This is a genomic window from Pedobacter caeni (genome assembly GCF_900129215.1).
Taxonomy (GTDB): Bacteria; Bacteroidota; Bacteroidia; order Sphingobacteriales; family Sphingobacteriaceae; genus Pedobacter; species Pedobacter caeni.
Map to the genome: position 1 here is coordinate 57,295 of NZ_FQUQ01000001.1, position 461,373 is coordinate 518,667.

General features: G+C 41.8%; 367 protein-coding genes and 1 pseudogene (2 of these 368 cut by a window edge). 218 read left to right on the top strand and 150 right to left on the bottom strand.

Going from position 1 to position 461,373, the window contains the following annotated elements; all coding sequences use genetic code 11:
- Positions 1-1,240: the 3' portion of a tRNA uridine-5-carboxymethylaminomethyl(34) synthesis GTPase MnmE gene (mnmE, locus tag BUC20_RS00275; RefSeq protein WP_073225952.1), read on the top strand. The gene continues 131 nt to the left of window position 1, outside the view; only the last 1,240 of its 1,371 coding nucleotides appear in the window; its start codon lies beyond the left edge, outside the window; the stop codon is at positions 1,238-1,240.
- A gap of 398 nt (positions 1,241-1,638) precedes the next feature.
- Here the strand turns inward: mnmE and BUC20_RS00280 are convergent, their stop codons facing one another.
- From BUC20_RS00280 to BUC20_RS00300, 5 genes are all read right to left on the bottom strand, one after another.
- Positions 1,639-2,130: a cupin domain-containing protein gene (locus tag BUC20_RS00280; protein ID WP_073225954.1), complete on the bottom strand. Its 492-nt coding sequence runs from the start codon at positions 2,128-2,130 to the stop codon at positions 1,639-1,641.
- A 1,108-nt stretch (positions 2,131-3,238) separates the two neighbouring features.
- Positions 3,239-4,627 (bottom strand): serine hydrolase, encoded by a 1,389-nt coding sequence (locus tag BUC20_RS00285; RefSeq protein ID WP_073225956.1) that lies wholly within the window; start codon positions 4,625-4,627, stop codon positions 3,239-3,241.
- Positions 4,628-4,734: 107 nt separating this feature from the next.
- The gene (locus BUC20_RS00290; protein WP_143166649.1) at positions 4,735-5,205 is read right to left on the bottom strand and encodes a hypothetical protein; all 471 of its coding nucleotides are present in this window, start codon (positions 5,203-5,205) and stop codon (positions 4,735-4,737) included.
- A 60-nt stretch (positions 5,206-5,265) separates the two neighbouring features.
- The gene (locus BUC20_RS00295) at positions 5,266-5,706 is read right to left on the bottom strand and encodes a hypothetical protein (protein ID WP_073225962.1); all 441 of its coding nucleotides are present in this window, start codon (positions 5,704-5,706) and stop codon (positions 5,266-5,268) included.
- Positions 5,696-6,274 carry an RNA polymerase sigma factor gene (locus BUC20_RS00300; RefSeq protein ID WP_073225964.1) on the bottom strand — a complete coding sequence of 193 codons (579 nt, stop codon included), beginning with the start codon at positions 6,272-6,274 and terminating at the stop codon, positions 5,696-5,698. Before BUC20_RS00300 ends, BUC20_RS00295 begins: the two co-directional genes overlap by 11 nt.
- 251 nt (positions 6,275-6,525) lie before the next feature.
- Here BUC20_RS00300 and BUC20_RS33515 point away from each other — a divergent pair, with 251 nt between their 5' ends.
- The 4 genes from BUC20_RS33515 (at position 6,526) to BUC20_RS00315 (ending at position 9,432) form a co-directional block, all read left to right on the top strand.
- The gene (locus BUC20_RS33515; RefSeq protein ID WP_084528376.1) at positions 6,526-6,792 is read left to right on the top strand and encodes an alpha/beta fold hydrolase; all 267 of its coding nucleotides are present in this window, start codon (positions 6,526-6,528) and stop codon (positions 6,790-6,792) included.
- Complete coding sequence (locus BUC20_RS00305) at positions 6,762-7,301, top strand: alpha/beta fold hydrolase (protein WP_234994465.1); 540 nt, start codon at positions 6,762-6,764, stop codon at positions 7,299-7,301. Before BUC20_RS33515 ends, BUC20_RS00305 begins: the two co-directional genes overlap by 31 nt.
- Before the next feature lie 230 nt (positions 7,302-7,531).
- Positions 7,532-8,536: an aldo/keto reductase gene (locus BUC20_RS00310; RefSeq protein ID WP_073229277.1), complete on the top strand. Its 1,005-nt coding sequence runs from the start codon at positions 7,532-7,534 to the stop codon at positions 8,534-8,536.
- Positions 8,537-8,544: 8 nt separating this feature from the next.
- A complete protein-coding gene (locus BUC20_RS00315; RefSeq protein ID WP_073225967.1) occupies positions 8,545-9,432 on the top strand; it encodes a helix-turn-helix domain-containing protein in 888 nt (295 codons plus the stop codon).
- Positions 9,433-9,515: 83 nt separating this feature from the next.
- Here BUC20_RS00315 and BUC20_RS00320 read toward each other — a convergent pair whose 3' ends face one another.
- Positions 9,516-10,370 (bottom strand): enoyl-CoA hydratase/isomerase family protein, encoded by an 855-nt coding sequence (locus BUC20_RS00320; RefSeq protein ID WP_073229279.1) that lies wholly within the window; start codon positions 10,368-10,370, stop codon positions 9,516-9,518.
- Between the two features lie 86 nt (positions 10,371-10,456).
- Here BUC20_RS00320 and BUC20_RS00325 point away from each other — a divergent pair, with 86 nt between their 5' ends.
- Positions 10,457-10,840: a winged helix-turn-helix transcriptional regulator gene (locus BUC20_RS00325; protein ID WP_073225970.1), complete on the top strand. Its 384-nt coding sequence runs from the start codon at positions 10,457-10,459 to the stop codon at positions 10,838-10,840.
- A 119-nt stretch (positions 10,841-10,959) separates the two neighbouring features.
- Here the strand turns inward: BUC20_RS00325 and BUC20_RS00330 are convergent, their stop codons facing one another.
- From BUC20_RS00330 to BUC20_RS00360, 7 genes are all read right to left on the bottom strand, one after another.
- Positions 10,960-12,135 (bottom strand): TlpA disulfide reductase family protein, encoded by a 1,176-nt coding sequence (locus BUC20_RS00330; protein ID WP_073225972.1) that lies wholly within the window; start codon positions 12,133-12,135, stop codon positions 10,960-10,962.
- Positions 12,136-12,375: 240 nt separating this feature from the next.
- Positions 12,376-13,791 (bottom strand): RagB/SusD family nutrient uptake outer membrane protein, encoded by a 1,416-nt coding sequence (locus BUC20_RS00335; RefSeq protein ID WP_073225975.1) that lies wholly within the window; start codon positions 13,789-13,791, stop codon positions 12,376-12,378.
- Between the two features lie 11 nt (positions 13,792-13,802).
- Positions 13,803-17,225: a SusC/RagA family TonB-linked outer membrane protein gene (locus BUC20_RS00340; RefSeq protein ID WP_159441018.1), complete on the bottom strand. Its 3,423-nt coding sequence runs from the start codon at positions 17,223-17,225 to the stop codon at positions 13,803-13,805.
- 211 nt (positions 17,226-17,436) lie between these two features.
- Positions 17,437-18,600 (bottom strand): FecR family protein, encoded by a 1,164-nt coding sequence (locus tag BUC20_RS00345; protein WP_073225977.1) that lies wholly within the window; start codon positions 18,598-18,600, stop codon positions 17,437-17,439.
- Positions 18,601-18,726: 126 nt separating this feature from the next.
- On the bottom strand, positions 18,727-19,317 hold the full coding sequence (locus tag BUC20_RS00350) for an RNA polymerase sigma factor (RefSeq protein WP_073225980.1): 591 nt from the start codon (positions 19,315-19,317) through the stop codon (positions 18,727-18,729).
- Between the two features lie 447 nt (positions 19,318-19,764).
- Positions 19,765-20,478 (bottom strand): FAD-binding oxidoreductase, encoded by a 714-nt coding sequence (locus BUC20_RS00355; RefSeq protein WP_073225982.1) that lies wholly within the window; start codon positions 20,476-20,478, stop codon positions 19,765-19,767.
- A 76-nt stretch (positions 20,479-20,554) separates the two neighbouring features.
- On the bottom strand, positions 20,555-21,418 hold the full coding sequence (locus tag BUC20_RS00360; protein ID WP_073225985.1) for a helix-turn-helix domain-containing protein: 864 nt from the start codon (positions 21,416-21,418) through the stop codon (positions 20,555-20,557).
- A 579-nt stretch (positions 21,419-21,997) separates the two neighbouring features.
- Here BUC20_RS00360 and BUC20_RS00365 point away from each other — a divergent pair.
- The 11 genes from BUC20_RS00365 to BUC20_RS00415 all read left to right on the top strand — a co-directional run bounded on the left by BUC20_RS00365 (position 21,998) and on the right by BUC20_RS00415 (position 45,872).
- On the top strand, positions 21,998-22,591 hold the full coding sequence (locus BUC20_RS00365; RefSeq protein ID WP_073229284.1) for an RNA polymerase sigma factor: 594 nt from the start codon (positions 21,998-22,000) through the stop codon (positions 22,589-22,591).
- A 71-nt stretch (positions 22,592-22,662) separates the two neighbouring features.
- Entirely contained in the window at positions 22,663-23,841 is a 1,179-nt protein-coding gene (locus BUC20_RS00370; RefSeq protein ID WP_084528384.1) for a FecR family protein, read from the top strand.
- A 209-nt stretch (positions 23,842-24,050) separates the two neighbouring features.
- Positions 24,051-27,581: a SusC/RagA family TonB-linked outer membrane protein gene (locus BUC20_RS00375; protein WP_159441019.1), complete on the top strand. Its 3,531-nt coding sequence runs from the start codon at positions 24,051-24,053 to the stop codon at positions 27,579-27,581.
- 11 nt (positions 27,582-27,592) lie between these two features.
- Complete coding sequence (locus BUC20_RS00380) at positions 27,593-29,278, top strand: RagB/SusD family nutrient uptake outer membrane protein (RefSeq protein ID WP_073225990.1); 1,686 nt, start codon at positions 27,593-27,595, stop codon at positions 29,276-29,278.
- 238 nt (positions 29,279-29,516) lie between these two features.
- Complete coding sequence (locus tag BUC20_RS00385; protein WP_394334158.1) at positions 29,517-30,812, top strand: DUF3863 domain-containing protein; 1,296 nt, start codon at positions 29,517-29,519, stop codon at positions 30,810-30,812.
- A 34-nt stretch (positions 30,813-30,846) separates the two neighbouring features.
- Complete coding sequence (locus tag BUC20_RS00390) at positions 30,847-32,670, top strand: glycoside hydrolase family 2 protein (protein ID WP_084528388.1); 1,824 nt, start codon at positions 30,847-30,849, stop codon at positions 32,668-32,670.
- Positions 32,671-33,739: 1,069 nt separating this feature from the next.
- Positions 33,740-34,900, top strand: a complete 1,161-nt coding sequence (locus BUC20_RS00395; RefSeq protein WP_073225995.1) for a hypothetical protein — start codon at positions 33,740-33,742, stop codon at positions 34,898-34,900.
- Between the two features lie 22 nt (positions 34,901-34,922).
- Entirely contained in the window at positions 34,923-36,623 is a 1,701-nt protein-coding gene (locus BUC20_RS00400) for a T9SS type A sorting domain-containing protein (protein WP_073225997.1), read from the top strand.
- Positions 36,624-36,791: 168 nt separating this feature from the next.
- Positions 36,792-40,022: a SusC/RagA family TonB-linked outer membrane protein gene (locus BUC20_RS00405; protein WP_159441020.1), complete on the top strand. Its 3,231-nt coding sequence runs from the start codon at positions 36,792-36,794 to the stop codon at positions 40,020-40,022.
- A gap of 65 nt (positions 40,023-40,087) precedes the next feature.
- On the top strand, positions 40,088-41,752 hold the full coding sequence (locus BUC20_RS00410) for a RagB/SusD family nutrient uptake outer membrane protein (protein ID WP_084528392.1): 1,665 nt from the start codon (positions 40,088-40,090) through the stop codon (positions 41,750-41,752).
- Between the two features lie 145 nt (positions 41,753-41,897).
- Complete coding sequence (locus BUC20_RS00415; RefSeq protein ID WP_159441021.1) at positions 41,898-45,872, top strand: response regulator; 3,975 nt, start codon at positions 41,898-41,900, stop codon at positions 45,870-45,872.
- Between the two features lie 118 nt (positions 45,873-45,990).
- Here BUC20_RS00415 and BUC20_RS00420 read toward each other — a convergent pair whose 3' ends face one another.
- The 4 genes from BUC20_RS00420 to BUC20_RS00435 are packed head-to-tail and all read right to left on the bottom strand — an operon-like array spanning position 45,991 to position 50,491.
- Positions 45,991-47,346, bottom strand: a complete 1,356-nt coding sequence (locus BUC20_RS00420; RefSeq protein ID WP_073226004.1) for an MFS transporter — start codon at positions 47,344-47,346, stop codon at positions 45,991-45,993.
- A gap of 43 nt (positions 47,347-47,389) precedes the next feature.
- A complete protein-coding gene (locus BUC20_RS00425; protein ID WP_073226007.1) occupies positions 47,390-48,196 on the bottom strand; it encodes an alpha/beta hydrolase in 807 nt (268 codons plus the stop codon).
- Positions 48,197-48,209: 13 nt separating this feature from the next.
- Positions 48,210-49,337 carry an alcohol dehydrogenase catalytic domain-containing protein gene (locus BUC20_RS00430; protein WP_200800862.1) on the bottom strand — a complete coding sequence of 376 codons (1,128 nt, stop codon included), beginning with the start codon at positions 49,335-49,337 and terminating at the stop codon, positions 48,210-48,212.
- Entirely contained in the window at positions 49,337-50,491 is a 1,155-nt protein-coding gene (locus tag BUC20_RS00435) for an alpha/beta hydrolase-fold protein (protein WP_073226010.1), read from the bottom strand. Before BUC20_RS00435 ends, BUC20_RS00430 begins: the two co-directional genes overlap by 1 nt.
- A 129-nt stretch (positions 50,492-50,620) precedes the next feature.
- On the opposite strand from BUC20_RS00435, the gene BUC20_RS00440 reads away from it, so the two are divergent.
- The 7 genes from BUC20_RS00440 (at position 50,621) to BUC20_RS00470 (ending at position 62,156) form a co-directional block, all read left to right on the top strand.
- Entirely contained in the window at positions 50,621-51,493 is an 873-nt protein-coding gene (locus BUC20_RS00440; RefSeq protein ID WP_073226013.1) for an AraC family transcriptional regulator, read from the top strand.
- A 138-nt stretch (positions 51,494-51,631) separates the two neighbouring features.
- A complete protein-coding gene (locus tag BUC20_RS00445; RefSeq protein WP_073226016.1) occupies positions 51,632-52,456 on the top strand; it encodes a phytanoyl-CoA dioxygenase family protein in 825 nt (274 codons plus the stop codon).
- A gap of 65 nt (positions 52,457-52,521) precedes the next feature.
- A complete protein-coding gene (locus BUC20_RS00450) occupies positions 52,522-54,102 on the top strand; it encodes an alpha-amylase family glycosyl hydrolase (protein WP_073226019.1) in 1,581 nt (526 codons plus the stop codon).
- A 100-nt stretch (positions 54,103-54,202) separates the two neighbouring features.
- Complete coding sequence (locus tag BUC20_RS00455; protein WP_073226022.1) at positions 54,203-57,154, top strand: SusC/RagA family TonB-linked outer membrane protein; 2,952 nt, start codon at positions 54,203-54,205, stop codon at positions 57,152-57,154.
- A gap of 16 nt (positions 57,155-57,170) precedes the next feature.
- Positions 57,171-58,769, top strand: a complete 1,599-nt coding sequence (locus BUC20_RS00460) for a RagB/SusD family nutrient uptake outer membrane protein (protein ID WP_073226024.1) — start codon at positions 57,171-57,173, stop codon at positions 58,767-58,769.
- 18 nt (positions 58,770-58,787) lie between these two features.
- Entirely contained in the window at positions 58,788-59,807 is a 1,020-nt protein-coding gene (locus BUC20_RS00465; RefSeq protein ID WP_073226027.1) for a SusE domain-containing protein, read from the top strand.
- Positions 59,808-59,828: 21 nt separating this feature from the next.
- Positions 59,829-62,156, top strand: a complete 2,328-nt coding sequence (locus tag BUC20_RS00470; RefSeq protein ID WP_073226030.1) for a glycoside hydrolase family 65 protein — start codon at positions 59,829-59,831, stop codon at positions 62,154-62,156.
- Between the two features lie 72 nt (positions 62,157-62,228).
- On the opposite strand, the gene BUC20_RS00475 is transcribed toward BUC20_RS00470, so the two are convergent.
- From BUC20_RS00475 to BUC20_RS00515, 9 genes are all read right to left on the bottom strand, one after another.
- Complete coding sequence (locus BUC20_RS00475; protein ID WP_159441022.1) at positions 62,229-63,530, bottom strand: S8 family serine peptidase; 1,302 nt, start codon at positions 63,528-63,530, stop codon at positions 62,229-62,231.
- A gap of 236 nt (positions 63,531-63,766) precedes the next feature.
- A complete protein-coding gene (locus BUC20_RS00480) occupies positions 63,767-65,761 on the bottom strand; it encodes an NAD-dependent epimerase/dehydratase family protein (RefSeq protein ID WP_073226036.1) in 1,995 nt (664 codons plus the stop codon).
- A 9-nt stretch (positions 65,762-65,770) separates the two neighbouring features.
- The gene (locus tag BUC20_RS00485; RefSeq protein WP_073226039.1) at positions 65,771-67,948 is read right to left on the bottom strand and encodes an aminotransferase class III-fold pyridoxal phosphate-dependent enzyme; all 2,178 of its coding nucleotides are present in this window, start codon (positions 67,946-67,948) and stop codon (positions 65,771-65,773) included.
- The gene (locus tag BUC20_RS00490) at positions 67,932-68,945 is read right to left on the bottom strand and encodes a lantibiotic dehydratase C-terminal domain-containing protein (RefSeq protein WP_073226042.1); all 1,014 of its coding nucleotides are present in this window, start codon (positions 68,943-68,945) and stop codon (positions 67,932-67,934) included. The genes BUC20_RS00485 and BUC20_RS00490 overlap by 17 nt, the downstream gene beginning before the upstream one ends.
- Positions 68,946-68,950: 5 nt before the next feature.
- The gene (locus BUC20_RS00495; RefSeq protein WP_073226045.1) at positions 68,951-71,602 is read right to left on the bottom strand and encodes a lantibiotic dehydratase; all 2,652 of its coding nucleotides are present in this window, start codon (positions 71,600-71,602) and stop codon (positions 68,951-68,953) included.
- A complete protein-coding gene (locus BUC20_RS00500; protein ID WP_073226047.1) occupies positions 71,599-73,032 on the bottom strand; it encodes a radical SAM protein in 1,434 nt (477 codons plus the stop codon). The genes BUC20_RS00495 and BUC20_RS00500 overlap by 4 nt, the downstream gene beginning before the upstream one ends.
- Positions 72,977-74,920 carry a RiPP maturation radical SAM C-methyltransferase gene (locus BUC20_RS00505; protein WP_073226050.1) on the bottom strand — a complete coding sequence of 648 codons (1,944 nt, stop codon included), beginning with the start codon at positions 74,918-74,920 and terminating at the stop codon, positions 72,977-72,979. The genes BUC20_RS00500 and BUC20_RS00505 overlap by 56 nt, the downstream gene beginning before the upstream one ends.
- A gap of 113 nt (positions 74,921-75,033) precedes the next feature.
- A complete protein-coding gene (locus tag BUC20_RS00510; RefSeq protein ID WP_073226053.1) occupies positions 75,034-75,231 on the bottom strand; it encodes a hypothetical protein in 198 nt (65 codons plus the stop codon).
- Positions 75,232-75,499: 268 nt separating this feature from the next.
- Positions 75,500-76,240: a LytR/AlgR family response regulator transcription factor gene (locus BUC20_RS00515; RefSeq protein ID WP_073226055.1), complete on the bottom strand. Its 741-nt coding sequence runs from the start codon at positions 76,238-76,240 to the stop codon at positions 75,500-75,502.
- 176 nt (positions 76,241-76,416) lie between these two features.
- Here BUC20_RS00515 and BUC20_RS34425 point away from each other — a divergent pair, with 176 nt between their 5' ends.
- The gene (locus BUC20_RS34425) at positions 76,417-76,527 is read left to right on the top strand and encodes a hypothetical protein (protein ID WP_394334159.1); all 111 of its coding nucleotides are present in this window, start codon (positions 76,417-76,419) and stop codon (positions 76,525-76,527) included.
- 105 nt (positions 76,528-76,632) lie between these two features.
- On the opposite strand, the gene BUC20_RS00525 is transcribed toward BUC20_RS34425, so the two are convergent.
- From BUC20_RS00525 to BUC20_RS00535, 3 genes are all read right to left on the bottom strand, one after another.
- Complete coding sequence (locus BUC20_RS00525; RefSeq protein ID WP_073226058.1) at positions 76,633-77,259, bottom strand: hypothetical protein; 627 nt, start codon at positions 77,257-77,259, stop codon at positions 76,633-76,635.
- A 103-nt stretch (positions 77,260-77,362) separates the two neighbouring features.
- The gene (locus BUC20_RS00530; protein WP_073226061.1) at positions 77,363-78,169 is read right to left on the bottom strand and encodes a helix-turn-helix domain-containing protein; all 807 of its coding nucleotides are present in this window, start codon (positions 78,167-78,169) and stop codon (positions 77,363-77,365) included.
- Positions 78,170-79,141: an aldo/keto reductase gene (locus BUC20_RS00535; protein ID WP_084528393.1), complete on the bottom strand. Its 972-nt coding sequence runs from the start codon at positions 79,139-79,141 to the stop codon at positions 78,170-78,172.
- A gap of 558 nt (positions 79,142-79,699) precedes the next feature.
- Here BUC20_RS00535 and BUC20_RS00540 point away from each other — a divergent pair.
- Both BUC20_RS00540 and BUC20_RS00545 read left to right on the top strand, forming a co-directional pair.
- Positions 79,700-80,167, top strand: a complete 468-nt coding sequence (locus BUC20_RS00540) for a hypothetical protein (protein ID WP_073226063.1) — start codon at positions 79,700-79,702, stop codon at positions 80,165-80,167.
- On the top strand, positions 80,157-80,624 hold the full coding sequence (locus tag BUC20_RS00545) for a GIN domain-containing protein (protein ID WP_073226066.1): 468 nt from the start codon (positions 80,157-80,159) through the stop codon (positions 80,622-80,624). Before BUC20_RS00540 ends, BUC20_RS00545 begins: the two co-directional genes overlap by 11 nt.
- Before the next feature lie 130 nt (positions 80,625-80,754).
- Here the strand turns inward: BUC20_RS00545 and BUC20_RS00550 are convergent, their stop codons facing one another.
- The 8 genes from BUC20_RS00550 to BUC20_RS00585 form a co-directional block, all read right to left on the bottom strand.
- A complete protein-coding gene (locus BUC20_RS00550) occupies positions 80,755-81,858 on the bottom strand; it encodes a TlpA disulfide reductase family protein (protein ID WP_073226068.1) in 1,104 nt (367 codons plus the stop codon).
- Between the two features lie 35 nt (positions 81,859-81,893).
- Positions 81,894-83,276 carry a RagB/SusD family nutrient uptake outer membrane protein gene (locus tag BUC20_RS00555; RefSeq protein WP_159441023.1) on the bottom strand — a complete coding sequence of 461 codons (1,383 nt, stop codon included), beginning with the start codon at positions 83,274-83,276 and terminating at the stop codon, positions 81,894-81,896.
- A 26-nt stretch (positions 83,277-83,302) separates the two neighbouring features.
- Positions 83,303-86,626 (bottom strand): SusC/RagA family TonB-linked outer membrane protein, encoded by a 3,324-nt coding sequence (locus BUC20_RS00560; RefSeq protein WP_159441024.1) that lies wholly within the window; start codon positions 86,624-86,626, stop codon positions 83,303-83,305.
- A 244-nt stretch (positions 86,627-86,870) separates the two neighbouring features.
- Entirely contained in the window at positions 86,871-88,034 is a 1,164-nt protein-coding gene (locus BUC20_RS00565) for a FecR family protein (protein WP_073229300.1), read from the bottom strand.
- A gap of 78 nt (positions 88,035-88,112) precedes the next feature.
- On the bottom strand, positions 88,113-88,706 hold the full coding sequence (locus BUC20_RS00570) for an RNA polymerase sigma factor (protein ID WP_073226076.1): 594 nt from the start codon (positions 88,704-88,706) through the stop codon (positions 88,113-88,115).
- A gap of 190 nt (positions 88,707-88,896) precedes the next feature.
- Positions 88,897-91,662 (bottom strand): AAA domain-containing protein, encoded by a 2,766-nt coding sequence (locus BUC20_RS00575; protein ID WP_073226079.1) that lies wholly within the window; start codon positions 91,660-91,662, stop codon positions 88,897-88,899.
- A gap of 241 nt (positions 91,663-91,903) precedes the next feature.
- Entirely contained in the window at positions 91,904-94,324 is a 2,421-nt protein-coding gene (locus BUC20_RS00580) for a serine hydrolase (protein WP_073226081.1), read from the bottom strand.
- 88 nt (positions 94,325-94,412) lie between these two features.
- Positions 94,413-95,219 (bottom strand): helix-turn-helix domain-containing protein, encoded by an 807-nt coding sequence (locus BUC20_RS00585; protein ID WP_159441025.1) that lies wholly within the window; start codon positions 95,217-95,219, stop codon positions 94,413-94,415.
- 545 nt (positions 95,220-95,764) lie between these two features.
- Between BUC20_RS00585 and BUC20_RS00590 the strand changes: the two genes are divergently transcribed.
- On the top strand, positions 95,765-96,517 hold the full coding sequence (locus BUC20_RS00590) for a hypothetical protein (RefSeq protein WP_073226087.1): 753 nt from the start codon (positions 95,765-95,767) through the stop codon (positions 96,515-96,517).
- Between the two features lie 85 nt (positions 96,518-96,602).
- Positions 96,603-97,583, top strand: a complete 981-nt coding sequence (locus BUC20_RS00595; RefSeq protein ID WP_073226090.1) for a hypothetical protein — start codon at positions 96,603-96,605, stop codon at positions 97,581-97,583.
- 25 nt (positions 97,584-97,608) lie between these two features.
- Here the strand turns inward: BUC20_RS00595 and BUC20_RS00600 are convergent, their stop codons facing one another.
- Both BUC20_RS00600 and BUC20_RS00605 read right to left on the bottom strand, forming a co-directional pair.
- Positions 97,609-98,307 carry a DUF1826 domain-containing protein gene (locus BUC20_RS00600; RefSeq protein ID WP_073226092.1) on the bottom strand — a complete coding sequence of 233 codons (699 nt, stop codon included), beginning with the start codon at positions 98,305-98,307 and terminating at the stop codon, positions 97,609-97,611.
- An 82-nt stretch (positions 98,308-98,389) separates the two neighbouring features.
- Positions 98,390-100,291 carry a carboxypeptidase-like regulatory domain-containing protein gene (locus BUC20_RS00605; protein WP_073226094.1) on the bottom strand — a complete coding sequence of 634 codons (1,902 nt, stop codon included), beginning with the start codon at positions 100,289-100,291 and terminating at the stop codon, positions 98,390-98,392.
- 321 nt (positions 100,292-100,612) lie between these two features.
- Between BUC20_RS00605 and BUC20_RS00610 the strand changes: the two genes are divergently transcribed.
- Positions 100,613-102,256 (top strand): DUF4091 domain-containing protein, encoded by a 1,644-nt coding sequence (locus BUC20_RS00610; RefSeq protein ID WP_200800864.1) that lies wholly within the window; start codon positions 100,613-100,615, stop codon positions 102,254-102,256.
- Positions 102,257-102,318: 62 nt separating this feature from the next.
- Positions 102,319-103,536, top strand: a complete 1,218-nt coding sequence (locus tag BUC20_RS00615) for an FG-GAP repeat domain-containing protein (protein ID WP_143166652.1) — start codon at positions 102,319-102,321, stop codon at positions 103,534-103,536.
- An 11-nt stretch (positions 103,537-103,547) separates the two neighbouring features.
- Here the strand turns inward: BUC20_RS00615 and BUC20_RS00620 are convergent, their stop codons facing one another.
- The 4 genes from BUC20_RS00620 to BUC20_RS00635 form a co-directional block, all read right to left on the bottom strand.
- Positions 103,548-104,381 (bottom strand): hypothetical protein, encoded by an 834-nt coding sequence (locus BUC20_RS00620; RefSeq protein ID WP_073226102.1) that lies wholly within the window; start codon positions 104,379-104,381, stop codon positions 103,548-103,550.
- A 135-nt stretch (positions 104,382-104,516) separates the two neighbouring features.
- Positions 104,517-105,554 (bottom strand): terpene synthase family protein, encoded by a 1,038-nt coding sequence (locus tag BUC20_RS00625; RefSeq protein ID WP_073226104.1) that lies wholly within the window; start codon positions 105,552-105,554, stop codon positions 104,517-104,519.
- 104 nt (positions 105,555-105,658) lie between these two features.
- Entirely contained in the window at positions 105,659-106,585 is a 927-nt protein-coding gene (locus tag BUC20_RS00630) for a terpene synthase family protein (protein WP_073226107.1), read from the bottom strand.
- Positions 106,586-106,637: 52 nt separating this feature from the next.
- A complete protein-coding gene (locus BUC20_RS00635; protein ID WP_073226110.1) occupies positions 106,638-107,807 on the bottom strand; it encodes a cytochrome P450 in 1,170 nt (389 codons plus the stop codon).
- Positions 107,808-108,350: 543 nt separating this feature from the next.
- On the opposite strand from BUC20_RS00635, the gene BUC20_RS00640 reads away from it, so the two are divergent.
- On the top strand, positions 108,351-108,830 hold the full coding sequence (locus BUC20_RS00640) for a helix-turn-helix domain-containing protein (protein ID WP_073226113.1): 480 nt from the start codon (positions 108,351-108,353) through the stop codon (positions 108,828-108,830).
- 171 nt (positions 108,831-109,001) lie between these two features.
- Here BUC20_RS00640 and BUC20_RS00645 read toward each other — a convergent pair whose 3' ends face one another.
- Positions 109,002-110,033, bottom strand: a complete 1,032-nt coding sequence (locus BUC20_RS00645; protein WP_073226115.1) for a GNAT family N-acetyltransferase — start codon at positions 110,031-110,033, stop codon at positions 109,002-109,004.
- A gap of 514 nt (positions 110,034-110,547) precedes the next feature.
- Between BUC20_RS00645 and BUC20_RS00650 the strand changes: the two genes are divergently transcribed.
- Positions 110,548-111,393 (top strand): class I SAM-dependent methyltransferase, encoded by an 846-nt coding sequence (locus tag BUC20_RS00650; RefSeq protein ID WP_073226118.1) that lies wholly within the window; start codon positions 110,548-110,550, stop codon positions 111,391-111,393.
- A gap of 126 nt (positions 111,394-111,519) precedes the next feature.
- On the opposite strand, the gene BUC20_RS00655 is transcribed toward BUC20_RS00650, so the two are convergent.
- Complete coding sequence (locus BUC20_RS00655) at positions 111,520-112,131, bottom strand: DUF1062 domain-containing protein (RefSeq protein WP_073226119.1); 612 nt, start codon at positions 112,129-112,131, stop codon at positions 111,520-111,522.
- Positions 112,132-112,500: 369 nt separating this feature from the next.
- Here BUC20_RS00655 and BUC20_RS00660 point away from each other — a divergent pair, with 369 nt between their 5' ends.
- Positions 112,501-112,857: a nuclear transport factor 2 family protein gene (locus tag BUC20_RS00660; RefSeq protein ID WP_073226122.1), complete on the top strand. Its 357-nt coding sequence runs from the start codon at positions 112,501-112,503 to the stop codon at positions 112,855-112,857.
- Positions 112,858-112,865: 8 nt separating this feature from the next.
- Here BUC20_RS00660 and BUC20_RS00665 read toward each other — a convergent pair whose 3' ends face one another.
- The 9 genes from BUC20_RS00665 to BUC20_RS00710 all read right to left on the bottom strand — a co-directional run bounded on the left by BUC20_RS00665 (position 112,866) and on the right by BUC20_RS00710 (position 120,358).
- The gene (locus BUC20_RS00665; RefSeq protein WP_073226125.1) at positions 112,866-114,062 is read right to left on the bottom strand and encodes a hypothetical protein; all 1,197 of its coding nucleotides are present in this window, start codon (positions 114,060-114,062) and stop codon (positions 112,866-112,868) included.
- A gap of 331 nt (positions 114,063-114,393) precedes the next feature.
- Entirely contained in the window at positions 114,394-114,813 is a 420-nt protein-coding gene (locus BUC20_RS00675) for a hypothetical protein (protein ID WP_073226130.1), read from the bottom strand.
- A gap of 32 nt (positions 114,814-114,845) precedes the next feature.
- The gene (locus BUC20_RS00680) at positions 114,846-115,601 is read right to left on the bottom strand and encodes an AAA family ATPase (protein WP_073226133.1); all 756 of its coding nucleotides are present in this window, start codon (positions 115,599-115,601) and stop codon (positions 114,846-114,848) included.
- A 3-nt stretch (positions 115,602-115,604) separates the two neighbouring features.
- Positions 115,605-116,546, bottom strand: a complete 942-nt coding sequence (locus tag BUC20_RS00685; RefSeq protein WP_073226136.1) for a terpene synthase family protein — start codon at positions 116,544-116,546, stop codon at positions 115,605-115,607.
- A gap of 94 nt (positions 116,547-116,640) precedes the next feature.
- Positions 116,641-117,651: a hypothetical protein gene (locus tag BUC20_RS00690; protein ID WP_073226139.1), complete on the bottom strand. Its 1,011-nt coding sequence runs from the start codon at positions 117,649-117,651 to the stop codon at positions 116,641-116,643.
- Complete coding sequence (locus tag BUC20_RS00695; protein WP_073226142.1) at positions 117,626-118,660, bottom strand: hypothetical protein; 1,035 nt, start codon at positions 118,658-118,660, stop codon at positions 117,626-117,628. The genes BUC20_RS00690 and BUC20_RS00695 overlap by 26 nt, the downstream gene beginning before the upstream one ends.
- A 32-nt stretch (positions 118,661-118,692) precedes the next feature.
- Entirely contained in the window at positions 118,693-119,082 is a 390-nt protein-coding gene (locus BUC20_RS00700; RefSeq protein WP_073229302.1) for a DUF1801 domain-containing protein, read from the bottom strand.
- A 75-nt stretch (positions 119,083-119,157) separates the two neighbouring features.
- Positions 119,158-119,574: a GlcG/HbpS family heme-binding protein gene (locus tag BUC20_RS00705; protein WP_200800865.1), complete on the bottom strand. Its 417-nt coding sequence runs from the start codon at positions 119,572-119,574 to the stop codon at positions 119,158-119,160.
- Positions 119,575-119,587: 13 nt separating this feature from the next.
- On the bottom strand, positions 119,588-120,358 hold the full coding sequence (locus BUC20_RS00710) for an SDR family NAD(P)-dependent oxidoreductase (protein WP_073226145.1): 771 nt from the start codon (positions 120,356-120,358) through the stop codon (positions 119,588-119,590).
- Positions 120,359-120,453: 95 nt separating this feature from the next.
- On the opposite strand from BUC20_RS00710, the gene BUC20_RS00715 reads away from it, so the two are divergent.
- Positions 120,454-121,146: an IclR family transcriptional regulator gene (locus BUC20_RS00715; protein ID WP_073226148.1), complete on the top strand. Its 693-nt coding sequence runs from the start codon at positions 120,454-120,456 to the stop codon at positions 121,144-121,146.
- 66 nt (positions 121,147-121,212) lie between these two features.
- Here BUC20_RS00715 and BUC20_RS00720 read toward each other — a convergent pair whose 3' ends face one another.
- Positions 121,213-121,866, bottom strand: a complete 654-nt coding sequence (locus BUC20_RS00720; protein WP_073229308.1) for a DUF1349 domain-containing protein — start codon at positions 121,864-121,866, stop codon at positions 121,213-121,215.
- 182 nt (positions 121,867-122,048) lie between these two features.
- Between BUC20_RS00720 and BUC20_RS00725 the strand changes: the two genes are divergently transcribed.
- The 5 genes from BUC20_RS00725 (at position 122,049) to BUC20_RS00745 (ending at position 130,335) form a co-directional block, all read left to right on the top strand.
- A complete protein-coding gene (locus BUC20_RS00725; protein ID WP_073226151.1) occupies positions 122,049-122,600 on the top strand; it encodes a 3'-5' exonuclease in 552 nt (183 codons plus the stop codon).
- Between the two features lie 358 nt (positions 122,601-122,958).
- Entirely contained in the window at positions 122,959-126,075 is a 3,117-nt protein-coding gene (locus tag BUC20_RS00730; RefSeq protein ID WP_073226153.1) for a SusC/RagA family TonB-linked outer membrane protein, read from the top strand.
- 14 nt (positions 126,076-126,089) lie between these two features.
- Positions 126,090-128,012, top strand: a complete 1,923-nt coding sequence (locus BUC20_RS00735) for a RagB/SusD family nutrient uptake outer membrane protein (RefSeq protein ID WP_073226156.1) — start codon at positions 126,090-126,092, stop codon at positions 128,010-128,012.
- A gap of 16 nt (positions 128,013-128,028) precedes the next feature.
- On the top strand, positions 128,029-129,204 hold the full coding sequence (locus BUC20_RS00740; RefSeq protein ID WP_073226159.1) for a DUF5000 domain-containing lipoprotein: 1,176 nt from the start codon (positions 128,029-128,031) through the stop codon (positions 129,202-129,204).
- A 24-nt stretch (positions 129,205-129,228) separates the two neighbouring features.
- The gene (locus BUC20_RS00745) at positions 129,229-130,335 is read left to right on the top strand and encodes a DUF4998 domain-containing protein (RefSeq protein ID WP_073226161.1); all 1,107 of its coding nucleotides are present in this window, start codon (positions 129,229-129,231) and stop codon (positions 130,333-130,335) included.
- A 109-nt stretch (positions 130,336-130,444) separates the two neighbouring features.
- On the opposite strand, the gene BUC20_RS00750 is transcribed toward BUC20_RS00745, so the two are convergent.
- Positions 130,445-131,470, bottom strand: coding sequence for a GntR family transcriptional regulator (locus BUC20_RS00750; RefSeq protein WP_317042748.1), 1,026 nt, complete (start codon positions 131,468-131,470; stop codon positions 130,445-130,447).
- Positions 131,471-131,830: 360 nt separating this feature from the next.
- Here BUC20_RS00750 and BUC20_RS00755 point away from each other — a divergent pair, with 360 nt between their 5' ends.
- The 8 genes from BUC20_RS00755 (at position 131,831) to BUC20_RS00790 (ending at position 143,302) form a co-directional block, all read left to right on the top strand.
- Entirely contained in the window at positions 131,831-132,394 is a 564-nt protein-coding gene (locus BUC20_RS00755; protein ID WP_073226167.1) for an RNA polymerase sigma-70 factor, read from the top strand.
- 107 nt (positions 132,395-132,501) lie between these two features.
- Positions 132,502-133,638 (top strand): FecR family protein, encoded by a 1,137-nt coding sequence (locus BUC20_RS00760; protein ID WP_073226169.1) that lies wholly within the window; start codon positions 132,502-132,504, stop codon positions 133,636-133,638.
- A 183-nt stretch (positions 133,639-133,821) separates the two neighbouring features.
- Positions 133,822-137,112 (top strand): TonB-dependent receptor, encoded by a 3,291-nt coding sequence (locus BUC20_RS00765; RefSeq protein WP_073229309.1) that lies wholly within the window; start codon positions 133,822-133,824, stop codon positions 137,110-137,112.
- Positions 137,113-137,122: 10 nt separating this feature from the next.
- Complete coding sequence (locus BUC20_RS00770; protein ID WP_073229312.1) at positions 137,123-138,751, top strand: RagB/SusD family nutrient uptake outer membrane protein; 1,629 nt, start codon at positions 137,123-137,125, stop codon at positions 138,749-138,751.
- A 29-nt stretch (positions 138,752-138,780) separates the two neighbouring features.
- Positions 138,781-139,917: a SusE domain-containing protein gene (locus tag BUC20_RS00775; protein ID WP_073226171.1), complete on the top strand. Its 1,137-nt coding sequence runs from the start codon at positions 138,781-138,783 to the stop codon at positions 139,915-139,917.
- Between the two features lies 1 nt (position 139,918).
- Positions 139,919-141,073, top strand: a complete 1,155-nt coding sequence (locus tag BUC20_RS00780) for a glycoside hydrolase family 76 protein (RefSeq protein ID WP_159441026.1) — start codon at positions 139,919-139,921, stop codon at positions 141,071-141,073.
- Complete coding sequence (locus BUC20_RS00785) at positions 141,073-142,155, top strand: glycoside hydrolase family 76 protein (RefSeq protein WP_073226174.1); 1,083 nt, start codon at positions 141,073-141,075, stop codon at positions 142,153-142,155. Before BUC20_RS00780 ends, BUC20_RS00785 begins: the two co-directional genes overlap by 1 nt.
- Before the next feature lie 277 nt (positions 142,156-142,432).
- Positions 142,433-143,302, top strand: a complete 870-nt coding sequence (locus tag BUC20_RS00790; RefSeq protein ID WP_073226175.1) for a hypothetical protein — start codon at positions 142,433-142,435, stop codon at positions 143,300-143,302.
- 18 nt (positions 143,303-143,320) lie between these two features.
- Here BUC20_RS00790 and BUC20_RS00795 read toward each other — a convergent pair whose 3' ends face one another.
- The 6 genes from BUC20_RS00795 to BUC20_RS00820 all read right to left on the bottom strand — a co-directional run bounded on the left by BUC20_RS00795 (position 143,321) and on the right by BUC20_RS00820 (position 150,757).
- Positions 143,321-143,863 carry a hypothetical protein gene (locus BUC20_RS00795; protein WP_143166653.1) on the bottom strand — a complete coding sequence of 181 codons (543 nt, stop codon included), beginning with the start codon at positions 143,861-143,863 and terminating at the stop codon, positions 143,321-143,323.
- Positions 143,860-145,047: a chromate transporter gene (locus BUC20_RS00800; protein WP_073226180.1), complete on the bottom strand. Its 1,188-nt coding sequence runs from the start codon at positions 145,045-145,047 to the stop codon at positions 143,860-143,862. The genes BUC20_RS00795 and BUC20_RS00800 overlap by 4 nt, the downstream gene beginning before the upstream one ends.
- 61 nt (positions 145,048-145,108) lie before the next feature.
- Positions 145,109-145,969, bottom strand: a complete 861-nt coding sequence (locus BUC20_RS00805) for a chromate resistance protein ChrB domain-containing protein (protein WP_073226183.1) — start codon at positions 145,967-145,969, stop codon at positions 145,109-145,111.
- Between the two features lie 117 nt (positions 145,970-146,086).
- Positions 146,087-147,775 carry a sodium/sugar symporter gene (locus BUC20_RS00810; RefSeq protein WP_073226186.1) on the bottom strand — a complete coding sequence of 563 codons (1,689 nt, stop codon included), beginning with the start codon at positions 147,773-147,775 and terminating at the stop codon, positions 146,087-146,089.
- 20 nt (positions 147,776-147,795) lie between these two features.
- Positions 147,796-149,127 (bottom strand): xylose isomerase, encoded by a 1,332-nt coding sequence (gene xylA / locus BUC20_RS00815; RefSeq protein WP_073226188.1) that lies wholly within the window; start codon positions 149,125-149,127, stop codon positions 147,796-147,798.
- Positions 149,128-149,278: 151 nt separating this feature from the next.
- Entirely contained in the window at positions 149,279-150,757 is a 1,479-nt protein-coding gene (locus BUC20_RS00820) for a xylulokinase (protein WP_073226190.1), read from the bottom strand.
- A 119-nt stretch (positions 150,758-150,876) separates the two neighbouring features.
- Here BUC20_RS00820 and BUC20_RS00825 point away from each other — a divergent pair, with 119 nt between their 5' ends.
- Both BUC20_RS00825 and BUC20_RS00830 read left to right on the top strand, forming a co-directional pair.
- Positions 150,877-151,911 (top strand): LacI family DNA-binding transcriptional regulator, encoded by a 1,035-nt coding sequence (locus BUC20_RS00825; RefSeq protein WP_073226193.1) that lies wholly within the window; start codon positions 150,877-150,879, stop codon positions 151,909-151,911.
- 140 nt (positions 151,912-152,051) lie between these two features.
- On the top strand, positions 152,052-153,230 hold the full coding sequence (locus tag BUC20_RS00830; RefSeq protein WP_073226195.1) for an aldose epimerase family protein: 1,179 nt from the start codon (positions 152,052-152,054) through the stop codon (positions 153,228-153,230).
- Between the two features lie 108 nt (positions 153,231-153,338).
- Here the strand turns inward: BUC20_RS00830 and BUC20_RS00835 are convergent, their stop codons facing one another.
- The 6 genes from BUC20_RS00835 to BUC20_RS00860 form a co-directional block, all read right to left on the bottom strand.
- Positions 153,339-155,024, bottom strand: coding sequence for a sodium/sugar symporter (locus tag BUC20_RS00835; RefSeq protein ID WP_073226197.1), 1,686 nt, complete (start codon positions 155,022-155,024; stop codon positions 153,339-153,341).
- 35 nt (positions 155,025-155,059) lie between these two features.
- A complete protein-coding gene (araA, locus tag BUC20_RS00840; protein WP_073226200.1) occupies positions 155,060-156,550 on the bottom strand; it encodes an L-arabinose isomerase in 1,491 nt (496 codons plus the stop codon).
- Positions 156,551-156,570: 20 nt separating this feature from the next.
- Positions 156,571-157,944, bottom strand: coding sequence for a glycoside hydrolase family 27 protein (locus tag BUC20_RS00845; RefSeq protein WP_200800866.1), 1,374 nt, complete (start codon positions 157,942-157,944; stop codon positions 156,571-156,573).
- Positions 157,916-158,614 (bottom strand): L-ribulose-5-phosphate 4-epimerase, encoded by a 699-nt coding sequence (locus BUC20_RS00850; protein WP_073226206.1) that lies wholly within the window; start codon positions 158,612-158,614, stop codon positions 157,916-157,918. Before BUC20_RS00850 ends, BUC20_RS00845 begins: the two co-directional genes overlap by 29 nt.
- Entirely contained in the window at positions 158,601-160,313 is a 1,713-nt protein-coding gene (locus BUC20_RS00855; RefSeq protein ID WP_073229316.1) for a ribulokinase, read from the bottom strand. Before BUC20_RS00855 ends, BUC20_RS00850 begins: the two co-directional genes overlap by 14 nt.
- A gap of 82 nt (positions 160,314-160,395) precedes the next feature.
- Positions 160,396-161,106: an NUDIX hydrolase gene (locus BUC20_RS00860; protein ID WP_073226208.1), complete on the bottom strand. Its 711-nt coding sequence runs from the start codon at positions 161,104-161,106 to the stop codon at positions 160,396-160,398.
- A 197-nt stretch (positions 161,107-161,303) separates the two neighbouring features.
- Here BUC20_RS00860 and BUC20_RS00865 point away from each other — a divergent pair, with 197 nt between their 5' ends.
- The 4 genes from BUC20_RS00865 to BUC20_RS00880 are packed head-to-tail and all read left to right on the top strand — an operon-like array spanning position 161,304 to position 167,738.
- Complete coding sequence (locus tag BUC20_RS00865) at positions 161,304-162,263, top strand: glycoside hydrolase family 43 protein (protein ID WP_073226211.1); 960 nt, start codon at positions 161,304-161,306, stop codon at positions 162,261-162,263.
- 1 nt (position 162,264) lies between these two features.
- The gene (locus BUC20_RS00870; RefSeq protein ID WP_073226214.1) at positions 162,265-164,247 is read left to right on the top strand and encodes an alpha-L-arabinofuranosidase C-terminal domain-containing protein; all 1,983 of its coding nucleotides are present in this window, start codon (positions 162,265-162,267) and stop codon (positions 164,245-164,247) included.
- Positions 164,248-164,274: 27 nt separating this feature from the next.
- Positions 164,275-166,428 (top strand): glycoside hydrolase family 43 protein, encoded by a 2,154-nt coding sequence (locus BUC20_RS00875; protein ID WP_073226217.1) that lies wholly within the window; start codon positions 164,275-164,277, stop codon positions 166,426-166,428.
- Complete coding sequence (locus tag BUC20_RS00880; protein ID WP_073226219.1) at positions 166,428-167,738, top strand: BNR repeat-containing protein; 1,311 nt, start codon at positions 166,428-166,430, stop codon at positions 167,736-167,738. The genes BUC20_RS00875 and BUC20_RS00880 overlap by 1 nt, the downstream gene beginning before the upstream one ends.
- Positions 167,739-167,762: 24 nt before the next feature.
- Here BUC20_RS00880 and BUC20_RS00885 read toward each other — a convergent pair whose 3' ends face one another.
- Complete coding sequence (locus tag BUC20_RS00885) at positions 167,763-171,809, bottom strand: hybrid sensor histidine kinase/response regulator transcription factor (protein WP_073226222.1); 4,047 nt, start codon at positions 171,807-171,809, stop codon at positions 167,763-167,765.
- Between the two features lie 510 nt (positions 171,810-172,319).
- On the opposite strand from BUC20_RS00885, the gene BUC20_RS00890 reads away from it, so the two are divergent.
- The 12 genes from BUC20_RS00890 (at position 172,320) to BUC20_RS00945 (ending at position 197,659) form a co-directional block, all read left to right on the top strand.
- On the top strand, positions 172,320-175,523 hold the full coding sequence (locus BUC20_RS00890) for a SusC/RagA family TonB-linked outer membrane protein (RefSeq protein ID WP_084528406.1): 3,204 nt from the start codon (positions 172,320-172,322) through the stop codon (positions 175,521-175,523).
- A gap of 6 nt (positions 175,524-175,529) precedes the next feature.
- Entirely contained in the window at positions 175,530-177,506 is a 1,977-nt protein-coding gene (locus BUC20_RS00895) for a RagB/SusD family nutrient uptake outer membrane protein (protein WP_084528408.1), read from the top strand.
- Positions 177,507-177,523: 17 nt separating this feature from the next.
- Positions 177,524-178,726 (top strand): DUF5000 domain-containing lipoprotein, encoded by a 1,203-nt coding sequence (locus BUC20_RS00900; protein ID WP_073229321.1) that lies wholly within the window; start codon positions 177,524-177,526, stop codon positions 178,724-178,726.
- A gap of 29 nt (positions 178,727-178,755) precedes the next feature.
- Positions 178,756-180,009, top strand: a complete 1,254-nt coding sequence (locus tag BUC20_RS00905) for a DUF4998 domain-containing protein (protein ID WP_073226227.1) — start codon at positions 178,756-178,758, stop codon at positions 180,007-180,009.
- A 117-nt stretch (positions 180,010-180,126) separates the two neighbouring features.
- Entirely contained in the window at positions 180,127-180,957 is an 831-nt protein-coding gene (locus BUC20_RS00910) for a LamG domain-containing protein (RefSeq protein ID WP_234994414.1), read from the top strand.
- Positions 180,958-180,973: 16 nt separating this feature from the next.
- Positions 180,974-182,212: a hypothetical protein gene (locus BUC20_RS00915; protein WP_073226230.1), complete on the top strand. Its 1,239-nt coding sequence runs from the start codon at positions 180,974-180,976 to the stop codon at positions 182,210-182,212.
- Between the two features lie 232 nt (positions 182,213-182,444).
- Entirely contained in the window at positions 182,445-186,527 is a 4,083-nt protein-coding gene (locus BUC20_RS00920; protein WP_159441027.1) for a hybrid sensor histidine kinase/response regulator transcription factor, read from the top strand.
- Positions 186,528-186,744: 217 nt separating this feature from the next.
- Positions 186,745-189,921: a SusC/RagA family TonB-linked outer membrane protein gene (locus tag BUC20_RS00925; RefSeq protein WP_073226236.1), complete on the top strand. Its 3,177-nt coding sequence runs from the start codon at positions 186,745-186,747 to the stop codon at positions 189,919-189,921.
- A gap of 11 nt (positions 189,922-189,932) precedes the next feature.
- Complete coding sequence (locus tag BUC20_RS00930; RefSeq protein ID WP_073226238.1) at positions 189,933-191,630, top strand: RagB/SusD family nutrient uptake outer membrane protein; 1,698 nt, start codon at positions 189,933-189,935, stop codon at positions 191,628-191,630.
- A gap of 92 nt (positions 191,631-191,722) precedes the next feature.
- Positions 191,723-193,252 carry a glycoside hydrolase gene (locus tag BUC20_RS00935; RefSeq protein WP_073226241.1) on the top strand — a complete coding sequence of 510 codons (1,530 nt, stop codon included), beginning with the start codon at positions 191,723-191,725 and terminating at the stop codon, positions 193,250-193,252.
- A 19-nt stretch (positions 193,253-193,271) separates the two neighbouring features.
- Positions 193,272-195,119, top strand: coding sequence for a glycoside hydrolase family 35 protein (locus BUC20_RS00940; protein WP_073226244.1), 1,848 nt, complete (start codon positions 193,272-193,274; stop codon positions 195,117-195,119).
- Positions 195,120-195,238: 119 nt separating this feature from the next.
- Complete coding sequence (locus tag BUC20_RS00945; RefSeq protein ID WP_234994416.1) at positions 195,239-197,659, top strand: glycoside hydrolase family 127 protein; 2,421 nt, start codon at positions 195,239-195,241, stop codon at positions 197,657-197,659.
- Positions 197,660-197,678: 19 nt separating this feature from the next.
- Here BUC20_RS00945 and BUC20_RS00950 read toward each other — a convergent pair whose 3' ends face one another.
- Both BUC20_RS00950 and BUC20_RS00955 read right to left on the bottom strand, forming a co-directional pair.
- Positions 197,679-198,380, bottom strand: a complete 702-nt coding sequence (locus BUC20_RS00950) for a DUF4240 domain-containing protein (protein WP_073226246.1) — start codon at positions 198,378-198,380, stop codon at positions 197,679-197,681.
- 156 nt (positions 198,381-198,536) lie between these two features.
- A complete protein-coding gene (locus BUC20_RS00955; protein ID WP_073229328.1) occupies positions 198,537-200,894 on the bottom strand; it encodes a glycoside hydrolase family 127 protein in 2,358 nt (785 codons plus the stop codon).
- Positions 200,895-201,151: 257 nt separating this feature from the next.
- Between BUC20_RS00955 and BUC20_RS00960 the strand changes: the two genes are divergently transcribed.
- From BUC20_RS00960 to BUC20_RS00990, 7 genes are all read left to right on the top strand, one after another.
- Entirely contained in the window at positions 201,152-202,054 is a 903-nt protein-coding gene (locus tag BUC20_RS00960; RefSeq protein WP_073226248.1) for an AraC family transcriptional regulator, read from the top strand.
- 138 nt (positions 202,055-202,192) lie between these two features.
- Positions 202,193-203,965 carry a DUF885 family protein gene (locus tag BUC20_RS00965; protein WP_073226250.1) on the top strand — a complete coding sequence of 591 codons (1,773 nt, stop codon included), beginning with the start codon at positions 202,193-202,195 and terminating at the stop codon, positions 203,963-203,965.
- A 62-nt stretch (positions 203,966-204,027) separates the two neighbouring features.
- Positions 204,028-205,443 (top strand): APC family permease, encoded by a 1,416-nt coding sequence (locus BUC20_RS00970; RefSeq protein ID WP_073226253.1) that lies wholly within the window; start codon positions 204,028-204,030, stop codon positions 205,441-205,443.
- A gap of 162 nt (positions 205,444-205,605) precedes the next feature.
- On the top strand, positions 205,606-207,153 hold the full coding sequence (locus tag BUC20_RS00975; protein WP_234994418.1) for an alpha-N-arabinofuranosidase: 1,548 nt from the start codon (positions 205,606-205,608) through the stop codon (positions 207,151-207,153).
- Positions 207,154-207,341: 188 nt separating this feature from the next.
- The gene (locus tag BUC20_RS00980) at positions 207,342-207,662 is read left to right on the top strand and encodes a hypothetical protein (RefSeq protein WP_073226257.1); all 321 of its coding nucleotides are present in this window, start codon (positions 207,342-207,344) and stop codon (positions 207,660-207,662) included.
- Between the two features lie 151 nt (positions 207,663-207,813).
- Complete coding sequence (locus BUC20_RS00985; protein WP_073226260.1) at positions 207,814-210,819, top strand: SusC/RagA family TonB-linked outer membrane protein; 3,006 nt, start codon at positions 207,814-207,816, stop codon at positions 210,817-210,819.
- Between the two features lie 18 nt (positions 210,820-210,837).
- Positions 210,838-212,238, top strand: coding sequence for a SusD/RagB family nutrient-binding outer membrane lipoprotein (locus BUC20_RS00990; protein WP_073226263.1), 1,401 nt, complete (start codon positions 210,838-210,840; stop codon positions 212,236-212,238).
- A gap of 63 nt (positions 212,239-212,301) precedes the next feature.
- Here the strand turns inward: BUC20_RS00990 and BUC20_RS00995 are convergent, their stop codons facing one another.
- Both BUC20_RS00995 and BUC20_RS01000 read right to left on the bottom strand, forming a co-directional pair.
- The gene (locus BUC20_RS00995; protein ID WP_073226265.1) at positions 212,302-213,714 is read right to left on the bottom strand and encodes a hypothetical protein; all 1,413 of its coding nucleotides are present in this window, start codon (positions 213,712-213,714) and stop codon (positions 212,302-212,304) included.
- 178 nt (positions 213,715-213,892) lie between these two features.
- Complete coding sequence (locus BUC20_RS01000) at positions 213,893-214,801, bottom strand: EamA family transporter (RefSeq protein WP_073229331.1); 909 nt, start codon at positions 214,799-214,801, stop codon at positions 213,893-213,895.
- A 319-nt stretch (positions 214,802-215,120) separates the two neighbouring features.
- Here BUC20_RS01000 and BUC20_RS01005 point away from each other — a divergent pair, with 319 nt between their 5' ends.
- On the top strand, positions 215,121-215,843 hold the full coding sequence (locus BUC20_RS01005) for a hypothetical protein (RefSeq protein WP_073226268.1): 723 nt from the start codon (positions 215,121-215,123) through the stop codon (positions 215,841-215,843).
- Between the two features lie 73 nt (positions 215,844-215,916).
- Here BUC20_RS01005 and BUC20_RS01010 read toward each other — a convergent pair whose 3' ends face one another.
- From BUC20_RS01010 to BUC20_RS01020, 3 genes are read right to left on the bottom strand one after another with little or no spacing between them, the layout of a single operon-like run.
- Positions 215,917-216,870, bottom strand: a complete 954-nt coding sequence (locus tag BUC20_RS01010; protein WP_073226271.1) for a DUF5777 family beta-barrel protein — start codon at positions 216,868-216,870, stop codon at positions 215,917-215,919.
- Positions 216,870-217,415 carry a YceI family protein gene (locus BUC20_RS01015; RefSeq protein WP_073226273.1) on the bottom strand — a complete coding sequence of 182 codons (546 nt, stop codon included), beginning with the start codon at positions 217,413-217,415 and terminating at the stop codon, positions 216,870-216,872. Before BUC20_RS01015 ends, BUC20_RS01010 begins: the two co-directional genes overlap by 1 nt.
- Positions 217,416-217,426: 11 nt before the next feature.
- A complete protein-coding gene (locus tag BUC20_RS01020; RefSeq protein WP_073226276.1) occupies positions 217,427-217,807 on the bottom strand; it encodes a c-type cytochrome in 381 nt (126 codons plus the stop codon).
- Between the two features lie 160 nt (positions 217,808-217,967).
- Between BUC20_RS01020 and BUC20_RS01025 the strand changes: the two genes are divergently transcribed.
- Positions 217,968-219,569, top strand: a complete 1,602-nt coding sequence (locus BUC20_RS01025) for a hypothetical protein (protein ID WP_073226279.1) — start codon at positions 217,968-217,970, stop codon at positions 219,567-219,569.
- Positions 219,570-219,723: 154 nt separating this feature from the next.
- On the opposite strand, the gene BUC20_RS01030 is transcribed toward BUC20_RS01025, so the two are convergent.
- Together BUC20_RS01030 and BUC20_RS01035 are read right to left on the bottom strand one after the other, a co-directional pair.
- Entirely contained in the window at positions 219,724-221,352 is a 1,629-nt protein-coding gene (locus BUC20_RS01030) for a sodium/sugar symporter (RefSeq protein ID WP_073226281.1), read from the bottom strand.
- Between the two features lie 139 nt (positions 221,353-221,491).
- Complete coding sequence (locus BUC20_RS01035) at positions 221,492-222,382, bottom strand: inositol oxygenase family protein (protein WP_073226284.1); 891 nt, start codon at positions 222,380-222,382, stop codon at positions 221,492-221,494.
- Positions 222,383-222,539: 157 nt separating this feature from the next.
- Here BUC20_RS01035 and BUC20_RS01040 point away from each other — a divergent pair, with 157 nt between their 5' ends.
- The 18 genes from BUC20_RS01040 to BUC20_RS01125 all read left to right on the top strand — a co-directional run bounded on the left by BUC20_RS01040 (position 222,540) and on the right by BUC20_RS01125 (position 244,002).
- Positions 222,540-223,556 (top strand): LacI family DNA-binding transcriptional regulator, encoded by a 1,017-nt coding sequence (locus BUC20_RS01040; protein ID WP_073226287.1) that lies wholly within the window; start codon positions 222,540-222,542, stop codon positions 223,554-223,556.
- A 24-nt stretch (positions 223,557-223,580) separates the two neighbouring features.
- A complete protein-coding gene (locus BUC20_RS01045) occupies positions 223,581-224,045 on the top strand; it encodes a hypothetical protein (protein ID WP_143166654.1) in 465 nt (154 codons plus the stop codon).
- Positions 224,046-224,133: 88 nt separating this feature from the next.
- Positions 224,134-224,640, top strand: a complete 507-nt coding sequence (locus tag BUC20_RS01050) for a GbsR/MarR family transcriptional regulator (protein WP_073226292.1) — start codon at positions 224,134-224,136, stop codon at positions 224,638-224,640.
- Positions 224,641-224,696: 56 nt separating this feature from the next.
- Positions 224,697-225,623, top strand: coding sequence for a TIGR01777 family oxidoreductase (locus BUC20_RS01055; protein ID WP_073229334.1), 927 nt, complete (start codon positions 224,697-224,699; stop codon positions 225,621-225,623).
- A gap of 11 nt (positions 225,624-225,634) precedes the next feature.
- Entirely contained in the window at positions 225,635-226,549 is a 915-nt protein-coding gene (locus BUC20_RS01060; RefSeq protein WP_234994420.1) for an SRPBCC family protein, read from the top strand.
- Positions 226,536-226,991: a luciferase domain-containing protein gene (locus BUC20_RS01065; protein ID WP_200800867.1), complete on the top strand. Its 456-nt coding sequence runs from the start codon at positions 226,536-226,538 to the stop codon at positions 226,989-226,991. Before BUC20_RS01060 ends, BUC20_RS01065 begins: the two co-directional genes overlap by 14 nt.
- A gap of 27 nt (positions 226,992-227,018) precedes the next feature.
- Positions 227,019-227,474 carry an META domain-containing protein gene (locus BUC20_RS01070; RefSeq protein WP_073226296.1) on the top strand — a complete coding sequence of 152 codons (456 nt, stop codon included), beginning with the start codon at positions 227,019-227,021 and terminating at the stop codon, positions 227,472-227,474.
- A 114-nt stretch (positions 227,475-227,588) separates the two neighbouring features.
- Entirely contained in the window at positions 227,589-228,164 is a 576-nt protein-coding gene (locus tag BUC20_RS01075; protein ID WP_073226299.1) for an RNA polymerase sigma factor, read from the top strand.
- A 123-nt stretch (positions 228,165-228,287) separates the two neighbouring features.
- Positions 228,288-229,412, top strand: coding sequence for a FecR family protein (locus tag BUC20_RS01080; protein WP_073226302.1), 1,125 nt, complete (start codon positions 228,288-228,290; stop codon positions 229,410-229,412).
- 339 nt (positions 229,413-229,751) lie between these two features.
- On the top strand, positions 229,752-233,021 hold the full coding sequence (locus BUC20_RS01085; protein ID WP_073229338.1) for a TonB-dependent receptor: 3,270 nt from the start codon (positions 229,752-229,754) through the stop codon (positions 233,019-233,021).
- A gap of 4 nt (positions 233,022-233,025) precedes the next feature.
- Positions 233,026-234,543: a RagB/SusD family nutrient uptake outer membrane protein gene (locus tag BUC20_RS01090; RefSeq protein ID WP_073226304.1), complete on the top strand. Its 1,518-nt coding sequence runs from the start codon at positions 233,026-233,028 to the stop codon at positions 234,541-234,543.
- A 32-nt stretch (positions 234,544-234,575) separates the two neighbouring features.
- A complete protein-coding gene (locus BUC20_RS34265; protein ID WP_073226309.1) occupies positions 234,576-235,436 on the top strand; it encodes a PKD domain-containing protein in 861 nt (286 codons plus the stop codon).
- 18 nt (positions 235,437-235,454) lie between these two features.
- Entirely contained in the window at positions 235,455-236,579 is a 1,125-nt protein-coding gene (locus BUC20_RS01100) for an acyltransferase family protein (RefSeq protein WP_073226311.1), read from the top strand.
- 23 nt (positions 236,580-236,602) lie between these two features.
- Positions 236,603-238,153: a DUF4832 domain-containing protein gene (locus BUC20_RS01105; RefSeq protein WP_073226314.1), complete on the top strand. Its 1,551-nt coding sequence runs from the start codon at positions 236,603-236,605 to the stop codon at positions 238,151-238,153.
- A 14-nt stretch (positions 238,154-238,167) separates the two neighbouring features.
- Entirely contained in the window at positions 238,168-239,778 is a 1,611-nt protein-coding gene (locus BUC20_RS01110) for a glycoside hydrolase family 31 protein (protein ID WP_073226317.1), read from the top strand.
- 161 nt (positions 239,779-239,939) lie between these two features.
- Complete coding sequence (locus tag BUC20_RS01115; protein ID WP_073226320.1) at positions 239,940-241,499, top strand: right-handed parallel beta-helix repeat-containing protein; 1,560 nt, start codon at positions 239,940-239,942, stop codon at positions 241,497-241,499.
- 27 nt (positions 241,500-241,526) lie between these two features.
- Positions 241,527-242,651, top strand: coding sequence for a phosphotransferase enzyme family protein (locus BUC20_RS01120; RefSeq protein WP_073226323.1), 1,125 nt, complete (start codon positions 241,527-241,529; stop codon positions 242,649-242,651).
- 4 nt (positions 242,652-242,655) lie between these two features.
- The gene (locus tag BUC20_RS01125) at positions 242,656-244,002 is read left to right on the top strand and encodes a Gfo/Idh/MocA family protein (protein ID WP_073226326.1); all 1,347 of its coding nucleotides are present in this window, start codon (positions 242,656-242,658) and stop codon (positions 244,000-244,002) included.
- A 68-nt stretch (positions 244,003-244,070) separates the two neighbouring features.
- Here the strand turns inward: BUC20_RS01125 and BUC20_RS01130 are convergent, their stop codons facing one another.
- The 3 genes from BUC20_RS01130 to BUC20_RS01140 all read right to left on the bottom strand — a co-directional run bounded on the left by BUC20_RS01130 (position 244,071) and on the right by BUC20_RS01140 (position 246,188).
- Positions 244,071-244,865: an alpha/beta hydrolase gene (locus BUC20_RS01130; protein WP_073226328.1), complete on the bottom strand. Its 795-nt coding sequence runs from the start codon at positions 244,863-244,865 to the stop codon at positions 244,071-244,073.
- Positions 244,866-244,970: 105 nt separating this feature from the next.
- Complete coding sequence (locus BUC20_RS01135) at positions 244,971-245,819, bottom strand: helix-turn-helix domain-containing protein (protein ID WP_073226331.1); 849 nt, start codon at positions 245,817-245,819, stop codon at positions 244,971-244,973.
- 156 nt (positions 245,820-245,975) lie between these two features.
- Entirely contained in the window at positions 245,976-246,188 is a 213-nt protein-coding gene (locus BUC20_RS01140; RefSeq protein WP_073226334.1) for a hypothetical protein, read from the bottom strand.
- A gap of 180 nt (positions 246,189-246,368) precedes the next feature.
- Here BUC20_RS01140 and BUC20_RS01145 point away from each other — a divergent pair, with 180 nt between their 5' ends.
- The 20 genes from BUC20_RS01145 to BUC20_RS01240 all read left to right on the top strand — a co-directional run bounded on the left by BUC20_RS01145 (position 246,369) and on the right by BUC20_RS01240 (position 268,393).
- Positions 246,369-246,776, top strand: a complete 408-nt coding sequence (locus tag BUC20_RS01145) for a hypothetical protein (protein ID WP_073226336.1) — start codon at positions 246,369-246,371, stop codon at positions 246,774-246,776.
- An 8-nt stretch (positions 246,777-246,784) separates the two neighbouring features.
- Positions 246,785-247,633 (top strand): helix-turn-helix domain-containing protein, encoded by an 849-nt coding sequence (locus BUC20_RS01150; protein ID WP_084528424.1) that lies wholly within the window; start codon positions 246,785-246,787, stop codon positions 247,631-247,633.
- A gap of 78 nt (positions 247,634-247,711) precedes the next feature.
- Positions 247,712-248,938: an MFS transporter gene (locus BUC20_RS01155; RefSeq protein WP_084528426.1), complete on the top strand. Its 1,227-nt coding sequence runs from the start codon at positions 247,712-247,714 to the stop codon at positions 248,936-248,938.
- Between the two features lie 35 nt (positions 248,939-248,973).
- A complete protein-coding gene (locus BUC20_RS01160; protein WP_084528434.1) occupies positions 248,974-249,774 on the top strand; it encodes a siderophore-interacting protein in 801 nt (266 codons plus the stop codon).
- A 184-nt stretch (positions 249,775-249,958) separates the two neighbouring features.
- Positions 249,959-250,543, top strand: coding sequence for a DUF4136 domain-containing protein (locus BUC20_RS01165; protein WP_073226342.1), 585 nt, complete (start codon positions 249,959-249,961; stop codon positions 250,541-250,543).
- 194 nt (positions 250,544-250,737) lie between these two features.
- On the top strand, positions 250,738-251,490 hold the full coding sequence (locus BUC20_RS01170) for a DUF72 domain-containing protein (RefSeq protein WP_073226344.1): 753 nt from the start codon (positions 250,738-250,740) through the stop codon (positions 251,488-251,490).
- A 210-nt stretch (positions 251,491-251,700) separates the two neighbouring features.
- The gene (locus BUC20_RS01175; protein ID WP_073226347.1) at positions 251,701-253,710 is read left to right on the top strand and encodes a S9 family peptidase; all 2,010 of its coding nucleotides are present in this window, start codon (positions 251,701-251,703) and stop codon (positions 253,708-253,710) included.
- 165 nt (positions 253,711-253,875) lie between these two features.
- Complete coding sequence (locus BUC20_RS01180) at positions 253,876-254,613, top strand: ImuA family protein (RefSeq protein ID WP_073226349.1); 738 nt, start codon at positions 253,876-253,878, stop codon at positions 254,611-254,613.
- Between the two features lie 5 nt (positions 254,614-254,618).
- A complete protein-coding gene (locus BUC20_RS01185) occupies positions 254,619-256,127 on the top strand; it encodes a Y-family DNA polymerase (protein ID WP_073226352.1) in 1,509 nt (502 codons plus the stop codon).
- An 11-nt stretch (positions 256,128-256,138) separates the two neighbouring features.
- Positions 256,139-259,258: an error-prone DNA polymerase gene (locus tag BUC20_RS01190; protein WP_073226355.1), complete on the top strand. Its 3,120-nt coding sequence runs from the start codon at positions 256,139-256,141 to the stop codon at positions 259,256-259,258.
- Between the two features lie 159 nt (positions 259,259-259,417).
- A complete protein-coding gene (locus tag BUC20_RS01195) occupies positions 259,418-259,849 on the top strand; it encodes a hypothetical protein (RefSeq protein WP_073226357.1) in 432 nt (143 codons plus the stop codon).
- Between the two features lie 50 nt (positions 259,850-259,899).
- Positions 259,900-260,739: a DUF5694 domain-containing protein gene (locus BUC20_RS01200; protein WP_073226360.1), complete on the top strand. Its 840-nt coding sequence runs from the start codon at positions 259,900-259,902 to the stop codon at positions 260,737-260,739.
- A 119-nt stretch (positions 260,740-260,858) separates the two neighbouring features.
- Positions 260,859-261,617: a DUF2314 domain-containing protein gene (locus BUC20_RS01205; protein WP_073226362.1), complete on the top strand. Its 759-nt coding sequence runs from the start codon at positions 260,859-260,861 to the stop codon at positions 261,615-261,617.
- A 3-nt stretch (positions 261,618-261,620) separates the two neighbouring features.
- Entirely contained in the window at positions 261,621-262,109 is a 489-nt protein-coding gene (locus BUC20_RS01210; RefSeq protein WP_073226365.1) for a hypothetical protein, read from the top strand.
- A 194-nt stretch (positions 262,110-262,303) separates the two neighbouring features.
- Positions 262,304-263,605 carry a hypothetical protein gene (locus tag BUC20_RS01215; RefSeq protein WP_143166655.1) on the top strand — a complete coding sequence of 434 codons (1,302 nt, stop codon included), beginning with the start codon at positions 262,304-262,306 and terminating at the stop codon, positions 263,603-263,605.
- A 133-nt stretch (positions 263,606-263,738) separates the two neighbouring features.
- On the top strand, positions 263,739-264,464 hold the full coding sequence (locus BUC20_RS01220) for a LytR/AlgR family response regulator transcription factor (protein WP_073226371.1): 726 nt from the start codon (positions 263,739-263,741) through the stop codon (positions 264,462-264,464).
- Positions 264,457-266,370 carry a sensor histidine kinase gene (locus BUC20_RS01225; protein WP_073226373.1) on the top strand — a complete coding sequence of 638 codons (1,914 nt, stop codon included), beginning with the start codon at positions 264,457-264,459 and terminating at the stop codon, positions 266,368-266,370. Before BUC20_RS01220 ends, BUC20_RS01225 begins: the two co-directional genes overlap by 8 nt.
- Before the next feature lie 140 nt (positions 266,371-266,510).
- A complete protein-coding gene (locus BUC20_RS01230) occupies positions 266,511-266,960 on the top strand; it encodes a hypothetical protein (protein ID WP_143166656.1) in 450 nt (149 codons plus the stop codon).
- Positions 266,961-267,040: 80 nt separating this feature from the next.
- Positions 267,041-267,676, top strand: a complete 636-nt coding sequence (locus BUC20_RS01235; protein ID WP_234994423.1) for a 6TM ABC transporter family protein — start codon at positions 267,041-267,043, stop codon at positions 267,674-267,676.
- A gap of 6 nt (positions 267,677-267,682) precedes the next feature.
- Positions 267,683-268,393, top strand: a complete 711-nt coding sequence (locus tag BUC20_RS01240) for a DUF1266 domain-containing protein (RefSeq protein ID WP_073226382.1) — start codon at positions 267,683-267,685, stop codon at positions 268,391-268,393.
- A gap of 78 nt (positions 268,394-268,471) precedes the next feature.
- Here the strand turns inward: BUC20_RS01240 and BUC20_RS01245 are convergent, their stop codons facing one another.
- From BUC20_RS01245 to BUC20_RS01265, 5 genes are all read right to left on the bottom strand, one after another.
- Positions 268,472-269,614 (bottom strand): TlpA disulfide reductase family protein, encoded by a 1,143-nt coding sequence (locus BUC20_RS01245; RefSeq protein ID WP_073226384.1) that lies wholly within the window; start codon positions 269,612-269,614, stop codon positions 268,472-268,474.
- Between the two features lie 28 nt (positions 269,615-269,642).
- Positions 269,643-271,055 carry a RagB/SusD family nutrient uptake outer membrane protein gene (locus BUC20_RS01250; protein WP_073226387.1) on the bottom strand — a complete coding sequence of 471 codons (1,413 nt, stop codon included), beginning with the start codon at positions 271,053-271,055 and terminating at the stop codon, positions 269,643-269,645.
- An 11-nt stretch (positions 271,056-271,066) separates the two neighbouring features.
- On the bottom strand, positions 271,067-274,567 hold the full coding sequence (locus BUC20_RS01255) for a SusC/RagA family TonB-linked outer membrane protein (RefSeq protein ID WP_084528436.1): 3,501 nt from the start codon (positions 274,565-274,567) through the stop codon (positions 271,067-271,069).
- Between the two features lie 225 nt (positions 274,568-274,792).
- A complete protein-coding gene (locus BUC20_RS01260) occupies positions 274,793-275,971 on the bottom strand; it encodes a FecR family protein (protein ID WP_073226392.1) in 1,179 nt (392 codons plus the stop codon).
- Positions 275,972-276,079: 108 nt separating this feature from the next.
- On the bottom strand, positions 276,080-276,622 hold the full coding sequence (locus BUC20_RS01265; protein WP_073226393.1) for an RNA polymerase sigma-70 factor: 543 nt from the start codon (positions 276,620-276,622) through the stop codon (positions 276,080-276,082).
- A gap of 180 nt (positions 276,623-276,802) precedes the next feature.
- On the opposite strand from BUC20_RS01265, the gene BUC20_RS01270 reads away from it, so the two are divergent.
- From BUC20_RS01270 to BUC20_RS01315, 10 genes and pseudogenes are all read left to right on the top strand, one after another.
- Entirely contained in the window at positions 276,803-278,446 is a 1,644-nt protein-coding gene (locus tag BUC20_RS01270; protein WP_073226395.1) for a P-loop ATPase, Sll1717 family, read from the top strand.
- A 128-nt stretch (positions 278,447-278,574) separates the two neighbouring features.
- A complete protein-coding gene (locus BUC20_RS01275; RefSeq protein ID WP_073226397.1) occupies positions 278,575-278,904 on the top strand; it encodes a nucleotide pyrophosphohydrolase in 330 nt (109 codons plus the stop codon).
- A 65-nt stretch (positions 278,905-278,969) separates the two neighbouring features.
- On the top strand, positions 278,970-280,808 hold the full coding sequence (locus tag BUC20_RS01280) for a DUF2075 domain-containing protein (RefSeq protein ID WP_159441028.1): 1,839 nt from the start codon (positions 278,970-278,972) through the stop codon (positions 280,806-280,808).
- 157 nt (positions 280,809-280,965) lie between these two features.
- On the top strand, positions 280,966-281,610 hold the full coding sequence (locus BUC20_RS01285) for a hypothetical protein (protein WP_073226403.1): 645 nt from the start codon (positions 280,966-280,968) through the stop codon (positions 281,608-281,610).
- Between the two features lie 18 nt (positions 281,611-281,628).
- On the top strand, positions 281,629-282,081 hold the full coding sequence (locus tag BUC20_RS01290) for a hypothetical protein (RefSeq protein WP_073226406.1): 453 nt from the start codon (positions 281,629-281,631) through the stop codon (positions 282,079-282,081).
- Positions 282,082-282,189: 108 nt separating this feature from the next.
- A complete protein-coding gene (locus BUC20_RS01295) occupies positions 282,190-283,572 on the top strand; it encodes a DUF262 domain-containing protein (protein ID WP_073226409.1) in 1,383 nt (460 codons plus the stop codon).
- A gap of 1 nt (position 283,573) precedes the next feature.
- A complete protein-coding gene (locus BUC20_RS01300) occupies positions 283,574-285,526 on the top strand; it encodes a DUF262 domain-containing protein (protein WP_073226411.1) in 1,953 nt (650 codons plus the stop codon).
- A gap of 151 nt (positions 285,527-285,677) precedes the next feature.
- Positions 285,678-285,827: pseudogene (locus BUC20_RS33660) on the top strand (SGNH/GDSL hydrolase N-terminal domain-containing protein); the annotation flags it as partial.
- 149 nt (positions 285,828-285,976) lie between these two features.
- Positions 285,977-286,648: a hypothetical protein gene (locus tag BUC20_RS01305; RefSeq protein ID WP_073226414.1), complete on the top strand. Its 672-nt coding sequence runs from the start codon at positions 285,977-285,979 to the stop codon at positions 286,646-286,648.
- 388 nt (positions 286,649-287,036) lie between these two features.
- Positions 287,037-287,270 (top strand): hypothetical protein, encoded by a 234-nt coding sequence (locus BUC20_RS01315; protein WP_143166658.1) that lies wholly within the window; start codon positions 287,037-287,039, stop codon positions 287,268-287,270.
- Between the two features lie 175 nt (positions 287,271-287,445).
- Here the strand turns inward: BUC20_RS01315 and BUC20_RS01320 are convergent, their stop codons facing one another.
- Positions 287,446-287,793 (bottom strand): VOC family protein, encoded by a 348-nt coding sequence (locus tag BUC20_RS01320; protein WP_073226422.1) that lies wholly within the window; start codon positions 287,791-287,793, stop codon positions 287,446-287,448.
- Between the two features lie 643 nt (positions 287,794-288,436).
- Between BUC20_RS01320 and BUC20_RS01325 the strand changes: the two genes are divergently transcribed.
- The 5 genes from BUC20_RS01325 (at position 288,437) to BUC20_RS01345 (ending at position 291,053) form a co-directional block, all read left to right on the top strand.
- Positions 288,437-289,066: a DUF6266 family protein gene (locus BUC20_RS01325; RefSeq protein ID WP_073226425.1), complete on the top strand. Its 630-nt coding sequence runs from the start codon at positions 288,437-288,439 to the stop codon at positions 289,064-289,066.
- Between the two features lie 36 nt (positions 289,067-289,102).
- A complete protein-coding gene (locus tag BUC20_RS34430; RefSeq protein WP_073226426.1) occupies positions 289,103-289,372 on the top strand; it encodes a helix-turn-helix domain-containing protein in 270 nt (89 codons plus the stop codon).
- A gap of 76 nt (positions 289,373-289,448) precedes the next feature.
- Positions 289,449-290,039: a Crp/Fnr family transcriptional regulator gene (locus tag BUC20_RS01335; protein WP_143166659.1), complete on the top strand. Its 591-nt coding sequence runs from the start codon at positions 289,449-289,451 to the stop codon at positions 290,037-290,039.
- A gap of 120 nt (positions 290,040-290,159) precedes the next feature.
- Positions 290,160-290,600 carry a MauE/DoxX family redox-associated membrane protein gene (locus BUC20_RS01340; protein ID WP_073226432.1) on the top strand — a complete coding sequence of 147 codons (441 nt, stop codon included), beginning with the start codon at positions 290,160-290,162 and terminating at the stop codon, positions 290,598-290,600.
- Positions 290,601-290,723: 123 nt separating this feature from the next.
- A complete protein-coding gene (locus BUC20_RS01345) occupies positions 290,724-291,053 on the top strand; it encodes a hypothetical protein (protein ID WP_143166660.1) in 330 nt (109 codons plus the stop codon).
- Between the two features lie 488 nt (positions 291,054-291,541).
- On the opposite strand, the gene BUC20_RS01355 is transcribed toward BUC20_RS01345, so the two are convergent.
- Both BUC20_RS01355 and BUC20_RS01360 read right to left on the bottom strand, forming a co-directional pair.
- Positions 291,542-292,210, bottom strand: coding sequence for a hypothetical protein (locus BUC20_RS01355; protein ID WP_073226439.1), 669 nt, complete (start codon positions 292,208-292,210; stop codon positions 291,542-291,544).
- Between the two features lie 1,061 nt (positions 292,211-293,271).
- The gene (locus BUC20_RS01360) at positions 293,272-294,102 is read right to left on the bottom strand and encodes a TetR/AcrR family transcriptional regulator (protein ID WP_073226442.1); all 831 of its coding nucleotides are present in this window, start codon (positions 294,100-294,102) and stop codon (positions 293,272-293,274) included.
- 1,381 nt (positions 294,103-295,483) lie between these two features.
- On the opposite strand from BUC20_RS01360, the gene BUC20_RS01370 reads away from it, so the two are divergent.
- From BUC20_RS01370 to BUC20_RS01400, 7 genes are all read left to right on the top strand, one after another.
- Complete coding sequence (locus BUC20_RS01370) at positions 295,484-296,653, top strand: helix-turn-helix domain-containing protein (RefSeq protein ID WP_073226448.1); 1,170 nt, start codon at positions 295,484-295,486, stop codon at positions 296,651-296,653.
- Between the two features lie 444 nt (positions 296,654-297,097).
- The gene (locus tag BUC20_RS01375; protein ID WP_073226451.1) at positions 297,098-297,499 is read left to right on the top strand and encodes a DUF4345 domain-containing protein; all 402 of its coding nucleotides are present in this window, start codon (positions 297,098-297,100) and stop codon (positions 297,497-297,499) included.
- A gap of 67 nt (positions 297,500-297,566) precedes the next feature.
- Positions 297,567-298,061: a hypothetical protein gene (locus tag BUC20_RS01380; RefSeq protein ID WP_143166661.1), complete on the top strand. Its 495-nt coding sequence runs from the start codon at positions 297,567-297,569 to the stop codon at positions 298,059-298,061.
- Between the two features lie 496 nt (positions 298,062-298,557).
- Entirely contained in the window at positions 298,558-298,935 is a 378-nt protein-coding gene (locus BUC20_RS01385) for a hypothetical protein (protein ID WP_073226456.1), read from the top strand.
- A 64-nt stretch (positions 298,936-298,999) separates the two neighbouring features.
- Positions 299,000-299,467 (top strand): GNAT family N-acetyltransferase, encoded by a 468-nt coding sequence (locus BUC20_RS01390; protein ID WP_200800868.1) that lies wholly within the window; start codon positions 299,000-299,002, stop codon positions 299,465-299,467.
- 39 nt (positions 299,468-299,506) lie between these two features.
- The gene (locus tag BUC20_RS01395; RefSeq protein ID WP_073226459.1) at positions 299,507-300,070 is read left to right on the top strand and encodes a DUF6624 domain-containing protein; all 564 of its coding nucleotides are present in this window, start codon (positions 299,507-299,509) and stop codon (positions 300,068-300,070) included.
- 183 nt (positions 300,071-300,253) lie between these two features.
- A complete protein-coding gene (locus BUC20_RS01400; RefSeq protein ID WP_073226462.1) occupies positions 300,254-300,502 on the top strand; it encodes a response regulator transcription factor in 249 nt (82 codons plus the stop codon).
- A gap of 262 nt (positions 300,503-300,764) precedes the next feature.
- Here BUC20_RS01400 and BUC20_RS01405 read toward each other — a convergent pair whose 3' ends face one another.
- Positions 300,765-301,358 (bottom strand): RagB/SusD family nutrient uptake outer membrane protein, encoded by a 594-nt coding sequence (locus BUC20_RS01405; RefSeq protein ID WP_159441029.1) that lies wholly within the window; start codon positions 301,356-301,358, stop codon positions 300,765-300,767.
- Between the two features lie 461 nt (positions 301,359-301,819).
- Between BUC20_RS01405 and BUC20_RS33850 the strand changes: the two genes are divergently transcribed.
- Both BUC20_RS33850 and BUC20_RS01410 read left to right on the top strand, forming a co-directional pair.
- Positions 301,820-301,957, top strand: a complete 138-nt coding sequence (locus tag BUC20_RS33850) for a hypothetical protein (protein ID WP_159441030.1) — start codon at positions 301,820-301,822, stop codon at positions 301,955-301,957.
- Positions 301,958-301,996: 39 nt separating this feature from the next.
- On the top strand, positions 301,997-302,992 hold the full coding sequence (locus BUC20_RS01410) for a terpene synthase family protein (protein WP_073226468.1): 996 nt from the start codon (positions 301,997-301,999) through the stop codon (positions 302,990-302,992).
- 16 nt (positions 302,993-303,008) lie between these two features.
- On the opposite strand, the gene BUC20_RS01415 is transcribed toward BUC20_RS01410, so the two are convergent.
- Positions 303,009-303,356 (bottom strand): VOC family protein, encoded by a 348-nt coding sequence (locus BUC20_RS01415; protein ID WP_073226471.1) that lies wholly within the window; start codon positions 303,354-303,356, stop codon positions 303,009-303,011.
- Positions 303,357-303,837: 481 nt separating this feature from the next.
- On the opposite strand from BUC20_RS01415, the gene BUC20_RS01420 reads away from it, so the two are divergent.
- On the top strand, positions 303,838-305,295 hold the full coding sequence (locus tag BUC20_RS01420) for a rhomboid family intramembrane serine protease (RefSeq protein WP_073226474.1): 1,458 nt from the start codon (positions 303,838-303,840) through the stop codon (positions 305,293-305,295).
- A 58-nt stretch (positions 305,296-305,353) separates the two neighbouring features.
- Here BUC20_RS01420 and BUC20_RS01425 read toward each other — a convergent pair whose 3' ends face one another.
- On the bottom strand, positions 305,354-305,563 hold the full coding sequence (locus tag BUC20_RS01425) for a helix-turn-helix domain-containing protein (protein WP_073226477.1): 210 nt from the start codon (positions 305,561-305,563) through the stop codon (positions 305,354-305,356).
- A gap of 3 nt (positions 305,564-305,566) precedes the next feature.
- Positions 305,567-306,103, bottom strand: coding sequence for a DUF2975 domain-containing protein (locus tag BUC20_RS01430; RefSeq protein ID WP_073226479.1), 537 nt, complete (start codon positions 306,101-306,103; stop codon positions 305,567-305,569).
- Between the two features lie 354 nt (positions 306,104-306,457).
- Here BUC20_RS01430 and BUC20_RS01440 point away from each other — a divergent pair, with 354 nt between their 5' ends.
- From BUC20_RS01440 to BUC20_RS01450, 3 genes are read left to right on the top strand one after another with little or no spacing between them, the layout of a single operon-like run.
- Positions 306,458-306,967 (top strand): hypothetical protein, encoded by a 510-nt coding sequence (locus BUC20_RS01440; protein ID WP_073226485.1) that lies wholly within the window; start codon positions 306,458-306,460, stop codon positions 306,965-306,967.
- Between the two features lie 58 nt (positions 306,968-307,025).
- Entirely contained in the window at positions 307,026-307,634 is a 609-nt protein-coding gene (locus BUC20_RS01445) for a GAD-like domain-containing protein (RefSeq protein ID WP_073226486.1), read from the top strand.
- Between the two features lie 43 nt (positions 307,635-307,677).
- On the top strand, positions 307,678-308,523 hold the full coding sequence (locus BUC20_RS01450; protein WP_143166662.1) for a hypothetical protein: 846 nt from the start codon (positions 307,678-307,680) through the stop codon (positions 308,521-308,523).
- Positions 308,524-308,548: 25 nt separating this feature from the next.
- On the opposite strand, the gene BUC20_RS01455 is transcribed toward BUC20_RS01450, so the two are convergent.
- From BUC20_RS01455 to BUC20_RS01480, 6 genes are all read right to left on the bottom strand, one after another.
- Entirely contained in the window at positions 308,549-309,577 is a 1,029-nt protein-coding gene (locus BUC20_RS01455) for a hypothetical protein (RefSeq protein WP_143166663.1), read from the bottom strand.
- A 63-nt stretch (positions 309,578-309,640) separates the two neighbouring features.
- Entirely contained in the window at positions 309,641-310,387 is a 747-nt protein-coding gene (locus BUC20_RS01460) for a DUF2931 family protein (RefSeq protein WP_073226494.1), read from the bottom strand.
- Between the two features lie 4 nt (positions 310,388-310,391).
- Positions 310,392-310,700, bottom strand: coding sequence for a hypothetical protein (locus tag BUC20_RS01465; protein ID WP_073226496.1), 309 nt, complete (start codon positions 310,698-310,700; stop codon positions 310,392-310,394).
- An 18-nt stretch (positions 310,701-310,718) separates the two neighbouring features.
- Entirely contained in the window at positions 310,719-311,414 is a 696-nt protein-coding gene (locus BUC20_RS01470) for a hypothetical protein (protein WP_073226499.1), read from the bottom strand.
- Positions 311,415-311,512: 98 nt separating this feature from the next.
- Positions 311,513-312,028, bottom strand: coding sequence for an STM3941 family protein (locus BUC20_RS01475; protein WP_073226501.1), 516 nt, complete (start codon positions 312,026-312,028; stop codon positions 311,513-311,515).
- A 55-nt stretch (positions 312,029-312,083) separates the two neighbouring features.
- Positions 312,084-312,602 (bottom strand): hypothetical protein, encoded by a 519-nt coding sequence (locus BUC20_RS01480; protein WP_073226503.1) that lies wholly within the window; start codon positions 312,600-312,602, stop codon positions 312,084-312,086.
- 159 nt (positions 312,603-312,761) lie between these two features.
- Here BUC20_RS01480 and BUC20_RS01485 point away from each other — a divergent pair, with 159 nt between their 5' ends.
- The 3 genes from BUC20_RS01485 to BUC20_RS01495 are packed head-to-tail and all read left to right on the top strand — an operon-like array spanning position 312,762 to position 314,522.
- The gene (locus BUC20_RS01485) at positions 312,762-313,343 is read left to right on the top strand and encodes a hypothetical protein (RefSeq protein WP_143166664.1); all 582 of its coding nucleotides are present in this window, start codon (positions 312,762-312,764) and stop codon (positions 313,341-313,343) included.
- 13 nt (positions 313,344-313,356) lie between these two features.
- Entirely contained in the window at positions 313,357-313,704 is a 348-nt protein-coding gene (locus tag BUC20_RS01490; RefSeq protein ID WP_073226507.1) for a hypothetical protein, read from the top strand.
- On the top strand, positions 313,704-314,522 hold the full coding sequence (locus BUC20_RS01495; RefSeq protein WP_084528444.1) for an alpha/beta hydrolase: 819 nt from the start codon (positions 313,704-313,706) through the stop codon (positions 314,520-314,522). Before BUC20_RS01490 ends, BUC20_RS01495 begins: the two co-directional genes overlap by 1 nt.
- A 106-nt stretch (positions 314,523-314,628) precedes the next feature.
- Here the strand turns inward: BUC20_RS01495 and BUC20_RS01500 are convergent, their stop codons facing one another.
- Positions 314,629-315,006: a winged helix-turn-helix transcriptional regulator gene (locus BUC20_RS01500; RefSeq protein WP_073226510.1), complete on the bottom strand. Its 378-nt coding sequence runs from the start codon at positions 315,004-315,006 to the stop codon at positions 314,629-314,631.
- A gap of 113 nt (positions 315,007-315,119) precedes the next feature.
- Between BUC20_RS01500 and BUC20_RS01505 the strand changes: the two genes are divergently transcribed.
- The gene (locus tag BUC20_RS01505; protein WP_200800869.1) at positions 315,120-316,109 is read left to right on the top strand and encodes an NmrA/HSCARG family protein; all 990 of its coding nucleotides are present in this window, start codon (positions 315,120-315,122) and stop codon (positions 316,107-316,109) included.
- Positions 316,110-316,291: 182 nt separating this feature from the next.
- Here BUC20_RS01505 and BUC20_RS01510 read toward each other — a convergent pair whose 3' ends face one another.
- The 3 genes from BUC20_RS01510 to BUC20_RS01520 all read right to left on the bottom strand — a co-directional run bounded on the left by BUC20_RS01510 (position 316,292) and on the right by BUC20_RS01520 (position 320,179).
- Complete coding sequence (locus BUC20_RS01510) at positions 316,292-318,526, bottom strand: alpha-L-fucosidase (protein ID WP_073226513.1); 2,235 nt, start codon at positions 318,524-318,526, stop codon at positions 316,292-316,294.
- Between the two features lie 236 nt (positions 318,527-318,762).
- A complete protein-coding gene (locus tag BUC20_RS01515; protein WP_073226516.1) occupies positions 318,763-319,686 on the bottom strand; it encodes an AraC family transcriptional regulator in 924 nt (307 codons plus the stop codon).
- Between the two features lie 100 nt (positions 319,687-319,786).
- Positions 319,787-320,179: a RidA family protein gene (locus BUC20_RS01520; protein WP_073226518.1), complete on the bottom strand. Its 393-nt coding sequence runs from the start codon at positions 320,177-320,179 to the stop codon at positions 319,787-319,789.
- Between the two features lie 233 nt (positions 320,180-320,412).
- Between BUC20_RS01520 and BUC20_RS01525 the strand changes: the two genes are divergently transcribed.
- A complete protein-coding gene (locus BUC20_RS01525; protein ID WP_073226521.1) occupies positions 320,413-321,366 on the top strand; it encodes a helix-turn-helix transcriptional regulator in 954 nt (317 codons plus the stop codon).
- Between the two features lie 35 nt (positions 321,367-321,401).
- Here BUC20_RS01525 and BUC20_RS01530 read toward each other — a convergent pair whose 3' ends face one another.
- Positions 321,402-322,310 carry a haloalkane dehalogenase gene (locus BUC20_RS01530; RefSeq protein WP_073226524.1) on the bottom strand — a complete coding sequence of 303 codons (909 nt, stop codon included), beginning with the start codon at positions 322,308-322,310 and terminating at the stop codon, positions 321,402-321,404.
- A gap of 83 nt (positions 322,311-322,393) precedes the next feature.
- On the bottom strand, positions 322,394-323,155 hold the full coding sequence (locus tag BUC20_RS01535) for an AraC family transcriptional regulator (RefSeq protein ID WP_073226527.1): 762 nt from the start codon (positions 323,153-323,155) through the stop codon (positions 322,394-322,396).
- A 208-nt stretch (positions 323,156-323,363) separates the two neighbouring features.
- Between BUC20_RS01535 and BUC20_RS01540 the strand changes: the two genes are divergently transcribed.
- From BUC20_RS01540 to BUC20_RS01575, 8 genes are all read left to right on the top strand, one after another.
- Positions 323,364-324,266: a helix-turn-helix domain-containing protein gene (locus BUC20_RS01540; protein WP_073226529.1), complete on the top strand. Its 903-nt coding sequence runs from the start codon at positions 323,364-323,366 to the stop codon at positions 324,264-324,266.
- A 71-nt stretch (positions 324,267-324,337) separates the two neighbouring features.
- Complete coding sequence (locus BUC20_RS01545; RefSeq protein ID WP_073226532.1) at positions 324,338-325,171, top strand: SDR family NAD(P)-dependent oxidoreductase; 834 nt, start codon at positions 324,338-324,340, stop codon at positions 325,169-325,171.
- A 227-nt stretch (positions 325,172-325,398) separates the two neighbouring features.
- Positions 325,399-326,277 (top strand): AraC family transcriptional regulator, encoded by an 879-nt coding sequence (locus BUC20_RS01550; RefSeq protein WP_073226535.1) that lies wholly within the window; start codon positions 325,399-325,401, stop codon positions 326,275-326,277.
- A 71-nt stretch (positions 326,278-326,348) separates the two neighbouring features.
- On the top strand, positions 326,349-327,407 hold the full coding sequence (locus BUC20_RS01555) for a hypothetical protein (RefSeq protein ID WP_143166665.1): 1,059 nt from the start codon (positions 326,349-326,351) through the stop codon (positions 327,405-327,407).
- Between the two features lie 161 nt (positions 327,408-327,568).
- On the top strand, positions 327,569-328,606 hold the full coding sequence (locus BUC20_RS01560) for a sensor histidine kinase (protein ID WP_073226540.1): 1,038 nt from the start codon (positions 327,569-327,571) through the stop codon (positions 328,604-328,606).
- Positions 328,607-328,611: 5 nt separating this feature from the next.
- Positions 328,612-329,364, top strand: a complete 753-nt coding sequence (locus BUC20_RS01565) for a LytR/AlgR family response regulator transcription factor (protein ID WP_073226543.1) — start codon at positions 328,612-328,614, stop codon at positions 329,362-329,364.
- A 20-nt stretch (positions 329,365-329,384) separates the two neighbouring features.
- On the top strand, positions 329,385-329,786 hold the full coding sequence (locus tag BUC20_RS01570; protein ID WP_073226545.1) for a hypothetical protein: 402 nt from the start codon (positions 329,385-329,387) through the stop codon (positions 329,784-329,786).
- Positions 329,787-329,969: 183 nt separating this feature from the next.
- Complete coding sequence (locus tag BUC20_RS01575; protein WP_200800870.1) at positions 329,970-331,976, top strand: S9 family peptidase; 2,007 nt, start codon at positions 329,970-329,972, stop codon at positions 331,974-331,976.
- Between the two features lie 59 nt (positions 331,977-332,035).
- Here BUC20_RS01575 and BUC20_RS01580 read toward each other — a convergent pair whose 3' ends face one another.
- Entirely contained in the window at positions 332,036-333,589 is a 1,554-nt protein-coding gene (locus BUC20_RS01580) for a S8 family peptidase (protein WP_159441031.1), read from the bottom strand.
- Positions 333,590-333,873: 284 nt separating this feature from the next.
- Between BUC20_RS01580 and BUC20_RS33520 the strand changes: the two genes are divergently transcribed.
- Positions 333,874-336,285, top strand: a complete 2,412-nt coding sequence (locus BUC20_RS33520) for a PAS domain-containing protein (RefSeq protein WP_084528446.1) — start codon at positions 333,874-333,876, stop codon at positions 336,283-336,285.
- A gap of 3 nt (positions 336,286-336,288) precedes the next feature.
- Here the strand turns inward: BUC20_RS33520 and BUC20_RS01610 are convergent, their stop codons facing one another.
- A complete protein-coding gene (locus tag BUC20_RS01610) occupies positions 336,289-336,924 on the bottom strand; it encodes an MgtC/SapB family protein (protein WP_073226551.1) in 636 nt (211 codons plus the stop codon).
- Between the two features lie 148 nt (positions 336,925-337,072).
- On the opposite strand from BUC20_RS01610, the gene BUC20_RS01615 reads away from it, so the two are divergent.
- From BUC20_RS01615 to BUC20_RS01625, 3 genes are all read left to right on the top strand, one after another.
- A complete protein-coding gene (locus BUC20_RS01615) occupies positions 337,073-337,369 on the top strand; it encodes a hypothetical protein (protein ID WP_143166668.1) in 297 nt (98 codons plus the stop codon).
- A gap of 247 nt (positions 337,370-337,616) precedes the next feature.
- Positions 337,617-340,484 (top strand): glycoside hydrolase family 2 TIM barrel-domain containing protein, encoded by a 2,868-nt coding sequence (locus tag BUC20_RS01620; RefSeq protein ID WP_084528447.1) that lies wholly within the window; start codon positions 337,617-337,619, stop codon positions 340,482-340,484.
- A 229-nt stretch (positions 340,485-340,713) separates the two neighbouring features.
- Positions 340,714-341,325 (top strand): YdeI/OmpD-associated family protein, encoded by a 612-nt coding sequence (locus BUC20_RS01625; RefSeq protein ID WP_073226557.1) that lies wholly within the window; start codon positions 340,714-340,716, stop codon positions 341,323-341,325.
- Positions 341,326-341,337: 12 nt separating this feature from the next.
- Here the strand turns inward: BUC20_RS01625 and BUC20_RS01630 are convergent, their stop codons facing one another.
- Entirely contained in the window at positions 341,338-342,006 is a 669-nt protein-coding gene (locus BUC20_RS01630) for a hypothetical protein (RefSeq protein ID WP_073226560.1), read from the bottom strand.
- Between the two features lie 306 nt (positions 342,007-342,312).
- Here BUC20_RS01630 and BUC20_RS01635 point away from each other — a divergent pair, with 306 nt between their 5' ends.
- The 9 genes from BUC20_RS01635 to BUC20_RS01675 all read left to right on the top strand — a co-directional run bounded on the left by BUC20_RS01635 (position 342,313) and on the right by BUC20_RS01675 (position 356,834).
- The gene (locus tag BUC20_RS01635) at positions 342,313-343,722 is read left to right on the top strand and encodes an alpha-L-fucosidase (RefSeq protein ID WP_073226563.1); all 1,410 of its coding nucleotides are present in this window, start codon (positions 342,313-342,315) and stop codon (positions 343,720-343,722) included.
- Positions 343,723-343,892: 170 nt separating this feature from the next.
- Positions 343,893-344,483 carry an RNA polymerase sigma-70 factor gene (locus tag BUC20_RS01640; protein ID WP_073226566.1) on the top strand — a complete coding sequence of 197 codons (591 nt, stop codon included), beginning with the start codon at positions 343,893-343,895 and terminating at the stop codon, positions 344,481-344,483.
- Between the two features lie 121 nt (positions 344,484-344,604).
- Positions 344,605-345,792, top strand: a complete 1,188-nt coding sequence (locus tag BUC20_RS01645; RefSeq protein WP_073226569.1) for a FecR family protein — start codon at positions 344,605-344,607, stop codon at positions 345,790-345,792.
- Positions 345,793-345,996: 204 nt separating this feature from the next.
- On the top strand, positions 345,997-349,182 hold the full coding sequence (locus tag BUC20_RS01650) for a TonB-dependent receptor (RefSeq protein ID WP_073229359.1): 3,186 nt from the start codon (positions 345,997-345,999) through the stop codon (positions 349,180-349,182).
- A gap of 9 nt (positions 349,183-349,191) precedes the next feature.
- Positions 349,192-350,670 (top strand): RagB/SusD family nutrient uptake outer membrane protein, encoded by a 1,479-nt coding sequence (locus tag BUC20_RS01655; protein ID WP_073226572.1) that lies wholly within the window; start codon positions 349,192-349,194, stop codon positions 350,668-350,670.
- Positions 350,671-350,690: 20 nt separating this feature from the next.
- A complete protein-coding gene (locus BUC20_RS01660) occupies positions 350,691-353,216 on the top strand; it encodes a family 20 glycosylhydrolase (protein WP_073226575.1) in 2,526 nt (841 codons plus the stop codon).
- 11 nt (positions 353,217-353,227) lie between these two features.
- The gene (locus tag BUC20_RS01665; RefSeq protein WP_073226577.1) at positions 353,228-354,877 is read left to right on the top strand and encodes a beta-N-acetylhexosaminidase; all 1,650 of its coding nucleotides are present in this window, start codon (positions 353,228-353,230) and stop codon (positions 354,875-354,877) included.
- A 35-nt stretch (positions 354,878-354,912) separates the two neighbouring features.
- Positions 354,913-355,914, top strand: a complete 1,002-nt coding sequence (locus BUC20_RS01670) for a TolB family protein (protein WP_084528448.1) — start codon at positions 354,913-354,915, stop codon at positions 355,912-355,914.
- A gap of 101 nt (positions 355,915-356,015) precedes the next feature.
- On the top strand, positions 356,016-356,834 hold the full coding sequence (locus BUC20_RS01675) for a hypothetical protein (protein WP_073226579.1): 819 nt from the start codon (positions 356,016-356,018) through the stop codon (positions 356,832-356,834).
- A gap of 15 nt (positions 356,835-356,849) precedes the next feature.
- Here BUC20_RS01675 and BUC20_RS01680 read toward each other — a convergent pair whose 3' ends face one another.
- Positions 356,850-358,670 (bottom strand): MutS-related protein, encoded by a 1,821-nt coding sequence (locus tag BUC20_RS01680; RefSeq protein WP_143166669.1) that lies wholly within the window; start codon positions 358,668-358,670, stop codon positions 356,850-356,852.
- A gap of 345 nt (positions 358,671-359,015) precedes the next feature.
- On the opposite strand from BUC20_RS01680, the gene BUC20_RS01685 reads away from it, so the two are divergent.
- The 7 genes from BUC20_RS01685 to BUC20_RS01715 all read left to right on the top strand — a co-directional run bounded on the left by BUC20_RS01685 (position 359,016) and on the right by BUC20_RS01715 (position 371,392).
- The gene (locus BUC20_RS01685; RefSeq protein ID WP_073226585.1) at positions 359,016-359,606 is read left to right on the top strand and encodes an RNA polymerase sigma factor; all 591 of its coding nucleotides are present in this window, start codon (positions 359,016-359,018) and stop codon (positions 359,604-359,606) included.
- A gap of 70 nt (positions 359,607-359,676) precedes the next feature.
- Complete coding sequence (locus BUC20_RS01690; RefSeq protein WP_073226588.1) at positions 359,677-360,861, top strand: FecR family protein; 1,185 nt, start codon at positions 359,677-359,679, stop codon at positions 360,859-360,861.
- A 285-nt stretch (positions 360,862-361,146) separates the two neighbouring features.
- Positions 361,147-364,497 (top strand): SusC/RagA family TonB-linked outer membrane protein, encoded by a 3,351-nt coding sequence (locus BUC20_RS01695; RefSeq protein WP_159441032.1) that lies wholly within the window; start codon positions 361,147-361,149, stop codon positions 364,495-364,497.
- A gap of 31 nt (positions 364,498-364,528) precedes the next feature.
- On the top strand, positions 364,529-366,139 hold the full coding sequence (locus BUC20_RS01700; protein ID WP_084528449.1) for a SusD/RagB family nutrient-binding outer membrane lipoprotein: 1,611 nt from the start codon (positions 364,529-364,531) through the stop codon (positions 366,137-366,139).
- Between the two features lie 29 nt (positions 366,140-366,168).
- The gene (locus BUC20_RS01705) at positions 366,169-367,212 is read left to right on the top strand and encodes a glycoside hydrolase family 18 protein (protein WP_073226596.1); all 1,044 of its coding nucleotides are present in this window, start codon (positions 366,169-366,171) and stop codon (positions 367,210-367,212) included.
- A gap of 26 nt (positions 367,213-367,238) precedes the next feature.
- Positions 367,239-370,469 (top strand): T9SS type B sorting domain-containing protein, encoded by a 3,231-nt coding sequence (locus BUC20_RS01710; RefSeq protein ID WP_073226598.1) that lies wholly within the window; start codon positions 367,239-367,241, stop codon positions 370,467-370,469.
- Positions 370,470-370,477: 8 nt separating this feature from the next.
- On the top strand, positions 370,478-371,392 hold the full coding sequence (locus tag BUC20_RS01715) for a PorP/SprF family type IX secretion system membrane protein (RefSeq protein ID WP_159441033.1): 915 nt from the start codon (positions 370,478-370,480) through the stop codon (positions 371,390-371,392).
- 118 nt (positions 371,393-371,510) lie between these two features.
- On the opposite strand, the gene BUC20_RS01720 is transcribed toward BUC20_RS01715, so the two are convergent.
- The 4 genes from BUC20_RS01720 to BUC20_RS01735 are packed head-to-tail and all read right to left on the bottom strand — an operon-like array spanning position 371,511 to position 376,434.
- The gene (locus tag BUC20_RS01720; protein ID WP_159441034.1) at positions 371,511-372,332 is read right to left on the bottom strand and encodes a DUF4249 domain-containing protein; all 822 of its coding nucleotides are present in this window, start codon (positions 372,330-372,332) and stop codon (positions 371,511-371,513) included.
- A 13-nt stretch (positions 372,333-372,345) separates the two neighbouring features.
- On the bottom strand, positions 372,346-374,862 hold the full coding sequence (locus tag BUC20_RS01725; protein WP_084528450.1) for a TonB-dependent receptor: 2,517 nt from the start codon (positions 374,860-374,862) through the stop codon (positions 372,346-372,348).
- Position 374,863: 1 nt separating this feature from the next.
- Positions 374,864-375,862 (bottom strand): FecR family protein, encoded by a 999-nt coding sequence (locus BUC20_RS01730; protein WP_073226610.1) that lies wholly within the window; start codon positions 375,860-375,862, stop codon positions 374,864-374,866.
- The gene (locus BUC20_RS01735) at positions 375,862-376,434 is read right to left on the bottom strand and encodes an RNA polymerase sigma-70 factor (protein WP_073226613.1); all 573 of its coding nucleotides are present in this window, start codon (positions 376,432-376,434) and stop codon (positions 375,862-375,864) included. The genes BUC20_RS01730 and BUC20_RS01735 overlap by 1 nt, the downstream gene beginning before the upstream one ends.
- Positions 376,435-376,607: 173 nt before the next feature.
- On the opposite strand from BUC20_RS01735, the gene BUC20_RS01740 reads away from it, so the two are divergent.
- From BUC20_RS01740 to BUC20_RS01770, 8 genes are all read left to right on the top strand, one after another.
- Positions 376,608-377,216: an outer membrane beta-barrel protein gene (locus tag BUC20_RS01740; RefSeq protein ID WP_159441035.1), complete on the top strand. Its 609-nt coding sequence runs from the start codon at positions 376,608-376,610 to the stop codon at positions 377,214-377,216.
- A gap of 120 nt (positions 377,217-377,336) precedes the next feature.
- Positions 377,337-378,413 (top strand): sensor histidine kinase, encoded by a 1,077-nt coding sequence (locus BUC20_RS01745; protein ID WP_073226618.1) that lies wholly within the window; start codon positions 377,337-377,339, stop codon positions 378,411-378,413.
- Positions 378,410-379,177: a LytR/AlgR family response regulator transcription factor gene (locus tag BUC20_RS01750; protein WP_073226621.1), complete on the top strand. Its 768-nt coding sequence runs from the start codon at positions 378,410-378,412 to the stop codon at positions 379,175-379,177. Before BUC20_RS01745 ends, BUC20_RS01750 begins: the two co-directional genes overlap by 4 nt.
- Before the next feature lie 134 nt (positions 379,178-379,311).
- Positions 379,312-380,043 (top strand): hypothetical protein, encoded by a 732-nt coding sequence (locus BUC20_RS01755; RefSeq protein ID WP_073226624.1) that lies wholly within the window; start codon positions 379,312-379,314, stop codon positions 380,041-380,043.
- Between the two features lie 574 nt (positions 380,044-380,617).
- Positions 380,618-381,607, top strand: coding sequence for a YqhG/Tai3 family protein (locus tag BUC20_RS01760; RefSeq protein WP_073226627.1), 990 nt, complete (start codon positions 380,618-380,620; stop codon positions 381,605-381,607).
- A 165-nt stretch (positions 381,608-381,772) separates the two neighbouring features.
- Positions 381,773-381,826: a hypothetical protein gene (locus BUC20_RS34435; protein ID WP_394334160.1), complete on the top strand. Its 54-nt coding sequence runs from the start codon at positions 381,773-381,775 to the stop codon at positions 381,824-381,826.
- 414 nt (positions 381,827-382,240) lie between these two features.
- Positions 382,241-382,690 (top strand): hypothetical protein, encoded by a 450-nt coding sequence (locus tag BUC20_RS01765; protein WP_073226630.1) that lies wholly within the window; start codon positions 382,241-382,243, stop codon positions 382,688-382,690.
- 132 nt (positions 382,691-382,822) lie between these two features.
- Entirely contained in the window at positions 382,823-387,475 is a 4,653-nt protein-coding gene (locus tag BUC20_RS01770) for a DUF3320 domain-containing protein (RefSeq protein ID WP_073226631.1), read from the top strand.
- A gap of 69 nt (positions 387,476-387,544) precedes the next feature.
- Here BUC20_RS01770 and BUC20_RS01775 read toward each other — a convergent pair whose 3' ends face one another.
- Both BUC20_RS01775 and BUC20_RS01780 read right to left on the bottom strand, forming a co-directional pair.
- The gene (locus BUC20_RS01775) at positions 387,545-388,573 is read right to left on the bottom strand and encodes an ABC transporter substrate-binding protein (RefSeq protein WP_073226633.1); all 1,029 of its coding nucleotides are present in this window, start codon (positions 388,571-388,573) and stop codon (positions 387,545-387,547) included.
- Between the two features lie 11 nt (positions 388,574-388,584).
- Positions 388,585-390,750: a TonB-dependent siderophore receptor gene (locus BUC20_RS01780; RefSeq protein WP_073226637.1), complete on the bottom strand. Its 2,166-nt coding sequence runs from the start codon at positions 390,748-390,750 to the stop codon at positions 388,585-388,587.
- Between the two features lie 256 nt (positions 390,751-391,006).
- Between BUC20_RS01780 and BUC20_RS01785 the strand changes: the two genes are divergently transcribed.
- Positions 391,007-391,498, top strand: coding sequence for a hypothetical protein (locus BUC20_RS01785; protein ID WP_073226639.1), 492 nt, complete (start codon positions 391,007-391,009; stop codon positions 391,496-391,498).
- Positions 391,499-391,510: 12 nt separating this feature from the next.
- Here the strand turns inward: BUC20_RS01785 and BUC20_RS01790 are convergent, their stop codons facing one another.
- Complete coding sequence (locus BUC20_RS01790) at positions 391,511-392,296, bottom strand: hypothetical protein (protein ID WP_073226641.1); 786 nt, start codon at positions 392,294-392,296, stop codon at positions 391,511-391,513.
- Positions 392,297-392,326: 30 nt separating this feature from the next.
- Positions 392,327-392,686, bottom strand: a complete 360-nt coding sequence (locus BUC20_RS01795) for a hypothetical protein (RefSeq protein WP_073226643.1) — start codon at positions 392,684-392,686, stop codon at positions 392,327-392,329.
- A 197-nt stretch (positions 392,687-392,883) separates the two neighbouring features.
- Here BUC20_RS01795 and BUC20_RS01800 point away from each other — a divergent pair, with 197 nt between their 5' ends.
- From BUC20_RS01800 to BUC20_RS01825, 6 genes are all read left to right on the top strand, one after another.
- The gene (locus BUC20_RS01800; RefSeq protein ID WP_073226646.1) at positions 392,884-393,432 is read left to right on the top strand and encodes an RNA polymerase sigma factor; all 549 of its coding nucleotides are present in this window, start codon (positions 392,884-392,886) and stop codon (positions 393,430-393,432) included.
- A gap of 57 nt (positions 393,433-393,489) precedes the next feature.
- Entirely contained in the window at positions 393,490-394,515 is a 1,026-nt protein-coding gene (locus BUC20_RS01805; RefSeq protein ID WP_073226649.1) for a FecR family protein, read from the top strand.
- 89 nt (positions 394,516-394,604) lie between these two features.
- A complete protein-coding gene (locus BUC20_RS01810; protein WP_073226650.1) occupies positions 394,605-397,898 on the top strand; it encodes a SusC/RagA family TonB-linked outer membrane protein in 3,294 nt (1,097 codons plus the stop codon).
- Between the two features lie 10 nt (positions 397,899-397,908).
- Positions 397,909-399,279, top strand: coding sequence for a RagB/SusD family nutrient uptake outer membrane protein (locus BUC20_RS01815; protein ID WP_073226653.1), 1,371 nt, complete (start codon positions 397,909-397,911; stop codon positions 399,277-399,279).
- 66 nt (positions 399,280-399,345) lie between these two features.
- Positions 399,346-400,602 carry a YdcF family protein gene (locus BUC20_RS01820; RefSeq protein WP_073226655.1) on the top strand — a complete coding sequence of 419 codons (1,257 nt, stop codon included), beginning with the start codon at positions 399,346-399,348 and terminating at the stop codon, positions 400,600-400,602.
- A gap of 123 nt (positions 400,603-400,725) precedes the next feature.
- The gene (locus tag BUC20_RS01825; protein WP_073226658.1) at positions 400,726-401,274 is read left to right on the top strand and encodes a hypothetical protein; all 549 of its coding nucleotides are present in this window, start codon (positions 400,726-400,728) and stop codon (positions 401,272-401,274) included.
- A 16-nt stretch (positions 401,275-401,290) separates the two neighbouring features.
- Here the strand turns inward: BUC20_RS01825 and rocD are convergent, their stop codons facing one another.
- A complete protein-coding gene (rocD, locus tag BUC20_RS01830; protein ID WP_073226661.1) occupies positions 401,291-402,550 on the bottom strand; it encodes an ornithine--oxo-acid transaminase in 1,260 nt (419 codons plus the stop codon).
- A gap of 142 nt (positions 402,551-402,692) precedes the next feature.
- Between rocD and BUC20_RS01835 the strand changes: the two genes are divergently transcribed.
- From BUC20_RS01835 to BUC20_RS01840, 3 genes are all read left to right on the top strand, one after another.
- Positions 402,693-403,145: an Lrp/AsnC family transcriptional regulator gene (locus BUC20_RS01835; protein ID WP_073226664.1), complete on the top strand. Its 453-nt coding sequence runs from the start codon at positions 402,693-402,695 to the stop codon at positions 403,143-403,145.
- A gap of 51 nt (positions 403,146-403,196) precedes the next feature.
- Complete coding sequence (locus BUC20_RS34040) at positions 403,197-403,355, top strand: FeoB-associated Cys-rich membrane protein (protein WP_200800871.1); 159 nt, start codon at positions 403,197-403,199, stop codon at positions 403,353-403,355.
- Positions 403,356-403,451: 96 nt separating this feature from the next.
- Positions 403,452-404,120, top strand: a complete 669-nt coding sequence (locus tag BUC20_RS01840; RefSeq protein WP_073226667.1) for a DNA alkylation repair protein — start codon at positions 403,452-403,454, stop codon at positions 404,118-404,120.
- Here the strand turns inward: BUC20_RS01840 and BUC20_RS01845 are convergent.
- From BUC20_RS01845 to BUC20_RS01875, 7 genes are read right to left on the bottom strand one after another with little or no spacing between them, the layout of a single operon-like run.
- A complete protein-coding gene (locus BUC20_RS01845) occupies positions 404,117-405,274 on the bottom strand; it encodes a lycopene cyclase family protein (protein WP_073226670.1) in 1,158 nt (385 codons plus the stop codon). The two genes, BUC20_RS01840 and BUC20_RS01845, sit on opposite strands and share 4 nt — an antisense overlap.
- Positions 405,271-405,738 carry a sterol desaturase family protein gene (locus tag BUC20_RS01850; RefSeq protein ID WP_073226672.1) on the bottom strand — a complete coding sequence of 156 codons (468 nt, stop codon included), beginning with the start codon at positions 405,736-405,738 and terminating at the stop codon, positions 405,271-405,273. Before BUC20_RS01850 ends, BUC20_RS01845 begins: the two co-directional genes overlap by 4 nt.
- Entirely contained in the window at positions 405,731-406,264 is a 534-nt protein-coding gene (gene idi / locus BUC20_RS01855; protein ID WP_234994425.1) for an isopentenyl-diphosphate Delta-isomerase, read from the bottom strand. Before idi ends, BUC20_RS01850 begins: the two co-directional genes overlap by 8 nt.
- Positions 406,261-406,761 carry a hypothetical protein gene (locus BUC20_RS01860; RefSeq protein WP_073226675.1) on the bottom strand — a complete coding sequence of 167 codons (501 nt, stop codon included), beginning with the start codon at positions 406,759-406,761 and terminating at the stop codon, positions 406,261-406,263. The genes idi and BUC20_RS01860 overlap by 4 nt, the downstream gene beginning before the upstream one ends.
- The gene (locus tag BUC20_RS01865) at positions 406,758-407,594 is read right to left on the bottom strand and encodes a phytoene/squalene synthase family protein (RefSeq protein ID WP_073226678.1); all 837 of its coding nucleotides are present in this window, start codon (positions 407,592-407,594) and stop codon (positions 406,758-406,760) included. The genes BUC20_RS01860 and BUC20_RS01865 overlap by 4 nt, the downstream gene beginning before the upstream one ends.
- The gene (locus tag BUC20_RS01870) at positions 407,591-409,096 is read right to left on the bottom strand and encodes a phytoene desaturase family protein (RefSeq protein WP_073226680.1); all 1,506 of its coding nucleotides are present in this window, start codon (positions 409,094-409,096) and stop codon (positions 407,591-407,593) included. Before BUC20_RS01870 ends, BUC20_RS01865 begins: the two co-directional genes overlap by 4 nt.
- A gap of 8 nt (positions 409,097-409,104) precedes the next feature.
- A complete protein-coding gene (locus BUC20_RS01875) occupies positions 409,105-409,719 on the bottom strand; it encodes a MarR family winged helix-turn-helix transcriptional regulator (RefSeq protein WP_073226682.1) in 615 nt (204 codons plus the stop codon).
- Between the two features lie 231 nt (positions 409,720-409,950).
- On the opposite strand from BUC20_RS01875, the gene xth reads away from it, so the two are divergent.
- From xth to BUC20_RS01900, 5 genes are all read left to right on the top strand, one after another.
- Positions 409,951-410,721 (top strand): exodeoxyribonuclease III, encoded by a 771-nt coding sequence (xth, locus tag BUC20_RS01880; protein WP_073226684.1) that lies wholly within the window; start codon positions 409,951-409,953, stop codon positions 410,719-410,721.
- Positions 410,722-410,902: 181 nt separating this feature from the next.
- Positions 410,903-412,216, top strand: coding sequence for a chromate efflux transporter (chrA, locus tag BUC20_RS01885; RefSeq protein ID WP_073226687.1), 1,314 nt, complete (start codon positions 410,903-410,905; stop codon positions 412,214-412,216).
- 136 nt (positions 412,217-412,352) lie between these two features.
- A complete protein-coding gene (locus tag BUC20_RS01890) occupies positions 412,353-412,649 on the top strand; it encodes a hypothetical protein (protein WP_073226696.1) in 297 nt (98 codons plus the stop codon).
- 122 nt (positions 412,650-412,771) lie between these two features.
- On the top strand, positions 412,772-415,045 hold the full coding sequence (gene katG, locus BUC20_RS01895) for a catalase/peroxidase HPI (protein WP_073226698.1): 2,274 nt from the start codon (positions 412,772-412,774) through the stop codon (positions 415,043-415,045).
- Positions 415,046-415,192: 147 nt separating this feature from the next.
- Positions 415,193-416,296 carry an SGNH/GDSL hydrolase family protein gene (locus tag BUC20_RS01900; protein ID WP_073226701.1) on the top strand — a complete coding sequence of 368 codons (1,104 nt, stop codon included), beginning with the start codon at positions 415,193-415,195 and terminating at the stop codon, positions 416,294-416,296.
- A 24-nt stretch (positions 416,297-416,320) separates the two neighbouring features.
- Here BUC20_RS01900 and BUC20_RS01905 read toward each other — a convergent pair whose 3' ends face one another.
- The gene (locus BUC20_RS01905) at positions 416,321-416,749 is read right to left on the bottom strand and encodes a hypothetical protein (RefSeq protein WP_073226703.1); all 429 of its coding nucleotides are present in this window, start codon (positions 416,747-416,749) and stop codon (positions 416,321-416,323) included.
- 2 nt (positions 416,750-416,751) lie between these two features.
- Positions 416,752-418,626 (bottom strand): chloride channel protein, encoded by a 1,875-nt coding sequence (locus BUC20_RS01910; protein ID WP_073226706.1) that lies wholly within the window; start codon positions 418,624-418,626, stop codon positions 416,752-416,754.
- 252 nt (positions 418,627-418,878) lie between these two features.
- Between BUC20_RS01910 and BUC20_RS01915 the strand changes: the two genes are divergently transcribed.
- Complete coding sequence (locus BUC20_RS01915; protein WP_073226709.1) at positions 418,879-419,577, top strand: Crp/Fnr family transcriptional regulator; 699 nt, start codon at positions 418,879-418,881, stop codon at positions 419,575-419,577.
- Here BUC20_RS01915 and BUC20_RS01920 read toward each other — a convergent pair whose 3' ends face one another.
- From BUC20_RS01920 to BUC20_RS01950, 7 genes are all read right to left on the bottom strand, one after another.
- Positions 419,578-420,813, bottom strand: coding sequence for an exo-beta-N-acetylmuramidase NamZ family protein (locus BUC20_RS01920; RefSeq protein ID WP_073226712.1), 1,236 nt, complete (start codon positions 420,811-420,813; stop codon positions 419,578-419,580). It abuts the gene before it with no gap.
- A 124-nt stretch (positions 420,814-420,937) separates the two neighbouring features.
- On the bottom strand, positions 420,938-421,711 hold the full coding sequence (locus BUC20_RS01925; RefSeq protein WP_073226715.1) for a DUF1223 domain-containing protein: 774 nt from the start codon (positions 421,709-421,711) through the stop codon (positions 420,938-420,940).
- Between the two features lie 119 nt (positions 421,712-421,830).
- The gene (locus BUC20_RS01930) at positions 421,831-422,592 is read right to left on the bottom strand and encodes a LytR/AlgR family response regulator transcription factor (RefSeq protein WP_073226717.1); all 762 of its coding nucleotides are present in this window, start codon (positions 422,590-422,592) and stop codon (positions 421,831-421,833) included.
- Positions 422,573-423,592 (bottom strand): sensor histidine kinase, encoded by a 1,020-nt coding sequence (locus BUC20_RS01935; RefSeq protein ID WP_073226720.1) that lies wholly within the window; start codon positions 423,590-423,592, stop codon positions 422,573-422,575. Before BUC20_RS01935 ends, BUC20_RS01930 begins: the two co-directional genes overlap by 20 nt.
- Positions 423,593-423,725: 133 nt before the next feature.
- Positions 423,726-424,178, bottom strand: a complete 453-nt coding sequence (locus BUC20_RS01940; protein ID WP_073226723.1) for an organic hydroperoxide resistance protein — start codon at positions 424,176-424,178, stop codon at positions 423,726-423,728.
- 30 nt (positions 424,179-424,208) lie between these two features.
- Positions 424,209-425,264 (bottom strand): alpha/beta hydrolase, encoded by a 1,056-nt coding sequence (locus tag BUC20_RS01945; protein ID WP_073229368.1) that lies wholly within the window; start codon positions 425,262-425,264, stop codon positions 424,209-424,211.
- A 148-nt stretch (positions 425,265-425,412) separates the two neighbouring features.
- Positions 425,413-425,790 (bottom strand): winged helix-turn-helix transcriptional regulator, encoded by a 378-nt coding sequence (locus BUC20_RS01950; protein WP_073226726.1) that lies wholly within the window; start codon positions 425,788-425,790, stop codon positions 425,413-425,415.
- Between the two features lie 79 nt (positions 425,791-425,869).
- Here BUC20_RS01950 and BUC20_RS01955 point away from each other — a divergent pair, with 79 nt between their 5' ends.
- Complete coding sequence (locus tag BUC20_RS01955) at positions 425,870-426,610, top strand: SDR family oxidoreductase (RefSeq protein WP_073226729.1); 741 nt, start codon at positions 425,870-425,872, stop codon at positions 426,608-426,610.
- Here the strand turns inward: BUC20_RS01955 and BUC20_RS33855 are convergent.
- A complete protein-coding gene (locus tag BUC20_RS33855; RefSeq protein ID WP_159441036.1) occupies positions 426,607-426,780 on the bottom strand; it encodes a hypothetical protein in 174 nt (57 codons plus the stop codon). The genes BUC20_RS01955 and BUC20_RS33855 overlap by 4 nt on opposite strands.
- A 172-nt stretch (positions 426,781-426,952) precedes the next feature.
- On the opposite strand from BUC20_RS33855, the gene BUC20_RS01960 reads away from it, so the two are divergent.
- Together BUC20_RS01960 and BUC20_RS01965 are read left to right on the top strand one after the other, a co-directional pair.
- On the top strand, positions 426,953-427,789 hold the full coding sequence (locus tag BUC20_RS01960; protein ID WP_073229371.1) for an AraC family transcriptional regulator: 837 nt from the start codon (positions 426,953-426,955) through the stop codon (positions 427,787-427,789).
- A gap of 126 nt (positions 427,790-427,915) precedes the next feature.
- Complete coding sequence (locus BUC20_RS01965) at positions 427,916-429,040, top strand: agmatine deiminase family protein (protein WP_234994426.1); 1,125 nt, start codon at positions 427,916-427,918, stop codon at positions 429,038-429,040.
- A 106-nt stretch (positions 429,041-429,146) separates the two neighbouring features.
- On the opposite strand, the gene BUC20_RS01970 is transcribed toward BUC20_RS01965, so the two are convergent.
- A complete protein-coding gene (locus tag BUC20_RS01970; protein WP_073226734.1) occupies positions 429,147-430,922 on the bottom strand; it encodes a hypothetical protein in 1,776 nt (591 codons plus the stop codon).
- 170 nt (positions 430,923-431,092) lie between these two features.
- Here BUC20_RS01970 and BUC20_RS01975 point away from each other — a divergent pair, with 170 nt between their 5' ends.
- Positions 431,093-431,788, top strand: coding sequence for a Crp/Fnr family transcriptional regulator (locus BUC20_RS01975; protein ID WP_073226737.1), 696 nt, complete (start codon positions 431,093-431,095; stop codon positions 431,786-431,788).
- Here BUC20_RS01975 and BUC20_RS01980 read toward each other — a convergent pair.
- The 14 genes from BUC20_RS01980 to nirB are packed head-to-tail and all read right to left on the bottom strand — an operon-like array spanning position 431,785 to position 447,617.
- A complete protein-coding gene (locus BUC20_RS01980) occupies positions 431,785-432,201 on the bottom strand; it encodes a hypothetical protein (protein ID WP_073226740.1) in 417 nt (138 codons plus the stop codon). The two genes, BUC20_RS01975 and BUC20_RS01980, sit on opposite strands and share 4 nt — an antisense overlap.
- Positions 432,198-432,773: a molybdenum cofactor guanylyltransferase gene (locus BUC20_RS01985; RefSeq protein ID WP_073226743.1), complete on the bottom strand. Its 576-nt coding sequence runs from the start codon at positions 432,771-432,773 to the stop codon at positions 432,198-432,200. Before BUC20_RS01985 ends, BUC20_RS01980 begins: the two co-directional genes overlap by 4 nt.
- Positions 432,770-433,237, bottom strand: coding sequence for a molybdenum cofactor biosynthesis protein MoaE (locus BUC20_RS01990; protein ID WP_073226746.1), 468 nt, complete (start codon positions 433,235-433,237; stop codon positions 432,770-432,772). The genes BUC20_RS01985 and BUC20_RS01990 overlap by 4 nt, the downstream gene beginning before the upstream one ends.
- A gap of 2 nt (positions 433,238-433,239) precedes the next feature.
- Entirely contained in the window at positions 433,240-433,473 is a 234-nt protein-coding gene (locus BUC20_RS01995) for a MoaD/ThiS family protein (RefSeq protein ID WP_073226749.1), read from the bottom strand.
- 3 nt (positions 433,474-433,476) lie between these two features.
- Entirely contained in the window at positions 433,477-434,439 is a 963-nt protein-coding gene (locus BUC20_RS02000) for a GTP 3',8-cyclase MoaA (RefSeq protein ID WP_073226752.1), read from the bottom strand.
- Positions 434,439-435,170 (bottom strand): sulfite exporter TauE/SafE family protein, encoded by a 732-nt coding sequence (locus BUC20_RS02005; RefSeq protein ID WP_073226754.1) that lies wholly within the window; start codon positions 435,168-435,170, stop codon positions 434,439-434,441. The genes BUC20_RS02000 and BUC20_RS02005 overlap by 1 nt, the downstream gene beginning before the upstream one ends.
- Positions 435,171-435,173: 3 nt before the next feature.
- Positions 435,174-436,655: a rubredoxin domain-containing protein gene (locus BUC20_RS02010; protein ID WP_084528452.1), complete on the bottom strand. Its 1,482-nt coding sequence runs from the start codon at positions 436,653-436,655 to the stop codon at positions 435,174-435,176.
- Position 436,656: 1 nt separating this feature from the next.
- Entirely contained in the window at positions 436,657-440,169 is a 3,513-nt protein-coding gene (locus tag BUC20_RS02015) for a nitrate reductase (protein WP_073226757.1), read from the bottom strand.
- Between the two features lie 14 nt (positions 440,170-440,183).
- Positions 440,184-441,494 (bottom strand): NarK family nitrate/nitrite MFS transporter, encoded by a 1,311-nt coding sequence (locus tag BUC20_RS02020; RefSeq protein ID WP_073226759.1) that lies wholly within the window; start codon positions 441,492-441,494, stop codon positions 440,184-440,186.
- Between the two features lie 48 nt (positions 441,495-441,542).
- Positions 441,543-442,754 (bottom strand): molybdopterin molybdotransferase MoeA, encoded by a 1,212-nt coding sequence (locus BUC20_RS02025; protein ID WP_084528453.1) that lies wholly within the window; start codon positions 442,752-442,754, stop codon positions 441,543-441,545.
- Positions 442,751-443,665, bottom strand: a complete 915-nt coding sequence (gene moaCB / locus BUC20_RS02030) for a bifunctional molybdenum cofactor biosynthesis protein MoaC/MoaB (protein WP_073226762.1) — start codon at positions 443,663-443,665, stop codon at positions 442,751-442,753. Before moaCB ends, BUC20_RS02025 begins: the two co-directional genes overlap by 4 nt.
- A 3-nt stretch (positions 443,666-443,668) precedes the next feature.
- Positions 443,669-444,721, bottom strand: coding sequence for a HesA/MoeB/ThiF family protein (locus BUC20_RS02035; protein ID WP_073226765.1), 1,053 nt, complete (start codon positions 444,719-444,721; stop codon positions 443,669-443,671).
- 20 nt (positions 444,722-444,741) lie between these two features.
- Positions 444,742-445,086, bottom strand: a complete 345-nt coding sequence (gene nirD, locus BUC20_RS02040; protein WP_073226767.1) for a nitrite reductase small subunit NirD — start codon at positions 445,084-445,086, stop codon at positions 444,742-444,744.
- A 17-nt stretch (positions 445,087-445,103) separates the two neighbouring features.
- Positions 445,104-447,617 (bottom strand): nitrite reductase large subunit NirB, encoded by a 2,514-nt coding sequence (gene nirB / locus BUC20_RS02045; protein ID WP_073226769.1) that lies wholly within the window; start codon positions 447,615-447,617, stop codon positions 445,104-445,106.
- Between the two features lie 277 nt (positions 447,618-447,894).
- Between nirB and cobA the strand changes: the two genes are divergently transcribed.
- The 16 genes from cobA to BUC20_RS02120 all read left to right on the top strand — a co-directional run.
- Positions 447,895-448,656 (top strand): uroporphyrinogen-III C-methyltransferase, encoded by a 762-nt coding sequence (gene cobA, locus BUC20_RS02050; RefSeq protein WP_073226772.1) that lies wholly within the window; start codon positions 447,895-447,897, stop codon positions 448,654-448,656.
- The gene (locus BUC20_RS02055) at positions 448,643-449,158 is read left to right on the top strand and encodes a molybdopterin-dependent oxidoreductase (RefSeq protein ID WP_073226775.1); all 516 of its coding nucleotides are present in this window, start codon (positions 448,643-448,645) and stop codon (positions 449,156-449,158) included. The genes cobA and BUC20_RS02055 overlap by 14 nt, the downstream gene beginning before the upstream one ends.
- Positions 449,159-449,223: 65 nt before the next feature.
- Positions 449,224-449,991 (top strand): response regulator transcription factor, encoded by a 768-nt coding sequence (locus tag BUC20_RS02060; RefSeq protein ID WP_073226777.1) that lies wholly within the window; start codon positions 449,224-449,226, stop codon positions 449,989-449,991.
- A gap of 140 nt (positions 449,992-450,131) precedes the next feature.
- Positions 450,132-450,734: a Pvc16 family protein gene (locus tag BUC20_RS02065; protein WP_073226779.1), complete on the top strand. Its 603-nt coding sequence runs from the start codon at positions 450,132-450,134 to the stop codon at positions 450,732-450,734.
- 5 nt (positions 450,735-450,739) lie between these two features.
- Positions 450,740-452,056, top strand: coding sequence for a hypothetical protein (locus BUC20_RS02070; protein ID WP_143166670.1), 1,317 nt, complete (start codon positions 450,740-450,742; stop codon positions 452,054-452,056).
- A 45-nt stretch (positions 452,057-452,101) separates the two neighbouring features.
- Positions 452,102-453,517 carry a phage tail sheath family protein gene (locus tag BUC20_RS02075; protein ID WP_073226785.1) on the top strand — a complete coding sequence of 472 codons (1,416 nt, stop codon included), beginning with the start codon at positions 452,102-452,104 and terminating at the stop codon, positions 453,515-453,517.
- Between the two features lie 40 nt (positions 453,518-453,557).
- Positions 453,558-454,586: a hypothetical protein gene (locus tag BUC20_RS02080; RefSeq protein ID WP_073226786.1), complete on the top strand. Its 1,029-nt coding sequence runs from the start codon at positions 453,558-453,560 to the stop codon at positions 454,584-454,586.
- 48 nt (positions 454,587-454,634) lie between these two features.
- Positions 454,635-455,561: a hypothetical protein gene (locus tag BUC20_RS02085; protein WP_073226789.1), complete on the top strand. Its 927-nt coding sequence runs from the start codon at positions 454,635-454,637 to the stop codon at positions 455,559-455,561.
- Positions 455,562-455,587: 26 nt separating this feature from the next.
- Positions 455,588-456,052 (top strand): phage tail protein, encoded by a 465-nt coding sequence (locus BUC20_RS02090; RefSeq protein WP_073226791.1) that lies wholly within the window; start codon positions 455,588-455,590, stop codon positions 456,050-456,052.
- A gap of 11 nt (positions 456,053-456,063) precedes the next feature.
- Entirely contained in the window at positions 456,064-456,522 is a 459-nt protein-coding gene (locus BUC20_RS02095; RefSeq protein WP_073226794.1) for a phage tail protein, read from the top strand.
- 2 nt (positions 456,523-456,524) lie between these two features.
- Positions 456,525-456,698, top strand: coding sequence for a DUF5908 family protein (locus tag BUC20_RS33860; RefSeq protein WP_159441037.1), 174 nt, complete (start codon positions 456,525-456,527; stop codon positions 456,696-456,698).
- A complete protein-coding gene (locus BUC20_RS02100) occupies positions 456,688-457,410 on the top strand; it encodes a CIS tube protein (RefSeq protein WP_143166671.1) in 723 nt (240 codons plus the stop codon). The genes BUC20_RS33860 and BUC20_RS02100 overlap by 11 nt, the downstream gene beginning before the upstream one ends.
- The gene (gene vgrG / locus BUC20_RS02105; protein WP_073226800.1) at positions 457,410-459,185 is read left to right on the top strand and encodes a type VI secretion system tip protein VgrG; all 1,776 of its coding nucleotides are present in this window, start codon (positions 457,410-457,412) and stop codon (positions 459,183-459,185) included. Before BUC20_RS02100 ends, vgrG begins: the two co-directional genes overlap by 1 nt.
- Positions 459,186-459,191: 6 nt before the next feature.
- Entirely contained in the window at positions 459,192-459,482 is a 291-nt protein-coding gene (locus BUC20_RS02110; protein ID WP_073226802.1) for a PAAR domain-containing protein, read from the top strand.
- Between the two features lie 15 nt (positions 459,483-459,497).
- Positions 459,498-459,923, top strand: a complete 426-nt coding sequence (locus BUC20_RS02115) for a GPW/gp25 family protein (RefSeq protein WP_073226805.1) — start codon at positions 459,498-459,500, stop codon at positions 459,921-459,923.
- 27 nt (positions 459,924-459,950) lie between these two features.
- On the top strand, positions 459,951-461,373 hold the 5' portion of the coding sequence (locus BUC20_RS02120) for a baseplate J/gp47 family protein (protein ID WP_073226807.1). Its footprint extends 3,116 nt past the window's final position; 1,423 of the gene's 4,539 nt are visible here — the first part of the coding sequence; its start codon is at positions 459,951-459,953; its stop codon lies beyond the right edge, outside the window.

Here is a 461,373-nt window from a genome sequence, read left to right on the forward strand (position 1 = left end):
GCAGGATTCTCATACCTTACACTTTGGCCTGATCAAGGATGGAGATATGGTGATTGATGAGGTGGTGGTAAGTTTATTTGTTGCACCAAAGTCTTATACGAAGGAGAATGTCGTTGAGATTTCTTGTCATGGGTCTAATTATATCATTCAGCAGATCATTTCTTTGCTGATCAGAAGGGGAGCATCTGCCGCTAAACCCGGAGAATTTACCTTAAGGGCGTTTTTAAATGGAGGATTAGATCTTTCCCAGGCAGAAGCAGTTGCAGATTTGATTTCTTCGGATTCTCAGGCAGCACATAGCGTAGCCATGAACCAGTTGAGAGGCGGATTTAGTACAGAACTGAATTTGTTAAGGGAACAATTGATCCACTTTGCTTCGATGATAGAACTGGAACTTGACTTTTCTGAAGAAGATGTGGAGTTTGCGAACAGAGATCAGTTACAGGAGTTGATCAATAAGATCACTTTGGTGATCAATAAACTGATCCGTTCGTTTGAATTGGGGAACGTGATTAAAGAAGGAATCAATACGGTAATTGCAGGTCGGCCAAATGCGGGTAAATCAACTTTACTAAACGCGCTGTTAAATGAAGATAGAGCGATTGTGAGTGAGATCGCAGGGACTACAAGGGATACGATTGAAGAAGTACTGAATATCAACGGGATTAATTTCAGGTTGATCGATACAGCAGGAATAAGAGAGGCTACGGATACGATTGAGGCAATAGGGGTAGAGAAGACCATGCAGAAGATCAGTCAGTCTGCAGTGTTGGTGTATTTGTTTGATGTGGTGAACCTTTCTGCGTCTGAGATTAAAGAGGATATTGTAAGTTTATACAGACCAGGACTGTCTTTTGTTGCGGTAGCGAATAAGATCGATCTTTCTTATAATGATAAGGTTAAGGAGTTAAATCTTCCTGCTGATATCAATTTTATTGCGATCTCTGCGAAAGGGAATCAAGGGATTGAGGAATTGAAGGAACTGATTTATAATACTGCAGTAGGAGATAAGTTATCCGCGAATCATACGATGGTAACGAACATCAGACATGTGGAGGCCTTACAGAGAACGCAGACTGCGTTAAGTAGTGTTGCGAATGGGTTGTTGAATCCGGTAACTTCTGATTTTTTAGCGATGGATATCAAACAGGCGCTTTATTACTTAGGTGAGATTACGGGACAAGTGACGACGGATGATTTGCTGGAGAATATATTCAGTAAGTTCTGTATCGGCAAGTAGTCCTGTATAATTACGAATAATCATGTTGAACAATGAGTAGTAAGTAGTTTATTGTTAGTAGGTTATGTGTATTTCTTTTGTCAAGATTCTTGGGTAATTGCCATAGTTTTTCACACATTTGTTCCTCATTTGTACCTCAAGCGCAAAACTTTACCCTTTAAAAAATTCAGGTTAAAACATTGCGCTTAATGGCACCTAATTACCCTTAATTCTCTTTAATTACCCTAAAATGGGCTAAAAAAGGGAGAGATAACTACCGATGATTTAAGTGCAAAAAGGATGCTAATGGGATAATGAGAAGGAACAAAAAAGAAAACAATGAGTTCAAACATCAACATCCAAAGAATCTGTGAACACTGCGGAAAACACCATTGCCGAGGTTGGATTTTGGAATTATTTTAAAATCGACAAAGTTTCTCGATTAGATTTTTTTGAAGCGGATAAATGATATTCAACGAACTCTTGCTGGCCATCTCAAATTCCGAAAAATCGAAACCAGGTGCCACTGCGCAGCTTACAAGCGCAAAGTCTAATTTCGATGGAATCTCAGCCGCAAACCAGCAATTTGGCTCAATGAAAGCCTGTAAACTACCATTTTCCGAATTACTCAGCTCTACACATTTATAACTCCCATCTGCATTCAAAATATGGATATTTATTGGCTGACCATCATGGAAGTACCAAATCTCATCAGACTTCAAGCGATGAAAGCCGGAGAAATCATTAGTCTCAAGTAAGTAGTAAATTGATGTGAAAGCGATTTTTTTGGTTTCACTTTCGTTTTTACGAAAGACTTCAGTACTAGACCTAAAGATTTCTTTATAATAACCACCTTCAGGGTGAGGTTGAAGATCTAGACGATCTATCCAGTAGTTAGCTTTGTTATTCATGTATCGAACTTTTTAAATTGATTAACATCTTTATTGATAGCTTGAGTATTAGCAAAAATAAAGTAACGCATTTTTACAAGAAAAATCTATTAATGATGCTCGTTTCTAAAGTAGTGATGACTTAATCTCTTGGATTTTGATCTTCGATGGATCTTTTAGGATAAAATTTTCGGCCTTGATCGTATTTCGGCCATACCTTGCACGCACTAGACTCATAGAACGGGTACTTTTTATGGGCTAGGTAAGACGTAGCTATTGATGAGGTAACAATCAGAGGTTTTCATGTGAATGGGTCCCCTTGAAAGCCGTGGCAGCTATAATCGTTCTGATTTCGAAAGATAATTCCGAATTATTTACATATAATAATTGCACATGACATTGCTCCCGGGAAGGTCGGTGCAACGGTTACCCTTGCTAGTGGTAAAAAAATCAGTCTGGGCGATGTAGCTGACGGTGAAATAGCAAAAGAGGCTGGCACTAGTATAATTAAGACAACAGCCGGCCATATAGTTTATGGAATCCACGATAACAATTTCTATGAAAATAAATACCTTAAGTACCGCTAAAGGCGAAACCTATATTTTAACCTTACCTGATAACTCCAAGGTTTGGATGAATGCAGCTTCAAGTTTAACTTACTCCATTGTGGTGCTTGATACACTCACAGACGCTTATTTGAGTTGACCTTAATTTGGCTTGAGGATCTAGTTAGCATATCCGTTTACTTATAAAAAGGATTTAAGATGATGAAAAATGCGAAACATGTATTTGAACAGGCATTACAAGAAGGGGAAAATCCGCCAAGCCGTCCTCAAATTCTGAAAGCAGTAGCGAAATTAAATCTATAATACTTGCCTAACCCTAGTTTATATAAACAAATAAAAGTCAGTTTTCCACATAAAAAGGAACTTTATTGAATGAAAAAAGGCTGTTTTTTATTTTTTTCCATTTTCAGTGTAACTATCTGTTTAATAGCTGTTTGTGTTTGTTGTATTGGCAAATAGCTGAAAATCATCGTTTCTGGTTCAATTCCAATCGATACCACAAACAAAAATTTCAGAGAAGCAGATAAATTTTATTTGCTTCTCTGAAATTTTGGTATGATTCACTATTTAATTCTCTTTGCCTTCATTTTGCGCTTCCCCTGAGAAAAAGTGAGTTTGCAAACATTTCCATTTTCATCTTTTTCGAATAGGATTGTGGCATCAAATTCTTTTAAGAAAAACGAAGTTTCGCTTTCAGCGTAAATTCTTAACGGCGTTTGATTTGTCATAGATGCGTAAGGCTCATCTCCATTCAAAGTAATGAAAAACTCCATTCCTTCTTGAATTTGGTAAACCCCTGCGATTTTGTTGAGTTGTTCTGGCGTTAAAATTATTTCCTTTTTACCTGTCGGATTTGGCTCTGGTAACTCATATGATGCGTAGCGAATGGTTTTGTTGACAATTTCTGACCCTTTGTGATTAAAAAGTATAATGATTGTTTTGTCATTATCAATATGTAGCTCGTTTAAAGTAAGATAGCCAGCCCAACCACCGGTATGTGATACTATCTTACCAAACACTGCGTTACTGTCGAGTTGCCAACCATACCCATAATTAAAATTGGAGCCATCAGCCAATACAGCCGGTCTGAACATTTCTTTTTTTCCTTCTGCGGAGATCAGTCTATCCGTATATAAGGATCTGTCCCATTTTAATAAGTCCAATACAGTAGAAAAAACTCCACCATCGCCTACGATACCGCTAAGCATTTTTACGTAATTATATTCTTCCAGTTCATTAGTAAGAACTAATGACTTCAAACTATCCGAATATGCATAGGAATGTGCCAGATTTTTAATTTCATTTGATAGATGTTTATTTTTTTGTACAAATGTATTTTTCATTTCTAAAGGTTTAAAAATATTCTTCGATAGAAAATCACCGTATTTTAATCCGGAAACTCTTTCAATAATGCTTGCCAATAGGGCATATCCGGTATTACTGTATTCCCATTTGGAATTTGGAGTAAACAATGCTTTTGGTTTTTCTTTGGAAAAATAATCTATGATATCTTTATTGGTAGCTATTTTGGTTTTGTCAAATGACTTTTCAAATATTTCCATATAGTCAGGTAAACCTCCGGTATGGTTGAGTAAATGTCTTATGCTAACGCCTTTGTAAAAAGATAACTCGGGAATGTATGTTGAAAACGGCTCATCCAATTTTAATTTCCCCTTTTCTTTCAACAGCATAATACCCATAGCCGTAAACTGTTTGGAGACTGAAGCTAAATCAAAAATGGAATTTTCATTTAATTCTTGCCTGGTACTTTCATTAGCCATGCCAAAACTTTTATTGTAAATGATATTGCCTTTGTCTGCAATTAGTACATTGCCATTTATTCTGCTCTTTGCATATAAGGAACTTAGCAAGCTGTCTATGCTTTGAATATTTTTTTGCCCAAATAGTATCTGAACAGCAAAAAGGAATACGAAGGTGATTTTATATTTCATTGTTTTATGTTTTAAAATTGATTTTTCGTTTTTACAAGGCAATACCTTTCCTTCTCCACCACCTGATGAAGTTGTTGATATTGTCCAAAAATGTTATGGGTTGAAAACTATCTGTTTTGATTTTTCAAGTAGAAAAAATAACCTAAATAACCAGCACCAATACTAAATGCCATAATAGCAAGGGAATGAATGTGCAAAGGCATCGTGCAGTATGTCAAGATTAAACCAACTCCAATGCTACATAGCAAAATTGCTAACTTCATGGCTTCATCGTATTTGTTTTTGCCGTTTTTTTCAAGAATGGAAGCTGATAATTGTTCAGAAATTCCCCTCTCAATAATTTTATTTTTCAGACGATGTTCTAAAATATATTTTAATATAGAAATTGTAAAAAAAACCAATAATCCAATTATAATAAGGGAAACAATGGTTTCGATATGAAGGTTTTGATTTGCTGATTCCATTATATTTTGGTTTAAATTTGGTAGTGAGGAAGCAGGAACACCATTCGTTTTTTCTTGTGCAAAAACAAAAATAGATGATGAAAAGCCCATACTACTTAAAATTAATTTTTTCATTTTATTTAAATTTTGAATTCTATCTGATTAGACCGACAGCTAATATTTCGGTTGCAAAATTTATGCTGTAAGCAACATTTCCTTTTGCTTGTATTGCCTCAAAACAGCTGTCAATAAGAAAATAAAAACACTAAGAGCAGACACTAATATTAACGCATTAGCAATCATCGAATGAAAGACCTGAAAAACAGGCCTTATAAGAGGAATGCAAATTACAAAAACACCCAAAATTAAAATTGCCAAAAATGCCGTTAAGGCATAACTGCCGATTGTTATTTTCTTGTTTTCAGATTGCTCAATTTTTTGCATTACAAGGGCTGTCGCATCAAAAGAAAAAGTTTCAGGTTCGATGTTACCCATTGCACGCATTAAAACCTGATACGATTCCAGTTTAGCTTTACAGATAGCACATGCTGAAATATGTAAAGCTATCTTGTTATCGGCTACTTCCCGCACAATATAGGCTTGTATGATGTCGTCAGTCAAATGATTATTGTCCATAGCTATCCATTTTATAATTGTTTTCAATGTTTTCTTTCAGTATTTTTCTTGCTCTGTATAAATAACTTTTTATGGTACCTTCCGGCAAACCGGTAATTTCAGCAATTTCCCTGTTGGGCAATTCTTCTATATGGTAAAGCGATATTAACGTTTTGTACAAAGGGGGGAGCTTATTGATTTCGTTGTTAAGTATTTGTGCGGTTTCTTTTTTGAAAATTCCTTTTTCTACGTTTTCCTGCAGTGCAAAATTGCTTTCCTGCACGCTGTCAATGTCGCACAGAGGAATTTTCTTCTTTTCAAGATAGTTTATGTTCCTATTGTAAGCAATAGTAGCAATCCAGGTTGATAACTTAGACTGAAATTTGAATGATGGCAGGCTTTGATAGGCTTTTAGATAAATATCCTGCACAAGGTCTTTCTGATCTTCTTGGTTTGCAACCATTTTCCGAACAATTTGGGCGACCAATCTTTCTGTATTTTTCACTACCATAGCAAAATCCTGCGTGTTGCCACTCAATATTTTTTCTACTAATAGTTTGTCAGAAAATAGGTTGCTTTCATTGCCCATATTTCAATAAGACAAAAAAGTTTAACGTCGGTTGCAAAACTATTTGATTTTCACAAGATTTTTTTGAATTGGGATTTCGATATGCTTGCAGGTAACTCAAAAATAGACGAAAGTTTCAGATTTTTGAAATCAAAGTAATGTTCTCTTTTTCATAACTTCGTTTTGCACGTGTAGAAAGAACTCCACTTTTAGTAATTACCTTCAAATAAGTGTCATATCAGTAACTATAGCAATCAACTAACTTGAAATTTATGCAAATATTGAAACATAAGACAGGGCAAAGTATATCAATTAACGGCGCATCAATTTATTACGAAGAGTTGGGTAATCCGTCAGGTTTTCCTATTCTGATGTTACATGGCGGCTTTGGCACACTTGAAGATTTTGAGCCTGTTATCAGCAATTTTTTATCTGAATTCCGAGTTATTGCAATGGACGCCCGAGGACAAGGAAAGTCCACCTTGGGAGATCAACCTCTAACTATAAGCTGTTACAAGATGACGCAGAGAGATTATTAGATCACTTAAAAATCAGTAAAATTATTTTAATTGGCTTTAGTGATGGAGGCATGGTAGCTCACCGTATTGCAATTTCTGATTCAGAAAGGGTCAGTAAACTTGTTTCTATTGCAGCACCATGGAGAAAAGAAGACCTCGATTTAACACGCGGTTTTCTTCTAAAAGTAACTCCCGAAAGCTGGAAGGAAAAATTTAATGAATCGTATCAACTCTATGAGTCTATTAACCCCAACATTGATTTTAAAATCCTGGTAGACAATCTCAAGCACATGTGGTTAGACGAATCAGAAGCAGGAGGATATCCTGGTAATAATGTGAAACAGATTAACTGTCCCGCATTAATAGTGCGGGGAGACGAAGATCATCTGTTTTCCCGTGAAAGTGCAGTGATATTGGCAAGCTATTTAAAAAATGGAAAATTATTGAACATTCCATTTGGTGGACATGAAGTTCATAAAGATCAATCAAAAATTGTTTCAGATTTAATGCTCACTTTTATTAAAGAATAATAAGATCCGTGTATTTCACAAACTTGACAAAGAACCAGTCCTCATGTTTATGAAATTTGCAGAATAACTTTTCGATGGGTCATTTTGCTTTTCAGTAGGTGGCTGACCAGTACAGCAGCTAAATATATTTCGAAGCGTTTATAGACTTTTAAAAAATCATTCCTTGATTTGCTTACAAGCTTCAGGGGTTTGCATACATGCGCGATATTTGGCTTATCGATCTTTGGATCATGGAAATAAAACAAATAGCATTGGGCAGCCAGGGGTTGGTTGTGCCAGTGATAGGCTTGGGCTGTATGGGCATGACGGGTTTTGAAGAGGCGCATATGTATGGTCCTGCGGATGAGCAGGAGGCCATCGCGACGATCCAACGCTCGCTTGAGTTAGGCGGTAATTTTTTAGATACCGCCGATCTGTACGGGCCGCTGAAGAATGAGCAGTTGATCGCTAAAGCGATTAGTGGTAAACGTGATCAGTATATTTTGGCGAGCAAGTTTGGCTGGGAGATCGATGATGACAATAAGGTAACCTGGGCCATCAATGCTAAGAAAGGTTATGTAAAGAAATCTTTGGAGCGTTCGCTCAAAAATCTGAATACAGATTACATCGATCTGTATTACCTGCACCGACTGGATAAAAATACACCGATTGAGGAAACAGTTGAGGCTATGTCTGAGCTGGTTCAGGAAGGTAAAGTGGGTTATATCGGTTTGTCGGAAGTTTCGTCTGAAACGGTCAGGCGGGCGCATGCCGTGCACCCAATCACTGCTGTACAGAGCGAGTACTCTTTGTTCGAGCGGAGGGTGGAAGAACGTGGAGTTTTGGCAACCTTAAAGGAACTGGGTATTGGTTTTGTAGCTTACTCACCGCTGGGCCGTGGATTCTTATCTGGACAGATCAAAAGTATCGATGACCTGCCTGAGCATGATTTCCGCAGGGCAATCCCGCGTTTCCAGGGCGTACAGTTCGACAAGAATATGGAATTGGTGAAAGCTATCGAAGCAATGGCTGAAGCCAAACACGTCACTTCGTCGCAGCTGGCTTTGGCCTGGATCATGAGCAAAGGCATCCTGCCGATCCCGGGAACGAAACGCCGGAAGTATCTGGAACAAAACATTACGGCAACAAATATTGTATTCACTCAGGCGGATCTATCACAACTGGAAAGCATCGTGCCTTTAGGTACGGATACCGGCGCGCCTTATGACGAGTTCAGTATGGGTTTAATTGATTAATTTTGTTTATGAACGCCATTAACTCCATATCGGAATTTCACCGTTTGCTGTCCTTAACAGAACCTCGCCACCCGCTGGTGAGCGTGATCAATCTGGAAGAAAGTGTGTTTTTGGAAGACGAGATCTGGAAAGGTTTCGTTAACCGCTTTTATTGCGTGGCGCTTAAACGTGAAGCCAAAGGCAAGATCAGGTACGGACAGCAGCATTATGATTACGATAAAGGGGTATTGAGTTTTACCGCGCCTAACCAGGTGCAACAACTGGACCTGCAAAATATGGAATGCGGGTCCGGTTATCTCCTGATCTTTCACCCGGACTTCCTGTTACAGCACACGCTGGCAAACAGCATTCATCACTACGGTTTTTTCGATTACGCGGTTAACGAAGCGCTGCACCTGTCGGCCGGGGAAGAAGATGACCTGATCACGATTCTCCATAAAATTGATAAGGAGTGCCAGCATATCGATAAGTATACCCAGGAGATCATTCTGACTCAGATAGAGAGCCTGCTAAAATACTCCAACCGTTTTTATGAGCGCCAGTTTTTGACCCGCAAGAATAACAATTCAACGCTGCTGACCAGGTTCGGGCAGTTGATCGATGACTACTTTAACAGTGAGGTAAAGGGTTTGCTCACGGTACAATATATTGCTGCGCAGATGAACCTGTCGCCGAACTACCTGAGTGACCTGCTTCGGGTTCATACCGGGCAGAACACACAGCAACATATTCATGAAAAACTGATCGCGAAAGCCAAAGAAAAACTTTCCACGACCAGTCTTTCGGTCAGCGAGATCGCCTATGCCTTGGGCTTTGAGCACGCGCAATCCTTTAGCACGCTTTTCAAAAAGAAGACGAATTTATCCCCACTGGAATTTCGTCAGGCTTTTAACTGATTACCAGGTTTTACTTCGTGTGCTCTACAAAATTATAAATGCATGTAAGACCCATGCATTACAAGCATTCCGGGAATAAACGATCAGACTAATCGCCGTAATAATTCTTCAATTCTTAGTTCCCCATCAATAGTCTGCGCTCCGTTTTGCATGGCGAGACTCATGATGTCGCCCGCTTTGGCAGCAAACGCTAACTTAGCCCAGCCATCATCCTCAGTTTTAAAACCTGACGTAAAACGCTCAGGGGGCAATACAGCTTTCAGGGTATGCATTACGCCTTCTGGTAAGGAAGCAATATTTTCTGCCAGCCGGGAAACGAATTTGTCTATTTCTGAATCTTTTACTGCACGGTTTATCCAGCCATAGCGTTCGGCAGTTTCTGCGTCAAAAAGGTCGGAGCCCAAGATGATTTCGAGTACACGCCCGCGAGGCATTTTAGATGATAGGTACTGTGTGGCGCCACCTCCGGGAATGATACCCATGAGTGCTTCACACTGAGAAATTTTTCCCTTTTCCAGAGATGCAAAACTCATATCTGCGGCTGCAACGAATTCAGCGCCCCCGCCCCGTGCAATGCCTTTTAGCTTCACGATAGTAATCTGTGGCTGATTCCTGAGCACTTCTCCTAAATTCTGGAAAATGTTCAACCCTTCAGCAGCCTCATTTGCCAATTCTTCCAAAATATCCTTCTCATTAAGGATATTAATATCTACGTGTGCAATAAAAAAGTCAGCGTTTTTGCTATCAAATACAATTACTTTGATCAGAGAATCCTCAGAAAGATCTTTAAGTAATTGTTGCAGTTCCTTCATCATCTTACCGCTTAAAGCATTTACCGGTGCATTGTCTAAAGAGACAGTGGCTACGTTGCTTGATACGTTTATGTGTAATGTGGTATAGCTTTTACCTTTAAATTCTATATTTCCAATTTGTGTCATAATGAAATTAATGTTTAATTTTACTTCAAATATAGAGCGGTAAATCATCACTATCTGGAATGCTATAATGCATAATAGCACGTACAATGGAAGAAAGCAAAATCATCAAACCTTATCTGTGCAATTACAAGGACAAGGAAGATATCAAATATGCCGCAGATGCTTTATATGTGCTCAGCGGGAAATGGCGTATGTATGTGATAATTGCCATTTACAATGGTAACCATCGTTATAGGGAAATTGCCAGGAGTATATCTGGAATTACTTTCGCTATGCTTTCCAGAGAACTGGAATCAATGGCACTTAATAAACTAATTATACGAACAGAAGATCCCGATTTTTCTAAGGATGTAAAGTATACGCTGTCGGCCTATTGCCAGTCAATTTATCCACTTGTTGAAAGCTTAATTGATTGGGGAAAGCAACATAGGAATGTGATTGCCGACCCCGAAAATGCGGCATATTTATAATTACGTTTATTCCAGGCCTGTAAGCTTGACCCGCTTAATTTTATATACCTTTAGCTAGGCATAAACTAACATGGGCGGCATTTGCCGTCCATGTTAGATTTTCTATATCAAGTTTAAATTTACTGTTTACCGAATAGGTTAGCTAAAGTGTCATTTAGGGCCTTACCTCTCAAATCTTTACCAATGATCTTTCCTGAAGGATCGATCAGGAAGTTTGCCGGGACACTACGTACACCATAAATTTTTGAAGCCGCATTGTCCCAGCCTTTCAGGTCAGATAACTGTGTCCATACCAAGCCATCTTTTTCGATAGCAGCAAGCCATGCATCTTTTTTACCGGGGTTATCCAGTGAAACACCCAGAACAGTAAAGTTTTTGTCTTTGAAGGCATTAAATGCTTTTACCACATTCGGGTTTTCAGCACGGCATGGTCCGCACCATGACGCCCAGAAATCAAGCAGCACATATTTTCCCCGGAAATCAGATAACTTTACTGACTTACCATTTACATCACTTTGTGTAAAATCAGGTGCCTGTTTCCCTTCCGATACAGTCATTTCTAAGGAAGCCTGGGCCGATTTTTCGTTAAGCCTGGTCAAAGCTACGCTTCTTATTTTGCTGCTTTCATTTTTGCTTTCTAGAATGGCAATAAGTGAATCTGCTCTGCCTTTACTTACTGAACTAGCTTCAGCAAGATAGTAAACCATTAGTGGCGTTAACGTTGAGGCAGGGTGCTGCTTAACAAACCGTGACTGGGCTTCATTCAGGTCTGCATAACTAACTTCGTATTCTTTCATGGCCTGCGTTCTTGCATCATTACGTGTCAAATAGCTCACAGATTGCATTTTTTCTACAAGAATTTTCACCCCTTTGAAAGCTTTTTCGAAAATCTGACTGTATTGATGATATACTTCAGCGGATGCTCCGGTTTCTGTAACATTTGAAATGGAACCATCCGAAATCACGTTCGTTTCACCTTTAACAATGATCAAGCGGGCCTTAACACTTTCTGTTACCTGCATTGGATTCAACTCAGGGCCCAACGCCAAGGTTAATTCTATCGCATCGTTCTCTGTTTCTCCAGTAAATTTATAGGTTCCGTTAACAACGGTTGCACTGTCAGTTTTCTTACTTAAGTAATCCGGATATATCAGGAAAACTTTGTCTGGCATTGCTGCCATATTTTTAAAAGCACCATTGATGAAAAATTTGGTTGATTTTTGTGCCAAACCTGCAGTATGTAATGCCGCGATAAAGGTTATCGTAAGTACGATTTTTTTTGAAATTTGTTCCATTTTTTAAGTTGAGTTTTTATTAATTATTTGCTGTGTAAAGCCAGGATATAATTTTAGATGTTTGATATATTACGTATTTGTATCGCACTAATCATCAATTATAACCTGGGTTCTGATCTGGATTTTTATCTGTAGAATCTTACCTTGAAGGACAAAAGAACCCGGTGTTTTACGCTGTGCGTAAGCTCCGGTTGAAATTAATACCGCGAGCATGATCGTGTATTTTGTCATATTTTTTGTTTAATTGTATCCTGGATTTTGGTCCAGAAATTTATCTAAGCCAATTTCAAAGGCAGGAACAGGCATTAATTGCTTATAAGATTCCCACGTGCCGCCTTTTGTCGGTGTCACGACTTTCATAACTTCATCAATACGGCCGCTGCGCTTCAGGTCAAACCAACGATGACCCTGCTCGCAGAATAATTCTGTTTGCCTTTCCTTCATCACCGCATCCAGTAGTTCTGACGGTGTGCTTGCCGTGGTATTTTCCAATCCGGCACGGTTACGGACGGCATTAATATCCGACTGTGCCCCATCGATGTTATTTTGTTGCGCACGCGCTTCTGCACGGATCAAATACTGTTCAGCTAAGCGCAACAAGGTCAAATATTCTGGTTTAGATGCAGCCAGGGCAGCAGTGTTCGCTTTGTATTTGTATGGGAAACGGTAAGCTACTCCACCAATGGTTGCAAGCCCTGTCCAGTCGGTTTTTCTTTTGTCTTTTGCTTCAAATGCCTGTTCCAGTTGAGGACTAATTGAAGCCGGGTTTGAGGATGTTCCAATAGTGTTTGTCAGCACGAAAGTCCGGGCGTCGAATAAGGCATAATTGCTTTGAATAACTGTTTGTAACTGGAATATCGATTCGCTGGAGTTTTTAAGGAAAACGGAGACGGTTGGCACCATGGAAAATAACGCGGTATTGTTGATCACAATCGATGCTGCAGACTCTGCCTCTGCCCATAGCTTGTTATACAAGTAAATACGGGATAACAAAGCCGTAGCTGCCCAATATGTAGGACGAACCCTCTCATTGCCAAGCGTTAAAGCATCCCCATTTAAATAGTTTTTACTCAATTTGGTTTGGGCATCCTGCAAATCGCTGATGATCTGTGCATAAACTTCTGAGACTTCGGCACGCTTAGCCAGGGTATATAGACGATAATCAGGACTGGTTAATAAGGGAACTTTACCATAAGTATTCACCAGGTAATAATAGCAAAGAGCACGCATAAATTTTGCTTCACCCAGAAGCTGCTGTTTGAGCTGCTCATTTAGCTTCGTGCTATTTCCTATACCTTCGATGGCCACATTACAATTGTAAATCAGCGTGTAAGTAGTCGACCAGTAAATCTCTTTATCACTTTTTACATTATTTTGGTACAGCTGGGTGTATTGTGAAGTCGAACTTACATAATAATTTTTGAGTTCGTCTGCAGCCATAGCCATATATGGCGTAACTAAAGAATTGATAACATTATTGGTTTCACCAATGCGTATGTACAAGCCATTTAATACGGATGTTGCAGTTTCATTAGTGGAATAAACGGTGGAACCCGTTAGTCTGTCATCAGGCGGATCGAGTTCAACAAACTTTCTACAGCTGGTGTTCAGGGTACTGAACGAGATCAAAATGAGTATAGCATATATGTATTTCATTGTCCTAAGATTTAAAGGTTAATTTGTACGCCCAATACAAATACTTTGAGCGGTGGGAGCGTAGTGTAGGCCTGCGTTTCAGGATCGCGACCTTTGTACGAAGTGATGGTAAAAAGATTTTGAGCAGAGAGGTTTATGACTGCACTTTTTAACCTCAGTTTATCTTTAAAAGCTTTGGGCAGCTGATAAGAAAGGGTTACGTTTTTCGCACGGATATAGGAAGCATCAACATAACTGGCATCGCTTTCTGACCAGGCACCAAAAGCGCGTAAACCTTCAATAGATTGAGTAAAGCGCTGATATTTGGCCTGATCGCCCGGTTTCTGCCAGCGATCCAGAAATTCAACCGGCACATTGCTCTGACTGGTAAACAGCTGGTCGTAAATGTCAGTACTGAAATATCCCGGTGCATAGTTTGTCAGACTAATCTTTCCTACCTGTTTAACAAACTGTAAAAAGATATCCAGCTGTAGGTTCTTGTACCTGAAGGTGTTGTTGAAACCTCCAAAATACTTAGGTAGGGTATTGATAGCCTTCACTTGATACTCACCATATAAATTCACATGATTTCCGGCATCAGAACCTGTAGTGCCATCCTTTTTTAGGGCTGTATATAAACCTGTGTTGGGATCAATACCTTTATAGATCCATGCGTAGCTTCTGCCGCTAACAGGCTGTCCAATTTCCAGAATGCCGGCATAGTTTGAATTCTCCAGGTTGTCAAACTTTACCAGTTTGTTCCGGTTAAAGGAAATGTTAAAAGCGGAACTCCATTCAAAATTTCCTGCTATTACGTTGCGGGTATTTAAAGTCAGCTCTACACCTGAGTTCTGTACTGTTGCGGGAAAATTATAACTGGGAATACTGCTAAAACCGGTAAATGAAGGTATGGTATAGTTTAGCAATTGATTGGAGCTGCGATTTCTGTAATATGCCGCTGAAGCAAGAATCCTGTCTTTGAAAAAACCAAGATCCACTGCTACTTCAAATTTGGCGTTTTTCTCCCATGCTACATTTGGATTTGACAAAGACCGCGGGGAAAATCCCGTTAGGCCCTGATAGGTGTTTGTACCTCTGCTGGCATACAGATCATAGTAGGCGTAATTACCAATATTGTCGTTTCCGCTTGTACCGTAACTTGCGCGTAGTTTTCCAACGCTAAGAATGGGAAGCGCATTTTCAATGAAATTTTCTGATGAAAATATCCATGCAGCCGCTGCGGAATAGAAGTTTCCAAACTGTTTACCAGGGCCAAATTTAGAGGAGCCATCTCTTCTTGCCGTAAAATTGAGGATGTATTTATCGGACAGGTTTGCATTTAAACGACCATAAACTGCGTTATACTTGTATTGGTATGATCCACCGTCTCCTACGCCAAGCAAACCTGCATTAGCCAAATTACCAATCACGACATCGCTTACAAAATTTGTCCCCGCAAAGTAATGCCCTTCATTATCTGATTTTTGAAAGGTTGTTCCAGCTAATGCACTTATTTTGACCTCTTTCATTTTTACCTCATAGCTCAGTTGTGGCTCCACAATCCAGTTTTTTTGCTGATTTATGGTATTGATTAAAGCGGGAACAGAAGCAGCAGAGAGTAGTGAAAGATATAAAGGGGAGTAAGTTGCTACCGGCTGCTTGATTTTAATATTGCTGTTTAAATTGGTGAATCCCAGGTTTGCTGTAAAGTCAAACCCTTTTGCAATGCGGTAACTTGGTCTTAAACTGATGATGGTATTATCTGTTTTATTACTATAGGTACGCAGGCTATAAGCGTAAGGGTTATTCGCGTTATCAGAGTTAGGACCGCCAAAATTCAGTGTCCCATCTGGGTTAAAAGAATCAGGTGCATTGGGTGCTCTGAGGGTATAGGCAGTCAAATCACTCTGTGAATTCAGGTTGTTATCTTTGAGTACACTGCCCGCAAAATCAATCTTCAGTCTTTTGTTCTTCGAATAGCCGGTGATGTTAAAGTTTAGTCCGCCTCTTTGGTCGTCGAATTTACCCGGCGACAGATTGCCTTGTCTGTTATAAGTGCCTCTGATGGCATATTGGATACTTTCACTACCTCCGGAAAGAGACAGGTTGGCATTTGTATAGGCTGCAAAATGACCGATTAGCTCTTTCTGCCAGTCTGTATTGGTTTCCTGGCCCCAGGTACCATTCACATCATAGTTTGGATCGGCAGGGGAGGTAGCGATATTTGGTACCGGGACGCCGTCGTTTTTGAAAGCCTCGCGGCGCATATCAAGATATTGTTGGGCACTCATCAATTGAAGTGGTTTCGGTGCTTGCATAAAGCCTTGGGTAAGGTTTAAGCCAAGGGACATTTCACCGATCTGACCTTTTTTAGTGGTAATCAAAATTACGCCGTTCCCGCCCCGGGAGCCATAAATTGCCGTAGCATCGGCATCTTTTAAAACAGAGATACTGGCAATATCATTGGGATTAATATAATTTAAAGGGTTGCCCTGAGGGCTATCCGCTGCAATACCATTGCCTCCATTGTTTCCCAATGGATCCATCAATAGTGCAGATTGATAGGGGATACCGTCGATCACAAACAGGGGATTGTTGCCTACCCAATTATTTAGAGAGGACCTTCCACGGATCAGAATATTCATAGAGCCGTTGGTTACGCCGCTGGTTTGGGTGATCTGCAAACCTGCAACCCTGCCTTGAAGCGCTAGCATAGGGTTAAGCACGGGTTGTTTTTCAATATCTTTTGCAGTTACTGTTACCGTATTACCAGTAGCTAATTTCTGACTTTCAGTATAATAACCTTTATTAACGATTACTTCAGAAAGCTCATTGGTGGCCAGGATCAAACGGATGTTAAGCCGCACAGCCGCTTTTACCTCCCGGATCTGATAACCTATGTAACTGATCAGCAGCAACTCATTTTCTTCCACGTTTTGCAATTGAAAAGCACCGTCTTTGTCGGTTGTGACAGATCTTTTGCTGCTTTTAATTACAATCGTTGCACCTATCAATGGCTGTCCATTTTCGTCAGTAACTTTTCCGGAAATATCAATCGCTTTATAGAACTCAGTTATTTTTTCAAATACAGACTTCTCTTTTTTCCTGATGATGATCGCTTTTTCATCAATCAGATAGGTCAAAGATTGATCAGCCAGACACTTCTGCAACACGGTTTCCAATGGCTCATTGCGCACGACAATGCTCACTGGTTTTTTGGTTTCCAGCAAGTTTTTATCGTATAGAAAATCGTATCCCGTCTGGTTATGGATTTCCCTGAAAATCTTCTCGAGGGCCGTGTTCTTTTGATTTAATGTAACACGCTGGGCATGTGTTTTGGCGCTCAGCTGCATTAGTGTAGCTATTAATATTACGGTAGTTAATCGCATAATCAGCCATAGTTTAGCGGCAAGCCGATTGGGCATACCGGGTTTGTTGGTATAAATTTTATACATTTGTTTAGTTTGGTTCAAGCGATTGTCTTTTAGTTTCGAAGCCAGAGACAATTGCGGTAAACAGTTGATTAAATTATTGACGATGCCAAACATCGACCAATCCCGATCAGCATCGGGATTTGGTTTTTTACACTAGCTTTCCTGTCGTAAATACTTCTTCATGTTTTGTGGTTTAGGTTATTGGTTGGTTGATTTAAATTTATAAGGTGGATTATTTGCTCACGTATATTTTTCTGCCTTCGACACGGAAATGAACAGCGCCCGTTTTTTCCATCAGCCGGAGTACAGCCGATAGGTTTCTGGATCTGGATAGAAAACCTCCAAAGCGAAAGTTTTCAGGAGCATTTGCTTCATAGATGACATCGACATCGTACCATCTGGCAATCTTCCGCATATTGGCCTTGAAATCATCATTTTTGAATAGAAACTCGTTGTTTTTCCAGGCTACTGTTTCGTCTGGATCTACCTCATTAACGGTGATTTGATTGTTGATCAGAATGGCCTGTTCATTTGGTTTCAGGATTTCCGAACGATCCATGCTGGTTAATCGGATACTCCCTTCCAGTAGTGTTGTTTTTAAGGCCCTTTCATCACTGTAAGCATTAATGTTAAAATGAGTGCCCAGAACTTCCACTTCTTGTCTGGCACTTCGTACAATAAAGGGATGCATTTTATCTTTTGAGATTTCAAAATAGCCTTCTCCGGAGAGTTCAACGGAACGTTGTTTGAGACTGGCGAACGATGTAGGGTATTTTAAAGAAGAGGCCGCATTCAGGTAAACAACGGAGCCATCTGGCAGGCGTAACCTGGCTTGTTCTCCACGGGCGGTGGTCAGGGTATTAAATTGTAATTTACCAGAATTTTTACTGTTGATTTCATAGATAATTTGTCCGTCCGGGCTTTTTGAAATCTGAACACCAGACTGGCTGGCGATGTTCCCGGTGTTGACATCCGTAATCGAAATCTTTTCTCCATTAGCGAGGGTTAATGTGGCTTTGTTCTTGCCTGGAGATACATCTTGCCGGTAGGCCGTCTCCTGTCTGTTTTGTTCATCAGTTTTATAGAAATAAAGCCCTATGCCAATGATGATCAGGATGGAAGCAGCAGCAATAAGACGTGGCCAAAGTGGAGTGGATGCTGGTTTTATAGAAGTCCCGGTGCCAAGTACGTTTTTTAAAACAGCCGCCCTCTGTTGATCGTTCATCCCTTTTTCCTGATGCGGGCGCTCATAATCCTGACCAATTAAGACATCAATTTCATTGGAAAATACCGGATCATTGATATAGTCCCATAATTCCTGTTTTTCTTCCCCGGATGCTGTCTTATCTGCATAGTGGTTAAAAAGTTCCCGAAGCCTGTGATTTGTCTTATTCATCTATTGGGATTATAAGGTTAACTGGCAATAGCCATTTATTGATATGACTTAAAAAACAGAGGGGCAGGGTTAGTTAATTGGAGAATTTATCGTAAGATAATTGTAACTAACTGATTTATAGTTGGATTATTTGTATAGCGCCAGGATTAACATCGGATATAATACCGCATGCTTTCTAAAATGCGCTCGGATTTTGTTTAAGGCTTGTTTCATATGGACTCTTACCGTTTCGGTAGAAATATTCATTTCTTTGGCTGCTTCTTCGTATTTCATCCCTTCCTGATGGCAGAGCTTATAGGCTATTTTCTGCTGCGGTGCGAGTTCTGTCAGGGCCTCATTCAAAATATGGATGGCATCCTGATAATCCAGCAGCTGTCTGGTAGAATCATCGAATTCTGTGCTGGCACTTTGAAGCTTAACATGTGATTCGTTTTCCTGGGAAAGTTGTTTCAGCACATCAAACACGTGGTTCCGAACAACTCTGTTTAAGTAAGCACCGAAGTTATTGATGGTTTTGAGCCGCTCTCGTCCAATCCATATCTTGATAAAGATATCCTGAACAACTTCAAGGGCATCATCTTCAGAAGGAGTTAGTCGTCTGCTATGAACAAATACATCTTTTTGATAATGGTTAAATAAAATGGTAAACGCAAACTGATCGCCCTCAGCTATTTTAGTCAATATGTCTGATTCATTCTGAAGGGGGGGGACTGCCATTTATTGTGGACTCTGTCTTTAAATATACAAAATCTAGCGTCAATGATAGCCAAATTTTACGAAATATTAGTTTTTATAATTTTAAATGAGGTAGACAATGGAAAGAGTGATAAGCTGGAAGATCAGCCCTGAGAGCAGGAAAACAATACGGAAGAGGGTAAGTTTCAAATAGCAATTCATTTTTGGACATCGGACCTTCCAAAATTCAAATGAACCATAAGGGTAATTGAATCTGATCCAAAATCCTACTGCTTTTGCCCATTCAATAAACGGTACTTTTTCGATCAAATGCTTCCTGGGAAATCCCGAGATAGGGAGTATTGATGAATATGTATAACCTTGTTGCCGTATTTAAAGGCGCTGAAAATCAGTCAAGTGACCAGTTTTTAGCGTATTTCGTGTACACTTTGAAGCGTATTGGATGTCTAGTTTAATTGCACATTAATGTTACAATCCATTCTTACCTTCAAGCCAATAACCGTGCAGATACACATTGCCGTTGGTTTTGGCTTTAATGACTCTCCTGAAAGTTTGAGCTGATTTTACATTTCCTGTCAAAACAAAATTAGCTTCCTGCCAATCTAACGTTTTGATAATAGGCAGTTCGCTTACCCATTCCTCCTTTCTAAAGGAACCCTTTTTTGGAAATACAATGCAATTTTCCAAACCCAATAACTCGGGAATAGCTTTATTTTCATCATCTAATTCAAAGATAAACTTGAATTTTTGGTTATTCTTCTTCAAGACAGGAAGAAATGAACGGGCTAGTCCTAATGAAGTCTCGTCACCAAAAATCACAAGTTTCTCTGCCGATTCATCATAATACCTGTACGTTCTTGGCTGGTTATTATCGACTTTGTCGCCTACTTTTAAATTTTTCATAAATTTGCTTCCACTCCCTTCTCCATGCAGATGGACAATTAATTCTAGAATTCCATTTTTATTATCCGCATAAGACGCGGTATATCTTCGGACTTCTTTCTCACCAACCCGAAAGTCTATGTAAGAGCCTACTTTATAATTTAAGTTTCTGAAATCTCCGCTGAAACGAATTTTCCTGACAGATGGTGATAATAATTCGAGGTGGGCAACTTCCATTAAGGGCAATTTCGGCAATAATCGTTCGGCAACATCGAAAATCCATTTTGGCGCGTTTGGCATAATCTTCAATTTTATTTAGAGCAAAGTACGCCATAATCAATTGCAGATGAAAGAACAGAAAAGAGTAGGTATTGGATTAATCGTGGTTTTTGCTTCGGAAAGCCAAAGCCGATATTTCAGCAACTTTGGTAAATAACCGGGAAAAGTAAGGATAATCGTCATAACCTAATTCGTTTGCGATTTCTTTCACCGATTTATCAGAATGATAAAGCAGGCGTTTTGCCTCCAGAATAACACGTTGTTGTATATGATACGAAACGGGAAAACCTGTTACATTCTTTATACATTCATTAAGATAAGAGGCCGTAATATTTAATTTTTTAGCATAATCTGCTGGTCGTTTCAATATTAAAAAATGTTGTTCCAACAACGCTGTAAATGCCCGTTCAATAATATCAAATCGTGAAGTTTTTTCGATCGATTTTGATTGTTTGAGATAGTACGAAATAAAAAGAGCAATCAATATATTGCAACTGTCTTTCATCTGTGAATGATAAAGTTTGTCCTTCTTTCTTTCATAAAGGTTTTTACACAGTGCAAAGGCTTGTTGAATAATAGCCAAATCTTCCCTTTCGGTTACTACTAACGGTCTAACGTGTTTGATACCCTGTAATAATTTCAAATATTCCGGGTTAAGGTTTTCATCGTTGATGATTAGTATATACCCGTCAACATTTTCTGCTGTTAAGACTTTGTGTACTTGATTTGGCGATTGATAGAAAATAGCTGGTTTGTCTAACCCATATTTTTCAAAGTCAATTTCCATCTGCAAAACCCCTTCCTCCTGCAAGATGAAAAAGTGACAATCGTGTCGATGTGCCTGGTTAAATTCTTTATCGGCCATAAGAAGTACCGCTGACGAAATGTTAGTTACAAAAATCCCATTGCCAAGCTCTCTGGCTAAAATTCTAACTGGAATGGATGATGTTTTTTTTTGCATAGGTTTCAGTCTCTATAGAATACAAAACTAAAAATTACTTGTTCCATAACATTTATATTGAGGTATTTATCTACTACGTTCTCCAATCTTTTTAGAACCTTCTACCTTTCTCCACCTGCCTGGCAAACTGCTCATCTTTATCATCCTCGCCCTGTTTAACAGGCTGAACAATCCAAAATTATCATTTTGTGAACGCTGTTTTATAGTAAATCTGAAAAAGTCTTTCGTGATAAAGGACAACCCGGTGGAAGTCGAATAGGGCTTGGGCTTGTAAAATGTATCTTAGACCGTCATCAAGGAAAGATCTGGTTAGCGCATAACAGGCGAAGGCTCTACATTTTTCATCTCTTTAACATCCCCAAAATTTTCCAAATCACTTCTGGCTATAACCAGTCACATCCCAATATGATATAACCTCATTTCAGTGGTGCTGCCGGTAGCTGAATTAAATTTATGTTTAAACTTTATTTTACCAAAATATATGTCCCTGGACCCTGTTTAAATTTTCGCGGAGTTGTTATTTTCATCAATTTGGTTCGCTATGTAATTATTGTTAGTTTAGCACAACCAAATATCCTAATGAGTTTTATTTGCCTGATCAATGAGAAAGAGCTAATGGAAAACCTGCAAAGCGGGGATGAAAAAGCCTTTGAAAAACTTTACAGGCATTATGTCGATCCGATTTTCCGGAAGATCCATTATCTGACCAAATCGGCTGAAATCGCGGAAGAGCTTACGCAAGATGTATTTTTGAAGATATGGGAACGCAAAGCCGCAATAGACCCCAGTAGGTCTTTTGGTGCATTTGTTCATCGCATTGCTCAGAATTTAGTTGTTGATCTGTATCGCAGGCTGGCACATGATAAGGTTTTACGCGAACATCTGATCAATTCAGTTTCTGAACTGTATGATCCAATGGCTGATCATGTTGATCGCCAATTAGTTTATCAGGCACTCGAGTCTTTACCGGCACAGCGCAAAAAGATTATGGCGATGGTGAAGATTGAGGGCAGATCTTATGAAGAGGTGAGCAACCTGCTTGGTATATCAACCTCAACAATACGTGATCATGTTGTAAAAGGTACCAAAAGCCTGAAAATCTATTTCATGGAAAATGGGGTGACATTGATGCTCCTTGTCGCGGCCATGATTGCCAGATCAGTAAAACACTAGGCAAAAAATATATATCATACGAGCAGACCTAATTGCCGCTTCGTTCGTACTCTTTAAAAAACCAGATAAAATTGGCTGCAAGAGAAAACCTGAACGAACTTTACAAGCGATTTTTGCGTAAAGAAAGTAATCCCGAAGATATCCGTCTTTTAACAGAATTATTCGGTACCACAGAACACCGTATTTTAGAGGATATGGTTCGTGAGCAATTGGACGATCCATCTGCTATTGAACCATATCACCCCGAAAATAACGAACGGTATGAGCGTATGTTCAACAACCTGAAACAACAGCTTAAACCCGTCAGGAAGGCCAAAAAACTGTGGATAAAAGTTTCTGCAGCGGCGAGTGTGATCCTGGTGATGGCAGCCGGGGGTTATTTCCTCTTACGGGATCCTATGCCAGATCCGGTCATTGCCCGGCAGAAGATCCACAACGACATCAAACCGGGAGGTAATAAAGCATACCTGATTCTATCAGACGGTAAAAGCATCGATTTAACTGAACAGCACACGGGGGTTATCGGAAAAGATGTAGGGAAAAGCATTTTGAAAACAGCTGACGGGGGGATTGAATATGTGAACAGGCATGGTCATCCTATCGCTGCTCACAATGCTTTTAATACACTACGTACACCTAATGGCGGCCATTACAAGGTGGTTTTAGCCGATGGTACCAAGGTATGGCTCAACGCCGCATCCCAGCTAAAATATCCTGCAGATTTCAAAAACCTGAAGGAACGTAAAATTGAGTTAATGGGTGAAGCTTATTTTGAAGTAGCTAAAGATCCTGCCCATCCTTTTATCGTTCAAACAGACGACCAGCAAATCAGGGTATTGGGAACCCACTTTAATGTAAATTCTTATCATGACGACGGTGGAAGCAAAACCACCTTGCTGGAGGGAAGTATCCGTGCTGTGGGTAAACATGCCGAAGTCATGGTTAAGCCCGGACAACAAGTGATCAGCAACAGTACCGGCCAGCTAAAAGTTGACGATGCTGATATGGAGCTGGCGGTAGCCTGGAAGAACGACCAGTTCATGTTTGAAAGTGAGCCTGTCAGACCACTCATGAAAAAGGTGGCCCGCTGGTATGATGTGGAAGTTATCTACAATGCAGATGTCCCGGATGTACGCTTCAATGGTGCAATTTCAAAGTTCGAAAATATATCAGCAGTACTTAAAATACTGGAGAATACGGGGAAGGTACATTTTGAGGTGAGGGGCCGAAAAGTTTACGTAACAAAATAATGAAACCAGTACAACCAAATATAAAACCACATCATTTAAACCAAATAGAAGATGAAAAGAGCATCAGAATAGAACTGTATTAAAAAAGAACAGGGCCCGATCAGATCGGGCCCTGCAAGCCGTTTGGCACAATTTACTTTATTCAACTGTTTACCAGCAACTGCCTTCGCCTGGAAAGTAAGGGCATGTTGCATCACCAAACAAAACAAATGTATAGAATTTATATCATTCAAACCGGTATAGCCGGAAGGCTATTACCCAAACTATGGCTGATTATGAGACTTACCGTCATCATCATGATTGCTTCTTTAGTGCAGGTGAGCGCCACCTCGTTGGCACAGAGGATAACTATAAATAAAACAAATAAAAACCTGATCAGTGTACTCAAGGATGTGCGAAAGCAAACCGGATACAATTTTGTGATCACTGATGATCAGGCAGAAAAAAGCAGACCAGTTACTTTAAACGTATCTCAGAGACAACTGCATCAGGTACTGGATGAGCTGTTCAGCTCGCAACCACTCAGTTATAAAATCGATAACAAAACCATCGTAGTATATGATAAAAATGTGACCAATATTTCAGCATCAGCGGCTTCAGTTATTATAGAAATACATGGTCTTGTCAGCGATGAAAATCATCAACCCATACCTGGCGTTACGATCAGGCATAAAGAGAGCGGTGCAGCTGTTTCCACCAACCCAAAAGGGGAGTATATGATCAAAATACCCAACGCTAGCGGAACCTTAACATTTTCTTTTGTAGGGTATCAGTCGAAGGAAATAGCTGTGAATAATCAAACACAGATAGATGTTACGCTTAACGCTACACCAAGTAACCTGAACGAAATAGTGGTTATCGGATATGGTACACGTAAGAAAGAGGCTGACCTTACCGGATCGGTATCCCGTATCAACGGCGATAAGATCCAAAACCGGCCGGTTACCGGAACCCTAGATGGTTTGCAAGGCCTGATACCAGGTGTGGCGATTACGCGGTCAGGCGGTCAGCCGGGTCAGCAAGGCTTTGCACTTGCGATCCGCGGATCGTCGTCCATTAATGGTAATGTTCCGCTTGTATTAATTGATGGTATTCCAGGTGATCTTACACTGATCAATCCGGAGGATATTCAGGATGTTACCGTGCTAAAAGATGCAACTGCAGCAATATACGGCGCACGTGCTGCTGATGGGGTGATTCTGGTTACGACCAAAAGAGGTAAACGGTCCGGCACACCAAGCATAAGCTATGGATTTAATTTGGCGGTTAAGAAAGTTGGCTTAAGAAAAAAGGCAGCTACGACAGATCATTTTGTCAGGATGTTTAATGAGGCCAATAGAAACGACGGGGAAAAGCAAACATTCTCTGATGCTACGCTGGAGAAGATCGCAGCCAATGATCCGGGGGTTGGCCCTGGTGAAAACCGTAGTTTGGAATCTTTCCCCATGTTCTATCAAAACAAGGATTGGTATGGCAGGCTATTTAAAACCGCATATCGCCCTATGCACAATATCAGCGTATCCGGTGGTGGTGAAAACTCATCTTACCTTGTTTCTTTTGGCGACATCCGTGATAACGGCAACATTTCAGAAGGAAAGAACAGTTCTGTACGGGACAATCTCCGCATTGCATTGCAGAGTAACATTACCAGCAACCTGAAGCTGGAACTGACAACGGCATACGACTATCTCAATACCCGTACACCCTCGCAGCTGCACGATGCCATTAGTAATGGTTTAAAAATGTTCTCTTATCTGCCCGAAAAAAATCCGGCAGGAAATTACTTCGGCTATCAGGGTTATGAGAATCCTGTGCAGGAATTAATTAAAGGGGGAGAAGAGACGATGACCAACAACCGCTGGAACAACAATGTAAAGCTGGATTTTGAGCCCATCAAGAACTTGGTATGGACGGGACAGGTTGGTATCAACCTGGAGCGTATGGATAACGACGCTAACTATAAAACCAATACAGAGTATAACTGGGACAATACCCCTAACTTGCTGATACGTAATAATCCAAACAGGGCTACCTTCAGGAACTCAAGCACGGTTTACAAAAATTACAGTACCTATGTGAATTACTCCAAAACGTTTGGACAGCACGAGATAAAAGCAATGATAGGTGCCTCACAAGAAAAATTCACTCAGGATTCCAGATATATTCAGGGGCAGGATTTTTTCAGCAATGAGATTTTTAGGCTGCCTTTATCAAACAGTAAGAACCTGCGGGCGGGGGATGCAAAAGACTGGAACAGAGATCCATGGGCTTTGCAGTCTTATTTTGGTCGCGCCAGTTATGCTTTCGCCGGCAAATATTACCTGGAAGGAACCCTTCGTAAAGACGGAAGTTCAAAGTTCTCTCCCGATAAACGCTGGAGTTCAATTTATCCAAGTTTGTCTGTCGCATGGAAAATTTCAGAGGAGTCATTTTTTAAGCAACTGGTTAGCAACGATAAAGTCAACCTTTTCAAGCTGCGCGCATCCTGGGGCCGCACGGGCAATCAGGATATTTCACAGTTAGGGTTATTTGATTATGTACAGCTCATTAATGTTTTTGGCCAGTACCCGATTGACGGCTCTTCGGCCGCAAGATTAGCGGCACTGAAAGGACTTTCTTCACCATCGCGTACATGGGAGACCATCGAAACAGAGAACCTTGGTGTAGACCTTGGATTATTTGCATCCAAACTGTCTTTATCGTTTGATCTGTACAGAAAAACCAATAACAACATGCTGGTGAGCATTACTTATCCGACCACACTGGGTGCGGCTGCACCAACCTCGAATGCAGGAACACTTAAGGGTAAAGGCTGGGAATTTAATGGGCAATGGAATGACAAGATCGGTAGTTTTCAATATAACATCGGTACCATCTTGAATTACAATACAAACGTCGTTTCTGATCTGAAAGGAAATGACAATTATAACCTCGGCTTAACACAGGCCAGACAAGGATATCCGCTAAATTCCTATTTTGGATTTAAGGGTAAGCTGATCAGAAATCAGGCCGACCTTGATGCTTATGCTGCAAAGTACGGCGGAAAAGGCATCGTGCCATCTGCACAGCCTAATGGCCATGGCGGTTTAGGCATTGGTGATGTCATGTATGAAGATATTGATGGCGACGGACAGATCACTACCTATGGCGACAAATCGAAGGGGCTAAATGGTGATGCCGTATACCTGGGTTCCCAGATCCCCAAATTAACCTACAGTGTTACAGGCGGATTTTCATACAAGGGTTTAGACATGAGTTTCATTATGCAGGGAACCGGTGATAAATATGAATGGAGAGGTAATGGAAACTTCGGTGTGCCTTTGGCTCACTTCTGGTTCCAGCCCCTGGATTATTTTTACGGAAGAACCTTCACCCCAGAAAATCCATCGGCCCAATACCCGCGCCTTTCTAATAACGAAACGGTGAAGAATAACAATTATCAGTTCTCGTCCATGTGGCTGGAAAATACACGCTATCTGAGGATGAAAAATATCACCATTGGCTATACCTTCAGTGATCTCCAGGTTGCGCGTATTAAAGTGCGTAGTATCCGGGTTTATGTTAGCGGACAGGACTTGTTTGAATTTGCAAAGGGCACCTGGAAAGGAACCTATGATCCCGAAGAAAGCCGCACACCTACAATCGCGGATGATGCAGGCAAAATGGATTTCTATAATTTCTATGAGAACAACTACCCAATGTACCGTACTTTTTCTGTAGGACTAAATGTTAAATTTTAAATCTTGTAGCAATGAAAACACTTAAAATTTTAAGCATAATTTTTTTGGCCATCATGGCTACGGGTTGTAAAAAGTATCTTGATCTTAAACCGCAATCCGATATTTCCGATGTTACCTATTGGCAATCTGCTAATGATTTCCGTTTAGCGGCAAACTGGTTCTATGACCGGTCGCTGGAGGACCCTCATTTTTCGGGTACCTATATGAATGACAATAACTCTGATATTGCGTTTGGCATGGAGATTAGTACCATAAGCTCCGGCAAGTATGTTGCGCCGGAGCAAGATGCAAATTGGGACAACAGTTATTCAGCCATTCGCAATGCGAATAAGTTAATAGAGCAAGGCACCACCTCTGTTTTAAAGAATGACGTCAAACCTTTTCTTGGTGAAGGATATTTCTTCCGCGCCTATAATTACTTCCGTCTTTTAGACTTATTTGGAGGAGTTCCTATTATTGATAAGGTGCTCCAGCCTTCAGATCCCCTGGTATTTAGTGGCCGTGCTTCCCGGGAAGATGTTGCAGCTTTTATCATGGCAGACCTCAACAATGCCATCGCAAACTTACCGGTAAAAACCAGCGCAGAAAAAGGCAGGATCTGTAAAGAGGCGGCCCAGGCTTTTAAAGCGCGTGTATGTCTTTTTGAAGGTACCTGGAGAAAATTCCACGCTGCCGGCGATGGAAATGCGTTACTGGATCAGGCCATTGCAGAATCAAATAATGTGATCAATAGCAATGCGTATTCCTTAAATAAGTTAAGGAGCGATTCGAGCTACCGTTTGATGTTTATTGACAACTACAGCATGGATAATCCCGAAACTATAGTTTCAAAAAAGTACCGTACCAATATCAATGTGGCTGGCTGGGCGTATAGCGTATCCTGGGGCAACCTGAACCCAACCAAAGCTGCTGCAGATATGTATCTCAGCAAAGATGGTCTGCCTATAGATAAGTCGCCGTTGTTCAAGGGGTATGACTCCGTCCGTACCGAGTTTCGCAACCGGGATCCACGGATGGCCCAGTCTTTAATCCTGCCGGCCATAAAAATAGTCCGCCCGCAATACGATAAATACCGCCCGCAATGGCCGGGTGTCGACAATAACCGCAACGTAAACTCGGGCTATATGCTATATAAATTTATATCACAAATGCCTACGCCTGGTGATGGTGGTGGTGCATTCGACTGGAATGTGATCCGCTACGCAGAGGTGCTGGCCATCTATGCGGAGGCAACTTATGAACGTAACGGATCAATTTCTGATGCAGACCTGGATAAGTCTATCAATTTATTGCGCGACCGCGTTAATATGCCGCACCTTACCAATGCACTGGTCAATGGCAATGGCCTGAACATGCAGACAGAAATCAGAAGGGAAAGAACGGTGGAGCTGGCATTTGAAGGTTTTCGCTGGGGCGACCTGCGCAGGTGGAAAATAGCAGAGACGATACTGCCAAAATCTATGTTGAGTGTGAAAGTTACCGGTTCAGAATGGTCCAAACAAATACTTACACTGGATGGTTCCACCTATAACAGTTACTTCTACAATACACCTGCTAATCAGTTAGAGAATGGTTTTAAAGTATTACAACCTGGCTCACAGCGGGCTTTTGATGTAAATAAGAATTACCTGCTCCCAATACCAACTAAACAGATATCACTAAACCCGGATAAGCTGAAACAAAATCCGGGCTGGTAAATCATAGAATTGATTCATAATTTTTGGAATTTACAATACCGGGTTGCCAATTGAAATCATCACCAGGCAGCCCGGTTTGTTGGAATTTATGGCGCAAAGGCCATTTTAATGATATAAAGAACAAAAGATGGATAGAAGATCATTTGTAAAGAATACTAGCATAACCGCTGCAGGACTACTGGCGGGGGCTCAGCTGCTGGATGCTGCGCCTATTCGAATGCTGGCACCAGCAAAGCTTATGGGCGGGCGATTTGTAACCCTCTGTATTATGATTCGTACCACACCCTGGGAAGTATCCAGGGATGTAAAGCTGCACCCACGCGACGAGGAAAAATGGCATACCCCGGAGGGAGTAAAAAGACTGCGCGAAGCATTTGCCACCAATAACCCTGACAGTCGTTTAACCTGGGGCTTTACGCTGAATGCATTGGAAGACAGGCGTGAAAATTATGTACAGATACGGGAATATGCAGCACTTTGCCAGGCAGAATACGGTGATGAGGTAACCGTGTTCCCAGGATACTTTCCGGCAATGTACCTTCCGCCAGCGCGGATCAATAAGGAGTTGTCAGAAGCACTGCGGATCATCGCCGGTTTTGTAGGAAAAGGGTATAAGCCAAAAGCTGTGATCGGTGGATTTTTGCCGGCAGCGTCTTTGAAATATTTGGCGGATAAAGAAAACATACATGTGGCCCAAGCCGTAATATGGAGCCAACATAATATCGATGGCGGCGGCGCAGATGGGTCACTATCGTATCCTTATTATCCGTCCACTGAACATTTTTGCAAGCCTGGTCAGAATAAAAAAGACCTGATTGATTGTGTGAACCTGGATGGATGGTCTATGGATTTTATTTGTGCACGGCAGAGCGGACAAACAGGCCATGAACTAACAGGCTATAACAGCAGGCGCGGCGTTGGCCCCATAGAAACTTACAAGGGCTGGGGGCTGGAACTCGGGCATATGGAAGTAATGCATACCCAGTCGATACATTTTGATAAGGGATTGGAGTTGAATGGATTTGGATGGGTACCCAATATCTGGGAGGCAGAAATGGTGTATGAGTTTGGGATGGACTTTATCTGCGATGCAATGAAGAAATGGGTGACAGGTACCTTGGAGCGATGGCCGGACACTAAATGGGTAAGTTTCGGTGAGTTTGGCGAAATATGGCGCCAGCATTATAAATCCAACGATGATTACAATTACAAATTCATAGAACGGGGATGTGGTTTAGGAGATTCCTATAATAATCTCGAAATCCGGTGGTTTATGAACAAAGCATTCCGGCTGGCCTTGCTGCGCGACTGGCATCATAACACACCAGCAATGGTGATTGATTTTACGCGATATGATTTGCCTGCGCAGGAGCCGGTGGGCGCCCGGCCAGATCAGCCGGTTAAGGACTGGAGCCTGATCAACCGCATTAATCAGAAGGGGCTGCGGCCGGAGGACAAGCCCGTGTTGCTGACTGAACTAACAGAGGCAGAGCAACAATTGATTTACAAATATTGCCCTGAACTTAAGAACTAGTACGATTATAATTTAGCTTTTACTTATTGAAAAAATGATATTTCATAAACAAAAATCTTATAAAAAAAAATCCCTCCTTGCAGCTTTTCTTTTGTTAGGCATGCAGGTTTACGCTCAGGATGCTAAACTTCCTACACGGTGGACTGAGCAAGTCCAAAAGGCAGAAGTACCGCTGAACGAATATCCCCGCCCGCAACTGCAACGCACCGATTGGCTTTGCCTGAATGGTAAATGGGATTATATAGGTGGTAAATCTGCACCTGATGCTTTGCACCCTCAGAGCGCTGCTTCTTTTGATAGGGTAGATCAGCAAATATTGGTTCCATACTGCCCGGAGTCTTTCCTTTCGGGGATACAAAAAAAGCAAGAGATCAACCTATGGTACCGCCGGATATTTGAACTGCCGGCATCATGGGATGGCAAGGAGGTATTGATAAATTTTGGCGCTGTTGATCATGATGCTACGGTTTTTATTAACGGCAAAAAAGTAGGCAGTCATTCGGGCGGGTATGATGCGTTCAGCTTTAATATTACCTCCTATCTCATAAAGGGGCGCAATACAATTGTTGTTGCCGCACACGACCTTAATGATGGCAAAACACCATCTGGTAAGAACGGTCCGCGTGGTGATTATACATTTAGCTCTGGAATCTGGCAAACGGTCTGGCTGGAGCCTGTCTCACGCACACATATCAAAAGCATTAAGCTATTGCCGGATGTAGACGGCCAGCGATTAAAGGTATTGGTAAACACCAGTAGCGGATGCAGTGTTACTGCCATTGCGCTAAACGATGGACGGGAAGTATCGCAAGCTAAAGCGGCCAGTGGTACCTATTTTTATTTGCCGGTAAAGAAACCGGAATTATGGTCGCCGGAACATCCTTTCCTGTATGATCTAAAAATAACCCTGCATAACAGTGATGGAAAAATTACCGACCAGGTGACCAGTTATTTTGGCATGCGCGATATTACACTGGCAAAGCTAAATGGTGTTGTTCGCCCATTTATCAATGGTAAATTTATGATGCAGCTCGGTTTGCTCGATCAGGGCTATTGGCCCGATGGTATACTCACTGCCCCAACAGAGGAGGCATTGAAATTTGATATAGAGTACACTAAAAATGCGGGCTACAATCTCATCAGGAAACACATGAAAACAGAGCCGCAACGGTTTTATTATTGGGCTGATAAACTTGGTTTGCTGGTTTGGCAGGATATGCCAGCTATTTGGTATCAAAATGAAGACACTACTGTAACCCGTCGTGTTTTTCGCAAGGAACTGAAGGCTATTATTGATGATCACTACAATTCGCCGTCCATTATTACCTGGGTACCGTTTAACGAGAACTGGGGTGCCTTTGATGTGAAAAATCTCACGGCCTGGGTAAAACAATATGACCCATCGAGACTGGTGAATGGAAACTCCGGTTTCAATAACAATCCCAACTACCAAAAAGCCTATGGAGATCCCGGCAATGGCGACTATGTGGACACCCACATATACGTTGGTCCTTATGGGGCATCAGTCCCTGATGATAAGCGGGCGGCATCATTAGGCGAGTTTGGAGGTGTAGGCCTGTTTGTGCGCGGCCATATGTGGCCGGTAGAGAATAATGCTTACGAATACGAATCGACCCAATCTGCATTAACCGATAGATATGTATTTCTGTTAGATCGTGTAGAGCAACTAATGAAATATAAAGGGCTTAGCGTCGCCATTTACACCCAAACCACCGACGTGGAGCATGAAGTTAATGGCGTGCTCACCTACGATCGCAAGGTTGAAAAAATGGAAACAAAGCGCATTAAAGAAGCTAATCAGGCAGTCATTCAATCCGGGCATAAAATGAATCAGTAAACTGTACAATTGAAAGCTGCTATCATGTTCACTGCTAGATTACTATTCCACCTTATGACGGATGCCTAAAACCGCAAAAAACTATAAGCACACCACCAGATTGAAATCAAGTAATGCGTTTTACAGTGTTTATAACAATGCCATGAGCTGCCTTCGGGCGGCTCTTTTGTTTTGAAATCGTGTGTAACAATTATTATTTACCCGACTTAAATCTTTTTCAGAAGGAAAATGATCATTACCTAAGCCAGAGGGCTACTTATGCCAATCTTAGATTAGAGAAAGACCATTATCAATAACAGAATACAGAGTTTATGGGAGCATGAAGGGGGAGATTGCAACCTGTAAAATATAGTCCTCGCAAACCGTCTGATTGTAAAGTTATTGAAATTGGGAGGGTAAGTCCCACACCCACACTGGGAGGCGTAAAACTGAATCTTGCACAACAAATGCTGTGATCGGATACCTTAGTTCGCTTGCTTTTGCTGATGAGATTCCTGCTAAAGCTACAATTTTCAGAAATAAAGTAACCCTAGGTTAAGGTTAAACCTGGGCTATCTGGATTTCCATAGATAGGCCGTTAAATTGCTGAAGAACTAAAATATTGAATCTTACTAACAACTAATTGCCTGTACGATTTTTCTGCCAAAATCCGATCCTAAACCCCTTTTCGGATAGAATAATTTTGCTATTCTAAATAGATCATCCTTAAATTTTTTCGATCTTAATACAGCAGGAGTACAAATCCCTCTTTAAAAAAGTACAGCGGGATTTTTGGGGTTTAATTGTCTTTGGGTGAATTTTCAGGTTTCTCCTCAGTGTTCAAACTGGCTTCGGTTATCCTTTTTTTCCTGCGGTAGCTTCTTGAACCAAGTCTGATAAGTCCTTGCATCAATTTACTCATTTCGCAATCTTTCTTCCAATTTGTATATCTTCCCCTTGATCGTATGATGTTCGGTACGCTTTTCCCTATGTTCGAATTGATATTCAGTGCAATTTTTCAAGCGATGAGTGTCAATTCAATAGCTATAGTGTGTTGATATTTACAATCTAACCAAATAAACCAATCTAAATGAAGCAAATGCTACTCTTTGCAGGGATTCTACTGCTCGGCTACACCTTAAAAGCACAAAGGTTCGATAACGTCTTTTTTAAACAAAATTTTCAGTACTCCAATGATGTGAATGACTATCTTAAAGGAAATACTGGGACTACTTATAACAATAGCACTAATCTGGGTAAGTTTTATGCCAGTCCTTTAGGAAATCCCCCGGCATCTGCAGGCATAACAGTCAACCTAAATAATCACCTCTTTTCCATCCTGCGCCCGCTCACTACTGCCGGGGATAATAGATTTGGTATGCTAAGAAAGTTTAGCTTTAGTACGGCTCCAACTGCCATTATGCTGAAGTTCACTTTAATCATCAATAGCAATACCCCAACGCCTTCCAGTGGATCTGTCAACATGTTCGGAGCGCTTTTTGTACAAATAGGCGATAATGGTTCAGTCATAACTGAGACCAATCCAGGTATCCAAACAGGTACTGTACTGACGAGTTTACCTTTTACCTCAGTTAAATTAAGTACAGGTGCATCTTCGTACCGATTTGCCACCCCAACGAATGTCAGTGGCGTAACGGTACCGTTCACTGCTGATTCTACAACCTTTCAGGTCGTCGTTAATAACTCAGCGAATGTACTGACCTACACTAATCCTTTAGGTAACACAGAAACAAATGCAGCTTACACTTATGATGTCTATGCAAAAACACAAAGTGGTGTTTTGGTAAAATATTGTGATGATTTGGCATTAACGTCAAATACATTAACATTTGGGTCTTTGAAATTTTCATCGTACTCTCCTTCATATCCAACAGGTGTTCAGGTGGGCTGTGATATCCATCTGGATAATATTGAACTGAGCACGATTGGTAATACAGTGTTTTTGCCAATCAAGTTAAAAGAATTTAAGGGTACTCGGGAGAGTGGGGCCGTTAAGCTTACATGGTCGACTACAACAGAGTTGAACATTGTCAGATTTGAGGTGTTAAGGTCCTCTGATGGCCAAAATTTCGCACCGGCAACAAGTTTAACTGCTGCAGGAAACTCTACAGAGATAAAAACCTATAACTGGCAGGACAACAGTCCCGGCACTGGCCCCACTTATTATAAGTTGAAACAATATGATTGTGATGGGGCTATCTTCAGCTCAAATGTGATCACCATCAATTAGAAACCCAAACTTACTTGAATATATGAAATCAGTTTTTTTTGCCTTGATATTCCTTTTGGGAGTTTTCAAGACCGCATTGGCGCAATCTATTCCTTTCCCGCTCGGCCTCCACAGACCAAATCTATCCTGGGTTCCTGATGGTAATGCCAGTGGGAGCAACAGCGATGAGTGGAAGGCGATCCTGGATAAGCTGGCTGCGACAGGTGCAACCTGCGTGCGTTTAAACCCAAATCCACATTTTCAGGGGCAAGCCATCTCTGTCGAGCAGTTAAAATATGCCAACTCGAAGGGATTAAAGGTCTTGATCGACATTCCGATCACATTTCCCGATTTTTATCCGATATGCACCAAAAAATATGTAACTGGCAGTTTTGGAGAAAAGTATCGGCTTAGAGAGATCGATCCGGTAAAAGTGCGTGCCTGGTTTACTTCCTATCTGGCAAAGTTAAAAGTGGCTGAGATTGATATCGCGGCCATCGAATTTGGGAATGAATTGAACTGGATGGATTTCAATAACGATGTTGATACCTATCCTGGCGGTAGGATGTACGACTATAATACACCATGGAGTGACCCACAGTATATTAAAATCAGGGAGGGAATTCAAAAATATGGCGAATGTCTCAAAGGTATGTATGAAGAAATCGGCGTCCAGTTTTCTACAGGTAGACCCAAGTTGATTTCTTGTGGATTGGTGATGGAGCGTGAACTAACCAGTTGGCATGTTTCCCGTAACGCAGCAATTGTGCTTTCCGATATGTGGGTTAAGCTATTACAAGGTACCCATCCCAATCAACAGTCATCAACAAATTATCTGAATTATGTGGATGGCATAGGCATTCACCTTTACCCTTCTGCTGATACGCCCCTGGACCAGATAGATGAAGAAATCGAAGAGCTTGCAGGCCCTGTAAACTCTATTATTCAGAACAGCAACAGCGGGAAAATGCTTTATGTTACTGAATTTGGCTATCGGAGTGTATCTCCGGTGCCTGATGAAGACGCGCGCTATCTGAGACATTATAAATTTATTGAAGCTGCTTCACAGCTGTCATCTTACCCCTGGGGAGGATTTTATTTATACACTTTTGACAGTCCCAGCTCCGCCGAAAACAGTTATGTGATTTACAAAAACGGGGAATTACTGAAAACGGCAAAAATATTTGAAGACTTTAGCTATTCGGCAATTCCTGTTCCACCTAATACTTTTAAGGGGCAGACCAAAGGTAAGTTCATAACGATCAATTGGTCGGCTGTCAGTGAGACAAATCAGGAGCGGTTCGAATTGTACAGGTCCTCCGATGCGAAGGAATTCTCAAAGATAGCGACCAGAACCGGGGCCGGCAGCAGCAATCAACAACAACATTATTCTTATGATGACATCAAACCTTTACCAGGAACTAACTATTACCGCTTAAAACAAATTAATTTTGATGGTAAGCATTCCGATTCTGAAGTCATCGCTGTTCATACCAAACTGGGCTCGGGCAGTCTTTTTGTAACGGTGTCTGAGGAAAGACCAATCGTAAATATTTCATTCAGGAGCAATGCTAAGGGAACCATCTATTTATATGATATAGCTGGTAGAAAACTGGCCGAGCAGCAGGTAGTTTTACAAGAGGGGATTAATCGAATAACGCTTCCGGTACAGCTTGCTCTGGGGATATATATTGTAAAAGTCAGTGCCGGCGCTGAAATCCTCGTCAAGAAATTTAAAGTTTAGGTGTACAGCTTCAGTCTGAATAAGAGAATAGTCTGATCATCAAATACTTTGCTCATCCCAATCAATTTTTTCATTAGGGAATGTAAATGATATTGATTTATCAGATTGATTGATGACGCCAATAACATTGTAACCAATACAAACCAAATATTTTATGAACATATGAATATGAGTACCATAAACAATACTTGTAAGCGCTATTTGAAGGCCACCACACTCCATGCATTACGTGTTTCTATTATAGCCTTTATCCCATTTTTATCGGTCCAGAATTGCTTTGGAGCCAGTCAGCAAAACCCCTCAACTACTACGAAGGCCCTGAGCGATTCGACCGGAATACTTATTTCCGGTTTGGTAAGGGATAGCGATTCCAAACTATTGGCAAGGGCAACCGTTTCTGAAAAAAACGGGAAAAATGCGAGCATCACAGATACAGAGGGTAAGTTTTCCCTGAGGGTATCCAATCCAAATGCGGTCTTGAAAGTTACCTATCTGGGGCTGGAAACAAGAGAAGTACCCCTAAATTCCCGGCGTTTTTTACAGATTGTATTGAACGCATCCCAGAGCAAGCTTGATGAAGTCGTGATCATCGGTTATGGAACAAGTGATAAGAAAAACCTGACGGGCTCCTTCAGTAGCTTAAAGGGGGAGGACATCAAAAGCGCCACTGCTACCTCTTTTGTAGATGCGTTACAGGGTAAGGTCGCGGGCGTGAGGGTCAATTCCCAATCTGGCGAACCGGGGGCTGGAGTGAGTGTGGAAATCAGAGGTGGAAATTCGATCAATGGCGCATCCTCTCCATTATATGTGATTGATGGTGTGCAGATTGAAATGCAGGAATCTGAGGTGGCGTCATCAAAGGTTGGCGGACGTACAACCTTAAATCCGCTATCAACAATCAGTCCTGATCAAATTGCTTCCATTGATATCCTCAAAGATGCCTCGGCAACTGCAATATACGGGGCCAGAGGGGCAAACGGAGTGATTATAGTGACTACGAAATCCGGTAAATCCGGCTCAAAGCCTGTATTTAACCTGAGCTCCTCTTATGCCTCCTCCGAAATCACAAAAAAGATCGATGTATTGGGTGCTCAGGATTACGTCCAGTACCGCTTTTTGAAATCGCCCAATGATAGGGGCTTTGGAACAGATCTGGATAATGATGGCGTACCGGATGTGGTTAAGGATGTAAGTGGCTTGGAGAGCTATGATTGGCAGGATGTTGTTTTCAGGAGAGGTGCGACACAGAAATACAATCTTTCCGGACAGGGAGGATCAAATTCATCTGGTTATTCCTTCGGTTTGGGATATTCTGATCAGGATGCACTGGTAATCAACAATAATTTTAAAACCTATTCTGCCCGTTTCCAATATAACCATAGAGTTTCCGATAAATTTGATTTTAGCCTGACCGCCAATTGGGGTAAAACCAAAAATAGCGGAGTGGCATCGAGTGGAGGGGGCGAAGGCAATTTCTCAGGCCTGATACAGGCTGCCTATACCTTCCAGCCTGTGCTGATCAAGGCGGCAGATGATCCCTTTCCACCTGTTTCCCTAATGGATCAACTTCTTAATTCCTACAAGCTTACAGATTTTGACAGGCTGATAGGTAACGCGAACCTTACTTATGCATTCACTAAAAAATTAAAACTGAGAGTAAGCGGAGGAGGTGGAGCCACTTCGTCAAAACTCTCTGAATTTTACGGAAAAAATACCCTTTGGGGGCAACAGGATAATGGAAAGGCCAACAATAACCATACGCAAACCGGAAATTATCAGGCCAATAGCACGCTGGACTACTGGACTGAAACGGGCAAGCGACAGGTGCTAAAAGCGATGATAGGGGCAGAATTCAATTCCTATAATTACGAAAATTTCGGGACCACAATCTCAAATTTCCAGGATCAGTCAACGGGAGTTTTCAATCTTTCCAAAGGATTAACACCAGGATTTCCCAGCTCAAATTTTATTGAGCAAAATCGCATCTCCTTTTTTAGCAGAGTCAACTATGATATTCGCAATAAATATCTTTTCACTGCCACATTGAGAAATGACAATTCATCTCAATTAGGTCCGGGAAACAGATCGGCTTTTTTCCCTTCTGCCGCTTTTGCATGGCGCATTAAAGAAGAGAAATTTCTTAAAAATAATCAAATCGTTTCGGATCTGAAGTTAAGGCTAAGCTATGGAGTAACTGGAAATGACAGGATTCCGGCCTATAGATTTTTGTCCGAGCTCGGTACAACAAGCTATGCCGGTAACGGGAATGTACGATTTGGATTGTCTCCGGTTTCCTCCGAAAATCTAAATCTAAAATGGGAATCAACCGGACAATATGATGTTGGTCTGGACCTCTCCTTATTTAACAACCGGGTTAATATGACTGCTGATATCTATTATAAATCCACAAAAGATCTGTTATTACTTTCAGAAGTTGCTTCACAAACAGGATTTCCGACCCAATGGCAGAATATTGGGGAAATAAGCAATAAAGGGTTGGAAATAGCCATCAACTCCGTAAATATCAAGACCACAGATTTTAAATGGAATACTACTTTCAACATTGCTTTTAACAGAAATAAGATCGTCAGTTTAGGTGGAACAGAATCCAAACCTGTGATTTTTAATAATGGTTACATCAACAATGTTGGAATCGTGAAGGAAGGCCAGCCCATAGGGACAGCTTTTGGCTATGAATGGGATGGTATTTACCAGATCAATGATTTTACCTGGCAAAACAATAGTGATCAGACAATTCCACACCAGTCGAGGACTTACACCCTCAGGAATGGCGTTACCGGTATTTCCGGAGCACAGCCAGGATTGTTTAAATATAAAGATCAGAACGGCGATGGAATTATCAATGCATCAGACCGGACAGTGATCTCCAATAGTAATCCAAAGTTTAGTGGTGGATTCTCCAGCAATTTTACATTCAGGAATTTCTCTCTGAATGCTTTTTTTGAAGGGGCATATGGTAATCAGATCTTTAATGAATTTCCTACACGGGTAGAATCAGGGAGCGGACAGGTATCCTTTAATCTGACCCAGCAATATTGGGACAACCGATGGACACCTGAAAATCCTTCAAACAGATATGCCAGCATGTCTTCAGCCAATACAGATGCTGAAGCATCCAGTTACTACGTTGAAAGTGGCTCTTATTTACGATTTAAGACTTTATCGTTTGGGTACAACCTGAAAAATAAAGCCTTATTAAAGACCGCTGGTATTTCAAACTTAAACCTGCTTTTGACATTGGATAACCTATATGTATGGACTAATTATAGTGGATTTGACCCCGATGTGAGGTCTAATGATAAGTTACTCCCTGGGTATGACAGGCTTGCTTATCCGAGGTCCCGTTCCATCATATTCGGTTTAGAATTGACTTTTTAACAGGTCATCAGGCAATTACCAGTAGCCTCTGCGATCAGAGGCATTGAATACTTAAAATTTAAGACATGAAAAAGGCATTAAAATTTATATCGTTATCAATTACCGTTCTCCTATTGGGCTCATGCGAAAAGTCTGCTTTTTTGAATAAAGCTCCATTATCATTTATATCACCTTCAAATTTTTATAAGCAAATCTCAGATTTCGAGATGGCCCTGACCGGATGTTATCAAATGATAAATGCGCGTGAACTTCCAGGGGATGATGTTAGTGAAGGGACTTACAATGCTGGTTTACAGTATATGTTGAGTGCTGGAACAGATGAATTATCACTCAATAGCGCCGGGGGAGGGCTTGATGCCGAAAAATTTGCGGTAGCCCAGTACAGCAGTACCAATACTGCAATCGGTGATTTTTGGAAGGCCTATTATGCAGGGATTATGCGATGTAACGTGTTGATCCAAAAATCAACAGAAGTAAATTTTGACGAGCAATCTAAAAAACGCCTGGATGAAATTATTGCGGAGGCTCGCTTTTTAAGGGCATTTTATTATTATCATTTTGCTACCTTATTTGGTGGAGTGCCATTAATGACAACCGCATCTCCCGACCCTCTGGCACCAAGGGTGAGCTTGAAGACACTCTATTCGGATCTTATTATTCCGGACCTCATGTTTGGTTACCAAAGCTTGCCACATAGGGCAACGGTGTCGGGTGGGGCAAACAAATGGACTGCTGCCGGTTATTTAGGTGTGGTTTATAATTATTTAGCCTCCTGTAAACGTAATAACGTCAGTAGCAATCTGAATTTTGAGCTGAATAGCTTTTCATGGGTTGATGAGGGTCAGATGAGCAATAGCGCAAAAAATATTTTAAAAGAGGTTGTTGATCAAAGTGGTTATAAATTAACTGCCAATTATGATTATCTATTCAGAGAAACGACAAAAGCAGCACAATACGAAGAGTGCCTCTTTCTGGCCGAGGCCTCAAATCAGCTTACCGCTACCTATCCAAGTGTTGTCAAACTATTTGCGCCAGGTGGTGATGTAAATACTTTCGGTGGCACCTGGTGGACACACCGTCCCACAAACGAATTCGTATTAAAATATGGCAAAGATTTAGATAAAAGATTAAGCCATAACATCACTTTGCCTTATAGTGCCAGCCCTGCTACTCCGGATGTCATTATCAACAGTGTTCCCTATTGCGAACCAAGACCCTCTACAGGCTTGCCCCATTGGCAAAATAATGCGGCTAAGTTTCGTCACGTAAAGCCTTCGGCTAAGACCATTCCATTGTGGGCCAGCGGTATTTCTATTCCGTTATTAAGATATGCGGATATCATGTTGCAATACTCAGAAGCATTATATTTTACCGGCAGCGAACCTGCAGCAAGATTGATTTTATCAGACCTGAGAACGCGGGTGGTAAAGACTGGCAAAACGCTCGCAGATCTCAATACTTATTATTACAAAGCAGATTTTATTACCGAACTGCTTGACGAACGAAGCAGGGAACTCTGTTTCGAAAGTAAACGAAGAATTGATTTAATAAGATTTGGTAAAATGACCGCCTACCTTAACGGTCTTAGTTCCGCTGCGCCATTGCATTCCAACTATAGGGTTCAGGAATTAAAAGCCAATTGGAAGGAGAATAAAATCTGGTTCCCATTGCCCCAACGGGAACTCGATCTTAATGTAAATTTAAGAGGCCACCAAAATCCTGGCTATTGAGTGGCAGGAATGCTTTAATGGGATTTTGCTAATCTATATTTTTAATATATTGTCAATAGTTGATTTTAAACCGGGTATGACCAATTTTTGCCGAACCACCTTTTTACCAAATAAATCTTTCCATTTCTATGGATTATGTCTGTTCATGCTACTGTTTTTTAATTCGCATCAGCTCTTTGCACAATCCCAGTTTAAGTCATTGACCATCAATAATGGCCTTCCACATACTGATGCCCTCGGTACCGTACAGGATTCAAAAGGGTTTTTATGGATTGCAACATTTGACGGCTTGTGCCGGTATGATGGTACTGATGTTGTTGTATTCAGAAGTGAGCATCTGAACCCAAATTCGTTGTCAAATAACCGCATATTAAGTTTGGCATATGATGATAAACGCTCAGGATTATGGATAGCTACCCAATCCGGAGGCTTAAACTTCCTGAATCTGATCAGCGGGCAATTTACCCGCTTACCTGTAGGTCCTAAAAATTCTGTGATTACGGAAAAGTTTTGTGTCAGATTATTTGGTGATGAGCTGTGGATTGGGACAGGATACGGACTTTACGTAGCGGATTTAAGTAGAGGGGTAACTAAGGAGCTAAATATCAAGCCTGTATCGCTGTCAAACGAAAGTATAGTAAACTATATCCATCAGGATACCAAAAAAGGAACCTGGATAGCAACACCTGGTGGAATCTACTACAAGGCGCCGGAACAGTTAAGGTTTAATAGGATAAATTCGGGTCCGATTACCGCGGTAAATACCATCACATCCTTTGATGACGATCATTTGATAGCGGGAACTTCCTTTGGGTTATATAAAATAGCGATTTCAGATTTTTCAGCCCAAAAACTCAGTGATCTGAATGTAACGGCACTTTTAAAGGATGGTGGCGACAAAATCTGGGCAGGCACCTCGGCTCAGGGTGTTTATGTTCTAAACAGCGTAGGTAATATTCTTGACCACTACATATTTGGAAATAATCTGGAACAAAAGCAGGCGGTTATTAAGGACATATATAAAGATCGGTTTTCCAGTATATTTATTTCAATTCTGAGTGAAGGTGTACGCATTCTGAATTCAAGTAGTTTGACATTCAAGCCTTATCCAAAAGATGTCAGTGCTGCCGAATTTGCTAAACTTAAATATCCTTTATGCTTTTTTACCGACGATAAAAACTATTTGCTGATTGGAACCAGGGGAAGTCTCCTGGTTCTTTATGATCGTACTACAGAGAAGTATCATTTTACGAGTGTAAATCGTAGTTTAACAAGAAATGTAGCAACAGACATAACAGCAGTTTATAAAGAACCTACAGGAGGCATTTGGGCGGGTACCGGCGATGGAGTTTTTTATGCCGCTAATGGAACTTACCAGGATCTGATCAATGGGAAAACCAGATTTGAACGTATAGGTGGTGTTTCCTTCAAATACAAGGTTAATTGTATCGTAGCAGATAAAAAGGGGAGAACATGGGTGGCAACATCAGGTGGGTTATTTTGTTTTGATGAAAACAGGCAGCTTGTATATAATTCCAATGACCATCAGGATAAGCGTACAAAGATCTCAAATCTGTTTGTGAATGATATTGTATTAAAAACGGAAAAAAATGGAGATCAATTGATCATTTGGGCAGCCACCAGGCGAGGGCTTAACAGACTTCATTTTGATAACAATAGCTTAAAATTAGAAAATGTATCCCATTTCGTAGCGGACAACAATTTACTGGGGGTACACTCCGATTGGATATCACTTATCCATTATGACAAAAAAGGGAACCTATGGTTGGGTACGATCAGCGGGGGGCTAAGTAGATTGACTGGCACAAAGGGTGATAAATTTTATTTTAAGACTTTAACAACAGCCGACGGATTGCTTACCAACGATATCGAAACATTGCTGGAGGATGATGAAGGGAATTTCTGGATCGGTGGATTTGGCTTAACGAAATTCAATCCGCTTAAAGGGAGTTTTCAGTATTTTGATTCAAATGATGGCCTTCAAAGCAATTCTATAAAGGTCGGATCATCTTTCAAATCCAAAACAGGGGAGTTCATCTTCGGGGGCATAAATGGCTTCAATATTTTCTATCCCAATGCGATTAACAGGCAATTAGTCATTTCACAGCCTGTTCTTACCCGTTTGATTATCAATAATATTACCATCAAACCAGGGGATGTGGTCAACGGTGATGTGATTTTGGAAAAGTCATTGGAGTATTTTGGTAAGATCGAACTTAACCATACGATCAAGAACTTCGGACTGGAATTCATTAGCGTCCATAGCCATGATTTTGAGAAAATAACTTATAAATATCGGTTAATGGGCTTCGAAAAAGATTTTGTTTATACAAGTAGTCTCAAACGATCTGTTAATTATACTGGATTGCCACCTGGTAAATATATGTTTGAATTGTATGCCTCCGGAGGTAACGGTGTCTGGAGCAAGGTACCAACGACTCTCGAAATTATCATATTACCATCCTTCTGGAATAGCAAAGGTGGATATGCTCTTTACATTACGGTAATCGGACTGGTGTTTTTTCTACAAAGGAGGAATACCTTGAAGAAAATCGAGCGCCGTCATAAAGCAGCATTGGAACGTAGTGAGCAGGAGCAGGAGATCAAGTTATATGAGGATAAAATGGATTTCTTTACTACCGTTTCCCATGAACTACGCACTCCATTAACGCTGATCATCACCCCACTGGAACAGCTGGTAAATCGAAAAGATATTCCCAAAGCCTTATTGTCGGGCCTGGAAATTGCACAAACGAACGCCAGCCGCCTAAAGTCATTAATAGACCAGGTTCTTGACTTCAGAAAAATCGAAAATGGTAAAGTCATCCTTCATAAGGAAAACGTCGACCTGGATGAGTTTTTAAGAAGGACTTTTATTCAATTTACTGACCTGATCCGTGAAAAAGAGTTGATTTATGAAATAGCTGTTGGTACCCAAAGTTATTATCTCCTTGATCCATTTAAAATGGAACAAGTATTACTTAACCTGATTTCTAACGCAATTAAATTCTCGAAGCCAAAAGGTAAGATCGCGCTAAGAGCAGATCGTGTGGGCAAAGAAATCATAATCAGCATAGCTAATACGGGATCGTATTTGGATGAAAACAAAAAGAATAAAATATTTGACCCTTTTTACCAGGCCGAAGACAATAGCAATACTGGTACGGGGTTGGGTCTGACCATTTCAAAGGAACTGGTAGAATTGCATGGTGGAACTATAGAAGTTAAAAGCATAAATGGAACTTTATCCGAAGATGCTACAACAACGTTTACGATTAGGTTGCCTTTACAGGAACAAGCTGTTGTTGAAGATTTATCTGTTACCGGAGGGCCTGATAAAGATCAGTCATTGACAAAACTGGTAATTGTGGAAGACAATCATGAGCTGCGTACATTGCTTAAGAATGAATTTCTAAACGATTATTGTGTTTTTGAAGCTGAGAATGGTCAGGAAGCACTGAAGCTGATCCGTAAGGTTAAGCCAGCCATTATTCTTACTGATATTATGATGCCCGAACTGGATGGCCTGCAATTATGTAAAATGTTAAAATCCGATGTCGCTACCAGCGATATACCGGTCTTAATGATCACCGCACGTGATAGTGGGCAAAATAAAATAGAAGGACTGGAGGCAATGGCCGATGATTATCTAGTTAAGCCATTCAATCTAAAGGAATTACATTTAAAAGTATCAAATCTGGTCAAACAACGTGAACTGCAAAAAGTAAAGTTATCCAACGATGCTGCATTAAAACCTGCTGTATTACAAGTTGAGCCTCGCGACGAGAAAATCTTAAAGAACCTGATTGCTATAATAGAGCAGGACATGGATAATCCGGATTTTTCGGTAGAAAAATTAAGTCAAAAATCCGGGATGAGTCGTCCGGCTTTATATCGTAAGATAAAAGCGCTTACGGGAATGTCCATTCAGGTATTTATTCTGGATATACGATTAAAAAGGGCGGCCCAATTGCTCTCCACCAAAGGGCCTAATGTATCAGAAGTGATGTATCAAACCGGATTTACAAGTGCGTCTTACTTCAATAGGGCATTTAAAGGTAAATTTGGCCTGAACCCTAAAAATTATCTCAAAGACTGATATCACCTTGCTTTGGATTTTACGTTCTCGCTTTTGGCTTCCTGAAGAAGCATATTGACATTCATTATGCCTCTAGTTCAGTTTATTGTTTACTGATAGGGTCAGCAGTTTGCTCAGGTTACCTGTTTTGCCGGCTGTGACCTTTTACCAGAAAGGTCGACAAGGCAGCGAGCAGCATGAACCCACCCGCAGTAATTAAGGCATAAATGGCATGTCCGTTAAAAAGGTATTTTACCATATAACCACCAACAAAGCCATTGACCAGCTGGGGCAGGGTAATAAAGAAATTAAAAAGGCCCATATAGATTCCCATTTTGTGGGCAGGAATGGCATTCGATAAAATGGCATAGGGTGTCGTCAGGATACTGCCCCAGGCCAGACCTACAGCAATCATCGGATAAATCAGCAGTTGCACATCATGGATATAGAAAATCGAAAGCAATCCGATTCCTGCTGCAGATAAAGAAAATACATGTGCATTCTTTTTGCCGATCAGCCTGAATAACGAGGGGAGAAAAACAGCGTATACTGCAGAAACCACATTGTATATACCAAAAAGAATACCTGTCCAGTTACCTGCATCGGCATAGGCGGCCGAGGAGGTATCAGAAGGGGAGAGTTTATAGATGTGCTGTGCAATGGCAGGTGTAGTAAACACCCACATCGAAAACAGCGCAAACCAGGAAAAGAACTGCACTATACCTAGTCTGATCATCACTTTGGGCATTCCTGCAAAGTCTGTCAGAATGCTCATCAAGCCCCTGTGATTTTCCTGATGTTGTTCTCCGGGATTAAACTCCCGGTGTTCTTCCGGACTGTATTCTTTGGTGGTAAAAACTGTCCATAACAAGGTTGTAACCAATACCAGTGCCCCCGCATAAAAAGAGTAAACTACGTTGTCGGGTACTTTTCCCGCTGCTGCAACTTTAGATATCCCGCAATATTCGGCCAAAACGTAGGGTAAAAAGGAACCCATAATCGCACCGGTGCCAATCAGGAAGGTTTGAACAGAAAAGCCGGTACTGCGTTGATTTTCGGGCAGGTTATCTGCCACCAAGGCCCTGAATGGCTCCATCGCTACATTGAACGACGCGTCCATCAGCATCAGCATTCCTGCACCGATCAGCAATGGGGGAAAAAACAGGGTAAATAATGAGGCATTGGGCATGAGTGCCAGCGAGAGGGCGGCAATAATGGCGCCTGCCAGGAAATATGGCCGCCGCCGGCCCAGCCTTGTCCAGGTATGGTCGCTGTAATACCCTATGATGGGCTGAATGAGCATACCGCTGATGGGGGCTGCCAGCCAGAAGAGGGACAGGTGTTCTACATCTGCACCAAAAGTCTGCAATATCCGCGAAGCATTGCCGGTTTGCAAAGCAAAGCCAAATTGTATGCCCAGAAAGCCAAAGCTCATGTTAAAAATCTGTGAAAGGGAAAGCTGCGGTTTAATCCGGTTTTGAGGTAAGGTATTCATACAATTTGGTTAGGTTCAGGTTAAATTTAGGTGGCATCGGACCTTAAGTGTTTAAATGGCTTGCAAAAAAAAGCAGGGACCGGGCAATGTGTTTTTCCCAATACTGCCATTCGTGCCCGCCATCAAACTCTTCATATTCATGTACAATATGATGGGAGCTGAGCTGTTCATGTAAGTGGCGGTTGTGGCTGTTGAGCAGGTCCTTATTTCCGCAATCAAAACGGATGGGGGCTAAAGTCTCTTTGTTTTTAAGCAGGGTTGCCAATACACTTTCCTCCACAGGATCGGATTGTTTGTAAACCGATAGGGGCATTTTGGTGAAAAGGGGCATCTGGTCGAGTTCGGTGATGGAGGAATGTGCAGAAATGGCTTTAAAAACAGATGGATATTTAGCACCGATTCTTAGGGCTCCAAAACCACCCATCGACAAGCCCGAGATGAAAAAGACAGATTGCTCAGAAACCTGTGGAAGCATTTCTTTAAGTGCCTGTGGCACATCTGTGCTGATCCATCGCTCAAAATCCTGGTTATGATGTGGTAAATAAGCGGAACCATCACCCCATAAGCCATCAGAAGGCATCGCAATGATGATGTTGGGGAGCTCTCCTTTGCGGATCATTTCCATGGCCTGCAGGTGTACGCCAGCGCAATATGCCCAGCTCCAGGCACTTCCGTATACACCATGTAATAAGATCACCACCGGTAAATTTTGCAGGTCTGCCGTTCCTGGTGGCACAAACACGCAAATGTCTGCCCGACCCGCTAAATTGTCTGTACCCACAGTAATGAAACGGAGGTGATCCCTTTCGTATGCAGGGTTTGATATTTCTAAGGTTCTGAATGCTGACATGTAGCTGTATATTTTAATTAAATAGAATGACCCCTTTGGCATTTTTTCCGGCCAGCATATCATCAAAAGCCTGCTGCAGCTCATGAAGGCTATAGGTCCTGGTAATCATTTCTTCCAGTTGGATTAAGCCCCTGTCGTACAGGGAAACAATGGCTGGCAGGTCAATCTGTGGCCGGCATTTACCATATAAGGGATTGATGTAAATTTTATCCCATTCAAACAGGTTCATGTCGAAACTGATTTCCTGTTCAATACCGCTTACCTGTATGGCGGTTCCTGCATTTCTAACCATGGCCAGAGGGGCCGCACCAAGCGCAGGTATGGCAGTACATTCAAAGGCATAGTCTGCCCCACGTCCCTGGGTAAGTTTCTTTACTTTTTCCGCGGCAAGGAGTAGTCCCTGATCTGCTTTGCTGGCCAGAATACTGTCGGTAGCACCAAAATTAAGGGCCATTTTCAGGCGTTCCGGGTTAATGTCTACAGCGATAATTCTGGCAGCACCTGAGAGCCTTGCCGCCTGTATTACACTTAGTCCAACGCCACCAGTACCCAGGACCACCACGCTGCTACCTGGTTTCACTTTGGCGGCGTTCACTACAGAGCCATAACCTGTCATGATGCCACAGCTGATGATGCTCGCAGCCGGGAATGACATGGTTTCGGACTGGTTTAAAACCACTGCTTCGGCCTTCACCAACGTATATTCGGCCATGGTGCCCAGGTTAAATGAACGTTCTATCGGTTGATCGTTAAAAGTGCTCCCGGCGGGATGGGCATGACCACCACTATTGTTCCATGCCGGGCCTGTAACCGGGGAGTTGTTTTCGCAGATGTGCTGGTTCCCTTCATTGCACTGAAAACAATGTCCACAGGGCATTGCCCAGTTCAGGATCACTTTATCGCCCGGCTTAAAGCCAGTCACTCCTGCACCGGTCTTTTCTATAATTCCGGCACCTTCATGGCCAATGATCATCTGTTTCCCCCAATTCAGGGAATCGAAATCGGTATGACACAGGCCTGCGGCGGCCATTTTTACCCGGACCTCGCCAGGGGCCGGATCGTTTACCCGTATATTGGTAATCTGAAATTCACCTTTTCCATTGGTGATTGCTGCTTTACAATTGATGTGCATTGTGATCATTAATTTAAGAATGAACCGGTTTTCCCAAATAAGAACACCAGCGGAATGGATAGCCTTTTAGACCAGGCCTGTTCATTGTGCTTGTCATTTGGGAAATACTGATATTTGAGTTTAATGGCATTGTTTTCTGAAAGTATCTTATTCATCTGCTCATTTGCTGGTAAAAAATCTTTATCCAGGTCCTGTCCGCCACAATCCAGGTAAAGTTTGCTGCCATTCAATCTACTGCTATTTTTGACTGCTTTTTCAAGGATATGGCCATCATCAAAATAGAAACCGCTGGAAAGGCAGGCGGCTTTGGAAAAGATTTCCGGATAGTACCATACCATGTAAAAAGAGATGAGTCCGCCCATTGAAGAACCGATGGCTGCGGTATTGGCCTTGTCTTTCAGTGTTCTGAAATTTTTATCAATAAAGGGTTTGAGCTCCGTTGCAATAAATTTAATGTAATTCATGCCTTCGGGTGTGCCCGAATATTCCACCCAGCGGTCTTTGGTATTGGCGATGCCCACAATGATAAATTCATCGGTTTTACCCTTTTTCATCAGGCTATCGGCCACTTCATCCATGTGCCATTCTTCACCGGCACCATTGGTATGGTCAAAAATATTTTGTCCGTCATGTGCATACAGCACGGGATATTTTTTTGCAGGTTGCTTAAAATAGGAGGGCGGAAGCCATACCACTACGTTGCGCGTATACTTTAATAAGGGACTGCTAAAGTTGTGGTAATACCTTACTGTACCGGTAATGCTGCGCTGATAAATGTCGTTCCAGCTGGTGGGCCTCAGTGTAATTGCGGTATCCTTCAATAAGGTCAGCGAGGTTGCTGCCGGGATTTGTCCACTTTGGTTGTACAGGGCCTCACGGTAATAAGATCCCCTGGTTACTTTAAAATTTACTTTTGTGTTTTTAGGCAGACTAAGCTGTTGTACCCAGGTGCTGTCGTTCAGCTTCTCCATTTTTTTACTGCGCGGGTACATCCAATTGCCCCATACCGGCTGATCGCCGATAATCACCAGGCTGTCGCCCTCCGCAGTTTTGAAAGGGGCAATCACTTTTATACTAAGTTTAACCTCCTGGGCTAAAGAAAAATTGCTGTAGAAAATAAAACCCAGCAACAAATGCATGGTAAAGGTTATCGGCTTGTTCATTGATCAGGTATTCTGGTTATTTCAAAATAAGGGCTAATAAATCAGACCTACAATGCAGAATTTGTCACAAAAGTGGGATATGTTGTCTCATTTTGGTTTGAAATAGTATATTGGTGTTAAAAAACGACAATGATAAGAGCCACACCAGAAATTGTTCAGCCTGCAAGCGAGCAGTCTTTCCTGATCAGGGCATTCGGCGATGAAGCTTTCAAGGCGCCCTATCATTTCCATGCTGAATATGAGCTGGCTTTAATTTTAAGTGGGAAGGGCAAACGTTATATAGGTAACCACATGGCCGATTTTAAAGCAGGAGATATGGTGCTGGTAGGTGCAAACCTGCCTCATTGCTGGAAACTGGTGCCTGAAAAACAAAGTGATGCAAAGGCCATTGTGATCCAGTTTTCGGCCGACTTTTTAGGTGCAGATTTTTTTGATAAGCCCGAGAATGCCGCCATCAGGTCGATGTTTCAAAAGGCAGGAAATGGAATCTGGTTCGATACAGAGAGCTTTGCTAAAGTATATGCCGCAATACTTGACATGAAGGAGCAGGACAGTTTCCATACCCTGATCGGCTTTTTAAAGATCCTATATCAGCTTACCCAATCTTCAAAACTCGTGCTGCTGGATAAAGAACCTGATGTGGCACGCCTGAGCCTGGTGGAGCAGAAAAGGATCAACCCTGTATTGGCCTATCTGGTCGAAAACTTCAGGAAACAGGTTTCTTTAAATGAAGCGGCGGCGCTGACCAATATGACGACCAATGCTTTTTGTAAGTACTTTAAAAAGATGACCAGGAAAACCTTTATGGAAATGGTGATCCAGTACCGGCTCAATTATGCCACCCAGCAATTGATTGAAACAGATAAACCAGTATCAGATATTGCCTTTAACAGTGGCTTTACCGATGTATCGCATTTCTACAAAGTATTTAAATCAAAAATGGGCCTCAGTCCTTTAGGTTATAGAAAGAAGTTTATGGTGGGATATATTAATGAAGGTTAGCCGCTTTGAATTGAAATATTTATCTGCATTTTTTTGATTTTAAAGCCATTTGGATAATATATACCATTTTATAAATAATTTCTTCATTTTTTTACGTTGTTGATTGGCTTTACTTTGGATTAACCAATTTTATAGCATATGAAGACAGAAACCAGGCATTTACCGGATCTTAATGAGGTAAGACCAACAGCCCAGGATAAAATCAACGAATTTCAGGAAAAAGGACACACACTGATCGGACAGGTCATCAGCACCGAAGAAGCTGCTGTTTACCAGCAGGTCATCAGCACTGCAGCCGCAAAATACAACGAAGAAAAAAGAAAGCTGGAAGACCGTGATACGTATGGCAAGGCCTTTTTGCAGATCATGAATTTGTGGAGGGGAGATGAGGCCGTGAAAAAGTTTGTACTGGCTAAAAGGTTTGCCAAAATAGCGGCCGACCTGCTGGGCGTAGAGAATGTGAGGCTTTACCACGACCAGGCTTTATTTAAAGAACCGGGAGGTGGGCCAACACCATGGCATCAGGATCAGAATTACTGGCCATTGGATACCAACAATACCATTACCATGTGGATGCCGCTGGTAGATATTCCAAATCCTGAAATGGGGATGCTGACCTTTGCTTCCGGCTCGCATAAAAACAACAATGTATTCGATTTTATCATTTCTGATGAATCAGAGAATGCTTTTGAAGACCATGTAAAGGAAAAAGGTTTCGAAATATCCAGACCTTCATCTATGAAAGCAGGAGATGCGAGCTGGCACCGTGGCTATACCATACATAATGCGCCGGGAAACAGCTCAGATAAAATGCGCGAGGTAATGACCATCATCTACTTTGCTGATGGGGCAAGGGTAACCGAGCCACAGCATAAATGGCAGGAAGCCGACCGCCAGGCATGGCTGATGGGGAAAGCCCCGGGCAGTTTGGCCGACTCTGAACTAAACCCCTTGTTGTTGTAAAACAACAAGGCTGCGCTGCCCTCCACTGCATTACTGTACAAACCACAACCTAACCAAATATATTTATGAACGGACTAACCAGAGGCATTGCCGCTTTATTGATGATTTTATTTTTTTGCACGAGCTGTAAGGTACAAAAGCAAAAAGTACCTGCCAATGAAGTCATGTATCATGTTTTTCAGCGCAGTTTTTACGATGCAAACGGAGATCAGCATGGTGACCTGAATGGCCTGAGGGAAAAACTGGGCTATTTGCAGGACCTGGGGATCACCTCCATTTTAATGACCCCGCTATATGAATCCGTATACTACCATAATTACTACTCCAGCAATTTCGACAAGATCGATCCACGCTATGGCAGCATGAAAGACTATATCGACCTGGTAAAGGAGATCCATAAAAGAGGCATGAAGATCTATATGGATATGGAAACCCAATATGTTACAGAAGACCATCCCTGGTACAAGGAATCATTAAATAACCCATCATCAAAATATTCGGACTATATCCTTTACGACGATAAAGCACAAAGTAAACCTTCCTCCATCGTTTACAACATCACAGAATTGAAAGGGTATGATGGCACTGTACGGAAAATTACCACGGTTAACTTAAACAGTAAAGCCGTTCATGAATACAATTATAAGTTGTTTAAATTCTGGCTCGATCCCAATGGCGATGGTAAGTTTGATGATGGTGTAGACGGTTACCGCCTGGACCATATGATGGACGATCTGGATAATAAAAAGCGGCTAAGTAATCTTTTTGCCACCTTCTGGGTGCCGCTCATTAACAAATTAAAGCAGATCAACCCTAAGCTGACCATTATGGCCGAACAGGCCAACTGGGCATCCTATGGAATAGACTACCTCGAAAAGGCGGCGGTCGACCGTGTTTTTGCTTTCCGCATCCAACAGGCCATCCCTTCCTTTAACAAAGAAAAGATTGCAGCATATGCTGATACTACTTTTGCCAGGACCCCGGCAAACAAGCAGCAGGTCGTTTTTATTGAAAACCATGACATTGCCAGGTTCGGCACTGTTGTCAAACAAAGCCCGGGAAAAGAGCGTGTGGGGGCTGCGCTGAACCTGCTGATTGGAGGAGTGCCCTCTATTTATTACGGACAGGAAATTGGCATGCTGGGCGACACCTGGTTTGGGAAATATGGTGGCATTACCGATGCCAATGAGATCCCTTCGAGAGAAGCTTTTGAATGGTATAAAAATGCCGAAGGTAAAGGCATGGCCTTCTGGTACAAAAACACTGGCCCATGGTGGGATACCAGCACTGTGAAAAGTAGCGATGGCATTTCTTATGAAGAGCAGAAAAACAATCCCGCTTCACTGTGGAATTTCTACAGGCAACTGATCGCGTTAAGAAAAGCGAATGCCGGCCTTGTTAACGGCGCTTATAAAACCTTAGTCAACAACAATAAACAAGTGTATACTTTTAGCAGGGGCCAGGGTAAAGATCAGGTGTTTGTGGCGGTAAACCTGTCTGATCAGGAACAGCAATTTAATATAACCGGTTCGGGTTCGGGTAAACTGAACCAGCAATTTGGAGTTGGGGAGCTCAGATTGAATACTGATAAAATTGAAGCCAGCATACCTGCCTATGGGCTGCAGGTTTGGCGTATTGAAGATTAAATCATACCTGTAAGAAGGATTTTTGTCGGGCCCGGTTTTGGGTTGCTGACGGCCAGCTTATGCTTAAAAATATAGCCAAATATAGATTAAACCTTAGTGTATGAACGTATCATTACCTTTAAAACAGGGCTTTGCCCTGCTACTGCTTTTCGCCGCAATAGCGGTGAAAGCGCAGACCGGATCGGTGTCGGGCAGGGTGCTCGACGAAATCGGTCAGGGCCTCCCTGGAGCTTCAGTAATTGTTAAAGGGACCACCAGGAGCACGGCTACCGATGCAAAGGGCAACTACCAGATCAGCGGTCTGCAAAACGGTAGCCTGATCCTCAGTGCCAGCTTTGTCGGCTATATTACACTTGAAAAGACGGCCGTAGTTTCAGCGGGTACCACCGTTAATTTTAACCTGGCTCCCGATGCACAAAAGCTCACGGAAGTGGTGGTAATTGGTTATGGAACGACCACCAAAAAGAACCTTACCGGAGCAGTAAGTACGGTTACGGCAAAAGATTTCCAAAAGGGTGCGATTACTTCGCCCGATCAGCTGATACAGGGAAGAGTTGCCGGAGTAACCATTATCCCCGGGGGCGGACAACCGGGCTCGGCAGGTACCATCCGCATCAGGGGTGCTGCCTCCTTAAATGCAAGCAATAACCCGCTATATGTAATTGACGGAATCCCACTAAGCGGCGAGGGGATCAGTGGAGCTGCAAGTCAGCTTTCCCTCATTAACCCAAATGATATTGAAAGCTTTACGGTACTTAAAGATGCCAATGCAACCGCAATTTATGGTTCCAGGGCTTCCAATGGGGTCATATTGATTACCACCAAAAAGGGAGGCGCTGCTGCGCCCACGTTTACTTTCAGTACGAATAATTCTTATGCAACTGTGGCAAAAAAGGTCGATGTACTTTCGGCTGATCAGGTAAGGTCTTATGTGAATGAAAAAGGCCTGGCCGCAACTAAAGCACTGCTGGGGACGGCAAATACCGACTGGCAGGACGAGATTTACGACAATGCTTTTGGTACAGACAATAACCTGAGCCTCTCGGGTACCTTTAAAAAGGTCCCTTACCGAATCTCAGCAGGCTATCTGGACCAGAAAGGTTTATTGATGACCGACCGTTTAAAAAGGGGGACAGGGGGCATTCGTCTAACCCCTTCATTATTTGAAGACCATTTAAAAGTTGATTTAAACCTGAAGGGTTCCGTTTCCAATTCACACTTTGCCAACCAGCTGGCCGTACCCAGTGCCATTGCCTTTGATCCTACACAAAATGTACATGCCGATAACCAGTTTGGTAATTATTTTGAATGGGCAAGCGGTAATGTCCCAAATGTAGCTACACCCCGAAACCCGGTTTCCCTATTGGAGCAATATGCCAATCGCGGAAAGGCCGACCGCAGTTTTGGTAACCTGCAGCTGGATTATTCCTTTCATTTTTTACCCGAACTGCATGCCAACCTGAACATCGGTTATGATGTGGCCAAAGGCCAGGGACAAACAGATGTGCCTGCAGCTTCGGCTTATTATTACTTAACCAAGGGCTACTCGCTGGCCTACCTGGGTACCCAGCAGGATAAGTTTATTGAGGCTTACCTTAACTATAACAAAACGCTGGAAAGCATCAACAGTAATTTCAATATCACTGCCGGCTATGGCTATTACGACAATTCTAAAAAGAATTACTTCCTGCCTACCTACAATGCGCTGGGGCAAGTACAGGCCACACCTAACTTCCCTTTTGAGATACAACGCAATAAACTCCTTTCTTACTATGGCCGCTTGGTTTATACCCTTGCAGGCAAGTACATTTTATCGGGTACCATCCGGACAGATGGTTCTTCTAAATTTAGTCCGGATAGCCGCTGGGGTTATTTCCCTTCAGCAGGCTTTACCTGGCGCATTAAAGACGAGGCTTTCCTGAAAAACAGTAAAGTGGTGTCCGACCTCAAGATCCGGCTCAGCTATGGCGAAACCGGGAACAAAGATGTTCCGGTAAATTACGCCTACCTGGCCAATTATAACCTGGGAGCAGACCAGGCACAGTATCAGCTTGGTGATAACTTTTACCACGTGTATAGTCCGATGCCATACGACAAGAACCTGCGCTGGGAGTCGACCACCACATATAACGGCGGACTGGATTATGGTTTTCTGAATGGGCGCATTTCCGGAAGTATAGATGTTTACTATAAAAAGACCAAAGATTTACTGGCTACGATAGAAATTCCTATTGGTACCAATTTCAGTAATCAGCTGCTCACCAACGTAGGGAATATGGAAAACCGTGGAATTGAGGCGAGCATCAATGTGGCCTTGCTTAAAGGCGACCGGGTAAACTGGGATATCGGTTTTAACTTCGCCTATAATAAAAATAAGGTTTCCAATTTAACCCTTAACAACAACCCCAATTATAAACAGGTCGCCCGTGGCATTACCGGAGGGATCGACAATTATGTCCAGTACCATGCCGTGGGCTTGCAACCATATGCTTTTTTCTTATACAAGCAGGTTTACGATGCTTCGGGAAGTCCATTGGAAGGGGTGTATGAAGATTTAAGCGGGGATGGAAGGATCAGCGAAGAGGACAGGAGGTTTTACAAATCGCCCGCCCCGATATATGTGATGGGCTTTAATACTTCTTTTAATTATAAGAAGTGGACTTTAAGCACAGTACTGCGTTCAAACATCGGTGCTTACATTTACGATAATGTCTCTTCCCAGTTTGGGGTAAGCCGCTTCATGATGAATGAGAAATACATCAATAATGCTGCGGCAGATATCTACAGGAGCAAGTTTGTGAACAACCAATACAAGAGCGATTATTACCTCAAAAATGCTTCTTTCCTGAAAATGGATAACCTGGGACTGAATTTCAATGCCGGTCGTTTGTCGCGGACCGGTACAGCCAGCCTCTCTATCTCTGCAAACTGTCAGAATGTGTTTGTCATCAGTGATTATAAAGGCATCGATCCGGAGATCTTTTCAGGCATAGATTACAATTTATATCCAAGACCCAGAACGTATACGCTGGGTGTAAATGTTGGTTTTTAAATAAAAGCATAAAGAAATGAGCAATAGATACAAAATATATACCGCTGCTTTGCTGATCATGGCATCGGTAATTGCCTCTTGCAAAAAAGACAGTTTAAACCTGATCCCTACCAATGACATCATTGCCGACCAGGTATACAGCACGCCAGAGGGATATAAACAGGCCTTCGCAAAAGTCTATGCCGGCTGGGCACTGGTGGGTACAAAAGGCCCGGGAAGTTTAATTGGCGACCTGGCAGGATTTGATCCCGCTCAGACTGACTTCCTAAGGCAGTACTGGAACTTGCAGGAACTGTGTAGTGATGAAGCCAGCTGTGCCTGGCCCGATCCGGGAGTGCCCGATGCGGTGTATGCTATGCCTGGCGCTGATAATAATATGATCAAGGGACTTTATGCCCGCTGCATTTACCAGATCACACTGGTCAACGAATTTTTACGGGAAAGCACACCCGAGAAATTAAGTAGCCGTAACATCAGCGGACAGGCCGTCACAGATATCGGAGGGTACCGCATGGAAGCAAGGTTTTTGCGGGCCTACCAGTACAGCATACTGATGGATCTTTTCGGCAATCCCCCATTTCTGACTGAAGCTGATGAAATTGGAACAACAGCCCCTAAACAGATCAGACGTGCCGATTTGTTCAACTATGTGGAAGCAGAGCTGAAAGCGATTGAAGGAGAGCTGGCGGCGCCCATGACCAATGAATATGGCAGGGCCGATCGCGCTGCGGCATGGACCATCCTGGCACGCATTTACCTGAATTCAGAAGTATACCTGGGTGTCGGTAAAGGCAAATTCACCGAAGCCATCACTTATGCAGCTAAAGTAATTGCAGCAGGATATAGCCTGGCAGGCAATTATAAACACCTGTTCATGACAGATAACAATAAAACTGGTAAGGAGATCATTTTAACGATCAATTATGATGGTTTTAAAACCCAAACCTATGGAGGTACCACTTTCCTGATCAATGCCAATGTTGATCCGGGAATGAATCCGGCATCCTTCGGCATACCAGGTGGTGGATGGAGCGGATACCGTACCAAAAGCACATTGCCACTATTATTTGGCGATTACAGCGGCAACACAGATAAGCGTGCCCTGTTCTTTGGAAATAAAATAGCCAACGATGATATTGCGGTCTCAACTGATGGCCTGCGTACCACTAAATTCCGGAATGTAAGCTCTACCGGCGAACCTGGTGGTTCACAGGATGGGACTTTGTGTTCGCTGGATTTTCCTTTGCTGCGCCTGGCAGATGTATACCTGGTATATGCCGAGGCGGTATTGCGGGGCGGAACAGGCGGCAATATGGGGCAGGCCATATCTTATTTTAACCTGATCAGACAAAGGGCCTACGGGAATACTTCAGGGAATGTAAGCACAATTACCCTGAACGATATTTTGAATGAACGGGGCAGGGAGTTATACCTGGAAGGCTATCGCCGTACTGACCTGATCCGTTTTGGAAAATTCACAGGATCGGATTATTTATGGCCCTGGAAAGGCGGGGTAAAAGGCGGCAAAGCACTGGAAGATTTCCGGGCCTTATTCCCTTTGCCTTCCACAGATGTGGTGGCCAATCCAAACCTTACCCAAAATACAGGATATTAATATTTAAGCGATACGAATATGAAATCATTGATCTTAAAATCCATCGCCCTTGGCCTCATTGCCACAGCGCTATGGTCATGTAAAAAGGATGAGGGGGCGGTTGTGGCTACTGCAGGCACTCCTGGTTCGCTGCAATCATCGGCCTCAACTCTGGTTCTAGATAAAACCATGCTTAGTACCAATGTGATCACTTTTACGCTGGGAGATGCCGATTTTGGCTATCAGGCAGCCATTACCAATACGTTACAGCTATCTGCAAAAGGAAAGAATTTTGCTGCTGATCAAACGAAAGAATTTACACTTGAACCCAAAGTTAAAAGCAAGAGTTATAATGGTTTTGATTTTAACAACCTGCTGCTTGCCCTGAACTTGTCGACGGGCAGCAGTTCTGATGTCGAGATCAGGGTTAAGTCGTCCATATCCAATGCTTTAAGCCCTGTTTATAGCAATGTGGTGACCATTAATGCACGCCCATTTCCATTAACATCCTGGGTTTACGTGCCTGGTGCCTACCAGGGATGGGATATTTTAAAGGCAGACAGCCTGGTATCGCCAACCGGCAATGGGATATATACGGGGGTGATCAATTTTGTAGCCGCAAATTCTGATTTTAAAGTAACACCGGCCAAAAAATGGGATTTCTCCTATGGCGATCTGGGTGGAGGGAAACTGGGTAGCAATACCGGCGGAAACCTTAAAGCTGCAGCAGCAGGGCCACAATTGCTGACGGTCGACCTGAATGCCAAAACATGGACATTGGCACCTGCAAGCCGCTGGTCTGTTATCGGTGATGCCGTTCCGGGCAGTGGCTGGTTTCTGGATACAGATATGAAATTTATCAACGATGGAAAGGGGCAATACCTCCTTACTACCAATCTTTTGGCTGGAGAATTTAAGTTCAGGAGGAATTATGACTGGGGAACAACCATCGGAAACGGGGCCGCAAATATTAAAGTTACTGCAGCGGGAAATTATACCCTTGTGCTTACAGTAAATGCAGATGGAAAAACGGGCAGCTATACCATGACTAAAAACTAAATAAAAAGACGATACACATCAATGAAGAACTACATTAAAGCAAATGAGTGGAAGATAATTGAAGAGGGCTTTGATCCGCACTTAAACAAAATATCTGAGAGCATTTTTAGTCTGGGCAATGGAAGGATGGGGCAGCGTGCCAATTTTGAAGAAACCTATACAGGGGATACCCTCCAGGGCAATTACATTGCCGGCGTTTATTACCCTGATAAAACCAGGGTTGGCTGGTGGAAGAACGGCTATCCGGAATCGCTGGCCAAAGTGATCAATGCAGCCAACTGGATTGGCTTAAATGTAACTATTGATGGGGAAACGCTGGACCTTGCACAGGTACAGGTGAGCGATTTTAAAAGGGAACTGAACATGCGCGAAGGCTACCTGCTGCGCAGTTTTACCGCCAGGTTAAAAAGTGGTAAGGCAGTAAGTGTAACTGCCAGGCGTTTTTGCAGTATCGCCAATGATGAAGTGGCCGCTTTGCGCTACAGCATTCGTCCGCTAAACTTTAGAGGCACCTTAACCATTACCGCTTTTACTGATGGGGATGTGAAAAACCAGGACAGCAATTATGGAGAGAAATTTTGGGAAGAGGTTGATGGGACGATCATCGGGAATGAAGCCTATTTAACTTTGCGGACTAAAAAAACAGCCTTTGAAGTGTGTACAGGAAGCAGTATCAGCATCTTTAAAGATGGGAGCGAAGTACAGCCAGAGCTGGAAGCCATCCGGAAGGATAAGTATGTAGGTCAGACATTTCACATAGATTGCGGGCAGCATGAAATCTTTACCATTGATAAAGTAGCGGCAAACCTGTCCTCCGAAAATCACCCCAAGCCGCTGCTGATGGAGCGTTGCAAACAGGTGGTCCAAACCGCCCGGGCATTTGGTTTTGAGGCCTTGCTGAATGAACAGGCGAAAGCATGGGCTGTTAAATGGCAGGAAAGTGATATCCTGATCGAAGGGGATGTGGCTGCACAGCAGGCCATCCGTTTTAATATTTTTCAATTGTTCCAGACGTATACCGGCAAGGACGATAGGTTGAACATAGGCCCTAAAGGTTTTACCGGAGAGAAGTATGGGGGCTCTACTTTTTGGGATACCGAAGCCTACTGTCTGCCTTTTTACCTGGCCACAGCTGAGCCTGCGGTAGCAAGAAATCTATTGATATACCGGTATAAACAGCTTGGGAAGGCCATAGAAAATGCCGAAAAGCTGGGTTTTAGCCATGGAGCTGCCTTATACCCAATGGTGACCATGAACGGGGAGGAATGCCACAATGAATGGGAAATCACCTTTGAAGAGATCCACCGCAATGGGGCCATTGCTTTTGCCATTTACAACTACGTCCGTTATACGAACGATACAGCTTACCTGCAAGAATATGGGCTGGAAGTATTGGTTGCCATTGCGCGCTTCTGGAAGCAGCGTGTAAACTGGAGCAATGATAAACATCGCTATGTGATCCTTGGGGTAACCGGCCCCAATGAGTATGAGAATAACGTAGACAACAACTGGTACACAAATTTAATGGCCAGCTGGTGCTTAAAGTATGCCTCAGAAGTGGCCTTAGGTCTGAAAGCCCAGCAGCCACAGAAATATATGGAGTTGCTGAAAAAGCTGGACTTTAAAGAAAAAGAGCTGGCAGACTGGGCCTATATTGTCGAAAAGATGTATTATCCCCAGGATTCGAAAAGAGGCATATTTTTACAGCAGGATGGATACCTTGACAAGGAACCTTTAACAGTTAAACACCTCTCAGCCGCCGACAGGCCCTTAAATCAGAAATGGAGCTGGGACCGCATCCTGCGCTCCTGTTTTATCAAACAGGCCGATGTATTACAGGGGCTGTATTTTTTTGAAGAAGATTATGATCTGGAAACCATCAGGAGGAATTTTGACTATTATGAACCCCGAACGGTCCACGAAAGCTCATTATCACCCTGTGTACATAGTATTCTGGCAGCAAAACTAAACGATGAGGCCCGCGCTTATGAATTTTACCTGAGGACAGCGCGTTTAGACCTCGACGATTACAACAATGATACAGAAGATGGCCTGCACATTACCTCTATGGCCGGAACCTGGATGAGCATTGTTGAGGGCTTTGCCGGAATGCGTGTCCGCAACGGGCAATTGCAGTTCAACCCTTTTTTACCCGGGAAATGGGAATCGTTCTCTTTCTCCCTCATTTTTAGAGGAGCAAGGCTCAATATAAAGATCACTGAGCATGGGATAAGGATTAAAAATGAAAGTATGGTTTCGTTAACGCTTAAAGTAAGAGAAACTTCCTACCAGCTTGCCGGATATGCGGAAATTGAAACTGGTGATAGTGTGATCCGGCCGCTGGTGTAGGGTTACATATTTTGCCAATTTGCACCTGGAAGCAGGTTTTGTTTTATCATTTTGATAGGCATTAAGGTTAAATTATGGCAGTGGATTGATCGAGGTGTTTTCGATTTTCGGAACTCCTGCACCCTGCAGTTCTGCTGGTAGACCCAATGATGTACATGCGGCAACCAAAGCGGGTTTAACATAAGCTGCGCGGGCTGCACCAGTTAATTTCTGATATTGCTCATCGATTGCCAGTTGGCCGCAAAGGAAACCGACTACCATAGGGGAGGCCAGAGACGTGCCTGCCAGATCTCCATAAGCCTGATTGATGCCATATTTGTCAGGAAACGTGGAAATCAGTCCTACTGCCGGTGCTACACAGTCAAGCTTGCTGCCAAAGTTGCTAAACATAGGTATATAGTAACCGGCCGGGTTAATACGTGTTGGATCTGTCGGAATCAATACCTGTGTAACTGAACCTGCAGGCCCCCAGGTATTAAGGCCCAGGGCGCCAACAGATATGGCTTCTGGATAGGCTGCGGGATAACTAACAGGGGTACCGGTGTTGCCCGATGCGCAGACACATACCACACCTTTATTATAAGCGTAGTTGATCGCTTCCTCTTCTATTTTGGAAGGGATTTTAGAGGCGAGGCTGAGATTGATCAGATCAACCTGATGCTCATCCACCATCATCCTGATGGCTTGCGCAACATCACCCTGGTTAGCATCTCCGCCATCGCTTGGAAACACACGTATCGAGAATATCGTGGCGCCTGAGGCCGTACCTCCGTATTGTCCGTTTTGTTGTGGTTGTGCCGCGATCAGGCCGCATACGATGCTGCCGTGAATATCAACATCGCCGCCTCCGGTGGGGTCGTACACGCCGTTAATGAGTGAACCAAGGTCGATCACATTTTGCAGGCAGGGGTTGGGGCCCACTCCGGTATCAATAACCCCAACTTTCATGCCTTTGCCTCTTGTAGCATCGTAACTGCTCAGGCCCATTAATTGCTGCCACCATCCGTAGGGGCCATCATTTGCAATTAGCGGGCAGTCTATTTGATAGCTGGTTTCGTTGCTTGAGGTTGCCATGCTCCAGTAGTTGCCAGCAGGATCGGTCATGATCATGCCGATGCTCATACCGCTGTTATCAAGCGTAAAACTTACCTGGCCATTTTGGTTGGTAATTGCGGTAACGGTATCAGGGAGATGGCCGGCTTCTACAATAACTGCAGATACTGTCGAGCCATATAAAGGTACCGGAGGCGTGTTTTCTGCTATTCCGTCTACAACAACCATCACAGGTGCAGGAGAGGGGACTGGCGCCGCTATAGTTGCATGTTGGACAACCGGACTGTTTTCTTTTGATCGCTTAAGGTGTTCTTCTGCCATGTTTTGCAAAAGCTCTTTCTGACCGTTGGTGTGCGGAATTACGGCCTCGATGTGATGCGTGCCGCTAAGCTCGCTCTTGTGTTGTTCAACAGCTTGCGGATCGGCCTCTATATGGATAACGGATTGCTTATTGCCATTGGTTTTTTTAGACCAGAACTCTGATATTTTACCTGAGATGGATTTTAGGTTGTTTGCTGGAGTATTCTGTTTGGGTGCAATGATGAAGTGAGCCATGATTAATTTAGTTTTTGACTTGTGATGTATTGATTATCATTTGTTACTGCCTCTTTGTAGTAACTCTTTAGTTCATTTTTAAAATACTCGTCGTAAAAACCGGCTATTTCCGCTGCCTTGTGTTCAGGAAATCCAAAGATGGCTCCTATCATTGCAGCGTTAATTTCTGTGGGAGTGAAATAATCCACCAGGTACGCAAGTATCTTCGATATAGCCAACAGTTTTTTCTGTGTGATATCAAATAGATAATATTCACCGTCGATGGTTATTTTTAGCAAGTCGGTTATAAAATGGTCGCAGCTTATTTGTGGTTGCTCTGTTTTATTTTGGGTGAATAGAATATCATTTGCGTTGCCGATAGTCAATTTGTTGCAGGCTGCATGACCGGCTTTAGTAAGCGCTCTCGCCAAATCGAAAACATATGGAAGATGAACAACGTGTCCGGTTTTATTGTCAACCTGGTTGGTCATCAGGTAACAGCTGCCCAACAGTCGCAGGTTAATTTTGGGAAAATCAGAGATCTGGTTTAATAGCCACTTGCAGAGGTGGTGATACGAAGTCTCAGCAGCACAAAAGATTAAAAATCTGTCAGCTGACCCAAAATTGGGTTCCGGTTCGCAGAAGTCAACCAATTGTAAGCTGAGCGGCCGGTTATCTGCGGTATAATCGCCTGTATAAGCAGGTGGATTAACAACATAGCAGTCGAAAAGCCAGTGATGATTTGGTCGTTTTTCTATAACGCCGGTCAAGAGTGCTGAAGCTTTTTCCAGGTAGCGGATGTCGAACGAACGGAATTCTTTAATTTTTTCTGCAATCTCATCTGCAACCAGCAAAACTTCTGCAACCTGGGGGGCTGCTCCATTAAGAACCATTTCTTCATACACTTCGTCACCGGTGGTCCAGTTTTGGATTGTGGACAGGTGGAATCCATGATGTTCATTAATGAGTTTCCCCAGCAATTGATCGATGTTGGAAGGCTGTGCTTTAGGAAGGGCCTCCAGAGTCTGTCTTTCCAGCGCTTCGTGAAGAAATTCATGGGTACCGCAAAGGCGGGTTTGTGTTGCATTTCTTCCAGGCCATGAGGGTAGTTTAGTAAGTGCAGTTCGTTCAGCAGGCAGATCAGCAAACGTTGCTTGCAACGCTTCTTTAAAAGGCGTTGGCCGGAAACCCAGATCTGCCGATGCATTGCTGAGATCAAGTTTTCCCTCTGCCCCCGGAAAGTATGGAAAGGCATAAACAGAAAAACCCAGGGCCATAAGATCTGTCAGGGGAAGTGCTGCGATTGGCACAGATTGCTTTCCTGCAAAACCTGCGATGGCTTGCAGATATTCTGTCATTGTAGGGCTGTCTCCGAAAGATAAATGATAGGTGTTTCCTGTTGCCTTGCCGGATTTCAGTGCCAGGGAAAAGGCAGTGACCAGGTCGCCGATGAAAATATTTAATACATGGCTGCGCTCCGCCCAGGGATAGATCATTGGCTCGCCCGTCTGGATTCGCTTCAGGAAATAAAGCTCTCTTGAAACCGGGTCACCGGGTCCCATAATAGGCGCCGAACGGAGGATCACCGAAGGGAAGGCACTTTTAGAAAATGCCTCATTCAATATCGATTCACAACGCGCTTTTAACGCTCCGTAACTATCGGGGCCATCGCCGGCGTAAGTGTGTCCGCTTTCTTTCAAAGGAAAACTAAAAGGTGGCGCATAAACGGCAATAGTACTCAGCAAAATGTATTTGCTGATGCGCCCATCGAAAACAGCGATCATTTCTTCCACTTGTGAAGGATGATAAGCAATCAGATCAATCACTGCATCAACAACCATCACTTTCAAGGTTTCGAGGATAGCAAGTGAGGAGCGATCACCGATGATCTGGTGAAGATTCGGTTTGTCATCCAGTGGTTCAGTTCCGAGTACGGTTACATGATGGCCTTCTGTAGCCAATCGCTGAGCTAGCCGGTTCCCGATAAAACCTGTTCCACCTATAATTAGTACATGCATATCGCAGGATTAGCGTAAAGTAACGTGGTCATTAATTAATTTTAAGCTATGTAAAGCTTCTTCAAGCACTGCTGCGATCAATCTGATCTCGTCTTTGTTAATAATCAACGCTGGCATCAGCACAATACTCGAAACAGCAGGATATGTCAGTACGCCATTTGATTTCATCAACTCATACAAAGCGGCTATCTGAAGGTCTGAGGCCGGTTTCCCATCATCCTGACAAATGGCTATCCCAATCATCAGACCGATTTGTCTGACCTGGCTGATATACCTGTTTTTTTTCATCAACTCTTCTAATAAATCCCGGCAATAATCGCCCATAGCGATGGCTGCCGGGATAAGTTGCAGTCTTTCTATCTCTTCGATACTGGCAAGAGCGGCAGCGCAACATGCGGGATTGCCGTTATGGCTTGAACCATGAACAATACTTGCGTCAGACTTGCTAAGCATATTTCCTATTTCAGCTGAGAAAAGGGTTGCACCCAGTGGTAAATAACCACTGTTAATTCCTTTTGAGAGGAGCAGTATATCAGGTTTGATGCCGAACCGGGTCGAACAGAACCAATCGCCTGTTCTTCCGAAGCCCGTAGCTACTTCATCAACAATGAGCAGAATTTTGTATTGGCTGCAGATTTCTTTAATACGATCAAAATAAGACTGAGGTGGGATCACCACACCTGCAGAGCCAAGTACGGGTTCAAAAATAAAGGCAGCGATTTTATCGGGAAACTGTTCCGCTAACCCGCTCAGACTCTCTGCGCAATGCAGGGCATAGTCTTCGTACTTTTGGTTGTCCGGACATTGATCAGGGTGTGGAGTAAGAATCGCGTGCAGACCAGGGACTCCAGGTCCAACCGCTACAGCTTCAGGACAAAGCCCGGTTACCCCCATGCTGCCGAAAAAGGTTCCGTGGTAGGATTGATCGAGGTAAGCAATATGGTTTTTTTCTGTTTTACCTTCAAGGTACCAATATTGCCGGGCCAGTTTTATTCCCAGTTCTACACTTTCTGATCCGGAGCCCGTAAAGTAAACCCATTGCAAGGGAAAGGGCGCTAACTGAACGAGTTTTCGAGCCAGGAGTATCGAGGGTAAATTACCTCTTCCGGCAAAAAGTGTCGCATAGGAAATGGTATTTAATTGCTGGTTGATTGCGTTGATGATCGTTTGGTTACCCAGGCCGCATTGCACGCTCCATAAGCCCCCTGAAGCATCGAGATAGCTTTTGCCGCTCGAGTCGACCACTATGCAGCCTTTGCCACTTACCAGTGTCAGCACTTTGTCTGTAGGTTGATGGCAGAGGTAAGGATGCCACAAAGGGTATTCAACATCCTCGCGTTTACTGCACACATATAGATATCGCAAATTCTTGTCCTGATCAACAGCCGTAGGTATACAACGGCTGATCACGAGTCCGGCACTTTCCAGCTCATCTTCAAGTTGTTGCCGCCTGAGCATGGCCAGCTTCTTAAATTCAAGTATCAGATGGGTTTTATCATCAGCATTTACTTCCCAAAAAGAATTTTCTACCATGATGTTTTCGTCATCGTAAGCTTTAATACCCAGCGTAATAGTGATCTCAAGCTGCTCGTGCCTGAGGTCAAGTTCGAGAATACTTTCGTTAACCACCATTTCGGGTGAAGTTACATCGAAGGCAAAGATGCCGCCCTTAGCCAGGTGTCTGGCCGCGCATTGCATGATCTTTTTCCGGTCAGATGGGTCTGTGAAAAGCTGCAGGCTACAATAAGGGAATATAATTAAATCGAATGGTGATGCAAACTCATAATTACGCGCGTCTGCCAGTTGAAGTTGCATTCGCGAATGTTCATTTAATGGTTGTTTTAGTTTTTCAAGCAGTATATCCAGCATATCCTGCGAATTATCAAGGCCAGTGATGGTATGGCCTTCCTCAAAAAGTGGTATAGTTACCCTTCCCGAGCCGCAGCCCAATTCTAAAATGGCGCCATTTGCTTCTTTGGCTAGCTGTGAGTAATACTTCAGGTCAAAGCGATCCAGAAAAAGAGCATCGTTTAACCGGGCCATCAGCCCCTGGTAATTCGCCATTTCTGTGATGATCGATTCATTTTTTTTTAACTGCGCAAAAGGGCCCCAATAGTCGGGAACTGTAGCTGCTGTCGTAGTTTCTGGCTCTACAAAAGCATTTTCTTCTTCATTGAGTGGAAACATGATGATCTTGGTCTAAGGTTGAATAATCTATGATATTGGCTACCAGGTAATAAATATATCGCTCCACAACATATCCAAGCCCTAATCTGTTAACCAGTAAATGCAGATAAGTCATCAGAATATGCGATGCTTTGCTGGGAAGTTCGATAGATTTAAAGGCTGACTTTCTCGTCAATAGTTCTGTCTGCCATTGTTGCAACAGCTTTTCTACCTGTGTGCTTTGGCCTGATATATTGGTTATTTTTGCTGTAATTCCGTTATTTAAATGTTCACCGGAAGTGTTTGACAGCAGTTCTTGCAGGCGCTGGATAATGTCGGCCAGCATCGGTAGCTGTTCTGTAAAGTCAGGCAAACCATTGGCATAAAATTCCTCTTCAACAGGGCTGTCGGTAGCAGTTATATTGGTGCTGGCTTTGCTTGCTTCATGAAACAGTTTTGCAATCTCCTGCGGTCCTTCATCCAGCACACCTACCATCATTACACAAATATCTATAAGAATGGTTAGCCGGGCGGCCATATTTCCTCTGGTGAGTTTTAACAGGTTAAATGCAAAAGACGAGGAAAAGACAAAATGCGATTCACTAATGGTCTGTGCCGCACCGCGACCGTAACGATGATATTCAAAATGGTAAGGCATTTCCACAATTTTTACCTCATTGTACAATGCTTCGGTCTTTTCAAGTTGTACCAGTCCCAATTGTTCCTGGAAGGCCTGCATTTCTGTAGCAAATGCCTGGTATCGTGCAGCGTTTTGTGGCGTATTGGGATAGGTATTTACATGATCGTTCAGCAGTTCGGTAATTTCATCGATCATCCTCGCCTTATCAACAGCATCATAAAAACGTATGCGCAGGTGATCGCCGCCGTTCCAATAGCGCAAAAAGAAAAAATTGCGGATGGTTTGATCATTCCGACAGGCGGTAAGATAGGGCAGTATCTTGTCGATCAACAGTTCATCTTGTTGGCCATGATAGTAGATATGGATAGAGGTGACCATAGAATTTAGCTGGAGGTTTCGTTTTCATAAATTTCAAATAACAATTCTGACGTATATTGACCGGCGCTTTTTACGCTGTCCGGAGCCGGAAGTGCTTCGATAAAACTGATGCGGAAACTGGCATCCAATAAAGTATATTTCAAAAAGAGCTGGAAAGTGGCATAATCGTCCCAGTTTACGTAAAAGGGTTTGTGAACGCGTTTGAAAGGGACTTCCCTCATCTGGCTTTTTACGAAATCACGATAGCTCATTGGAACAATGAATACTTCAGCAGGCATGTCTAATGAGGCTGCCCAGTCGCGTACGGCCATGTAATGGGAAGAATTGCTTTGTTCGGCCATTTGTATGGGTATCTCTGAAGAAGGAACAGACCAGGCCCTGCGCATTAGAACGACCCGGCCCGATGTGATGCGCGGATAGCTCCGGATTCCAGTGGTTTGTAGCTCCTCGTCAAAATCGCATAGCCGTTCAAACAGCGGAAAGTTGGGCGTAAATGCCGGCCCTAACATGGTCAGAAATTTGTAGAAAGGCGGAAAATAAAGACTCGACAGTGTACCGCGATGTAAGGGGACGATCTGTTTGGCGATCCGGGCGTCAAAAAGCATAGGGTTGCCATGCTCATCCCATTGGATGTACAGGTCTTTCCAGGCCAAATATTTTTCCAGATCATTTTCCCTCACCTGTTGTCCGGGGTAGTAAAGGCTTTTGCCTGAAACCGGCGTACGTATCTGCCCCTGAAAAGCCATGGTAGCGATGATATCTGAAAAATGACGGGGCCCGGCCTCCTTGTCGATTTGAGTGGTAAGGAAATCAAGGTCTCCGGTTACGGTATGCGGAACGGTGAACATGGTACCGTACCCTGCAAATACCTTGTTTAACACAAATTGCTGCTGGGATCTGTCATCTCCTCCGACGAATTGGCCAGTTAAAGTTGCCGAAACCGGAAGTGATTGATCCTGGAAGGAAGCAGCGCTGTCAGCCCATTTCTCCCAAAAATTATCCGTAAGTATAAGTTCTGCCCCTGCGCCATTCATGAGCGCATATAGCTCAGCCACGAAAGCGGAGGCTGCATCGTTTTGCGCTAGCGCATGTTTTGATTTATTTAATAGTTCCGGGTTGAGCAATGCATTTTGATCGGCCACCAGATCGTCGTCATCTGCTTTACTAAAAAGCTGATTAAAGAATTCTATGGCAGGCATCCGGCTGCCTACCGCTGGTCCGTTATGCAAAAATTGATCTTTTAGCCATTGCCTTAGCGGATAATCGGCATCAAAAATAGGAAGTACAGACAGGAGTTTATTAAAATCCTGCTGATAATCCTTCAGTGTGTGAGCAGGTAGCTGCTGCGGATTTATCCGGTAAACGCTGTTGTGAATGATTTTTTGAGTGCTTATACTTACCCCCGAAATGCCTGAGTTGTCGAACAACTGCCGGGTCTGCTCAGCAATTTCCAGCAACTCATCTGCTTTGGCATCGGCTTGCAAATTGTATAAAGCAGCTTTTCTGGCATCGATTTTTTGCAATTGCGCTGCTACTTCAGGAAAAGTTTGTTGCAGCACCTCACTTTGGGCCAGGGCGCCTAAACTGTCAAGATCGTTTTCCTCAAAGTCTAAAACCGGCACCAATAAATGCAAAGCCAGCATTTTATCGATAGCAGCTAACAACCTGTTTTCATCATGAGGAAGTTGTTCACTTAAGAATGAGGCCAATTCATTACGGTATAAAGGTCGCTTCTGGTTTTGTAGGATGTCTTCGGTAAGCAGAAAGACCGTGTTCAGTGGAAGTTCACTGATTGATTCGGCCGCTATATCGGTCAAAGTTCTTTCTGCAGTTGGTGCATAGAGAACAATATATTTTTCACTGCTGCGTATTGCGGTTTTATTCCACACCAGCGGCAGTCCGGTGTTGGTTGAGGATAGTTCGTTACTCAGATGATTCACTAAGGCCTTAACCAGGCCGACATTGAAAACATGTTGTTCTATTACCGCGCGTTCCGAACCAAGTTGGTCACTGACCATAGGATTAGCCTCCATCATACCACAGGCAATGGTGCTGAGGTGGCTGAACGGGCTGGTTTTGGTAGCCATGCGGAAAACATAGGCAAGACCCGATATTAAAGCTCTGCGTTGGTTCTTGTTTAGAGTTCCTTCGACGGGTAGTGTACCAAGTGTCCGGAACAGGTCCGGCTGTGCATAACAAATAGCGGTACGTACCGGGTATTGTTTGAACAGGTCTCTGAACCCCGGTGAGATCGATAATAAAAAATTATTGGCTATTAATTCTGCATCTGCCCGGAGGTTGGCTATATCAGTATTTTGATGGTGCCAGTGGGACAGGGGGCGATAAATGTTTTCGGGAACCTTTTCTTTTGCCTCTGCAAGGTCAAAGTTTCTTGAATTGAATATACTGCGCTTAAGTGCTAGTAAATACTGGCTTTGTTCTTTGTTACAACCCTGGTTGATCAGGCTGAAAAGCTCGTCGTTCAGTTTAGAAGACAGCTGTTTATGTAGCATTTCAAGCGGAGCCAGTTCATCAGCTATTTTCGAAAGACTGAAATTTCGGACTGCGCCAAGTTCTGCCACTTTAAGGCCTGATTCCCGGACGATGAATACCGGGCCGAGTCTTAAAATCGTTGCCGAACGTTGCGCCGTTATCATAATTCTGCCGTTGCCCAAACCTGAGTAAAAGTTCTTCGTTGTGAAGCGTTTAGGAAATAACGGTTATTTAACGAAATAACCACTTGCTGGTCTTTGAGAAATGTAATGAAATTATCGATTTTCTCCGGGCTGATCTCTATCATCCGTTGCTTTAGTTCCTCCAGATCGACGATGTCGTCCATATAACCATAAAGTTCAGACTGCAGGCGATTGAAGTTCAGGAATCGCCAGGTTTCGAGGCTGCCGCGCTTATCGAAAAGTTTAGAAAAGTTTGGACCCTGACCTTTCGATAAATTGGCTTCGGGTGAGTGAGCCTGCCATGCTGATATATAATCATAGATGTGGCTGCGATGTAGTGCTTTTTCGTTATTTTCGGTTTTGATAAACAATCCATTTGGAGCTGGGAAACCAAAGAATAGGGGAAGGCCTTCTATGAATTGATTCCATTCTTCATCAGGCGATGACGCTGCGTATAACTGCCAGCTAACCTGAATTTCCAGGCCATGTAACCTCTTTACGCGATTTAATAGCTGCAGGTTTTTTAAGTAAATATCCTGCTGGCTGATATTCTCCGCACTGTTCAGAATAGTAACAGAGTTTATACGGGCATCCTTTAACAACTGCAATAATTCCATATTACAGTTTTCGGGAAGTTCACAGTGAAAATGAAAACTGTAACGGATGTCGGCGAAGGTCTGGGCAATTTCTGAGACCTTTTCATAAGTGCAGGAATCATCAAGGTCGACAAAACCGAGGTTGAAATCGAGGGAGTGGTATCTTTCTGCCAGGGAAAAAACCTGCGTCACCACGTCAAACTGCGGGTGGTCAAGAAATACCGGCAACCCGATTGGTTCCTCACCGGTGTATCGCGCGCGGTACTGTTTAGTGAAAAAATTAAGATCGCAAACTTTAAGATCACCCGGTTTATTAGATTTAAGCGTTTCAGAAGGTATTTGATCTGCAACTGGTAATATTTTCAGTAACTGGGTACACAATGGTTTTTGTGAATCATAAACGGATACCATAGTGCTCATCGTATCAAAGTTTATCAGATTCTGAGATAAGTTCGGGATATCAGGTCGTACCCGGGTTGTTGAATTTGAAAAGAAAAGTAACCGGGATGCAGGGCAGGTGGAACTAATTAAAGACAAAAGATGATTAAAGTCTCCGGCCTGGGCTCCCTGCGAATCCTGAACAAGCCATATATCGGTATATTCCTCCGTGTTTTCTATGAGGTTGAGCATGGTTTTATACGGCTCATCAGCGTTACTTCCCATCGGGGAGGCTAACTCAAGGCCAGGAAATATAACCTGGTAAGAAATACTCAAGGTCTCCAGCAATGAAGCCAGCAACAAAACCCGGTGGTGCAGGTGGTTATTGAAGGTGGTCCAGGGAGAGGCTAAAATCAAGATTCGTTCGCTCATTAACATTTTGTTTAATACTGGTTTTTGGAATATCAAGTCGTAAAGGGAGACTGATCAGTTGTTTGCTTTCCGAGCGGTATATTTGGCGTTGCTCTACCATCTTATCTATAAATTGTCGGATACTGTCCTCGCTCAGTTTTTTATTAAATTTATTGATCAGATTTTCTTCGCGAACAACTTCATCGCAGGCAGCAAAGATTTCTGCTTCAATGCCTTCTATCTCAATAAGGGCGGTCTGATGGATATCTTTGCCGGGATAGGCCAGTTTGCGTTTATCACGTATCTTGATAAAGCCAGGACCTCTTCTTTGAACCAGCATCTTCGTGGCATAATTTTCCCGCCATGCGTCAAGTTCCTCGCGCAGCCTGGCGTAAAGGGTTTTTAGCTTAGGCGAAGGAGTGGTAACCCTGTCAAAATTGAAATAAAAGGCCAGGCTTTCATGATCAATTTTAGGATCGCAGAAAATGTCGTAGTAATAGGATTTCGGTGTGATGTTGGTAATGCCAAATCTCTCGGGCGTATTGTGTAAAGGCGCGTAGCGATTAAGCTGCACAGGGATCATACCTTCTTCATGAAGCGGTGGCAGGTGTGTAATAAACGGTATCAGATCTATCATCACCTGGTAATCCTCTTCAGTTTCATCCAGATTTTCGTAGATCAGGTTCCAGTTTACGACGATATCCTGCTCTGCACATAATTTAAGGCATTGTACTTGTTTTGCTCCTGTGGTACCTTTGTCCATCAACCGTAATATATTGTCGCTAAAGCTTTCCATTCCGGGCTGTACAGAGCGTACCCCTGCATCTTTAAAACGGTTGAGCTGATGTGTGGAAAGATTAGACTTACATTCAAAAAAGAAACTTAGATCATATCCCAGCTCATTTCTTAACTCGGCTATCTTTGGCAATAGTGAATTAAAAGCCTCATGGCTGATGATACTGTCAACCGGAAAAAACTCCAGACTTTTGTGCTTAGTTGCCAATTCCATGATCTCATTGAGCACCCTGTCGTCAGACTTGGTGCGATATTTTAAAATTTCATCGTCTATACCACAAAACGTACAATGGTGTTTTTCTCCCCACCAGCATCCTCTTGAGGTTTCGATTTGGAGATAAGGCTCTATATTATTAAGGTGGTATTGATTGAGTTGTGAAAAATAAGGTTCATAGTCAGGTACCGGCAGTTCATCCATTTTGAAGTATGGTTTATTGTGCGCGGTCTTTAAAATTTCGTTCTTTTGACCTCGATATAACAGTCCTGGAACTGATGTAAGATTTTTTTTATCGTCTCGAAGTGCTTCTACGAATGGAACGATGGTGGAGTCTACCTCACCTTGCAATATGTAGTCGATCTCTGGAAATGATCTGATCATTTCGTCGCCCATCGGAGCGCTGGTACTTGGGCCACCAAAAAGAATAGAGATATGTGGATATTGCTGTTTTATTCTGCGCGCAAGGGCCAGAGATGCGACGGTTTGCTGCATCATCACCGAAAAACCTACCACATCGTAATTTTCCCAGGCTGTGCTGCTGAACAGGTAATCTATGCAACGTTCGGCCTGATGGACTATATTTTTATAAAATTCGGAAGAACAACGTCTTTCTTCTCCTTCACGCGAGCTGCCTTCAACAAATTTTTCAAGAGTGGCTGCGGCTTCGTCGCTGCTGATATTGAAGTAAAGTGGGGAAAAGGCAATTTCGGATATCGGGAGTTTGGAAATTTGATTGATGATAAAACCATCGTTTTCTAAGAAGTCACAGAAAGCAAGGTTGCCATACATCATATCGCAAGGGTAGCCCTGGTCGTTCAGGATAGAGCGCACAAGTGCCGGTCCCAATCCTGGGAAATCAATGCTTGCCCAAGGCATCAGCGCGATCATTACTCTTTTGGCCATTTCAGGGAGATTAAGTTTAAGAGAGTTATTTGTCTGAAAATCAATGATTAAAGATAAAAGAAGCGATATATTTCCAGTCTCGCTTCTTTTATTTAGAAATGTAGTTTAACTAACTACGTTACGGCGACGTAAACCACCACGCTGATGATGCTGGCTTTTTCGTCATTGCTCAAAACGCGCTGCGTTTCACCGAAGATTTTCAACTTCAGGTCTTTAACCGTCATTTTGTCAAGATCGTCGATACTACCGTCGTTCATGTGTTTTTGTACAATCTTATGTACTTTTTCAACTTCTGATGATAAATTTGACATTGTTTTGAAATTAAATTGTAAACTATTGGACTAAGAAAGAATTCAAATTATTCGGTTTAAATCCATTGTCGTTCTCATCTTATCGTTTTCACAATTCAAGTAGCCAATTCAGATGAATTTACTATGGAGCGTTTATAATATCCAGCGGTTATTTTCCTGCCGGCGATTAACTGAAATTAGTAATACCCGATATAATTTTGAAAAAAATCTTATAGAAAGGCTTTGATCAGGTACGAAACGGCTTAAATAAATGACGAAAGCGCTATGGCTACTTTTTTACAGCAGATTTTAATAACCGACCAGTTACAAACTCGGCAAATAGCGTACGGTATTGTTCACCCACTGTTACACTTGTTCCTTGATTCATTTTAATCGTATTCCCATCTATATGGACAATATGATGTGTGTTGATGATAAAACTTCGTTGTACTTTTACAAATCTATTATCCCGTTGCAGCAGCCGTGCGACCTCAGTAAGAGAGATAGAGGTCAATATTTTTTCATGAACCGTATGGATCATTACGTCATTAAGCTTGCTTTCTACGGCAATAACGTCTGCAAAATCAATTTTGGTCAATCGCGCGTTATTTTGCTTGTTTTTCACAAAAAAGAACGGGTAATGATCGCTGACTGGCTGTTCGACCGGTTGGTCGGTCAACAACTTAACGATCATGGTTACAAAATTGATGAGTGAATAGGGTTTGACAAGATAAGCATCAGCATTTAATCCTAATGTCTCACTGGCGTATTGGGTATTAGCTGTCGTGAAAACAAGTTTGCTGGCTTTATGTCTCAAGTCGTTAAAAAACTCAGTTCCTGCAATATCAGGCATCTCTATATCTGTTAGAATGATATCCAAATGAGCACAGGATTTAATTTCAGTTAAAGCAAGCAGAGGATCAGTATAGGTATTGACCAATACTAATTCAGGCATCAGCGATAAATATCGTTGCAGACCATTGATACTATCAAGGTCATGGTCAATAATAACACATTTATAGGGAGTCATGCGATAATATTGGAGTTGAGTAGCGTAATGTCTTTTGTATTGTTACTAATATCGTAATTTTTATTGAAAAAATTATCTTTTATTAATAAACAAATAATGGCGATGCATTAATATCGATATTGATAGTTAATCTCGCCTTTCCCAGCGAACTTTTGATGGCCACGTAGGCCATAGCCATTTACAACTTCGTTCGTTATACAAACGATACAGCTTATCTGCAGGAATATGGACTGGAAGTGTTGGTTGCCATCGCGCGCTTCTGGAAACAGTGTGTAAACTATTTATAACTATGTTGAAATGCCAAGAATTCTGGATGATAACGGGAAACCACGTTTAGATGTATTCGTTTTCAGACCTTCAAAACCAATGCAAAAAGGTGATTTTGTTCAAGGTCAACGAGTAGAGTTAGTATTGTCCAATGAATAGCCTCTCAGATCCCAGGAACCCTTTTCGTCAAGAATTTTTAAATGACTGTTATAGGGTTCATTAGCCTGATAAAGTTGATGCAGCTGATCTGTTAGCGCTGTGAGAAAGTCAAAGAAAATTGAAAATTCTTCTTTTGAGTTGTAAAGCCCGCCCCATTCATTCAATATCCAGCTTAACTTTTTTCCATCCCGGGTGCTGATCGAAAATTCCAGGTAAGGCATATCAACATCTGTTTTTTTGTAATAGTCGAGCTGCCGTCCCCCAAATACCCCCATTTCTCTTACAGGAACCTTAATGGAGCGTATTTCCGAAAACAAAACAGAACCGAAACAGGAACTGGTAAAGCCTTCTTTACTTACTGAGATCGTTTCTGTTGACTTCCTTTCGGAGGCCGTTTTAAACAGCTTGTAAATGGCCACCAACATTAAAGGGACGAAGATCAGCAATAGCCAGACCGGGAAAAGCGGCTTCGGATCTTCCTGTAAAATGATGGTTGAAAATGTTAATGGAATAGTAAACAACGTGGTGAAAAACCAAAACAGGACAGTTGAGTTTTTTTGGCCATTATTAAAACGGAAGCGATAGGTATTCATAATTAGGTACGATCTCTACCATCCGGATTGTCCGGAGGCTTTAGATAGTAAATCTAATTATTATTTGCCCAACTTAAAAATTTGCAGTAGCCAGATCGTATGATCAGATCATCGAAGGTGCTTTACCGAATTTCTGTTTGAACGAACGCGAAAAATGGGGCAGACTTTCAAAGCCGAGATCTAAATAAATCGCCGATGGTTTTTGATGTTTCTGCTCGATCAGATGCTTTGCCGCTTTAAGGCGTTTATCTAACAGCCACTGACGGGGAGGTATGCCAAACGTTTTTGCAAAGTCGCGTTTAAAACCTGCCAGGCTGCGTCCGGTTAACCGTGCAAATCTTTCAACCGGGACATTAAAATGAAAATTGGCCATCATAAAGCGCTCCAGATCAATTTTATGAGGTTCTGCAAAATCGAATAAGTACGACCTCAATTGCGGCAGGCTATGTAATAATAGTTTAACACCTTCTTTGACTTTGAGGATACCCATATCTTCTGTGAGCGTCCCTGCTGCAGCGTGTGCATAGGGAATAATGGATTGAAAATAGCCAAGAAGAAATGGATCGGGCGGAATGGGCACGTTCAATGGACCGACATATTTAGGACTGGTGTCGATCTGTTCTTCCAGTGCTATTTTGCGTAACAGATCTTCCTGCAGGCAAATGACAATGCTCTCATAACTTTGGCCGGGAAGAGGTGTTTTAGTCAGCGTACCCAGCTGATTTTTACCTACCAGCAGCATTTCGCCTGCTTTGAGCTCCAGGTGCTGGTCGGCAGTTTCTAAATGAAGTTGCCCGGAAACCATCAATACCAGCGTATGATGGTTCCAGAAACATACTTTATCTCTCCGCAGAGCGGAGAGATAGGAATAGAAGATCACGCCGGGAAGTATTTCAGCTGGATTGGTCATTTATCTCTGTAAGTAAGTGCCGCCTAAGATGGCGCCTGGTGCAAAAGTAGTATTTAATAATTCCATTTCAGCGCCCGTAAATTCAATGCTCATAGCAGCGATATTTTCCGGCAGCCTTGAACGGCGGCTCATGCTTACCAATGGCATCATATGGTCGCCTTGCGCATTTACCCAGGCGATGGCAAGTTGTGTAGGGGTAACCTGTTTATCGTTCGCCAGGGCTTTCAATACTTCCACTTTTTCCAGGTTTTTGACGAGGTTATCGCCCTGAAAGCGCGAGAAGTGGAGGTGATGATCATCAGCTGCAAGTGGTGCTTTCATATCGCCTGTTAACAGACCTTCGGCAGTATTGGCAAAGGCAGCTACTGCGATACCCATTTCTTTAGCTGCAGGCAGCAATTCGCTTTCTATCTGTCGGTCTGCCAGTGAATAGCCAATTTCCAGTGCACTTATCGGATGAACCTGGTTTGCTTCACGCAGTTGATCAGCTGTGATTTCAGAAACACCGATGTAACGCACTTTACCTTCTTTGATCAGGTCGGCAATGGTGCCTATAATATCTTCCACAGGTACGCTGCCATCCATCCGGCAGGGCTGGTACAGGTCTATGGTTTCAATGCCTAAACGGGTAAGCGAATAATTGATGAAATTCTTGATGGCTACAGGGCGCAGATCCAGGCCCAGCCATTGGCCATTATGAAAGAAAGCCCCGGATTTGACGCTGATGAAAGCATCGTCCCTGCGGCCTTTAATGGCCTTGCCGATTAACAGTTCATTGTGTCCTGCACCATAAAAGTCGCCGGTATTTAGAAAATTAATACCATTGTCAAGCGCAGACTGTATGGTGGCTATACTTTCAGCTTCATCTGGCGTTGGACCTCCCCATACGGAAGACATGCGCATACAGCCCAAACCAAGTTTGGACACGAGTCGGCCGTTTTGCCCCAATTGTATTTTTTTGATCGTTTTCATGATACAAAGATCAGCGTTCGATCATTGCAGCGCTTATCTGTACGGCTCAAGTTTATTGTCCTGGTAGCTCATGATTACATCCAGAACCAGGAAGATCTGAACTTTAGGCAACAATCTGTGTGTGGAGAGGCAACCAGTTAAAATAAATTTAATTCTAACTAGTCCTGATTTCATTTTCCCGTGTAATATGGTGTATAGAAAAGTGCTGATTAGTACCGCATAAATTATAACCGGTTTTTATGATCAACAAAACTAACTGAACGATGAAAAGGACCATAGACAGCTCATAAACAGAGGCGAAAATTGATATTAAAGGTAAAGAACAGGGACGCTGAAGACGCCCCTGAAGTACCTGATGCCCTAAAAAGTGTGACAAACAACGATTAAGAATTAAACAGGCAATCAAATGTATAAAAATACAATGAAATTTCATGTTGGCGCAACCGCCACGTTCCAGATTTACTCCTGACCAGTTCAATCAAAAGGCCCGAAATAATGTCATAATCATACAGGCTCACATTCCATCCATTACTGATACCTCAATTAAAGTGAAAACGCATGAAAAAGAATACTTATAAAACAAAGATGTATAAGGTATTTAAAAAGTACCAGGAAGTTCCAGAAATGTACGCAACGAAGCATATGCCCTTAAATCTTACCATTCCTCCAAATTTTAGAATGCTCTGTGCTTTGTTAGATGTAAAACCTACCCAGGTTATCAATGATTTTATGGCAATTGTCAGTAGTTCTTATCAAGTGAATTTTCCAATTGAGGCGAACAAAGCAGCGGTTGAGTATTTATTAAAGTGTGAATATGGTAAGCGTTACTTCTATAAGGAAGATATTGCTGTAATGCTCAGCGAACTCGAGGCTGTCCGTGTGGTTACCGAAACTATGGATAAAAGCAACAGCACCGAAATGAACCTGTTTTTCTGTTTTAAGCACATGCAAGCCCAAACATGGTTTAAAACATGGTATACAAAAAACAAAAGAAAAAAAACAATTTCCGTGCTTAATGAATATTGAACCTGAATTGCCCGAATTTAATACGATTAGGGTAGTTGGTAAATGTCAGCTATTGATCCAAAAAGGAGAAAGCCCCGAAGTAAGTATTAGCAGCAAAAGATCTGGAATAGATACCAAATTTGAAGTGCGTGATAATGAACTTTTAATTGATGCGATTCCATTCAATGATAATGGCTCAGACAGACCTCTTCCCAAGATCACAATAACCTACACCAAAATTAGGAGCATAATCCTTACAGGGGCAATTGACTTATATACTTGTAACAAAATTACAGGACATACTTTTTCATTAATACTAAACGGAACGGGAAATGTAGTCCTTACTGTGGAGGTTGAAAATCTTGATTGTACGATTGTTAAGGCAGGTACCATAAGGGTGTTTGGCAATGCTGTTAATTCTTTGATCATGCTTTTGGGTGCCGGGAATTATCAGATGCTGCCATTGAAGAATAGCTAAGCTAAATCTAAAAAATCCTTTCCATCCAACCAGGGTCTGGAACAAAAAAAGGCGCCGGAAAAGTAATTTTTCCGGCGCCTTTGATCCTTGATTTTAAGAGATATTTTTAATGTATAATCCCGATTTCTATTTATTTTAGTAATTCCTTGAGTTTGTTTTCAAGCGCTACACCTCTTAAATTTTTGGCTACAATTATTCCCTCTGCATTGATCAGATAATTTGCAGGAATGCTACGGATGCCAAAGTAAGTTGAAACTTCGTTTTTCCAGCCTTTTAGATCTGAAACCTGAGTCCATGGCAGTTTATCATCTTCAATGGCCTTTTTCCATTTCTCTAAATTCTCATCCAGAGAAACCCCTAATATGGTAAAGCCTCTTGCAGAAAATTCATTGTAAGCCTTTAGTACATTGGGATTTTCCGCCCTGCAGGGACCACACCAGGCAGCCCAAAAGTCAACCAACACATATTTTCCTTTAAAAGAAGAAAGACTGATCGGTTTACCGGAGGGATCATTCTGAGTAAAATCAGCGAGATGTTGTCCCACTGCGCCTCTTTTAGAAAACGCTAAAGAAGCTTCAATTTGTTCAGCTAGTTTGGTTTTTTTTAATGAAGGATCTAACATATCATAGACCTCAAGATATTCCTGATATTCAGGATAAGAATATTGCAGATTTCTAACTTCATTTAAGCTGACATAACTTTTTGGATTTTTTGCGACATATGCCTTCGAAATCTCATTAAATTTAGCTTGAAGCTTATCCTGCTTATCCATAACCATGCCCCGGGTTTCAAAATCCCTTGCGTTATTGGCTTTGTGGAATTCTTTATTCAAGCCCCTTCTTTCAGCCCGGAGCTCTTTTGTACTTTCTTCAAGAACACGCCATTCGCTTTGCGTATGACCACCTTTAATTTCTACGTCTGCAAGAGCATTTGCATTCCCTTTAATTTCAACCGGAACATTTTCAACATAAAAAGTCTGGCCAAAAGGCTTATCATAAGAAATATAGACAGAGGTCGGTTCGTCTACACTCCCTTTATAATTGAATTTTCCATCTTTAACAGCCAACGAATCTTTTTTATAATTTATGGAAATGTAGACGTAGGGTTTTTGCAAACCTTCTATATACCCATTAATTGTATATTCTTTTTTCGCTATAGCGGTATCCTTTTTATTCTGGGCGTTGGCCAGGAAAACAATGCCAATCAGGCACAACAGTATTACATTTCTTTTCATGGATAAATCCTCTATTTTTAGTTCACAAAGCTTATTTAATAACCTGGATTCTGGGCAATGATATGATTTGAGGCATCAATACTCAACTGGGGGATAGGTAATATTAGTTTTCCTGCATCCTGCAAACTTGGCTTAACAACAGCGGGTTGTACATCTCCGTTTTTAATATACCTTACAAGATCAAACCAGTCCTCTCCGGATTCCGCACCCAGTTCAAGTTCCTTTTCAGTTCTGATCAGGGCCAGTAACTGGGTTTTATCCTGTGCCGTTACTCCGGTCATTCCTCTTTTTACTCTTAATGCATTTAGTACATTTAGCGCATCCGTTAAAACTCCTCCATCTCTTCGCGCTTCCGCTTCCGCATAAATCAAATAGGCCTCGGCCAGTCTGAAATAATATTCCGTATCATAATTGGTACCATCCACACCTACACTGAACTTGCCATTTCCACGCCATTTTGACGGATCAGCAGGATCTCTGAAATTTCTTACAATAATCGCTTTTCTGGCATCGTTTGTCAGCAATGCAGTGTAGCGGGGCGACAAGAAATTCCCGGCATTGATCCAATAAAAATTCTTACCGGTACCGGAACTATTCTCCGTCGCAAATACCAGGGCCGAAAGAATCACTTCGTCAGACATATGTTTTTGTTTTTGAAAAAGATCAACAAAATTACCTGCCAGTTCTGCCGGACCTGCCATTACCTCTTTGGCAAGGATTGCAGCACCGGAATAATCCTTTTTATAGAGTAATACCTTTGCTTTTATGGCTTTAGCCGCAAGTTTGGTCGCATAACCTTTTTTACTGCCCTTCACATAGTCCTTACCATTCAAAATGGCTTCGTCAAGATCAGATAGAATCAAGTCGTACGAAGCTTTAACACTTGAACGGGGGGCAACGGGCAGTTTTGGGGCATCTTTTATTTCTACACCGAATTTCGAATTAACATCCCAGAACTCTCCAAACAAACGGAGGATGTAAAAATGCCCTAGTGCTCTTAAAAATCTTGCCTCAGCAATAATCTGTATCTTTCGCGGATCGTTTACCTTCAATGCCCCGGTCTTATCAATCACCCAGTTTGCGGTTTGTATCAACTGATAAGGCCCTGCATACAGATAATTATTGATGTTAGCATCTGTAGTTTGTACCGTATTGTTGGTATATGCTATGCCCGAAACAGCCGTAGAAACCACATTCAAGCCCATTAAACTGGTGTAAATGCCCATTTGGTTGGCCATAGCTTCATCTTTCAAACTGTAATACGCACCACTAAGCAACTTTTCAGCGGAGGGGATGTCTGTTACCACCGTTTCTTCACCCAGCTTATGGTGAGGGGCTAGTTTAGTAACCTCGGTCAGCTCACATGCCTGGGTCAAAAACAATAACAAACAGGTGCAACTTGTATATACTATTTTCATCGTCTTCATATCTTATTTTTAATCGTTTAAAACTTAAAATTAACTCCAAAGCTCATTCCTCTGGCTTGTGGGTAAACGCCGGTATCCCTTCCATGGTCGGTAAACGAATTTTCGCTGTTTGCTTCCGGATCGAGTCCTTTATATTTTGTCCAGGTCAACAAATTGCTTGCCCCGACAAATACTCTGATTTGCTGTACATACAACATTTTCAGCAAATCGTTTTGAAACACATAGCTCAATTGAACATTCTTTAACCGTAAAAATGAACTGTCATCTACAAAACGGTCCGTTCTGGTATCAACATTCTGCTGCGGACCATTTATCACATTTCTCGGTTGATCTGTATTTGGGTTTTCCGGAGTCCAGGCAGTTAAAACTTTAGGTGATACATTAAAACCCCATCCCCTAAAACTATCCATACTCATCTCTCTTAACAACTTGCTACCCACATCAAATTGCAACAAAGCACTCAATTCGAATTGCTTGTATCTAAAAGTATTGTTCCATCCCCCAAAGTATTTTGGATTCTGGGCATAACCTAAAATCTGACGGTCGGCAGCGTTAATTATCCCATCATCATTGGTATCTACATAGCGAACATCACCTGCAGAAGTTTGCACCGTCTGATAATAGGCCCTTGGGTTCCCTGACTTTTTCCTGGCTTGCTCATTCGCTGCATCTACCTCTGCCTTACTCTGGTAAAGTCCGTTAGTTCTATACCCTAAAATTCCGTTAAGTGGCAGTCCTTCCGTTATAGGTGTTCGGCCAAACAAGGTTGTTCCGTAAGTTTTTTCCACTTTATTTTTATTGAAAGTCACGTTCAGATCAGAAATCCAGGTGAAATTTTTAGTGCTTACCGGTATACCGCTAAAAGTAAACTCCCACCCCCGGTTACTCAGATCACCAACATTCCTGGTTTCAAAAGTATAACCACTGGAAAGTGGAACACCCGGCCCCGTAATTAAGCCCTTGGTGTATTTGCTGTAATAGTTTACCGAAGCCCTCAATCTGGATTTAAGGAAACTTAGTTCTAATGCGACATCAGTTTGTGTGGTACTTTCCCAGCGAATATTTGGATTTGGACGTCCGGCATCCGGATTAGCGCGTACACCACTAACTCCATCAAACATAAAACCTGTATTAAACAGTGTTAAAAATCCGAAAGTTCCAAAAGCAGAGGTTCCGGTTTTGCCGGTAGTAAATCTCAGTTTGGCATCATCTAAAAAATTCAGTTTTTCCATAAACTTCTCCTTAGAGAAGCGCCAGGCTACGCCAACAGAGGGGAAGTATCCCCACTGGTTTTCAGGACCAAACTTGGTAGAATTATCAGCTCTGCCACTTAAACTTAAATAATATTTACCATCATAATCATAATTGGCACGGGCAAAAAATGATTCGAGTCCACTGCTTTCCTTTATATCTCCGGCACCGGTTATACGTGCGGCAGACCCCAGATTATTCAGGACATCATCATTGGGGAAATCTTCGCTGCTAATAGATACGGCTGTACTCATATTGAGCGTCCAGGATGCACCGGAAACTACGTCAATATGATGTTTGCCGAACAATTTTGAGTAGTTTAAAGTGTTGTCGAATATCCTGTTCGTATACTTGTAATTTCTATCCATCCGGGTTCCTTTTGTACCAGAACCTATTTTGGAAGTCATCCAGCTGGGGTAGTAGAGATAGCCTGCATTGCTATTGATGTCAAATGCAAGTGAAGACCTGAGCTTTAAACCGGGGATAATTTCCAATTCTGCAAATCCGGAGGCCAGTAAACGCTGACTTTCATTGACATCAGTATTTTGGCGTTCTGCTACCGGATTGTCACCACCCGAAGCTTTGGCATAAGTTCCATCCGGGTTGTAAACGGGAATATCCGGTCTGTAAGTTAAAACAGATGAATTCATAAATGTTGGCCCTAATCCTCCACCATTAAGTGTACTGCTGCTAAAATTCAGGGTTGTTCCTACTTTAAAAAAGCTAAGTACCTTAGATTCTACGTTCGCACGTACAGAATATCGTTTAAAACCACTTTTAATCAGTATACCTTTCTGATCTGTCAATCCTGTTGAGAAACCATAAACTGTACCACCATCTTTAGAAGCGCCCAATAGGTTAACATTTATATTCTGAACAAGGCCTACCTGGGTAACCGCACGTTGCCAATCCGTATTGCTGTTACCTGGAAAATTCTCATCTTCAATAGTCTGCCCTGCTTTTTCATAAATTCCCTTTATTAAGCTAACGTATTCAGGCCCCGAAAGCAGGTCGTGAAACTTATTCTGCCTGTCAACAGAGGCATCGTAACTGAAACTGAAAACTGGTTTTTGTCCGGCCTTTCCTTTTTTAGTAGTGATAATGATGACTCCATTAGCTGCTCTTGAACCATATATGGCCGTTCCGGAAGCATCCTTTAAAATCTCGATGTTTTCGATATCGTTCATATCTATACCTGCGAGAGGATCCATTAATCCTAAGCCTGGCGCAGTCCTCATTGCTGACGAACCTCCGCCATTGTAAAGCTGAATAGGGATGCCGTCAATTACAAATAGGGGATCATTAACTCCTGAAACCGTCGAAAGTCCTCTGATACGGATAGAAGCACTTGCCCCTGGCATCCCATTGGGCCTGCTTACCTGAACACCCGGGGCTCTGGCAACCAGTCCCTGTGTGAAATTAGTGGCTACCTGTTGACGCAAATCATCACCAGTGATGCTGGCTACAGAACCTACCAGATCTTTTCTTTTGGTCGTTCCATAACCAACTACTACTACGTCATCCAGTTCTGACATAGATGGAATCAGCCGTACGTCGATGATGCTTTTCCCTTTCACCGCAACCTCCTGTGGTTTGAAACCCAAAAAAGAAACAACCAATACTGCACTTTCGTCTATTTTGTTTAGACTCCATCTTCCAGTTGCATCAGTAATTGTTGCTTTTCCTCCATTTTTAATCCGTACGGTAGCGCCAGGTAATGGTTTCCCTTGTTCATCAGTAATTCTTCCTGTAACGTCTACAAGATTAAAATAGCTAACGAACCTTTCTATTATAGATTTCTCTTTTTCTCTGATCACCACAGTATGATTATCAATAGTATAAGTCAGATCTTGTCCTTCCAGGCATTTCTCCATTACCTCTGCCAGATTTGACTGTTTAAAGTTTACATCCAGCGTTTTATTCTCAAGACTGTTTGATGACCAAAAAACAGTATATCCGGTTTGTCTCTCCAATTCCTTAAAGACATGTTCAAGCGTTGTTTTTTTTTGCCTGTAACTCAGGGTTTGAGCAAAAGTAGCAGCGCTTACCTGTACAAAGGTGGTTAGTAATATAAACGTAATTAGCTTCATAGTAAGCAGTATAGTAGGGGTATGGCGGTTCCACCAACCAAAATTTTTAGTATAGATTTTATACATTCAGTCGTCTGTTAAGTTTCTTAAATCGTTGTTTGTCACACTGTATTGGTTTGTTGATATTTCAGGAGGCGTCTTCAGCGGCTCCATTTCTTCTTTTAAACCAATTTTCGGGAATTGCTATGCGCTACTGATGGGCTTTTTCATGGTTTGATTGGTCTCTGGTTGATACATAAACTCGTTATTTGCGATTTACTGTAATATTTTTTCCTTCTATTTTGAACTTTACTTTACCCGTTAGCTCCAACATTTTTAGCACCATCGAGACATTGGTAAACCGGGTAATGGTCCCACTAAATGGTATTTGTTTAACTTCTTCATCTTTGTAATCGATGCTGACATCATACCATCGGGATACTTTTCTCATAATCTGATCCAGATTTTCCCGGTTAAAAGTAAAGTAACCTCTCTGCCAGGCAATTGCTTCCTTAGGATCTTCAAGCTGTTGTATATTAATTCCTGAATTTGTAAGTGTTGATTGCATTCCTGGTTTAAGAAAGCTTGAAATTGGAGAATTGGGGACGGATACCCGCACACTGCCTTCCAATAAGGTGGTTTTAATGTGATGCTCATTGGCATAACTGTTAATATTGAAATGTGTTCCGAGTACTTCTACTTCCTGTTTAGCTGAGGTTACCACAAATGGCTTTGCTTTATCCTTTGCCACTTCAAAATAAGCTTCTCCAATCACCTCAACTTTCCTATATTTTGATTGGTTAAAACTGGCAGGAAACTTAAATACTGACGCTGCATTGAGCCATACTTTAGTGCCATCCGACAAGTGAACCTGATAGGTGCCTCCTGCCGGAGTTGTTATTGTGAGTTGTCTGCTGGGTTCGGCCTCCTCAACCGCAATGCCATCATTATAAGTTAATTTACTGGCGTTTACAACAATGCCTGTTTTAGCATCACTAAGCTTGATCTGTCTGCCGGAGGATAAGGTTAAAGTGGCCGTGTTGTGGCCAGGGGGAATATCATTATTTCCGACTGTTTGCGAATTCATAGTGCCGGTTCGCTGCTGCGGCATATAAAACCAAAGTCCTGCACTTATTGCAATGACAACTGAAGCGGCGATTGCAATTTTAGGCCATAGCTTAACTTTCCGCGGCTTGATAAATCGCTTATCGCTCACCAATTTAATAAAAAGGGCATCCATCTCTTCCGCTGTATGGTGCTTGTTGCCCCTTTGTCTTTCTGGCTCCCAAACCTTATCCATAGCTGCGTAAACCGGATCAGTGTCCTCTGATTTTTTAAAATGATCCATCAGCTCTATGTAGTCCTCTTTGCTAATGATCCCTTCAGTAAATTGTTTAATTAATGAGTTTAAGCGTTCCTGGTTTGCCATAGAATTTGTCATCGGCCAAATTGGGCAGATATAGTGTATTACACGGTAAAATGAAATGAGGACTAGTTAGACTAAAATTTATTTTAATAAAGCCAGAAAAAGAACTGTAAAATAGGCAGTATCTGATTGGTTAAGATGGGTGCGTAATGCTTTTAAAGCAGTAACAAGATGGTTTTTAACCGTATTTCTGGACAAGTTTAACTTAGCTGCAATCTCATCAAAAGTAAGTCCTTCATAACGGCTCATTCTAAAAACAAGCTGCTGCTGTGGCGGTAATTGGTTCACAGCATCTTCTATAAATTGACTAAGATCATTCAATAAAACTATTTCTTCAGTTTCATTACTTAATGTCTTCATATTTAGCCAAAGGTCATCCATTGCTTTCTGTGATGTAGCAATATCTCTCAATGCATTTAGCGCTAATCGCCTTGTTATGGTGTATAAATAAGGTAAAATAAAACGATTTTCATCTATTTTTTCTCTATTTGTCCATACATTCAGTAGCGCATCATGAACAATTTCTTCTGCATGCTGCCTGTTCTTTAAAAATCGGTAGCAAAACATATAGAGTTTCTGATAATGCAGATCAAAAATCTTTCTGAATGCATATTCATCGCCTGATTTTAAATCAATGAGCACTTGTCTTCCTTCAATTTCCGGGTTGCCGAGCATTTATTTTTGGGGGATTCTTAAGCACTAAGTTAAAAATCCATTTGTTAATTGTATCATCGCAAAAAGTAAAAAATGAAAAAATAAGCCTAATAATTATATAAAAATGAAAAGCTGATTAATGTTTTTATAGAAATGGATGGTGATATAACCAGGTGAATAACTGGTAAGGCAGTAGCCCTTGAGTTAATCATCACAAGCCCATTGCAACGCTTAGACTTTCAATAATTCTTGTTTCCTCATTGTGTCCATCGGTTGATAATCTAAGCAATGGTAGTCCTATAGTTTCCAAAATATGATTCTTCTTGCTGTCCCTTTCCTGTTGCAATTCATTGTCATGGAATGAAACCCCATCCACTTCGATAGCTAATACGGGCGTTTTGTCAATTTTGTTATACAGCAGAAAATCTATTCTTGAATTATTCCCGATGAACCTGATCTCGTCTTCGGAGAATGGATGGAAATCCCGGATAAGGTCTCTAAGCCTGTATTCTCTGACCATATCAATAGATGAAAATTGGATGTTGTTTAACAATATATGCTCGCTCAACAGCTTGTAAATAATCAGCTCCGCGGCAGATCCTTTTACGTTCTTGTTCGATAAAAGGAACTGTATGAAGGCCTTATTGTACTCTTTATACAGAAGATCAAAAACAGAACAGATACTGCCCTTGACAATCGTTTCAGCCGGGTCAGTGGTATAACAGATGTAGCGTATCAGATCACCGATATTAGTTCCGTGAGGAAGATCCATCGACTCCGGTTTTACTACAATAAATTCTTTAACGGCTCTTGATACGGCAACATTTACCAGGTTGGGGTTATCAATAAATGGCCCTATTTTGTTTTTAACGGTATTAAAAATAATCACCTCTTTTTCTCGTCCCTGGAACTTATGTATAGTATCGGCTTCTGCTCCGGATGGCAGCTGTTTTTGCAGTATATCTGCATGGGTTCTATATGGCGTAATCACCCCAACTTTTTTATAATCTGCAGAATAGTGCTCACGGATATAGAAATCTGTTTCATCTATCTGTCTCTGATTGTAGTTGGCCTTTCCACCCGATATATTTGTCTCAATGATTCTAAATGGATGATGATCCGTAGCAGTCATAATAACCAGCTGATTATTGTAGTATTTCTTATTACAGAATCCAATAATTGTGGGATGACATCTGTAATGTTCTTTTAGCAGCACCGATTTAACCTTATCCCGATATAAGCTTTTCAGCGAGTTCAAAATATTCTGCCTGACATAGTCATATGCGGGAGATATGTTGTACTCGACCCGAAAGTGCTCTGCTGCTGCTTTACTCTGCTTGTCTACAATGTGGGTAAGCTGCATACTGTCTCCTACAACAACTACATTTCGGCAACACGAAAAACATACGGCAGACTTTATAATATCTACCTGCGAAGATTCATCTACAATCAGATAGTCAAAAAGATGCCCTTTGGGTATACTCGTGTGTAGTGAAAGCGTAGAGCTTAGAATCACAGGATAATGCTTTGTAAAATCATCAAAAAGATTACGGTAATCATCAGCCCTAAATGCAACTTTGCCTAGACGGTTGTATTTTTCAAATAACACTCCATTGAATACCTCTTTTGATATTTCAATAAAGTGTTTAAGGTTACCTTCTTCATTGTTAGATGCCAACCAATCTTCAACCTTGAGGATTTCGTTTTTTATTTTTGCTATGTATAATTCATAGAATTTGTGGTTAACATAAACAGGTAAGGCCTCATTGTGCTGATTAATGCTATTGAGGTCAAATAAACCATATCCCAGAACAAGCCTCAACTTGTTGATGATAGATAACTTGTTTTTCAGGTCAATAGCTGAAAGCAATTTTTTCAGATTTAAAGCCTTTCTGAAATTCCATCTGCGGTAAAATTTCTTGTCGAGCGCAGATTTTATGTGCTGCTGAAGTGGTTGTTCTGCTTTTACATGCTGAAATTCCAGTTCAGCATCCGACAATTCTGTTTTTAAGTTGGCTAATTTATTCCGGTACTGAAAACACTTCATTAGTATGGAATCCAACTCGCGAAGCTCATTCATAGCTTCTGTCAATCTTTCTTCCGGAATATTAAAATCCTGATTTACCGTTTGCTTTTCAATATTGTCGAAGAATAAGGTTTTGTTGTCGTTATTTCCAAGTGAAGCCACAACCATTCCATAGCCATATTTCTCTAACTTTTCCCGCACATTGAATACTGCAGAGTTCGTATTTGAAACAATTGCAACTGTTTTGTTCTGTACGATAAGATTGGCTATAATATTTAGGATGGTTTGGGTCTTTCCTGTCCCCGGAGGACCTTCTACTATGCTTATGCTATTTCTAAGCGTAGTCTCAACCGCTAGTTTCTGACTCTCGTTGCACCCGAAAGGGTAGATGAGTGTTTCTTTTTGACTGCTAACGGCCGGGTTGATTCCATCAATGTAGTTGGATAGTGCCGTCCTTGATTCTAATATATCTATATCATCAAGAGCCTTGCGTAATATTTCTAAGCTTATCTGATTCGGCTTTTCAGGACCTTTCTCCTCCGATTGAATGTCAAATGATACCCCACCACTTTCTTTCAGTATCTCCTTAAAATAATTGATTACCGACTCCGTCTGACCAATATTCTTTTTCATATCACAGATTTCAATATTGGCATTGTTTTCAATTGGAGGAGAACAACGGCCTCCATTTCGAAAAATCAAATAACGACCATAATTGTCAACAGCATGATATGAATTATTTAATTTGCCATTCTCATATATGCGCACATTTTCCCGTCTGGATACAAATGGATGGTATTGTACTTTGTCAGCTCCATAATTATAGCTCTTCCCGTTATTAAATGTGATGCGATACCCGTTGTCAGCAGGAACAACCATTGAAACATCCCTTTTATATTCAAATTTCAGGGATGTTTTGTTTTTTAAGTATACTATGAATGGATGATCCATCAACCTCGTTTTATTACATGATATATAACCTCAAAATTTCTAATTTAATGCTTAAGCCGATTACTCAGGGTACAGTCAAAAGTAGGATCACCCTGAAGGTCTAATCAAGGCTAACGTATTAAAAAAGAAAAATGAGTCGACTTTCCATAATTTAAGTTAGCAATATATGGATTTTCTGTGTTTATAAAATCTGTAATATTAAATAAATTAATTTGTCAAATTTTGCTCTTCTTTGGTCAAATTACTCCCCCGGATGAGAAATATTTAGTTTTTCAAAAAACAGGTTTTTAATCCTATCAGAATTTATATAAAAGCCTGTAATGTTTTTTTGCTGGTCACGGGCAAACCGAACACTGCCAAAATTCCTGGAGTTACTTAAGAACAGGTCTGCCTGGATCGGACTGAGACTGATCAGAGGTTGATTTTTATTGCTTGTAAATAAGCCTTTTTCATTTTGGGAAAACGTGTAGGTTGTCTTTAATGCATGGTTATAGAAGGTGCCCTTAAACTCATCCAAAGCAGCAGCAGTGTGTTTGATAGGGGTGTAGGCTTCGTGTACATACTCATCGCTTTCACCGGAAGTGTAAACCATTTTCATTCTGCCTCCTTCTTTACGAAATTTCACCAGGATCACATCATCGCCATCAACCACCATTTGAAAAACGTTTTCTGATACAGGTACCAGCAGGTCTCCGTTATTGCCGTCTGAAGATTGGTAGTGTAAGGTGTCATTTTTTACGTATACCCTCCGAGCCGTCGCATTTTCATTGTCCCAATAATGGCCACTGTAGGTCTCCAATTGCCGGCGTGTTAATTTTATGGTTTTAAGCTTATTGAAATCAATCCTTGCGGGTGCAGGAAATATATCCCCAAGCACTTCAATGGCCATATTCATAGTAAGACCACCATTGTATCTATTGTTGTTGCCAAGAACAAACGAAGTGACATTTTGATGTGGAAATACGAAAATATTACTGGCATAACCACCCTCTAAACCATAAGTCCAGATTTTTGGAACACCTCGTTCTGCATGCTGATATTGCTGTCCGTATAGCAATCTTCCTGCAGTAGGGTTATAAGTGCTGCTGCCATCATTTAAAGTAACGGGCGAAGTCAGTTTTTTAATTAATTTTTTACTGCCTATTTTGGGGTTCTCAAAATTGAGATACCAGCGACTCAGGTCTGCAGCCGAAGTGTAAAGATTGGTCGTTCCAATAATAGAATAGTTGATAGGATTATTCTTTAACCCGTTTTTTTCGACTTGATAGGAGCGCGCCACATTAGGAAGGATCAGTTGATTGTCGTCATAAAACAAGGTATTGGTCATACCCAGAGGTTGAAAAATATGTTGCTGAGCAAAGGCTGCCAGGGTTTGCCCGGTCACTTGCTTTACGACTTCAGTCAATAAAATGAGCCCTGACGCAGTCTGAGAGAATTTTGTACCGGGAATATGATCCAATTTCTTTTGTTGAAGGATTAAATCCAACGCATCCTGCTGTGTAAAAACATCTTTGCTTCTCCAACCGGCAATTTCTTTTAAGGCTGAAAAGTCAGCAAATCCACTCGATTGGCTTAACAACTGCTTAAGGGTGATGGGATATCCGTAATCCGGTAATTGTGGAATGTATTTATGAACATCATCAGATAGAGACAGTTTCCCCTGTTCTTCAAGCAATAAAATTGCAAAGGCTGTAAATTGCTTTGACATTGCACCGATTTGAAATTTTGTGTCTGCAGTGATGTCTGACTGATGATTAACGTCAGCGCTTCCAAATCCTTTTAAGTAGACAATTTTACCATCCTTTAAGAGCCCTGCCGCCACGCCTGGTTTATCCGGACCATTGGCCCAGTCAGAAAACACTTTATCTATATTCTTAGTTGTTTCTTTCTGTATTTGAGGGCTGCCAGCTTCAATAAGTGTGATAACTTCATGAGCCATTTTTGATGCTGAACTGGGGTCTTGTCCGGTTACAAATCTGCCATCAACAATAGTAAAACCATCCCAACCTTCATCAGAATACACGAAGTTGCCTCCATTGTTTTTTACCGCCTGGTCAATTACAAAAGGAAATGTTTTGTAGTATTCAGCTTTCTTGTTTTCAAACTTGTCCGGAAACCCTGTAATTTTTTTGCCACTATACAGTGATTTTCCGGCATCATCCTTTAGGTAGGCTAAGCCCGCTGTGCCATGACAAATTGCGGCAATGACTCCGTTCTTGTTATAAATTTTCCTTGCAATGTTTTGAATAGTTTCATTCTCTGCTACACCAAACATAGCTGCTCCACCACCAGTATAAAGAATTGCACTATAGTCGTCTGTCCTGATGTCTGATGGCTTTAAAGTATGCTGCAGTTTGTCCATGAAAAATGCATCATAAAGATATTTTTTCTGAATACTATCAGATGAATTGATATAGCCAATCGGAATTGCCCCACCCTTAGGACTGATGAAATCAACGGTAAGCCCTGCTTTTACAAATAGATGATAAGGAATGACCATCTCCTCAAAGTGGTTAGCGGCAGCAATTTTACTGTTGCCATAAAATTCCTGATTAGATGTTACAAACAAGATTCTTTTTTGCGCATAAGCACGTGTAATCAATGAGCTGAATAAAAGGCCCATAATAATCACCTGATAAAATTTAGATGTCGGTCTATACATATTGTTTTTTTGATTACAAATGTATCCTGACACCTTGCCCATAAGGGTTTAGTTCGTAAAATGGGAGTACTATATTATAGAATAGAACTCATTTTGAGTGTGTTTTTTGATACTCAGCGGGCGTTAAGCCTGTTATTGTTTTAAATGCAGTAAAGAAGGTTGATTTGGAGTTAAAGCCACTATCATAGCCTAAACTTTCGATGGTATAGTTTTTTTCGGTTTCTAATAACCTTTTTGCCTTTTCAATTCTATATTCCTTAACAAGATTTGAGAAAGATTTACCTAATATCTCATTTACATATTGTGACAACAGATGCTTTGTTACTTTCAATTCTTTTGCGGCTTCATCAAGCGTGAAATTTGGATTGAGAAACAGTTCTTTTTCAATAATGATGGATAGTTTTTGCTCAATTAGATCAAGCGTTTTCTGGTCAATTTCTTTGTTTTTATATTTCTCTTTTTCCTGAAAAAAAGCGGACTCTTTACTGTTTCTGAAAACTAAAAGCAGGACAATGATGTACAGGATAAATGTGAATGACAAAGCTCCGGCGATATAAGATGTGTACGCTGAGGTCGTATAGGCCAACCAAATAAAGGTAACCCCTAAATAGATGCTAAGTAACCAGACATCTATTTTGCGTAAACTTTCTTTCTCCTTGATTTTTTGAATAACCGGCAGAATGTATTTTATCGATAAAATAATGTAAATGAACCATTGGGCACTTATTGCTGATATAATCCATGTACGCCACTTTTCACGATGTTCAACATAAGGATAAAAATATCCTAAAATGGTGATTGCAGCGATATATGGTATGACATGTTTTGCCCAATTGGGTTTTTCATCTTCTGCGTATGATTTCAGGTATAAAAAAAGAAATGGACCAATCAGCACACAAGCTGAAAGCCCAACCTGGATAAAAATATTGGATAAGTGCGGATTGAAATAGAAAAATACGGATTTAATAATTCTGATGCTTAAAACCAGCAGGAGTAAGGATAAAAAGTAGTTTGTAAAGATTTTCTTTTTAGCATGTATGGCAAAATATAAGGAAAGTAAGAAACCATTGAAAGCTCCTAGCGCACTAAAAAAGAAGAGCAACTGGTTTGACTCTGTCATTTGTAATTATTTAACTAAATTATTTGTGATCTCTGACAAGGATTAGGCCTTTATCATCTATTAAAACAAATAGCCTAAATTAAGATATTCTGCATATAGTCTTTAAAAAATCTAAAACTAATTTAATCACCCGCCTTAATAGAAAATGATTAAAGTAATGTCAGGTCCAAAGGTTGATATATTGCCAGGTCAATATACCTGGATACAGGGATAATAAATGCGGGTCCGGAGAGTTAAATTTACCTCCGCTTGGGTATGTATTTGCTGATGAAAACGATGGAACGATAACGCCTTTGCAACTACAATAAACGGATAAAATTATGGATTTTAACTTCGGCCCTTTTGGGGAATACCTGATTTACACCATTTACCTTTGGTACATTACAGTACCTGCCGCTGTTTTATTAGTCTGGGCTAGCCTCCACAAAAAGAATAGCCGGAAGATGAGATGGATTTCGGGTATTGGAGCCGCCGTACTATTATTTCCGGTGGCGGTATTTGCATGGTACCTGCTGAGTGGATTAATTGAAGATGGAATGAATAGACGGGAGCACGAGCGGGAAAAAATACGACACACTTTTATCTTAAAACAGCCCGAAACTACAGCCGGTGTCGCTTTTTCGGCCGGAGATACCATCTACTATGCCATGGATTTTGATATGAACAACAGGAAACAAGCACAATTGAAAGATCTTGATTCGGTTCGTTTATCAAAACCTACCCGTTTTTTCAATTTGCAGGTAAAGGGAGTGATTTGGGTAGATCAATATCATAGCTGGCATGTTACGCTTACACATCAACAACCGGTGTTTGGCTGGCCTTGTATTGGTAATGTAGTGATTGACGCTGACAGTACATTTGTTCGGGGAACGCTGGCCGACGATTACATAGCACTTGGCTACCACCTGCCTAAAGGTTCAAAAGTAAAATATGAGGAGGGTTTAATAAACATCATTTTGCCAAATTCTAAATGGCTGACCATTGATGCGGAAACAAAAGAGCCACTTTCGGCAGAAGACAAGGACCTGGCCGATTCACTAAAGCATCTACACCATAGCATAAAGCTTCGTTAGCATACAAGAAAGTACCGTTAGGCCGTGTTAATCTGTCAAAAAGAGGGGAAGTGGGGCATTTTGGGACCTGACAAAAATCGATTAAATGGAAGAGCATACCAACATGAAATTTAGCCATCTGATACGAAACGAACCGCTTAGCCCGGCAGATGAGCAATTGGTGAATCACTGGCTGAAAACGCATCGCAAAACGATGTGGATGTGGGCTTGTTGTTTCCTGCCGTTGCTTCTGTTTGCCGCAATAGGTTATTTCTTTTTGTCCGACGTTATTTGGAGGTCTGCACTTGCTGTTGCTTCCTCTTTAGCCCCGTTTTTTATCTGGAAATTTGTTTCAGCATTGTTAAGAAAAGCAAAAATAGAATCCGCCTTGCGTAAAGGCATAAAAAAGGTAACAACTGGCCTGTTACAAAATTTAGAAGCAGGCATAAATTTTCCTTTGTGCACTTTTCTGTTGTACACCGTCAATAACAACACCATAAAAGTATGGGCACCAGGAGGGTATGCAATTGAACGTAACGGTTTCCTTAACCAGGCGCAGTTAACGCTGGAGGTGCTCCCTCTTTCTGTAAAAAACAATCGCATACTGACCATTTGTTACGCGGATATCCCTCAGGCCAGTACCATCACAGAATCAGTTAGCGCTACAGACAAGAAGCCTCATATGACAATTTGGAGCAAAAAGGGGCTATACATTTTGCTGTGTATATTGGGCCTTTGGGGCATTATACTGGCACTGACCCCAAAACCAGAGGTATCATTTGCTATATCTCTGATTATGATAGTACCCCTTGTTTATCTGGCTGGACTAAACGAAGTTTTTAACCACCGCATACAAAAGTGCAACCAAAAAATATCGGTTACCGGTATAATAACAGAGGTTATACTTTCTAAGATTGACGATGATGATGCCCGCACCAAAATATATTGGTACAGGGTAGGTAACGAAATGTTTGATGGAGGTACAGCGTACAACAGTTTTAGGCTGAAGGATAAAGTCTGCTTTTCCTACCTGGCCAATAAAAACGGAGAACAGGAGATGATCATTGATGTGGTCAAAATAGATTAGATGGAAAAGAATATCAAATCATCATTTAACAAATCAGCAGCAGCCGGTATTCACCGTCATTTTCTGCAGGTGCCCGATGGACACATGGTAAAACTTTTTGCTCCGGATGATCTACTGCTAATTTCCAAAGATGACCTGATCCTAAATTTATTGGTTGGGCATTGCGTTTCGGTTGATAATGCAGATCAAAGTAATATTCCTTCAAAAAGGTTTCAAATTCTGCTTCCGGACCGTGATGTAATTCTTTGAGTTTTTCCCGGATTTCAGGAATCAATATTTTTTGTTCCACCTGATTATTGGATATGATATCACTTGCAGCACCATGATAGGTACATAAAAATGTATCTGTTCCAATGGGCGAACGATCTACATGAAAAGAATAGACATCTGTTGAAATGAAATCTAATTCCTCATCCCGTTCGTAATTTTTCAGTAAATTGAGTGAAGGTGATGCTCCTAAATCCGCTAATAACTGTAGATCATTCAAGATCGTTTCCCTTGCCATATTGCCCTTTTCTGATAATTGAAGTGTCAAAAGGTCTTCAATGGAAACTTCTGTAATGTTCTCTTTTAATTTAAGCTTAGACACAATTTCTTCAAAATCTCCAACTAGATTTCTGGACCAGCAAATGGCATTCATTGTTCCTTGAAAATTGGTATTTATAAGTTCAGGAAAAGTAGAAACCACTCCAATCTGATGGTGGTCAGAAAATCTATCTTTCATATTTTAGAATGAATAATTTTTCGCTTAATTCTTTGCAAGAATAAGGAATATCTCTGTAGATAATGCTAAGCTTAAATTGATTTTAATCTTCCATTACTTTTAAATTGAAGGCGGCTCCCAATCCTTTAAATTTAACCCAGCTTGCTTCTGTGGTTTTGCGATGGTAACTTGATGATAATAATCCTGCGGAGAAGAATACCATTCCCTTACCGGAAGATGTTTTCCCATCTATCCACTCCAGGGAGACAAATACAGTACCATCCAGCACAATATGATTAGATTCCAAATCTATCGTGTAGGGGCCCGGTTGATTACCTATTGTTTTGACAATGTTCTGTCTGAGCAGATTTTCAGCTGGCATACCATCTTTCAGGCCGTAAATATTTAGCCGGAAAGTACAGCTATCCATTCGCATTTCTGAGATATTAAAGTTAAAACTGCGAAGTTGTACTTTCTTCTTGCCGAAGGATATCTGGATTCCAACCTCGCTACCAAGGTCTTTGAATGGAAAACCAACCTTGAAAAATTTAGACTGACTAGTGTTGCCAACAATTCTCGTACGGCGTTTCTTCGCAATGATGTTTACTTCATTTAATGCATTTACCTGTTCATGGAGTCTGATTTCTGGTTTTCCAGATAATGCAGTAATCAGTGCTGATACGGTATACGTCTTCGACTGGTAACCCAGCGCTGAAATCCGAACAGTGTGCTCCATCAGTGTATCGGCTAAATTTAACTTGAAATGCCCATTATAATCGCTTACTGTGCCCCGGTTACCGGAGGGTATACCAATACTCGCATAAGGCAAGGGTGTTCCTGTCGCTGCAGCTATAATGCTGCCGGTCAGAATGATTTGTCCGGATTTATGCCTGTTGGTTTTTAGCCTCAAAGTAATTCTTCCATTCTTTGAAAAAGCCATCAGTTCATCAATGAAAGACTGACCACTAGCTTTTAATGTCTGATCAAAGTAGGTTAAAGTCAGTTGGTTTATGAGTTCATATGCCGAACCCGGTTTGAGGACCGGTGTTGAAATGCTGCTAAAATCCTCATGTTCTGCGTCGTTAATCTGGGCGTATTTATAGACTCCGCCGGGCGATGGACTATAGACACTATCCATGGTTGATTCGTCCTCTTTGTGGTCACTTTCCAAATAGGCATATGCGCTTTTTAATGCAGATGGTCTCCAATTAGTGCTGTTACGTAGCTCGTCGAAGTCTTTATCCTCATCGTTATCCCGGCCATAATAATGTTTTTCAGATCCGTCAAGTGAAAGAATCGTTCGGATATCGGGATGTTTCAGTGCCATAAAAATGGCGGCGATGCCTCCATAGCTATAACCAGCAAGGCCTACTTTAGTCGTGTCAATACCTTTGTCTTTAAAGAAGTCCAAAGCAAACTCTGCGTCCGCAACCTGCTCCATAATATCGGGAAACTTTGTACTCATATTGCCAGGATACCGGCCAATAGAACTGATAGCTACCACAACATAACCATGACTGGCCAGGTTTTCAAATAAGGGAACGTTTTCATAGCTCATCCCGTTCATAGACGAAAAATAAATGATCAATGGAAAATTACTTTTTACAGGCGTGATACCCGCAAAGCTCCTGGTCTTTATTGCTTTGCCGGAAGGCATGTTTCCCATCGCAAAATGGAGGGATAATTCCTTGCTGAGTCCCTGATATTTCACACTGTCCTGAAATGAATTGGCACGCCTTTCAAGCAGGGATACGAAATAAGCGTACTCTAGGGGTGTATGGTTTGGAGCAGCTTGTGCAGGATACCATACATCGATTTCCAGTGGCCGGAAAAAAAGTGGATTGCCTTTTGCCGTGCCGGATTTATAGTTTCTGGAACTGTCGGTTAATTTGTATTCCTGGTATCCAGCTGTGTAAGAGAACTCCTTTTTGCTATCCGTTGTCTGGCTGAAAAGCGGGGTTGAAAAAAGAGAAATAAGTAGTAGAGCTAAAGTCTTGTTACCCATAAATATTATTGTTAGGTCATTCTCATTTCCGAATCATGAGTTCTTTAGCTATAGATGAGATGAATTGAAAAATGGTTGCACCAGGTCTAAAATATCGTCTGATAGAATTTTACTGAGGATAGAGTAAGGAAATGAAACCTATTCATATTGTTACATTAAAGCAAACGCTTGCGTAACAAACTTGATGCATTGGCTGTTCTGCCTTTTTCTCTAAATGGCTAACTTCGGGATATGAAGCATCTGTTTTTTATTGGTCTATCCGTTTTATGTTTAAATGTTAAGGCGCAGGACGCAAGTTTGGCTTTACAAAAAAAGCCCCTGTTGAACCAGCAAATTATCAACAATCAATGGGCTAAGGTTCCCAATGGATTAAATGTGAGTTTTGCCTCTTCCAATACTCGTTTTGCAAGAGAGTTACCTCCCAAATTGGATGTAGAAATGAAGTGGGAAGCAAAGGCCTGGAAAGGTGAAAAAATACATACACAACTGTTGGCCTGGGCAAACAAAAGCCAAAACGAAATCAGTTTCGAGGTGTACGACCTGAAAGACAAACAAGGCAACTCCATTAAAAAAGAAAACATAACGGTTGGTTTTTTAACCTACGTCATCACCGATGAATTCAAAGATGGCTGTGGCCATCGGAAACCACAGGATTTCGATTCTTCGTATGTGGCCGATATGATTGATACAAAAACAAAATCTGCAATGCTGACTAAAAACAGTACCCAACCCATTTGGGTAAGCATCAAAGTTCCGGCTAACGCAATCGCCGGAGATTACAAAGGCACAATTAAAATAAAAGGGGATAAGGACTGCACGCTACCTATAACCGTTCAGGTATTGAACAAAACGCTCCCTGGTCCTGATAAATGGAAATATGACTTGGATCTGTGGCAACATCCGGCAGCGATCGCACGCACGCACCATACACCTTTATGGAGTACTGAACATTTTTCATTGATGAAAGATTACTACACAATGTTGGCTGATGCAGGCCAGAAAACCATCACCGCAAGTATCGTAGATGAGCCCTGGGGACATCAAACTTACGACGATTATCCAAGTCTGATTCAATGGACTAAGAAAAAAGATGGAAGCTGGAAATACGATTATAGCTTATTTGATAAATACATCGCCTTTGTAATGGATTGCGGCATTACCGAACGGATCAACTGTTACAGTATGGTGCCCTGGAAAATTGCTTTCAGCTATTATGACGAAAATTCTCAAAAAGAAGCGGTTTTTACCGATGCTATTGGAACAGCATCTTATAATGCCTTCTGGAAAACGATGCTTGTTGATTTTGCAGCGCATCTGAAACAAAAAGGCTGGTTTGGCAAAACTTATATTGCCATGGATGAGAGACCAATGGACGCCATGAAATCAGTCATAAAACTATTAAAAGAGACCGATAAGAACTGGAAAATTGCATTGGCAGGGGAGTATCATCCCGAAATAGAACAGGATATTGACACCTATTGCATCGCTTCCAAATGGGAATTTCCATCCGCCACTCTGGAAAAGCGTAATCAGCTGGGGAAAGTCAGTACCTGGTATACCTGTTGTACTGAGCCTTATCCAAATGGTTTTACTTTCTCCTCTCCGGCAGAAGGAGCCTGGATAGGATGGTACACGGCAAATAAAAATATGGATGGTTATTTACGTTGGGCTTATAATAGCTGGACAAAAGATCCGGTGACAGATAGTCGTTTTAAGACATGGCCGGCAGGAGATACCTATATGGTTTATCCGGGGCCGTTTAGTTCTATGAGGTTTGAAAAACTAATTGAAGGTGCCCAGGATTTTGAGAAAATCAGACACTTAAGGTCACTTTATACAAAAAACAAGCAGACTAAACAGTTGAATGAGCTAAATAAGGCTTTGGAAATTTTCGAGATTAAATCATTATCCGGCACTACAGCTGATGAAATGCTGAGAAAAGTAAAACCACTTCTTAATCAATAATTTATTCGGAACATCGTATCTTGTAGATTCATAAGTGTTTGAAAATCATAAACCTGATCATTATGCCCTTTTCTTCACCTGGAAAATCTTACATGATTACTGCAGTACTTAGTTTCGTTGTAACCTGTAATGTCTTTTCCCAAAATACGGAAACTAAGTATTTCAAAGATGTAACCACAACCCATTTGCCCATAGATGCGGGAGCACATACTTTAGATGTGGTATTAGCTGATGTGAATGGCGATGGACATTTAGATGCCGTACTGGCTTTAGAAAACTTACCTAACCGCTTGTACCTGAACGATGGTACAGGCAAATTCGGCTGGAAGAAAGGTGTCTTTGCCGAAGAAGCTCATGATACAGAACATGTACGTATCGCTGATTTTGATAAAGATGGAAACCTGGATGTTATTTTCGTTGCAGAAGATGACCAAAAGCATGAGTTCTATTTAGGAGATGGAAACGGAACCTTTAGAAATGTAAGTGAACGGTTGCCTTCAAAAAGTGAAGCGAATGGCCTTGATATCGGAGATGTAAACGGTGATGGTTTACCGGATGTTATTGTTGGAAATACCGGACCCACACCGCAGAATTTTTTGTGGCTCAATAACCCCGAAAAACCAGGATACTTTATCGATTACACTAAAGAAGGACTGCCCGAACGCCGTTGGGAAACACAATCAGTTAAGTTGGCTGATTTAAATGGTGATGGAATACCAGATTTAATTACAGGAAATGAGGTTCCCCCAAATCGTTTATTATTCAATGATGGAAAAGGGCATTTTACCGAACATCCGGAAAAGCTGGAACTAACCGTCCCTTTACATACCAGGGAAGTTTTAACCTTCGATGCAAATGGAGACAAGCACCCGGATATCCTCTTTCTTAACTTAACCAGCAATGGTGGTAAATTTGAGAAAGATCCTACTGCCCGTTTGCTGATCAATGATGGTAAAGGGAATTTCAAGGATGAAACTGCGAAAAGAATCCCTAAACAGGAATATTCTACCTATGCAGGAGCTGTTTTTGACTTCAACCACGACGGACATTCAGACCTTATCTTAAGTGCGCTCAAAATCCCTCCCTTTGAATCTATGCAGGTTCAGGCCTTACAGAACGATGGTAAAGGGAATTTTAAGTTGGTGACCAGCGAAGTGATTCCGGGATCTACTGTAGGCAGGAGTTGGGGAATTGCCGTAGGAGATGTGAATGGAGATGGCAAACCGGATCTCTTTATTGGACAGTGGGGAACGCAGGCAAGGTTGCTTTTGGGGAAATAATATCGGCAAGACTAGCTTTTCCAGGACTTTCTTCTTGGTTTGTATATAAATTTTTCATGCCCAATAGCGGTAAGGAGGATACAATGTTCTTCATGATCACTGCCACCTTCAATGTTTTTTACTTCACTAAAGTTTCTTGGGAAAATACAGAGCTCTTTTTTTACCTGGTTCTGAAATTCAGTCATAAACGAAGTAAAAACATCTGATTTTGTGTTGCGGTCCAGCCATTTGTTCTTGCCTACAGGCCTTATTACGTAATAATTACTGAACTCCTGAAGCTGACTGAAATTGTTCTTTGATTGGTCAAAATCGTAACTGATCGAAGTCCCATCTGTGGAGAAGTTGATTTCAATATGCTGATATAAACCAGCTATTATTTTTTTAAGTATTTCCAGTTCAGGATCTGTCAGGTTAATTTTTGTACTGAAGGCTCCAAAGGTAAAATTATAAGGCCCGGCAACTACAAGTTCTTCACCTTCGGTATGAACTGTTGATATTTCGCCGTTTGGCTCTATTAATATCCAGGTCCATGGGTCAATTTCGTCGTCAGTTGAAAGGATAGAGATGCCTGCCTTTTTTGATAAATCTTTTAATAGTTCTACCTGCTGGTTTAAGGTTGGTGATCCTGATTGCCTGGCAAATACAGAATAGTGATATTTGAAGCCACTATTCGAATTTTCAACAGAAATATATGCGGTATGATCATGTACTTCGTGATCCATTAAAAAGTCATAAAAGTTGGCGGACCAATGAAAGCCTGCATATTCAAATTTGTCAGCAAGGAATTTCTCCAGGGATTTTTTTTCTAATGGCTGTTCTGTATTAAAATAAACAATTTCTTTCATAGGCCTGTCCGTCCGTCACGTTTTTATAACCGCTGGAATTTTTCCCAGCGGTTTTTAGGTTGTCAGTCTAACTTCAGCATGGGGGATTTGAATCTCCTTTTCCTGAGACTGAGTGTATTGGGGCTTCCTGATAAATTAATCTTTCTTTTCCGTTATTTCGGCATTTATCTCTGCATTTTCTCTTTCCGGCCAGGCAAAGCCCTCTCCTCCGACTAAATAACGCATGGTGTCCTGAAGGTAAAAAGTGTTAACGCCTTGGATCATCAATCCAAAATTATGAATGTATTTATCTACATGCTCCTGATAAATACCAAACTCACGATATTCCTTGTGTAAAGCAAGAATTTCAGCAAGCTCTTCATTGTGGATGTTAAAGGCTTCAGTACATGCCTCAAGAAGCGAAATATTATGTTCCAGTTGCAATACAGGGATAAGGTTAAATACCTCTGTTTTATGTGCTATTTCTTTCGGCAGAGAGTGAAAATCATTTTGCCAGGCAATAACCCTGACCATTAGGTTCTTAATGTGTTGCATGATCGGATGCGCTGCAAGTTCTTTTGGTAAAACAAGGCCCGGTTCAATTTCTCCCCAACATAAATAGGGATACATCAGCACCGAATGCTGCCGGATGGCTTTAAAAAGTCCAAGTGAAGGAGGGCGGGTAGCTGCTTTATAAGGGGTTTCGACTCCTATCCCATATTTGAAGGTTCGATAAAAGTCTTCTATAAACCGTTCCATCCACTCTTCAGGCATAAAAGCGCGGTATTCATCTCTTATCAGTGATGCATGGAGATACATGCCATTTTCGTCTGGTCTTGGCTGATCTCCTTTTAGTATTGCTGTAAGGCGCTCACATTGACGTTCAATTTCTTCAATAGGGGCATACTCCAATTGATCGTCTACCACAACATAGAAGAGCATGAACTTATTGCAGGGCATTACATGCTCATAACTTAAGTTTGGGACCATCCTGGCAGTGCAGTACTGTAGTCTCATCCTTTTATACTTCTCCCTTTGCTTTTCCGTCAAAAAGGTATAGTCATTGTCGATCCAGGAATCCATATCTTTCCCCATTTGTTCGACATGTGGGTTGATCAGATTTGGCCATGGATAATAATCAACAGGCAAATAATTTGCCGAGTTGTACTGTTCTTTAAATTGTTCTGTTGTCATAGTTTTAATGTTTTAAAATGATACTTGGGTTTCTTAAATCATATTCCATTAAGCTCCTTCTATAACATAGCTTGTTCACCTGTTTAGGATCGTAATCATAAATGTTAATCAGAAGAGTAACGACCAGAATCCAGACATTGCCAGCAAAAGTTACCCAATACCATTTTCCTGATCCCATGTAAATATTTTTTTATGTTTTCATCTTCAGGAAAGGATTTCTTTGTGGCGATAGTTAGCAGATTATCAAATTCATTCAGGAATGAATTACGAAGATCAACGACTTCCTGAACAGCCTTTTCTTGGGATATTGCGGAACTGAGTTGTAGTACAGTCACATAGTTTAACACATCACCAGCTTCTTTTTTAACTGAAATTAGATCGTTGTCCAGAAAGATAACATTCGTTGCCAATTGTTTAAGTTTGCTTACTTCAGGGTGTCGAAGGGCTTCTTCAGTCAGTTCAATATTTTCTACCAATTCTATGAGTTCATAACAAACATCTGTACCAATAGACTTGCTTCTTATTGTAAAATATTCGTCCCGGGAGGGAGGGTTTTTAGCAATTCTATAGGGAGCTTCCATTCTTACCCCTTCTAAATATAGGTTCATACTCGCTATAAATCTTTTTAGCCATTTTTCCGACTGTTGGCTCTCAAGCAGGTCATTTCTCACTTCAGATAACATGCCGGCTAAAACATCATCTTCCGGAAAGGGAGCTCCACTTAAAGCTGCGATTAAATTTGAGTGTACTGGCCGAAGCTGTTCAGAAGTGTACAGTTCGTAATGATCATCATTAATAAAAAAGAACAACATGATTTTACAAGTAGTTACAAGATGGGGGTAGCTGGCTGTAGGGTAAAAACGCGCAATCAGAGAACCAAAGCATCCTTTTTTAAGCTTTATGCGGTACTCTTCTTTAAGTGTCGGATTGATATCTATCCAATTATTTATGGTATCATCTAACTTGTGCCAGTGAGGGCTTATTAAATCAGGAAACTGATTAAATAATTTTCTGAATGCTGTTTTTTCCATGATGGTAAAGGCTCATTTGCGAGAATTGATTTGTGGTAACTGTTGTGCTGATTTAGGTGTTAAACAGGATAGGAAGCTCCTGATAGCTATTAACGATGGTACTGGGGACTCTTTTCAAAACGGTTTCAGGCTGAAGACGAATATCCCGCATGCGCTGGAATATTACCTCATAAAGAGTCCGCATTTCCAGTTTTGCCAGCATTGCACCAATACAATAGTGGATGCCGTATCCAAAACTTAACACTTTGGAGTTGTCCCTGTTGATATCAAAGATATCCGGATTGGGAAATACAGCCGGATCAAGGTTTGCCGAGCCTATCCATAAATTGATCAGGTCATTTTTTTTAATATAGTTGCCTTTTAGTTCAATATCTTGTTTCGCAATCCGGGTCATACACATCACCGGGGATCTGAAACGCAGTACTTCATTAAGTGCTTTGGGGATATCCTCTGGATTGGAAATCAGGTGTTTTTGCATTTCCGGATATTGAATGAAAGTATCCATTGCAAGTATTGCCCATCCTTCAGTCGTTTCTGTTCCGGCAGTAATTAAGGTGATGCAGAAAGCAAGGATTTCAAGGCGGCTTAATTTGGTTCCATCAACTTCTGCCAGTACAAGATCCGTTATAAGGTCTGTCTGAGGATGTTGCGCCCGTTCCTCTATCAATTCCATAAAAAACGTACCCATCCCGTTCATGCTGTCCTGATAGATTTCCATGCCTATAACAGTAGGGTCACCAGTAATTGCTTTAGTCCATTTACCTAATTGCTGGATATTTTGGTCGGGAACACCAAGCAAACGTGCAAGAGTAAGGATTGGAAGAGGGATGGCAACACTGCTTGCGAAGTCCATTTCCCCTGATTTTAGAAATGGGCTAATCAGTTGCCGGCATTTCTCCCGGATCCATGGTTCCAGTCGGGAAATTACCGAAGGAGAAAAAGCCTTGCTTGCCAGGGCATGTAGATTTCTATGACGGGGTGGATCTGTGGTAATTAAACTTGCCCCAAGTATATCTCCTCCTGAACTGGGAATATATTCATTAGAGAAGGACTGGTGATCACTGAATGCAAACTTAACATCATCATGATTAAAGAACTGCCAGCCACTTTTAGCTCCAAAAAAGAAGGTGAAATCAGGATCAAAATAGATTGGATTTTCTTGTCGCATGTGTTGGTACCACAGTGTTGGATTGTCACTTAAAGGGGAATGAACTTTTTTCATAGCGGTTATTTTAAATGAGTTAGGGCTAGGTTATATTTCGGAAGGTTTCTGACTCTGCTAAACTTTTATGCTAATTTATTTAACTAGAAAGACTTTTAGTTGTTCATTATGTAATGAATAAGATGAATGGGAGTGGTGATATCACACAATATCAAACTTAGCTATTTGATTTTAGCTGTTGAGAATGTTTGTTTCTTTATGAATCAATCGTGATTTTGTGACTAATGTTCATAAAGAATAATATGAACAAATTTGATGGATATATAATTGTTCGTACTTGGATTTAATTTGTTGTCTGTAACCTCATTTCAGTCTTTTATTTACTGATGTGTTGAATATCAGTGGTGAATGAACAAGTTGAATAGATTAAATGGAGTTAATTTCCCGATTCGTATAGTCCGAATTGACGCCTTTTGTAAATTCTAAGGCATGCATTTTAAATTATATTTAAGATAAAATTAATCGTAAAGTAAATTATATTCTTTTTTATATAATTTATGTTATGTTGGTTTGATAAATTTGATTCGACAAAACTTAAATGATATGAAAACTAAAACAGACGGACTGGGGCAAGCTCATCAGGGGAGAAATGTAAAAAGGTTCAGAGAGATGTTGGGAATAAGACAAGAAGCCCTGGCTGAGCAGCTGGGGCCGGACTGGAGTCAAAAAAGGATTTCTTTAATAGAAGCGAGAGAAGTAGTAGATCCGAATCTGCTGAATTCGATTGCAGAACTGTTAAAAATCCCTGTACAAGTGTTGGAGAATTTTGATGAACAGGCTGCAATAAATTATTTTAATACATTTAATCAGGGTAGCCAACAAAACGTTCACAACGGAGATGGGGATAATAATATTAATACTCCGAATTTCGACCCTGTCATTGCCTTAGTCGAAGCGATGAAAGAACTTAAAACGATCTATGGTGGATACAGGGAACTTCAATCAAAAAATGAAACACTTTACGAAAGTTTGCTCCATATTGAACGCGAAAGGATTGCTGATTTACAATCAAGACTAGCTTGATTTTGCAAAAATATCCCAAAATTGGACTATCCTAATCAAATTAAATGGATGGTCCAATTTTAAAGGGTTACCGCTTACAATAAATCCATAGGAATTCCCTCCAGAGTAGATGATGTAGATCTTCTGGTATATAACTTTCGGTAAAAGAGCTAAAATTCCTTTGCTAAACGATTAGTTTAACAGCTCCCATTCCGATTTTAAAATTGCAAATTGATATTCATTGATCCATTCGCCATTTACAAACCGATTCTCAATAAAATAACCTTCCTTTCTAAAACCCAGATCTTTTAAGAAGCTGATCATTTCCTTGTTTCCTGTGTTTATACTCACCACAAGCCGGTTAATCTTTGCTTTTTTAAATAAAAGAGACAGCGTTTCTTTTATATCCACTTGTTCATTAGCAGGGGAGTTGATTCTAAGTTCTGCAATGCGGGCGTCATGCTGACTTAGTTTTAATTCCCAGTCTCCGGTTATTTTTTGGTTTAATTCATCCTGTAGTTGATGAACAAATTCAGAACTATCTTTAGCTTCCAGCGTGCTATCGCCTGCAGTTTCTACTTTGCGATCTAAGTTCAAAGAGCCTACGTGTACGCTATTGGAGACTTCTCTGCCATCCTGTCTGGCAAAAGAGATATAGGCTTCCATGCGTTTGTCTACATGCGCCGGATCGATAGGAAGCACATCTGTGCCTTCGCCTCTTTTTGCTCCGATCAGTTGGTAAGTACTCTCTTTTAAATCGGGGAAATAAATCACCAGCATCGCTCGATCGTTATAATACTGGCTTCCCGGAAAGACCTGGTCTTCCCAGTTAAAGGTGATTTTCTCCTCATTCTGGCTGATCGAGGGATTCACCGCCACAGGAAGGGTTCCCATGCTCAGTAATACTTTTTCATAGTCAAGACTGATGTTTGGATATACTCCCTGAAGCGCATTCTTTTTATTGTAAGAAACGGCTTCATTGTATTCGTTTCTGTCCGTTCCGACAACCGCAAGGCGGAATCCTGCACGGATCGCATGAATTGAAGGCCTAAGAATCTCATTGACCACTGTCATCTTCTGGCAATTGGCTTTCCTTGCCGGAGTAAGTGGCTTTTCGCTTTTGCCTATCATTCTGATGACATGTTTACCTTTCAAGGTATAACCTACCAGGTTGCCGACTCTACCATGGAATCCGCCAAATAACCCATTTATTAATGTTCCCATTTTTAATTTATTTAAGTAAGTGATTGAATTGATTAAAAACAATTTACGAAATGTTTTTCACATGGTATTCATATGCGTTATCCTAAAACAAACGGTCATTTGATTTCGAAAACATGGTTAAAAGGTCTGTCAGACCAATCATAGACCTATCAACCTTTTGTTAATCGTTAAATGAGGGTCAATTGAAGGATAACGGATATACAACGCATCTCAAAAGGATCTAAACAGGATTTTTTTTTGATGGTATATAGATCTGCTGCATTTGTACATCTTTTTTCATCTTACTAGGAGGGAACTCTCGGTATTGCGTTTAAGGTGGTCTTTTCGGAAACATTTCCGGAAAGATCGGAGGACTGGTGTGGCCCACAAGAGAAGAAAGTTTGAGGAAGGTGACACCTTAATTGCCTAAAACTAACTCATTCAATTCGTTCATTAACTATCGATGTCCAATAGGACGCAGGTATGATTACGATATGTTATGTATCTTCATTATGATCTAAAACCCTATTTCTATATGAATGATTATATTAAAACTAATGTTCCGCTTACCTCTGCTTTGGTGCTACAACAATCAAGGTCTGTATACACTTCTGAATTGGAGAAAAAGTACCTTGAGCATATTGACTTCAGTGAGGTAATGGCAGTCGGTCAGCAGATGACTGCAGTTACCACTGTAATTAGCAATGCGATTTGCATACGGAGAAACTATGTAAGGAAAGTACTTTTAGAACAATTGCTTTCAAGCCCTAAACAACAGATATGCATACTTGGAGCAGGATTAGACCCATTATCTATTTTTCTATTGGAACACCGTGCAGATAGGATCAGCAATATTTTCGAGGTAGATGGGAGTGATTCTATCCAAACTAAAGCAGGAATTTATTCGGATTTGATTCCGGAGGCTGATCAAACTCATTTCATCCAATGTAATTTGACGGATACTGATTTGCTGATGGAGATGTTATTGCTCAAAGGATATCAGCCAGGAAAACCCACTATTGTTGTTCTTGAAGGAGTTGTTCACTATATCCATAATCACGAATTTGTTAAATTGATTCAGCAGTTCAGATCCGGGGCTAAGCACAACAAGGTAATTATGGATTATAGCCTGGATGATACGGATATTCCTGAGCATGCCCTGTCTCTTCACCGTACAATTATAGATATGTTTGAAAAATTCATAAAGGCTAAAGTGAACTTGAATTCCAGAGAAGAAATGATCACAGTTCTGAATGATTTTGGGGCTGCTGAAATCCGGGTTGATACTATAAAAGATGTTGAATTTCAGTTGAATGGAAATAATTTGTTATTTCCTCATCAGGGTGAAGGGGTATTGGAAATGCTCGTTTTTAACATCTGACCTTCTGGCTGTAGTGAAACTAAGGAAAGATGCGCATAAATAATTTCTCTCATAGGTAGCTATCGCTTAATGTATAAGGGAACCCTCCAAAGGAGAGTTCCCTGAAACTTTTAGGATTTCATAAAACTATAGATAAACCTTCAGCTTCTCAGGATGCACAATAACCGTAATTCCATTTTTCACTTTACACTTTTTCAGCACACATAGGGGCATAACAGTAATTACGCCTGCACCTAGCATTTTCTCCAATTGGTTTAAGGAAATGTCAAAGCCTTTTCGAATGACATGGCTCAGCTTAAGATCAAGGTTGAAACTGGATTTTACCTCAAATTCAATCAGATCTTCTGTCATATTACCTATGTCCTGGAGCGTAGTATGGTCATGAATAATCGTGTATTCCACATTACTGTAATCGAACTCCATTCTGTTTCGTCGTATGGTATCTGCATCGAATACATATTTCCATGCTGTTTCTTCATCATTGTCACTAAATTTCCGGAATAAATCTTTATCAATTAATCCGGGTTTGGTACGGGACAGGATGGTGATATTGGTGGTGTCATCACAGTTTACACATCTATAAATCAACCATACATCAATGTTCTTTTTTTGTGAGTTGAGTCTGAACTTATTGCTGCAATAATAAAGTTTACTGTTTCTGCATTTACTGCATTTTTTCTTATATAAAGGGGTATTGACTGGGGTAACCTCCCAGGTAAATTTCTTAACAACTTGCATGTTTCTAATCAAAAAATGATTTGACGATAAGCTGTGGAATACCCTGCAAAAAGGGCATCACGAGCCGACCATAAATAAATTAAGGGCATAAAAAACCGATTCAGGCAGAAAGCCTGAATGCATAGAAATAATAACCTGCGGTTATTTGGCTATTATTTAGTTGTTAAGTAAAAAGGGCGTTTTCTCAAAACACAGATATTAGTAAGTAATGTTACAAATGTATTATTTTTTGTCGAAACTGGATTTACCGGACAAAAGAAAACAAAACTGATTATTTATGGGTTGTTATACTTATTGAGCATCCATCTGTTTTTACTTTCTGTATTGATGGATAGGGGACCAACTATAATTGATATAGCGCAACACGATATGAATCTGAATAACAAAGCAGTACTGGAAAAGGCAAATGCGGCGATAACCGAAGGCGATCATGAAGGCTTTCTTTCTTTTTGTACGGAGGATACAGAATGGGCATTTGTAGGTGATAAAACCCTGCATGGCAAGGAAGCTGTCCGGCAGTATATGGCAAAAGAGTACCTGGAGCCACCAAATTTCATGGTGGAGCACCTCATCGCCGAAGGGGACTTTGTTACCGCAATTGGCAAAATCAGGATGAAGAACAAAGACGGGGAAACCGTCGTTTACGCTTACTGTGATGTCTGGCGATTTCGCGATGGTAAGATGGCCGAATTAAAAGCTTTCGTTATCGAGACCGAATCAAAGTGAAAACGGTGTTAAAGCACTTTCAAATCCAGTAGTTTTAGATATTTTACAGGTAACAGCAGTTTTCCGGTTTTCATGTTTACTTCAAACCCTGCGAAATTGGTTTTGCCATCCGGATTAATATATACTTCATTTTTGCGTTCATCTATTCTTACCTTATGCTTCGTTTCAAATAACTTGTCCATATAGCCCTCTGCATGATTCAAAAAAACCTGTGTAATGCCGTTTTCAATACTCTTCGAAAGGTATACTGATGGTTTTGATGGTTTCTCTGCGCTGGCCTGGCGTCCTACTGAAGGAGCAGAGGGATAGATAGGAAAAGAAAATACTGCTTTTTTACCCAGAATCTTGTTGCATTCCTGTAGCAAAATTTCCTGATCCTCATGGTTGATTTTGCTTTCATATTTATCAGGATTTAGTTTCAGGGCAAGCTTTTTTATGGGTTTTAATAGTGCGTCGTAGACCGTCTGACTATTGCCCGTGCCAGCTACAAAACCAGCTGGATTTGCCTTAAGGTCAATCCGGCTGTCGCTGCTTTCATCGAAAAAATAATAGGGCATGAAAAATTTTGAAGCTTTTACATGTAGCTGTATCTTCATTGTGGTATCGTTGTTTAAAATCGCAAAGTCGTAGGTGCCTATCTCAGATATAGGAGGTGGAGGAAGCAAACGTTCGATTTTTGGAGGAGGAAGGAGTCCGTTTTTGTCTTTTTTTATCGGTTGCCTTTTTGGCGGCAATGCTTTTATGACTTTGATTTTAGGATAGAATTTTGCTACAATGAACCTGGAACCAACATTTTCGAAGGCCCAGAAATCTTCCTTTAATAAAATGGAGTTGCCCGTTTTCTCATTTAATAGATATTTTTTTCCTTTTTGTTCCGTAAATGAATAGGAGTCGTTTTGGATAAATATATCGTTGCTGAAGTAGGTGTCAAAAAGTTCTTTTGATCCGGTTCTCATGTTAAACTTCAGTGTGGGGCTGTTGGATGAAGTTGGTGGATGAAATATCTCATATTCTTCCCGTCCGGCAACGGTACGCTTCCAGTCGTAGGTAGGAGCAACAACTTCCAGAGCATTGCTATCAGCGACGCCGTAAAGGTTGTTATAAACAAAGATATAATGCTGTTGCCCTTTAGCTATTGCAGATAATAGGATTAAACCGAATATGAAGAAAACTGTAGCCTGGTTTCTAAAAAAATGTTGATGCATAAATCAATGTTAATTTCCAGGCTGAAAATAGACATTTTTTATTCAGATTTTTTTATCAGGGGGTGTCTGTTCTTGTAAAGTTGATTCTTTGCCATTTTATGCTGTTCTTTAAAAAAGATTCCGCATAAGAATGCGTAACTAAAGCGTATGACGAATTATACAAAAGAAGAATTGCAGGAAGCTTTGAAAGCGATCATTTCAACTAATGGTAAATGCGAAAAAGCGATACTCAAATTAAAAGAAAACTCAGCTCAACATACCTTATTATCCCGCAGAATTAAAGCCTTTCGTATCTCGATAGAGTTGATAGAAAGAGAGTTGGGAAACGAGGTTATTTTATCCTGATGTATTCCACACTAAAGCCATCATAAACATTGTCAGCCAGGATTAAGGTGTCATTTCTTAATGAAATGATGCTGTTTTTATCTGGATGATCTGAGGTTGAGCTGAAACGTATCGCATGGTCTTCTTTGCCTGAATAGATGCTTTTAGTTTGATATAGTTCATAAGATCCCTGTTCGGAAACCTGACCGTTTGTTTTTTTGATATACTTAAACCCGCTTTTAAATTCAAGGATAAGGTTCATAGCCGGATCAGCATTTTCAGATTTACCCGCATAACCACCACTTTTTTTGGTGTATTTCCATGCGCCAATCAATTGCTTATCCAGTGGAGAGCCTGACTGGACTTTTCTGCATGTTGCAGAGCTGAATAGCAGGATCGCCATCAGAGAATAAAATATAGCTTTCATTTTTAATATAACAATTTTAATGGGATTTGGTTTCAGGTGTTGCTTTCATTCAATAATATAGATATCATTTGATCAGGATTGTCCAGAAATCCTTTATACAATCGATAGGTATCAGTTTCTTTGTAAGCCACTTTCTGTATTCCATCTGGTGTCATCTGGTAAATGGTTGCATCCGGATAGGCCAGAACGATCGGTGAATGGGTGGCAATAATAAATTGAGATCGCTTATTGATCAGGTTGTCCATTTGAGCAAGCATGGCCATCTGACGGTTGATGGATAGTGCAGACTCCGGCTCGTCTAGAATGTATAATCCTGAGCCTCCAAACCGATGGGTAAACAATGCCCAAAAGGATTCACCATGTGATTGGTGGTGTAATGACTTACCTCCATAAGAATTGACGATAGGAGGACCTCCCATTGGTTCACTATCCAGCTCGTCTATTTGGGACGCGACATTGTAAAAGCTTTCTCCTCTTAAAAAGAAGCCATCTTTCATCCTGTGAACCCCTTTAGTGAATTTCAGATAATTGTGTAAATCGGAATGGGTAGACTGGGTGTCAAAATTGAAATTTCTACTCCCACCTTCTGCATTAAAGCCTAAGCCAACTGCAATGGCTTCCAGTAAAGTTGATTTTCCCATTCCGTTTTCACCGATCAGGTAGGTTACTTTCGGATGAAAGTCCAGCTTTTTAAAATTTCTTATACACGGAATATCAAAAGGATATTCATTGGAAGTGATTTTTTGATCCTCTAACTGAACCGTATTGATATATCCGTAAAAGTCCATTGTTTAATTGAGCTGTTCCTGCATGCTGTACCTTTTTGTATCCTCAAACCAGTTCAGGTAACCACTGATCCATAAACCCTGACCTTCAAGGAATTTTTTCACCACTGGCGTATATACACCGAAATCGGGGACATCGTTGTAGAGCACCATAAAGTCCTCTACGCGGGAGTTGTACATTTGAACTGCTTCATCAAAAGCGTCCTCCATTGTACATTTCCGTTCATTCTGAATCACGAGCACCAGGTTCATGGCTTCGTCATCCTGCCTTTCCTTTTCAAATGAAATCAGGTCGTTACTCCATGCGAATAAGTCTCCTCCAATGTTTCTGGCTTCCTGGACAAATGGGTGTACTACAATGTAATTGGGCAAAATACCTGTCACCAGTTCTATCTTATCGTTTACAGTGGCCATGGCCACATTTTTTCTGCGGATCGGGATATATTCCTTAATGGAGGGATAGTTAATGTTTTTACGGTAACTGATAGAAGAGTCTATTTCTATGCCTTCCAGATATTGAGACACATCATATATATATCTTTTTATCCAATCTTCTGTAGCAATAACTTCGAATTCTCTCATCAGGATAGAGAACTGATGAATGATCGGATTTTCTTCAGGACCAGGGATCGTACCCCTTGCGACCTCCATCATCCGGCAGGTTACTTTTGACAATTCTTCTGCCTGGAAAGGGGCATAATAATCATCCTGTGCAATACCCCAAAGCAATGCTCTGGTAAAGGAGATGGATAAAGGAAGGGGTGCATCCGGCCAGGAATGTGCAGCCCAGGAAGCGCCATCCAGTCTTTTCATCATTTTGACGAAGGGCTGGGGCAGCGTACCGTAATCTTCATTGATCCATTGTTCGCTTTTTTCTCTCATTAAGGTGAGGTATGGACTGACGCGTGGTGGAAATGGGTTAAGGAGGATGGTTTTAAGATTTTTCATGATTTATAGGGATGGTTGTTAACCAAATATAAATAATAGTGCAGATCTACAAGGTAGCATCCTGGTTACTTGAAATAGATTTTAGTAAAATATTTTATTTATAACGGGAAGATCCGTCTTTAAGGAAAATCTTATCCAGCCTGTTGTAATTCATGATTGCAGCTAGTATGGTGCAACAAAATACGCTAACCCAAATGCATAGAATCCGGTAGAATTCGGTTTCCGTAATAAAGAGCAGGCACAATAAGGGGAAAGTTAGCACGGCAATACCGATACAAATGCCCATCAGATTGGAGAATAAAAGCTTGGATGCGCCACTCTGCCTGTTGCCTGCCATGGTAAATAGGATCGATAGTATTGGCATTCCAAAGAAAAGAAAAAGAATGACAGGCGTGTTTTTCTCCAGGTGTACTTTGACAGGTGCAAAAAACAAAAAATAGTTTACAGCGATGTACATCAGTATGATATAGGGTAATAAATTCCGAATAGCGTTAAGTCCTTTTTGGGTACGGAAATCAATATCTACAGTGCCGACAATCAATGGCTTTTTAGGCTGTCCCCTTAACTCAAACCGCCGTTCCTCATTTTGCACTGCATAGCCTAGAATATTGATCAGATCACCATTTTTTAGCGTTCTTTGCGTATGTCTGATCTTTCGTACTTGTTCTACCTGTGGAGGCAACATCCACAGATTCAAATAATTTGTAATTATTTTTATTTTGCCTGTTTTGTTAATCAGATAAAAGTCTTGAAATTTATTTGTTTGTGTCGCACTCGCTACATAATCCTCCCCCTCATCACTATACAAAAGTTTCGCTTTTTCATAGCTATAGCTGATGCATTGCTCTTTAAAGAAGGGGCTTTCTAAAACCTCAGGGGCCTCTACAGTTCCTTGTATTTTTACCAGACCTCCGGTAAGATTATAAATGGGCGTTTCCTTTGTTTTTAATAGTTTACGCTGTGTCCTGGTAAAATAAATTACAAAGACAGCGGCCATAATAGGGAAAAGGGGGATGATAAAGGGGGTAAAAAAAACAGTGATCGCAAGGCATAGTCCTGCGAAGCTTAACACCAAACTCTTAATTCCGTTTAATATTTCTTTCATCTCTAACAAAAATTTCATCCAGTCTGTTGTAGTTCATTATTGTAGCTATGGTGGTACATAAAAATATACTTATCCAAATGCATAACATTCGGTAAAATTCGGTTTTTGTCATATGCAGCAGGCATAACAGGGGGGAAGCCAGCAGCGTAACAATAATGCAAATGCCTGCAAGGCTAGTAAAAAAAAACTTGAAAGCACCATGCATTTTACTGCCTATTGCAGCAAAAATAAGCGCCAATACCGGCATTCCAAAAATGCTGAAAATGATAAACCCCTTATTTGGCCCCAGCTGTACTTTGACAGGTGCAAAAAACAAAAAATAGTTTACAGCGAGGTAAATCAGTACGATATAAGGTAATAAATGACGAATTGCTCTAAATCCTTTTTGAGTATGGCTTTCTATAGCCGGGGTACTGATTACCAGGGGGCTTTCGGGCAGGGCCTTCAACTCGAACTCGTTGTGGTTAGTTTCTATTGCATTCCCCAGAATATGAATCAAATCACCATTTTTCAATGTTCTTTCGGTATGTCTGATGTCGTTTTCTGTATGTTTAAGGCTGTGAATGGTTTTTATTTGTGCAGGCAACAAAGACAGATTTAAGTCGGCTGCAATTACTTTTATTTTGCCCGTTTTGTTCATCAGATAAAAGTCCTGAAAATCATTTTTCCGCATAGAGATGGTTACCTGCTCATTGCCGTCATCGTAATAATGAACTTCTCCTTTTTCATAGTTATAACCAACGCATTGCTCTTTAAAAAAAGGGCTTTCCAGAATTCCCGGTGCTTCCACAGTTCCTTGTATTTTTACCAGACCTCCGGTAAGATTGGAAATTGGTGTTTCTTTTGTTTTTAATAGTATACGCTTGGATCTGGTCAGGTAAATTACCAAAACAGCGACTAAAACCGGGAAAAGAGGAATGATGAAGTTGTTTAAAAATATAGCCGTCAAAAGGCTTAGACCTACCGCCATTAATAACAATGTTGGGATTCCGCTTAATACTTTTTTCATTGTTTTTTGTAAGTGGTATACTTATGATCGTTTCATAACCTGATTAAAACGCCTTTTCTTTTTACCACATTTTTGTAATCCCATTGTATCACCCTTGATTTTTCAAGCCAGCGGGCAAGATCGTCCAGATTAACCTGTTCTACCGCAGTATAGGTAATGGAAGCGTCTTTAAATTTACCGGTGTTTATTTTCAGGTCTGTTTCCTCAAAATCAGCACCGCTCCAGAACATCAGGCGGATACCGGCTTTAAGTTTGCTGTAGCCAACAATGGGATTCCCATTGATAAACCAAACCGGATGCGCATGCCAGATTTTACTTTCTGCTTCTGTAAGGTTATGATTAATTCCGGTGGATAACAGATTGCAAATTTCAATATCTGCAGCCAACTGAGCATCATTATAGCGTTGTATGTCCTCGTTCATGAGCATTCGTATAAACATCAGGGTTTACCGCCGTTAATATACTATTTTCTGTCGGGTTAAATCACATTGGAGATCTTAGGTACATATTTTCGCTGCTATTTGTGCAATTCGTTCATCATCAGCAACAGATGCACCTGCAATGCCAAGGCCCCCAATTACTTCTCCATTTTGCCTCAGCGTTACCCCTCCGCCAAAACTGATCATTCCACCATTTGTGTTTTCTATACTGTAAATCGGCTGTCCGGGTTGAGCAATTTCGCCAAAAGCCATTGAATCAAATCCAAACAAAGCAGCTGTTCTTGCTTTTTTAATCGCTACATCAACAGGACCGGTTAAGGCATGATCCATTTTCTTTAATGCGATCAAAATGCCTTCTTTATTGACAACGGATGCTACAATGGAAAAGTGATCTTTTGATGCTTCTTCAATGGCCTTATCGATCATGTGATTCGCCATTTCAAGGCTGATGCAGTTTCTTTTAATTGTTTTCATGAGTGTTAATATTCTAAATAATACTTGTTACGATACCTCCTTCTACACGGATATTACTTCCGTTGATTGCTCCGGAATTTTCATCTGCCAGAAATGCAACTGCATTTCCTATTTCTTCAGGACGAACGAGTCTTCCGATTATTGAAGTCGGGCGACTTGCCATAAATTGTTTTTCTGCTTCCTGCAAATCGGGATGGTAGCGGGAGGTAATGAATTTTTCTGTTCCTGCGGTCAAGGCTGGGCCTGGAAGTACGCAATTAACCGTTACTGCAGTATTTCTGGTCAGCTCTGCCAGGTTTCTGGAAAGGCTTAATAACATCGTTTTTGCCACACAGTAATGAATTTTTTCCACATCGGGATTTAAAGCAGATTCAGAGGAAATGAAAATCAATCTTCCGCTTCCTTTATCCAGCATCTTCCTGAGGTAGAATTTAGACAGTTGCATTCCTATCATAAAGTTCAGGTTGAGCATTTTTTGCCAGTCAGCATCTTCCAACTCAAAGAAATCCACATTTTCATAATAACCGACATTGTTGACCAATACATCTGCCACCGGAGCTTGTCCGAATAGTGTTTCTCTGCCATGCGGAGTGGATAGATCCGTTGCCAGTGTTTGAATATTCAATGTGGGATTAAGTTTCAGGAAATCTTCTTTTACGTCATCAAGCCTGGATGGATTGCGGTCTACTAAAATCAGGTCGTAGCACTTTCTGGCAAAAACAGAAGCAATGCCTTTACCAATTCCGGCCGCAGCACCGGTGATGATTGCTGTTTTCTTATTCATATTGTTTTTCTTTTATCGTCCAAAAATCTATTATTTTTGAACTACAGGGAGATGAAATCTCTAAAAACATCAATTAGTTCAATAATGGTGAATAAATGATACAGTCAGTCAAAAGAACCTTCGATATATTGGAATACATTGCGGGCAATGGAAACCTGGTACGGCTCAATGATATTGCTGCCGCTACGGGTCTGCAGAACACTACGGTTCACAATTTTTTAAATACCCTGAAAGAAATGGGCTATGTGGAACAGGATGAAGCATCACCCCGTTACCGCATTTCCCCAAAAATCAACCAGCTCTTTCTACCTGATTTACCTTTGTTTCAAATCAAAAAAGAATTAAAACCTGTCCTGGAAATGCTCAGTAACGAGACACAGGAAACGGCTTATCTGGCCATTCAGTTGGGTAGTTATTTTAGATATGAACTTAAAAGTGAACCGTCAAGAAGTGTACGCATATCATTGGAACTGGGCAGGGAGCTGGAAATGAAACACACGGCTATTGGGAAGGTCTTTATGGCGTATTCACCCGATCTGTCAAGAATTTCCCGACAGGGGATGACTGAAACTGAAATAATACAGCAGGAAAAGGAAAAGAATCAAATCCTGGAAAAGGGCTATGCTATGGATTTGGAAGAATATGAAAAAGACCTGAATTGCATCGCCGTGCCTTATCTGTACAAGAAGCGAATATCGGCGGTTGTTGGTGTTTCAGGACCGGCCTTTAGGTTTCAGGCTAATGATATGATTAAGATTGCGGAGCGGATAAAAGCTATTTTTTCCTGATATCAGCAAGACCCTTTCTCCGCATCACTGAGGGAAAGGGTCCTGCTATTTTATACCTTTAACTTCTTATTGATTTGCATTTTTCTTTAACCATTCCATCCTTCGCTGATCGGGTAATTGTTTTACTGTAAAACCTTCAAATTTGGCATTGAAGCCATTTCCATCCGGACTAGCAGCCATAAAGCCAACCATTACCGGTCTGTTGTCCTGCAGGTATGCATTCCGCATCATGGTATAGGTCTTATCATCAAAAGAATAGAATACTTCAACCGCATCCAGTCTCCTTACCGCTTTAATCCACATAAATTCGGGTGCTTTATCCAATGTGGTTACGCTCCAATCGCTCGTTTTATGGGTCACTACGGTACTTAGATTGTATTTGCCATCTACAAATTCGATTCCTGCTTTGATGTAATTCTCATGATCTGTACGTAACATCAATCCCATCTGATCGAAACGGTTTTTGTAATTCCCTGTTATTTTCACTTTTACTTCAAATTCACCACCATAAGTACTGTAATAGAATGGCGCATCATCAACTGTAAAGCCATAATGGGAAATTCTCCAGTAATCGCTCTGAGGAGTTACCGCCATATTTAAGGCATTGCCTTTGATCTCCCATTTTTGAGGCTCATTAAACCATTGCATCTTCTCGAGACTTTGAGCAAAGCCTGTTTGCGCTATTGCGAAGGTAACCACACTTAAAATAATTCTTTTCATTTGTTGTTTTGAATTGATAACCATACATCTTATTTATCCGGCAAATTTAGAGGGTACTACATGGCAGGCCAATACTGATTAATAACCATAATGACAATCAGTGGCAGGCAGCGCTCAGGTTTTCAGATTGTGCTTTTTTATTCAGATGTTTGTTCTTTATTAATTAATAGCTCAACGCTTATATGAATACAACAAATAAGATCATTATCATTGATCTTGAATCCACCTGCTGGGAAGGTAGTACCGGCGAATACCAACGAAAACACAGTGAAATTATCGAAATAGGGGTTTGTATCCTCGATAGGGAAACAGGTGAAGTAACGCAAAATGAAGGGATTTTACTAAAACCCGTGCATTCCGAAGTAAGTGCTTTTTGCACTAAACTCACTTCTCTTACTGCCGAAATGCTGGAGTCTGAGGGAATAACTTTAGCACAGGCCTGCACTATACTGAGCGAGAAATATAACGCTGCAGAGTATACCTGGGCAAGTTATGGCGGTTACGATAGAACGATGCTTACCGAACAATGCAGGCGCTTTAATGTGGCCTATCCGATGTCAGAAGATCACATTAATGTGAAGGTTCTTTTTTCTGAAACTAAAAGACTTAAAAAGGGAATAGGAATGTCCGGTGCCCTGAAAATGATTAAAGTTCCCCTTGATGGAACACATCACCGTGGAATGGATGATGCCCGAAATATCGCCCAGATATTAAAGTGGATCTTTAGCAAATAGAAAGATCCAAAGGCGGTCATAAACTGCTGGTTTACGCGCTATCAGTATCAATACGGTAAACAGACACCGCCCTCATTTCAACAAAATCTTCATAATCATAAGTTTACCTCTCATAGGGGAGGATTACTTATTTGTCTGTTTGGAGCAGAACAGTACCTGTTGCCGAACCTGACAGTTTGGAATATCATTGTACAAAAACCAATTATATAACCAAATATTTATGCGAATGGGTCATCTAAGCCTTGTCAGGGGAAGGAGTGTGTTTATGAAATAAACAGTACTTGTCATATTCAGTCTCCCTAATTTGATGGAGCACTAACCAGCTCTGTAATCTACAAACCTATAAACTAAATAAGATATGAGAATAATATTGATGCTCATGGTGTCTCTTTTGCTGAGTACTCAAATTTCGGCTAAAAGGACACCTGATATTGGGAATACCATACAGCGGATCATCACCGGTACTGTTTACGATGAGTCGGGAGCTGGCTTACCGGGTGTTACCGTTAAGATCGAGGGAACACAGCGGGGAGCGGTCACAAATGCTGAAGGAAAGTATACCATCCAAAGCAACAGCAATGCGGAAGTACTGGTGTTTTCTTTCATTGGTTACCTGAGCCAGAAAATCACGGCCGGAGAAAAAAAGACCATAGACGTAAAGCTCTTACCTGATCCGAAAAGTGAACTCGAAGAAGTATCCGTTGTGGCCTTTGGGGTTCAGAAAAAAGAAAGTGTGATCGGTTCCATTACCACGGTAAGACCAGGTGATTTAAAAATACCTTCCAGCAATTTAACCACTTCTTTAGCTGGTAGAGTAGCCGGGATGATTGCTTATCAGCGAAGTGGGGAACCCGGCAGAGACAATGCAGATTTCTTTATCAGGGGGATCACCACCTTTGGTAACAATACAAAACCATTGATTTTAATTGACGCGGTGGAACTAAGCACCACAGATCTGGCCCGGTTACAGCCTGATGATATTGCTACTTTTTCCATCATGAAAGATGCTACTGCAACCGCACTATACGGCGCAAGAGGAGCAAACGGGGTAATCCTGGTTACCACCAAACAGGGGGTGGCAGGGAAAGCAAAGATTTCCTTCCGTGCCGAGAACTCTGCTTCAACTTCTACAAGTGATGTGGAATTTGCAGATCCTGTAACTTATATGAAGCTTGCAAATGAAGCCATTTCGACCAGAGACCCATTGGGAACTTTGCTGTATACTGAGGAAAAGATTGCCAATACGGCGGCAGGTAAAAATCCCCTGGTTTATCCGGCAAACGACTGGAGAAAGTTATTGTTCAAGGATTATGCACTCAACCAGCGTTACAATCTTAATGTGAGCGGAGGGGGAACAGTGGCCAGGTATTTTGTTTCCGGTGCTTATAACAAAGACAATGGCGTCCTGAAAGTAGACAACAAAAACAATTTCAACAACAACATCGACCTGAAGAGCTATACTTTACGCTCCAATGTAAATATTGACCTCACCAAATCTACAGAACTGATTGTACGGCTAAGCGGTAATTTTGATGACTATAACGGGCCTCTGGAAGGAGGAGAGGAAATGTACAGGCGGGTAGTCCGCTCTAATCCGGTACTCTTTCCTGCTTATTATCCCATAGATGAGCAGCATAAATTTGTAAAACACATTATGTTTGGCAACTATGGTAAGGACAATGCTTATTTAAATCCTTATGTAGATCTGGTTAGGGGATATAAGGATGAATCCAGGTCGCAAATGCTGGCGCAGTTTGAGGTAAAACAGGGACTGGATGCGATTCTAAAGGGGCTGTCGGTCAGGTCGATGGCAAACCTTACCAGAACAGCTTCCTTTGGATACAGGCGGGGATACGATCCATTCTATTATCAGCTTGCAGGGTATGACAGTGTTACGGATCAGTATCAGGTGTCTAAGATTAACGAGAACGGAACGGAATATCTGGGTTTTGAACAAGGTGCAAAAGACCTGAGGTCTACTTTTGATACCCAATCGATGTTGAACTATGGTGGTGCTTTTGGGAAAAATGTGGTTAGCGGGCTGTTGGTTTTTATCACCAGGGAAAGCCTGAATGCCAATGCCGGAGATCTCCAGCAATCCCTGCCCTTCAGGAATCTTGGACTTTCCGGACGTGCCACCTACGCGTTCGACAGGCGTTATTTTGCCGAGTTTAACTTTGGGTACAACGGATCAGAACGTTTTTCACAGTCCACCAGGTACGGATTTTTCCCTTCTGCCGGCGTAGCATGGAGCGTATCAAATGAGCGCTTTTTTGAACCTTTAAAAAAGGTTATTTCTAATTTACGTTTTCGATACACATACGGTCTGGTCGGAAATGATCAGATCGGGGACGAGCGGGACAGGTTTTTCTATTTGTCTAATGTAGACCTAAACAATAATAACAGGGGTGCAAGGTTCGGTAAAGACCTGGACGAATTCCGACCGGGCGTGCTGATCAGAAGGTATGCCAATGATAAGATCACCTGGGAAGTGGCCAGAAAGCAAAATATTGCGATGGAGCTGAGTTTGTTTGGTAAGGCTAATCTGATCGTGGAATATTATACCGAAAACAGGGACAAAATTTTGATGGATCGCTCTGCGATACCAGACAATGTGGGCTTAGCAGTTATACCAAAGGCGAATCTTGGAAAAGCCAAGGGCAGTGGGGTAGACCTTTCCCTGGACATGCAGCACAGCTGGTCGAAAGACATGTGGATCTCTGTACGTGGCAACCTGACCTATGCAAAAAGTAAATTTGTATCCTTCGAAGAGCCCAATTATCCGGAATCCTACAGATCGAGAATTGGCCGTTCTATCAAACAGGAATACGGATATATTGCAGAAAGATTGTTTATCGACGACAATGATGCTCTGAATTCTCCTAAACAGGAATTTTCAGGTAAGTATGGTGGCGGTGATATTAAATACCTTGATGTAAACGGTGATGGCAAGGTCAATGAAGCAGATAAAGTACCGATTGGCAATCCAACCGTCCCGGAAGTCATCTACGGATTTGGCTTCTCTTTTAGTTACAAGAAGTTCGACCTTTCGGCCTTTGCACAAGGTTCTTCTAATCAGTCTTTCTGGATAGATCAGGGAGCAACCTCACCTTTCAATAACCAGACACAGTTGTTAAAAGATTATGCCGATAGCCATTGGTCTGAAGACAACAGAAATATTTATGCAGTATGGCCAAGGTTAAGTCCGACACTAAACGCAAATAACAACAATCAAAGCACCTGGTTTATGAGAAACGGGGCTTTCCTCAGACTGAAACAGGTAGAACTGGGTTATACCCTGCCAAAGCGGTTATTGGAACGTTTGAGTGTTTCGAACCTGCGATTGTATGCCAGCGCTTCTAATTTGCTGGTGTTGAGCAAATTTAAGATGTGGGATGCAGAGATGTCAGGAAATGGCCTGGGCTACCCGGTTCAGAAGGTTTTCAATCTGGGCTTAAATATCACCTTCAATTAATTAAAATATTAGTCATGCGAAATATTAAAAAAGAACGCCGGATCGGTATCAGCATCATCTTCGCTGTACTTTTTATAACCAGCTCCTGTAAAAAGTACCTGGATGTAATTCCGGACAATATCCCCACCATTGACAATGCCTTCACGATGCGCTCTGAAGCAGAGAAGTATTTATATACCTGTTACTCTTATATGCCAAAAGATGGTGATCTGGGTGCCGATCCTGCTATACTTGGAGGTGACGAGCTTTGGGCAATTTATCAGCCTGGCCGGCCTGAATTTAACCATTATATTTTTGAGGGTTTAGCCAGAGGCGGACAGGCAACTGTTGACCCCATCGCAGGTTACTATTGGAGTAATATGTACAGGGCCATCAGAGACTGCAATATTTTTCTGGAAAATGTAGAAAAAGTACCGGACCTCACTGCACAGGAAAAGCTGGAATGGATTGCAGAAGTTAAAACCCTTAAAGCTTATTATCATTTTTACCTGGTACGAATGTATGGACCGGTGCCATTGCTTAAGGAAAATTTTAAGATAGACGAGGATATTGAAAATACAAAGGTTCCGAGAGCTCCGGTAGACAGTTGTTTCAAATACATGGTAAGCCTTCTGGATGAAGCCAAAACAGACCTGTCTTTAACCGTTGGCAACAGAAATAAAATGCTGGGCAGAATTACTCAGGCGGTAGCTTATGCCTTAAAAGCAAAAATAATGGTCACTGCTGCCAGTCCGCTTTTTAATGGCAATGCAGAGATGTCCTCTTTAAAAAATAATGATGGAACAGCCTTATTTAATCCAACAATATCTCCTGAAAAATGGGTTCAGGCTGCTGCTGCCTGTAAGGAGGCAATCGCGATTTGCCAAAGGGCAGGAAACAGGCTCTATAAGTTTAACCCCCCGGTTCCGCGCTTTAAACTCTCGGATTCTACCAGAACAGGATTGAGTATCAGGAATGCATTTGCCGAGCGATGGAATGAGGAAATCATTTGGGCCAATACCCAAAGTATTTCCAACCTGACCCAGAAGGTGGCTGCTGTAAAAGTAGACCACAGGTATCTGGACAATCCAAGGATCATCTCGGAGTTGGCACCACCTATAAAAATGGCAGAGCTGTTCTATTCCGATAAAGGTGTTCCGATCTTTGAAGATAAAACCTGGAATCCCGGAAAATTAGTTTTGCGGACGGCTACTGCAAAAGAGGAGCGCTACATCCGAAAAGATTATGTCAGTTCGGCTTTAAATTTTGACAGAGAATCCCGTTTTTATGCAAACCTGGGTTTTGATGGCGGAGTCTGGTACGGACAAGGTTCTGAGGACGATGGAAACCCCAACTCGCTCTTCTTTGTCTCTTCAAGAAAAGGGCAGCCTAACGGAAAAGTAGAGGCAGATTATGGCTCACCAACCGGTTATTATGTAAAGAAATATGTGAACTGGGAAAACGTGCAGGGAAGCAGTGTTGGCGATTACAAGGTGACAGAATATCCATGGCCGATCTTCAGACTTGCACAATTGTACCTGCTCTATGCCGAAGCATTAAATGAGGCAGATGGAGATCAGGCAGAAATGTTCAGATACATCAATGAGGTCAGGGATCGGGCTAAGCTTCCAACAGTACAGTTTTCATGGGAAAACTATTCTACAAATCCTTCAAAATATGCTTCTAAAACCGGAATGCGGCAGATCATTCATCAGGAACAACTGATAGAAATGGCCTTCGAAGGATCCCGTTTCTGGGACATCAGAAGATGGAAAGAAGCCATTCCGGAATATAGAAAACCCGTAGAAGGATGGGATATCGAGCAGTCTAACCCGGATTATTATTATAGGAGGAGAGTATTGTTTGTGCAAAATTTTAGTACTAAGGATTATTTCTGGCCAATCAGGGATCGTGATCTCTTAATTAATAAAAACCTGGTACAGAACATAGGATGGTAATTACAAACTTAAAAACATGAAAAGAACAGCATATTTAGCAGCAGCATGTATACTTTTATTGCTGTCTCGATGTAAAACAGAAGAAAGGCTGGATCATATCGATCCGGATGGACCTGCTCCGGCACAGGTAAACAGTATTAAATCTGAAAGTAAACCGGGAGGGGCAATACTTACCTACAAATTGCCCGCAGATCCGAACCTTTCTTATGTGAAGGCAGTATATGAGATCCAGGAGGGCGTATTCAGAGAAAGCAAATCCTCCTTTTATACCGATTCACTCAAGCTGGAAGGATTTGGCGATACAAAAGAGTATACGGTAAAGGTCTATAGCGTAGGAAAAAATGAAAAAGCCTCTGAACCGGTTGAGGTAAAAGTACATCCGCTTACACCACCGATCGAAAGTTCATTTAAGGATTTGGTTGTGGACCCGGGCTTTGGCGGGATCAAGATAAAGCTGAAGAATGAGTTTGCAGCGAATATGGCGATTGTAATTATGGCAGACACGGTGGGCAATGATGTTTTGTTACCCATCCAGACCTTTTATACCAAGACGATTGCAGGTACATTTTCGGTGAGAGGACTGAGCTCCACGCCAAAGAAGTTTTCGGTTTACCTGAGGGACAGATGGAACAACAAATCAGAAAGCCTGGTCAAAACGATTACGCCTTTATTTGAACAGAAAGTCCCGAAACCGTTTAAAGGATTGAAACTTCCGACAGATGAATATGAACCAGTAGAATCGCAATATCCGGTAGACCGGATGTGGGATGATAAGGTCGATAACGGTGTATTTGCTTCAAGGCACAACACCAATACCCCTCAGTGGTTTACCTTCGATCTCGGCAGACCGGTAGTCATCAGCAGGATGAAAATGCACCAGAGACATCCGGATTATACTTATACCGGTGCCAATGTTAAAAGATTTGAATTGTGGGGGACCAATGATCCCGGATTAGATGGGTCATTTGCCAACTGGAAGCTGCTGGGGACATTCAAGTCTTTCAAACCATCAGGACTACCGCTGGGTAGGGCAACGGCTGAAGACAATAATTATGGGCATACTCAGGGAGAAGATTTTGAACTGGAAGAGATCCCGCTTGCCTATCGGTACCTGCGTTTCAAAACCCTGGAAACCTATGGTGGAGGATCACAGATTACCATTGCAGAGCTCAGCTTCTGGGGAAAATTATAAATGGTCAATACTTAAACTATTCAAATGAAAACTAGATTATATTATTTATTCGTTTTACTGATAGGCTGTGTCATTTTTGCTGCCTGCAAAAAAATGGACAGTACTTACAGGCAGTTTGTGATACCTGGAGGTAAATATTATCCCGGAAGAGCAAACGGGGCCAGGTTTCAGCCGGGAAATAAAAGAGGGCGGATTTATTGGCTCAGAAACGCAGATCCCAAAACGATTAAGGCAAAGATTTTTTGGAACAATTATGCAGATTCTGTGGAAATTCCAATATCAAATGAGCAGGATACGATCAGCTACATGTTCCGTAATTTGCCTGAAAGCTTTTACACCTTTATCATCAAAACCTATGATAAATCAGGAAATTCCTCTGTGCCGGTAGAGGTTCCTGGTGCAATATATGGAGATAACTACCGGGAAAGGTTGCTTCCACGGCCACTAAAAGGAGCACTCTTAAGAACCACAAATAAGCTGTTTACCAAGTGGGAGGCAGCCGATATTGCCAGTGGTGCCTATGCAACAGAAATAGAATACACCAATAATGACGGACAGCTGAAAAGCAAAAGAGTCCGCGTAAACATCGATGAGTTTAACGTAGACGATTATAAAGTGGGTACCCAGTTCAGGTACAGAACTCTTTTTCTGCCCGATACAACAGGGATAGATTTCTTTTATACGCCATACGTGACCAACGAGAGCCTCTTGCTGGATAAAAAGGAATGGAAAATCATTAACTTTTCATCTGAACATCCGGGAGATGAAAACAAAGTGACCAACTTTATTGATGACAATGCCACTACCCGCTGGCATACCAATGCGGGTAATTCCAGGTATCCTCATCATTGTACGATAGATGTGGGAGTGTTGCGTTCCATCAATAAGGTAGGTGTTTACAGAATGAAAGATGACGACCGTGCTCCGGATAAGATCCAGTTCTTTACCAGTGCTGATAATGTAACCTGGATAGATCAGGGCGTTTTTGATTTTAACCGTAGAATTAATGATCAGCAGTTTTTCAACATGACCAATCTGTCTGCGGCAAGGTACATTAAGGTGGTCGGTTTATCCGGTCCTCAATCTTATATGGTTTTGGGCGAGATCACGCTTTATATACCCTATAATTAATTCCTTCTGAATACCTGATAAAAGCAGTGATTTCAAATGAAATCGCTGCTTTTATACACCTTCCCGTAGCGCGACTGATCATGACAAATCAGGCGGGTATGGTTTCCGGTTACAGGGAATTTCTCTTTGTGTATTTAAAGGGGATGGCTATTTTCTCCAGTGGACCCTCAAGGATCATTTTTGCAGCTGCAAGGCCCATAAATTCAAAATCAGTTGAAATTGTGGTGATCCCGTTTAATAGTATTTTCTTGATTGGCGTTTCATTATACGAGATGATGCCCACATCTGTACCGATCTGGAAATTTATGTTGAGGATACGCTCCAGTAGAAGTACCAGATCATCCTCCATGAGGACAATAAAAACGTCGCCATGATCGATAGGCTCCTCCAGAATATCATTTACTACTTTATGGGAAAATGCGTACTCCTGGGCAAAACTCAAAAAGCCTTCCAGAATTTCAGTAGGGAAATAGCTTTTCTTAGGGAAAACGATTTTTAATTTCTGGTATTTGGAAAGCTCATTCAGTGCTTTTTTGAGTGCATTGAAGATATCCAGTTCAAAGTCCTCATATACGGCACCATAATTTCCGGTCACATGAGGAACGAGCTTGTCCATCATGATCAGTTTATCTTTTGGCAGGGTATTGATGATGTCCTGAGTAAACTCATGCCCGTCTATAAAATGTGGAATGATCACGAAGTGTGAATAGTTCTCTGACTTCTTTTCGGTGATGAACTTTTTGAACAAGGTAAAGCTGTTATTGTAGATATAGAAATCTACATAGGCATCAGTTCCGAGTGCTGCTATAAATGCGTCATAGATGATTTTTTTATGGGTACTCAGTTTGTTAAACAACAGCAGTACTTTAAGCCTTCCTTTTGGCTTAATATCAGATACATAGAATCCTTTTCCGGGAACAGAAATGAGCACACCAATACTTTTTAAATATCTATATCCTTTATCTACAGTGTCTCTTGCCATATCGAGCCTGCAGCTGATTTCATTAATGGAGGGGAGGATGTCGTCTGATTTAAGCAGCCCTGATTCAATCGCATTTATTACTGCATTCGAAATTTGTAAATATTTAGGCGTTGAGGAATGCTCGTCAATATGTATGTGGTTAAACAGACTCATTTTTGTCATTTTATAAATCATATTTCATCACTATTTATTTGAATTCGCCGGAAATTGTTCAGAATGATTATCCTTAAAGGCTCAAATAAATATCATTTAAGATTATATTTTGGTTTGTTGGTTATTACTAATGTATAAAACTAAAGCGTATTAGCTATCATGTGCCGTGCTGTCTTAAAGGGCAATGGTTTTTATGATCTCTGAAGATACCACAACAACAAAATGGCTAAAATGACTTAAATCAATAAATTAGCTTAATCCATATCAATCCTGCTGAGGGGCAGGACGAACTGCCCGTTGGAATGTGAAAATATTTATTTAAAATTGTAGCTACCATCACAGGCATTAAGAGCTACCACCATGAATTCATACGCAGTCTTTACTGATCAGAAATTGATCATCTCTATGAAATCGGGGAATCAGATGGCCTTTGAGGAAATTTACGAGCGGCATTGGTCTGCACTCTACCGCTCGGCCTATAACGTGCTGAGAGAAGAAGCCGGTAGTCTGGATGTGGTACAGGAGGTCTTTATCTGGTTTTGGGAGCACAGAGACCAGCTGGAAGTAAATTCTATCAGGGGGTATTTGCTGACTGCGGTCAAATATAAGGTGGCCAATTACCTCAGAAGCGGAAAAGTACGTGCCTCTTTCTATGACGCGATTCCTAAAGTAGACCTGGATACAGCTTTTCCCAACGAAGAATTAGAAGTTAAAGAACTCCGGGAGATGATCAACCGTTTTACAGAAGAGCTGCCCGACCGCTGTAAAGAGGTGTTCCGGTTGAGCAGGGACGAATATTTAACAAATAAAGAAATTGCATTGAGACTGGGGATCACGGAAAAAACGGTGGAGAACCAGATCAATAAAGCGATTAAAAAGTTGAAGACCAACCTTGGCAAACTTTCCGTATTCCTTAGCCTGTAGCTTTTTTTTGAAGCGTAGAAAAAACGTTTTATCAAAATATAAAAAATATTTTAAATCAGCGTGGGTGCTGGCTCTCCGGCAAGTGCCTTACATCATATACACCAAGTATGAATAGGGAAGAATACCAACAACTGATACAAAATGTATCGGATGGAAAAGCGACTGATGCCGAGCTTGCTTTGTACAACCGATATTTCCATGCCTACCAGAATGCTCAGGAATGGGAGGAGTCTGAAATGGGGCCGCAGCAGGAGCTTAAACTGAAGCTGGATCAGCTGGTGCTTGGACAGATTCGCGTAAAACCGGTATTGTCCCTGCAGAACATCTTTTTGAAGATCGCTGTCGCAGCGCTGGTATTTCTGGCAGTCGGGATCTTTCTTTACCGATATACCCATCCCGATGTTAAAGAAAATGAGTACGCTAAACATGCAGCCATTGTTCCAGGAAGTAATAAAGCTTATTTAACGCTGGGGAACGGCAAACGGATCGTACTTACCGATGCTGCTATAGGGCAACTGGCTAAGGAAGCAGGAGTGGAGATCAGTAAAGACAGAGATGGACAGCTGGTGTATGCGATCAAAGACCAGGTGGCCTCAGACCGGACATTGCTCAATACCATCGAAACGCCCAAAGGTGGCCGCTATCAGGTTCTTTTACCAGACGGAACTAAAGTCTGGTTAAATGCGGCTTCTAAACTGACCTATCCGGTTTCCTTTACAGGCAATGACAGTAGGAAGGTCGAATTGACTGGCGAAGCCTATTTTGAAGTCGCCAAGAATGACCGCTTGCCTTTTAAAGTAAAAACGGTTTTTCAGGAAGTGGAAGTCCTGGGTACACATTTTAACGTGATGGCCTATGCCGATGAAAAAATGATCAGAACCACCTTACTGGAGGGATCTGTAAAAGTAAACACCGGTCATCAGCAATCCTTGCTTTATCCAGGGCAACAGGCCGATCTGAACAAAGAAAATCAACACATCCGCATCAGTACCGCGCTGAAGAATAAGTCTGTAGCCTGGAAGAATGGGTATTTCATGTTTACTGATGATACCATCGAAGACATTATGAAACAGGTTGGCCGATGGTACGACCTGGAGGTAGAATACCATGGAAACAGGAGCAAGGAACGATTTGGAGGAATTTATTCCATGGATAAAGACATCCATGAGTTGATGAAAGGATTAGAATTAACGGGTATGATTCATTATAAAATTGAAGGAAGGAGGATTATTGTAATGGACTAAAAATTACAGTTATCCGGACAAAAAAGACCATACCGTTTGCAGCAGTATGGCCTGTATCGCTTGTCAGAATAACTTAAAGATTGCGTGAACAACCAAATATAAATTAAACCTAACGACCAAATGTATAAAAAAATTACTGCATCAAGCAGGTGGGATTCCTGTGTAAAGCTCAAAATTATCCGTATGATCAAAATTGTATGCGTTATATTTTTCCTTGCTGTTTTACAAGTGAATGCATCAACTTACGCACAGAAGATCAGTCTGCATTTTGAGAATGCCCCGATGGAAGAGGTATTGCTGAACATCAGGCAACAGAGCGGTTATGACTTCCTTTATGGGGTCCAGTTGCTCAAAATGGCAAAACCCGTTTCCTTATCGCTAAAGGATGCTTCTATAGAAGAGGCGCTGAAAAGCTGTATGAAAGGGCAACCCTTCAGTTATCAGATCAATAAAAAAACCGTGACCATTACCCCTTTAAATAGAAAAGCCAGTGAGGAAGCTCCATTTCCCGTCAAGGGGAAAGTAAGCGATACCAAAGGTGTGGCTTTGCCCGGGGTCAATGTAAGGCTTAAAGGCACGAGTATTGGAACGGTGACCGACCAGAACGGGAAATACAGCCTCAGCCTTCCTGATGGCTCCGGTACACTGTCGTTCAGTTACCTGGGCTTTGTAAGTGAAGACCGGCCGGTAAATAACCAAAACGAACTGAACATCACCCTGACTGAAAACGTACAATCATTGAACGATGTGGTCGTTGTAGGGTACGGAACACAGAAAAGGTCAAGCCTGACCGGAGCTGTGGACAGGGTTAATGCCGCTGCCATCGAAGGAAAACCGGTGATGAATGTGACCCAGGCCTTACAAGGTGTTTCTCCCAATCTGATCGTTCAGCAGCGTAATGCCGAACCAGGTGGCGCAATGAACCTGAACATCAGAGGGGTAGGGACAATGGGCGACAACAGTCCTTTAGTGGTGATCGATGGTTTGGTTGGTGGTGACATTAACCTCCTCAATCCCTCAGACATTGAAAGTGTTTCTGTATTAAAGGATGCTGGTAGTGCGGCAATCTATGGTTCCAGATCTTCCAATGGGGTCATACTGATCACCACCAAACAAGGGAAAAAAGATTCGGGAATGAAAATCACACTCAACGGAATGGCTGGTGTACAGGTGCCTCATATTTTGTATAAACCGGTTAAAGGATATGAAAATGCCATTCTCAGAAATGAAGCAAATGTAAATGCTGGATTAACCCCCATTTACAATGCTGCCCAGATCAGGGCTTTCCAGGAAAAAGGAGATGAAGAATGGTTTTTAAATTCCATCCTGAAAAACTCCTTGCAACAGAACCATAATGTCAGCGTATCGGGTGGAACGAGTCAGTCTACCTATCTGGTTTCTGTCGGTTACGTAGATCAGAAAAGTAACCTTGTTGGTCCTGATTATGGCTTAAAAAGATACAATTACAGGATTAACCTGAATAATGAATATGGTAAGTTTAAATTCAACAGCATCTTATCCTATGTAAAATCTCAGATCAAAGACCATGCTTCCAGTACTTCTACCTTAATTGTGGATGCAGGCAGGGTGCCTACCATTTATAAACTTCAGGATGAGCAGGGCCGGTACCTGACCAATGATGTGCTGTCGGAATTTAATCCTTTAGGGATATTAAGGAATGGAGGCTTTAGAAAATACAATAACGACAACCTTTTCGGAAGTCTGAGTGCAGAATTCGCAGCTACAGATTACCTTAAACTGAAGGCTGTAATTGGAGGGACGCTAACATCAAACCATTTGTTTGCAAGGACCATACAGGTGAACTATTTTCCAAAAGGCGTTTCCGGATCAGACCGCAATACGGATGATGTGAACAATAACAACCTGTTCATCAACACCCAGTTTATGGCCGAGTTCAATAAAACCTTTAACAAAGATCATCAGGTGACAGCCCTGGTAGGAATTTCAAATGAATCGGCAGATAATAAAGAAACGGCCATTTACCGGAAATTTACAGATCCGGAGCTGGGCACGCCAACTTCCGAAACGGTAATTGATGCCAGTTCCGCAAATGGCAATCAACGTACTTCAGAAAGCAGCCTGAATTCCTTGTTTGGCCGTGCAAACTATTCCTATAAGGATAAATATTATGGAGAGGTCAACTTCAGGGTGGATGGATCTTCTAAATTTAGTAAACAAAACCGATGGGGATTTTTTCCGGCGGTCTCGGCAGGATATCGTTTGAGTCAGGAAGATTTTATGCAGGGTTACCGCGACCGCTTTGGCGATCTGAAGGTCAGGGGCTCTTATGGTATTCTGGGAAACCAGAACGTGGGTAATTACCAGTTTCAAACGACCTATTTTAGTTTTCCAAATGCCTATAGTTTCGGTAATAAAGTGGTTAGCGGTACCGGATTTACCTTTGCCAATCCTGATATCCGCTGGGAAAGAGCAGCCACCTTTAACCTGGGTGTTGATGCTTCTTTCTTTAAAAATAACCTGACCGTTTCATTTGATTACTTTAATAAAATCACCAGAGATATCCTTGTGCCACCAACGGTGCCCGGTCTCTTTGGAACCTCATTGCCTGACTTTAATGCGGCTAAAATGCAGAACAGGGGCTGGGAGCTTAGTGTCAATTATCACGTCAATGCGGAACGGTTTAAGCACCAGATCGGATTTAATATTGGGGACTCTAAAAACAAGGTGTTGGCCTATGAAGGAAGAGAGAAGATCTCCAGTTCAGACGAGATGCAATACATCATCCGCGAAGGATTGCCTTACAATTCTTATGTCGGCCTAAAAACAGATGGTTACTTCCAGAACATCGACGAAGTAAACAATGGGCCGGCACCTGAAGGTTTAACGGTAGTTCCCGGCGACATACGTTATGTGGATGTGAATAATGACGGAGTGATCAACGATCGTGACCGTTTTGTACTGGGGAATGCTTTTCCGAGATATACTTTTGGAATTACTTACGCCCTAAGCTTTCAGAACTTTGATTTAAGTGTGTTTATTCAGGGGGTAGGTAAACGGAATGCATTTATCCGCGGGGAAATGGTAGAACCTTTCCATTACAACTATGGACAGGTCATGTATCAGCACCAGCTGGACTATTGGACACCTACTAATCCAGAAGCCCGTTATCCGAGGTTGGCCGCAAATGGCAGTCAGTCGAACACCAATAATTTTAGAAAGGGCTCTGATGCCTATCTGTACGATGCAGCCTATGCCAGGCTTAAAAATGTGCAGATCGGCTATTCTTTATCGCCACGGATCGCAAAGAAAATGGGGATGCAGAAGCTGAGAATTTATGCGACGGGTCAGAACCTGCTGACGCTTTCGAAACTGAAGTTCCTGGATCCGGAGAATACTGAATTTAGCAATAACCTGTCCACCAGTGGAGCAAATAGTGCCAGAGCTTATCCGACTCCTGTTTACGTGGGAATGGGTCTGGATGTTACCTTTTAATCGAATCGATATGAAAATATTTATCATAAAAATTAGCCTGTCCGTATTGTTTATGGTCTTCCTGGTTTCTTCCTGTAAGAAGCTGGATCTGGTACCTAAAGACCGTTTTACGGACCTGAACTATTGGACCAGTCCGGAAAAAGCAAATGGGGTGCTCAACACGGCCTATTCCCAAATGTTCAATAACAACCGGTTTTTCCTGAATGAGGCCTTGTCTGATAACGCATATAGCGGCAGAGGCGATGGGGAAGGAGTGGCTTCTATTGCAGCAGGAATACACGATGCCTCTCTTGGACGCATTAAAAATGAATGGAACGACCATTATACGGGGATCAAAACCTGTAACCTGTTTATGGATAACGTAGATAAGGTGCCTGGTATGGATCCTGTTCTGAAAACAAGAATGAAAGCAGAAACCCGTTTTATCAGGGCTTTCCAGTATTTCCAACTGATGACCTGGTATGGTGATGTACCACTGTTTGATAAAGACATCAGCCTGGAAGAATCGCTTAAAATCGGAAGAACGCCCCGTGCACAGGTCCTGGAATTTATCCTTAGAGAATTGGATGAGGCCAGTGCCGCGCTGCCTGTAAATACCGCGTATGGCGAGGTGGATAAAGGACGCATCACCAAAGGAGCTGCTTTAGGTCTTAAAGCAAGGGTCTTATTGTATGAAGGGCGTTGGTCCGAAGTAGTCAGCACCTGCGAAGCGATCATGAATGGCAACAATGGAACTTATGGCTTGTTTGCTTCTTACGAAGGACTCTTTCTTCCTGCGAATGAAAACAACAAAGAGGTCTTGCTGGATTTGCAGTATGTTCTGCCAGACAAGACCTATAACAACCTGTTCGATTTAGCGCCAATTTCTGTTGGGGCAAGGTTAAACGCAATGTCGGCCACACAGGAACTGGTAGATAATTATCTGATGGCCAATGGCAAACAGATCAACGAATCTGGCTCTGGTTATGACCCGGAGAATCCCTACATCAACAGGGATCCGAGATTAACTTATACCCTGGTTTACCACAATTACCAATGGAAAAAACCGGATGGGAGCCTCAAAACGATTTATATCAAACCAGGAACGGATCCCGATCAGGGGAAGATGGATGAATATGCAGCCGGAGGGGTAAGTTCTCCTACGGGCTATTACCTGCGTAAATATTATGATCCTACTGCGCTGCCCAATTTCGTTTCGGGATTAAACCTGATGCTGATCCGTTACGCAGATGTATTGCTGATGTACGCTGAAGCCAAAAATGAATTGAATGAAATGGACGCGAATGTGTGGGGCAAGACCATAACTGCCTTGCGCAACAGGGCTGGATTTGTAGACCCTGTGGCCCTTAATTTCAATGGAGGTTTGGGACAAGGAGGATGGCGCACAGCGATTCGTGCAGAAAGACGATCAGAACTTGCAATGGAGGGACTTCGTATTTTCGACATCAGGAGATGGAAAACGGCCGGTCAGGTGCTGAACGGCTGGGCTCATGGGGCTAAATATGGACCTGCTTCTATTGATGGAGGGTATATCCGTGCAAATCAAAGGGTCTTTGATCCTGGTAAACACTATTTATGGCCTGTGCCAAGGGACGAAAGAGCTTTAAATGCAAACCTTTCTCAAAATCCTGGCTGGTAATTTATTCACCTTAATTAATTCAACATCACATGCAACATCTCATATATAAAGTTTCCTTCACATGTCTGCTGATCTTATCTGTGATCACAGGATGTAAAAAAGACAAAGGCCTTGATCATACTCAGGTCTCGGCCGTAAATACACTTTTTGCTCCGGCAAACAATGTGTTCGCAAAATTAGACCCTAAAGCTGGCACGATGGACTTCCAGTGGGAACAGGCCAGAGCAGCAGATAATGGGGTGGTATTATACGAAGTGGTCTTTGACAAGACCAGTGGCGATTTTTCAAATCCCCTGTTCAGCTATGCTTCGGAGGGAAATGGCTTATACAATAAACTCGGTCTTTCTCATGCAGAATTGAACAAGATCGCTGCCAATGCAGGGATTGAGCCGCTCAGTACTGGAAAGATCAAGTGGACAGTACGTTCCTCAAAAGGAATAAATGTTCAGCAATCAGCACAGGTGCGGACGATAGAACTGGAACGCCCGGCAGGCTTCTCGGAAATCCCGGCAGACCTTTACCTCACAGGATTGGCGACTGAAACAGGTGCCGACCTCTCCACTGCCCGACAGTTTAAGAAAACTGCTACAGGGGTGTTTGAGATTTATACCAGGATTAAAGATGGCACCTACAACTTTGCAGAACGCAACAGCGGGACACCAAAAACCTTCTCTGCAGAAAATGGAAACCTTAAAAATCTGGGACAGATTACCGCTACTGGTGGAACAAAGGTGTACCGGATTAAAGTAGATTTCAATAGTGCTTCGGTAACGTATACCGAGATCTCTTCTGTTGGTTTATTCCTGAGTGGCGACAATAAAGTCATTTTTGAGCTCCCATATACCAACAACGGGCAATTTGTGGCAACCGATGCCGCGGTTGCTTTTAAACAGGAATCATGGGGTAGGGACGAACGTTATAAGTTCCAAATGAAGGTGAAAAATCAGGAAGGAGTGAGTGCTACAGAATGGCTGGGCAGTGCAAATAGCGATAATCAACCGCCAACAGCAGATACTCCGGCGCCTTATTTTTACATTAATGCTGTAAACAATTCTCAATATGACTTTGCATTTAAGTTCATCAAAGCCGCAGACAATAAGAAGGTAGATGTGAATTTAAAGCTGAATGCAACATCAGTTTATACCCATACTGTTACTGTTAAATAAGATGAGAAAGTTAATCAAACTGATCATGGTAGCCGGCACATTTGCCGGCTCCATACTGCTGAATTCCTGCGAGAAAGAAGTGTTTCCACTTTATAATGATGAGATTGTGGTTACGAACTACAACTATAATGGACTGGCAGACTCCTTACAAAGACAACTGTATGGTACATACCTGTCCTCAAATGGAAATTACTTTGTACAGGACAACCAGGGCAATACCACTTTTCATTACTGGCCCAATGCGCATGTTTTGGATGTGATGGCCGATGCTTTCGGGAGAACCAAAGACCAGGTTTATGTGTCCAGAATGAAAGCTTTGCTGAATGGCATTAAACTGCAAAACGGCAATGCTTTTCCCAATGATTTTTATGATGATATGGGCTGGCTCGCTTTGTCCGGACTAAGGGCTTATGATGCTACAAAAGACGAAGCTTATGTTCAGGCAACAAACATCTTGTGGGCAGACATGAAAAAGGGAATTACCGATGTACAGGGTGGCGGAATGGGATGGAGCAAGGGGAAGCCAAACTTTAAAAATACCCCGGCCAATGGTCCTGCAATTATTCTGGCAGCGAGGTTATACCGTTTGCAGAATAAACCGGAAGACCTGCAGACGGCAAAAACGCTGTATGCCTGGCTCAAAAGCACCTTAGTAGAACCCGCAACTTTTACTGTTTGGGATGGTATCAATTATGATGGCACCGGAGTGATTTCCAAAAATAAGTATACCTATAATGTGGGGTTGTTTTTGGGAGCGGGATTGGAGTTGTATAAAACAACCAAAGAAAAAGCCTATCTGGATGATGCGGTTAAAACAGCGATTGCCGGCATCAACGACCTGGAACTGGCACCGGGTGGGCTGATGAAAGATGAAGGACAGGGGGACGGTGGTTTGTTTAAAGGAGTATGGGTTCGTTACCTTAGCTTATTGATCAGCGAGCCGGATGTTCCGGCAACGGACAAAGATAAGCTGATTAAATTTTTGAAATACAATGCGCAGACTTTGTATAAACAGGGGATCAGCAGACCAGGATTGTCCATCAGTCCGGCCTGGAACAAAGCTCCACAAAGTAAAACAGACCTGACCACTCAGCTGAGTGGAATGATGTTAATAGAAGCGGCAGCACAATTAAGTACGGCCGGAATTTTGAAATAATGATGAATAGAAGACGAATTATATTTACTTTTTTTGTGCTCATGGCCGGGTCCATGACACAATTTGCTTTAGCACAAGGTTCTGGTTTTGAGCAATATGTTTCGGACATCAGTAAGAACATCAATCTCCTGCTAAAAGACCCTAAAACGGGTTTGTATTTTGAAACTACAGCTGCGGTACAAAAAGAAAACCCACATTCCTGGTTATGGCCACTCTGTGCGCTGGTACAGGCGGCAAATGAAATGGATGTTTTATATCCTAAGCAGGAACACCTGAAGCCTGTAGTGAAAGCCATTGATCAGTATTACAGCGAAAAATTACCTGTGGCTTATCAGGATTATGTGACTGCCGAGCGCTTAAGCTCCCGCTTTTATGATGATAACCAATGGGTCGCGATTGCTTATCTGGATGCCTATAACCGGACTAAAGAGCAGCATTACCTGAAGAATGCCATCATGGTCTATGATTATATGATTACGGGAATGGATGAGAAGGCTGGTGGAGGTTTGTACTGGAAGGAGGGTGACTTTACCTCTAAAAACACTTGTTCCAATGCCCCTGCAGTACTGGTTGCCTTGCAGTTGTATCAGGTTACAAAAGAAAAGAAATACCTGAAAACGGCTTTATCAGTGTATGACTGGACCAATAAAACGCTTCGTTCTCCGGAAGGGCTGTTTTATGATAACATAAAGATACCCGGCGGTGAGATTGACCGTAAATTTTATACGTACAATGCTGGCGCAATGCTTCAGGCCAATGCTTTATTGTATACGATTACCAATAATAAAAAGTATTTGCTGGAAGCACAGCAGATCGCCAAAGCATCAAAAAGCTATTTCTTTAAGGACAATCGTTTACCAGGTCATTACTGGTTTAATGCGGTGCTTTTGAGAGGTTGTATTGAGTTGTACAAGATTGATAAGAACAAAGATTGGATCAATATTTTCCGGAATGAGGCACAGCGGATCTGGACCGAAGAACGGGATGGAACAAACCTGATAGGCAGAAATAAAGAAAAATCTTTAATTGATCAGGCTGCAATGATGGAGATTTACGCGAGGTTGATACAGCTGGAAAAATAGACGTTTTTTGAAACAGCATTTAATGGCCAGGATTTATCCTGGCCATTAAATGCTGCGTTACTGTTCTTCATCATCTTTTCCATTTGCCAGAATTTCCTTGCTGATTTTAAAACACGCTCTTCATAGCTGGATTTTTCTTTTCTGAGAAAGGGTTAATGCTATTCTCCTATAGGATAAATTTGACGGTCTTAAAATAATATTGAGTCTTTCTGTTTCTTTGTTTAGCACTAGTTAATTTCTGTTGATTGATTACTTTTGCTGAAAATATAACCTCTTGATGAAAAATTTCATTTTTATTCTTGTCTTTTCTTTTATTGCAGGCAAATCAACAGCTCAGAAATTTACCAATAACTATTTAGCGGATGACTTTAAGTTCTATAAAGGCGCGCTATTGAAGCTTAATCCTGAAGCGACTTACGGATTTAATCATTCCTTTTATGAGAAAATGGAATATGTCCGCCAAAGTTATGATGGCAGGATGATTTATCCGCAAAGAGAACATCATTTGGGTACACAAAGGGACAGCCTTTTGAATCGTGTTTTTAGCGTACAAAATATTGTAAATCGGTCGGGTGGGGATTATAACGACGAGATTTATCTCGAGGATCCAATTTTAGTCCTTCAGGATACATTAAGTAAACAGCTTATTTACTATGTATACAATGCGAAATATGAACATGCATTTCCATTTTTGACTTCCCCGATTAAATATAACGAGCGGGAGCTATGTTCAAGAATTGAAAGATATGTAGATGATTTTACGGGAAAGATTACCATAAATTCTCCGATGTTCTCGGGCACTCGCATGAATAAAATGGGGATTGATAAAGTTGTTAAGAAGGGCAAGGTTGCACATTATTTAAGCCTGAATACAAATGCCGGGACATTGAATGTAAGAAAAAGAGGTGCGTATATTATCTTTACTGATGGGACTAAATGGTCAAGACCTACAGAAGAAATAGATGTAGACGCAGATAAAGACGGGTATAGATATTCAGCATTTATTACGCTGACCGCTAGTGATCTGCTGACATTTAGCACTAAAGAAATTAAAAAATTCCGGCTTTTTATTTACGATGAAAATGTAAATCCGGCTGTTGGGGTTAAGTTCAGGACCTATGTTAAATGCGTTAGAAAAGCTAAATAGGTTGAACAGGAAGCGTAATTAAAAGCTAACGCCGACCTGTATACCTGTGGCGACCGAAGCAGGTTGGTCGTTGCCGAACCTCAGTGGAAAGGGTATTGCCAGATAAAGCCCCGCGTCCTTTCCTTTTTTGATCACCTGGTTAAAAACAGGCGTCAGACCATAACGGCCATTGGTCTCAAATGCCATCCGTCCTATAAACGTAAAACCATGTTTAAACCGGAACAGTGCGCCCGGATGAAACAAAACAGAACTCACTTTTGAAATATGGTGTTCAGTACGGAGGTTGGGTGCAATCTCGAAGCTGATTCCAAATTTATCACTCTTTAAAATGTTTATTCCGAACGGAAATACCAGGGTATATGTATCCGAAAAGTTGTCATGAAATCCTTTTTTATCCCAGGATCCGATGGGATGAAGCATACTGAAATAACCAGTGATCTTTGGAAAAGGTTGGTTTTGTGTGATTTGTTGCGTCTTTGTCGGGGACTGCAAGACCGTTGTTATTGCCAAAGCCAATGCATTGCTGATGATAAATCTGATGAACATTTTGGACTTAATCATAAATAAGTGAATTTGATGAGCAGACCCAGGATTGCAGCAATACCAATGACGTATGGCTCTGATAATTTTTTGATGTAAATGAGTGCCAGCATAGACGCTATTGCAATTAAGGCCGTTGGGAAGTCTTTTATGGATCGTGTGGCGATCACGATTACAGCGCCGACCAGTGCCCCGATGACAGCGGCAGTAATTCCCTCTACAAATATTTTGATGCTGTTGTTTTTTGCAATCTTTTTGAATGATGGGGCTAAAGCCACTGTAAATAAATAGCAGGGTAGAAAAGTAGCGAGTGCTGCAACGCAGGCTCCCGGAAATCCGGCAACAAGATATCCTATAAAGGCAACCGTAATGACTACCGGGCCTGGTGTAATCATGGCCACTGCCACTGAATCCACAAATTGTGCTTCAGACAGCCAGCCGAACTCCTTAACCACTCCACCATGGAGGAAAGGTACAATGGCCAGTCCGCTGCCAAAAACAAAGGCCCCTGCTTTGGCAAAGAACCAGCCGATTTCCTGTAAAGTTTTGCCCTCATAAGACCAGAAACCAGTACTGATTAAAATCCCTGCAGGAAGTACTGATGGCTTTTTTATCCATTTGGGTGGAGCTTTAATGAGCATATAGAGGAGTCCGCAACCCAGGAAAAATAAGACCTCCTCTTTTTCTGTGATGACGGTGATCACCGCTCCGCTGATATAAAATATCCATAACAGCCATTTTGCTTTCATAAGGGCAGGTTCTGGCCGGCTGATTGATTTAATCGTCAGCTTGTAGGCACTGATGGTAATGATGCCGATAACAGAAGCGCCAACACCGTAAAAAACGGCCTGCATCCAGGCCAGGCCACCATATAACTGATAGGCCATACCCAGCAAAACCACCATGATAAAAGAGGGCAGTACAAAAGCCAATCCTGCCAAAGTGGCTCCCAATAAACCATAGTGCACAAATCCGATATAGATCGCCAGTTGGGAGGCCATTGGGCCGGGAGCGAGCTGGGCAAGCGCCAGGCCTTCCTTGTATTCTTCTTCTGTTAACCAGTTTTTCCGCTCCACCAAATCGCGGTGCATATAGCTCGCCAGGGCTACCGGACCACCGAATCCCCAGGTACCCAGTTTCAGGAAATATGTTGTGATTTCAGCTCGTGAGTATAGGAGGGGAGTTTTTTCCGTTTGTTCTTTCATCAGGCAAATTGTAATTTGATTACAATATTGCCTATTCGCAGAACGCTATAATTGTACGGATTTAACTATTTGTATCCGTTTTACCTTTTTTGTGTTTTTTTCGGTAAGATGATGGATTTTCTCCGGTTTGTTTCTTAAAGATGCGGTTGAAGTGACTCTGGTCTGAAAAGCCGGTGAGGTAAGCAATTTCGGTTAATGAGCAGGTTGTGGTTTCTATCAGCATGATCGCTTTTTCAATCCGCATCTTTCGTATATAATCTCCAAAGGAAAGGTTGTCAAAGTATTTTGAAAACTCCCTTGATAAATAGGCCGGATTAATCTCCAGTTCGTCTGAGGCTTGTTGCAGGCTCAGCGACATATTGGTATCCATTTGATCCTGTATCATTTCCCTGAGTTCATTGGCCCATGCTGGTGTTTTCTTTCCCTTGTTTTCCCGAAGATATTTAGTATAGATCTCCAGTAACATGCGTTCCACCGGCCCGGCCTGCGTATGTTTTTTATGGTAAAGGTGTTTTGCCCAGCTGTACAGCCCATCATAGATCTGCATACCCAATGCCAGCAGCTCCTGGTCATCTGAACTGTGATAAGCCAATCCGGAGAATATCGCTTCCAGTCCGGCTGCCTGTGGCGCAAAGTCATGACGATCAGTGTCTGCACCACGTACGATGGCAGCAATCCGATCCAGGGCTGCATCTTTTAGCTGGTGTTTTTTAATGAAATAATCAAAGGTGCACTGATCGTCATAATGTGTATACTCCACGCCCGGCATGTCAAATGGTATTGCCCGCAACTCCTCTGCTTTAATCAGGACCTGCGCTGAAGGAGTGTAAATGATTTCAGCATCAGGATCAATAAAACGCCTGATCAGCCAGGGACAGGCAATTCGATCAATCTTTGGATGTTCGCGGGTAATCCATTTCATTATTTGTAGCTATAGTAAAGTTGTTTAACTATTCTTTTGTGTCAGACCATCCTGAATTTCAATTGGGGAACGATAAGGTGAAGATATCAATTTATGAAAAAGAACAAAGTATAATTCTTACCAGAAGATACTGTAAAGGGCGATAAGGATCCCGGAAATGATCAACGCACCTGCAGCAAAACCCGCATTGGTTTTAAACATGCTGCGGTCAACTTCCAGACTTTTGGGATTTACTCCATTTCTGTTCTCAAATAAACTGATGACGACCATGCTGACCACACAGATGATAAATACAAAACCCATTCTGTCCAGAAAAGGGATTTCGTACAACATACTGCCATCTTTTTGTTCTGCCAGTTTTGCAAATCCAAAATTGCTGAGCCATTCCAGATTACAGAAATTCGGCAATGCCTTAAATCCTACAGAAAGCAAAAACCCACCTATAGTGGCAAAAAGTGCAGCATTGGAAGTGGTTCTTTTCCAGAAAAATCCCAGAATGAACATTGCAAAAATACCTGGAGACACAAAACCGGTGTACTCCTGAATAAATTGAAAACCTCCTTTTTTGTCGATTCCAAGTTGAGGAGCGATGACAATGGCCAGCAACATGGCCACAATTACGGTAATCCTGCCCACTACAACCTGTCTGTGCTCATTTGCTCCTTTGTTGATGACCTTATTGTAGATGTCCAGGGTGAAAATGGTGGCGATGCTGTTCGCCTTACCTGCCAGTGAAGCCACAATGGCTGCGGTTAATGCAGCAAAAGAAAGCCCTTTTAATCCCGAGGGAAGCAGGTTTAACAATACAGGATAAGCGGAATCTGCATTTAAAGCCCCATCTTTTACCATGGCGGTTTTAAAGTCCCCATAACCTTCTTTGTACAATACATAGGCGGCAATTCCGGGAAGGACTACGATGACCGGCATCAGTAATTTCAGTCCGGCCGCAAAAAGTAATCCCGATCTGGCCGTTTTTAAATCTGCGCCCAAAGCTCTTTGCGTGATGTACTGGTTACAACCCCAATAATTCAGGTTTACGATCCACATCCCACCAATTAATACCGTCAGGCCCGGAAGATCCATATAATGAGGGTTTTCCTGACGGAAGATCATATGAAAATGATCTGAAGCTTTCTCCTTAACCATTGCCAGTCCGTTTAACACACCGGAACTGCCGAAATGGGTGGCCACCAGTTCCAATGCGAGATAGGTCGTGGCCAATCCTCCCAGAATCAGAAAGAAAACCTGGATGACATCCGTATAACCGATCACTTTCATTCCGCCAAGGGTAATGATGATGGCAAATACCGCCAGGACATACATGCAGGCCGTAGTATTGATGCCTGAAATGCTGTTGATCGCCAATGCGCCCAGATAGAGGATAGAGGTGAGGTTCACCACAACGTATAATAGCAACCAGAAAACGGCCATAATCATGGCTACCGTGTTGTTATACCGTTGCCCCAGGAATTGGGGCATGGTGTAAATCTTATTTTTCAGATAGACCGGAATGAAGAATATCGCTACAATAATCAGGGTGGCGGCTGCCATCCATTCGTAGGTAGCGATTGCCAGGCCCATCGTGAAGCCGGAACCACTCATTCCGATAAATTGTTCAGCTGAGATATTTGAAGCGATCAGAGAAGCTCCAATGGCCCACCAGGTCAAAGAGTCTTTGGCAAGAAAAAAGTCTTTTGAATTTTCTTTATGCGCCTGCTTTTTGCGGTAAACGGCCCATCCATAGACCGCAACAATCAGAAAATAAACCAGGAAAACGACATAGTCGTATGTACTCAATGAGTTCATGTAATTGGGTTTATGTAGTTTTAAATGAATCTGTTAATGATGTTTTCCAGGAGTTCCTGCTGGCCGCTGATGCTTTTGGGTTCTCCTTGTTCAACCGCATAGTTGCGTAAAGTTTCCAGGTCCATCAGTCCATTCTCAAAATCCCTGCCGGCACCCTGATCAAATGAGGCATATCGATTGGTTCTTAGTTTCTTATAGTCGGATTGCTGAAGTATTTGATCAGCTGTAACCAATGCTCTGGCAAAGGTGTCCATTCCGCCAATATGGGCATGGAACAGGTCAGCAGGGTCGGTCGAGTTTCTTCTGATTTTGGCGTCAAAGTTGATTCCCCCGCCTTGAAGACCACCGGCTTCCAGTACAATCAGCATGGCTTCTGTCAGTTCATTGATGTTATTAGGGAATTGGTCGGTATCCCATCCGTTTTGATAATCGCCTCTGTTGGCATCCATAGAACCTAACAAACCTGCATCTGCAGCAACCTGTAACTCATGCTGGAAGGTATGGCCTGCAAGGGTCGCATGGTTCACTTCAATGTTTAATTTGAAATCTTCCAGCAAGCCGTACTGACGGAGGAAATTGCTTACTGTGGCAGCATCATAATCGTATTGGTGCTTAGAAGGCTCACAAGGTTTAGGTTCGATAAAGAAAGTCCCTTTAAAGCCCTGTTTACGCGCATAATCTTTTGCCGTATGTAAGAATTTGGCCAGGTGTTCCTGTTCCCGTTTCATATTGGTGTTCAAAAGGCTCATATAGCCCTCACGGCCACCCCAAAATACATAATTCTCGCCATTCAATGCAATTGTCGCATCTAAAGCAGATTTCACCTGTGCAGCGCCATGTGCCAGAACATGGAAATCAGGATTCGTTGCCGCACCATTCATATACCGGCGGTGAGAAAACAGGTTTGCCGTTCCCCAAAGTAGTTTTACTCCGCTTGCTGCTTGTTTTTGCTGTGCATAATCTACGATTGCCTGAAGCCGTCTTTCATTCCCGGCGATGTCATTCGTATAATCCACCAGATCCACATCATGAAAACAATAATAGGGGAGATTCATTTTGGTGATGAACTCAAAAGCAGCATCCATTTTGTCTTTTGCACGGGCTACTGCATCAGATTTCTCATTCCATGGATGAATGATGGTGGCTTCGCCGAAGGGATCTCCGCCAGTAGCGACAAAGGAATGCCAATAGGCACAGGCAAAACGCAAGTGTTCTTTCATCGTCTTTCCTGCAATCATTCTGTTTTCATCATACCAGCGAAATGCCAGTGGGTTATCTGAAGCTAATCCTTCGAATTTTATGGGTCCGATTCCTTTGAAAAATTCCTTTTCTCCTGTTGTTACTTTAATCATTTTGGTTCTTTATTTTGGTTGATCTAATGTGGTTTAATCTTGGGTCTGGCTGAAGCACAATCAGAGAATTGGCTTCAATTTTACTGTTTTCTTCTATTTCTTTATAGTTAATTAAAATTTTAAACAATTGATATTCAGTATTAAGTGTTTGTTATATGATTTTTAAATTCAACTCTGAAAGCCAGTCCTGATAAATAGGTTCATAGCTGGTAGTTAAGCTTGGTTCTATCAATTGAATGGGCTTCATTCTGCTAAAAGCTTCCGCTGGTTGGGCGTAGATTCCGGCCCCGATACCAGCACCCAATGCTGCACCTACACTGCCGTCATTTTCATACAATTCTACAGGTACACCGGTGCTGTTGACGAAGGCTTCCAGAAAAAGTTCACTCAGGAAAAGGTTGGCTTTTCCGCAACGGATCACATTCGGATGGAGGCCATTGCTACGCATAATGTCCAGTCCATAACGGAAGGCAAAAGCAATTCCTTCCTGTACTCCTCTGAAGATATGTGCATTGGTGTGCAGGTTGAAGTCGATGTTTTGAAAGTGGCCGCCGATTAATCTGTTATTGAGCATACGTTCTGCACCATTTCCAAAAGGTAAGACCCTTAAGCCCTGGGCACCTATAGCAACCTTCTTCGCTGTCTGGTTCATTTCTGCATAGGAGATACCGGATGCCAGCAGGTTTTTAGTCCATCGGTTCATGCTTCCTGTACCATTGATACAGAGCAGGATACCCAATCTTTTCTGTTCAGTTGTATAATTGACATGGGCAAAAGTATTGACCCTGGATTGCGGATCATAAGCCAGTTGATCACTCAATCCGTAAATTACCCCTGATGTTCCCGCGGTTGCAGCTATTTCCCCGGGCTCCAGAACGTTGAGGGATAGCGCATTATTCGGTTGGTCTCCTGATTTATAGGAAACAGGAATGCCGGGTTTCAGGCCTAAAAGCTGTGCAGCGCTTGTACTTACTGTTCCATGCGCTGAAAAAACAGGCTGAATCTCCGGAATCATCTCCGCATCGAAGCCATAGTAATCCATTAATGCGCCAGACAAGCTATCGGTTTTAAAGTCCCAGAATACGCCTTCTGACAGTGCAGAGATACTGGTCGTGATGCTGGACGTCAGCTTCATCGCGATAAAATCACCGGGAAGCATCACCTTGTGGATTTTTGCATAGATCTCTGGCTCATTCTCCTTTACCCATGCAAGTTTTGATGCGGTAAAATTACCTGGAGAATTGAGCAGATGACTTAAACAATATTCCTGTCCCAATTCATCAAAAGCCTTATTTCCTAGTGCTACCGCTCTGCTGTCGCACCAGATAATGCTGTCCCGCAAGAGCTGCTGTTCCTGATCTACCAGTACTAAACCATGCATTTGGTAGGCAATACCGATTGCTGAGATATCCAGTGGATTAAAAATGCCTTTCTTTTTGCAAATCGCAAAAGCCTGCCGGGCATGTTCCCACCACATTTCCGGATTTTGCTCTGCCCAGCCTGGCTGAGGGCTCAGAATTGCGCTTTCTTTTTCCGGATATTGTGCAGTAATGATGGCCTTTTGCGAAGTGGAGTCCACAATTGCCACCTTAACAGAAGAAGTGCCGATGTCTATTCCTAATAGTAACATATCGTATTGTCCTTATGGCTTTTAATGGTTGAGTATTTGGTTGTCAGGAAACGAATTTAGGAGAATGTTTTATAATTGCAATCGATTGCCTAAAATATTTTTGTATTTTTACTGTACTTATGAAGCGCCAGAAAAGAACAACGATATATGACATCGCTCAAAAGCTCAATTTAGCCGCCTCTTCGGTGTCAAGAGCCTTGAGCGATAGCAATAAAATTAATGCAGAGACTAAAGCGCTGGTCTTAAAAACCGCTGCAGAGATGAACTATCAGCAAAATGCGATGGCATCTAACCTGAGGAAAGGGAATAATCCAACAATTGGGGTGGTTGTGCCAAGGATCAATCAGTATTTCTTTTCCAATGTCATTGCCGGGTTAGAAGAAATTACTTTTAAAAAGGGATACAACCTGGTCATTTGCCAGTCTAATGAGCTCCATGCCCGTGAAGTGGAAGGCGTAAATGCTTTAGTAAACCAGAACGTCAGCTGTATTGTCATTTCTATTGCTGCGGAAAAGGGAAGTTCTGATCACCTTCAGCAAGTGCTGGACCGAAATATTCAGCTCATTCAGTTTGACAGGGTGGTAGCAGGTTTGGAAACGTTAAAGGTATTGAATGACAACAGGAAAGGAGCTTACGAAGCCGTTGTACACCTGATAGAACAGGGATATCGCCGGATTGCACTGTTGGAAGGCCCTCAGGAACTTCATATTTTCAGAGAGCGGAAAGAAGGTTATATCGCAGCATTGAATGATCATGGTTTTCCCGTGCTTCCTGAGTTAATGTATGCCAATGCCTGGACAAAGGAGCTGGGAGCAGAAGCGACAAGCCGGCTGCTGGATATGCAAGATCCTCCGGATGCTATTTTTGCTTCTACTTCTGATTTTGCCGCTTTAGGGGTGTTGGAAGTGGCCAGCAATAAAGGGATCCGTATTCCTGAAGCATTGGGGATCTGTGGTTATTCAAATGAACCGTTTACAGAAATCACCAGTCCGTCTATCACCACCATTGATCAGTTCAGCGTTGAAATGGGCAAAACAATAGGAAACCTGCACTTTCAGGAAATGGATCATTTTGGACCTAAAGACAGCATAAAAACCGTAAACGTAACGCCTAAGCTGATTGTCCGGAAGTCTACCCAGCGGAAACAGCAATAGAAAAACAGATCAAATATAAATTTTAAGGGAGAAATCCAGGTTCTGAAAAGAGGCCTGGTAAGATCTGATTATTAAATGTTATTTTGACATTTAATAATCTTTTTCTACATTAGGGATACGATCAAATACAGAAAAAACGTATGCACAACAGACGCTATCCAACTTGCTTAGCTTTACTATTTATAGGGGCTTTAAGCGCATGTACCAGTAGTTCCTTAAATAGAAATCATGCCCTCAATGATACTTCAGTTGTATCAGTTACAACGATTCCCGATCCAGGAGCTTTTAAAGCTGAGGTAAAAGGGAAAGCGGTGGAGCTCTATACTTTAGTAAATAAGAATAGTGCCACAGCTTTAATTACCAATTATGGAGGCCGCCTCGTGTCTTTATATGTACCTGATGCCAAGAACGGCTTTACAGACGTGGTTTTGGGCTACGACAGCTTAAAATCTTATCAGAAAAAAGGAGAACCTTTTTTCGGTGCATCAATAGGCCGCTTTGGGAATCGCATTGCAAAAGGGAAATTCAGTCTGGATGGGAAAGCTTATCAGCTTGAACTGAATGATGGTGTAAACACCCTTCATGGTGGTTCCAGTGGTTTTTATGGACAGGTATGGGATGCTAAAAAAATCAACGATCAGACATTGGAACTGAGCTATTTTTCCAAAGATGGAGAAGGAGGGTATCCGGGCAATCTGAAAGTTAAGGTCACCTATGAGCTGACGAATGACAACGAGGTTAAAATCAGCTACAGCGCAAATACAGATAAAAACACCGTTATTAACCTGACCAATCATGCCTATTTTAACCTGAATGGTGCAGGAGATTCAACAATTACGGATCATTTGCTGAGCATCGATGCAGATGCCTATACACCGGTGGATGAGACTTTAATTCCAACAGGAAAGATTGAGAAGCTTACCGGTACGCCATTTGATTTCAATAAACCAACTTTAATTGGTGCCAGAATCAATGAAAGTAACGAGCAATTGAAATACGGAAAAGGTTACGATCATAATTTTGTATTAAGAAAAGCTGCAGGTCTGCAGAAAGTGGCCACAGTGAGCAGTTCAAAAACAGGTATCGTAATGGAGATTCTAACAGAAGAGCCAGGGCTTCAGTTTTACAGTGGGAACTTTTTAACGGGAGCTGAACATGATGGAAAGGGTAAAGCCAGTTATCCGTACCGTTCTGCATTTTGTCTGGAAACACAGCATTTTCCAGACTCACCAAATCAGCCTGCCTTCCCGACAACGACATTAAAAGCGGGACAGGAATACAAAACCGTAACAGTTTATAAGTTCTCCCTGAAGAAGTAAACAAAGTAACAGGCATAAAAAATGATGCGATGAAGAGCAATGCCCCCAAAAAGCAAGACACTTTATGGGGGCATTTTTATGAGTAGAAAAATTAAGCTTAGCTAAGCGCTACCAGAATTTCACATACAATGCGGCAATAAGTAATAACGTGATCACAATTAATGCCATGGTAGATGGCGCAACTTTGAACATGGATTTATCCAGTTCAAAAGCTTTAGGATTTACTTTAGGTCCGGCAAGACTCATCAGAATCATAATGGCCATCGTAAAGAAGAAGGAGAGTCCCATACAAATATGGAATGGAATCTCGAAACCACCTTTACCATTTGGATAAGCTGTATACAGGAAAGTATCATTGCCCAACAGGCCGGGTGCCATTTCATTGAAGAAGACGGAGAAGAGAAATCCTGCCAGTACGCCTGCAATAGCCGCGCTGCCGGTGGTTCTTTTCCAGAACATACCAAGGATAAACATCGCAAATACTCCCGGACTGATGAAGCCGGTGTATTTCTGGATAAAGGTAAAACCACCTTCACCACCGATTCCCAAAAGGTCATTCCAGGTGAAGAGTACTGCCAGGATCATTCCCACAAATACGGTTGTCCTGCCTACCAGAACCAGGTTCTTTTCTTCTGTACCTTTCTTGAAGTATTTGGCATATATATCCAGGGTAAAGATGGTAGAAATGCTATTTACTTTACCGGCAAGTGAAGCTACGATGGCTGCGGTAAGCGCTGCTACGGACAATCCCTTCAGACCAGTCGGTAAAAAGGTAAGTATGGCAGAATAAGCGCCGTCTTTTCCTCCGATCAATTGAGGCAAATGCCCGCCTTTATACAAGACATAGGCCGCAATACCTGGCAACATCACGATCAGTGGCATCATCAGCTTCAGGAGACCGGCGAAAAGAATGCCTGTTCTTGCTGTTTTAAGGTCTGCACCCAATGCACGCTGGGTGATGTATTGGTTACATCCCCAATAGTTGAGGTTAATGATCCAGATACCTGCTACATAAGAAGCCAGTCCGGGGAAGGTCAGGTATTTACTGATCTCGTTTTGTGTGGATTCGGCAGTAGGTTTCGGGATGATCATTTTGAAATGCTCCGGGGCATGGTCCATCAGCACCTGGAATCCGGCGATGGCATTGGCGCCAACACCAAACTTCTGCCCAACAACTGTTAAAGCGATATAAGTGGTCACTAATCCCCCAAATATCAGTACTGCTACCTGAATCACGTCGGTATAGGCCACCACTTTCATACCTCCCAGGGAGATGATCAATGCAAATACAGCAAGTCCGATCATGATCACATGCAGGTAATCTCCGCCTGTGAGTCCGTTAATGGCCACTGCACCCAGATAAAGAATAGAGGTCAGGTTGACGAATACATATAAGAACAACCAGAAGACCGCCATAATCAGCGCAACAGATTCATTATATCTGGTCTTCAGAAACTGAGGCATGGTATAAATCTTGTTCTTGAGGTAGACCGGAATAAACCATACTGCAACGATAATCAGTGCGATGGCTGCAATCCATTCATATGCTGCTACCGCGATCCCCAGAAAGAACCCTTCGCCACTCATGCCGATAAATTGTTCGGCAGATATGTTGGACGCGATGAGGGAAGCACCAATGGCCCACCAGGTCAGCGTTCCTTCTGCCAGAAAGAAGGCCTTGGCATCGTGCTCGTTCTTTTTACGCTGTCGATAAATGTAATACCCATAGCCGGAAACGACTAAAAAGTAAATGATGAAAACTACGTAATCTGTAGTTACTAAATTGTTGTTCATATGGCTCTATTTGGTTAGGTTGAACAGGTAGCTGGTTATTTATAAAAGATTTCGTTCCATTGGAGCTCATTTCTAAACTGGTTGATCTTCGTATCAGCCCCAATATTTATATATTCTATGCCTGCGATGTTGGCGAAATCCAGTAAATGTGCGGTAGTCAGGTTCTGACTATAAGCGGTATGGTGTGCGCCACCGGCATAGATCCAGGCCGCACAACCGGTTTTCATGTCAGGAAGCGGTTTCCATAAGACCTGTGCTACCGGTAATTTTGGCAATTGATGTTCAGGTGCTACTGCTTCTACCTCGTTTACCAGTAAGCGGAATCGATTGCCCATATCGACAATAGAAGCGTTGAGTGCATTTCCGGCAGCCACGCTGAAGATCAGTCTGGCAGGGTCAGCTTTACCACCAATGCCTAAAGGGTGTACTTCCAGTCGTGGTTTTTCATTGGCGAGGGAGGCATCAACTTCCAGCATATGTGAGCCCAGTACCATGGAATTGGCAGGGTCGAAATGATAAGTATAATCTTCCATAAAGGCGTTGGCTCCGGGTAATCCGGCACCCATTACTTTACAGGCACGTACCAATGCTGCGGTTTTCCAGTCGCCCTCTCCGGCAAATCCGTATCCCTCAGCCATCAGTCGTTGTGCGGCAATACCTGGCAGTTGAATCATGCCATGCAAATCTTCAAATGTATCACTGAAGCCTTTAAAATTACCATCTTCCAGGAATTTCTTCAGACCAAGTTCTATTTTTGCCGCCTCATAGACCGAGCGATGCCTGTCGCCTCCGGGAAGCAGGTCAGCGGTCATGGTGTAGGAAGCTTCATATACCTTCAGTAGTGCCTGGATGGATTCTTCAGGAATGCTGTTGATCACCTCAACCAGATCGCCAATCCCATATGTATTCACCTGAAAACCGAACTTAAGTTCAGCCTCTACTTTATCGCCATCCGTAACGGCTACATAACGCATATTGTCGCCAAAACGGGCAAATTTAGCGCCTTGCCAATCGTGCCAGCCTGCAGCTGCCCTTGTCCAGGTATCAATTTCTTTCCATACTTCCGGATCCTGCCAGTGTCCGACCACTACTTTCCGGTCTTTGCGCATGCGGGTCACCATAAATCCAAACTCACGATCGCCATGAGCGCTCTGGTTCAGGTTCATGAAATCCATATCGATGGAGCTCCATGGAATATCGCGGTTAAACTGGGTATGTAAGTGAAGTAATGGTTTCTGAAGGATATTCAGTCCCCTGATCCACATTTTTGCAGGAGAGAAGGTGTGCATCCAGGTGATGACGCCAATACAATTGGTCGCGATATTGGCCTGTTGAAGGGTTTCAAATATCTCTTCCGGTGTTTTTACGATGGGTTTATAAATTACCTTAACAGGGATCTGTGCGTCGGTATTCAATGATTTGGCGACCTGCTTGGCGTGGTTCGCTACTTGTTTCAAGGTCTCTTCCCCATAAAGGTGCTGGCTTCCGGTAATGAACCAGACTTCTAATTCTTTTAAGTTGATCATATATTTTTAGCTTGTCTTAATTATTTAATGGCTGAAATGCGGAACAGGCCTGCTCCATGTTTATTGATGCTTGCGCTGAAATTTCCCTTAACCGTACCTTTGTCTGTCCTGCTCCACAGGTCTCTGACCTTGCAGGCCTTGTTAAAACCAAGATCATGGAGGTTTACAGAAATCTCTACAGGCTGATCTCCATCACCCGGATTAAAAAGAGCAAGATATTTATCCCCCGTTTCCGGATCATCAGCTATCCAGCAGATGCCATTCTCATTGCGGAACAGCTGTTTGTTATTGCTGCTGTGGTTGAGCACATTGATCACCTCTTTGTTGTTTAGTAAGGAAAGGGTAAAGGCGTCATTTTCAGGTAGGTTGCCACCAAACATCAGGGGAGAACGGAATATCGTCCAGAGTGTCATGAGGGTAAACTGTTCGTCTTTGGTAAATTCCGTCATTCTTGGATTTCCACGCTCTGCACGGATTCCTATTTTTCCAAGGGGAAGCATATCCCCATCAGGCCAGGCACCGGATACCCGGTATTTGTTCCAGCGTTCAAATACCTCAAAATGATCTTTCAGCATTGGCCAGTTGTCCCAGAAATCGTCTACAGTACGCCACATATTGGCATGTTCCTGAACATGTGAAGCGCTGGCGATTGGTGTTTCTCCGGGCGAGGTGCTCAGTACGATCTTTCTGCCCGTCAGTGCGATCGCTTTGCGGATCATTTCTACCTCTCCCGTATGGTAAGGCCTGGAAAGGTCATCCACCTTAATGAAATCTACCCCCCATGAGGCATATAGCTGGAATAAAGAATTGTAGTATTCCTGAGCACCATCACGGCCGGCCACGACGGTATACATGTCACGCAGCCATTTGCATTGCAATTCCGTGCTGTATATTTCTTTAGCGGTCGCCTTACTTCCCATGATGGGCAGGTTGCGTTTTACCGCTTCTACCGGAATACCCCGCATGATGTGGATGCCGAATTTCAATCCCTTTTTATGGATATAATCTGCCAGCGGTTTAAAACCTTTGCCACCTGCTGCGGAGGGAAAGCGGTTTACGGCCGGTTGAAACCTGCCATATTCATCGAGCACATAATCCGGATTGGTTTCATTGTATCCATGTGCTTTGTCGTTGCCTAAATACCAGCGGATGTCCACAACCACATATTCCCAGCCGAAGGCTTTCAGGTTTTCAGACATATAGTCAGCATTGGCTTTCACTTCGGATTCTACTACGGTAGGACCATAACAGTCCCAGCTGTTCCAACCCATTGGAGGTGTCTTTGCCCAATTGTGAAAATCTTTTTGTTGTGCTTTTAGGGTGGCCAGCGTTCCAAACAGGAACACACATGCCAATATTGTTTTTTTACTGACCATAATAACTGTCCGGACCATGTTTACGTTCAAAATGTTTTTTAATTAATGCGGCTTTCAGTTTCGGCGACTGCGGATTAATCTGATTCGTCAGCATCGCCATTTGTGCTACAGATTCCAGGACGGCACTATTGTAAACCGCTTTTTCTGCAGTCTTTCCCCAGGTAAAAGGAGCATGGTTTCCAACCAGGACCATTTCTACCTCATGGTGACTATAGCCGAGTTCCTTGAAATGATTGATGATCTGGAAACCGGTTTCATATTCATAATTTCCTTTGATCATTTCATCGTTCATTGGCGGTGCACATGGAATGTCTACCGTAAGGTGGTCGGCATGTGTAGTGCCGAAAATAGGGACATCCATTTGTGCCTGTGCCCAGGAAGTGGCATAGGTTGAATGGGTATGAACGATGCCGTTGATTCCATCCCAATGTTTGTAAAGTACAGCATGGGTTTGGGTATCTGAAGAAGGTCTGAGCGTTCCTTCAACCGTATGGCCATCAAAATCCACGATCACCATTTTATCCGGCGAAAGATCTTTGTAGGGTACTCCACTTGGTTTGATGGCAAAAACACGCTGATCTCTGTCGGCAGCACTTACATTTCCGAAAGTAAAAAGCACCAGGTTTAGTTTTGGCAGTTCCATATTGGCCTCATAGGCCAATTCACGAATGGTTTTATAATTGCTCATGATACATCAGGGGTTTGATCTCTTTCTTATGGTCGTTCTCCAGGTAATTGCCCAGAGCCAGATATTCCTGGTAATGCTTGCGGTATCGCGTTTGATTTTCCGGATTTGGCTGATATTCGGCTTCGAAACCTGTCCCCATTGCTTCCATTGCCGCTTCAATATTTGGGTGAATTCCAGCCGCTACGGCTGCAAACATGGCTGCTCCAAGGGCGCAGGTATGTTCAAACCGGTGAATTCTGATCGGCATTTCCAATACATCCGCCATCATCTGCATGATATATGGTGATTTTTTAGCGACTCCGCCAATGCCGATAATTCCTTCCACCGGGACACCTTCGGTTCTGAAGCGGTCGACGATGCGTTTGGCACCAAAACACGTGGATGCCACCAATGCCCGGAAAATGCGGGGAGCATCAGTTCCCAGACTTAAGCCGATGATGGCGCCTTTGAGTTCCTGATTGGCATCTGGCGTTCTTCTGCCATTTAACCAGTCAATGGCCAATTCTGCATCATCGCTATCAGGCAGGAGCTGAGCCTGCTCAGTTAAACGGGAAATGATTTGCGTTTCGAGTCCCTCTTTTAACCTGGCTGCTGTGGTTGGATGGATCAAATCGGATTCTGAAAGGAGCAGATTTAATGGCCAGCTGATTAAATTTTTAAACCAGGCATACACATCTCCAAAGGCCGATTGGCCAGCTTCCAGTCCCATCATTCCCGGGATAACAGAACCATTTACTTGTCCGCAGATGCCTTTAACCAGTTTTCCATCCAGGTCTGCTGTTGGAGCGATCAGGATATCACAGGTGCTGGTACCCATGATTTTACACAGGTGATAAGGGGCGATTTGTCCACCCACAGCACCCATGTGTGCATCAAATGCGCCAACACCAATAACTACCTCTGTGGAGAGCCCAAGGCGGTTTGCCCATTCTTCGCTTAGTGTTCCTGCAGCTTCATCTGATGTATAAGTGTCCTCGAAAAGCCTTTCCCTGAATCCGGATAATAGGGGATCTAGCTGACTGAAGAATTCTTCTGGTGGCAGGCCGTCAAATTGCTCCGCCCAAAGGGCTTTATGTCCTGCTGCACAGCGGCTTCTTTTCATATTTAATACATCATTGCCACCGGTCAGGAGAAATGGAATCCAGTCGCAATGCTCTACCCATGAAAAGGTCGCATCGCGGACAGCGGCATCTGCTCTTAGTACATGAAGCAGTTTCGCCCAGAACCATTCTGAAGAATAGATTCCGCCTACATACTGAAGGTAATTGGTTTCAAATTTGGCCGAATGGTTATTGATCTCTGCAGCTTCCCTGATTCCGGTATGGTCTTTCCAGAGTACAAACATGGCATTTGGATTTTCTTCAAAGCCAGGGGTAAGGGCAAGAGGGGTTCCGGATTTGTCGACAGCGACCGGACTGGAACCTGTTGTATCTACGGAGATTCCTTTGATGGCTGTTGCGATTGCATCACCACCGGCTTTTGCAATGCAGTCTTTAATGGTATGCTCGAGTCCTTCAATATAATCCAGGGGATGTTGCCTGAACTGATTTGAGGAGGCTTCGCAATAAAGGTTTTGTTGCCACCTTTTATAATAATAGACAGAAGAGGAGAGCTCCGCTCCATTTTCAGTATTTACAATTACGGAGCGCACAGAGTCGGAGCCGTAGTCAATACCGATGACATATTTGGTTAGTTTCATGGTCATTATAATAAACGTCTAATTAACGTTTATTTTTTTGACAAATGAAAATTATTATGAAATTTCTTTCAGATCACCTGGTTTACATGCTGATCAGGTGCTCAGGATTTGGGATGAAATTTAAGAAGGACTGGAACTTGGCTTTGTACTTATTTTTATCAAGCGTATAATAAAAAGCACCCCGTTTGGAACTGGATTTATCTTTGTCGCTGAGTTTGATGAGCAGATCTGTGGAATTGACTTTACGGATGAAATTCCGGTTGTCGATTTTGGTATTGTATACCTGTTCGTAAAGATTCTGCAATTGAGGAATGGTAAACTTTTTTGGCAGCAGCTCAAACAGGATAGGGTGTAAGGCCGCTTTATAACGAATTCTTTTCTTAGCTTCTTCCACCATCAGGTCATGGTCAAAGATGAGTGAAGGGGCATCGTTGATCAGAAACCATTCTGCATGATAGCGGTCGCTGATCTGGGTTTTGTATTTGTTGATGTCTATTAAGGCAAAATAAGCCACCGATATGGTACGTTCTATTGGATCCCTTTCCGGACTTCCATAAGCTTTCAGCTGTTCCAGGTACAAATCCTTCAATCCTGTAAGCTGATGGAGGATGCGCTCTGCGGCGCCATATAAATTTTCATTGGCTTCCACAAAACCACCCATCAGGCTCCATTGATCTTTTGCGGGTTCGAAACCTCTTTTAATGAGTAGTATTTTTAATTGTTCGCCGTCAAAACCAAAGATGATGCAGTCGACTGCAACGAGAACGCGTGTCTGTTCAGAATAGGTAATCATATAGAAGATATATTTATCAAGAGCAATTTATAAAAATTTAGGGCAAAGCTACAAAAATAATAATCGTTGATTTGACGTTTAATATTTAATTCATACATTAGCCAGGGTGGAACTGCAGGCCTGGCTATTCGCCAGGAAAGCCATGAAAGCTATGGAAGCCATGGAAGATCACCTACAAACCAAAACAAGAACCAGGTATGAATGTATTAACGCTGAGGACAGTGCTGTTGATTTTAGCAATTCTTGCTCCTCATTTCAGCTACTCACAGAGCACTGTAAAAGAAGGCAATCCGATCATCACCGATAAGTTTACTGCAGATCCTGCGGCGATGGTCTACAAAGACAGCGTCTACCTTTACACCGGACATGATGAAGCACCCGATTCGAAAAACTATTATGAAATGAAAGAATGGCTCGTCTATTCCTCTGCTGATATGCTCAGCTGGAAAGCACATCCTTCTCCGCTTCATGTCAACGCTTTTCAATGGGCAAAAGGGGATGCATGGGCATCTCAGGTGATCGAACGTAAGGGAAAGTTCTACTGGTATGTTGCCGTAGAGCACAACAACGGAGGAAAAGCGATAGGGATTGCAGTGGCAGATCATCCGCTTGGCCCCTTTAAAGATGCAATCGGTAAAGCCCTGATCAGGAATGATATGACGACTTCCTCTAAAATCAGCTGGGATGATATTGATCCTTCCGTGATCATCGATGATGACGGACAGGCCTACCTGTTCTGGGGCAATACGGCTTGTTATTATGCAAAATTAAAAGAAAACATGCTGGAGCTGGACGGACCAATACATACGATCCAGGGTTTGCCAAAATTTACGGAAGCCCCCTGGATTCATAAACGCAAAGGCTGGTATTATCTTTCCTATGCAGTAGAATTTCCGGAAAAGATTGCCTATTCGATGAGTAAAAACATCAATGGACCATGGACCTATAAAGGCATACTGAATGAAATTGCAGGTAATTCCAATACCAACCACCAATCGATCATCCAGTTTAAAGGAAAGGACTATTTCATTTACCACAATGGTGCGATTAACCCTAATGGTGGGAGTTACAGACGCTCTGTTTGTATCGACAGGTTATACTATAATAAAGATGGAAGTATGAAAAAGATCATCATGACTACCGAAGGCATAAAATAATATGAAATACAAAAGCAATTTAATTGCCCTGCTCATGGCCGGGACATTTTTTAGTGCAGGCGCACAGCAACCGGAGGTTATTGTGGTCAATAGCGCTAAATCTGAAGGGAAAGTATCACCTACGATGTGGGGCGTATTTTTTGAAGACATCAATATGGGGGCAGACGGCGGGATCTATGCCGAAATGGTAAAGAACCGCTCGTTTGAATTTCTGAAGCCCCTGATGGGCTGGGCGGTAACCGGTAAGAAGATCGGGGAAGGAGACCTTCTGGTACTAAACAGACAAGACGCAAATCCTGCAAATCCCAGATTTCTGAGAGCAGCTATTAAAGGCGCATCAAAAGGAGAAGCAGGAATCAGCAATGAAGGCTTTAAAGGAGGGATGGGCGTAAAAAAAGGTCTGAGGTACGATTTTTCCCTGATGTACAGGCAACAAAGTCCGGGGATCACTTTACATGTGGAGTTGATTGATGAAGGGAATAAAATCCTGGCGACCGGATCGCTGAAGCCGGCTGACGCCTCAGGACAATGGAAAAACCAGGAACTGAGCTTTATGGCGGATGCTTCTGCGGCAAAAGCCAGAATGAACATCTGGTTTGAAGGAAATGGGGTACTGGATATGGACATGATCTCTTTATTCCCTGCAGACACCTGGAAAGGCCGGAAAAAAGGAATGCGCTCAGATATGATCCAAATGCTGGCAGATATGAAACCCGGTTTCATCCGTTTTCCCGGTGGTTGTATTGTCGAAGGCATCGACCTGGCCAACCGTTACCAATGGAAAAAAACAATAGGACCGATAGAGGAACGTCAATTGATCATGAACCGCTGGAATGTGGAATTCGCACACCGTCCCTCACCTGATTATTTTCAAACTTTTGGGCTTGGATTTTTCGAGTATTTTCAGTTGGCCGAAGATATCGGTGCAGAGGCTTTGCCGATCCTGAACTGCGGAATGGCCTGTCAGTTTAATACAGCAGAGGTCGTTCCCTTAGATCAGCTGGATCCTTATATTCAGGATGCCCTGGATCTGATTGAGTTTGCCAATGGCGATATTTCTTCTGAATGGGGAAAGGTCCGTGCGGGAATGGGACATCCTGAACCCTTTAATATGAAATATTTAGGAGTGGGTAATGAGAACTGGGGGCCTCAGTATATAGAACGTGCAAAAGCATTTCAGCAAGCCATCAAAGCTAAATACCCGGAAATGAAGCTGATTTTCAGCTCAGGAACAGGCCCTGATAATGACGAATTCCGTTACCTGGATAAAGAATTGCGTGCCATGAAGGCCGATATCATAGATGAACATTATTACCGTTCTCCGGAATGGTTCCTTAAAAATGCTGCCCGCTATGACAATTATGACCGTCAGGGCGCAAAGATTTTTGCCGGAGAATATGCCGCACATATTAAAGGAGAAGCGACAGGCAGCAACAGGAACATCTGGCAGGCAGCAATTGCGGAGGCTGCGTTTATGACCGGACTAGAGCGCAATGCTGCGGTCATCAGTATGGCTTCCTATGCGCCATTATTTGCAAATACCGAAGGCTGGCAATGGGCGCCCGACTTAATCTGGGTAGACAACCTGAATATATACGGAACCCCAAATTACCATGTTCAGAAGCTTTTCTCTACCAATAAAGGCACGCAGGTTTCTACTGCCCTGGCAGATGGAAAAGCCCTTTCCGGTCAGGATGGTTTATATGTTTCCGCAGTAATGGATGAGCATAAAAAAGAGATCATCGTAAAACTGGTCAATACCAATGCAACGGAGCGAACCAAACAGCTGGCTTTCGAAGGAATAAAAAAACTGGCTGCCGAAGGGAAATTGACAACAGTTAAAGGCGATCTTGCCGCTCAGAATTCTATACAGAAACCTTCAAACATTGTTCCCGTAGAGTCGCTGATGAAGCTGAAGGGAAAAGATGCTGTCGTAAAAATGCCTGCAAACTCTTTTATCATGTTAAAAGTCGGTTATAAGTAAAGGAAAGATCAACCCAAATGAACCACGATGAATATAAAACCTAATTTTTCCTGTTATAAAGTACTGATCTTTATCCTTCTGTTGCTGACTGGCTGGCCGGTGCTGGCCCAGAAATCAAAAAATACAGCTTATCTGTTCACCTATTTTACCGGAAATGGCGGTTTAGAAGAGTCTATCCGTTTTGCCATCAGTAATGATGGTTATACCTACAGGGCCTTGAATGATGACCAGCCGGTGATCAGCTCTGCCGCGATCAGTTCAACAGGAGGGGTACGTGACCCACATATTTTGCGTGGGGCAGATGGTAAAACCTTCTATATGGTGGTCACGGATATGGTGGCGGCCAAAGGCTGGGACTCAAACCGCGCAATGGTCCTGCTTAAATCTTCGGACCTGATCAACTGGAGCTCGAGTATCGTCAATATTCAGAAACGTTTCCAGGCTCAGGAAAACTTGCTGAGGGTATGGGCTCCACAAACCATATATGATGAGAAAGCAGGTAAATACATGGTCTATTGGTCTATGAAACATGGCACTGATCCGGATAAAATTTACTGGGCTTACGCCAATAAGGATTTTACAGATCTGGAAACTGAACCTAAGCAATTGTTCTTTAGCCCAACAAATGGGGCCTGCATTGATGGAGATATTATTTTTGACCAGGGGAAATACCATTTGTTCTTTAAAACTGAAGGAGAGGGACTGGGCATTCGTGTGGCCGTCTCAGATCAGCTAAAAGAGGGATATGTAGTGCGGGAAGGCAATGTGCAGCAGACAAAAGATCCGGTGGAAGGTGCCGGAGTGTTCAAACTCAATAACGGCGAGGGATATATTCTGATGTATGATGTATACACCAAAGGCCGCTACCAGTTTACCAAAACAAAAGACCTGAAACAATTTACGGTGGTGGATCATGAGGTGAAGATGAATTTTCATCCCCGTCATGGAACAGTGCTTCCCATTACTACGCAGGAAGCTCAGGTCTTGTTAAAAAAATGGTACAGTCCTGCAAATGTTCTGAATTCATTCCGGTCTGCCGCCATTAAAAAGAACAATGTGGTTATAGATACAACTGCCTCCACAGTTTATTTACCCGTAAAACAGGGTACTGCTCTTAAATCCTTTGATCCTGGCTTTCTGATCTTTCCAGGCCTGGAGGTCAGTCCAAAAGCACCTTATGATTTCAGTAAAGGGCCGGTTAAGCTGAAGGTCAGTCTGCCGGGATGGAAACCAAAAGTATACACCGTTACCCTTGCCGAGGACCTGAACCCGGTCTTGAATGGTTATTACGCGGATCCGGAGATTTTGTATTCGCATAAAACCGGAAAATATCATTTATATCCTACCAGTGATGGTTTTACAGACTGGTCGGGTACTTATTTCAAAAGCTTCTCCTCCTCAGATCTTGCAGACTGGAAAGACGAAGGAGTGATTTTGGATTTGCAAAAGGAGGTAAGTTGGGCAAAGAAAAATGCCTGGGCGCCAACTATCTCGGAAAAGAAAGTCGATGGCAAGTATAAGTACTATTATTATTTTACTGCAGCACAGAAAATAGGGGTTGCTGTTGCCGATGATCCTTCCGGTCCATTTAAAGACAGTGGGAAAGCCCTGATCGCAGGTAAACACAAAGGCATCAAAGGCGGACAGGAAATAGATCCTGATGTATTTACAGACCCTCAAACCGGGAAAAGTTTTCTGTATTGGGGAAATGGTTATATGGCGGTAGCCTCATTAAATGAGGACATGATATCCATAGATTCCTCTTCTGTTAAAGTGATCACCCCTGATGAAACCTACAGGGAAGGAACCGAAGTGTTTTACCGGAAGGGTAAGTATTACTTTTTATGGTCTCAGAACGATACCAGAGATGCAGATTATGGGGTGAGGTATGGCATTTCCGACACACCAACTGGTAAAATCAGCCTGCCAGAAAACAACCTGATTCTTTCCAAGGATGTGAAACAGGGGATCTATGCGACGGGTCACAATTCCGTGATTCAGGTACCGGGGAAAGACGAGTGGTACATTGTTTACCATCGTTTCAGCCGTCCTGGCGGACTGGCGATGGGGCAATCTGCAGGTTATCACCGGGAAGTATGTATCGATAAACTGGAGTTCGATGCAAACGGAAATATAAAAGTTGTACAGCCGACATTGAAGGGCGTTTACTTAAAGAATTGATGAGAAAGCATGTAGCCCTGTTTTTGCTGATGCTTTCCGGACTGCAAGTCTCCGCACAGCAATCAGCACCGGTGATCAGTACCATTGCTGAAAATGGCTGGGCTAATAATTCGGTAAATACCGTCGTATTCCGGAAAAATTCGCTGGTTACCTTTAAAAATACACAGTATGCCGCGTACTATGATGCAGATCAATACCTGGTTGTGGCCAAACGTAATGTCCATGAAAAGAAATGGGTGGTTTTGCGCAGTGCACACAAAGGCGATGCAGGTGATGCACATAAATCGATCAGCATCATGGTAGATGATCAAGGTTACCTCCATGTGGCATGGGGGCAACATAATAACGCGCTCAATTATGTGAGGGGGATTGCAGCTGGTTCTTTGGTTTTGGGAAAACCGGAATCCATGCTGGGGATTAAGGAAAATAAGGTAAGTTATCCGGAATTTTATAAGCTCCCTGCGGGCACCTTACTATTTATGTATAGAGATGGAGGCTCAGGTAATGGAAACCTGATGATCAACCGGTACAACGCTGCGACAAAAAAATGGCAGAGGATACAGGACAACCTGATCGATGGAGAGGGGAAGCGCAATGCCTACTGGCAAACGTCAATAGATGATCAGGGAACGATACATTTGTCTTGGGTATGGCGGGAAAGCCCCGACGTGGCCAGCAACCATGACCTCGGTTATGCACGGTCCAAAGATGGTGGCATGAGTTGGGAGAATACCGCTGGCAAGGCTTATCAACTGCCAATTAACCAGGCTAATGCGGAATATGCGGCTATAATTCCTCAGAAAAGCGACCTGATCAACCAGACTTCCATGTTTGCTGATCCTGTCGGAAATCCCTACATAGCCGGATATTGGAGAGATAAAGAGTCGGCCGTTCCGCAATATCACCTGGTGTATCATGATGGTCACAGCTGGCAGACCAATGTATTGAACTTTCGTAAAACCGACTTTACACTTAGTGGGGCTGGTACTAAACGGATTCCGCTATCCAGACCACAGGTTGTAGCCTGGAAAAGCAAAGGGCTTCTAAATGTGGCGCTGATTTTCAGGGATATGGAGCGGGGAAGTAAAGTTTCCTTTGCCCTTTGCAAAAACCTGAAAGAAAATAACTGGATCACCGGCGACCTCAGCAAAGCTTCAGTCGGAGACTGGGAGCCAAGTTACGATACCGAACTCTGGAGAACTAAAGGAAGGCTGGACCTCTTTGTACAACGTGTGGAACAGATAGACGGGGAGGGGAAAGCCAATAACAAACCAGGTTCCATCCAGGTATTGGAGTGGAAACCCAGGTAATGTCAGGTCTCAGTTGGTCAAATCTCATCTGGTCAGCTTGTAGCCTTTAGCAAATGGTTTGCGGTATTTCTTTAGGTATTCAGAAGGCCGCAAACCAAATAATTTGTGAAACTGCTCCCTGAAATACTTAATGTCACTAAAGCCTGATTGAAAGGCAACCTGATTTACATTGTGTTCTGAGTTGATGAACAGCTGAGCAGCCCTTCTCAATTTGATGTACCGTATGAACTCATTGATGGTTTTCCCGGAAATGGTTTTTACCTTTTTGTATAAAGCAGAATGGCTCATGCCAATCTCATCAGCAAGTATCTTGATACTGAAATCCGGATCATTCATATGTCTTTCTGTGATCAAAATACATCTTTCCAGGAATTCTTTATTCTCTTTTGATACTTTGGAATTGTCGGATTGCAGGGTGATCTCATTGTAAAAATAGTTTTGTAACGTGCTTCTGCTTTTCAAAAGATTAGCCACTCTGGCAAGCAGCATATCCCTGTCAAATGGTTTGGTAATGTGATCGTCGGCACCTCCTTCAATTCCTTTCAGCTTAATTTCTGCTGATGAGCTGGAGGTCAGCAAAATCACAGGGATATGGCTCAGGTGCGGATCCTCTTTAATTTTTGTACAGAGCTCTACTCCACTGAGTTCTTTCATGACCACATCAGTAATCACCAGATCAGGCATGTTTGCCCTGACCATTGCCAATCCCTGTTCGCCGCTTTCCGCTTCATATACCAGATATTCAGGAAGAAACAGCTGCCTGATGTAATGGCGGATCTCTTCGTTATCATCTACAATGAGGATGCCTGGTTTATCAGTACTGAAATCATTTGATGTTTCCTGTTGGACTTGTTTTTCAGGCAGTTCGGTATGACCGGCAATTAATTCCTCCAGAAATACAGGAGGCTCATCCGCATGTTCATGAATCAGCTGACCGGGGAAATGAGCCTTACCTTTTAAAAGTTTCAAAAGAAAGTCTGTTCCTTTTCCAGGTGTGCTGGAATAACTCACTTTTCCAAAATGCTGACTGACGAATTTATTGACCAGATAAAGGCCGATTCCAAAGCCGGGTTTGGAGGCCTGCATTTTTTCTGTCGCCTGATAAAACCGGGTAAATATTTTCTTTCCGACCTCATCTGATATTCCGTTCCCGGTATCTGTGATGTGAATTTCTACTTCCTCTTCCGTCTCCCTGATACACATTTCTATCGTACTGCCATCGGGGCTAAACTTAAAGGCATTGGAAATCAGGTTAAACAAAGAAATCTCAATTTTCTCCCGATCGATATATAGCTCAATATGTTCGGAACTGCTGGAAAAACTAAACTGAATTTTCCTTGATTTGGCCTGTTGACTGAAGCAAAAATAAACTTCCTTGCAAAATACAACCAGATCTGTCTTCGTGATCTTTAAATTTTCTGCATCAGATTTCCTGAAAAGTAACAACTGATCGACCAAACTCAATAACCTGCTTGCATTTCTGTACACAACGGTTAACTCTTTGGAATCTACCTGACGGTTATGGTTCAGGAGGTCTTTAAGCGGGTTGATGATCAGGGTGAGGGGAGTCCGGAATTCATGTGATACGTTGGTGAAAAATCCCAGCTTTTTCTCATTGAGTTCCTTTTCCTGTTCTACTTTTAAATGAGCCAGTTCTACCTGATACCGTAAGGCTGTTTGCCGCTTCTGATGATTCAGGTAAAGATAAATGGAACCTGAAAGACCAATCGCATATAAGGCATATGCCCAGTAGGACCTCCACCAGGGAGGCATCACCTCAATCAGCAATATGCGTTCATTTTGAAGCCATTTCCCTTCCGCATTGGTCGACTTGATTCTTAACCGGTAGCTGCCTTCCGGCAATTTAGAATAATTGATGGTTCTGTTGATGCCGGGATCATTCCAGGTATCGTCCCAGCCCTCGAGGTAATAGGCATAGGAAATTTTGTTAGGAGAGGAGTATTCCAGTGCAGCAAAACCAACGGAAAGTACCGCCTTGTCATAAGGCAAGGTAATCTTGCTGACCTCGAAAATGCTCTTTTTGTTTTCAAAACTTTCATCCTGTTCGTAGGGCAGGTTGTTGGTCTCCAAATCTGTGATGAGTAACCTGGGTTCAATCGCATGTGGTTTGATTTGCTCGGGGCGGAACAGGTTGAAGCCCTTAATGCCGCCAAATAAAAACTCTCCTGAGCTAAGTTTCAGGGCCGCATTATAATTGAATTGATTGCTTTGCAGGCCATCCACTTCATGGAAGTTTTTAAATTGCCCGTTCGAAGGGGTAAAGCGGCTCAGGCCGCTGAAGGTAGAGATCCAAAGACAACCCGCATCATCTTCCAGAATGTTCAGCACGGAATTACCACTCAATCCGTCTTTGCGGGACCAGGTTTTGTAAGCTCCTGTCTGACGGTTAAATAACAGCAGACCACCACCTTCAGTCCCTATCCAGAAATGCCCTTTTTTATCCTCATATATTGCCCTGACAGCCGTATTGAGATTAAAGAAAGTATGTTTTTTGTTTTTCAGATCCACCCGGATCAGGGAGGAGAAAGTGCCCATCCACAACACACCCTTTTTGTCTTCATTAATGGAAATCACATTTTTCAGTCGGGCATCAAAGAGCTCAAATTTATTGCCGGCCATATTGAGCTTATAGGTTCCGCCATCAGAGCAGGTGCCCACCCAGATGTTTTTAAATTTATCCTGGTAAATGCTCCAGGCATTTTTATCTATGATCTGTGTTTGATGGTTAAAGCAGGGGTAATATTGAAAGTTTCCTGTGGCAGGATTGAATCTGTTGACCCCCCCGCCATAAGTGGCCATCCAGAGGTTACTTTTTTCATCTCTGACGATGCCTGCAATGTTGTTGTTGCTTAAGGAATTCGGATTTGAAGGTTGATGGGCATAATTTGTGAAATGGTTGCTTTTCCTGTTCCAGTAGCTTAGTCCTTCACCATCTGTGCCCACCCATACATTCCCTTGCTGATCCTCGCAAAAGGAAAGAATAAAGTTACTGATCAGTCCGCTGGCTTTGAAAGGGGTGGAGTTGATGGTCTTAAACCTGGTTTTATTTTTATCGATAATATTGATTCCGCCTCTCAGTGTCCCGATCCATAATCTTTGGTCTTTATCTTCAAAAACGGTAGTTACCGCACTGCTGGTCAACATTCCCGGTTCTTTTCCGGATTTTAAATGCGCTGACCTTTCTTTTGGAATATCGTAGATAATGATCCCGCCACCATCAGTGCTGATCCAGAGTTTATGGTCTTTATCTACAGATAAGTCCATTACCTTATTGTTCAATTGAATCCCATTCTGACGGTTGTAAGGGGTTATTTTTTTTGCGGCAATATCATATTTATACAAGCCGGATTCATTTCCAATCCAGATGTTCCCCAAATCATCAGGTGCAATACATTGCACATCCATGGCAAAATCATGTACCGGTATAATTTGTCTTTTTTCCGGACGATACAAGCACAGACCATATTCCTGAATGTAGAGCCATATATTTTCATGCCGGTCAATTTTTATAGATTTCACATGATAAGAATTGCTTTGATTGCTGCCGTTTTTATAGGGAATCTGCAGCGCGATATCTGTATCCCGTCCATACTCCAACAGGCCTTGGCCATCAGTAGCTAGGTAAACCCGGTCTTGTTTGTCCCTGACCAATCCATTGATGGCATAAGAAATATTCCTGAAACCTTTTTGATGTTGAAACCTGATCATGCTAAACTTACCGGTGGCCACATCATATAAGTTTGCGCCTTTTTTTGTGCCTACGATGAGGTTATGGTGTGCATCTTCCTGAATACAGACAATGCGGTTATCAATTAATGAAGTTTTGTCATCCAGCTTATTCCTGAATACCTGAAAGCGGTACCCATCGTATCGGTTTAATCCCTCATAAGTTCCGAACCAGAGGAACCCATATTTGTCCTGATAGATGCTGGTGACAGCGTTGTTTGAAAGGCCATTTTCAATTCCCAGATAATATAAATACGGCTGATTAACAGCGCTCGAATAAAGACTGCTCAATAGAATGAGAACAAGACAAAAATAGCTCTTCATGAAAATGTTTGGTACCCCCTGATTTGGTTAGAATTAACTTAGACAAGTTAGTCAATTTTGGGAAAAATGAGCCTTAAAAACGATTTCACCCCTTATATTTTACCATTATACCCCCTATATTTATGCTGGTATCCTGATTAGATTTGTATACAACCAAATACAATATATGAACCACCACACTACAAGACCCCAACTAAACCATCTGATTTCCCTCTTGATTACAGACCTGATTTTTTAAAGGAAACGAATTAAACTATAGCTGCAGTAAGGCTATATTTTTTTGCCGGATTTAATAACTGTTATATTGACGTTTAATTGACCGGAATACTGTTTCTCTTGATGCAAAATACCTGCTCCTTTTTCAGGACTTGCCTGCTTCGAATACCAAATCACATAAACCAAAATAAACCATTAACCAAACCAGTATTAACCAAACCAGTATGAAACAAATCGATGGAAGCTTAGATGCTTCGAACAGAAAATTAGCTCACCACATAAAACAAAGCAGACATGAATAAAACGCTACTTATATACAGTTGCTGTCTGTGCTGGCTTCTGATGGGCCTTACTTTTAGCGCATCTGCGCAAACCGATGTAACCGTAAGGGGAATCGTTAAAGACAGTATTGGTGGGATTCCTGCAGCAACAGTAAGACATGCCGAATCAAAAAACGGTGTATCTACCGATCAGGAAGGCCGATATAGCATAAAGGTTCCTAAAAGCTCAAAGCTGGTCTTTTCATTTGTAGGCTATAAATCAAAAACGATTTCCGTTGCCGATTATAAACCGAATCCGGATGGTATTTATTTAATCTCTGTGGTGTTGTCACCAGACGACAGCTCACTGGATGAGGTCACTGTAGTGGGCTTCGGAACTCAAAAGAAAGCGAGCGTGGTCAGTTCCATCGTCTCGATTAATCCGAAAGAGCTGAAAGGACCAACCAGTAACCTGACCACCATGCTTGCGGGGAGGGTAGCCGGTATGGTAGCCTATCAGCGAAGCGGAGAACCGGGTGGCGACAATGCCAATTTCTTTATCCGTGGATTGGGAAGTTTCGGTGCCGGAAAACAGGATCCCTTAATTCTGATTGATGGTATTGAATCCAGCAACAACGATATGGCACGTTTACAGCCTGATGATATCGCTTCATTTAACGTTCTTAAAGATGCAACGGCTTCTGCTGTTTACGGTGCCCGTGGCGCCAATGGGGTGATTTTAATCATCACCAAATCAGGGATTGACGGGAGAACAAAATTCAGCTTCAGAACGGAAACTTCCTTATCGGGTAATTCCCGGAACTTCCGCTTTGCAGACAACATCTCTTATATGAAAATGGCAAATGAAGCCTCCCTAACCAGAAATCCCTTAGCCATCCTTCCATATTTACAGACTAAAATTGATGCTACCGCAGCAGGCGAAAATGAATTGCTCTATCCAAATAACAACTGGATTGACCTTTTGATTAAAGATAAGACCATAAACAGCAGATACAACATCAGTGCAACAGGAGGAAGTGCAAAGGCACGCTATTATGTTGCCGGTACCTATAATGTAGACAATGGGGTCTTGAAAGTTGATCAGCTGAACAATTTCAACAGCAACATCAAGATGAAAAATTATTCGATCCGGTCCAACGTCAACTTAAACATCACTGCAACTACAGAGGCCATCATCAGGGTCTATGGCCAGTTTGATGATTACCGGGGGCCGGTTGGTGGCAGAGACGAGAATGGTAACCGCATCAATGGGGGAGAGAAGATCTTCCGTCAGGCAATCGGCTCAAATCCCGTGATGTTTCCGGCAGTATATCCTGCTGCTTATTCTCCATTTACCAAACACCCGCTGTTTGGGAATGCCAGAACAATCGGGGATGGAACCTACATTAACCCTTATGCAGAAATGGTAAAGGGCTACGAAGACAGAAATGCTTCCACCCTCCAGACGCAACTGGAACTGAAACAGGATTTGAATTTCTTTGCCAGTGGATTGAGTGCGAGGATGATGGCTTATGCACGCAGGTATTCATTTTTCAATGTCAGCAGGCAATACAGTCCATTTTATTATTCTTCGAATGTTCAGCCAGACGGACAGATCAGGTTAGCTGCACTTAATGATGGTGGAATAGGATCATTAGTACCAGTGGGTACAGAATATTTAAGCTATGGTGAGGGGGATAAAGAGCTCAATTCTACTTTTTATGTGGAAACTGCCCTGAATTATAACCGGACATTCCATGAAAAACACGCGGTTACCGGAATGGTCATCTCCACGATGAGAAATTACCTTTCAGGAAATGCAGGTTCCTTACAACGTTCCTTACCTTCCAGGAATCTGGGCCTTTCGGGTAGGGCTACTTATGGCTATGACAACCGTTACCTGGCTGAATTTAGCTTTGGTTATAATGGTTCTGAACGTTTTGCAGACAAAAACAGATACGGATTTTTCCCTTCTTTCGGACTTGGCTATGTGGTGTCCAATGCAAAGTTTTTTGAACCGCTTAAATCATTTGTGACCAGTATGAAACTGCGGGCAACCTACGGATTGGCCGGGAATGATCAGATTGGAAAATCGGAGGACAGATTTTTCTATCTCTCAGAAGTCGACATGAACGATGGCACCTATGGCGCAAGGTTTGGCGAACTTTTAGAAGGATATAGAAACGGAATTTCGCTATCCAGATATGCCAATAACCTCATCACCTGGGAGCGCTCCAGACAGATCAACTTTGCACTTGATTTTAACATAAAAAATGCACTTGATGTAACCTTTGAAGTATACCGGAATACCAGGTCAAATATCCTGACTGAACGTACCTTTTTACCTTCAAGTATGGGACTGCAAGCTCCTGTCAGGGCAAATACGAATAAAATGCAGAGCCAGGGTGTAGACATCTCCCTGAATTACAATAAGAGTTTCGGCGATGGAATGTACCTTCAGGGAAGGGGTAATTTCACCTATGCAAACAACAAGATCTTGGTCTATGATGAGCCGGCTTTTTCGGATAAGGAAGCCTATAGGTATCATGTAGGACGTCCTTCTGCACAACGTTTCGGTTACATCGCAGAGCGTCTCTTTACTGATGATCAGGAAGCCATGAACTCTCCCCAGCAGTTTGGTGCAGTAGCAGGAGTGGATTACCGTGGTGGGGACATCAAATACCGTGATGTTAACCAGGATGGGGTCATCAGTGATGCGGATATGGTCCCTTTAGGCCTTCCTGAGTCACCGGAAATCATTTATGGTTTTGGTGGAACATTTGGATTCAAAGGTTTTGATTTGAGTGCCTTTTTCCAGGGATCCGCACGCTCTTCCTTTTTTATCGACTCAGAAAGAATCGCCCCTTTTGTTTTCAGAAGTGGAAATCAGAATGGCCTGTTAGATGTCATCAAAGAAAGTTACTGGTCGGAAGAGAACCGTAATATTTATGCATTGTGGCCAAGATTAAGCGAGAATCTGGTGCCCAATAATATCAAGACCTCTACATGGTGGATGCGCAATGGGTCCTTTTTAAGATTGAAGACGGTCGAACTGGGCTATTCCCTAAAAGACAAGACCGCAAAAAGACTGGGACTGTCCAGTCTCCGGATGTATGTAAACTCTTCAAATCTCGCCGCCCTTAGCAGTTTCAAACTATGGGATCCGGAGATGGGTGGAAGAGGATTGGGATACCCCATCCAGGTGGTATATAACATTGGTATCAACGTAGAACTTTAAGAAAACATGAATAATCTAAACCTAAATAAAGCCAGCAAAATACGTCCTTATCTGATGATAAGCGTATTGTTGATGACGGTGTTCTCTTCCTGCAAGAAATACCTGGACATCATACCGGACAATATTCCAACTATCGATAATGCTTTTACCTTGCGCAACGAGGCAGAAAAGTACCTGTATACCTGCTATTCCTATCTTCCCAGAGATGGCGATCCTACCTTTAATATCGGTTATATGGCCGGAGATGAGGTCTGGATCCCTTATGATCAAAGGGAATTTGGGCCAAATGCATGGCAGATTGCCAGGGGTTCTCAGAATGCAGCTGAACCTTATGCCGATGCCTGGAGCTCCAGAAGAGGAGGCGGTGGTCCTCAGAACAATCAGGGAGTCGGATTTTACGGACTATTCACAGGGATCCGTAATTGCAATATCTTTTTAGAAAACGTGAAAAATCCGGCTAAAGTTTTAGACCTCAGACAGGATGAAAGAGAGCGATGGATCGCAGAAGTTCAGTTCTTAAAAGCCTATTATCACTTCTATTTGATGCGGATGTATGGCCCCATTCCACTGGTAAAAACTAACATAGACATCAGTGCTTCTGAAAACGATGTTCGGGTAAAAAGAATGCCTTTCGACGAATGTGTGAGTTACATCACCAGCCTGCTGGACTCATCGGCAGCAGTTCTGCCTGTAATCATTGGCGACCGTGGGTCGGAGCTTGGCCGCATCACCAAACCAATTGCTTTGGCCGTCAAGGCTAAGGTTTTGCTGATGGCAGCAAGTCCGTTGTTTAACGGAAATACTGAGTATACCGGATTCCGGGATCAGGATGGAGTCAGTCTTTTTAATGCCACTTACGATGCCAATAAATGGAAGTTAGCTGCCGATGCTGCTAAAGCGGCGATTGAATCTGCAACTACCGCAGGTTTCAAGCTATATGAATTTCCTGCAACTGCTTTTAAACTTTCCGACACCACCAAAAGGCAAATGTCCATCCGCAATGCACTCACCGAAAGATGGAATGCGGAACATGTATGGGCGAACCCTAACTCTTTAGCAGCAGAAGGTTTACAGAGAAATGCAATGGCGAGAATCAATACCAATATAGGTGTTGGTACGGCCAGACAACAATTGAGTGTGCCCATAAAAATTGCGGAGCAGTTTTATACCGTAAATGGTGTTCCGATAAATGAAGATAAAACCCTGAATTTTAACAACAAATACACTTTAAGAACGGCTATCAGAAGGGAGCGCTTTCATATCAAACAGGGCTATACCACCGCCCGCCTCAATTTCGACAGAGAGCCCAGGTTCTATGCTGATCTTGGATTTGATGGAGGCGTATGGTATAAGTACGATAGTCCTACGAGTTCAGATTCAGCAACTTATGTGCTGGAAGGGAAATCCGTTCAGCTTGCCGGTGCCAACAACTACGGCTGGTATAACGAAACGGGTTATTTCATTAAAAAGGTGGTAGACTGGAACATGGCAAGTACCTCATCCAATATTTCCTACCGTACCTATCCATGGCCACAGATCAGACTGGCAGACCTTTACCTGATGTATGCGGAAGCTTTAAATGAAACCCTTTCTTCGCCAGATGCAGAGGTTTACGAATATATCAACCGCATCCGGAAACGGGCGGGCTTACTGGATGTTCAAAAGGCATGGATGGATTATTCAACCAATCCTACAAAATTCGGTAACCAGGCAGGAATGCGTGAAATCATCCATCAGGAGCGCTTAATTGAGCTGGCTTTTGAAGGCAGCCGCTATTGGGATATCCTGAGATGGAAAAAAGCCACAGAAATGTTCAATCAAAACATTACCGGATGGAGTGTTTCGCAGGGTACAGAACAGGAATATTATAAAGTCAGGACCATCTATCCTCAGAGTTTTATTGCACCAAGAGATTACCTGTGGCCGATCAGGACTTATGACATTACAGTTAACCCAAAACTGACGCAAAACCCCGGATGGTAGTAATTAAATTAAAGAACATGAGAAGTAATTATATGATAAAATTGGTTGCCGTTTTAATGGGACTGATTGTACTTAATCAAGGTTGTAAAGAAGACCAGATACTGCCTTTAACCGACAACCAAACCCCGCCAGGGGTGGTTTCGAACATCGCCGTGGAAAATGGTCCTGGAAAAGCTAAAATCAGCTATTCCTTGCCAAATGAAAAAGACCTGTTATACGTTAAAGCAGTCTACACCCTCAACAGTGGAAAGGAGTATGAGGTCAAGTCATCGATTTACAACAGCTCACTGGAAGTGGTTGGTTTCGGGGATACGGATGAGCATGTGGTTAAACTTTATTCGGTAAACCGCAGTGAAGTGGCTTCCACACCGGTGGAGGTTAAAGTAAAACCTCAGGAGAACGCCATCTGGTCTGTATACCGGAGCCTGGGGGTGATCGCCGATTTTGCAGGTATAAAACTGACCGCAAAGAATACCTTTCAGTCTGACCTGGCCATTGAGGTGATGGTGCAGAAAGATGGAAAATATGTTCCCAGTGCAAAAAACATTTACACCAAGGTGGTGGATATTGATCAGTCTGTACGTGGCTTTGATACGGTGTCACAGAAGTTTGCCATTACGATCAGAGACCGCTGGTTGAACTATAGCGATACCTTATTTGCTACACTTAAGCCTTTATATGAGACGGCACTCCCTAAAGCAGATTACCGCCCGATTACCTTACCTACAGATGCAACACAGGAATATACTTCCACCAGTCTGAGCTATATGTGGGATGGAAATATTATGGACTGGCCGAGAATATCACTGACTAAAACGACCATATTAACCCCTCAATGGGTGACTTTTGATCTTGGTAAACCGGCCACACTGAGCAGAATCATGATCTGGGATTACCCGGAATACCTGAACGCCGGAAGAACCTATTATTATGGTGGCGGCGTCAATCAGTTTGAAATATGGGGTTCTGATAACCCACCCAGTGATGGCAGTTTTAACAACTGGACCTTAATGGGGACTTTTCAGGCTAAAAAACCTTCAGGAAGTGCCTATGGTGTGCAGACAGGAGAAGACTATGCTGCTGCAAATGCAGGATTCAGCTACAGCCTCAAAATCGGTGCGCCTAAAGTGAGGTATCTCCGCATTAAGAACAATAAAAACTGGCAGGGTACCACTTTTATGTCTGTTGCTGAAGTGCAGGTATATGGCGATCCAAGATAGTTAATGACCCAAAATTTAATCCTATAAAGATGAAACATATGATATTAAATTGCCTGTTTAAACATCCCGGTTTATTCCTGTTGGCAATGATGACACTGTCCCTTGCTTCCTGCGAAAAAGCGGATAAATACAAAGAATTCGTTAAAGACGGGGAGATTTCCTATATCGGCAAACTGGACTCTGTGAAAGTATATTCGGGAAAGAACAGGGTGATGTTAAAAGGCATGATTACCTCAGACCCTAAAATTGTAGCATGCAAGATCTTCTGGAACAATCAAAAAGATTCTTTAGTCATCCCCGTAACTAAAGAAATGATCTCAGATACCATTCACAGGTTTGTCAACATTGCCAATGAAGGTTTTCAGAACTTTGTGATTTATACCTATGATGCAGCAGGGAACCGCTCCATCCCGGTAAATGCCTCCGGCCGGACCTATGGCAGCAGGTACCAGAGCGGATTGATCAACAGGGATATCAGTGCAGCTAAAACCGACGAAACCACAGGCGTCACTACGGTTGATTTCCTGGGAATGGACCGGTTAACAGGGGTGTTTGCTACGGATATTACATATACAAAGCTCAACAATCAATCCGCAACCATCAGGATCCCTATAGATTCTTCCAGGATCTCTTTAAGAGATTTCAAATACGGTTCAACGATAAACTACAAAACGCTGTTTTTACCAGACACGATCAGTGTAGATACTTTCTATTCTGCGGTCAGCACAAAACAGATCGTTGCACCCGCATTTATAAAGATCAATGTAACCAATACTTATCTTAAGAATGCAGGCGCTAATTTTTCAAGATCTGTATGGGATAATTCCAGATGGGGCTTACTGGCCGACTGGACCACCAGCGCGGGAGCAAAAAATGTAAACAATACTTACGGCAGTTATGAGCTCAGAAACGGATCCGTTGGGATGATTTCCTTTGAAGCGGGATGGGGACTTCCGGCGATTACCGATGCGCTGATTTATCAAACGGTAACCCTGCCCGCAGGTACCTATTCTTTTGAAGCTAACGGCCTTGATCAGAATTCAGGAGGAACGAGGTATATCGCAGTAGCGGCAGGTAGTGCATTGCCATTGGTAGCCAATATTCCAGGAGCTGCAATCAAATATGTAACCTTAAACCCACAACCCGCTACGGCCACAGTGAAGCTGGAGTTTACCTTAACCCAAACCACTCAGGTGTCGATCGGTTTTGCTGCCACCATGCCGGCAACCGGCCTGTACACCAAAATTGGAAATGTTCGCCTTTACACCGTTCAGAACCTGTAATATGTCCTGAATCAAAAGACCTGGCAGTTCCCCATGTTCAGCAAAGCAGCTGATGAACTGCCAGGCTTTTATTTTAAAAATCAATCTCCTTATTTATCCATTATGCTCAGCAAAAAAATGTATTTAATCATTTTGTTGTCCTTGCTTTTCTGTAAACAGGAAAATGCAATTGCACAGCAACCACAGCAACAGCAACAACAACATGCAATGATGCCAGGATCAGCCAGTCCCCAAAACGCGGTTGTTTTACTGGACTCCACATCATTTAACAGTCAGACTAAATTTGAAACACTCTGGAACATGTTTTATCCCTGGGGCAGAGACCACAACGGCTCAGCAAGGATGTACAAGGAGCAGGTGTCCATCATTCCCGGAGGGGTGCTTCAGATTACCGCAAAACGTCATGAAGCCTGGGAGGGGAAGAGCACCTCTGATCCTAAACTCAGGATATTTTACCATTCAGGAGCAGTCCATCTGAAAGAGAAAATAACGGTCAGCGAAAACAAACCCCGCTGGGTCATTAGTGGTGATTTTCAGGTCCCCTCGACCCCGGGAACATGGCCCGCATTCTGGATCACAGGTGCTGCAAGCTGGCCTCCGGAGAGCGACATTATGGAGTTTAAAGGAACAGATACGACCTGGCAAAATACCGCAACCGGACCGGATTGGAAACACCTGTCCTGGCAAAATAAGCTCTCGGCAGTGCCCAAACCCCAGGATTGGCACAATTACAAAATTGAAATGAAAAAGATCTCCTCCACAGCGGTCAGCATCGAATATTTTATCGATGGGCTCAGGACCGACACGCATCTGGCAAACTTTGTAGGCAAACCTTTCTGGCTGATCATAAATATGCAGATGGAAGGGGATAGTGGTACCGCTGGTAAGTCTTTGCAAACAGCGGAGATGAGAGGGAGAAATATCTATGTAGCAGCCTATTCTAATTAAATCATTAATAAATATTATGAAAACTAAATCTTTGATATTCAGCATTGTAGTTTTATCAGTTGTAAGTGCTGGCTGCGAAAAGGCAGCGGTTCCTGCAACAAAGGAAATTGAAAGCCCGGTATCGGTTACAGCCAAAATTCCAACCTTAACTACTGCTGCATTTAGTAGTGTTACCACCGTATCGGCCATCACCGGAGGAATGGTATCCGCTAATGGCGGAGCCTCCGTTACAGAAAGAGGAATATGTTATGGGCTTAAACCTAATCCAACCATAGCCGAGCTGGTGGTGACGCCCAGCAGTGTGTCTGGTTCAGGTGAATTTGTTGCCAGGCTGACCGGCTTAACCGCTTCCACAAAATATTATGTCCGGGCCTTCGCCAAAAATAGTGTAGGGGTTGCTTATGGTAACGAAATCGAACTGAATACGGCTAATGTAGCTGGTGCCACTTTTACGTTTACACCGATGTTTATCATCGGATCAACCCTGGCGGCAACAGATGTAGAAGTGCTGACAGACGGGGGGAATGCAGTGACCGAAAAAGGAATTTGCTGGGGTACTTCCGTTAATCCAACAACGGCTGATCATAAGTTGAAACACAATAGTACAGGGACAGGTAAATTCCGGACAATGATCAAAGGCTTGAGCGAGAAAACAGATTACCATGTCAGGGCATATGCCATCAACGCCAGTGGCGTTACTTACAGCGATGATGTTACTTTTAAAACCAGGCCTGCAGGAAAAATGACTTACACTTTTAACAAAGCCCAGAATCCTACCGCAGAGCAATTGGCTGCCTACGACCGTCTGCAAATGCCTGTTGACAGCGCTACCTGGTACATCAATAACTTCAGTTCCACTACAAAACACGTTTACCTCAATTACGACCCGGGAGTGCCAACTGCAGATGCCAATAATGAAGGCTGGATGAGATTTGGGGCAAGTACCGGTGTGCAGAACATCAGGACCATGCTGCACGAAATGAACCATACCCTGGGAACCGGAACTTCTTCCTGGTGGACAGGGAAAATTGTGGGGGGCAAATATCAGGGGCAACATGTAAATGCATTGCTGAAGAAAATTCAGAACAGCAGTGCAGATGTGCAGTTGAGTGGCGACAGTCAGCATTGGTGGCCATATGGTTTGAACCAAAATTCAGAGGTTACTTCCAGCTGGGATTATGTGTACAACTGTCTGATTATCGAAGCGATGAGAAAAGACGGAATGACCACCTATAGCGGTGCATATACCCCCTGATCAATAGCTTAAAAGAACTCCTTTCCTAAAGTAAAACACTCAGGGAAGGAATAGGACCCGAATTTTCGTCAGCATGCTTCTTTCCAAAATCTGATTTGAGGGAAAGAATTGTGCTGACGATTGTGTTTAATATAGCGCTCCGACCGACTATTTTATTACATTTGAATCCTAAAAAATTATAGCTAACCAAAAAATGCGTTTACTGCAATTTCTTATTCTTGTTACGTGTTTTTTGGTTCAGCCTCCAGCCGCAAAAGCCCAGTCATGGCCAGCAGACAATGGGAAGTCTCTTTATGGCAATTACGCGCTGAAAACCTATACGATTTCTGACGGACTTCCATCCAAAAACACAACGGCAACTTTCAAAGATAAAAGAGGTTTTATATGGGTAGGCACAGAAAATGGCTTGTGCCGTTTTGATGGGTATACGTTCAAAATATTTTACCATAAGCCGGGCGACAAGACCTCGATCAGCAACAACTTTATCAGCACCATTGTGGAAGACCGTAAAGGCAGGTTGTGGGTAGGCACCATGGACGGATTAAACATGATGGACCCGCTTACAGAGCAGTTCCAGTCTTTTTACCACAATGAATCTGTCGCCTCTTCTATCAGCAACAACAAAATATGGTCCCTGCTTTGCGACCGGCAGGGCATCATCTGGATAGGAACTGATGATGGTTTTAACAGGTATCAGGAATCTGCAAACTCCTTTATCGTTTATCAACCCAACCCGAAATTACCCCATGCTATGGTCGGCAAGTCGGTCAACTCGATCATTGAAGACCAGCAGGGAATGCTTTGGCTGGGGAACTGGAGCGGTGGACTAAACCGCTTCGACAAACGGACACAGCAATTCAAAAACTTCCCGCAACAACAATTACCGGGGCTGAAAAATCCGAACGATGTATGGGCACTTGCCTATGATGAAAACGGAGCGATCTGGGTAGGGACCTATTGGAGTGGATTGTTTCGTTTTGACCTGAAAAAAAACACCTTCAGCGCCTTTAAAACACCGGATAAAAGTAATGTGGGCATTTATAGCATACTTCCGGTTTCGGGCAATACTTTGCTGGTTGGTGGAAGCAATGGCTTTCATTGGCTGGATATCCGGAATAACAAATGGGAACCCATAAAAAACCTGGTCAATTATGCCTTTGGCGATGCTTACAAAGACCGTGACGGGATCATCTGGATCAATGCAAAGAATGGTTTTCTAAAGATCGACAGCAAACAATATAAGTTTGACCTGAAAGCTTTTAAACTTGGGGATGCGGAAGTGAAAACCATTGCGAGTAAAGACGACCGGATCTGGGTGGGCACGAATAAAGGATTGTATATGTTCGATTATAAAACCGGACAGCTATCGTCATTTAAGAAAAATCCTGCACCAAACAACAGCCTGGAAAGCAATGACATCAGTAAACTTTATTTTGATTCCAAAGGCTTATTGTGGATCCTGACCGAGGATGGCTTCGACAGCTATGACCTGCAAGGGAAGACCTTTTCCCATCATGACCATCATTCTGCTTTAGGCAGCCTGTTTAATGAGGATGTTTTCCGGGATATCCTGGAAGCTGAACCAGGGGTCTATTACCTGGCTACCGATGCAGGGCTTAAAGTGTACAACAGCCATACCAATACTTTCAGGCACTATTATAGCAATAAGAACGACAAAAATTCCCTGAGCAATAACCACTTGTATTCCTTATTAAAGGACGAGAAAGGAGACATCTGGATCGGGACTTATGGAGGCGGACTGAACCGTTTTAATCCCCGGACGGGAAAATTCCAGGTGTTCCGTACCTCAGAGCGCTCTGATGGAGGAATCAGCAGTAACATTGTAAGAGGTTTATTTCGGGATTCAGAACAGAACATCTGGGTGGCGACTCCCGATGGACTAAATAAATTTGAGGTTAAGAACCAGAAATTTGTGGTCTATTCAAAGAAAGATGGCTTTGCCAGCAATGTATTCCGGGACATCACAGCAGACCGCAATGGCAACCTCTGGGTGGTTACCGAAAGCGGATTATCGAGATTTAATCCCAAAGGCATGAAGGTCAGGAATTTTGATGAGGCCGATGGCATTTATGTGAACTCCGTCCTTCTGAATGCCGGAAAAGACATTTACCTGGCCGGAGCATTGGGCCTGATCAGATTCGATCCCCTGGCAATTCCTTTCAACAATGCCATTCCACCTGTCTATTTCACCGATTTTCAGTTGTTTAATAAGTCTGTGCTGCCGGATCCAAAGGGGCCACTCCAGCAAAACCTGAACCTTACGACAGCGCTGAGCCTTGATTATGAGCAAAGTGTGTTCTCCTTCGAGTTCGTTGGACTCAATTACCGCTATCCGGAAAAGAATGAATATGCTTATAAATTAGAGGGCTTTGATAAAAAATGGAACCATGTAGGAACACAGCGAAAAGCCACTTATACGAATTTAAATCCTGGCACCTATAAACTCCGGATCAGGGCATCGAATAATGATGGCGTCTGGAATGAAGAGGGAAAGGTCCTGACGATCAGGATTCGCCCGCCCTGGTACTGGACCTGGTGGGCTTATGCGCTCTATGCTGCCACAATCGTACTGGCCATCTACCTGTACATGAAGTACAGGAACAAACAGGCCGACCTGAAATACAAAATAAAAGTAGCGAGCATAGAAAGTGAAAAGGAAAAAGAACTAAATGAGAAGAAACTCTCTTTCTTTACCAATATTTCTCATGAGTTCAGAACCCCATTAACCCTGATCATCAATCCGATCAAGGAATTGCTATATCATGATGATAAAAATGTGGATACGAGTAACCTCAACATTGTATATCGCAATGCGAAGCGATTGCTGAGCCTGGTAGATCAGTTGTTACTCTTCAGGAAAGCAGATTCTCAGGCAGACAAACTGAAGGCCGTGGACCTGGATATCGTCAATCTTTGTAAAGAAGTTTACCTCTGCTTTTCCCATCAGGCCAGTTCAAGAGCCATCAAATATGACTTTACAAGCTCCTCTGATCACATCTGGATCTATGCAGACCGGGAAAAGCTGGAGATTGCCATATTTAACTTGTTATCAAACGCCATTAAATTCACTCCTGAAGGAGGAAGCGTCAGGCTTGAAATTCTGGAAATCACAGATAAGATCAGCATAAAGGTGATCGATACAGGATGTGGCATTCCGGAAGCAGCAGGCGAGAAAATTTACAACAGATTTTACCAGGAAACCGACGAAAACAGTTCTTTGAGAACTGGTTTTGGGATAGGATTGTTCCTGGTCCGGAATTTCATAGAAAATCATGGTGGTTCCATCACCTATACCAGTGTGCCAAATCAGGGGACCACTTTTATCATCAGCCTGCAGAAAGGAAATCAGCACATCCATCCCGATCAGCTGCTGCCAGCTACCGAAAGGAGTTCGGTGTTATTGATGGAGCTGGCAGAAGAGGAAGTCCATGCACAGCAGGAGGAAACACCCTCCATTGCCGAACCGCAGGGACAAGCCCTGGCCTCAGAAAAGAAATCAATGCTGATCATAGACGATAATAAATCGATCAGGGACTATCTGGCCGGTGTTTTCAAACCATATTATCATTTGCATGTGGCTACAAGCGGGGAAGAGGGCATGACGATGATCAGGGAACTGCTCCCGGATTTCATCATCAGTGATGTGATGATGCAGGGGATCAGCGGGATTGAAATCTGTAGTCAGGTGAAAGAAGATCCAGCCTTAAGCCATATTCCTGTAGTGTTGCTTACCGCAAGTTCTTCTCCGGAGATTAAACTGAAAGGATTGGAAATCGGGGCAGATGATTACATTAGCAAGCCTTTCGACAAAGACCTGCTGGTAGCCAGAGTAGCCGGTATCCTGAAAAGCAAAAGCAATCTGCAGAAGTATTTCTATAACGAGATCACCCTAAACCCGGATGCCTCAAAAATCTCCGCTGAATACCGGGATTTTCTCCAGGAATGCATCAGAATTGTAGAGAAACACATTACCGATCCAAATTTCAATATTCAGGTGCTTGCAGAGGAGATCGGGATTTCCCGCTCCAGCCTGTTCAATAAAATAAAGTCCATTTCCGGAAGGTCATCCAGCAGCTTTATCCGTTTCATCCGTCTGCGGAAAGCAGCAGAAATCTTTATCAATACAGATAATACCATTTCTGAAACGATGTTCATGGTAGGGATGAATGACATCAAATATTTTAGGGAGCAATTCAATAAATTGTTCGATATGAACCCTTCAGATTATATCAGGAAGTACCGCAAAAATTTTTCGAATAACCTGACCGTAAACAAAGAGCTCAAAAAGAAATAGCTGATTTTTATCCTCCAGCAGCAAAATTGCCTTCATTCTGCGGTTTTACCCCTCACATATTCTCTGTTTACCCCCCTGTATTCTCTTTAAAACCATCGAATTTAGCTTTTGTCAACAGGTTACAGGTAGCTCTGATCCGGCTGTGCGCACAGCGGAGACCATCAGATTTACGGGTAACAGTTGATGAGCTAAATCCTAAAACCAAATATAAACTGATATGAGAAAAGTGATACAAAACGTGTATGCTCCGTTTTGGCTGCTGACAAAAAGGGCTTTCGTAGTAACCGCTATCAATGCGTTGCTGCTTTCCGCTCAGTCAACACAAGCTTCCGAAAAGCTGACTGTCAATGTACGCCAAAGTGTAGTAACTGGAACTGTTTACGATGAAACAGGAGGGGTACTGCCAGGGGTTAGTGTAATGGTAAAAGGCACCACAACCACTGTAGCCACCAACGAACAGGGTAAATATTCCATTAAAATTCCGTCCGACAATGCGATCCTGGTATTTAGCTATGTGGGATATACCAATCTGGAACTTCCTGTTGGAGGAAAGTCTGTGCTGAATGCACGTCTTTCTCCGGATGCCAAATCGCTGAACGAACTGATCGTGGTAGGTTATGGTACGCAGAAAAAGGAAACGGTAACAGGATCGATCTCACAGATCAAAGGAGCAGACCTGGTGAAAAGTCCGCAACCAAACTTATCCAACTCTCTTGCAGGAAGATTTTCAGGAGTAGTGATCAACAACAGGGGTGGGGAACCTGGTTATGATGGTTCAAACATTACCATCCGCGGACAAGCGACAACAGGCAGCAATAGCGTGCTGGTGGTGGTTGATGGAATTCCCGGGCAAATCGGCGGACTGGAACGTCTGGATCCTAACGACATTGAAAGTGTTTCGGTATTAAAGGATGCCTCGGCTGCGATCTATGGTAACCGCGCCGCAAATGGGGTAATCCTCGTAACCACCAAAAGAGGGAAAACAGGAAAGCCGACGATCAGTTATAGCTTTAATCAGGGCTTTAGTTCGCCTACAAGGATTCCAAAACTTGCAGATGCAGCAACCTATGCGCAATTGATGAATGAGATCAATTTTGATTCCAGTCCTTCGGGAGGAATGAACCAGTCTTACAGCGAAGCACAGATCCAGAAATTCAGAGATGGTTCTGATCCCCTGCTTTTTCCAAATACAGACTGGAGCAAAACGGTCCTTAAAGATGTAACTACACAAAATCAACATAGCCTTGCCGTATCCGGTGGAACGGATGATGTGAAATATTATGTATCGCTGGGTATGATTAACCAGGACGGCTTATATAAAAACGGGGTGGCCAATTATAAACAATACAACTTCCGCTCAAATGTGGATGCCAACATCAGCAAACGCCTGAAAGTAGGTTTGTCACTTGCCGGAAGAGAAGAAAACCGAAAGTTTCCCATCACCAGTGCGGGTGATTTGTTTCGCTCTATTTACCGCGCCAAGCCTATCGTGGCTGCATTTTATCCGAATGGATATCCTACCAGGGGAATTGAAGGATTAAACCCTGCGGTGTTAGCTACTGATTTAGGTGGAAGCAGCAATAGTCCTACACAGGTATTGAACGCGATCCTGAAAGGCAGCTACCAGATCCCTGGCGTCGAAGGATTGTCGGCAGATGGATTTTTCTCCGTGGATAAATCCAACGTATTTACTAAAGCTTTTAACAAACCTTACCTTTTATACGAATACCAGCCGGGCACAGATACCTACAAGTCCGACATCTATGGTGGCAACAACAAAAAAGCGACACTGAAAGAATCTCAGCAACGGGAATACCTGCTGACTTCCAATATTAAGCTGAATTTTGCCCGTCATTTCGGTCTTCACGACATCAATGCTTTTGTAGGTTTTGAGCAAAGCAGAAACAATATTGAGTATTTTGATGCGGAACGTTTCAACTTCGTGTCCTCTCAACTGCCGGAATTGTCGCAGGGTGGAACAGCAGCAACAGATTTCCTGAATTCCGGTTACAGCTCCAACTATAACCGCAGGAGTATCATCAGCAGAATTGCCTATTCTTATGCCGACAAATACCTGATTGAAGGTCAGCTTCGCCGGGATGGGTCATCTATTTTTGCGAAAGGAAATCAATGGGGAACTTTTCCTTCTGTTTCTGCCGGCTGGCGCATCAATAAAGAAAAGTGGTTCAGTGAACGGGTGAAGTTTTTTGACGAACTGAAACTTAGGGCTTCCTATGGTTCACTCGGTAACGACAATGTGAAGGGATTCCAGTTCTATGACAATTACGTCCTTGTGGGCAATGGATTTGTTGCACAGGTACCGGGAGGAAGTCCAACCATTCAGCAGGGAGTAGGCTTATCAAAACTGGCCAATCCGGACATCACCTGGGAAGTATCTAAAAAACTGGATATAGGAATCAATGCAACGTTCTTAAAGAACTTCACGCTGGAAGCCATCTATTTCAAACAACAAAGGTCTGATATCCTGGCCGCACGTAATGCTTCTCTTCCAGGATCATCCGGGATCGTTAACCCTTACAATGACAAAAGTGCCAATTACAACCCATTGGTTCCTTCAGAAAACATAGGTAAAGTAAATAGTGAAGGTTTTGAAGGTACGCTGGGTTATACCCATCGTGGGGCCGAATTTAACTGGGGTGTATCAGGTAATTTCACCTATGCTAAAAGCAAGATCATCTTCATCGACGAGGCATCGGGTACTTTGGCTTACCAGAGAGAAACCGGCGGCCCTTTAAATAGTTACCTGCTGTACAACAGCATTGGTTTGTTTCGTACACAAGCAGACCTGGACAATTATCCACATGTCCCGGGTGCCAAAGTGGGCGACCTGATCTATCAGGACATTAACGGAGATGGGCTGCTGAATGCGGATGATATGACCCGTCAGAAGTATGGAAATATCCCTCAGATCACTTATGGCTTTAACCTCAACGCTTCTTATAAAAACTTCGATCTGTCGGTACTCTTTGCAGGCCAGGCGCAGGTGAGTCAGTATGTATTGCCGGAGTCAGGCAGCATCGGGAACTTCTACAGCAGCTGGGCAGACAACAGGTTTAGTGCTTCCAATCCAAACGGCAGTTTTCCGAAAGTAACCGAGCGTGCGTCCAATGCCATCAGTGGTGGGAGCTACAGGAATACCTTCTGGATGAACAACGCTTCTTTCCTGCGACTTAAAAACGTGGAACTGGCCTATAACCTGAAAGCAGATTTTCTATCGAAGATCAAGGTTTCAGGAGTCCGGTTATTTGCAAGTGCATTCAACCTGTTCACCATCACCAAAGTAAAAGATTATGATCCGGAAGGCAACAGCGAAAGCGGTCAGTTTTACCCTCAGCAAAGGATCATCAACTTAGGGGCAAACGTTAAATTTTAAATCTTGTCAAAATGAAGTATAATTATAGCATACCAGTTTTTATCTTATTATGCGGTGTACTGGCACTGAGTTCATGTAAAAAAGATTTTCTGGACGTTAAGGCAACAGACCGGGTTCCGGAAGAAATGCTGGAATCGGATACCGCAGTGTTTGAAGCTTTTGTGACTAATTCTTACATAGGAATAAGAATTCAGGACAAAGAAGCAGATGGTACAAATCCCGGATTTGGCCGTGGCTTTGAATACAGCATGTGGAGTTCCTTAACAGATGAGTCCATCTATAACAACGATGATGCCACCTGGCTGATCCAGAGAGGACAGCTTGCTCCTGAAAATCTGGGTGCACTGGGCGTGCTTTGGAGCAGAAGTTACCGCAGCATCCGCGAATGCAATTATGCCTTGAGTGTGTTGGCAAAGATCGAAATGAGTGCGGCGCATAAAAGAATGATCGAAGGTGAAATCAAATTTATCAGGGCATTCCGCTATCAGGACCTGATCAGAAACTATGGTAAAGTCGTGCTGATGGGAGATCTGGTCTTTAACTTAAAAGACAATTTGCAGGATCCTGCTTTGTTTAAACGCGTACCCATCAAAGAAGGGATCGATTATGTTATTGCCCAACTGGACGATGCGGCCTCAAAACTGCCTTTAGACAATAGCAACACCTGGGTTGGAGGAAGAGCCACAAAAGGAGCTGCACTGGCTTTAAAATCCAGACTTAGTTTATATGCAGCGAGTCCTTTGTATGCCGCAGGCACCTGGGAGGCTGCTGCTGCAGCTGCACAGCAAGTCATCGCCCTGAACAAATACAGCCTTTATCAGGGAGGTTATGGCAATATGTTTCTGATCAACCAAAGTACAGAATCCATATTCGAGCGGATATACACCAAGAATGCCAACCATGTGCACCTGGAAATCGCAAACGGACCAAATGGTTATGGCGGATGGGCAGGAAACACGCCTACGCAAACCATGGTGGAGGCTTACGACCTGACCAATGGCTTGCCGGCAAATACAAGCAATCCATTATATGATCCGGCAAAACCTTATGAGAACCGTGATCCCCGTTTCAAGGCCACCATATTGTACAATGGTGCCGCTTACCGCGAACGTAATGTAGAAACCTTTATCCCAGGTGGAAAAGACAGCAAAGATGGAAATGACAACTGGAATACGACAAAAACAGGATACTACCTTAAAAAGTTCATGAACGATGCTTATCCATTGCAAAACCCTTGGGGGAATGCCGGGTTCCAGCCATGGATCTATTTCAGGTACGCAGAAATCCTGCTTAATTTTGCAGAAGCAGCAAATGAAGCTTATGGTCCTGATGCGGTCCCTGCCGGAGCTACAATGAGCGCCCGTCAGGCCATCAATTTGATCCGTTCCCGAGCGAGTGTCAATATGCCGGCGGTGGTTGCAACCGGACAAGTTGATATGCGCGCAGCGATCAGACATGAACGTCAGATAGAACTGGCCTTTGAGGAGCACCGTTTTTACGATGTAAGACGATGGAAAATTGCGGAGGTAACAGAAAACCTGCCTTGCCGCGGGATCATCATTACCAAAAATAACGATGGCAGTTTCAGCTTTGCCAGTAAGGTTGCACTGGACGGACGCAAGTTCGAAACCAAGCATTACTGGTTGCCGATTCCGAGAACCGAAATCCTGGCTTCAGGAAATAAACTGGAACAGAATCCTTTTTATTAGAATTTAAATACACGCACCTAAATACCTGAACTCCGGAAAGCCTGGCTTTCCGGATGTTTTTCATCCTTTCATCCCAATTAAGAAGAGAAGATATGTTTAAGAATAAAAATCTGGCCCTTGCGAGACTGACCTTCGCGGTTTTGCTGCTTCCAGCCCTAAGCAAAAGCCAGGATGTTCTTCCGATAAAGATCAGAATTGACGCAGCGCATCCGCTGCAGACCATAGAAGGGTTCGGGGCTTCCGATGCCTGGACCTGTCAGTATGCCGGCCTTTGGCCGGAAGAGAAAAAAAAGAAAATGGCCGATCTGCTGTTCAGCAATGACTTTGATGCTAAAGGAAATCCGGTTGGGATCGGACTGAACCTCTGGCGTTTCAGCATCGGTGCCGGTAGTGCGGAACAAGGTGCCGAAAGTGGCATCAGAGACAAATCGCGCAGACAGGCTTCCTTTTTAAAACTAAACGGAAGCTATGATGAGCAGGCTATGCCTGGGCAGATGTGGTTTATGAATGCGGCAAAGGCAAGAGGGGTAAAGAAGTTCCTTGGATTTGTGAACAGCCCGCATGTGAACTTCAGTTTAAACGGAAAAGCTTTTTCCAGTGATGGCAAAACAAACCTCGATTTCAGCAAAAAGAATGCATTTGCGCAGGATCTTTTGAAAACCATTCAAATCATAAAAAAACAGACGGGTATCACTTTGGATTACCTCAGTCCGGTAAATGAACCCCAATGGAAATGGGACGAAGGCAAGCAGGAAGGTTGTCCCTATACCAATGCAGAAATCGCAGAGCTGGTGAGAACATTGAGCCCGGTTTTAAAGAACGGAGGGCTAAACACCAAAATACAAATTGCCGATGCCGGGCAACTGGATTACCTGACCGATCATAAGGACACACCTAAAAGTCAGCAGATCTCCTATTTTTTTGATGCCAAATCCCCAGGTTATCTTGCAGAATTACCCAATCTGGACCGGAGCATTTCCGGACACAGCTATTTCACCACCAGTCCCGAAGATCGTTCCATACAGATCAGAACAAAGGTCGCCAATGAAGTGGAGAAAGCGGGAAACCTTCGGTTCTGGATGTCGGAGTACTGTGTGCTTGGCGATGGCCTGTTGAAAGGCGAAGGCAGGGATACCGGAATGACGACAGCCCTGTTTATTGCAAAACTGATGCACCATGATTTCAGCTATGCCAATGCGACCTCCTGGCAATGGTGGCTTGCCGTTTCGGCAGGTGATTATAAAGACGGACTTGTATACCTGGACAGGGACAAAAACCATGACAAAAATGATGGGACAGTTGTGGAAAGTAAAATGCTCTGGGCAATGGGCAATTACAGCCGGTTCATCCCCGAGGGCAGTCGCAGGCTCCCGGTAAAAATAGAAAATATTGATCAGGTTTATGCCTCAAGCTACAGCCATGCTGGTAAAATCATCACCGTCATCGTGAATACCCGAAAAGAGGCGCTGTCTCTGGAGATCGATGGGATCAGCAAAAAACAAAGAAAAATAAAGACATATACGACTTCATCAGGCCAGAGTCTGAGATCTGCTACAGTCAATTCAAATTCAATAAAGATTCTGCCGAAATCGATCACCACACTTTTGAGCGATGAGCACTAAATCCCTAAATCAACCCCAAATGAAATTTTTAAGATACATCTGTTGTCTGCTGGCCCTTCCTTTAACGCTCCTGACCAACACCGAAAAAGCCAATGCCCAGCAGCATACTTTCAGCCTGAGCGATTCGACCTTTCTCCTGGACAATAAACCCTTCCAGATTATTTCTGGGGAGATTCATTACCCGAGGGTGCCCCGGGAAGCCTGGAGACAACGCATGAAAATGGCGAAAGCCATGGGCCTCAATACCATCGGAACCTATGTGTTCTGGAACCTGCATGAACCTGAAAAGAATACCTTTGACTTTAGCGGTAACAATGACATCGCTGAATTTGTGAGGATCGCCAAAGAAGAAGGACTCTGGGTTATCCTGAGGCCCAGCCCTTATGTTTGCGCAGAATGGGAATTCGGCGGATATCCTTACTGGCTGCAAAATGAAAAAGGCCTCGTGGTAAGGAGTAAAGAAAAGCAATACCTCAAAGAATATGAAACCTATATCAAAGCCGTAGGTAAACAACTCGCCCCCTTACAAATCAACCATGGTGGAAACATCCTGATGGTACAGGTGGAAAATGAATATGGTTCTTACAGCAACGACAAAGAATACCTGTCCATCAATCAGAAGTTATTCAAAGAAGCCGGATTTGATGGATTATTATATACCTGTGATCCGGAAGCAGACCTGAGCAATGGACATTTACCGGGATTATTGCCAGCCATCAACGGGCAGGACAATCCGGCTATCGTAAAACGCAAAATCAAGGCATTAAATGAAGGTAAAGGTCCGTTTTTCATTGCTGAATGGTATCCAGCATGGTTCGACTGGTGGGGGACCCCACACCATACCGTTCCGGCAGAAAAATATACCGGCAAACTGGATGCGGTATTAAAAGCAGGCATCTCCATTAACATGTACATGTTCCATGGAGGCAGTACCCGTGGTTTTATGAATGGTGCCAATTATAAAGATACCACGCCTTATGAACCCCAGATCAGTAGCTATGACTATGATGCACCTTTAGATGAAGCTGGTAATGCAACCGATAAATTCATGAAGTTCAGGGCCGTGATCCAGGCAAATCTGCCTGCCGGACAAACACTTCCTGAAGTTCCTGCAGCCAAACCTTCCATGGTGATCCCTGCGATCACTCTTCAATCTGTTGTTAAAGTAAGTGACCTTTTAACTGCTCCAGTAAAGCAGCTGAAACCCATGACTTTTGAAGAGCTGAATCAGGCATACGGATTTGTCTGGTATCGCAGTACACTGGATGGTGGTAAAACAGGAACCCTGAAAATCAAAGAACTGAGAGATTATGCAATCATTATGATCAATGGAAAACGTGTGGGCATTCTGGATCGCCGCAATGCTCAGGACAGCCTCTCGATCAGCTTGCCTAAAGGAAAGGTTACCCTGGACATTCTGGTGGAAAACCTGGGAAGGATCAACTTTGGACCAAACCTGCTCAAAAACAAAAAAGGAATCACACAATACGTCAGCTTTGCCGGTACTGAAGTTAAAAACTGGACCATGTTTAAACTGCCTTTCAATTCCGTTAATCAGCTGAAATTTAAGTCTGTCTATAAAGCCGGCAATACCCCGGTACTGAGAAAAGGAACCTTTAGCCTGGAAAAAACGGCCGATACTTACCTGGATATGCGGAAATGGGGAAAAGGAATGGTTTGGCTGAACGGTAAAAATCTGGGCAAATATTGGGAAGTGGGACCACAGCAAACGCTATACCTGCCTGCAGAATGGCTGAAAAAAGGAAAAAATGAAATAGTGGTACTGGAACTTTATAAACCGGAACAAACTTCCTTATCCGGACTTGCCAGGCCAATACTGGATCAGGTAAATCCAAATGTAAAATAGAAAACAGAGGGTTAAGATACAATCTCATGTGGTTAAATTTTGAGCATTTATAAGTCGGCCGGTTCTATACTTTTATAGTCAGATCTATAGACCTGATCTGATACTTCAAGAAACACAGCATGAAACCGAACATCATGAAACGCAATACCATGAAATCATTATTCCTGATACTCACTGCCGGAACGGTTGTACTCCCTGCAAGTGCACAACAGAAGAAAGACTATCCCATACAGCCTGTGGCTTTTACCCACGTTCATGTAAATGATCAGTTCTGGGCACCAAAGATGCAGGTGAATGCCGAGGTGACCATTCCTTATACTTTGCAGAAGTGTGAAGAGAACGGGCGGATCAATAACTTCCGGATGGCGGCACATGAAGTCAAAGGGGGCACGCTTTCTCAGTTTACTTTTGATGATACCGATGTTTATAAAGTAATAGAAGGGGCTTCGTATGCCATGCAGGTGAAGAAAGATCCGGCAATGGAACGTTATATTGATTCCTTAATTACGATCATAGGAAAAGCCCAGGAAAAAGACGGTTACTTATTTACCTTCCGGACTGCAAACGTAAAGAAACCTCATGAATGGATAGGAAGTAAAAGATGGGAAAAGGAAGAGGACCTGAGCCATGAACTTTACAACGCAGGCCATTTATATGAGTCGGCAGCAGCCTATTATGAGGCAACAGGTAAAAAGACCCTACTCAACATTGCCCTTAAAAATGCAGATCTGCTGGTTAAAGTTTTTGGTCCCGGAAAACTGCAGATCTATCCGGGCCATCAGATTGTAGAAATCGGCCTTGTCCGCCTTTACCGCATTACGGGGAATCAGAAATACCTTGATCTGGCTAAGTTTTTTCTGGATGTAAGAGGACCAAAGGGCGATCCCTATAACCAGGCAAATGAGAAGGTGGTCGATCAGCAAACCGCCGTCGGCCATGCCGTAAGAGCCACTTATATGTATACCGGGATGGCAGATGTTGCCGCCCTTACCGGCGATCAGAAATACCTGAATGCCATTGATAAAATCTGGGAAGATGTGGTCTATAAAAAGTTGTACATCACAGGCGGTATCGGTGCTACAGGCAATGGAGAAGCTTTCGGTGCAGCTTATCAACTGCCCAATATGTCGGCCTATGCAGAAACCTGTGCGGCCATCGCCAACATTTACTGGAACAGCAGAATGTTTCAATTGCATGGGGATGCCAAATACATGGATGTCCTGGAAAGAACACTTTACAATGGTTTACTTTCCGGTGTATCTCTAAGCGGCGACCGTTTCTTTTATCCCAATCCCCTGGCTTCTATGCACCAGCACCAACGTAGTGCCTGGTTTTCCTGTGCTTGTTGTATTTCTAATATGACGCGGTTCCTGCCTTCCGTACCAGGTTATGTGTACGCACAAAACAACAACGATCTCTACGTGAACCTGTTTATGAGTAACAAGGCTGATGTGAACCTTAAAGCGACTAAAGTTTCCCTTACTCAGCAAACCGGATATCCCTGGAACGGAAAAGTGGAGATGAGTGTTGACCCGGTAAAGTCAGGCACTTTTGCCCTTCACATCCGCATACCGGGTTGGGCTGTCCAATCACCTGTTCCCGGAGATCTTTACCGTTATATGGATCCTGCTAAGCCCTCCTTCAAATTATTGTTAAACGGACAAGCTGCCAATTACAAAATGGTCAAAGGATATGCCGTTGTAGCACGTAAATGGAAAAAAGGGGATAAGCTGACACTTGATTTGCCGATGGAGGTAGAGAGAGTTCTGGCCAATGCCAAGGTAAAAGATGATGTTGGCAGATTTGCTTTTCAGCGCGGACCAATTGTGTACTGCCTGGAAGGACCGGACAACAAAGATGGACTGGTTCAAAACATCATGGTGGATAAAGATGCAGTGGTAACGACTGCCTTTAACAAAGACAAACTAAACGAAATCCAGGAAATCTCAGTAGAAGGAACAGGTACCAAAAGACAACTGAATTCAGACGAACTGATTACCGTGAAGCAAAAGGTGACCGCCATTCCATATTATGCCTGGGCCAACCGCGGACCAAGTGATATGACGGTTTGGATTCCCTATGAAGCTTCTTCGGCCCGTCCACAACCTGCACCAACAATTGCGTCCCTGAGTAAAGTCAGTTCTTCCTCAGATAATCCACGTTTGCTGGAGGCCATCAGAGATCAGTATGAACCAGTAGATTCAAAAGACACCAATTATCCTTACCTCCATTGGTGGCCAAAAAAGAACAGCAAAGAATATGTACAATATGATTTTGCGGAAACACAGACCGTTTCAACGTCTGAAGTTTATTGGTATGACGATCAGCCATGGGGAGGTTGCCGCATCCCGGTTTCCTATAAGATCTTATACCTGAAAGAGGGCAACTGGACCCCCGTTGAAATCAGCAGCGATTCAGGAATTGCTAAAGACCAATTTAATGTGGTTAAATTCAAACCCGTAAATACCAAAGCATTAAAGCTTGAAATTCAATTGCCGGCAGAACAATCCTCAGGTATTCAGGAATGGAAAGTAAAATAATGGAATCAATGGCTGGCATTTATGCCGGCCATCCTTTTTCATTACTATAGGTTTCATAGGAAAGCCTGGTGAACAGGTTTTCATCTTTCGTTTTCATCTTTTGATTGTAGGCCTCATCTGCCAGGTATAACAGGGCCTCAAAGTCCATTTCTTCCGGCATTTCAGTTGGGTCATTGAGCACCTGTTCATAATAATCTTTTCCGTTTGCAACCACACAGCACCTCACGTACAGGAAATAATCCACTGAAAAATGCCTGCCATCTTTGTAAGAATCCGGACCGATATTGGAAGCATATGCAAGACCATCCAGCTGGTACAATTTCTCTGAAAGGATTTCAGCAAATTGCTGGATGTCTGCTACTTCCATCGTAACCAGCTTTTTTAATGCCGGTTTTAATACGGCATCATCGTCTCCCGTCTTTTTCCAATTGAAAGAGGCGATGACCTCCCAGAACAGCTCTTCGTCCATCGATCTGTAGGTTGAAGCTGTCTTTTCAGGAATGGCCTGACCTGCTGATAATTCTTTATAACCGCTGCGTTGTTTGTCCTGGATCAGCTTTTCCACTTCTTTGGTACAGCTGCTTTCGTCTGCAAACTGCTTTGTGTTTTCCCTTGCTTTTGCACCGACTTTACCAAATGTAACCGTATAGCTTATACCTGATATTTCAACCGTCCAAAGCTTGTTCGATTCTCCTTCCTGATTTAAAAACGTTCTCTTCATTGGTAAATAGATTTATTGCTGATGCGCCTAAAATAGGACTATTTTTCTTGAAATGAAAACAGAAAAGACCAGCCAGGTGATCTGGTTGGTCTTTTCTACATTTGATATTTTGTCTTATTCGGGAGATGAGCTGGTTTTATAACTCCATTGTCTGGATTATTCCTTTACTGCTCGGATCACATAAATTGGTCCTGCGCTGTTTTTTGCTTTGGGAACCAGTTTTATCGTCACTTTATTTTTGCCATTGCTAAGCTCAGTGGGTATCACATAAGAGATCTCATAAAAACGACTCTCTTTATACTTGTTCAGATCCTCTGTGGCAATCAATGTTCCATCCACATACACTTCAAAGTTTCTTCCCCGGTTGTCCATTCCCCAATAGGAGGCAATGAGCGTATTGGATAATTTTGGGTCTGTTTTCATCTCAAACTGAAGAAAACCTCCTTCACCTGCCATCCTCCATTTTTTTCCATGTTCCTCACCACTCTGGGCTTTTTCCGATGAGAAATTATGATCCCGCTCTGGTTGCATCTCTCCAAACCTGAAAAGGTCAGTGGTCCGGTCGTCCAGTTCTTTTTGCAATCGTTTTTGTTCTTCGTACACTTTTTGCTGAACCAGCCATTGTTCCGGAGTAAAAACATCCCAGTAAACGCTGTAATGCTGGTTTTCTGTCTGATTGAAAGGGATAAGTGTGACATCATGAGGCCTGGCAATACCTGTGGTTTTAAAGCTGAGCTGTTTTTGATCCACCATTTTTAGCCATTCTTTCGGATCTTGTTCTGCACTTACAAATACGGGAACGCCCTGTACCGGATCCGGTTCGGTTAAACCCAGGTCACCAGCCAAAAGCACCGGGCCATAAAATACTGCCCTCCGGTTAGGATTGTCTGGCATGGCCTCTGTATACAATTTTTCAGGGGTGATATATTCAATTTTATCGTTGTTTTTCCAGTTTCTGCGGATCACATAATACCCGTTTTCTTCCGATACCTGTGCTGGTTTCCCATTAACGAGGAGCTGAGCATCAGCGGACCATTTGGGTTTCCTGATCCGGATGGCAAAATTCCCGGATTTAGCAGTATTGATCAGCAGGCTGGTTTTATCGCCGTAGGGCAAGGCGGATTCCTGTGTAACTTTCAGACCTTTGTCCTTCCAGTTCAGCACAGAAGGGATAAACAGGTTTACATATAAACTTCCATCTGCTCCTTTGAAGTAAATGCTTTCATTGTATTTGACATGGTTTTCCATCCCTGTTCCCACACAGCAGGTAAAGCTGTTGAACTCATCACTGTATTCCTTCTTGCCACCCATCCTTAAAGGAACAAAGTAACACATCATGCCGGTATGGTGGTTTTGGGAAGCGAGGATATGGTTGTACAACCCCTTTTCATAATAGTCAAAAAGTGTGGCAGAAGGATTTAGCGTAAACAGATGCTGGGTCAGTTTAAGCATGTTATAAGTATTACAGGTTTCGGTGGTGTTTTCAGTCAGTTTATCATTCAGCTTATCGGCCTCCGACAAATATTCGTAATTGCTGTTGCCACCTGTTACATAAGAATGGTGATTGACCACCGTGTTCCAGAAAAAATCTGCAATGGCAAAGTCTTTTTTATCTCCGGTAAGCTGATACCTGCGGGCACTGGCAATAATTTTAGGGATTTGGGTGTTGGAATGTTTTCCCGGCAAAACGTCTTTCTGTTCCGACAGTGGGTCCAGAACCCGCTTGTCATAAAATTTGTATGACAGATCCAGGTATGGCTTTTCTCCGGTAATTGCGTATAAATTCACTAAAGTTTCGGCCATCCCGCCATACTCGCAAATGAGCATTTTCTGTATTTGTTCTTCACTGAGGTGGTTAATGGTGGCACTGGTCCACCTGGCCAGCTCTTTTGCAGCGGTTAATGCTTTCGCATTTCCTGCATACAGGTAGGCGTCTAATAAACCAGCCATGATTTTATGTACGGTATACCAGGGTGCCCATCCGCCATTCAGGTCAAAACCGCGGGTTTCAATGTCCCCTTTGGCTACCCTGGCCCAAATGGTATCTTCGTTTGGAATCGCACCAATGTATCCGGTCTTCCGGGCCTGCTGACAAATCACCAGTTCATCAACGATATAATTGATTCTTTTCAACAGTTCCGCATCCCTGCCAGAGGCATACTGAAATGAAATGGCCGAGAGGTAATGTCCAAGGCTATGCCCGGCCAGTCCATCTGATTCCCATCCGCCATATTTTTTTGCTTTCTCTGATAGGCCTGCATTGCTTCTGAAACCGGCTAACAAACGATCCGACTCTATTTTAAGCAGGTAACTTACATCGGCTTTCATAGCGGTTTTAAAGGGACTTTCAAGAAGCGAGACTTCCGAAAGCGGGAAGGCATAGGCTTTAATGGGAACGGCATTTTTAACGGTCATCCTGGTATCGTTCAATCTGGGTACGTAGGATTGGGCATTCGCTGATAGGCTGCATAGCAGTGCTGCCATCAATAGGCTGGAGCAAAGGGTTCTGTTCATGGTCATTAATTGGTGTCTGTCTTAACAGGAATAAAATTAGGCAATTGGCCCGCGCTGGATATTGCCTAATTTCGCCAATACCGCTTGTATTTTAGCCAGTATACCAAGGTACTGATTGTCCCTTATAATAAGCGTTAACTTGACGTATATTAGCATCTTTTGACCGTATCTTAACCTCTTTGCTGTTGAATTCTTCCAGAGCTGCTAATATCTGTACATTAATGCCCAACAACCAACCACAACCTAAACAACCGACCATGAAAGTACTTCCTTTTACTTTACTTGTACCGGACGATAAAAGTGTAATATCCGAACAGATCGAGTTACCTCATTTTTATCAATACCTTCATCGTCATGAGGAATGGCAGATCACCTGGGTAGAGCGGGGAGAAGGTACCCTGATCGCTGGCAATAACCTGCATGCATTCCGTCCCGGCGATCTCTTCTTAATCGGTGCAAACCTGCCTCATTTATTTAAAAGCAATCCCGAATATTTTGCCGGCGATGAAAGTAAATACATTAAGGCCAGTTCTATCTTTTTCAATCCTAACGGCCGACTGGCAGGTTTGTTTAAAATGCCTGAGTTAAAAGCGGCAAGTGCTTTTTTGAAGAACAACAAACATGGATTTAAGGTCCCAGATGCCTTCGCTTCCCTCTTATCTGAACGGATAAAAAACCTGCATGAATCCAACGGATCGGCTACTTTGTTTGCTTTCCTGAATTTACTGGAGGTTCTTCAAAGTGTAGAAGATAGTGCAGTGCCGCTTTGTCCGGATTTTTATTCCTCCAATCTTTCAGAACATGAAGGCATCAGGCTCAGTAACATCATTAATTTCATCATGCGTAATTACAACAACCGCATTGATCTGGAAGATGTGGCCAACGCAGCTTACATGACCCCTCAGGCTTTTTGCCGCTATTTTAAAAAACATACCGGACATACCTTTATCTCATTTCTGAATGAAGTGCGGATCAATGATGCCTGCAAGAGCCTGGTTTCGGACGACAAGCCGGATTGTATTTCGGGTGTTGCCTATAAAGCCGGTTTCAACAGCATCGCAAATTTCAACCGGGTGTTTAAGAACTTAATCGGGCGCTCACCAAGAGCGTATATAGATGAATACCATAATGTAAGCCGGATCACCAGCATTGCAGGATGAACAAATCCTGCCAATTGCTACAGATATTAACGCCTTTTGACCGTATTCTAACCAATTGCGATTGAATTTTTGACCAGGGAGTTAATAGCTGTACATTGATACTCAACACCGAAAACGAACCAAAACAAAGACCACAAAATGAATAAACCATACCAATTACTGTTGATGATCTGCCTGCTGCCCTCAGCTCTTTTTTCACAGGAAAAAACAGCCTCCAGTCTCTACGAGCAAACCAGCGAAATGGGGACCACCATCATTACTTATCAGCAGGATGTCAAAGCCATTCAGGATTTTTACTGGCCTTATGTGACGGAGGGTACTTATCCGGAGATTGCCCGCGTCTACTATTCACCCGAACAGCGGGACCGTCTGCTCAGCGTTCAAAAAGAATACCTGAAAAGAATGGAGCAGCTGAATTTTGATGCTTTCAGTGTATATGGAAAGGTAGATTACCTTTTGCTCAAAAAGGAAATCAGGAAAGAAATTGCGGACTTGGAAAAAGCAGAAGTCAATGAAAAGGTGATTCTTAAATACATTCCTTTCGCCCCTGGAATTTATGCGATTGAAAAGGAAAGGCGGAGAGGTAAAGCAATGGATTGGTCCGCTGTAGCCGCAAAGCTAAATGCGATTACAAAAGAGGTAGGGGCTTTTAATGCCACATCAATCAACAAAACAACGCTGAACAAAGCACAGTTAAAAAATATAAAAGATGCGATATACGGTCTGAAGACGAGATTAAGAGGTGTTTATGACTTTTACAAAGGCTATGATCCTTTATTCGATTGGTGGATTCCTAAACCCTATGAAACATTGACTCAGGCTTTAAACAATTACGCATCCCTGTTTTCCGAAAAACAAAGCGAAGCAGCTGTTCAAAAAGATAGCAATTATGGAATAAAAGGGAATCCAATAGGGCAGGCAGAACTTAGCGCACAATTAAAAGCGGAAATGATTCCCTATAGCCCGGAAGAACTCCTGAAAATCGCGGAAAAGGAATTTGCATTTTGTGATCAGGAATTGTTAAAGGCTTCTGCAGAAATGGGTTTTGGGAAAGATTGGAAGAAAGCCCAGGAGAAAGTTAAACAGAGTTTTGTCGCACCGGGTAAACAACCCGAACTTATTGTACAATTGCAGGACGATGCCCTCGGTTTTATTCAAAAACAGAATTTAATGAACATTCCTGAGCTGGCAAAAGAAACCTGGGGCATGGTCATGATGTCGGCAGAAAGACAGCTGGTCAACCCATTTTTTACCGGAGGCAGGGAAATCAGCATTTCCTATCCAACAGCGGGTATGACTGACGGAGATAAGCTGATGAGCATGCGGGGCAACAATCCTTACTTTTCAAGAGGAACAGTACAACATGAATTATTGCCGGGTCATCACCTGCAATATTATATGAATAGCAGGTACAAGAATTACCGGGAACTTTTTACCACACCCTTTGGAATTGAAGGATGGACCCTGTACTGGGAACTGCTTTTGTGCGATAAAGGTTTTGCCAAAAGTCCCGAAGAGCGGATTGGAATGTTATTCTGGAGAATGCACCGCTGTGCAAGAATCATTTTCTCCCTCAATTATCATTTGGGTAAATGGACGCCGGGTCAGTGTGTTGACTTCCTCGTAGATCGTGTGGGACATGAGCCGGCCAATGCAGAAGGGGAAGTGCGCAGGTCATTTGAAGGTGGCTATAGTCCATTATATCAGGTGGCTTACATGATTGGAGGATTGCAATTGATGGCGCTAAAACACGAGCTGGTAGACAGCGGAAAAATGACCTATACCGACTTTCATGAACGGGTGATGAAGGAAAACCTGATTCCTATAGAGATGGTCAGGGCCACCTTAACCGGACAGTCCTTAAAAAGAGATTTTACCTCGCAATGGAAATTTTACAACTTCAATAAGTAGCCCGGTAACCTTAGCCTAAACCAACCAACCAACCAACTGACCGACCAGCCAAACTACATTTCATGAAACAACAACCAACAGAATTTAAGCCTTCACTCCGGTTAATCGATGCAACAATGCTTGTTGCAGGGAGCATGATCGGGTCAGGGATATTTATTGTCAGCGCGGACATTACCCGAAATGTAGGCAGCTCAGGCTGGTTGCTGGTGGTCTGGCTGATTACCGGATTTATGACCTTAACTGCCGCCCTGAGTTATGGTGAATTGAGTGCCATGTACCCGAAAGCAGGAGGGCAGTATGTGTATTTAAAGGAGGCTTACAATCCGCTGGTCAGTTTCCTGTATGGCTGGAGTTTTTTTACGGTCATTCAAACGGCAACAATTGCTGCGGTGGGCGTGGCCTTTGCTAAGTTTACAGCTTATCTATTGCCACAATTCAGCGAAGACAGGATCCTTGCTGACCTTGGTTTTCTACAGATTTCTTCTGCACAACTGCTGGCCATTGTAGTGATTGTGATGTTAACTTATGTGAACAGCAGGGGGGTAAACACCGGTAAATCGATACAAACTTTCTTTACGCTGGCCAAACTGCTGAGCCTTTTCGGCCTGATTGTATTTGGATTGTTTTTTATGCAGAAAGATATCTGGCAGCTCAACTGGAAAGATGCCTGGGAACTGAAACCTCTTGCAGGATCAGCAGGGATAGGTTCTTATACTACACTGGCCGCTTTTGGCGCAATTGCAGCAGCCATGGTGGGTTCTATTTTCAGCAGTGACTCCTGGCACAATGTAACCTTTGTAGCGGGTGAAATCAGAAACCCGAAGCGGAATGTGGGCCTGAGCCTGGCACTGGGTACAATCATGGTGACGGTTTTATACATCTTAACGAACATCATGTATACAGGGGTCCTTTCCCTTCATGACATTGGACATGCAGAGAAAGACAGGGTAGCCGTTTCGGCTGCTCAGGTGATCTTCGGGGGCTCTGGGACAGTGATCATTGCATTGATGATCATGGTCTCCACCTTTGGCTGTAATAACGGACTGATCATGGCAGGGGCGAGGGTGTATTATTCGATGGCGAAAGACGGACTTTTCTTTAAAAAAGTAGGCACATTGAACAAGAATGCGGTACCTGCATTTGGCCTTTGGATCCAATGTCTGGTTGCTTCGTTGTGGTGCCTGAGTGGCAAATATGGCGATCTGCTGGATATGATCTCCTTTGTGGTGGTGATGTTTTATATGCTGACGATAGGAGGGATTTTTATACTGAGAAAAAAGCGGCCTGATATCGAACGTCCCTATAAGGCATTTGGATACCCTGTTCTGCCACTCATCTATATCATTATGGGCCTTGCATTCTGCCTGCTGTTGATCGTTTACAAACCCCGTTTCACCTGGCCAGGTCTGATCATCACCCTGATCGGGATTCCGGTTTACTTTCTGATCGGTAAAGTTAAAAATAACCAGCGCGCATAGCTTATTTTCTGAAACTTCCTGGTATACCACAGGTACTTATGAAAATAAGTGCCTGTCGGTTGATGGTTAACCGTCAAATGGATATTTATTTATAAACGTCTGTTTGACGATTAATATATATTGTATACATTCGATAACTAATCAACCATCACCCTAAGTATCATGATGTTCAAAAAAAAACTATTTCATCAGCTTGGCCTTTCCCTGCTTATTCTGGGGAGCAGCCAATCGCTGATCGCACAGCAAACGACAGTAACTCTGCGTACAGACCAGTCTGCAGGGCAAATTAGTAAACACATCTACGGACACTTCGCCGAACACCTTGGCCGCTGTATTTATGATGGCTTTTATGTAGGCGAGAATTCAAAAATCCCGAATACTGCAGGGGTAAGAAATGACATTATTGCCGCGCTCAAAAATCTCAGCATTCCAAACCTGAGGTGGCCGGGTGGCTGTTTTGCAGACCGCTACCATTGGAAAGATGGAGTCGGACCTAAAGACCAACGCCCTTCAGTTGTAAACACCATGTGGGGCGGAGTAACGGAAGACAATAGTTTTGGAACCCACGATTTTTTGAATATGTGTAAGCTGCTGGGGACAGAGCCTTACCTGGCCGGAAATACCGGAAGTGGAACCGTTCAGGAGCTGGCAGATTGGGTGCAGTATGTGAATTTTGATGGCCGGAGCCCGATGTCCGACCTGCGCGTTAAAAACGGACAGGAAAAACCATGGGAGGTAAAGTTCTGGGGTGTAGGAAATGAAGCCTGGGGTTGCGGAGGTAATATGACCTCCGAATATTATGTGGGTGAATACCGCAAGTATGCAACCTTTATGGAAGGAAAAAACCTATATAAAATAGCTTCAGGGGCCAACGGTGATGATTACCATTGGACAGAGACTTTGATGAAAGGAATTCCGCTGAATATGATGGACGGCATCGCTTTACACCATTATTCAGTCCCGAACTGGGATAAAAAAGGCCCTGCAACAGGATTTACCGAGCAGCAATATTTTGATACCATGAAAAGTGCTTTACGTATGGAGGAGCTGATTACCAGACATACCGCAATCATGGATAAATATGATCCCAAAAAGAAAATCAGTCTTGTAGTGGATGAGTGGGGTGGATGGTATGATGTAGAAAAAGGAACAAACCCGGGATTTTTATACCAACAGAGTACCATGCGTGATGCGATGATCGCAGGCGCTACTTTAAATATTTTCAATAACCATAGTGACCGTGTTAAAATAGCCAACCTGGCCCAGTGTGTGAATGTTTTACAGGCCGTAATTCTGACCAGCGGAGAAAAAATGCTGCTTTCTCCAACTTACCACATCATGGAGATGTATAAGGTGCATCAGGATGCAACACTGATTCCGGTAGTGGTTAAAACAACTGATTATGTTTTTGGCAATGAAAAATTACCCTCCGTTTCTGTGTCAGCTTCAAAGGATGCTGCCGGACTAACACATGTTTCTGTAGTCAACATCAATAAAAATAAAGGGGAAGACTTGCAAATTGACCTCAGCGGAAAAGCTTATAAATCTGTTTCCGGGCGCATCCTGACAGCAGCGAAAGTTGATGACCACAATACGTTCGAAAACCCGGAGGCCATTAAGCCTGTGGCTTATCAGGCAGCAGTATTGAAAGATGGAAAACTGAACCTTAAACTTCCCCCGTTTTCAGTAGTCGTCCTGGAATTGAAATGATGATTTTACCCCCACAGTTGCAAAGAAATAACCGTCCCGTATTTCTAAGTAGGATCAGACAGGAAGATATCGGTAAAATAACTTACTACTCAGCTAATTTGCATGAGTTTTCAGAAGAATATTAAAATTAGTTTTAAATAAGATTTGCAATAGGGCAAATTGTTTCCACTTATTTAAACCCATTAATTATGAAAAAGTTATTATTTGTTCTGTTCCTGTCTTTTGCCTGTACGAGTATTTATGCACAAGTGAAAGCAACCAATCCGGATTTGCCCGTGTACAACAATGGCGATTCTTACGGTTATTACATTGACGAAATTCCAGGGGCACTTTATTATACCTGGACCGTTGTAGGGCCGGAAGGAGGATCAACGGTTTGGTATGCAGGAGATCGGGCAATTGATGTTGTTTTCTCTAAAAAAGGGATGTACGACATTATATGCACGGTTACCATGGCTGATGGACCCGATCTTCTGTTTGCCCTGAGCCCTTATGTTCAGGAAGAATAACAATGAATAACAAAACCGGTTACTGATCTGAAATGATTTCCTGCTTGTAACATAAATGTTAATATTCTGGGAATATCGGACAATATGCTCAGTATCTATCTGCGATTTTGCCTCTAGTTTTGGTTGAATACTAAACCAAAAACCAACAGGGATGAAAATCAAATTAATTATCTTACTTATTTGTGCTTTTGCAATCAACTTTGCAAAAGCACAAACCAACGTCATCAGAGGGAAAGTAACTGATGATTCCGGAGGCGGTATACCAGGTATATCGATCAAAGTAAAAGGCACTTCCTTGGGGACAGCCACAGATGCAAATGGTAATTTTAGCCTGCAGCATGCTGCTCCGGCCACGCTTATCATATCAGGCATTGGCTATTTATCTAAAGAAGTTGTATTTAACAACCAGTCAAATTTTACGGTTGTTCTTAAAAGCGACCTGCAGGACCTGAATGAAGTGGTGGTCACAGCGCTGGGCATCAAAAGAGAAAAGAGAATCCTGACCTACAGCTCACAGGAAGTAAAAGGTGATCAGCTGACACAGGCCAAAGAGCCTAACCTCGTGAATGCCATTGCAGGAAAGGTCTCCGGGGTGCAGATCACGAGTTCTTCGGGAACACCAGGAAGTTCATCCCGCATTGTGGTGAGGGGCGCAAATTCCTTTTATGGCAATAACGAAGCCTTAATGATCATTGACGGGATCCCGGTAGACAATTCGGAAAGGGGGAACCTCAATTCAGGCCCCGGAACAAACAGGATTGCAGATCTTGATCCCAATATTATTGACAACATCAACGTCCTGAAAGGAGGGGCGGCAACAGCTTTATATGGCTCAGATGGTGCAAAAGGAGTGATCATCATCACCACTAAAGCAGGGCAGAAAAACCGGAAACCAAGCCTCAATATCAGCTCGGGTTTTTCATTTGAAAACCCATTGCTCCCTGAGTTGCAAAATAAATACTCTTTGGGAACCAACGGGAACTATTATGACGGAGTAACACAAAAAACAAGTACTTCCTGGGGAGCGCTGATGGACACCTTGAAAATCAACGGACAGCCGGCAAAGGTCTACGATCAGTCTGATCTTTTTTTCAAAACAGGAAAAACCTATAGCAATACCATCAGTGTGGATGGGGGCAGCAATATCAGTTCTTATTTCCTTTCTTATTCCAACCTGAAACAGGAAGGAACAGTTCGGTCTACCTCATTCAACAGGAATACGCTTTTTGCAAAGTATAGCATGGAGGTGCTCAAAGGCCTCAATATGACTTTTTCATTGAATTATGCAAATACCAAAAACGACCGTCTGCCGGAAGGTTATGCCCTGGAAAGCCCGGTTTGGACCATCTTTTCTGCACCGGTATCCTATGATTTACAGCCTTCGCTCAATGAGGATGGCAGTCAGCGCCTTTTTCGCTTTTCCCGAAATAACCCTTACTGGGTCACAGATAACATTAAGAACAGGTCGGTCGTAAACAGGTTCATCCCAACTTTTACAGCCGACTATAAACCATTAAGCTGGTTAACGATCACTGAGCGCTTTGGAGCGGATGTTTACGTGGAACAGGATAAATATAAGGAATCGAGACTTTCGGTATCGAATCCTAATGGCAGGCTGGTCGATAACAATGTGAATTTCAGACAGTATAACAACGACATTATGGTGAATGCCAGCAAAACTTTTGGCGATTTCACTGCAGACCTGCTGCTGGGAAATAACATCATCTCTACCTATACCCAAAATATTTATGCGAACGGGCTTGGCATTACTGTCCCCGGACTGGATAATATGAGTGCAGCCTCAAATGTAACCTACAAAGAGGACAGCTACATCAGCAGGAAAATCGGGTTTTATGCTCAGGCCAATATTGATTATAAAAAGTTTTTGGTGTTGTCTCTGACCGGTAGGTATGATGGAAATTCTGTGCTGGCGAAAAAGAGCAACATGTATCCTTATGGCTCTGTGGCAACAAGCTTCATCTTCTCCAATTTCTTCTCATCGGGATTCTCAGATGTTATGAATTTTGGTAAACTGAGACTTTCCTATAGTACTGTTGGAAACGCAAGTATAGGAGCATATAGCTTACTGAACCCTTTTGAAAGTCAGACGGTAAGGAACATTGCTTTTCCTTATAGCGGACAGTCGGGATTTTTGATCAGCCCTGTATTAAATGATCCCAATTTAAAAAATGAACGGATCAACGAAATTGAACTGGGCCTGGAGACCGGGTTTTTCCGCAACAGGATTAACCTGGAGGTCACCTATTTCAATAAAAAAACAATAGATGGCATCATTCCGAATGTAGCAATTGCCCCTTCAACAGGGTATAACTCCACGAGTGTAAACTCTGCTGAAATGCGCAATCGCGGGATAGAGGTCCTGCTAAATGTGAAGCCGGTGAAAACAGAAAATTTTAGCTGGGATTTCACCCTGAATTATAGCCGTATCCGAAATAAGGTGCTGGCGATCTATGGGGATTTACAGCAGATTGGAAATGGCTTCACCAATATCATATTAAACCAGCCATACGGTGTAATCTATGGAACGAGATACGACAGAAATGCAGAAGGAAAATTGCTCATTGATGATAGTGGATTGCCGTTGGTAGCCGGGCGACAAGGAATTATAGGTGACATCAACCCGGATTGGATGGGTGGCCTGGTAAATAATTTCAGGTACAAACAATTCGGCCTCAGTTTTTCTTTTGATGTAAAAAAAGGTGGCGACATCCAGAACAACGTGGACGGCTACGGATACTTTTATGGAACACCGAAAGTAACCGAAAACCGTGGCCCAAGGGTAGTGGAAGGCGTTAATATCAATACCGGAAACCCGAATCAGGTGGAAGTAAACGGGCAGAGCTATTACCAGCGCATCAACGGAATACTGGAATCCGTAATTCAGGATGGTACTTACGTTAAATTGAGAAATGTAAGCGTTGGTTATACTGTTAAACCCTCATGGATTGCAAAAAGCCCTTTTAAGGCAATTTCTTTCAACATCACCGGTCGTAACCTCTGGATATATGCGCCACATTTTACCGGTGGCGATCCTGAAGTAAGTTCATTTGGTTCGTCCAACGGATCGCAGGGAATATACTCCTTCTCTACACCCACATCGCGCTCCTTTGATTTTAGTTTGAAGTTAACCTTGTAATTTATTAATACGATCAAGATGAAAAAGATATATCTGATTTTAACTGTCATCAGCCTTATGATTAGCTCAGGCTGTAAGAAATATATTGATGTAAATGAAGACCCCAACAGGCCGATCAATGTAACTGAACCGTTAATGCTGGCACCAATAGAAATGCTGATCTCCCAAAATATAAATGCGGCTGGTGATGGAAACTTAAGCATCGTTTTGCAGCAGTATATACAGGTGATCGCCCTGAATCAGGTAGCCCCAAATTTCGGCACCTATTTAATGTATAGCCAGGATATGGATGGCGACTGGAACAACATGTATGTACGGACACTCAATAACCTTGCTCTACTTAAGAGCAAAGCGGCAGCGAATGGCAACGCCAATTATTCCGGCATTGCCAAGATTTTAACCGCTTATTGTATAGGTACAGCAAGCGACGCCTGGGGAGATATCCCATACTCCGCAGCATTTGCTGGCAAAGGGAATCTGACGCCGGTATACGACAGCCAGGAGTCTGTATACAAACAAATCAACGCCTTATTGGAAGAGGGGATCGCAGATATCACAAAACAGGCTGGCCTGAAACCAGGTAGTGACGATTATTTCTATAATGGAGATATGGATAAATGGAAGAAACTGGCCTATACTTTAAAGGCCCGCTACCTGATGCACCTGACTAAAGCCCCGGGGTATAATGCCGCAACACAAGCTCAACTGGCCTTAACTGCATTGAGCAATGGAATGACCACGAATGCGGATGACCTGAAAATGGTTTTTGTAGGCACTCCGGGAACAGAAAACCCATGGCAGCAAAATTTCCTCCCGGCCAGTACACTGGTCCTTGCCAATACATTTGTAGATGGATTTAAAACAAGAAATGATCCCAGACTGGCCAAAATGATCGCACCGGCAAAAGAAACGGGACTTTATACAGGCCGGGAAGCTGGTCTTGACGAAATCGGAAGTCTGGAATCCTATTCTATTCCGGCAAATTTCTATGCCGCCCCAAATGCATTTAATTACCTGCTGAACTATACAGAAGCTTTGTTTATAAAGGCAGAGGCCACTCTAATCTTATCAGGTGCTACAGCAGCTCAGCCGATATACACGGAGGCCGTAAACGCACATATGGCAAAAGTAGGAGTCAGCAATAGCGATGCAAATGCTTACCTGAGCAGTCGCGGGAATTTAACCACCGCAAACGCCCTGAGATTGATTATCGAAGAAAAATCCATTTCGAACTTTCTGAATGCAGAGAATTACACAGACTGGAGGCGGACCGGATTTCCGTTATTAACAAAAGTTAAAAATGCCCTCTCGGAGATTCCACGCAGGGTATTATACCCAAATACGGAAATCATCTCCAACCCACAGCCACAACAGAACGCAAAATTAACTGATAGGGTATGGTGGGATAGAAACCTTTAAAAGCAAAAAGAACCTGTTCAAAGTCATGAACAGGTTCTTTTTTTACGCCGGTGTTTACTGATCCTATTGTGTTAAATAGTTATAAATTTCAGTGTTTTTCATTTGCTGTTGATATTCTGCCTGGGAACCAGCCATCATAGGATAGAAAAATACCTCTTTATTTCTGAAGGTGAAAGTACGGCTATACCCATTCTTACCTGCTTTTATGGTTTTCATGGCGCGATCCAGATCGCTTTTAAACTTCTTTTTGTTTTCTTTTTCGTCTGACAGATAAGACTTTAATTCCTTTGTTGCAAGCTCCTGGTTACTTTGACTGTCGATGATTAATCCCAGTAAATATCCATAAGCCTCATCTTTCCTGCCGGCTTTATAACATGTTTTTGAAAGGTCATAAATGATCCGTTCCATATCTTTGATATAAGTGGTTCCGCTTGACACTTCGTAACGGAAATCAAATGCTGCCTTTTTATAAAAATCAATGGCCTGTCCGTAATTTCCCTGCGACAAATAATAATCCGCCAGAGCATGGGCCGACAAATGTTGTATGTTTAAGAGTTCGTTGATCTCAAACTGATCTTTCTTTTTGAAGGTCGAAAAATCCAGGGTTAAAAAGTAATTAAACTGGGGAACATAATCTTTCAGGTTAAACCGCGTGATTTTAGTGTCTAACTTCTCTATGTTTTTGTGTAGTTCCTGATTTGATTTAAAAGACTCGTTCTGAACCAGTTCTTTTAATAATTGCCGGATATCATCCGTTCTGAAATCATGGAATAAGGGAAACTTTTCTCTGTCAGTCTTCTCCTCACCAACTCTGGTAATCCGCCTTTGCTCCATTTCTTTAACGGAATTTCCGGTATTAAAAATATCCTCACCAGAAATACTGATCTTAAAAGCATATATAATCACACGGGGTTTCTCCTGACTTTTATATTGATTGTCTATGCTGATCACATACATCCAGTTCTCGTCTCCGCGAACAAATGATATTGAATTTGGTTCATTTACAATAAACTCAGCTGGGTTCTGCGTAAAAGTTCCCTGTACTTCGGGTCTGTTCCTTAGCAATACGCTGAAGAATTTTGTACGACCTACTTCTTCCATCTTGTAGAGGTACTTTTGAACATATTCTTTCATATCTTCCGTTAAGCCCCCGGTTGATCTCGAGCGGATTGCCGAAACATTAATTTTATCGTTGTCGAACCTATATTTTGCAGGGAAAACAACAAGTTTAGCTTCCGGGTCTGAAAGTACAATCGCAATACCTACATTATCTTTTGAGAAATTGGACAGGCTTAGTTTTTTAGATTTCTCAAAACCTGTGAGCATCGTACTCAAGAACTTATAGTTGGGGTCAGCAGACGAATAGCTATTTACTACGGTTTTAACCTTGCTTTGTATGTCAGCATATTTTTCCTGGGCCTGTCCAATATTGAATATTGAAATAAAGAGGAAGTTAAATAAGAGTGTTCTTTTCATAATTGGGTAGATAGGTAAACGAAGATATTAAAAGGTCGTTATGTTGCGGCAATTAATGATCATTTTTGTGAAAAATGGTAACGGTTAGGGGCTAAGATATCATGCTCATGATTCGCTTTTCCGTTAAGAAAAGCGAACCTGCACATGTGCTAAAGAAATCATATATCATTTACGGGATTTAGGTCCCTTTGTCCTTTTCTGTTGCGGGGATATTTAACAAAACAATGGACAACAGCATCAATAGCACGCCTGTCCACTGTAAGAAACTGACCTGTTCTTTGAGGATCACGTAAGAACAGACGATGGCTACCGGAAGCTCTACTGCCATAATGATTGCACTGATACCTGCACCAATCTGTGATATGCCTTTGGCAAATAAAACCGGTGGGATGATCGTTCCGAACAAAGCGAGAAAAAGAGCCCATTTTCCCAAATCAGGATCCAGGATATGCGCGCTGCCCGCAAGTGCCTGTACATTAAAAAAGAAGATCCCTGCTGCCGAACCGGTTACAATGATCGCACTTTTTTGTAATGCTGCAACACTTTTTCCAACCCTGCTGTTGCCCACAATATAAATGGCATATAGTAAGGACGAAAGTAAAGCATACAAGATCCCTTTCAGGGACAGGTTTGTTTTAAATTCGGTCAGCATTCCACTAGCCAGAACTGTTCCTGTGATAATTAACAGAACCGTCATCAGCTGCATTGGTGTTGGTTTCTTTTTAAATACAAGCCATTCCAGGAATACGCCTATCCATACAAATTGCATCAAAAATACAATAGCCACAGAAGCAGGGATATATTTAACAGAAACATAATAGGTAAAGGTGGTCAGTCCGATGGTGATGCCTGTTAAGAGAAGTGCTAAAAATGACGACCAGTTTCCGGTTCTGATGGCCACATTGCCATTCTTTTTACCGGATATCAATACCAGTAACCATAAGGCAATCATACCAATGAAGGCTTGGGAAAAGGAGATTTCGGAAGGGGAGTAGCCTTCTTTATACGCCAACTTTACAAAAGTTGATAAGAAACCGTAGCTGCATGCTCCGGCAAAAACCATGATGATATATTTAATTTTAATCATGAATTGAGTTGTTTTAAATGCTGTTAATCCTAAGAATAATGAAGAAAATACATGCATTGCAAAACAACCCCAGGCATCAATGGGATGTCTGTTCAGGTAAAGGACTGAAGTTTACAGCTGGTTATTTTGCAAGCAAAATAACGTTTGGCGGAGGGGTATTACAAAATAGAAGTCCCATATCATTTATTTGAAATCAAATATAAAATATAAATCTCTCATTTAACAGGAATTAAGGAGAGATTCCCAAAAGCATAAATATCCCTGGATACAGGTATTTTATGGGCTGTGCTACTGGTTATCTTTGTAAAAAGACCAGACGATGCTGAACCAGGCTTTAAAAACAAAACTTTTTTATGCGATCTCATTATTACTCTACAGTATGATAGCCCAGGCGCAGACAGGTAAAAGTTATAAGGCATTAAAAAGTCACGATGTCCTGAAACAGGGAAACGTTGAGAAAAATAGATGGGAATATGATATACTTGATTTTAAGAAGGATCGGGTAGGTGTATTAAGCTACATCATTTACAGCGAACGTGTGGATGGTCAAACTTACGCTGTTGCAAGTGTGGATGATGATTGGAGCTATTATAAATGGCAGAAGCGCAATGACCTGATCCAGTTAGAGGGCTTGAGTGATGATAATGAGCTGAAGAGCCTGAAAATCAATGGCAATGGTTTTGTAAGTTCCAAAAACAAACGACTGATATTTAAGGAGCGTAAACCATTACAACCGGCAGATACGGTGATCGGGAAAACTTATGCGCTTAATTTGTATGATAATGAGTATTCTGCCTTTAGTTTCGACAAGGAAAATGTAGAAATCGCCTCCTGGAAAGAGGTAGGCACAACAGAAAAGACATTTGTTATTGATGAAAGGGAAAAGCCAAAAAAATACAAATGGGTAGCTGATGGTAATTATATTCTGATCCTGGGATTTGAACCATGGGATGTTGCACTGTTCAAAAGCAATACCGTCATAGGTCTATATGAAGGTAAATTAATGCCACTGACATTAGAAACACGTAAACCAAAGAAATAGCTCCGTTTTTCTGTTAAGAAAAACAGAGCTATATGTTATTCAAATTGGCAGGCTTGAAGCCCGCTCTCAAAATTTATTTGGCAAATGAGAATCTTCTGGAGATACTGAATCCCCAGCGGTATTGCCCTTTGAGCCATGAACTTGTGGTTTGTGGAATGAACTGCATCTCCTGGATCGCGGTTGCATTCGTAAAGTTCAGGTGAAATACGTGTCCTCCGGTTTCCATTTCCAATCCTATACCCAGAGGGTTGTAAAATTTAGTGGCGGTAACCTCTTCCAGATAGGCTTTGTCTGCCTTATTCCGGAATGGCAGAAAGTAATCTATCACAATTGCCATCCGGCGGCTAAACTTCATCCTGCCACCTACACCAATCGCGAACATATCATTCTGATCACGGAAGGCGGTAAAGTTCCGGTGTACATAGCTTGGGGTCAGGGTAAAGGATAGGTTAGCGTTGAACTTCCTGGCCAGGATGATTTGGGCCACCCAATTCTGACGGTCTTTAAAGCCATCATAAGCAATAGGAGAGGCTGGATCATCCTTATTGGCGGATACCGCTGCAATCGTGTTACTTCCAAATAAGGTAACCGCAAATGGAATATGGTCATCCGTAGTTTGTTGCAGTAACCGGTATTTCAGGCTCCCTTCATAGAGTTGCTGCACTGCTGTAGCGCCTTTTGCTCTGGCCAGACCTACGGTCAGGTTATCAGTTATCCCATATTCAAATCCAATGCGGACATCAGTGGAGTTGTCTAATCCGAAAAACTTCCGGATTCCCCCGTCATTACCTGCAATGTCTCCAAAACGGTGGTCAACCTTAAAATCAAGCTCATTCTTGTAAAGGGTTTCATTGGTATGCCCGTTGATCAGTTTGGTGGATTTGAAAGTCGCCTTTACTTTCTCATTTTTAACAGAAGGAACTGCGAGCTCCTTTTCGAGTTCTTCCTGTGCAAATGCCGTCCGGGCACTCAACAACAACAGGACAGAAAAAATGATGATCTGTGGTTTAGCTATTTGTGTCTTCATTATTTTTTAGGTAAAAAGGTGGCCTGAATACGGACTTCAACGTATTCAGCAATGTTTTTAAATACAAGCTTTGGAATCTTAATGTCATGTTCAGCGATTTTCACTTTAAAGACTGCCGTGGCATTCAGCGTTCCTTTGCTGATCAGCAGGTCGGCTTGAGTGCTGTATGCTTTGCTGATGCCATGAATGTTCAGATTCCCTTCTACGGTTACCTTATAGGTGCCATCTGCGGCCATATTGACCGGATCTTTAATCGTTCCTTTAAATTCGGAAAGCGGATATTTATCAGACTCCATATAATTCTCATTAAAATGCTCCTGCATCAGTTTCTTTTTAAACTGAAAAGAGGTGTTTTTAACTTTGAAAATGAGGTTGCCCGATTTGGTGTCTATTACCGCACCTCCGGTGGCACTTTTCCCTTCAATATCCTCCATGATCGTGCTCGAGAAAAAAGATACTTTGGCGTTGTTACAGATCAGGATTTGCTGCGCATTTACTGAACAACTGATCAGGATAAATGCAATAAACAGACAGGTGTTTTTCATGGTCGTCCGGATTATTCAGGCATGTTATTATCGAACCATTCTTGTAAGGACTTCAGCTCTGCAGCAGAAAGACTTCCACCCCGGGGCATGGATTTGTTGACCAATACCGCCTGTTTGATTCTGGTTTGGCTGCTGGTCACAGAACTCAGCCCGTTGAACGTCCAGATTGCCGCTGCACCTCTTCCCGGAGCATGGCATCCGGCACATTTGGTTTGAAACAGGGCTTGGGTAAAATTGGCGTAGGTAACTGTTGACGTTGGTTTTTCCGGCGGCTCCGGCTTCATCTCGGCAGCCTGTCTTTTAGAACAGCTGAACAACAACAAATAGAGGAGCGTCAGGGCCAGATAGACCGGAGTTCGGGTAGGCCACCCGGTTTTTAATTTGATTTTCATAGCGGAATGATTAGGGGTTGAAAAATGTGTTCATTTAATAAATGTTACGTGAAACCATAGTTGATGGTTGCTTGCCCCCGCAGAAATATATTTTAAGCAATCAGCTTTTTTTGGAATTTGTTCAAATAATGACTAAATTATATAGGTAAATTAACATCTTATGAAAAGGCTCATTCTAACCATCTCCCTATTGGTAGCAATGTTTTTCAACCCTTTAAATGCGCAAGTCAAAAAGGCGGTCGTAAAGCCCAAGGGGAAGGTAGAATCGGTTAAAGAACCTGTGTTCAGCAAAACAGACTTTTTTAGCCAGACGCCGGATGGAGCTGTACAGATCATCAACGATGAACTCAAAAAACTCCAGATTACACTCAAAGACATTCAGGAAACAGCTACTTATGAGTATGATGTAAAGGGCAAAAAACTCAACAGCATGGCCACCACTTCCAGGCGATTGATCTTTGACAAAGGACTCAATGCATCAGTTGTTGCCGATAAGGGCGACAACATCACTGAAATCTCCCTTGAACTGAGTACTGGCAATGTAAAACAATTCAAATCCATAAAAAAAATGCTGGGCTTTGCTGGCTGGGCGGTGATCGGCCAGACGGAGTCTGACACTACTTTTAGAAATGGAAATCTCGTGGGAACCAGCTTCTCGTATCTTGCGCTGAATGAAGATGGCGAGCAGACCAATCAGCTGGTGCTGGCCCTTAGTATGAAACGGGTAGGGCTTTATAACTATGTTCCTAAAGAGGTCAGACCCTTCAATGCTCAGGACCTCAGCGTATATGACAATCCCGATGATATCGGTTATGCCATCATTGAATTTATGAAAAAGATGGGCATAAACCTCCTTTACCAGGACCGCGAGCAAAGCTTTGCGATGGACGGGGAATTGTCGGGCTATAGCCGGAGTTACTATTTCAGCAACTCAGTTTTCGTCACCATTAATACTTCAGCATTATGGAGGCTGAAAAGCATAGATCTGACCTGTAAAGATCCCATCACCTTTTCCAGGTTGAAAAAAAACACGGGCATCCTGCAATGGCCAAAAACGGGTAGCAACACAGAATCCAATTCCGATTTTTATGCACTTAATCACATCCGTTGCAGCGTTTATTCCAGCGCAAAGTATATGTTATTTGATGTCAAACCACTGGAGACAGATTTGTCCGGAAGGTTGGAAAACACAAAAGCCCCAGGTTTCGATGATCTGGCTTCCCTTTATCAATCGGGCCCGAAGGAGCAGGTAATTCGGACGATATCGAATAATTATGTAAATGGTCTAAAGCATGATGAGGTCTTAAAAAAATGGGTTTCTGATCCGCTTGCTGATAAACTTAAATTTTATTTTAAACCGCCCAATACCCCAATTGCAGTATGCATCTTTGATTACAATGTTTCCCTAAAGGACAACAACAGCACTGCAATGTACCTTTATTCCAAAGACGCCCAATACCTGAAAAACCTCCTTTCACAATATCAAAACAGCAGTTTCAGTTCGAAATACATTTACCTGATAAAAATGGACGGGAAAGTGGTTCAGTCGCCTATGGACTTTGATGAGATCTGGTTCCTGGACCGGTCAGTCAGAATGCAGCAGTTAGCCATGCAGGAGCAAAAGCAAGCTGATGCTGCAAGACAGAAAGAACAGGAAAGGCTGGATGAGATAGAAAGAGAAAAACAAAAAGCAGCCAGGTCAATGGAAACCTTAAATAAGCTTGGAGATTTTCTCTTGAAAACACCGAAAAAAAAGCCTTAAACATTTCAGTGTCCTGAATTCATCCTCAGTTTTTATAAATCATTAAATTTTACCTAACCATTAAATTTCCTACAATCGTTAAACTTCCTGTAATTATTGACTTTTCATAATTACAGGAAGTTTAATGATTTATAAACAATGAGAATGCCGTTTTTTACCAGAAAACAGTGTATAGTGCAGTCAGTATGCCCATAATAAGGAGGGAAGCAATGACAAATCCGGTGCTGACTTTAAACATCGCAGTGTCCACTTCTATGGCCTTCCGGTCAATTTCTTTTTCTGGTTTCCACAGACTGATCACTACCATAATGATCACAATTAACACAAAATCAATGGTCATTCTGTCCAGAAATGGGTAATCAGGAAATGCGCCGTTTGTCCATACCGGCAGGAACTTCAACACCGTTGAAATGGGAATCGTCAATAAGGCTCCGGTCATGGCTGCTGCAGCTGAAGTACGTTTCCAGTAAAAGCCAAGTAAGAAAATGGCCAGTACGCCGGGAGAAATAAATCCTACATATTCCTGTATAAACTGATAAGCCTGATCCAGTGATTTCAGGGCAGGGGTAACCAGCGCTGCAACAGTAAGTGACACCACCACTGCCCATCGGCCTACGCTTACCATCTTTTTGTCGGTGGCCTCTTTTTTAAAGTATTTCTTGTAAATATCCAGAGAGAAAATGGTCGATATGCTGTTTGCTTTACCTGCCAGAGAAGCAACGATCGCTGCGGTAAGTGCAGCAAATGCAATCCCTTTTACACCCGGTGGTAGTAAATTCATTAGTGTCGGATAAGCATGGTCTGGTTTAACCATTCCTCCATCAGACATTTCCGCATGAAACAGCCCTTTATTGTGCAGCACATACATCACAATTCCCGGGAGTACGGCAATTACCGGAATGAGCAGTTTTAAAAATGCGGCAAATAAAATTCCCTTACGCGCGGTTTTAAGGTCGGCACCCAGAGCCCGTTGCACAATGTATTGATTGCAGCCCCAGTAGGCGAGGTTGTTGATCAGCATACCCCCAATCAGTACAGAGAGGCCAGGAAGTTCTTTATAATACTTATGAGAAGAATCAAAGATCATATGAAAATGCCCAGGGGCTTCAGTCCTTAATACGGAAAGCCCTTTGAAAATATCCTGACCAAATCCATACTCCTGAGCAAGCAGGGAAAGTGCTAGATAGGTAGTGATCAAACCGCCAAGGATCAATACAATCACCTGGATCACATCGGTATAACCGATCACCTTCATTCCCCCTAAGGTTACTACCATTGAAAAAATACTCAGTCCAACAATACACCACTCAAAACTGAGTGTAGATATCGACGAAATGGCCAGTGCACCGAGATAAATAATGGAGGTCAGGTTCACAAATACATAGACCAGTAACCAGAATACGGCCATTACCGTGCTGACTTTATCGTTGTACCGCTTCGATAAAAACTGCGGCATGGTGAAAATCTTATTCTTCAGGTAAACCGGAATGATAAAGATGGCCACAATGATTAAAGTGGCTGCTGCCATCCATTCGTAAGAAGCAATGGCGAGCCCCAGTGCAAAGCCTGAACCTGACATTCCGATAAAATGTTCGGCCGAAATGTTTGATGCGATTAAGGAAGCTCCGATTGCCCACCAGGTTAAAGAACCTTCGGCGAGGAAAAAGTCTTTTGAGCTGATGTTGCTGGACTTTTTCTTATGATAAATATAATAGCCATAGGCAGATACGGCGATCAGGTAAACAAAAAAAACAATATAGTCTGAAGTTTGTAGTTGGTTCATGGTTTAGGCTTGGCTCTATTTATATTTGGCTTGATGGGATTCAGGATATATTGTGATTACTCACAGGATACCCTACTGTTGTACGAAATGTGGCGCTTCCGTACAACAGCAGGAGGGTTGATGGTCTTAGCTCAGGAGCTTAGAACTTCAGTGTAACCGGCAGGTATTTGCTCACCAAAGCCTGATAATAGGGTTTCAATTCTTCCCAGCTTTTTTGATTGGGGTTTTTGGAGTAGAGGTCATATGGGTTAAACAGGTTCACCCATTTAAACATTTCATGGTCCTTTTCGTTCATCAGATGATCGTAAGCCTGCTCCCGGTGCTGTGCATAAAAGGAGTGGTAACGAAGCATATACAAGCCTGGTTCAGGCAGGTGATCTTTCATCATATGGTATACATATTCATCATGGCCCCATGACATATGTACCTGGTCCAGACCGCAATTTTGAGTATAAACACCCAATTTGCTCTGATAAGCTTTATTGCTGAAATCCGGATTCTGACTAAAAAATTCAGGAAAAACAATTTTATCAGAATAGGCGCAGCCTACCGGGAAAGTATCGCCTACTACCGCCCATTGTGGTTCACCAAATAAGCAAAGTACCTTTCCCATATCGTGAATCAGGCCTACCAGCACCATCCAATCCGGATGTCCGTCATTTCTGATGGCTTCTGAGGTTTGAAGCAGGTGTTGCATCTGATCCAGGTCCGTATCCGGATCCGAATCGTCTACCAGTTCATTTAAAAAATCGAAAGCTTTCCAGATCGGCATTTCTTTTTTATCGAATTTCAGATAATCTGCTTTTTTCTGAATCACGAAATCATAAGTCTGGTAGGTATGGTTGAGCCGGTAAAATTCTCTTACCCCATCTTTTACCGTTTCTTCATAATTTCTGAATTCTTCTTCTTTTTTTTCTTTGTTGATCTCTGCAGGATCAGGATAGCGGTTCAACACATCGTGTTCCCATTCATCCAGATTCTCTAAAGGACTATTGTCTTGTGCTGCAGAATTGATTTGGTTAGTATTCATAGGATTGTAGATTAATCTTAATTGTTAATTCAGTCCGTTTAATAGTATTAAAGTTGTAGTTTTGAAAGGGTAGATGCTCATTTCTAGCCGGATTTATTTACTTAACCGATTAAGTAAATGATCAACCTAACCGAATTAACCAAAGTATTTTAAGTAAATGGGTAACATCACCATTAAAATGTTGGCTAAGGAACTGAACTTGTCAACCGCTGCAGTGTCAAAAGCTTTAAGGGATAGCCACGAGATTAGTGAACGAACCAAAACACGCGTATTGGAATTGGCAGCAGCTTTAAATTATGTGCCGCATCCCTATGCGGGAAGCTTACGGGAAAAGAAAAGCAATACCATTGCAGTCGTAATTCCGGAAGTGGCAGATAGTTTCTTCTCCTTAGCCTTAAACGGCATTGAAGCGGTGGCGATTGAAAATGGTTACCATGCTTTGATTTACCTGACCCATGAGCGTTTTGAGCGTGAAAAAACCATTCTAAAGGACCTGGAGTCGGGAAGGGTGGATGGCGTCATCATGTCTGTGACCATGAAAACCAATACTTTTGACCACATCAAAACTTTGAATAAGGCTGTACCCATGGTCTTTTTTGACCGGGTTTGCGAGGAAATTGATACGGCAAAGATCACCACAAATGATGAGGAATGCGGTTATCAGGCCACTCAGCATTTGATCGACAGGGGTTGCAAAAAGATCGCGATTTTGTCTATTTCAGAGTCCTTGTCCATCAACGCTAAAAGAATTCAGGGCTATCAGCAGGCACTACTGGATAGCGGCAGGCAATGTGAGGCATCCTATATCATTGATTATGGAGACGATCCTACTGAAAACTTTGAACGGCTGAGAAAACTCTTTCAGACTGCGGACAGACCTGATGGTATTGTGGCTACAGTAAGTAAAATGACCACTGATATTTATCTGGTCTGTATGGAACTCGGCCTCCGGATTCCGCAGGACCTAAAAGTAGTTTCTTTCTCTAACGACTCTACAGTGGCCATACTTAATCCTTCTTTAACCACCATTACCCAGCCGGCATTTGAAATGGGGAAATCAGCAGCCAGCATCCTGTTTAAAGCATTGAAGAATAAGTATCTGGTATTGAGCGAAGAAAGTATGGTCATTCCCTCAGAACTTATTGTTAGAAACTCTACCTCATCCGCTGTTTAGATGAATACTTTAATCTTTTACGCGTTGTTCTTTGGCATCGCCCTGCTGATCATTTACCTGACAAATATTAACCGCAATAAAAATTACATATTATCAGTGGATGTGCTTGCAGGGCTGAAGGCTATACATCTTGACTATGTTAAATGCGAAACCTTTTCTTCAGGCAGGAAAGGGAATGGGTATTACTTCTCCCGCTGTGAGCTGTTTATTACTGAGGATGCCCTGGTGATTTTCGGACTAGGCAGAATAAAATGGCTCAGGCAGCTTACCGGCCCCTTAATTTTAACAAGCAATTCAGCAGCATACGCATTCAAACTACCGGGTGCCAAACTCATAAAACCAAAAAATATAAACCTCAATTCATTTGGTGGGGACATTTACATTGAATTTGTCCAGCCGGGCTTTATCGATACCAACGTGGAATTTAGGCTTGAGGGTATTTCAGATGAGCACAAAAAGCGTCTTCAATTTTTGAATACAATCAGCTAACAAGCCGTGCAATTGACAAAACCGGTATTGTACATTATTAAACTTTCAGTAATTATTGAAAGTTTAATAATGTATGCTATATTTGTCTATGGAACTCGCAGAAGCAAAACAAAAATTCATAGAAGCCTGGGGTAAACTGGGCTCAGAATGGGGGATTAATCGGACCATGGCTCAGGTACATGCTTTATTACTGATCTCACCAGAGGCCCTTACTACAGAAGAAATCATGGATACCCTAAGTATTTCCAGAGGTAATGCAAATATGACCCTGAGGGATCTCATTGGATGGGGCCTGGTAGAAAAGCAACATCGGGCGGGTGAGCGTAAAGAGTATTTCTTTGCGGATAAAGATACCTGGAACGTTGCAAAACAAGTAGCTAAAGAACGTAGAAAGAGAGAGCTGGATCCGGTGATAAAAATTCTGGATGAACTATCCAATGTGAAGGGTGATGGACAGGATCCGGAATACCTGACCTTCCATAAGTCAGTGACTGACATCAATAAGCTGGCGAAGAATGTCGATAAGACATTGGACACCATGATCAAAGCAGAAGAGAGCTGGTTTTGGGGATCAATTGTTAAAATGTTCAGGTAACCACTGTCATAAACAACATGTTTAAGATAGCTTCTGATTTAAAAAAACAATATCAAATGAAATATAAACGGATTGTATTAGCCGGTGGCAATGGTTACCTGGGGCGTGTTTTAGCTGAATATTATAAACCTCAGGCAGAAGAGGTGATTATTCTGAGCAGGAAATCTAAGGCTGCCGATGGAAACATCAGAACAATCCTCTGGAACGGTAGGGAAGAGGGTGATTGGTGCGCTGCCTTGCAGAACGCAGATCTGCTCATCAACCTCTGTGGTAAGAATGTGAATTGCAGGTATACAGAGAAGAATATGGCCGAAATCATTGCTTCCAGGGTTGAGCCAACCACACTATTAGGAAGGGTTATCGAAAAGATGGACCATCCTCCGGGCCTCTGGATCAATATTACCTCAGCTACCATTTATCGTCATGCTGAGGACCGTCCTCAGGACGAAGAGACAGGAGATATTGGATATGGCTTTTCTATAGATGTTTGCCGGCAATGGGAACAGACCTTCTTTGCAACGAATACAGCCCATACCAGGAAGATCGCTTTGCGATTGGGAATTGTGCTGGGCCGCAGTGATGGTGCTTTTCCCCGCTTGCTGAATCTGGCGAAATTTGGTCTTGGTGGAAAACAGGGAGATGGGGAACAATATGTTTCCTGGATACATGAACAGGATGTCCTGAGGTGTACTGAATGGTTAATTCAGCAGAAGGAACTTGATGGAGTGCTGAACTGTACGGCACCCGGACCAGTTAAGAATAATACTTTAATGGCTGGTATCCGGCATGCTTATGGTATTCCTTTTGGGCTTCCTTCTCCCGCATGGTTACTGGAAATTGGTGCCGCAGTGATCGGCACTGAGACAGAATTAATATTAAAAAGCAGATGGGTATTGCCCAAACGACTCACTGATCATGGCTTTCAGTTTCAATTTGGAAATGTGGATCATGCCATTAAAGACATCCTGAGTATCAGAATATAAACCGAAGAATAATGACTATGAATTTTTATCAAAAGACCTTGCTTAAAGGTTTTATCGTATCAAACCTCCTGGCGCTATTTATGGTAGGGCTGTTCAAATACACAAAATTACAGGACAATGGGACATTGGTGTTTTCCATATTTGTGATTGTGCCTCTGATCATGGGAATCGTCAGTTCCTGGTTCTGGATAAAAGTTGATCTGAAAAGCAAGCCTATTATTGGTTACTCGATTTTAAATGGTTTGCTGGCCATTTTGCTAAGTTATGTCTTTCTGCGTGAAGGGGTGATTTGCCTGCTGATCGTATCTCCTCTTATTTTTGCGTTTATCATTACCGGGGCTTTTCTGGGACGAACGATGTTCCGTAAAAATAACCAAAGGCTAAACGTAAGTGTGTTTTCCCTGCTCTTTGTGGTTTTTGTAACCGATTCCCTATCGGAGCATAACTATGTAAACCTCGTTGCGGATGAAATCGTGATCAACGCCACACCGGAGCAAATCTGGAAGCATGTGGTTGCCTTTGATAAAATAGAAAAGAAAGACAATTACTGGTTATTTCAGATCGGTATGCCGAGTCCGTCGCAAACCACGGTAACTGGGCATTATAAAGGAGCAGGGCGGAAGTGTATTTTTAGTAACGGATATATTTTTGACGAGAAAATCGTTACCTATGATGTCAATAAAGACCTCACTTTTGACATCATTGGCCAACCTCTTGATCCTGAAATTATGGGACATATAGATATCCTTCGGGGTCAGTTTCTGCTGAAAGATAATGGAAACGGAACCACCACATTAATTGGCAACAGCTGGTATCGCCTGCATGTTTTTCCCATCTGGTATTATGACATCTGGGCCAAAAGTATCACCAGAAATGTGCATTTGAGAGTCATGGAACATATTAAAGTGTTAAGTGAAAAAGGATAGTTCATTTTCTTTTGTAGTCAGGCACCTGAGTTTTTTAAAGCACATTCCTTTATTTCCACAGGTGTTCGATAGCTTATTGAAAATCAGGATATTTGTGACGAAGCCATACCTCCTGGATTGGTTTGATGAAATAGAAGCCGAGGTGTTGAGTTGGGACGAAGCCGACATCAGTCTGCACCGTTATGGCGGACTGCAGTTTAATTATAAAGGAAAGGAAATAGGACATCTGCACAGTAATGGGTTACTGGATGTTTTATACCACAAAGACACAAAACTCCGGTTGCTGAAAGAAGGAAGAATTGAACCTCACCATGTCTTTGAAAAATCCGGATGGATCAGCTTTTACATTTTTACCAACGGGGATAAGGACTATGCTAAAGAACTTTTAAAAATGGCTTATGATAGGAGAGTAGCTGGAAATTTGTTAATTTGTAGTTATTAATTGCTTTTCATCCTAATTTATACCGTTATGAAATCTATCCAATACCTCACTTTAACTGTATGCGTACTCTCTTTGAGTGCATGTAGTATCTTTAAAAAACCTGCTAATGAACAAGCAGGAGAAGGTGCTAAACAAACCAATGTCATCACCGACCGGAAATGGAAACTGGTTGAACTTGCTGGTAAGCCAGTGGCCGATAAGATCAATGGTAAAGAACCCTTTCTCTTACTTCAGAAAACTGAGAGCCGTTATTCCGCTTCCGGAGGTTGTAATGGAATAGGAGGTGCTTATACCCTGGAAAACAATGGGAGAATAAAGTTCGAGCAAGGCATGTCTACGATGATGGCCTGCGATAATATGGAGATCGAACATGGGCTGAGTGCAGCTTTGATCTCTGCCGATAATTACACCATTAACGGAGACGATTTATCTTTAAACAAAGCCAGAATGGCTCCATTAGCCCGTTTTAAAGCGGTCAAATAGAACAAGATTTAAATCAGAGCCTGTATCACTTTCAAAAAAAGGGTACAGGCTTTTTTTATGGCTTTCCAATTTAATTTCTATTATTGCTGTTAAATTGAATAACTTGTATTCTCTATGGCCAATTATAATACCTGTACTGATAGCGAGTTGATTGCTTTATGGAAAGAAGGTAATGATGCCGTATTTAGAGAGATTTATCTGCGTTACGATAAACTTCTGTACCTATATGCTTATAAAAAACTCAGAAACAGAGAAGAGGCCAAAGATGTGGTACAGGATTCATTTGCCTGGCTTTTAAATCACCGCACTGAAATTCACCTGACCAGCAGCTTATCCGGATATCTTTATAAAACGGTCCTTCACCAAATTCTCGATATCTTTAAACATAAAGGCATCATTAAAAAATATGCCGAAAGTGGAGCGCATTATATCGACCTGGATTCTCCGGAAGCCGATTACCTGATCCGCGAAAAAGATATCGCTGCCTTAATAGAAAATGAAATTGCCGCTATGCCCCCGAAAATGAGGGAGATCTATACGCTAAAAAGAAGAGAGTTTTTAAGTACCAAAGAAATCGCCGGACAATTGGGACTTTCCACACATACCGTATCCACTCAACTTAAAAGGGCCATGAAGCACCTCAAGGTAAAACTTGGCGTAGCAGTATTCGTTTTATGGGTTCTTTCTTGAAAATTATTTCCCTTTATATCAGTTAGTTACATTGTGTATTCTGTTTTTTTATCATGGATGTACCTAATCCATGTTCCTGAATCGCCTTTACTTATTGTTGAGCAACAAGAGCAACGGAATTCAATGAAGAAAGACATCAAAGAAGTATTGGATAAGGTCAGTTCTGGTAAGGCCACTGCCGAAGAAGAAACTATGGCCAGGCTTTGGCTGCATCAACTCCACCAAAACGATGAAGCCGGACTTTCAGAACAAGAACTCAACGAAGTCAGCGACGAGATGTGGGCATCGCTGGAAGCGCATAGAAAACAACCCACACCCAAATCCAAAAAGTTATGGCCTTATATTGCAGCTGCAGCATCGGTAGTTCTGGTGGCAGGAATAGGCTTGTATTTTTATAGCAACCAACCTTCTGATCAGGTACAAGGTCTTCAACAGTATGCAAATGACGTTGCCGCAGGGAGCAACAAAGCTTACCTTACCCTTGCCAGCGGAAAGAAAATTCTGCTCAGCACTGCAACTAATGGAATGCTCGCAGAAGAGGGAGGGGTAAAGATCAGCAAAACAGCAGACGGACAACTCGTTTATACCATTGCTGATGAAGGAAAGAAATCAACCGGAAAATACAACCGCATAGAAACACCCATTGGGGGGCAATATGAATTGCAATTGCCGGATGGCACCAGGGTTTGGCTAAATGCAGCCTCTTCTTTAAAATATCCGGCATCTTTCTATGCGCAAAAAGAACGCAGCGTAGAATTAACCGGGGAAGCCTACTTCGAAGTGGCAAAAGATAAAACGAAGCCCTTCCTCGTAAAAAGCAAAGGACAGGAAGTAGAAGTTCTGGGAACCCATTTTGATGTAAACGCCTATCCGGATGAGCAGAGCATCAAGACCACCTTAATAGAAGGCTCGGTAAAATTAAATGGCCATCTGACCTTAAAACCCGGTCAGCAATCCGAGCTCAGCGATGGAAAATTCAAGGTGAAGGAAGTGAATGCCAATGATGCTGCCGATTGGAAAAACGGGGAGTTTGTGTTCAGCAATGAACCCTTAACGAGTATCCTTAAGAAAGCTGCCCGCTGGTATGGTGTCGAGATTGTCTACGAACAAAACCTTGCTAAAGTACCCACATTTACAGGTTCCGTTTCCCGCGCTGAAAACATTTCAAGTGTGTTAAATATGTTAGAAGAAACCAGTAATGTCCGCTTTTCCATAGCAGGAAAACAAATACGTGTAACTACCAAATAGAATATATCATCAGGACCTAACCAGTCCGCTAGTGAAACAACCTAACCGTCAACAACTAACCAAACAAAATGAAAAAAATCAAACACAAAGCAAGTTAGTACTTCAGGAGGTTTTTAAGAAAAAAGCCATGAAAGTGTATCAGCACTCCCATGGCAAAGATCTGAGTTAACCCAAAAAACAAATTTGAGATCCGTTTACGTATTAACCCAATTCACCAAAAGTATGAAATTAAATGCTTTTAACCTAGGTATGCTCTGCCGATGGCTACTGCCTGGACTTTTATCAGCTATGAACTTTGTTGTTGCGAAAGCACAGACAACGAATAAAAGAAGACTACTAATGAGAGTTAATTTGATCATCGCCATCATTACAACCTGCTTATTACAAGTCAGTGCAGCAGGTTTTGCTCAAAAAGTCAATTATGTAAAACAGAATACCACACTTCATCAGGTCTTTCTGGAGATCAAAAAGCAGACCGGCTTCAGGGTTTTATATTCTGATCAGAATTTAAACAGCCAGACAAAAATTAACGCCAATTTTAAGGATTCAGAATTGGCTCAGGTGATGGAAACCTTATTAAAAGACCAAAACCTGACCTACAAAATGGAACGTAAGAACATCCTGATTAAAACCAGGCCAACTGCCTTCCCCCAGACCAATACGATTCTTAAAGAGATTGACATCAGTGGAAGGATCCTGGACAAAGACAAAAAGCCATTGCCAGGCGCATCCGTAAGTGTTAAAGGAACCAATAAAGTGGTCAGCACCGACGAGAACGGAAATTTTTCTCTTAAAGGCGTAGATGAGCAGGCGGTATTGATCGTTTCTTTTGTCGGCTATTTGCGGAAAGAAGTACCAGTTAATGGCCTCCGCAGCTTAAATATTGAGCTTGCTGAGGATGTAAGTCTGCTGGGCGATGTCGTAGTAGTAGGTTACGATACGAAGAAACAAAGCGAGCTGACCAGTGCCGTTTCCGTAGTTTCTTCCGAAAAATTAAAGGACGTAACAGCCAATTCCATTGGAGCCATGCTGCAGGGAAAGGTTCCTGGCCTCCAGGTGGTGAACAGCTCGGGTGCGCCGGGTTCCAATGCAGAGATCAGACTTCGTGGGGTGTCATCGGTAAATGCCAACCAGAGTCCTCTTTTTGTTGTTGACGGGATTATCGGAGGCAATTATGATCCTAACGATGTAGAAAGTGTCACGATATTAAAAGATGCAGGTGCTACGGCCTTATATGGCTCACAGGCAAATGCAGGGGTGATTATCGTTACCACTAAAAGGGCCAGACAAGCCGAAACCAGGTTTGAGGCTAAAGTATCAACCGGTTTCAGGACTGCCGATTTTGGCAATATGAAGCTGATGAACGGCAATGAACTTTATGATTACCATAAAGAATTTTACCGCGACTATGTGGTAGGTGCCAGCAATAACTCTTATAAGATTGATCTGGTGAAATTCTACTCAGAACGTCCTTTATCACTACGTAACCAGGATTACGACTGGTCTAAGGAGTCTTTTAAAAAAGCCCCGATTTATAACTTCTACCTCTCCGCCAGTGGTAAAACAGAGAAGAACGATTATTATGTAGGTGCTTCTTATTATAAAGAGAAGGGCACTTTCATCAATACCAATTTTGAACGTGTCAACTTACGTGGAAACTCCACTTATCACTTCTCCAAAAAGCTTGATTTAACCAATAACATCAACCTCAGTGCATCACAAGGTCGGAGCTACGATTATATGGATGCTTATTATTCTTTCCTCAACATGCCCTGGGATAACCCATATGATGCCAGCGGAAACCCGGTTTATGTAGATGGTAATTCTACCTTTAAATGGTGGTCCAGAGATAAAATAAACCCGATCCATACGGTACAGAATTCAAACCACCCTTACAGAGGTTTTAATGTAAATTATGATTTGGGAATCAACTACCGCATCAACGACTGGCTTACCTTTGCCAGTTCAAACCGCTTGTCGGCCTCCTTCGACAAAGGTACGAACTACGTGTCGCCACTTGCTGCGGGTACCTACCGTGGCATGGGCTATCTGGATGAGTTAAACACCCTGAACTATGGCCTCATCAGCAACCAGTTGTTTAAATTCAACTTTAAATTCGGGGAGCACAGTTTAAACGGTTTTGCGGGCGGTGCTTTTGAAAGCAGTAAAAACGAAACCTCCGGTGCTTCTGGTAAAGGTTTACCGGAAGGTTTGAACGTGCCAGGGGTGATTTCCAGCAACCAGGTGATCATTGGCGCGCACAATAAGTACATCTTACAGTCGCTGTTGTCGCAGGTAAATTACAGCTATAAAAACAGGTATTTCCTGTCGGGCTCGTTCCGCTACGATGGCTCCTCCAACTTTGCCCCAAGTAAACAGTATGGCGGTTTTCCCTCTGTATCGGCAGCATGGGCGGTAAGCAATGAAGATTTTCTGGCCGACAACCACATCTTCAGCAACCTGAAAGTGCGTGCCAGCTATGGCATAACAGGTACTCAGGATATTGGTGCATCCCGTTTCCTTGGCTTGTTCTCGCTCACCACCAAATACAATTCAATGGTGGCCGCAGTGCCTTACCAGTTGGCAAGCCCAAACTTAACCTGGGAAAGTAAACGCCAGATCAATGCCGGTTTGGATATTGGTTTATTTAAAAGGGTAAATTTAACCGTTGATGTTTACCGCAATGATACCAAAGACTTATTACTGCAGGTATCGCAACCGCTGTCAGTTGGTTTCGAAACCAAATGGGAGAATGCGGGTACGGTCATTAACAAAGGGATTGAGCTGGGCATCAGTTCTACCAATATCAAGACCAAAGACTTTGAGTGGAACACTGATTTTACCCTTAACTTTAATAACAACAAATTATCGGACTTCCCCTCAGATATCATTAAAACAGGTTCATGGAGCATCTCACAGATCTACCGCAACGGCGGAAACCTGTTCGAGTTTTACATGCCAAAATGGTTGGGCGTAGATGCTCAGACCGGTGCGCCTGTTTGGGAAAAGATCATTTACAATACAGAAGGTAAAGCAGTAGCCAGCGAAAGAACATCGGAATATGCACAGGCCACCAATCAGGAAGTGGGCTCGGCATTGCCTAAATACCAGGGTGGTTTTAACAACAGTTTCCGGTATAAAAACTTCAACTTAAGAGTAAGCACCTATTTTAATTACGGCAACAAAGTATTTAGCAATAACCTGAGGTTTATGATGAACGATGGTCATGAACCGTATTACAATCAGATTAAATTACCAAAGGATGCTAAGATATGGAGCGGACCGGGTGATACACAAGCCACAGAACCAAGTCCGCAAAATGCAGCAAACTCTACCGAAACTTCCACCCGTTACCTAAAAGATGGAAGCTACTTTACCATCAGGAACATTGCTTTCTCCTACACCTTGCCGGCTGCATGGGCAAAGAAGATCAGCATGAGTGATGTCACTGTAGGCATTACAGCCGATAATGTGGCCACATTCTCTAACTTCTTAGGTCAGGATCCCCAAACTACCATCACGCCAACGCGTTATGCAACTCCGGGAGTTTCAGATTTCAAGTATCCCAACAACCGTCAATATTTGTTAAACGTCAATTTCAGTTTCTAAGCATATGAAAAATAAGATATTCATCATCGTCGCCTTTTTGATGGTTGCGGTAAGCAGCTGTAAAAAATTGAGTTCTCTCCCAAGTGATGCCATCAGTACGGAAACACTGGTCAACACCACTGAGGGATTAACCAATGCACTGAACGGAGCTTATGCGCTGTTTAAGGACCACATTGAATTTAACGGGAAGGTCGACCAGAATAACATGTACCTGCGCCAGTTTTATCACTTAACAGATTTTGCCAGCGATGACATTGTTTGCGGGCAGGTCACAACCGATCCCTTATACTATAGTTTTAGCCTTGACCATTCACCTTCACAGCCCAACAGCCGTTATTACTGGTATTTATCCTACAAGATCATTACCGGTGTAAACACGGTTATTGATGCGGTGGAGAAATCAGGTAAAAATGATGTGGCCACCAATCAATTGTTAGGAGAATGCTACTTTTTGCGTGCGTTCAGTCACTTTAACCTGGTTAGGTTATTTGGTAAACCTTATAGTGTTGCCCCTAATTCACCAGGTGTCATTCTGCGTACCAACCTGACCGATCCTTCAAAAAAAGCAAGGTCAACGGTTAAAGAGGTTTACGATTCCGTACTGGCTGATGCAGAAAAAGCTGCGGGTTTAATGACCCGTTCACGTGGGGTGCAATATGCCTCACAGGAAGCCGCATGGTCCTTACTGGCAAGGGTTAACCTATACAAGGAAGACAATGCAAAAGCAATCGAATATGCAGATAAAGTAATCAACTCCGGTAAGTTTACTTTAGCAACTAAAACCGCATATCCAAAATTGTTCGCCAATGCAACCAGCAGCAGCGAAACCATTTTCTGCATTGCCTTTACTGTTGTGGATGATTATGGGAAATTTGGTTCTATCGCCTCTATGATCTATTCGGATGGTAACTCGGGCTGGGGTGAGGAATATGCTTCTTCCTCCTTGCGCGCGGCCATGTCTGCACATCCGGAGGATGTTCGCTGGTCGTATATAGTTCCCTCAAAAGATGCTGCCGGAGTGGTCCAGAAGAAAAACGGGATCGAAATGTATTATATCAGTAAGTTCTCTTTCCAGGACAACCTTCCAAATTTAAGCTCACCGATTATGTTCAGGATCGCAGAAATGTACCTGATCCGTGCGGAAGCAGCAGCAAAAACAGGCGCTGTTGGAGCAGCCCTGGATGATGTGGACATGATCCGGAAAAACCGTGGACTGGAAGCGGCTCTTTATAACAAAGTACTTCCGGCAGGGTCTACCGCTTTAGATGTTGTCCTGGCCGAAAAACGCATCGAAATGGCGTTCGAAGGGCACCGTAGCTATGATGTGTTCCGCAACAAAAGGAGCCTGAACAAAGCCTATTGGGGATATCACCTGACAGGTTTAAAAGAGACCGATGTTGACCTTTCCAGAACACCAACAGGTTACCCTAACCTGACGGTGCCTTATACCAGTCCGCGGATCATTTACTATTTGCCCGTAGACGAGGTATTGAGTAACCCTCTGGCGCAACAAAACCCATAAACGAACGATCACCTTGTAACCTGCAAATTGATATGAAAAATTTAAAAACTTACCTGCTGTCTGTGCTGATGGCCGGTACGGTATTCAGTTCCTGTAAAAAGGATAAGACCGACATAAAAACAGATCTGTTATATGAAGTAACCGTTGATGGCGCTACAGCAATATTCCATATAAAAACCGAAGGCGTAACCAATTATCAATGGGATTTTGGGGATGGCAAAACTTCAACAGAAGCAAACCCAAGCCATACTTATCCCGGTAAAGGCAAATATGTGCCGACACTGATGGCCTCTGTAAACGGTAAACCAGTAGAAGCATCAACGGTGTTGCAGATCGCTAAAGTATCACCTGTAAAAATTAACGACAACTCCCTGGACGACTGGAGCACTGTGACTAAAAATGTGATCCCTTTAGGTTCAAAAAAGGGTATTTTTAATCAGGTAAAACTGGATTACGATGGCAACTATGTGTACATCTATGGCGAGATGACCGGCAAAAAAGCAGACGCCGTTATTTTTGATTTCTTCATCGATGCGGACAACAATGCGGCTACAGGCTGGCTAACCGGCTCCTTTACCGATGGTGGTTATGATGTGTTACTGGAAGGACAGTTGCTTACTGCTGGTGTAGATATTCTTTACCATACGGGTGCCAACCAGAGCGACTTTTCATATAAACCCCAATCGATAGCAGAGGCTTATACCCTGGGGACCGTGAAAGAAGAAGGCGGACTTGTCAAATTCGAAGCGCGCATTTCACGTGGTAAGCTGAAGGGGTTAACGGGTACAGGCCTGCGCATTGCTATACAGGTAATTAAAAACGACTGGTCAGTAAACCTGGGCAATGCGCCGGATGAAGGGACTTCAAGTTTCTTCCTGGATATGAACGAATAACTTAACACCAAAAGATTTATGGAAAAGATTTTAACTGCTGATCACCTGGCTAAGGGACGTTTAGTGTCTTTAGATGTGATGCGAGGAATGATTATGATCCTGCTTTGCGCGGAGAGCTGCCGGCTTTATGAAGCCATACAGCACATTGATCCGGCTCAGCCAATGGGAGGGCTGATCAACCAGTTCTTCCATCACCCATGGCATGGATTGCGCTTTTGGGATTTGGTTCAGCCTGCCTTTATGTTTATGGCAGGCAGCGCGATGTATATTTCCTACAGCCGTAAACTGGAAAAAGGCCAAAGCTGGCGCGATAACCTGCAACATATCCTGATCCGCAGTTTAAAGCTTTTTATTTGCGGTGTAGCACTGCATTGTTTTTATGCTGATAAACCCGTTTGGGAACTTTGGAATGTGTTGACGCAATTGTCATTCACGATGATCATTGCGTACCTGATCATTAACAGGTCCTATACCTGGCAACTGGTGTTTTCCATTGGCTTGCTGATCCTTACCGAAGTTTTGTACCGTGGCCTGCTGATGCCTGGTTTCGACCAGCCTTTTACAGAAGGAAAGAACTTTGGTGCTTATATGGATACCTTGCTGATGGGTAAAATCAACAGCGATGGCTGGGTAACCATCAATTGCATTCCTACCGCGGCGCATACCATCTGGGGAGTACTTGCAGGTAAACTGCTGATCTCAAACCAGACAACCGGCTATAAAATAAAGGCCCTGGTGATTGTGGGGATCCTTGGCCTGGTCATTGGCTTCGGCCTGGACCTGTCGGGGATTACACCTATCATCAAACGCATCAGTACCAGTTCGTTCGTCTTCGCCTCGGTAGGATGGGTCTTGCTGATTCTGGCTGCAGTTTACTGGTTGGTGGATGTGAAACGCAATGACAAATATGCCTGGATTTTTACGGTAGTTGGCATGAACGCCATATTTATCTACCTGTTTTTTGAAACGGTAGGCATGCAATGGCTAAATGACAAGGTGGCCATTTTTACAGGGGATATGTTACACCTGTTTTTAAATGTACCCCTAAGTGTAGCTGCGGTGGTTTCGGCCATAGCGGTACTGGTTGCGGAGTGGGGCTTGTGTTATTGGCTGTATAAAAGGAACATCTTTTTTAAACTTTAATCTCACCTATTAAACATATGATTATGATCAAAAAATACACTGGCTATGTGCTCGGCACTTGCCTGGCTGCAATGCAGCTGTTTGTTTCCTGTAAAAACCAGGAAAATAACCTGATTGAAATTGACAATGTAAATGTTAGTTACACGGAAAGTACTGAGGATTTTCCTAACCCGGAACGTGGCTTTTACCGTTATTCTGAAACCCGTTCCAGTAACTATGAAGTGTTGTCGGCAGAAGAATTGAAGGGCTATCGTTCCCCGCAGTCTATTGAGAGTGCAAATTACAAGGTGTCAAGTACCCTGGTATTCAGGTATTATATTTTGGATAATGTAGTGAATGCTGCCATATCTGCTACATTTCTCAATAATATAAAAAAGGATTTTGAAGCGGCACGCGTAGCGGGTGTTAAGCTGATTCCCCGATTTGTATATACCGTCACGGCAAACGCGGGAAACTGTCCGGAAGGTTTCATTTGTCCGCCATATGGTGATGCAAATAAAGCCACTATTCTTAACCACATCGGACAGCTAAAACCCATCTTGCAGGGAAATGCGGATGTAATCGCCTGCGTTCAGCTTGGTTTTATCGGAACCTGGGGTGAGCAATATTACAGCGACTTCTTCGGTGATGCCTCCAACAATGGCGGTCAGGGTGATAAATTACTGGACAACAACTGGAGAGACCGGATAGAAGTGATCAAAGCCTTGCTTGACGCTGTGCCCGTCGACAGGATGGTCCAGCTGCGTTACCCGCAGATAAAGCAACGGTATATTTATGGCGTTAACGCCCTGATCACATCGGCTCCTTTAACAGAAAGTAATGCTTTCACTCAAGCTGACATTGCACGTTTAGGTTACCATAACGATTGCTTTCTGGCAAGTATTAATGATTTAGGTACCTATGTGGATTATGGCAACAGTTCTACACCCAGCAAATCTGATGGCACCGTATTGAACACCTTGAAAGATTATTTTAAAGCCGACAGCAAATTTGTTGTTGTCGGGGGCGAAACGTGCTCCGACGATTACAGTCCTGCCAACGATTGCGAACCTGCGGGCAAAGCACAGGCCGAATTTGCCTCCTTACATTACAGTTTTATCAATGCGCACTACAACAACGCCGTGAATAACGACTGGCAGGATGGAGGCTGTATGGATAACATTAAACGTAACCTCGGCTATCGCTTTGTCTTAAAAAGTGCCTCATTGCCGGATAATGCGGTTAAAGGAACTGTGATGAACATTACCCTAAATCTTAAAAATGCAGGTTATGCCTCGCCTTATAATAAACGGACGGTTAAGTTGTTGCTCCGTAATACCCAAAATGGTGAGGTTAAATCTTTCGACCTGGCTACAGATGTCAGAAAATGGTATTCGGGCGCGGTAACAGTCACTGAAGCGATCAAGATCCCAAATGACATTGCTTCAGGCGATTATGAACTGTTACTAAACCTGCCGGATGCTTACGCAAGTATCGCGAAAAGACCTGAGTTCAGCATCCGGTTGGCAAATGCCAATGTCTGGGAGGCGGCTACAGGATACAACAAACTAAACCATACCCTAAAAATTAACTAAATCATCCGCAATAAATGATCAAGGCCATAAAAATATATTTGTTTTTAACCGCTCTGTGTTGCGCTACAGGTCTGCAGCTTTACGCACAAACCAGTCTTGTCATTAAAGAAGGCGAGCTATGGTATGGCGGAGCGGTAAACGAAGCCCATCTGATGCCTTTTAAAGATGGCTACAGCCTGGATATGCATGGAGATACCCGTGGCAACCAGGCTGTGCCACTACTGGTATCTACCAAAGGGAGGTTCATTTGGAGTGAAGAGCCATTTAAGTTTGCTTTCGAAAAAAACCGGTTGCTGATCAGTCAGACAAAAAGCGCGGTAACCATAGACTCGACTGGTAAAAATTTGAAAGAGGCATTTAGCATTGCCTCAAAGCGTTTCTTCCCTTCAAAAAATAAACTGCCCGATACCTTGTTGTTTAGCAAACCCCAATATAATACTTGGATAGAGCTGGTATATAACCAAAACCAAGTGGATATTTTAAATTATGCGAGGGCGATCATTGACAATGGTTTCCCGCCAGGTGTATTGATGATAGATGACAACTGGGCCGATTATTATGGACGCTTCGATTTCAGAGCAGACCGGTTTACCGACGCAAAGGCGATGGTAGATACCCTGCATCAGCTGGGTTTTAAAGTGATGCTTTGGGTGAGCCCCTTTGTATCGCCGGATACCGAAGTATTCAGAGAACTACTTGCCAAAAAGTTGCTGCTGCTGGATAATGGGGGAGATGCTGGTCTGCAATGGGAAAAAGCAGAGAAACCAGCTATCATTCCCTGGTGGAATGGTTACAGTTCGGTCGTTGATTTTACCAATCCCGATGCTAAGAAATGGTTTCTCGGCCGACTGGAACATATGGTCAATACCTACCATCTGGATGGCTTTAAGTTTGATGCCGGTGATGCTGAATTTTATCCTCCAAATGGTTTGGCTTTCAAAAAAGTTAGCCCAAATGAGCATAGCAGGCTCTGGGGCGAGATCGGTTTATCCTTCCCGCTTAATGAGTACCGTGCGATGTGGAAGATGGGAGGCGAGCCTCTGGTACAACGCCTGCGTGATAAAAAACACAATTGGGAAGATTTGCAGAAACTGATCCCGCACCTGGTGACGGCCGGATTAATGGGCTATCAGTTTACCTGCCCGGATATGATTGGCGGTGGGGAATATGGCTCATTTATCGGTAAAGATAAACTCGATGAACAGTTGGTGGTGCGATCTGCACAATGCTCTGCATTGATGCCTATGATGCAGTTTTCTGCAGCACCATGGCGTGTGCTTTCAAAACAAAACCTTGCAGCAGTAAAAAAAGCAGTAGATGTCCGGGCCAGGTATACCCCATACCTGATGGAGCAGGTAAAAAATTCGGCGGCAAGTGGCCAACCCATTGCACGCAGTATGGAGTATGAGTTCCCTAACCAAGGGTTCGCAGAGGTACAGGGACAATTCATGCTGGGTAGCAAATACCTGATTGCTCCGGTACTCACAAATGGGAGTACCAAGACCGTTTACCTGCCAAAAGGTGCCTGGAAGGATGATCTTGGCAAAAAAATAAAAGGACCGGTAGCCATCACAATTGAGGTAGCCCTGGATCGCTTGCCCGTGTTTGAACGTATTAATCCCTAAATAATTAATCAACCAGGAAATCAACCACCGATTATCAAAGAAACCAACCAACCAGCTAAGAAACCAACCAGCTAAGAAACCAACCAGCTAAGAAACTAACCTGTTAAGAAACCAACAAACCAACCAAATAATGAACCCCTAAAAACTAAACTATAAACATTATGAAAAATCTCTTCCTATTGGGAATATTCGCATTCATACTGACTGCTTGTTCCAAACAAAATGAAATCAGTAGTCTTTCCACCAAAAACCAGAAAGAAAGTTCCGCACAAAACGTACTGGCCATCACCAGCTTTTACGTAAACGGAGCATCCGGAAACGACGCGAATGCAGGAACATCCCCATCTCTGCCGCTTAAAACCATTCAGGCTGCACTATGGAAAACTACTGATGGTGCCGGCGCTACAATTTACGTAGCAGGAGGTACCTATAACGAAAGATTGTACTGGTCAAATTCAGGTGCCTCAAGTGCAGAACCAATCACGTTGACCAATTATAACAATGGGGTGGTGATCTTAGATGGGGTTAATGCGACCAACTCTGCTCAGAATGAGATGATCGCGATAGCCAGTAAAAGCCATATCAGAATCGATCACATCAACATTGCAAACAATTACAGAAGCAATGCCAAAGGAATTTACATGGTAGGTTCCGGTACAGATGTTCATTTTACTTTTTGCAAAATTTACAATATCGGCTGGACCACTAATTCCAGTGCGGTACCCACAAGCACAGATAATGCCAGCCCATTGATCGTAGTTGGTTCAACAGGAACATCGTATAAAGAGATCTATGTAGGTAGTAATGAAATCTATAACTGTAATACAGGATATAGCGAAGGCCTGACTTTAACCGGTAACGTGGAAAATTTTCTCATCGAAAATAATACAGTTCACGACATTAAGAACATCGGTATCGATCTCTCAGGGCATTATTCCTGGACAAACGCACCTGCCAACGTTAATTTTGCACGTAATGGCAATGTGAAAAATAATACGGTATACCGTTGCGTTTCGCCGGTGGCCACCTCTGCAGGTATTTATGTGGATGGAGGAAAATGGATCAATATTGAAGGGAATACCTGTTATGAGAACTCAACAGGCATAAGTGCGGGTTGTGAGAACAATAACAACAACACAGACGGAATCAATATCCGAAGCAATTTTATCTACAATAACGTGGAAGCGGGAATTATTTTGGGATCAAATGCGCCTAATAGTAAGGTGATTAACACTACGATCACCAATAATACCTTATTCAAAAATTACTCAAAAACAGGCTGGGGTGGAGAGATCCATCTTCAAAATACAGATCAGCTCTCCATAAAAAACAACATCATCCAATCGGCAAGTAATATTGTCATTATTGCTTCTGCTGGTTATAATGCTACGAATCTGTCTTTCGACTACAACAAGTACTTTTCTGCTTCCGGTTCTGCTGCTAACCTCACCTTCGACTGGGGTGCAATTAATCAACAGACCTATGGCTCTTTAGCCGCATTTAAGAACGCAACCGGTTTAGATTTCAACTCAGGTTACGGAACCGCTTCCTTTGTTTCGGCGAGCTTACCTAACCCAAATCTCCATTTAACCAGTGCTTCTTTATGCGTCAATGCAGGCTTACCCTCGTTTGTGGCTCAACCTGGAGAACTCGACATCGATAAAGAAGCAAGAGTGCGAAATGGTCGGGTAGACATCGGAGCCGATGAATCAGCTTATTAATTAACCATAAACCTTAATAATTTCATTTTGAAAACAATAGAGAATTTATTTGAAATTACGTCCAAGTTTAAATGTCATGTCGATATCTCTACACTGAAATCGTATGGCACAGGACATATTAACGATACGTATCGGCTGAAGAACCTGGTGAGTGAGGAACATGATTATCTGCTCCAGAAGATCAATCACCAGGTGTTTAAAAACGTACCCAATCTGATAGAAAACATGTGCAGGGTGATTGCGCATCTTAAAATGCAGATGCTGACCTCGGGAGAGGGCAACCCTGACAAGGAAGTGATGACCCTTGTGGCTACAAAAGAAGGGCCTTATTTTTATCAGGACAGTAATGGGGAATATTGGCGGATGTGCCATTTCCTGAAGGATACCAAAACTTATGATGTGGTAGAAACAGAACAACAGGCTTATGAAGGGGGTAAAGCTTTTGGGAAATTTCAGGCCATGCTTTGTGACCTTTCTCCGGATCTGATGTACGACGTGATCCCTGATTTTCATCACATGGGGAAAAGACTGGAACAGCTGGCTCAGGCCAGGGCCGAAGACCCACTTGGTCGTGTTGCTCTTGTGTCTGAGGAGCTGGAAACCATTGATGCCTGTTCCAATACCATGTCCTTTTTTCAAGAGGATGAACAGCTGCTTACGCTACCCAGACGCGTCATCCATTACGATACAAAATTCAACAATGTGCTCCTGAATTTAAACGACAGGGCACAATGTGTCATCGATCTGGATACGGTAATGGCAGGCTATGTAGCCTACGATTTTGGCGATGCGATCCGCACGATCATCAACAGAAGTACCGAGGATGAAAAGGAATTGTCGAACATCAAACTAAACATTCCTTTGTTTAATGCCTATACCAAAGGGTATATGGAAGAGGCCAGACAATTCATCAATGAATGGGAGTTGAGGTCTTTGATCAAGGGGGTTCTTTTGCTTCCTTACATGCAGGCAGTGAGGTTTCTGACGGATTATATCAATGGAGACTGTTATTATAAAATTGAATCCACACACCATAATCTTCAGCGTACCAGAGCGCAGCTTCAATTGCTGAAGGAGCTGTTTGCACATTCGGAATCCATGGAAGACAGGATATTTAAAGAGGCCAGAAAACACCAGTTAATTAACAATTAAACAGATGAACAGAAGACATTTTTGCGCCAATGGATTGGTAGGATTGGCAGGGCTTACCTTAATGCCTGAGGCATTATTTGCAAACACTAAAGATAAGGTCAGATTAGGTTATATCGGGGTAGGTTTAAGGGGGCGGAATCACATCAGTGAAGGACTCCTTCGTGATGATGTGGAAATTACAGCCATTTGCGACACTCAGGAGAGCTCTTTAAAACATTGTCGCGCACAGTTTGTGAAAGCGGGCAAGAAACTCCCTGTAGAATATACCGGAGGGATTAATGCCTATAAAAAACTATTGGAACGCAAAGACATAGATGCTGTCATCATTGCCACGCCATGGGAATTCCATAAGGACCAGGCTATTGATGCCATGAGGGCAGGGAAATATGTAGGTTGTGAGGTTATTGCGGGTATTACAGTAGAAGATCATTGGGAAATCCTCACGGTGTATGAAGAAACAAATGTCCCTTACATGACCCTGGAAAATGTCTCTTACCGCAGGGATGTGCTCGCAGTATTGAATATGGTCCGGAATAATGTCTTCGGGGAACTGGTTCATCTGGAAGGTGGTTATCAGCATGATCTGAGAGGTGTTTTGTTCAATGACGGTGTAAATTTTGATGGCAAGGGCGGGGAATTTGGCCCCAATGCTGTTGGTGAAGCACAATGGCGGACACAATGGAATGCCGATCGGAACGGAGATATTTATCCTACCCATGGTGCCGGTCCGATTATGAATTACATCAACATCAATTGCGGAAACCAGTTTACGAACCTGGTTTCCTTTGCCTCCAAATCCAAAGGCTTGCACCAGTACATTAAGAAAGTATCTCCCGGCAATAAGAACCTCTCTGTAAACTTCAAAAACGGGGACTTGATCACGACCATGCTGAACTGTGCAAATGGCGAAACTGTCACCTTAACTCATGATACACATTTACCAAGACCTTATTCCCTTGGATTCAGGGTGCAGGGGACAGAAGGTTTGTGGATGGATGTTGCGGATTCTATTTATGTAGAAGGGAAATCGGGAACCTATGATGAATGGGATAAAGCCAAAGTATGGCTGGATAAATACGATCATCCGCTATGGAAAAAATACGAACACCTGGCCGAAGGTGCAGGTCATGGAGGCATGGACTGGTTTGTATTTAATGCTTTTGTGGAGTCTGTAAAACAGAAAAAACAAACGCCAATAGATATCTATGACTCCTTGACCATGAGTGTCATTACGCCGCTTTCTGAGCAATCTCTAACAGAGGGAAATATGCCACAGAAGTTTCCTGATTTTACCAAAGGAAAATGGAAAACCGCCAAAAGTAAATTTGCATTGGACAATAGCGGCTTTTAAAGGTCTTTTAAAAAAAATCGCATTAACCTGAATCCCCAGGTTAATGCGATTTTTTCAATTGGTGTTTATTATTTTTTCTGTACTCCTTTTTTCGCGGCTTCGATGATCACGCTGGCCACTTTTTCTGGTTGCGACATAAAGATCACATGGCTTCCTTTTACTTCAGTCACTTTTGTGTTTGAGCGTTTGTACATCGCATGTTGAATCTCAGGAGCAATACTTTTGTCTTCTGTAGCGATCAGGCCATAGGCAGGTTTATCTCTCCATGCGGCATGGGTAATCGGGGTAATGAATCCTTTTGCATAAAATGCCCCTTGTGAAGCGTACATAAAATCAGCTTCTTCTTTACTGATATCTGCACAAAAGCCTTTGTGGAATTTCGCTTTGTCATAATACACGATTCCTTTATCATCAGGAGGCAAAACTCCGTTTTCTGGTGCAGGCGGGGCGGTTTGAAGCCATTGCACAGTAGACTCCCCATTATCCGGCTGGAAGGCTGCGATATAAACCAGGGCGGCTACTTTAGGATGATTTCCTGCTTCTGTAATCACTGTTCCACCCCAGGAATGACCTGCAAGAATTACCGGACCATCCTGTTTATCTAAAACAACTTGTGTTGCTTTTACATCATCCTCCAATGAAGTCAAAGGGTTTTGTACTACAGTTACATGATATCCTTTTTTGCTGAGCACATTGTAAAGTGCTTTATATCCCGAGCCATCTGCAAATGCCCCATGTACCAATACTACATTTTTTATTTCCTGAGCGTTTACTTCAGTTACTGTACCTGCTACTGATGCGATTGCTACTGTTGTGGCCAATAAACCACTTTTGATTTTGTTTTTTAGATTCTGAGTTTTCATCTTTTTTGTCGTTGAGTTTTTTGGTTCGTATCAACAATACAAAGGTGGGATGAAATGAAGCCTCAGGTAATAGACATACTTCCTAATAGATTGTAATTTTTTCCCTTAGATCACTAATTTTTTATTTCTGTAACCAATGGGAGAGTAGGAGGTGTGTTTTTTAAAGAAATTGCTGAAGTAAGCAGGATCTTCAAAACCCAGTTCATAGGTGATTTCCTTGGAAGTCTTGTCTGTGTAGTAAAGGAGTCTTTTTGCTTCAATGATGATTCTTTCCTGGATGATCTGAATCGGGGTCTTTTGCTGGAATAAAGCAAACAGATTGGACAATGTTTTTGGAGATTTGTTGAGCTGCTGCGCATAAAAATGAACAGAATGCTGATTGTGAAAATTGCCTTCCACCAGTAAATTGAATTTGCGGATAATATGGAACCGGTCGTTCTGCATTTTAGGGTCCGGGAGGTATTCTGATTTGGCCAGCTGGGTAACTGTAATGATCAGTCTCTTCAATAACATGATCAGCATGTCGTTCTGTACATGGTCTGAGGTGTTCATTTCAGAGATAAACATATTTAGCAGTAACAACATCTTTTCCTGAGCAGCCTCGTTCAGATTGATAAACAAATTATTGCCTATTGCAAATAGAAATCCAACACAGCTCACTTCCGCATCATGGTCAACCATACAGTAAAACTCCCTGTTGAATTGCCAGGCAACTACATCCGAACTGCGGTCAAAAAAGAAGGATTGGTTGAACATCAGCGGTAAAACAGATTGTGCCGGAAATACCATTTCTTCCCCATCGATCGTCACTGTCTGATGCTCTGCCCGGTTCCAGACAATGCTGAAATATTTATTGTCGCGGTCTTTGGAATAGACAAGACGCTCAAAATATTGCTCAGCATTCATTAGTAACAGGTGGCCACCAGAATTTGAATCGGAGAGATGTAGTTTCATTTCAGGTAAAAGTAAATGATACCTGACAAATATCATAATCACGATCTCCTGGTTTTTCTACATCACATGGTGTTTTACCTTGTCAGAGGTTGGATTTGTTAAGCAGGCAAGAACATTGCTGTTATTTGGGGAGTACCTAAATTATTTTCAGGACAATTAAAGGAGAGATAACAGTTCGATAGTTGAAATGGCCGAAGGGTCTTCAAACTGTTGCTGATAGATGTTTTCAGGTATCTCAATTGGTGCCGATGTGGTCCGTACCAGGATTCCTTTTTCTATTCTTTTACAGGAAACAAAGTCGCCAATATCGGGGTTTAATTCTTTCATCCTGATCAAAAGTTCATAGATTACATACGTCGCTATCTGCATGTTGCGAAATTAGGAAATGTTAATTTAACGATAAATTATCATTATGTTAATGAAAACTTAATGAGGTGCAAAAACTTAACAGAAGACCTTAGGCGATTTGGATGATGCCATTATTAAAGATTTTTCTACTTTAGGGGATTAAAATATTGATGCCATGTTGCGCAAAGAAAGATCAGATATATGAAAAAAGGAAAAATCAAGATGGGGTGTTTTTCTGTGTTTGTTCTTTTATGTGCGATTTTATTTACCGGCTTGAATGCAAACTATTATTTAGGGGATAATTTTAAAATAAAGGCATTTGGCGAAAAACATAAGGGCATCATTGTCAGAATCGACAGTTCGGCAAGTAATTATAATAACTATAACTACTCCTACAATGTTAGGTTTCGCAATCATGATAAAAATGATTCCGTGATCATTGTGGAAAGAGCGAGGCACAACTATTATCCATTGCAAACGGAGATCAGTTTTGCAAAAATGGACCAGGAAAGTCGTTTTGCCTTTTCTCTGAAAGACATCATCTCTCAGATTATCTTTGGTGCTTTGCTGATCGGAGCCTGGTACCTGGTGGTAAAGAACATCACTTAATTTTCCTTATGAAGAAACAATCCATACCTATACATGTAGCTGAACTGGAAGAGAATGGTATAGAGATCCATCCGATAAGTAGTAATATCGAGCCTTATCAAATGCCTCATCGCGACGACCACTACATGTTCATTATTCAGCAGGCAGGTTCTATGTTAATGGAAGTGGATTTCAAGGAAGTGGCTATACCCGGTTCCTCGCTATTTTTCGTTGCTCCCGGGCAGGTACATCGATATTTACGTTTTGAGGACGCTCAGGGCTGGTTGTTATTTGTGGACACAAGTTTACTTTCCGTTCAGAGCAGGGACATCTTCAGTACCTATTTTAATGCAGGGCAGATCGCTTCAGTTCAAAAAGACGATGCCGTATTTAAATTGGTGCCCTTACTGGAGGAGGTGGTGGGTAATGCCTTAGTTCCATTGCGTGAAAAACTCATCAGTTCGCTTACAGACAGCCTGACTTCCCTGATCGCTTCCAGCATCATCAAAGCAAAACATGTTGCACATGTGATCGGAGGACAAAAGTACAACACAGTGATCCGTTTTAAAAAACTGGTCGCCGAAAAGTACAGCAGCTTAAAACAGGTTAAAGCGTATGCTGAAATGTTGAACATCAGCCCACTTTACCTGAATGAAATTGCGAAGGAGATCACCGGATTCCCCGCAAGCTATTGGATCAGCCAGGAGATCATCCTGGAAGCCAGGCGGATGCTGTACTATACCACACTCGATGTAAAACAGATTGCTTATGCGCTGGGCTATGATGACCATGCCTACTTTTCCCGCTTCTTTAAAAAACAAGTTGGGATGACTGCCCTGGCGTTTAGAAACATAAAACCGTTAATTGTCCAATCATAACCGTTGTCTGACTATCTTTTGAGAAAGCCAGCGCTTTAATTTTGTAGCCGTATAATAATTAATAACATACGTTACAAAATGAAAGAAACAAATAACCTTACTTTAGTTATCGAGGGTACTCAAGCCCAGGATAACCACATTACTACCGAACCAGAAAAGAGTTTTCAACGAATCATCATCCCCATCATCGTTTCGGTTTTTGCCATATACCTTACCATAGGTATGACCCTGGGGATACTTCCCGGTTTTGTAAAAAACGAATTGAAATTCACCAGCCTCATGGTAGGGGTAGTGATCGGACTACAATTTTTATCTACCTTATTAACCAGGGCTTATGCGGGCAAGCTAACCGATACTAAAGGCCCGAAGTTGAGCAGCAAAATCGGAATACTGCTGATCATCTTATCTGGTGTCATCTATCTGATCGCCATATTTTTCAGTCAGCTGGCTTTAGTTGCTTTAGGGTTGATCATCCTCGCGAGGATCGTTCATGGGATATCAGAAAGTTTATCCATTACCAGTGCCTTAACCTGGGGGATCGGATTGGTAGGCACTCAGAAATCGGGCAAGGTGATGACCTGGAATGGGATTGCCATGTATGCCGGGATCGCAATAGGTGCGCCAATGGCGATATGGATGAAAAGCACTTTCGGCATTTCTTCAGTGTTTTTTACGCTGATCGTGCTATCTGTCATCAGCTGGCTCTCTACCATTCAACTCCCAACTTTACCGGTTGATGCATCGCATGTGAGAACACCGTTTTACAAAGTGATTGGTCTCATCTCCGGACAGGGATTAGGGCTGGCCTTTTCGGCTATTGGGTTTGCCTGTATCTCTTCCTTTATTTCATTGCTCTTTGCTGCGAAAAACTGGGGTAATCCCTCCATGGCCTTTATGATCTTCGGGATGTCTTACATTCTGACCAGGGTATTTTTCTCCTCTTTCCCCGACAAGTTTGGCGGATATAAAGTTGCCCTTGTGTCTTTGCTCATCGAGGCTGCCGGCCAGCTTCTGATCTGCTTATCGTTAACCGAAACAATGGCACTCCTGGGCTGTGCACTTACAGGTGTTGGCTTTTCCCTGATCTTTCCTGCCTTGGGTGTTCTGGCTATAAAAAAGGTAGCACCGCAGATGAGAGGAACAGCATTAGCCGGCTATGCCGCATTCTTTGACCTTTCTCTGGCACTTGCCGGACCAATTGCCGGCCTCATTGCGGGTTGGTTCAGTTATCAGGCGATTTACTTATTTGGTGCCATTAGTTGTCTGCTTTCGTTATTCATTGTCTTTTCAAATCAGCATAAATAAACCATTGATTATCTAGAAAACATATAAAACTCATTATGGAAATCATAAAGAAAAAAGGGATACGTTCGGTTTTCAGCGTAAAGGAAAAAATATTCCTCAGCCCACATTATATCCGCATTGTCTTTGATATGACGGAGCAACAAGTTAAAAAGTTTGCTAACGCAAGGATTGGTGCACACAACAAAATATTTATCCCTGCGCCCGGTTCTGATGAAGTTCTGTTCCCGGATGATGCAGAAGAAAGCGGAAAGGTAGCTTCTGTAAAAAGAACGTATACCACCAGACATATCGATACTTCAAAGAAGGAGTTATGGATTGATTTCATAGATCATGCCGATCATGGTCCGGCATCTTACTGGGCATGCCGGGCGGTTGCAGGAAGCAAATTGGGAATTGCCATGAAAGAGGGCAACAGGCCATTGTTTCCTGAAGCAGCGGAGTATTTCTTTGTTGGCGATAGTACTGCTATTCCTGTCATTTCGGCAATGATGGAGCAATTGCCGGATCATGTAAAAGTGAAAGCAATCCTTGAGGTATATGGTAAAGAGGATATGATCAGCCTGTCTTCCCACGCCAATACCAGCATTGACTGGGTTTATAACGAGCATCCTGAAATGGGCAGTAACTTGTTTGATATTGTACAATATCTGAGATTCCCCAACGCGCAACGTTTCTTCTTTTTTGCAGGTGAATTTGATAGCGCGAAAAAGATACGGCAACATTTTAAAGAGACACTGGACTGGTTACCCGCTGATTATTCTGTAGTTTCCTATTGGAAAAGGGGAGCATCAGAAGATGAATCTTCATTACTACGTTCCGAGGACAGACGTTCCTAAGCATTTGTAACTCTTTCAATGATGATGACTTAAACCCGCTCAGGCGGGTTTTTTATTTGCAGGCAATTTCAGTGCTGATTAATCTTTTTTAATCCTTTATAGTCCAACAAACAGGAGCGGCCGCTAAACATCCGGCCAGAAATTAGCATGGGAATTTTTCTACTTCACACAAATAGAGAAAACAATGAAAAAGCAAATGTTAATACTATTGGGGCTGGTGGCTATATTGTCGTCCTGTTCCAGCTACAATTATTATTCCGTCAGCAATAAAAAGCTGAATGATGAATACCGTACCTATGCCTGGTTGCCTGAGGGTAAATCCAAAGCTTCAAGTGTTTATGATAATGATGTCGCCGCTGATAAGATTGTAGAGACAGCGAGTGCAGAGCTGAACAAAAGAGGTTTTGAGCTGAATAACCGCAAACCTGATCTGCTGATCAGGTATACTGCCGTGGTAAACAGGGAAACCAAATCTTATAACGAACCGGTATATTATGATCCTCCCGGAAGGTATGTTCCGCGTGTAGGGATCCACCGTGGCCGTGCGTTTTACTATTACGCTTACCGTAATCCCTTTCCTGTTTATGTAGGTAATGAACAGCGGACCGTAAATGTAAAACAAGGTAGTATCATGATCGACTTAATCGATCGCAGAAGTAAAAAGGTGATCTGGAGAGGCTGGGCTGAAGGGGAGTTGAACAATCCGGAGAAGGCAATTAATCAATTACCTGAAGTGATAGAAAACATTTTCAAAAAGTTTCCGGTTTAAGAAAGGTTTCATAGCAGCAGATGATTTACTGCATCAGTAAATCATCTGCTAAAAATGTCTTTTTTAATTATTGATAGATCAGGTCCATTTTAAACAATATCTAAACCAGGCTGTTCTAATACCGGACATGACCAAGAATTTCATCAGCAACACTTAAGCTGATGAAATTTTAATTTGATATACACCATTTGCAAATGGATAGAGATTTCTCAGACGCTTATTATTCGGGTACCAGTGGACTACTGCTGCCAGTACGGAATAAATTGTTTTATCCGGAAGAATTTAAAGATAAGAGCAGGCTTTTTTTTTATGGTTCCATGATGAACAGTATTGAGATCAATAGTTCCTTTTATAAGGTGCCTATGGGTTCAACTGTAGCTAAATGGGCTAATGATGTGCCTGAAGGATTCAAATTCACTTTTAAACTGTTCAGGGAGATCACACACCATAAAGGTCTGGCTTTTGACCCAGATATGGTGGAACGCTTTTTAAGGGTGATTGACCTTGTTGGCGACAAAAAGGGATGTCTGTTGGTCCAGTTTCCTCCAGGTGTACGGATCGCTCAGCTCAGACAACTGGCTTTACTGATGAATTCATTACGCGAAGCTGATCCTCAATCTCTGTGGAATATCGCCCTTGAATTCCGCCATGTTTCGCTTTATCATGATGAGGTGTTCAGACTATTGGAAGAAAATAACATGGGAATGGTGATCCAGGATAAACCGCCGGCAATCACCCCTTTTATAGAAACAGAACTGCCCTTTGTTTACCTGCGCTTTCATGGCCCGGGAGGAAGTTATAGAGGAAGCTATGAAGATGAAGTGCTTTACGAATATGCAGGATATATCCGCGACTGGCTTTCCGAAGGAAAAAAAGTATATGTCTATTTTAACAATACCATGGGTAGTGCAATAGCAAATTTGTTTACCTTAAAAGACCTGATATAAACAGTTTTTTTTGGCATAAAAAACCAGGCAGCTGTTGCTTAGTTAAAGAGTGTTAAAGATAGTTAATAAAGAGTTAACGGAGTTGTGACTTAGCGCGCAATTTTTATATTTGCATCATTGTTGCATTAACATATTGTTGTGATGCAACGAACGAAACTTTCGAATACTTCCCCGAAGGGAGCATTCAACTCAACTCAAAAAAACTATTAAATGAAAAAATTATTCTCTTTTATGATCCTCATTCTAGGATTACAATCTGTACATGCGCAGGAAATCCCCTTATTGGATAGGGAACTTTTTTTTGGAAATCCTAAGATCTCCGGAGGGCAGATCAGTCCTGATGGAAAGTACATCTCTTTTATGAAAGAGTACAACGGTATTATGAACATCTGGGTGAAATCCTTTAACGAGCCTTTCGAAAAAGCACGTCCGCTGACCGATAGCAAAAGACCATTTGGCGGTTATTTCTGGACTAAGGATAGCAAGTATATCCTATATGTAAAGGATAAAGATGGCGATGAGAATGCAAATGTCTTTGCAGTTAATCCTATAGCCGAATCTACAAAGGGTATTCCGGAATCAAGAAATCTTACTCCTTTGAAAGATGTAGCGGCACAAATTGAGATGGTAAGCCGCAAAAATCCAGACCTTCTGATGGTTAGCCTTAACGATAGGGACAAGGCATGGCATGACCTGTATAGTTTGCAGATCTCCACTGGTAAACTGACCAAAGTTTATGAAAACAAGGAAAGGATTACAGGATATGATTTTGACTGGGATGAAAACCTCCGGATATTAAACAAAACTGACGAAAAGGGAAATACGCAGATCCTATATAAGGAAGGGGACAAGCTCACCTCTATTTATGAAACATCAGTAACAGAAGGAGCTTCCATTTTAGACTGGAACGAAGACAATACGAAATTTTACCTGGAAACGAACAAAGGAGAGTTAAATCTGTCTACACTTTTCCTTATGGATCCACAGACAAAAAAGCTGACAAAAGTAGAAAGTGACCCTAAAGGAAAAGTAGATTTCGGCGGTTTGTCTATAAACAGAAATACGCGCAAGATCATTTCTACTTCCTATACTGCTGACAAAACAGATATTTATTGGCAAGACAAGACCTGGGAAAAAAACTACAAATACCTGCAAAGCAAGTTCCCCGGCAGAGAGGTGAATTTTTCCAGCTCCACCAAAGACTATACTAAATTTTTAATCACAGTTTGGGGTGATAAATATGCTTCTGAAGTTTATTTCTTTGATGCAAAAACTAAAGAATTGGTTTTCCAGTATACCGCAAATCCTGAACTTAAAAAAGTGGAAACGCATTTGGCTTCAATGACACCTGTATCCTACAAGAGCAGTGACGGATTGGAAATTCCAGGCTACCTGACGATTCCTGCCAGTTCCAATGGTAAGAACCTGCCTTTGATCGTATTGGTTCATGGAGGACCTAAAGGCGTACGGGAAAGCTGGGGATATGATCCGGAAGTACAGTTTTTAGCCAATCGCGGATACGCAGTTTTACAGCCGAATTTCCGCGCCAGTGGTGGTTATGGTAAACAGTTTCTGAATGCTGGTGATCTGCAATGGGGGAAACTGATGCAGGACGACATCACCTGGGGTGTAAAGCACCTGATCGAAAAAGGCATTGCAGATAAAAGCCGCATTGTGATTATGGGTGGAAGTTATGGAGGGTATGCAACCCTGGCAGGACTGGCCTTTACGCCCGATCTATATGCGGCAGGTGTAGATATCGTTGGGCCAAGCAACATCTTTACCCTATTGGAATCTATTCCACCTTATTGGGAAGCAGCAAGAGCCTTCCTGTATGGTATGGTTGGTGATCCCAAAACAGAAGAGGGAAAGCAACGGATAAAAGAAGCCAGTCCGCTGTTCAGTGCAGATAAAATCAATAAACCACTGCTCATTATACAGGGTGCAAATGATCCAAGAGTGAAGCAGGCCGAAGCTGATCAGATTGTCATCGCACTTCGTGAAAAAGGTAAAAAAGTAAGCTATCTGCTAGCGGATGATGAAGGGCATGGCTTTTATAAGCCAGTGAATAAAATGGCAATGTATGCCGAAACGGAAAAATTCCTGTCTGAAGTAATTGGGGGAAGATACCAGAAAGATATGCCGGAGGCAGTTTCAAAACGTCTGAAAGAAATCACCAGAGATATCAAAACGGTAACCCATAAACCTGCTGAAAAGTAAGGTCAAACCAGATAGTTACTGAAAAATTTATCACTGCCCCCTGGAAACAAGGGGCAGTGTCATTTATACCCATCTTTTCCAAAATTTTTCCAAAATACTAATAATTTTAGTACTATATTTGTTGTGCTAATATTATTAGTAATTATTTAGTAAGGGGGAAAGATTATGGACTTAAAGAGGGAACTGGTTAAAAAGCTCCAACAGGATATCCTGTTGTGGCAGGGCTTTAAGCCTGCAGTAGCCAACGCTACTGAACGAATTGGTCTCGGTCAGATAGAGCTTGCCTTTCCAGGTGGCGTTTTCCCGAAGCGTGCTATTCATGAATTTATCACCATACTCCCCGAACATTCGGCCGCAAGCGATGGATTTATTGCAGGTTTGCTGGCCTCACTAATGGAAGAAGGTGCTGCCTGTGTATGGGTGAGTACTAGCCGGCGCTTATTTCCAGCGGCTTTGCCCGCATTTAATGTCAGGCCGGAACGGATCATTTTTATGGATGTCAAAACCGAGAAGGAGGCCCTCTGGATTACAGAAGAAGCATTGAAATGTGAAGGCCTTGCTGCCGTAGTTGCTGAACTGAATAACCTGAGTCTGATTGAATCCCGCAGGCTTCAGCTGGCAGTCGAAGAAAGTGGCGTAACCGGATTTATTCTCCGTAAGGACCCCGGAAAGGCGGTCAGTTCATTGGCAACTGCACGCTGGCAAATCAGACCATTGCCGAGTGAGAATGAGGAAGGATTACCCGGACTTGGATTTCCGCGCTGGCAGGTAGAATTATTGAAAGTGCGTAACGGCAATCCGGGCAGCTGGGTGATGGAATGGTCGGGCGACTGCTTTACAGAGGTCATCCCACAACTACAGGATGCCCGCTGGTCCGAGCAGCCAGGCCTGCAAATAGGATAGCGCTTATGCAAAGAAGATTTGTTTCCATATGGTTCCGTCGTTTATTGTCCGATTGGCAGCTGATCCGCCGGCCGGAACTTAAAGAAGTGCCTTTTATTTTCGCCGCTCCGGATCATGGGCGGATGATGATTACTGCCGTCGGTCCGCTGGCAGTTTTGCAAGGGATTGAGAAAGGAATGCGTGTAGCGGATGCAAAGGCAATTTGTCCAGGTCTGGAAGTGCTGGATGATAAACCCGGCCGGCCGGTTAAGTTGCTGCGCGGAATTGGGGAATGGTGCCTGCGTTATTGTCCGGTAGTTGCCATTGATGAATTTTCTAAGGATGGCTTGCTATTGGAAGTGAGTGGTTGTCCGCATCTTTGGGGAGGCGAGCGGGAGTACCTGAAGGAAATTATTGAGCGGCTAAAAAGTAAAGGTTATGACGTGCGGGTAGCTATTGCTGATACGCCTGGAGCTGCATGGGCGGTGTCCAGGTATGGTACAGTAACACCCCTTATCCCTGCAGGCGGCCAAACGGAAGCTTTGTTACCGCTGATTCCTGAAGCCTTGCGATTAGAGGAGGCAGTACTTACTAAACTCCACAAGCTGGGGTTTTATCAAATCAAAAGTTTTATCGGAATGCCCAGATCCGTCTTGCGCAGACGATTTGGAGAACATTTTCTACAGCGGATGGCCCAGGCATTGGGAACTGAAGATGAAATGTTGCAGCCTTTGCAGGTGCCCGTTCCATTTTGCGAAAGGCTTCCTTGTTTAGAGCCGATCAGGACCAAAACAGGGATTGAGATTGCCATCAGCAGAATGTTGGAAAGCTTATGCAAGAGACTTCAGCAGGAGGGGCAGGGTTTGAGAACCGGCCTGCTCACTGGTTATCGCATTGATGGAAAGGTGGTGCAGATTGGTATTGGTACCAGCGCTCCCAGCCATAATGTAACTCACTTATTTAAACTTTTTCAATTAAAAATAGATAAAATCCGCCCCGGTCTGGGCATTGAGCTGTTCTTGCTGGAAGCGCCAAAAGTAGATGCGCTAAACGTGTCACAGGAAGAAATGTGGACCTCAAAACGCGGAATGGATAATGAAAGTGTGACGCGTTTATTGGATCGGGTAGCGGGAAAAATAGGACCGGAGGTGATCCAGCGTTACCTGCCTGCTACCCGTTACTGGCCGGAACGTTATTTACAGCGCACAGTATCCCTTACCGAAAAGCCAGTATCTGAATGGCGTATGGACAAGCCAAGGCCAACTGAATTGCTGGCCAGACCTGCGCCGATCGAAGTGATGGCCCTGATACCGGATCATCCTCCCAAATTTTTTATTTATCAGGGGTTACAGCATTCGGTGTTAAAGGCAGATGGTCCGGAACGGATCGAAAGGGAATGGTGGCTGGATGAAGGTGAACACCGGGACTATTATCAGGTGGAGGATGAGAAAGGACAGCGTTACTGGTTGTTCCGTTCAGGGCATTATGGCGGAGAACAGAAATACAAATGGTTTATACATGGTTTTTTTGCTTAAAAAGACGTGTTATGGGATATAGTGAATTACAGGTAACTTCTAATTTCAGCTTTCTGCGCGGGGCTTCCCATGCAAATGAGCTGGTGGATCAGGCAGCAGCTTTTGGCTATAAAAAGATTGCAATCACTGATCGCAATACACTGGCGGGAATTGTGCGGGCACATGTCGCCTCGCGCGAAAAAGACATCAGCATCATTCCGGCTTGCAGACTGGATCTGCTGGATGGGCCCAGCTTACTGGCTTATCCTACAGATGCAGCGGCTTATGGCCGTTTGTCGGCATTGCTCAGTAAAGGTAACCTGCGCGCAGAGAAAGGACAATGTCATCTCTCCTGTGCAGATGTATATGAACATGCCAAAGGAATGTTGTTTACGGTGGTCATGCCAGGTGTGTTAAACCGGAAGTTTCAATTTGAAGAGACTTTTGTTTCCTCCGTTGCGCAATACAAAGAAGCACTCGGTGCTCAGTTGTATCTGGCAGCAACCCGGACTTACCTCGGCAATGATGATAAGCTGATCTTCAGAATCTCCGGATTGTCTGAAAAGTATGGAATTCCTGTGGTGGCAACAAATGATGTACATTACCATGATCCTTCCCGAAGGGAGCTGCAGGATGTGCTGACCTGTGTCAGAGAAAAATGCACGATTCAGGAAGCTGGTTTCCGCTTAAATCAGAATGCGGAACGTCATTTGAAATCTGTGGCAGAAATGCAGCGCCTGTTTCGCAGGTATCCGGAAGCGATTGAAAATACCCTGGCCATTTCCGAAGCCTGCAACTTTTCTTTGGATGAGCTGAAATATACCTATCCGGAAGAAATCAACCAAAGCGGCAGGGCTCCATTGGAAGAACTGAAATACCTGACCTGGAAAGGTGCACATGAATTTTACGGAGATGTAGTACCGGAAAAGGTAGTAAACATGATTAATCATGAAATGAACTTTGTGGAGCATATGGATTACGCGAACTATTTTCTGTTTGTGGAAGATATTGTACGGGAGGCACGCAGCCGGGGCATCTTGTGTCAGGGACGTGGATCAGCAGCAAATTCAGCCATTTGCTTTTGTCTGGGTGTGACTTCCGTGAACCCCATGAAGTTTGATTTGCTGTTCGAACGCTTTATCTCTCCTGCCCGTAATGAGCCACCGGATATCGATGTGGATTTTGAACATGAAAGGAGGGAAGAGATCATGCAATATATCTATAACAAGTATGGCCGCGACCGGGCAGCAATTGTGGCCACAGTTACCCAGCAGCATCAAAAAGGAGCGATCCGGGATGTGGGCAAGGTCATGGGCTTATCGGTTGATACGATCAACCGGCTTTCTGCTTCGCTCTGGGAATACACCGATGAATGGTTCGAAAGTGAAAGGGTAATCGAACAAGGCCTGAACCCTAAAGATCCACATTTAAAAAAAACACTGGAACTGACGTCACAGATGATGGGTTTTCCCCGTCAGCTGGGGCAGCATACAGGCGGTTTTGTCGTTACTCAGGGGAAGCTGACAGATCTTTGTCCGATACTGAATGCGCGGATGAAAGACCGGACAAACATCGAATGGAACAAAGATGATATTGATGCACTGGGGTTTTTAAAAGTAGATGTTCTGGCATTGGGCATGCTGACCTGTATCCGTAAAGCCTTTGATCTGTGTAAGGCACATTACGGTTTGAACCTGACTTTAGCAAATATCCCTCAGGATGACCCTGAGGTTTATAATATGATCAGTGCTGCGGATACTTTAGGGGTGTTCCAGATTGAAAGCCGGGCTCAGATGTCGATGCTGCCCCGCTTAAGACCAGAGAATTTTTATGACCTCGTGATAGAGGTGGCCATCGTGCGGCCAGGGCCTATTCAGGGAGATATGGTACATCCCTATCTGAGGCGGCGTAATAAGGAAGAGGACGTGGATTACCCTTCCCCTGAATTGAAAGAAATCCTGGAGAGAACTTTAGGTGTGCCATTGTTTCAGGAACAGGCGATGAAAATTGCCATCGTTGCCGCAGGTTTTACACCGGCTGAAGCTGATGGACTCCGGAGAAGTATGGCGACCTTTAAATTCACAGGAAAGGTGAATCAGTATGAGAAAAAGCTCATCAATGGCATGTTGGAAAAAGGCTATACCGAGGACTTTGCCAAACGGATCTTCAGACAACTGGAAGGGTTTGGAAGTTATGGCTTCCCGGAAAGTCATGCCGCAAGTTTTGCTTTGCTGGTTTATGTTTCCTGCTGGCTTAAGCATTACTATCCGGATGTGTTCGCTACCGCACTGCTGAACAGTATGCCAATGGGCTTTTACCAGCCTGCCCAGATCGTAATTGATGCCAAAAAACATCAGGTAAGCATTCGTGAAGTAGATGTTAATCATTCATCATGGGACAATCTATTGGAAGAAAGGTCCGGGAAATATCATGTCATCCGTTTGGGTTTCAGGCAGATCAAGGGACTTTCTGAAGAGGAAATGGAACTGCTGGTTTCTTTAAGGGCTGATGGATATAAAACTGTAACGGCATTGCGGGATGCAGGTGTTGCACTTACTGCCTTGGAACGGTTGGCAGATGCAGATGCTTTCCGCTCGATAGGGCTGGATCGTCGCAGGGCACTTTGGGAAGTTTCGGCATTACAGGATATACCGGTCGAAATTTTTAAAGGTCAGCCCTCAGAAAGCAGGCTGGAAATGCAGGTTGAATTGCCCTTTATGAGTATGGGCGAACATGTGGTACAGGATTATGCAACTGTAGGCCTTTCCCTTAAGGCACATCCGGTAAGCTTTGTCCGGGAGCAACTGGAACAGCTGCGCATATTGTCCTGCCATAGGATCAATCAGGAGGCCACTAACGGGCAGCTGGTAAAAGTTGCAGGCCTGGTACTGGTCAGACAGCGTCCGGGAACGGCTGCGGGTGTTTGCTTCATTACCATTGAAGATGAGACCGGGTTTGCCAATCTGGTGGTGTTCGAAAAGCTGTTTGAAACCTATCGTAAAGAAATTTTGCAGTCAAGGTTGTTAATGGTGGAGGGACGGCTACAGCGTGAAGGACAGGTTGTGCATGTGATCGTCAGTAAATGTGTAGATCTGACTAAACTATTAGGAAGTCTTAAGGGGGTCTTTCATGGAGGCCGGAATTTCAAATAAAGCTTATAAATGCAAAAAGCCTCAGGGTATTGGTCAGGAAATCGAACTATGCTATGAGCAGGTGAGAGGGGTGATGATTTTGGTGGATGTATATAAGGCGTGTAAAATATGATCGTTATTGGTTATTTTTTGTATAATTGTTGTAATTAACGATTCATTATGAAGAATAAAACTCTACTATTATTTACCTTATTTCATGCAACATTAATTTTAATTGGCTGCAAAAAGAAAACTGAAATAGATGTTGATAAAAAGAAATATCTGACCTCAAAATCCTGGAAAATAGCGCAGGTTGATAAAAATGTAAGCACAAATCCGAAAGGAAAAATTGTGTATTATCCAGGAGATTGTCTTGATTACACCTACCAATTTAAAGAAAATGGGGTTCTGAATATCATTAAAGATGACCCGAACAATTGCTTCCTATCCAAACAGGATGATGTTGTTGGTACTTATAATTTAGCTGATAAAGAGTTAAAATATGAAGGAAGAATCTATAAAATTCTGGAAATAACTCCTAATCAAATAAAATTTTATATCGATGCGCCAACTTCTGCTGATTATAATTCCGTGGTTTATTTGTTAGAATAATTTTTCGATTTTAAACTAAAACTGATCCTAAAATCTTTTGAACTTATCTTATGAAATATCTTTTAACCGGGCTATTTTTTCTTATTCAATTTAGTACAGCATATTCCCAGCAACGTATTGAAGATTTTTTGAAGAATGACGGGCAAGTAACCAAAGTGATGCTCCTGGGAACATTCCATTTTGATAATCCAAACCTGGATACCTATAAGTCTAAAAATAAGATCAATATTCTGGATAGTGTGAGGCAGCGACAAGTATTGGAAACGGTGAACAAAATCAGTCAGTTTAAACCTACCCTTATATGCCTGGAACAGACCACAGATTCACTGTTAAATGATAACTACACCCGCTACATCAAATCGGAATACGAGCTAAATGTTAGTGAAGCCGAACAATTAGGGTTTAGAATAGCAAAAGCGAATAAGCTTAAGAAGGTATTTGCGATCGATGCGCCAAGCTATTTCAGGGAAAACCTTAAAAAGGTTGCATCGCTATCCAATATCTGGGATGAGAAATTCTATCTTGATACGGCTGAGGCAAATAATTGGTCGAAGAAGTACCATGCCTGGTACAGTCATTTGGAGAGCAGGCTACAGACGACATCAATTGCCGATTACCTGAAAATCCTGAACCAACCAGAAAATCTGAAGTATAACCTGGGGCAATATCTGGTTGAGAACAAAACCAGCAACCACAATGGTCCGGATTTCATTGCACTGGATTGGTACGACAGAAACCTAAGGATTTTCAACAATGTCCTGAAGGCTAATCCTGGCAAGGAAGACAGAATACTGGTCATATTTGGAAGTGGTCATATTCCTATTCTGCAACACTTATTTGAGAGCTCACCTCAGTTTGAGTTGGTGAACGTTTTGGATTATCTACGTTAAAAAACAAATGTAATATTCAACTGCATTGTTAACCATTATAAGCTCAGGTAAATAAAAAATTACTAATTTAAACACGTATTAAATTAACTTTAAAGCATCGATCTAATCGTATATTAATTATGGCAGATAACCTAACTTTCTTTTCTAAAGCAGATAATCCTGAAATGAACAACGCTTTTCATAAAGCACAGGAAACATTCAAATACTTCTGGAGAGAACTCTCCTGGGAGCACCACAGGATTGTTCCTGCACTTGACCTCGCTTTTGCAAAAGTAGCTTTTATGGAAAATGTATCTTATCAAACAGAGCCTATCGTTGAGCATATGTGGATCAGTGAGGTAGATTTTGATGGGTATAGCATTAGTGGGGTACTGGTAAATGATCCGATTGAACTGTCGAACGTTCAAAACGGGGACTTTGTTGAAGTGCCCTTAAACCAGATCAGCGACTGGTTGTTTACCAGTGGAGGAAAAACCTATGGAGGATTTACCATACAGGTATTGAGATCTGGTATGGACAATCAGGAGCGTAAAGAACATGATGAAGCATGGGGACTGGACTTTGGTGATTATAATGATATTTCTATCGTTTATGAACAAAAACAACGCCCTGAAAACCTCATTGAGCATCCAATGAGTATCAATATGAAGGAAAGTTTAGCCAAGTTCATTAAAGAACAACCTGCAGAACTCAGCAATCAGGATGATGCAGGATATACGATATTACATAGAGAAACTGTAGCAGGGAACAGGACTTCCGTTGAAGTTCTACTGCAATTGGGTGCTGATAAAAATGTAAAGACTGCAGAGGGCAAGTCTGCCCTTGACCTGGCAAAACAGGTAGGGTGGGAGCAAATTATTCCATTACTCGAAAACTAGTATATGGACAACTTATTTTTCTTTTTAAAAGATAAAAAACGACTTAAATTTTTATTGCTGTGCATTGCAATCGCTGCGCCTATATTAATTGGCGCAGTTTTAGTCGTCAACTATTACGAAGCAAATGAGCAGGCAGCAGGCACACCCAATGATAAAGGTGGCATATCTTATTATTACAGAGAAAGCGATGGGGCAAAAGAACTTCCAAAGGTTGTGACGAACATTGTTCCAAATTATACCAGCGGACAAACCACTTACTTCAACGTTTCTACCGATAGCAAAAATAAACTGGGAGGAAATTTGTATGTTTTTACCAAAGATGATTTTGCCAAAGTAAAGGAATTTTATAAGCAATCAGCGACCATTATTGACGAAAGTGATGAAAGCTTAGAGATTATTAAAAACAAGGTCAAAATTACGATTAGTAAAGAAAAAATTTACGAAGACGACCCTATACAAAACGAAACAAAATTCAACGTCTATTTTCCTTAGTATAACCTATCTGATTCATGAAATTTCTCTTTGTTGGATTAGTGGTCATATGAATAAACCATGGATAGTCCTATGATTACCATCAATGTTGTAATGCCGTTCAGAAGCTGAACAGGTTACTTTGTATCATTATCCAGATCATACCTATTTATTCTATTTTAGAAACCTACTCAACTCAACAGGAGAATGAAATAATGAAAATATATTTAACACCAAATACTGCAGCACGATACGGAGGAGTGCTAAATGGCAATCTACGGCATTTAGATCGGTTTATACAGACTGAGTTGGACAACTCAGCGTTTAAATCTTCATTTGACGAACTCTGGCTAAAACTTTCTTATCCACCAATGTATGTTTTGCCAGGGGTTGCCGGCATGGAAATAACTTTTAAAAAATATTATGATACGCTCCCTGAATCCAGGTTAAACAGAAGATACAAGAAAATTGACATCGCCCTTAAGGCACCGGAATTTTCAGAACATTTTGACAAAGGAGAACAAAAAGAGTATAAGCATAAATTTAAAATTGAAGCTCAATTTACAAACATCTCAGAAGTACAGCTTGGTCAGATTTTAATCGATAAATATTTAGAAGCTGCTCAAATCATAACCGCCAAATTAAAAAAGGAAGATCTTTTTGATCATGAAGATTTCAACAAAGTTCTGTTATCCATAAAGGAAAAAATCAATTCCGACTTTTTGGAAAACCTGAATACGACACAAAAAACAGAAGTAAAAGATGATACACTTGCCAGGGCAAATAAGTTAAGAACTGAAAGGCAGATCACAAATAAACCCAAGAATAAGCTCATAAGGGATTTGAGAGTTTATTACGACGGACTGCCGAACAAAGCGCTTTATCCTTATGATTATATATACTCGGAGATTTTTTTGAATTTACTCGTAAGAGCAGGCCTGATGTGTCCAGTATACGATCATTTATATATTCAAGTTGCAAAAACAATGGACGAAGCTTTAAAAAGTTCATTTTCTATTGAAAATTGGTATGTAAATGGGCTTTCAGTGATCGATTTTGATCAATACCAAACACTTTCAAATAAGGAAAAGGAGAACGTAGTATTTCAAATGATATTGGCAGGTTTAAAAGATATTGCAACGATTGACAACCTTGATCAGAATGTCATCGATAAGGTTGCTCATCAAATTACGAAGCAGGGAACTGATACAGAATTACATTTCAAAACCGTTGAAAACGATCATTATACGCTGAACATCACTTACTTTTCCAGAAGCATGGAAGAGGAGTGTCCGGTGTTTTTCAACCTTACAGACAAGAGCCAAAATCTCACAAAGAGACATCAAATCGGGAAAGCCAGGAATTCACAACTGCGTTTGTGGCTGCAAAAAATAACATTAAGTAATAAAAAGATTAAAATACAATCCAGCGACTCTGTTCGTGGACAGGTTTGGTTAAAGGGCAAATCAAGTGTATTAGAATTTGAAATAGCAGAACTGATGAAATCAGAAGAATAGCCATACGATGCCTTCCCTGTATCGTAAATTCATGAAGGCTCAGCTAAAACACATTCCTCTGTTACTAAAGTGATTAACAATAAAGCAGGTTAGCTTTGTATATAAATGCCTATTTTTATTTTTTTTGCACGAAATGGCTAAAATTTTTATCGTCGAAGACGAAGCGGAAATACGGGAAGAACTGATACAATTAGTTAGTGCGCGGACTCGTGATGGTATCGTAGGGACCTGCGGCTCGGTAAAAGAAGCATTACTACTCATCCCATCTGCGGCTCCGGATATTATATTGATGGATATAGAACTTTCTGATGGCCAGAGTTTTGAGATATTGGAGCGTCTTCCTTCAACACCTTTTTCGGTAATTTTTGTAACTGCCTATGAGCATTATGCACTACGTGCCATCAAGGCGGGGACATTGGATTATCTATTGAAGCCTGTAAAGGAAAAGGAATTGTATGATGCCCTCGATAAAGCCAGCTTGCGACCTAATGTCCTGCATGCGGTACAAAAGGAAATCCTCTTCGATAAGCAATCGACAATGTTGGTATTGAAAACCCTTAATGAAACATATTTTGTGCGCCATTCGGATATTCTATATTGTAAGGGAGATGGTGGCTATACGACCTTCTTTTTACTTGATGGCAGAGAAATTACAACAAGTACAACACTCAAAGAATATGAAACCTTGTTGCCGGAAGGTCTGTTTCTGAGAATTCATAAATCTTTTCTGATTTGTCTAAACTTTATTATTTCGTACCATCATGATGGCTTTGTTTTTTTACAAGGTGGTATACAAGTGCCTGTATCTACCCGTAAGAAAGATTTATTGATGCAAAAAATGACAGTTAATAATGCATAATAAACCCTTGAAGATCTCCTGCCTAATCTCTGTTTGGCTAATCATTAGCCTATTTATCAGCTGCGGGGGGCCTTCCTCTCCGCGAGTAAATCAAGGCCAGTTACTGGATAGCTTATCTGAGCAGATCAGACTAAGTAAACAGCCTAAAAAAGCAATACCACAACTACAACAATTAATAAAAGAAAATCAAACGGATAGCTCCATACTTAGCCGTGCTTATTTTTACCTCAGCTATTGCTTACTTAAAAATAAACAAGACTCTGCTTCGTTTGAAGTGGCCAAAAAAGCTTTAAATATATTGCCTTTGTCGGAAAAAAATGGAGCCCAGGCAGCTACCAATTTCTATTGGATGGGCTATCTTGAGCAAAAAAAAGCGCAATATTATGCGGCAACTTATTACTACACACAAGCGGCATATCTTATTGATGCAGGCAATTTGAAGCTCAGTTTTCCAAAATCTTCCGGTTTTATTTTATTATGGGCATCACAACTAAACAGTTTCAATAACAGACAGGATTTATCTAATAGATTTGCCAGGAAAATGCTCTTTCTTTTGAAAAAAGATACCAGTATGCTGGCAAAAGACTTGTCTATATCCGCGAATTTATTGCTTTCACTAGGGTATTTAGATCAAAAAGGAATGGCTAATGACTCCGTTCGATTCTATTTAAATCAGGCCACAGAAATAAAAAAGAAAACCAAACTTGCCCGTATAGATTACAATTATTATATATCAAAAGCAAAAATATTTTACGAGGGTAAAGCATTAGATTCTGCCCTTTACTATCAATTAAAAGCCTATAAAGCAGATACCTCCAATGCTTTTATGGCCTACAACAATCTATTGGGCATTTATGTAAACAAGCATCAATTGTCAAAAGCACGTGTGGCAGAGCGTGAAGTTACCAAGCGGTTAAGCCAATCTGATGCAGATAATTACCTGATGTATCTGGAAAATAAGATCGCGTTTGCTATCGTTCGTGGCGATAATAAAAAGGCACAATCGTCATTTGAAGAGTATGTTCAAAAAAAGAACGAGAGAGAAGAAAATGAAAACCGAAAAGCAGCAAACGAAATATCTTCGCTCTATAAAACAGTGCAAAAAGACCAACAAATTGGTGCATTAAACAAAAACATAGGTAAGATAACGGGACAATTGGAGTTGAACAGGCTCTGGTTGGCGGTGATTATCCTTTTTTCAGGATTGCTATTTGCGATAATATTATTACTGTTTTTAGACCGAAGGAGAAAAAAACTCATTACCGAAAATAAGCAGGTTTCAGATCTTAATATCAAACTTGAATTGGAACAAAGGTTGTTGCGGAGCCAAATGGACCCTCATTTTATTTTCAATTGCTTAGCGAGTATCCGTGCTTTGGTCCGGCAAGAGAAAACTCAGGAGACACTCACTTACCTGGATCATTTTTCCGTTTTGATGCGAGAGAAACTAACGGCAGGTAATCAACGAAATATTGACTTGAAATCTGAAGTGGACTTTCTGGAAAACTATTTAAAGCTGCAGCAAATGAGGATGCCAGGCAAATTCGACTATGTATTTGAATTGGACCATGAGGTTGCCAGTATGTTTGATGAAATAGAGATTCCGGCAATGTTGCTTCAGCCATTTATAGAGAATTCTATTTTACATGGATTTAAAAACATCAGTTATAAAGGTCATATACACGTATCAATGGCCATTAACAAGGAGGTTTTAAAGATCATCATTAACGACAATGGCGTTGGTTTGGATACCACTGATAAGCCGACCCATACTTCGCGTGCCACCCAAATTGTAACAGAACGAATTCAGCATTTACAAACTGAAGGTTTAGGAGAGGCCAGCCTGTCAATGAATTCCCGGGTGGATGCTCCTGGTACAATTGTCACTTTACGGATTCCGGTTTAACCAAAGCACCTGCGGGAATTTAATTTCACAAAAAAAAATTACTTAGCCTAAGTGTAGCGCTCGTTAACCGAAAGCCAGCACTTCTTTATCGCCTTGTCCACCCTAGATTTTATTTCTTTTATTTGAAACAAAAAAGAGATATGATGAAAACAATTATTTTAACTGCATGTATTGCGTTTGCAAGCCTGAGTTTAGTATCTGCAAAAGCAAAAATCCCTATTTGTCTTCCCTGCGAATCCATAGAAACTGTGCAGGAATTACCCAAAGATTCGGAGATTGCAAAACTGATGGGTAAAAATGTAAACGTAGCCTATATGTACAAACAATACGGAGCGCTTTGGATGTCTCTTTGGAATGGTGATGGAAAATATGTGTTGAGCGATGAGAGCAACACAAGCTATTTAGAAGTTGATGCACAAATGGCCAAAATATTAAAGGAAAAACATAATATCGATATAGAAACTGCAGGAAGCCCCTTGTCTTTTTGGAAAAAAATCGGCGGAAAACTGGTGTTCTTAATCATTGCAGGTATAATTGTTTATGGAATGATCCCTTCAAAAGATAAAGAGGTAAAACCTGTCAAAATTTAACATTCCTAATCCTAATTATGAATCCTCTATATTTAATCCCCGTAATTGTATTAATTGCTGGTGTGTGCTACATGGTGTATATGAACGCTCAGCACAGTAGCGCAAAATCCGAAATCAATTTAGAACAGGAACGCAGCAGATATGATATTTACAAACAAGAGCTGTTAAATGAAGATTTTCCGGAGCTAAAGCAATGGATGAAAGACAAACCTATTGATGCTTTTACAGGGGCATCCATACCGCAATCTACCAGTAATAAATTACAGGAAATGGTGAGCGATGGCATGAAAAACATCGCATTATCTGCCATTGGGCTAAGACTACGCAGGGTAGAAACGGATTGTTTTTGGGTATTAAGCGGCAAAGAATTACATTTTTTAAGTACCAATACAGAGGGCGATTTAGACGAACATATTATTTTTGACACCTTTAGAATAGCCGCTGCCAGCCTGCAATACTCAGGTGTATTAAAATTGCAATTGGGGATATATTCACAAGCTGCCGAAGAATATCTACCTAAAGTGCATCTCATTACATTTAACATTGATGGCAGTTCTTTATCCCTCGAAATTCACGACAGGGTAAATTACAGACCTGGTCCTGCCGATATGTTAGATATGAAAAAACAACTGGCTACCCGAGCCAAATACCAGGTAGTAGGCGAGAAACTTGTGGACATTTTGCAAAGTAGGTTTAGCAATTTAAAAACAAGCTAAACAATTATGAGCAACTTTTTTAAGGTTTTCAATGCGCTATTCAAAGAATTGAGCATGAACAAAAATGGATTGAACGGCTATGATTTAGATTGTATACTCGTAAGTTCCATGTATGCCGAACAACAATCGGCATACTTAAACTCTTACGAAACAGGACTTAGTGTATCTACTATCAAAAAATTGGTAGAAGAATATTGGGACGTTTATGATAGAGATGATGCCCTGAAAATATTGACAGACCTGCTCCACAGAAACGAAGACGAATACGTAGATTTTGTGTACAAAGCTTTAGAAGATGAAAGCAATTATGAAGCGCTTTTAAAAGCAAATCTGCCAACCGATGAAGGTGCTTTTGAATATTATATAGATCTATACAGAAGTTTAGGCAACACCGTCCCAGAGCTGATAGAAGAAAATGTAATCAGCCATTTTTCTGAACTTAAAAAGATAAAAGACAGCGGTTGGAATCTTGGCAGGGCCGCATTTTTAGCCCGTTGCTGTTTTGAACTAGGTCATCTTTCGGAAGAAGAACTTAAAGATTATTTAAGTAAAACGCATACTGCTTTAAAGAAGTACTGCGGCACCTGGAGAGAATATACCATAAGCTATATTTTTGGCAGATCGATTTGGGGTGGGGCCAATAATGACGGCATGATCTCCATTGCAGATACTTTGTTAAACGATGATAAAAGCCCCTTGAAGAATAAAGCATTGTGATCAGCTATAAAAAGAGCAGCGCTTAAACGCCCCATCATTTTATTGATGAGGCGTTGTTTTGCTTTATGTGGTTGTTTTTTATTTGAACAATTGGGCTAAAGTTTTATTCAGCTCTTCGCCTCTTAAATCTTTTCCTACCACTTTACCATTTGGATCGATTAGGAAACTCGCAGGGACTGCTTTTACACCGTATTCTGTAGCCGCTGTATTTTGCCATCCTTTCAATTCTGAAACATGTGTCCAGGATAATCCGTCTGCTTCAATTGCTTTCAGCCATGCGTCTTTTTTAGAATCCAGGGAGATGCCCAGAATTTCAAATCCTTTATCATGGTATTTTTTATAAGCCGCAACCACGTTAGGATTCTCTTTTCTGCAAGGACCACACCAGCTGGCCCAGAAGTCGATCAGCACATACTTGCCTTTAAAATCAGAAAGCTGAACGATCTTGCCATCTTTATCAGTCATGCGGATCGCCGGAGCCAGCTTGCCTTTAGCCGTTTTTGCATCAATAGCCAATGATTTGGTGATCATCATACCGATGGAAGATTGCTGGGCTTCTTTCGTTAAACCGGCAAATAATTCCCTGGCTACAGGAAAATTAGGATAGCCAATAAAGCGATCATAAATAACCGCTGCAGCACCAGCAGAGGAAGGATGCTTGCTGATGTAATCTTTCACTGCCAATTGGTTTTTTGTATCCAGGTCTGCAAATTCCTTATCAATTCCAGCCCGTGTCAGTGAATCCACTTTCGTTCCGGCTGCTTTTGCTGCCTTTTCCGCTTTATCCAGCTTTCCATAAATGCCACCTGCTGTTGCCGTAATTTCTTTCCATGGGCCGGTATAAAACCCCATATACACATCCTGAGCCGCTGATCCTTTGATCTGAGCCATCGCTAGGCTATCAGCTGTTTTTGTAACCGTAATTGCAGAATTCTCCAGGATAAACTGAATCGGGTATTTCAGCCCTTTGTTACTCAGGCTGTAAAAGCCAGGAGATTTAACTGTTCCTTTAAATACAAATTCTCCATTGGTCACATTTGTGGAATCCAGCTTTACCGGATTGCCATTCAACTCATGCTCCAGATAGATCTTGCCTGTTGCTTTAGCGATATTTCCCTTCAAAAGGTATTTGCCATTTTGAGCGAAACTTTGTGCGCCTGAACAGATGATTGCTGTTACAAGAGGCAGTATGGTCAATGTTTTCTTTATGTTGGTTTTCATATTGTTTATCTTTTAATTAAGGTGATTCTTATTTGTTTACATTCTGTGTGATGGTACCGTTGCCCGGGTTTTTAATGGCTCCCAGTGGGATAGGCATTGTCCACAAATGAGAAGTAGGAGAGAGTGTATAGTTCTGACCGTTTTCTGTTTTTGTGAGTGTAGTCGCATAGTTGGGATCTTTATTCAGACGACGTCGATCGGCAAAGGTGGTAATGCTGTTGATCAGCTCATTTGCTTTTGTACGCTGAATCAGCTTAACGGCCTCAACGGTGCCTGACGCCGATAGTGGTACGTAATTTTGAGCAAAGATCCTTTTGATACGTACGGCATTTAAGGTGTTCATTGCACCGGGAACATCGTTCAAACGAGCCTGACATTCTGCTTTAATCAGATACACCTCAGTGGTGGTCAGCCCTCCATAGTTATAAAAACCAATGGTGATGCTGGTGTAATAGGTGTCTGCGGCAACCGTTCTCAGTTTCCAGCGTGAAGCGAATCTGGCATCGCCGGTTTCAAATTTAGGAGCACGATCCGTTCTCAATGCAGATTCCCGTCCTGAGGAATTACTGGCGCCATGACGGAAATAATAATTCTCTACAAAATCAAAACCCATTGGTGACGGTGCATTGGTGTATTTGTCCGGTTCTTCAATCTGGGTTTTGTAAGTGGCATAAAACTGTGGCCAGTCGAACAGTTTATCGTTATACTTCAATGCTTCATTTGCAGCGCTGAGTGCTTCTTCATACTGCCCCATGGTGAGGAGTATACGCGCTTTAAGTGCATGGGCTGCGCCTAAATTCGGATGTAGTGGTGTCGCGCTGGTGGCACGAAGGTTTGGAATCGCTTCGTCAATGTCTTTCAACATAAAGGCGTACAAATCTTTGATGCTTACCTGAGTGTGTGGCGCATTGATGTCTGCACTTTGAATTAATGGTACAGATAGCTTAGCTGCTGCATTAGCGGCTTCATAAGGATCTGCATAATAGTTAACCAGTAGATAATAGTTGACCGCCCTTAACACTTTTGCCTGTGCAATCAGTTGTGCTTTATCTGCATCTGAGCCCTCAGTAGCCGCAGGAACGTGCTCAATTAAGAGGTTACTTGTTGATATTCCGGTATAGGGACTGTAATAAGGCCCCTCATCACTACCGCTAATCGGGATCCGGTCTGTATTTTCATTCCAGAAATAATTGACCGAATACAAAGGGTAATAATTCAGGTTTGCCGTGGTTTCGAACTTATCGTTCATCAACAGGATCGCCTGCGTAATTGTCATACGCTGATTTCCATATTCATCACGAATCAGGGCTTCGTAATCGGCCAGTGTAGTTGGTGTTTTTTGCCCTTTAGGCACTATTTCCAGGAATTTCTTGCAGCTGCTAAAACTAACTAATAGTATCAGTGCTGAGATTTTTAGTGTATTTGATAATATTTTTTTCATCTCTTCTTGCTTTAAAAATTAAGATAAACACCCCATACATAATTTGCCGGGCGGTATCCATTCAATAAATACTTAGCTTCTTTGCTTTTCGCAATCGTGAATGCGTTCTCTACATTGAACTGAAACCTTAGGTTTTCAAGATTCGCTTTTCTGAGGATGTTTTTTGGTAAGCGATAGGCGAGGGAGACGTTTCTAAGGCGGATGTTTGCCGCATCGATTACATTGATGTCTGATTTCTGGTAGATCTCCGCACTCTGGCTGTTATAGGCAGGATCTTCTGCAAACACCAATCTTGGAATATCGGTTCTGCTCTCATCGCCAGGAGTTTTCCACCTGTCGGTAATCTCTTTATTCACCGCAGTGATTTGAGTAACATAACCTCCAAGAGCACCATTGTAAGCGCTTCCCAATACCGGCAGGAAGGTGTTTCTCATCTTATGTCCGCCTTCAAAGGTTAGCAAAAATGAAAGAGAGAAATTTTTATACTCAAACAGGTTGTTAAAGGCACCACTATAAGTAGGAACGGTTGAACCGCTGTATACAATAGAACCTAAGGTAGCTGGTGAATTCAATACTTTTTCCCCTTTCTCATTGTACACTTGTGGCAAACCGTCTGCACTTAATCCTGCCCAACGGTAGCTATAAATGGCATTGTAAGGATTTCCGATTCGTGGATAAGCCTGTGGGTAGTCCAGCTGTAAATAATAGACCGGAGCCTCGACATTTACATAGGTCACTTTGTTTTTGTTACGGGCATACAAAATGTTGGTATTCCAGGTGAAATCTTTACTCCGGATCACATCAGCAGAGATGGACAGTTCGATTCCCTTATTGGTCATTTCGCCATTGTTAATGGAATAGGTGTTGAAACCAAATCCTTCTGTAGGCACACCCATGGTGCTTGCCAGGAGGTCTTTACCTTGTTTGTGATAGTAATCCAAGGATCCGCTGATGCGGTTCTTAAAAATGGCAAAATCTGCACCGATGTTGTTGGTTGTTGTTTTCTCCCAGGATAAGAGGGGATTTGGACGGTTACCTATGGTTCCCTGTAAACCACCTACATTATTATTGCTGTTGTAATAGGCGGTCATGTAAGGTGCTGCATCTTTAGCAATGTTTCCACCAATACCATGAGAAACCCTTAATTTCAAAAGATCTACCCATTCGGCATTAAAGAAGGACTCCTTGTAAATGTTCCATCCTGCACCGACAGACCAAAGCGGTTTATTCTGGTATTTAGAATTGGTGCCCCATAAGTTGGAACGGTCCCAACGCAAACTTCCTGTAACCAGGTATTTGCTGTCGTAGGCATAACCTGCGTTTGCATATACAGATACAAACCTGTTGACATTTTCACGCTGACTGGCAATATTGCTGTTCGAAAAAGATTTGCCGCCAAGGATTGCGCCCGGTACGGCTGCCAAAGCTTTGGCATTGATTAGGTCGAAGGACAAGACTTTCGGATCGTAGTTATACAGGTACTGATCTTCGAATTCCAGTTTTGTATCTCTGATTTCCGTACCTACGATGGCCGTCAGGTTATGTTTATCGCCAAATGTTTTGTCGACATTTAATTGCTGACGGAAGTTATAGGCAGAACTAAAGCTGTCCTGGTCGTAATTGATGTTTCCATAAGGCATGTTAAAAGTTACCGGTCCTCCTGCAACTTTTCCGGCAAAGCCATTTACGAGGTCTCTCACGTAGAAAGAGTTTTTGTCGTACATCCTGTTGAAACGATCTGAACCAAACTCGTATTGAAAAGTAGAGCGGTAAGACAACCATTTGGTAATGTCTGCGTTTAATTTAATGAAAGACCTGTTGCTGAAGCTTTTCAACCTGCCCAGGTTAAGGCTCTGCTCATCCAATGCGGTAATGTCCATGTTGTAAAGGCCATTGGAATTGATCAGTGACATGGTATTTGCGCTAAGGCGGGAGGCAGCGGTAGAACTGAAGTTAGTGCCATCCTCATTTTTTAAACGGTCGTAAGGCAGGTAGGCATACTGCGGAGCCCGGGTATTGTAATTTTGCTGTGTAGCATCGTTATAGGATAGATAGTTGCTGAGTTCCAGTGTCAACCATTTATTGATTTTTGTGGTATTATTGATGTTTAAACCAAGGCTTTCGTCTTTGGTGTATATGTCTTCGGACTTGTTGTTGCGATACGTGAGTGAGGAATAAAAAGAGTTGCTTTCGGAAGCGCTGCCAACGCTCACATTGTACTGCTGATAGAAAGGGCTGCGCTTGCTGTATTTTTCCATGTCATCATAATATTGATAACCAGATGAAGCCAGCTGATTTAACTTGGCATCCAGTTGCGCCTGGGTTAATGTTCCGGCATATTTTGCAAGGATGGCCTTGATGCCCTGACTCTGGTAACCTGCATTGATCAATACGTTGGCGGCATAAGCTGCTGAATTCGCAGCTTTTAGCTTTGGGTTATTGCTTTCCCATTCTTTTTCCAGGCTCACAATATCTGCCGAACTGGTCAGGTTATCGGTATATACGGAATTGGCCGAAAGCGTAATTGTACTCGATGCAGAGATCTGAGGTTTGCCTTTTTTAGGCTTTTTGGTTACGATGATCACTACTCCGTTTGCTGCTCTTGCACCATAGATAGAGGCCGCTGCCGCATCTTTTAATACTGTGATGTTTTCGATATCTTCCAGATTTAATCCTGGTACATTTTCGATAATTGAGCCATTGGTGTTGTATTTTGTGTTCTCTACAGGGAAGCCATCAACCACGTATAAAGGATTGGTAACCCCCTTCATAGAGGTAGTTCCCCTGATCAGGCCATTGTTATATCCTGCGATCCTGCCCTCCAGTAAAGAGCCGATACTGCTTAGGCGCTGTTGCTCGAGTTTCTTTGCAGGGATGCTGGAGAATGCACCGGTAACGCGTTCTTTGGGTAGTGTCTGGTATCCTGTTGATACGGTCACTTCTTCCAGTTGTCCGGTTTGTTCCGTCAGGTTGATGGTGCCCAGGTTCTCCTGAACAGCAATTTCTTTGGGTTGGTAACCCAGGTAGGAAATCACAAGTACCGCCTTATCGTCGACGTTACTCAGACTAAATTCACCGTTCTGATTGCTGAGCACCTGCTTTTTTGTTCCTTTGACTTTTACGGTTGCGCCAGGAAGGGGAAGGTTGCGCTCATCAAGGATTTTTCCTCTTACTTCAATTTCCTGAAATCGATGGATCAGTTCCTCCACGAAACTGCGTTCCTTTTTCCGGATCAGCACCGTTTTGTTGTTGATGCTGAATTCGAGTGGCTGGTCTTTGAAGATCTGCTCCAGCACATCTTTCAACTCCGCATTCTTTACGTTGATGTTTACTTTATTTGCATCTTTCAATAGAGAATAGATGACAATAAAATCATATCCACTTTGGTCGCTGATCCGATCGAAAATCGTGAACAGCTCTGCATTTTTTGCAGAGAGGGTGATCTTTTGTGCATAGGTTCCGGCACTAACTTGCATGATCAATGCAAATAAGAGAAAAGTGGTCAGCTTCATGATTCTCCATAATTTATACTGCGCGTGCGGACGGCATCGCAGATGAGTGCAATTTTTGTACATTTGTTGTAGGTTGGTTGAAGCTATTGGCCTTGTATTTTCGAGATCGCGGCCTTTAGCGGTTAGTTGACAATTCTGTTGATAGCTGACCTCATTTTATACCAGTTCGATTGGCGTCGGACTGGTGTTTATTTCCTGGTCTGCTTTGAAAGTTTAGGTAAGTTTTTATTGCATTACAGTCACCCTCCTTCCTTCAACTATAAAATTAACGGCATTGGAATAGCTGAGCATGTTTAATACTTCACTAATGTTTTTATTGCGGGAGATTTTTCCACTGAATTTTTCTTTAGAAATAGGGCCATGGTAGGTGATTTCAATATCGTACCAGCGGCTGATTTTTAACATGATTTCGTCGATTCGCTCTTCGTTGAAACGGAAGTCTCCGTTTTTCCAGGCCATAGACGATTTGATGTCGGCCGGAGAAACAAGGATGTTCGCTGTGTTGCTTACGATTGCTGTTTCTCCTGGTTTCAGTAATTGTTGTTTTTGATGTTCATTGGTGATTTTTACACTTCCTTCGAGTAGGGTAGTAGTGGTGTTTTGTTTGTCTTCGTAGCTATTGATGTTGAAATGAGTTCCCAGAACCTGTACTTCCTGTTGGTCTGTTTTTACGATAAAAGGGTGGTCTTTGTCTTTTGAGATTTCAAAGTAAGCTTCTCCGGTTAGTTCTACTTTCCGGTTTTTTAGTCCGGCAAAAGATGCAGGGAATTTTATGGAAGAAGCGGCGTTTAACCATACTTTACTTTGATCGGGGAGTTGGAGTCTGTAGGTCTGCCCGTTTACGGTAGATAGGGTATGGGTTTTATTTGCGGCGTTTTCTGTTTGATTTTTTATGCTGTAGATTACTTCGCCGTCGGCTGATTTGCTGATCAGGATTCCTGATTCTGAGGCGAGTTGTCCACTGTTGTCGTTAGATAGGATGATTTTTTTACCGTTGTCCAGGGTGAGTGTTGCAGAGGCTATGCCAGCCGGAATGTCGTTATGGAAGACATTTTTTACGTTCTGATTTTCTTTTTGAAGCACGAGTCCGATGCCAACAATGATAAACATTGCTGCTGCAGCTGCCGAAATCCTTAGCCATAGTTTTATCGGTTGCCTTTTCTTCTTGGAGTTTTTATCGGTTTCTTCTGGTTGTATTTGTTGTTTGAGTTTAGCCCACTTTTTATCGGTATCGAAATCAATGTAAACTTTTAGAGCTTGCGCAGCATCGGTTCTGATCTCTTGAAGTTCTTTTAACAGGTTTTCTTCTTCAGCATTGAGTTCCAGCCCAGCGGCTTTATTTGCCTCCAGCTTCTCCAAAACTTTATCCCAATCCGAGCCAAATGGTGTGAGTTTATTATCCATAATCAGTACAGTGTCGTAAGAAAGTAGGAGATGGGTGACAGCAGGTCTTAAAAAAGATGTGATTATGTTGTAATAGATTGATTATGAGTTGGTAAAAATGATTTTTATTTACAGGATACCCATAAGTAAACCAAAGGTTTTGGTCCTTAATGCGTTATATGCTCTTTTTAGTTGGGTTTTTACGGTGTTGAGGGAAATGTTTTGTTTCTCTGCGATCTGGGCATAACTGAGTTTGTCCATAGCATGGAGCATAAAAACCTTTCTGCGATCGGGTGGTAGAGACTGGATCATCTCGATGATTTTTATATAGCGTTGGTGTTGAAGTTCCTGGTCTTCTTCTTCGTCTAAGATTACTTGTTGTTCTTCAAGGATGATTAGTTCAGTGTTTCGCTTTTCAGCAATGGCGGTTTTTCGAAGGTAGTCGATGCTTTTATATTTTACTGCTCTACGGGCGTAGGCTTCAAAGCTTGTGGTAAGGTTTATGAGGTCTCGTCTTTGCCAGTAGTTGATAAAGAATTCTTGTACGAGATCTTCAGCAATGAATTGATCGTGGACGTAGTCCATAGCAATCATGCACAAGAATTTATGATTCTTGCGAAATAATACTTCAAAATCATCAATGTTGAGTGCGCCCCGATCTTCCCCCACCATATGCCAAATATATAAATATACTTGCGGAGAATTAAGGATATGGGTTGGAGATTTTAAAGACGACCTTTATAAGGTCAGATGTATATGAATTAAATGATTAATGTTTTATTCTTTCAATTTATAGTAATCTTTTCTCATATTTAATCAAATTATAATTTGTAAATCAAATTAAGCTCTCAAATGGCTAATAAGAAAAGTAAAACCACCGATAAGTTTAGATTCAAAAAATACCAAGAAATTGGTTCTCCAGATGCCGAAACCGATCATATGCTGGAAACGGTATTCGTTGAGAAAGACGCATTAGTAGCTCTGACTGACATGTTAAGCCAGAGATCAATACTGATAGGGAGGACAGGAAGTGGTAAATCAGCAATCCTTAAACACATTGAATTACATCAGGAAAGAGTTGTTCGAATTGAACCTGAAGCAATGTCTCTCAGGTTTCTTTCTAATTCAACATTGTTAAATTATTTTAAGGCTAATGATGTAAATCTAAATTTTTTTTACAAAATACTTTGGAAACATGTTTTTGTAATTGAGTTGTTAAGATTATACTTTTCATATGATAAAAAGAAAAATGATAATTGGTTCAAATCACTTAAAGAAAAGTGGGAAAGGAAACAGAATCCTAAAAGGACAAAGGCTCTGGAATACTTTCAAAAATGGAGTGAGGAGTTTTGGGTAGATACAGAAAGAAGAATTAAGGAGATAGAAAATATTGTTCAAAAAAAGTTTGAAAAGGAATTTGGAATAGATCTCAATTATTTTAATGGCAAAGTAAGTTCAAATGTTGATGACCAAACTAGGATTGTTACTGAAGTTAAAACTAAAGCAGAGCACATTATTACGGAAGCATTAGCGAATGATATACATGAGATTATAAAAATTCTTCAAGAAGAATTATTTATTGATCACCAACAGAAGCATTTTATAATAATAGATGATTTAGATAAAGAGTGGCTTGCCACAGATATGAGATATGAACTCATAGGCGCTATGATTGAAGTAATAAAAGAGTTTCAAATTTTCAAGGGGGTGAAAATTATTATTTCCTTGAGAGATAACCTGTATCAATTGATTTTCTCTGGTAAGAATCATAAAGGTGGTCAACGTGAAAAGTTTAAACCATTATATGCTGATCTTTCTTGGAGTGCCTTAGAATTGAAAGAATTCTTAAATAAACGTTTCTTTCTTTTGACAGAAAACCTAGACATAAAAACCGTATTTGAAAAAACCTATTCAAAAGGAATCGATGGTTTTACATATATGTTAGAAAGAACCTTTTATCGACCAAGAGACGTAATATCTTATGTGAATCATGCTATAGAGAATGCAGACAATAAATCCAATTTTACTCTCGATATCTTAAAGAGAGCTGAAATAGATTATTCAATTGATAGACTTCAAGCTTTAGAAGATGAATGGGGAGAGAACTATGGTGAAATTCGAAAGATTTTTAAATTCCTTTATTCTAAACATAATGGATTTAATGTAAGAAACCTGAAAGAAGACGATTTTAGTGAAGTTTATTTTGAAGAAAATCCAAAAAATGTATTTAATGGAGATCTAAAAACGTGGGTTGTTCAATGGCAAAAAGGACACCTTAAATTCCAAGATTTTGTGAAAAATGTGTTGTTTATGCTCTACAATTTTGGTGTGATAGGTATTAAAAAAGACTCAGAATTTCCAATACAATTTTTCTATGAAAAGAATATTGACCTAGACGTACATGACATTATTCCCAATTCCAAGATATATGTACATAAGGCATTTTATTCTGCTTTAAAAATTAATGTTAAAGAACTTGCTCCCGACTCCTATTAAATAAGAGTTACTTACAGATTCTTTAGCTTTGATTGACCATTTAGGGTGCTGAAAAGTATTCATCAATTTCTCATAATTCTCTCATTCCTCATAAACTTTCCTTAATTTTCACAACATATTATTTGGAAATGAATAGCTGGAAAGATTTACAAGATATTTTACTCAAATTCAGAAATGAAAGAAACTGGGAGCAGTTTCATAATCCAAAAGATCTTGCGTTAGCATTGTCTATAGAAGCTGCGGAATTGAATGAGCTCTTTTTATGGAAAAAACCAGAGGAAGCAGATGTAGAAAAGATTAAGGATGAACTAGCGGATGTTTTCGCATACGCAATTCTACTTGCTGAAAAATATGATCTTGATATCAACGAGATCGTGAAAAATAAGGTTGCTAAGAACGCGGGAAAATATCCGGTCGATAAAGCTAAAGGGACTTCTAAGAAATATAACGAACTATGAGGTTGTACTCTGGCACATCCACTAATTTTATAGCGCTAAACGTTAATAATCAAATTGCGAATTTGTTGAAAGAAGAATTCTTCAAGCAATTCGGCTATAAACCGTCGCAAAGTGAAGTGATGTCATGGAGAAATTCTTTGTTTCGCTTGTCAGATATTTTGGAACGTGCAAACCTGACAGACCAGGGAGTAATGGTTGAATATAAATTGCCGCTTAGTGGAAAAAGAATTGATGTAATTATCTGTGGCAAAGATGAAGATCAAAAGAAAAATGCAGTAATTGTGGAGCTTAAACAGTGGGAAACCTGTTCTCTCACCGATTATGACAGCGACTATGTGGTGACTTGGGTAGGTGGTGGAAACCGTTCTTTGCTACACCCAAGTGTTCAGGTAGGGAATTATATGTATTATCTGCAGGATAACAGTACGGTTTTTTATGAAGGTAGCGAACCTATAAAACTTTCGGCATGCAGTTACCTACATAATTACAGCATTAGTAATAATGATGTGCTTACAGACCAACGCTTTCAAAACAGTATCAGCCGTTTTCCTTTATATGCAAGTGAAGACCGTCTAGCTTTATCTGAATTTATTACAAAAAAAGTAAATTCTGGAGACGGAATGTCTATCCTTGCTGAGATTGAACAAAGCAAAATGCGACCGTCCAAAAAGTTACTCAAACAAGTTTCGACTGTCATAAAGCAGAAACTAAAGGGCGAATTGAAATTGTTCGGTACAGTTAAAACCAAAGGCGATTATATCCTTCTTGATGAACAATTGATTGTTTATGATACTGTAATGAGTATTGTTCGTAAAGGATTGGAACATAAGCAAAAACATGCGGTAATTGTAAAAGGAGGCGCTGGTACAGGCAAATCCGTAATAGGTTTGCAACTGCTGGCAGATCTGGCGGCATTAAATTTTAATACTCAATATGCAACAGGTTCAAAGGCTTTTACTGAGACTTTACGTAAAATACTAGGCGATAGTTCAAAAAGTTTGTTAAAGTATTTTATGTCATATGGTGAAGCGGAATCGAATGAGATTGACGTGCTCTTAATGGATGAAGCGCATCGGATCAGAGAGAAGACCGGATATCCATTTAAAGCAACAGGTAAACCACAGGTTCAGGATTTGCTAAATGCAGCGAAGGTTTCCGTTTTTTTTATCGATGACTTTCAGGCCGTACGTAAAGGTGAGATTGGATCTTCGGGTTTCATTAGAGAACAAGCTGAACTCGCAGGCTGTAAAGTTTATGAATATGATCTGGAGGGACAATTTCGTAATGGTGGATCTGAAAGATACAGTGAGTGGATTGATCATACGCTGCATATCAGGAAAACAGCGACTTCGGAATGGATAAATGAACCTGACTATGAATTCCACATAATGGATTCAGCAGAAGTGTTAGAAGAGGCTATAAGGGCAAAGGTTGAGCTTGGGTATACTGCGAGAGTAATGGCTGGCTTTTGCTGGCCCTGGACTAAAAAATTGGATGACAATGGTGATTTGATTAAAGATGTAGAGATTGGCGATTATAAGCGACCATGGAATGCGCAAGAAGGATTAACCGGAATGCGTAAGGGAATCCCTAAATCGCAGTTCTGGGCCTATGAAGACGGAGGAATTAATCAGATCGGTTGTGTTTATACCGCTCAGGGTTTTGAATTTGATTATGCTGGAATAATCTTCGGAAAAGACCTGAGATATAATCCTGATATTGCGGAATGGGAGGGATTCTCTGAATGCAGCTATGATGGACAGGTTAAAAGTAGTGTGGATTTCCTTCAGCTAGTAAAGAACACTTATAGAGTGCTTTTGGGGAGAGGTATGAAAGCCTGTTATGTTCATTTTATGGATAAGGATACGGAAAGGTATTTTAGAAGCAGAATAAGAAAGAAATAGAGAGAATAGACTCTGTTGTCAAGTCACTTTATAATTGCGTCTTATGATTTCGGATGTTACGGTTTACCATAATAAATAACTGTGTTTAATTGAGTAATTTGTTTCTCAGTTAATAGAATAAAAATTCTTTGATAAAATTGACTTACTCTTAAAAAAAATGATCGGATTTAAATTAAGCATTCTCATAATAGCTTCCACTTTATTGTTGTCCTGCTCTGATAATGATAATAAAAGCTCAAACGCAAGAACTGCTGTGCAGACACAGCCTGCTTCTTCAGCTTCAGCCGACTATAGCTTGGCTGAACCTGGTGTTCAAAGCTCCAGTTTCTTGCCAACAAGACACGAGGAAACTATGACTAAGGAAAAGAAGTATAACCCTGACGGGTCGGTTACAGTAACAACTATAACTACAGATGGCTTGGAAACAAAAAAAACTGAAGAAACTTTATTTCCAAATGTTGATGCCAGTTCAGGCATAACTAACGAAAAACAATATATTACGGATAATTTTTCCGAGGCGCATGATTATGCCAGGAAAGCGTATTTAAACGCTACAGATGTTGAAAACGCAAACGATTACCTGAAGAAAGCAATGTCGTATTTTGAAGATGCTGAAAGCGATGCCAACGAAGTAGATTGCGACGATGCACAGTCTTCTGCGGCAGATGGATATAGTTATGCTAAAAAGGGCTACAATGAAACAGATCCAGGCGAAATTGAGCGTTATGCTAAGAAAGCAATGAATGAGGCCGAAGAAGGTAAGAATTCAATGGAAGAATGTCAAAGAAAAAATCAAATGTAATTTTAAATATGATAGATTATGCGCTCACAAGATCTCGAAAAATCCCGTCAATTTATTGATTTAGAAAGCTATTACCGAATTGAGAAATTAAGAGTAGCAAAGAATTACAACAGAGCAAAGCATAGAGGATTTACTGATAAAAATGATTTTGCAGACTGGTTTATAGACCAACTTGAAGCTTATAATTGCAAATGTTTTTATTGCGAAACCTCTATTCATGAAATAAAGCGGCTTATTGATGCTGGATTGCTAAAACAAAGGAATACGAGGTTTGGCCATCGGGGAAAAATCCTGGAAGTAGATAAAAACGACAATGACTATACAAAAGAACAATGTGTTTTATCATGTTATTACTGCAATAATGACAAAAGTTATACTTCTGACAAGGATGACTATAAGGAACATTTTGGTGCAAATAGACATATTTATTTTAGGGGATTAATTGATAAACTTAATGCAAACAATGTTTGATGAGCTAAGTAAGGGTAAAGAGAAAGGAAATTTCTTTTTTAAAACAAATGCTTGCTTATCATAAAGCAAGCAATATTTATAAACGAATAAACGAAACGTATCTCATTTATGTCAAATACACACACTGTATTTACAGATATTCAAACTGTAGAAGGACTTTTATTTGGGGAAGAATTGTCCATCCCTGAATATCAAAGGCCATATAAATGGTCAGCAAAAAATGTTAATCAGTTAATTGATGATATATTACTATTTTCAGATAAATCATCTTATCGAATAGGCACTGTAGTTATTCATGCCGATGGAGATAAAAGAAATATAGTGGATGGCCAGCAAAGAATCTTTACCCTAAGTCTGATTGCTGCTGAGCTGTTAAAAACGGAAGTTGGCGCTAGGATGGGAGGTCATAAAATAAGCCAACTGAGTATTGCTAAATACAATATCATTAACACCATCAGCATTTCTAATCTGAAGCAAAATCTATGGGTTGTGAAGGCGAGAGTAAAAGAATTTAACGGGGATCAAATCGAATTCTTCTTTCAGAAATGTGAATTGGTTTATATTGAACTAAATGATATTTCTGAAGCCTTTCAGTTTTTTGATTCACAAAACTCCAGAGGTCGAGATTTAGCCCCACACGATTTGTTAAAGGCATTTCATTTAAGAGAGATGGCTCAGGTATCTGAAAAAGACAAAATAAAATGCGTGAATTATTGGGAGGATATTTCCGATAACTTACCTAATATTTTTGGTAACTACCTTTTCAGAATAAGAAGATGGTCCAAAGGGAAGAGGGCCTTAGCATTTACAAAAAATAACATTTCAGTATTTAAGGGGATTAGTGTTGATGAGGAGAAACTATTTAATTTTGAAATGCCTTACCGTATAAATCATTTTTTTACGGATCAATATAACCAAGATGTTGTTCGTAAAATTGATGGTTTGAAAAGCAATTTTCCATTCCAAATTGATCAGGTCATTGTAAATGGTAAACGTTTTTTCGAGTACGTTCATCATTATGCTAATATTATTAAAACAATAGATAATAGCCATGATGAGAAACATTTTAAAAAATCAATTCAAAAATATCTGGGAGACGGTGACGTGATGGCTCATCGCATTTACAAAGACTTAAGGACTTATAAGGACAGATTTAGGCAAGGCGATAGGTATGTTCGTAATTTATTTGATTGCTGTACGCTATACTACCTGGATAAATTCGGTGCTGTTAAGTTTGAAGATGCAATTGTTAAATTTTTTATTTGGAGTTATGCTATTCGGTTAGAGCAGCAATCTGTTTATCAGGTAACAACCGATAATCATGCTATTAGCAGTCACGGGATGATAAGAGTCATTAGAGAGGCTATACACCCAAAGGAAATTTTACATAAAAACTCAGATCCAATAGAATATGTAGGGGATGATAAAGCTGTAAAAGGAATTGAAGGTATATATGAATTAATGGAATTAGTACACATTTTTAGGAGTTAAGATGGATAATATCGATAAGCCGTTGGAATTAACAATTGAGGCAGTCTTTCAAGATGATCAATACATTATTCCACTTTACCAAAGAAATTACGCTTGGGAAGAGAAGGAAATAAATCAATTAATACAAGATATTTGGGATTTTGCATCTGATGATTTAGAATCCAATTACTATATCGGTTCATTGGTTGTTCACAAACGTAAGTTAAATGACGACATTAAGGTTGTTTATGAAACGATTGACGGCCAACAGCGTCTTACCACATTAAATATTTTGCTTAGTGTAATCAAAAATGAATTTGGTTTTGATGTTCCTGTAAAACATTACGAAAAATTAAAGTTTGATAGTAGATTGCTCTCTACTGAGACACTCAAACGGCTTTACTATGGAGAGGTAAATAACAGCGGTCCAAAAAATCCAAGTATGGTGCAAGCTTATGCTATTATACTTAAAAAATTAAACGAACATAGTGAAATTGAGATTAATCAGTTTTATTATTATCTGTTAAATAAAGTTGTGATACTCAGGGTTGAAGTGCCTAAAGACACGGATTTAAATCATTATTTCGAAATAATGAATAACCGTGGGGAACAATTAGAGAAACAAGAAATTCTCAAAGCTAGTTTATTAGCACATTTAATGTATGATGAAGAAAGTTCACTTGCATTCTCCATGATTTGGGATGCCTGTTCCAACATGGATAAGTATATGCAGCTAAATTTTAAAAAGAAGTATCGTGATGCGGTTTTTTTAGAAGGCGACGAAAAGACCTGGGATTATTTGCCGGAAAATTTTGAAGAATTTAAGCAGTACATACTTCCCGTAAAGAATAAAGAGGTAAATACAAAAGAGAAGCTAGAAGAGCTAAATATCATAAGCCTATTGACGGGCGAATTAAAAGACAATATCCAGAGTTATGAGGACGATGACAATGAATTTGAGAATGTAACCTTTAATTCGATTATCGGGTTCCCGAATTTTTTGTTACATGTTTTAAGGGTTTATAGTCAGGAAGATATTCGACTGGATGACAAAAGATTAATTAAGACTTTTGAACGATATATTGATAAACAGGCTGATAAGGTTCAGTTTGTGAAAGATTTTGCATCAGCACTTTTAAAATGCAGGTTTTTGTTCGACAAATACATTATTAAAAGGGAATTTAAGCACGATACTGATTCCTGGAGTTTACAAGCTTTGAGAATTACAAAAAGCAGAAAGCAACTTAAGGCTTATTATACTAAATCTTTCGAAAGCGAAATAATTAATAAAAGAATTTTAATGTTACTCTCAATGTTTCATGTTTCTTTTCCTCAAATTATATATAAGCATTGGTTGTCAGGTGTTTTAAACTTTTTATACAATCAAAGTAACTTAGATATAGAAGGGGAGGTGTATGCATGCCATCTTGAAAAATTATCAAATGCATTTCTCTTTGATCGATTTGGCAAACAAGAAGTCGAATATTACGATATCATTTTTAAAAATCAATGTGAATTAATCAATAAGGCGATTAATGAAGATTTACTCCATGTAGGTACGAATGTTCAAAATTTCATATTTAACAGATTAGATTATTTGATATGGCGTTCAGAGACACTAGAGAAAGAGAAAAGATTCAATATCATGAATATTGAATCTTTTGAATTTGCTTTCAGAAGTTCAGTAGAGCACTATTATCCCCAAAATGCTAAACCAGGTGCAGTTAAAATACTCGTAGGAAAGAATTATATCCATCAATTTGGAAATCTATGTCTGATAAGTCGAAGTAAGAATTCAGAGTTGAGTAACTATTCTCCGCTAGCTAAGGCAGAACATTATGAACAATCGTCGACTATTGAAAGTTTAAAGCAAAGGTTGATGATGCGTAAAAGAGAAAATTGGGATGAGCAATCTATATTAGAACATCAGAAAGAAATGATTGATTTGTTGATTAAAAAAGGTGAGTTAAATTAATACGTAGCCAGGCTCTCCAGGAAAGGAGTTTTTACCTTGATGACCTTATATCAGATACTAACTAATAATTGATTATGTTCTTTAAAATAACTTTTTTTTCTTCACCTGCATAAGTGTTTTTTATTATGGATAAAGCTATAATTGGCACAATCCAGTGCAGGAGGCATTTCCTGTTATTCACGGACGGTATTTGCAAACGGGGTTAATGAAACCTTTTGACAGGCTGCCTGCCCGTGCGGAAGCTTTGGTTCGCCCTGAATTCTGGAAATTATCCCAAAACCCTGCAGGCGAATACATCTAATTCAATACAAAGGCTTCCGATATCCGGATAAAATACAGGCTGGAAAAAGGATGCCAGCTATTATGATTATCGGTAAATATAGAATGGCTTCAAAAGTACAATGAAGAACTAAAAATAATTATATTTAACCCCGAAATTAATAACAAAATATGAGAAAAATTTTACACGGACTCAGTATTGTAATTCCTATGCTTTTGGCTTGCAACGGTAGCGATAAAGTTGAAAAAAAAAGTGAAGATAACCGTCTTTTAGATTCAATAAAAAAAGATTCAATAGAGGTTGCAAAAAAACACAAAGTTGATGAAAACAAAGTGATTGGTTCTATAGTTTTTGGTATTTCAAAGGGAGAATATAATAAGCGGGAAACAGCATTTTTTAAAGAAACAAAATACAAGCCTTGGAGTAACAGCGATCTTGATAGAAACAAAATCGGCGACTATAAATTTGAAAGAATAACGCCTTTTTTTAATGAAAATAAGCTTTATAAAGTTGTAGTGCATGGACGTTTCATCCATTACGAAGAATATAATTCAGAAATGAATGAGCAGGTAACCGCCTTAAAAAGAATGTTAGTAGGCAAATATGGAGAACCTCGCGAAGGCCAAGGCGCACCAGAATGGCATACGACCGAAGAAGGCTATACCTATTTAGCTTATCGCTGGGAGATTGGAGCTAAAACTATCGAAATGCGAGTATTAAATGATGGTTTAACTTACGAGTTGCAACTGCATGTTTTTCTACCAGCTATTGTGAAGGCGTTAGAAAATGCCGAGGCCGATAAAAAAATAGAAAATGCAGAAAATGCAAAAAGTGCGCTCTAACTATAATTGTAAATTATTACGGCCCCGTAAATAACGGGGCTTTTTTATATGATATCTTTTTTAGTCTGAGCTTAGAATGTTTGTCGTCTTTGTAACAAGAGGTGTGTCACGAAATCTATACAAAGCAAAATACTATACTAACTTAGCAGAGCGAAATGCGAATACTAAAACGTCTGGTTTGAGCTATCACAATTGTTTAGGTATTGTGGCGCGGAATACCTGGTTAGATAAATTTATGAAAAGGAATAGAGATGACCTCTAATCATGAAACATGTACTGCTTTTTATTTTATTGGCAATCATTAATTGTAATGCCAATGCTCAGGTTACGATGGTCGTAAGAAATGATGTCACTATTATACTCAACGCTATGTTAAAAATGACATGGATTGGCAGATCTTACGCATCCTAGAATTATAGTACAAATGGGAGGTAAGGAAAAAGCGATTGTAGGTATCAACGCCGCGATTGTGGAGATGAAAAGTAGGGGGATGAGTTTTAGTAATGTTTCAATCGGGAAAACAGGTAAATTTTATACCAATGAAAAAGAATTGTACTGCGTTGTCCCTCAGGGAATAACCTTGAATAAGGAAGGTGGCTATTTTAGCAGCCTCTCTTCATAGCCAAGATCAAGGTGAAACCTATAAATTTGTGTCCGCCGATAATATTGGCCGGGATAGGTTGAAGATCATGTTTCCTGAATTGCCAGATGGACTGGAGGTTTTGCCGCAAACTGATCCCGTTTTACATAAGCAGTAACCTGTTTACAAGTAGACAATTAACTGTTATTCCCTCTCATTAAACGTGACATAAAATATTAACGAGCTTACCAAAAGGATCTCTGACGTAAAATCTTTTTACTCCCCAGGGCTCAACTACCGGACCATAGTCAATAACAAATACCGCTTCTTTTGCACGATTTAATGTTTCTTCGAAGTCATCTACTTCAATGGACAGATCTGGTGTTAATGTTCCTGAACCACCTTCTGAAGCAAAACTTACCTGAATACCCATGTTTTGATCAATTCCATAAGTTGTAATCCAGCCATGATCCATTAAAATTTCCAGACCTAGTACATTCTTATAAAACATCTCAGCCTTAGTTATATTATCTGTATGAATATTTGCAACAATTCTTTTAACCATAAACTAAAATAAGAATTAATTCCTAATCCTATCTGTCCAAAATATTAAGGTGTAAACTTATGTAAGTAATACCTGAATTGTCCGTACACTCTCCGGTGTTGGAAGGTATTTGAGAGGTAATTGGAAGACATCTGAGAGGTAGTTCCGTAGTTTTTTAACCTTCCAACTACCTCTCAACTACCTCTCAATTACCTTCCAGATAAGTGGTTATTGTAATAATATTTTAAGGAAATTATACTTCAGCTATTTCTATTAAAAATTAGTAAATCCTTTTATTAGAATTATTAATATTTATTTGTAAATACATATTGCTTCAATTGGAATTTTATTGACTAATGAAAAACATTAATTATTTGGAATTTTAATTTCAAATTTTTATTTTGGGTTGTTATTATTTATCTACAAAATATTTTTAACCTGCAAGTGCGACTTTGAATTGCGTTTGACTCGGTTTTTATGTTTTTACTGGTTATTATTTAGATTGATTTTTGCCTTTTATGTACTTTTTTCTCTTGCGCGCTATTATTTGATTTTTTGCTAGACTGTTTTTGTTGATGAAGGCTGATTATTCAAATCCTGGTGTTTTAAAATTGTTTCACCCGATAATAAAAAATATAATCAGTTCACCTAAATCAATATCATTATGGCAATACAAAAAAAAGGACACGCTATTGGAAAGCTTGGACAAACGGTTAGCTATCTCCTAAATGGGGAACTTGTGACACGAACAATTGGTATCACAGATAAGAAGCCAACTAAACCACAATTAACATTCAGACAAAAAACTAAAATCCTAAATCCATTTTTAAAAAAGGTCACTGAATTCATTAACGTAGGATTTGAACTCGAAGGAGTCAAAGAGAGTAAACAACCTTATGCAATTGCATTTGGTCATAATCTGGTTAATGCCTTCAAAGGTACATATCCTAAAATGAGCATTGATTTTGAAAAGGTAAAACTCAGCTCCGGCAGTATGCCCTTGGTTTCCGAGATCAAGGTAGAAGTTGTAAATGAAGGCTTTAAATTTAACTGGAATCCGGATTCTGTAGAATTAGGTATGCACTGGACAGATCAGGTAATGTTGCTGGCTTATTTCCCCAAGCTTAAAAAAGCCATGTATATCACCGGTGGTACGAATAGAGATCTTGGAACTTGTCTACTTCCATTGTACACTATCAGTCGTGGACATGTAGCAGAAACCTATCTTTCCTTTATCACTAACGATCACAGAAACATTTCCAACAGTATTTACACTGGCCAATGGCTTTGGTGAATTTGCTGATTTAAAAATCAATCTAATCCCTATTTTATGATTTTAAGATCCATCCTACATGTACTCAGACAGATTCTAAGTCTGCAGACAGAGAATACCAATAGACTTTTAGACCAGATTAATAGCTATAAACCTATTCATGCGGAAGAGGTGTGGCTTCATACTGAAGACGTAATGCATCTATTTAAAAAAAGCGAAAAGACCATTTACAATTGGCGTCGAAAGGGGCAACTCCGTTATAAAATTATTGGAGGAACTGCTTATTATTTAAGATCCGATATTTTTCAAATCTTAAATAAAGAATAATCCTTCCTGATTTTAAGGGCATTGATGCCCTAAATAAATATTGTAACAGTACTAACTTATTTTAAACGTTCTCATTATGCATCGCACCATGTTATTTAATCAAATGATAGAGGTTATGCAGCGATTTTATCCAATATCATCTGCATTAATTTTACAGCTATCACAAGTCATACATTTCATTGATTATAGAGCAGGATATACCATTCTCAACTATAAGGAGATTCAGAAATTTATATGGTTTCAACTCAAAGGCACTTCAGCAGAAATGACCAGAGACATAGTAAATTCGGGGGAATTTGCGAGTTGGTTTTGGTTTGTTGGAGATTTCATATACACTACACCAGGCTTCTTTAGTCAGCAGCCCTCAGAAAGTGCTATCGTTATCCTTGAAGATAGTAGTTTTATCTATATTTCAATTGAAGATTTCACGGCATTAAAAAGACAGTTTTTGGAAGCCGAATCACTAATTGAGAAGCTTAGGGACAATTATAAAGTGCTTAGAACCCAACATGCAGCAGATATGAAACGCACTGCTTTAGAGCGGGCCAGGAATCTCTGTCATAACCATCCTCATCTTTTGAAAATTTGTTCAAGGAAGCAACTGGCCAGCTTTTTAAGCATGTCTCCGGACACGCTTACAAGGTCTTTAAAGAAGTTGACCAATTAGACAACAGAATGATAAAGTAGCTAATTACCCGACAACAATCGTATCATCATCCGACTGTTGTCGGATAAATTGCCTGGAATTGTCCGGAACTTTAATGTATGATTTAAACAATACAAAGTGATGGAAATGAAACAGTCAGTATACCAGATTCTTTTATCAGTAGTCTTTATCCTGTTTTGGCTGTATTCAGCAGGGTTTAAGCTTTATGATTTTGGGGCATTTAAACAAGAAATGCATAGACAGGTTTTTCCAGCTGAATTAAGCAATCTATTGAGTTTTACTGTGCCTGCCTCGGAAATTATAATTGCTGCTTTACTGGTTAATGCCGTGACAAGAGGGATAGGCATGATACTTAGCTTTTTGTTAATGTTGGCGTTTACAACCTATACTGGTCTGGCCTTATTGGGTGTGTACAGTACCACACCTTGCAATTGTATTGGCTTACTTGGAGAAAAGGCTAGCTGGGGTGATAATTTTATGCTCAACCTGGTAATAACTCTAATAGCCACTGCAGGGTTGATATTAACTTTTAAAGATTGGAAAGGAGGAAAAAGGGTATGAATGTATGAGATTTCAAGTCAAAATTATCAAAGAAAACAATGTAAAAACAAAAAAACAGTTATGAATATAATTAAAAAACTGCCCTTGATGGCCTTCGTATTAGGTCTCGGGCTTATGATATCAATGAGCTCATTCAAAGAAGAAGTGAAAGAGCCAGCTAAATATGATCAGAATGCCAGTTATGCGTTTGAATATAACGGGCCAGATTTTAACCAAGCTAGTGTGGAGCTGGCATCGAATTGGGTGTATGTTGCCAATACAGATCTTTGTAATGGAGCGAAGGTTAAGCCTTGCAGAATACAGGTTTCGGAAGATTACGTCAATAATCCCTCAACTTCTCCAGCATTAAAGAGTATCATTAACATCAGTGCGGAACTGAACACGCTTCATGGTACTTATTATGTCAAAGGGTTAGATGATCCTACTGGGTTGATTTCTAACAAGCCCAATTAGGTAAATCAAAAAAAGAAAAGGGTGGGCGAGACACTCTCCGAGAAACATAGACGTGAAGTCTATTAAAAACCTTCTAACTGTTTCAGTTTAGAGGGTTTTTTCATTTTAATCATATCATTGAGAGCATAGGCTACTGTTTCATTATCGAAATATCTTACCGATTCTACCAGGATTGCTTGTTCAAATCTACTGCTATAAATATGTTCAAAAAATATGTGTTCACGATATATGAACAAGGAAGGAGAATACAAGAGTTCTGTCATTGGCAAATGAAACGGCAGTCTTTAAAAAGGCATAAGTTCAGCATGGCAAAAAATAGCTGGATATTCTCTGGTCAGCTTTTTTACATATACCTCGCTTTCTGTAAATGGTAGGGTTATTAAGTATGTAGACCATGTAAGTGATAATAATAAATTCAAAATTGCGGTTGACCTGATAAGGTCTAGATATAAGATACAAAAGGTCTTAAAGCATAATGAAATGCTACTTTAACTAATTTTCACAGCTACGTCCAGAATATCATAATAAGTTGCGTACCAGCAATTATGGCCAAACCGGTTAAACGAATATATAGCTATATCTTTTTCATTTGTTAAAACTGTAGGCACTTTGTGAGGATAAATGGCACCAAGGGCAAGTGTCTTAATTAGGAAGTGAACATCATTTACTACGAGAGATTGATCATTTTCACTATACACATCAGGTGTGTATTCGATTTTTTGGATTTCAAAACTAGCATCGGTAACTTTGATAAACGCCTTATAGACAACTTCTCCGGTCCAACTTCTGGTAAGGTAGATAATGTTGTCCCATCCGTAGATATCCCATTTATCCTCCATACAGTTTGCTTTATAAGCAGCTCCTTCGATTTTTGATCCGTTATGTGGATAGACAAGGCTGACATTAATAGTTTTGCTTTTAGGTATTTTAGTATTAATCAATTCTCTTCCAATGCTATGCCTTTGCTTATTGAATAATTCAGCCACGTATTTCTCTTTAGTGAACGAAAGCATATGTTGTGTGAAACTTCTGATATCGAGAATTTGCTTATTAAATGGATTATCTTTTCCTACCTCATGCCAGGTAAATTCATATTCCTGATCATGGTTTTGGAAGGTTTCTGGCTCCTTTACTTTCTTTTTAAATAGTCCAAACATGAGAGAGGGGTTGATTAGGCAAATATAATTTAACTATTTAATTAAAATCTAGAATTCTGTTGTTATCATTGTAGAAGCACTAAATTACGCTAGTAACCTGACACAAATTATGTGGGAAAGTAGTTGTATAAAGACCGATAAAAAGAAGATGCCAGTTCGGAGAGTCGCGTAGTCTGGTATCACGCCTGCTTCGGGAGCAGGAGGTCATATGTTCGAATCCTGCCACCCCAACAACATAGATATCAAATTCTATCAAAAACCCTCTAAATGTCATAGTTTAGAGGGTTTTTTCGTTTTAGTCAGTGTGCCCTATTCTACACCCTCTTTTTTTCTTGCATCATTGTCCTGATAGAAAATGTAAAAATCACTGTTTGAATTTTTTATTTCACCACCTGTTTGGTCGTCAAATTTTACTGCTCATTTTAACAAAAAATCTAAAGAGGGCATAAAAGTGGGTAATCCGACAAAAGTGATCACCTATTCCGGTTTTAACCTGACGAGCTATTCCGCTCCAAACTGACCATCTGTTTTCGGGCCAAAGTGGCCATTTTGACCCATACAAACCAATTTTACCATCTAGGTATGGGATACATGGATCTTTTGTAAAACCGCAAATTCTGACTCCTAACCAAATCACAAAGTATAAGTAAGGGTTACGATCATTTATAAAAATTGCACAGCTTAAAACGGCTTATTTAAGCTGATGGAATTTAGATTTAAGATCGGAAGCTTAGTAATGGAATTAAATGGCTCCTGGGGAATCAGGAATTCTATTTTGATATTTTAAGAGGTAAGATTCAAGGGAATAAGAAAAGAGATTGGTAAGATTTAATTATATTTGATCATGCTTTGATAGCATTCTCTACCCCTCTCGGCAGAAAGATTAGTGGCCAGTTTGGCCCGGAATGAGGGGGGGCACTTTCCCCGAAATATACACATTTGCAGCAGTTCAAGATAGAAAGTCGAATTTGCACCTTTCACAGTTATAAGTAAATGAGACCAGGCACATTGTAAATCCAAAAATCAAATCAATTAAGAGTACTCAATCTAGCCAGCACTCACTAACTCCCATTGGGATCAGCTAATAAAGGCAAAATAGTGTACTCCATTAATTTTGAGTAGGCAACAGCAGCTTCGTACTCTTTCAACTTATCAATAAGTTCATTATGGGAAAGCCAAAAATCTCCGAGTATAAAAAAAGTAGTGGCTAGTGATTCCCATATTTCATTAGGAAGGTCAGATCGAAAATATCCTACCGAGACCATCTTACGAAAAATTAAAGCGAACTCAGCTTTCCTTCGTTTCACCAATTCACGATAAGCAGCCTGAATAGAAGGCACCCTTTTTCCAATCTCAACAAAATTTAACAGTATAAATCGATACTTATATTCAATGCTAAACGATTGTAAATAGACGCTTTTTAAACTTTCACGATCGATAGCTCCTGATTGCTTAAAATCCTTTATCAATTCATCAAATGCAGCCACCAAGCGGTTATATAGCTCCTTTACAATATCATCAGTATGCTTAAAATGATAGTGCAGGTTTCCAGGGCTAATAGAAATATGTGCAGCAATATGACGTGTACTAACGTTAATACCCTTACTATTATATAATTCGAGGGCCCCGTTTAATATTTTCTCTTTTGTGTCCATAGGTTCATTAACTATTTTTTCGATTTTGTGAATTTCCCAATTTTTGATTGATAAATTCTGATGACCGTAATAATAAAATACACCGCCGGAGAAGTATGCGATTACGTCACCCCAATCTCCAACATTATAGCTTGTAACATGTGGCAATAAACCTTCAAATGCTAGTGATGTACAAAGTGAAAAAGTTAAAATCTGCGGCAGCGAGTATTTCCTTAAGTGAGTACTGCTGAACAGCATGTTCCCAAGTATTAATGAAAAATGCACAACTACCGGAACAAAGACAAAGTCTGTTAGCCAATTGTTGAGCCAGCCAATATAATAACCAGTATCTCTGCAAAACCGAACAAAGAACCAACATACCCAATAGCAAATAAAAAGCCTATCGAAAACGTTTATCACTAATGCATAAATGAAGCTGCAATTAAAATAGCCAAGGTGCCGCATATCAATAGTGTAAGAAAAAGCCCAAACTCAAGATTCTTTTGTATCCTCACATATTTATTATCCGCCGTATCTAAAGGCGCGATCGTATCTCTCAGATACTGGTATGCGCGCTTTAATCTGCTTTTTTTATCAGTTCCCATGTTATATATCAATAAAAATCAAATATGCGAGAAAAATTCCGAAATTAGAACATTAGTTCTAATTGATAGGAACAAAAAGTATGGTACCCGCCGCCTTGAGCTCGTTGGCAGCCCGCCAGGTCCACCTGATGTTAAACGAGACGAAAAATAAATTTCTGCCCAGGCAGTCTGTTACTGGATAAAAAACAAATTACTTTATCCAAAGAGGATAAAAATCCCGAAAGTAAACAGCGAACTCAAAAAAAAAATGCTGGATGAAGCAGTAAATTGCGCGTAACAAACCGGTCAATATTAAATCGCGTCCCTATATTAAACAACAGCCATCCCAGGACCGTCCATTACTTCAATTCGATAATTAGCCTGTAGCGGGATTTCGGATTGTTTACAATGTGCATATTTCGGTAAAAGTGGTTCTTCCCCACTTTTGGTGGTAGGTTCAGCGCCTTACCGAAAATGGATAATCTGTGCTCCTTTAGGGTACGTCACGAACTTTTTTTTTAAAGAATTGCATTTGAATTAATTTCACCACCAAAAGTGGGGAAGAACCACTATCTGCGTAATAAACAGAAAGCACGTTATGAAAATTTGCCCATTATCTATTAGTATAAATCTATTGCTAGTTACAGATACCAGGGAGCGTTAGAAGACCGCAACAGACGGCGTGAACTACGAAATGCCATGTATGCTGGTATTCATGCAAGAATTGATTTGCCGGAACAGTATAAATCGAATACCTATCGGTTTACTTATTTAAAGATCGCTGCCAGTATTCTGCTTATTGGAAGTGCCGGACTTTGGGGCTGGTATAAACCATGTCAAATACTATTTAAATGCTGATGTTGAACTAGGTTCGAATCCCCGCGGATCACAAGAAGCCTCAACGAAAGTTGGCTTTTTGCTTTAATAGTTTTTTTTCAAACAAAGGCAAAAAACTGATTTTAAGCTACTGTTTGCAACCAATGGTCAATAACTTGAATATATTTCATATTTTTGGGTTGACCAATAACATCTAGCCATCCATACAAAATAACAGCATGTTATACTTCACCAGTATTGCAATTTCTTTATACTTGTTCGTACTATTAGCAGTTAAGCCTAACAAAATAACTGCAGATAAACTACTCATGATTTGGCAGCTGGTAGCAACGCTTCACTTAGCCAGTTTATATTTACAGGTTTCAGGAAACTATTGCCAATTCCCCAATTTAATAGGCTGGGGAGATATATTAGCACTTGTGCATGGGCCTTTTTTGTATCTATATATCCTTCATCTAACCACACCGATAAAATTTAGCAAGAAAAAGCTACTTCATTTTTTACCTGTTTCTTTTGTCTATCTTTTATGGATGTCTTTTTTGCTACAAAACCCAGAACAAAAGCTATGGCTTTATGACCAGGGCTTTTCCTCGCCTTACTATAAAACCATTGGAATCATCACCAATATTTGCATAATCATTTCGGGAATTATTTATGTATCAGCCGCAATTGTTCTACTGCATCGATATAAGAAAAAAATAAGCGAAGAATTTTCAACTACGGGTAAAATCAGCTTGAATTGGCTGCGTTACCTGATTGCAGGCATCGCTGGAATTTGGGTCTTTGTTATTTTCTATCCTACAGCAGAGAGTATCTATTTCAGTGCCTCGTTGTACATCTGCTTCATCGGTTTTTTTGGTGTACGCCAACAGCAAATATTCAAAACCGACAATGCCTCATCCCGCTCTGCCGCTGAGCATCCAAACCTTTCTACTCAAAAAGAAAACCTGTCAGAAGAGCCCGCTAACCTGGCATTAATGCTCAATAAAATAAAATACGACTGGTCTTCACTTACGGATGCCGAAGCTGAACGTATTTTCCAGCAACTTAACAGGATAATGGCACAAGAAAAACTATATAAAAATGTGGAACTTACACTAAGTAAGTTAGCCGAATCCTTAAAGCTAAAAGATGCTGTGCTATCGCAAGTGATCAATTCTAAATTTAACAAGAGTTTTTACGACTATATCAATTCACTTAGGGTAGATGAATGTGTAAAAATGATTGCTGATGAAAAAAACCAAAACTATACACTGCTATCGATAGCTTTTGATTGTGGCTTCAATTCTAAATCTTCATTCAATCGCAATTTTCGCAAATTCACGGGTAAATCTCCTTCAGATTTTTTCAGAAAACCAACCGACCTAACATACCACAAGGCGTTGTAGGTCCTCCGTTTTCTTATTATTGCTCAGTTATTTCTTCGCTGTAATAGGTTTATTTGAAAAGCGATTTATATTATTTATTGTCAAATATTTAAAGTGTTTCACCACTTTAAATAACGCATTATTCTAAATCAATAAGAGGTGCCACGAAGCCTCGTGGGGCGATTGATATTTCTCAATGTTTCATTTTTGCATTCAAAACACTGGAGTTTTAAATAATAAACCATGAAACAAAACTTATTTTATTTGCCACAATGACTTCTACAATGATTGTTAACAATGTATCCTATAAAAAAAGCGATGCTGACGACTCTGCTAAGGCTTACCTAAAAAATACAAGCATTGAGTATAAGTGTACCCTAGCTTTTGGCACTCCTAGCGGTTTAGACATCATTTGCACGAATGAAAGTACAGGACTTTTTAAAATAACCAGTAGTTAAATCAATAATGAATACACAGAAAATCACCAAAATCAGTAGTCAAATTTATGTCGGTTTTTCAATCTTCAGTATCGCTTATGTTAGTGTTTTGTCAATTTATAATCCGCAGGGAACTATGGATTTGGTGGCTACGCGATTATCTAATACAGATGCCATAAGTTCCATGAGAGGTATATATGGTGGCGTTGGTTTAGTTATTTGCTTCTCTCTGGTTCACCTTTTGTTAAAGGATGTAAAAAAGGCGCTCATTTTTCTTTCATTGTTTTGGTTAGCCTATTCTATCTCTAGATTGATAACAATCTTGGTTGATGGGCCTTTGGGCGAATTTGGTTCGCAATGGTTGGTCATAGAGTCTACTTTAGGCATTTTGGCTTTAGTATTATTGCTGTTTTACAGACGCTTTAGATAATAGGTTATCAATACTTCTACTACACATGAAAAACAATTAAATAATAACAAATCTTAAAAAAACAATTATGAAATCAATCTCAAAAAAATCTTTATTAACAGTTATGGTCATGTCACTAGGTATTTTGTCTTTAGCATCATGCAAAAAGAAATCTGGCGATCACCCGGATAACGGGAATAAAATTTCAATGAAAATGACCGTTACAGTAACAGGAGCTGATCAAAACGATCAGGTAGATTTTCAGGTAAGTGCCGGAAACCATGATGCAAGCCAGTACGGAGCGCCTGTTTGGAAAATGAATGGCACTTCGCAAGGTAATCAAAACAGTATAATAATAGACGAGAAAAGTTTTATAGGCACCACAAAAACTTATGTGTTCGAAACCGTAAAACCATTTGATTATGGAGGATTGAACATTAGTGTCTCCAATTTAGAGGGGGGTGGCCCGATAACTGTCAGCTACAAAGCTGAAATTAATGGCAAGGTGGAAACGAATGAAAATGTGGTGGTTGCAGTAGACCAATCTCATAGTAAAACACTCACATATGGATCAAATAAATAAGTCTAATTGATGAAGTCGGTTCATCGATAAAAAGAGCCTGTATCATAAATAATGATCAGGTTCTTTTTTACCTTTGTTTCTGGTTGACTTTTAGCTTTATTGTTTTTTATATTTCAGCAAAAGTGACGCAGAACCACTTTGTAGCGGAATCGAGACGTACTATACAGGGGACTATCCACAAGTCAATACCATTCGACAACATAGATCTGGAATTGAAAAACAACCCTTTTCATAATAGGTTCAAATAAGAATTCTTAAAATCAAATAGCTCATGAAGGTGCTAATGTTCGTTACAGCATTTCTTTTGTATCTGCGTTTCCGCCACTGAAACAAAAATTGTAATAAGAGTAAAAGCAAAAGATGCAAAGTTCATAGGTAGCTCCTGGCGGTGCTTACGTAATCATCAGGAACAAGGTAAATCAGCAGATTTTAGCGGAAGGCAAGACGACTGGCAGCACGGGTAATACAGATCTGATCATGAAAGGTCCCAAAATCAATGACGCTGCATTATATTGCCAATTTAAAAATGGTATTTCAAAAAATATATGATGCCTTAACACCAGGAGGCCAATTTTTGTTTTCTATAGAACACCCGATTTGCACTGCAACATTGCAGACTTTAAATGGGATGCAGAATAAGCCCAATTACGCAATCGAAGACCCACGTAAACAGGATTGGTTTGTAAAAGATGTCATAAAATACCATCGTAAGGTCTCTACCATTGTAAAAGAAGTGCTGGAAGCTGGTTTTATTTTAATGAATCTGCAAGAGCCTACACCAGATGCAAGACTTTTAGAACAACGTCCAGATTTTGAAAAACATATTCAACATCCGCCAATTTTAATTTTAGATACTTTAAAACCCATAAATTGAGTCGTAAAAATATTGCACAGACGACTGCATGCAAAAGTAATTTAAAGTTTTAAATACAGTAGATATGAATATAAAAGTAGCGGAGACAATCGAACAGAAATCGTTTAAGAAAATTGCTAAATTACTCTTTGAGTATAATTTAAGTAAAACACAAGAGTTCCAGAATGAAGTTAATAAGCCAATTGAGATAATAGTACGAAATGAACGAAATCAAATAATTAGAGGTCTTTATGGACGCTCAATTTGGGGAACATTAGAAATAAATACATGCGTTGTAATACCCCAAAATAGAAACGAAGGAATTGGGCAAAAATTAATAATAGGAGCAGAAAAAGAAGCAAAAAATAGAAATTGCAGATTTATCAGTTTGAATACTTTTTCATTCCAAGTACCTGAATTTTATGAAAAACTTGGATTTGAAAAAATTGGAATAGAAACAGATTTCCAAAAGGATTTGAAAAATACTATTATCGTAAAAAGATATAAAAATCAACTATTGACTAACGTTTCAGATGTTGGGAAGAAGCGATAACAATGAACATTTATCATTATTCATTGAAAAACTCATTATATGTTATACCAAGAAATAGCAACTAAATTAATCCAATTAGCAGAAAATGATTTATCTATAAGACAGCGGTTGTTAAATAGAGGAGAACTGTCTAAAGGTTATCATCCAGAAATGGAAGCTGTACATAAAGCTAATAGCAAAGAATTAAAAATAATTATTTCTGAAATAGGTTATCCAACTGTAAATAAAGTAGGATATAAAGCTAGTGACGCTGCTTGGCTTATCATTCAACATGCTATTAGCGAACCAGATTTTATGCAAGAATGTTATTCTTTGATGTTAGAAAACAGACAAGATATCGCTCCAAAAAATATTGCATATTTATATGACCGAATCCAAGTATATAAAAGTAAACCTCAGAAATATGGAACACAAATGATCAGTAGAGATGTACTTTTTCCTGTAGAAAATCCTTTAAAGATAAACATCTATCGATCAAAAGTTGGCTTACCAAATTTGTCTGATGAACAAATAATGCTCATTCCTAGTCGTGACCAAATTCAGCTTATAGATAGTCAGGACAAAGACTACAATGTTTGGAGAAAAAAAACAGGGTGGATATAAAATAAAATTAGTTCAGAGAATTAAATTCAAGCACTTTTATTCCTTTTTAAAGAGGCCAACATATTATTTTACTATGTCAGCTATCCCCCTGAGTAGGTTTAATGGATATTCTGTCCATCGGTTGCCTTAGATGAAGTTCAGCGGATGGGCTATTTTTATAATGAGCTCGTGACCCGAAAAATAATGGGATCCATCCGCGACCTAACAGAGACGGATAGTAAATTGAACCTGTTCGTTAAGCTAAGTGAACGGGAAATTCAGTTTTTGAAATTTTCGTGCACAGAACTGACCTATAAGGAAATTGCCGACCAGATGTGTGTCAGTGTTCGCACGATAGAGGGTTATCGGGATGCTTTGTGTGAAAAACTGAACCTTAAAACACGTATTGGCCCAGCTGTCTATGCTATAAAGAATAACCTCAATGGCGGCTGATCTTTAACAATCTTTACCCCAAAAGTTCGTCATCCGTGCCCGCTCTGTATAATTTTCTGCATAGCCCGGAGATTGTAAATACTGCTGGATGATTTAGTGAGGTTACATCCGTAACCTCACTAAGCGACTAGGCTACCAGGTGCATGTTCCGCTCTATATTTTACCAGCGTTCCGCTGCATATTTAGCTATAATTGGCCTTATTCAGGGTAGTAGATACTAAAACTAAATTTGACGTTAAAAATCAGGTTAACAAAATTGGAATTAATTCTGCTCCATTCCTGTTTGTTCGATAATATCTTCTGGCAAGGGCAGAGCATAAAAACGGTCATCAGACTTCAATTGAATAATTACCTTATTAATCAGTCTGGTAGGAATTATATTGAAACCGTCCTTGTTCAATCGTTTAATATCTATCCACCTAAGCCCTCTCATCAGTAGCTCTTTTCTTCTTTCTGACAAAATTTTATCAATTGCATCTTTAGCATCAGAGGCGACCATCATCGGATAGGTGACACTATTTTTCCATCTGCTTTTTAGCAATGTATTTAAATCATCCATCGCTTCTGATACCCTGTTTAAGCGGGCAAGACATTCAGCCCTTATCAAATACAGTTCGTCTACAGCGATCCCGCTAAATAATATATTTGCATTAGCGGAATAACTCCCTTTAAACTGCTGATATCCGCTGTTTGCTTTAAAGTAGGCCGTCTTGCGCAAATCATATGAGTTGTATTTTGAATAAAGGAGGGTATCTATTTTGGCGGTTGATGGCATGTGTAAAGCAAAACCCTGGTCCATCTCGCTATAAAAAATAGTTTCTTTATTAAACTTTTTGAATGGAACAGCGGCATTCAAACTGCCATTGATTGAGCTGAAGAACATCATTTTATTTTATAGCGATATTAATGATTTGAGCTAAACCGGGCGTGTTTTCAGGAAATTACATCTCCCTTGCTGAGGCAGGGGAGATCAGGTAGATTGTTGGTTTGTGTAGGGAGCAATTTTAAATCGTAACAGCAGAACCATCTATTCTCAAATCATACGCTCCGGAAATTGGTTGAATGGTTTAGGCAAATTCGGTTTTGATTTTCTTCAGATCATTTCATTCAATTTATTCATACCAAATTAATTAGTGCCAATGGGCAGATTTAGCTCGTAGCGTCGCTCTATTTACGTATTGATTAAGATGCTTTTTTTTGAAAGAAAAGTAATAATGAATGAAATGAATGTATGTGATTGATAGGTAATATGTTATGTTTGATTTGTGTTTAGTCTTGTAATTCATTGTTACTACAATTGTACCTAATGTTAAACCTATGCGCTCATTTACAGAAATCTATAAAAGCTATCAGGACTATTCAGGTTCTGTAGAACGAAGAAAAAGGTGTAAGCCCCAATACCTGTCCAGAGAGGCCACTTACATTGTGGTACTTCATCAGTCTTTTGTAAAATAACTATAGGAGAAGTTATCATAACCATATATCTTAAAAAAAATGAAACCGGAAGAATATAATTCAAAAGATTACCTGCCACGTGGCCATTATATCTGGCCTGATCTTATTAATCCACATGCGGAGCAGATGGGAAAAGATATGGATGGATGGATTGATAATGACTATACTTTCCTGACGGAGAAACAACGTGAAATATACAAGAAAATGAGGTTGCACATGTGTACTGCCCGTATGTGGCCCGACTTAACCTATGAGCAGAGTATCCCCTGCAACAGGTTCATGCTCCAGTATGTTGCTCTTGATGATCAGGTGGAACATTCATCTCTGGAGGAAATCCAACAATTACGGGTTCGTTGTGTAGACATTCTCAAAGGGGCTCAACCCAAACCTGAAGAAAATGCACTCTATCAACATATGGCTTTCATAAGGGATGAATTTCGCGCGCTCATGCCTGACATATGGGTGGAGCGTTTTATTCACTATTTCTATCAATCCTTCAGATATGGGATTGAATTGGAGTATCCTTATAAAATAGCGCAACGCCCGCCGTCGCTCACACTTTTCAAAACCATTCGTGAGTATTCTGTTCTTATGCGCCCGTATCTGATCTTTGGTGAAATTGAATCGGGACTTGTCCTGCCTGAACATATTTTTGAGCATATTGTTGTTCAAAAAATGATATCTCATATGACCTTGGTTGTTGCCTGGCAAAACGACATTCATTCCCTGCCAAAAGAAATGGCAAAGGGAACAGAAGTTTTTAACCTGGTTTTTGTATTGCAGCAGGAATATAACCTTTCGCTGAAGGATGCCTGCGAGCAGGCATTTCAAATCCATAATGAAGAATTGGCAAAAGCACTTGCCTTACATACTGAGTATCGTGAGTTTGGTGAATTTCAGGAGCATGTAGACAAATTCGTCTATTATGCAGGAGTGGGGCTTCAGGGAGTGAATTCTTTTTATCTTGAAACAGAAAGATACCAGCACGGAGGAGTGGGGTTTGCCTGGCCGGAGAATAATGTGGTTGCAGAATAATATATGTTGCTTCAGGTTAAACGTGACATAAGATATTAACGAGCTTACCAAACGGATCTCTGACGAAAAACCTTTTTACTCCCCAGGATTCAACTACCGGGCCATAGTCAATAACAAATCCGGCTTCTTTGGTACGATTTAATGTTTCCTCGAAATTATCCACTTCAATGGATAGATCAGGTGTTAACGTTCCAGAACCGCCTCCTGAAGCAAAACTGATCTGCACATCCATGTTTTGATTATTGCCATAAGTTGTAATCCAGCCATGATCCATTAGGATGTCCAGACCAAGTATGTGCTTATAAAACACCTCGGCTTTAGCAATATTTTCAGTATGAATATTTGCAACAATTCTTTTAACCATAAACTAAATTCCGATTATTATTCGCTTAAAATTCTTCAATTTTTGTAAACCAATGTACTAAAAGTCTTCTTCAATCCACTTGTTCTTCAATTACACGAAGATGTCCAGCTTCAGTGATTAATTCATCGCCGGGCCAGCCATCAAATTCATAATGCATAGATGAATTGGTCTTGCCTTTACATCCACTATACAATCTTCTCGTATGCTTCCTGGAGCTTCTGGATATAATTCAAGGTATTTCATGTTTATTTTTTATAAAGGTGTGGATTGAACAAATCTCTAAATTTCTTGTCAATTTCAGTGACATAATCTAATATTTCTTCTTCCCTAAGAATAAAAATGCATAATAAAAGAGAGATCATTTATTTATACAAACGGTGGAAGAGATCTGATCTACTCATAGATTTACTTCCGCTTATAACCAATATTGAATAAAACGGTTTTTGATTGTTATGTTTGGTTAGAAGACTCAGGATATTATATGGGAAAATTTGTACAAGAACTGCAAACCGACGGGCTTACCAATAAGCAAACCCTCGTTATCGCATTTGAAACAGTAAATGAGCTTGGCTGGCGCATCAGGTTTACTTCTGATGCCGGTGTCATTGCCTATACGGAAAATGGCGAATACTCCTGGAATGGCGAAGTAACAGTTAAACTACTGGAAGGTGTAATAAGCGTGCAGTGTGTAACGATCTCTAACCTGACGGTTGATTATGGGAAATGCGAGCAAGCAGTCGTACAGTACCATGCTGCATTTGAAAAGATGAAAACCGCTTTGACAGATGATGAGATCCAGCAAAAATATAAGCGGTATAAAAAGGATTTTATACCTCCTTATGAAGATACTTTAAAGCCTGACACCAGGCCAAAGTTTCATCTTTTTAATGGGTTCCAATCTTATTTCGTGCCTGCAAATGCGTATTTTGTTACCCCTATATTAGTAGGTTCGAATATCATCATCTTTATCATGATGGTCTGTACGGGTGTGTCCTTCTTTGAACCTGATGCGCAAAGTATGATCGCCTGGGGAGCGAATTCGACCATTGCCACATTGGACGGGCAATGGTGGAGACTGCTTAGCAATTGTTTTCTGCATTTTGGTTTCATTCACCTGCTGCTCAACATGTACGCGCTTTTTTACGTGGGATTTTTACTCGAACCCTTTCTGGGAAGGAGTAAATTTATAATAGCCTACCTGTTAACCGGTATTGCGGCAAGTGCGCTAAGCCTTTGGTGGCACGATTATACCGTAAGTGCCGGTGCATCCGGTGCCATTTTCGGACTATATGGTGTATTTATTGCCATATTATGTACCAACCACATTGAGCCGTCCATGCGGAAAGGTCTGCTCATTAACATCGGCATTTTTGTAATATATAATCTGGTGTATGGTAATTTGAAGAGCGGTATTGATAATGCAGCACACGTAGGTGGCCTATTGAGTGGCCTTCTGATCGGATTTCTTTATCTGCCAGCCTTGAAAAAAGCAGATAACCGTATGTTAAACCAACTGACGCTTTCTACCATTGCAATAGTAACTATTGCCTGTTCCGCCTTTGGTTATATATCGATGTCAAAAAGTGACCGGTTCGTTTATCAAAAACAGATGCAGGTATTTTACGCCATAGAGACCGATGCGCTAAAGGTGTTCAAAGATTTCGACGATAAACCTGCTGAGGCGCAGTTATCCGGCTTAAAAACAAGTATCGGGGACTGGAGTAAGGGCCTTGAACTCATCAAGCAGTCGGACAAACTCACACTCCCTGAAAAGACACATAAAAAAAATGCTTTGCTTATCCGTTATTGCAGGCTCAGAATTCAAAGCTATGAAATGATGAGTTTAGATATACAAAGGGGGGAGCATGGTGAACAGGAGCGGCTCCAACTTATTAACGAGCAAATCAAGTCGGTGATTAAGCAGTTGTCGAAACGATGATATAGATGTCAAATCCTATCAGAACCCTCTAGATGTCACAGTTTAGAGCTTGTTGTTCTTACTTGTCGTCTGTGCACTCTAAAATATCTCCTGGCTGGCAGTCTAATGCTTTGCAAATAGCCTCCAGGGTACTAAATCTGATTGCCTTTGCCTTTCCGGTCTTTAGAATAGACAGATTAGATAATGTCAGATCAACTCTTTCAGAAAGTTCATTCAGAGAGATTTTTCGCTTCGCCATCATTACGTCTAAGTTTACAATTATTGGCATAGCTTAAATGGTTAAATCGTTTTCGTTTTGTATTTCTACACCCTTTTTGAATATAGTTGCAATCACATAGATTACGGCTGCCATGATTATAAATGCTTGCCCGTCTGCCCAAAACTCGTTAAGGTTGCCAATATTGTAGCTATCATATTTCAGGTTATTGGCGGTTTGCAGAGCGATGTAACTAAGTATGCCAATAGAAAAAGTGTAGTAGCTGATTTTTGTGATTTGATTGGAAACGAAAGTGTTGAAAGGTTTTGACAAATCTAACTTGTGTAATAGCATGATGACGATATAAAATAAATAGGCTTTCAAAAGTGAGATCAGTAAGATAAAGCTATAGATACTGAAAAAAGCCCATCTGTTACTATTATACATTTGGCTTAAGTCCAGCTTTTGATAGAGCTTTGCAACAAATTCAGGGTTGTAGATACTAAAAACAAAATTGACGACGAAGGCACCTGCTTCTATACACAATCCTACGAAGATGATCCACGCAACAATGTGCAGGCCTTTAAATACGATGTTGTTTGTTTTTGACATAGTAGTAAAATTTAAATCATATCTAAAGGTAATAAATATTTATTGATAAACAATAAATAAACATTTTTTTTCAATAAAAGTGCATTTTATGAATTTTACATTACGGGCGTCGTCTGCAACAATAACAGTTACGTAGGAGTGGCAGAAAAGATTTAGATGAAAGGAGGCGTCAAGAGATATGACTTCTTTAAGGTGTGTTAGTTTGCTCCACTCAAGACATCTTTTCCAGGAGAGGCCGTCGTTATCGTTTTTATCATAAACATTACGCACTGTATACCAGAAATCCATATTTGAGAGATTATAACAGGTTGCAATTTAGTTGTTTTTCAATGTATATTCGTTAAAATAAATACCATGAGATACATACTGCCTTTCATTTTATTTGCAATAATCACTTGTAACGTTAACGCTCAGGATACAGTCGTGGTAAGAAATAATATCACTATTATGTTTAATGCTATGGTGAAAAATGACATGAGTACATTGGCAGATCTTACTCATCCTAAAATCATAGCGTCTTTGGGAGGTAGGGAAAAAGCAATTGTAACAATGAACGCTGCGATTGCCGAGATGAAAAGTAAGGGGATGAGTTTTCGTAATGCCTCAATTGGGAAAATAGGTGAATTTTACAAGAGTGGAAGCGAAGTGTTTTGCCTTATCCCTCAGGAAATAACATTGACTACAGAAGGTGGTTATTTTAGTAGTCTCACTTCAACATTGGGCATTAGCCAGGATCAGGGTAGAACCTGGAGATTTGTGTCGGCTGGTAATATTGGTCGGGATAAGCTGAAGATCTTGTTTCCTGAATTGCCAGATGGATTGGAGGTTTTGCTGCAAACTGATCCGGTTTTTCATAAACAGTAACCTTTCTTATGAAGGATATGGCCCGGATTACTTATTGATATAAAAGAACGGATATAACATGGCTAAATTAACATTTGAGGAGAGAAACCAAAATAACTATGTAAAGCACAGCGAGGTTTCTTTAGAAACATTGGGAAAGTACGAGAATGTACTTCCTGAAGATTTGATAAATATATGGAGAGCATTGGGCTTTGGAATTTATGAAGATGGATTTCTTCAATTAGTGGATCCTGATGAATTTGATTTCGTATTTGAATATATTGATAAGCTGTTGGAGCCGTCTATTGTTTTTGGGATTACTGCATTGGGAGATTTGTTAATCTGGGAAGGAAATGAAAACTGGACGATAGCTCCGGATGAAGGAAACAGAGTCAAACAAATTGATGTAAGAAGGTGTAAAACTCGTGTAATCGGAGAAATGAAATTTGTTTTAAATCGTGTGTTGGGCGATAATTATGGCATCTCAGACAAAGATTTTTTTGATTCCAAAGCATTTCTTGAAATTAAAGGGAAGTTACCGGAGCTGAATTATGGTCAATGCTATGGCTATGTTCCTGCTTTATCATTAGGAGGGAAAGCATCAAACAGTAATTTGCAGGTTGTAGACGCGAAATCCTACATTGAGGTGATTGGCCAGGCTGCAGGAAAGATCATTGATTTAGGATAGTTTTTAAAACACATCAGACAAAGAGGCAATTAAAAGATAGTTTATGCAAGTAATCAGTAAGTACAATGTTAGAGAACAAAAAGTTGTTCGCTCATTAAAAATCCAACCGAAAATCTCTTCCAATCGGAATAGCAGAACCATAATTTTAGGTATGTTTTTAGTTTCACAACTGGTGTTACTATTCATATCTGCACATGCTCAGGCGCAAAAGAACACGAAGTTTAACTGGGATTTGAGTAAAAAGCTACAGCACCTTAGAAACAGGGAAGATTCGACAACCTGGTCTAAACGTAATTTTAAAATTGACTTAAAGGACATAGAATTTTCAGGTAAGCCTATGGTGGAAGGGGTTTTCCCCGGACCGAAATACAGCTTAATCGGAGATTCTGCTTTTGTTGGAAATGGTACCGTTGGAAATTATTCCGGGATTAGTTTAAAGGACAAAAAAATTATTTATAACGGCTTTTTCGTTGATAAGTCTTTTATCAATCAGGACTATCTTGGAGTTAAACCAAATGAAGTGTTTTTTCTGGTTGTTGTTCTGACAGACTATATAGCTGAAGACGGTAACTCTCATATGGAGGCAAGTGTCAGTTCGAGAAATTATCCGGATTACATTGGGCAAGGCAGCATTAAAACTAAAAATAATAAAATTGATTTTATTTCATTTCTTACCGCAGACAGGAATAACTATGCAGTTGTAAACTTTCGTCTTTTCGATTTGAATTTGGGAAGGGTTGTTTTGATTGCTCCTCAGAAGGATGGATCTCTAAGGTCTATGCAGTTGAAACCAGGAATATTACCATCTAAAGAAGTTAAGCTCTACATTAAAGACCTTTTGACTCAAAAAGAGGTTATCTCTTTCTTTTTAGAAAAAGCGAATATATAGACGCTTATCAAGATAGCCCGCGTCTCTAACCGATGCGGGGTGTTTTTATTTTACTGGTAACGCTTAATGATTTAGTTCTCTTTCCGAGATAGCTTAACCAGGCATTATAATCATTGCCAAACTTTTGATCCGTCAGATAGGACAAGAAGTTAGTTGTTTTAGTTCTCAGCTCATCCAGCTCCCTTCTCCGGCTTTTAAGGATTTCGACTATTGTTAGATTACCTTCCTTCAGAATTTGCTCAGCATAACGCTTACAATGGTTTTCTTTCTGATAAAGCTCCATAAGGGAGGTAGCCCTAAAGGGATCAGGACAATTCAAGGTCAACACGAACATGTTGTGATGTTGCTGCCAATCTGAGGCATTCAGCCCAACGCGGTTTAAATAACGGGTCAGATAGGTATTGGCTTCGTCGCCAATGGTAAAGTCCAGCAAAAAGGGAAACAGGACAAGCATGTCATCTTTAGACCGGGCCTGAGAAACGTATCCCAACAATGCTGCAGATTTCATTCTTGCTTCATCGGATAATTTTAAAAAATTAAGGCAGCTGTCTTTATCAGAACTGTCCAGACTCCTGATCAGATCAAACCTCTCATAAACCTTTTCCTTGTTCACCAGTAAACCATATTGCTGATATACTGATATCGATTTATTGATTTCAGCGGAATCTTTATTCAGGAAGTCAAAATACCCCTGTTTAACAAAATTAATCTCATCATTGTTTATTCCAAAGTAAAGCAAATCGATCACTTTTTTTGGTGGATAGATCTTTTGTTTCTTAGCTGGAGGACTAAAATTATATACAGGATTAGCCCTTAAGACCACCAGCCGAAGTTCTTCCAGACCGATAACAGTGGCCTCTTTATAACCAAACTCTTTCAAATCCTGCATGCAAGGGGTGACTTTTTTCTCATTCAGAAACTGCATATAGCTAACTTCTGAATAGCCCTTAGGTAGGCCCCAAATTTCTACATGAGAAGTGTCCATTTGTGCCTTCGCGCAGAAAGCGAATGAGTTACAGAGAAGAATTAACAGGAAGAAGCGTTTGGAGCCCATTGGTTTGTTGGTTTTTCTTTAATACAAGAATTGCTTTTTGGTAACCCTGGCTTGTAGCGCTAATCAATCAATGAAGCCATTTTTCTTCTGATACTCCCATAGCTCTTTATTTTTCTCTATATAGCGTGACGGCGTATCTATATAATTTGCCCCCGCATTAATACCACTATCAATCTTGCTTTTAATGCTGTTTGCAAGACCGCCAAAAGTCATTCTTAAATAATCTTTTTTAGACAATTGTTTTTCGTAAAATGTGTCATCCGGTTTGGGTTCTTTTGACCTTAATCTTGTTTTGAGCAAGGTCTTTTCCAGATTAACGCCCCGTAACCAGACCACGAGATTTCCGCTATTCGCAATTCCGATAACGAAATTTAGTCCCTTTTTTTTTCCGGCATGAGAGGAGAGCTCAAGAAACTGTTTATTACCGGATGCATGTTTAAAAATGGATTTAATTTCAGCCTTTGGTAGCTCTAAAGTGTCGCTGTAAAATTTTTCATCGCGATAGGACGCATATCTTAGCACTATCTTTTCTGGTAACCGCTGTATTTTTGCGTGATTTCCACTAACGTAATCCGTATCCCATTCCGTACTGAAATCATTTACCCATTCACGGTCGATAATTTCAAAATCATCACCAGGAATAAGAAAATGAGCTTCAATGATGTGGATTGGAAATGTGGAAGGAGCAAGGATAGTGGCCGAATAATTATAGCGTTCCCAGCCCTTAAAACTTATATTTTTATACGCTGTAGCGACAATCAATAAAATTGTAATGCCGATATAGACCTTGTTAGTCAGATTAAGCTTCATGCATTTAATTTTTAAAGGAATGTGCTAAGCCTGTTACGTAAATAAAAATGCCGATATAGCCAATGCTTAACAGAACCAGGATGGCAAAAATCCATTTGGCAATCCGATAGCCCTTTCCGTGATAACTGAAGGCATATATTCCCAACAAAATCGTCAGAGCCCACACTGCAAATGCTGTATTTACACTTGAGTCATATTCATCGATATCTCCTGTATTGATAAAAATCAATACCAATGACACATTTACCAAAATAAGGACTAAAGACAAGTTACTGTTCTTTTGTTTTTGAAGCTCTGATGCTGTGTTTTCCATAATTTAAAAGCTAGCTGATTATTTTATAAAAGTCATGTCAAGGCTTCTGAACTTCATCCATTCATCAAACATTTTGCTTTCGCTGTATACTACAATTAAGCTGAGTTTATTTGTATTACCGGTCAGATTTTTTTTATGAATTACGAATAAGGCCGACTTATTCTGGCTGTCATTCCATTTTAGGGATTCTTCAATGATATGTTGAGTTTCTTGCTCTCCATTCTCATTCAGGAAAATGGGATGCTCTTTTGTGTTTTCTAGTTTTTTGTAAAAAGCAGGCTTTCCTAAACTCTTGTTGAGTTCCTTGATCAGTAATTCCTGATTGGGGTTATTCTCCAGTTCTAATTCGTAGCTAAAAGCTGAATTGCTATCTTTTAAATAATAAACAACCAAACTGTTCAGCTTTCCCAGGTTCAATTCATTGTATTTGAAATTCCCGCTCAAAGGAAATGAAAATTCCTCATAAGCTAAGTTTAAATTATATTCTGAATTGCTATTGTCGTTTTTTGTCAAATCAAATGCCTGCAAGATTTTGTCTATACTTTGATTTAACTTGATTGTGTTGATCAGGATGGTCTGATGTTTGATCTGCGGAGGATGGTTCTTAGCTTCCTTCCCGATTACTTGTTTTGTATCTTTTCCATTTTTGCAGCCTGAAATTGCCACATTCAGGGTAATTAGGAGGAAGATACCTGATATCGTGTTTTTTGTCATTGTCTAAGTGTTTTAGAAGTACTAGAAAAGCGTTAACCCTATAAAGGAGAATTGGTTATGGTCTTTGTCTGCAGCCTTTCTTTTGTGTAAACTTTGATTTAGTTGTCTGGCCCTTTACTTTTTTGTTCCCGCAGCTTCATTTTAAGTAAGCTTAATAGATCCTCTTTTTTTATGTCTAACAGGTCTGTATCTATCCATAATAAATCTGGTTTTGTTGTGGTAAGATTGTGGAGATAACCAATTAAAGACCTGTAATCTTCGATTTTTGTGGTCCTGTATTTAACAGGAGTTTTTACATCTATGAAAATTGACCGGGTCCTGTAAAATCCGGCTTGAAAGTCATTGATTTCATCCCAGGGAATAAAGATTTCTTTTAAAACGGTATGGTTTGTGACGCCATACTCATCAAGTTTTAGGGCCGCAATTCCTTTTCTGCTGTTACGAAGTTGCGCTACTCTTTCCAGAAGAATAAGCCCGATGACGACAATCCATAAAATAAAAATCAATCTTACAGATAAATAGGTGGTAAGCAGGACAAATACAGAGAATGCCAGGCCAGATAAACATAAAATAATGCTGATCATGATTTCTCTGGTTTTAAATTTTATGATCATTCAATCGAGTGTTAATAAGGTGATAGTGGTATTCATGACAGAAGAGGAAATGCGATCAAAGTAACATAAATAAAAAGAACTGAAGCAGACAAATTACAAAACAGTACCAGTATAGCTTTTTTTTAGAGCGGTTATACGCTATAATGTTCAGCACGATTAAAATGAAAGAAAACAGGATGGTGGTCAGATGGGTAAACAAGCCTTTACGAACAACATAGTAGTAACAATCTATGAGTTTATTTTGCTCATTAAGCCCAATATAGAATATTTCGGTAGGGATCTGGCTTAAGTTTACCTCGTCCGGGCTGGTGGAAAAAGTACAGTGTAAATTAGGTTTTGGTTCCTGTTTAAATAAACTTAAAGTTCCATTTCCATTGTTTACATAAGTGTTATTGTCGTTTTTTAACTTGAAATAATAGCTGGGAATCCTGTTTCCTGATTTTTCTACCGATTCAATAAATCCTTTTCTGGGTACAAGTGATTGGTATAGGTTGATTACTTTAAAAGGGATATATAACCAAAAAAATAGGGTTAATATAAGGGTGAAATGATTGAAAGTAATTCTTGTAGTCATATGGCGTCTGGTTACAACTGTCTGGTGACCAATCTTGCTACCAAAAGTAGGGCCAAATACAGGTTGTGTCACTAAGTGGTGATAAATTAATATTAATTTTAACAAAAATGTTTTACAAAACTTCTGTACTTTTAGTTATTCACCCTTTAATTGAACCCTTTGCTCAGAATAAAATACATATCATTTGTCGCTTTAGTGCTGTTGTTGCTTTTTGATTCTTGTAAGAATGTACCAAAAACGCCGGGAGAAAAAGCAAAGCACCTGATTGCCCAGGCCTTTGGAGCAGGAGAAAACTATACCTATCAATATGAGCCGGGTCTCTTTGGGAAACTGGATCGTGCGTACAGTACCTATCATGATGATTCTCTTTACGTAGTTTATCGGAATCGCGTGGAACATTGCCTGGATATGAGCACAGCAGCCTTTATGGAGCTGGCAGCGATTGGCTACCGGGTAGATACCACCAGGAACGAGCTTAAAAAGGAGAAATTATGGAAGGAAATGCTTGCCGCTTCGGCAAAGCAAAGAAAGTATAACGACAGCTCTTCCTTTTATAGTGCCAAATCTGATTCTATAAAACAAATCTATAAACCTCATCTTATAGGCTGGAAAATTGTACATGAATACAGGGCTAATAATGCTTATGGTGTTCAGGTGGAACAAAAAACAACTTTTTATTTTGATGATTCATTAACCAGGATTACCGGGCCTGAGGAGGCTGTTAAACTTGCCTGGAAATAATTAATATTAGAAAATGACCCGAATTAAGCCCTTCATCATCCGTTTATTATTTATTGCCGTACCTTTGCTGTTGCTGTATTTTTATGCCCAAATGGCATTTGAAGCCAACAGGCAAAAAGAACATCCTACAGATGCAGGATTGGGTATCGCAATTTTGCTGGTTTTTATACTAATCGTTTTATTTATTGGCTTTTTAGTCGATTTTATTAAAAACCTGAGGCGTAAACAATATAAAATTGCAGGATTTGATTTTTGCTTATTGCTGCTTTTTACCATACCTGTTATTTACATTGGATGCCTGATGACCAGCAGGGAATGCTTTTGCGGCTGGCTTATTGATACGATAGATTTTGCAAGGTAATGAAACAACTTATTTCCATACTCGCTTTTCTAATATTGGTTCAGTTTACTTATGGACAAAATGTTGACAGTCTCAAAAAAGAAGAAATTCAAAAAGGACTGGAACAACAATTCTTCCCAGGTTCCAAATTCCAGGGAGAATTTCATTTTGGATTTCCGGATCCTTTTACGGAATTAAATTTTGTGACAAAAGATGGCTATAACTTAAATGGCTTACTTTTCAAAGCAAGGCTGACAAACGGGTTGATCTTTTATCTGCATGGCAGCAATGATGGAGTGAACGTTTGGGGGAAAATTGCACCTTTTTACACCCGTCTTAATTATGATATTTTCATTCTTGACTATCGGGGTTATGGGAAGAGTGGAGGTAAGGTGAGCAGCGAATCTCAATTGTCTGACGACATCCAGATGGTGTATGGCAATTTAAGAAGAATTTATTCAGAGTCTATAATTATTGTGATGGGCCAGTCGATCGGTACGGGGCCGGCTGCAATCCTTGCAGCAAACAATAACCCTAAAGCATTGGTCTTACAAGCCCCATATTATAGCATATCAGATTGGATATCCAACGTTGCGCCGGGTACCGATTCCTCCAATATGAAATATCAATTTAAGACGTATGAATTTTTGCAAAAAATAAAGGTACCGGTAACGATTTTTCATGGAGACGCTGACAAGGCTATATATCCTGGCTCTTCTAAGAAACTGAGTCCATTTTTAAAAAAAGGTGATCAATTGTTCATTTTGAAAGGAGAGGGGCACAACAGTTTTATCAATAACACCGCATATTTGGAACAAATGAAAAAGATCCTTAAATAAGCTATGCTTTTTTGTTTCAGCCAAATTCTCAGCCGCTTTATTTCCGGAATTAAAGATGTAACCTATGATGCAGGCATCAGATGGCTATAGTTAGTATACTATGTTTTTACAAAGAGTTGTCGACAAATTCACCCTTTTCGGAAACGATCTGATTTCCCCAGTTGGTAATTGTTTCCAGTACCGGTATAAATGTTTTTCCAAAATCCGTCAGACTGTAAACAACTTTAACAGGAGGCTTTTTGCCATATACCTTTCTTGATACCAGGCCGTCCTTTTCTAATTGTTTCAACTGTAAACTCAATGTCATTTCGGTAATATTTGGTACTTCTTTCCGAAGCTCGTTATACCGTTTTTCCGCATCTTTTAAATGATAGAGAATCACCGCTTTCCATTTTCCACCGATCAAATCCATCGCCAGACTAATCGTACAGGGGTAAGCCTTCCCATTTAGTTTTACGTAATCACCAATACATTCTGTTTTCATCCTGCATTTATTTTAACCTATCTGTTTGGATAGTTATTGCAAATGTAAGGCGCTAAAAATACTTTTGCAACTATAATTATTATAGTATAAATTTTCACCTAAATCATAAAAGAATGGTATCAAATTTAACGGCAAATGAAATTGCAAACGAAAACTTGAATCAGGAAGATAAACCGCTGATCACAATAGTTGGTATTTTGGGCAAGCAGGGCAGTAGCGCTGCACGTACGCTGTTACAAAGCGGGCGTTATCGTGTACGTGGAACTACCCGACGGATTGATTCTCCAGAGGCGCTTAGTTTGGCCAGACAAGGGGTTGAACTGCTGAGTGTACCGCTTAGTCTGGGATATAAGAAAGAGTTTGTGGAAGCGTTCCGGGGTTCAGCTGGTGTTTTCATGATGACGCCAGGTATTGCCCCTCCGCAAACTCATGAGCTGGAGTTGGGTAAACAGTTGGCGGATGCAGCGGTTGAAGCAGGGGTTCAGCATGTTATCTTTAGTAGTTTGGAAAATGTAGATAAAATTACGGAAGGGAAAAAGTTTGCTCCTCATTTTACAGATAAGGCCAGGGTTGAAGACTATATTCGTACGCTTCCAATCACAAGCTCCTTTATCTACATGGCTTTTTTCTATACTAATCTTATGGAGTTTTACACTCCTGTTGTGGAGGATGATACGCTTGTATTTCCAATTTATTTACCCAGAGATTTTCGGGCACCCTTTGTTGATCCCCTTACGGCTACCGGACCAGCTGTTTTGGAGATTTTTTCGAACCCAGTTCAATATGCCGGTAAGTCATTGCCGGTAATAGGCGATGTGATTTCAGCTCAGGAAATTGTGGACACTTTTGTTAGGGTCACAGGTAAGAAAGCGAGGTATAGTTCCGCATATACGCGGGAACATATGCTTCATCATTTTCCGCAATTTGCCTCAAACGAGCTCCTGGTGGATGAAATTTTAGGGATGGCAGAGTACGCAGTTGAATATGGCTATTTCGGCAAAGATCGTGATTTGTTATGGAGCCGTGAAAGAAACCCGGATAGCCTCAATTGGGAAGGATTTCTACGCAGTACTGGTTGGCAGGGTGAAAAACGGTCCTTCTAATCACATCCTTAAAATGGTACTGGTCATGGCCAGGGGGAAACTCAATCTAAAAGGAATGAGCCCGATAACATACCGGGCTCATCATTTTAATTAGTTTTTAAAGTTGTCCTTTTGAATTCCGGTCCAAAAAGAGAAAGGGATTTTTGTTTTTAGCATAGCTGAGGAGAATCTGGTACACTCAATTATTGTTCAAAAAAATCCAGCTCTGCAATAGCGACAGACTTTTTATTTCCTGAAATTGCTGTTGGCTGTAGTTTAATATATCTGGTGGATATCTCCTTTTTAAAATAGTGCGTTCTGGCGGTTGGGTCATTAATCAGGTTTCCAAATTCAAAGGTTTCTATATTCTCCCAGTTTTTACCATCCTTGCTGGTCTGAATGATTCCCTTTTCAATCATGCCATCAAGGAAAGCTTTGGGTGGAGTATAACTAAAGGCCGTTAATTTGTGTACAGCACCCAGATCTATAGCCATCGGACTCGTTTCCTCATTAAATTCAGTTTGCCAGTAAGTTTCCTTGTTCGCATCAAAAGCCATTGTTTCTGTTTTTTTATTTGCTTCGCTTGCTGCGTTTAACAATTTCCAGTTTTTCTTTAGCAAGCCAAATGTTTCCTTGGCCACACTTCCTTTATCATTTTTTGCTATGGCAATGGCTTTAACTTCAGCGCTAACGACCTGGATAGGCGACGTATACTTTTTAGAAGCGGAGGATGGTTCAGTACCATCGGTAGTGTAATAAATTTCGGTACCCATACCAAGGTTTCCTGTTGCGTCCTGTCCATGTGGTTTCCATCCAAATTCGTGTTTTTTTGACGATATGGTCAATAAGCCATTCAGGTCTCTGTCGAATTGAAGTTGAGGTGGTTTGGAGCGGTAGTAATGCGCTTCAATTGTTGCAATTGCCGGAGATGCTCTTGACGAAAGTACTTTTAGTCTGAATCTTGACGAGGTAACTTCCGGAAAACGCAGGATTCGCTTGTAACCGATGTTCGTTGCAGAAGCAATGGTCTGCCACTTATTTTCAAGCCATGCTTCAAATATATGTTCTTCTACCCGTTCACTATGGGAGGATATTGCTTCCTGCAAGACAATTCTGTTTATGGTGACCGGACTACTGGTCGTAATTTCTAAACTGTTTTTTGCCTTTGTCAGCAAGGAGTAGGTAGCAGAGCTTTTATCTAATATTTCTTTTGGGCCTTTTGCTCTGGCGAATAAATTCTTGCCATAAGTTTCATTAATGCGTTTCCCTACCTCAGTTAACACTTCTACATCCCCAGGAGAAAATTTACCTTCCCGGTTTGGAGGAATGTTAAGCAAGAACGTAGAGTTACCACCTATAGCTCGTTCATAAATATCAAAAACATCATCAGTGCTACGTATTTTTTGTTTTTCATCATCCCGGTAAAACCAGCCCTCACGTATGGAGGTGTTTGTTTCTGCCTGCTGATAGTGTAAATATTTTCCTTTATACAGATCATTTCGATCTCCCAGGGATTCGGCTGTTAAATCCGGAAAGTCAGTCGCAGTTTTGGGGTTCTCTGAATACGGGATAATATTCCATTCTGTTTTTCGTGTTCCACCGGCCTCATTGCCGCACCACCTGATGTCTTCTTTGCCAAAAATAACAGCCTTGGGTGCCAGCGTATGGATCAGTTTTTTCCAGGCTGCATAATTATACTTCTGGCCACCTTTTGTTTTAGGGTGGGCTCCATCAAACCAAACTTCATCGATAGGACCATATTCTGTTAAGAGTTCGAATAGCTGGTTAAGGAAATATTCGTTATAATCATCAACCTCAAATTCAAATTTGGTCTTGTTGGCAAATGGTCTGCCGGAAACCTGTCTGGGTATAGTACGTTTGTTCACCTGGCTTAAATTACCGTACAATCCAGTGGGGCTTTCAATCTGGAAGAGGTCTGCAGGAGACAGGTAAATCCCTAATTTTAAACCATATTTTTTACAGGACGCTGAGAGCGCTTTCACCACATCTCCATTGCCATTCTCAAAATTTGTCGACATCACCCCATGACTGGTATACCGGCTTTGCCAAAGTACAAACCCGTCATGGTGTTTTGCAGTCAGGATGACCATTTTCATACCCGCCGATTTCATTGCCTGGCACCATTGGTCTGTATGCAGTTCCTTTAAATCAAAAATCTTTGGATCCTCTTTGCCATTTCCCCATTCCATGCGGGTAAAAGTATTAGGGCCAAAGTGTATAAAGGCAATGAACTCGTTTTTTAAGGCAGCAAGCTGATTGGCGGTTGGTACCACATGAGCTGCTTTAGCTATGATCGTAGATTTTGTGTCGTTTAGGGTTATAGGGATTGTGTTTTGAAGGGTGATTGCACTGTTTTGTGCGTTCGCATTGAAATAAAGTAATGCGCCAGCCAGGACGCTGATGGGTATTCTTTTCATTAATTATTGGTTTAGTCATTTCCGGTTACCCGGGTAATTTGGTTGGAATCAAATGTACTAAACCAAACTGCACTAAATTTGGCGTAAATGAATGTTTTTTTGTACAAATCCGACTAATTGTTTAGATCTCTATCAACAAAGAAAAGTGTGCTGTTGGATGGTGACAAACAACAAAATCCTCTTGACTTCTGTAAAGAGGGGTTTGTTGAATAAGGAGGAATGTGGGTGAAGCTATCTTACAAAATAGGTATGAAGTAATCTACAATACACTTTTTCTCAGGATGTGTTCTGTAATCATTATGATAGAGCTCAAAAGGATCTCTATCTGCTTTTCTATATCCGTTTTCGGCCATCCACACGAAAAGGCTGTTCCATGATTTTTCGAACTCAGTTAAGCCAATCACAAAGCTTCCAACAATAAATTTCCCTTTTTCAATGGAGGTGTTTCCAATACTTCCGGATGCTTTGATAGGGGTAGGGAGAGTAATACAGGCGCTTATCCTAACTTTTTTGGGATCTGTGGTTTTAAAACTATCATGATAGATGGTGACCATTTTCGTATCGGGATCTTTCAGTAAGCCTAATGGAGTTGCCCATTTAACCAATGTGTCATAAGCATTCGCAATGTTCTGTGCTCCAATGCTTGTTGTGTAAGCCAATTCTAAATTGGCGATTTCTTTGATTTCAATTTTTGCATTCATTTCGATCCAGTTTTTAAGGTGATCAACGCTGCAAATGTATTCCTCAAAAACGACCTGCTCTTGCCCATTCTTGCTTTCAATTTTACTGATCTTGCTAAACCTGCTGTTTTTTTGTTTACGGAATTCAGATGGGCTTAAACCATAATTTTTTTTAAAAGCCCTGGTAAGGGAGGAATTACTGGTAAAACCTAACATAAGCGAAAGTTGAGTAATACTTACTTCCGGCTTGCGTATTAAAACAGATGCTACTTTTTCAATTCTCTTTCTATTGATGTAAGAATTTAAGGTCTCATTTGTAATGGCCTTAAATATCCTGTGAAAATGATAGGGGGAAAAACAAGCAACCTTTGAAACCATTTCCAAAGACAAATTTGTGTCAAGGTTTTCATCCATAAATTGCAGCGCCTTATTCACGCTGCTGATATAGGCTATTTGCACTTCTTTATCTAAGCTTGCCATTCATTTTAAAGGAATAATTAATATTCAAATATACATTAATCTCCAAAGCAGCCATTCCAGGAGGAATGGCTGTTTTGATATCAGGTAATATTCGGGTTTGTTATCTTACCACAGTAGCTTCCAGTTCAACTGTCAGGCTTGCGAAAAGACCTTTAACCTCCAGTAGGGTAGTTGCTTGTTTGATACCATATTTCTGCAAAAATTCCCGATATACCTCTGTACATGTGCTAAAAAATTCTTGTACAGAAGTGGTGTAAACATTCAGACGAACGATCCCGGCACAATCATATCCGGCACTCTGAATAAGTTCTTCCAGGTTATTCAGCGTAAGCAGGAGCTGAGTTCTCATATCTGCTGCGCTGGGCTGCCCATTGATATCTATTGCGACCTGCCCTGAGCAATAAAGTGTGCTCTCCACATTTTTAACCTCTACTGCCTGAGCTGAATTCGTGTACTCACCCCATTTCCATGGGTCAACTGATCTTTTTTCCATTGTTTTTGATTTAGATATTATTTATTTCTACAAACCTAAATCCCAATAGTGACAGCTGTTTGTCACAGAAAACCGGATCATTTTATATATCGTATAATTGGTTGGATTTTAGAGTTGCTGTGACATACTGTTGTCACTGGCATTTCTAAATTTGTTCCTGTTAAAGCCGATGTTACAGGAAATACTGAATGCAACAGATATGGCAGACAGCTCAACAAATAATAACCTGAAAGATGGAAAACATAAAAAAATTTGAGAGGGTAGTTCATATATTTTTTCTCCTTCAATCCAGGTCTGTCTTGCCGATCGAAGAATTGATGGAGAAGTTTCAGGTAACCAAAAGGACGATCTACAGGGATCTTAATATGCTGGAGCGTGTAGGGCTTCCAATCGTTCACCAACCGGGAGCTGGTTATTCTATAGTTGATGGTTTCAGACTGCCACCATCCAGATTTACAGAAGGAGAAGTATTAAGCGTGATGATTGCAGAAAAAATCATGCGAAATCATGAGACCGAATCTATCCGGAGAAATTTCGATCAGGTGCTCACCAAGATCAAAAGCTCATTTCATAGTCAGCAGAAAAAGGAAATTCTGCACCTTCAGGATAAACTCCTCATTAAAGAAAAGTTTGATGCAAAAGACTATGTTCCCAATATTATGGACACTTTGCTCAAAAGTTCTGTAAGCAAGAGGCTGACAGAGATCTTATATAAAAATGCAAAGGGCGACCACCCAAATTCAAGAACGGTAGAGCCAATTGGTGTTTTCAATGAAAATGGCAACTGGTATCTCTTAGCCTACTGTCATTCCAGATCCGATTATCGAAACTTCAGACTGGATCGAATACAAAAAATAGCCGTCCTGCAAAAGCATTTCGAGAAGGCGCATCCCTCAGTAAATGAATTGAATGCGCTTTATCATGCTCAGTACTTTACGGAAATTACAATCAGTGTCGATCAAAAATATGCGCATTTTTTATCATTTGAACGTGACAACTTTGGTTACGTCAAAGAAATGATCACAGATGAAACAGTGTTGATGTATTTTAACTGCAAAGCTCATCCGACATCGTTTGTAAGGTGGTTTTTAAGGTTTATCGATGTCGGAGAGATTATAGAACCGATCCATCTGAAAGAAGAACTGGCCGGTATAGTAAAGGCAGGTCTAAACAGGATGCAGAAATAGGGTACACGATTTTACGAATATTGACATTACTACAATTATGGAGTAATCCCCTGAAGCCAGGCAAGCAAAGCCGTACCTACTTGTACAGGTGAGTCTTCTTGCGGATAATGAAGGCCCTTTACCACAACTTTCGTTGTATTTGGCAGACTGTTACAAAACGCTTTCGCATCAACAGAGCTCATTCCCGGATCGGCTTCAATGTACAGTTTCGGTATGAGTGTCTTTTTCAGCCATGCGGTATACCTGCTGGCTACAACTGTAAATGCACTGGGTTCTCCCTGAAAGGGGAGTTGGCGTGCCCAGGATAACATAGGTCTGCGTGATTCTCCGGGTACGAGAAAAGGCCTGCGGTATTCGTCATGTTCTTCCCTGGTCAATGGGATGAGGTGCGATAAAGGAATGTTGACTTCAAGAAAGGAATTTTGCTCGAGTACCATTTTCTCGCCTGCAGGGGAGCGTAGGGCTTGAAAAATCTCTTTGCCTTTTGGAGGCATCTGTTCCCATTTATAGGGAACGGTGATAGATTCCATAAATGCAATCCCTTTAACGGCTTCAGGATGTCTGCTTGCCCAATCGAAAGCCAATGCCGAGCCCCAGTCGTGCACCACAAATGTTATTTTCTCTTTAAGCCCAAGCTTTTCATAAAAAGCATCTAGGTAGCGGCTATTTTCGGCGAATGTATGTGATTTCGGATCTGAGATCTTTTCGGAATCGCCCATTCCGATTAAATCAGGCGCGATGCAACGCCCTAAGTGTGATACGTAGGGAATGATGTTTCTCCATACAAAAGACGAGGTGGGATTTCCATGCAGAAATACAATAGGATTGCCAGTTCCTGTTTCCAGATAGGCGATGTCCTTTCCTAATACGTTAACGTGTTTTTTTTCGGCTGCCTGCGACAAGAGGGAGCTGGTAATCGCGATAATTAAAGGTAAGTGTTTCATGTGCTGATCATTTAACAAGACAAAATTATGCTACAGAGGAAACCAAAAATTGTACAAAATCAAGTTTTAACGGCTTTGCGAAATCACCATTTCGGTACGCCTTTTTTAAAGAACTGGCCAGGGCTTTCGCCTGTAAATATCTTGAAATCCCTGTTGAAATGGGCCTGATCGAAGAAACCGGTTTCCATGGAAACTGCGGTGAGGTTTTGATGCGGTTGGTAAGTGCTGATGACAGACTGGATCCTGACGATGGAGGAGAAGTGTTTCGGAGAGATGCCTGCCTGCGCACGGAAGCGCTTTTCGAAAGAATCGATATTGATGTTCAGCGCAGCAGCAAGATCTTTTATTTTATAATTGCCTTTCCTGAATTTAATCATATCGACAGCCTTACTGATCATTGGATCTTTATCGTTTGTTTTGAGTTGTGTAATCAGGAAGTTTTCGACCATCACGACCCTCTCGGCATGCGTTTGAGCCATGTCCAGGCTTTCTTCAAGTCGCTGAACCTGTTCAGCAGGAAACACATTGTCCAGATTTTCGGTTAAACCCGATAATTCATTTAAAGGCATGTTTATAAATGCTGCGGCACCGCCCTCCCTGAAAAGCACGAGCAATACGGCAGAACCGGAAGTATAGTGAACTGGTCGTGCCACTCTGTGTATGCCTGTAATTCCGAAGCCCAGACTCGTATCGTTGAGATATATTGCACCTTTAAAACGCAAAGCCATCACGGGTGCAGTGCCAGGCAGGAGCTGACGCGTTAAATCACCTTCACTTTCTGTAACCAGAAATCGGCTTACAAAAGGTTTAAGCACATCGGACGGAAGAAATTGATGGACTTTCATTTCAAACGTTTTATACCATCAAATATAACCGGTTTTTTGTTTTTCTGTGTTGATTTTATCAGATGTCTTACCATCAGGGTCAAATATATATCCATGGCTCAAAGAAGAATTGGTCGCTATATTGGAGGCAGGTATGGTGAGGCCAGGCAAGACGTTTCTGTAGAAATTTGTATTGTCACAGAAAAGATTGAAATTTGCAACTCGCATTATGGCTAAGACAACAGAATCACTTGAAGAGTTTTACAGACATAAGTTATACCAACCTCTGTTAAATTCGACTCATATCGGGCAGTTCAATGTGTTCCGGATTAAGGATCAGATAAAGTCTAATTCTTCATCTCCTACCTATATCCGTCGGGATTTTTATAAGATCATGCTGTTTCAAGGTGAAAATATCTTTCATTTCAGCAATAAAAGTATTCCCATAAAAGGGAGCACTTTGCTGTTTTTTAATCCGCGGGTGCCTTATACTTATGATGCACTTCGGATAGATACAGATGGCTTTTTTTGTGTTTTTAAAGATGAATTGTTTTTAAAAAATCAAGGAATGAATCTGAGCGAACTTCCCTTGTTTTCTCCTGCGGAACGGCCGGTATTTATACTGGGGCTTGAGGATAATAAAGAAGTAAACAGGTGCTTCGAAAAGATGATCAGTGAGTTTAATGGAAATTACATCTATAAATATGAACTGATAAAGAATTATATAATGGAGTTGATTCATTTAGGAATGAAGCTTCAGCCTACGCCAGAGGTTTATCAACATCCTGATGCAAGTTCCCGAATTACCGCTGTTTTTGTTGAACTCCTGGAGCGTCAGTTTCCTATAGAATCAACCGCCCAGCGCTTTGAACTGCGTTCACCGAAGATATTTGCAGATCGCCTTGCAGTTCACGTCAATTACCTGAACCGTGCGATAAAGAAGAACACAGGACGCACAACTACAGATCATATTTTTGAACGATTGACCAGTGAAGCTAAAATGCTGTTGCGCCATACCAACTGGAGCGTAGCAGAAATTGGTTACACCCTTGGGTTTGAAGATCCGGCTCATTTTAATCACTTTTTTAAAAAAAGAACAAAAAACACCCCGCTCAGCTTCAGATCGGTTTGAATTTGACAATTAATGGTTCGTATCAAACAATTTTAATGACCCTATCGTCCATAATTTTGTTAAAAAAAGTTATGGATAGAAATAAGGTATGGTTTATTACCGGCGCATCTAAAGGCTTAGGCTTGTCGCTGGTTAAACAATTATTAATAAAGGGGTATAAGGTTGCAGCGACTACCCGAAAGGTCAATGCTTTTGATTCAATTATTGGTGACCAGGAAAATTTCTTACCGTTGGTTGTGGATCTTAAAAGCGAAGCGTCTGTAGCAAACTCCTTCAGAGACACCGTTAACAAATTTGGCAAATTAGACGTCGTCATCAATAATGCAGGTTATGGACTGGGGGGAGCATTGGAAGAGCTGACAACAGAAGAAATAGCTGAAAATTTTGAAGTTAACTTCTTTGCTATTGTACGGGTGATTCAACAAGCCCTTCCTTATATGAGAAAGCAAGGCTCTGGTTTTATCATCAACATTTCCTCCATTGCGGGCTTTGCTCCAGGCACAGGCTGGTCTATGTATTCAGCAGCTAAGTTTGCAGTAAGCGGCCTGTCAAACGCGCTGGCAAATGATTTGAAGCCGCTAGGTATATACGTCGCCAATGTAATGCCTGGCTGGTTCAGAACCAACTTTGCAAAGTCTGACTCTATTGTCTACAATAAAAAACGCATTGAAGATTATGATTATCTGAGGGAGTTCCATGAAAAGATGAATCGTATTGATGGCGAACAGTTAGGTGACCCAGACAAGGTTGCTGAGGTGTTTATTCGCCTGGTGAATAGTAAGAATCCTGCGGTAGATCTCTTCCTTGGTAGTGATGCGTTCGGCCGTGCAAAGGCCAGATTAGAATTGCTTAATCGTCAATTGGATGAATGGAAATTGCTAAGCTACTCGACTGATTTTGATTAAATATGTGTTATAATGATGATCCTTAAGTCAAATCCGCGTTTTTAAACATAGGTAGTCTAATTTATTTTATTCTCCTTTTAGTCGGTAAGTTAATTGATGAATTTGGAGTTTAAGCATTACTTTTACCACAAATTTATACTAAAAATAAATGATGAAATGGAACGGAGTGTTGAAGTGTAAAGGGCAACAAACACATCTTTGATTTATTTAACGGATTAAGGTCTCAAATGAAAAAAGAAAAAGCACAAACGGCGAAGGTCAAAACTTACCATTTTCTGCCCAATAAATATGGGCGGGAACTGCTGTTGGATATTGGTCGGGTAGAAGTGTTAAATCACTATGTGCTTGATCCCACCTTACATCAGCTCAGCTTTTACGAAATTCTATTTATAGAGCAGGGAAAAGGGATTTTTTCATTGGACGATCACAAAATGACGATTGCTCCAGGCACCATCATTTTTACCAGTCCCGGACAAGTGCGGCATTGGGATATTGAAGAACCGGTAAAGGGCTATACCTTATTCTTTGAAAAAGAATTTCTCCATCTGTTTTTTTCAGACCATTTGTTTCTATACAGGTTTCAATATTTCCATCAATATTCCCGGCCCGCAGAAATGCAAATGCCGGAAAAAGCTTTTGCGCAATGTCTGAAACTGGTGCATACCATCGAACAGGAGTTTTCCGGTCTTCAGAATGACAGTAGCCATTTAATAAGGGCTATTTTGTACCAGTTGCTTGTTGTCCTGAACCGTTATTACGCCAATACCTATCATCTGCAAAGCGACACCTCTGTACATGCGGATTTTTACAGGTTCCGGGCTTTATTGGAAAAGGAGTTTAGGGCCCATCACGATATGCTCAGTTACACAAAAATGCTGAATATCAGCCCTGGCAATCTTAGAAAGCTCTGCAAGCAATACAGCGGACTCTCTGCTCAGCAAATGATCCATCAGAAGTTGATCTCGGAGATAAAGAAAGCCTTATTTTATAATAAGTCTGCCAAAGAGATCACCTATGAGTTCGGTTTTTCTGATCCCTCCAATTTTAACCGTTTTTTTAAAAAGCTTACCGGCGCTACACCACAACAATATAAGGACCAACTTTAATTGACCATTTATAGTTCAAAATGACCATTTTAGAAGATGGGCTAACGCTAGTTTTGAAAAAAAAAACTAACATGATCAAGAACTTATTGGGCCTCCTTTTATTGCTTACGACAGCAATGGTGTCATCAGCACAACAACTATACATAAATCCCCGGATTGGCAATGATGTAAATTCAGGAACAAAGGAGCAGCCCTTAAAGACCATCGCTGAAGCGGCAAAGCGTGTAAATGTGAACGAACATCCGGGCTCAACTACCATCACACTCTCAGAGGGCATACATCTGTTAACAGAAACCGTTGTATTCACAAACAACAAGTATACCGATGAAAGTCGTCTGGTTATTTGTGCGGAAATTATGCCGGACGATCCGGGCTGGACACCTCAGAAAATGCCTGTTGTGGTAACCGCTGTCCCTCTTAAACCTGGTGTGGGTGGAGAAGAGGCGAGAGGATTGCAACCAGAAGTTGACCATGTCACAATTGAAGGCTTAAGATTTACAGGGAGTCCGGACTATGCTTATATAGATGATCAGAATCTTCGTCGTTCCTATCCGATTTGGCGGGATGGCAAAAAACTAGACGACCTTGTCATCACGCAATGTCTGTTTGCTGGTAATGTTGATGTATTACCACTGCATGTTGGGGTAATTGCCAATGGCTATGGTCTGGTGATTGACCATTGCGTCTTTTTCAATTGTAAGATTCCTGTTGTGTTCTGGCAAAGTGAAAACGGGAGAGGCAGGCGTAACGCCATGCGTTATTGTCTTGTTTATGGGGGCTATTTTAGTGGTGTCTGGACCACAAAAAGTACAGATGGAGACAATTTCGAATTTCACCATAATATTATAGCCAATAGCAGCACAGTCTGGATAAGAGAAAAAGGAAGTACAAACCGATACAAAGCTTCTGATTGCCTTTTCACAGACTATACCAATCTGGCAGGATTTGGAAGTGGTCCGTTGAGTGATAACAATGCAACTTCAACCGATTTTCTGGAAATGAAAAACATACGGACCACAGGTGCCGTTCAAATTGAAAAAGATCAGAGCAAAAAAAATTACCTCCAATTATCAGAGGGCTCAATTGGTGCAGACTTAAAAGCAGGACTCTTTAAAAGGAAGACGCTTTAAGAGGAACAGATAAACAATGTATTTGCGCTAATCACACTGTTCATGCCATTAATACCACTGTTTGCGTATTAAATTTCATCATGGTCTCTTTATCTTCTAATATTGCACCGTAGAAAGGATATTGATCCAATACCTCTACATTTATAGAAGAAAAAAGAAACATGCAGCACATTAGAAAACACTGGAAGCAGATACTCACCATATTAATGATCTACACGCTCTGGTCAGTGATTGCTTTCCTGTCTCTTGTCGTATTGCAGGGGCTGCCTACCACCCTCACACAGTTTGGGCAGGGTAGTCAGCTCTATATCAATTTCGTTCATTCGATTGTTAAAGGGACTATTGTGTATTACCTTTTAATCTATCATCTGGCTATTCCGATGATAAAGAGCCGGATCTGGAAAAAGCCAATGTTGAAATGTGTCCTGCTTTTTATACTGCTTACCGGATACGAGTATATCTACAATTTCCATATTGCACCAACCGGAATTGGAAATAGTTCTGTAAATACCTTTATCATAGCTGCAATCTGCCTAGATGTGATCATGGTACTGGTGTCCATCTTTTTGGCAACGCTGATCAACGCTGAGGAAATGCGCAAGCATAAAGATGAGCTGGAAAAGGAAAAACTCAAAGCAGAGCTTTCTGCAATCAAATATCAGATCAACCCACACTTCCTGTTCAATTCTCTGAGTTTTATTTACACAAAAACGGTGAAAACCAGTCCTGAAGCAGCACGGGCGGTAAACCTGCTTTCAGAAATCATGGCCTATGCGCTGGATGATTGGGATGAACTTGGGACAGTGCCGCTGGCATTGGAGGTGGAGCAGATGAAAAGGGTGATAGAGATGAACCAGATCCGCTTCAACCACACACTGAAGATAAAGTATGAGGAGAATATAGAAGACAGTGTGGCCCATATCCCGATCCTATCCCTGGTGACCCTGGTAGAAAACGCATTTAAACATGGCGATATGAATGATGGACAGAATCATATCAGCATAGAGTTGAAGGCCACCAGGAGCCGGATCTATTTCCGTGTCAGTAATAAAAAGAAAAAAGGCCCTAAAGAACCTTCAACAGGGATAGGCCTGAATAATGTGCAACAGCGTCTGCAGCTCATGTACGGAATCAGGCAATCTTTTACCATTAAAGAAGACGAAAACTATTATATGAATGAAATCTCCATTAACCTTTAGACCATATGATCAACTGTATAGTAATAGATGATGAAGCACATGCAATCGAACTGTTGACATTGCACATCGAACAGACGCCCTTCCTGAAACTGACAGGTACTGCAATGAACCCTGTAGTGGCATTGCAGCTGTTAAATTCGATTGAAGTAGACCTGATCTTTCTGGACATTCATATGCCTGATATGTCTGGAATCGAGTTTCTTCAGGTGATCAACAGTAAGTACAAGGTCATTTTAACCACTGCATTCAGAGAGTATGCACTGGAAGGCTTTGACCATCAGGTGGTAGATTATCTTCTAAAACCGATCTTTTTTCCACGTTTTCTAAAGTCGGTACAACGAGCTCAGGAGATGTTATCTGCTGCGAAAAAAGAAGCCGATGATTTCATTCTGGTAAAGACGGAATACAAAGGGAAATTGCTGAAGATCAAAATAGAAGATATCCTATATATTGAAGGAAAAGGGAAATATGTATGTTTCCATACCCGTGGGGGAGATGAGGTCTCAACACTGCTGAATATAGGAAGACTAAAAGAAACACTTGCCAGCGACCGTTTCTTCAGAATCCATAAATCTTTCATTATCGCAGTCCCATATATTGTGATGATTCATGGCAATATGTTGCAGTTGGAGTTTACCTCAACAAAGGTGCCTATCGGACAGACCTATCGGGATGCTTTTATGAAACAGATGACTGATAAAGTAATTACCAATAATAACGGGGATGGCTCTGCCCAATTACCACAACAGGAGCAATAACAAATAATACAATTAAAAAAATGAGAAAACTACCATTTATCAAATCAGCAGGAATTTTAATGATTGCCCTGGCATCAGCCTGCGCAACGCCATATTTTGGCAAGACCTTTACCCCGACACAAAATGTGGATATGTACCTCGATGCCGCAGACGTAAAAAAAACATATGAAGTGATGGGTACATCAGATGTAGACCAGGGATTCAGTTCGCTGAACGCTTTGCAGCAAAAAGTGATCGAGCTTGGTAAAACCAAGGGAGCAGACGGCGTAATCATGAAGTTGACCGAAGAGGTTACCGGTAGCACCAAGAACGATTTTGGGACTACAGATAAGGGTAAACAAAACAACACCTACTCCAGTAGCTCGATCACCACGAACACGAAGGTGAAAAAGGTTCAGGCAACTTTTATCAAATACAAATAGAACCCGCTTAACCAGTACCTGCCCGAAAGGGCCTCCCATGTTTTCATCCCCAATATAACTGGTTCTCCTTTTTTTATTCCAGAATACCCAGGTCGCTTAATCCTAAATGCGATCCAGGGAATGCTTTGGCCTGTTTGATCGTTGCCGGGGATGAAACATTTTGGGTGTAGAAGAAGGAATACCATGATGAAAACGAGAATTGAAATTATACTATTATTGACTTTATCGATGCATACTACTATGACAAGAACTACCCATGCGCAGACAAATGCGCTGCCAGGAAACCCCACGCTTGTATCGAGCGAAAAAGACCTGCAAAAGCTGATTGATGCAGGCGCAGGAGATTACAAATATCAGGTGGAGGATTATTTTTCCAACCCCATATCTTCCGATTTTGAGCTGTCTCCCAACGGTCGTTACCTTTCTTTCAAAGAGCGAGATGACAAAGGAAAGAGCCATGTGATGATAAAAGAGCTGAGCACCGGCAAAATCACCCCTGCAATAGAAGAAAAAGAGAATGTAATTATTGGATACGGCTGGGCCACGGACACCCGTCTTTTATACCTGATGGACAAGGCTGGTAATGAAAATTATCATCTTTATGCGGTTGATATTGATGGTGCCAATAACCGTGACCTTACCCCATATGAGGGTGTACGTGCGAGCATTCTTGAGCGCCTGCCTGAAAATCCGGAATCCATCATCCTGCTCATGAACAAGGACAATAAACTGTATTTTGAGCCATACAGAGTCAATATTATTACAGGTGAATCCACCAAATTATACGATAATGCAGATCCAAAAAATCCGATAAACGACTTTAAATTTGATAAGGACGGAAACCTTAGAGGATTTACACAGATTTTTAACGGCAAAGAAGTACAGTATTTTTACAGGCCAGTCGGAACAGTGGGTTTTAAGCTGTTGAATACCGCAAGCTGGTACAGAAAGTTTACAGTTTTAGCGTTTAATTATGCTTCTAAGAACCCGGATGATGCTTATGTGCTGACCAATGTCGATTCGGATAAGGCCCGGATTGTCTTATTTGACATGCGGAAAAACAAGGTGATTAAAGAAATTTTCTCGAATAAAGATTATGATGTTTCCGAGATCTCCCTGTCTGGAGAAAGGAACTGGGAAATTGATTATCTTACTTATGAAGGAGAAAAACGTATAATCAAACCTGTGAGCAGGCACTTTAAGACTATCTATAAAAACCTGGAAAAGCAGTTCAGAGGTTATGAGTTTCAGATTACCGGTAAAACTAATGATGAGAAACAATACTTGGTAAAAGTATCTTCCGACCGTCTGTTCGGCGGATTTTATCGCTACGATACCAGGACTGGAAAAGCAATACTGCTCCACGATCTCATGCCTCAGCTTAAAGAGGAGGACATGGCAGTCATGCGTCCCATCACCTTTACCTCAAGGGACGGTTTAACGTTACATGGTTACATCACATTGCCAAAAGAGGCCTTAAATGGAGGGAAAGTCCCAACGATTGTGAATCCGCATGGTGGACCACACAATACACGTGATTCCTGGGGTTTCAATCGTGAGGCGCAACTGTTTGCCAGCAGGGGCTATGCGACCTTGCAGATTAACTTCCGCATTTCTAACGGTTATGGTGCGGGGTTCTACAAGGCTGGTTTTAAACAGGCAGGAAGGAAAATCATGGACGATCTCGAAGATGGTGTTCAATATTCAATAGCCCAGGGTTGGGTAGATCCGGACAAAATCGGAATTTACGGAGGTAGCCATGGTGGTTATGCCACGCTAATGGGCTTAATCAAATCACCCAACCTCTACAAAGCAGGGGTCGATTATGTGGGCATTTCAAATATCGCCACCTTCTTTGATGGTTTTCCAGAATACTGGAAAATCCTTAAAGAAATGGTGGAAGATGTCTGGTATGATCTGGATGATCCAAAAGAAGCACAAATCGCTAAAGATGTTTCCCCGATATTCCATGTGGATGAGATTAAATCCCCATTATTTGTGGTACAGGGAGGGAACGATCCAAGGGTAAACATTCTGGAGTCTGATCAGATCGTTGAGGCATTGCGTAAGAGGGGAGTTGATGTGCCTTATATGGTCAAATATGACGAAGGACATGGATTCCTCAGAGAAGAAAACCAGATCGTGTTCTATAAGGCCATGGTGGGTTTTTGGGGTCTACATCTGAGATAGACTGTTCGTTTGGACGGATCCGGAAACATTACTTTCCGGATCTTGTCTTTGATGGCTAATTATTTTGAGCGGCCTTTTGCGCTCGCCAGCTCCATTGCTTTTTTCATATCTGCGATGCCATAACCAAAAGGTAATTCCGGCTTGCTGGCCCGATCTGCGGACTTACGGATGATTTCCAATAAATCATGATTTGTCAATGTGGGATTGGCTTGCCATAAGCAGGCAACTAATCCGCACATGATTGGACTCGCATAGGATGTGCCGCTTCTGCTTTCCGCAATGCCGGAGGTATTGATTACACTCGCAGAACTACCCATGGCCATTACATCTGGCTTGATTCTGCCATCGGCTGTCATGCCCCAGGATGTAAAGTAGCTCGCCTTGCCATTCTCATAGATCGAACCTAAGGTAAGAACACCCGGCGAATCAGCAGGAGTACCTACCCATTTCTGTTCGTTCCCCGCACAGTTCACAATGAAAATTCCTTTTTTGAAGGCCATATTTGCGGCCTTACTTGCCAGAGCAGTTTTACCATCCATATCATTTTCGGTATATCTTTTTGTGAGATAGGAGTAGCCGTCACTATAGGAGAGAGAAGAATTAACTAAATCTACGCCTACACTGTCTGCAAATTCTATAGCGCTGGTCCAGTAATCCTCTTCCACGGGAAACTCTGTTTCGCTATCTTCTGTCCGCAGTAGCCAATAATTTGCTTCCGGAGCAGTGCCGACGTAAGTTCCAGGTTTGTTCACAGCCATGCATGAGGTTACCCAAAGGCCATGTGTATCGATACCATATGGGTCGTCATTTTCATACACAAAAGATTTTGCTCCTTTAATGTGTACGTTACTAAAAGCTGCATTGTTTTTCAACTGTAAGAAGCCGGCGTCAATAACAGCGATATCCATTCCTGCACCTCTGAAGCCTTGCTGATGCAGCACTTCCCCCTTTACAGTACTGATATTGAGTTTTGCTGATCCATAATCAATTGATGTGCCTGGATCACTAAAACTTCCTGTCTGTGGTCTATCCACATATTTGGGTACATCTGAATTTTGTTTTCTTTTTCCCACATATACCAGGATGATCTCCTTTACGAAGGGCAAAGCTTTGTACTTGTCGATCAGAAACTGATCCTGAAGTGTGACCGTTACTGTATTCAACCACTTGCTCCGGGCAACAATGGTACCTCCGATTTCGGTTATCGTCTTAAGATATTCCTTAGATATGGGCAAGTCGCTTTCGTCAATAGGAATATTTCGTTTTCTACGCCTTTCAATAGCTTTTTTGGAAAGAAAGGCTTCAGGACTACCGATTGAAAAATCAGATTTTCCTTTATCGGTTAATACCAGTCTGAATTTATAGTCATTTCCATCTGTGACGATGATTTTGCATTTTGCCTCGCCTTTTCCATGAACGAGTTTTGCAAAAACGTAGGTAACTCCGGCTCCCTTGGGCCATACAGTTCCGTCAGTAGTTACCTGGGCAATACGCGGATTTTCTACACGCCATTCTACTAAATCTGAAGTGTTTTCTGGAAAATTCTCCAGAGTAACAGAAAGTTGCCTTCCGAAAAAGCTGTCATTTGCTAAAATTGCACTGTCCAGACTCATGCGAACAAAAGGGGTCGATGGTTTTGGTATTTCGCCTGGGATTTCAGTTTTTTTACATGCAGATAAAAAAAGGAGAGACGATAAGAAGGCTATTAAAAAATTGCGGGTGTTTAATTGCATTTTAAGATGTGTAGAGGAGCTCATTTTTATAAATGATTTGCCAGGGATAAATCTAGCACTAATACTTTAACGCACAAAATTATAAGTTAATAAGGATTATTTCGCTTTGCTGCTAAACAAAATCCATAGATGTTGGTTATTTCGGGAGATCAATTCATTTGCCTATGCTTTTTACAGATGCGGAAGATTTTAATTACACGATACTGAACGCACCGATCGGTGTATGCATATTAGATGCGGATACGCTTGTTGCCGAAATAGTGAACGACAAATTCCTTGAGGTTGCAGGTAAACCTTACGAAGTGATCTATGGTCAGTATTACTGGGATGCGTTTGCCGAAGTCCGGTCTTATTATGAGGCTGCCCTGGCTGGAGTTGTTCATACTGGTGAACCTTATTACGCGGACGAAGTTGAACTCATGTTGATTCGTCATGAAAAACCGGAAATGATCTTTGTCACTTTCGTTTATGCCCCGGTAAAGGACAAGGAGGGCAAGGTAAAAAAAGTGGCGGTATGGGTTCTCGAAAATACCAGACAGGTTGTGGAAAGACAAAAGGAGGAGGCTGCAAAAAATGCATTCAAAGGTGAACGTGACCGGCTCCACAGTTATTTTATGCAAGCTGTTGCGGGTATTTGTGTATTAGGCGGTCCTGATCTGGTTTATGAACTTGTCAATCCTGCCTACCAGAAGATCTTACCTGGCCGGGAGCTTTCGGGACGCTCCATCTTCGAAGTACTTCCGGAACTGGTAGGTTCGCCAATACAAGAAATGTTATTAAAAGTTTATCATGAAGGCGAACCCTGCGAAATGAACGAAGTGATGATTCCGGTTTCAGCATATGAGGGTGGACCAATACAAGACCGGTATTTTAGTTTTAGTTTCCAGGCCAGGCGTGATGAAAACAATGACATTGATGGTATCGTAAACATGGTGTTTGAAGTAACCGATATGATGCGGGTGCAGGAGGAACTCAGGACAGCGAGGGAACAGACAGACCGCCAAAGAAGGGTTTACGAAACGATCACTTCCGGTACGCCGGATCTGATGTATGTATGGGATCTTGAGTATCGTTTTACCTATGCGAACGCTGCGTTGCTGGCCATGTGGGGTAAGACCTGGGATACCGCTATCGGGAAAGGTCTACGGGAAAATGGTTACGAAGAATGGCACGCGGCAATGCACGAACGTGAAATCGATCATATCAAAGCGACAAAGGAATCTGTGCGCGGTGAAGTTGCCTTTCCGCATGCAGTTCTGGGAAAGAGGATTTACGACTATATTTTGATCCCTGTACTCAATGAAGCCGGGGAAGTAGAAGCGGTGGCAGGAACGACAAGAGACGTTACCGACCGTGAGCAAATGGAGCGGGCGCTAGCGCAAAGTAGTGAGGAATTACAGGCCATTAACGAGGAACTACTGGCTGCAAATGAAGAGCAGGCAGCTTTTAATGAAGAACTTACTGCGACCAATGACGAATTGGCTATGGTAAACGAGCAGTTAATGGAAGCCCGGCAAAAGATCGAAGAAGCGGAGGTGGCCCTGCGCTTAGCGATTGATGGCGCTAATTTTGGCACCTGGTTCATTCATTCTGTGACCCGGGAATTTATCACTGATGCCCGTTTGAAAGAATTATTCGGATACTATCCCGATGAAGATCTTTCCATTGAACAGGCGCTCGCGCAGATTACCGATGAATATCGTGAGTTTGTTGCGAACAAGCTTGAAAATGCGATTTACAATAACGGGGATTATGATGTAACCTATCCGGTCATAGGATTGCATGATCAGCGTCTTCGCTGGCTTCGCGCAATTGGAAATTTGAAAACAGATCCCTCGGGTGCTTTTTCCGCTTTTACAGGGGTAGTGATGGACATCACTGAGCAAAAAATGGATGAGCTGCGAAAGAACGATTTTATCGGGATGGTGAGTCACGAGCTGAAAACGCCGCTGACTTCAATGAAAGGCTACATCCAGATGCTGCAAAAAGTAAATCCACAAAACAACGGCCTTAATGCTGGTATGCTGGAAAAAGCAAGTAGCCAGGTAGGGAAAATGACGGCTATGGTCAACAGCTTCTTAAATGTCTCAAGGCTTGAATCCGGTAAGATTTATATGGAAATTCAGGAATTTGATCTGGCCGGACTGATTGAAGAAGCGGAGGAGGAATCAAAGACAACGATTTCCAGTCATGATGTGATTTTCGATCCGGTCGAAACGATGATGGTCAATGCCGACAGGGACAAAATTGGGCAGGTGATTCACAATTTAATCAGCAATGCGGTTAAATATTCGCCAGCCGGAACCAGCATCAGGGTATCCTGCTTTGAAAACAAAGGAATGGTAAATGTGAGTGTGAAAGATAAGGGGATGGGGATCAAATCTGCGGATCTCTCACAAATCTTTGACCGTTATTACCGGGTTGAAGGAAGTCAGATGTTCTCTATTTCCGGCTTTGGCATAGGCCTGTACCTTTGCAGAGAAATCATTCAGCGACATAAGGGTGAAATATCTGCGAAAAGTGATTTTGGATCCGGATCTATATTTACTTTCAGTCTTCCCTTACTCAGTAAATGATCGCTAAGTAAAACTTAAAATTTCTGGCCGGGTAGCGAGCGTCTCACTCATTTCCACCAAATACTTTTTTTTACCGGATACTTTGAACATGACCATTAAATGGTTGTTTTCTTTAGCGATTTCCAACCGCTCCATAGAAAGGCCTTTTGTTTTTAAAGTGTTCTCCAGTTCCGGAATCTGATCAAAGTCAGGATCACGGAAGGTTACGCTTAAAAGCTGTTCCTTTTGGAGTTGAGCAATCATCCGCTCCACCCGGGTTACCATTAACAGGACACCAAGGGTGATGATGGTAAGGCATAACGCTAAGGCATGATAACCGATTCCGGTGGTCATGCCAATTGCAGCAGAAGTCCAGATTACAGCGGCTGTGGTCAATCCCCGGACAGAAATTTTGTCTTTAAAAATCACGCCTGCGCCGATAAAACCGATACCCGTGATGATGTTTGCCGAAATCCGGTCGTCAGTTCCGGCTCCATGCTGGGAAACTATGGTGAAAATGGTAGAACCCAGGGAAATCAGGATGATGGTACGAAAACCGGCAGACTTATTTTTATATTCCCGCTCAAAGCCTATTGCTCCTCCACATATGATAGAAACAATCATCGCAACCATATCCTCGAGTTCTACTGTAAAATCCATAAATTAATCTGTAAGTTATTATTTGTTATTACAAACCGTTATTGGTCGGTTTTGTTTGCCTGATCGATGCTATATATTTTTTGGATATGGTTTGCCTGATGGAGGTGAAAAGACGATACAAATTTATAAATTGAATCTTATGGGAGATATGGAAAGCATAAAAAATGAAATACTGGACTATCATCAAATGGTCTTTGATTCTGAAGAGTCTGATGATGAGTTCAATAAAGCGATAAAAATTAAACTGCAGAAGTTGATCATGGATGCTGGAGATGATCAAACAGTCATTTATGAAGCCCTGCTTGTCCTCGCTGAGGCAACTGGCTGTGCAGCCGATCAGAAGATCGCAGAGGAAATCCTGGACCATTTATTCGGGAACAAATATATAAGTTCAGCGCACTTAGAGTTTTTCTACAATAATGTGTCTACGGCCAGATGGCACTGAGAAATGACAATCTCCTCAAAGACGGGTTTGTGTGGAAAGGCATAAACCCACCCAAATCACCATGTAGTAAAGTATAATATGTAATACCAGGTAAACGACTACAGACGAAATTTATTGAACTTTTTGAGATTTTCGAAAAGAGAAAAGAGTAAAGCATTGCTTTAAAAAAAGTCCATTATTTACGGGAAATTGTCCATTGTACTGAGCGTTTTTAGTCAATAAGTTTGGTATTAAAACCACCACGTATATGAAAAAGATCCTTTTACAATTAGGTCAATCGCTTTTAATTGTAGCTTTCTTTGTGTTAACAGCTACAGGACAGTCTAAAAATCAAGAGCAAATTAACCTTTCAGGCATTTGGGCTTTTCAAATCGATTCTCTTGACAAAGGAGTTACAGGCAAGTGGTACAATCAGAAGTTAACCGAGCAGGTTAAGCTTCCGGGATCAATGACTACAAATGGGAAGGGCAACGAAATTGGGGTAAATACTTCCTGGACAGGACAGATCATTGACCAATCCTGGTTTAAGAAAGATGAATATAAGAAGTACAGGCAACCTGGAAATATTAAAATTCCCTTCTGGCTGCAACCTGAGAAGTATTATAAGGGTGCCGCATGGTACCAGAAAACAATCCATATCCCTCATTCCTGGAAGAACAAATTTATACAGCTGTTTATCGAAAGAAGCCATTGGGAAACGACAGTTTGGTTGGATGATGTACAGATTGGGGTAGAGAACAGTCTGGGAACGGCACAACTATTTGATATCGGGAGTAAATTACAACCAGGAAAACACCGGTTAACAATACGGATAGACAACCGGATAAAGACGGTTAACATGGGGGATAATGCACATAGTGTGAGCGATCATACCCAGACCAACTGGAATGGAATGATAGGAGAATTGAGTCTCAGGGCCAGACCAAAGGTTTTTATCTCTGATGTGCAGCTTTATCCTGATATTATAAAGAAACAGGTACTGGTAAAGGCCCGTCTGACCAATACCACTGGCAATCCGGCAGAAGTATCCTTAGATTTATCGGCTGCCATTGAAAGACCGGGGTCAATGAAGGGGAAATCCCTCACAAAGAAACTGGTGCTTTCAGAAAAAGAAGAAACGATTGAGGCAGTTTATCCTATGGGAGAGAACCCGTTACTATGGAATGAATTTCAGCCCAACTTATATAAAATGCAGGTCAGTCTTGATCAGCAAAACCGAGAGACAGATCGTAAAAGTATCTCTTTTGGCATGCGTGAATTCAAAGCTAAAGGTACGCAGTTCACGATCAATGGCAAGCTTAGCTTTTTAAGGGGTGCACTGGATTGTGCTTCTTTTCCTAAAACCGGCTATCCTCCAACTGATGTAGCCAGCTGGACGAAGATTTTTACTACGGTAAAGGCGCATGGCTTAAACCACGTCCGGTTTCATTCCTGGTGTCCGCCGGAAGCAGCTTTTACTGCAGCAGATCGGCTGGGGTTATTTTTGCAGGTTGAATGTGCTGCATGGGCGAATGACAGCAATGGGGCATTAATTGGTGATGGTATGCCCCTGGACAAGTATATTTATGAAGAAAGCGAAAAAATGGTCAAAGCCTACGGAAATCATCCTTCATTTGTAATGATGACTTATGGAAATGAACCATCAGGAAAAGGAATGGTTAAATTTCTGGTCGACTTTGTTAATTATTGGAAGGCAAAAGATTCGCGCAGAATGTATACGACAGCTGCAGGCTGGCCACAAAACGAAGTCAGTGATTTTAACAATATGCCGGAACCGAGAATTCAGGGCTGGGGGCAGGGACTGAATAGCATCATCAACGGGCAGGCACCCAGATCGGATTACGATTTTACAAACATCATCTCAAAATGGAAACAGCCCACCGTTAGCCATGAAATTGGCCAGTGGTGTGTATACCCTGATTTTAAGGAAATTAAAAAATACGATGGGATCCTGAAAGCGAAGAACTTTGAGATTTTTAGAGACAAACTGCAGGAAAACGGGCTTGAAATGTTAGCGGATAGCTTTTTTATGGCTTCAGGAAAACTCCAGTCGCTGTGTTATAAGGCTGATATTGAAGCGGCATTGCGTACTCCTGGCTTTGCTGGTTTTCAGTTGTTGGGTTTAAGTGATTTCCCTGGTCAGGGAACAGCACTTGTGGGTGTTTTAGACGCATTCTGGGAGCCGAAGCCATATATTTCCGCTGCTGAATATGCTCAATTCTGTGCACCTGTAGTGCTTTTGGCAAAGCTGCCGAAGATGGTTTACATAAATAATGAAGAATTAATTGTTCCAATAGAAATCGCCAATTTTGGGGATGCTCCGATTAAAGATATCGCAACCTGGAGCATTGAATCTGAAGATGGAATCCGGATGTTTAACGGAAGCCTTAAAAATGACATTATTCCCAACGGGAATGCAATAAATCTGGGAACGATCAGGCAGTCGCTTGGATCCATCAAAAAAGCGCAGCGCGTGATTTTAAAAGCAACGATAGGAAGCCGTACAAATACATGGGACTTATTTATTTATCCGGAAAAATTACCGGAGATATCCGAAGGCATCATGTTAAGTCAGACCTTAAATGCGCAGGCCATAGAAACACTGAACCAGGGAGGTAAGGTGTTACTCAGCTTAAAAAAAGGATCAGTTAAGCCAGAGATGGGAGGAGATATCAAAAGTGGATTTTCCACCATATTCTGGAATACGGCGTGGACAAGCGGTCAGGCCCCAACAACTATGGGAATCCTGTGTGATCCAAAACATCCTGCATTGGCAGAGTTCCCCAGTCAGTACCATAGCAATTGGCAATGGTGGGATGCCATGACCCATTCAAGCGTAATTAAGCTGAATGCTGTTGCGAAAGACCTGAAGCCAATTGTAAGGGTGATTGACGACTGGGTAACTGCACGTCCCCTGGGCCTGGTCTTTGAATGTAATGTTGGAAAAGGAAAATTGCTGGTTTCGGCAATAGACCTGCTGACGGATCAGGATAAACGCCCCGAAGCCCGTCAACTGCGCTACAGCCTGGAGAAATACATGGGTGGAACTCAATTTAATCCCGGAAATACCGTGGATATTGAAAAGATCCGGCAATTGTATAATGAGGTGGAATAACCTGCTATTGAGTTTCTAACTCCATGAAGTATAGTTTCTCAACCAAATTCTTCCTTAAAAACGGCATCCATATCAGGATGAGACATGAGTTTTTTTTAACCAGCAAGACCATTTTTTTTAAAAATGGTTGGTCTGTAGCCTAATTTATATGTAGGATAATCAAGAGTTTTCTGTTTTATTTATAAAAATAGATTTGTAAATTCCTGATCAATAAACAGACCTTACTAAAATGCCACAGTTCAATCCACAGTTTGATGAATACATAGCAGGATCCGCAGATTTTGCAAAACCAATTCTAACACATTTACGGGAGTTAATTCATGAAATGTGCCCTGAAGTTGAAGAAACCATGAAATGGGGGTATCCACATTTCGATTATAAAGGAGATATGATGTGCATCCTTGCTGCCTATAAAAATCATTGTTCATTTAGTCTTTATAAAGCAGAGCTGATGAGTGATAAGAAGCTGATAGAAAGTGTAAAAGCCGGGAAAAAGATGGGTTACATGGATAAAATTAAATCTTTATCAGATTTGCCGGAAAAAGAAACATTAGCCGCTTATATCAAAGAAGCGATGGTTTTAAATGAAAAGGGACTGAAAAAGTCAAGGCCGGTAGCTGCAGAACCAAAAGTAATTGAGGTACCGGATTATTTTAGTGAAAAGCTGGAAGCTCATGCCCTGGCGAAAGAAATCTTTGAAAGTAAATCTCCTTCTTTTAGGAAAGAATACCTGGTCTGGATTACTGACGCAAAAACCGACGCTACCAGGCAAAAGAGAATTGAACAATCTTTAGAATGGATAGCAGAAGGAAAAGGACGGTTTTGGCAGTATCAGAAGTAGGAGCATTTATTTTTAGTATAGGGCATTTGGATTCATTCGCCTGAATTTTTCCCATAATTGATTAACAAGTTCCTGATTGGGGAAATCAGTAACATGATGATCTATATAGGTTAAGAAATCATCATTTAAAGAGGGGAGTTTAAAATTATTATTATGCTTTCTATAGGTTTCGTCTCGATCTATTTCAAATGCGCTATGGATGTTAGCAATAGTTCCTCCTCTGCTGAAGATCTTACACACAGGTTCATATGGATGAGGTAAGATGGAGTAAAGTTGTATTTCAGGTTTATCCTTAAATAATTCCCAATTTAAAAACATTGAAACAAAAAAACCGTCATAATGTCTGTGGGTAAATTTTACATAATCAAAACCCTCGCTTTTTAAATCTTCTACAACTTTCTGTTCAGTTATAAGCTCTTCAAGCCAATCGGGGGCTAAGTCAATAAACAGATTATGAAACTGTTTGTCTCTATTAAACATAGAAAGATTATCTAAGTTTAAAGCCTTCTTCCAGGTAAACAACCTGGTTTGGTACTCTCTGAATAAGAGGATGGTAGAAAAGCGAAATTTTTCAGGTTTCCGATTTTTTAAATAAAGAAGTTTATTTAATTCTTGCTGATATTTATTTAAAGTGTCCATTATCCATAACTCATTGGCGTATTTATAAAAACCTTTTTTCATCTAATATTAGCTAATTTTTGATAGCATTCTCCTTTTTGTGAAAAATAAAACCATCATATTTTTAATACCACCAAAAAAAAAAAATTATGTTGGCTAACATAAGGTGTTTTTGAACCTCGCAGGAATGCTTGAAGGATACTACCATAGTTAATAAATCGTATTATTTGTAATAGAATAATCCAGTAGAACCGCTGTATTGTTCATTGTGAAACAATAGCTCAGTCGCTAGCTTTAGTTTTTCAAAAGAAAAATTAAACAGAAGCCTGGTTCATGGTAAATCAGCCGGGCACTCAACAATAGTTATACATGCAAAAGAAGTTATTTTATCTGCTATCCGTCCTTGTATCAGGTGTGTTTGGTGTTCAGGCACAAACAGCGCAAACATCATATACCGCTAAGCCGCTTTCTCAATTACAGCAACAGTTTGTTGACCTGCGGTTCGGCATGTTTATTCATTTTGGCATTGGAACCTATACGAATGCCGACTGGCCTGATCCGGAAGCTCCGGGAGCCATCTTTAACCCCAGAAAACTGGATTGTCCACAATGGGCAAAAGCGGCAAAATCTGCAAAGATGACTTACGGTTGTTTAACCACCAAACACCATAATGGCTTTTGTTTATGGGATACAAAAACTACAGATTATGGCGTAATGAATGGCCCCTTGAAAAGAGATGTGGTGAAGGAGTATGTGGAGGCTTTCAGAGCTGAGGGCTTAAAAGTAATGTTGTATTATTCGATACTGGACATCCATCATAAGCTTCGCCCTAATGCCATTAAGCCTAAACATATCGAAATGGTGAAACAGCAAATCACGGAGTTGCTGACTAATTATGGTCCGGTAGAAGCGCTGATTATTGATGGTTGGGATGCCCCCTGGTCGCGCATCAGTTATGATGATATCCCTTTTGAAGAGGTGTACAAGCTAGTAAAAAAGCTACAGCCCAATTGCCTGATCATGGACCTGAACGGTGCTAAATACCCCGCCGATGGTCTGTATTATACGGACATAAAAACCTATGAGATGGGGGCCGGGCAGCACGTATCTAAAGAGACGAATAAGATGCCGGCCCTGGCTTGTTTGCCATTAAACAGCTCCTGGTTCTGGAAAACAGATTTCCCAACGGTGCCTGTGCGCGAGGTGAATAAACTGGTTAACGAAACATTGATCCCACTTAACAATGCCAATTGTAATTTTATACTGAATGCCGCCCCAAACCGCGACGGTTTGTTTGACGATAATGCCATAGCAGCATTGAAAGAAATAGGTAAACTATGGGAAAATAAAGGACCTGTGGCCAAAATCAATGAAACGGGAGCACCAGTGATTGCTCATAACCTGGCCAAATTTGCAGTAGCAAATTCAAGCTGGAGTGAAGATGCTGCAATCATGGATTATGGTAACGACGATAATTTTGGCTCGGCATGGCAGGCAAACCCTATGGCAAAAGAATTTTGGTATGCGGTGGATCTGAAAGCCAACCAGCAATTTAATGCAGTTGTCATTTTTGAGGCTAAGCCCAATATCAGGAAGTACAAACTTGAATACCACGATGGCAAAGGCTGGAAAACGATATTTGAAGGCGAGAACTACAAACGCCTTAAAATGCACCGGTTTAAACCACTAAAAGGAGATAAGGTGAAAATCACCATACAAAGTTCTGATTCGCCACCCTCCGTAAACGAGTTTCAGGTTTATAATGAACCAGAAATATAATAGGACAGGAATATAAAATCCAATCGCCCGCATGCTGAACTGCTGCGGGCTTTTTTGTAGCTGTTTTGAAGCTTTATCCTGCTGTTTTCCAGAATTAAATGGAGGTGATTTAAGTAATTAAATTTAAATACATTTGTGACTATACCAGATTTACGGAGTGGTATGAACAAATGGGGAAACAATCTTTAAGCAATTATCAACAACTTATTTTAAGCGCTTCCGAAGGAGATGAAAATGCATTCGCTCATATATTTTATGAGTATAGCCCTGCATTGCTGTCTTTCGCAAAAAAGCTGTCTTACAATTCCATAGAAGCCGAAGAGATCATTCAAAACGTTTTTCTCCGGGTCTGGCTTCACAGGGACAAATTAGCAGAGGTGGAAAACCTGAAAAGCTGGCTGTATAAATTTGTAGTGAATGAAGGATTGTCTTACGTAAAGAAAAGGCTGGTAAGGGAACGGGCTAACCTTCATTTTCAGCATACTACCATAACCTCCGACAATGACATCGATAAAACAGTAGACCTCAATGAACTGAAAAGGATCGTAGCGGAAGCGGTAGAATTGCTGCCCGAACAGCGCAGAAAGATCTTCAATTTAAGCAGGGGCGAAGAGCTGTCTATAGACGAAATCAGCGAACAACTTAACCTGTCTCCCAGTACGGTTAAAAATACCCTGGTTACCGCTTTAAAGTTTATCCGTAACCACCTGACCACCTACGGCTATGCTTCTTATGTTTTTATCGTGCTGTTATTGAGCTGATTACATTTTTTTTTAATTTTTGATTAGTCCTAAATCGCTGCTGAGGATTCTTGACCTTAAAAACCAGATATCTGACCTTCTTCAGCTTGTTATTCAGGCTGTTTACATCAATTAAATAACAATGGATAAGCAGAGAATAAAGTATTTATTTAATGGCTTCCTCAATAAAACACTGACTCAGAACGAACAGAATGAGTTGCTGCAGGTTATTGAAACGACTCCCGAAACGGAGTTTGAAGAAATCATCACCGGATTTATTGATTTGGATCGTACGGAGCAGGTTCCCTTTGAGGATTGGAATAGCCGGATCGCTACTGCCATTTCTTTTGACAAACCTGAACAAAGCCGGAATCGTTTAAAAAGTACAAATCGTTTAAAAGCATTTTACCGTTATGCTGTTGCGGCAGCAATTTTACTGGTGGTTGGCATCGCGACCTTTTTCTACGTCCAGACGAGGCAGGAGAAAGCGCTCTTAATTGCTGCCAGTCCTATCAAACCCGGAGAAAATAAAGCGGTTCTGGTGATGGCAGATGGTAAAGAAATTGTACTGGACAGTACCCTGAAGACGGCAACCCTGCTGGCCTTACATTCTGGGATCAAATCGGTCTCGGATGCAGGTCTGGTTTATAGCCAAAGCAATGAGAATGCAGAAAAACCAGCCTCCATGAACATGCTGAAAACCCCAAAAGGAGGACAATACCGTATTGTTTTGCCTGATGGAACAACGGTATGGCTCAACTCCGGTTCGGAACTGAAATTCCCTTCCACTTTTTCTTCCGCTTCAAGAAAGGTAGAGTTAAAGGGAGAGGCCTATTTTGAAGTTGCCAGATACCAGGGTAAAAACTGGGACTTTAATGTGAGAACAGCCACCCAGGTGGTACAGGTACTTGGTACTAAGTTTAATATTAATGCTTATGACAATGAGGCTTTTGTAAAAACCTCCTTAGCAGAAGGAAAAGTAAAAGTAATGAGCGAAGGATCGGATAAATCCTTCATCCTGAAACCGGGACAGGAATCCGCCCTGGACAAAAATTCAAATGAAATTAAGGTGTACAATGCGGAAGTGGCTGATGCCATCGCCTGGAAAGAGGGCCTCTTTGTGTTCGATAATGAGAACCTCTTTACCGCAATGAATAAAATATCCAGATGGTATGATGTAGAGATTGTTTATCAGGGCCAGGTGAAAGATAAAGCGCTTTGGGGGACTGTCTCCAGAACGGAAAAAATTGAATCATTGCTTAAAACCCTGGAATCTACAGGGGTAGCCAAATTTAAAATCGAAGGAAGGAGGGTGTTTGTGATGTTGTAACCCATAAAAGCACAAACAGTTTTTAATAAAAACCGGGAACGTTACGAGCGCTCCCGGCGATATTGAAAATGTAGCTTAGAAATACCTCGAATGTTCTTAACCAATCTTTAGTATTAACCTAAACCAAACAAAAATATGATTTTTTCTCCTTTGCCGGGGATTGCAAAATTGCATGCAATCTTCAGTTGGCGTAATTTACTGATTATGAGACTTGTATTGTTTTTAATGTTGGCAGTTTTTTTTCAATCTTATGCCACAGGATTTGCACAGAAAGTTACCATTTCGAAGAAAGAGGCTTCTCTGGAGTCTGTTTTCCGCGAAATCAGGCGACAGACACAGTACAATGTGATCTGTGATGCATCTATTATAAAAAGACAATATTCTGTTTCCTTAAACATAAAGGACGTGAGCGTGGAAACTGCGATTGCGGAATGCCTGAAAAGCTTACCCTTAACTTACCTGATAGAAGATAAGAATGTCATCATCCATGATAAGAAAAGTATGTTAACAGCTGCGGGTACTCAAAATGCGCTGATTAAAGGACTGGTCACCGATGTGAGCGGCGGCGTTTTACCTGGTGTAGCGGTGACTTCAAAATCTACAGGAAAGGCAACCAAAACCGATTCAGATGGAACTTTTGTGATCGAGATCCTTCAATCTTCGGATGAGTTGACATTTAGTTATGTTGGTTTTAAAACGCAAACGGTAAAGGTAAGCGCAGGACAGAACCTGAAAATTGTGATGGAAGAGTCATTGGAACAATTGAAAGATGTAGTGGTGGTGGGATATGGAACACAAAAAAAGAAAGATGTGCTGGGTGCAGTAAGTGTGATCACTTCAGAAGAGTTTGAAGACAGGCCATCTACCAATATGGCTTATTCCATGCAGGGAAAAGCAGCGGGTGTACAAATTGTAAGACCCTCCGGGAAACCACAGGGAGGCTTTAGCATGCGGGTGAGGGGAACGACCTCCGTGACCGCAGGGAGCGAACCGCTATATGTGATAGATGGAGTGCCTACACAACTGGTCTATGACATCAACCCAAATGATATAGAAAGCATTTCCATATTGAAAGATGCTTCTTCTGCAGCCATTTATGGTGCTTCCGGTGCAAATGGAGTGGTATTGATTACCACAAAAAGAGGAAGTGTAGGAAAGGCAAGATTGAATTTTACGGCTTATAGCGGATTAAGTAAAACAGGTAAAAAACTGAAGGTATTGGACAGGACAGGGTACTTGTCTTTAATGGATGAACTTGGGCAGGTGGCCAATTGGGATAATTTTACGGCAAATACCAACTGGCATGATGAGGTTTTCAGAACAGCTAACCTGCAGAATTACCAGTTAACAGTAGATGGTGGGACTGAGCAAACGAAGTACTACATCTCAGGAGCATATGCCAACGAACAGGGAGTGGTGAAATCAAATGCAGTTCAACGCGGAACTTTTAAAACCAACCTTGATCAAAAGATCAACGATGTGCTGACAGTAGGGACCAGTGTAAGTTATGCCCGCTGGTTTGACCGTAACATCGTAGATAATGTGGGTTCGGGCAATGCAGGAGTGATCATGAATGTGCTGACAGCCCCGCCGGTAATCGGCATCTATAATGAAGATGGAACTTTTACAGCAAACCCTTTGCGTTTGTCTTTCAATAATCCGGTCGCTTACATCGATGGTTCAGAAAACGGATACCATAACAGTCGCTTTTATGGGAACATATATGCCAATGTGAACATTGTAAAAGGCCTGAAATTCAGGACCATGTTTGGTTATGATAACTACAATAGTAAATACAATTATTTCTTAGATCCTTTTTCAACGGATTGGGGCCGGGTAAATAGAGGTATTGCTACTTTCTCCACGGAGCAAAGTGAATACTGGTTATCGGAAAATACCCTGGAGTATAAAACCATTTTTAAAGAAAAACACGCTTTTGAAGCATTGGCTGGATTTACCTCTCAGAAAAAATATGGGGAGTCCAGTTCTATGCTGTCTAAAGGATTCAGTAGTACTGCAGTGAAAACGGTAAATGGAGGATCCATTTTTGATAAGCCCAGTGCAACCAGAAGCCAGAGAAGTAACCTATCCTTACTGTCAAGAATAAGATATACCTATGATGATAAATATTTACTATCGAGTAACTTCAGAGCAGATGCATCCTCAGTATTCGGACCGGATCACCGCTGGGGATATTTCCCTTCTTTGTCCGTAGGATGGAGAATCTCAAAAGAGAATTTCCTGAAAGACGTAGATCAAATTGACGACATAAAAATACGCTATGCCTGGGGTAGTGTGGGTAACGATGCAATCGGTGCCTATGGTTGGTATGGTCTGGTCTCTACCGGAAGCAATATTGTACAGGGTGGACAAGTCCATTCGGGAACCGTTCCCTCTACGCCGGAAAATAAACTGCTGCAATGGGAAGCCACGATACAAAACAATATCGGACTTGATGTGGCCTTATTTGGCAACAGGTTAAACCTGACCATTGATGCGTACCGGAAAAAAACTTCACACCTCTTACTGGATAAACCTGTTCCACTTTCCAGTGGTTTCTCAGGTGCATTACAAAACATCGGAAATTTAGAGAATAAAGGCCTGGAGTTTTTAATCAGCTCTAAAAATACCACCAAAACTTTTAAATGGAATACCGATTTTAACATTTCATTTAACAGAAATAAAGTCGGCTATATTGGCGACCAGGATGTCCTGGACGGCTTTATTACCTTACGTCAGGAAGCCTCGCTGATTAGAGAAGGCCTGCCATTAGGTGTTTTCTATGGCTATATCGCCAATGGTGTAGATCCGCAGACAGGAATGATGATTTATCAGGATTTAAATGGTGATCAGGTGATAGATGCGGCTGATAAAGCAGTGATCGGTAACCCCAATCCAAAATTCACTTATGGCTTGACGAATACCTTCGGATACAAAAACTGGAGCCTTTCTGTATTTATCCAGGGCGTTCAGGGAAATGATGTGTTTAATGCCACGAGAGTAGAAACAGAAGCGATGAACGATTTCAGAAATCAGTCTGTTGCGGTATTGGACAGATGGACAACACCTGGACAGATCACCGACATCCCTAAGGCAATCTATGGGAACGTGACGAACTCTGACATCTCTTCCCGCTTTGTGGAGAACGGTTCTTATGCCCGGTTAAAATCGGTTACACTGGGGTATTCCTTACCAAAGAGAATGCTGGGTAAACTTGGTCTTTCCAATGCTTCAGTCTATCTGACAGGGGAAAACCTGCTTACGGTAACCAACTACTCCGGTTATGATCCGGAAGCCAGTGCCTATAGTGGCAATGGCGCTTTTGGGATAGATTTTGGTTCTTATCCTCAGTCCCGTCAGGTAATTTTTGGTTTAAACGTTTCCTTCTAAGTATATATTATGAAAACGAAATTTAGATTTATGGTCTTTTTAATGATCATAACCACCATAGTAAGCTCTTGTAAAAAGTTTTTGGATGTTGCCCCGGAATCCGATGCAACTACAGGAAATGCCTACCATACTGCAGCAGATGCAGACGCGGCATTAATAGGTGCTTATCAGACTTTATATACAGATTATTTTATCTGGGAAAACTTTGTGATGTATGATGTCCGCGCTGATAACGCCTATGCAGGTGGTGATGCCCAGGAGTTGTATCAATATGATGAGGTTTCTGTATCGCCCTTAAATTCCAGAATCCTGCTCACCTGGAAACAATTGTACAATGGCATTGCAAAAGCGAACCTGATCATAGAAAAAGTTCCCGAAATCAAAGATCCTAAACTGGATGTGGACAACAGGAGGATCAACCTCATTGCAGAAGCTAAGTTTTTACGCGCATTCTATTATTTTGAGCTGGTAAGGGCCTTTGGAGGTGTTCCGATTGTGAAAGAGTTCGGAAAAATAACGCCTGATCAGGCCAACGTTAAAAGAGCTTCGGATGTAGAGGTGTATAATTTTATTGTGGAGGACCTGGAAGCTGCCCTGGCATTACCAACAGAATATGGAAGCGCCTCACTGAGCAAGTCTAAAGCAACAAGAGGGGCAGTATATGCATTGCTGGCCAAGGTTTATGCACAACGACCAGATCGCAATTACACTAAAGTGCTGGAGTATTGTAATGAAGTAGCGAAGCTGGGCTATGGTCTGCATGACAGTTATGACCAGTTGTTTGATGGCTTGAATTACCATACCCGGGAAACGATTTTCCTGGTGCAGTTTATTGCAAACACTCCGGAAGCAAACTGGGGCCCGCAATTGCTGTTGCCACCTTCCATTTCCGGTGATGACTGGCGTAAATATGTAACTCCTTCGAAAAACTTAATTGCAGCCTATGATGCTGCCGGAGATAAACAAAGGAAGGCTGCTACTATTTTAATGGACGAGGTGGAATGGTCTGACGAATTCTGGAAACCTTGTGCAACATCGGGCGAAATACCTTTCCCTTATAAATTCAGACATGCCAATGCCTGGGCCAGTGGAGACCATGTGTACCTGTTAAGGTATGATGATATTCTGCTGCTGAAAGCGGAAGCCCTGAATGAGCTGAACAGAGGAGCGGAAGCACTGGAACCTTTAAATGCGATCAGAAAAAGAGTGGATCTGGATGACATTACCACTACCAGCCAGCAGGAACTGAGGGACATCATTTTAAATGAAAGACGATTGGAGCTTGCCCTGGAAGGATACCGTTGGGATGACCTGATCAGGACAGGAAAGCTGGTCAGTACAATGAATAATTTACAGGAGTTTAAACTAACCTGCTCAGGAACGAGTACAAAAATGATTTATAATATGAACAACAATAAATCATTAATGCCTGTTCCTCAGGGAGAAATGAACCGGAATCCAAATCTGACACAGAATCCAGGCTTCTAAACACCTAAATCTTATTCTTTATGAGAACTTATTTTCCTGAAAAAGGATTACATAAGCTAATTGCGGTATGTGCAATCCTCTTTTGCTCCTGTTTTTGCAAAGCGGCGGATATTCATCAAAAGCTTGGCATCAAATGGCAACTGATTAAAACAGACAAGGATAGCCCGGGACAAGTTTCCCGGCTAACCTTGTACAACCTTTCTGATGAGGCGATACCCTGTAACAAATGGAGCTTGTGGTTCAATTTTATCCGGCAGATTAACCCGGAAAACGCGGATAAGCGCTTTAAAATTGAACATAAAAACGGGGATTTGTACAGGCTTGGTTTTGTAGATCAGAGCCTGTCCATTGCTGTCAGGGATTCGCTGGTGCTGGATTTTATGACCAACGACCGTCTGCCTAATTTTTCAGACGGACCATCGGGGATGTATTTGACTTATCTGGAGGAAAAAGAGGTTAAAGGTTATACCATCGCTGATTTTTCCATCATCAGGCCGGTTTATGCAAATGATGAATTGCTGAAAAAACTGGCCAAACAATATCAGCTGAATCTTTTAGCGGAAAATAGCAAGCCACAGACGAGCATTCCCTCTGTGCTGTCCCGGAAAGCGGGTAGAGGATCGTATCAGCTGAGCAGTCAAACGCTGCTGTATACCGATAAAGCTTTTGAGCAGGAAGGTCGGTATTTCCGGGATTTCATTCAGCAAATTTCGGGTATGGTGCTACCTGCAGCTCAGCAGCGCAAGCCTGCCAGGGGGATCAGCATCATTAAAGATGCGTCACTGGCGGAAGAGGAGTACCGGATTTTGGTGGATGCAAACGGAATTGTACTCAGTGCGTCGGGCAATAAGGGGGTGTTTTATGCCATTCAAACGATTAAATCACTCTTGTCGGGGGAAAACCGGACTGTAAAACGTCAAGCCCTTAAAATCCCTTTTCTGCGGATATTGGACAAGCCAAGATTCGCTTACAGAGGGCTGATGTTGGATGTGGCGAGGAATTTTCAAACCAAAGCCTCAGTGATGAAGGTGATTGATGTGATGTCGAGGTACAAATTAAATACCCTTCACCTGCACCTGAATGACGATGAAGGCTGGCGTTTGGAAATACCGGCTTTACCGGAACTGACACAGGTTGGCGGAATTAGAAACGCCGGCTTTGCAACTGGAAATTCCCTGCAGCCTGCTTATGGCTCAGGAGCAGAAGGAAAGCAGTCTTTTTATTCGGTAGCTGATTATATTGAAATACTGAAATACGCTGCGGCACGGCATATTGAGGTGATTCCTGAACTGGAAACACCGGGGCATGCCAGAGCTGCAGTCAAATCTATGGAAGCCCGTTATCGGAAATATATGGCCCTGGGTAAACGTATAGAAGCCAATGAGTATCTGTTAAATGATCTGGAGGACCGCTCGGTGTACAACTCTGCTCAGAATTGGAATGACAATGTGATGAACGTGGCAAAGCCTTCTACTTACCGTTTCATTAGCACAGTGTTAGAAGCCATGAAAAACATATACGCTGCCGCAGGAAAGCCATTAAAGAGGGTGCATCTGGGTGGAGATGAAGTGCCTAAAGGGGTATGGGAAAAATCACCGGAGATCAGACGCTTGTCTGACAGCCTTGGAATGACTTCAGTAAATGAGATTTGGCCGTATTACATCCGGAAAATCGCGCATTTATGTAAGGAAAAGGATTTGGAATTACTGGGCTGGGAGGAAATGGGAATGCTGAACAAAGGCAATGGAATGGAGGTCAATCCGGCTTTGGCTGATCAGGGAATCCAGCTGGATGTATGGAATAACCTGGTTGGAGATGGACAGGAAGATCTGGCTTATAAGTTGGCGAATGCAGGCTATAAGGTTGTTTTTACCAGTGCGAACAACTTCTATTTTGACCTGGCATGGGCAGATGTTTATGAAGAACCCGGACATAGCTGGGCTGGATTTACAGACATCAGGAAAGCTTATTCTTTTTTGCCGGCCAATTATTTCCTGAATATTTCTAAAAACAATAGTGGTACAGATCTGGCACCCGGCTATTTTGATCAGAAAGTAAGGCTAACGGAACTTGGTAAGGCTAACCTTATTGGCATAAAAGGAGCATTGTGGACGGAGAAGGTCCCGGATCAGGAAAGAATGGAATATATGCTGTTTCCTCGTGTCATCGCACTGGCAGAAAGGGCCTGGGGAGCGGAACATTCCTGGGAAAAAGGGGAAGATTTTAACCGGGAAGACTTTTCGAAAGATTATGCAGCCTTTATGAAGAAACTTGGAACGGATGAGCTGCCGAAATTAGAGCTGCTGAATGGCGGCTACGGGTACCGACTTCCTGCACTGGGAATAAAGCTGGAGGGAGCATCATTATTCTGTAATGCAGAATACCCCGGAGCTGATATTTTTTACACGACTGATGGTAAAGCACCAACAGCAGCCTCGGCAAAATACAAGGGGGCGATAATTCTGGACAAAGAGAAAACCTATCAATTCAAAGTAATGACCAGTCGGGGGAGAGCTGGAGACATCATTACCCTAAAATTCAACTAAAAAACGCGATTATGATCGAGAGAATTTTAAAAACGACACTGACCTTACTATTGATGTTGGCGGTGATCCAGACTTACTCCTGCAAAAAAGCTGCTGCAACAGCAGCCGAAGAGCCGAAGCCTGCTTTAGCAGGTAGCCACGCCATTATTCCCTTACCTCAATCGGTAGCCTATGCAGAAGAAGTGTTTGTGCTGGACAACGAGGTGAAGATCGTTGCGGATGGCCAGTATGCTACTGCAGTAAACCTGTTAAATAAAGACTTGAGTCAATTGGCAGGAATTAGTCTGATTGTCAGTGCTTCTGCTTCAGGAAAGGCGATTGTGTTGAAAGAGGATCCGGGCTTAAGTCCGGCGTCTTATGAGATTGCCATTAACAAGGATAAGATAAGTATTACAGGTCGGAATAAGGAGTCTGTTTTTCATGGCATTCAGACTTTGAGGCAATACCTGTGGACGGCCAGTCAGGATAAGGCAGGCCGGAAAATCACGCTGAAAGCTGTGGTCATAAAAGATAAGCCTTCCTACGAATGGCGTGTTTTTAATCTGGATGTGGCGAGGAATTTTTATACGAAAGACTATGTAAAGAAGCTGATAGACTGGATGGCTTTATATAAGTTAAATCGTTTGCACCTGCATCTGACCGATGATCAGGGCTGGAGAATACCGATCCCGAAATACCCTGGTTTAATTACAGAAGGGAGCAGCAGACCATTTAATGAATACGATCTGGAGAACATCGAAAGGGCTAAATCCAATCCCATTTACACAATAGACAACAGGTTTGTCAGCACCAGCAACGGGCAGAAAGTTTACAAGGCTGCTTATACGAGGGCGGATTTAGAAGAGATCGTTGCCTATGCGGCCTCAAATTATGTGGAGGTGATTCCGGAAGTAGATATGCCAGGACATATGTACGCAGCAATTAAGGCCTATCCATGGTTGTCTTCGGTTAATGCTGCGGGTTGGGGAAAAGAATTTTCATGGCCCATTTGTCCATGTAAACCTGATGTGATGCAGTTTGCCTATGATGTGCTGGATGAACTAATGGCTATTTTTCCTTCTAAATACATCCACATCGGAAATGATGAGGTAGATAAGACCACCTGGGAATCGAGTCCGGAATGCGCGCAATACATGCGTAGTAATAACCTCAGTAATGTTGGTCAGATCCAGAAACTTTTGATCACAAACCTGCAGAATTACCTGCAAAGTAAAGGACGGAAAGCGATGGTCTGGGATGATGCCACTGAGGTTGGGGTAAATCCGGATGTGCCAGTTACTTATTGGAGGGACTGGATTACACCGAATAGGGCACTGGCCAATGGCAATAGATTTATCATGACCCCATGGACCTGGTTCTATCTAAGCAGCACGCCTTCTGATGAGGCAATCAGTACTTTATATAATTTTTCGCCTGCGCAGAGATTCGGGAATCTGTTTGATGACAGGATTGATGGGTATCAGGCTTGTGTGTTTACGGAAAACATCCCTTCTGAAGCTGCATTTGAATATTATGTTTACCCCAGGTTACAGGCTTTCGCAGAGCTGGTATGGGCTAACAACAGGAGGGAGATGAATTCCTTTGTCCAGCGATTGAAAACGCATTTGAAAACCATGGACAAGGAGGGAGTTCGATACAAAGTACCCGGATTTACAAAATAGATTAAGAAGATTTTATCAACCTAACCAAATTAAGTATGAAAAATTCAAGTAAACTTTTATCGATGCTGTTGCTGGCATCTGTTGTTCTTTTATTTTCCTGTAAAAAGGAAGGAGATTCAAGTGCGGTCAAAGCAGAGCGCAAAACAAGTGCAGAGAAGGTCTCTGCTGCTGCTCTGCCTGCGGTAACCGGTAAACTGGTTTTCCATAGGTATGAATGTTATGGATGCGCAGATACCCGTCTGTATATCTATAATTTTACGACAAACAGCCTGACCTGGGTGAGCCAGAACTGGAATCTGGATTATGCAATGAATGGACATTTTAATGAAGATGCCAGTAAAATGGTCTTTATGGCACAACCGGCAGGCTCTGGCGATTGGGACATCTTTATCTGGGATGTAGGTTCATCAAGTGCTCCGGTAAACCTGACTGCAGGAAACGGTAAAAGAGATGAAGACCCTAAATTCTCGCCCAACGGTTATCGGATTGCCTTTAAACAGGATAACGATTTGCGCATCATGGAATTGAACGGTACGATAACCAATATGGTTACTTCTACTGCTTCAATTGAAGAAGGAATGCCTTATTATTCGGACGATGCGACCGCTTTGATCTTTGCTCAGGGGGCAGGTAGTGGCTCTGATATTTACAAAATTAACATCAATGGAACGGGTAAGGTGGCATTGGCCAATGCTGCAAATATTCAGGAGTATTATCCCATTGTCTGGGGGGCGAATAAATATCTGTATTCCAGGTGGTTTAGCGCAGGGAATGGTCATGATCAGGTGTATTTAGGAAACTTCAATGGGACAGCACCTGTTCGTTTGCCATTCAATACTTCGACCGCAGATTATTCAGATGCCTTTCCATGTGGTCCAAACCATGTGATCCTGTCGAGTACAAAGACCGGGGGATCTGGTCTTTACGACTTGTATATTGCCAACATTACCACAGGAGAGATCCATTCTCTAAGCGATTATCATACGGGCATTAACAGCTCAGTTAATGAGCTGGGCGCTTGTTATAACAGTCATTAACCCTGGTACAATGCCAATCCCGATTTTGGATTGGCATTGTTAAATGGTCTTTTGTTTTTATTAAGCTATTTTTGTGGTAAAAGAAGTTCGGATCAATTGATATGAGGAAAGAGAAACCATTTTATCGTAGTGCTTCAGGGATAGTCATCATTCTGCTGGCGGTTTTGGGGACGATTTTTCTAAGATATCAGTTTGGGCTGCTCAGAGCTGAACCTGCAAAACAGATCAGCCAAATGGTAGGGGCTATTCAAAAGAAAAAAGATCAGGCCAGAATGGTGATCGATAGCTTGCTCAAAGAGCAGGGGACAATTTACCTGTATACAAATGATCCCGATGCTCAGGCGATTTGGATACCAGAATATGACCGTGTTGGGGTTGAGTACGGGATTTCCGGTACGGTACTGGACCTTGTAGATTTTGAGAACTTCATTAAAAAAAGAGATTCTTTGGGCTTTCAGATACTTTTAAAGACGGGTAACCGGGAAGTATACCGCGTAAAACAAAGCCTGGTTTACAATCAGCTTCAAACAGAAAAACGTCTCTGGTTTTTCTGCCGGGATACGGAAAATGGCATTTCAAATGATACATCAGGTGGTGGTTCTAAAAGTCCTGTAAAAGAGCAGTTTGTTTCTTCATGGGGGCTTGGTCTGGGCAAGATGAATAATTTGAAAAATGAGTTGTCAAATAACGCTAATTTAATAGGTACAATTCCCTTTTTAAGGGAGGTTAAAGGATTTCATTTTTATATGATCAGCTATGACCTGGACAATCAGAAGCAGAATTTAAGTCTGTCGGAATTTAATCAGTCTGTACGTGGTTTAAATGCGTTATTCAAATCAGAAAGGATAGATACTACTTTATTCCAGGTTAAAGAAATCAATCAGTTTTCAGTAGCGGATCATCCTATCGTTACTAAATAGCAATTGTTTGCTGATCTAATCGATAGTTAAACCGATTCGTTCCAGCATGAATGAAGCATTGTAGTTGCGACATTCGCCAGGTTTTAAGGTATAGTCAAACATCGCTTCTCCCTGATCGATCATCACATCAAAATAATGGGTTCTTAAATAGTTGGGATATTCATTAACCAGCGTGGTGAGCTGATGATCATGTGTAGCGATAATGCCTGAACTGTTATCTCTGATCAGTCTGTTGATCAATGCCTTTGATCCTCTGAATTTATCCAGTGAATTTGTTCCCCGTAGCATTTCATCAATTAGAAAATAGACTTTTGTATGCTGAATTAATTTCAGAAGCTCTTCTATACGGTCTATTTCCATTTTAAAAGTAGAGGTGTTTTTATGAAGCGAATCTTTAATTCTCATGTAGGTGAAGATTCTGAAATTTGAAATTTTCATCTGCGCTGCACATACAGGTGCCCCACAAAATGCCAGGACGGCATTGATTCCAAGGGTACGTAAGAACGTACTTTTTCCAGCCATATTAGAACCCGTGATGATGTCTATTTTTCTTTCATTTGTGATTGAAAATGAGTTTGTTACTCTGTTCTTCTCTTCTATTAGTGGATGTGCTATACTGACCACATCATAGGTGTAAGCTTCTTCTTCTGTTACCTCCGGAATGGCCCAGTCAGGATTATTGAAATACAGTATGGAAAGGCTCAGATGCGCTTCCAGTTGAGCCAGGGTAGCTAAAGCCTGATCAACCTGTCCAAGGTGTTTTCTTTTAATCTCGTCGGCCATATAGGTACTTTTAACATTCCAAAGAAAGAGTCCGTTTAAAATGATCGTTCCGAAAGGGTTGTCTGATTTTAAAAACCTGCTAACCAAATGTGATAATTGCGCAAAGGTGGAAGAAAAAGAACCTGAGGTTTTATCGGTAATGTTTTTTACCAGATGAACACAATAGCTGGTTTTGAAATTTTGAGTTTCAATACTTTCAAATATTTTTTTGAATTGCATCAACGCCTGTTCCATGCCAAGGATTTGCTGCGCAGTTTTCCTGATTACTTTAGACTTTAGCATGCAAATGATGGTGTTTGCAATTAGGGTGATCAGCAGTAAGATTCTAAGCTCAGGAACAAATATGGCACCTGCCAGGAGAGGACCAATGAGAAGGGTAAGCACTTTGATATAGATGATATAGTTTCTGCTGATGAGAACAGGTGCCGCCTTTGAGTAAGTCACCAATTTCGAGATATAGTCTTCGCCTGAGTCTTTTGTGAAAAGCAAAAAACTTTGAAAGTTCTGTCTGAATTCGACAAGATCTGACAATTCTTTCAGCCCCTTTTGCTTTTCCCTGATCTCATTTGCAGCGATAGGTTCATTGTTTTTCATCATGTTGACTAATACAGCGTTTCCCTGCAATGTAGAACACCTGTTTACCAGGTTAAATAACGATTGCTCTCCAAATAGATCCAGGTCTGAAGAATAATGATGGCTGTCATCAATCCATTTACTCCCGTTATCATAGAAGTTTTGATTGTTCAGGATCATGTTCAGCTCATTTTCGTTAATGCGCTTAAAGTCAAGGAAATGATTCTTCTTGTTGATGCGCGTTGATTGGAGCTTTATTAAAAATGCAAACAGAATTATCGCTGCGAAAATGGAAAAAAGTGACAAAAACACATCTTTGTAACCAAGGGTTTGATAGAATGCGAATCCCGCAATTAAAACAAATATTAAACGAAGTGTGGATAGCCTGTTGATGCTGATTTCCAGTAGTTTTATTTTTGTGTTGTAGTCATTGATGTTGCTTTCGTATAGGCCGATTCGTTCCTGTTTCGTTTGATTCATTTTGGTCTCATTAGCTAATTCCCTGGCCGCATTCGGTTGCGGGGATGTTTTGATCAGATGGAAGAGGTTTTGTTTCAATATAAGTAAAAAAAAATCGGTAGAAGCTATGCTACTACCGATTCGAAACGAAATACGCCCATAAGGACTTATTTGCACTCAAATGTAACATGGAATTTCCCGTATGCAGTGTTAATGAATGTTAATTAGTGTTATAGTTTAGTTAATATTGAGTTTAAGGATGATTCTTCCGGTATAATCTGACTGCTTGTTGCTTCTTTTAACAAAGCCTGATTATGCACTTCTAAAAAAAATGTATAGCTTTCGGGACCTTTACCCAACAAACCCTTGAAGAATAACGGTCAGTACAGCGCCTTAAACGACAGTAATTTAGTAGCGTGTCTTTTAACAGGGGATGAACTGGCCTTTGCTGAAATCTACTCACGGTACAAGACAGTCCTTTTTTTACATGCACGTCGTATGCTGCAGGATGATGAGCAGGCGAGGGACATCGTGCAGGAAATATTTACCACGATCTGGATTAAAAAAGAAGAACTTCGGGTGAGTACTTCTTTAAAATCTTACCTCTTCAGTTCCGTTAAACATAAAATTCTCAATTTACTGCTGCACCAGAAGCATGTAGAAAAACACATGCAGTCGATGCTGCGCATTTACAATGTGGGGAGTTTCAGTACTGACCTTGCACTTCAGGAAAAGGAACTGGCTCAGCTGATCGAAGCAGAGATACAGAATCTGCCGGCGCGTATGCGGGAGGTTTTTGTGCTGAGCAGAAGGGAAGAGCTCTCCAATAAGGAAATCGCGGAAAGAATGGGCATTGCGGAAGAAACGGTTAAAAAACAAATTGTGTATGCGCTAAAGATCCTGAGGTTAAAACTTAAGGTCATTTCCTTTATGCTGGTCCTCTGGAATCAGTACTAAAAATAAATTTCAATTCCATCTACCTCTTTCTTCCTGATCAGCTGTCTTAGCAGTATATAAGCATTCCTATATGTCAGAAAAAGAGATATCCATATTGATTGAAAAATATAAAAACGGAACACTTACAGCAGAAGAAAGTGCTTTTCTGAATGCCTGGTACCTCAACTATGCCAATGAACAACAATCTTCATTTGATCCGGCAGACTTAGACCCTAATCTGGACCTGATGTGGAATGCTATTGAAGGCAGCCTGTCTGAGCATGGTTTCAGGCATGAACGCTTAAAACCAGTTGCTAAAACATCACTTTGGCCACGCATCGCTGCTGCTGCCAGCGTGATACTGGTGATGGGGGTTGCTTTATATTTCTTTAATACAGAGCATACTAAAGTACCGGTAACTACGGATATGGCGCAAACGGAGATTAAACCGGGTGGTAACAGGGCTTTCCTGACACTTGCCGATGGTTCCAGAATTTCGCTGAATGATGCGGCGAATGGTGAGCTGGCGAGTCAGGCTGGGATCACTATTACCAAAACGAAAAACGGACAACTCATTTATACGATTGCAGAGCAGCAATCTGTTAAACCAGGAAATCTATACAATACCATTGAAACACCCAGAGGCGGACAATACCAGATCAACCTTCCTGATGGTTCAAAGGTTTGGCTCAATGCCGAAACAAAGCTGAAATTTCCGGTAACCTTTGCGGATAAAAAAGAAAGAAAAGTGGAGTTGAGCGGAGAAGCATATTTTGAAGTGGCCAAATTGAAAACTCAAGGCATAAAAATGCCTTTTATCGTATCCAGTAGCGGGCAGAAAGTAGAAGTATTGGGTACACATTTTAATGTGAATGCTTATCGCGATGAGAATAATACGAAAACGACTTTGCTGGAAGGGCTGGTCCGTGTTTCGGGATTGCTGACCCCCCATGGTGCGATTCTTAAACCGGGCCAGCAGGCCAGCTTATCTGCAACAGCACTTACCCTCAAAAATGTGGACACTGAACAGGCAATAGCTTGGAAAAACGGATTATTTATGTTTAACAATGAACCACTTAGCCATGTGATGAAAGAAGTGTCCAGATGGTACAATGTAGAAGTGGAATACAAAGGCGATTTTTCTGCGGTAGTGATCGGAGGAAGTGTATCTAAATTCACCAACATTAAAGAAGTACTGGATGTGCTGGCACTCGCCGGAAAAATCAGCTTTAAGACAGCAGGAAATAAGGTAATTGTAAGCCCTTTGACAGACTAACTCCTGATCAGACTTTGAATTAACAAAAACCAATATAAACCAAACCTAACCAAATGAACGAACCACATCCACAAAGAAAAAGAAACTAAGTATCTGGAAAACCGGAACCAGGTGTTGCGCAACTGATCCCGGTTAAACAGAGCATTGTCTATTAAACAATTAACGAATTGTCCTGCAATCCTTGAAAATTCAGGGACAACCGTTTTAACCCTAACCAAATGTATGAACTTTTACCATCACTTAGTGCATGGGCTGAAAAGCCATGTACCCAAATTATTGCTGATTATGAAACTAGCCTTTGTTTTAATGATCACCGTCTTTTTGCAACTGTCGCTTGCAGCAAGGGCCCAGAAAGTTACCCTTCAGGAAAAAAAAGCCTCACTGGAACAGGTATTTAAAAAGATCCGCCTGCAGACAGGCTACAATGTCATCTGGAACCAAACCTTGTTAAAAAGAGCTCAGCCGGTAAGTCTGAATATTAAAGATGCAGACTTAACACAGGCTTTGGATAAAGTTCTGGAAGGACAGGGATTAAGTTTTGTGATTAAAAACAAAACCATTATCGTCCAGGAAAAGACGGAAACCGAATTGAACCTTGCGGTTAAAGAACAAATCGAGATTAAAGGAAAGGTAACCGATGATAAAGGAATGCCCATTCCTGGTGCAACCGTTAAGGTGAAGTCAACAGGGAAAGTGGCCATTACCGATGGAAATGGTAATTATCAGATCCTGGCAGAAGGAGAGAGCGTTCTGATGTTTTCTTATATCGGCTTTAAGCCCATTGAAGAGCAGGTGAACAACCGTAAACTCATTAACATTGTATTACTCGAAGACCTCGGGCAACTGAAAGAAGTGGTGGTGACAGCCCTTGGGATCAGTAAAGACAATAAAAAACTGGGATATGCCGTAACCAATGTAAACGGAAACCTGCTGAACCAGGCTAAAGAACCCAATGTAGCGAACAGCTTAACCGGCCGGGTGGCTGGCTTAAATGTAAGCGGGGTAAATAGCGGACCCGGTTCATCAGCCAGGATTCTGATCAGAGGGGTTTCTAATTTTTCCTCTTCCTCAAGTCCTTTATTTGTGATTGATGGCGTACCGATGGACAATACCCAAAAGGGTTCTCCAGGGGTATACGGTGGTCAGGATATGGGAGATGGAATATCAAGCATCAATCCCGATGACATTGAAACCGTAACGGTGCTGAACGGATCTGCAGCCTCTGCCTTGTACGGAACAAGAGCGGCAAATGGTGTGGTGCAGATTACCACTAAAAACGGAAAGGGACAAAAGGGAATCGGTGTAGAATATAGCGGGAACTTTAGCTTGAACAGCATTGTCGACAATACCGATTATCAAAAAGCATATGGGCAGGGCCTGAACGGAAAAATCCCTTTAACAGGTGCTGATCTTGTAGCTGCCAGTTTAAACAGCTGGGGAGCAAAACTGACCGGAGAGCCGGCAATCGGACAGGATGGACAGATGCACCCTTACTCGGCAGTGGAAAATCAACTGGATAAATTTTACAGGAATGGAGCCGTATTTTCAAATACCCTGGCCTTTTTAGGTGGCTGGGAAAAAGGAAATATGCGCATGTCCCTTTCACAATCCGATAACCAGTCGGTGATTCCGAATAGCGGTCTGAAACGTTATTCAGGTAATTTAAACATCAACCAGGAGCTCATCAGCAAGTTAAAACTTACAGCGATGCTGAACTTCTTAAATGAAGATGTAAAGCTCAGGTCTAACCTGGGCGACATGAGCCGGAACCCCAATTTTACCATGGGACTTTTGCCGGCAAATGTTAACCCTGACTATTTAAAACTCATTTACGACCCTGCTACAGGCAATGAAAATCACCTTGGAAATGGTGGCTACATCCCCAATCCATGGTTTGTGGTGGATAAAGTAATTGCAAATACACGGAGAAAACGTTTGATCTCCTCAACCGCATTGAGGTATGATTTTACACCTGAACTGTATGTGCAGACTCGTCTGGGCTACGATTATACTGCCGATCATACACAAAAGATCGAACCTACAGGAATCGGCTATAATCCAAACGGGCAACTGGAAGAACTGTCTGATGCAACAACGACCGAACTGAACGTGGATGTATTGGCAGGATATACTAAAAAGCTATTCCCGGACCTGAGCATGGATGCAGCGGTGGGTGGAAATATCCGTAAGTTTAATTTTGAAAAAGTAGGCGTATCGGGCTCACAATGGAAAATCCCTTATTTTTATGATCCTTCCAACCTGACGATTGTAAACCCTTTATATCCCTCGCCAAACAGGTTACAAACCAATTCGGCTTATTATACCCTGGATTTTACCTATAAAAACTACCTGACCATCAGCAATACAGGAAGGTATGACCGGTTTAGTACCACCACCAAAGGGATATTCACCCCTTCAGTTAGTGCAAGTTTTATCTTTAGCAATCTGGTGGAAATTCCGGAGCTGACTTTAGGAAAACTAAGACTGGCTTATGCGAAAACAAGTGGGGAGGCCTTGCCTTTTAAAAATTCAAAATATTATACCATCGCCACCGGAACTACGGAGGGGAAACCTTATGTAAATCTGGCCACCGAAATATTGCCGGAGAACCTGAATCCGTATACGATGCAGGAACTGGAAGCAGGTTTGGAACTAAAAGCATTCAATGGCAGACTTGGTTTGGTGGCCTCTTATTTCTCACGTAAAACGAAAGATGAGCTGGTTTCGCAACAGATTAGTCAGGCTTCAGGTGGGTATTTATCTACCTATATTCCCCTGGGATCTACTCAAAACAGAGGACTGGAACTCACCCTTAATGGTACCCCATTTCAACGCAGCGACTTTAGTTGGGACGTTTCCTTTAATTTCTCACTGGTAAAGAATAAACTGCTGAACATTGATGGAGTAGCAACGAGAATCCAGAACGCAAACGAAGGGCAGTACAGGCCTACAGTGGGACCTTACTCTAATGGTTCAGGCGTGTATGGGGTAGTAGGTTTACCGCTTGCCCAGATCATGTCTTACGATTATAAATATGATGCCAATGGTAATATCGTAGTGGGAATTGATGGCATTCCGGTAAGAGGGGGTTTTAAGCCAATGGGTTCAGGATTACCTAAATACTATGGTGGTCTAAATAATAACTTTACCTATAAAGCCTTTAACTTTTCCTTCCTGGTTGATTACCGTTTTGGCAGTAAAGTGCTTTCGGCAACAGATTTCCTGAGTACTTATTATGGTTTGAACAAAAACACATTGGAAGGCCGGGAAACGGGAATTGTAGTGAAAGGAGTAACCGAAGAGGGAAAAGAAAATTCCAAAGTGGTATCTGCACAGGATTATTACCCTGGACTGGTGAAAAATGTTTCTTCAGTTACGGTATATGATGGCAGCTTTATCAAATTACGTCAGGTGGTATTCGGTTATACATTGCCAGCCAATGTGTTAAAGAACAGTCCTCTGGCTTCGGTAAACATCAGCTTTGCTGCACGCAACCTGTTTACGTTAATGAAGCACACCAAAAACTTTGATCCTGAAGATACTTTCTCCTCACTTACGGGAAATGCAGGATTGGAAGGTGCCGGATTGCCGCAGACACGTAATTACGGACTGAGTCTGAACATTAAACTTAAATAGTATAACTGCGAAAAAGTTAAAAAATATAAAGATGAAGAAGATAGCTTTTTATTTATGCCTGATGGCAATCCTGACCATTGGTTGTACTAAAGGTTTTGAGGAATTGAACCGGGATCCTACAAAAGCCAATGAGGGAAATATGGATCCGAATTACCTGCTCACTTCAGGGCAGCTGAATTATGGAAACATTACAGAATTTCAATTATACGAACTGGCACCAATGATGCAGGTGCTGGCTTCGACGGCCACACAGACTTCCTACAGTGCAGGGGATAAGTACAGCTCACAGCTGTTCTCGTATAACGACCGCTTTTTTGCAGATGGACAAACTGCAGCTGGTTTATTTGCCGAAGCACAGGAGCTTGCAGAAAAGAAAGATCCTTTGAAATATGCGAACCTGATCCAGCTGAGCCGTATTATGCGGGTGATGGCCATGCAGCGCATTACTGATACTTACGGTGATATCCCTTATTCACAAAAGAACGGGACGCTTTATCCGAAGTATGACTTGCAGGCCGACATTTATAAAGACATGCTGGCTACGCTGGAAGACGCGGCAGGAAAACTGGATAAAACTAAAGGAAAGGTAGCCGGGGATTTGTTTTATGATGGTGACATCGATAAATGGAGCCGCTTTACTTATTCTTTAATGCTGAGAGTAGCGATGCGCCTGACCAAAGCAGATCCTGATATGGCACGCAGTTATGCGGAGAAAACCAGGGATAAGACTTTTAAGGATTTTACAGACAATGCCATATTGAAGTTTAACGGTACTGCTGAAGAACGTAAAAACAAATCAGCAAACTCCTGGTTTGGCGATGCCGTTACTTTCGGACAGGTGAGGTGGTCTAAAACATTTATCGATTTTCTGAAAAACAACAATGATCCAAGACTATATGTGATTACAGAAAAAGCGGATACAGGAATGGTGTTTAACAACGATTTGACCAGACCTGCCTTTGGATATACTCAAACCAAACCTGCTCCTGCAGGAAAAATAAACGAAGTACCGGTAGGGATGCCTAATGGTTATGACATCAATGGGGTGAGAAGCATAGAGACTGCTCCGGGTTATCCGGGCGCAACGGGTAAAGGCAACAATGCTTCGCCCTTAGGGAATTACGCCAGACCTTTAACGAAGGTGTTTGCACAACCGACTTTCCCTGCATTTGTGATCACTTATGCGGAAACTGAATTGCTGCTGGCCGAAGCAAAGGCAAGAGGCTGGAATGTGGGTGCAACTTCAGCAAAAGAACATTACAAAAATGGGCTTACCGCTGCGATGAAATCCCTGGAACAGCTCAATGGAATGTTAACGATGGGGACAGAAGTGGAAACCTTTGCCGGTACACATCCTTTGGACGAAAGCAGTCTGGAGAAATCGCTGGAGATGATCAACACCCAGTATTGGGTAGCCACATTATTCAATTTTCCGGAGACATGGGCCAATTACCGTCGCAGTGGTTATCCGGTACTGACACCGGTCAATTACCCGGGCAATCGTACCAATGGAATCATTCCCAGGCGACTGAATTATCCGAACAGGGAGGCTTCATACAATGCAGCCAATTACAATGAAGCCGTGTCACGTTTGGGTGGAAACGACCTGGATCTGGGCAAAAGGGTGTGGTGGGATAAATAACAGGATTTGAATCATTAAATGAGTGCATCATGAAATACATATATATTGTTGCCTGTGCATTGTTGATCACCGTATCAGCATGTCGCAAAGTTAAAACAGAGCAGGACTTTCCGGAAATTAAGAATAAACCGGAAACTCAGCAGGATGGCTGGACGGCCGAGAAAATTGAACAGATTGCGAAACAAAAAAGGGATTCCATCAGGATTGCCGATTCGCTTGCCGGCACTACAGGCGGGGGAGGGAATGTCCTGGCCAACAAAAAGAACCTCCTGATTGCTTATGTAGAGGTGAACAACAGGGCCTTTAAAAATGTGACCTGCTTTTTAAATGACGAAGGAAAGCCAGTAATAGACCTGGCCTGGGTATTTGCACCAAACATCAATATAGATCCTTCTACAAAAAAGGTAAAGGTAACCTATAACCGGCAGGTGCAGGGATTGATCAACAAGGGCTACATCAGGTACGTGCAAAGTAAGGGGATTAAAGTGGGGATGACCTTGCTTGGTAACCACGATGCTGCAGGTTTCAGAAATTTCAGAAATATAGAGGAAGCTACTGAATTTGCGCAGCATGTGGCCATAGAGGTACGCCGGCTGGGGCTGGATGCCATAGACTTTGATGATGAATATTCTGAAAGTCCTGCCTATGCCAATAACGAGTCTTTTGTGATGGTCGTGTCGGAAGTGAAGCGCTTGTTGCCGGATAAGTTTGTGCACTGTTACATCTACGGCGGAGCATCTTCTTCTTCCTATCTGGGTAAACGCATGGGCGATGTTGCCGATGCAGGTTCTTCGGCCTATTATCCAGAAACTCCCTCTCCGGGCTCAGCAGGGTTTCCTATAGAAAAACTCATCCCCAGTACCAAACCTTTTTCGGGAGGTGGCTATGATGAGGCAACACTCAGGTCACGGATGCAGCAAGGTTATAAGGGGATCATGATGTTCGACTTCAATATGTTTCCAAATGATTACCTGAACCGGCTTAAAAGCTATGTAAAAGGAGTGAAGGAACAGAACGTCGTAGAAATACCAGGTTGTGTGGACCGCAGGGAAAATGACGATGTAAACATGTAATATCTTATACTTTTAACTTATTTATCATGAATATAAAATTCATAAGGATTTTCTTTTTGCTGGCGCTTCTGCTCCCGGCGAAAGTAATCATGGCACAAAAAAATATATTTAGACCCGATAACGTAAAATTCAGCACTGCGGCACCGGTTGTGTACGGAAAGATTGCGGATATCAATGATGGAAATCAAAGTACGGATGTTGAATTTAGTAGTGCTCCATCGGGAACAGTGGATTTACTGGCAGAATGTACCAGTCCGTCAAAACTGGTAGATTATGTGATTAACTATTATTATAATTCACAAAATGCGACCAGCATCAGTATTTCCGGTTCTCAGAACAATAGTACCTGGACGCTGATAGACACAAAAACCTTTGCTCCGGGGAATCAAAACCCTACGGCAACGATAAACAATCTGATCAGCTATAAGTATTATAAGTTTGTGTTTTCGGGGATCAGCAGAAGCTCTTTGGACATTAAAGAGTTTGCTGCCTATTCAGATGACCTTTCTGCACCGACACTGACCGCAACAGCAGGTACTGTTGGCAATTTAGCCAACCTTTCATGGACGCAGGAGATCCGGGGCGTAGGAAGTTACGAACTGGAGCGCTCTACCGACCGGGTTAATTTTACCTTACTCAAAACCATGGACGAATTGGTTCTGACTTATAAGGAAGAAGCTTTACAACGAAATACGGCTTATTGGTACAGAATAAGGGTGAAAAAAGGAGAAGTGTATTCGGCATATTCTGCGGTAAAAGAAATCATTACCGCGAGTGATGTGATCGTTAACGCACCATCACTTACCGCAACAGCATCAACAACCTTAAGCTCAACAGCGAACCTTTCATGGGCTTTACCCATCGGAGGTCCTGGAACTTTTGAACTGGAAAGGTCATTGGACGGTACTGATTTTACGCTTTTGAAAAGTGTAGATAAAGCAGTAACTACTTACGTAGATGCGACCTTAACCCATAATACGGCCTATTGGTACAGGGTAAGGGGTAAAAATGACATCTCCACTTCGCCATACTCTGTAATCCGTAAAATTACAACCATCAACGATGTGTTGCTGACTGCTCCTGTGTTACAGGCAACGGCACCTACAGGAACCCAGGCCATTTTATCATGGAGCCTGGCTTTTAATACTGAAGGTGGTTTTGAACTGGAAAAATCAACTGACGGAACAACTTTCAGCCCAATGGGTAAGGTAAATAAATCCATTACTTCGTATACGGAAGAGTCTTTATCCTTGAATACTGCATATTGGTACCGGGTCAGAGCTTATAATTATACGGGCAATTCTCCCTATTCGGCCATCGTAAAGGTGACGACAAACAGCATTAAAGGATTTCCTGCAGATATTACCGATGATGGCGGAAAGCTAACGGCAAGTGCGGATAACAGCGGTGGCCCGAACGGATCAGAGGGATCATCCAAATTTATCGACAACAATATTGCGACCAAATGGTTGATATTTAATGCACAAACCGGACAAAGTTTATCAGCAGTGTACGAGCCTAAGGGGGCGTATGTGGTAACCGGTTACACCTTGAGCACTGCAAATGATGCTCCTGGCAGGGATCCTAAAAACTGGAGGTTTGAAGGTTCTGATGACAATACGGCCTGGACCGTATTGGATACCCGGAGCAATCAGCTTGGCGCAGCGGCAGAAAGGATCACAACTTATAGTTACCAGATAGCCAGTCCGGGAACAAAAGCGTTTAAGTTTTACCGCATTGCCTTTACCTCGAATAATGGTTCTACAGATATCGTACGTTACCAGATTGCGGAATGGCAGATCCTGGGACTCGATCCTGGTTCTCCGGAAATTCCTGCCAGTTTAGCGGTTACTGGAAGCACAATTAATACGATTAATCTGAGCTGGACACAAGATAAAACCATCCCGGTAAAAGAACTGATTTTACAACGTTCGCAGGATGGACTGTTTTATGAAGCCATTGATACGCTCGAAAGCACCGTCAGCACTTTTACAGACCGCAATCTGTACGACGGTGCTACTTATTATTACCGCTTAAAGGCAGTAGGCGAAAGACCAACTGCGGTATCCGGCTGGTCTAATGTAGCCACTGGTAAAACACTGCCAACAGATGGTTTGCCACTGATCCCATCAGATCTCATGGTCACGGCGATAAAAGATACGGAGATCAGTCTGCAATGGAAAGACCGCTCTTCAGATGAAACAGGCTTCCTGCTGGAAAGATCAAGGGACAATGTCCTGTTTGAGGAAGTAAAAACTTTAGCGGCAAATACCAGTACTTTTATTGACCTGACGGTATGGCCAGGTACGTATTTTTATTACAGAATAGCAGCGGTCAAAGACAGAGCGAAATCGGCATATTCTAATGTATTAAAAGTACTGACCACAGGGATCAATACCGCTCCGTTGACAAGCTCGCCACTTATTCCCAGAAAAATTTGTACAGGAACCGGTGAGTACAGTCTGGCCTTTAATGGTGTGGTGCCCGGCCCTGCTTTTGAAAAGATTCAGAAACTGACCGTAACTGGAGTTAAGGCGGGTGATGAAGAAAGCAAGAAATTCTTCTCTGCCTATGCTTTTAATCCGGTAGTCACCAATGGCATCGTAAATTATAAAGTAACGACAACCGGTGTTGCGGTTCCCGGGGATTCGGCCATGGTGATGGTAACCCTGAAAGACGACGGTGGGACTGTTGGGTTTGCATCTGATAGTACGGAGTTCCTGGTGAAGGTTTATTTTACCCCCTTTACGGTTAAAATTGTTTCCGATAAAGGCACAGAAAACTTGTCCAGATATGCCGCTGTCAATTTAACAGCATTTACCGATTTTCCGGATCAGACAAGATATGAATGGTCGGATGCGGATGGTATTGATGGCGCAAGGAATGGGATTAAATTAATGGTCAGGCCTAAACGCTCCACCATCTATACGGTAACGGCAACTACTCCGACAGGCTGTACTGCAACCGCAAGCATCGTCCTTTCACCACAGGATTCTTTAGTAATATCGAATGTACTTACCCCAAACCGGGATGGCAAAAACGATACCTGGATGGTTTGGGGAATCGAGAAGATCCCAAATGCCGAAGTGAAGGTGATGGACCGTCAGGGACGTCTGGTATTTAGCAGAAGGAATTATACCAACGATTGGGATGGTACCTATAACGGTGCAGTATTACCAAAGGGCGGATATTATTATGTGATTGAAACAAATGATGGAAATAAACCGCATACAGGGGTGTTAACGATCATTAAATAAGAATGGAAATGAAAAATCAAATTCAATATATACTATTTCTAATACTCCTGTTGGCTATGGCTTTTTGTGTGCCTATGGCAGCTCATGCCCAAACCAGTAATTTTGGAGCAGGATATTTTCAGAATCAATATATCTTTAATCCGGCAATGGCGGGATTAAAATCTACGGAACTCAACATCAATACGGCATACAACAGAGAATCAACCTCGGTAAGCAATGGCGCTAAAACAGTGTCTCTTACTGCCGACTATGGCCTGAGCGATGCAGTAGGATTGGGCTTCAATTTATTGATGGATAAAATTGGTGCGTTAAGTACAACGAGGATTATGGGAAGTTATGCCTATCAGGTAAAACTAAACGATGACAACCAGCGCATCCATTTTGGAATATCGGCAGGAGGGATCCAGGAACGGTTTAACGCCAACCAGATTATCGGAGACCCATCCGACGAGATGCTCTATAACTTCAATGACCGTAAAATGCAGTTTGAAGCTGATTTTGGGGTGGCTTTTCAGTACAATGGTTTAACGCTTCAGGCAGTAAGTCCAAATCTGGTCTCTACACTGAGAGACACAGAAAAAACAGTGCTGAGCCAAGGTACACTAGTGGCTTCTGCTGCCTATAAGTTTGGATTTGGTGATAGCAGTAATCCTGTTAATGTGGAGCCTAAGGTCACTTTTCGCAGTTTTAAAGGGACAAAAAGCATTATTGATGCGGGTGCAAACGTAGATTTTTTACAAAATACGATCAATATCTATGGCTTATACCATTCCAATAAAAGTGTAACAGGCGGAATCGGTTTTAAAGTGCTGGATGCCTTTCAGATTTCCGGAGCTTACAACTCCGGAAGTGATGGCTTTAGCGGAGCCACATTGGGTAGCTCATTTGAACTGGGACTAAGATTTTTTACTTCCAGACGGTAAAAAAAGGTTTAAAGGGCTTATCAGATTTGATAAGCCCTTTTTTGTAAAAGGTGTTTCTCAGCAGGTACACTTATTACAGTATAGGACCGTCCTGATCAGCCAGATTTCAGGGATGGCCTTATTTGGCCAGTTCAATCACTTTTTCATAAACCCCTGCAAAAATTCCCAGCCCGTTATTGATATTGCTTTGCAGTCCGATAAAGGAATTGGCACCATCGAAGTTGTTTTTTTTTAGGTATTCGTAATCATAAACATATTTGTAATAGGTTGGTTCTACAGACTTTATATGTATCCTGAATTTCCTCATTCCATTTTGATATTCAGGAGTAAAGTTCAATTGTCTGGCTGTTGCTTTAGCCGGAACAAAAAGTTTAAAATAAGGTGCAGACAATTCCCCATACCTGATGTTATCTGTTGCAGGATCTTCACATTCCATAGTGATATATTTCCAATCGTCCAGGTAAACGATACTGTTCCCTTCCATGCGGTAACTTCTGGACTCAAGTGCAATGATGAGGGCTGGGACATTGGTCTCAGGCAGGTTAAGTCTGATGGTGCTTCGGTTATTGTCATTGAGTTCCGCATTTGCAGTAAAGGAAAGGGGAATGGTGCAAAGGGCATTTACTTCCTGATTTTTTGATTTTATATTCAGTTGATAAGCCTTTCCGAACTGAGCCTGGAAACGTTCGTTTTTCCAGTATCCATTGCTCAGTGGAAGGAAGGAGAATATTTCTTTGGTTTGCAGATCCTGAATAATTACTTCCGCATCTTCAATCGTTTTTGGAGGTCCGGTTTTACCTATACTATTTAGTTCAACTATATGTATAACAGGAGGCTGACCTGCAATGAGTTCAGCTGTTACGGCAATTTTGCTATCGTCAGTAAATTTCGGTTCTATGCTTTCCTCACAGCCAGCAAGAAAAGCAAAACATATTAGCAAAAAAAACGGTCTTTTAAAAAGAATACGAGTAGCCCACATATGGTAATAATTTAAAAAGTACAGTCTGAGTGATCTTTAATTGATTGTTTTCCTGGCTGGCATTTGCCTGAAAAGGCAAAGGTTTTCCCAGAATATTGTTGATTCCAAAATGTAACCTTCCCTGGCGCTGCTTTCGGAAATCGCTGTGGTATACTGCTCCTACGTTCAGACTGTAATTGTCCGGTAGTCTGTAATTATTTGGTTCGGTCGCATAAAAATAAGTTGGAGCATCTTTTTTTGCTGCTCCGGAAAGTACAAGATCCAGATCAGTTAAGGCATAATCGGGCAGGGTAACCAGCATGCCACTACTATAAGTAAACAGCGTAGAACAGCTCCATCTCGATCCTAAGTTTATCGTAATTGCAGTGGTAAACTGGTTCCGCAGATCTTGTGGCGCTTTGAAAGCTTTTCCGTTGTTGATCTCCTCAAAAATAAACATTGTTTTAAAGAAGGTATAGGCAGCATTAATGGTCAGCCATTTAAAGTCCTGGGCATATTCAATCTCAAAACCCTGACTGTAACCTTTTCCGCCAAGCAAACGGTCATTCCAGTTAGCGGCAAGTTTATTGTCAAATGCATTTTGTTGCGGCCGGTACATCAGGAGATCTGAAAAATCCTTTCGGTACAACTGCATACCAATTCTTCCTGAGGACGAAAGATGGTTCAGGTATCCTATTTCATAGATCGCTGATCGCTGGGGTGGGATTTCGGCTGTACTTGGTGCCCTGAATTCATTGGGCATTGAGATGGCATTGATGGTGATCTGATGATAGAATTGTGCCATGAGGGAATAGGATGCATAAAGTTGATGCTGATCATCAGGCGTATAAGTGAGTCTTGTGCGGGGCTGAAAGGAATGGTAAGTTTTTCCGCTGGTGAGGAAAGCGGTATAATGCAGGCCTGCTTTTAGTTTGAGCTTTGCTGAAATATCAACATCGTTGTCTGTATAGACCTGCAAATGTACAGATTGCTGGTCATGAGCATCTGACTTGATTTCGCGGTCTGGTGCCGACTGGAACCGGGTCAGTTTTGCCTTGACCCCGAAATAGCTTTTCAGGTCATTATTCCAGCTATAGCTCAGGTCGTTGTCTATTCCAAAGTCAGTGATTTTGTTGAATTGATTTACTCCATTCTCGCTTTGTCCTTCCAGTTGATTTTTGAACTCACTAAAAGACAGGGTGCTGTTGTGAAAAAGTCGTGGGTTATGCACTTTATTCCACCTGAAGGAAAGCAATTGATTACTCCAGTTCAGCCCTGTTGCAGATTCTTTGTCGCCGAAAAGATTCAGGCTGAACCTGTCATTGCCCTTGTATGCACTCAGGTAAATGCGGTTGGTCGAGTCAATGCGATAATTGATTTTGAGGTTAGCATCATACAGGTAATATTTTAATCCATCATCTCCTTTATAAAGGAGACCAGTAAGGCCATCGATCCAGCTTCTTCTGAAACTGCCTAAGAAAGATACCTTATTTTTAATCAGAGGTCCTTCAATCATGGCAGAGCTGGTTAACAGACCGATATTCACCGCACCATGGTATTTTTGCATGTCGCCATCTTTGGTCTTTACGTCGATTACAGATGACAAGCGGCCTTCATAGCGGGAAGGAAAGCCTCCTTTATAAAAATCAATGTGTTTTACAGCGTCATTATTGAAGATGGAAAGAATTCCTGTAAAATGGTTGTAGTTATATACCGGGATGCCGTCCAGCAGGACGAGATTCTGATCCGGGCTTCCGCCACGTACGTACATATTTCCTCCGATTAATCCTCCGGAAACACCGGATTTTAGCTGTATGGCTTTCAGAGGGTCGGTTTCTCCCAGAGCCATCGGCAAATTGTTTACCGTTTTCAGGTCAATTGTCTGCAAATTTGTGATCCCTGGTTTGGGGGCTCGAACCTCTACCTCAGCCAGGAACAATCCGGGTTTAAGCTTGAAATTCAGGACTTTTGAAGCACTGATTTGAATGGTATCGGTGACTGTACTGTATCCTGAATAGCTCAGTTGTAAGTAGTTAATGCCTGCCGGTAGTTTGATCGTATAAAAACCATATTCATTGCTTTGTGTGCCTGTATTTGTCCCTACGATCCTCATAGAAGCGTAGGGGAGTGCTTCCATGCCATCACCCGAGTAAATAAAACCACTGAGGGTCCAGGATGCCGGTTCTGGTGGCTGTGGAATATACAGGATGATCTTATGGAGTTCTGTTTTGATCTCCACCGGATAGGAAGACAAAAGGAGCTTCAGAAGCTGGCCAGCTTTATAAATACCCTTGTTTAGTTTGATTTTATCAGCAAGTCTGAGTTGATTACTGCTATAAGACAGGTTCACACCCTGAGCGACAATCATATTCAGGTATTGTCCCAGCGTGCCTTCGCTGATATCTATCCTGATTTGTTGATCAGACAATGTTGTCTTTTCCTGGGCCCAGAGCTTTTTATGTCCCGAAATGAGCATAAGAAAAAGGAAGAAGCAGGATAGGTATTTAAGCATTTTAGCGGCATGTAATTGCTGAAATACTGACCTGGTTATCCGTTATTTTATAGTTAAATCCGAAAAGGAGTTGCAGTTCTTTGAGCACATCTGCCAATGTCTCGTTTTTAAATTTGCTGGTTACCTTACAGTTTAGTGAACCCGTGTTGTCTGGGGTAATCCTCACATGGTAGTAATTTTCAAGTGTGCTAAAGACTTCCTTTAGGGGGCTATCAGTAAAGTTGAGTTCCTTAGTTTTCCAGGCCAGATAGTTTTCATTATTAAGGCGTTCCATTTGCAAAGTCCCTGATTGCAGTCGCGCTCCCTGACCTGCAAGCAGAACGAGCTGAGTATTGCTTATTTTGTCTTTGACGGCGACCTTGCCACTCTTAACGTTAACAAACCTGTTTTTTTCAGAACTGTTCACCAAAAAGGAGGTGCCGAGTACATTCACGAGAAACTGTTTGGTATGAACTACAAAGGGCTTTTTTACATCATGTTTTACCTCAAAAAATGCTTCCCCATCGAGTTCAATATTCCTCTTTGACAAAAAATAACGGGGATAGCTGAGGGTTGAATTTTCATTCAGGGTTACCGTACTTCCGTCGCTTAAGGTAATGTTTTTAATTTCAGCCAGTTGGGTTGTTATGGTCACAGCAGACGTTGTGTAAAAGAAAAGGGCGGCAGATATGATGAGCACTATAGATGCTGCTGCCAGCCAGTAACTGGTCTTTTTACTTTTGACTAAAGATACATAAGATTGCCCTTCGGATACATCAGGTTGCGCTTCGAAGTTAATTTGACGGGAAACTTTTCTCCAAGCCTGATCAGAAGAGAACAACTGTTGATGACCGGAGACATGGCTGTCTGCCCAAAGTATTTTCAATGAAAGGTATTCCTCCGGGTTGGATTTGATCCAATCAAGAAGAATCAGCTCTTCTTCTGTATTTGTTTCCTTCGCGAAATGTTTCGCTAATAAGCTGTTGATCTGTTCTGTTTCCATATTGCTGTTCCTGCTCATTAGTTAAACACTGATCGACTAAAAACCCCTATAAAATTAACGAACAATTTGATCAATACTACTGCGGCAAGTAAAAGAACAGGATGCTGACTAATAAAATTGCGCATATGCTTTATCGCTTTTCCCATTTGATTTTCTACTGTTTTTATGGAAATGTTCAATTTTGTTGCAATCTGCTGATAGGTTAAGTTTTCCATGCGGCTTAGTTTGAAAACTTCTGCGCATTTAGGCGATAAATTCTCAAAAGCGCGCTCAATAAGATGGTTTACGTCTAATTCGCTTTTTTCTGTATAAACGGTGTCCGCAATCTCAATTTCATTTTCTTCAGTCGAAAGCATGTATATTCTTTTGCGCAGTGCTGATATACATCTGTTGCGTACCGCTGTTAAAAGGTAATATTTTGCAGCAGGGTCATTAAACATCTCTTTCCTGAGCTCCCAAAACCTGATCATTACCTCCTGGACTACATCCTCACTCTCATCGCGATCGCCAAGGTATTTGTAGGCATGATTACACAATAGCTGATAATCCCGGTGAAAAAGTTCCTTAAATCCTGTATGATCTTTCTGCATTCATCCATGGTAAGAATTGATTCAAACTTACGAAGTAAAAAAAATATTCAGCTGCATAGGGGTATTTATTTTTTCTGCGTATTAGAACTGAAGCCTGGTTATGATCGCTTCATCAAAACAAGAAAACAAAGAATATGCAAATGAAAAACAGAATTTACAACAATTTAAAAACAATGAAAAAAACAATTATCTTTTTGGGCCTGATGATCTCCTTTTTTGCCGCAAGCGCTCAGGAAAGAGGAAAGCATGAAATACGTGCCGGAATTAGTGATGCATCTGGGATAGTCATCGGTGACGAATTTGGAAATGCTTTTGCTGACGTGTTCAGTTATATATTTACTGCCGGTAACTTTAAAAAGAAGTATACTAAAGATAAAGTGCTTGGTATGTTTGAGATCGGGTATCGTTATGAACTTTCTGATCGGGTAAAAATAGGTGGAGACATCAGCTATCTTCAAATGGATAAAAGTTTTGAACAGACAGTTTTCGAAACTACCACAAAACATACAATAAGGGGGCAATATCTGATGGTACTGCCTACAGCAGAATTCGCTTATATAAAGACACCTATGCTTACTTTCTATGGTACTGCAGCTATGGGCGTGCTGATCGGCAGAGAGAAAGACATGTCCAGCGACAAATCTTTCAGGAACAATTTAACGCAATTTGCTTTCCAGGTGAATCCTGTAGGATTAAGAGTTGGGAAAAAAATTGGTGCATTTGTTGAACTGGGTTATGGCCTTAAAGGAATAGCAACAGCAGGTGTTAGTTTAAGATTTTAAATAGAATCCTTTCGCATCCGGTATGTTTTCCGGATGCGTTTTCTTTTTTTACACATATAGTCCATAATTTCGCCGGTCTAATTAAGAATCATCTTTGAAATCGTCAAAAAGATTTATGCAATGAAAAGGAGTATAACGAAACGGGTGTTAATGATTGTATTCACCTGTATCATTTCTTATGCTACAGGATTCGTCATATTTCCTTCTTCTTACTGGCATGATTATCTGGCTATGCCAACTTACCGGATCCTCTCTGACATTCTGGTAAACCTGTTATTTTATGCCGCTATAGTAGAGTTGAGTCTGTTCATAGACAGGCGATTGAACAGGCGGATTTCATGGATGGTAAGTCCCTTAAAACGCTTGTTGATCCAGGCATTGTATCAGACTCTTGGGGTGTTGTTTATCATCATTTGCCTGGCCTTCGCTTTCCTGATGTTTGCTGATTTTATGGAAGTGCCTTCACCTTATGTTGGTATAAGAGAAGGGGCCTATACCCTTATTTTAATTGTACTCTGGGGTTTGATGATCTCTGCACTGAACACAGGTGATTTTCTATTGAAAAATTGGAAAACTGAAGCCCTGAAGGCAGCTGAATTTGAAATTAAGGCGGCACAAAGCAAGCAAGTGGCCGCAGAAATAGAGCTACAGGCACTTAAACTGCAACTGGACCCTCATTTTGTGTTCAACAACCTGAGTGTACTTTCAGAGTTGATCTTAAAGGACCAGCAGTTGGGCCATGAGTATACGGTGAATTTTGCCAAAGTCTACCGCTACCTGCTGATCAATTCGAAGAAGAAGCTGATCAGTTTGCGTGAAGAACTGAAATTTTTAGATGCTTATATTTTTTTGATCCGCAACCGGATAGGCACTGGGACTGACTTTGGGATTGACATTGATGAATCAAGCCTTGATTTGCTGATTCCACCTGTTACCCTTCAACTGTTCATTGAAAATGCCATCAAGTATAACCGTACAGAAGAAGAAAATCCCTTGATGATCAGCATCCGTTCCAATGGTGATGAACTGATCATATCCAATAACTTATTGCCTTTGATCAAAGCGCCTGAATCTACCGGCCTGGGTTTAAAGAATATCATCAGTCGTTATGCTTTATTAGGCTTATTAGGCGATAGGGCACCTGTGATAGAAAACGACAATAAAACATTTACCATAAAAGTACCACTCATCAAATGAACAGCATAAAGAAGATATTGATTTTGGAAGATGAGCAGCTCAATTCGGACCGGCTACAACGGTTAATGTCCAGGATCAGGCCTGATATTGAAATTGCCGGTGTGTTGACAAGCGTTAAGAAGACGGTGGACTGGCTTTCAAAAAATGAAGGGCCGGACCTGATTCTGATGGACATCCAATTGGCAGATGGTTTGAGTTTCAACGTTTTCGAACTTGCAGATGTAAAATGTCCGGTAATTTTTACCACTGCCTATGATGAATATGCGGTTAAGGCATTTAAATACAATAGCATAGACTACCTGCTTAAACCTGTTGAAGAAGAGGAACTGGAAGCTGCGGTCATTAAGTTTGAGAATTCTATCCAGAAATCCCACCAGCAATCTCCACTGATCGAGGAGCTCATTAACTATATGCAACCAAAGGAATACAGGACCCGCTTCTTTTTGCCATACCGCGATGAATATAGAAAAATCAATGTGGAGGACATTAGTTTCTTTTATGCTCATATGAACATCACTTATGCAAGCCTGACGAACGGGGAGAAAATTGTGGTTCCACAGACCCTGGAAATCCTGGAAAAGGAATTGGAACCTAAAAACTTCTTCAGGGCAAACCGTCAGTACATCCTGCACGTCAATGCTATTGAAAAGGTCCATAATTTTTTCAATGGTAAACTGAAGCTCAAATTAAAAAGTCAGGAAGAGGAGGAGGTGGTAGTAAGCCGGGCTAAAGCACCTCTGTTTAAAACCTGGTTAGACTATTAACGGGTAAATCATTTCAATAGGACCCATCTACATTTCACCTGACATTTTTGTTGTTTCACTCAGGATTCAAATTCAGAAGCCCTGGACTCATGATAGTTTTGCATGATCAAAGTCATAATAAATAACATAGAAAAATGAAAAACACAAACCTAATGAAGTTTGAAGGAGAAGGTCGTATGATGAAGAGTGTATTTACTCTTTTTGTTCTGGTGGCATCCACACTTACTGTTTCTGCCCAAAAAACAGCAGTATTGGATGCCTTTTCTAAACACGGTATTGATGCTACTATCCTCAATCCAGCCAATGTTCAGGAACCGGATGATTACGCCTTCGACTTTAAACAAACTACAATAGCCGGAGGTAAAACAAATGTGACGATTGCAAAATTTGACCCCTCCCGTGCAAAAGAAGAACAGTGGACTGTGGTTTCCATGGATGGAAAATCTCCGTCAAACGGGGACATCAAAACCTTTCGCAAAGGAAAAGTTAAACCCGAATCCCCAAGCAAAGCAGATGATGCGAGCTACAGAATCGAGAGTGAATCAGCAGAGTGTCTGGTGGTTAGTTATAAGCCAGATCCCGCCTCTCTTCCTAAAGATGCTGCTTTCCTGAAAGATTGCAGGCTGTACATGAGCATTAATCTTAAAAGCAAGAAACTGGAGCAGGTACAAGGCCTGAATGAAAAGCCGCTGAAAATTAAAATCCTCAATGCTGAAAAGTTGGAACTGACCACCAGATATACCCGGAATGAAGAGACAAAACGTTACTTCCCGGTAAATGAGGGCCTGAATATCCAGGCAAAATTTATTGGACAGGCAGTAAATGTGCAGACCATTACAGAATACTCAAATTATAGTAAGAAGTAAGGATTTAAGACTAACCGTTAAAATTTGTAACCTTCTGAGTTCCTCAATGAGAGGATTCAGGAGGTTTTTTGTTTTTTCAGCAGTCTGTTGATCAGATTATAAATGGGGGTGTACTGTGCTTCTGGCAGGTGATTAGTAAAATAACCGGTGCCCTGCATCCACAGATTCACCGGTTTCAATTAACGTTCTCTTAGCACCCTCAACTTTGGTATCCCTGGTAAAGAAGGTCTCCATCGCGTAGGGTCTGGCCTGGCACTCTTACGGGCTGTTGCCCAATTCGCGTTGTCGCTCTCAAATATGCGCCTTGTTTCGGGACCTTGCCAAAGGTCCAACACGTCGTACATTACTGCACGTATCTTCAAAATACTTCCTTATCAATTTTCAGGTTTGATAAAGAAGTATTTTCAGGGTCAATGTTTAGCCTGGTTCTTTATTGTTAACTTCCTATTTCATTATCAAGACAACAAAAAAAGCGAATAGTCCTAGTTGGCAGATTAAATTTTATAATAATGTATTACTTTTAAATTCATAAAAACCATCAGGCATACGATGACCAAATTTTTGTCCCCTTAAAATGAAGAAGCTAGTATTGATATCCATTATTCTCCTGACCATTTCCGCTTGCGGGGAAAACAAGGTTAAAAAGACAGCAAGTAAGCCACAGCCAGCAGTTGAGGACATTAAAAAAAACAAAAGCAATGAGTCCCCGGAAATAGAAAAAGCAGGGCGCTCATTTTACGACTGGTATTTTAAGCATCATTTTCAGTATATAAATGTGCTGAAGGACAAGAATGAGAAATGTCTGCTCGATACGACATCCTATTTTAGAAACCTGAGAAAGCTAAAAACCGTTTCGGAAAAATTCATTGCCCATGAAAAGAGCCGGCTGCAAGGCTGTGCTTCATTTATAGCAACAATACCATATTCAGAATACGAAAATGCGGATGCTTACACCTATGACGAATATTGCCTCGATCTATATTATATGTATTGGATCGGCAGTCAGGAAGAACCCAATAGTTTTTCTGTTAAAAACTTAAAACTCGTTTCTGATGATAAAGCCACACTTGATATTTACCTGAATTATGGTGGGCAGGACGAAGCCTTGTCGGAAGTTAAATTAGAGAAAGAGAATGGTTTATGGAAAATCGTAAAGATTGATTTTTTTAAAAAGGAACAAAAAGAACAGAAAGAAAAGGTAAAGGAAACATTTCAGGGTAAATGGCAAAACGCGATGGTGACGCTGAGTATCGGCGAAACTTCACTGGCTTTTGAATACCACGGTCAATGTGTATACTTTTATCCTGTTCGTAAAATCAGTGATACCGAATTTGAAATGATCTGGGCAAGAGAGATGGACTGTAAATTTGACAACGGAACAGGTAATTCTTTCGGATTATTAAAAGGTGTTCCGGAAATCGGCAAACCTTTTGCGAAGTTCAGCTTAAAAGACAACATCCTGAAGGCTGATTTTTATTACAAAACATGGGTGAGAAACTATACAGAGCAGGTACAGAAGGACGTTTTTACAGAAATGTATTTCAGAAAAAATGAAAATAATTAAATAAGGATATATGCAGCAATCTATCCTACCCATACGGGAAGCCTCAAGAAAAGAGCTGTTGGATTTGGGTATGCGCAACACACTAATTAATTACAAAGTACAAAAGGCGAGGGGCATCCATGTGGTGCAGGAAAAATCAACCTCAATTATTTTGCCCGGACGAGCATAGAGGAACAAGGTGTTAATATTTTGTACTTATGGTTGGGAATGCCTAACTAGTATGAACATCGTAATACGATTGAGCCGCATCAACCGCCATTGGGTTTGCTCCTGGTAATCCTGGAAAGTTAACTCGGTGTATTTTTCTTGTTAAATTTATTCTCTTTTTATTTATTATTGAAATATATTTTTAACTTATGAGGTGTAAATCTAATAATAATATGCTCTCAAAACCGAAATTTATTGTGAAACGATGTTTTACGTCGTTATTAATGGACCTGCAATCTCTTATTCCGAGATTTTGCGTGACTGTTTCCAGTAATTCTCATTAGATCACTATTCAGTGGTTTTTACTGTGAAGGACCTGATTATTGCGATCTTAGAACAGGCAAATAAGAGTACAACTGATAATGGAAGAATTGATTTTATGATAGAGAAGCGGGAATCTGTTCCCGGCTTTAGAATTGTCAGACCATGAGAAATACAACAATAATAATAGCATTAATATTTTGCAGTATATTTTGCAAAGCGCAAAAAGAGGTTGAGATCGTTGCAAAATTTAAAGCACTTAAAACTTTTGTACCGTATGCGTTTATGCCAACTGATAGCATCGTCAGATTTCAAAAGGTAAAATATCTGGTAAAAACTAAAGCATATCTTGAAAATGGTGAATTTACAGGCGTCAATATTTGGAACCCTTTAGGATATGTGGAGCACACCAAAAATGAGCTTTCCAAAGTTACAGAAGAGTTTTATGACGCGTATGAAATAGACCTCGCTACGACGGTTAAGATAATTGATGATAAACATATTAATATTGATGGAAAAACTTATCAGATTCTATTTTTTAATAAAAAACGAAAGGAGATCTATTATTTCGCAGGAATTGACCCCAGGTATTTACATATTGTCCGCTATAAATGAGATAGCTCCGGGATACCCATCATCAATATCCAACTAAATTTCATCTGATCTTCAAATTTCGAATGGGCACGTTTATTGGTATATCGAGTATATTTGGAGATATTAGAATTTTCTACTCATAACAATCGATATATGCAGGAATCCATCCTTCCCAAACTAGAAGCCTCAAGAAAAGAGCTGTTGGATTTGGGTATGCGCAACACCCTAATAAATTACAAAGTACAAAAGGCGAGGGGCATCCATGTGGTGCAGGAAAAATCAACCTCAATTTTTGACATTATAGTTCGTCAGAACAAAGCGATGACTTTTCTAAGCAGACCTGAAAAAGAAGACGATGATACTGTTGAAATGCCAGCGCTTAGCGAAGCTGAACAAGAAGATGCCTACAATGATACACGACTGCAAACGGAGGATCCGGAACAGAAACTTCAAACTAAGATCCTCAATACCTATTATTTTGCCCGTACCAGCATAGAGGAACAGGGGGTTAATATTTTGTACCTGTCGCTGGGTATGCTGAACTGGTATGAGCAGGGCAATACCACCGAACCGCATCAGGCGCCACTGGTTTTGCTCCCGGTAACACTCGAAAGATCGAGTGCAAGTGAGCGTTTCAGGTTGAGGTATACAGGTGGAGACATTGGGGCTAATCTTTCTTTACAGGCTAAAATGATGGCCGATTTCAACATTACCATCCCTGATTTAGGAGAAATGGAAGATTTTGACATTAAGGCTTATATGGAAGACATTGCAGAAAGGGTAAAACACCATGCTGCCTGGAGCATAGCGCAGGATGCAATTGAGCTTGGTTTTTTCTCTTTCGGAAAGTTTATGATCTATCATGATCTGGATAGCAGCAAATGGCCGGAAGATGGTAAGCCCGATGATCATGATATTCTTACCTCATTATTTGGTGGAGGTTTTACAGAAGCGCAGCCAACTGCCAATGCCGAACATAACCTGGATAAAGAGACCAAAGCCAATGAACTGTTTCATGTGGTAGATGCAGACAGCTCGCAGGTGCTGGCAATGCTGGCCGTTCATGAGGGCAGAAACCTGGTGATCCAGGGGCCTCCGGGAACAGGAAAATCGCAGACCATTACCAACCTGATTGCAAATGCAGTTGGTCATGGTAAAAAAGTGTTGTTTGTAGCCGAGAAGATGGCGGCGCTCGAGGTGGTGAAACGCCGGCTGGATTCCATTCATCTGGGAGAGGCTTGTTTGGAACTGCACAGCCATAAAGCCAATAAAAGAGAGTTACATACAGAGTTAAAACGCGTTCTGGATCTTGGGAAACCTACTTTAACACATTTAGAAAATGAGTTGGTTGAACTGGATGCTTATCGCGGCAGACTAAATGGTTATTGCAATTCGATCAATCAGGAAATCGGTAAGAGTGGCTTATCCGGACAAAAAGTGATTGGCTATCTGCAACAAATAACGGATCAATATCAAGACATAAAACTGGCTAATGTGCCGGTTGCCGATATCGAAAGCTGGGATATGCTCCGGATGAGCAAAGCGGAGAAAAGGGCAGAAGAGATTGAGGCCAGATTGAAAGAAATCGGAGTTCCGGCCAGCTTATTGTTTTATGGAGCAAAACTTAAGCTGTTGCTCAACCATGAACAAGAAGCTTATCAGGCTTTAATAGATACTGCACTAAAAAGCACAAAAAGCCTGGTTCATACGGCAAAAGAAGTTTCGGCATCGTTGCTCATGCCAGAAGCGGCAACTTCCACAGAAACCGATGGATTGATCGTTGTCGCAAATGTGGTTGCCGAAAGCCCGGATTTAAGAGAGATCGCGGTTAAAGACATTGCCTGGACAGCGAATTATGAAGACCTGAGGGAGCTATTGGAAACCGGAGACCGCCTTACGATATTAAAGCATTCTTACGATCAGGTTCTTTTACCGGAAGCCTGGAGTCAAAACGTTTTGCAGATCAGGCAGAACCTGCTGACACATGGAAAAAAATGGTATAAATTCCTTATTGGCGATTATAAAAGAAGCGTAAAGGAACTGGCTTCCTTTTCTCTCGTGCCATTGCCTGACGACCTCGCGACTAAAATCAGGTACACTGATGACATTCTGGAAGCCAACAGATTGGGTGCTACTTTGGCGGAGCATGAGGCTTTGGCGATAAAGGTATTTGGATCCAGGTGGCAGAAGCTGAAAACCCGTTGGAAGGAGCTATATGAGATACTTCAGTTCCTTTCTAAAGTACATAGTGGCATTTCCAATATGGCGTACCCCGCTACTGTTCTGGAAGTGCTGAGCAAAAATGAAAACCCTGCACGTGCTGCTGAATTGGCGGCTAAGTTAAGCGCTGCTTCATCTGATCAGCATCATAGTTTTGATGCCTTACTGGGAAAACTGAATTTCGACAATGATATGGTGTCTGAAGATAGACGATTGTCTGCGCTGAACTTCAATGCTCAGCTTGGTTTGCTGCAAAGCTGGTATGATCGTTTTGTGGAACTTCATCACACTGTGCAATGGAACAACCTCGTCGAAACTACTGAACAGGAAGGTTTTGGTTACCTGACTACACTGGCTGCAGAATGGGAGGGAGCTGCCGCTTATTTAAAAGTTTCCTTACAGAAAACCTGGTATGAACATCTGATTACCCAGGTCATGACCGAAAGGCCACCTTTACGTGGTTTTGAACGTACAAGTCATGAAGAGAGCATAGAGAAGTTTAAAAAACTGGATGTACTGAATCTGGTTTACAACAGGGCGCGTGTCGCATTGACGCATTTTGAGTCCCTACCCAAACAGGAAGGCGGCGGACAAATGAGTGTCTTGCGTACCGAGTTTAACCGGAAGGCAAGGCATATGCCGATCCGTAAACTGATGCAGGAAGCAGGCCTGGCGATTCAGGCCATTAAGCCGGTTTTTATGATGAGTCCGATGTCTATTGCCAGTTTCCTTCCTCCGGGTGATATTGAGTTTGATCTGGTGATCTTTGATGAGGCAAGTCAGGTGCGTCCGGTTGAGGCATTGGGGGCGGTATTGCGCGGGAAACAGCTGGTGGTTGTTGGAGATACGAAACAATTGCCGCCAACGAGTTTCTTTGACAAGCTGAACACCGAAACGGAGGATGAAGACAATGTAACCGCTGATATGCAAAGTATTCTTGGAATGGCTGATAGTCAGGGGGCACCGCAACGCATGCTGCGCTGGCATTACAGAAGTCGCCATGAATCATTAATCAGCTTGTCCAATCAGGAGTTTTACGAAAATAAACTGGTGATTTTCCCTAGTCCGGGTTCAAAAACCAAAATGGGATTGGCTTTTCATCATCTGCCAGACGCGGTGTATGACCGTGGAAAAACCAGGAGCAATCCGATTGAAGCAGAAATTGTTGCAGAGGCGGTGATTCAGCATGCCTTACACCATCCAAAACAAAGTCTTGGCGTAGTAGCCTTCAGTACTTCCCAGATGCAGGCCATACAAAATACGCTCGAAATGAAACGCAGAAAGAATCCTGAAACGGAGAACTTTTTCAGGAGCCATGCTGATGAGCCATTTTTTGTAAAGAATCTGGAGAATGTACAGGGAGATGAGCGGGATGTGATTTTCATCAGTATCGGCTATGGCAGAATTGAGGATGGAAAAGTACCCATGAGTTTTGGTCCGCTGAACAATGAAGGAGGAGAAAGACGATTGAATGTCTTGATCACAAGAGCAAAATACCGGTGTGAAGTTTTCGCTAACATCACTTCCGATGATATCGTGACCACTGAAAGCACCAAATTTGGCATCAGGGCGTTAAAAAGCTTCCTGTATTTTGCGCAACATGGCAAGTTTGCGGTAGATCAGGATGTACCGGTACTTACGGAGCGTCCATTTGAGCAAATGATTGCAGACCGGTTAACAGCTGCAGGTTATACGGTTAGGAATAAAGTGGGGTCTGAAGGGTTTTATCTGGACCTGGCTGTAGTTGATCCGGAACACCCTGGCAGATATTTGCTGGGGATTGATTGTGATGGGGAGTCCTATGGTCAATCTAAATCTGCGCGCGACCGTGACCGCTTGCGTAAACAGGTATTACAGGGGATCGGATGGAAGATGTATCAGGTCTGGAGTACAGAATGGTACCGCAATCCTGAGCGGGAGTTTCAGCGCCTGCTGGATTTTTTGGAGAAAGTAAAAGCACAGATATCGCTTGATGATCAGGAAGAGATTCAGGTAGAACCGGTTGTAATGGAAAGAGAGGAGCCGGAGGTGGTTGACCTGAGTATTCCGGTCTACGAACAGGCCAAGCTGTCCATTGCCAAGAACATAGAAGAATTACATCTTTTGCCCTTTGATAAAATAGGAAATTGGATTGCAAAAGTGGTAGAAAAAGAGAGTCCGGTACATTTTGATGAAATGGCCAGAAGAATTGCGGATGCTGCGGGCCTTTCAAAGATTGGCTCAAGGGTACGTTATACGCTGGAAGCAGCTACTGCAGCGGCTGTAAGTTCGGGTTTGATCAACAGGAAGGAGGATTTTCTATGGCATCCGGAGATGAAAACTGCGATTATCCGTAACAGGGCAGGTTTAAACAGTACTTCTAAAAAGCTGACTTACATCGCTCCGGAAGAAATGAGTTCGGCAGTGGTGAAGGTGGTACAGGAATCTGTTGCCATTCAGCCAGAGCTGGCAGCCCCCTTGATTGCAAGGTTATTTGGTTTTAGCAGGGTGACCGAGGAAATGAAAAATGAGCTGCTGCTGATGTTGGAGCAGAATGTAAAAGCAGGTAAGATCAGAAAAGACGGGGAGTTGCTGAAGGAGATTTAAAGTCCTTGAAAGAGTGGTTTTATAAAGAGCTGGTATATGATCATACACCAGCTCTTAAATGAGTTTTTATCAAATCAGGGGAATCAGCTTTTTGCCTTTTTCGCCATACAACTTTAGAATAATTGGTTCTATCGTGTTTCTGATCTTTATCTCCTGATTTGGATAAGCCCAATGGTGAATGCTGACCGCTGTATTCAGGGATTTTAAAGTATGTGGATTATAGAAGAACATGGGCAGCAGATTGTAGATTTGTTTGTTCTTTATGGCCGATATTTCGGCCAGTTCTTTCTTCTTATAGAACTCATTCGGGCTGTCGTTCCACATAATGATCAAATCCGGATTCCAGTCCATTAGCGTCTCGGGGCTGATATTGGGTTGATCGAGGTCAAACTTACATACGTTTTCTACACCTGCTGCTTCCAGGCAAAAGTGCATCATGCTATTGCGGCCGGTAGTAGAAAATATGCGGCCATAAGCCCAGGAGAAATAAGCTTTTTTTCTGGACGATAGGGTGTCAGCCGTTTTTTTCATGATGGCATACTCATCTTTGACGTAGGAAATCAGCTCAGTAGCTCTTTCCTGAGTTCCCGTAAGCATTGCCAGGTCATGGACGGTTTTAAATACTTCAGCATATTGTTCGACCTTGGTGGTATAAACGGGGATTCCAAGCGATCGCAATGCCTGTCCAAGTTCTTCGTGAGCAGACTGGACAATCACCAGGTCAGGATTAAGCATGGTGATGCCCTCTATGTTTGCGGTGCCGTTGCTACCTGGGGTCGACAGTTGCTTTTGCAGAATTCTGTCATCCAGTTTGGAGTAATAGGGATATAGTTCATTGCTGGTATAAATATCGTTGAAAATACCGGTGATGCGCTTTTCCGCATGCAGCATATAAAGTGCATCCAGTGCCGGTTCATAAAGACATACGATTCTCTGCGCAGGCTTGTCGAGCTCTACGGTGTAGCCCGAAGCATCTTTTACAACTATTGCTTTCTCTTTTTGAGGTTTTTCGTTTGCAGGATTTTCTTTTGCAGGATTTGTACAGCTGAGGAAGATCATCGTCTGGATGACGATGAGGGTTGTGATAACTCTGTTCATTTGAAAAGGATTTAAAGATTAATGCGTAAGGAAAGTCTGGCATTGACAGGAGCTTGTTGTACCCAATAGTACATATCTCCACCTTTATTTCTCCAGGCTGTTGAATACATTTTAGTATTCAGGACATTGTTGACCAGGAGATTGATGTTGTATTTTTCATTACTCCAGCCTATTCCACTGTCCAGTCTGAAGAGGTCTTTCAGGTTGTCGGGACTGGTGGCAGTAAAGCGCTCAGTTCGTCCGCTTAATAACTGATAACCGACCGATGCGGTAAAACCCTTTATTTTTTCAAAAGGTAATAAGTAGTTGATCCAGGTGTTTTGAATGTGTTTTACCCGGTTCGGTGTAGCCTTACCGATGTTTGCAGGCTGCAGGTCATCTTCGGTAATTCTGGAATCAGTGTAGGCATAATTAAGGATGACATTTAATCCTTTTGCGATCCTGCCTTTCAGGTCGAACTCCACACCTTTAGACTGGCTTTTTCCGGTTTGATAGAGCAGATTTGATATGGGGTCTGGGGTAACCAATCTATTTCGGTCGATGGTGTAGAGCGATAAGGTCGTGTTCCAGTCGCCATCTGCCCAGTCTTTCTTAACCCCAACTTCATAGTTTGTTCCTTTTAGCGGTTTGAGCGCCTTTTTTTCTATGGACATCCCTGCTTGAGGAAGATAAGTCTGGTCGTACAGGAAATATATAGATGAGCTTTTGCTAAGCGCATAACTCAGGCCAAGGCGAGGGGTGACTGCCCAATCCCTGGATTGACTTTCCTGGCCATAATCATCTGTTTTTCCATCAGAGGAAGTCAGACGCAGACCAAGCGAAATTCTTAGTTTTTCGTCTAATAAAGCCAATTCATCCATCGCATAGACAGAGGCATAATTGAGTCTTCTATGGATTTTATTGATCACAGCAGAAGAGCTGTTTTCAGATTCAAAATTCCCACCGGTTCCATTGTTTAGAATAACATCTGCGTAAACCGGATTGGAGATGCTGAGTGGGTATATTGCACTTGCAGTTCCCCAGGTATCCCAGCTTCTGGACGACTTGTTATTGACATCCATACCCGCAATAAATTTGTGACTGATACTTCCTGTTTTGAATGCACCATTAAGGTAGGCCTGAGTAGAAAAAATGGTGTATTTGTTGGAGTCGTAAACCAGGTTCCGGTCCAACATGTCTTTATTCGTAGGATTAGCCCCATATACCCAGAACAATGTGCCATCGTAACTGCTATTTACATAGGAGACTTTAGCAGTTAGCTGCCAGTCTTTCTTAAATTTGTTTTGATAGGTAAGGAAGGTATTGTGATCTTTCCCAACGAAAGGCCTGATGCTGGGGTCGGTGATGCTAAAATCTCCGGGAAGCGTCCCGTAGCCATATGGAGAGGACTGCGCCTCACTTAACATCAGGTAATTGAGGTGCTGATAAATATATTCTCCTGTTAAAGAGGAATTGCTGTTGAAGTTATACTTTAAGGAAGGGGCCAGTAAAATTCTGCTGTTACGATCGTGCTTTAAAAATCCTTTGGCACCCATACCCATCACATTAACCCGGTACTGGAGTTTATTTTGCTGGTCTAATTTGCCATCCAGGTCCAGTGCTGCGCGAAGCATATTAAAACTACCCAACAAGATGTCTGCACTTTTTTTGGTTTGTCCGGTAGGCTTCTTGGTGACAATATTATAGGAACCGGATGGGTCGCTCATGGCGTGCATGAAATTCCCCGGGCCTTTAAGAAATTCAATACTTTCAATAATGGCGATGTCGTCTGACAATGGCCCTTTACCAAGTGGACGCATGTCTATACCGTTTCGCTGTGCACTGATATAACCTCCACGGGAGTAAATATCCGGTGATATTCCATTGTGAAGCTCTTCCCGCAGTGTTCCGCTCACATTTCGGGTAACACTCTCGTTGATGTTGTAAACAGCCTGATCTCTGAGGATCTCTGAATTAAGGATCTGAATATTCTGAGGGATATTTAAGAGGGGGGTAGTCAGTCGCAACATATCAGATAATTGAGCGGACTTATATTTTTTGTAATATTTAGAGAAGATGGAGATCTCTTCTAAACGGTAGTTTTTTAAACTGTCCTGCCTGGCCTGCTGAGCATTGGCTGAAAGAGAAAAGCTAAAGACAACGGCGGCCAGAATAATACTGTTCTTGTGTTTCATCATGTGTGAAGTACCTTTTTTGTTTCTTACAAAGAAAAAAGAAAGAGATTAGGCTATGATAAGAACTATATTAATGCAGGATGAGAAACTGAGCAGGCTGGTGGTTTGTTTTAAGGTTACAGAATTGAAATATTGAAAATGATCTGTAAATTTGATCAGTAGTAAAGGATCACTTTATTTGAATCGGTATGGAAACGCATATTGTACATCCTGATAGGTAAACCGGACCCTGTATCAGTCAGATATTTTAAATTTTAACATGCCAGCTATTAGTAATACATATAACTCACAATTTGGTGAATTCAGTTTGGGAGAAGGGCCGGAAAACGATTTTTTCTGGACAGGGAGCATTGATGCTACAGGTGGCCTGTTTTCTGGAAATATTCCGATCTGTATTTTTACAAAAAAAAGCCTCATTCCGCCTGTTACCATTGAGCTTATGGAATTGATCGCTTCGGACATTAATCAATACCTGGAAAAGTCTGTTGTGTTTATCAAACAAACTTTGACAGCGCAACGGGACAGGTATAAAATAAAGGAAACTGAAGACGATCTTCTGTCTCTTGACATCGGACACTTTCCTGTTGACCATCCAGAGTTGATTTTTTGGGAGGATTCCAATGAATGGATGATGCGGTTTGCAGAAGGTAAGTTTGAAATTTGTGACCCTCTTGGAATTTCTGTTACCTATAAGTTGACAGATCCGATCAGTGTAGACAATTTGGAAGATAGTGAATATATCGATCCCTGATTTTTTGATGATTTATCTGTAATCGTTAAAACGGCCCGATGTCCAGCCTGCACCCCTCTGTTTTAGCAGATCCAAAAAAGGAGCGGGAACCGAGCTGATCTCCCTGTTTTCTTTCAAATGAAAATATAGCGAATAGCTGTCTTCTTCTTCAAATATATTTCTGGAAAAAAATGCAATGATGTTTTCATCTTCAAATATTTCCAGATCCCCGGATTTATAGTGATTTGCCAGGTTTAACTTTAGTATAGTTCTCAGTTGATCAATATCTTCGGCAGGCATAGCGAAAGTACTGCAGTTACTGAGATAGGAGAGGAGATGATCGGTCACAAATGAGGAGACCGAAGAAGAAGCCAAACCAAAAAAATCGAACTTTTCGTTCGTGTCATCATCATAATCGAGCAGATAACAATATACAGCCGGATCGTCTTCAAGGAGATCTTCCTTTTTTATGGCCCAGTACATATCTTGTTCAGCCTGTACCATTAGGGTAATGGCGTTGTGCCCCTTAAAATCTGAAATGATAAAACCATCTCTGAAAATATTTGCAAACCAGTTATCTTTTTGTCCGTTAGGATAAGTATACACGACTTCTTTCAGTTGTTTTGATAAAAGAAAATATGCTTTGATCGCAGCGGGTAGCTTTAAATTCAACCTCTTTTCAAGCTCAGAAAATGCTTCCAAATCATCTGTTTTGGGAATTTCAAAGTCATACCAGTCTTCAATCAGGGTCCTGATGAGTCCCCATTTGTCAGCTACAGTTGGCTGATCTGTTTTAAATAGAGGTTTGTAATCTTTCAATGTCTTTACTTTTGATTGTCTTTTGTGTGGTTATAGCTCTTCCCATCCGCCATTTTGAGGATCGTACTTTTCAAAAGTACCACTATCTGTCAGCTCAGAGGCGGTCATTCCGGCTTCGAATATGCTATCTGTATCAAAACCTGCATTAAAATACAATCCTCTGTCTGTTAATAATGCCGTAATCGTAAATTCCTCATGCGCAAAACTTTGTCCATCGGCCCTGCTTTCGTTTTGAACGTATCCATAGCTCTCCAGGCATTCCCTTAGGTACTTAATCTCTTCCGATGTGAAAGGTACAAGGTTTTTTTCATCATCAAAAAAGTTTTCATTATCTGAGCTTTGTTCCTTGGTTTTTGTTTCGCTTTTGAAAAGTTGTACGTCGTAACTCATAAGGTCTTTTTAACGCTTACATCAAATATAATTCCAATTATTTCATCTGGTTGCATGCAGGATAAAGGAAGTAGATTGGTATTCGGATAAAAAGACAGACAATTTTGAGTTGTAATAAATAGGCTGGCGTAAATTTAAATCAGAATTAACACTATATTTAGTTTTGGCTAATATATAGCCAGTAGTTTTGTGCAGCAATGTTGAACTATATCCAAAGTATAAAAGAGGGTGATCATGTATCTTTTGAAATAGTCTTTACGCTATGTCATAAAAAGGTTTATGCCTATTTTTTTAAGAAGACGGCCTCCGAAGATATGGCGCAGGAACTCACTCAGCTTGCTTTCATCAAATTATGGAATTTTAAGCATACGCTTTCTGAAGAACATGAGCTTGATGTACAATTGTTCCGCATCGCAAAAACCACCTTACTGGATTACTTTAAAAAGCTGAGTAACGACGAGCGGAACCTTAAACTCTATTACAACAGGCTTTCTGAAGAAAGCGTTGATCAGAATCAGAAGTTTGAAACCAATCAGCAATTAGAGGTGGCCTTAAGTGTGCTTCCCCCGACACGCAAAAAAGTCTTCATTTTAAGTCGCCTGCAGGGGTACTCTTATAAGGAAATCTCCGAACAGCTTTCGATCTCGCCCAGGACGGTTGAAAAGCACATCTCACTTGCGATCAAACAGCTTGATGGCTACGCATATCTGCCATTGTTTATCCTTATGGCTAAGTTTCTCCCTTAATAAAAAAATATTTTTTATCCGTTACGGGTTTGTCCCCAATTCAATCGTATTAGTAGTATGAGTGTATCTGATGAGTTGTTAGATAAATATTTTAAAGGACAATGCAGCCCCGAAGAAAGACTGCAGGTGGCCGCTTATTTAAATGAAACTGACGACTTGCCAAGCCATCTATTAAGTAAGGAGGAATGGGATCAAACCAGTGATGCCGCAATAGATGAGGTAAAAACTGAGGAGATGTTTAATGTGGTCAAAAAGCAGACCATAGCCAAAGTCTATCGGTTAAAATGGATTAAAATCACTTCAGCAGCAGCAGTAGTTCTGGCGGTACTTTTGATTGGCCTCTTTAACTGGCCCAACAATAAGTCAAATCCGGATCTGGCCAAAAGTGCAGTTTCATCTGTTGAAACCGCAAACCAGATCAGCTGGAAATCAATTGTAAACTACACAGAAAACAATCAGTTATTTACCCTGCCCGACAATTCTACTGTTAACATATTTCCGGGAGCGGAACTGAGGTATGCCATCCCATTCGTGAAAAACAAGAGAGAAGTGTATTTAAGTGGAAAAAGCTTTTTCAATATTGCAAAAGACAGCAAACATCCTTTTGTGGTCTATGCTAAGGGAATTTCTACCACGGCCCTGGGTACCTCTTTTACCATTACAGCCCTAAGCAAAAGCAGGATGATTAAAGTACAGCTGCATACCGGTAAGGTTTTGGTGAAAAGCACAGATTCCCTAAGTCAGATTTCCAGATTTACTGAGGTGCTCCTTCCGGGAAAAGAACTGGTATACAACAGCCTTGCGAATAAAGTGAGCGTTTCTGATTCCAAAGCTTTAAGCTTAAGAAAGGAAAGTGCCATCAAAGAACTGAACTTTACACAGGCACCTTTGGTTGATGTTTTCGAAAAACTGGAAAAACATTATCATGTGAAGATCGCTTATGACCATGCTGATTTATCCGGCATGTCCTTTACAGGAAGCTTAAAACTGACACAACCCATAACTGCTATTTTAGGGGAAATTGCCGAATTAAACAAACTAAATCAAATTAAAACAACCGAAGGTTACCTGATTAGAAAGTAAATCCAAAACCATAATAGAATAAAAATTAACCCACATGAAATGGTGGGAAGGGATCTTTTTTGCCAAAAAACAACCAAACAAAAACAGAAATGATTAAAAAAATTACTACACACTTGTTCTTTTGCCTGCTGATGATATCAGTGTCGGCAAAATCCTGGGCTCAGACATCAGAGATCACGGGGATTGTAAAAGATGAAACCGGGCAGCCTTTATTGGGGGCCTCCATACTTTTACTGAATACGAAAACAAATGAAAAGAAGGGGATCATGGTCAATTCGGAAGGTCAGTTTCAGATAAAGGGCCTTTCTGCAAACGTACCTTACAGTATCAGCGCTTCGTTTATTGGTTACGTGACCAAAACCATAGACAATTATGTACTCAAAGCAGGGGAGCAGGCCACTTTGCTGATCCAGTTAAATCCCACTTCCACCTCATTGACAGATGTGGTTATTGTGGGGTATGGAAGTCAGAAGAAGAAGGATGTAACGACATCTATTGCAAGTATTAAAGCCGCAGATCTCGAGAATCAGCCGATTAGCAATGCGGCAGAGGCGATGGTCGGGAAAATGGCAGGTGTACAGGTCTCCCAGGGTTCAGGAGCTCCGGGAGGTGCATTGGCGATCAAGGTTCGTGGGGTCGGGACGATTACAGCAGGTTCAAATCCACTGTATGTAATCGATGGTGTACCCATCTCGAACGATAATATCAATACCTTGAATACCAACGATATCGCCTCTATTGAGGTGTTAAAGGATGCATCTTCAGCTGCAATCTATGGTTCAAGAGGATCTAACGGGGTGGTATTGATCACCACAAAACAAGGTAAAAATGGAGTCTCGACGATCAGTGTAAACAGTTATACCGGATGGCAAACACTGGCACATAAAATTAAGATGATGGATGCTTACCAGTACGCGCAGATGGTCCTGGAATCAAGGAACAACTCCTATGTGGATGTGATGGAAGCCAACAACAGAAAATATGTTGACAGAGGACAACCTGTGGTAAATTTTAGTGTAAATGACAACAATGGTGTACGTCTATTTAATACCGGCAACAATACCAATACGGTTTTGCCATTGGAAGTTTTACCTTATTTACAAGGTCAGCAGGGCTTAACAAATACCGACTGGCAAAATGAAATCTTTAGAACCGCACCAATACAAAACCATTCCATTTCTGCAGCAGGTGGTAGTGAGTTGTTAAAATATTATGGTTCACTGGAGTATTTTGATCAGGACGGGATCATTTTAAACAGTGGGTTCAAACGTTATAGCGGCAGGTTAAACCTGGAAGGCAAAAAAGGGGTCTTTAGATACGGTGTTAATTTCAGCCCGTCAGTGATCAATGAAAAGAAAGTAAATGCCAACGGGGCCTATAATTCTAATGGAGGGGGGATTGTGGCATCTGCCTTGCATTATGCACCAATTTTTCCGGTATACAATCCGGATGGCAGCTATAACTTTGACCAGAATTCCTGGAGTGCCGGTACCACTACCATTTTGCCAAACAATAAACCAGAAAATGGTAATGGAGGAACACAAGCCTGGAATCCGGTCGCATTGGCGATGCTCCAAAAAGACGACGTAGCTACAACCAGAATGACCGGGAGTGCTTTTTTGGAAGCTGAACTGATGAAAGATTTAAAATATAAGATTCAGTTGGGAATTGACCTGTTTAACAGTTCCGAAGATATCTTCAGGCCATCTACATTTCCGCAATCCAATACCAAGGGAAATCCATTGTCGGAAGCAACGGGCTCTTCCCGAACGATAAAAGAAACCAACTGGCTGTTAGAGCAAACTTTAAATTATGCAAAAACCATTGGCGATCATAACATCAATGCCCTGATCGGTTGGTCTACGCAAAAGGATGATCTGAGCGGTAATTATGCCTTTGCTTCCAAAGGATTTATCAGTGACCAGGTTGAATTTATCAAGGCTGGTATTGTGACCAATGGAACAGCTACCAGAACGCAATGGGCTTTGGCTTCAGGTATTGCCAGGTTGCAGTACAGTTACAAAGGGAAGTATTTGTTTACAGGTTCCTTAAGGGCGGATGGTTCTTCAAAATTCGGAAAGAACAACAAATGGGGTTACTTCCCTTCAGCATCAGTGGGATGGAGATTATCTGAAGAAGATTTCCTTAAAAACTCGGAATCCATTTCCGACTTGAAACTGAGGGCCAGTTATGGTTTAACAGGGAATTTTAATATTCCTAATTATGCCGCTCAGGGCTCAATGAATAATTATGGTTACGTATTTGGCGGTACAACTCCTGGTGTGATTAATGGTGCAGCTCCAATCACCCAACCAAATGACGACCTGCAATGGGAAAAAACGGCACAGTTAAATCTGGGTTTTGATGCCGCATTTTTCAAAAATCAACTTACATTATCCGTAGATGTGTATAATAGTAATACCAATAATCTGCTACTGGATGTACCGGTGCCGATCTCTACTGGTTTTGCCACCGAGTTGAAAAATATTGGTAAGGTGAACAATAAAGGGATTGACATCAATTTAGGCACACAACAACAATTCGGTGGTGTCAAATGGAATGCAAGTGCCAATTTCTCTAAAAACATAAACAAAGTAGTAGAGTTGGGACCCGGCAATGCAGATATCATCAAAACCGGCTCTGTGGCAAATGCTTACTTCATCACCAGAGTAGGTGAGCCTATTGGGTCTTACTACTTGCCGGTAGTTTTAGGTGTATTTAAAAACCAGGCCGAAGTAGATGCCTATCCTCATTATACGGATACACAAGGTAATTTTGACGTGAATACTTCTAAACCAGGTGATTTTAAATTTAAAGATGTGGACGGCGACGGGATCATCGATCTGGCAAAAGACCGGGAGATCGTAGGAAATTACCTGCCGAAGTTCACGTATGGGTTTGCGACTTCTGCAGAATATAAAGGAATAGACCTGAACGTATCCATGCAGGGTGTTTATGGAAATAAAATCCTTAACCTTTCCCGCAGGTATTTTGCGAACAAAGAAGGAAATATGAACAATATGGTGAGTTCACTGGACCGCTGGATTTCAGAAAGTAATCCGGGAAGTGGCCAGGATGTAAGGGCAAACCGTGCGGCCAAAGGAAGCAATGGCACTACATCTACCTGGCATATTGAAAATGGTTCCTATTTGCGCATCAGGAATATCGCTCTGGGCTATACACTGCCTGCAAGTTTTGTAAAGAAAGCAGCTTTAACTAAAGTCAGGATTTATGTGTCTATGCAGAATCCTTTTACATTCACCAAATATACAGGCTATAATCCGGAGGTGACCAACCGTGCCGATGCCACTACAAATGGCGAGGACTACGGGGTATATCCAACTGCAAAAACAACATCAATAGGCATTAACATCACTTTATAATTTTAAAAAGATGAAAACATATATCATATCAATCCTTATCTGTGGCTTAATGATCACTGCCACATCATGCAAAAAATTCCTGGATTTAAAACCACTCGATTCTTATACGGAGCGCACATTTTATAATGATGAAAAAGGACTGCAGGGAGGTTTGGTCAGCTGTTATGATGCCTTGCAGACGGATAGTCTTTATGGAAATAATCTATTAACGCTGGCAGAGCTTCGCGGGGATAACCTGACCGATAATGATCCTGGATCGGGAGCAGGGGTACGTAACCAGATTGAAGTGTTCTCAGAAACCTCTGTGAACGTTATTCTTGCCGGTGCCTGGATAGGGAATTATCGGGCGATCTATCGCTGCAATATCATTTTAGACCGTGCACCAGCCATCAGCATGAACGAAACGACTAAAAATCAGATCATCGGGCAGGCAAAATTTATCCGTGCGCTAAGCTATTTTAATTTAACCCGCCTCTGGGGCAATGTACCTTTGGTGCTTAAGGTTCAGAAAACAGAAGAAGCCAGACAGAATTCCCGTGCCACTTCTGCAGAGGTATACCAACAGGTGATTGATGATCTAAAGGATGCAGCAGGGAAACTACCAGTTTCATGGGCCGATGCTCAACGAGGCAGGGCAACGAGTTATGCCGCCTCTGCACTGCTGGGAAAGGTTTATCTCTATCAGAAAAAATTTGATCTGGCAACCGCTACACTGCAACCTGTTGTAGCAGCGATTTATGCCGGAACTGTATTGTCTACAGTACCACAAACGACCACTTTTCCTAATAATCTCAAAACAAGCAAGGATGTTATTTTTGCAGTTCAATACCTTTCAGGAGGATTAAAGGAGTTTGTAAATCAGGATAATCGTTATAGAAATAACAACAATACAAATATCATTAATATCCCACAAACCTTATTTGAAGCAGGGGATAACCGTAAAGAACTGGTCGCCACAACAGGTACAGGTGGCAGGCCTGGAAAATTTAATGGCCCGCAGGTAAACAATGAAACGAGTAGTGATTTTCCGGTTATCCGCAGTGCAGATGTTTTACTGATGTATGCAGAGGCATTAAATGAAGGTGCTTATGGAAACGCAGAAGCATTTAAAGCAATCAATGCAGTCCGCTCAAATGCCAATGCATCTGTAAGAACCGCGGCAATATTGACTTCGCAAAACGAATTCAGGACTGCGGTATACCTGGAAAGAAGATTGGAGCTGGCTTTGGAAGCCGACCGTTGGTTTGATATTGTAAGAACAAATCAAATGGCTACGATATTTCCGGGCATCCCTGCTTTCAGAAGTATCTATCCGGTTCCTCAGGTGGAAATTGACAATATCAATAATAAAAACGGCTGGCAGAATGCTGGCTATAATTAATTCATTAATTAAAAAGGCCGGTACGATAAAAGTACCGGCCTTTTGCTTTAAATACGCTGATCTGATATGAAACTGAGATCCCTTTTCCTTTTAGTCTGCAGCTGTTTTTGCAGCATTGCAGCATGGGCGCAAAACCAGAAACCTAATCCTCAATATGTTCTTCAAAGCACACCTAACCCTGTTCAATATAAAAACTTCTACCTGTTTACTTTATTCCAGCAGGAGCAGGGTCTGAAAAAACTGATTCAAAATGATCCCGGATTAAGTACTTTGTTTAAAAACAGAACCTTAAAAATAGCGAATGCCATTAAAGAATGTGGGAACGACATTACCTGTTTTGCCAATGCCTTCAAATTCAATGAAGATGAAATTAGTGCTATCAGTACCCGTTTAGTTCAACTTTTTAAAGAAACGGATGTTTTAAATGTAATGCTGCAGCGGCATGTTATTCCTTCAGGATGTTATGCGATGTATGGTCATTTAGCACCAGTCGAAATGCTGGTTAAAGCCTGGGAACAAGACGCGAAATCTGTTAACCATACCATTGCAGTATACGTAGAAGGATTCAAACCCAATTACCCGAAAATTGATTCTATAGGATTTAATGTGAAGGATAAAGGTTATCCGGAACTGGTCAATACCAATGCTTTACTAAGTTTGAACACCAAAAATAAATTGTTCTTTGAACCTTCCATGCAGTTTGCCCTGATTGCCCTGGAGATCAATGAACGGAATGAAGCGGGAGATTATGAGCCAATGATGAGCACGGTAAACAAAGCAAGTCTCAGTGCAATAAAAAAGACAAATTTTTCTGCCTATAAATACAGCCTGATTTTGGTGCCGGGCGAAGGACCGGAAGAACGGGATACAGAACTCAGTGCCGGGGGAATGTTGCGATGCAGACTTGCCGCAGAACAGTACAATAATGGGGCTGCCCCTTTTATTATGGTATCGGGTGGGAGAGTCCACCCTTATAAAACGAAGTACAGTGAAGCTTATGAAATGAAGAGATTTTTAATGAATAGCTTACATATTCCCGAAAGTGCAATCCTGATGGAGCCCCATGCCAGACATACCACTACCAATTTGCGCAATGCGGCGAGGATCATGTTCAGGTATGGCATGCCCATGGATAAAGTGGCACTCACTGTAACCGTTAGATCACAAAGCAGGTATATCAGTCATGTGATGCCTCAACGTTGTATCAAAGAACTGGGATATGAACCTTACCGGATCGGAAAACGTTTGTCGGACAATGCACTGGAATTTTTTCCAAATGTAATGTCTCTGCAAATCGATTTTGATGAACCGATGGATCCATAAACAGACAGATGATCTACCTGTTCCCGGGTAGATCATTACCCCCGAAAACCAGTATTTTGAACAAAAAAGCAGGATGATGTGTTTTTGTTGGTTACTTTCGGTTCCATATCTAACCCTAAAAAAATGAAAAGAACATTCGCACTCCTGGCCTTGATCTCCTGCTCAACGATATTGTTTTCCTGTGGAGGAAAAAAAAATGATCCCACACCTGAACCACCTGCAGCTGGATCCAGCTGGAAATTAGGTAACTATACTTATACCAGAGGTGCTTCAAGTCAGGGAAGCAGTGGCGGCCTGGCAGGAGTGGTCGTGACGACTTCCGGCGATGGTGGCAATCATGGTGTGTATTCCGGCAGTGCATTGGATGCCTATTTTATTGCGGCCCTGGGAGCGGGGAAATATACGCTGACCAGTACTACTGTCATGTCGGCCAATACAGGTACAAGGTATATGGCACTAACCTGTGTTGTGGGGACGGCAGTAACCACTGGTGCTGTTAGTTATGCCGCTACTGCTACATCAGGAGGTACTGCTGATGTAACCGTAGATGCAAGCGGAAAATATCACGTTAATATCAGCACTCCGGTGACACTGGTAAAGACAGCTGTTACCGGCGGCGGGATTCCGGGAGCACCGGATACCTATAGCTTAACTGTTAAAGATGCTTATTAATTCTTGTTATAAAGCTCTAGGCAACACTGAGTAATGATCGCTCGATAATGTCAAGACTCTCCATAATCTGTTCTTCAGTGATCACCAATGGGGGAGCAAAGCGGATCTTGTTTCCATGAGTAGGTTTGGCAAGTAAGCCATTCTCTTTAAACTTCATGCAGATGTTCCAGGCCATATCGGATTCTTCAGAGCAGTTGATGACAATTGCATTCAGTAATCCTTTTCCTCTCACTGATTGGATCAGGCCCGTTTTTGTAGCAATGTTTTCTAATCCTGCTCTGAATAGGTTCCCAAGTTTATAGGCGTTTTCAGCAAGGTTTTCGTCAATTGCTACCTGTAAGGCTTCTTTTGCAACTGCACATGCCAAAGGATTTCCTCCATAGGTTGAACCATGTTCTCCAGGTTTAATGGTCAGCATGATTTCATCATTGGCCAGTACTGCCGAAACCGGCAATACCCCACCTGAAATGGCTTTTCCTAAGATCAGAATGTCTGGCTGGTTGCTTTTATCTTCAGAATTGACATCATAGCTGGCCAGCATACTTCCTGTACGGGCAATTCCGGTTTGGATTTCATCAGCAATGAACAATACGTTATAAGCCTGGCAAAGTGCTTTAATGCGTACAAGGTAGTCTGCATCTGGTACAACAACCCCAGCTTCACCCTGAATGGGTTCAACTATGAAACCTGCAATATTTTTATCTGTCTTTAAAAGGCTTTCAAAAGCCTCCACATCGTTGTAGGGTACATGGGTAATTCCGCCTACAAAGGGACCAAAGTCTTTCCTGGCACTTTCATCATTAGATGCGGAAATGACAGAAATGGTTCTGCCATGAAAATTTCCATCAGCAAAGACGATTTTAGCCTGATCAGGCTCAATACCTTTAATTTGGTAAGCCCATTTTCTACAAAGCTTCATCGCCGTTTCTACTGCTTCCACACCGGAATTCATAATCAGCGATTTATCGTAACCAAAGAGGTTACATACAAATTCTTCGAAATCCCCTAGTTTGTCACTATGAAATGCCCTGGAAGTCAGGGTCAGTTCTTCAGCCTGTTCTTTAAGTGCGTTGATGATCCTTGGGTGACAATGCCCTTGGTTCACAGCTGAATAGGCAGAAAGAAAATCATAATACCTCATTTCTTCAACATCCCAGACGAAAACCCCTTTTCCCTTTTTCAGGACAACAGGCAGTGGATGATAGTTATGTGCACCATATCTTTCTTCTTTTTCTATTAGCTCCTCGCTTTTACTTAAATTTGCTGTAATATTCATAATTGACTGTTTATTGGTGCAAAGATAATGAAATTTATTATTTTTCGTTTTCAATGGAGTTAATTTGACTTTTATATGGGTTTATAAAGTGTATTTAACACTAAGGCTTGTTTAAAAGAATCACGTAATCTTAAATATAAGTATGGACCACATTGATGAATTCGACATTCAAATATTAAAACAACTGGAAATAGATGGACGTATGGCCTATTCGGCTATAGCAACCACGCTTGGCATATCCAACACCATGGTTCATCAGCGGATTTCCAGGTTAACAGAACAAGGGATATTAACAGGGATTAAACCTGTGTTAGATGAAAAAAAGATTGGGTACGACTGGGGAGCTTTTACAGGAATCACACTCGAAAAAGACCATGACTCCAACCGGATTATTGAAGAACTAAAGAAAATTCCGGAAATTACAGAGTGTTATTACATTTCAGGAACGTATACCTTGTACTTAAAAATCATCGCCAAAAATCATGGGCACATGAGGCAAATACTCTATGAAAAAATCGACAATATACCTGGTATTGCCAAAACGGATTCCATCATGGAACTAGGATGTGCGTTTAAAAGAAATATCATCCTGTAAATTCCTGATAAACGCTTATCTTTATGGTAGTTGTAAGAAAATCCTTCTGTTATGGAAATTAACTACACCATTACCATTCCTGTATTCATCATTGTAGCAGCATTGATTGTTTTTCTGATCCGAAGAAATAATACGGACAAGAAAAAAATGGAAAAGGAAATCATCGATTCGGAGATCAAGCCGGAAAAGCACAACTCAGGTCGGGTTTAAGCAAATGATGCCCGTTTTCTGTGCTGATCCGCCAGCATTGTTTAAATATTAAACATTTTCCTATTTTAGGGTGTTAAAGCATTCAATAGATACAACATGACTGTAAAAGAAATTCTCAGCAAGTTTGAAACACTTGGAGATGAGGCGGTACTTAAGCGTAATTTAAAATATGGTGCCGGTGATAACCAGTTTGGTGTTAAAATGGGAGACCTCCGGACCATAGCTAAAAAGATAAAAACCAATCACGAATTAGCGAAAGACCTATGGGCCACAGGAAATCTGGAGGCAAGGCTTTTGGCAACATTAATCGTGGTCCCGAAAAAGCTGACTGCTAAGGAACTGGAGGATATGGTAAGCGTTGCTACGTTTTATCAGTTAGCAGATTGGCTTAATTCCTATGTGGTAAAGGAGTATCCGGATAAAGAGACACTCAGACAAAAATGGATGGTATCTGAGGGCATCATGACTGGTCGTGCAGCCTGGAGCCTGACCGCCGGACGGGTAGCAAGAAGTCCTGAAGGATTAGACCTTCCTGCGCTCCTCGACCGGATTGAATCCGAAATGGCTGCTGCAGCTCCGGAAGTGCAATGGACGATGAACACAGCCCTTGCGCAAATTGGAATATGTTTTCCCGAACATCGGGACAGGGCATTGTCTATAGGAGAAAAATTAGGTATTTATCGTGATTATCCGGTGTCTAAAGGATGTACCTCGCCATTTGCACCAATATGGATTAATGAATTGGTGAAGAGACAGAATACCTAGCTGGTTTTTATCAATTTTAAACTGCGGTTCAATAAAGCCAGCGCAAATGCTTTTTTTTGTAAGGTTCTGAAAATCTGTATTTCCTCCATCAAAGTCGTTTCATTATCAAGGAATTTCAATATCTGTACGGGATTATTTTTTTTGAACATGGTCGAAAAAATTTCTTCACCTGAAAGGCGTCTGCTACTGAGTAAATGAAGGAGTGTAGCATCATAGGTATCAAACCTTTTTGGCGAAATAGCTGAAATATGAGGGTTGCCGGATTTCAGCAGTTGCTCAACAATCGCAGCGGTATGTTTCTGTATAAAACGAAAGGTATAACCAGTGGATCCTTTGGTAAATCCTCCTGCAGTTCCAAGATAAATGATGCGGTTTTCCTGTTGTTTCAGGGGATGATCAGACATAGGGATTACCCCTTTTTCCTGTTCTTTAATGCAGTAATCTTGGCAATTTAGCTGTTCCCGGATGTATTGCTTCAGGGCAGCTGTATAACGCTCTGCGGGTAATTCATTCTCAGAAAAAACGGTGTATTCGACTAAAGCAAGGTTTGCACTTAACGGAAGTACGTAGATAAAAGATGTTCCTCCCTGCTGAACCGTATTAAAGTCCATTAGTATTGCACGGTCAGGATCAAATACAGGCAATTTGGTTTCTATGGTCCAACCCTCGAAATGTTGCAGCAGATATTGGTAACGATCTGGTCTTTTTTCCTGGATTTGTGGAATGCTGGAGAATACATAATCAGTGCTGAAAGTCTCTCCGTCAATGACTACAAATGCCTGTTCTTTCTCAGTGTATATTTTTTCTACATTTCCCTGGATGATGCTGACCTGGTTATTCTCTGATAATTGTTGTTCCGTATGTGCATAGAAGTCAGCCGCCCGAATCATCTTATATTGATAGGGGCAGATGTTCAGTTGCTCATTTACAGCGGGACTGAAAAAGGATAAATGATTCCATTTTCTATACACAGCGGGTTCAAATACATCCGGATGTTTTTCCCAAAAACACCATGTCTTGTCATTTTCTTTTTTACTGACTTTATCTACAAGCAATACCTGCTTGTTTGATGTTTTAAGATAAGATAACATGCGCACAGCCAGGCTTCGGCCTGAACATCCTCCTCCGGCAATGATGTAGTCAAAGTGTTTCATGCCTGTTTTTTTTGAGATTGCTGCCAGTATTTCCGAGCTGCAAACAACATTCCGAACGATTCACCATCATGCCTGTCCAGGTGTTTATGATGCATTTTATGAGCTCTTTTAATCGTTTTTATGTACTTGTTATTGCTTCTTGAAAACCATTTAAATCGTTGATGGATCACTACGTCATGTATCATAAAATAGGCGATGCCATACAGTAAGATTCCAAGCCCGATATAAAATAGCCAATTGAATCCTTCTCTTGCCCCAAAAAAGAAAAGAAGGATACTGGGAGTAGCAAATATCAAAAAAAAGAAATCGTTTTTTTCAAAGAAATGAGGCTTTTTCTGGTGGTGATCTTTGTGCAATACCCAGAGCAGACCATGCATTATAAATTTATGTGTAAACCATGCCACACCTTCCATGAAGATAAAAGTACCTGTTGTGATCAGAAAATAGATAATCCAGTTATTCATTGGTCTGCTCCTTTTTGTGATGAACAATTACTTCTTTAAAACATATTTTTAGCCATTCTGTATATTTTTCCTCCTCATGAATCAGGTTGTTCTGCAGTTTTTCCATGTTGATATAACTGAATGCAGCAACTTCTACCGGATTGGGTTGAGGTATCACATCTGATACCCCAAAATAAACATGATCATATTCATTTTCTGTCAGGCCATTTTCAAATTCAGCAAGATACGAAAAGCTGAAAACAGGATGTATCTCGCATTCCATTCCCATTTCTTCTTTTAACCGTCTTTTTGCGGCTGCGATGGTCTCTTCACCAGGTCTGGGATGACTACAGCAGGTATTTGTCCATTTTCCTGCAGAATGGTACTTATCAAAAGCCCGCTGCTGCAGTAAAAGTTCCCCTGCCCGGTTAAAGATAAAAATACTAAAAGCCCGGTGAAGTTTGCCTTCAATATGCGCCTGAAGTTTAGGCATGGTTCCTAAAAACCGATCGCTGTGGTCTACAAGTATTACTTCTTCTTCAATCATATGGCTAACCCTTTCTTTTCCTCTTCGGAGCAATAGCTGGAAGCAGATAAATATTTTAAGATATCCTGCTTCAATTTTTTATCTTTTATTGCTTTTACATTGCTCAACAGGTGTTTTTTGTCTTTTATGATGTCATCATTATAGTTAAGGAATCCAGGAAGATTGGTTTGAATGGCAAACCTCAAAAATCGGATTTCCATATTGTCAGGGTCCTTTTTTACTGCTTCTTCGATCAGAACTTTTCCTTTTTTAAACCTTTTGAATTTATTGACCGGATTAAATCCATACCTGCAACGCATCATCTCTGCAACTCCTTTATAACAGATCAAAACTGGCGGAGAGGAGGGGCCTATGACAGAAAGGATCTTTAAAAGCTGGTCTGCAGCCGCTTTACTGTGTGCAGCAGCTTCGAACAGACTTTTCACTTCCCGGAGTTCCGGTTCTGCCGGATAGGTTTTTATTGCAAACAACAGGAGGAAAATGGCTGCTATTTTCATATGGTGTTTGTTTTGTAGCGGATGATAGAGTCAAACATCAACCCGAACTTATGGGCATTGGAAATTCTGATCCTTTGGGTCATCACTTTCTCAGCCGTACTGTTTTTTATCTTATTGAACAGCTTTTTGTAATACACATAGGCCAGGTAAACTCCATTTTTAGAGGAGGCAGGCAACTCCCTGATGCCAATCAGTGCGAGTTTGAATTCTGTCTCTATTTCCTCTTCTATCTGTTTTTTTTCGATGTTGGAGAACTTAGATAAGTTCACATTTGGAAAATAAGTACGGTTCAGTGTATAAAAGTCTGCATTTACATCTCTCAGAAAATTCACCTTTTGAAAGGCTGAGCCCAACTTCATCGCTGAATCTTTTAGTTTTTCGTATTGTGTTTGATCTCCTTCAGTAAAGACCTGCAGGCACATTAATCCCACTACCTGTGCGGATCCCAGAATGTATTGATCGTATTTTTCAGGGGTGTATAGTTCTTGCTTAAGATCCATTTCCATACTTTGAAGAAACAATTCTATCAGATCTTTGTCTATTTGATATTTATTCACGACTTCCTGAAAGGAGTTGAGTATGGGATTGAGGCTGATCCCTTCTTCAATGGCCTCATAGCAGTCTCTTTTAAACTTAGCGAGTAAAGTGATTTTGTTATAGTCATGAAAGCTATCCACGATTTCATCCGCCAGCCTTACGAACCCATATATGGCATAGATAGGATGGCGAAGCTTTTCGTCTAAAAAATAAATACCCAATGAAAAGCTTGTGCTGTACCGTTTGGTAATCATTTCGCTGCATGCAGCTGATAGTTTATCAAATATCTCTTTCATCGTTGTTTATTTAAGTGCTTTATGAGTTGTTGAGCGGCTATATTTCCTGAGATGATTGAAGGTGGAACTCCAGGACCCGGAACAGTAAGTTGTCCGGCGTAGAATAAGTTGTCTATTTTCTTGTTTTTTAAGGAGGGTTTCAGGTTTGCCGTCTGCATCAGTGTGTTGGCCAGTCCGTAGGCATTCCCTTTATAGGAATTATAATCTGCAACGAAATCACTTACGCAATAACTTTTCTTATAATCAAGTTGTTCCCGTATAGCAGTGTCTGTGTATGCCTCAAGCCTGTCCATGATCAGACTGAAATATTCTTCCCGGATGGCTTCAGGATCTTCAAGGTCTGTTGCAAGAGGCATGAGAATAAATAAATTTTCGTGTCCGGCTGGTGCAACAGAAGGGTCGGTGATACTCGGACAACATACATAGAATAACGGTTTTGTGGGCCATTTTGCATCTTTGTAGATTTCCTGCGAATGTTGTTTCAAATCTTCATCAAAGAATAAGGTATGGTGATTTAAGCCACTTATTTTAGTTTTTACGCCCAGATAAAAGATGAGACAGGAGGGAGCAAGAACCCTGTTGTTCCAATATTTTTCTGAATAATTCCTGTAGGTCAGATCTAAAAGTTTCTCTTCTACGTGATGGTAGTCGGCAGCAGCAATAATGCCTGCGTACTCCAGCGTTCCTTTTGTTGAACTAAGGTTAATGACGCGTTTTCCCTGTACATCGAGAGCCGTTACGGCGGCATTGGTGTGAAATTTTACACCTTGTCTTTCTGCGACATCCTTCATGGCCTGAATCACTTTGCCAAAGCCACCCTTGGGATACCATGTGCCTAGTTTGAGTCCCGCATAGTTCATCAGGCTGTATAATGCCGGTGTATCTTCGGGCATGGCACCAAGAAATAGTACGGGGAATTCCATTAAGGCAATGAGCCTGGGATCTTTAAAGTATTTTTTTACATGTGCACTAAAGGAGGTAAAAACCTGTAATTTAAACAGACCCTTTACCAGCTCTGCATCTGCAAATTCAAGCAAAGACAATCCTGGTTTGTAGACAAGCTTCCCGATTCCTATCCTGTACTTATATTCGGCTTCAGTTAAAAAACGTCTCAATTGAGCTGAACTTCCACTTTCTATAGATTCAAACAACAAACATAGTTCTTCAAAATCAGCAGGAATGTTTAACACATCATCAGCACCGAAAACTACACTGAACCCCGGGTCGAGCAATTGCAGCTCATAAAAATCTTCGGTTTTATAGCCAAAATCATTAAAAAACTGCTCGAATACGCCGGGCATCCAATACCAGCTCGGCCCCATATCAAACACATAACCATTGATGGTTCTGAGTTGACGGGCCCTTCCGCCGATATCAGAATTTTTCTCATAGACGTCAACGCTGTAGCCTTGTTTTGCGAGATAAGCTGCAGCACTGATTCCTGCAAATCCTGAACCGATTACCGCTATTGCGAGTCCTTCTTTTTTCTGATGATCCGACATACAGGTTGCTATAGTTGCCCTCTTGTTTTTACCTCATGAAAATTTTCAAGTTTTGTAAGCAACCTGATCAAATCCATTTTCTCCTGATGGGATAATGGTTCTGTCACCTTCATTGAAGCGATTCTTATATTTTGCATACTTTCATTTAGCAGCTGAGTTCCTTTTGAGGTGATGTGAATCATTCTGTTTCTCTTATCACTGTCTAATGCTGCCTGTTCTACCAATCCATTACTGATTAGCCTGTTGACGATTTGCATTCCTGCTGATTTTTCATGAATATTTAATCTTATCAGCGCCGTTTTCGTCATACTCCCAAACGAAACCAAACTGATTAAATAGATAAATTCATCAGGTGTGGAAAAAGAGGTATTGGCTATCGCGGCCTTGGCATGCAATCTGGCATATTTATAAAGATGAACCAGGGAGGTATTGATGACACTATCCGCTGAACGTCCGTTTACCTTTCCATCCCATTCGGGTTCCGGAAGTGCAGGGCGACCTTTTTTTTGGTAATATTCATTTAACCATTGTCCAAATAAATAAGGATCCTGCTGATGGTGATCAGATTCCTGTTCATAAATTTTAATCAGATCGATGACCTCAATTATTAAATCGTAATACATATTATCAGTTTATTATGTGCAAATATATACTATTAATGTGCTTTATTACATTAATTTTTTAAATAATAGCTTTTTATTGAGGATTAAAAGTACAAAATAATACTTTTGTCTGAGTGATGCTGTAGCAACTAATGGATAACGTTAGGTGGTATGAGATTGGAAATTAGTAAAAGGCTGTATTGAGGTGCAGTTTTTGCGGACAGTTATTTTGAATAATTGACGAATCGCAAAATGAAGATAGCAACATATAATGTAAACGGAGTCAATGGCCGCCTGCCAGTATTATTGCGGTGGTTAAAGGAAGCGAAACCTGATGTCGTATGCTTGCAGGAGCTGAAAGCCCCACAAGAAAAATTTCCGTTGGAAGCGATAAATGAAGCTGGTTATCAGGCGATCTGGCATGGGCAAAAGAGCTGGAACGGAGTAGCCATCCTTTCTGCAGGCGCAGAGTTGAAGGAAGTCCGCCGGGACCTGCCAGGTGATGCTGAAGATCTCCAAAGCAGGTATATTGAGGCAATTGTGAATGATATGGTGATTGGTTGTCTTTATCTTCCTAATGGAAACCCATACCCCGGACCGAAATTTGATTATAAGCTGGGTTGGTTTAAACGCTTTTCTGAGCATGCTAAAAAGTTGCTGGATAAAGGTGTTCCGGCTATCCTCACCGGAGATTTTAATGTGATGCCAACGGAAAAGGATGTGTATAAACCAGAACGCTGGATCAACGACGCATTGTTTAGGGAAGAAGTACGGGAAGCTTATAAGCTCCTGGTTGATCAGGGATGGACAGATGCCATCCGGAAGCTATATCCTGAAGAAACCATTTATACCTTTTGGGACTATTTTCGTAATGCCTATGGCCGTGATGCCGGCCTTCGTATCGATCACTTTCTTTTAAGCCCTCAAATTGAGAAAAGATTGATCGGCGCAGGGGTAAACAGGGAGGTAAGAGGATGGGAAAAGACAAGTGACCATGCGCCGGTCTGGATAGAGATTAAGTAAGGAAATCGTTGCAAAAAAGCAGGGTATCCCGGGTCAAAAAACTTGATTCAGCGGGCTGTTTTTTGTATCTTTGAGCAGCTTCACCGGAAACTCGGATTTACCTGTAAACCGGCCTTCATTATCTGTTTAATGACCAATATCTGGGCAGAAATTTCTATCTGCAGGGAAGCTTTTTGTTTTTATGAAAGAAAAAAAATCCCCTTCCTCACCATCGTTTAAAGAAGCAATAAGGTTCTGGTTCAAATTAGGTTGGATAAGTTTCGGAGGAACCTTAGGCCATATCAATATTATGCACGATTTTCTGGTTGAAAAAAAGAAATGGATCAGCAGCAGCAGGTTCTTTCATGCACTTAGTTTGTGTATGCTTTTACCCGGACCTGAAGCCCAACAACTGGCGATATACATCGGATGGAAACTTCATGGTAAAAGAGGAGGGATACTTGCCGGAATATTTTTCATTCTGCCTTCTATGTTTATTCTTCTGGCATTGAGCTGTATATATGTTACTTATGGGAACCAGAGCTGGATGGATGCCATATTTAGTGGCTTAAAACCAGCAGTTGTGGCCATTATTTTTCATGCCGTCTGGAGTGTAGGCAGAAAAGCATTACATACCGTTTCGCATTACCTGTTTGCCGGGATTGCCTTTGCAAGTATTTTTTTCTTTGATATTTCCATGCCCTATATTATCCTGGGTACCATCACTGCTGCTTTAATCTTAAGGTATTTCTGGCCTTCATTAGTGTATAAAGGGAAGGCCCTGGAATCTCATGAAATTTTGAATGAAGAGGAGTATTACATTAATCATAAAACTGAAGGAGGAAAGGACTTCAATGCTAAATTGTTATGGAAACAATGCTCATTATTTATCCTCCTTTGGGTTATTCCATTCCTGCTTTTCTATATTTTAAGTCCTGATTTTACCTTCTGGAAGGGCTTAGTGTTGTTTTTTACCCAAACTGCTCTATTTACAATAGGGGGATCTTATACGGTTTTGCCTTATGTGGCTCAGTTCAGTGTTTCAAAATTTAACTGGTTGAGTAAATCTCAGATGGTAGATGGCTTCGCATTGGCGGAAACCACTCCCGGACCACTGATTATTGTAGTTTGCTACGTGGGCTTTATGGCAGGTTATAACCATTTCGATGGCTCTTTGCTGATGGGAACTGTCGGACTCCTGGCCACCACATTTTACACTTTTTTACCCTCATTTCTTTTCATCTTTGTTGGTGGGCCGATATTAGAGCGTACAAGGGGAAGCCAGGTCATCAGTGATGTACTTGGTTTTGTAACTGCAGCGGTAGTAGGAGTGATCCTTAACCTGACGTTTTATCTGGGGAAGGATGTGCTCTTTCCTCTGGGCATGATGCTGAACAAAATAGATCTGATGGCCTTACTATGGGTGGTTATATCCCTGATATTGATTTTTAAATTCCGGCTCAACATTGTCTGGTTAATTTTGCTCAGCATGTTATACGGATGGTTACAATACTAGGAGACCAGGGATGGTATTTTGACAGCCAACAAATCTTTACCATAGTGAGGTGATGAATTTTTCCATTACAGCTCGATGAATAATCAAAACACTTGTGGCCAGGATAATGTTTTCTAAGGTAAATAATAGCGATCACATGCTGGAAACCTATGGACTAAGCGAAGAAAACAGCATTTTACCAATGCTGGAAGATTTTAAAGATGAAGACGAAATCAGGGAATACTGCTGGAAGGTACTCCGGACCTATCCTGATCTGAAAAAAGAAACCTGGACTGTTGGGTTGGAAGGGGGTGATTACATTTACAGTTTCGCAGGCAATTATATCTTTATTACTGATGATATCTGGAGCTTTAATCTGATTGCAAAGCAGCCTGTCCTCGAATTACTGGCAGCGCAGTTGAAGCAGGAGCGTAAAAATTGTATGGATAGATAAATAATAGTTTTTAACTATTTAATATAGATTTAATTGATCATGATTATTGAATTCAATATGTTAAATTTATAATGCATTGCAAACACCTAAACACAAGCAATCATTCATTATAAATTTAAGATATGGAAAGAGAATCAAATGACATCAGTAAATGCCCCTTTCATAACGGTACTATGAAACACAATGTTGGAGGTGGCGGAACGCGAAATAACGATTGGTGGCCTAACCAGTTAAAGCTGAGTATTCTCCGTCAGCATTCCTCTTTGTCAGACCCAATGGGTGAAGATTTTAATTATGCAGCAGCCTTTAACAGCCTTGACCTTGCAGCAGTAAAAGCAGACCTGAACACACTCATGACCGACTCGCAGGACTGGTGGCCGGCAGATTTTGGTCATTATGGTGGTTTGTTTATCCGTATGGCATGGCATAGTGCCGGAACTTATCGCGTAGGCGACGGACGTGGCGGGGCAGGTGCTGGCTTGCAACGCTTTGCTCCACTCAACAGCTGGCCTGATAACGTAAGTCTGGACAAAGCACGCAGATTGCTTTGGCCGATTAAACAAAAATATGGCCGCAGTATTTCATGGGCCGATCTGATGATCCTTACCGGTAACGTAGCATTGGAATCCATGGGCTTTAAAACTTTTGGTTTTGCCGGTGGGCGTGAAGATGTATGGGAAGCAGATGAATCTGTATACTGGGGTTCTGAAAAGACCTGGTTGGGTGGCGATATCCGCTATGCGCATGGATCATCTGGTGTAGAAGGTGATGGGGTATTGGTTACAGACGACAATGCAGACGGTGATGTTCATTCCCGCAATCTGGAAAAACCACTTGCAGCAGTACAAATGGGCTTGATTTATGTAAATCCGGAAGGTCCGGACGGGAATCCTGACCCTATTGCTGCCGCCAAAGATATCCGTGATACATTTGGCCGCATGGCGATGGATGATGAGGAAACAGTAGCTTTAATAGCTGGCGGACATAGCTTTGGCAAAACCCACGGTGCTGCCTCTGCAGATCATGTAGGTAAAGAGCCTGAAAATGTAGATGTAGAATTCCAGGGCTTAGGCTGGAGCAATAGCTATGGTTCGGGGAAAGGTGCCGATGCCATCACCAGTGGACTGGAAGTGATCTGGACAAAAACACCAACGCAATGGAGCAATAATTTCTTTGAAAACCTTTTTGGTTTTGAATGGGAACTCTCTAAAAGTCCTGCAGGGGCTCACCAATGGGTGGCTAAAGATGCAGAAGCTTTTATCCCTGATGCTTTTGATGGCTCAAAAAAACACCTTCCAACGATGCTGACAACCGATCTTTCTTTAAGATTTGATCCTGCCTACGAAAAAATATCACGTCGCTTTTTGGAAAACCCTGATACATTTGCCGATGCTTTTGCACGTGCATGGTTTAAATTAACCCACCGCGACATGGGACCGCGTGAGCGCTACCTGGGTCCGGAAGTGCCACAGGAAGAATTGCTGTGGCAAGACCCTATTCCTGCAGTTGACCATTCATTGATCGATGAAAATGACATTGCTGCATTGAAAGTAAAGTTATTGGAATCCGGTTTAAGTGTATCTGAACTGGTTTCTACGGCATGGGCTTCGGCTTCTACCTTCCGTGGTTCCGACAAACGTGGCGGCGCCAATGGTGCACGTATCCGTCTTGCACCGCAAAAATACTGGCAGGTAAATAACAATGCAACTCTGCAGAAAGTACTGAACCTGTTGGAAGGCATTCAAAAGGATTTTAATGCTGCACAGGCAAGCGGTAAGAAAGTTTCGCTTGCAGATTTGATTGTGCTTGCTGGTACTGCAGGCGTTGAAAAAGCGGCGAAAGATGCAGGACATGCGGTTGCTGTTCCTTTTACACCTGGCCGCATGGATGCTTCACAAGAACAGACTGATGTAGAATCATTCGGCTATCTGGAACCTGCTGCTGATGGTTTCCGGAATTACCGCAAATCAAAGCTTCCGGTATCTACAGAAGAATTACTGATTGATAAAGCACATTTGCTCACACTTACTGCGCCTGAATTAACAGTATTGCTGGGTGGTTTGCGTGGATTGAATACCAATTTCGATGGTTCTAAACATGGGGTATTCACATTGCGCTCAGGACAACTGACCAATGATTTCTTTGTAAATCTGCTCGATATGAATACCGTATGGAAAGCCGTTGCCGCAGATAAGGAAGTATATGAAGGTCGCGACCGGAATACGGGCGAAGTAAAATGGACAGCTACCCGTGCAGATCTTGTTTTTGGCTCTAATTCAGAACTGAGAGCGATTGCTGAAGTGTATGCAAGTTCAGATGCTCAGGGCAAGTTTGCAAAAGATTTTGTGGCTGCCTGGACTAAAGTGATGAACCTGGACAGATATGATTTGAAATAATCTCCAGATCAAAACTTTCGCTCCCAAAGGGCGCAAAAAAAACCGAACCCAGGAAAGTTCGGTTTTTTTTGTTGATGAACAATAGTTGCTGTCTATCCTTGCAAGATGGAAGGACTCGCTTTATCTTAGAGAACAAATTTTAAAAAAATGAAAAGTTACTTTTTGATCCTGATCATGATGATCATCTCTCTTAGGTTTTGTGATGCACAAAGCAAGACCGGATTCAAGTCCTGGAATCCGATGAAAGAAAAAGGAAATTTCATTCAGGGGAGGGGTTGGTCTGAAGGTTTCAAAAATGACTATGATCGTTTGCCAGCGACTGCCGAAACCAAGGTTAGAAAGGCAGTCTGGGACTTATCGGAAAATAGTGCGGGGCTAAACCTGCGATTCAGCACAAACGCAGAAAATATCGTGCTGAAATTTGCGGTCAAAGAATCCCTTCAGATGCCCCATATGCCTGCTACAGGAGTAAGTGGTGTGGATCTGTATGCTAAAGATCAGAATGGTAAATGGCTATGGTGCGCCGGAAAATTTGCTTTTGGTGATACCATCAGCTACCGGTTCAATAACATCTCAGGAAATGATCAAGGTAGGAAAGATCGGGAGTATACGTTGTATCTTCCATTATATAACAGTATAAAATGGATGGAAATTGAGGTTGCAGCAGATCGTGATTTCAAGCCAAGCCCGGTGCGTCCTGAAAAGCCCATCGTTGTTTATGGAACTTCTATCGCTCAGGGCGCATGTGCTACACGTCCAGGGTTAGCCTGGACTTCTATTTTAGGGAGAAAACTGAACAGACCTATGGTCAACCTCGGCTTTTCGGGAAATGGAAGGCTGGAAACTGAGGTCCTGGATTACCTGTCTGAGATTGATGCCAGTTTGTATGTACTGGATTGTATGCCAAATCTGACTGGTGAGGACATTTCTACCCTTAAGAATAAAATTGTGGATGCCGTAGTTCTTTTGCAGCGTAAACGTCCTGGCGTCCCTATTCTTTTAACTGAACATGACGGCTATTCGGAAGAAGAGATGCAGCAGGTTAAGAAAAAAGAATATGAAAAGGCAAATACAGCAATGGCCCAGGCTGTTGATGCCTTAAGAAAAAAAGGATCAAAAAACATTCATTTACTGACTAAGAAGGAAATAGGACAGAACATAGAAAGTACGGTTGACGGGGTACATCCCAATGATATTGGAATGATGAATTATGCGAACGCCTACGAAAAGAAAATTAAGACTTTTCTTTAGTCAGCTTTGCCGGTGCTCCGGAACTTATTTTACTTTTTTGCGTTGATAGGCGACAACTTTCCAATCCGCTCCATCTTTAATAAGGTGATAGGATTGAAGGAGCTTTTTATTTCGGCAAATAATAGATAGTGCTCCCGCATTGTCTTTAATTTCCAATGCAGTTACCTCGTATATTAAAGGGGTTTCCGGGAGTGGCGTACCAGACCTCTCCGGAGTCTCCTGATGATAAACTACGTTAAAGTTTCCAATGCGTTCTGGCCAGTAATTCTCATAATATTTATTTTTAACAACTACAAGTGTCACTGTTTCGGGGTTAACCTGCGCCTGAAAACTTTTATGATTGACTACACAATTCAGGATTGCTACCGTATTCTGAAATTTAACAAAATCGGATTTAACCTTGTTGCTACATGCACTTAAGATGAGGACCAGTGCCAAAAGAGGAGGCCTCATGTTTAGTTTAATTTGCTCAGCTTGTAGAATTTTCTTCCTTTAATCAGCATTTTCATTCTTTGTCTTTTTAAGGATAAATTTACACCTGCTTCATTGCTTTCCCGGACCTGAGTTTTATAAGCCTTCAGAATATCTCTGTAAGTAAGGACACCAATAATTTTGTGTGCATGATCTATGACTGGTATCAGCTCTTCTTCCTGTTCAGACATTAATTCTACGGCTTTAGAAAGGCTGTCGTTGCTCTTAACCACATGAAATGATTGTTTTAACACCTCAGAGACAATTGTATTTTCATCTATTCTATCATTGTACAGGTCTGTAATGGCTACGGTTCCTAAAAAATCACCCCGATCATCCACCACTATAAAATGGTTGTCTGTTAAAAGGTTGTTGTTTAAAAGGGCCTTGATCTCCTTCACAAGTGTGAGTGGGCTAAGCACTACAGATTCGTTTGAGATGACCTGTGCCACGGATAGTTTTCTCAGCACATCGGGTGCATAAGAATCAGGAGTATAGATCCCTCTTCTGGCAATTTTTTCTGTCATAATTGTATTTTCCATGAAAAAGAAAGAAACGAGATATGAAGCCGTACAGGCACCCAGCAGAGGCAATAATGCTGCGGGTTCCATCGTCGCTTCCAGCGCAAAAGCAATACTGGTGAGGTAGGCACGGGAGGCACCTGCAAACATTGCCGACATACCGACAAGAGCTGCCATAGGCAGACTTAAACCGGCTGAAGGAAAAAACAGCATCAAAATAGAACCGATAATTGCTCCGCAGGCACCACCAATGGTGAGTAAAGGGGCAAGGGTTCCACCAGAGGTGCCACTGCCCAGTGCTATCGCCCAGGACAGGAATTTAAAGAAAGACAAGCTCAGCAATAAAGCGAAAGTAACATTACCGGAAAGCACATTGATAATGTTGTCATAACCCACACCAAGAGTATTGGGTTCATAAAAACCAATCAGACCAACGGCAAGCCCGCCTATAGCCGGCCACCAGATCCAATGGATAGGCAGCTTTTCAAAAAGATCCTCAATGGCATAAACGGCTTTGGTCAGGCCAAGTGATAAGAAGCCGGTCACAATACCTATACAGCTATACATTCCCAGGGCGATATTGCCAGGAATACTGAGGTGTGGCATCGGAAATACCGGTCCCGATTCAAATAAAAAATGATGTCCGGCGGCACCTGTGATGCAAGCCAGTGCAACCGGAAGAATGGCCTTTGGTGAAAATTCAAAAAGTAAAAGCTCAATTGCCAGGAAAACTGCTGCTATGGGTGTCCCGAATATGGCAGACATACCGGCAGTTGCCCCAGCGGCAAGGATCACCTTTCTTTCATTGGAAGTGATTTTGAACAGTTGCCCTAAAGTGGATCCTAAAGCACCTCCGGTAGCAATAATAGGTCCTTCAGCACCAAAAGGTCCTCCGGTTCCGATGGCAATTGCTGAAGATATCGGTTTTAAGAAAGTGATGATTGGTTTAATTTTGCTGTCGTTGACCAGGATCTGCTCCATGGCCTCAGGGATTCCATGCCCACGGATGGCTTTAGATCCATAAAGTGCCATGATGCCAACCAACAGGCCTCCAATTACAGGAATTAAAATGACCCATATGCCCAGATGATTGGCGGCAGGGCTATGAAAACCGATGTCTACTGAACCATAGAAGGCCAGGTTAGTCACCAGGTTGATTAAATAAATCAGGAGTTTTGCAATAATACTAATGAGTATGGCGACGAAAATTGAAAAAACAGAGATCTGTATCAATCGTTTTTTCTCAGAAAAGTTTTGCTTTTTATCCTGCTCCTGAAAGGGCGGAAACTCCAGTAAAGGGGAAACAGGAATGCCACTTTTATAGTTTGTTCTCTTCATTTTTATGGATATCAACTGACATTTCGGACCAGAAATGTCAATAATGGGAGCAAAGCTATAAAATATAATTCAAAAATACATCTATTTATATTGTTAAATACATAGTAAATATCTAGTAATTGTTATTTTATTCTTATTAAATATTGTTTATGCAATATTTTTACAGTTTGATCTATTGGAGTTAAGTGGCTTTATTAAAGAGATTAATTACATTTGCGGATATTCATTGTATTTGTTAGAATTAGCCTGTTCATGAAAGAAACCAAAAATGATTGTGACCTGAATGTTTGTTTTTTGTGCCATAATTGTCTTCCCGAATGGGTTCCGGCAATTGCTGTCCACAGGAAAAATTTTGAATTTAAAAAAGGAGAACAAATATTTAAAGAAGGGGATGCGGTAAATGGAATGTACTTTATTTCTAAGGGAACAGTAAAGGTTCATAAACGCTGGGATAAGGAAAAAGACCTGATCATCCGTTTTGGGAAGCCAGGAGACATGTTGGGCCATCTGGGATTAGGGAAAGATCCTATTTTCCCGGTCACTGCTACTGCACTGGAACCAGTGGTGATCTGTTATGTAGACATGGCTTTTTTTGAAGCTTCTTTAAAGGTTAATCCGGGCTTTACCTATAAGCTGATGCGTTTCTTTGCCGATGAATTGCAGGAGTCGGAAAAGAGAATGAGAAACCTTGCTCATATGTCTGTTAAAGCAAGGATTGCACAGGCATTTCTGTCGCTGATGTACAAATTTGGAGCGGACAAAAACGGAATGATTGGCCTTGAAATTACGCAACAGGATATTTCTTCCTACGCTGGTGTATCCTATGAGACCTTATTTAAGGTTAATCAGGAACTAAAAAGACTGGGGATTATTGAAATAAACGGTAAAGCAATTGCGATCAAACAAGAGGAGCAACTGATCCGGATTGTGAAAGAAGATAACCAACAATAATCAGGGATATAGGAGATACTTTGCCCTTATAGCTTTAAATTTCTGCAATCCAGGCTCCCAGCTTTTTCTGATGTCTGCTTCCGATACTCCTGCTATGATCTGTTTTCTCAATTGATCAGTACCTATACGCAGATCAAAAGCCGATATATCCTGGTTTGCTCTTCCTCCCGGACTAAAGAAATTGGCTTTATCCGGATAGGCCTTGTACAATTCAATTAACAATGATAGATTAATCTGGCGATTTTTCCGAAGCTCGCTGATATCAAAATTCCGTAGGTCAATGCCATAACAAACCGCGTCTTTGTGACGTGGACGCTCACTCATTCCGGGAATACTGACCGGTTTGTATGAAAATGAATACTTGTCTTTCAGAGCTGGTGCTCCCAATATCGTAAATGGCATATAAGTTCCCCGTCCTTCATTGATCGCCGTTCCTTCAAACATACATAAGCTCGGGAAAAGCATCACGGCTTGTTGTGTATTTAAATTCGGTGAGGGGTGTATTGGTAATACATAAGGCAGGTCATGATTGTAGTTGGCCACTTTTATAATATTTAGTTTGCATTTTTCTTTCAGGTAACCTTCACCGTTAAGGTATTGCGCAAATTCACCGATAGTCATGCCATGTGTCATGGGGGTATAATGGATCCCTATAGCAGATTTAAACCTATCATCCGTCATTACCGGCCCGTCTACTACATAAGCGTTGGGATTGGGTCTGTCAAGAATCAGCAGTTCTTTGTTGTTTTCTGCACAGGCTTCCATCACATACTCAAGTGTATTGATATTTGTATAATAGCGGCAGCCTACATCCTGAATATCAAAAACCATAAGGTCTATATCCTCCAGCTGTTTTTTTGTTGGTTTCTCGTTTTTACCATATAAAGAGATGATTGGAATGCCGGTTTTAGCATCTACCTCATTGCCCACCACAGCTCCATTACTGGCATTGCCTCTAAAGCCATGCTCTGGTCCAAACACCTTTACAATTTTGATCCCAAGGCTCACTAAACTATCTACGCTGCTTTTCTTACCAATAATGGAACTCTGATTTGCAACCAGACCAATTCGTTTTCCTTTTAGATAAGGCAAATACTTTTCAGTCTGGTCGGCACCTGTAATAATTCCCTGTTTATTGGTTGCCCTTTGTTGGGCTGAAGACGTAATTTGTGCAGTACATTCAATGTTGCTGATCGCCAGAAGCGTAAAAAAAAGTATAGAAATAAATCTTATCATTTTAGAAGGGTTATAATTTCCTGATTATCACTGCCGATATGCGGAATGTCTCCAGGCCACAAAGGCTAAAATAGTGAATTTGGTTTAATAGTTTAACTGTTTCTTCTGGCTTCAGCAATTACAGCTAAAAGACAACTTTAGTTGCGGCAGTGATTGCTCTTGTTTTAGGATGTTGAAGCAGGCCAATCACTTCCCAGCCATTGGGGTTGAAATCTTCAGAAACTGAAATGTTTACCTCGCCTTTTTCAGCTTTCTCCAGATTAAATGAATAAAGTTGCCGCACGATCTGTGCATGGGCCAATGTCCGTCCTTCATTTTCACCACGTTTTACCTTTGTGATGGCCTCTTTCTGTACAACTGCGATTACCAGTTCAGCGTTGTCGCTATTTCCGTTAAGCTGATAATTCAAGGCCATTTTGCCCGACTGTATTTTTCCATGAAGGCTTAACGTAGCTTCAGGTGTACCTTTTAAGGCGCTGTTGATCGCATAATCTGTTGCGGATTCATTGGAGCCTACAAATTCCGTTTTGCCATTTACAACCAGCTGTGGCGTGTAGACCTGGGCACCTAGTTTACTTGCATATTGGTACTGGCGTTTGGAATAATCGGAATTACTGAAAGCATCCTTCCAGCCCAAACGGTCCCAGTAATCGACATGATAAGTCAGCACATACACTGGTCTGTTGCCGGCTTCTTTCTGGATTTTAGCCAACAGCTCGTCGGCAGGGGGGCAGCTTGAGCAGCCTTCGGAGGTGAACAGTTCGAGAACGGCAAAGCCATCACCTTTAATGTTGCGTTCTGTGGATGATTTTGAAGCGATACTTCTGCTGGCGAGGACAGCGCTGAACAGCAGGAGCACAACCAGTGCAGCTACTATTGAAATTTGTGTTGTTTTCATAACTTTTGATTTTTTTATTTGATTCAAAAGTATTGCTCAATGGGGTGCAAACTAAGCTCCAAATGGCTGAACCGGACATTTCGAACCTTCAGTTGGACTACAATATGGATGGAAATCCCTTACCGGTTTTCCATCCAGGAAAGAAAATGGGCTGACTTCTCTTTATTGATGAGCAATTTATCAGGAGTCTCTATCAACAGCTTAACATAGAGCTTGCGCAAAAAGTAATGTTCCACTTCTTTGATCGCTTTGAAGTTAACCAGGTACTGGCGGTTTACCCTAAAGAACTGTTGCTGTGAAACCATGTTGCCAATCTGATCCAGCGCCTGATTAAGTGTAAACTCCTGTCCGTCGAAGCACATGATGGACGTAGAGTCGTTGCGGATATAAAAAAAGGCAATCTGTTCAATTTGTACGGTAGTGTATTTTTGATGCTTGAACACCAGAAAGCTGGTCTTTTCCTTTGGTTGAACCATACTGACCAGCATTTCCGCTAAATCGGGAATACTCTTCTGCTGGAAAAAGTTCTTCAGCTCATCGACCTTTTTAAAAGAGCTCGCAATGTCTTCTCTGGAGAATGGTTTGAGTACATAATCTACACCGTTAGCCTTAAAGGCTTCGAGTGAATATTCATCGAAGGCGGTGCAGAACACCACGGGGCAGGTGATTTTTACAGATTTGAAGATCTCAAAACTGAGGCCATCGGCCAGTTGAATGTCCATAAAGATCAGATCGGGGTGTTTTCCTTCCGAAAGCGCTGAAACAGAAGCTTCTATGCTCTGGTATGGCCCGGTGATTCTGGCTTCTGGTTTGATGTCCCGGATGATATTTTCGAGAGATTTTGCTGTTCTTAGCTCATCCTCAATGATGATGATGTTCATAGATGATAGGGAGTTTGATTTGGAATATGTGATTGTCGTTCAGGATCTCTACCTTTTTGTCCAGTAAATGGCTGTACCTGAGTTCTATGTTTTTCAGGCCTACGCCGAGTGAACCCGCTTCGCCGGTTTTCAGCTGTATTGGGTTTTCGACCACAATCTTTTCTCCTTCCTGGTAAAGATTGATTTTCAGGGGCCTTTGCAGGGAAACAATGTTGTGTTTGAGGCAATTCTCCACCAGGAGCTGTAAAGTGAACGGTGGAATAAGTGTACCTAAAACCTCATCATCCAGCGTACTGCTAAAAATAAAGCCTTCATCAAACCTTGCCTTTTGTAAAAAGAGATAAGCATCCAGAATTTCCATTTCTTCCTTTAGATGGATCAGGTCCAGTTTGCGGCTTTCCAGTGTAAAGCGGTAGAAATTGGAAAGTTTCAGAATGAAGTCTACAGATTGCCGGTCCTCGGTTTCTACCATTGCTTTCAGGGTATTGAGGCTGTTGAATAGAAAATGAGGATTTACCTGTTGCTTTAGCAATTCATATTGGGCACCCAGGTTATCATTCCTGGTGCGCTCCAGTTCCATACTTACATGTTGGTTCTCGTAATTCTGCTGAAGCAGGTTCAGGAACATATAAAAGACAAGGTTGATCAGTATGCCCCGAACTTCTACCATGAGCATGACCGGTCCGAAATCAATATGGGAGAGGATGAGCTGTTGGATATAGGCAAGTCCTAACATAATGACCAATCCAACAAGTAAAGAGTTCAGGAGCTTTTTATAGGAGATACTTTGCTTGCGGGCTTTATCGCTTTTTCGTGATAGCATATAAATGTTGAAATACCACATCATCACTGCAAAAGCTGCAGTAAGACCTGCATTAACAATGGCTTCTAAAGCATTAAACTGATGGGAAGCCAGTTGTGGTACGGAAGACAATAATCCCAAAACGATTGAACTGGTCCATATAATGGTATGGGAGATTCTAAAGCCTGTTTTCTTCATCAATAAAGGGTAGTTTATTCCAATTTTTTTTATTAAAAATAATGGTGATCTAATGTATTGATAAATATTGTGATTGAAACAAAGAGAAGCCGGCGATGTGCAGCCTTCTCTTTGTTGTCGGCCAGAAAGATCATCAGATGCTGATACTGATTTCGACACCGATATTGCCATGTGTGGCTTTTGAATAGGGGCAGGTCTGATGAGCGGCTTCAACTACGGTTCTGGCCTGTTCAGCACTCAGTCCGGGAAGATGAACCTGTAATCTTGCCTGAAGTGAAAAACCGTCTTCTCCACTTGCCAGATCTACCTCTGCATTTACTGATGTTTCTGCAGGGAGTGGTATTTGTAACCTGGAAGCATTATGCTGCATTGCCCCGATAAAACAAGCGGACCATCCTGCTGCAAACAACTGCTCCGGATTGGTACCCTTACCTGTAGTCCCGGGACTGGAAAGGCTGATTTCCAATCGGCCGTCTGTGCTTTTTGCTGCACCTTCACGACCTCCGGTAACCCATACTTTTCCGGTGTATAAAACTTTACTGATTGCTGCAGTACCAACTGCAGTGATTACGGTTTGATTCTCCATTGTATTTAAGATTTATGATAATTGATTTGATTATTTTATCCAGTTTGAAACCTCAATGATGGCATCGGCAAATGCCTGAGGGGCTTCCTGCGGAAGGTTATGTCCGATACCTCCGCTAATGGTACGGTGGCTGTAACGACCTTTGAATTTTGAAGAGTAAGCCGAAGGTTCCGGATGTGGAGCGGCATTGGCATCACCTTCCATTGTAATTGTGGGAACTGTAATGAAAGGGGCAGTGGTCAGTTGTTTTTCCAGTGCATCGTATTGCGGTTCTCCATGGGCAAGGCCAAGTCGCCAGCGGTAGTTGTGAATGACTATCGCTACATGGTCGGGATGGTTGAGCGACACAGCCGAACGCTCAAATTCAGCGTCTTCAAATTGCCATTTGGGCGAAGCGGTCTGCCAGATGAGCTTTGCGAAATCATGACGGTTCGCTTCATAGCCGAGACGGCCACGCTCGGTAGCAAAATAAAACTGGTACCACCAGGCTTGTTCTGCATTAGGCGACAGTGGCATCTCGTTGGCCTTTTGACTACCGATGAGGTATCCGCTTACTGATACAAGTGCTTCACAACGCTCCGGCCATAATGCCGCCACGATCCCTGCCGTGCGGGCACCCCAGTCAAAACCCCCAATGATGGCTTTACCGATTTTCAACGCATCCATCAATGCAATGACATCCAGCGCTAAGGCCGACTGCTGGGCATTTCGGGGGGTGTCAGAAGAAAGGAACATGGTACTGCCATGGCCGCGCAGGTGTGGTATGATCACTCTAAAGCCTTTTGTTGCCAGTATTGCTGCAGATTTGGCAAAACTATGAATATCATATGGCCAGCCATGAAGAAGAATAACGGTACGGCCATTCTGAGGCCCGAGTTCTGCATATCCCACATCCAGCAACCCTGCCTTCACCTGTTTGGTGTGCTCAAAAGCGGCGGGAATCTGATGTCCGACCTTGGTCAGTGGAAATTGACTTTCTTTAGTTGCTGCTTTTAAAATGCCGGCATTGCCAAGCCCTGCAGCTGCAATCGTGATGGACGCAATGCTCAAAAAGCGACGGCGACCTAAGTTTGGGTGATGTTCCATAGTATTTCCTTTTAGTATCGTTGAGTTTACACAGATATTATCATCATCTGACAAGACAAAATTATACTTCAGGATACACGACAGGAATCAATATCGGGTTGAAGCAGACAGCTTCAGCTTTCAACCGGACATATCCGGTGCTAAACAATCAAAGGCTTTTGATCAGCTCCCTGTGGGCCTTACCCCATTTGATCATTTCAAGGATAATATCCCCAAATGAACGACAATAATCGGTAGGTGAGTAGGCGATCATTGAGGGGATATCCGGATCCACTGTTCTTTTGATCAGCTGATTGGCTTCCATATCTTTTAATTCACGGGAAAGCATTCTGGTGGTAATACCGGGGATGCTGCGTTCAATTTCCCTGAACCTGGTGTTGCCATTACAAAGAGAGTTAATGATGGGTAACTTCCATTTTCCCCCGAGTACATAGATCGTATCCTGCAGGGCTTGTACCTCTTCCTGCTGGTTGCGCGGATCAGAAAGTACTTCCCTGATCATTTTGAGTCGTTTTTTATCTTCCATTTGGTATCATCGGTTATACTGGTTACAAAGTTATACCAATTCGCTTATAGCTTTGCAAACAGAAAAAAATAAATCTATAATGGAAACTCTAAAAAACAAAGTGGCTGTGGTTACCGGGGGTAACAGTGGCATCGGTTATGCAACAGCGATAGAATTGAAGGCACAGGGAGCGAAGGTGATCATTACCGGAAGACGTAGAACCGCTATTGAAGCAGCAGCAGAGGAACTTGGGGTTACCGGTCTTGTAGCAGATCAGGCAAGTCTGACAGACATTGAGCAATTGGTGGCTACGGTAAAGGAAAAATTTGGAAAGGTGGACATTCTGTTCATCAACGCCGGAGTGTTGGGAGGTGCGGGGATAGAGGAAGCAACCGAAGAAACCTTCGATCAGGTAATCGGGGTCAATTTCAAAGGTGCTTATTTTACGCTCAGTCGTTTTATTCCCATCCTGAAAGATGGTGCTTCAGTCGTGTTTTTGTCTTCAAATACGGCCAGCATGAGCGCCGCAAACTCCTCCATTTATTCTTCTACAAAAGCAGCGCTGAACTCAGTGATGAAGATTGCTGCGGTGGAACTGGCACCACGCCGGATCAGGGTAAATGCAATAAGTCCAGGTCCGATAGAAACAGAAATCCTGAAAAAGCAAGGATTTACGGAAGCGGAGCTTAGCGGCCTGAAGGACTGGATCATCGGAAGGGTTCCTTTACAACAAATGGGGAAAGCTGCTGACGTTGGAAAAATGGTGGTTCACCTGTCTGCAGAAGGTGCTTCTTTTATCACAGGTGCAGAATTTCTGATGGATGGGGGAATGAGCCTTTAACAGGCTCTTCCTCCATCATCAGGCTTTTTCTTTTTTCTGAGGGCCATACTGATCATTCCGCAACTTTGCGGATCCCGCTCGAACCTGGAAATTGCAATGGAAAATGCAGAGGTAAAAAACATCAGGATGGCCAGCAATTGTCTTCTGATTACAGTTTGTAGATTTTTCATCTTCTTAATTTTTATACCAGCACTTTTTTGTGCCTGATATAAAATTAGTTGCAACAGCTGGCAGGTTCAATGTTTTTAAGGCTGGACCGGACAAATCCGACCTTCAAACGTTTTCAGGAAAGCAGGCACATATTTTGATCGGAAATTCTATTCATCCATGAATGGCATAAAAATGAAAAACGAGGCCTCTGCAAACCTGAATTGTGTTTACAATACCATTAGCCTTATCGAAAAAAACTACGATCAGGTGATTTCAATTGAAGAGCTGGAGGAGGTCTCTCATTATTCCTACAGAAATATTCAGCGGATATTTAAATACACCTGCGGAGAGACGGTGGGTGCTTATCAGAAACGGCTGAGGGTAGAAAATGCCTATAAGATGATGCTGTATACCAGCGACAATATTTCTTCTATTGCCCTGAAAGTAGGTTTTGCCAACCTGGCTTCATTTTCGAAAGCTTTTAAACAACACTTTGGCATCGCCCCTAAAGAAGCTAAATTCCAGAAGAATCCTTTACTGGCTAAATCAGAAATTTTCCCGGTAGAAGCAGCAGAATTAATTAAACCTGAAATGGTCTACCTGCCACCGGTAACGGTTTATTATGGGACAGCATTTATCAATTATATAGACGAAGCAGTGGAAGCCTTATGGGGTGAATTTATGAAAAACGAATTTCCGGAACGTGGAAATGAGTTTTATGGCATTATTGCCGATGAACCTTTAATCCGTGAAAACCTCAACTGCAGATACGATACCTGTTCTTCGATGCAGGCAAGAAACACCCGTCTGCCTTCGAAAATAATAGGGGGAGGGAAATATGCGCAGTTTACGCATCTTGGAGGATACGAAACCATTGAAGATACTTATACAAAGATTTATTCAGGTTGGATTTTAGGGGCCGGATTAGAATTCGGGCCTTCTCCGGTGATCGAAAAATACATCAAACACCCTGGTAATACTACCTCAGTAGAGGAACAACTTACCTATATATTGCTGCCATTGAATTGACCTGAATTGTCTGATCCTGAAAAGACTTTACCCGGAAAAACAGATTGTCAATTTTGGACAACAATCCGGCTTCTGATCCCGGTAGTTTTGCAGTATCAAAATTAGACAATATCAATCATGAACAAAATGGCAATCACATTAATGATTTTAACAACCCTATTTTTATCCTGTGCCAAAGAAGGTGCAGAGAATGGTACAGATATCGGACCTGGTACTCCCACTGATTCTACCATATTGTACACCATGCCTGAGGAATCTGCTCCCCATGAGGGTACCTGGCTTCAATGGCCACACGAATATCAATATGGTAAAACCTACCGTAATCGCCTGGATGAAACCTGGGTGGCGATGACCAAAGCACTGGTACAGGGAGAAAAGGTGCACCTCGTAGTCTACGATCAAACCGAAAAGACAAGGGTAACTGAGCTGTTGAGCAGTTTCCAGGTTCCTATGGCAAATGTGGATTTTGTAATCAGCCCAACAGATGATGTATGGGTACGCGACAATGGCCCTATCTATGTTAAGGATAAAAACGGGAAACTTTTGATCCAGGATTGGGGATTTAATGGCTGGGGTAGAAAAGCAGGCTTTGAAAGTTGTGATCAGATACCTTCGAAAATAGCGCTGGATAAGAATACGCAGAGAATGGACCTTAATAAAGTGATGATCAATGAAGGAGGAAGCGTTGAAATTGACGGAAACGGAGTTTTAATGGCCTGCAAAAGCTCAATATTAAACGGAAATAGAAATCCTGGGATGACACAGGAGCAGGCGGAAGCCATATTTACAAAATACCTGGGTGTTACTAAATTCATCTGGCTGGAGGGAAAAGCTGGTCTGGATATCACAGATATGCATATTGATGGTTTTGCAAGATTTGCGAATAATTCGACCATTGTTACTATGTCCGGAGATGACCTTGCCTATTGGCAGGTACCTGATAAGGACATCACTACGCTGTATAATGCAACAAATAAAAATGCTGCTGCCTATAAATTTGTAGAGGTTCCTTTGACCAAAAATGAAGTGGTAACGAAGTACGGTAAAAATGTAGGGAAGGGGTCTTATGTTAACTATTATATTGGAAATAATGTGGTACTTGTTCCTAACTATAACGATCCGAATGATGCTGTTGCCAATAACATCATTCAAAAGCTGTATCCTGGGAGAAAGGTGATCGGTATTGATTGCCGTAACTTATTCGCTAATGGTGGTATGGTTCACTGTGTCACACAACAGCAACCGAAGTAATCATTGACCTTAATCATATTTATACCAATAGCCTGTTTCCGGAAAACAACTGGAAACAGGCTGTTTTTTTGGAGAATCCTTCGGGTTTTTAGTAAACCCTACCCAACTAATTATCTCTTAATACATGGGCTGTACCAGAAATTGAGCGGGTGGCATTAAATCCCTGTCCCATACCGGTCATTACCATTTCGTTATAGGTTCCGTTGAAAAGAATATCTATAAACTGACCTGTTGCTCCAACTTTTAATAAGCTATAGGTGATGGCAAAATTAGAATAAGTAGGGGCACCACTGATTCCAGCCGGACTTAAGCCCGTACCGGATATCTGGAAACCGGATGGTGTGGTATAGGTACCTGGAGCAACATTGTTACCAATAATAGATAGTGGGTTTAATGTCCCTCCGGAAATATTAAGGGCATTACCTGAAATACTCGCAGTAATATTTGAAGTGATCTGAATAGGAGCAGCACCGTCTATGGTATAGATGATGGATTCAGGTGTCGCTATGCAGGTATTTAGAATTCCAATGTTTACGACTGGTGTATTTAAGCCGGCAGAGGTAGTACCGGAATTTTGATGGCTATCCAGGTCTTCTCCTCTGATGGTAAAGGAATTTGAAGAGGCACAGGTGATGATGTTAAGGCTAAAATTGCCATTGGTAACCATAGCGATATAGGTTTTAAAATCGTAGCTTAATGCAACATAACCGTTTGTTACATTGCTGTTGTCGCATTTTTTTAATGTGCCGTTGATCGTCCTGATCTGCGTCGCTGATGAGCCGGGTGTAACTACCACATCTGGCAAGGTGGTATCTGTGGTAAAGGGACCAATACTCTGTGTGCTCAACAAAGTAGCGCAGCTGCTTGTGGCATAGGTTTTTAAGACTAAAGCAGTATTTCGGGGTACAAGACCACTCACTTCGCCATTGCTATTCGTGTTTGCAGGATAAGAATCAGACAGTGTCGTTCTGATATTTGGCAATGGATTGCCGGCGGCATCTGTTATTTTGAATTTCAACAATACACTCTGTAATGGAAGATCTACATTCCACCAGGAGAAATGTTTTACACTTCCTGTATACTTATTCCCGGATCTTGTAGCCACACCTTCTTCTTTCCAGTAGCCCAGACTTTCATCGAAATGCCAAAGTGGGATAGTGGCTGGTGCAGTGGTTTGTTGGGTGGCTGTAATGGGAAATTCTACCTGTGCAGTAGTTGACAATTGCAATTTTTCACCAGCGCTTCCTCTGAGTTCCACATTCACCATTCCAAAGGTTTCCAGTAATTTAGGATCTCCATTACTGGCCTGAGCAAATAACATTCCAGGCATTTTATCTCCAATATTTGCATCTGCGGGATCAAGATGATTTACCATCACATTTACAATACCAGAATAGGCACTGCCTGTTTCTGTTTTAAAACTGCCATCAAAGGTTACTTTTGTACCATTTGACAAACTAACGTTACTTGTTGTCCCTGTATTTACGGTAGAGGTTACGCTGCCAGGCAAAAGCATAATTTTGATATGGTTTGTTCCTGCCGTTGGTACCGCTGCCCTGGAACCATTCAGATAGCCTGTTTTGGTTGCGGTGATATAGGCGAACTTTTCATAAACACTCACATTTTTCAGAACAAAAATGCCATTTGCATCCGTTTGCGTGCTGGAGCTGCCGATTTTGATGGTTACTCCTGAAAGGCCGTTTTGAGCTACATCGACAATCTGGCCTGTAAAGTTTTTGTTTGTAAGGTTGCCAAAATGCTGAGCGAAATTTTCAGAGCCCGGGCCCGGGCCTTCACCGGGGCCGGGTTCCCCGGATTTTTTACAATTTGTGAAGGATAAAATGAATAAAGTAATGACGAATAATGGTATAAATTTTTTCATGGTTTTAAATGTTAAGGGTCAAAGGATGTTTTGTTTCTTATATATCAGTCATCTTCCGAAATTGTTACCCCTGGCAGCGAAGGAATCTATAATAAAATAAGATGCCGAATGGGCTAATCAAAAACTTTTAGGATATTAGAAACTGATACTTAACATGTGTTGTATAAATTATGAAGAAAGGTAAATGTTGTGATTTTGAAACCTGCCTGATGTGCAGAATGGTACTTAAGGAATGGAAATCTGCAATAGACCATTACCGCAGGAATTTCACCGCAAAGAAGGGAGAGCAAATCATTAAGGAGGGAGATCCGGTAACGGGGGTGTACTTTGTTCAGAATGGAAATGTTAAAGTGCATAAACACTGGGGCGATAAGGAATTGATTGTCCGTTTTGCCAATAATGGTAAAATCTTTGGCCATCGTGGTCTTGGGACCAAAAGTTCTGTATATCCAATTTCGGCAACTGCTCTTGAAGAAACCTCCCTCTGCTTTATCGATCTGGAATTTTTTATAGCTACTTTAAAAGTAAATCATGATTTTGCCTTTAACCTAATGCTGTTCTATGCAGATGAGCTGCAGGAGTCAGAAAAGAAGATGCGAAATCTTGCACTAATGTCTGTTAAAAGCAGGCTTGCGGTGGCCTTACTGCAATTGAAAGACCAGTTTGGTCTTAATGAAGCGGGTCAATTGAACCTTGAATTGAGTAAACAGGATCTCGCCGCATTTACGGGAGCAACCTATGAAACCGTATTCCGTATGACCACCGAATTGGTAAAGGAAAAACTGATCTCCTTGTCGGGCAAACAGATCAGTATTGTTAGTGAAGAAAAATTAAGATCCCTTACCTACGAATCCCGCTTTCATTAAAATTTATAACCTATGCCTATCCCAGGATTCCATTTGCCATCTTTAGTGCTGGTTTTTGTGTTATAATACATGGGAACCTGTATGGCCAGATGTTTATAAATTGCAGTGATGCCTGCACCCAGGTTGGGGGTCAGTATGGAGTTTTTCGGCGCAGCGGCAGCGACCTGATCTTTCTTAATGCGTAAGCTGGGCAAGAGTCCTAACAATACCGAAAATGGTTTCTTAGAAAACTTGATGGCGGGGCCGACGCAATTGATATATGCCCCATGGTCTACATAACCTGCAACAATTATCCCTTCAAAAAGGGTAGCTTTGGTTTGTACGGAATTGCCATTACTTTGTGACCAGGCGCTGAAGGTCATTAGGTTAAGAATAAAGAGCAGACACGCTGATTTTTTGTGAAGATTTATCATACGGGGAGTTTAATGGTGGTTGTATTGTGGTTATTAAAAGATTCGGGCTTGTGAATGGGAACTGTTTTATAATTGCCCTTTTTAATGATTTTATGGAGAGAAAAGACAGTTAAACTACCTTGTTCCAGACTTTGCTGTAGTTTTTTTAAGGAGATAGAGGAATAAATGGCACATAAGGGCTCAATAAAATCTTTAAGCACATAGACGTAATAGTCAAAGCCCGGGGCTGCTAAGGTGCTATCCAGCAGAAATTTTAATGTTTCTGAATCCATTTCAGTCATGTCGCAGGCCAGGAGCAGAAGGTCGTCTTCAGGGTGCTTAAGGTGTGTGCTTAGTAACCCTTGTAATGGTCCTTTTGCATTGGTCTGATCTATGATCAGTTGTTCTGAAGAAAAGAAATCACGGTAAGTTTGTAGTTGAGCAGGGTTAATGGAAATTGAAACCGGAATGTTTAATTTTTCAAATTTGCTGCTTGCAAGTGTTACCCAATTGCCAGACGCATGCCAAAGCAAACCTTTATCGCTTCCCATCCGCTTACTTTCGCCACCACATAATACGACCGCCCTGATCATAAGACTTCAAATTCATATACATGCTTATTGACATCTCCGGTTTCCTTATGGCAATTGCAGTTTCCTCCCCATTCTTTGCTGCCATCTTCAAGATATTCGCATTTCCAGATCGGAACTTCATGTTTTATCCTGTCGATGACATAACGATTGCTGGCATAAGCCTCGCCACGGTGAACAGATGCAGTAATCACCACTACTGCCGATTCGGTGATTTTTACTTTTCCAATTCTGTGCTGGGCCAGCGCAATACTCAGATTCCAACGCGTTCTTGCAGATTGTAGAATTTCGTCAATCATTTTTGTGGCCATGCTGGTATGGGCTTCATACTCCAGATATTTTACCTGCTTTCCAGAATTGTGGTTTCTAACTTCGCCGCTAAATAAAACGACAGCACCAGCTGTCGGGCAATGTGATTGTTGGAGCAGCGCAACCAGATCGAGTTCTTTTTTGGTAATAACATCCATAATTATCCTCCGCTGCTGGGTGGAATCACAACAATATGCTCATCCCCGGTTAATGGATACTGATCTGTGACAAATTCATCCTGCACAGCAAAGCGGCATCGGTTCAATACCATTGCAGCATTCGGGTTTTCAAGCGACAGATATCTCCTTAAATCAGCAATATTGGAAATGTTGGCGCTCAGCTCAAACTCCTTTTTGAAAAAGTCTTTTAACACGGCAAATACCTGTATTCTCATTTTTTATCCTCCTATGTGAAGCATACTTAGTTTGCTTCCTGTAAATTTTATGGTTTGTTTTTGTTTTAGTGCTTCTTTTAAGCTCAGGTCCAGCAAAGCCGGATCTGAAATGTCCCTGATAGAGATGGGTTGGTTGCTGCTCAGGCAGCCGTAAATGTTTCCATACGCATCCAGTCGCAAGCGATCACAATCTGTACAGAAAGGCTGACTTTCGTTGGCAATGATGCCGAAAATATGACCAGCCTCGGTTTGCCAGTAATTGGCTGTAGCGCTTTTTGTTCTTTGAACAGGGGTAAAGCGGTGCCTTGTGCTGATCAGCTTTAAGATCTCAGCTTGCGAAAAGAAATAGTCATCTGCCTTGCCATGCAGATGCCCCATCGCCATGATTTCTAAAAACCGGATGATGAGCTGCTGATCAGCGGCATATTTCAATAATGGGATCACCTGATTCTCGTTCAGACCCTTCATGATCACCGAATTTATTTTTACGGTAATGCCGGCATGCAACGCGGCATCAATTCCCTTGAGTGTTTGCTCGAGTCCATGTCTTCTGGCCATCATAAAAAATGTCAGGGGGTCTGTTGCATCAAGTGAAACGTTGATGGCGGTTAATCCGGCAGCTTTTAAGGCTGAAGCCTGTTTCTGGAGCAGGAGTCCGTTTGTGGTCAGGTTCAGGTCTGTGATGCCCAATTTCCGAACCCCTTCAATCAAGGCCGGAAGTTCTTTATACAGCAATGGCTCACCTCCTGTAAAACGAATGCTTCCGAGGTTGAGGCGTTCATGTAGCCGAATGATAAGGTCTGTTAATTCTTTTGTTTTCAGGTTATTTCCCTTATTGACGGCGTTGTTTTTTTGATCATCATCATTGCTGTAACTGCAATAAGTGCAGGCCAGATTGCAAGTGTTGATCAGGCTGATTCTTAGCGTTTTAAATGTTCGTCCGAAATGGTCTTTAATCTCTTCCATCACATGAAAAATAAAAGTTTAACAGATGCAATGGTGAGTACGGCACTCAGGAGGCAACGTACGGTTAGGTGCTGAAACTGACTGCTGCCAAAATAAGCACCGGTGATCCCGCCGGTTGCCGCCATAATAAACCAGGTAATGGCAGAAGGGCCCATAACCAGGACTGCTGAGCTCCCCAGTAAGCCGCTCAGGGAGTTTAGTACAATAAATAAGGCAGATGCAGCAGCAGCCTCTTTTACATTTGCCCAGCCGAGCAGAATGAGCACCGGACTTAAGAATATGCCACCACCAATGTTCAGCATTCCCGAAAGGCCACCGATTAATGCGCCGATTAGCAGGGCAGGTCCGGGTTTAACCGTTTTGAGCTCTTCCTTTTCTTTAGGTTTAATGCCAAGGAGCTTAATGATGGGTAACAGGAGTGCCAATCCTAATAAATAATGGTAAATGTTCCCTTCAAGGGAGTATTTTGAACCTATAAATGCTGCAGGTATGGAAGTGAATAGGAATAACCTGCACAATTTCCATTTGAAATATCCTGCTTTCCAGAATTGGTAAAATCCCATGCCTGCAACCAGGATATTCAGAATGAGGATAAGGGGCTTATAGGTATTAACCGGGATAGCAAACAAGGAAAGGACAGCAATGTAGCCACTGGCGCCACCATGGCCAACTGAAGCATACAGAAAACCTACAAGGTATAATGCGAATGCGATGCTGAGGTCTAGTTCCATAACTTAGAGTGTATTTAGGGTTTCTTTAATAATTGAGTTGAATTCGCCGGGCCCTGACTCACAAAGCGGGCAGCAGTAATTTTCAGGAAGGGCAGAAAATGGGGTTCCCGCAGGGATACTAAGACTTTCTTCGCCCCAGGCTTCATCATAAATACTGAGGCAGTGTCTGCATTGATACACATAGGTTAATTCAGGTTCAGCCTGACTGCTGGTTTCATAATAATGATCTTCCTGTTTTCCTGCAACAAGTGTTTGCTGCTGATAGTAGGCTTCACAAAGTTCAGTCAGGCCAGGGAGCAATGCTGCTCTGCTAATGCCGGTCGCGTAACTGAGGTAATGCTTGGAGTTGGGGTTGAAGTTCAAAGTGTGAAGCAGGTCAAAACGGTCATCACCTGCTTCGGGAGTTTGTTTTCTGATGATTACAGACCCAAAAAGTCCGCTTTTCGGATTGATTTTAATGGCAAAACAAAGCTTGAAGGTTCGCAGGTCAGCAGCATTGAAACCTTTGATTAACTCGTGTTTCAGCTTTATTCCTTCCTCACACAGGTCTTCCGTTTGCCAGTTCAGTTCGTTGGAAGCATGACGCACATTGATCCGGTTTTTATCCAGTGCGGTATTCCATAATTTCCGGTCGGCCGGTGCTACTCCTTTGATGATAATGGATTTCCAGGGCGTAGTGTAGAGCTGTGCGATCCGTGTTCTGCTGCATATATCGCAAAGGTCCTTAAGGAAAACAAGAGGGAACAATTCGTTCCTGCGATAAATACCCAGCCAGTACTTTTCATTATATTTATTAAACCCTTCGTAATATGGTAGCTGGAAGTCCGGAAGCTTAAGTGGGGTAGAGGCCGGCTGAGATACAAAGCTGCTCGTTGCCTTAACCATTGTTTCGAGCTGTTGCCCTTCAATTTCCGGTTGGTCAAAATATAAGTCCCTCCGGGTTAATATGATGCTTTCAATTGCTTCAGTCAATGCCGGAATGTCTTCTGAATAGACAAGAGAGGACCAGTAATAGATGATATTGGTTTTGGGAAAACGAATATATAGGTGCCAGTAGCTACCAATGTCTGAGGAAATGAAATTTAAATTTCCACTAAAAAAAGGAATCAGCGTCTGGCTGTCATCGATCAGGTTTATTTTAAGGCCGGGGCTGTAATTGAAATTATCCAGAATGTCTTTGTAGACGCCTTCTCTCAACCAGTTTGAATTGTTAAACAGGTCTTCAGCTACGTATGAGCTGACAATGTTCGGATGTCTGTCTGCATCTGTTTCAAAATCAGTATCCGATATAAGAAATCCATGTTCAATATCTTCCAGCTGAGCAGATGTGGCTGTAAAATAAAGCTGCTGCCGGGTTCCGAAGCGGATATTTTCTATACCTGCTTTTTCCAGTATGTCGAGCATCACAGAAAGATCACCTACAGATATGATCCCTCCGGGGAGGTTAACTTTGATCTGATGATTTTTAATTTCGCTGTTTTCCATACTAAGCTGTTTTTTCTAAAGATTTGCTTCGTAGGACTTCCTGAAGAATCAGTTTCACTTCCGGTTTGCAGGAGCCGCAACCCATTCCGGCGCCTGTCGTCTGACAAAGCTGTGTCAGATCTTTGCAACCGGAGGCGATTTTATTCTGCAGGTTTCCTATGCCCACATGATTGCAGCTACAGACCAGTTTTCCGCTCACTGGTTCTGTCTTTTTTCCGCTTCTAAGCAATTGTAACCGCTTGTCGCTCAGTTCTGTCTTGTTGGCAATCAGATCTCTGAATTCCATAAATTCAGTTTTGTCGCCTATCAAAATGGTTCCTACTAGCTTGTCCTGATGAATGATACACTTTTTATAATAGCGCTTGGTTTTATCGATAAACACGATTTCTTCATAATTTACCTGATCCGGGCATTCGGAAAGACCGATGCTGCAGAGATCAAATCCCTGGATTTTAATGATGTTCATAAATAAACTCCCCTGGTAATAGCTGCTGATGTCGCCATTATGGAATTTCGCCACCACTGCCGCCTGTTGCTCTGCTGCAGCAGTTATCCCATATAATGTTCCCTCAAACTCGGCAATTTCCCCAATGGCATACACTGAGGGGTCGCTGGTTTGCAGGCGCTCATTGACCAGTACACCGCGTTTGCAATCCAGTCCGCATTCCCTGGCCAGTTCAATATTGGGGGTGGTACCGATGGCCAGGATTACGGCATCGCAGTTTATTCTTCTGCCACTTTTCAACTCAATTCCGGTTAGTTTAGAGCGGCCATAATAAATTTGCACCTCATCATTGTAATAGATATCACAGCCCTGATCAACCATTTCTTCATGTAAAAGCTGACTGCCCAATGGATCAAGCTGCCGGTTCAGGAATCTGGAAACCCTTTGAATAATGGTAATCTGTACCCCAATTTCACGGAGGGAAGCTGCCATTTCCAGGCCAAGTAATCCACCACCAACAATTGCTACATGTGCTTTTTTTGGAATATGCTTTTTGAAATTATCTGCATCATTGCGGTTACGCATTGTGAAAATACCAGGCAGTGATGGTGCGTTTTTTGGTAGGGTAGCCCTGCTTCCGGTAGCCATAATCAAGACATCATAAGGTGTTTTCCTCCCTGTATTGTCTGTGACGTATTTTTTCTCCCGGTTAATGGATTCAATGCCAATGCCCCTTAAATGCCGGATGTTATACTCAGGTTCTTCCTCCTCCTTCATCTTTACCAATTGCTCCCATTTTTGCGTTCCGTTGATATAGTCGGGCAACATCACCCGGTTATAAAAAGGAAGGTTTTCTGTGCTGAAAACTGTGATCTCGTCCCTTGTATTGATTTCACGGTAAGACCTCACAAAGCCATGACCCCCTGCACCAGCACCGATGACTACAATCCGCTGGAAATCTTTCCTGTATTTTTCAATACGTACAGCACAATATTTGAAGTCCGGTTCTTTTGACTCAGGATCAATGATGGTGCTGGTAAGGTTATTGGCACGGTTCAGGTCGCTCCCCAGAATCTTTCCCCAATGCATCGGAAGAAATACGACACCTTGTTTTATCGTGGCCGATACCTTTGCTTTTACCTGTACTTCACCACGTCTTGAGCTGACCAGAAGTACCTGATCTTCTGTAATATCCAGTAATGTTGCATCAGCAGGATGAATTTCCAGAAAACTATGCTTTAGGTGTTGTTTCAATTTACTTACTTTCCCGGTTTTCGACATGGTATGCCATTGGTCGCGTATCCTTCCTGTGGTTAAAATGAAAGGAAAGTCTTCGTCGGGCAACTCACTTTTCAGTTCATCTGAGGGGCTGTGTATAATTGCCTTTTTGGAAGGGGTGTGAAACAGATGATTGGTAAACAGGCGTTTGGTACTTCCTGTTTTCTTATGGTAGGGCCATTGTACAGTTTTGCTGTCGTCTATCTGTTTGTAATCCAGACCACTGATGTTGATGCTGGTCCTGTAGGTAAGCTTTGTATGCTCTTTGTAGATGTCTTCCATACATTTATACTCAAAGCCTTTGTAGCCCATTTTTGTGGCAAACCGGCAGATGATCTCTGCATCAGGTAAAGCTTCTCCAGGAGCGTTGGTCACTTTTTGCAGGTGGCTGATCCTCCTTTCGGAATTGGTCATTGTTCCTTCCTTTTCTGTCCATGCCGCGGCGGGCAAAATCACATCAGCATAGGCCAGGGTTTCGGCCTTGTCTGTGATCTCCTGAACCACTACAAACTTTGCTTTTTTTAAGGCCTGCTCTGCAAATCTTGCATTAGGTAAGCTTGTTAATGGATTGGTACACAGTATCCATATGGCTTTTAACCTTCCGTCATTTAACGCTTCGAACATTTCGGTTGCCGTAAAGCCCGGTTGATCTGAAATGCTTGTCCCTCCCCAGAATTTTTGTACTTCTAGGCGGTGTGCCTCATTGTTCAGGTCCCTGTGTGCAGGCAACAGGTTGGCCAGGCCGCCAACTTCCCTTCCGCCCATAGCATTGGGTTGTCCGGTTAAGGAAAAAGGACCTGAGCCTGGTTTACCGATATGTCCGGTGATCAGGTTCAGGTTAATCAGGCTCAGGTTCTTATTCACCCCTATAGAACTTTGGTTCAGGCCCATTGTCCATAAGGTTAAAAATCCTTTGGCATCGGCGATATAGCTTGCTGCAAGCGCTATTTCCGACACCTTAAGGCCACAGATCAATGCAGCCTCATTTAATGTTTTTTCAAATACTTTTTTCCGGTAATCCTCAAAGCCTGTGCTGTGTTGGTTAATGAAATCAAGATCTATGTTTCCCTTTTCGATCAAGAGCCTTCCTATGGCATAATTCAGGGTAACATCTGTACCAGGATGGAGTTGAAGGTGGAGGTCTGCCAGTCCGCAGGAATCCGTGGCCCTTGGATCGGCAATAATTAGTTTAACTCCTGGATTTGCTGCTTTATGTGCTTCGATCCGACGCCAGAGAATAGGATGGCACCATGCCGGATTGGCTCCGGTGATAAAAAGGCAGTCTGCCAGCTCAATGTCCTCATAACAAACAGGTACACTATCTTCACCTAAAGCCATTTTATAGGCAGTAACAGCACTACTCATGCATAACCGGGAATTGGTATCTATATTATTGCTGCCGATAAAACCTTTGATCAGTTTGTTAATGACATAATATTCCTCTGTAAGGCACTGGCCGGAAGCATAGAAGGCGACAGAATCGGGCCCGTATTTATCGATAAAAGTTCTGAATACGGCTGCGGTTCGGTTCAGTGCATCATCCCAGCTTACTCTTTGCAAGGGGATGCTTTTGCCATACCGCATTTGCGGATACAGTAAACGGTCGCTTTTGTCGTTTACTGTATACTGAAGGTTAAGCCCTTTACTGCAAAGCATTCCACGGTTTACAGGATGGTCAATATCACCTTCAACAGCAATGTTATCATTTTTATCCAACGTTACTTTTACACCACAGCCGACCCCGCAATAGCAACAGGTACTGGTAAATACTTTATTTGTGTACGCTGACATAAGTTGCGGTTATATTAAGCTTGTAACAGCTCGGGTTTTATATTTTCAGTTTTTACTGCACCTTTAACCTTGAATTTTGTGATAAAGACGATCAGTCCGATGATGGCTACACCAATTCCGATGTAATGAAAGGCGTCTGCATAGCTGAGGTGTTCAGATTTAAACAGGAAACCAACCAGCATTGCGCCTATGTTTCCGCCGGCTCCTACGATGCCACTTACCGTTCCAATGGAATCTTTATTGACAAAAGGCACAATTCCGTAAGTTCCTCCATTGGCCATTTTAAGAAACAGGGCAAAGAACAACATCGCTGCGATAGCCATACCTAAGGTTTGTGATTGTGCAAAAAGACTGATTCCTATCCCTTCAAGTAGTAGTAGCCCGCCAAGTAATAGTCCTTTTCCACGTAAGCCGTATGACTTCCCTACTTTATCACTCACATAACCACCCAATGCTCTTGCAAATATGTTCATGCCACCAAATATGCTGGCCATAGCACCGGCCATGATCATGGATGCGCCAAACTGATCTGTAAAGAAGGTTGCTGCTACATTATCCACCGTAATCTCAATTCCAAAACAGGCGGCATAGGCGAGAGCAAGTACCCAGGTCCGGTAATCCTTTAGTGCAGTAACAAAGGACCCTTTCTTTGCGGTTTTAACAGCACTCCGTTCCAGCTCTCTGAAGTTTCCTTCAGGTGTATCTTTAGTGTAGTTGTAGTATATGAAGGCCATTATAATCAGTATGATACCTGGAATCACCATGGCCATTCGCCAGGAATCGGCCTGGCTTACAAAGCCCAGGCTGGTAAAGCCTGCAGCCAGGAGCGGCATGATTAAATTGGTGACGCCTCCACCCAGATTTCCCCATCCTCCGGTTACTGCATTTGCAGTCCCCACCACATTTGGGGCAAACATCATTGAGGTGTGGAATTGGGTGATGACAAATGAAGCACCGATAATTCCAATGATAAAACGGAATAATAAAAAACTCTCATAACTGTTGCTCAGTCCAATACACATGACCGGAACGGAACCGACAGCTAACAAAATGGTGTAAGAGAGACGCGGACCTAAGGTGTCACAGAGTTTTCCTATAATCAAACGGGCAATAATTGTAGCAGAAACAGAGGCAATAATAATGTTTCCTATTTGATCCTTGCTTAAATGTAATTGTTCGCGGATCAATGGCATTAATGGGGCAACCCCAAACCAACCAAAGAAGCAGAAAAAGAAGGTTACCCAGGTGATGTGAAAGGTTCGCATCTGAATACCCCTGGCTGAAAAAATGTTGAGTTTACTTAGTGGTTTTAAGTTGGTGGTCATGGTCTGTTTAGGTTTAGGTTCTGGAATCGATGGTCTGTGGGCTGTTTTTTATAGTGCTGAGTTAAAATGATGATGAAATGGATAGTAGGTGATGAGGGCTTCTTTGTTGAGTTGCATTAAAGCTGCAGGCTGCATAGCTAGGCCCTGAGCATGGACACCTGCGGTTACATCTCCGGAGCCGTTGAAAGGAATCAGGTTTAACCCACCGGAATTGCTGGTCCTGACCGGAAAAAACTCAGTTAATCCATGTTTCTTGGTTCTGACTTCTAAAAATGGTCGCATTTGTGAGGGGCGGGTCTGGTATCCAAAGCAGCGGTAGAGGTAATGCTCTACAAAAATGGTAAATGTGCTGAGGCAGGAAAGCGGATTTCCTGGTAGGGCAAAAACAATGGTTCCGGATTGCCCTTTTCCTATCAGAACTGGCTTCCCGGGACGGATGTTAACCTTATGGAATAAGGTTCTAACGCCCAGTTCCTGTAAGACTGCTGGCACGTGGTCGGCATCTCCGGCAGAAACGGCTCCGTTAATGACTACCAGGTCCGCTTCCAGTGCTTCTTTTAAAATATTTGTTAATTGCTTTTTGTGGTCCTTTACGTGTTCACATAGAATAGGTTTAATTTTCCATTGATGCAGCAGTGATCTCAAAAGATACTGGTTGCTGTTGCGGATCTGAAAAGGGTTGAGGCTCGCAGCAGGATCAATCACTTCATCACCCGTGGTGATCAGTGCGACTTTGGGTAGTCTGTACACTTGTAAAGTCGTTTTACCTACTGTTGCCAGCAGGGCAATAACCTGTGGTGTGCATTTTGAAGGCGCCGAAAGCAGTAAAGTTCCTGCTTTGCAATCTTCCCCTTTTCTGGCAATGTTCTGATAGGGCTTGAGGGCCTCAGAATGTAAGGTTACCCGGCCTTCAGATTCCTCTCCATCTTCTTTTCTGATGATGATGTTTGCCATTTCAGGAGTCGCAGCACCTGTCATGATTTTATAGCAGTAACCGGAGTTCAATGGGTATTTGGCTGGTTGGCCGGTAAATATGGTTTCTGTGATCTGGTATTTTCTGAGCCCTTTGTCCCAGTCGGCCTGCATGAACGCGAAGCCATCCATTGCCGCTCTGTTGAATGGCGGATAATCGCGGTCTGCGCAGATGTTTTCTGCGAGTATCCTGTTGTCTGCTTCGTCCAGATGGATCGTTTCTTTTTCAAAAGGAACCGAAATACCGGAGAGGATGGCGATTGCTTCGTCAAAATCGATGATGCTCAATGTCCGCCTCCCTTCATCATTTTACGGGCATGGAATATTCCCGGTAATACGGCTTCCAGGGACTCACGCGCCCCATCTGTGCTTCCGGGTAGTGTGAGGATCAGGGTATGTGAAATTGATCCGGCCACCGCGCGGCTCATCATGGCCATGGGGGTGCGCATTTGTCCGAAATTCCGCATCGCTTCCGTAATTCCATCTGCATCGCGTTCCAGGAGTTCAGTTACTGCAGAAACAGTATGGTCGCGTGGGCCGAGGCCTGTGCCTCCGGTAGTAAAGATGAAATGTACGTCTTCTGCTACCCATTTAAGCAATTGTTGTTGGATCAGCTTTTTATCGTCTGGAAGAACTTCATAAGCTTTTACGTTAGCATTGACCTGTTCGAGCATTTTTCTGATCATTATTCCGCTTTTATCTTCTCTTTTTCCTGCTGCTGTGGAGTCGGAGCACACCAGAATGGCGCAGACAGGAGGGCTGGAGAAATATTTCTTCCGGTCGCTTTTACCGCCTGTTTTGTGCAATAGTTTAATGCCGCCGATTTCCAGAGTAGTGTCAACAGGTTTCAGCATATCGTAAATTTCCAGAGCTGCAATGGAAACTGCAGTCAGCATTTCCATTTCGATACCTGTTCGGCCTATAGATTTTGCCTCTCCGTTTATGGTGATACATGGCCTCGGGTTGTCGGTCATCTGGAAGCTGATGTCCATTCCGTCTATCGTTACCGGGTGACAATGGGGCAGGAGCTGAGGAGTGAGTTTGGCGCCTAAAAACCCGGCAGCTCTGGCTACATCAAAGAGATTCCCTTTAGGAAGCTGGTTCTTCCTGATAAGGCCCAGCGTTTCATCTGTGCAATAGACCACTGCAACGGCTTTTGCTGTTCTTAATGTGATTTGTTTGCTGGTGATATCGCGCATAGCTCAGGTGTGTTTGAATTGGGAATTGAGGTTGGTGATTCCTTTTTTTAAACTAAAAGCATTTTTATAGCCCTTAGCTCTTAGTTTTTTTGCAGCCTGCAGGCTCCTTAATCCCGTCTGACAATAGAAATAGAAATGCTGATTGGCATCGAATGCGGTCAAGTCAAACTGTTCCAGCTCTTGTAATGGAATGTGTTTGCCGCCGATATGCTGTGCTTTTCTTTCGGCATTTGTTCTCACATCGATGAGCATTATTCCTGAGCTTTGTCTGCTGAAATCTTCTGCTGTCAGTTCTATGGCCTTGGTGATTTCGGAAAACCTGGAATAGCTTTTGGCTTTTGAAAACGGATCAGCGGTATAGTGGGTGAGTGTGGTGTTAAGGCTTAGTGCTTCAAAGCTGAGTAGTTTTCCCCTTAGTACTTCTTCGTGTTCTAAAGCGATTTTGATGACTTCATTAGCCATCATTGTTCCAATGATATTGGTGCTGATCATATAAGCGCCGCTTTCCGCACAGGAGAGCAGGTCTTCGTCGGCCTCCGGCTCCTTAAAAAGGCAGCGAAGCGTAGGGGAGTTTTGATAGTTGAATACGGTTAAATGTCCTTCGGTCTGGAAAATCGCTCCATATACAAGGGGCTTACCTTTTACAATGCAGGCATCGTTAATCAGGTATCTGGCCTGGAAATTATCAGTTGCATCCACCACGATGTCATAGGGTTCAATCAGTGGCAGGATATTTTCTTCGGTTACAAAGAAACAATGCTCCTGATAAAAAATTAAGGGATTTCGGGATCTGAGCGCAGTGATGGCGATTGTCGTCTTATGTTTTCCGGTATGTGCGTAATTGAAGAGTGTTTGTCTTGAAATGTTTGAGCTACTGATTAAATCTCCATCTGCCAGACCAATATTTCCTATCCCTGATGACGCGAGAGCAGTAAGGCATGGGCAGCCCAGTCCTCCTGTTCCGATCACAAGCACGCTGACTTTGTTTAGTGCTTGTTGTCCCTTAAGAGCAATGAAATCAAGCTTTAAATGGCTTTTATAGTAGTTGTTGTTCATACTCAGGCAGATGTTTATGCTTAATTCTTCAATCCAATATATACCAGTCCGTCTTCTACTTTTACCGGATAGGTTTGTATGGCGCATTCATCACCGCTCAGGCATTCTCCTGTTGACAGAGAGAATGTCTTTTTGTGGAATGGGCAGGCGATTTTAGGATCTTCTCCGGCAGATCCAATCATGCCGCGACTGAGTGCCATTTGCCTGCGGTGGGGACAAAGATTTTGTGTTGCATACCACTCATTGCGACGTGTAAAATAGAATAGTGCGATTTGATCATCACCACACTTGACACATACGCCGCCATTTTCTACTGCGTCTTCCACACGGCAGGCTGCAAACCAGTTTGTTGTTGTTTCTATCATGATTTCTATTTTTTAGATTAAGCCAGTGTCCAGTCTGTAGCTTTTTTCTGACCCCGCATTTCATCAAATTTTACCGTTGGATCTTTTTCTTCGGGAGCGTTTACGAAATGATTAAAACGTTTTCTGATCTCCGGATCTTCGATGGCTGTTTTCCATTCGCACTGATAGCTATCTACCAGCGCCTGCATTTCCAGTTCCCATTGTGCTGCCATACCCAAACTATCATTGATCACCACATTTCGCAGGTATTCTATGCCACCTTCCATTTTATTCAGCCAGGGGGCAGTCCGTGTTAAAGGATCCGCAGTCCGGATATAGAACATTAAAAAGCGGTCTATGTATTTGATACAGGTATCGCTGTCTGTATCGGCCACCAGTAAGAGCGCATGTTGAGGTTTACTTCCCCCATTGCCACATACATAAAGGTTCCAGCCTTTTTCTGTCGCTATGATTCCGAAATCCTTGCTTTGTGCTTCTGCACATTCCCGGATGCAACCGCTAACCGCTGATTTGAGTTTGTGGGGTGCGCGCAGGCCTCTGTAGCGTTCTTCTATTCTGATCGCATAGCTTACGCTGTCATGTAATCCAAACCTGCACCAGGTGCTACCCACGCAGCTTTTTACGGTGCGTAAGGCTTTTCCATAGGCATGTCCGCTTTCGAAGCCTGCAGCAATCAGTTCTTCCCAGATCAAAGGGAGGTCGCTCAAGTGTGCTCCAAACATGTCGATGCGCTGTCCGCCTGTTATTTTAGTGTACAGGCTGTATTTTTCAGCCACCTGACCAATGACGACCAGTTTTTCAGGAGTGATTTCTCCTCCCGGGATGCGGGGCACGACAGAGTAAGTGCCACCTTTTTGTATGTTGGCTAAAAAGCGATCGTTACTGTCCTGGGCGGTATCATTGCCTTTTTTGAGGATCATGTCGTTCCACAAACTCGCCAAAAGCGATGATACCAATGGCTTGCATACTTCGCAGCCATCTCCTTTGCCCAGGTTATCCAGTACCTGCTCGTAACTTTTTAGATGGTGTATTTTGATCAGATCATATAGTTCTTGCCTGCTTAAGTGAAAATGCTCACAGATTACGTTCCTCAGGTATTTGCCGTTTTGTTTCATGGTATGAACCATCAGGTCTTTTACCATGGGCAGGCAGCCTCCACAACCGGTTCCCGCTTTAGTGCATTTCTTTATGGCATCTAACGATTCGCAATTGTTTTCGCTTACGGCATCGCATATTGATCCTTTGCTGATACCTTCACAGCTGCAGATCAGGGCTTCATCAGGGAGTCCGGCAAGCCCTGCATTCTCGTTTTGTTTGCCACCTCCTCTGGAGCCAAGGATGAGGTCTTCGGGGTGGTCTGGAAGTAAAATCTTATTGTTTACCGTCTGGAGGAGCATATTGTAGGCCTCAGCTTCTCCGATTAATATTCCACCCAGCAGATATTTCCCATCATTGCTAATGTTAATGCGCTTATAAATGCCTTTATGGCTGTCTTCAAAAAGTATGGTTCTGGCATCCGGTTCTGTGGTAAAAGGATCGCCAAAGCTGGCTACGTCGACACCGATGAGTTTCAGCTTGGTGCTCATGTCAAAACCTTTGAATGTTTTATGGTCATCGCAAAGTTTTGCGGCGGCAACTTCCGCCATTTCATAACCCGGGGCAATCAATCCATAGATGTTATGGTCAAACAGGGCGCATTCGCCAATAGCAAAAATGGCAGGATCACTGGTTTGCATAAACTCATTTACAATAATACCCCCTCTTGTACCTACTTCGATGCCTGATAGCTTGGCCAGCTCATCTCTTGGTCTGATTCCCGCAGAGATCACGAGCATGTCTGTTTTTAATTCTGTATCGTCATTAAATTTTAAAGCGCTGATCCTGTCGGTTCCTTCTATACTGCTTGTTCCCTTATTGGTATAGATGTTCAGGCCTAAAGCGCTAAGTTTATTTTGCAGCATTCCACTTCCTGCGCTATCGATTTGCCTTGGCATTAAGCGTGGTGCAAATTCTATAACATTTGTCTCTTCGAGGTTTAAATCGATCAGGGCTTTTGCTGCCTCAAGTCCCAGTAGACCACCACCCAGTACGGTGGCTGCTTTTGCATGTACAGCATAGTTTTTAATCAGATCCAGATCATCAATGGTGCGATACACAAAAACACCCTCCTTGTCAATGCCGGGTATGTCGGGGACAAAAGGAGCAGAGCCTGTCGCAATAATCAGGTAGTCATACTCCTGGGTAATCCCCTTTGAGGAATGGACCGTTTTAGTGCTCCTGTCTACTTCTTTTACCGGATCATTTAAATAAAGTGTTATTTCCTGTTCGGAGTACCAGTCTTTTGAAGATAAGGAAAGGTCATCTGCCGATTTGCCGTTGAAATATTCGCTTAGATGAACCCTGTCATAGGCTATTCTCGGCTCTTCCCCAAAAATTATAAGGCTAAAATCATTTGATTTGGTCTTTATTTTCTCGCAAAATTTATATCCAACCATTCCGTTTCCAATTATAACTACTTTTTTGTGTTTCATGCCAGTTATTTTTTATTGTTTTATGGTTATTTTGATTTTTAGTAAATTATTTTTGGTTTTTTGTCTCTATTTGTTTGTTATAATTCTTTTAGTTGAATTTTAATTTGACATTTTGTCTAATTATTTTGTTTCTATTTTTGTTTTATATGATTTATGTGTTGTAAATATATGTTTTTGAAGTATTAAAATCAAAATATTATGATATTTATCATTAAATAGTCTATTTTTGAATATAATATTGGTGTATTTCTGTTTTTGTATCTAAAAATTAGCGATTATGTTAGAGAATACAAGTGATTTCGGGCTTTTTGTCTTAGGTGGAGGTCCTGGGGATCCGGAATTGATCACTTTAAAAGGATATTTGGTGCTAAAGAGGGCAGAAGTGATCCTTTATGACAACTTAATCAATAAAGAGTTGCTAAAAATCGCTCCGAAGGACTGTAAAATGGTTTATGTTGGTAAACAACCTTACGGAAACTACACTTCTCAGGAAGCTATTCATGAACTGATCAAAGAATATACGGACACACATCAGGTTGTGGTTCGGCTAAAGGGCGGGGATCCTTTTATATTCGGGAGAGGATTTGAAGAAGTGCTTTTTGCTGAAGAACATGGTATTCCAGCTCATTATATTCCAGGTATCAGCAGTATGCAGGCTGTCGGTCTGAGTGGAATCCCACTTACCCACAGAGGAATAAGTGAAAGCATGTGGGTAATCACAGGTACGAAGAAAGATGGCCATCTGTCATCTGATCTTAATTGTGCGATCAGGAGTAAAGCTACTGTAGTCATCTATATGGGAATGAGGAAACTGGAGGAAATCTCAGCGATCTATCAAAACGCAATGCTTGGCGATATGCCGGCAGCGATTATACAACATGCGAGTCTGCCTGCGCAAAAGAAAGTACTTTGTAAAGTAAAAGATCTTATGGTTGCTGCAGCAAATGCCGGATTAACGTATCCGGCAATAATTGTTATAGGTGGGGTGGCGGGAATTATTCATACCCCTGAAAAAAAATATTCTCATGAGAACTTATAAAATAGCAGCATTGTTTTTCTTTGTTTTATTAAGTGCCAGCTCAATATGTCATGGGCAGACTAACGTAAAAAGAGCTGTGGTGACGATAACAGGTCAGGTGCACAAAACTTTAGTTTTGAATGAATTGGAGTTGAACACATTCAGGCAAACCCAGGTATTAAGAAGAGATAAAGAAGGGCACAAGCATCGGTATTCCGGGGTGCTACTTCTTGATCTATTACAAAAAGCAGAAATTAATTCAGTTCATGGACCCGGTAGCAAAAACCTGAATAGGTATATTCTTGTGGAAGCCAGCGATGGTTATCAGGTAATTTTTACGTTGGCAGAACTGGATGAAAACTATTCCAGTAACCGGATTATCCTTGCCAATAGCAGGGATGGTGAGGCCTTGCCGGCTAACGAAGGACCTTTTAGGGTCATTGTACAGGATGGTAAGAAGCCGGCCAGGTGTATCAGGCAGGTGACTAACATAGCGGTCAGAATTGTGGATTCTAAATTTTAAAAAAAAACAGATTCAAAAAACAATTCTGAGTATCTGTGTGTTACGCCTATCTAAGACTCATACCTATGAATCTCGTAACATCCTCTCAAATCGAACAGGTTACGACCTGTCAGAGCCAGGTGCATGCCATTGCCCGGCTGATTATGCAAAAAAAATTCCAGGCTAACGAAATCGGCGATTATGTGATTGGAAATGTGTTGGTCGAAAATCAGAATTGCATAGACCATATTAATATTAAACGGTGTATGTCTGAATTTTCCGACCAAAACAACAGGGAAGCGGAGCAATTCTGGCTTCCTTATTTTGAGTTCTTCTTTCCTCCGGAAGAAAGCATTGTGATTGACCCGGAATTGTTTGACGCCATCAGTCACAAGGAACACCGGAAAGTGCATTTCTTCTTTCAAAGAATAAGGCCCAAGAACAAATTGGACTACAGATGGTATTTCTCTACTTCAAGACTTTGTCTGACGGAATGTGAAAACGTAGATTCCATCTTGTTCCATTATGCTTTTGAACTCATCAAGCCCGAATGTCATGCCATGAAGATGGAAAATCCCATGAGTATGGAAAATCCGGTGAATATAGAAAATGGCATTCGAACAGAAGAGGAGGATTATTCTCAGAAATACTGCACACGTGTCCTATTGTTGAGCAAGCGCGAGAAGGATATCATTAAGCTGATTGTGGAGGGGAAAAGCAGTTTCGAGATCGCCGAAAAGCTGTACATATCGATCCATACGGTAAACAATCACCGGAAAAACATCATCAGGAAGCTGGAAATAAACAACCTCTGCCAGCTGACGAAATTTGCCATTCTGTTTAAAATCATATAAACCCTTACAGATCCAAGGTCATTTTTTTATTACAAATGACTAATAGTAGCTATTGTGATTATTGTAAAACATGCTGAGCTTTAATAGAGTCAAGACCAACACTGATATTGACTTTTTGACCTGCATTTAACCTCTTTACAATGATCGACAACGCTCTCATATTGTTGAAATCTGAATTGACAGCTTACCTTGTTGCTAAGGGCGACAATGCAGCTAACGTCATCATCGATAATATCGGGCTTGCCGAAACAACAAATGGTGCTTCGTTGATTGATAATGTGGTGATCACCCTGGTGAATATTGAAGAAGAAAGCACCCTCAAAAATCAATCTCCTTTAAAACGTTTCCAAACCGGATCAGCCGTTTATGAGAATGCCCCGGTATGCTTAAACCTATATGTCTTAATGACCTGTAACTATTTTGGAGAAGGTTACTTACTGGCCTTAAAAAGGTTGTCGATGATCATTCAGTTTCTTCAGAGTAAGAACTCCTTCTCTTCGGCTTCGGCCTCAAGTGGATCAAATGATCCTAAGGGTCGTACGGAGCTGAAATTTACAATGGAACTATATACCCTCACTTTCGAACAAATTAATCATTTGTGGGGATCTCTTGGTGGAAGGCAGGTTCCTTTTGCCATGTATAAACTGCGGCTTGTAGCCATCTCTGAACATGCAATTGTAAGAGAGGTACCGCTGATAGAAGAAATTGAAACCAATATTTCAACCTTATCCGGCCATAATTGATGAACATGGTATATAAAATATTGTTTGAAGTAAAGCTCTTACATGAATTTTATCTGACAGATAGAGCCGGGAAGAATATATTTGAGCTGAACTCACAAGCCGGCCGGCTGAATTTCTTAAAAGCGCGTTTTGAAAGCGATCAGGAAAATATCAATGGAGATATTGCTTTTGAGGTCCCTGCACAGGCAAAGGTCATATTTGATCATTATCATTTAAAATTACTGCCTGCCTATGCAGGATTCAAAATAGCAATCGGGGTGATTCCTGAAGTGTTGCCTGGTGGGGTTAAGGTTTACCAGCCCAGACATCCATTGCCCGACAACCTGAGCATCCCCGTCTTAGCAGTTAAAAAAAGCGCACGTCTGGATGGTTTTACCAATGGTAAAATGGAGCGGGTGTTGCCTGCGGCCTTTTATTTTTCCAATGACAGCGCCATAACCGGCGATCGGATCTGGCCCTTCTTATCAGCAGATATTCCTGCATTTGATGGCAGTGTAGCTTATGAACAAGGAGAACTGTTAAAGTTTGCTGCCAATGATTACCGGGAATTTTATAGAGATGATGCAGATGCTGAACAGTGGATCTCCTTATCCGGGACCGCCTTTGCCAACGAAAACGACCAGGTCCTGTTGCCACTTAACTTCTATTATGCCTTTCCGAAAAGCAGTATGGTCAGCAAAGTCAGCTTTAGCTTAAAAGACAAAGACGGAAACCTGCTGGATAAGATTCAATTTGAAAATGACAAGGCCTACCGAAAAGTATTGCTGGCCATCGATGAAAAGAAAGTTTTACAGCTGCCAAATGCGAAGGCGGACGGTCAGTTGATCTATACCTTAGAGGTGGAAGGTGACGGTGGCTATCATAAAATCCATAAGGTCATTTTTTATCAGGATGAGCAGGAGATCAGAAACAGCCTTGGCCTGATCCTGATGAAAGTGAAAGCCAGTCAACCGGCTTACGACCTTTTAGACAATGATGGCAGGCTCCTCGCTCAAAAACAACCTGATGGCACCTTCAACCCAGGTCCGCCTGTGTTTGAGCTGAACTTCAAAAGCAAGCTTTCTTTCTGGCGCTACATCAACAACAGGAGGAAAGATCTGAAAGCCGGCATGCATCCTGATTTCCTGTTGTCAAAAAACGGCAAACTCATTTCCAAAAGGCCAAGGGCAGTTACCCATACCGCCACCTTATACAGAAGACCAGACAATACCTTATATTACCTGCCAAATCCAGAACCATATCAAACCATAATCCTTGAAAGTAATAAGATGTATAGTGATATAATGGTGCAGGAATCAGCCCTGTTTCCTTTAGCACCTTAGTCAGAAATGTATTTTAAAAATTTAATTAACTAAATAACATTTGTTATGTCAGATTATAAAACCCCGGGAGTTTATATTGAGGAAATTCCGCATCTCCCACCTTCTATCGCATCTGTAGAAACAGCGATCCCTGCGTTTATCGGCTATACCCAAACGGCGCAATGGAAAGAAAAAGATGACCTGAGAAATGTGCCATGGAGGATCGAATCCATGCTGCAGTATGAACAGTATTTCGGGTATCCCGATCCTGAAAAGGAAAGCATCACGGTTTACTTTAATGGCAGCGAGGTGAACGCCAAAGTGGATGACACAAAAAGGTCTAAGTTTTTAATGCATTATTCTATGCAGCTGTATTTTGCAAACGGTGGTGGCGCCTGTTGGATTACCTCTGTGGGAGATTATGTGGCTACAGGAGGAATTATTATGGCCGATCATCTTAAAGCTGGCCTGGCAGAAGTCGCGAAAATAAATGAAGTAACACTTCTGGTTTTTCCTGATTCTATTAACCTTGCAAAGGATGATTATTATACTTTACATGATTTAGCCATCGACCAGTGTGTATTGCTTCAGGACCGTTTTACGGTGCTGGATGTCTATCATGATGTCGCGAATAAAGAGAACTGGGCCGGGGACATCAAATTCTTGCGGGATACTTTGTCCGGTAACACCGATGATCTTAAATATGCTGCGGTGTATTTCCCTAAAATATACACCGGGGTCGATTATTATTATAAAATGCCAGAAAACCCGACCAAAGACAATGATGACTTAGTTAAGATTGTCGGTATACCAGGTATAGAGCTGCTTTCCGGTTTAATAAAGGAAAATAATGCGAAATACTTTCAGGCTAAAAGTGCAGTAACCAATATCCAGATGTTATTGCCAGCTTCGGCAGCGGTAGTCGGGGTATATGCGCAGGTAGACAATGCACGTGGGGTATGGAAAGCTCCGGCTAATATTAACATTACAAATGCCTTGCGACCTGAGTTTTTGATTACCAATAAGCAGCAGGATGACCTTAATGTGGACATTACGGCCGGAAAATCTATCAATGTGATCAGGACATTCGCAGGGCGTGGGCCCGCAATTATCTGGGGGGCACGCACCTTAGCCGGAAATGATAACGAGTGGCGTTATGTGCCGGTAAGAAGGTTCTTTAGCATGGTGGAAGAATCTGTTAAAAATGCTACTGAGCAATTTGTATTTGAACCCAACGACCGCAATACCTGGGTAAGAGTGAAATCTATGATCGAAAATTACCTGACACAGCAATGGAAGACGGGAGCATTGATGGGCGCATCAACAAAAGAAGCTTTTTTCGTCCACATCGGACTGGGAGAAACGATGACCGAACTGGATTTATGGGAAGGGAGAATGATCGTGGAAATCGGGATGGCAGCGGTTCGTCCGGCAGAATTTATTGTGCTAAGGTTTATGCATAAAATGCTTGCTGAATCTTAATCATGGAATTGTTATTTATTGACCAATTAAATCTATCGTTATGGCCCCAATAGAAAACTCAGGTTCAAGGGAACAACAAAATGGGAATTGCAGTGATGCAGAAGTAAAGACAGCAACACAAAAAAGCTTATACCGTATCAAAGAAGAGTACTGTAAAAAATTAAAAGTGAAAGAGGCAGAACTGGTGGAAATGGAAATCACTTCTTATGGTACACTATTGAGCTATGAAAGGAAGAAATGCACCTTTGTAAAGACGGAGAAAAACTACCTGCTGGTCAGGAACCTTGAACTTAAAATAGGGGTTGAGCTGATTCAGGCCTCTGATGAGATCAAGAAGAATGTAGTGAGTTATAATACAAGGAATACCGCCTTGGTGGATGCCCTGAAGGCTGTGATGAAAACAGCAAAAGAAGCTAAAATGAAATTTGGAGAACTCCGGGAGGCGGGAGGTAAGCTGGATGGCTGCATGAAAGACAGTTGCAATTCAGGACAGTTGAAAATCATCGGATGTGCGGATGATGACGATTGTAATGATTCCAATAAGCAGTTCGAAAAGCCGAAAAAACCAGATCCTTGCCGGGATGTTTGCCACATTTTGAAAGAGTTGATCAGTACGCCTGACAGCCTCTTTCAGGACATCGATATCATCTTCAATTCAGCGGCAGAAATCATCGGTATTCAGTCTTTCTCCAATATCAAAACGCTGGAAAAATTCCAATTGGATTTTGCAGCCAATGCGAAAGGGTTTGACGACCTGATTCAGGCACAAATGATCAGTGGCGGTGTGAGCCTGAAAAAGGCACAGGAAGAATTGGTTCTGGTGATCAAAACTTTGACACAGTCTGGTTATACTTTGTACAACAAACGGAATGAGGTAGAAACAATTGATAAGACAACAAGCTACCTCTGTTGTCATAAATGTACTTGTATAGATGACTGCGGCTGTGATGGTGACAATGAAGAGGATAACAGGTTGAAAGATTGTAAATGTAAGATCTGCCAAATATGTAAAGACGTGACAGAGATCTATTCAGGTGATGGTCAATCAAATTATGATTCGGGGGATTAACCCGATACAGGAGATGTGCTAATCTATTAAATCATTAAAATTACTATTATGCTAGTCTACAATAAAATATGCAACGATGACAAGGAGAAAAAGGATTGTTGTGATAAAAATCCAGGCCACGAAAACGAAGGAGGGGATAGTTGTTATGATACCTGGGTAAAGGACCTGAGACAGGTTACCTCCGACTGGAGAAAAGCGAATGCCGTTGCCCTGAAGACGGAAACAGAGTATGGCCTTGTCCTGGAAGAGCGGGACAGACTGAAGGCCTGGCGGAGTGATTGGGAAGCTACCGATGAAAAAGTCGATGCCCTATGCCGTCAGCTGGAATTGTTCATGCTCCACCTTGTGAAAGTAGGTATGGTAACTGAAAAGACCTATGAAGCTATAGAAATACTTTTCTGCATGACCGAAGATTTGTATATCCGGGTTGATAAACTTAAAACAGGATATGATAAGTTATTGCAATGTATCCAGTGCCTGAACAGACCTGAACTTGGGCCGGGAATTGGCATCATGAAATGCATAGAGAATTATGGTGCAAAACTGGATGCAGTGATTCAAACAAGAGATGTATTGATTACTCAGATCATAACCGCACTGGAGCTTGCCTACGATATGCACATTAACATTTCTGAGGAGTACGGTTTGAAAAGTGTAATTCTCTACTGGAAGAAAAAATTCAATTGCAAAGGCCCTTGTGGTTGTGACCATAACCACAATACACAACAGGCTAAAATTGTACCCGGTAATCAGGGCAATGATTCCTGCAAACTGCAACCCCGCATTTCTTTACCTATAGACGAAGATGATTATTTCACCGGCCTGGAAGACGATTATAAGAAGGTGAAGGAAGAGTTAGACCGCCTTAAAGTAGAACTGGATGCGGCAAGGGAAAAGAGAGATACCCTGCTGGCTTGCAAGCAAAGTCTGGAAAAAGCAATTGAAGAGGTGAACCCCGCAAATAAATGTAAATAAATACCCGAAAAATAAAACCTACCATTATGGCAACTGATCCTAAAAAGAACTATCCTCTTCCTAAATTTCATTTTCAACTGGATTGGGGAGGAACTAGAATTGGGTTTACAGAAGTAAGTGGACTTGATTTTGAAACTGAAGTGATTGAGTACAGGGAAGGAAGTAGCCCGACTTATAATAAAAGCAAACAACCTGGACTGACAAAGTATGCAAATGTGACCCTGAAAAGGGGAACTTTTCTTGGCGACTTTGAATATTTTGAGCAATGGAGGAAAACCATGATGTTCCAGGAAGGAAAAGAAAAATTCAGAAGGGATGTCACCATCCGTTTGCTGGATGAAGAACATCAGCCCATCATCTCCTGGACCCTATCACGTGCCTGGCCCTCTAAGGTGCAATCTACCAATCTGAAGGCGGATGCAAATGAAGTAGCCATAGAATCGATTGAGCTGGTGCACGAAGGGCTCTCCATTGTTGAAGCGAAAAAATAAATGCGGTAGTCATGGCAGATCAGTTTTATGAAACGGTTAATTTTCATTTTGCAGTCAACTTTGCACTGCGGGGTGCAAAATCTGTGGATGTTAAATTTCAATCGGTCACGGGTTTAGATTCCACTATTGATATCGAATCCATTAAGGAGGGGGGAGAAAACCGCTTTGAACATGTGGTGCCCACAAGGCGCAAATATGGTCCGCTGATCCTGAAAAGAGGCCTCTTGGCTCCAGGTGCATCAGGGATTACAGATTGGCTTAAAAGAGCATTTGATGATCAGGTTTATGAAACACTGGAGACGGTCGTGATCAATTTACTGGATGAGGAACATCAGTCTGTAATGCATTGGAAAATCAATAATGTATGGCCCCGAAGCTGGAAAATCGGAGAACTGAATGCCGGAAGAGGAGAGATCCTGATCGAAACACTGGAATTGAACTACAACCGCTTAATTTTTCAAAAATCATAGTTATGCCAATCGAAATACGGGAGCTGATCATTAAAGCAACGATTGTGCAGGACGGAAATCCTGCCAGCCATAACAGCAATTCTGTAGTGAACAATGGGGTTAGCCCTTCGGAGGAAGTGATAAAAATATGCATCGAAAAAGTATTGGAAATTTTAAAAGAAAGAGATGAGCGCTGATTACATGTCCGGGAAATTAGAGAAGTTACTGATTTATTCTTTTACTGACCGCAAGTTTCAGATCAAGGATGCGGAGCAAAAGAATAAACCGGCTTTTGTAGCGCCCATCAATCCGGAATCTTTTTCCAAAGGCTATAAAGTAGAACATGATGTCCAGCGGCCGCACGGAGCAGGATCTGCTGAGGTGAAATTTAAGTCTACCGCTCCGGAAGAACTCAAACTGGAATTTATTCTGGACGGTACGGGCACTATGGAAGGTTATTGGGCAGCATATAAAGATAAACCGGTTCATGAACAGATGAAGATTTTTATGGACTGTGCGTACAATTATAAAGGGGATATTCACCGGCCAAATTTCCTGTTGATCATCTGGGGCTCAGAGATTAAATTCAAATGTGTGCTGACCAGCCTTGATGTGAATTATACTTTGTTTAAACCCGATGGATCACCATTGAGGGCCAGGCTTACGGCCACCTTTCTGGATTATCAATCCCGTGAAGAAAGAATTGCGGAAGACAAGCCGGCTTCTCCGGACCTTACCCATCATAGGGTCATAAAACAGGGTGATCGAATCGACTTACTGACCTATAGCATCTATAAAGATCCTAAATATGTAATGCAGGTAGGTAGAGCCAATGGCCTCAGCTCTATCAAAAAACTAAAAACAGGAAATGAAATCTATTTTCCACCCTTTGATAAAAATGAAATCTGATGGAAGAACTGATTATACCCAACCCATCTGCACATGATGTAGCCAGCTTTAATGTATTGCTGGACGGTAAAGCAATGGATGCTTCTTATGAGGTATTGAGCATTTCTATTGAAAAAGAAATCAACAGGATCCCTACCGCAAAAATTGTGTTAAAAGATGGAGACGCTTCGCTTACCGACTTTGAAATCAGCAATAAGGAAGATTTTGTACCGGGAAAGGAAATCATCATAAAAATCGGTTTCGACAGCAATAATAACAAGGCTTTTAAAGGAATAATCACAAAACATACGATTAAAGTAAAGGAAAACGGAAATACACAACTGCTGGTAGAGTGCCGGGATCTGTCAGCACGTATGACCATCGGCAGGCATAGCCGTTATTTTTTAAATAAGAAAGACAGCGAGGTTTTTGATAGCCTGATCGGGGAATACAAAGGGCTTTCCGGAGATATTAAACCGACAACCCTGAAGCATAAAGAACTGGTGCAACACCACCTCAGCAATTGGGATTTTATGTTGCTCAGGGCTGAAGCGAATGGGATGCTGGTCAATGTGGATGATGGAACGGTTAAAATCAGTAAACCAGATACGTCCCAGGACCCTGTATTACAGGTGGCTTATGGATCGTCGATTATAGAGTTTGAAGCAGAAATGGAGGCCCGTGGCCAATGGGCCAATGTATCCGCCAGCTCCTGGGATTATACAAATCAGGCGCTGTTTAAAGCAGAAAGCTCAGAAGCCGGATCCTTTACCCAACATGGAAATGTGTCGGGTGCTGATTTGTCGAAAGCAGCAGATCTGGACAAGTTTCAGTTACAGCATAGCGGCCACCTGCTGGAACAGGAGTTACAGGACTGGGCAGATGGAACGATGTTGCGCAGCCGCCTCGGGAAAATCAGAGGCCGGGCCAGGGTTTCAGGTTTCGCAGGAATTAAACCAGGCCATATGCTGAAACTCTCGGGTGTAGGCAATCGTTTTAATGGAAACGCTTATGTAACCGCAGTTAAACAGGATATAGGAGATGGCACCTGGTATACACACATTCAGTTTGGACTGGATCCGGAGCGATATATGGCTGCACAGAAGGAGGTGAATGACTTTGCTGCGGCTGGTCTTTTGGGCTCCATACATGGCCTGCAGATTGGCAAGGTGCTGCAGCTGGAAAACGATCCCGATGGAGAAGACCGCATCCTGGTAAAGATTCCGGTGATCGATAACAGCTCCAACGGAACCTGGGTAAGAGTGGGCTGCCTGGACGCCGGTTCAAACAGGGGGTCTTTTTTCAGACCGGAGATTGATGATGAGGTCATTGTGGGCTTTATTAATGATGATCCCCGTCATGCGGTGATGCTGGGCATGCTCAATAGCAGCGCGAAGAAAGCTCCGCTCAAGGCGCAGGATGCCAATGATGAAAAAGGTTTTTTCACCCGAAGCAGCATGCGCATTCATTTTAATGACAATTCCAAAACCATTACCATTGATACCCCGGCAGGAAACAGCATTCAGCTGGATGAGCAGGGCACAAAAATTGAAATTAAAGACCAGAACAACAATAAAATAACGATGAACAGCAGCGGAATTTCTATGGAAAGCCCGAAGAATATTGAAATAAAAGCAGGAGTAAACCTGACGGTCAGCGCTGGTGCAAGCTTGTCCATTTCCGGAGCATCAATCGCCGTAAAAGCAGATACGAGCCTGGGGCTGGAAGGCGCGGCAACAAAGCTTTCTTCATCTGGTATTACAGAAATAAGTGGATCATTGGTGAAAATAAACTAAGAAGATATGCCTTCAGCAGCAAGAATAAGTGATATGCATGTTTGCCCCCTGGTAACCGGGGTGGTGCCGCATGTTGGGGGACCGGTATCTGGCCCTTCAGTACCTACAGTGTTGATTGGAAGCATGCCTGCAGCCGTTGTTGGTGACATGCTGGTATGTACCGGTCCGCCAGATACCATTGTAAAGGGATCGGCAACGGTATTGATCGGGGGCAAGCCCGCAGCGAGACAGGGAGACCTTACCTCACATGGTGGTGTAATTGTAGCTGGTTTTCCGACGGTACAAATTGGTGGTTAACTAAAATTAAACGAGATGGACAATTCTTTTAACTCATTTCTTGGAACAGGCTGGTCATTCCCTCCGGAGTTTAATTCAGAATCCCGGACAGTGGAAATGGTATCTGGTAGGGAAGATATAAATCAAAGCCTGAATATCCTGCTTTCGACCTCTTTAGGGGAGCGGGTGATGCAGCCGCAATATGGCTGCGACCTTACGGATTACGTATTTGAGTCTCTGAACAACTCTGTTATCGGCTATCTGAAGGACAGGGTCTCGAATGCAATCCTTTTTTATGAACCCAGAATAAAAGTCGAACTGATCACTGTTACCGCCAATGATTCCTTTGAACTGATTGAAGGCCGGTTTACAATAAGCATTGAATATTCGATACCGGGTACCAACTCAAGGTTTAACTACGTGTATGATTATTATAAAAATGAAGCATTAAAGCAGATTTAAACCATTGAATAACACAATACAGATATTATGGTATGTAAAGACCTCATACATCCTTTTCAGAATGATCCCGGTGTAAGTCAGCACCAGCGGATAATGGATGATTTGCTTTCCGGATCCGCGAAAATTGATGGCAGGTCTTTAGCCGATTTGCTGGATTATTTTGTGCAGTTATCCAGGCACATTAATTATTATGATACCTCTTTAAAGATTACTGACTGGCAGCCGTTTTTTCAGGGAAGTCTGCCCTTTGCGATTACTGAGATCCTGAAATATGATAAAAACAAAATCAGTAGTAAACTTGCGTTCTACAACGCTTTGTTTGATAAAAATCCAAATAAAACAAGCCTTCAGTTATTGTTTCGTTATGTATTCCATACGGTAATCAGACCGTTTAACACCTGGAGCTTAAAGCTTAAAGAAAGTGACCTGCCATTGGAGCTATTGCTGGATAAACTGATCGGCGACAAATTAGCGGCACCACTTAAATTGTTCATTACCCACTTAAATACCGCTGTGAAGTGGTACCGTATCAATTCCATTAACTTTAACGGGCTAATGGACAATGAGGCCTGGGGACTCGACATTGCCGATATCTACCCCTTTCTTGACCCGGATTTTTTTAAAGACCAGGGAAAAACCAAACGAAACCGCATCATTGCCCTCCGGAATGCAATGATGGAAGTGGTTCCTTGCTTTTTGGATGTAGTACAGGTGCTTGAAAGTAGTGCGGGTTTAAGTCTGGAACAGAGCCTCTTTCCTCTGAAGGAAGCGCTGAAGGAAAAACATGAACCACACCTGGCATTGCTTTTTTCTTTCCTGAAGTTGTTCCAGCATTTACAGGGAGATTTAAATACATTCACTAAGAAACACCTTGATTTCTTTTATAAAGAAGTGCTTTGCCTGAAAGCGAGGGAAGCAAATCCAGATCAGGCCCATGTGGTTTTTGATATTCAGAATCAGCTGAATAAATACCTGCTGGAAAAGGGACTGCTGCTGAAGGATGGAAAAGATGGCAATAAGGCAGAAATTTTGTTTTCCCTGGATGACGAAATTGTCGTCAGCAAAGCGCAGGTATCAGATAAACGCACACTTTTTATCAATAATCAGGTTCAGGGAGAGGATACTTATGTGGAAGGACTTTATATGGCGCCTGATGCGGATAAGGCTGATGGCATTGATAAGGCGTTTCAGGAGGATGTACCAGTCAGCTGGCCAACTTTAGGAGCAAAGTACAGTAAATATGTGGATCCTGAAAGTAAACTGATCAGGCCTTATCCAAGGGCCAGAATAGGCTTTGTCCTCGCATCGCCCGTATTGTTGCTGAATGAAGGGAACAGAACGGTGACGGTTACGCTTTCCTGCAATCTTAAGAAGGGTGCCTATAGCTTTTTAAAGGATGGTGATTCGAAATTTATTGATCCAGTTGATTTATATGAAGAGGTTCAGGGGA

What these genes read in the sequence shown, in the direction of transcription:
- BUC20_RS00280 (WP_073225954.1), bottom strand. Translation starts at nt 2,130, where the DNA reads ATGAATAACAAAGCTAACTACTGGATAGATCGTCTAGATCTTCAACCT.
- BUC20_RS00285 (WP_073225956.1), bottom strand. Translation starts at nt 4,627, where the DNA reads ATGAAATATAAAATCACCTTCGTATTCCTTTTTGCTGTTCAGATACTA.
- BUC20_RS00290 (WP_143166649.1), bottom strand. Translation starts at nt 5,205, where the DNA reads ATGAAAAAATTAATTTTAAGTAGTATGGGCTTTTCATCATCTATTTTT.
- BUC20_RS00295 (WP_073225962.1), bottom strand. Translation starts at nt 5,706, where the DNA reads ATGGACAATAATCATTTGACTGACGACATCATACAAGCCTATATTGTG.
- BUC20_RS00300 (WP_073225964.1), bottom strand. Translation starts at nt 6,274, where the DNA reads ATGGGCAATGAAAGCAACCTATTTTCTGACAAACTATTAGTAGAAAAA.
- BUC20_RS33515 (WP_084528376.1), top strand. Translation starts at nt 6,526, where the DNA reads ATGCAAATATTGAAACATAAGACAGGGCAAAGTATATCAATTAACGGC.
- BUC20_RS00310 (WP_073229277.1), top strand. Translation starts at nt 7,532, where the DNA reads ATGGAAATAAAACAAATAGCATTGGGCAGCCAGGGGTTGGTTGTGCCA.
- BUC20_RS00315 (WP_073225967.1), top strand. Translation starts at nt 8,545, where the DNA reads ATGAACGCCATTAACTCCATATCGGAATTTCACCGTTTGCTGTCCTTA.
- BUC20_RS00320 (WP_073229279.1), bottom strand. Translation starts at nt 10,370, where the DNA reads ATGACACAAATTGGAAATATAGAATTTAAAGGTAAAAGCTATACCACA.
- BUC20_RS00325 (WP_073225970.1), top strand. Translation starts at nt 10,457, where the DNA reads ATGGAAGAAAGCAAAATCATCAAACCTTATCTGTGCAATTACAAGGAC.
- BUC20_RS00330 (WP_073225972.1), bottom strand. Translation starts at nt 12,135, where the DNA reads ATGGAACAAATTTCAAAAAAAATCGTACTTACGATAACCTTTATCGCG.
- BUC20_RS00335 (WP_073225975.1), bottom strand. Translation starts at nt 13,791, where the DNA reads ATGAAATACATATATGCTATACTCATTTTGATCTCGTTCAGTACCCTG.
- BUC20_RS00340 (WP_159441018.1), bottom strand. Translation starts at nt 17,225, where the DNA reads ATGTATAAAATTTATACCAACAAACCCGGTATGCCCAATCGGCTTGCC.
- BUC20_RS00345 (WP_073225977.1), bottom strand. Translation starts at nt 18,600, where the DNA reads ATGAATAAGACAAATCACAGGCTTCGGGAACTTTTTAACCACTATGCA.
- BUC20_RS00350 (WP_073225980.1), bottom strand. Translation starts at nt 19,317, where the DNA reads ATGGCAGTCCCCCCCCTTCAGAATGAATCAGACATATTGACTAAAATA.
- BUC20_RS00355 (WP_073225982.1), bottom strand. Translation starts at nt 20,478, where the DNA reads ATGCCAAACGCGCCAAAATGGATTTTCGATGTTGCCGAACGATTATTG.
- BUC20_RS00360 (WP_073225985.1), bottom strand. Translation starts at nt 21,418, where the DNA reads ATGCAAAAAAAAACATCATCCATTCCAGTTAGAATTTTAGCCAGAGAG.
- BUC20_RS00365 (WP_073229284.1), top strand. Translation starts at nt 21,998, where the DNA reads ATGAGTTTTATTTGCCTGATCAATGAGAAAGAGCTAATGGAAAACCTG.
- BUC20_RS00375 (WP_159441019.1), top strand. Translation starts at nt 24,051, where the DNA reads ATGTATAGAATTTATATCATTCAAACCGGTATAGCCGGAAGGCTATTA.
- BUC20_RS00380 (WP_073225990.1), top strand. Translation starts at nt 27,593, where the DNA reads ATGAAAACACTTAAAATTTTAAGCATAATTTTTTTGGCCATCATGGCT.
- BUC20_RS00385 (WP_394334158.1), top strand. Translation starts at nt 29,517, where the DNA reads ATGGGCGGGCGATTTGTAACCCTCTGTATTATGATTCGTACCACACCC.
- BUC20_RS00390 (WP_084528388.1), top strand. Translation starts at nt 30,847, where the DNA reads ATGATATTTCATAAACAAAAATCTTATAAAAAAAAATCCCTCCTTGCA.
- BUC20_RS00395 (WP_073225995.1), top strand. Translation starts at nt 33,740, where the DNA reads ATGAAGCAAATGCTACTCTTTGCAGGGATTCTACTGCTCGGCTACACC.
- BUC20_RS00400 (WP_073225997.1), top strand. Translation starts at nt 34,923, where the DNA reads ATGAAATCAGTTTTTTTTGCCTTGATATTCCTTTTGGGAGTTTTCAAG.
- BUC20_RS00405 (WP_159441020.1), top strand. Translation starts at nt 36,792, where the DNA reads ATGAGTACCATAAACAATACTTGTAAGCGCTATTTGAAGGCCACCACA.
- BUC20_RS00410 (WP_084528392.1), top strand. Translation starts at nt 40,088, where the DNA reads ATGAAAAAGGCATTAAAATTTATATCGTTATCAATTACCGTTCTCCTA.
- BUC20_RS00415 (WP_159441021.1), top strand. Translation starts at nt 41,898, where the DNA reads ATGCTACTGTTTTTTAATTCGCATCAGCTCTTTGCACAATCCCAGTTT.
- BUC20_RS00420 (WP_073226004.1), bottom strand. Translation starts at nt 47,346, where the DNA reads ATGAATACCTTACCTCAAAACCGGATTAAACCGCAGCTTTCCCTTTCA.
- BUC20_RS00425 (WP_073226007.1), bottom strand. Translation starts at nt 48,196, where the DNA reads ATGTCAGCATTCAGAACCTTAGAAATATCAAACCCTGCATACGAAAGG.
- BUC20_RS00430 (WP_200800862.1), bottom strand. Translation starts at nt 49,337, where the DNA reads ATGATCACAATGCACATCAATTGTAAAGCAGCAATCACCAATGGAAAA.
- BUC20_RS00435 (WP_073226010.1), bottom strand. Translation starts at nt 50,491, where the DNA reads ATGAACAAGCCGATAACCTTTACCATGCATTTGTTGCTGGGTTTTATT.
- BUC20_RS00440 (WP_073226013.1), top strand. Translation starts at nt 50,621, where the DNA reads ATGATAAGAGCCACACCAGAAATTGTTCAGCCTGCAAGCGAGCAGTCT.
- BUC20_RS00445 (WP_073226016.1), top strand. Translation starts at nt 51,632, where the DNA reads ATGAAGACAGAAACCAGGCATTTACCGGATCTTAATGAGGTAAGACCA.
- BUC20_RS00450 (WP_073226019.1), top strand. Translation starts at nt 52,522, where the DNA reads ATGAACGGACTAACCAGAGGCATTGCCGCTTTATTGATGATTTTATTT.
- BUC20_RS00455 (WP_073226022.1), top strand. Translation starts at nt 54,203, where the DNA reads ATGAACGTATCATTACCTTTAAAACAGGGCTTTGCCCTGCTACTGCTT.
- BUC20_RS00460 (WP_073226024.1), top strand. Translation starts at nt 57,171, where the DNA reads ATGAGCAATAGATACAAAATATATACCGCTGCTTTGCTGATCATGGCA.
- BUC20_RS00465 (WP_073226027.1), top strand. Translation starts at nt 58,788, where the DNA reads ATGAAATCATTGATCTTAAAATCCATCGCCCTTGGCCTCATTGCCACA.
- BUC20_RS00470 (WP_073226030.1), top strand. Translation starts at nt 59,829, where the DNA reads ATGAAGAACTACATTAAAGCAAATGAGTGGAAGATAATTGAAGAGGGC.
- BUC20_RS00475 (WP_159441022.1), bottom strand. Translation starts at nt 63,530, where the DNA reads ATGGCAGAAGAACACCTTAAGCGATCAAAAGAAAACAGTCCGGTTGTC.
- BUC20_RS00480 (WP_073226036.1), bottom strand. Translation starts at nt 65,761, where the DNA reads ATGCATGTACTAATTATAGGTGGAACAGGTTTTATCGGGAACCGGCTA.
- BUC20_RS00485 (WP_073226039.1), bottom strand. Translation starts at nt 67,948, where the DNA reads ATGTTTCCACTCAATGAAGAAGAAAATGCTTTTGTAGAGCCAGAAACT.
- BUC20_RS00490 (WP_073226042.1), bottom strand. Translation starts at nt 68,945, where the DNA reads ATGGTCACCTCTATCCATATCTACTATCATGGCCAACAAGATGAACTG.
- BUC20_RS00495 (WP_073226045.1), bottom strand. Translation starts at nt 71,602, where the DNA reads ATGATAACGGCGCAACGTTCGGCAACGATTTTAAGACTCGGCCCGGTA.
- BUC20_RS00500 (WP_073226047.1), bottom strand. Translation starts at nt 73,032, where the DNA reads ATGTTAATGAGCGAACGAATCTTGATTTTAGCCTCTCCCTGGACCACC.
- BUC20_RS00505 (WP_073226050.1), bottom strand. Translation starts at nt 74,920, where the DNA reads ATGGCCAAAAGAGTAATGATCGCGCTGATGCCTTGGGCAAGCATTGAT.
- BUC20_RS00510 (WP_073226053.1), bottom strand. Translation starts at nt 75,231, where the DNA reads ATGTCAAATTTATCATCAGAAGTTGAAAAAGTACATAAGATTGTACAA.
- BUC20_RS00515 (WP_073226055.1), bottom strand. Translation starts at nt 76,240, where the DNA reads ATGACTCCCTATAAATGTGTTATTATTGACCATGACCTTGATAGTATC.
- BUC20_RS00525 (WP_073226058.1), bottom strand. Translation starts at nt 77,259, where the DNA reads ATGAATACCTATCGCTTCCGTTTTAATAATGGCCAAAAAAACTCAACT.
- BUC20_RS00530 (WP_073226061.1), bottom strand. Translation starts at nt 78,169, where the DNA reads ATGACCAATCCAGCTGAAATACTTCCCGGCGTGATCTTCTATTCCTAT.
- BUC20_RS00535 (WP_084528393.1), bottom strand. Translation starts at nt 79,141, where the DNA reads ATGAAAACGATCAAAAAAATACAATTGGGGCAAAACGGCCGACTCGTG.
- BUC20_RS00540 (WP_073226063.1), top strand. Translation starts at nt 79,700, where the DNA reads ATGAAAAAGAATACTTATAAAACAAAGATGTATAAGGTATTTAAAAAG.
- BUC20_RS00545 (WP_073226066.1), top strand. Translation starts at nt 80,157, where the DNA reads ATGAATATTGAACCTGAATTGCCCGAATTTAATACGATTAGGGTAGTT.
- BUC20_RS00550 (WP_073226068.1), bottom strand. Translation starts at nt 81,858, where the DNA reads ATGAAAAGAAATGTAATACTGTTGTGCCTGATTGGCATTGTTTTCCTG.
- BUC20_RS00555 (WP_159441023.1), bottom strand. Translation starts at nt 83,276, where the DNA reads ATGAAAATAGTATATACAAGTTGCACCTGTTTGTTATTGTTTTTGACC.
- BUC20_RS00560 (WP_159441024.1), bottom strand. Translation starts at nt 86,626, where the DNA reads ATGAAGCTAATTACGTTTATATTACTAACCACCTTTGTACAGGTAAGC.
- BUC20_RS00565 (WP_073229300.1), bottom strand. Translation starts at nt 88,034, where the DNA reads ATGGCAAACCAGGAACGCTTAAACTCATTAATTAAACAATTTACTGAA.
- BUC20_RS00570 (WP_073226076.1), bottom strand. Translation starts at nt 88,706, where the DNA reads ATGCTCGGCAACCCGGAAATTGAAGGAAGACAAGTGCTCATTGATTTA.
- BUC20_RS00575 (WP_073226079.1), bottom strand. Translation starts at nt 91,662, where the DNA reads ATGGATCATCCATTCATAGTATACTTAAAAAACAAAACATCCCTGAAA.
- BUC20_RS00580 (WP_073226081.1), bottom strand. Translation starts at nt 94,324, where the DNA reads ATGTATAGACCGACATCTAAATTTTATCAGGTGATTATTATGGGCCTT.
- BUC20_RS00590 (WP_073226087.1), top strand. Translation starts at nt 95,765, where the DNA reads ATGGATTTTAACTTCGGCCCTTTTGGGGAATACCTGATTTACACCATT.
- BUC20_RS00595 (WP_073226090.1), top strand. Translation starts at nt 96,603, where the DNA reads ATGGAAGAGCATACCAACATGAAATTTAGCCATCTGATACGAAACGAA.
- BUC20_RS00600 (WP_073226092.1), bottom strand. Translation starts at nt 98,307, where the DNA reads ATGAAAGATAGATTTTCTGACCACCATCAGATTGGAGTGGTTTCTACT.
- BUC20_RS00605 (WP_073226094.1), bottom strand. Translation starts at nt 100,291, where the DNA reads ATGGGTAACAAGACTTTAGCTCTACTACTTATTTCTCTTTTTTCAACC.
- BUC20_RS00615 (WP_143166652.1), top strand. Translation starts at nt 102,319, where the DNA reads ATGCCCTTTTCTTCACCTGGAAAATCTTACATGATTACTGCAGTACTT.
- BUC20_RS00620 (WP_073226102.1), bottom strand. Translation starts at nt 104,381, where the DNA reads ATGAAAGAAATTGTTTATTTTAATACAGAACAGCCATTAGAAAAAAAA.
- BUC20_RS00625 (WP_073226104.1), bottom strand. Translation starts at nt 105,554, where the DNA reads ATGACAACAGAACAATTTAAAGAACAGTACAACTCGGCAAATTATTTG.
- BUC20_RS00630 (WP_073226107.1), bottom strand. Translation starts at nt 106,585, where the DNA reads ATGGAAAAAACAGCATTCAGAAAATTATTTAATCAGTTTCCTGATTTA.
- BUC20_RS00635 (WP_073226110.1), bottom strand. Translation starts at nt 107,807, where the DNA reads ATGAAAAAAGTTCATTCCCCTTTAAGTGACAATCCAACACTGTGGTAC.
- BUC20_RS00640 (WP_073226113.1), top strand. Translation starts at nt 108,351, where the DNA reads ATGAAAACTAAAACAGACGGACTGGGGCAAGCTCATCAGGGGAGAAAT.
- BUC20_RS00645 (WP_073226115.1), bottom strand. Translation starts at nt 110,033, where the DNA reads ATGGGAACATTAATAAATGGGTTATTTGGCGGATTCCATGGTAGAGTC.
- BUC20_RS00650 (WP_073226118.1), top strand. Translation starts at nt 110,548, where the DNA reads ATGAATGATTATATTAAAACTAATGTTCCGCTTACCTCTGCTTTGGTG.
- BUC20_RS00655 (WP_073226119.1), bottom strand. Translation starts at nt 112,131, where the DNA reads ATGCAAGTTGTTAAGAAATTTACCTGGGAGGTTACCCCAGTCAATACC.
- BUC20_RS00660 (WP_073226122.1), top strand. Translation starts at nt 112,501, where the DNA reads ATGAATCTGAATAACAAAGCAGTACTGGAAAAGGCAAATGCGGCGATA.
- BUC20_RS00665 (WP_073226125.1), bottom strand. Translation starts at nt 114,062, where the DNA reads ATGCATCAACATTTTTTTAGAAACCAGGCTACAGTTTTCTTCATATTC.
- BUC20_RS00675 (WP_073226130.1), bottom strand. Translation starts at nt 114,813, where the DNA reads ATGAAAGCTATATTTTATTCTCTGATGGCGATCCTGCTATTCAGCTCT.
- BUC20_RS00680 (WP_073226133.1), bottom strand. Translation starts at nt 115,601, where the DNA reads ATGGACTTTTACGGATATATCAATACGGTTCAGTTAGAGGATCAAAAA.
- BUC20_RS00685 (WP_073226136.1), bottom strand. Translation starts at nt 116,546, where the DNA reads ATGAAAAATCTTAAAACCATCCTCCTTAACCCATTTCCACCACGCGTC.
- BUC20_RS00690 (WP_073226139.1), bottom strand. Translation starts at nt 117,651, where the DNA reads ATGAAAGAAATATTAAACGGAATTAAGAGTTTGGTGTTAAGCTTCGCA.
- BUC20_RS00695 (WP_073226142.1), bottom strand. Translation starts at nt 118,660, where the DNA reads ATGAAAAAAGTATTAAGCGGAATCCCAACATTGTTATTAATGGCGGTA.
- BUC20_RS00700 (WP_073229302.1), bottom strand. Translation starts at nt 119,082, where the DNA reads ATGAACGAGGACATACAACGCTATAATGATGCTCAGTTGGCTGCAGAT.
- BUC20_RS00705 (WP_200800865.1), bottom strand. Translation starts at nt 119,574, where the DNA reads ATGAAAACAATTAAAAGAAACTGCATCAGCCTTGAAATGGCGAATCAC.
- BUC20_RS00710 (WP_073226145.1), bottom strand. Translation starts at nt 120,358, where the DNA reads ATGAATAAGAAAACAGCAATCATCACCGGTGCTGCGGCCGGAATTGGT.
- BUC20_RS00715 (WP_073226148.1), top strand. Translation starts at nt 120,454, where the DNA reads ATGATACAGTCAGTCAAAAGAACCTTCGATATATTGGAATACATTGCG.
- BUC20_RS00720 (WP_073229308.1), bottom strand. Translation starts at nt 121,866, where the DNA reads ATGAAAAGAATTATTTTAAGTGTGGTTACCTTCGCAATAGCGCAAACA.
- BUC20_RS00725 (WP_073226151.1), top strand. Translation starts at nt 122,049, where the DNA reads ATGAATACAACAAATAAGATCATTATCATTGATCTTGAATCCACCTGC.
- BUC20_RS00730 (WP_073226153.1), top strand. Translation starts at nt 122,959, where the DNA reads ATGAGAATAATATTGATGCTCATGGTGTCTCTTTTGCTGAGTACTCAA.
- BUC20_RS00735 (WP_073226156.1), top strand. Translation starts at nt 126,090, where the DNA reads ATGCGAAATATTAAAAAAGAACGCCGGATCGGTATCAGCATCATCTTC.
- BUC20_RS00740 (WP_073226159.1), top strand. Translation starts at nt 128,029, where the DNA reads ATGAAAAGAACAGCATATTTAGCAGCAGCATGTATACTTTTATTGCTG.
- BUC20_RS00745 (WP_073226161.1), top strand. Translation starts at nt 129,229, where the DNA reads ATGAAAACTAGATTATATTATTTATTCGTTTTACTGATAGGCTGTGTC.
- BUC20_RS00750 (WP_317042748.1), bottom strand. Translation starts at nt 131,470, where the DNA reads ATGAGTCTGTTTAACCACATACATATTGACGAGCATTCCTCAACGCCT.
- BUC20_RS00755 (WP_073226167.1), top strand. Translation starts at nt 131,831, where the DNA reads ATGAATTCATACGCAGTCTTTACTGATCAGAAATTGATCATCTCTATG.
- BUC20_RS00760 (WP_073226169.1), top strand. Translation starts at nt 132,502, where the DNA reads ATGAATAGGGAAGAATACCAACAACTGATACAAAATGTATCGGATGGA.
- BUC20_RS00765 (WP_073229309.1), top strand. Translation starts at nt 133,822, where the DNA reads ATGATCAAAATTGTATGCGTTATATTTTTCCTTGCTGTTTTACAAGTG.
- BUC20_RS00770 (WP_073229312.1), top strand. Translation starts at nt 137,123, where the DNA reads ATGAAAATATTTATCATAAAAATTAGCCTGTCCGTATTGTTTATGGTC.
- BUC20_RS00775 (WP_073226171.1), top strand. Translation starts at nt 138,781, where the DNA reads ATGCAACATCTCATATATAAAGTTTCCTTCACATGTCTGCTGATCTTA.
- BUC20_RS00780 (WP_159441026.1), top strand. Translation starts at nt 139,919, where the DNA reads ATGAGAAAGTTAATCAAACTGATCATGGTAGCCGGCACATTTGCCGGC.
- BUC20_RS00785 (WP_073226174.1), top strand. Translation starts at nt 141,073, where the DNA reads ATGATGAATAGAAGACGAATTATATTTACTTTTTTTGTGCTCATGGCC.
- BUC20_RS00790 (WP_073226175.1), top strand. Translation starts at nt 142,433, where the DNA reads ATGAAAAATTTCATTTTTATTCTTGTCTTTTCTTTTATTGCAGGCAAA.
- BUC20_RS00795 (WP_143166653.1), bottom strand. Translation starts at nt 143,863, where the DNA reads ATGATTAAGTCCAAAATGTTCATCAGATTTATCATCAGCAATGCATTG.
- BUC20_RS00800 (WP_073226180.1), bottom strand. Translation starts at nt 145,047, where the DNA reads ATGAAAGAACAAACGGAAAAAACTCCCCTCCTATACTCACGAGCTGAA.
- BUC20_RS00805 (WP_073226183.1), bottom strand. Translation starts at nt 145,969, where the DNA reads ATGAAATGGATTACCCGCGAACATCCAAAGATTGATCGAATTGCCTGT.
- BUC20_RS00810 (WP_073226186.1), bottom strand. Translation starts at nt 147,775, where the DNA reads ATGAACTCATTGAGTACATACGACTATGTCGTTTTCCTGGTTTATTTT.
- xylA (WP_073226188.1), bottom strand. Translation starts at nt 149,127, where the DNA reads ATGATTAAAGTAACAACAGGAGAAAAGGAATTTTTCAAAGGAATCGGA.
- BUC20_RS00820 (WP_073226190.1), bottom strand. Translation starts at nt 150,757, where the DNA reads ATGTTACTATTAGGAATAGACATCGGCACTTCTTCTGTTAAGGTGGCA.
- BUC20_RS00825 (WP_073226193.1), top strand. Translation starts at nt 150,877, where the DNA reads ATGAAGCGCCAGAAAAGAACAACGATATATGACATCGCTCAAAAGCTC.
- BUC20_RS00830 (WP_073226195.1), top strand. Translation starts at nt 152,052, where the DNA reads ATGCACAACAGACGCTATCCAACTTGCTTAGCTTTACTATTTATAGGG.
- BUC20_RS00835 (WP_073226197.1), bottom strand. Translation starts at nt 155,024, where the DNA reads ATGAACAACAATTTAGTAACTACAGATTACGTAGTTTTCATCATTTAC.
- araA (WP_073226200.1), bottom strand. Translation starts at nt 156,550, where the DNA reads ATGATCAACTTAAAAGAATTAGAAGTCTGGTTCATTACCGGAAGCCAG.
- BUC20_RS00845 (WP_200800866.1), bottom strand. Translation starts at nt 157,944, where the DNA reads ATGGTCCGGACAGTTATTATGGTCAGTAAAAAAACAATATTGGCATGT.
- BUC20_RS00850 (WP_073226206.1), bottom strand. Translation starts at nt 158,614, where the DNA reads ATGAGCAATTATAAAACCATTCGTGAATTGGCCTATGAGGCCAATATG.
- BUC20_RS00855 (WP_073229316.1), bottom strand. Translation starts at nt 160,313, where the DNA reads ATGAAACTAACCAAATATGTCATCGGTATTGACTACGGCTCCGACTCT.
- BUC20_RS00860 (WP_073226208.1), bottom strand. Translation starts at nt 161,106, where the DNA reads ATGATTACCTATTCTGAACAGACACGCGTTCTCGTTGCAGTCGACTGC.
- BUC20_RS00865 (WP_073226211.1), top strand. Translation starts at nt 161,304, where the DNA reads ATGAATGTATTAACGCTGAGGACAGTGCTGTTGATTTTAGCAATTCTT.
- BUC20_RS00870 (WP_073226214.1), top strand. Translation starts at nt 162,265, where the DNA reads ATGAAATACAAAAGCAATTTAATTGCCCTGCTCATGGCCGGGACATTT.
- BUC20_RS00875 (WP_073226217.1), top strand. Translation starts at nt 164,275, where the DNA reads ATGAATATAAAACCTAATTTTTCCTGTTATAAAGTACTGATCTTTATC.
- BUC20_RS00880 (WP_073226219.1), top strand. Translation starts at nt 166,428, where the DNA reads ATGAGAAAGCATGTAGCCCTGTTTTTGCTGATGCTTTCCGGACTGCAA.
- BUC20_RS00885 (WP_073226222.1), bottom strand. Translation starts at nt 171,809, where the DNA reads ATGAAGAGCTATTTTTGTCTTGTTCTCATTCTATTGAGCAGTCTTTAT.
- BUC20_RS00890 (WP_084528406.1), top strand. Translation starts at nt 172,320, where the DNA reads ATGAATAAAACGCTACTTATATACAGTTGCTGTCTGTGCTGGCTTCTG.
- BUC20_RS00895 (WP_084528408.1), top strand. Translation starts at nt 175,530, where the DNA reads ATGAATAATCTAAACCTAAATAAAGCCAGCAAAATACGTCCTTATCTG.
- BUC20_RS00900 (WP_073229321.1), top strand. Translation starts at nt 177,524, where the DNA reads ATGAGAAGTAATTATATGATAAAATTGGTTGCCGTTTTAATGGGACTG.
- BUC20_RS00905 (WP_073226227.1), top strand. Translation starts at nt 178,756, where the DNA reads ATGAAACATATGATATTAAATTGCCTGTTTAAACATCCCGGTTTATTC.
- BUC20_RS00910 (WP_234994414.1), top strand. Translation starts at nt 180,127, where the DNA reads ATGTATTTAATCATTTTGTTGTCCTTGCTTTTCTGTAAACAGGAAAAT.
- BUC20_RS00915 (WP_073226230.1), top strand. Translation starts at nt 180,974, where the DNA reads ATGAAAACTAAATCTTTGATATTCAGCATTGTAGTTTTATCAGTTGTA.
- BUC20_RS00925 (WP_073226236.1), top strand. Translation starts at nt 186,745, where the DNA reads ATGAGAAAAGTGATACAAAACGTGTATGCTCCGTTTTGGCTGCTGACA.
- BUC20_RS00930 (WP_073226238.1), top strand. Translation starts at nt 189,933, where the DNA reads ATGAAGTATAATTATAGCATACCAGTTTTTATCTTATTATGCGGTGTA.
- BUC20_RS00935 (WP_073226241.1), top strand. Translation starts at nt 191,723, where the DNA reads ATGTTTAAGAATAAAAATCTGGCCCTTGCGAGACTGACCTTCGCGGTT.
- BUC20_RS00940 (WP_073226244.1), top strand. Translation starts at nt 193,272, where the DNA reads ATGAAATTTTTAAGATACATCTGTTGTCTGCTGGCCCTTCCTTTAACG.
- BUC20_RS00945 (WP_234994416.1), top strand. Translation starts at nt 195,239, where the DNA reads ATGAAACCGAACATCATGAAACGCAATACCATGAAATCATTATTCCTG.
- BUC20_RS00950 (WP_073226246.1), bottom strand. Translation starts at nt 198,380, where the DNA reads ATGAAGAGAACGTTTTTAAATCAGGAAGGAGAATCGAACAAGCTTTGG.
- BUC20_RS00955 (WP_073229328.1), bottom strand. Translation starts at nt 200,894, where the DNA reads ATGAACAGAACCCTTTGCTCCAGCCTATTGATGGCAGCACTGCTATGC.
- BUC20_RS00960 (WP_073226248.1), top strand. Translation starts at nt 201,152, where the DNA reads ATGAAAGTACTTCCTTTTACTTTACTTGTACCGGACGATAAAAGTGTA.
- BUC20_RS00965 (WP_073226250.1), top strand. Translation starts at nt 202,193, where the DNA reads ATGAATAAACCATACCAATTACTGTTGATGATCTGCCTGCTGCCCTCA.
- BUC20_RS00970 (WP_073226253.1), top strand. Translation starts at nt 204,028, where the DNA reads ATGAAACAACAACCAACAGAATTTAAGCCTTCACTCCGGTTAATCGAT.
- BUC20_RS00975 (WP_234994418.1), top strand. Translation starts at nt 205,606, where the DNA reads ATGATGTTCAAAAAAAAACTATTTCATCAGCTTGGCCTTTCCCTGCTT.
- BUC20_RS00980 (WP_073226257.1), top strand. Translation starts at nt 207,342, where the DNA reads ATGAAAAAGTTATTATTTGTTCTGTTCCTGTCTTTTGCCTGTACGAGT.
- BUC20_RS00985 (WP_073226260.1), top strand. Translation starts at nt 207,814, where the DNA reads ATGAAAATCAAATTAATTATCTTACTTATTTGTGCTTTTGCAATCAAC.
- BUC20_RS00990 (WP_073226263.1), top strand. Translation starts at nt 210,838, where the DNA reads ATGAAAAAGATATATCTGATTTTAACTGTCATCAGCCTTATGATTAGC.
- BUC20_RS00995 (WP_073226265.1), bottom strand. Translation starts at nt 213,714, where the DNA reads ATGAAAAGAACACTCTTATTTAACTTCCTCTTTATTTCAATATTCAAT.
- BUC20_RS01000 (WP_073229331.1), bottom strand. Translation starts at nt 214,801, where the DNA reads ATGATTAAAATTAAATATATCATCATGGTTTTTGCCGGAGCATGCAGC.
- BUC20_RS01005 (WP_073226268.1), top strand. Translation starts at nt 215,121, where the DNA reads ATGCTGAACCAGGCTTTAAAAACAAAACTTTTTTATGCGATCTCATTA.
- BUC20_RS01010 (WP_073226271.1), bottom strand. Translation starts at nt 216,870, where the DNA reads ATGAAGACACAAATAGCTAAACCACAGATCATCATTTTTTCTGTCCTG.
- BUC20_RS01015 (WP_073226273.1), bottom strand. Translation starts at nt 217,415, where the DNA reads ATGAAAAACACCTGTCTGTTTATTGCATTTATCCTGATCAGTTGTTCA.
- BUC20_RS01020 (WP_073226276.1), bottom strand. Translation starts at nt 217,807, where the DNA reads ATGAAAATCAAATTAAAAACCGGGTGGCCTACCCGAACTCCGGTCTAT.
- BUC20_RS01025 (WP_073226279.1), top strand. Translation starts at nt 217,968, where the DNA reads ATGAAAAGGCTCATTCTAACCATCTCCCTATTGGTAGCAATGTTTTTC.
- BUC20_RS01030 (WP_073226281.1), bottom strand. Translation starts at nt 221,352, where the DNA reads ATGAACCAACTACAAACTTCAGACTATATTGTTTTTTTTGTTTACCTG.
- BUC20_RS01035 (WP_073226284.1), bottom strand. Translation starts at nt 222,382, where the DNA reads ATGAATACTAACCAAATCAATTCTGCAGCACAAGACAATAGTCCTTTA.
- BUC20_RS01040 (WP_073226287.1), top strand. Translation starts at nt 222,540, where the DNA reads ATGGGTAACATCACCATTAAAATGTTGGCTAAGGAACTGAACTTGTCA.
- BUC20_RS01050 (WP_073226292.1), top strand. Translation starts at nt 224,134, where the DNA reads ATGGAACTCGCAGAAGCAAAACAAAAATTCATAGAAGCCTGGGGTAAA.
- BUC20_RS01055 (WP_073229334.1), top strand. Translation starts at nt 224,697, where the DNA reads ATGAAATATAAACGGATTGTATTAGCCGGTGGCAATGGTTACCTGGGG.
- BUC20_RS01060 (WP_234994420.1), top strand. Translation starts at nt 225,635, where the DNA reads ATGACTATGAATTTTTATCAAAAGACCTTGCTTAAAGGTTTTATCGTA.
- BUC20_RS01070 (WP_073226296.1), top strand. Translation starts at nt 227,019, where the DNA reads ATGAAATCTATCCAATACCTCACTTTAACTGTATGCGTACTCTCTTTG.
- BUC20_RS01075 (WP_073226299.1), top strand. Translation starts at nt 227,589, where the DNA reads ATGGCCAATTATAATACCTGTACTGATAGCGAGTTGATTGCTTTATGG.
- BUC20_RS01080 (WP_073226302.1), top strand. Translation starts at nt 228,288, where the DNA reads ATGAAGAAAGACATCAAAGAAGTATTGGATAAGGTCAGTTCTGGTAAG.
- BUC20_RS01085 (WP_073229338.1), top strand. Translation starts at nt 229,752, where the DNA reads ATGAGAGTTAATTTGATCATCGCCATCATTACAACCTGCTTATTACAA.
- BUC20_RS01090 (WP_073226304.1), top strand. Translation starts at nt 233,026, where the DNA reads ATGAAAAATAAGATATTCATCATCGTCGCCTTTTTGATGGTTGCGGTA.
- BUC20_RS34265 (WP_073226309.1), top strand. Translation starts at nt 234,576, where the DNA reads ATGAAAAATTTAAAAACTTACCTGCTGTCTGTGCTGATGGCCGGTACG.
- BUC20_RS01100 (WP_073226311.1), top strand. Translation starts at nt 235,455, where the DNA reads ATGGAAAAGATTTTAACTGCTGATCACCTGGCTAAGGGACGTTTAGTG.
- BUC20_RS01105 (WP_073226314.1), top strand. Translation starts at nt 236,603, where the DNA reads ATGATCAAAAAATACACTGGCTATGTGCTCGGCACTTGCCTGGCTGCA.
- BUC20_RS01110 (WP_073226317.1), top strand. Translation starts at nt 238,168, where the DNA reads ATGATCAAGGCCATAAAAATATATTTGTTTTTAACCGCTCTGTGTTGC.
- BUC20_RS01115 (WP_073226320.1), top strand. Translation starts at nt 239,940, where the DNA reads ATGAAAAATCTCTTCCTATTGGGAATATTCGCATTCATACTGACTGCT.
- BUC20_RS01125 (WP_073226326.1), top strand. Translation starts at nt 242,656, where the DNA reads ATGAACAGAAGACATTTTTGCGCCAATGGATTGGTAGGATTGGCAGGG.
- BUC20_RS01130 (WP_073226328.1), bottom strand. Translation starts at nt 244,865, where the DNA reads ATGAAAACTCAGAATCTAAAAAACAAAATCAAAAGTGGTTTATTGGCC.
- BUC20_RS01135 (WP_073226331.1), bottom strand. Translation starts at nt 245,819, where the DNA reads ATGAAACTACATCTCTCCGATTCAAATTCTGGTGGCCACCTGTTACTA.
- BUC20_RS01140 (WP_073226334.1), bottom strand. Translation starts at nt 246,188, where the DNA reads ATGCAGATAGCGACGTATGTAATCTATGAACTTTTGATCAGGATGAAA.
- BUC20_RS01145 (WP_073226336.1), top strand. Translation starts at nt 246,369, where the DNA reads ATGAAAAAAGGAAAAATCAAGATGGGGTGTTTTTCTGTGTTTGTTCTT.
- BUC20_RS01150 (WP_084528424.1), top strand. Translation starts at nt 246,785, where the DNA reads ATGAAGAAACAATCCATACCTATACATGTAGCTGAACTGGAAGAGAAT.
- BUC20_RS01155 (WP_084528426.1), top strand. Translation starts at nt 247,712, where the DNA reads ATGAAAGAAACAAATAACCTTACTTTAGTTATCGAGGGTACTCAAGCC.
- BUC20_RS01160 (WP_084528434.1), top strand. Translation starts at nt 248,974, where the DNA reads ATGGAAATCATAAAGAAAAAAGGGATACGTTCGGTTTTCAGCGTAAAG.
- BUC20_RS01165 (WP_073226342.1), top strand. Translation starts at nt 249,959, where the DNA reads ATGAAAAAGCAAATGTTAATACTATTGGGGCTGGTGGCTATATTGTCG.
- BUC20_RS01170 (WP_073226344.1), top strand. Translation starts at nt 250,738, where the DNA reads ATGGATAGAGATTTCTCAGACGCTTATTATTCGGGTACCAGTGGACTA.
- BUC20_RS01175 (WP_073226347.1), top strand. Translation starts at nt 251,701, where the DNA reads ATGAAAAAATTATTCTCTTTTATGATCCTCATTCTAGGATTACAATCT.
- BUC20_RS01180 (WP_073226349.1), top strand. Translation starts at nt 253,876, where the DNA reads ATGGACTTAAAGAGGGAACTGGTTAAAAAGCTCCAACAGGATATCCTG.
- BUC20_RS01185 (WP_073226352.1), top strand. Translation starts at nt 254,619, where the DNA reads ATGCAAAGAAGATTTGTTTCCATATGGTTCCGTCGTTTATTGTCCGAT.
- BUC20_RS01190 (WP_073226355.1), top strand. Translation starts at nt 256,139, where the DNA reads ATGGGATATAGTGAATTACAGGTAACTTCTAATTTCAGCTTTCTGCGC.
- BUC20_RS01195 (WP_073226357.1), top strand. Translation starts at nt 259,418, where the DNA reads ATGAAGAATAAAACTCTACTATTATTTACCTTATTTCATGCAACATTA.
- BUC20_RS01200 (WP_073226360.1), top strand. Translation starts at nt 259,900, where the DNA reads ATGAAATATCTTTTAACCGGGCTATTTTTTCTTATTCAATTTAGTACA.
- BUC20_RS01205 (WP_073226362.1), top strand. Translation starts at nt 260,859, where the DNA reads ATGGCAGATAACCTAACTTTCTTTTCTAAAGCAGATAATCCTGAAATG.
- BUC20_RS01210 (WP_073226365.1), top strand. Translation starts at nt 261,621, where the DNA reads ATGGACAACTTATTTTTCTTTTTAAAAGATAAAAAACGACTTAAATTT.
- BUC20_RS01215 (WP_143166655.1), top strand. Translation starts at nt 262,304, where the DNA reads ATGAAAATATATTTAACACCAAATACTGCAGCACGATACGGAGGAGTG.
- BUC20_RS01220 (WP_073226371.1), top strand. Translation starts at nt 263,739, where the DNA reads ATGGCTAAAATTTTTATCGTCGAAGACGAAGCGGAAATACGGGAAGAA.
- BUC20_RS01225 (WP_073226373.1), top strand. Translation starts at nt 264,457, where the DNA reads ATGCATAATAAACCCTTGAAGATCTCCTGCCTAATCTCTGTTTGGCTA.
- BUC20_RS01230 (WP_143166656.1), top strand. Translation starts at nt 266,511, where the DNA reads ATGATGAAAACAATTATTTTAACTGCATGTATTGCGTTTGCAAGCCTG.
- BUC20_RS01235 (WP_234994423.1), top strand. Translation starts at nt 267,041, where the DNA reads ATGAACGCTCAGCACAGTAGCGCAAAATCCGAAATCAATTTAGAACAG.
- BUC20_RS01240 (WP_073226382.1), top strand. Translation starts at nt 267,683, where the DNA reads ATGAGCAACTTTTTTAAGGTTTTCAATGCGCTATTCAAAGAATTGAGC.
- BUC20_RS01245 (WP_073226384.1), bottom strand. Translation starts at nt 269,614, where the DNA reads ATGAAAACCAACATAAAGAAAACATTGACCATACTGCCTCTTGTAACA.
- BUC20_RS01250 (WP_073226387.1), bottom strand. Translation starts at nt 271,055, where the DNA reads ATGAAAAAAATATTATCAAATACACTAAAAATCTCAGCACTGATACTA.
- BUC20_RS01255 (WP_084528436.1), bottom strand. Translation starts at nt 274,567, where the DNA reads ATGAAGCTGACCACTTTTCTCTTATTTGCATTGATCATGCAAGTTAGT.
- BUC20_RS01260 (WP_073226392.1), bottom strand. Translation starts at nt 275,971, where the DNA reads ATGGATAATAAACTCACACCATTTGGCTCGGATTGGGATAAAGTTTTG.
- BUC20_RS01265 (WP_073226393.1), bottom strand. Translation starts at nt 276,622, where the DNA reads ATGGTGGGGGAAGATCGGGGCGCACTCAACATTGATGATTTTGAAGTA.
- BUC20_RS01270 (WP_073226395.1), top strand. Translation starts at nt 276,803, where the DNA reads ATGGCTAATAAGAAAAGTAAAACCACCGATAAGTTTAGATTCAAAAAA.
- BUC20_RS01275 (WP_073226397.1), top strand. Translation starts at nt 278,575, where the DNA reads ATGAATAGCTGGAAAGATTTACAAGATATTTTACTCAAATTCAGAAAT.
- BUC20_RS01285 (WP_073226403.1), top strand. Translation starts at nt 280,966, where the DNA reads ATGATCGGATTTAAATTAAGCATTCTCATAATAGCTTCCACTTTATTG.
- BUC20_RS01290 (WP_073226406.1), top strand. Translation starts at nt 281,629, where the DNA reads ATGCGCTCACAAGATCTCGAAAAATCCCGTCAATTTATTGATTTAGAA.
- BUC20_RS01295 (WP_073226409.1), top strand. Translation starts at nt 282,190, where the DNA reads ATGTCAAATACACACACTGTATTTACAGATATTCAAACTGTAGAAGGA.
- BUC20_RS01300 (WP_073226411.1), top strand. Translation starts at nt 283,574, where the DNA reads ATGGATAATATCGATAAGCCGTTGGAATTAACAATTGAGGCAGTCTTT.
- BUC20_RS01305 (WP_073226414.1), top strand. Translation starts at nt 285,977, where the DNA reads ATGAGAAAAATTTTACACGGACTCAGTATTGTAATTCCTATGCTTTTG.
- BUC20_RS01320 (WP_073226422.1), bottom strand. Translation starts at nt 287,793, where the DNA reads ATGGTTAAAAGAATTGTTGCAAATATTCATACAGATAATATAACTAAG.
- BUC20_RS01325 (WP_073226425.1), top strand. Translation starts at nt 288,437, where the DNA reads ATGGCAATACAAAAAAAAGGACACGCTATTGGAAAGCTTGGACAAACG.
- BUC20_RS34430 (WP_073226426.1), top strand. Translation starts at nt 289,103, where the DNA reads ATGATTTTAAGATCCATCCTACATGTACTCAGACAGATTCTAAGTCTG.
- BUC20_RS01335 (WP_143166659.1), top strand. Translation starts at nt 289,449, where the DNA reads ATGCATCGCACCATGTTATTTAATCAAATGATAGAGGTTATGCAGCGA.
- BUC20_RS01340 (WP_073226432.1), top strand. Translation starts at nt 290,160, where the DNA reads ATGGAAATGAAACAGTCAGTATACCAGATTCTTTTATCAGTAGTCTTT.
- BUC20_RS01345 (WP_143166660.1), top strand. Translation starts at nt 290,724, where the DNA reads ATGAGCTCATTCAAAGAAGAAGTGAAAGAGCCAGCTAAATATGATCAG.
- BUC20_RS01355 (WP_073226439.1), bottom strand. Translation starts at nt 292,210, where the DNA reads ATGTTTGGACTATTTAAAAAGAAAGTAAAGGAGCCAGAAACCTTCCAA.
- BUC20_RS01360 (WP_073226442.1), bottom strand. Translation starts at nt 294,102, where the DNA reads ATGCTGTTCAGCAGTACTCACTTAAGGAAATACTCGCTGCCGCAGATT.
- BUC20_RS01370 (WP_073226448.1), top strand. Translation starts at nt 295,484, where the DNA reads ATGTTATACTTCACCAGTATTGCAATTTCTTTATACTTGTTCGTACTA.
- BUC20_RS01375 (WP_073226451.1), top strand. Translation starts at nt 297,098, where the DNA reads ATGAATACACAGAAAATCACCAAAATCAGTAGTCAAATTTATGTCGGT.
- BUC20_RS01380 (WP_143166661.1), top strand. Translation starts at nt 297,567, where the DNA reads ATGAAATCAATCTCAAAAAAATCTTTATTAACAGTTATGGTCATGTCA.
- BUC20_RS01385 (WP_073226456.1), top strand. Translation starts at nt 298,558, where the DNA reads ATGACGCTGCATTATATTGCCAATTTAAAAATGGTATTTCAAAAAATA.
- BUC20_RS01390 (WP_200800868.1), top strand. Translation starts at nt 299,000, where the DNA reads ATGAATATAAAAGTAGCGGAGACAATCGAACAGAAATCGTTTAAGAAA.
- BUC20_RS01395 (WP_073226459.1), top strand. Translation starts at nt 299,507, where the DNA reads ATGTTATACCAAGAAATAGCAACTAAATTAATCCAATTAGCAGAAAAT.
- BUC20_RS01400 (WP_073226462.1), top strand. Translation starts at nt 300,254, where the DNA reads ATGGGATCCATCCGCGACCTAACAGAGACGGATAGTAAATTGAACCTG.
- BUC20_RS33850 (WP_159441030.1), top strand. Translation starts at nt 301,820, where the DNA reads ATGCGCTCATTTACAGAAATCTATAAAAGCTATCAGGACTATTCAGGT.
- BUC20_RS01410 (WP_073226468.1), top strand. Translation starts at nt 301,997, where the DNA reads ATGAAACCGGAAGAATATAATTCAAAAGATTACCTGCCACGTGGCCAT.
- BUC20_RS01415 (WP_073226471.1), bottom strand. Translation starts at nt 303,356, where the DNA reads ATGGTTAAAAGAATTGTTGCAAATATTCATACTGAAAATATTGCTAAA.
- BUC20_RS01420 (WP_073226474.1), top strand. Translation starts at nt 303,838, where the DNA reads ATGGGAAAATTTGTACAAGAACTGCAAACCGACGGGCTTACCAATAAG.
- BUC20_RS01425 (WP_073226477.1), bottom strand. Translation starts at nt 305,563, where the DNA reads ATGCCAATAATTGTAAACTTAGACGTAATGATGGCGAAGCGAAAAATC.
- BUC20_RS01430 (WP_073226479.1), bottom strand. Translation starts at nt 306,103, where the DNA reads ATGTCAAAAACAAACAACATCGTATTTAAAGGCCTGCACATTGTTGCG.
- BUC20_RS01440 (WP_073226485.1), top strand. Translation starts at nt 306,458, where the DNA reads ATGAGATACATACTGCCTTTCATTTTATTTGCAATAATCACTTGTAAC.
- BUC20_RS01445 (WP_073226486.1), top strand. Translation starts at nt 307,026, where the DNA reads ATGGCTAAATTAACATTTGAGGAGAGAAACCAAAATAACTATGTAAAG.
- BUC20_RS01450 (WP_143166662.1), top strand. Translation starts at nt 307,678, where the DNA reads ATGCAAGTAATCAGTAAGTACAATGTTAGAGAACAAAAAGTTGTTCGC.
- BUC20_RS01455 (WP_143166663.1), bottom strand. Translation starts at nt 309,577, where the DNA reads ATGGGCTCCAAACGCTTCTTCCTGTTAATTCTTCTCTGTAACTCATTC.
- BUC20_RS01460 (WP_073226494.1), bottom strand. Translation starts at nt 310,387, where the DNA reads ATGAAGCTTAATCTGACTAACAAGGTCTATATCGGCATTACAATTTTA.
- BUC20_RS01465 (WP_073226496.1), bottom strand. Translation starts at nt 310,700, where the DNA reads ATGGAAAACACAGCATCAGAGCTTCAAAAACAAAAGAACAGTAACTTG.
- BUC20_RS01470 (WP_073226499.1), bottom strand. Translation starts at nt 311,414, where the DNA reads ATGACAAAAAACACGATATCAGGTATCTTCCTCCTAATTACCCTGAAT.
- BUC20_RS01475 (WP_073226501.1), bottom strand. Translation starts at nt 312,028, where the DNA reads ATGATCATAAAATTTAAAACCAGAGAAATCATGATCAGCATTATTTTA.
- BUC20_RS01480 (WP_073226503.1), bottom strand. Translation starts at nt 312,602, where the DNA reads ATGACTACAAGAATTACTTTCAATCATTTCACCCTTATATTAACCCTA.
- BUC20_RS01490 (WP_073226507.1), top strand. Translation starts at nt 313,357, where the DNA reads ATGACCCGAATTAAGCCCTTCATCATCCGTTTATTATTTATTGCCGTA.
- BUC20_RS01495 (WP_084528444.1), top strand. Translation starts at nt 313,704, where the DNA reads ATGAAACAACTTATTTCCATACTCGCTTTTCTAATATTGGTTCAGTTT.
- BUC20_RS01500 (WP_073226510.1), bottom strand. Translation starts at nt 315,006, where the DNA reads ATGAAAACAGAATGTATTGGTGATTACGTAAAACTAAATGGGAAGGCT.
- BUC20_RS01505 (WP_200800869.1), top strand. Translation starts at nt 315,120, where the DNA reads ATGGTATCAAATTTAACGGCAAATGAAATTGCAAACGAAAACTTGAAT.
- BUC20_RS01510 (WP_073226513.1), bottom strand. Translation starts at nt 318,526, where the DNA reads ATGAAAAGAATACCCATCAGCGTCCTGGCTGGCGCATTACTTTATTTC.
- BUC20_RS01515 (WP_073226516.1), bottom strand. Translation starts at nt 319,686, where the DNA reads ATGGCAAGCTTAGATAAAGAAGTGCAAATAGCCTATATCAGCAGCGTG.
- BUC20_RS01520 (WP_073226518.1), bottom strand. Translation starts at nt 320,179, where the DNA reads ATGGAAAAAAGATCAGTTGACCCATGGAAATGGGGTGAGTACACGAAT.
- BUC20_RS01525 (WP_073226521.1), top strand. Translation starts at nt 320,413, where the DNA reads ATGGAAAACATAAAAAAATTTGAGAGGGTAGTTCATATATTTTTTCTC.
- BUC20_RS01530 (WP_073226524.1), bottom strand. Translation starts at nt 322,310, where the DNA reads ATGAAACACTTACCTTTAATTATCGCGATTACCAGCTCCCTCTTGTCG.
- BUC20_RS01535 (WP_073226527.1), bottom strand. Translation starts at nt 323,155, where the DNA reads ATGAAAGTCCATCAATTTCTTCCGTCCGATGTGCTTAAACCTTTTGTA.
- BUC20_RS01540 (WP_073226529.1), top strand. Translation starts at nt 323,364, where the DNA reads ATGGCTAAGACAACAGAATCACTTGAAGAGTTTTACAGACATAAGTTA.
- BUC20_RS01545 (WP_073226532.1), top strand. Translation starts at nt 324,338, where the DNA reads ATGGATAGAAATAAGGTATGGTTTATTACCGGCGCATCTAAAGGCTTA.
- BUC20_RS01550 (WP_073226535.1), top strand. Translation starts at nt 325,399, where the DNA reads ATGAAAAAAGAAAAAGCACAAACGGCGAAGGTCAAAACTTACCATTTT.
- BUC20_RS01555 (WP_143166665.1), top strand. Translation starts at nt 326,349, where the DNA reads ATGATCAAGAACTTATTGGGCCTCCTTTTATTGCTTACGACAGCAATG.
- BUC20_RS01560 (WP_073226540.1), top strand. Translation starts at nt 327,569, where the DNA reads ATGCAGCACATTAGAAAACACTGGAAGCAGATACTCACCATATTAATG.
- BUC20_RS01565 (WP_073226543.1), top strand. Translation starts at nt 328,612, where the DNA reads ATGATCAACTGTATAGTAATAGATGATGAAGCACATGCAATCGAACTG.
- BUC20_RS01570 (WP_073226545.1), top strand. Translation starts at nt 329,385, where the DNA reads ATGAGAAAACTACCATTTATCAAATCAGCAGGAATTTTAATGATTGCC.
- BUC20_RS01575 (WP_200800870.1), top strand. Translation starts at nt 329,970, where the DNA reads ATGATGAAAACGAGAATTGAAATTATACTATTATTGACTTTATCGATG.
- BUC20_RS01580 (WP_159441031.1), bottom strand. Translation starts at nt 333,589, where the DNA reads ATGAGTCTGGACAGTGCAATTTTAGCAAATGACAGCTTTTTCGGAAGG.
- BUC20_RS33520 (WP_084528446.1), top strand. Translation starts at nt 333,874, where the DNA reads ATGCTTTTTACAGATGCGGAAGATTTTAATTACACGATACTGAACGCA.
- BUC20_RS01610 (WP_073226551.1), bottom strand. Translation starts at nt 336,924, where the DNA reads ATGGATTTTACAGTAGAACTCGAGGATATGGTTGCGATGATTGTTTCT.
- BUC20_RS01615 (WP_143166668.1), top strand. Translation starts at nt 337,073, where the DNA reads ATGGAAAGCATAAAAAATGAAATACTGGACTATCATCAAATGGTCTTT.
- BUC20_RS01620 (WP_084528447.1), top strand. Translation starts at nt 337,617, where the DNA reads ATGAAAAAGATCCTTTTACAATTAGGTCAATCGCTTTTAATTGTAGCT.
- BUC20_RS01625 (WP_073226557.1), top strand. Translation starts at nt 340,714, where the DNA reads ATGCCACAGTTCAATCCACAGTTTGATGAATACATAGCAGGATCCGCA.
- BUC20_RS01630 (WP_073226560.1), bottom strand. Translation starts at nt 342,006, where the DNA reads ATGAAAAAAGGTTTTTATAAATACGCCAATGAGTTATGGATAATGGAC.
- BUC20_RS01635 (WP_073226563.1), top strand. Translation starts at nt 342,313, where the DNA reads ATGCAAAAGAAGTTATTTTATCTGCTATCCGTCCTTGTATCAGGTGTG.
- BUC20_RS01640 (WP_073226566.1), top strand. Translation starts at nt 343,893, where the DNA reads ATGGGGAAACAATCTTTAAGCAATTATCAACAACTTATTTTAAGCGCT.
- BUC20_RS01645 (WP_073226569.1), top strand. Translation starts at nt 344,605, where the DNA reads ATGGATAAGCAGAGAATAAAGTATTTATTTAATGGCTTCCTCAATAAA.
- BUC20_RS01650 (WP_073229359.1), top strand. Translation starts at nt 345,997, where the DNA reads ATGAGACTTGTATTGTTTTTAATGTTGGCAGTTTTTTTTCAATCTTAT.
- BUC20_RS01655 (WP_073226572.1), top strand. Translation starts at nt 349,192, where the DNA reads ATGAAAACGAAATTTAGATTTATGGTCTTTTTAATGATCATAACCACC.
- BUC20_RS01660 (WP_073226575.1), top strand. Translation starts at nt 350,691, where the DNA reads ATGAGAACTTATTTTCCTGAAAAAGGATTACATAAGCTAATTGCGGTA.
- BUC20_RS01665 (WP_073226577.1), top strand. Translation starts at nt 353,228, where the DNA reads ATGATCGAGAGAATTTTAAAAACGACACTGACCTTACTATTGATGTTG.
- BUC20_RS01670 (WP_084528448.1), top strand. Translation starts at nt 354,913, where the DNA reads ATGAAAAATTCAAGTAAACTTTTATCGATGCTGTTGCTGGCATCTGTT.
- BUC20_RS01675 (WP_073226579.1), top strand. Translation starts at nt 356,016, where the DNA reads ATGAGGAAAGAGAAACCATTTTATCGTAGTGCTTCAGGGATAGTCATC.
- BUC20_RS01680 (WP_143166669.1), bottom strand. Translation starts at nt 358,670, where the DNA reads ATGAATCAAACGAAACAGGAACGAATCGGCCTATACGAAAGCAACATC.
- BUC20_RS01690 (WP_073226588.1), top strand. Translation starts at nt 359,677, where the DNA reads ATGTCAGAAAAAGAGATATCCATATTGATTGAAAAATATAAAAACGGA.
- BUC20_RS01695 (WP_159441032.1), top strand. Translation starts at nt 361,147, where the DNA reads ATGAAACTAGCCTTTGTTTTAATGATCACCGTCTTTTTGCAACTGTCG.
- BUC20_RS01700 (WP_084528449.1), top strand. Translation starts at nt 364,529, where the DNA reads ATGAAGAAGATAGCTTTTTATTTATGCCTGATGGCAATCCTGACCATT.
- BUC20_RS01705 (WP_073226596.1), top strand. Translation starts at nt 366,169, where the DNA reads ATGAAATACATATATATTGTTGCCTGTGCATTGTTGATCACCGTATCA.
- BUC20_RS01710 (WP_073226598.1), top strand. Translation starts at nt 367,239, where the DNA reads ATGAATATAAAATTCATAAGGATTTTCTTTTTGCTGGCGCTTCTGCTC.
- BUC20_RS01715 (WP_159441033.1), top strand. Translation starts at nt 370,478, where the DNA reads ATGAAAAATCAAATTCAATATATACTATTTCTAATACTCCTGTTGGCT.
- BUC20_RS01725 (WP_084528450.1), bottom strand. Translation starts at nt 374,862, where the DNA reads ATGCTTAAATACCTATCCTGCTTCTTCCTTTTTCTTATGCTCATTTCG.
- BUC20_RS01730 (WP_073226610.1), bottom strand. Translation starts at nt 375,862, where the DNA reads ATGAGCAGGAACAGCAATATGGAAACAGAACAGATCAACAGCTTATTA.
- BUC20_RS01735 (WP_073226613.1), bottom strand. Translation starts at nt 376,434, where the DNA reads ATGCAGAAAGATCATACAGGATTTAAGGAACTTTTTCACCGGGATTAT.
- BUC20_RS01740 (WP_159441035.1), top strand. Translation starts at nt 376,608, where the DNA reads ATGAAAAAAACAATTATCTTTTTGGGCCTGATGATCTCCTTTTTTGCC.
- BUC20_RS01745 (WP_073226618.1), top strand. Translation starts at nt 377,337, where the DNA reads ATGAAAAGGAGTATAACGAAACGGGTGTTAATGATTGTATTCACCTGT.
- BUC20_RS01750 (WP_073226621.1), top strand. Translation starts at nt 378,410, where the DNA reads ATGAACAGCATAAAGAAGATATTGATTTTGGAAGATGAGCAGCTCAAT.
- BUC20_RS01755 (WP_073226624.1), top strand. Translation starts at nt 379,312, where the DNA reads ATGAAAAACACAAACCTAATGAAGTTTGAAGGAGAAGGTCGTATGATG.
- BUC20_RS01760 (WP_073226627.1), top strand. Translation starts at nt 380,618, where the DNA reads ATGAAGAAGCTAGTATTGATATCCATTATTCTCCTGACCATTTCCGCT.
- BUC20_RS01765 (WP_073226630.1), top strand. Translation starts at nt 382,241, where the DNA reads ATGAGAAATACAACAATAATAATAGCATTAATATTTTGCAGTATATTT.
- BUC20_RS01770 (WP_073226631.1), top strand. Translation starts at nt 382,823, where the DNA reads ATGCAGGAATCCATCCTTCCCAAACTAGAAGCCTCAAGAAAAGAGCTG.
- BUC20_RS01775 (WP_073226633.1), bottom strand. Translation starts at nt 388,573, where the DNA reads ATGAACAGAGTTATCACAACCCTCATCGTCATCCAGACGATGATCTTC.
- BUC20_RS01780 (WP_073226637.1), bottom strand. Translation starts at nt 390,750, where the DNA reads ATGATGAAACACAAGAACAGTATTATTCTGGCCGCCGTTGTCTTTAGC.
- BUC20_RS01785 (WP_073226639.1), top strand. Translation starts at nt 391,007, where the DNA reads ATGCCAGCTATTAGTAATACATATAACTCACAATTTGGTGAATTCAGT.
- BUC20_RS01795 (WP_073226643.1), bottom strand. Translation starts at nt 392,686, where the DNA reads ATGAGTTACGACGTACAACTTTTCAAAAGCGAAACAAAAACCAAGGAA.
- BUC20_RS01800 (WP_073226646.1), top strand. Translation starts at nt 392,884, where the DNA reads ATGTTGAACTATATCCAAAGTATAAAAGAGGGTGATCATGTATCTTTT.
- BUC20_RS01805 (WP_073226649.1), top strand. Translation starts at nt 393,490, where the DNA reads ATGAGTGTATCTGATGAGTTGTTAGATAAATATTTTAAAGGACAATGC.
- BUC20_RS01810 (WP_073226650.1), top strand. Translation starts at nt 394,605, where the DNA reads ATGATTAAAAAAATTACTACACACTTGTTCTTTTGCCTGCTGATGATA.
- BUC20_RS01815 (WP_073226653.1), top strand. Translation starts at nt 397,909, where the DNA reads ATGAAAACATATATCATATCAATCCTTATCTGTGGCTTAATGATCACT.
- BUC20_RS01820 (WP_073226655.1), top strand. Translation starts at nt 399,346, where the DNA reads ATGAAACTGAGATCCCTTTTCCTTTTAGTCTGCAGCTGTTTTTGCAGC.
- BUC20_RS01825 (WP_073226658.1), top strand. Translation starts at nt 400,726, where the DNA reads ATGAAAAGAACATTCGCACTCCTGGCCTTGATCTCCTGCTCAACGATA.
- rocD (WP_073226661.1), bottom strand. Translation starts at nt 402,550, where the DNA reads ATGAATATTACAGCAAATTTAAGTAAAAGCGAGGAGCTAATAGAAAAA.
- BUC20_RS01835 (WP_073226664.1), top strand. Translation starts at nt 402,693, where the DNA reads ATGGACCACATTGATGAATTCGACATTCAAATATTAAAACAACTGGAA.
- BUC20_RS34040 (WP_200800871.1), top strand. Translation starts at nt 403,197, where the DNA reads ATGGAAATTAACTACACCATTACCATTCCTGTATTCATCATTGTAGCA.
- BUC20_RS01840 (WP_073226667.1), top strand. Translation starts at nt 403,452, where the DNA reads ATGACTGTAAAAGAAATTCTCAGCAAGTTTGAAACACTTGGAGATGAG.
- BUC20_RS01845 (WP_073226670.1), bottom strand. Translation starts at nt 405,274, where the DNA reads ATGAAACACTTTGACTACATCATTGCCGGAGGAGGATGTTCAGGCCGA.
- BUC20_RS01850 (WP_073226672.1), bottom strand. Translation starts at nt 405,738, where the DNA reads ATGAATAACTGGATTATCTATTTTCTGATCACAACAGGTACTTTTATC.
- idi (WP_234994425.1), bottom strand. Translation starts at nt 406,264, where the DNA reads ATGATTGAAGAAGAAGTAATACTTGTAGACCACAGCGATCGGTTTTTA.
- BUC20_RS01860 (WP_073226675.1), bottom strand. Translation starts at nt 406,761, where the DNA reads ATGAAAATAGCAGCCATTTTCCTCCTGTTGTTTGCAATAAAAACCTAT.
- BUC20_RS01865 (WP_073226678.1), bottom strand. Translation starts at nt 407,594, where the DNA reads ATGAAAGAGATATTTGATAAACTATCAGCTGCATGCAGCGAAATGATT.
- BUC20_RS01870 (WP_073226680.1), bottom strand. Translation starts at nt 409,096, where the DNA reads ATGTCGGATCATCAGAAAAAAGAAGGACTCGCAATAGCGGTAATCGGT.
- BUC20_RS01875 (WP_073226682.1), bottom strand. Translation starts at nt 409,719, where the DNA reads ATGTATTACGATTTAATAATTGAGGTCATCGATCTGATTAAAATTTAT.
- xth (WP_073226684.1), top strand. Translation starts at nt 409,951, where the DNA reads ATGAAGATAGCAACATATAATGTAAACGGAGTCAATGGCCGCCTGCCA.
- chrA (WP_073226687.1), top strand. Translation starts at nt 410,903, where the DNA reads ATGAAAGAAAAAAAATCCCCTTCCTCACCATCGTTTAAAGAAGCAATA.
- BUC20_RS01890 (WP_073226696.1), top strand. Translation starts at nt 412,353, where the DNA reads ATGCTGGAAACCTATGGACTAAGCGAAGAAAACAGCATTTTACCAATG.
- katG (WP_073226698.1), top strand. Translation starts at nt 412,772, where the DNA reads ATGGAAAGAGAATCAAATGACATCAGTAAATGCCCCTTTCATAACGGT.
- BUC20_RS01900 (WP_073226701.1), top strand. Translation starts at nt 415,193, where the DNA reads ATGAAAAGTTACTTTTTGATCCTGATCATGATGATCATCTCTCTTAGG.
- BUC20_RS01905 (WP_073226703.1), bottom strand. Translation starts at nt 416,749, where the DNA reads ATGAGGCCTCCTCTTTTGGCACTGGTCCTCATCTTAAGTGCATGTAGC.
- BUC20_RS01910 (WP_073226706.1), bottom strand. Translation starts at nt 418,626, where the DNA reads ATGAAGAGAACAAACTATAAAAGTGGCATTCCTGTTTCCCCTTTACTG.
- BUC20_RS01915 (WP_073226709.1), top strand. Translation starts at nt 418,879, where the DNA reads ATGAAAGAAACCAAAAATGATTGTGACCTGAATGTTTGTTTTTTGTGC.
- BUC20_RS01920 (WP_073226712.1), bottom strand. Translation starts at nt 420,813, where the DNA reads ATGATAAGATTTATTTCTATACTTTTTTTTACGCTTCTGGCGATCAGC.
- BUC20_RS01925 (WP_073226715.1), bottom strand. Translation starts at nt 421,711, where the DNA reads ATGAAAACAACACAAATTTCAATAGTAGCTGCACTGGTTGTGCTCCTG.
- BUC20_RS01930 (WP_073226717.1), bottom strand. Translation starts at nt 422,592, where the DNA reads ATGAACATCATCATCATTGAGGATGAGCTAAGAACAGCAAAATCTCTC.
- BUC20_RS01935 (WP_073226720.1), bottom strand. Translation starts at nt 423,592, where the DNA reads ATGAAGAAAACAGGCTTTAGAATCTCCCATACCATTATATGGACCAGT.
- BUC20_RS01940 (WP_073226723.1), bottom strand. Translation starts at nt 424,178, where the DNA reads ATGGAGAATCAAACCGTAATCACTGCAGTTGGTACTGCAGCAATCAGT.
- BUC20_RS01945 (WP_073229368.1), bottom strand. Translation starts at nt 425,264, where the DNA reads ATGGAACATCACCCAAACTTAGGTCGCCGTCGCTTTTTGAGCATTGCG.
- BUC20_RS01950 (WP_073226726.1), bottom strand. Translation starts at nt 425,790, where the DNA reads ATGGAAGATAAAAAACGACTCAAAATGATCAGGGAAGTACTTTCTGAT.
- BUC20_RS01955 (WP_073226729.1), top strand. Translation starts at nt 425,870, where the DNA reads ATGGAAACTCTAAAAAACAAAGTGGCTGTGGTTACCGGGGGTAACAGT.
- BUC20_RS33855 (WP_159441036.1), bottom strand. Translation starts at nt 426,780, where the DNA reads ATGAAAAATCTACAAACTGTAATCAGAAGACAATTGCTGGCCATCCTG.
- BUC20_RS01960 (WP_073229371.1), top strand. Translation starts at nt 426,953, where the DNA reads ATGAAAAACGAGGCCTCTGCAAACCTGAATTGTGTTTACAATACCATT.
- BUC20_RS01965 (WP_234994426.1), top strand. Translation starts at nt 427,916, where the DNA reads ATGGCAATCACATTAATGATTTTAACAACCCTATTTTTATCCTGTGCC.
- BUC20_RS01970 (WP_073226734.1), bottom strand. Translation starts at nt 430,922, where the DNA reads ATGAAAAAATTTATACCATTATTCGTCATTACTTTATTCATTTTATCC.
- BUC20_RS01975 (WP_073226737.1), top strand. Translation starts at nt 431,093, where the DNA reads ATGAAGAAAGGTAAATGTTGTGATTTTGAAACCTGCCTGATGTGCAGA.
- BUC20_RS01980 (WP_073226740.1), bottom strand. Translation starts at nt 432,201, where the DNA reads ATGATAAATCTTCACAAAAAATCAGCGTGTCTGCTCTTTATTCTTAAC.
- BUC20_RS01985 (WP_073226743.1), bottom strand. Translation starts at nt 432,773, where the DNA reads ATGATCAGGGCGGTCGTATTATGTGGTGGCGAAAGTAAGCGGATGGGA.
- BUC20_RS01990 (WP_073226746.1), bottom strand. Translation starts at nt 433,237, where the DNA reads ATGGATGTTATTACCAAAAAAGAACTCGATCTGGTTGCGCTGCTCCAA.
- BUC20_RS01995 (WP_073226749.1), bottom strand. Translation starts at nt 433,473, where the DNA reads ATGAGAATACAGGTATTTGCCGTGTTAAAAGACTTTTTCAAAAAGGAG.
- BUC20_RS02000 (WP_073226752.1), bottom strand. Translation starts at nt 434,439, where the DNA reads ATGGAAGAGATTAAAGACCATTTCGGACGAACATTTAAAACGCTAAGA.
- BUC20_RS02005 (WP_073226754.1), bottom strand. Translation starts at nt 435,170, where the DNA reads ATGGAACTAGACCTCAGCATCGCATTCGCATTATACCTTGTAGGTTTT.
- BUC20_RS02010 (WP_084528452.1), bottom strand. Translation starts at nt 436,655, where the DNA reads ATGGAAAACAGCGAAATTAAAAATCATCAGATCAAAGTTAACCTCCCC.
- BUC20_RS02015 (WP_073226757.1), bottom strand. Translation starts at nt 440,169, where the DNA reads ATGTCAGCGTACACAAATAAAGTATTTACCAGTACCTGTTGCTATTGC.
- BUC20_RS02020 (WP_073226759.1), bottom strand. Translation starts at nt 441,494, where the DNA reads ATGACCACCAACTTAAAACCACTAAGTAAACTCAACATTTTTTCAGCC.
- moaCB (WP_073226762.1), bottom strand. Translation starts at nt 443,665, where the DNA reads ATGCGCGATATCACCAGCAAACAAATCACATTAAGAACAGCAAAAGCC.
- BUC20_RS02035 (WP_073226765.1), bottom strand. Translation starts at nt 444,721, where the DNA reads ATGAACAACAACTACTATAAAAGCCATTTAAAGCTTGATTTCATTGCT.
- nirD (WP_073226767.1), bottom strand. Translation starts at nt 445,086, where the DNA reads ATGATAGAAACAACAACAAACTGGTTTGCAGCCTGCCGTGTGGAAGAC.
- nirB (WP_073226769.1), bottom strand. Translation starts at nt 447,617, where the DNA reads ATGAAACACAAAAAAGTAGTTATAATTGGAAACGGAATGGTTGGATAT.
- cobA (WP_073226772.1), top strand. Translation starts at nt 447,895, where the DNA reads ATGTTAGAGAATACAAGTGATTTCGGGCTTTTTGTCTTAGGTGGAGGT.
- BUC20_RS02055 (WP_073226775.1), top strand. Translation starts at nt 448,643, where the DNA reads ATGAGAACTTATAAAATAGCAGCATTGTTTTTCTTTGTTTTATTAAGT.
- BUC20_RS02060 (WP_073226777.1), top strand. Translation starts at nt 449,224, where the DNA reads ATGAATCTCGTAACATCCTCTCAAATCGAACAGGTTACGACCTGTCAG.
- BUC20_RS02065 (WP_073226779.1), top strand. Translation starts at nt 450,132, where the DNA reads ATGATCGACAACGCTCTCATATTGTTGAAATCTGAATTGACAGCTTAC.
- BUC20_RS02070 (WP_143166670.1), top strand. Translation starts at nt 450,740, where the DNA reads ATGGTATATAAAATATTGTTTGAAGTAAAGCTCTTACATGAATTTTAT.
- BUC20_RS02075 (WP_073226785.1), top strand. Translation starts at nt 452,102, where the DNA reads ATGTCAGATTATAAAACCCCGGGAGTTTATATTGAGGAAATTCCGCAT.
- BUC20_RS02080 (WP_073226786.1), top strand. Translation starts at nt 453,558, where the DNA reads ATGGCCCCAATAGAAAACTCAGGTTCAAGGGAACAACAAAATGGGAAT.
- BUC20_RS02085 (WP_073226789.1), top strand. Translation starts at nt 454,635, where the DNA reads ATGCTAGTCTACAATAAAATATGCAACGATGACAAGGAGAAAAAGGAT.
- BUC20_RS02090 (WP_073226791.1), top strand. Translation starts at nt 455,588, where the DNA reads ATGGCAACTGATCCTAAAAAGAACTATCCTCTTCCTAAATTTCATTTT.
- BUC20_RS02095 (WP_073226794.1), top strand. Translation starts at nt 456,064, where the DNA reads ATGGCAGATCAGTTTTATGAAACGGTTAATTTTCATTTTGCAGTCAAC.
- BUC20_RS33860 (WP_159441037.1), top strand. Translation starts at nt 456,525, where the DNA reads ATGCCAATCGAAATACGGGAGCTGATCATTAAAGCAACGATTGTGCAG.
- BUC20_RS02100 (WP_143166671.1), top strand. Translation starts at nt 456,688, where the DNA reads ATGAGCGCTGATTACATGTCCGGGAAATTAGAGAAGTTACTGATTTAT.
- vgrG (WP_073226800.1), top strand. Translation starts at nt 457,410, where the DNA reads ATGGAAGAACTGATTATACCCAACCCATCTGCACATGATGTAGCCAGC.
- BUC20_RS02110 (WP_073226802.1), top strand. Translation starts at nt 459,192, where the DNA reads ATGCCTTCAGCAGCAAGAATAAGTGATATGCATGTTTGCCCCCTGGTA.
- BUC20_RS02115 (WP_073226805.1), top strand. Translation starts at nt 459,498, where the DNA reads ATGGACAATTCTTTTAACTCATTTCTTGGAACAGGCTGGTCATTCCCT.